The sequence below is a fragment of the Thermophilibacter provencensis genome (assembly GCF_900128445.1).
GTDB classification, from domain to species: domain Bacteria; phylum Actinomycetota; class Coriobacteriia; order Coriobacteriales; family Atopobiaceae; genus Thermophilibacter; species Thermophilibacter provencensis.
Window position 1 is genome coordinate 112,804 of the sequence record NZ_LT671417.1, and the last position, 461,373, is coordinate 574,176.

The window sequence follows — 461,373 nt, forward strand, 5'->3', positions numbered from 1 at the left end:
CGTGATGCGCGCGTTCTCCTGGGCGTCGTAGGCAGAGGCGTCGCACATGACGCTCGAGAAGCCCTCGTGCAGGCAGCGCTTGAGGTGCGCGATGTCGCTGCCGTGGTCGAGGTTGATCGCCACGGGGACGTGGGCGGCCTGCGCCATCTTGATGATCGGGCGCGTGAGGATGTCGCAGTCGAAGAACGACTTCACGTGGTCCTGGAGCAGATCGATGATGATCGGGGCATCCATCTCCTCGGCCGCGGTGATGACGCCGCGCGCCGTCTCCAGGTTGAACGCGTTGATGGCCATGACGGCATAGCCCTCGGCGTTGGCCTTTGCGAGCATGCCCTTCATCGACTCGTACATGCGCTGACATCCTTTCGTGATCTGTGACTCGATGCGGGAGGGCCGGGGAGAGGCCCTCCCGCGGGGATGGTGCTAGAGCGTGCCTACGAGAGGCTGAAGCCGGAGAGGTCGACCTCCTGCTCCTCGTCGTCCTCGGGGACGTCGAGGTCGTTGACCTGCTCGGGGGTGAGGCGCTTCTTGATGAGCACCAGCAGCACGGCGGTCACGCAGGAGCCCACGAGCAGGGCGACGACGGCCCAGAGCGGGTTGGTCATGGCCGGGATGACGAAGACGCCGCCCGAGGGAACCATGGACTCGACCCCCATGGAGAAGGAGATGGCTCCGCAGACGCCGCAGCCGATGGAGGTGGAGATGACGGTGCGGACGAGGTCGTTCATGGCGATGGGGATGACGCCCTCGGAGATCATGCAGATGCCCATGGGGAAGGCGACCTTGATGTTCTCCTCCTCGGTCTGCTTGAAGATCGGCTTCTTGATGGCCTTGGAGAGCAGCCAGCCGAGCGTCACGCCGATGGGCGGGACCATGGCGGCGAGGACCTTGATGCCCTCGGGGCCGTAGATGCCGTCGGCCATGAGGCCGTCGCAGATAAGGTTCGGGACCTTGGAGATGGCTCCGCCGTAGTCAAGGCAGCCGATCCAGCCGATCACGAAGCCGTACAGGGCCTTCTGGCTCTGGTCGAGGCCGGTGATGAAGTTGGTGAGGGCGGCGGTGAACATGGTGAGCGGGCCGCCGAGGACGAAGAACATGATGAGCGCGCCGAGCATCGCGGAGAGCAGCGGGATGATCATCATGGGCATGAGCGCCTGGGCCCACTTCGGAACCTTGAGGTAGGACTCGATGACGAGGGCGATGTAGCCCACGATGAGGCCGCCGATGAGGCCGCCGAGGAAGCCCGCGCCGAGGAACGACGCGATCTCGCCCATGAGGAAGCCGGGGGCGATGCCGGGACGGTCGGCGACGGAGTAGGCGATGTAGCCGCCGATGAAGGCCGGGATGAGGCCCATGCCCATGCCGCCGAGCGTGGTGAACGCGGACGGGACGGTCATGGAGCCGATGTCGTCAAGCGACGAGATGGTGGTGCCGCCGGTCAGGTTGCCGATGGCGATGAGCAGGCCGGACGCGACGATCAGCGGAAGCAGGTAGCTAATCGCGGTGAGCAGGTGCTTCTTGATCTCAGCAATGGTGAACTTGCCCTTGAGCTTGCCACTCATTGATGCTCCTCTCTGTGCATTTCGGGCGTGAGCCGAGGCGCGCTAGGCGTTGAGGCTCTCCTCGATCTTGTTGATAATCTGCTTGGACGCCTTGAGGACCACGGAGGTCGGGACCTCCATGACGCGCTTGCCCTCGAAGCGCGAGCGGTCGATCTTGATGTCGACGGCCAGGATGACGGCGTCGGCCTCGGCAATCTCCTCCGGCGTGAGCTCGTCCTCGACGCCGATGGTGCCCTGGGTCTCCACGTGGATCTCGTGACCGAGCGACTGGGCGGCCTTGACGAGCTTCTCCTTGGCCATGTAGGTGTGCGCGATGCCGGACGTGCAAGCGCAGACTCCCACGAGCTTCATGGTTCTCCCCCTCTGCTTCATACCTGTTTACCTGTCTCGGCGCCGGGCGGACTGCCCCGGACGCCGTTCTCGCCGAAACGAGCTAGTCGTCGTAGTCATCCGGGCTGGACTCGAGCAGCGCGAGCATCTCCGCCGGCGTCTTGACGGCGTGCAGCTTCTCCGCGAAGCTCTCGTGCGCGAGCAGCATGGCGACGTGCTGCAGCAGCTTGATGTGCAGCACGTCGGAATCGCCGTCGGTGACGGCGAACAGGATGACCACGGTGACCGCCTCGTCCTCGAGCGACTCCCACTCGATCGGGTTCTTCGACGTCCCGATCGCAAGCGCGGTCTGGTTGACGCCGGAGGACTTGCCGTGCGGGATGGCGACGCCCATGCCGATGCCGGTCGGGCCCTGCTCCTCGCGCCACAGCACGTCATCAAAGAAGCTCTTCCGGTCGTTCAGCTTGCCCTGCTCCTCGAGCAGGTCGGTCAGACGGGTCAGCATCTCCTCCTTGCTGCTGACGCCAAGGTCGAGCGCGATGAGCTTCTCGTCGATGACGTTGGAGATGTTGAACTCCTGGCTGGTTCCCTCTGCCATATCGTTTCCTCCTCTCTGTGTGTTGACCCCCTCGTTGTTTCATAACTATAGATTGTTCTGAAACAAATTACGTTGTTTCTTCGAATTCGCGGGTAAGCGGTCAATTCTGGGGCGTGAGCGGTACCTTACTTCCCCCTTACGGTCCAAGGGTGCCCCATCCGGTGAGCAATGCCGAATATTGCCAGTTGTTTTACTGGTAATTGAGCGTGCTCAGGCCCTTGTTCGCCAACGCCTCGCCACCGTCATCCCTGCCGTCCACCGCCCGTTCTCCTACGCTCACGCCGCTTGTGCTCTTTCTCTGTGTTTCAGATACATACTATTAGTGAAACGTTATACATCGAGGGAAAGGACAGCGGGATGGGCGAGAGGCTTCTTGGGGCGCTTGAGGCCGGCGGCACCAAGATGGTGTGCGCAGTCGGTTACGGAGACGGCACGGTGCTGGAGTCCGAGCAGATTCCCACCACGACGCCCAACGAGACCTGCGCCGCGATCGTCGACTGGTTTGCCGAGAAGAACGTCGAGGCGCTTGGCATCGGCGCCTTCGGCCCGACGGCCGTCAACCCCGCCTCCCCGCGCTACGGCCAGATCCTCGAGACCCCCAAGACCGCCTGGCGCTACTTCGACCTTCTCGCCACGCTCTCCGGAGCGCTCGGCATCCCCTGCGGGTATGACACCGACGTCAACGTGGCCTGTCTCGGCGAGGCGACGTTCGGCTGCGCGCGCGGCCTCGACGCGGTGGTGTACCTCACCATCGGAACCGGCGTGGGCGCCGGGGTCATGATCGACGGCAAGCTCGTCCACGGCATGCTCCACCCCGAGGCGGGCCACGTCCTCGTCACGCGCGACCCGCGGGAGACCCTGCCCGCCGACGAGAGCGGCTGCCCCTATCACGCCAGCTGCCTCGAGGGCCTCATCGCAGGCCCCGCCATCAAGAAGCGCTGGAACGGCAAGAGCGCCGGCGACATGGCCGATGACGCCGAGGCGATGGACCTTCTCGCCGGCTATCTCGGCCAGGCGCTCGCCACCTACGTCCTGTGCTACTCACCCAAGCGCATCATCATCGGCGGCGGCGTGGCAGACCACACCCCCATCGTCCCGCTCGCGCGGGCCAAGACGCTCGAGGCCCTGGGCGGCTACATCGTCACGCCCGAGCTCGAGGACGTCGACTCCTACATCGTGAACAACAGCCTCGAGGGCCGCCAGGGCATCATGGGCTGCCTCGAGCTGGCAAGAAGGGCGCTCGAGTCATAAGGGGCGACCTGACAAAGGTGACAGGGTCATCTGTCATGATTTTTCATGACAGATGACCCTGTCACCTTTGTCAGGTCGTCTCTGCCGGGCTGGCACTACACCATCTGCTCGGGGTGGAAGACCTCGTCAAAGCGCTCGGACGTGAGCAGCCCCAGCTCCAGGCAGGCCTCCTTGAGCGAGGTGCCCTCGGCAAAGGCCTTCTTGGCCACGCGCGCGGCGTTGTCGTAGCCGATGTGGGGGTTGAGGCTCGTCACCAGCATGAGCGAGCGGTGGAGGTTCTCGTCCATCTTCTCCCGGTTGGCGCGGATGCCGCTCGCGCACCGCTCGTCGAAGGAGACGATCGCGTCGGCGAGGAGTCGCACGGACTGCAGGTAGTTGTATGCGATCACCGGCATGAAGACGTTGAGCTCGAAGTTGCCCTGTGACGCCGCCATGCCGATCGCCGCGTCGTTGCCCATCACCTGGACGGCCACCATCGTCACGGCCTCGCACTGGGTGGGATTCACCTTGCCCGGCATGATGGAGCTGCCCGGCTCGTTGGCCGGAATCGTAATCTCTCCGAGGCCGAGGCGCGGGCCCGAGGCGAGCCAGCGCACGTCGTTGGCGATCTTCATCATGTTGGCGGCAAGGCCCTTGACGGCACCGTGGGAGAACACGAGCGCGTCCTTGCCCGTGAGCGCGCGGAACTTGTTGGGGTCCGTCTCGAAGGGCAGGCCAGTGAGCTCCGCAAGCTCCGTGGCCACCGCCTCGTCAAAGCCCTCGGGGGCGTTGAGGCCCGTTCCCACCGCGGTGCCGCCGAGCGCCAGGCGATAAAGGCCCCCCATCGCGGCGAGAAGCTCCTCGCGCGAGCCCTCGAGCAGGCCGCGCCAGCCGGAGATCTCCTGAGAGAACGAGATGGGGACCGCGTCCTGCAGGTGCGTGCGGCCGCTCTTGACCACGCCGGCGTTCTCCTCCTCGAGGCGGCGCAGCGTGCTCACGAGCTGGTCGATCGCGGGGAGCAGACGCTCGGTCACCGCGACCGCCGCGGCAACGTGCATGGCCGTCGGGAAGGTGTCGTTGGAGGACTGGCTCATGTTGACGGAGTCATTGGGGTGGAGCGCCTTCTCCAGCACCACGCCCCTCTCGCCAGCGAGCTGGTTGCCGCGGTTGGCAAGCACCTCGTTCATGTTCATGTTGGACTGCGTGCCAGAGCCTGTCTGCCACACCACGAGCGGGAAGTCCTTGTCGTGCTCGCCTGCGAGCACCTCGTCGGCAGCCTCGCAGATGAGGTCGCGCGCCTCGGGAGCGAGGCGTCCGAGGCTCCAGTTGGCCCGCGCCGCCGCCTTCTTCACCAGCGCGAACGCACGAACGATCTCCTCGGGCATGCGCTCGGTGCCAATGGGGAAGTTCTCGTGGCTGCGCTCGGTCTGCGCGCCCCAGAGCGCATCCGCGGGAACGCGCATCTCGCCCATCGAGTCGCGCTCGATGCGCCAACCTTCGTTCTTCTCGGCCACCTGCTAGTCCTCCCCGTCCTTCTCCCCGTCATCCCGGGCCTCGTCGGCGCGGCTGTCCGCCTCCATGCGCTCGAGCCCCGAGGTGATCGCGGAGACGATCTCCGCCTGGTCGCGACCAACGACGCCGAGGTCGGCGCGTACGCCACGGAAGCGCGGGCTCTTCGAGTACTCCTCCGCGAGGCGGCGGTTGCCCCAGGCGTCCGAGAGGGCGCCCAGCTCACGCTGGATCTCGTCCATGTACTCGCTCATGACGGCGCGGTCCGGGCCGAGCACGGCTCCCAGCCGCTCCGCGACGTAGTGCATCTCCTTGGCGTCCCGACGTGCGGAGTAGACCGCGTCGCCGTCGCGAAGGTCAAGTCCGAAGAGGTCCTCGTCGAGCTCCGCGAACTCCGCGTCGAAATGCTTCCGCAGGTCGTCGGCAGAGAGCCCGCGCTCGGAGACCTTCGACTTCCAGCTCACGTGCGCGAGGTCCTTGGCGATCTTGACGAGCTGCTTGCCGGAATGGCGCTTGCGCATGAGCGTCACCAGCGAGGCGCACTCGAGCGAGCGCTCCTTAGCGCACGCCATCGGAAGGAGGCTGTTGTCGCCGAGCTCGCCGCTCTCCACGAGGCCGTCAACGCTCTGGGAGAGGATGTCGAGGGCTCGAAGGTGCGCCGAGGCGACCTGTAGCTCCTTGAGGACGTGCTCGCAGCGGCGGTTCTGCTTCTTCGTCTGCCACGGCGCGATGAACTGCAGGAGCGACCTCATGCGCCTGAGGCCGATCCTGAAGCGAAGCAGCCCCTCGGGGTCCTCTGGCTTGGAGAGAAACGCCTCGGAGAGGGCGACGAGGTCGCGCGCCGCACCGCCGATCTCATGCTCGACGATGGCGAGCTCGTCCCACGTCCGGGTCTCGGGACCGGCGACAAACCACAGGAGCCTCCCCGTGCCGGAGAAGCCCTCCGGAAGCGCGATGGCCGCGGCCGCGCCCTTCCCAAAGCCGGGCGAGCCGCCCAGAAGCCGTGCCGAGAGCTGGTCAACGAAGGGCGCGTGCCCGACGGCGATCACGATCGGCCCCTCGGCATCCGAGAGCTCGGCAAGAAACGCCGAGACATCCTGGGCGTAGAGCGACTCGTGGACCTCGATGTCCTCGACGTCGATTGCGTCGGCGACGATCTGCGCGGTCTCGAGCGCGCGAATCGCCGGGCTGCTCCACACCGCCGCCTCGGCGTCCTCCCCGAGCAGGGCAAAGGTGCGCGGGTAGGCCGTCTTGAGAGAGCGTGCCCCCGAAGCCGTGAGCCTGCGGTCGAGGTCCGTTCCCGAGGCAGACGTCGCCTCGGGGTCTCCGTGTCGAACGAGAACCAGCGTCTTGACCATGTGTCCCCCGTCCTTCGCTGCCAACGACTCTTCAGCATAGACCTTAGCCGTTCGCCGAGTTCTCGGCTTCGGGGAGCGGTTTTCAGAGATGTGACACGACTGGCAGACCGGGAGGGCGCCGTGCGAAGCGGGGCTGCGGCAGCCCAGCGGCCGCCGCAGCCCCGTCTCTCACAACATCCTCGACAAGCAGGCAGGTCGAGATCTCGGACCCGTGCCATGCGCCCGTTTACCAGCGCCCGACGGCACGCGACCGCAACGGGCCCCATCCCGCGGCGCCGGCGCGGCGCGGGGCGAGGGCTACATCAGCTCGCAGACCTGGGTGGCAAAGGCCACGGGGTCCTCGGGCAGGATTCCCTCGACGAGCAGGGCCTGGTTGTAGAGCAGGCCCGCGTAGAGCTTGACCTTCTCGGCGTCGCCGGCCTCCTGCGCGGCGCGGAGCTTCTCGAAGACCGGGTGCTTGGCGTTGACCTCGAGCACGCGGACGGCCTTGGGGGCCTCCCCGGCCTCGGGGCCGGCGGCAAGGACCTTCTCCATCTCGAGGCTGAGCGGGCCCTCGGAGGTAATCACGGCCGGCGCGCCGTCGGCGGCGAGGCGCGTGGACACCGCGACCTTCTCGACCTGGCCTTCCAGCGCGTCCTTCATGGCGTCGAACAGGCCCTCGTTTGCCTTGGTGGCCTCCTCGGCCTCCTTCTTCTCCTCGTCGCTCGCGAGGTCAAGGTCGCCGGAGGTCACGTTCTTGAGCTCGACGGTGCGGTCCTCGACCTCGGGCTCGGCGCCGTCGGCCACGGCCTTCTCGGCCGCCTCGCGCGCGGCATCGTCCTCGTAGGTCTTGGGCAGGCCCTTGGCCGTGAAGTCGCGCATGGCCTGGAAGCAGAACTCGTCCACGTCCTGCGTGGCCAGGAGCACGTCATAGCCCTTGGCCAGCACCGCCTCGACAACGGGCATCTTGGCCAGGCGCTCGCGGTCGTCGCCGGCAGCGTAGTAGATCGCCTTCTGGCCGTCCGCCATGGCGGCGACGTACTCCTGGAGCGTGACCATCTTCTGCTCTCGCGCGCTCCAGAAGAGGAGCAGCCCGGCGAGCTCGTCCTTCTTCATGCCGTAGCTGGAGTAGATGCCGTACTTGAGGCCGCGGCCGAAGTTCTCGAAGAACTTCTCATAGGCCTCGCGGTCGTTATCGCGCATGGACTCGAGCTCGCCCGTGATCTTCTTCTCGATGCGGCGGGCCATGGCCTGAAGCTGGCGGGTCTGCTGGAGCGTCTCGCGGGAGATGTTGAGGGAGACGTCGGCGGAGTCCACCACGCCGCGGACGAAGTTGTAGTAGTCAGGCAGGAGGTCAGCGCACTTCTCCATGATGAGGACGTTGGAGCTGTAGAGCTCGAGACCCTTCTCGTAGTCGCGGCTGTACAGGTCAAAGGGCGCCTGGCCGGGGATGAAGAGCAGCGCGTCGTACTCGAGCGTGCCCTCGGCGTGCAGGCTGAAGGTGCGGGCGGGGTCCACCCAGTCGTGGAAGGTGGACTTGTAGAACTCGGCGTACTCCTCGTCCGTGACCTCGGAGCCGCGCTTCTTCCAGATGGGGGTCATCGAGTTCACGGTCTCGAGCTCGGTGTAGTCCTCCCACTCCGGCTTGTAGTCGTCGCCGGCGTCCGCGGGCTTTTCCTTCTCGCGGCTCTTGGTCACGAGCATCTGCACGGGGTAGCGGACGTAGTTGCTATAGCGGCGGATGAGCTCGCGGAGCTTCCACTCGCTGAGGAACTCGTCGTAGTTGGCCTCCTCGGCGTTCTCCTTGAGCGCCATGATGACGGAGGTGCCGGGCTCGCTGCGGTAGGCGGGGTCGTCGGCGGAGACGGGCTCGATCGTGTAGCCCTCCACGCCATCCGAGGTCCAGCGGCTGCACTCGTCCGAGCCGTACGCGCGGCTGATAACGGTGACCTCGCGCGCGACCATGAAGGCGGAGTAGAAGCCCACGCCAAAGCGGCCGATGATGTCCACGGCGTCGCCCTGGGCCTCGGCGTTGGCGGCCTTGAACTCCTCCGAGCCGGAGTGGGCGATGGTGCCGAGGTTCCTCTCCAGCTCCTCGGCCGTCATGCCGATGCCGTTGTCGGAGACGGTAATGGTGCGCGCATCCTTGTCAAAGGCCACGTTGATGGCAAGGTTAGCCTGATCGACCTGCACGGAGCTGTCCGTCAGGCTCTTGAGATAGAGCTTGTCGATGGCATCCGAGGCATTGGACACCAGCTCGCGCAGGAAGATCTCGCGGTTGGTGTAGATGGAGTTGATCATGAGGTCGAGCAGCTTCTTGCTCTCTGTCTTGAACTTGCGCATGCGGCGCTCCCCTTTCGTGCTGCCTTGTTGAACGAAGGGTAGTGTACCCGTTTTTAGATAATCTCAGTCTGAAGCGCTTAGATATACAAAAAGAAAAGAGGTCTGGCCTTCCGACTCCTAGTCGAGAAGGACCGGCCCGAGGAAGTCGGCGTCAAAGGGGATGGCATCCGACAGGCCAAGGGGCCCGTCGGAGGCGACCACAAGATAGTTGTCCTCCCCCGCATGGTCGTCGTCCGTGGCGAGCGCCACCTCGACGCGCGAGAAGACCGTGAGCGACGTTGCCACGAAGGAGCGGAGGAAGCTGACGTCGGCGCCTCCGTCGCGCGAGACCACGTTGGCGAGCAGCACCCCGCCGGAGGCGAGCGAGCGCCGGGCGGCGCGCAGGGCGTCCACGGTGGCGAGCGAGCGTACCGGATCCGCGCCGACGAAGGCGTCGAGCACCACCGCGTCGTAGGGGCCCGCCCCGCGCCCGAGGAACGCGCGCCCGTCGTCGCGTATGACGCGCAGGTCCCCACCGTCCGCCCGGGCCCGGGCTATGGCATCGTCGAGGAAGAACCACCTGCGAGCGATGTTGATGACCGCGGGGTCTATCTCCACCACGTCGGTCCGGACCCCCGGATGCCCCGAGGCGACCATCTTGGGGAAGGCAAACCCTCCCCCGCCGACAACAAGTACGCGGCGGGCGGCGGAACGCAGGTCAAAAAGCCGCCCGAAGGCGCGATAGTACTCGAAGACGGGCTCCATCCTCCTGTCCCCGAGATAGGTCGCGGACTGGTAGACGCCTCCGCAGCGCAGGACGCGCACGCGGGCGCCATCGCCCCTGATGGTATACACGAGCGCAGGGCCGCCCATGGTGCGAACGACGTGCGGGTCGAGCAGCCGAACGCGGACGGCCGCGCCGAGAGCCGCGACGGCGGCGACCGTCGCCGCGACGAGCCTCGTGCGCCTCCATCCCCTCATGCGACCCCCGTCCCGCGAGATGCCTCGCGACCATGATATGCCGCACGCCCTCCCCGCTGCTAGAATCTCCCCGAAACGCACGTGCCTGACAGGAGGAACCGTGGCGCTCAGGATCATCACCTCCCCCGCGAAAAAGATGCGCACCATCGACGCCCCGCCGCTGCCCCGAAGCGAGCCCGCCCTCCTCGCGAGGACGAGGCTCCTCCTCGAGGCGCTTCGCCGGCTCTCGCCCGCAGAGGCGCAGGAGCTCTGGGCATGCAGCGACCGGCTCGCCGCACTCAACTACGACCGGCTGCAGCGCATGGACCTCGATCGCGACCTCACGGCGGCGGCGGTCTCCTACGAGGGAATCCAGTATCGGCACATGGCCCCCGAGGTAATGAGCGACGGAGAGCTCGCCTGGCTCGATGAGCACCTGCGCATCCTCTCGGGCTTCTACGGGGTGCTCCGCCCGCTTGACGGCGTGACGCCGTATCGCCTGGAGATGCAGGCCCGGCTGGCTGTCGGCGGCGCGCACAACCTCTACGAGTTCTGGGGGCCGGACCTCTATGACGCGCTCGCCGCCGAATGCGACCTCATCGTCAACGTTGCCTCGGTCGAGTACTCCCGCGCCGTCACGCCATGGATGCGCCCGGGCGGCCCCAAGGTGCTGACCTGCCTCTTCTGCGTCGAGCGCGCGGGGCGCCTCCGCCAGCCGGCCACCGAGGCCAAGGCGGCGCGCGGCACCTTCATCCGCTGGTGCGCGGAGAGAGGGGTCGAGGATGCGACAGAGCTTGCCGCGTTCTCCGAGCGCGGCTACCACCTTTGCGCCGACGACTCGGACGATCAGACGCTCGTGTTTGTCCGGGACTCCTCGGCATAGGCCGCAATGGTTGTGCAATGAGCGGGATAGTGCGAAATATCCTCGTGATTCCGTGCAATCGCCGGGATAGTGTGAAGCCATTTTGACCACTTTTTTGGAATAGGCTCTTAAAAATAATTTTTAAATCAAATTACCTGCGGTTTTCTTGAACGACCATCTCTGCAGTCGGAAAAACGCTTCGCACTATCCCAACAATTGCAGGACGAAGCGCCATTTTTTCGCACTATCCCCCTGACTGCACAGCCACGCTCCACGTGAACGCCGGGCCGGCGCGTATGATTGACCCACGAGGAAGGAGGAGCGGGATGACGGACATTGACGCGCTCATTCAGCAGATCCTGGCCGCAAGCCGGGCCAAAGGCGGACGCGCCGTCACCGGCACCCGAACCTACTCCGACGAGCCCATCCTCATGCGCGGCTCGCAGCTCAGAAGCTACATCCCCGACGAGATACGGCAGATGCGCGCGCTCGCGCGCCGCCCCGAGGCCCGGTCGTGGTCCGAGGCGCGCCTCTTCGTGGAGCAGGCCCGCCTCATGGCGGACTACGTGGACGACTGCCCCTTTGCCGGAACGTTCTCGAGCTACTTTCCCACCTACGACGCGATGGACGACCGGCAGCTCAGGGGCTACTTCACCTGGCGCGCACACGTGCGCGAGGGCGACATCCAGCAGACCTCGACATCGTTTGCCTATGTGTACCTCTACGAGCTCATTAACGGCATCGGCGTCGAGCCCGGAGAGCAGGGGTTCCGCGCCATCGAGGCGTACTGGAAGGCATACCGAGAGCTTGACTCGAGCCTCGACCGCTACGTCCGTCCCTGGCTCGTCGACTACGCCGCCTACCATGCGCTTGACCAGCGGCTTGCGCTCCCCTACGCCAACTCGGAACACGACGAGGCGGTCATGGCGCTCATGGGCGCCGAGGCCGACGTCTTGTCCCAGGCGCCCGAGACCCCTCGCAAACGGCACCGCTCCCCCGCGAGCTTCCCCGTCAATCCCAGCGATGACCAGGTGCTCTTCTCCGCCCTCGACCAGCTCTCGACCTATCGCCCCGCTGGCTCGCGCCTCTATCACGACAGCCCGGATGAGCTTCGCGCCGTTAGCTGTGCCGTCTTTCGGCGGCTCGTACGCTACTATCACACGAACCGCAAGCAGGGCCTCGTGGAGTCGCTCTTCGGCACGCGGCAGACCTTGCCTCACCTCATGTTCGCCTCGGCGGTGTTCTATCCTGCCGGACGGCATGAAGACTGCACCTACGACCTTGGCAGGACCAGGCGCTACGAGTGCAGAAACGGTCTTTGGACCTGCACGGCCCTGCATGACGGAGGCGGGAGGAGCGCCAAGCTCGGCCAGATCCTCAGGGCCGTCGACCGGCAGCTCCGCGTCGCGCTCGACTACCCCCACCCCCTCAAGGAGCACGGGGACCCCAAGTACCTCACGCAGATGATCGAGCGCGTGATCGCAGAGTACCTTGCATGGAGGCGCGACCATGAGCCCCGACGCGTGGAGATAGACCTCTCAAAGCTCGCGGGCATCCGCTCCGCCGCCGCAGAGACCCGCGAGGCACTGCTGATCGACGAGGAGCGCGAGGCGGAGGCCGCGACACGGAGTGGGACCGCAGCGGCGCCCGAGCCCGCCACTGAGCAGGCCGAGAAGGGCGAGGAACTTGGCCTCACCATCGAGGAGCTGGCCCTTCTCGAGGCCCTCCTCGCCGGACAGGCCCCGAAGGCGGCATCTGCCGACCTGCTTGCCGACGACATCAACGAGAAGCTCCTCGACCTCGTGGGAGACGTCGTGATCGAGTTTGACGAGACGGGAGCGCCCCGCCTCGTCGAGGACTACGTCGAGGACGTGCGCAAAGCGCTCGGCTAGCAGCGGCCCACGAGAACCTCGGACCCATCGGCGAAGCCATAGCCACCGCGCGAGCCTTTGCGTGGGCAATCGCGACCGCCCCCTCGAAAGGCGCAGCAGCCGCGCAGGAGGCCTGCGACTGCGCACTTCCGCGCAACCCTACGGGAGCCCTTCCATAACCGAACACGTGTGCTAGAATGATTCTTCCACCGGGAGGAGGGCACATGACAGACGCACCGAGGGTCCCCAAGCGCATAGCAGCGGTCATCATCAACTCGCTCAAAGGCGGCGTCGTGCCGCGCATCGGTCTGCCCTACATCACGGTGGGGCGCGAACGGGAGATCCAGGCGCTCCTGCATGACCTCGACCTCGTGGCGGACGGCGGAGCCAGCTTCCGCTTCCTCGTAGGCCGGTATGGCGCGGGCAAGAGCTTCCTCCTGCAGACCATCCGCACGCATGCGATGGGCAACGACTTCGTGGTTGCGGACGCCGACCTCTCCCCCGAGCGGCGCCTCCAGGGCGGCCAGGGCCAGGGCCTTGCCACCTACCGCGAGCTCATCCGCAACCTCTCCACCAAGACGCGCCCCGAGGGCGGTGCTCTGGCGCTCGTGCTGGACCGCTGGGTCGCGGCGCTGCGCGAGCAGCCGGATGCCGAGGCCGCGCTCGCGGCGCAGCTCTCCCCCATCCAGGAACTCGTCTGCGGCTTCGACTTCACGCAGGTCCTGCGCCTCTACTATCGCGCGAGCCTCGAAGGGAACGATGAGGCGCGCGCGGGCGTGGTCAAGTGGCTGCGCGGCGAGTTTCGCACCAAGACCGAGGCGCGGGGCGAGCTGGGCGTCAACGCCTGCATCACCGACGACACCTGGTACGAGTACCTCAAGCTCTTCGCGCAGTTCCTCGTGGGAGCCGGCTACAGGGGCCTCGTCGTTCTCATCGACGAGCTCGTAAACCTCTACAAGATCCCAAACGCCACCTCGCGCCAGTACAACTACGAGAAGATCCTCACCATGTACAACGACACGCTCCAGGGCAAGGCGCACCACCTGGGCATCATCATGGGCGGCACGCCGCAGTCCATCGAGGACCGTCGCCGGGGGGTCTTCTCCTACGAGGCGCTTCGCAGCCGCCTCACGCAGGGACGCTTCGCCAGCGCGGGCCTGGCGGACATGCTCGCGCCGGTCATCCACTTGGAGCCCCTCACCTACGAGGAGCTGCTCGTCCTCATCGAGAAGCTCGCGGACATCCACGCCGGCTACTTTGGCTACGAGCGCACGCTCACCGAGACGCAGCTCGTAGGCTTCCTCAAAGTGGAGTTCGGCCGCGTGGGCGCGGACACCCATCTCACGCCGCGCGAGGTCATCCGCGACTTCATCGAGCTTCTCGACATCGTGTGCCAGAACCCCGGGGCGGACGTCGACGCGCTTCTCAAGACGGATGAGTTCTCCGGTGCCGTAGCCGCCCCCGTGGCCGCCGCAGGCGAGAAGGACGTCGACGCCGCCTTCGCCGAGTTCACGATCTAGGCGCCGCCGTCCACGTCCCACACCTTCTCGATGGCACCGCGCTCGCCCATCACGTATGCCGAATAAACCGGCTCGTCCGGAGCCGTCGCGTTCACCTCGAGATAGCGAGGCCCCTCCGCATCGTCAGCAAGCTCGTAATAGACACGGCCGTCGCTCGACCATGACACGCAGCAGGGCCGCCCAAAACGCTCCTCGAAGTCTCTGATGGTCTTCTCGCCCTCGTCGAGAAACGCTGCGGCCTCGCCCGTGTCGGAGATGGCGTCTCCGGCCTCGTAGCGCAGAGGATCGTCGTTCACGAGGCGCGTCTCCCACTCCAGGGGATAGCTCAGCCGAAGGTGCAGCCCCGGGCCCTCGGGCCAGTCCGTCTCCCGCGCGTCGTAGAGCATCGCCGAGTACGCGTCCTCGGACCACACGATGATCGTGGAGACTCCCTCCCTGGCACTGTTGAAGTCGTCCTCGGTCACGAGCGTCATGAAGCACCAGTAGTTCTTGCCTCCGAGGGCAATCGAAAAGGTGGTAGAGAGCTCGACGCGACGCTTGCCGTCATCGACCTTCTCGGACTCCATGGGGCGCGTCACTGAGTGAGTATCCAGATACTCGACGTGGCCAGAGCAGCCCTCCACGAGCTCTCTGGCCCGCTCGTCAAGATCATCGGCACCTGCACGGGCCTCGGGCGAGAAGAGCCCGACGACCGCGTCCCGATCGCCCGCCTCAAGGGCGCCGAGAAGCCCCTCCGCCGCATCGAGGCATGCCTGCCCCCGCGGGCTCACGTACTCCTCGCCCGTCACGCGACTTCCGACATAGCGGACGAGGGAGTCGACGCCCTCCGAGCATCCCCCGCACACGACGGCAGCGAACACGACAAGCAGACAGGCAGCCAGACGTCTGATGCGACCCGGCCCTCTTCCGAACATGATCGGCCTCCAAAGCTCGGTCAACGGGTTTTCATTTTATCAATCCAACCAAGACCTTCTATCTGGTAACATGAAACATATGTTCTATTTAGGGGAGGATCATGGGAGTCTTCGATCGATACGCACCGTTTGTGCAGGACTTCATCTACGCGCACGAGTGGGAGAGCCTGCGCGGCATCCAGGTGGCTGCGGGCGAGGCAATCTTCGACACGGACGACCACGTGCTGCTGTGCGCGTCCACGGCGTCAGGCAAGACCGAGGCAGCCTTCTTCCCCATCCTCTCGGAGTTCTGGGAGGACCCGCCGGCCTCCGTGGGCGCGCTCTACATAGGGCCCACCAAGGCCCTCATCAACGATCAGTTCTATCGCCTCGAGGAGCTGTGCGAGGAGGCGGACATCCCCGTCTGGCACTGGCATGGGGACGTCTCCTCCTCGCATAAAGCCAGGCTCATGAAGCGGCCGTCGGGCATCCTGCAGATCACGCCGGAGTCCCTCGAGGCGCTTCTCATGCGCCGTCACGCCGCCGTTGCCAAGCTCTTCTGCGACCTGCGCTACATCGTCATCGACGAGGTGCACGCGCTGCTGCGCCAGGACCGCGGAGGACAGTGTCTCTGCCTCATAGAGCGGCTGGCGAGGATCGCGAACGTGCAGCCGCGCCGCATCGGGCTCTCCGCCACCATCGGCGACCCCGAGGCCGTGGGCGCGTTTCTCGCCACCGGGACCGGCCGCAACTGCGTGATACCTCGCGTGGAGGAGCTGCCACGCGCCTGGCGCATCTCGATGGAGCACTTCTTCCAAAGTGGCCCCCAAGCCGACGAGTCCCAACCCCAAACCTCAGGCGGATGCGTCGAGGCCGACGTCCTGTCTGTTGAGTCATCGGAGACGAGGGCGCTGTCCCCGCACTCGGGCGGCATCGGCGCAGAGGGCGCGCCTGCAGAGCTGCGCGCGGGGATTGTGCCCTCGCCTGACGAGGCCCCTACTGACGTGGCGCCCGCCCACGCCGACCCCGGCATGGGCTACATCTTCGAGCACACGCGCGGGCGCAAGTGCCTGATCTTCTCCAATTCCCGCGAGGAGGCCGAGGAGGTCTGCACCACGCTGCGCGCGTACTGCGAGTTCAACGGGGAGCCAGACCGCTTCCTCATCCATCATGGCAACCTCTCCGCCGCCATCCGCGAGTCGGCCGAGGAGCAGATGCGTGATGACGCCTCAGACGTCAGCATCGTGGCTACGTCCACGCTTGAGCTGGGGGTGGACATCGGACGGCTTGAGCGGGCGTTTCAGATTGACGCCCCCTTCACCGTTTCCAGCTTTCTGCAGCGCATGGGGCGCACGGGGCGCCGAGAGCGGCCGCCCGAGATGTGGTTCGTCATGCGGGAGGACCAGCCCGAGCCCCGCACGCTCCTGCCCGAAACCCTTCCCTGGAAGCTCCTCCAGGGCATAGCGCTCGTGCAGCTCTACCGGGAAGAGCGCTGGGTAGAGCCCCCGCGCCTCGATCGGCTGCCCTACAGCCTGCTCTGCCACCAGACGCTCGCCACCCTCGCCTCGGAGGGCGAGCTCTCTCCCGCGCAGCTCGCGAGCCGCGTGCTCACGCTCACCTACTTCCATCGCGTCACCACCGATGACTTCCGCGAGCTTCTCCGCCACCTCATCCGAAACGACTACGTCGAGCAGACCGAGGGGGGCGGCCTCATCGTTGGCCTCGCCGGGGAGCGCGTCACGAGCTCCTACAAGTTCTTCGCGGTCTTCCAGGAGAACGTCGAGTACACGGTGCGGTGCGACTCGACGGAGATCGGAACCCTCTGCGCCCCGCCGCCGCCCGGCGAGAAGGTCGCCATCGCGGGACACGTGTGGGTCGTCGACGAGGTGGACCACGAGCGCCATCTGCTCTATGTGACCCAGGTCAAGGGCAAGGTCCCCGCGTACTTTGGCGAAGTCGCCGGGGACGTGAACACGCGCGTGCTCGAGCGGATGAGACGCGTCCTTGAGGAGCACGCGACCTATCCCTACCTCATGCCACATGCCCGCGCCCGCCTGCGCCAGGCGCGCCACGTTGCGGAGGCCTCCCGCCTCACCGCGAGCCCTCTCGTCTGTCTGGGCGAGAACGACAAGGAGCAGACCATGTGGTGCCTGCTCCCCTGGCTGGGGAGCTACGCGTTTCTGGCGCTCGAGCGCCTTATCAAGATCAGGTGTGCCGAGGAGCTGGGCATCAAGGCCTTCAGCTCGTCGCGCCCCTACTTCATCACGTTTGTGATGAAGGCGGACGCGCACGCGTTCTTCTCGGTGGTGAAGGACGCGGCGGAGCGCCTCACGGACCCGATGGAGCTCCTCTACCCCGCTGAAGTCCCCTACTTCGAGAAGTACGACGAGCTCGTGCCCGAGGGCCTCATCCGGAAGGGCTTTGCCGAGGGCGTGCTCGACGTGGAGGGCATGAGGGCCCGCGTTGCGCGGTGGCCCCTTTGAGTCGCCAGCGCATAAAAGAGGGCCCGAGCCGCGGGGGTAGACGGCTCGGGCCCAGACGTGGAAAAGGGACAGTCCCTTTTCCACGCTAATGCATAGACCAGGCGTGGTGGTCTGTGTGGAGGAGCTCCTCCGCGAGCTCGGAGTTGGGCTCGCCCAGGAAGTCCTTGTAGATGGCCTGAATCGCGGGATTCTCGTAGGAGTTGCGGAGCTTGGCCCTGCGGTCGAGGCCCCAGAGGACGTCGCCACGGACCCCCGCGAGCTCCTCGCCATCGTGGATGGGCTGGCCGCCGCCGCCCGCACAGCCGCCGGGGCAGGCCATGACCTCAACGAAGTCGTACTCAACGGCGCCCTCGGCGATGGCATCGAGAAGGAACGCGGTGTTGGCGAGGCCGTGGACGACCGCCACGCGCACCGGCGTGCCTGCGAGGTCGAACGTGGCCTCCTTCCAGCCATCGAGACCGCGAACCTCGGAGAACGCGTCCGGGCGCGGGGTCTCGCCGGTCACCACGTGATACGCAGTGCGCAGCGCGGCCTCCATGACGCCGCCGGTGGCGCCGAAGATGACGCCCGCGCCGGTGGCCGTGCCAAGCGGCTGGTCGAACTCCTCCTCGGGCAGCGTGGTGGCGTCGATGTGCTCGGCGCGAATCATGCGATCAACCTCGCGCGTGGTGAGGGAGACGTCAACGTCCGGGTCCCCGCAGGCGTCGTTCATGACGGGGATGGCGACCTCGTGCTTCTTGGCCGTGCACGGCATGATCTCCACGCAGAAGATCTTGTGCGGATCGATTCCCTTGAGCTCGGCGAAGTAGCTCTTGGTCACGGCACCGAACATCTGGCCCGGCGACTTGGCGGTTGAGAGCTGGTCGGTGAGCTCGGGGCGGACGGCCTTGACATAGCGCACCCAGCCCGGGCAGCAGGAGGTGAACATCGGGAACGTGTTCTCCTCGCGATGCGCGAGCTTGTGCAGGAGCTCGGTGCCCTCCTCCATGATGGTGAGGTCGGCCGAGAAGTCCGTGTCGAAGACGTAGTCAACGCCCATCTGGCGCAGCGCCGCCACAAGACGGCCGACGGTGGCCTCCTCGCGCGGAAGGCCGAGGCTCTCGCCCCAGGCGGCGCGCACGGCCGGAGCGATCTGCACCACGACGACCTTCTCCGGGTCGGCGAGGGCGTCGAAGACCTTCTGGGTATCGTCTCGCTCGCGGAGGGCCCCCGTCGGGCAGTGCGTGATGCACTGCCCGCAGAGGGTGCAGTCGGACTCCTGGATGGTCATGCCCCCGCGGACGTTCACGCTCGTGTGCGTGGCGCGGTTGGCGAGGTCCCAGACGCCGAGGCCCTGGATCTTCTCGCACACCTGGATGCATCGCAGGCAGTTAATGCACTTGTCGTTGTTGCGGATGAGCGGGAAGCCCTTGTCCCACGGGTCGTGCATGAGACGCTTCTCGTAGGGAAGCTCGGAGACGCCGAGGTCGGCGGCAAGAGACTGCAGGGAGCAGTTTCCCGAGCGCACGCAGCTCGTGCACTCCGAGTCGTGCGTGGCGAGCAGGAGCTCGAGGTTCATGCGGCGCGCGACGCGCACCTTGGGGCTGTTGGTGCGCACGACCATGCCCTCGAGCACGGTGTTGTTGCAGGCGGCGACGAGCTGGTCGATGCCCTCAATCTCAACCACGCAGACACGGCAGGCGCCGATCTCGTTGAGGTCCTTGAGGTAGCAGAGCGTGGGGATCTTGATGCCCACGGTGGCGGCGGCGTCGAGGATGGACGTGCCCTCGGCCACGCTCACGGCGCGGCCGTCGATGGTGAGGTTTACCACTGCTCGATCCTCCCCCCGCGGAACGCGCCAAAGCCGAAGTGGTCGCAGCGCAGGCAGCGGGACGCCTCCTGACGCGCCTCCTCGTCGGTGAGGCCGTTCTCGACGATGTCGAAGTCGTTGATGCGCTCGGCAGCCTCGCGCTCCCGCATCTCGCAGCGGGCGCAGGAGATCTTGCCCTTGAACTGCACGGGCGGCAGCTCCACGTCGAGCTCGATCTGGTGGTTGTAGCCGAGGTAGTTGTCGATGTTGCCAGCAGCGACCTTGCCCGCGTTGATGGCGCGGATGACGGTGGCCGGGCCGCTCTGGCAGTCGCCGCCGGAGAAGAGGCCGTCCTGGCCGGGCACGGCACCGTCGGAGTCAGTGACGATGCGACCCCACTTGCAGGGCACGCCCTGCTCCTCGAAGGTCGCGGAGTCGATGTCCTGGCCAATGGCAACGATCACGCGGTCGCACGGAACGACGACGTCGCCGCCCTCGGCCGCGCGCGGCGCGGGACGCCCGCGCTTGAGGCCGCCGATGATCTGCGGCTCGACCCTGAGGCCGATGACGTGGTTGTTCTCGTCGACGACGACCTCCTTGGGGGCGTTGAGGTCCATGACCTCGCAGCCCTCGGCCTCGGCGCCGGCGATCTCCTCGTCCTGGGCCGTCATGTCGGCCACGCGGCGACGGTACGCGATGATGACCTTCTCGGCGCCCAGGCGCACGGAGGTGCGGGCCACGTCCATGGCCACGTTGCCGCCGCCGACGACGGTGACCGTGAGGCCCTTGAAGTCGGGCGGGTTGTTGTCACCCATGTCACGCAGGAGCTTGACCGCGGACATGACGCCCTCGGCGTCCTCGCCCGGAAGGCCGAGCTTCTTGTCCGCATGAGCTCCGATGGCCAGGTAGACGGCGTCGAACTCCTCGCGAAGGCGGCTCATCTCCTCGCCGTCCACGCTGTGATTGAGCTCGACGTCGATGCCGCAGTCGAGAATCCACTGGATCTCGGAGTCAAGCTGCTCGCGCGGCAGGCGGTAGTTGGGGATGCCATAGCGCAGCATGCCGCCGAGGTGCGCGCGCTGCTCGAAGATCTTGACCTTGTGGCCCATGAGGGTCAGGTAGTAGGCGCAGGAGATGCCCGCCGGGCCGCCGCCGATGACCGCGACGGTCTTCTTGGTGGGAGCCTTGATGATGGGGCGGTAGTCCCCCGCGTGGTCCACGGCGTAGCGCTTGAGGCCGCGGATGTTCATCGGGTCGTCCACCATGCCGCGGCGGCAGTGCATCTCGCAGGGGTGCTCGCAGACGAGGCCGCAGACCAGCGGCAGCGGGTTGTCCTTGCGGATGAGGCGCACGGCCTCGGTGTAGCGGCCGGCCTCGACGAGCGCGATGTAGCCGGGGATGTCCACGCCGGCGGGGCAGCCGGAGACGCACGGCACCGTCTGGTGCTGCGAGAAGCCGCAGGCGTGCTTCTGCACGTGGTGCTCGAAGTCGTCGCGGAAGCCGCGGATGGCCATGAGGGCCACCTCGCCGGCCTCGTAGCCGATCGCGCAGTCGCTCGAGAGGTACACCGTGCGGGCGGTGGACTCGATGAGGTCGAGCGTCTCCATCGTAGCGCGGTTGTTCAGGACGTCGTTGAACAGGTGGCGCAGCATGCGCAGACCGTTCCTGCACGGCGTGCACTTACCGCAGCTCTGCGTCGCGCACATGGCCACGTACGAGGCCGTGAACTCAACGGGGCACGGAGCGAGCGAGCTCACCGAGAGGCGCTTCTCGAGCATCTCGTGCATGCTCGACATGATCGCCTGGGTCTCGCTCTGCTCCATGACGTGCATTCTTGCCATAGGCCCTCTCCTTGCACATCGGGGAGTCGTACGCGCCGGGTCCCCTCGACCTCGGCACAGTATGAGAAATGTTAATCAACGCCCCGGTTCATTACGCAACGTAATCGGTGAGATGTCCGTTTGGTTACGCGGGCGGCAGCTCGCCGAGCCATTTCCCCCGCCTGTCGCATGCAGGGCCGTAGCTGAAAGAAAGCTGATACACTCCCGCTAGGGAAGGCAACGAAGGGAGCGTCATGATGAACCGAGTCCTAAAGGTACTGACCTGCTCGATCACCGCTGTGCTCGCCCTGAGCGTAGGCCTTGTGCTGGGGGCATGCTCCGGTCCCAGCCCCGAGGAGGCCATCCGCGAAGACCTCGCGGCAAACCTCGACCGCGTCAAGGAGCTTGATGACGCCACAGTCGAGGAGCTCGTCGGCAGCATGGGCACACTCGGCCTCGAGACCTACGGCATCGAGGCGTCGGACGTCGTCAGGTCCCTGCTCGACGGCTTCGACTACACGATCGATGACATAACGGTCGACGACGAGGGCACGAGCGCCGTCGCCTCGGTAAGCGTGACCTGCAAGTCCGCGTCCGACTTTACCGAGCGAATCAATCAGGCGGCAACCGACCTCGCAACCGAGCTGATGAACGACCCGTCCGGCCTCGAGCTGCTCAGCGACGAGGATGCCCTCAACGCCCGCATCGGCGAAGTCGTCATGGAGACGCTCGACGAGGTCGAGCTCCAGCAGACCTCAATCGAGATCGACTACTCCAAGACCGACGACGGCTGGACCGCAAGCGACGCCTCTGAGCTTGCCCAGATCTTCTCGTAGCCGCCTCGCACCATCTTCTGCGTACAAAGGCGTGCAAAAGCATGCAAAGGTGACTGTCCCCTTTGCACGCCTTGCACGCCTTAGTTCGTGCGGAAGAACGCAAGCGCGATGGCGTTGGGGCCGACGTGCGTGCCGATGGTGGCGCCGACGGAGGTGATGGGCAGGTCCTCCTCAGCGACCTTGCCCTCCCAGATGGCGCGGTTGTCCTCGAGGTACTTCCTCAGCAGCTTCTGGGAGAGGCCCGTGTAGCCCAGCAGAACCGGCATCGTGAAGTCGATGCCGTACTTCTCGACCTGCTGGTGCAGCTGGTTGCGGCCGTTCTTGGAGCCGCGCGCCTTGCCGAGCATCACGACCTCGCCGTCCTCGACGCCCACCACGGGCTTGATGGAGAGCAGCTCGCCGATGGTGCCCACGCTCTTGGGGATGCGGCCGCCGCGCTTGAGGTACTCGAGCGTGTCCAGGAGCGCGAGCAGGCAGACGCGGTCGGCGGCTGCGGTCAGCTCGTCGGCGATCTGCGCGGCCGAGCGGCCCTCGTCGAGAAGCCTGAGCGCATAGAGCACGAGCAGGCTCTGCCCGATGGTGACGTTCTTGCCGTCGACCACGCGGACCTCGGGATAGTCCGCCGCAGCAGTGACGGCGCTCTGATAGGTGCCGGAGAGCTTCGAGGAGAGCGTGACCACCACGGCCTCGTCGCCGGCGGCGCGAACGTCCTCGAAGATCTGCTGATAGGCGAAGGGCGTCGCCTGGCTCGTCTTGGGCAGCTCGTCGCTCTCGATGAGCAGCTCGTAGAAGCGGTCGTTGGTGAGGTCGACGCCGTCCGCGTAGGTGGTGGTCCCAAAGGTGATGCCCAGGGGCACCACGGTGACGCGAGGGTCGACCTCGCCGGGAAGGTCAATGCCGGAGTCGGTGATGATGCGAACGGCCATGGTCGTTCCTTTCTCTGCCCCTGGCGAGCCGTGCCCGATCTTGCCCTCGCGGCTAGTCGCGCGCGAAGGTCCTCAGGCGCTCGAGGATGTGGTTGAGAGAATCGTACATCTGCAGGCGCTCCCGAAAGGCCAGCTCCCCGCCAGCCTCGTCGAGCACTCGGTGAATGATGTCGTCGAGCGGGCGCGCGGCCTCGCGGCCCTTCTCGGTGAGCGTGATGGCGGCGCGGTATCGGGACGCCTCCTCGTCGGAGCCCCCCACCTCGACGAAGCCGTCCTCGGCAAGGTGCGCCACGGTGCGCGACATCGCCGCGCGGCTTACGTCAACCATGCGGGCGAGCTCTGAGGCGGTGAGTCCCTCGGGGTGCTTGACCAGATAGTAGAGGCACATCACGTCCGACCCGCGGAAGCCGAGCCGCCTGGCCTCGGCCGTCTTGATGCGCTGTATCTCCTTGTTGAGGGCGCTGATGATTCCCACGAAGTCCTCGAAGCGCTGCTCGGTCACGCCAACTCTCCCCCGTCAGGTCCGCCTGGCCCATGCCGACGATGTTAACCAATCAACATTATGGGCGAGGGGGACGGGGCATCAACCGAGGTCACGCGATATCCACATGCAGGGCAAATGTTACGTCCGAGAAAACACCCTTGCGCGCGGGACGGCGGGCGCGTATTGTGACGCCAAGCACAGGGACGCCTTCGGGCCGAGCAGAGAGAGGAGCGCCAGACATGAGTCGCATCGCACGCACGTCCATGAACTGGTGGTGGCGCAGCCTCTCCGCGGTCGGTCGATCGTGAGTCTTCTGCGCCGAAAATAGCGCTTGAAGGGCTCCCGGGAGACCGGGGGCCCTTTTTTCGTGGCCACGAGAGGGCCCACGCCGCCCGGGCGCCGGAAGCGCCCCACCCGAGAAGAACCTCCTCCAGAAAGGAACCGCCATGTCCCAGAACGACTCCAGCCGGAACGCCCAGCCCGTCGCCCGCACCGTCGCCGCCGCCGACCACGGCAGGCTCGACATCCAGGCCCTCGTCCTTCTCGCCGTCCTTCTCGCCGCCGGCTTCATCCTCAACTTCACCGTCGGCAAGGCGATCTCGGGCATCTCGGGCGGCCTCATTAGCCCCGAGTTCATCATCTCCGCCTTCTGCCTCACCATCCTCGTGGTACGTCCCAACGTGGGCCAGGCCCTCGTGATCGGCCTCATCTCCGCCGCCGTCATCCAGATCACCACCACCTCGCCCTTCATCGACTTCGCCGCCGAGGGCGTCGCCGCCATGCTTATGGCCCTCATCGTCCGCGTCGGCATGGGAAGCGGCGCCAAGAAGGTCGTCCCTCTCATCGGCTCCTTCGTCACCACGGCGGTCTCCGGCGTGATCTTCATGCTCATCAAGATCGCCATGGTGGGCGCCGCCGGCGAGCTCGCCGCCGCCATGCTGCCCGTGGTCCTGCTCACCGCCGTGTTCAACGCCGTTCTGGTGCAGGCCCTCTACCTTCCCATCAGGAAGGCCCTCAAGCTCGCCGACTAGTGTGACAATGTCATGGCAAACGACCCTGTCACCTTTGTCAGTAACTGAAAGGCTCTCATGACCGAGGATGCGCCCACGATAATCCGGCTCGACGACGTCTCGTTCAAGTACGCGGACGCCGTCGAGCCGGCGCTCGACCACGTCTCCCTCGAAATTCCCGAGGGAGGCTTCGTCGGCGTCATCGGCCCCTCCGGCGCCGGCAAGTCCACGCTCGCCGCCCTGCTCTCGGGGGCCATACCCCATCACTACCGGGGGACCCTCTTTGGCTCCACGCTCGTGGACGGCCGCGACACCTGCGAGGTCACGCTCACGGACATATCCCGCGTGGTGGGCAGCGTGGCCCAGGACATCGACTCCCAGATGGTCGCCTCCGCCGTGGAGGACGAGATGCTCTTCGGCCTTGAGAACTTCGGCGTGCCGCACGATGAGATCGAGGCGCGCGTCACAGGCGCGCTCGAGGCGTGCGGCGTGCTCGATCTGCGCGGCCGCGAGATCGCCACGCTCTCTGGCGGCCAGAAGCAGAAGGTTGCCATCGCCGCCATCCTTGCCCTTCGGCCGCGCGTCCTCGTGCTCGACGAGCCGACGGCAGCGCTCGACCCCGCTTCATCCACGGCCGTCTTCGAGACGCTCCGAGACCTCAACGCAGAGGGCGTGACCGTCATCGTGGTCGAGCAGAAGGTGGCGCTGCTCACCGCCTACTGCGACAGCGTGGTGGTCCTGAGCGAGGGGCGCGTCGCCTTTGACGGAACGCCGCGCGAGGTCTTCTCGCATGCCGACGAGCTGCGCGCCCTCGGCGTGGACAGCCCGCGCGTGGCGCGCGTCTCCAACAGCCTGGCGCAGCACGGCGTCATGCCGCCTGCGCCCCCCTGCCTGAGCGTCGAGGAGGCGGAGGCGCTCGTGGCCGACCTCGTGCGCGGCCGCACCGGGCGCGGCGCCGACATCGCCCCCTTCCGCGCGGGCTCGCGCCACATCCCTGCCGCGGCGGCGCGCACGCCCGGGGCCGAGCCCGTCGTGAGCTTCCGCGACGTCTGCTTTGCCTACCCGGGAAGCGGCGCGTGCGTGACCGACCTCAGCTTCGACGTCTACCCCGGCGAGCTCGTGGGCGTCATCGGCCAGAACGGCGCCGGCAAGACCACGCTCACCAAGCTCCTGAACGGCCTATTGCGCCCCTCGTCAGGCTCCATCCGCGTGGCCGGGCTCGACATGCGCGACACGCCCACGAGCACCGTGGCCGCGCACGTCTCGACGCTGTTCCAGAACCCGGACCGCCAGATCTGCAAGGACACCGTCCTCGAGGAGGTCGCCTTCGGCCTCGAGCTCACGGGCACGCCGGCCGACGAGGCGCGCGAGCGCGCCCGCGCGGTGGCGGAGCGCTTTGGCCTGCCGCTCGACGAGGCGCCCTTCTCGCTCTCCCGCGGGCAGCGCCAGATGGTCGCGCTCGCCTCCGTCGTGGTGATGGAGCCCGAGGTCATCCTCCTCGACGAGCCCACGAGCGGCCTCGACTACCGCGAGTGCATGACCGTCATGGAGACGGTGCGCGAGATGGCCGACCGCGGCTGCGCCGTCGTCATGGTCTGCCACGACATGGAGGTCGTCTCCGACTTCGCGGAGCGGCTCGTCGTCATGGCGGACGGGCGCATCCTCGGGCAGGGTGAGACCCCGGAGGTCTTCGCGGACGTGGAGCTCATGGGTCGCGCTCGCGTGGAGCCGCCGCAGATCATCGCCCTCTCGACCGTGCTCGCGCGCGACGTCTCGCGCGAGTTCGCGGGCGTGAGCCAGGTCTCGGGCATCGTCGACCTCGTGAAGGAGCTGGTCAGCCATGATTAACATCATCGACTACGTTCCCGGGCAGACGCTCCTCCACCGCCTCAACCCCGTGAGCAAGCTCGCGCTGGCCGCCGCCATCATTGCGGCCACCTTCCTTGCGGACTCCTACGCCATGCTCCTCGGCCTTCTCGCCCTCACGTTTGCGCTCGCGGCGTACGCCGGGGTGGCCGGGAGGCTTGCCCCCCTGCTCAAGGTGCTCGTCCCGCTTGCCGTGGTCATGCTCGCGCTGCAGCTCGTCTTCGTGCGCACCGGCGCGCCCATCTGGGGAATCGTCACCACCGACGGCCTGGTCACGGGGTCCAAGGTCTGCCTGCGCCTGCTCGGCGTGGCGCTGCCGCTCGTGCTCGTGCTCATGGTGACCAAGCTCACCGACCTCGCCAACGCGTGCGTGGAGGTGCTCCACGTGCCGTACCGCTACGCGTTCACCTTCACCACCGCGCTGCGCTTCGTCCCCGTGTTCTCTCAGGAGATGAACGCCATCATGGAGGCGCAGACGGCGCGCGGCGTGCAGTACGACACCAAGAACCCCTTCAAGAAGCTGCAGCTCATGCTGCCCCTCTGCGTGCCCCTGCTCGTGAGCTCCGTCGGCAGGACCGACGCCACGGCGCTCGCCGCAGAGCAGCGCGGCTTCTACCTGCGCACGCGCGAGAGCAGCTACAAGCGCTACCCGCTCGCAGCGCGCGACTGGCTCGCGCTCGCATGCTGCGTGGCGCTCATCGCGCTCGGCGTGGCGTTCTAGGCGCGGAAGGCCGGTTCGAAAGCCCCGGTGCCGCCTTGCTCGTTTGCAGTGTACTCATTTGCCGCTATGCAAAGTACACTACATTCGAACAGCGAAAAAGCCGCAGGTAAGGAAATGGCACCCGTCAGGCCGTACTTGAGCGGGTCCCAAAAAAGTACACTACTTCTGAACGGAAGCCCCCGGGACGTCTCAGAGGGCCTAACGGGGGCGCCCGCCCGCGTGATATGCGCGGGCGGGCGCCAATCGCAAGGCGCGACATGAGGCGGGCGCCCCGAGAGGCGCCCGCACGCATCCGAAGCCGTCAGCGACTAGTCGTCGTAGCGATCGTCCAGGTCGTCGTCCCAGTCGTCGCGGTCGTCATGGTCGTCGTCCCAGTCGTCGCGATCGTCGTCCCAGTCGTCGCGATCGTCGTCCCAGTCGTCGCGATCATCGTCCCAGTCGTCGCGATCATCGTCCCAGTCGTCGCGATCGTCGTCCCAGTCGTCGCGATCGTCGTCCCAGTCGTCGCGATCGTCGTCCCAATCGTCATCGCGGTCGTAGCGATCATCGTGCCAGTCGTCCCAGTCGTCGCGGTCGTCCCAGTCGTCGTTGCCGTCGATGTCGGCCTCGAGGACCTTGCCCGTACGGGCGTCGACCTCGTACTCGTACTCAACGCCGCCGGAGGTGAACTCCATCTCGTAGACGCCGTCATCGAGCTCGTACTCGTGGTCGTTGAAGGAGGCCTCGGAAAGCCCCAGCTGAGAGAGCACGATGTCCTTCGCCGCGTCCAGGCCGATGTAGCCGCGGTCGTCCAGCTGCTCGGGGGCCACGGCGAGCGCGTCGGACTCAAGCCCGAAGCCTCCCACCGTGCTGCGGACGTCGTCCTCTATTCCGCGCAGGAAGTCGTCTCCCGGATAGCCCGACCCCTGCTCGAGCTTGACCACCACGTTGCGGTCGTGCCCGTCGACGGTCTGGTTGAAGTGACCCGCCTCGTAGATCTCCCCCACAAGTTCGGAGACGACGGTGCGGCACTCCTTGCCCCGATAGTCCGAGTAGCCGCCCACGATGCCCCTGCCCTCGTCGTTCACGCCCTCGATCTCGGTGACGAGCCCGGCGTCGTCGTACTCGATCTCGATCTCGGGGTTGACGCTCAGGAGCAGGGTTCCCGCGGCCTGGGCGACCGGGGTCTCCCCCGCGTCGCCCGACGCCTGGCCGGAGGGGGTGGCGGGGGTCGTTCCGCATCCGGCGAGAACTGCCGCAAGGGCGGCGCCCATCGTGGCGGTGGCGAGGATGCGCTTCAGGCTCGTGGTCTTCATGGTGTCCTCCTTGGGTGTCGGGGAGCCTCTTCTTTGCCTTGCAGTGAGAGGTTGCGTGGGCACCTTCTCAAAACCGGGGTCGCCAGAAAAATTTTTTTCGGCGACCCCGGGCGAGAAGAACATCAGGCGGGACTAGTCATCATCATCATCGTCGTCGTCGTCGCCGTCATCGTCGTCATCCCAGCTGTCATCATCGTCGTCGTCATCGTCGTCGTCATCGTCGTCATCCCCGTCGTCGTCGGCCTCGCCCCAGTCGTCGTCATCGAACGCAGGCGGCGCGGTCACCTCAGTCTGGGGCTCGGGGGGCGTCACCTGCTCGGCCGGAGGCGCGGGCGCGGCGTCCTCGGGCCCGGCGGCACCCGTCACCACCACCCGGTGGTCGAGGTGCACCTCAAGCTCCACGATCAGTCGGTCCTCGGTCGCGGTCTTCCACTCCTCGTCGTCGGACTCCACCGTGAGCTCGATCGTCCCGCCGTCATCGAGGTAGCCTTGCTCCTCGGCACGGTCCGCGAGGTCGTCCGAGACCTCGTCGATCGTCCGTCCGTAGTACGAGAACCCCTCGATGAGGTCATCGCCGTCGTCGTTCTCTCCGTCGAGCCCCACCACGCGGTCAAGACGGTTGACCGCGATGCTCACCTCGGGGTTGATGCTCATGTAGACCGTGCCCACCGGCACCTGCCAGACCGCGGCGCCCGCGACCACGGCCACGGCCAGGCATGCCGCGGCGGCCAGCAGCGCCACGCGGCGGCCGCTCGTCCTTCTCGCCCGGCGCGCCTCGAAGGGGATGACGTCGGCCTCCCCGAACGGGCTCCCCTCGAAGGTGACGACATCGTCGACCTCCTGCCCCACCTCGTAGCCGAGGTTGGGGACCTTCACGAAGCGGCCCTCCTCGTCGAGCGCCACGGCATAGCTCGCTGCGCACTCCATGATGAGGTAGCTCATCGAACGTCACCTCCCGTCGGACCCACGATCTTGTGGAGGTGTCCGCGGATGATGTCGTATCCGTTGGTGTAGGCCACGAGCAGCGCCACGAGGTAGCGCCGGTGCCGCTCGAGCGTCTTGCGCTCGACGCCCGCCCCGCGCGCAAGCTCCGCGATGGGCAGCTTGCCCGTCTCGGCGACCCTGTCGAGCAGCTCCTGGCGGCCACGCGCGTACGCGAGGGCACCCCGGCACGCCTCAAGGGTCCGCTGCTGGCGGGGGCTGTTCTCGGCCACGTCCGCGAGGCTCACCCCAAGGCGCTCGAGCTGGCGGGCAAACTCGGCGATCTCCGCCCGGCTGGCGCGGCGCGTCTCGCGCTCCCCGATCTCGTCGCGCTCCGACGCCAGCCGCTCCACGAGCGGGCGGTCGTCCTCGTCGTCCGCCCCGCCGCGCCGCTCGTCCAGCGAGGTCACCTCGGCATGGCGACGCTCCCGGCGCCGGAAGTCGATCAGCCGGTTCCTCACGCTCGTGGACGCGAGGGGCAGAAACGCGCCTCGCGCCTCGTCGTATGCAAGCACCGCCTCGTGAAATGCGAACATGGCGATCCCCAGCTCGTCGTCTCCCTCCCGTGCGGGCCGACCGGTGAAGCGGGCCGTCTCCGCCTTGATGAACGGAAGGTAGTCGCGCACCAGGCCGTCCGCTGCCCGCGAGTCGCCCTTCGCGGCCCGGACGCGGGCGGCCAGGTCCTTGTCCCGTCTCATCGTCCCCCCTCGGCGATAGAGTGCGCACGGGGCATCCCGTTTTCGGGGTCGCGCCATGAATTCGTCTGAACTTTTTCAGGTTACCGGGGTTGTCCGCCTGCTATGTAAGCGCCGCGTAAGGGGTTGCGGACGGTCGCCCGGCGCCCCCCGCGATTGACGCGCGCGTCGCGCGGCGGACGCATAGCGCGCACCCCACGCAGTCCCCTCGCGCATCCGCCCGGGATGGCAAGAGGGACTTTGCGCGGGGTGCGCGCTACGAACGACCCGATTTGTCGCGCGTCCGCTACTCCGAGTAGAACGACCCCATGTAGCGGATGTACTCGTCCTCGGTGTGGTTGGCCTTCCAGTCGTGGACGGAGGCCTTGTTGCGCTCGCCCGCGATCACGGAGAGCTCGTGGCCGAGCTTCTCGAAGGCCTCGTCGACGACCTCCTCGGGCGTCTGGGCGATCTTCATGACGGCCTCGCCCTGGGGACCGCCCGGCAGGTTGGAGAGCAGGCTCGGGGTGAGCGTAGTGCCCAGCGTGATGACCTCCACGTCAACGCCGGTCTTCTCGCACTCGCAGGCCACGGCCTCGGTCATCTTGAGGATGTAGGCCTTGCCGGCGCCGTACTGGCCGTTCCACGGGGAGCTGGAGATGCCGGTCATGGAGGAGACGTTAATGACCGCGCCGCGGTCCTGGGCGGCGAAGATCTGCATGTAGTGATAGAAGCACTTCATGAACGTGACCACGTTGACGTTGATCATGGCCTGGTGCTTCTCCCAGGGGGTGTCCTGGATCTTGCCGAAGGAGTGCAGGCAGGCCACGTAGCTCATGAAGCCCATGTCGAGGCCCTCGGTCGCGGCGAAGACGGTCTCGGCGGCCCCCTCCTCGGAGAAGTCGGCGCGCACCACCTTGGTCGCGACGCCGTAGTCGGACTCGATCTGCGCGGCGAGCTCGCGGAGCTTCTCCTCGCGGCGGCCCACCATGACGACGCTCATGCCGCCGGCGGCGACCTTCTCGCAGAACGCCTTGCCCACGCCCTCGGTAGCACCGAGGATGACCGCCCACTCGCCGTACTTCTCGCGCAAGTTCATGATCGTCCTTTCGTCGGGTTCGCTGGATGCGCCGCCATGATGGGGCATCGCCGGGCGGGCGCGGCCCCCCAATCCGCGGGCGGTAGCAAATGAGGCCGCGGTCAGACGCCGTAGGCGCGTGCGCGCGAAGCGCTATAGTGTCACACAGGTGCCACTCGGGCGGCACTCGTCCGGCGTCGCGCGATTAACGCGCACTCGTGCACGGGTTCTTAAATGCCAACTGGGAAAACGCGAGAAGAACCGTGCACGAGTGCGCGTTATTTCTCGTCCCGGGAGTCGACCGCCCGGCACGTCTGTCCGGCACGAGGCGTACCATGGCGCTAGACACGCGTCGTGAGGAGACCCATGGCCACACCGCCCACCGTCCTGGACATTCTGCGAGAGACCTTCGGCTACCAGAGCTTCCGCCCGCACCAGGCGGAGATCGTCGACGCCGCGCTCTCCGGGCGCGATGTGCTGGCGGTCATGCCCACCTCGGCCGGCAAGTCCATCTGCTACCAGGTGCCGGCGCTCGTCCTCGCCGCGCGGTCGGGAGGGCTCACCCTCGTGGTTTCGCCGCTCATTTCGCTCATGGCGGACCAGGTGGGGGCGCTGCGTCAGGCGGGCGTTGCCGCGTCCTACCTCAACTCCACCCTCTCCGCCGCCGCGCGCGCGAGCGTGCTCCACGGCATCGCCTCCGGCGCGCTCACGCTCGTCTACGTGGCGCCGGAACGCCTCGACGATCCGGCCTTCGCGGAGACGGTCGCCGCACGCGGCGTGGCGCTCGTCGCCGTGGACGAGGCGCACTGCATCTCGCAGTGGGGGAACGACTTTCGCCCCAGCTACCAGCGGATCATTGAGTTTCTTGGGGCGCTTCCCGCACGTCCGCCCGTGATGGCGCTCACGGCAACCGCCACGCGCGCCGTGCGCAAGGACATCGTGGGCGCGCTGGGCCTTGTGGACCCCTTCGTGGTCATAGCGAGCTTCGATCGGCCCAACCTCTCCTTCGCCGTCTCCCGCCCCCGCGGTCGCGCCGAGAAGGACCGCATGCTCGTCGCCTTCTGTCGACAGCGCGTCGAGCGCTCCGGCATCGTCTACTGCTCGAGCCGGCGCGCCGTCGAGGAGGTCTGCGATGAGCTGTGCGAGGAGGGGCTTCTCGCCACTCGCTACCATGCCGGGCTCACGCCCGAGGAGCGCGACCGCAACCAGGACGACTTCCTCTATGACCGCGCCCGCGTGATGGTGGCGACCAACGCCTTTGGCATGGGCATCGACAAGTCCAACGTGAGCTACGTGGTCCACTACAACCTGCCCCTCAGCCTGGAGAACTACTACCAGGAGGCGGGGCGCGCCGGGCGAGACGGGACCAAGGCGGAATGCCTCCTGCTCTACTCCCCCGGCGACGTGCATACGGCCGAGTTCCTGCTCTCTCGGGGAGAGCCGCGCGAGGGGCTCACCCCGGAGCAGGTCGAGGCGCTCGCGGAGCGCGACGCCGAGCGCCTGCGCCAGATGGTCTTCTACGCCACCACCACCGAGTGCCTGCGCGCCCACATCCTGCGCTACTTCGGCGAGGAGGCGCCGGCCTTCTGCGGCAATTGCGGAAACTGCCTCACGGACTTCGAGGAGGTGGACGCCACCACCGACGCCCTCAAGGTGGTGAGCTGCGTTGCGCGCGTCGCGCAGCGCGGGCGCAGCGCGGGCGCGTCGATGATCGCGGACGTCCTGCGCGGGTCGCGCGGCGAGAAGGTCCTGCGGCGCGGGTTCGACACGCTCTCCACGTACGGCATCATGGCCGACGTCCCCGCCGGCCGCGTGCGCGAGCTGATTGACGAGCTGGTCTTCCGCGGCGTGCTCGCGCGGACGGGAGGGGACTACCCCACGATCGCGCTCACGGGCGCCTCCGGCGCGTTCCTGCGTCGGGAGGCGCCTTGGGACGGGCCCTTCGTCCTCAAGGTGGCGCGAGGAGCTCCCAGGGCGGCGCGCGTGCCGGCGGCGCCCGAGAAGACCCGGGCAGCCACAGACGTCTCCGAGCTGGATGAGATCGGCCAGATCCTCTATGCCGAGCTCACGGAGCTGCGCGGCGAGCTCGCGCGCGAGCAGGGCGTGCCGTCCTACTTCATCTTCTCCAACGCGACGCTGGTGGACATGTGCGCCAAGCGGCCGCGCACGCGCGAGGAGTTCCTCGGCGTCTCTGGCGTAGGCGCCAAGAAGGCCGAGCGCTACGGCGATCTTTTCCTCGCACGCATCAACAGCTGAACGCGGGCCGTGCGAAGGGGACAGTCACTTTTGCACGCGTTTCCAGTGTGCAAAAGTGACTGTCCCCTTCGCACGGCCCCCTTCGCACGCCCCTCGCACGTCCTCCCGCTCAGAGCCCCACCGTGTAGAGCGGCTTGTAGCGGGCGCCGGACGGCCCGAGGATGCTTCGGAAGAGCGTGACGTCGCGGGCCTCGTCGGGCAGCGGAAACGCCAGGTCGCCGAGGTTGCCCCGGGGCATGCGGGCGCGCCGCGCAAGCGTGACGTGCGGTAGGAAGTCCTTCTCGTCATATGCGAGCCCGCGGGCGGCAAGCTCTGCCCGCACACGCCCGGCGAGGCCTTCGAGCTCGTCGTTCTTCTCGACGCCCAGCCAGAGCGTGGCATCACGCCCCCGCCCAAACGTCCCGAGCCCGGCCGCGACGAGCGGGATCGGCCCTGCGCCCGCGCAGGCCGCGTCGATCGCCAGCATGGCAAGCCGCGCGTCAGCCTCTCCCCCCTCTCCGAGAAACGCCAGCGTGAGATGGCGGTTCTCGGCCGGAACGAACCGGCCCGCGCACGTGGCCTCGAGGCGCCTCGCGAGCTCCTCCGTCTCGTCCGCAAACGGCCCCGGCAGCTCAAGCGCAATGAACATCCTCATGTCAGCCTCCTCACCAAGGGCCGGACCGGCATTCCGAGGGTATCATGTCGGGCGTGCCTCTCCTCGCTACCCAAAATGTCACCGATTTACTATCATTAACGGCCACAAGACGGCGGGTGCCACAGCGACAGACGGGAGACCCCGTGGACATAGTGAAGAGGGACGGACGCGTGGAGCGCTATGACGGCGAGAAGATCGTCTCGGCCGTGACCAGGGCCTTTGCGGACGGGGGTACCATCGCCGCGCGCGAGGAGCTTGCGGCGATCCTCGCTGACGTGGAGGCTCGCCTCGAGGACGGAGCGCGCGTCGAGGAGATCCAGGACCTCGTGGAGCAGGCCCTCATGCGCCGCGGCCACTTCGACGTGGCAAAGCGCTACATCCTCTACCGCCACCGACGCTCCGAGCTGCGCGCCGCGCGCGACGAGGTGGTGCGCGAGGTCGCGGGGGACGATGCCGCGCTCGCCTCCGAGCTCTCGGCCGTCCTCTCCCGCGCTCGGCGAGACTATCCCGACGAGGCCTACTCGCTCTCCGCCCTTCTCGCCCGCCTGCGCGGCTTCCTCAAGGGCGGCATGCGCCCCGACGAGCGGCTCTCCGCGCTCGTCCGGGCCGCCGTCGAGCTCACGAGCCAGGAGGCGCCCCGCTGGGAGATGATCGCCGGGCGGCTGCTCTCGCTCTCCGCCCGCCGCTCCATCGCGGACGCCTGCGCGCGCCGCGGGATCTCCGGCTTTGCCGACAAGGTCCGCCACCTCACGGACGAGGGCCTCTACGGCGCCTACGTCCTCGAGCGCTACGCCCCCGAGGAGCTTGAGCGCGCGGCCGCGCTCATCCGCCCGGAGCGCGACGACCTGCTCACCTACGCCGGGCTCGACCTCCTGCTCAAGCGCTACGTCATCCGCTCCCACGACCACGTGGCGCTGGAGAGCCCCCAGGAGATGTTCCTCGGCATCGCCCTGCACCTCGCCATGGGGGAGCCCGAAGACGTCCGAATGACCTGGGTCGGCCGCTTCTACGACGCGCTCTCCACCCTGCGCCTCACCATGGCCACGCCCACGATGGGCAACGCCCGCAAGCCCCAGCATCAGCTCTCCAGCTGCTTCATCGACACCGTCCCCGACAGCCTCACGGGCATCTACCGCAGCATCGACAACTTCGCCCAGGTCTCCAAGTACGGCGGCGGCATGGGCATGTACCTCGGCAAGGTCCGCGCGCAGGGCGGCTCCATCCGCGGCTTTGCCGGCGTCGCGGGCGGCACCACCCGCTGGATCCGCGTGATCAACGACACCGCCGTGGCCGTCGACCAGCTCGGCATGCGCCAGGGAGCCGTGGCCGTCTACCTGGACGCCTGGCACCGCGACCTCCCGGAGTTCCTGCAGCTGCGCACCAACAACGGCGACGAGCGCATGAAGGCGCACGACGTCTTCCCAGCCGTCTGCTGGCCCGACCTCTTCTGGAGGATGGCCGAGGAGGACCTGGATCAGGACTGGTATCTCATGTGCCCGCACGACATCCTCGTCGCGAAGGGCTATGCGCTCGAGGACAGCTTTGGCGAGGAGTGGGAGCGCCGCTACTGGGACTGCGTTGCCGACCCGCGCATCAAGAAGCGCGTCATCTCCGTCAAGGACCTCGTGCGCCTGGTGCTGAGGAGCGCCGTCGAGACGGGCACGCCCTTCGCCTTCATGCGCGACGCCGTGAACCGGGCCAATCCCAACCCGCACGCCGGCGTCATCTACTGCTCCAACCTCTGCACGGAGATCGCGCAGAACACCTCGGCGATCGAGGAGGTGAGCCGCGAGGTCGTGAGCGAGGACGGCGACACCGTGGTGGTCACCACCACGCGCCCCGGGGACTTCGTGGTCTGCAACCTCGCGAGCCTCACCCTGGGCCGCATCCCCGTGGAAGACGACGACGCTCTCGCCGAGGTGGTGGAGACCGCCGTGCGTGCGCTCGACAACGTGATCGGCCTCAACTTCTACGCCCTTCCCTACGCCCGGCTCACCAACCGGCGCTACCGCTCGGTGGGGCTCGGCGTCTCCGGCTACCACCACCTGCTTGCCCGCCGCGGCATCTCCTGGGAGAGCGACGAGCACCTCGCCTTCGCGGACGAGCTCTTCGAGCGCGTCGCCTACCATGCCATCAACGCCTCTGAGCGCCTCGCCGAGGAGCGCGGCGCCTACCCGCTCTTCCCCGGCAGCGACTGGGCGACGGGCGCCTTCTTCGAGAAGCGCGGCTACGTGTCGGGCCGCTGGCGCGAGCTCGCGGCGCGCGTGGCGGAGCACGGCATGCGCAACGCGTACCTGCTCGCCGTTGCCCCCACGAGCTCGACCTCCATCATCTCCGGCACCACCGCGGGCGTGGACCCCGTCATGCGACGCTTCTTCCTCGAGGAGAAGAAGGGGTCCATGCTGCCGCGCGTGGCGCCCGACCTCTCGCCCGAGACCTACTGGTACTACAAGCCCGCCCATCTCGTCGACCAGCGCTGGAGCGTGCGCGCCGCCGGCGTGCGCCAGCGGCATATCGACCAGGCGCAGTCGGTGAACCTCTACATAACCAACGACCACACCATGCGGCAGGTGCTCGAGCTCTACCTCGAGGCGTGGCGCTCCGGCGTCAAGACGATCTACTACGTGCGGAGCAAGTCGCTCGAGGTCGAGGAGTGCGAGAGCTGCAGCAGCTAGGGGCCAGCTCCCCGCCACAGGCAGATCTACCAACCAGGCTTTAAAAGAGGAGGCCATCGTGACCGAAAGGCTTACAAGGACGCCGCTGTTCAACCCGGGCGGCGACACGGACGTGAGGCTGCGGAGGATGATCGGGGGCAACACCACCAACCTCAACGACTTCAACAACCTCAGATACCCATGGGTATCCGACTGGTACCGCCAGGCGATGAACAACTTCTGGATCCCCGAGGAGATCAGCCTCTCCCAGGACGTGAAGGACTACCCGCGGCTCTCTGAGGCGGAGCGCACGGCCTACGACAAGATTCTCTCGTTTCTCGTGTTCCTCGACTCGCTGCAGTCCGCGAACCTCCCCAACGTGGGCGAGTACGTCACGGCCAACGAGGTCAACCTGTGCCTGCACATCCAGGCCTTCCAGGAGTGCGTCCACTCGCAGAGCTACTCCTACATGCTCGACACGATCTGCTCCCCCGAGAAGCGCGACGACATCCTCTACCAGTGGCGGACCGACGAGCGCCTGCTGGCGAGAAACACCTTCATCGGCGAGCAGTACAACGAGTTCCTCGAGCGTCAGGACGCCTTCACGCTGCTCAAGGTCATGATGGCCAACGTCATCCTTGAGGGGGTGTACTTCTACTCGGGCTTCATGTTCTTCTACAACCTCGCGCGCAACGGCAAGATGCCCGGGAGCGCCCAGGAGATCCGCTACATCAACCGCGACGAGAACACGCACCTCTGGCTCTTCCGCAACATGATCGTGGAGCTCCAGCACGAGGAGCCCCAGCTCTTCACGCCCGAACGCGTCGAGGTGCTGCGCGGCATGCTCGAGGAGGGCGTGCGCCAGGAGATCGCCTGGGGGCGCTACGTAATCGGCGAGAACATCGACGGCCTCACGGGGCAGATGGTCGAGGACTACATCCGCTACCTCGGCAACCTCCGCTGGCACTCGCTCGGCTTCGGCACGCTCTTCGAGGGATGCGACCGCGAGCCGCCTGACATGGCATGGGTCTCCCAGTACAGCAACGCCAACATGGTCAAGACCGACTTCTTCGAGGCCAAGAGCACCGCCTACGCCAAGTCCACCGCCCTCGTCGACGACCTGTAGGCCCGAAGCCGTACGAGGGGGGCGTGCAAAAGTGCCTGTCCCCTTCGCACGCCCCCGCCCCCTTCGCACGCTGAGAGGCCGTCCCGCACCCCGTCCGGCCAACGGGATGCGGGACGCCATCGCATGCCCCGGAGGCAGAGGCTATGCCAGCTTGTCTGCCACGAGCGAGAAGACCTCGCCGGGCGTCTCCGCCGCCACCACGCGAGCGACAAGCTCCTGGTCCTGCACCAGACCAATGACCTTGCGCAGGGTCTCCAAGTGGTCCTTGGGGTCGGTGAGCGCGAGCATCACCACGAGGCTCACCTCGCACGTCTGGGTCTTGTCCTCCATACGGCCCCACGTGGCGGGATGACGCAGCACGCCCACGCACATCGCACCCTCGTTCACGTTCTCAACGTCGCAGTGCGGGATGGCCACGTTGACATCGCCCGCAAAGAGACCCGTGGGGAAGCTCGCCTCGCGGTCGAGAATCGCCTGCCGGTAGGAGTCCTTCACGTAGCCCGCCTCGTGCAGGACGTCCGCGAGCGCGCCCTCGGCCTGCTCGCGCGTCAGGGGCTCCTCTATAATCATGACCAGCGACTCATTGAACGTCAGTGCCGCCATTTTCACTCCCTTCAAATCCTGTCCGCGCCCTGCGGCGCGCGGCAGGGCCTACTCGATGTTCGCGTGACGCGCCGCCAGCTCCGCCGAGTCCTGCCCCGTTCGCTCCATGAGCTCAAGCACCAGCGCATCGTAGATGAGAAGCGATGCCTCCTCGAACGTTGACGCCATCGGCTGCGCCGAGCCCGCGCCGCCCTTCGCCTGCGCGGGAATGACCACGGTGACGTCTGCCAGTCCGCCTATGGTTGAGAGCGGGCTTGCCGTGACCAGTGCCAGGCGCATCTCGCAGGACTTTGCCTGAGCGGCCTGGTTGGCGAGAGACGCCGTCTCGCCGGAGCCCGACCCCACCACCAAAAGGTCTCCTGCCTTGGTGTGCGGCGCCGTGACCTCGCCAACCACGCTCACCGAGAGGCCCAGGTGCATGAGGCGGTTTGCCAGCGCCCGAACCATGAGCCCCGAGCGGCCAGCGCCCGTCACGTAGATGTGCCCGGCCCGCAGCACCTCATCGGCAAAGGCCGCAATCTGCGCAGAGTCCACCCCCTCGACGGCCCTCGAGAGCTCGTCGAGGACAACACGTGTCCGTACCATCAAAGTGCCTTTCTCGTAACGGGGCCGGGCCCGCACAGGGGACCGGCCTCGACACGTCTACTCCGCCAGCGCGGCGTCAATCTCCGCGAAGGTCTCCTCCTCGCCGATGCCGGTGAGCAGGCCCACGCCCACGATCACGCGCGTGGTCACGCCCGGCTGGTCGATGGCCGTGGACGAGACGATGAGGTCCTTGCTGTTGAACTTCTCGGTGGTGCAGTCCATGAGCGAGGCCTTCTCGATGTCGGCCGCAAGGCCCACCTCGTCGAGGTGATCCTGCAGCGCCGCCACCATGATTGAGGAGGACGCGATGCCGTTGCCGCACACAACCAGAACCTTCTTCATGTCAGTGCCTTTCTCTCTGCAGGCGCTCGCCCGCGGTTACCAAACGACAAGCGATGGAATCCGGCGCCATGGGGCGCCTTTCCCGCGCTACTTCGACACAGCCTCGGCCTTCGCGGCGGCGATGCTTGCGGAGCGCCTGCGGTGCACGAGCACCGCCACGCCAACGAGGATGCCGCCGATGAGGATGAACGCCGGCAGGCCGACCTGGCTTGCCCAGGCAAAGAGCCCGGTGAAGGGGTTTGCGGAGGGGTTCAGCGAGGAGTACACCACGCCCTCGGCCGCGTTAGCGCCAAACTGCTGGAACACGGCGTTGGTGGCGTCGGTCATCCAGGTGGCAATGTAGAGGCCGCCGCCAAACAGGACGATCGAGCTGATCCAGGTGCGGAAGATGTTGCCCTTGAACACGGGCACCATGCAGGCGATGAAGAACACGAACTGCGAGAGGTCGCCCATGGGCATGACGCGGTTGCCGGGCAGAACGACGGCGAGAAGAACGATCACGGGGATGAGCAGCAGGGCGGGCGCGATGACGGCGGGGTTGCCTACGATGAGCGCGGTGTCCATGCCCACGGTGATGTCGCGGTCGGGGAAGCGCTTGACGAGTGTCTTGCGGACCGCGTTGGACAGCGGCACCAGGCCCTCCATCATGATGGAGGTCATCTTGGGGATGAGCAGCATGACGGCCGCCATGTACATGCCCAGCTGCACGGTCGAGATGCCCGCGGTGTAGGGGTCGGACCAGTCAAAACCAAGGACTCCGAGCAGGATGCCCAGGATGAAGCCGATGATGGTGGGGTCGCCGAGGATGCCCAGGCGCTTCTGGACGCTCTCGGGGGTGATGTTAATGTTGCGAATGCCCGGGATGTGGTCAAACAGCCAGTTGAACGGATACGCAAAGATTAGGTACGTGTTGGCAACGGGGTGGGAGATCGAGACGCCCTTGGGGAGATGGAAGAACTTCTCGTTCTGATCAGCGCCGAGATCGGCAGCGACGAGCGCCCACACGTGGAAGAGACCCGCCGTAAGCACGCCATAGAGGAAGTTGCCCGAGAAGGCGTAGACGATGGCGCCCATTGATGCGTTCTGATGCAGGTTGAACACGTCCACGTTCACGCAGTCGGTCAGCTTGAGCACGAGCATGAGGATGTTGATGCCCACGCACAACGGGATGATTATCGCCCCCATCGAGGAGCCAAACCCCATGACCGCCGTTGCCGCGCCGCCCACGTCAATAGCATCGAGCGAGGAGCCGAAGCGCTCAGTGAGGCCCGTAATTGCCGGGGACACCTGATCGATCATGAGATTCACCGCCATGGAGAGCGCGATGAAGCCAATGCCCACCTTCATGGCGCACTGGATGGACTCGCCCCAGCTGCGGCCAACTATCTTCATGAGGATGAGAAAGATGATGGGAATGAATACGTAGTTTCCTAGGTCGTTGATGAACGTTGCGAAAAAGTCGAGGAGCGCGGTTATCGACTCCATGTTCCCTCCCCTGTCTATGCCTCGTCGGGCTCAAAGCCCATGTTCCATGCAACATAGTCCGGCTTCACGAGATTGCGCTCGTCGCTCGCCTTGGCCTCGAGCAGGTTCCTCTTTGAGTTCTCCCGCGCCGTGGCAAAGTCAAACGGCTCGTCGAGCCACGCGTCCACGATCATCTCCATGGCCGGCAGTCCGTTCACGCGCATCCCAAGACCGATCACCTGGGCGTTGTTCGAGAGACGGGCACGCTTCGCCGAGTACGGGTCACTCACCTGAACAGCACGAATACCCCAATGCTTGTTGATTTGACAAGTAAAGCCAATTCCCGTTCCGCAAACGTAGATTCCCAGGCGACAAACGTCACGCTGGATGACCTCAGCCATGTCGTCAGCCAGGCGGGCGAAGGTGTTGACGCCCTCCTCCGGACACGTGACCGGATCAAACACGATCTCCGCGCCTTTCTCCTCAACGAGATAGCGCTTGAGCTCCTCCTTTCTCTCAAAGCCGATGTCATCGCACGCAATGGCGATTCTTGTTGGCATGTCTCCTTCCTTTCTCTCCCACATTCTCTCCTTTTTAAAAGACCAATCTATACCAATCAATTTAATTGGTCTTTCTTGCTAATATGTATCCTAAAATTGGTATTGATTGGTTTTCTAGGGCATTCCGGTGAACGGCACAATATTCAATGCCAACGGTTACCAATTAAGACCAATCTGAAACAAAGTACAATCGCCTTGGTCCCTGGCGAGTCAGCCATAGATGACAAGAGCCTAGAAAGAGGGAGGTGCCCGTATGCTACTCATGGACGAGCGCCGCGAGCGCATTTTGGAAAAGCTCGTGTCTACTGGATCCGTGCACGTGAGCGAGCTCGCGAAGGAGTTCTCCGTCACATACGAAACCATCCGAAAGGACCTCGCGCACCTCGAGGAGCAGGGTTACCTTGTCAAGAGCCATGGAGGGGCGACCCTCAAGCAGAACGCAATCGAGAACCCCTTCACCGTGCGCGAGCGCGAGAACATCGATGACAAGCAGGCCGTGGCACGACGCGCCATCGAGCTCATCCCGGAGGGGAGCTCGCTCATCATCGCCACGGGCAGCACGATTCTCGAGCTGGCAAAGCTCCTCTCGCTCAAGAGCGGCCTCAAGATCTTCACCGACTCGCTGCCCGTCGCCGTGGCGCTCATAAAATCCGACAATCAAGTCTTCTTCTTCGGAGGGGAGCTGCGCGACCAGAGCTCGTCGGTCTGCGGAGGCTGGACGGTCTCCCAGATCAGGCAGGTCAAGGTTGACCTGTGCTTCATAGGCACCGACGGCTTCGCAAACCTCGACGGCCCCACAAGCCCCTCGTCATCCGACGCCTTTATCGACCAGGTAATCATCGAGCACTCGGAGCGTCGCTACGTTCTGGCGGACCGCTCGAAGTTCAGGCGCAAGAGCCTCTACCGCATTTGCGGATGGGACCAGATTGACACGCTTGTTACCAACGAGGGGGTTGACGCGCAAGACCTCGAGGCCCTGCGCGGCAAGACGGAGGTCAGCTTGGTCTAGGTGCCAGACGAGCCGCAATCGGCACATGGCTGCCCCCTCGCACCCAACAGAACAAGTGTTGCAGAAATCATGAGCAGCCCGGGCATGATGATTTGTGTCCGGGGCACGTTGCATCATGGTCTCACGATAAGAACGTCTGTTTGGGAGCAACCATGGGGCACGCGTATCTCTGCATAGACCTCAAGTGCTTCTACGCCTCCGTGGAGTGCGTGGACCGCGGGTACGACCCGTTCGAGCGACGCCTCGTGGTGGCGGACCCGACGCGCGGGCCCAAGACCATCTGCCTTGCCGTATCCCCGGCCATGAAGGCGGCGGGGGTGCGCAACCGCTGCCGCGTCTTCGAGATACCGGATGGGATCTCCTACGAGATGGCCCCGCCGCGAATGCGGCGCTACATGGAGGTCTCGGCCAACATCTACGGCCTCTACCTCAGGTACTTCTCGCCTGAGGACATCCACGTCTACTCGGTCGACGAGGTCTTCATCGACGTTGGGCCCTACCTGGCACTCTACGGCAAGGGACCGCGCGAGCTCGCCGTAGAGCTCATCGAGCTCGTTCGCCGCGAGACGGGCATCTGCGCCACGGCCGGCATCGGGACCAACCTCTTCCTCGCCAAGGTCGCCCTCGACGTCACGGCCAAGCACGCTCCGGACAACATAGGGGAGCTCGACGAGGAGCGCTTCAAGTGCCTCATCTGGCCCCACCGGCCGATCACGGACATCTGGGGCATCGGCCCCGGCATCGCGCGCCGGCTCGCCGCGATGGGGGCGCATGACCTCGGGGGCGTCGCCCTCCTTCCCGAGAAGGCGCTCTACGACGAGTTCGGCATCAACGCCGAGCTGCTCATCGACCATGCCTGGGGCGTCGAGCCCTGCACCATGGCAGAGATTCACGCCTATCGGCCCAAGGCAACGTCCACATGCAACGGCCAGGTGCTCGCCCGCGACTACGACTTCGACGAGGCGCGCGTCGTCTTGCGAGAGATGGTGGACGCCTCCGTTCTCGACCTCGTGGAGAAGGGCGTGGTCTGCGGGCACATCTCGCTCTCCGTGGGGCATGCCGTCGAGCGCAGCTGGGACGACGCGCCGACGCGGACCTTCACGGGCGAGCACGGTACACGGCGCATCAGCCGAGACGTGCCGCGCTCATCCGCGTCACGCAAGCTCGGGGAGCTCACCAACTCGCGCTCGCGCCTCTCGCGGTACTTCCTTAGCCTCTATGACGAGGTCGTCGACCCCAACCGCCCGATCAGGCGCCTGAGCATCGGCATGGGAGGGCTCCTGCCGGAGGAGCTGTCCTCGATCACGCTCTTCACGGACCCGCAGGCCGAAGGGGCCGAGCACCGGCTCGCCGAGGCCACCATAGCGGTGAAGCGGCGCTTTGGGAAAAATGCCCTCGTCCGCGGCATCAGCTACCGGCGCGGCGCCACCGGGCTCGAGCGGAACGTGCAGGTCGGAGGCCATCATGAGTAGAGCCGGGGAACCGCGCCGCCATGCCGACCGAGCAGCTCAGTTCATGCCCTTCGCCGCGCTCACCGGCTACTACGACCTCGTGCGGGAGCGCGAGCGCGTGACCGAGCCGCGCCGCGAGCCCTCGGAGGAGGACGCGGAGCGCATCTCATCAGAGCTCGCCGGCACGCGGCCGCGCGAGCTCGTCCGCGTGACGTACTATGCCGACGGCGCCTATGTCACGCGGGAGGGCATGGTCGCGCGCATGGACCTCGCGGCACGCGAGCTCACGGTCGTACGCACCCGCATCCCCTTCGACGACGTGTGGCGCGTGGAGCGGCTCTCAAGCCAAACCTCGCCCCACAGCGAGAGGCCCGAGCAAATGTAGTGCACTTTTTTGCGCCCCCTCAGAGTGAACGGGCGCGTTTGCCCCAAGAAAGCGCAGGTAGAGAAATGGCACCTCCCAAGCAGTACTTGGGAGGTGCCCGAAAAAACACACTACATTCGGGGGTGACCCACTAGTCCTGGCGATAGTGGGCAAAGAAGTCGGCAAGGTCGCCCATGGCCTCGCGCAGGACTTCCATACGCGGCAGGTAGACGATGCGGAAGTGGTCGGGCTCCGGCCAGTTGAACCCACCGCCGCGCGTGATGAGGATGCGCTTCTCGTGCAGCAGGTCAAGGGCGAACTGCTCGTCATCGGTGATGTTGAACTTCTTCACGTCGATCTTGGGGAAGATGTAGAACGCGGCCTTGGGCTTGACGGCCGTAATGCCGTCGATGGCGTTGAGCGCCTCGTAGACGAAGTTGCGCTGCTCATAGACGCGACCGCCCGGCTCAACGTAGCGCTCCACGCTCTGGTAGCCGCCAAGCGCCGTCTGCACGACCGACTGGGCGGGCACGTTGGAGCACAGGCGCATGTTGGAGAGCATGTTGATGCCGTAGACGAAGTCGCGCATGCAGCGCCGGTTGCCCGAGAGGACCATCCAGCCGATGCGGTAGCCCGCGATCATGTGGGACTTGGAGAGGCCGGAGAACGTGACGCACGGGAGGTCGGGCGCGAGCGCGGCAATGGAGACGTGCTCGTGGCCGTCCATGCACAGGCGGTCGTAGATCTCGTCGGAGAAGATCATGAGCTGGTGGCGTCGGGCGATCTCCACGATCTGCTCGAGCACCTCGCGCGGGTAGACCGCGCCCGTGGGGTTGTTGGGGTTGATGATGACGATCGCCTTGGTGTTGCTCGTGACCTTGGACTCGATGTCCTGGAGGTCGGGGTTCCACTCGGCCTGCTCGTCGCAGAGGTAGTGCACCGGGGTGCCGCCGGCGAGCGTGGCGCACGCGGTCCAGAGCGGGTAGTCGGGGCTCGGGATGAGAATCTCGTCCCCGGTGTCCAGGAGGGCGTTCATGCAGAGCTGGATGAGCTCGGAGACGCCGTTGCCCGTGTAGATGCCGTCCATGCTCACGTTGGGCAGGTGCTTGAGCTGCGCGTACTGCATGATCGCCTTGCGCGCCGAGAAGAGCCCCCGCGAGTCAGAGTACCCCTCGCAGTCGGGGAGCTGCTGACGCATGTCGTGCACGACCTCGTCGGGAGTCCGGAAGCCGAAGGGGGCGGGGTTGCCGATGTTCAGCTTGAGGATGCGAAGGCCCTCGTCCTCCATGCGGGCGGCCTCGTCGGCCACGGGACCGCGGACGTCATAGAGGACGTTCTCGAGCTTTGAGGACTTCTTGAACTCTCGCATGGAGGCGCTCCTTTTGGTGGTGGGGATGGGTGCGGGCTGGAAGGCGGTCTCAGGCCGCGCGGCAGCTCGTGCCGCACCGGGAGCCCCCTCCCCCGTGGCGAGCCAGGACGCGTCGACGCCCAGGAGGTCGGCAAGGAGCGCGCAGGTGTCCGCACGCGGCTCGACCTTGCCGCTCGCATACTGGCTGACCTGGCTCTTTCCGAGTTTGTCACCGCGCTCGGAGGCAAGGCGGATGAGGTCCGCCTGCTTGAGGGAGCGCTCCGACATGGCGGTGCGCAGCCGGTCGGCAAAGGTCTCCCGGGACATCGTCCCTCCTCTGAGTTCAATTTATGTCTGACTCGGGTCCCTATATTGAACTACTTGTTTCAAGAAAGTTCAATAAGAAACTTCTGATCACACATGAATTGAACTTCAGGGCTGACAGGAGGTCTCGGCCCGGGGTCGGCGGCGGGCACGCTACGCGACCCTCGCGGCACGCATGCGCAGGCGCACGTAGTCGGCGTACCAGGCGCCGTCCCGCAGCAGATTCGAATCCGCGCGCAGATCGTCCACCGCGGCGGCGATCAGCTCGTCCGCAAGCCCCGCACCCATGGCCCCCGCACTCGAAGACGAACTGGCCGCCCATGCGCAGCGCCGCCGCCACGCACGCGAGCGCCGACGGCTGGAGCCGCGCGTCGATCCAGTGGAGCATCGCGTTAGAAAACACCACGTCAACGAGCACGTCCAGCGAGAAGGAGGTGGCGTCGCCCACGCAGAAGCGCAGCTCGGGATGGCGCTCCCGCGCCAGCGCGACCATCTCGGGGGAGGCGTCCATGCCGGAAGCGTCGAGCCCGCGCGCCGCAAGCTCCGCCGTGAGCGTCCCGTTGCCACACCCCAGGTCCAGGCACTTCTCGCCGGGGCGTACGTCGATGAGGTCGATCACGCCGGCCCCGTAGGCCGGAACGAAGGAGAAGCCTCTCTCGTAGCCCTCGGCGTCCCAGCTGATGTTCATGGAGGCCCCCGGGTTCTTCTCGCCATTCACGCAGATCCAAGTATGGCACGACCCGACGCGGTCGCGAGGCCGAGCACGCAATCGAATCCCGCAGGCAGGAAAGACGCGCGGGCCGGAGACGGACGAGAAGAGCGCAACCAGAAGACGAACCTCGCCGCTGAGTGAACGATGTGCCATCATCGTAGCAGCAAGAGAGGAGTCCCCATGCCACGAGAGACCAAGCAGGCCAAGGTCGAGCGCGCCGTTGAGGTGTGCCGACGCCTCGACGAGAAGTACGGGCCCGTCGAGTGCTTTCTCGACCACGCCAGCCCGTTTCGCCTGACCATCGCCGTGCTGCTCTCCGCACAGACCACGGACGCGCAGGTCAACAAGGTGACGCCGGCGCTCTTCGAGCGCTTCCCCACCCCCGAGGCGATGGCCTCCGCCACGCCCGAGGAGGTGGCCGAGCACATCCATAGCCTCGGCTTCTACAAGTCCAAGGCACGTCACTGCGTGGAGTGCGCACAGATGATCGTCTCCGAGTTCGGCGGCGAGGTGCCGCACACGATGGACGAGCTCACGCGCCTGCCCGGGGTCGGCCGCAAGACGGCCAACATCGTGATGAACGTGGGCTTTGGCATCGTGGAGGGCATCGCGGTGGACACGCACGTCAACCGCATCGCGCACCGCCTTGCGCTCTCGCCCAAGACGCACGAGAAGGAGCCGCTCAAGACCGAGCAGGACCTGCTGAGGCTGCTGCCGCGCGAGCTCTGGGGGCCGGTCAACCACCAGTGGATCAAGCACGGGCGCGACACCTGCACCGCTCGCGGGCCCAAGTGCGACGGCTGCGTCCTCGAGGACATCTGCCCAAGCGCCCACCGCTGCTAGCCCGCGCGCGATCGCGGCCCGCCGCGCCCGGGCAAACGCCAAGTCTGTAAATTGGGGACTGTCCCCAATTTACAGATAACGGCCGGTGATGCTGTCGGGACAGGACGCGACCTCCTCGGGAGTGCCGGCGCAGACGATGCGCCCGCCCTCCTGGCCTCCGCCGGGACCCATGTCAATCACGTAGTCGGCGTTGCGGATGACGTCGAGGTCGTGCTCGATCACGATAACCGTGGCGCCAGCCTCCACGAGCCGCTGGAACACCGCGAGCAGCGTCCGCACGTCAAGCGGGTGCAGGCCGATCGTCGGCTCGTCAAAGACGAAGACGGCGTCGTCCTGCGCGCGCCCCATCTCGCTCGCGAGCTTGAGGCGCTGCGCCTCGCCGCCGGAGAGCGCCGGCGTGGCCTCGCCGAGCGTGAGGTAGCCCAGCCCCAAATCGTGCAGCACCTGAAGTCTTCCGGCGACACGTCGCAGGTCAGAGCAGGCGTCGAATGCCTCGTCCACGGAGAGCGCCATGAGCTGCGGAAGCGTGAGGCCAGCGCCTGCCGGCTCTCCCTTGCGCGGACGGCGGACCGCGTCCGCGGCAGCGGCGTAGCGCGAGCCGCGGCAGTCCGGGCAGGGGATGTCCACGTCCGGCAGGAACTGCACGTCGAGCGAGACCTCGCCCGTACCGTCGCAGGTGGGGCAGCGCAGCCGCCCGGTATTGTACGAGAAGTCCCCGGCCCTGTAGCCGGCGGCGCGGGCCTCGTCAGTGCGGGCGTAGGCACGGCGCAGCTCGTCATGGACGCCGGCGTAGGTGGCCACGGTAGAGCGCACGTTAACGCCGATCGGCGTGGCGTCGATGAGGCTGGCGCGCCGCACCCCCTCCGCGTCCACCCAGCGCACGTGCGCGGGCAGGGGCTCACCGGCCGCGGAGGCGACGAGCGCCGGGACGAGGGTCTCCAGCACGAGCGTGGTCTTGCCCGACCCCGAGACCCCCGTCACCGCCACGAGCCTGCCGCGGGGGAGCCTCACGCTGAGCGGGCGCACGGTGTGGAGCGCGCCCGTCTCCATCGAGATCGTGCCGAGGTCGAACATCTCATCGGCTGCCGCGCGTGGCCGGGCCCCCACGTCCTTCTCGCCCGTGAGGAAGCGCCCGATCCGGGAGGCCGGATCCGCCGCCACCTCCGCGACCGTCCCCTGGCAGATCACGTGGCCACCGTCCGAGCCCGCGCCGGGACCAAGCTCGATGAGGTGGTCCGCCTCGGCGAGGATCCGCGCGTCGTGGTCCACCATCACCACGGAGTTGCCGTCCGCCAGAAGGTCGCGCATGACGCCGAGAAGCCCGTCGACGTTGGCGGGGTGAAGCCCGATGGAGGGCTCGTCGAGCACGTAGAGCACGCCCGTCGTGCGGTTGCGCACCGCGCGGGCCAGCTGCACGCGCTGCCGCTCTCCCGTGGAGAGCGTCGACGCGGCGCGGTCGAGCGAGAGGTAGCCAAGGCCGAGGTCCAGCAGGCGGCGCGCGGTGTGCTGGAACGACTCGCAGATGCTTTGCGCCATGGGGCGAAGCTCCTCCGGAAGCCCCGCGGGCACGGAGGCGACCCATGCCACCAGCTCGCCAAGCGTCATCGCGGTGGCGTCGGCAAGGCCGATCCCCGCCACGCGCGGCGCGCGCGCCGCCTCGGAGAGGCGCGTGCCGCCGCAATCCGGGCACGCCCCCTCGGTGAGGAAGCGGCTCACGCGCCTGAGGCCCTTCTCGTCCTTGACCTTGGCGAGCGCGTTCTCCACGGTGTAGATCGCGTTGTAGTAGGTGAAGTCCAGCTCGGCGAAGTCATCGCCCTTCTTGGACCGGTAGAGGATGTGCCGCTTCTCCGCCGGCCCGTGGAAGACGATGTCGCGCTCCTCGGGCGTGAGCTCGCAGAACGGCACGTTGGTGCGCACGCCCATGGCGCCGCAGACCTGCTTCATGAGGTCCCACATGAGGCTGCCCCAGGGCAGCACCGCGCCGTCCTCGATGGAGATGGACTCGTCCGGCACGAGCGATGCCTCGTTCACCGTGCGCACCACGCCCGTCCCCTCGCAGGCGGGGCATGCGCCGCCGCTGTTGAACGCCAGGTCCTCGGCGCCGGGGCCGAAGAACGTCTCGCCGCAGGCGGGGCAGCTGATGGGCTGGTCCGTGGCAACCGCCGTGGAGGGCGGGGCGTACGCGCCGCAGCGCGGGCAGCGGTGGCTCGCAACGCGCGAGAAGAGCAGGCGCAGGCTGTTGAGCAGCTCGGACATGGTGCCGAAGGTGCTGCGAACGCCCGGCACCGCGGGACGCTGGTGCAGCGCGAGCGCCGCCGGGACGTGGCGGACCTCGTCCACGGCGGCATGGGCGGCCTGCGTCATGCGCCTGCGCGTATAGGTTGAGAGCGACTCGAGGTAGCGGCGGCTCCCCTCGGCGTAGAGCACCCCCAGCGCGAGCGAGCTCTTGCCGGAGCCGGAGACGCCCGCCACGCCCACGAGCTCGTTCAGGGGAACGTCCACGTCGACGTTCCTGAGGTTGTGCACGCGGGCGCCACGGACCTCGATGCGGTCGGGTGCCGGCACGCCGCCGCGGGCGGGCATGCTAGACCAGCTTTCCCTTGCAGTGGTCGACCATGTGCTGGATCATCTGGGCGGTCCAGCCGACGTAGTCGCGGCGACGGGGCCTGAGCGCGCCGTCGACCAGCTCGTCGAAGGACACCTTGATCTTGGCGAACCGCGTCACGCGCACGGGCTCCTCGTGCGTGAGGCAGCTCTCCTCGACCTTGGCCCCGCCCAGGGCCATGAGAATCTTGGGGTTGTACATGACGTGGGCGTTTCCGTCATCGTCCTGATAGGCGATCACGGCCTTGGTCACGCCAATCTGGTTGGCGGCGAGGCAGACCGCGTCATCGATGGAGGCGAGCGTGTCGACGAGGTCCTGCGCCACGGGGGCGTCCTCTGCGGTGGCGGGCTCGCACGGCGTGGAGAGGACGGCCTCGTCCTGCACCAGGTCCTTAATCATGGGCATCCTTTCAGTCCCGACTATCGTGCAGAGAACAGTATACCGGGCCTCTGGCGCGACCGACGAAGGCGATGGGGCGGCTCGCGCGAAAACGAGCGGCCCGCTTCGTCGACGCCGCCTTGCCAGGGCCTTACGCCTCCCTGTCCCGCGGCGCGCGTGAGACGCGTGCCGTCGCTGGGCAGATTGCGCAGCGCGGCGCACCGCGTCACACTGGGGCAGACCGCACAAGCCAAGCGTCTCGAGAGGGCCGACAGAATGCTCAACATCGTGCTCGTTGCTCCGGAGATCCCGGCGAACACCGGAAACATCGGCCGAACCTGCGTGGTCACGGGATCGAGGCTCCATCTCGTGGAACCGCTTGGGTTCTCCCTCGACGAGAGGCCGCTGCGCCGGGCGGGGCTCGGGTACTGGGAGAGCCTCGACGTCACCCGCTACCGGGACTGGGGCGACTTCGTCGAGCGAAACGCGATCGCGGTCAACGACGAGCGTCTCCACCTGCTCACGAAGAAGGCGCGTCACACCTACGCCGAGGCCCGCTACCATGACGGCGACTACCTCGTCTTCGGCTGCGAGAGCGCAGGGCTTCCGGAGAGCCTGCTCGCGGCGAACGCGAGGCGCTGCGAGCGCATCCCGATGCTGCCCGACGCGGCCTCGCTCGAGAACGCCGACCGCTGGCGCGCGCGGGACGAGCGGGGCGAGAAGGACGGGCACGCCGACCTTCTCGCCCAGGACGTCTGCGGCAACTTCGTGAATCCCGACGACTATCGCATCAGCGCGCTCAACCTCTCGAACGCAGCCGCGATCGTGCTGTACGAGGCGCTTCGCCAGGAGGGGTTCCCCGGCATGTAGGCCGCTCAGGCGCCCACCGTCGCCGGGTTCCTCGGAAGGTCGGGGGGCAGCGTCGGGACCTCGGCGCCCGCAAGGATGAGATACTCGTCGATGGAGTGCCGCAGCTCGTCGAGGGACTCGCGGTCCGCCGTCGCCGACGAGCCGTCGAGCGGGATGAACTCGCTCGGGAGATGGCTGCCGAGCTGATCGCAGAGACGCGTGTAGCGAAGCGCGACCTCCCGGGCCCACGGGTCATCCGGCGAGACCCCGGCGGCCATGAGGCCGAGCGCCGCGACGATGAGGTCCTGCCACCGGGCGATCTCCGCCCGCTCGGCCCCGGCCTGCAGGGGCGCGTCCTCGTGCATCGAGTGACGGAGCACCGGGGGGTTGGCCCCGGACTCGTCGATGAGCCCCGCGATCCCCTCCCAGTCCGGGGACTCGCCGTCACCCACCTGCTTCCTCAGGGCGCGCAGGGCGGCCATGCGGTGCATGAGACGAACGAGGTCGCGGCCGAGAAGCTCCACCTGGCGGTCGATGAGCTCGGTGAGCTCCCCGCCCTCCAGCTTGTGCGCGAGCACCTTGCGGATGTCCGAGAGCGAGTTGCCCAGGAACTTGAGGACGAGGATTCTCTGCAGCTCCCGCTCGTCCTCCTTCGAGTAGAGACGCCTGTTCTGCGGCCCCTTCGCAGAGGGGGCGAGCAGCTTCTGCTGGTCATAGAACTGCACGGTCCGCACCGTCACTCCCGCGCGGCGCGCGAACTCACCAACGGTCCAGTACTCCGACATGCCGAATCATCTCCTCGGCTAGCTTGCTCAACGATGCGTAACACGTACCCAATTTGTTATTTCTCAGACGAGTCTTTTTTCAAAAGTGATGGATTTGTGATAAGTCAAGTGACATTTCATCAGACGCCGACGCGCGGCTGGGATCCCGTGAGCCGCCAAAAGGCCCTCGGGATACAACAGGCAAAACGTTTTCGAGCGCACGACGGGCGGGGCACCGACGGCAACAGGGATGTGATGCGTTTCATGCGCGGCCTCAATTCTCGAAAGGTGCCCTTCGACGCGTTGCTCGTGCTCCACGACTACGCTACGAGACGACGCAAGGTAGTTGTCAATCGATAGGAACGTGACCGTCGACCATGCCCCAGCCGAGCGAGAGCGTCTGCGCGCGAATCGACACGCATGACGTATCATTGAGCCGTTAAGCTGCTTCGAGGAGGTCCCATGGACATCGTGTCCATCGTGCTCGGCGTCACAGCCCTCGCCACCGCGTTCACGCCGTTCATCTGGCTCCAGGTGGTGGGCGGCTTCGCAGGCATCGCCGGCATCGTGCTCGCCCGCAAGGCCAAGAAGGCCGACTACCGCAAGAGCCTCACCACCGCCATCGGCATGCTCTGCTCGATCACGGGGACGCTGCTGTGCTTCCTGGCACCCGTGCTCTCGCTCCTGAGCAACATCGCCCTCTTCTTCATGACTCGATAGCCCGCGAGTCGGGAACGGGGGCCCAGGCCCGCAGACCACATAGTCTTCAAAATTGTTTGTATACTCACTATTTGCATCGCAACGATCAATCGGGAGTGACCATGGCGCCTGACACGATCCACCATCTGCTCCTTGTGGCGTTCGGGTGCTCCAACCACGCCATGGTCTCGCGCACGCGAGGCTTTGGCCTCATGCCCGGCCAGCCCAAGGTGCTCGAGTTCGTTGCCAAGAACGAGGGGTGCCTCCAGCGTGACATCGCCCGCGCGTGCGCGATGGACCGCGCCACGGTCACCGGGGTACTCGCGCGCATGGAGGGCGCAGGGCTCATCGAGCGGCATCCGAGGGAGGGAGACCGGCGGGCGCTCGAGGTGCGCCTCACTGATGATGGTCGAATCGCCGCGGGGCGCGTCGCACGCTGCGGCTCCGAGGTCGACGAGCTGGCGTGCGCGGGCATGACCAGCGACGAGCGAGAGGCGCTCCGCGCACTGCTCGCGCGCGTCATCGCCAACTTTGAGAGAGAGGGAGAGCGACGAGCATGAGTGAGCTGACCGTCAAGTCCGATGCGTCCCGCGCGGAAGTGGGGAGGGTCGTCCTTCGCTGTCTCTGCTTCACGGCTGGCCTGCTCGTCAATTCGTTCGGCGTGGCCCTCATCACCAAGGCGGCGCTCGGGACCTCCCCCATCTCGAGCATCCCCTACGTGCTCGACCTTCGTTTTGCGCCAACGTTCGGCCAGTTCACCTTCGTGCTCAACATGGCCTACATCGCAGCCCAGGCGGCCCTGCTGCGCCGCGACTTCAGGCCAGTCCAGCTGCTGCAGGTCGTGGCGAACGTAATCTTCAGCGCTTTCATCGACGTGAGCATGGGGCTGCTGTGGTGGCTCAGCCCGCAGGGCATTCCCGCCGAGGTCGCCTCTCTCGCGCTCGGCTGCGCCGTCCTTGCCTTCGGCATCTCCGTCGAGGTGGCGCCAAACGTGATCGTGGTTCCTGGGGAGGGCATCGTGCGCGCGATCTCCTCCACGCTGGGCAGGCCCTTCGGAACCTGCAAGCTTTGCTTTGACATCACGCTCGTGCTCATCGCGTGCGGGCTGTCATTCGCCTTCTTCGGGGGTCTCAACGGCCTAGGGGTGGGCACCATCGCTTCCGCGCTCGCCGTGGGGCCCATCGTAAACGCCATCGACCGGCGCGTGCCGCTCATCTCCGCCATCCGCTCTCTCTAGCAGCGGCGACAGGCCGCGCGGCAGGAGAGTCGGTCGCCCCGTGAGCGCCGGGCGCGCACCCACGCTGCCAGGATGGCGGGTCGGCACCTCGCCTCCCCGTTCCGCGCCGCGACAACCCTGCGCGCCCGTTCGGGCGCCCTATGGCCTCGGCGCGCGCTACCAGATGCCCAGCACGTGCTGCATGCCCAGGCTCACGACGGCAATGGCCACCCAGCAGGCAAGGCCCATGACGATCGGCTTGCCGCCCGTACGCACGAGCCTGACGATGTTGGTGTTGAAGCCTATGGCGGCCATAGCCATGATGATGAGGAACTTGGAGAGCTCCTTGATCGGCGCAGTGATGGCCGCGGGAAGCGAGAAGACCGTGGTCACAACGCTTGCCAGCACGAAGAACACAATAAAGAACGGGAATATCCTCTTGAGGTCGAACGTGCCGGCGGCCGTGGCCGAGCCCTCTCCCGCCGCAGTGGCGCGCCTGGCCTGATGAACCTGCCAGAACGCGAGCGCCAGCGTGATGGGGATGATGGCCAGCGTGCGCGTGAGCTTCACGATCGTTGCCGAGTCGAGCGTGTTGGCGCCTGGGTGCATGCCGTCCCACGCCGCAGCGGCGGCCGTGACGGAGGAGGTGTCGTTCACCGCCGTGCCCGCAAAGAGCCCGAAGCCCTCGTTGGTAAGGCCGAGCACGCCTCCGAGCGTGGGGAACACGAGCGCGGCTATCACGTTGAAGAGGAAGATAACACTGATGGCCTGGGCGATCTCCTCGTCATCCGCGTCGATTACGGGCGCGGTGGCCGCGATGGCCGAGCCTCCGCAGATGGAGGAGCCCACGCCGATGAGCGTTGAGATCTTCCCTGGGATGTTGAGCGCGCGGCAGAGCAGGAAGGACACCGCGAGCGAGGTGGCGATCGTGGAGACGATGATCGGCAGCGAGGTGGCGCCCACCTGAGCGATCTGCGAGAGGTTGAGCCCAAAGCCAAGGAGGATCACGGCCCACTGGAGCACCTTCTTGGACGTGAACCTCACGCCGGCCTGAAGCGGCTCGCCCTTCTCGGCAGGCACCAGCAGGGCAAGCACCATGCCAATGAGGATGGCGAAGACCGGGCCTCCCACGACCTCGAACCTCCTGCCAAGAAGCCACGCCGGCACAGCGACGACCAGCGCAAACAGCACGCCCTTCCACAGCCTACCAAAGTCCTTGATGAGTTCCACCCGTCTGCCCCTCTCGCCTCGGTCTTATCTGAGAAGAGCCTACTACCGGCGGTTATAATGAAATATATGGCATTGCTTATAGTCTCATAAGTATTTATCGATAAGGACGGGCATGCTCGACTATCGCACGCACACGTTCCTGGCCGTCTGCCGAGCGGGGAGCCTCACGCGCGCCGCCGCGGAGCTCCACGTCACCCAACCCGCGGTCTCTCAGCACATACGCCAGCTCGAGCGACACTACGGGCAGCCCCTCCTCGTCAAGTCAGGCCGCGGGGTGGAGCCCACCCCTGCCGGAAGGCTTCTCTACCAGGCACTTGACGCGATGGAGGCCGACGAGGGACGCCTGCGATCGGAGCTCGCCGCTCTGGGGGAGGAAGGGTGCTCGCGACCTCCGCTGCGCCTGGGCTGCACGCGCACCGTGGCGGACTTCGTGGCGCCGCGGCTCCTTGCCAGCCACCTCTGCCGCCACCCCGACGAGCGACTTCTCATGCGCACCGGCAACACGGCGGAGCTCGTGACCCTGCTCGATCGTGGAGAGATAGACTTTGCCCTGGTCGAGGGGTCGTTTGACCGATCGTCATTTGAGAGCGAGACGTTCTCGCGCGAGTCGTTCGTGGCGGTGGCCGCGGGGGGCATGGGGCCCATGAGCACTGCCGACCTGCTCGGGATGCGGCTGGTCCTGCGCGAGGAGGGGTCGGGGACGCGCGAGATCCTCGAGCGCCACCTCGCGGCGCGAGACCTTGCCGTCGGGGACTTCGCCGGGGTCATCGAGCTCGCGAGCATCCCGGCGATCAAGGCGTGCGTGGCGGCGGGGGCCGGAGTGAGCTTCCTCTATCGCGTGGCCGTGGAGGATGAGCTGGGCGCTGGCACGCTGACCGACGTCACTCCGACGGACTTTGCCGTGGAGCACGACTTCTCCCTCATCTGGCAGCGCGGCAGCCAGTACGGCCGACGCTGGCGCGCCCTGCTGCGAGAGTGGCGCCCCTGACAAGACGAATCAGCCTCCCATCTCCGGGACGTCGCTATCCGGTCCAGGAGATGGGAGGCTGTTCAAAAGTGCCTGTCCCTTTTGAACGGTCTACCCGCGGCGGCGCAGGAGGATGCCGGTCGCCAAGGCGGACGCGCCAGCGAGGGCCGGGACGAGCGCAGCGAGAGACCCCGCGTCGCCTGCGGCGGGAAGAGCGGATTCGTCCTTTACGGGGTCGCTCTTCTTGGGTTCGTCCTTCTCGGGCTCGTCGGGGGTCACGAAGCTGGGGTCCTTCTCGCCGCACGCCGCGCAGGCGCCGTCGACGAAGTCGTGCCCAGTCGCCGCGATCTCGCGAGACTCGGTCGCCCCGCAGGATGCGCACGTGCGCCCCTCAACGCCAGGCTCCGTGCAGGTGGCGGGCGTCACGACCTCCCACTCGCCCCAGCTATGACCAAGCGCGCTGCCAGCCGAGAACGTGTCAGTCCCCGCCGCGCCACACTCGCAGGAAAGGTAATAGGCTGCCGGATTGGTGCAGGTGGCCATGCTCGCAAGGTACGCGTCATCCTCAACACGCTCGGTGAACGCATGGACGTGCGGAGCGCTGTGGAAGAACTTGCTGGCTATCTCCAGCGTCGCGCTCTGCGACAGCGGAGAATCGGCCATCTTGCTTGCGTTCTCCTCAGAGCTCCCCTCCCAGACGTCGACGAGTCCACCCTTGGGATCGATCGTGATGGAGTCATCCGGGGCAAATGCAGCATAGGGGGAGCTCACCGTGACATCCGAAGCTCCGCTTATGGTGATGTCTCCGTTCACATACATCGCATTATGCCCCGACGAGGTTGCCACAACCTTGCTGTCCTCGATTACGACATCGCCTACCATCGTGTGCACGGCAATCCCTGAAGCAGCGCTTACCGTCACCTGGCTGTTGTTCTTGATGGTGATAGTTCCCTCGCTGGGAATCAGGTCGTTGCCTGCCAGGATTCCGAAGTTGTACGTATCGTCCGCAGTCGCTTCGACGATGGAGTTGTCGATGGTGATGTCGTGGTCGGAGAGGATCATGCTGTTGGCATACTGCCCCTCGGCATCGACCCATGCGTGAACTTCAGAATCGACGATGGAGACGCCCCCGTTGCCGATCACAGGATGCGTATCGGCTCCCGTGCCGGTAACCTCCGCGACGGTCCCATCGGTGATCAGCAGCTGGCCGCCTGCCTGGATCCCAACGCCGATAAAGGGACTTCTCCTATCGACGTCGACGTCCAGGTCCACCCCTGAAATGGTGACGTTGCGCGAGGCATTGGCGCTGCCGATGCCGTAGTACACCGCGTCGACGGTCAGCGCGCCGCCTGTTATGACGAGGTCACCCGCGCCATTGGCGTAAATGCCACTCGTGACGGAGGTGATGACGTTCTTACCCACGAGCTTGACGTTCAGGTCGCCGTTGAACAGGATGGCACCCTTTGTGTTGTCGCCCTGGTTCTCCTGATAGTCGATTATCGCGTTGTTCAGCGTGAGCGTATTGCTTGCGGGGTCGTAGGACACCGTGCCATCGCCCAGCACGTCACCCGCGTTATCGTCGCTCACCTGCGTGCCGGCGACCCAAACGTCGTAGGTCTGCGCGGGGTCGGGCTCGGGGAGCGCCTGCTCGACCGCCTCGGCAATCAGCTGGTGGCCGAGCGCGTTGGGGTGGAAGTCGAGGTTGAAGTCTTTTATGGCCGTGAAATGGGCGTTGCAGGGATCGTCAGTCGACGCGGCAAAGGCTTCGTACACGTCCACCACTATGACGCCCTGAGTCTGCGCGACTCCCGCGAGCGTCGTGTTCAGGGCCCGCACGCCCGTATCGAACGTCTGGACGATGCCTGCGGCCGCCTCCCCCTCGATGTGCCCGTAGGGGTTGTACTGGTTGGCGATGATGCACGTCACGTCGGGGTTCATGACCTTGATCTGCTCGAGCGCGCTCGACAGGTTGGTGCTCAGGGTTTTCAGCGCGTCCTCTGCGTGGGACGAGCTTGGGAAACCGCTGAGGCTATTCATAAGAGTCAGAAGCACAAGCGGATCCTTGATGGTCCCGTTCACGAGACCGTCGCGAATCTGGTCCGCCGTCATCGACACGCCCGGCGCATCCGCCAGGTACTCGTAGAGCGCGTTCATGAGGTCGTTGCCACCAACGGTGATGGTGATGACGTCAGCGTCCTGAACTGCGGCGATCACCTCGGATTTATTCAGCGTCTCAAGCAGGTCCTCAGACGTCACCCCGTCGTTCGAGGAGAAGTCGGTGAGCACATACCCCGTATCCCGTTCCAGCATCTCGGGAAACGAGAGCTCACCTCCCTCCAAGCCGTAGCCCGCCGAGATGCTGTCTCCCAGCGCGACGTAGGAGCCTGTTCCCGCCGCCGAGGCGCTTGCGGGCACCATGCCGCAGCAAAGCAGCAGCATGCAGAGCAGCCCGATGATTCGTCTTATCACGATACAACCCCCTTGAACTTGACCGTGTTCGGTCAATAGGACACCTCGAGCCATTGTCGAGGAGATTGGGCGCCGGCACATCACTCATCCGCTGGGGCAGAACGGGTGATGCCCCTGTCGGCCTGTCAAAGACCGCCATGTAAAGGCCCCCCCATCTCCGGGACGTTGCTTTCCAGTCCAGGAGATGGGAGGCTGTTCAAAAGTGCCTGTCCCTTTTGAACTAATAATCCCTGCGGAAACTATGACAGCATGAACCTGCCTAGGTCCTGACGTCGCGTGATGCCGAGCTTCTGGAGCGAGGACGAGATATAGGTCTTCACCGTGTTCGACGAGATTCCCATGTGCTGGGCGATCTCCTGGTTGGTCCAGCCGCGCGCGGCGAGCATCGAGGCGGAGAACTCCGTGGTGGTGAGGTTGTCCGCCACGTCATGCCCCGTCGCGGGGTTGTGCACGCGCCGCCAGCCCGAGGAGAATCGGTACGTGATGTCGATGATGCGGCGGAAGTCGTCCGGCCATCCGGGCTTGATCACCGCCTCCAGCATGCCCCCGAGCAGCCCGTGATGCTCCCCAAAGCCCTCGATGAGGTCGTCCGGCCGGGCGATCTCCCATGCCGAGAGCAGGTGCGTGCGCGCCTCTTCCGCACGCCGCAGGCTCACGAGGTCCATGACGGCAATGAGGTGCAGGTAGATGGCTGGGATCGGATAGACCTCCTCCATGCCCATGAGGGCCGTCTCCGCGATGCCGAGGCTGCGAGCGTAGTCCCCTGCAAGGTAGACGGCATGCGCCTGCACGTAGAACGCGAAGGCGCGAAGCCCCGCCGGCAGGAGCGGCACCACGTCCCCCGCGTCCGGTGAGCCCTCCGGCGCGGGCAGGTGCAGAAGCGTGCTCGCAGCCTGCGCGATGAAGCCCTCCGCGGCACGGAGCTTGGGGTCGTCGACCGACGCGCGCGCCAGCGCGCCCCGAGCCGCGTCCAGCGCGCGGCGCGCGTGGTCGATGCGCCCCAGCGGCAGGTTGGCATAGGCGCAGATGAGGCAGGCGGACAGGCGGGTATCGAGATCCTCGCTCCCGAGGCGCGCCCCCGCCAGCGCCACGGCCTCGTCCGCATGGCCGCTGAAGTAGGCATACTCGGCCCGGGCGATGTCCCCGCGCGGACCCGACCCGAGCGACTCCACGAACTCCCAGCAGCGCCCCGGGACGAACGCGGCATTCATGAGCGGCATGAGACCGGCGTGATCTCCGGGCCTGCGACGAGGACGCCTTGGTCCGGAGGGGGACTCGGGCGCGCGTCGCGGGTCCTCGGGCTTACGCGTGCTCGCGGGAATGCCCCACGAACGGCCAAACTTGACCGCACCATCAATGCGCCCCTCGGCGCACAGCCGCTGCACCAGGCGCTCGGTCACGTTCCAGCGCCGGGCCGCCTCACCCACGGTCATGTACTCCACGAATGCCCCCCGTGCCGCCCGCGGGGCGGCGCCGTCGTATGCTCACCACCCAAACATACCACGGTGCGAGGGGCGGGGGTACTTCTATTCGCGCACGCGAACAGTTTGGTGGGAGGGGCCATGGCCGATAACCCGCGGCGGAACGCCGTGCGCAAGGGCACGCCACCATGCGACGGGCCTCCCCGGTGGCGAGAGCCATGGGGAGGCCCGTCTCGCGGAGCGCTGAGGGTCGTTCGCTACTTGCACTCCTCCAGAATCTCGTACACCTCGTCGGCGTCCAGAACGCGCGGGCAGGTGGGGATGATGATCGTGGAGTCGGCCACGGCGCGCAGTATCTCGTCAACGCCCTCGCCCTCGATGCCCATATCGGAGAGCTTCGCGGGCAGGCCGATCTCGGCGATGAAGGCCTCGAGCGCATCGATGCCCGCGGCGGCGAGCTCCTCCGTCGTGCGTCCGTCGGCGTCGATACCCCAGACCGCAGCCGCGAAGCGCGCGAACTTCTCGGGCACCCCGGACATCATGTGGCGGTACATCGTGGGGTGGATGACGGCGAGGCCGAAGCCGTGGTTGCAGTCCGTGTAGGCGCCGAGCTGGTGCTCGATCATGTGCGCCTGGAACGCCGTCTGCTTGCCGATCTTGAGGATGCCGTTCTCGGCCATGGCGCTCGCCCAGAAGAGCTCGCTGCGCGGGGCGAGGTCCTCGGGAGCGGCGATCATCTTGCGCGTGTTGTCGATGATGCAGCGCATGTTGGCCTCGGCGATGAGGTCGGAGAGGTTGTTGTCGTGCGGCGCGCCGAAGTAGGTCTCCATGCTGTGGCTGAGCATATCGGAGGCGCCGGAGAGCGCTTGCTTCATGGGCGTGGGTGGGCGACAGGGCATGAATCGCCGCGCGCATCTCATCCCTGCAGCAGGCGAGAAGGACGCTCAGGGCCCGGCGGCACAGAAGCGGAGGGCGACTTTTTTTCATCGGCCCTTACGCCGGCCTTTTCGTCACGCACGCTCGACTCCCGCCCCACCGCTCGGCGACGTCACTTGTCCCGAGCCCGCGAGCTCGCCTCGGCCCACGAGGAGTAGGAGCCGTCGCCGCGGTGGTCGGGGGTGCCGTAGCGCTCGGCGAGCAACGCGCCCACCGCGGTGCTGACCTTACGGGCGCCGGAGGCGTTGAGGTGGTCGCCCGCGTCGTAGCTGTCCTTCGCCCAGTCAACCCCCACGCGGTCCTCGCCCACGTTGAGGTCGATGTAGTCCAGCCCCAGCTCCGAGGCGACCCGCTCCACGCCGTTGTGCCTCGCCATGTTCCAGTTCTTCGTGCTCGGCGTGCTCAGCAGCACCAGGCGCGCCCCGGCGCGCTCGCACATCCTCTCGATCTCCTCGAGATAGAGGCGGTTGAGGAGGGGCATCTCGGCCACCTCGTCGCTCGGGGCCATGTACCCCGAGGCATCGGCGGCGCGTGTCCCCCGCTTCGCCACGAAGCCCTTGCCCTCATCCGTCCACGTGGCGCGCACGGGAGCGATAAAGTCCTCCACGGTCAGGCTCTTCCATCGGTCGTGGTACTCGACCGCCGGAAGCACGTCCTTGCCCACGCGCAGGATCGCCTCCCCCACCGTGAAGGGGCGAAAGAGGCAGTTGGTCTCCAGCACCACGACCCGCGGGCTCTGCTTCCTGAGCGCGAGCGCGAGCAGGGAACGCGTGTAGATGAGCTTCTGCCCGTTCGTGCCGAGGGAATACGACGTGATGCCCCGCTCGTCCCAGAGCTGCAGCGGGGACACCGACGTGAAGATCTCGGAGTCGCCCATGAGGAGCACGTCAATGCTGCCCGCCGGCTCGCCGGCGATGCCATGGACGCGCTCGTCGCGCTGACCGAACGCGGCCTGGTTGTTCTTGGGCGTAAGCACGTACGAGACCGCCGCGAGAACCGCGACGGTCGCCGCCGCGGAGAGCGCGACCCTCAGCAGCCCCGACAGCACGCGCGTCATGCGCTTCATCATGAGACCCCAATCGACAAGGCCGCCCCGGCGACCCTAGAACGACGCGTACATGGGGTCCACCGGGACGTAGCCCGCCCCATAGGCCCCAAAGACCACCGTGGTCACGATCAGCGCGCAGCACACCGCCCAGCGAGCGACCGCCCCGCGACGCCAGACGGCCTCGAGCGGACACGCGCCGCGCTCCCGCAGCACCCCGACGACGAGCAGCGCGACCACGAACGCCCCCGTCACGACAAAGTCTGCCGCGTCCATCCCCGCGGAGAGGGCCGTGCCGTCCACGAGGGAGGACGCCCTGAAGCCGAGGGTCGCGCGCACGAGCAGCCCCAGGCCCTCGACGGCGCTCGAAGAGCGGAACAGCAGCTCGCCGGCAACCACCACCAGCAGCGTCCTGACATGCTGGAACGCGTGCCAGAGGGCGCCGTCGCGCGCGACGCCCATCCGGGCGCAGACGGCCTCCGAGGCGGGCGCGAGAAGGCCCCCCGCCCAGATGAGAACGAAGTAGTACAGGCCGAAGAGCAGGTACTGCGTGCCAGCGCCGTGCCAGAGGCCGTTCCCCAGCCACACGCACAGCAGCGCCACCCCGCTCGCAGCCGCCGGTCCGACGCGGTTGCCGAGCCCCCTGCGCGCGGACGAGGTGAGCCGCTTGACGGGGCCGCTCAGGGACACGGGGTAGAACACATAGTCCCTGAACCACGCGCCGAGCGTGATATGCCAGCGCTGCCAGAACTCCGAGGCGGTGCGTGAGAAGAACGGCTGGCGGAAGTTCTCGGGCAGGCTCACCCCGAAGACGCGCCCCATCCCGCACGCGACGTCCATCGTGCCCGAGAAGTCGCAGTAGAGCTGCAGGGTGTAGAGCGCCGCCGCGAGCGCGACCATGCCCCCGTCATAGGAGCCGGGGTCTCCGAAGACCGTCTGGACGAACAGGTTGAGGCGGTTGGCCACCACCATGCGTTTGGTCACGCCCCAGAGCATGCGTGCGCCGCCCGAGAAGAGGCCCTGCGCCGTGACGGGCTCGCCGGCCCAGAGGGCCGACGCCGTCTGGTCGTAGCGGCAGATGGGACCCTCCATGATCTGAGGGAAGAACGCGAGGTAGAGTGCGAGCCGAGCCAGGTTGCGGTCCGCGCGGGAGCTCCCCCGGTAGACGTCCGCCACATAGGAGACGGCCTGCAGCGTATAGAACGAGATGCCGATGGGAAGCCCGATCGAGGGGGCCGGAGGAAGCGCGCAGCCCAGCGGCGCCAGAAGCTCGCAGACAAACCCCGCGTACTTGAGCACGCCGAGGATGCCCAGATTGACCCCCACTCCAACCACGAGAGCGAGGCGCATCCGACGCCCCCAGAGGCGACGGGCGCGACGGCGGTCGACCCCCTGTCGCGCGAGGTCCGCCGCCCGGCGGCTCGCCAGGGCGTCGAGCGCGAGGCCCGCCGCCCAGATCGAGACCGTCGAGGCGATCACGAAGACCACGAGGGGGCCGCTCAGCACCCAGAAGAAGGCGTAGCTCGCCGCCAGGAGCACCGCCCAGCGCGCCCGTCTCGGCGCGAGCTGATAGCAGACGACCGTCGCGGGTAGGAAGGCGAGCAGGAACGCCGCCGAGAAGTACGAGGTCATGTCCGACCCCCGAGCGCTAGAGGCCCTGCTCGCGCAGCCGTCGCACGAGCGCCCAGATGCCCTCGAGCGAGTTGAAGTTCTCGGGCACGATCTCCACGGCGGGAACGACGACGTCGAAGGCGTCCTCGAGCTCAGCGATCAGCGAGATGATGGTCAGCGAGTCAAGCTCGCGACCGTCCACGAGGTCGGTGCGCCCGCGCCAGTCGACGCCCGGCTTGAGCTCGTCGAGAATGTCCAGAATGGTGTCCATGCGTACTCCTCTCTCCCCCGGGCCTCCGGCCCGGGCTCATCTTGCTCGGTCGCGCGAGGCTCCTCAGCGCGCTCTTGTTGACGGGGTGTTGAGCGGGTCGGTGCGAAGCCCCTCGCGAACGAGCTCTAGGGCTCCATCCGCGCCGACGAGCGCCACCCGCGGGAGGTCGCGGCTCAGGAAGAGCGCGATGCCCTCGGTCGCGCAGTAGGCTCCGGCGCGGGAGAAGGCGAGCAGCGACCCCTCCCCGAGCCCGGCGAGCGGAAGCCGCTTGACCAGGATGTCATTCGTCGTGCAGAGGGACCCGCACACGTTCCAGGGAAGCTCCTCGGGGCCTTCGGGCGGCGCGGCCCCCAACAGCCTCACCGGCGGACGGCGCATGGCCATGGACTGCCCGTAGTACACGAGCTGGTGCATGCCCCCGTCGACGATGGCGTAGCGCTGGCCGGCGACCTCCTTGGCGTCCACCACGCGCGTGAGGTAGGTCCCGCACGAGGCCACGAGGCTGCGCCCCAGCTCGATGGTCACGCGAGCGGCGCGGGACAGCCCGCCGACCGCCTCGGCGAGGCCGTCAAGCAGCGCGTCCTCGTCCGTCTCGTCACCCTCGAAGTACGCCACGGGCAGGCCCGGGCCATACTCTATCTCCGCCACCTCCCAGCCGCACGAGTCGCGCAGCCCGCGGGCAAGATCGCCGAGACGCCCCACCTCCCTGCGCAGCCGCCTGACCGAGTCCTTCTGAGTTCCCGAGAAGAACTGAACGCCCCGCAGATCGAGGTGTCGGTCGCCCATGGCCTCGCGCGCGGCGCGCTCGAGGTCGGCACGATCGAGGCCGAACTGGTTTCCGCTCGAGAGTCGCAGCAGAACGGGCACGCGCAGGCCGCGCGACCGCGCGACGCGCCGAACGAGGGCGAGCTGCGCGAGGGACTCCACCGTGACGATCGACGGCGCCCCGGAGGCGCCCGCGTCCTCGACGGTCGACTCGTCCTTGTTGACCCCCGAGAGGACGATCTTCTCGCCAGGCACGCCGAGCGCCCGGCAGATGCGGTGCTCCCCGGGCGAGCACGCCTCGAGACGGTCCACGAGCGGCTCGAGCGCGGCGAGTACGAAGGTGTTCGCCTTCACGGCGTAGCAGAGGCCGACGCCGGGAGGCAGGGCGGAGCGCAGCCGCTTTGCGCGGGCGGCCAGCTCTCGCGTGTCGAACACGTAGAGGGGCGTTCCGTAGTCGCCCGCCACGCGCAGGAGCTCCTCGTCACTCAACATGATCGCCCCCTCCTTTCCGTGCGCCGCGAACGCGCTCGAGGTACCCCCCGAGCAGCGCGGCGCGATCGACCTTCCCGTTGCGCGTCAGGGGCATCGAGCCCACCCGCTCGATGACCGCCGGCACCGCCGGGCCCGGGACGAGGTCCGCCACGGCAGACCTGAGCCCGGCGGGATCTGCCGCCCCCTCGAAGAAGGCGCAGATGCGGCGGCGGGGCGCGTCGTACGCGCAGCGACAGCGCTCGACGCCCGGCTGCGCCTCCAGCGCCGCGTCGACCTCCTCGAGCTCGATGCGATGGCCCTGGAGCTTGACCTGGCTGTCCACGCGACCGCAGAAGTAGAGCTCGCCGCCCGCCCCCAGCCGCGCAAGGTCGCCGGTGCGATACATCGTCTCGGGCAGCGCGGCGAACAGCGGGTTCTGCACGAAGGACCGCGCGGTGCGCTCGGGGTCGGCGTAGTAGCCACGCGCCAGGGCCGATCCCCCCACGCAGATCTCCCCGACCGAGCCCTCCCGCGTCACCGGCGACTCCCCGTCGAGGAGCAGCACGCGCCTCCCCGGGAGGGGATCGCCGAGCGGAAGGCCCCCGTCGTATGCGCGCCCGCGCTCAACCACGTGGTAGAGGCAGTTGCAGGTGACCTCCGTGGGGCCGTAGAGGTTCACGAACGTGGCCCGGGGCAGCCGCTCCATCCAGCGTCGCAGGTGCTCTGCCGGCATGACCTCCCCGCTGAACATCACCAGTCGCACGCGGGGGAGCCGCACGCCGTCCAGCGCGCGCAGGCCGCTCACCAGGCACAGCGCCGCCACGGCCCACACGAGCACCGTGACCCCGCGCTCCTCGAGCTCCGCAACGAGCCGCGCGGGTGCCGAGAAGAGCCTGCGCGGCAGCAGCGCCACCGTGGCGCCTGCGGCGAGCGCGCCGTAGACGTCCTTGACCGAAACGTCGAAGTCGAGCGGCGCCTGGCTCCCGAGCACGTCGTCGGGACGCAGCCCGAAGGTGTCCACGAAGGTCGAGACGAACTCGAGTATGGCCGCATGGCTCACGGCGACGCCCTTGGGCTCGCCCGTGGACCCCGAGGTGAAGAGCACGTAGGCGACGTCGGACGGGGCGATCCCCCGGGCGAGGCGGGCGAGCTCCCCCTCCGCGACGGGCGTCTGCCCCAGGGCGTCGACCGTGAGGACCGTCAGGTCGGCAAAGAGGCGCCTTGCCTCGGGGAGGCCGCGCTCGTCCGTCAGCACGACGGGCCGCCCGAGGCGCGCGGCACAGCGCGACGCCCTGCCCCTTGGCGCGCCCGGGTCGACGGGAACGTAGAAGCCTCCGGTCATGAGCACGCCGAAGAAGGCGGCGAGTGCCCCGACCCCCTTCTCCATGCATACGATTGCCGGCCGGCCGCCGACGCCATGGGCGAGAAGCCCGCTCGCGATCCTCTGGCCCCGCTCGAAGAGCCAGCCATATTCGTACGACCCGCCCTCGTCCGTCACCGCCACGCGAGCGGGGTGCTCGAGCGCTCCCCGCTCGAGGAAGGCGAGCGCGGTGTGGGCGTACCTCGCCCGACGCGCCGGCCTCACGGGCGACGTAACGCCCACGGGCCTCGAAACGGCATCCCCCATCGCTTCCCCCTATCTTTCGCCTGACCAACCAAAGGCTAGCGGGCCACCCTAAGGGGGGCCTGAGGAGGGGCTAAAGGGTTCCTGAGCTCCTAAGGGTTTCTTTAGGGTCCGCGCCCCTGCCGGCGGCGAGGGGCAGCTCGACCACAAACTCTGTCGCCCATGGGGCCTCGGGGCTGGGGGTGAGGCTCACGCGGCCCCCCATGAGCTCGGCGGCCCTCCGGGAAATCGCGAGGCCGAGGCCGGTGCCTTCCCCCGCCGTACGCGCCGCGTTCTCCGTGACGAAGGGCTCGAAGACGTGGGGCGCAAGGTCGGGTGCCACGCCGACGCCGGTGTCCGCGACCACGATGCGCACGCTGGCGCCCTCGGGGCTCGTGGAGCAGCTCACGAGCACTCGTGTGCCGGAAGGGTTGTGCTCGACGGCGTTGCCCACCAGGTTGAGCAGCATCCGCCGAAAGAGGAGGGCGTCGACGAGCACCGGGGCCTCCCGCGGCCCGAGACTCCTCTCGAGCGGGCAGCCCCGCTGCTCGGCGAGGGCGCGGGCCTCGTCGACGGACTCTGCCACCAGGTCGCGTGCGTCGAGTCGCACGAGGTCGAGCGCGTGCTCGGGGTGCTCCATCCGAGCGTATGTGGAGAGCTCGTCGAGCAGCTCGGTCGCAACGAGGGCGCGCCCGAGGATGACGCGATGATAGGCGTCGACGCGCCCCGGCGGAACGCGCCCCTCGCAGAGGGCCTGCGCATATCCGCGAATCACGGTCAGAGGGGTCTTGAGGTCATGGGAGACGCTCGCGACCATGCGCCGCTGGCCGTCACGCGCCACACGGAGCCGGCCCATCAGGTCGCGGAAGTTGTCGTAGACGGGGGCCAGCTCGATCGGCACGCCGGCGACCGCCGGGCTCTCCACCACCTCTGAGCCGTCGTCCCCGCCGGCATCGCGGCAGGCGGCAATCGCCCGATCGAGCGGTCGGGCCGAGCGACGGACGAGGCGGCCCAGGACGAGGGCGGCGACCCCGGTCAGGACCAGCACCAGGGGGACCGCGAGCAGCCACAGGCGGCTCGCCATGCTCGCCACCCGGGAGTACCCCGCGTCGCTCACGATCGGCGCCGCGAGCACGAGGGTGCGCGGGTCGCCGCCCTCGCTCTCGTAGTCCAGGCGAGATATGCTCATGCGCCCGTCGTAGACGCCCTTGATGAGGCCGAACTCGCGCGGCGTGAGCGCGCCGCGCCCCGAGAACAGCGTCCCCTCGACCACCCTGAGGTCCTCGTCGAGCACGCACCACGCGCTCACGACCTTGGAGTCTCCGCCGTCCCCATAGGCGCAGAGCATGACGCGATGGCGCGGTCCCGCCTCCGCGGGCTCCTCGAAGACCTCGAAGAAGAGGCCGTCGCTCGCCTCGCCTATGACATCGAGGTCGGAGGCCCTGATCTTCTCGGCGGCCTCCTGGCTCGAGGCGTACAGGCGACGGCCGTCGGCGTCGAAGACCACGATGAGGCACCTGGAGAGGCCCCCTCCCGTCAGGGCCCCAAAGTCATCGCGCACGAGCGCGTCGCGCCGCTCGAGCACCGTGTCCATGGAGGGAAAGGCGCCCTCGAACACGACCTCGGAGAGCGCGCCCGATCCCATGAGCACGCCCACGAGCGCGAGCGCGTAGAGGGCGAGGACCACGAGGCACCGCGCAGCGAGGCTGCGGGTCAACCCGCCGAGGGCGGGGGGCGCCGAGCCGAGACGGGAGCGAAGCCCGTCACGAGCCGTCAAGGGTGTACCCCAGGCCGCGGACGGTCTTGATGAAGCGCGGGCTCAGCGGGTCATCCTCGAGCTTGGCGCGGATGTTGGAGATGTGGACCATCACGCTGCTCGCCCCTCCCGCGGCCGGCTCCCCGTTCACGCAGGCGTAGAGCTGGTCCTTGGAAAAGACCCTCCCGGGCGAGGACATGAGGGCCGCCATGATTTTGAGCTCGGCGGCCGTGAGGGGGATGGGCTCGCCCGCCCTGGTGAGGGAGAGGCGCTCGGTGTCAAAGGCGAGCGCCCCCACGACGACGGAGCCTTCCGGGGACCGGGCAAGGGGGGCCTGCGCAACCGGGGCCTCCCTCGATGGCCCGACGCGACGGAGCACGGCGCGGATGTGGGCGGCAACCTCCAGCGGGTCGAACGGCTTGGCTATGAAGCCGTCGGCGCCCGCGTCGAGCCCCACGATCTTGTCGGCCGGCTGCGTGCGCGCCGATACGATGAGCACGGGCATCGAGCTCGTCCGACGCAGCTCCTTGATGAAGTCGTACCCGTTCATCCGCGGCATCATGATGTCGACGAGCACCACGTCGGCGGAGCGCTCGCGCAGCAGCTCGAGCGCCTCGACGCCATCACCCGCCGAGATCACGCTATATCCCCCGCCCGTAAGGTAGAGCTCGAGCAGGTCCACGATGTCGGCGTCGTCCTCGACGACAAGAACCGTCCCGCCCATCGAACCACCTCCCGTCGCCATCCTACCGGCCCCCATGTGCCCCGTCACGTGACACTCCGGTCACCTTCGCTCCCGTGGCGGCGCGCCGTCACGGGCACGCCCCTCTCGTCGCCGTACAATCTTCGGGAAGGGCGCCCGCCGAGAAGGGCCCGTTGGTTGCATCGCGTTAACCTGCGGGTGCGGGGGGGATCGACGCGAGGGCGGCGCCCGTCAGGAAGCGAGAAGCGCGCGCAGTGCGGAGGCTATGTCGGCGTCCACGAGCACGCTGCGGCGCTCGATCGCCGAAGGCGCGACGGCCTCGCCGAGGTTGACGCAGGCGTAGGTGGCCCGCGGGTTCTTCTCGACCGCCTGCCAGAACGGGAACTTGACGATGACCGGCGTATTCCAGCCCACGCCGAGCTCCAGGTAGAGCACGCGCCCGCGCTGGTGGCGGCGAAGGAAGTCCTGGTAGCGCGCGGCGGCGGCATGCCAGCCCTCGTCCTCCACGAAGGTGTCGTCCGATTGCAGGTTCATGGCCATGGGGCGCCCGCACACCGGGCAGTGCGGAACGAGCTCGGCGGGCACGTCCATGGCGGGGCGGGTGCCTGCGGGCAGCGTCAGCGCGCCGCTGGCGGAAATCTGCCAGCCCTGCGCCTCAATCATGTCTCTGACCGGCGGCTCGTTGTCGTAGGTCCTCTTGTGGCACGGCTGGCTGCACTGCAGGAGGCCATAGTCTCCCTGGGTGTAGAAGAGTCGCCTGCGGTCGAAGCCGACCAACTGGAACTGGTGGTCAACGTTGGTGGTGAGCACAAAGTAATCTTTGTCGCCCACGAGGGAGAGCAGGTCGTCATAGGCGGTGCCCGGCGCCTTCACGTACCGGTTGCACCAGATGTAGCGGCTCCAGTACGCCCAGCGCTCCTCGAAGGAGCCAAACGGGTGGAAGTCCCCGGAATACATGTCGGCGAAGCGGTACCTCTCGATGAAGTCGCCGAAGATCGCCTCGAAGCGCGGGCCCGCGTACGTGAGGCCCGCGGCCGTCGAGAGGCCGGCGCCCGCGCCGATGACGACCACGTCCGCCTCGTCGAGAGCGCGCGCCAGGCGCTCGCGCCGGTCGCCGCCAAATCCCCCCACGCGGGGCGGTCACCAGACTTCCCAGGTCAAACATGTCGCGTCCCCTTCGCCATCCGTTCTGCCGCATCGTAGCGCGCGTGACGGGAGCTGGGAAGAGCGCACTTTGTCGTGCCCTGGTCACCGGGTGGTAACCGGGGCGCTTCCTACGGGCGGGACGCGTAGGCGGGGTTGGCCTCGCGGACGAGCTCTGGAAACGCGGCGCGGAGGCGCTCCCAGGCAGCGCGGACGTCGGCGGGCACGTCCACGTGAGCGATGTAGCCGCGGCCGAGCGGGCCGTAGCCGCGCTCGTCGTCCGTGAGGCGCGGAACCTCGCCCATGAGCAGCGTCACGTAGCGCGGAAGGTCCCACATTCCCAGCGGAGGGTCAACGATCCGCAGGTCGTCAAGGGCAGCATCTGCAGTTGCGAGGCCCACGCCAGGCCGCGGCGCCACGCGCGCGGCATACGCGGCGAAGTTGACCACGCACACGCCCGGGGCCTCCCTGCGCACGCCGGCCTCCATGCGCCGCTGCATCGTGGCGTCCTGCGAGACGATGAGGCTCTCGCAGGCCACGCCCTTCTCGGCGAGAAGACCCAGCAGGTAGGTGACGTTGTTTCCGCAGTTGGTGGACGCGCGCTCCAGGAGGTCCGCCGTAAGGCCGTGACGCTGCGCGAGGTAGGCGGCGAAGACGTCCGCCTCCGGGGCGTCGTCGGCGAAGGCCACGTCCGGGCAGAGCTCGCGCACACGAGAGCGGAGGGCCTCGGTGGTGTGGCCCGCTCCGCCCGCGATCACGTACGTGCGCGCCACGCCCGCGCGCATGGCCTCGGCAAGCACGTCGCCGCCCGCCAGGATGCTCCCGCCAAAGAGGACCATAGCGTCCGCCTGCCGCGCGCCGAGGCGCCCCTCGATGGCCTCCGGCGTGAGCGCGGGCACATCGCGCGGCCCGAGAAACGCGGCGAGCTCATTGATGTCTTCGGCAAGCTGGCTGGCGGTCATGGGGACTCCTCTGGGCGAGAGCGGGCGGGGCGGGCGGGCTTCCCGCCCATTATCGCGCGAACGCGAGGGGAAGAGGGGGTGTGCCGGTGGATTGCGCGCAGCCTGGACGGTTGCGAACGCTATTGAGAAATTGATGTACTTCTCGACAAGCCCCTGACCGGCGGATTCTCAAACCGGAGGGTACTATCTAAAATGAAACTGTGTACGTAACCCCCGACGGAGCGCACGCATCCGGCAAAACCCCGCGCGGCAGCCTACTCCGCACGGCGACGCCACACCACATGAAGGCCATCCCCCTCGACGCGCTCCGCGCTCACGAGGTCCGGCGCCCGAGACCCGATGAAGCCCCTGGGCGTGGTAGCCCCGTACGCGACCGCATCGGCTTCGTAGCCCGCCGAGTGGAGCAGGCAGTAGTCGAAGTAGCCTGCCCGGTACGCTCGAGGCTCGTCTCGAACTGCCGCTTTGCGGACTTTGCCGTGGGAGACATCGCCGCGTAAAGCTTGGTCGCCAGCGTGTAGGACTCCCGCGGATGACGCTCCACGAGCGCCTTTCGGATGGCGTCCTCGGAGCCCGCGTAGACGTGCGCCGTGTCAAAGTAGGTGAAGCCCGCCTCGAGGAAGAGGTCCACCATGCGGCTCACCTGCGCCACGTCAATCCCCAGCCCCCGCCTGGGGAGCCTCATGAGCCCAAAGCCCAGTTTGGGCGTCTCCTACGCCACTTGCTCGTCCATGTCTGACCCCGTCCGTCGACCTACGCGATTCCATTGTCGCGCGAGGGGCGAGGGGCGGCGCAGACGGTCTTGGCATGTCAGTATGTTCCCAGCGCACGGTCCAACAACGGGATAGTCCCTTTGCCAGCCAGCTAACAGCAATTACTGCGCAAGCATCCCCGCGTGTCACCCTTCATTGAAGACCCCGGGGGGTCATTCGTCTGTCCGCCTCACCGACGGGGTATCATGGTCATAGGCACGGCGGAGGAGGGGTCATGGGTGACATTCTCACATATGGCGAGATTAGCGCCATTGTCAGACCACTGCTCGTGCAGTACGGCCTTCGCGGGGCCTCCGTGTTTGGCTCTTACGCGCGCGGCGAGGCAACCAGCTCGTCCGATATTGACCTGCTCATCGATGGAGGTCCTCGGTTCAGGCCGCTCTCAATCTACGCCCTCGGAGAGCGGGTGCGCGAGTCAACGGGCAAGGACGTCGACGTCTTTGAGCTGTCGGAGCTTGACGATGGGCCCTTCAAAGATACCGTTCTCGACGAGGCAGTAGCGCTGTGAGCAAAACCGATGCCTATCGTCTGAAGCGCGTCGCAGAAGTCGGGAGCCTCCTCCTGCGGACCGTTCGCGAGGAGAGGATCTCCAAAGAGTCGCTCCAAGATAACTATCGTCACCAGTGGCTTGTGACCACACCGCTCTACAACATCGGCGAGCAGGTCTACTGCCTGTCACGTGACTTCAAAGCTCTCCACCCTGATGTGGAGTGGGCGGGCATCTCCGGGCTGCGCCACCGGCATGTTCACGACTATGAGGGAACCAACTGGGAGATTGTCTCCTCAATTATCATGGATGTCCTACCCGTGTTCCTCGGTCAGGTCAGCGATCTTCTTGACGAGACTAGCGAGACGGGCTGACAAAGGAGTCTTCCTTTTGGCAATCCCCCTCTCGCCCTTCTACGGCGTGAGCTGCAGACGTGCGGCGAGAAGAACAGCGTGTCCGTCAGCCGCCGTCGTGCCGACCGTAGAACGAGTAGATCATCGCGTCGGCCGCGGCGTCCGGGGAGACGAGGTCGAGCCCGTCGGGCAACGTAGTCCGGGTCGAGCGCGTCGGGTATGTCCGCGCCGTCGCCGGGGCGCACCCGGCGAGAGACGCCGTCGCGCAAGCTCCCGTCAGCGAGAGGAAAGTTCTTCTCGAGATCATCGTCCCTCCCAGGACAGGGTCGTCCCCCTCAGCTTGGCACGCGCGTGCGACGATGAGAAGCCTCCTTTGGTGCTCCCGCGCACACCGCGGAGTTATAGGAGCCCCACCCATGGAGACTTCTCTGGCATGCGTCCTCGGCATAGCGTGGTGTCGGGCGTCGCGGCACGGGCGCCCCAGACCCAACCAAAGGGAGGAGAGGCACATGGCAGGCACGCGAACCCTCGGTACGGGCGCTTGGCGGCCGAGGGCTTCGACGCCGCGACCGACTACCGTGCCAGCATGCCGCAGTTCACGCAGGAGGTGTACGAGAAGAACGACGCGCTCTTCGAGTTCCTCCGCCGCATTGCCGCGGAGCACGGCGCCACGACCGGCCAGATCTCCCTGACGTGGATGCTCGAGAAAAGGCCCTGGATCGTCCCCATCCCCGAGACTCGCAAGGTCGAGCGCATGCACGAGAACCTCGCCGCCGCGGACATCAGGCTCTCGCTCGCCGAGGTGGAGGCCATTGATGCCGAGCTCGACCGAATCCCGACCTCGGGCGTCTTCGGGGGCACGCGCATCGAGGCGTAGCGCGTGAGAGCGGCCCGCGGCAGCGGGCCGCTCTCGCCAAGCGCTAGACTAGTTGCAGGCAGGATACGCGATCGGCCAGGGAGCATCCATGGAGTTTGTCCAGCTCAGACAGCTTGATGCCATTGCCCGAGCAGGGACCATCTCGGCGGCTGCCGACGAGCTGCACACCTCGCAGCCGAGCGTGAGCCGCTCGATGCGCGCGCTCGAGCGCGAGCTGGGATGCGAGCTCTTCGAAAGGACGCGAAACCACGTCGAGCTCAACGAGGCCGGGCGGCTGGCCCTGCGCCACGCGCGCGCCATCCTCGCCGAGGAGCGCCGCATGCGCGACGCCTTTGACGAGCTCACGCGCCGCAGCCGCACCATCGCGATCGCGTCGGTGGCGCCGGCGCCGGTCTGGCGGCTGACCGAGCGCGTGACCGAGCGCTTTCCGGGGACGATCCTCACCTCCGAGCTGCTCGACGACGAGCAGGAGGTCGAGCGCCGGCTCTTTGCCCGCTCGGCCGACCTCGCCATCACGCGGCGGCCGATGGGGCTGCCCAACGTGACCTGCGCGCCGTTGATGGTCGAGAACCTCTCGGTCTTCGTGCCCAGGGACGACGAGCTGGCCGGCCGCACGAGCGTTCGCTTCTCGGAGCTCGACGGGCGAACCTTCCTCATGAACGCCGAGGTGGGCTTCTGGGGCGACGTCGTGCGCGCCGCCATGCCCAGCGCGCGCTTCATCGAGCAGACCGACTCCTTGGTGCTCTCGCAGCTGATTCGCTCCTCCGACCTGCTCGGGTTCATCACAGACGTCACCGGGCCGCAGCACGCCGACGAGAGGCGCGTCCGCGTCCCAATCCAGGACGCGGACGCGCACGCGACGTTCTATGTGGTGGCGCTTCTCGACGCGCCGGACGCCGTGGCACAGATCGTGGACCTCGTCCGCAACTGACGTGGAAAAGGGACAGTCACTTTTCCACCTACGCGATCTGACTCTTCACAAACTGCAGCAGCCCGCCAATGAGCTGCACGTCGCGGTGGTCGTAGCAGAGGGAGCGATCGCAGTCGAGCTCGGCGATCTTGACCTTGTCGTCATCGGTGAGGTCAAAGTCAAAGACGTCGAAGTTCTCCTCCATGCGCTCCCTGTGCGTTGACTTGGGAATCACAATGACACCGAGGTCAAGCAGGTAGCGCAGCGCAACCTGGCCCACGGACTTGCCGTACTTCTCGCCGACCTCGGAGAGCAGCGGGTTCTGGAAGAAGTTGTTGGCGCCCTCCGCGAACGGGCCCCACGCCATGTGCGCAACGCCGAGGCTCTCCATGTTCTGGTGCGCGTAGTGCTGCTGCCAGAAGACGTGGGTCTCCACCTGGTTGACCATCGGCGCCACCTTGGCGAAGACGCAAAGGTCAAGCAGACGCGTGGGGTCGAAGTTGCTGACGCCGACGGCACGGACGAGGCCCTCATCGTAGGCACGCTCCATGTCACGCCAGGCCGCGTGGTAGTCGTTGTACGCCTGGTGGAGCAGCATGAGGTCGATGCGGTCGGTGTCGAGCAGCTCCAGGGACCTCTTGATGGAGTCGTACGTCGTGCCCTCGCCGTAGTTGGAGACCCACACCTTGCTGACGATGAACAGGTCGTCGCGCGCCACGCCGCTGGCCTTGATGCCAGCGCCCACCCCGCGCTCGTTGCCGTAGGCCTGGGCGGTGTCGATCATGCGGTAGCCGCTTGCGATGGCGTCCTCGACGCAGCGCTCGGTCGTGGCGTCGTCGATCTGGAACACGCCGTAGCCGAGCATCGGCATCTGAACTCCGTTGGACAGGGTCTTGTACTCCATTGCAACCTCCTCTGGTCGGAGCCTTCTGTCATCCTCCATGCTCCGCCCACCATGACAAGAAGTACAATGCCTCCCTGCTCTCTCAGTATGCGTGACAAGCATGGCGAGAAGGATGGGGCGGACCCACCCGCGGGCCAAGAGACGCCGCGGGCGCACGTGCGAGCCTCCCTAGTAGAACAGCGGAACCTCTCCCAGCAGAAACTCCTCGAGCCCGCAGGCCCCCGCCGACGATCCGCCCACGACGACACGACGCGCCTCTGGATGGCGCCGAAGGAACTTCGCCATGCCACTCTGCCTGGCCTCGTGACCACCCTTGACCTCGATCGCGCAGAGCGCGGCACATAAGACCCGAGCCAAGGGCACGCTCCGGTTTGACGGGCGTACGCTTGGCTCGGGTCCAGCGGCTACGAGTTGTCAGGGATTAATCTCGCCGCTACTCCTGCGCGTCAAAGTCGGGCTTCATCGCCGCATAGCCGGCGAGCGCCTCCTCGGTTGCCTCGTAGTACTTCTTGGTGCCGTCAAGCTTGGCGACCTCGGCCATCTCGTCGTCGGACAGGCTGAAGTCGAAGATGTCCGCGTTGTCCGCGATGTGGGCGGGATTCTTCGAGCCCGGAATGATGGACGTGCCCATCTGGGTGTGCCAGCGCAGGATGACCTGGGCGGGCGTCTTGCCGTACTTCTCGCCGAGCCTCACGAAGACCGGCTCGGCCTGAAGGGCCTTGTCGCCGTGGCCGAGCGGGTACCACGCCTCGACCACGATGCCGTACTGGCCCAGGTACTCGCGCAGCTCGGTCTGGGCGAAGTAGGGGTGGCACTCCACGGTCACGAGCTGTGGCTTGATCTCCGCGTGCTCGATGACCTCGGCGATCTTGTCCTGCGGGAAGTTGGAGAGGCCGAGCGCGCGGACCTTGCCCTCGCGGTACGCCTTCTCCATGGTCCTCCAGGCGGCCAGATAGTTGCCCACGGGCTGGTGCAGGATGAGCATGTCAACGTAGTCTAGACTGAGGCGCGCCAGCGTGCCGTCAACGGCGGCGTCACCGGCCTCGTAGACGGACGGCCAGAGCTTGGTGGAAACGAAGAGCTTGTCGCGCGCGACGCCGCTCTTGGCGATGGCGCGGCCCACGGCCTTCTCGTTCATGTAGGCGTTGGCGGTGTCGATGTGCTCGTAGCCGGCCTCGAGCGCCGCGAGCGACGCGGCCTCGGCATCGGCCGGGCTCATGAGGAAGGTCCCAAGACCCTCCACGGGCATCTTGACGCCGTTGTTGAGCTCCAGGTACTCCATGGTTCCCTCCTTGATTCGCAAACGATCTCACACCCTCATGGTCGCGCCGCGCGGGCGAGAAGTACAATGCCGGCTCCGCAGCTCAGTATGCGCGTGGGACATAGCGATGACGCGGGGCGCCGCCGCAGGCCCGCCCGTCATCGTCCGGTTCGCCGCGGGGCCCATCGGCAACGAGCCGTTTGATGTCGCGCAACACGACGTTGCTACGCTGCTCTGGCAGGCACGATGCGACACTTCGGGGGCAACCATGGCAGAGACGACGGCCGGAAGGCTCGCCCACAACCTCGTGGAGCGGCAGGAGACCATCAACCGAGAGCTCGCGCGCAACGGCGTGCGCTTTGGCATCTATCGCGACGGGACCTACCATGACAGGCTCTTCCCCTACGACCCCGTCCCCCGACTCATCCCCTCGGACAAGTTCGACCGTCTTGAGGCCGGCCTCAAGCAGCGCGTGAGCGCGCTCAACGCCTTCCTGCGCGACGTCTACTCCGACAAGCGCATCGTCCGCGACGGCGTGGTCCCGGAGGAGTTCGTCTACACCTCGAAGGGATACCTCCCCCAGGTGAACGGCATGACGCCGCCCGCGGGCATCTACGCGCACGTCGCCGGCGAGGACCTCGTGCAGGGCGAGGACGGGAGCTGGTGGGTCCTCGAGGACAACCTCCGCATCCCCTCGGGTGCGAGCTACCCCCTCTTCGTGCGCGACATCGAGCGCAACGCAGACCCACGCCTCTTTCACGAGAACGGGATTCGCGACAACCGCGACTACCCCCGACTCCTGCGCCACGTCATGGACTTCGTCTCCACGCGCGGCGTGGCCGTGGTGCTCTCGCCGGGCCGCTACAACTCGGCCTTCTTCGAGCACGCCTACCTCGCCGAGAAGACCGGGGCCACCCTTGCCTTCCCCGAGGACCTCGAGGTCGTTGACAACGAGGTCTTCCTGCGCGACTACGCCACGGGGACGGAGGTTTTGTCACCGCTCCGTCCCCGTGGCACATGCGGGCAGCGTAGGGCAGCCCGCCCCCATCGTTCCTTCCGGTAAGCAGAGGCTTTTCTGTGATATAAGTCTCTTGATGGCAGCAATAACGACCCGACCAGCGCCATCACGCAAGAGGAGGCCATCATGTCCGAGACCACGCTCCCCGCCTGCCCGGTGGAGACCACCCTCACCCTCATCCGCGACAAGTGGACCATCCTCATCCTGCGCGACCTTCTCGGTGGCACCAAGCGCTTTGGCGAGCTCAGACGCTCGATCGGGAGCGTGTCGCAGAAGGTGCTGACCGAGCGCCTCCGCGAGATGGAGACGAGCGGGCTCGTCAACCGGACCGTCTACGCTGAGGTGCCGCCTCGCGTCGAGTACTCGCTCACCTCGCTTGGGCTGAGCCTGCGCCCGGTCCTGAGCGCCATGTGGGACTGGGGCTGCGGCTACCAGCACGCGGTCGATCCCGAGCGGCCCGACTCCCTCCCCAAGCCCTGGGAGTGACACGTGCCACGGGGACGGAGCGGTGACAAAACCTCCGTCCCCGTGGCACGCCGCCCCTCTCCCTAGGAAAGCTCGAGGAAGGTCGCCGAGCAGGCCGGGACGCTCAGCGCCCCGTCAAGGAGCGATGCGGCCTCGCCGACGGAGTGAAGCGTGCGCACCGCCCGCTCGTCGCAGGGGACCTCGGTCGGTCGATCCGCCGGGTTGATGGCGCACAGCACGCGCTGGCCGCCCTCCCCGCGTTCCGTACGCAGGTAGACGAGCGGGTACGCGTTCTTCTCGCAGTAGACGAACTCCACCGCGGCGCTCACGCCAAGTGCCGGCGTCGCGCGTCGCAGCGCGATGAGCCGCTGGACCTCATGCCAGAGCGAGGCGTCGTCGGCCATCTCCGCGGTGACCGTGGGCGCGTCGTCACCCGCGTCCTGGGGGATGTAGAGCTGATCGCCCGGAGCATCCGAGAAGCCGAAGTTCTTCTCGGACGCGTCCCACTGGATCGGCGAGCGCGCGCCGGTGCGCTGGTAGCCACCCTCGACGGAGGTCACGTCCAGGTGGCGCATGCCAATCTCGTCGCCGGCGTACACGAACGGGCACCCCGGCATGGACATGATGAACGCAAAGGCCAGCTTCATCTCCTCGGGGTCGAGATACTTGCGCAGCCGGTCCATGTCATGGTTCCCGGACGGGATGCACATGAGGCCGCGCCCGTCGGTGAGCTCGAGGTTGCGTCGGTAGGTGGCCACGAACTCGCTCGCGTCCCCCGCCCCCTCGCGGGAGAACCACGGGTGCTCGCAGCGGAAGAGGTCCATGTAGTGCGAGGTGCCAAACTGAAGAAGGAAGTCCATGTGGAAGCCCGCGCGGATGGTCTTGTCCGGCTCGCCCCACTCGGAGATGAGGACGGCATCGGGATAGCGCTCGTCAAGGAACGCGCGCATGTCCTGCCAGAGGGCTATCGTGCCCTCCTGCTCGGGATCGTCCTTCACGAGCGAGCCCGCCATGTCCACGCGGAAGCCGTCGCATCCGCGCTCGAGCCAGAACGCCATGACGTCCTTCATGGCCTGACGCGTGGCGAGGGCCTCCGGCGAGTCCATCGCGCTCTGCCATGGCTCGGTCACGCGGTAGAAGCCGTAGTTGAGGGCCGGCTGGAAGGCGAAGAAGTTCACTGCCACGGCACCGTTGCGCTCTGCGATTCCGCGCAGCACCCCATTCACGCCGGGCACGTCGCCCACGGGCGTCCAGACGTCGTCGGTCCACACGTAGCGGCCAGAGAATTCGTTGCCCTCGGCGCGGCAGGACTCCTTGAACCAAGGGTGCTCTATCGAGGTGTGCCCGGGGACGAGGTCGAGAAGAACGTGCATGCCGCGCGCGTGGGCCTCCTCGAACAGGCGCACGAGGTCGTCGTTGGTGCCGTATCGCGGGGCGACCCGGCAGTAGTCCGCAACGTCATAGCCCGCGTCGCCGAAGGGGGAGACGAAGCAGGGGTTGAGCCACAGGGCGTTGCAGCCCAGCTCGAGCACGTAGTCGAGCTTCTCGATGACGCCGGGCAGGTCACCTATCCCGTCCGCGTTGGTGTCGTTGAAGCTCTGCGGGTAAATCTCATAGAAGACCGCGTCGTCCAGCCACGTGCTCATGGAGCTCCCCTTTCTCCTCTCGTTCCCATAATTGGAAACGTTTCCAATTAAGTGTATTTTAACGCAGCGGGCAGAGGAGAAGAACGACGGAGCGGCGACCGGTACCCGTGACAGCGGGGACGGAGCGGTGACAATGCCTCCGTCCCCCTGTCACGCCGGGTCGAAGCGGCGCACCGTGAAGTGCTGGGGGCAGTCCCCGTCCTCTCCCGACAGCTCGAAGGAGCCCTCTCTCAGAACCGTCCAGCCCCCGCGCCCCAGATAGGCGGGCCACTCCCCGTTGTCCGACATGTGGACGAGCGTCACGGGGGCGGACGCCTCGTGCTCCAGCCTGTCGAGGAACGCCTCGAGCACCGGGGTGTCAAACGGGTTGAACAGATACACGTGGGTGTACCCCGCGAGCGGCAGGTCGAGCGCGCTGCCCGCGACCACACGCGCGTTTGGGTAGCGCGCGGACCACGCGGCGGCCTCCGTCGCGAGCGCCCGGTCAAGCTCAACGCCCGTCACGCGCCCGGGCAGCGCCGCGCCCACAAAGTAGGCGAGCACCCGACCGGCCCCGCAGCCCACATCGAGCAGGTGGGACCCCTCGGTGAGGCCCAGGTCGCCGAGAAGCTCCTCGAGCACGCGGTACGGCGTCGCCGTGGGGTCGTGGGCGCCCGCGCCGGCGTGGCGCGTCGCCTCGTCGCGCTCGAGCGAGCGGCCGGCGACCGCGAGGTCGCGCAGCACGTCCGGGCTAGGCATCGCGCCAGAACCCCTCGACGGGCTTGTCGTGGTCGTACACGAGCTCGTCCTTCTCGCCAATCCTGCGCAGCACGCGACACGGGTTGCCCGCCGCCACCACCCCGGCGGGGACGTCGCGCGTGACCACACTGCCCGCGCCGACCACAGAGCCCTCCCCCACCGTCACGCCCGGGAGCACCATGCACCCGGCGCCGAGCCATGCTCCACTGCGGACGCGAACGGGCTTGTTGTACTGCAGCCCCTTGGCGCGCAGCCGCGGGGAGATGGGGTGAGCGGCCGTGCAGATGGTGACGTTGGGGCCGATCATCACATCGTCCTCGATGAAGATGTCGGCGTCGTCCACCAGCGTGAGGCCCATGTTAGCGTAGACGTTGTTGCCCAGGTGCAGGTTTGCCCCGCCCCAGTTTGCGCAAAACGGGGGCTCGATCACGCAGCCCTCGCCCATCTCGGCCACAAGCTTGGCGAGAAGCGCGCTGCGCTCCTCAGAGCCGCTGAAGGGCAGCGCGTTATAGGCGTCGAGCACGTCGCGCCGACGCTCCTGCTCGGCAAAGAGCTCGGGGCTGTTGCAGGCGTAGAGCCGGCCGTCAGCCATGCGCCGCCGCACTTCCGAGAGGTCCATCGAGCCTCCGTTCCTCTTGCTGGATACGCGGGCGCCCCGCCACTCGGAAGCGACGGGACGCCCGCGTATTTAATTAAATATAATATTTCTAATCAGTACTTATCTTCAGATCCGTATCTTCAGATCTGCTGTCTTCTCGCGTAGTAATAATAGCAGATTAAGGGGGGGTGCGAGACGCGCTGCTTTTGAAGCGGGCGGAAGGTCAGCGCGAATCTGGTGCGAATCGCGTCACAGGTCGTACCAGCCAAGCCCAGCCATCAGAAAGCTTGGGATGCAGCGACAGTCGCCTCGAAGCGGAGGGTGCCGAGGGGGCCCTCTCTTATTTCAACTCGTATCGTCTATTTCGGTTCGCACCCGTCGCCGCCACGATGTCCCTCTCCACGAGGCGGCGCATAACGTCGCGCAGCGTTCGCTCCGGAATATCAAGGACGTCTGACATGCTCGGAACCGCAGGGGAGCCATTTTCGCACAGATACGCGCAGACGGCTCGCTCATTTTCAGACAGCGTACCCCATGCATGCGCTGCAATCCCAGAAGCCGCAACGGCAGAGGGTGCGCCTCCCGCCGCCGGCGGGTTGTCGGCGGGTTGTCGGCGACGACGGCCTCCGCGCGGGTGAAGCGCACGTGAACGCTGCCGCCCCGCTGAAAGACCTCGACAGGCACGTTCTGCTCGTCGCAAACGCGCCTAATGCGTCGAAGGCCCGTGCCATACGTCTCGATGTCACCCGAGCGGTAGAGGGTGCTTGCGATGAGCTGGTTCCGCGGCTTCGAAGCGGTCTGTGCTCCAGAAAGGTAGTCCTCGGGTACGCAGCCAGCGGGAAAGCTGCCTGGGTTGTAAATGTCCACAGCATCCCAGAAAACGTCAATCTGAACGGCGGCGGAGTCCTCGTAGCGGCGATGACAGAAGGGGTTGTAGAGCGCCTCGCGAATCGCGCTCAGGGGAACCTCGGGGCGCTCCTCGCGGTGAAGGGACGCACCGTCGATGATGAACTCACGGCACGTGTTGTTCAGGATGTGCGTCTCGGCAGCCTTGACCATGCCGAACAGCGTGCCCGCCTCCTGATGGTTGTCGAGTATCTGCGTGCGGTCGACGTTCCCCAGCACGCCCATGCGCAACATGGGGTCGAGCGAGGCGCAGAAGCATACGGTTGGTAAGTATGTCGTCGTCGCAGAGGAGGCCGAGACGGGAGAGCGCGTCCCTCGCATCGATGTAGGGGAAGGGAATCCGCCCGCGCTCAACACCCGACGTAGGCCCGCAGCGTGTCCTCGTCCACGTCCGCGATTGGCCTGCCAGAGGGGCGCCGGTCCCAGGGGCTCCTACCCGCGGCACGCTCGAGCATCATCTGCTCGAGAAGAGCTGCGCCAACAGGCAGGTCCTCATCGGCGGAGCGGATGCGGTAGCGCCCGTCACAAGCGTAGGGGCGGTCGTCACCGGCAAAGGACACCTTGACGTAGGCCTTCCCGCCCTCGGTCTCGAGGCGCTCGATGGCAGGCGCGACCCTCGGCTCGATCCGGTTGGTGAAGGCCTGCGAGATGTCGCGCAGGGTCTTCTCGGAGACGTCCTGACCCACGACCTCGCCGTCGGAGGGGCGCACGCCAAAGTAGAGCGTTCCTGACCCGTGCTTGTTCAGAATTGAGGCAACCGACTCCATGGCCTCGCGCATCTCAGAGGTGCTGCGCTTGTGCTCAGTTCGCTCGTCCTCCATGCCGAGGTTCGTCGGTCGCCTCCTCTGCGGTCGTGATTTTGCGGTTTAGCCCTTAAGCCCCTTGGCCTGGCGGACCATGTCCTCGACAACGATATCGTAGATTTCGCCGACCGCGGCGCATCATTCGGGCACTCTCCACGGCCCGTTCGTATGGTAGTGAATCTTCACGAGGGACTCATCGCCCATGACGAGCAAGCAGTCCCCATCGAATGCCTCGTTGAAATGGTCTCCGATGGCCGCGACATCCATGTCTCGCCCGCCGATAAGGAGCTGAGTGTCGTACCGACAGCCTTCCATCGACGCCACCTTTTAGTCTATATAAAATATTGTATTTATTATACTAATACACTTGCAGTGCGCTCGAAAAACGATGGAGCCGTGGTAAGCCCGCGGCTCCATCGTCCTGCCATCTTATTCAATATACGAACGTATGTTCGTCACTCCCACTCTATCGTGCCCACGGGCTTTGGCGTCAGATCGTACGTCACGCGGCAGATGCCCGGCACCTCGGTCAGGATGCGGTCAGTGATCTTCTTGAGCAGGGCCCACTCGAGCTCAGGCACCGTGGCGGTCATAGCATCCACGGTGTTGACGGCGCGGATGATGGCGGGCCAGTCGTAGGCGCGCCTGCCGTCGCGCACGCCGGTGGCGCGCATGTCCGGCACCACGACGAAGTACTGCCACACCTTGCCGGCAAGCCCCGCCTCGGCGAACTCCTCGCGCAGGATGGCGTCGGCCTCGCGCAGCGCCTCCAGACGGTCGCGCGTTATGGCGCCGAGGCAGCGCACGCCCAGGCCCGGGCCCGGGAACGGCTGGCGCTCGACCATGGACTCGGGCAGGCCGAGGGCGCGGCCAACCACGCGGACCTCGTCCTTGAAGAGCAGGCGAACGGGCTCCACGAGCTCGAACTGCAGGTCGTCGGGCAGGCCGCCCACGTTGTGGTGGGCCTTCACGCCGTCAGACTCCACGATGTCCGGGTAGATGGTGCCCTGTGCGAGGAAGTCCACATCGTCGGCGACCTTGCGGGCCTCCTCCTCGAAGACGCGGATGAACTCGGCCCCGATGATCTTGCGCTTTCGCTCGGGCTCGGCCACGCCGGCCAGCAGGTCGAGGAAGCGGTCCGCGGCGTCCACGTAGACGAGGTTGGCGTCCATCTGGTTCCTGAAGACGTCAACGACCTGCTCGGACTCGCCCTTGCGCATGAGGCCGTGGTTCACGTGCACGCAGACGAGCTGCTTGCCGATGGCCTTGATCAGCAGCGCGGCAACCACGGAGGAGTCCACGCCGCCAGAAAGGGCAAGCAGGACCTTCTTGTCGCCAACCTGCGCACGAACGGCCTCGACCTGCTCGTCGATGAAGACCCGCGCAAGCTCGGGGGTGGTGATGCGCTCCATGCTGTCGGGGCGCTTGCTCGGGAGGTCCATGCCAGCTCCTTTGAACGGGGAATCGATGCCCCAATTCTAGCGAAGACGACGTCGGGGGGAGACGTGAGGCCCCCGGCGTCTCACCCGCTCCGCCCCCCGCCGTTCCGCGGCGGCACGATGACGTCATAGCGGACCGCCTTGCCCGCAACGGAATGGCTCGGCCTGGCGCCGGCGAGCCACGGCCCCTTGGGCGGCCGCTTAATGACGACCTTTCGCGGGCCCGCGGCCAGCGCGGCGCCCAGCAGCTCCTCCTCGTTGTCGCACGGCCGCTCCAGATGGTGCAGGAGCTGGAACTTCTTCTTCACCGCAGCGCTCTTGGTGCGCTCGGGAAACATCGGGTCGAGAAACACTACGTCAGGAGAGAAGCCCAACGCTCGCAGGCCGCAGACCGAGTCGCCCTCCACGAGCTCCATCCGTCCCACGATGCCCGAGAGCCGCGGGTCATGCGCCGCCCGCTCGAGCGCGTCGCGCAGGAGCGCCGCGATTGCCGGGTCCTGCTCGAACATCGTAACCGCAAACCCCCCGGCCGCCAGAAGCAGCGAGTCCTCCCCGAGCCCCGCCGTGGCGTCGACGGCGCGCGGATCGGGGACGCCGCGCACGCGGGCCGCGCGCACGAGCAGCTCTCGCCCCAGGCGGTCCGGGCGCAGCCGGGGCAGCAGGCGCGCGAAATCCGCCCGCAGCACCATGCCGTCGCCCACGAGTGCGAGCCCCTCGGCGTCACGCCGCAGCTCGACGCCCTTATCGCCCATCATGGCAGGGTCATCGCCCATCGTGTTTCCCTCCGGCAAACTGTCGCGCCGACCGAACGTTTTGCCCTAGCATGACACGCGGCGGATGCGGCGTCGAGCGGAAGAGGGAGCATGGCGGAACAGGCGGCGACAAGAAGGACCAAGGTGCCCGTACGGCTCGGGCTCATCGTCATCTGCGCGGGCGGGTTCATGGACGCGTACTCGTACCTGCTGCACGACCACGTCTTCGCCACGGGGCAGACCGGCAACATCGTCCTGCTCTGCATGAACCTCGCCAATGGGGCATGGCTCGGCGTGTCGCACTACCTCGTGTCCATCCTGGCGTTCGTCGCCGGCATCATGCTCTCGCGCCACGTCCTCGTCCGCGTGCACGGAAGGGCGACCCACCGCATGCAGCGATGGGTCGCCCTCTTCGAGGCCCTTGCGTTCGCCGTCGTGGCGCTCCTGCCGGAGGGCGCCCCCCACCTGCTTGTCAACAGCGCCATCTCGTTCTGCGCCGCGGTCTCGTACGAGAACTTCCGGCAGTTCGGGACCAGGTCGGCGTACGCGAGCGTCTTCTGCACCGGCAACCTGCGCTCCCTCGGGGAGACGCTCTACGACGGCATCTTCGAGAAGGACCGCCACGAGCTGCACCGCTCGGCGCGCTACGCCGGGCTCGTCGCGTCGTTCTGCGTCGGCGCCGTGGCGTGCAAGCTCCTGATTGGCGTGACGGGCAAGTTCGCCTGCCTCGCCATCAGCGCGCTCTTCCTCCTCTCTCTGCGCTACATCGTCGACCCGGACGCGTAAGGGCACCTGACAAAAGTGCCAGGGGCAACTGTCACGAGCGTCAGCTGGGCGCGTGTCCCTAGCGCTTCGTGATCATCGGGGTGGTGGCGAGACCGAGAAGCACGAAGACGGCCCCCACCGCATACGCCGCACGCGTGGAGTCAAACCGCGCCTGGGCATCGAGCCTTACCAGCTCGTCACGCTCGTCCTTGGTCAGGTCGACCTGATCGAGCTGCCGCTCGAACTCGTCGTTGCTCTCGAGGTCGACGCTCATGTTTGAGAGCTGCCCGCGCACCTCCGGGGAGAGGGCGGCGTCGCCCGCGATTCCCGCGTGCATGGCGTTGGTCATCCCAAAGAGCAGCACCGCGCCGAGCAGCGCCACGCCGAACGCCTGGCCTACGTTGCGCATCGTGCTCTGGATGCCGCCCGACTGGGAGGCATCGCGCTCCGGCAGGGCGAGGGCGACGATGTTGCTCGCGTGCGAGGCCACCGTGCCCGCCCCCATGCCGGCGAGAAACGCGCCCGCATAGACGCCGACCGCGCTGGCGCCATCCGTCGTGACCGAGAGGGCCATGACGCCGAGGGCGAGCGCCATCTCGAGGTAGCCCGCCTGGATGACGCGGCGCGGGTTGGCATGCGGGAGCAGCTTGGGGATTCCCAGGGAGAAGGCAAACGTGGGCACGCCCGTCACGATTGAGATGACGCCCACGTCGACGGGCGACCAGCCGGCGACGAGCTGCAGGTAGGGGGCCATGAGGATGGACTGCGCGCCCATGAAGAAGAACATGATCGCGTTGGCGGCAAGGCCGGCGAGCACCTGCGGCGTCCTCAGGAAGGAGCTCGGCAGGAGCGCGATCCCGTTCTTCTCCTCCACGCGGCGCTCCACGCGCACGAGGACCACGAGCACCACGACGCCGCACGCCATCACCGGCAGGGCCGGGGAGATGCCGAAGATCGTGAACGGGCAGCGCTCGAACGGCGCGATGAGGCCCCAGGCGGACACGTTGGAGAGGCCGATCAGGAAGAGGAACAGCCCCAGCGCGGCAAGGGTCACGCCGATTCCGTCGAACGCGAGCCTCTCGCCGGCGGACGCGGCGCGCGGGAGCCGCAGCGAGAGCGCAGCCACCACCGCAAAGTAGGCGGCGAGCAGCAGGAAGGTCGGCTTCATCCCGGCGCTCTCCATGACCATGCCCAGCACGAGCGGCAGCACGGCGGACAGCCCGGACGCCGCGCCGACGCAGCCGAAGGCGACCATGCGGTTGCGACCGCTGTAGAGCACGGGGATGAGCCCGAGGATCGAGGGGACGAGCAGGCTCGCGCCGAGCCCCACGAGGACGCGGCCCACCCAGATGAAGACGGCCATGTTCGGCGCGAGCGCGAGCGCCACCTCGCCCGCGGCGCACACGACGGCGCCCGCCCGGAACGTCCGTGCCCAGCCGAGGATGGTCCCCAGAAGGCCGCCGGCAATCATGAAGGCGCCGCCCACGAGCGGGTAGATCATGTTGGCGAGCTGGATGTCCGACGTCGTGGCGCCGAGGTCGCTCGTGAGGGCCGAGGCCGCCAGCGACAGGGCGCCGTTGTCGCCCGTCGTGCCCATCTGGGCGAGAATCAGGATGATGACGGGAAGGACGAGGAACTTCTCGGCTGCGGGGGACGACGCGACAGCGCCCTCCCCACCCGCCGCTGAGGTGGGATTGCTCATGGATCTTCTCCTTGTTCGATTGCTTTCGCTCGGCCCGGGGCGTGCCGCGGGACGCCCCGCGCTACGCCGCCGCCTCTACGAGCACCGGCTCCGTGCCCGCAAGGTCGCACCCCGAGAGCGGGTACGCCTTGATCGCGAGGTCGTCATAGGCCGCGTGATAGTAGGTGAGGCTCGCGGCGGAGAAGCAGCTCGTATAGAGCGTCCGCTCGAAGGCGCCGTCACCCATGCGCGCGCAGCCGTCCGGCACCGCCACCGACCCGAGGGTGCGGAAGAGGCGCGTGACGTTGGCGCGCTCCTCGTCCTGAACGGGGTAGTGCGTGTTCACGAACGCCGCCTTCGCAAAGCGAGAGGGGCCGCTGTAGTCGCCGGGCATACCGTGCATCCCCATGCCGGAGCCAAACGGGACGAGGCCCGCCCCTCCCCATGCCGCCCTGCCGGGCTCGCCCTCGGAGAGCGTCAGGTAGTTCCGCAGGTTCTGGCGCTGCCAGCCGAAGTCCGGCTCGTTGGTGAGCACGTCGACGTCGTCTTCCCACACCCGCAGGCCGCCCTCCAGGCACTCGACGACCACGCTGCCAGTGGCGTCGCCGATGATCCAGTGGAGGTTCGCGACGGGCAGCCGCTCGTTCACCGCGCGCGCGACGACGGTTACGCGCGCGAGCGCGGAGCGCACCTCGTCCACGCTGGAGAAGTTTCGCGCCACCCAGTAGGGGAACTCGTACGCCGCGACGTTCACGCCCCCGTCCGCCGGAGCTGAGGCGTAGCGGGCGCTCTGCGGGAAGTTGAGGCCGGCGACGGCGAGGCCGGCATCGTTGCCGCAGTCAAAGTAGAGCGGAACGCCGCCCACAACGATGCCCATGCCGATGACGGCGTGGCCCAGCTCGGGGTCACCCGGCCGCTCGAAGGCGGCCGGGACGCGCGCCGCGGGAGGGGTCATCACCACGCGCTCACCATAGCCCTGGGTCCAGTCCAGGTTGCGACCGAAGTACATGGCGCCGTTGGCGTCGGTGAAGCGAATCCCCGTGCACATGGGGCGGCCCCTTCCCCGTCCCGCCGCTCTTCTCGGCAAGACGCGTAGAATAACAAAACGACTATCTGTTACCCACATATTCTCGACGCAATCCCAAAGTGCGCCAGTTTTCCCGGAGCGTCTGAGAATTCGGCGTCAACCGGCGGACATGGCGCCGCATTTCTCCGCAGCTGAGCTATCATGATGACTATACGTTGGGACAACACAGCGCTTGGAGGCTCATCCCATGCCCATGACCGCGATCATCCTCGCCGCTGGCGAGGGAACGCGCATGAAGTCCCGCCACCCCAAGGTAATGCACAAGCTTCTCGACCGCCCGCTCGTCTCGTGGGTTACGCGCGCCGCGCGCGCCGCCGGCGCCGAGCGCATCGTGGTGGTCGTGGGCAACGGCGCCCAAGAGGTGCGGGACCATCTTGCCAACGAGAAGAACGTCGAGTTCGTCGAGCAGGCAGAGCGCCTGGGGACCGGCCATGCCGTCCGCGTGGCGCTCGAGGCGACCGGCATCGACGCCGGGCCCGTCGTCATCCTCAACGGCGACCTGCCGCTCATCGAGCCCGAGACGGTCCGCGCCTTCGCCGAGTCCGTGGCGGACGGCGGCCACGCCGCCTCCGTCCTCACGATGACCCCGCCCGACCCGCACGGCTACGGCCGCATCGAGCTCGCCGAGGACGGCACCGTCGCGCGCATCATCGAGCAGAAGGACTGCACCTCCGAGCAGGACGCGCGGCTTCTGGAGTGCAACGCTGGCTGCTACGCCTTCGACGGCGCGCTTCTCGCCGCCCACGTGAGCGAGATTGGCAACGACAACGCCCAGGGCGAGTACTACCTCCCCGACATGGTGGAGATCCTGCGCGGGCACGGCCACGCCACCACGATCGTCCACTGCGAGGACTACCGCGAGGGCCTCGGCGCCAACAACCGCGTGCAGCTCGCCGAGCTTGCCGCGCTCGCGCGCGATCGCATCAACGAGCGCCTCATGCTCGACGGCGTCACCATGCTCGACCCCGCCACCACCTGGGTTGGCCCCGACGTCACCGTGGGGCGTGACACCGTCCTTCTCCCCATGACGATGCTCTGGGGCGCAACGTCGGTGGGCGAGGAGTGCGTGCTCGGCCCCAACACGCGCCTCACGGACTGCACCGTCGCCGACCACGTCACCCTTGAGGAGACCGTGGGCGTGGACGTGACCATCGAGAAGGACGTCACCTGCGGCCCGCGCGCCTACCTGCGCGGCGGCGCCCACGTCCTGGCAGGGGCTCACGTGGGAACGCACGTGGAGATCAAGAACTCCGTGATCGGCGAGGGCTCCAAGGTCCCCCACCTCTCCTACATCGGCGACTGCACCATGGGTGCCGGCGTCAACATCGGCGGCGGGTCCATCACGTGCAACTACGACGGCGTGCACAAGAACCGCACCGTCATCGGCGACAACGTCTTCGTGGGCTCCGACACCATGATGGTCGCGCCCGTCACCATCGGCGACGGCGCGCTCGTGGGCGCCAGCTCCTGCGTCACCAAGGACGTCCCTGCCGACGCGCTCTACCTCGAGCGCAGCAAGGAGCGCATTGTTGAGGGGTACGCCGCCCGGCGTCTCGAGAGACTCAAGAAAGGTGAGGCATAGATGTACGAGAACCTGAGTGAGCCCATGCCGCTGAAGAAGGAGATCAAGCTCTACACCGGCACCGGCAACCCGGCCCTTTCCCAGAAGATCGCCGACATCCTGCACCTCGAGCTGCAGGGCCTGAAGATCGAGAAGTTCGCCAACGGCGAGATCTACGCCCGCTTCGACGAGTCCGTCCGCGGCGACGACGTCTTCTTCATCCAGTCCCTCGCCGGCCTCAACGTGAACGACCTCCTCATGGAGACGCTCGTCGTGGCCGACGCCGCCAAGCGCGCCTCCGCCTCCAAGTTCACCGCCGTGCTCCCCCACTACTGCTACGCGAGGCAGGACCGCAAGGCGTCCGCGCGCGAGCCCATCACCGCGCGCCTGGTGGCCAACCTCCTCGAGGCGGCCGGCGTCGACCAAGTCATCACCATCGACCTGCACCAGGGTCAGATTCAGGGCTTCTTTGACATCCCCGTGACGCACCTCACCGCGCTCTACCTCATCGGAGACTACTTCAAGCAGAAGGACTTCGACTGGGAGAACACCGTCGTCGTCTCCCCGGACATGGGCCGCGCCAAGGTTGCCAAGCGCCTCTCCGACTACCTGGGCTGCGAGGTCGCCATCGCCCACAAGAGCCGCCCGAAGCACAACGCGTCCGAGGTCATGGGTATCATCGGCAACATCGAGGGCAAGACCTGCATCGTCAACGACGACATGATCGACACCGCGGGCACCCTCTGCAACTCCGTCCGCAAGCTCAAGGAGATGGGCGCCGGCGACATCTACGTCTCCGCCACGCACGGCATCTTCTCCGGCGAGGCCATCCAGCGCCTCGAGGACGCGCCGCTCGTGGAGTGCGTGGTCACCGACATCATCCCCTGCGAGGTCGCCAACAAGCCGGACTCCAAGATTAAGTCCATTTCCGTGGCCAACGAGCTAGCTGAGGCCATCAACAGCGTCTACATGCGCCGCTCCGTCTCCGAGATCTTCGGCGGCCAGGGCGCCGAGATCTAGTCTGCAAATTGGGGACAGTCCCCAATTTGCAGAAACGTTTGATATTGCTGCGGGGCCGTCTTCGGGCGGCCCCGCCGTCCATGAGGAGAGCCATGCCAGCTGCAGCCAAGCCCGCCGCCATCCGCATCATCTGCGGCCTCGGCAACCCCGACGCCGAGTACGCGCGCACGCGGCACAACGCCGGCTTCGCCACCATTGACGCCATCGCCGCGCGACGGGGAGTGCGCTACTGGAAGTCTGAGGCAGGCGCGCAGGTGGCCTCGATCGCGGTGACCGACAGGGACGGCGAGAGGCGCGAGGTTCTTCTCGCCAAGCCGATGAGCTACATGAACACCTCGGGAGGGCCGCTCTCCAAGCTGGCGCGCGCGCACCGGGTTCGCCCCGAGGAGATTCTCGTGGTCCACGACGAGGTCGACCTGCCCGCGGGCGAGGTCAGGCTCAAGCTGGGCGGCGGTCTCAACGCGCACAACGGCCTGCGCTCCATCGCCGACAAGCTCGGCAGCCGCGACTTTGCGCGCGTGCAGTTTGGCATCGGCCGGCCACCCGGGCGCATGCAGGTGGCCGACTACGTGCTGCGCGAGCTTAAGGGCTCCTTCCTTGAGGACTTCGAGCTCACCGTGGAGCGCGCCGCGGACCTCGTGGAGCAGAGCCTGCAGTAGCGTTCCAGCGTGGAAAGGGGGCAGGCGTGCAAAGGGGACAGGCACTTTTGCACGGCCCCGTGCAAAAGTGCCTGTCCCCTTTGCACAAGTCTCTTATACACATCTCCGAGCCCACGAGACCGTACTAGATCTCGTATGCCGTCTTCTGCTTGAAAAAAAAAAAAAGACATACACATACACACATCTAACAACAGTCACGCCCCCCACCGGACTTCTTTCCCGCTAGCGGGCAATGCGCCCTCTCTGGGGTACAATTGAGGATGTTGGAATGGCCTCGACCGAGGCCTCAACACAAGAGGGAATGCAGGAGAGGAGTTCGGTTAATGTACAAGATCCTCGAAAAGACGCAGTTCTCTGAGAAGGTGTTCAAGTTTCGCATCGAGGCGCCCCGGATGGCCAAGCACGCTCACGCCGGCCAGTTCCTCATGGTGCGCGCCAACGAGACGGGCGAACGCGTCCCGTTCACGCTTGCGGGCTGGAACCCCGAGGAGGGCTGGGTCGAGTTCATCTTCATGGTGATCGGCAAGACCACGGAGATGCTGTCCACCTACGAGGAGGGCGACTCCATCCAGGACGTCACCGGCCCGCTCGGCCAGCCGACCGAGATGGCCGACGGTCCCTGCGCCGTCATCGGCGGCGGCGTCGGCCTCGCCATCGCCTACCCGGTGGCCAAGCACCTGGTGGAGACCGGCCACGAGGTCCACGCCATCATGGGCGCGCGCACCAAGGACCTGCTGCTGCTCGAGGAGCAGTTCCGCGAGCTCCTTCCGGAGGACCACATCCACATCACCACGGACGACGGCTCCTACGGCGAGAAGGGCGTCGTCACCGCACCGCTCGAGCGCCTGCTCCAGGACAAGGCCGTCTCCCAGGTCTTCTGCGTCGGCCCCGTGCCGATGATGAAGTTTTCCGCCCTCACCGCCGAGAAGTACGGCACGCCGATCACCGCGTCCCTCAACCCCATCATGGTCGACGGCACCGGCATGTGCGGCTGCTGCCGCGTCGAGGTCGACGGTCAGACGAAGTTCGCCTGCGTCGACGGTCCCGACTTTGACGCCACCAAGGTCGACTGGAACGACCTGCGCGCGCGTCAGGCCGCGTATCTCACCGAGGAGGGCCAGTCCCTCAAGGCCTATGAGGAGGCGAACTGCGCATGCCACAGGTAAACGGTCGCTTTGTTCCGGACATGAAGTCCCCGCGCACGCCGGACAACGAGGAGCCGGCCGCCGAGCGCGCGTGCGACTTCCGCCCCGTCGACAAGGGCTTCACCAAGGAGATGGCGCTGGCGGAGGCCGAGCGCTGCATGGACTGCAAGAAGCCGTTCTGCGTCGAGGGCTGCCCTGTCAACATCAACATCCCCAAGTTCATCGAGAAGATCCGCGAGGAGAAGTTCGGCGAGGCGCTGGACGTCATCCGCGAGGACTCGATGCTCCCCGCCATTTGCGGCCGCGTCTGCCCGCAGGAGAACCAGTGCGAGGGCAAGTGCATCCGCGGCAAGAAGGGCGACCCGGTGGCCATCGGCCAGCTGGAGCGCTTCCTCGGCGACCAGCCCGAGCTCGCCTCCAAGCCCAAGATGGCCCCCAAGAACGGCAAGAAGGTCGCCGTCGTGGGTTCCGGCCCCTCCGGCATCACCTGCGCCGGCGAGCTCGCCCGCAACGGCTTTGACGTCACCGTCTTCGAGGCCTTCTTCACCGGCGGCGGCGTGCTCGTCTACGGCATCCCCGAGTTCCGTCTGCCCAAGGCGGTCGTGAAGCGCGAGATCGACGGCCTGGAGGAGATGGGCGTCAAGTTTGAGTACAACTCCGTCGTGGGCCGCATCACCGACGCCGACGAGCTCTTCGCCGAGGGCTTCGACGCCATCTACATCGCCACGGGCGCCGGCCTGCCCAAGTTCCTCAACGTCCCCGGCGAGAACCTGCCCAACGTCTTCTTCGCCAACGAGTACCTCACGCGCGTGAACCTCATGAAGGCGAACAAGTTCCCCGAGTACGACACGCCCACCAAGCACGGCAAGAACGTCGTGGTCTTTGGCGGCGGCAACGTGGCCATGGACGCCGTGCGCACCGCCAAGCGCCTGGGCGCCGAGCGCGCGATCATCGCCTACCGCCGTACCGAGGCCGAGATGCCCGCCCGTCGCGCCGAGCTTCACCACGCCAAGGCCGAGGGCGTCGAGGTCATGCCGCTCGTGGCGCCGCTCGAGTTCGTCAAGGGCGAGGATGGCGCCGTCTGCGCCGTTCGCGTGCAGAAGATGGAGCTCGGCGAGCCCGATGCCTCCGGCCGTCGCCGCCCCGTGCCCATCGAGGGCGCCATCGAGGAGATCCCCTGCGACGTGGCCATCTCCGCCATCGGCACCAACGCCAACCCGTTCGCCAAGATGATCGGCGACATCAAGCTCAACAAGTGGGGCTACATCATCGCCGACGAGGACGGCCGCACCTCCGACCCGCGCATCTGGGCCGGCGGCGACATCGTCACCGGCGCGGCCACGGTCATCCTGGCCATGGGCGCCGGCAAGACCGCGGCGGCCTCCATCACGAGGACGCTCGTCGGGTAGCGAGAAGAACCTCCGACCTGACGGCCCCGCCGGTTTTCACGCGGAAGCGCACTTCAACTTCCGCTTAGAAAACCGGCGGGGCCTTTTGCTGTCGCGAGGTTCTTCTCGTCAGGAGCCGCCGAAGGGCGTCTGCCGGTTTGGGAGCTCGCGGTCCGCGCTTGGTGCCCCGACATCGAGTGCGGGCTAGAGCGCGCTCGACGCCCGCACTCGAGCACAAAACTCAAGAAGTGGGCCGCACTCCCTGACCCATCTCCGGAAACCTGCCCGCACTCGATACGCGGCTTGAGATGGGCGCGTCGGCAATCAGCACGCCCTTGCGTTCGGCAAAGAGCAGGGTGCCCATGCCATCCTTGGCCCATGAGAGAAAGCGTGCGTCAAGCTTTGCGGCAAGGTCGTCTTCCGCGTTGGCGAGAAACGCTTCGAGAGCGCTGAGGATGGCCCGCGCGGCTTCCGGACAATCTCCGCGCCCCAAGTGGGCATAGATGTCCTCGAGAAGCTGGTAGTCTTCTGCGGGAATGAGCTCGTTGATCTTCTTCAGTCCGAGAAACGCGTAGCGCCGGTCGTATTGGCTGCGAACCAGCACGGAGAGCCCGCCCACCGCATCGCTCATGATCTTTGCAGCCCAGGCGTCGTTTCTGCGCGCATACGCAGAGCTCGCCTCAACAAGGCAGTAGATCGCAGACGAGAAGCACCGGCAGAGCTCCTCGTCCGTCACGTCCGCGCGCATAGGCGTCACGTCCTTGAAGATGCCCGCCGGATCGTATGCCGCGACGACGGGATCAAGGTTGCCGACCTGCTGGGGCTCGGCCACGTAAAGGTCCACATGGAGGGCGTCGGAGAAAATCGCAAGCTTCTGAGGCAGCCCAAAGTCAACGTCCTCGATGAAGACGATGTCGCCGTACGCCGCCAGGTACCTCTCGCGTCGCTCCAGCGCGGCATCGCGATTCTGAGGAGAGACGACGAGATAGAGATCGATGTCGGAGAACTCATCCGCATCGCCGCGGGCAATCGAGCCCTTGAGGACGACCGCCTCGCACAGACCGTCGGCAACCGCAGCATCAACGATGCGCGCGACGGCCTCGTCAAGGCGCGCGATGCCCGTGAATCGCCTCTCGTCCAACGTCGCCCCTCCCTAGGTCCGGACACGCTACTCCAGCGAGATGACCACGTGGTCGCCGTCATCCCCGTCGACCTCGACGAGCGTGCCCTTCTCGCCGTGCTTGATCGCCTCCGCGATGAGCGCCGCGTCAATGTCAGCATTGTTGAGGTTCAGGTTGACGGCACCGGGAAGCTTGGAGCTGGCGCCGAGCACGGCGCTCGCCATGCCCAAGGGGACGTTGATGTTCACCACGTCTCCGTCGCTGCTGTCCACCTGGATGTGGAGCTTCTTGGGCCTGGGCCCATCCGCACGCGACGGCGCGGGCTGAGGCTTTGGTGCGGGCTGAGGCTCAGGTGCGGGCTCCGCAGACGCAATCTCCTGGCCCTTGCGACCCTCCAGCAGCTCGTCCACGGTCACGCCGAGCGTGCGCGCGAGCTCCGGCAGCAGCATGATGTCGGGCGCGCTGAGGTCGTTCTCCCACTTGCTCACCGCCTGCGCCGTCACGCCCATCTTCATGGCAAGGCGCTCCTGCGTCATGCCGCACTCCAGACGCAGCCGCGCGATGCGACGTCCCAGCGTCTCGTCCCTCTCGTCCATAGTCGGTCCTTTCCTCGGGTTCCTCCGTGCGGCTCCCACTGTGACATCCCCCTCGGTTGAGTTCCACCAACCATCCTTCGACTTGCGATTCCACCAGTTTACCAGCGAGGACAACCAGTGGTTGTCCTCGCTGGAACCGTGAAAGTATGCCCGAGGGTCCTCCTTGGTCGAGCGGCGGCGATGGGGGCGCCGGGCGAGAGGGCACGCCGGTCTCCTCCCCACTGGGGGAGGAGACCCGATTGGATTGCCTAATTAGTCTCGTCAGCAGAACCCTCTGTCGAGCGGTCTCCCCGACAGAGAAATGGCGGGAATGAAGAAGCCGGCGGGGACCCTCCAACCGCGCACATGCTATCGTTTTGGCAAGCCGATGCGCAGGAGGACGCCATGGAAACCACCTTGAAGAAGGCCGACTGCCGGGAGTGCTACGCCAAGCAGATGCACGAGCTCGCCGCGCTCTGCCAGCTTGACGATGCGACGCTCGGGCAGATGCTTGCCATCAAGGACGAAGTCATCGCAGGCATGGGCGGCGAGCGCATCCGTCCGGACCGCATGGGCGAGCTTCTCTCCCGCGTGGCACCGCTCCTGGGGACCGACGACCCCTATCGTGACATCAAGCGCGCGTACAATCAGCTGCTGCTAGACCGCGAGAAGGACTGCGCCGACCGAATCCTGACCGCGGACGAGCCCTTCCAGCTTGCCCTGCGCTATGCGGTAGCTGGGAACCTCGTTGACTTTGGCGGGAAGAACTCCTTCACGCGCGAGGATGTGACGGCGCTGATCGACCGGGCCCCCGAGATTGCGTTTGCGATTGACGACTCCGGGGTTCTTCTCGACGCGGTACGCTCTGCCCGCTCCATCATGTATCTCGCCGACAACTGCGGCGAGATCGTCCTGGACAAGCTCTTGATCGAACAGATCCTGCGTGAGAACCCCACCGTCCAGGTGACCTATGGCGTGCGCGGGGGACCCGTCATCAACGACGTCACGCTCGATGACGCCGAGCAGGTGGGCATGGCGAACGTCGCCCGTGTGCTCTCCAGCGGCGTGGCAACCCCCACCACCGTGCTCTCGGCCAGCACCGATGAGTTTAGGAGCGCGTTCTTTGACGCTGACCTTGTCATCAGCAAGGGCATGGGCAACTTTGAGGTGCTTGTCGACGGCTGTGGGCGCAAGGACGTCTACTTCCTCCTCATGACCAAGTGCCCCCTCGTAGCGGACCTCATGGACACCCCGCTCATGTCCTTCGTCTGCAAGCGGGGGTAGTACCGCTCTTTGCGCCACGGGGCGAGCTTCTTCAAGCCCCATTGCCGTATCCAGCAAGTCCTCAGAGGGTCGAGGCCCTTTGCGACCTCAACACGAGAAGGGTCGCCCCGGATGTTCCGGAGAGAAGTTTCGCGCAGCGCACTTCTCGAAGGAACATCCGGGGCGACCCGGACCGAGCGTGTTAGGCCGTGAGCCTAGTACATGCCACCCTGGCCGCCCTGGGCAGCCGCCGCGGAGATGGCCTCCTCGATGGTGGTGTTCTTGGGCTCGTCGGAGACGGTGGCCTCGGTGATGAGAATCAGCGACGCCACGGAGGCGGCGTTCTGCAGCGTGACGCGGCAGACCTTGACCGGGTCGAGCACGCCCATCTCAATCATGTCGCCGTACTCGCCGGTGGCGGAGTCAAGGCCCTGGCCGGCAGGCAGGCCCTTGATCTTCTCGGCCACGACGGAGCCCTCGAACCCGGCGTTGTTGGCGATGGTCTTCACGGGCGCCTCGAGGGCCTTGCGGACAATCTCCACGCCGATCTTCTCGTCGGAGTCGACGGTCTCAACGGTATCGAGGACCTTGGAAGCCTCGAGGAACGCCACGCCGCCGCCGGCGACGATGCCCTCCTCAACGGCCGCGCGGGTCGCCTGCAGGGCGTCCTCGATGCGGTGCTTGATCTCCTTGAGCTCGACCTCGGTGGCAGCGCCGACCTTGATGACGGCCACGCCGCCAGCCAGCTTGGCGAGGCGCTCCTGGAGCTTCTCCTTGTCGAAGTCGGAGGTGGTCACGTCGTACTCGGCCTTGATCTGGGCGATACGCTCGTCGATGGCCTCCTTGGAGCCGGCACCGCCGACGATGGTGGTGTCGTCCTTGGAAATCTTGACGGACTTGGCGCGGCCGAGCATCTCGGCGGTGACGTCGGTGAGCTGGACGCCGAGCTCCTTCATGGCCACCTGGCCGCCGGTCAGGATGGCGATGTCCTCGAGCATGCGCTTGCGGCGGTCGCCGTAGCCGGGGGCCTTGACGGCGCAGACGTTGAGGACGCCACGGAGCTTGTTGAGGATCAGCGTGGCAAGGGCCTCACCGTCCACGTCCTCGGCGATGATGAGCAGCGGGGCGCCCTGCTTCTGGACGGCCTCGAGAATCGGCAGGATGTCCTGGATGTTGGAGACCTTCTGGTCGGTCATGAGAATGTACGGGGAGTCAAGCTCGGCCGTCATGGTCTCGTTGTTGGTGGAGAAGTACGGGGAGATGTAGCCCTTGTCGAACTGCATGCCCTCGACGGTGTCGATGTCGATGCCGAAGGTCTGGGACTCCTCGACGGTGATGACGCCGTCCTTGCCCACGACCTCCATGGCGTCGGAGATCTTGGCGCCAATCTCGGGGTCGGAGGCGGAGATGGTGCCGACGGAGGCAATCTGCTTCTTGGTGGAGACCTCCTGCGCGGTGCTGCGCATCTGGTCGACAACGGCGTTCACGGCCTTGTCGACGCCGCGACGGATGGCGATGGGGTTGGCACCGGCGGCCACGTTGCGCAGGCCCTCGTTGACGATGACCTGGGCGAGGAGCGTGGCGGTGGTGGTGCCGTCACCCACGGCGTCGTTGGTCTTGGTGGCGACCTCCTTCACGAGCTGGGCGCCCATGTTCTCGATGGGGTCCTTGAGCTCGATCTCCTTGGCCACGGAGACGCCGTCGTTGGTGATGGTGGGGGCGCCGTAGGAGCGCTGCAGGGCCACGTAGCGGCCCTTGGGGCCCATGGTGGTGGTCACGGCGTCGGCAAGGGTGTTCACGCCCTTGGCGAGCTTGGCGCGAGCGTCGGTGCCGAAAAGAATGTCCTTAGCCATTTCTCTTGATCCTTTCCGAAAGTGCAAAAGTGACTGTCACTTTTGCACGGTTTCTAGTCCTCGATGACGGCGTAGATGTCGTCGGCGCGCAGGAGCAGGAAGTCCTCGCCGTCGATCTTCACCTCGTTGCCGCCGAACTTGCCGTAGTAGACCTCGTCGCCAACCTTAACGTCGATGGCGATGCGCTCGCCCTTGTCGTTCATCTTGCCAGCGCCCACGGCGACGACCTGGCCGCGCTGCGGCTTCTCCTGCGCGCCGCTGGAGATGTAGAGACCGGTAGAGGTCTTCTCCTCCTTGGGGGCGGGCTTCACGAGAACGCGATCACCAAGCGGCTTCAGAGTCATAGTAAGGAACCTCCTTCTTGCGCCCGAACGGGCGTGTTTCTGCGGTGCGGGTGACGTCGTGCACCGCCCTGTCCAACGTTCAGAATAATACCCAGCCGCACGGACTTATACCACCTCGCGTAAAAAAATCTTCCAACTCGCACTTAGATTTTCTGAGGCGCAGCGGAGCAGGAGGAACGGGCGCGCCGCTTGCCCGCGCTTTTCGCCGCACGCGGATAGGAGCGCGGGGGCGGGGTACGTCGCGCGGCATTCAGGGTACGATAAGCTCACCACACCCCGGACGGGAGGGCGGAGCCATGAGGACTCGCGTCGTGAAAGCCCTGAGAGAGCTCGTCTTCTGCGTGCTCGCCCTGCCCCTCGCGGCCACCCTGGCGGCATGCGCTCCCCAGGCCTGGGAGCCGCCTCCCGGCACCATGCAGAGCGGGTGGCGGGGCTCCTCCATGATTGGCATCAACATGCTCGTGTCCGGCTACACGTGGGACGGCGGCGCCTCCGACGCCGCGGCGCCCATGGATGTGGGTGAGGGCGTCCCGCACTTCGAGGTCGAGGGGGCCGAGACGGTGCGCGTGTACTTCTCGCAGGCCGCGACGGACGTGGACGTCGCGCGCTACTCGGCCGATGCCGAGGAGGGCGAGCCCGTGGCCGTGTCCGGAATCACCAGCGACGGCGTCACCCTCGAGGTCGAGCCCGGCTGGCGCTACGCCGTCTCCGCCCAGTTCGAGGACGGGAGCGCGGACTACCTCATCGACGTTGTGTCTGACGGGTCCGCACAGGAGGAGTTCACGAGCACGGCGATGGTCGTCCTCCTGGGCAACGGAGAGCCGCTCTTCATAGACCGGGAGACCGAGTCGCCCTACTACCCCACCCTACCGGATGACGCTCCCGAGCTCGCGACGGGCAACATTGTGCGCGTGACCGGCAACGGCATCATGCTCGAGAGCTACCCCGCGCAGTATCCCGGCATCACCAAGGTGGAGGTCCTCGAGGAAGGCGCGCCCGAGGACGCCGAGAAGTACGCCGAGCTCGCGGCGCAGCTCTGGCAGCCCAAGGACCCGGCTGAGCCGGCGCTCGCCACCCTCGAGTACCGCACCGAGGAGGCCTCCGTCTCGCTGTTTCCGCTCGCCAACGCCTGGACGTGGTCCTACGAGCAGAACGGCGATACGGTGACGGCCTCCAACGACGCGCCCGCCGCCAACCAGATCGACGCGACCGACCTCCCCGAGGTCGCCGCCGGAGAGACCGTCGAGGTCACCATGACCTTCGACCTTCCGCCGGTCGAGTCGGACGACTCCCGCTGGCCCGAGGTGGCGCGCTACCCCGAGAACGACCTCGAGACGGGCGCCGAGGCGGTGGACGTCACGCTCTCTGGCGGAGCGCTCGAGTTCGCCGTTGAGCCCGGATGGCGCTATCGGGTCGACGTCGCGTTCGACGCCGGGCAGGTCAGCTACGTCTTCACCGTGAGGTGACACGAGGGCGTGCAAAGGGGACAGGCACTTTTGCACGGCTTCCCCCTTAGCTCGTATTGGCGGAATGGGGTACGGACATGAAGCCCAGGGCATCTTGCGGCATCGCGATCGCCGCGATTCTGGCCATCGTCGTTGTCACCTTCGCATCCTGCGTGACGCTCCCGCATGACGGAGAGCGCGGCCCCATGCCGACGTCCCCGGGGCGCGGGCCCTGGCATCCGGAGAGGACGGCGCCGTCGCGCTCACCCTGGACAACTACACCTGGAGCTTCATGAACGGCAGCGAGAGGCGCATCGAGGAGCTCCGCCAGATAGACCCCCAGGAATGGCGCGTCGACGATCTGGCCCAGGTGTCGGTGGCCGAGGAGGCATCCATCACCGTGCTCTTTGACGAGAGGCCGCTCTGGGCATGCGCGCGGAGCTGGGACGAGGAGGAGCTCGCCGCCGGCTCGATAGCGGACTCACCCCTTTTCTGGCGGCTCCGCACGCTGCTTGACGCGGCGGGCTCGGTGGGCGACGAGGTCCCCTCGAGCTTCGAGGACGGCGTCCTCACGTTTGATGTCGAGCCCGGGCGCCGCTATGCGATCAGCACGACCTACGAGCAGGGCTTCTCAGGAAACGACCGCATCGAGTACGTCTTCACCGTGCAAAAGTGACTGCCCCCTTTGCACGCTACAGCGCCTCGAGCTCGGCGAGCCAGAGCGTCGCGCAGGCGTCCGACGGCATGCGCAGGTCGCCGCGCGGGCTCACGGCCGCCGAGCCCACCTTGGGGCCGTCGGGCAGGCAGCTGCGCTTGAACTGCTGGGCGAAGTAGCGGCGATAGAAGACCTTGAGCCAGGAGAGGATCGTCTCGTCGTCGTACTTCTCACCCAGGGCGTAGCGGGCGAGGCGGTAGACCTTGGCCGGGTTGGTGCCGCGCCGAAGGACCTCGTAGAGGAAGAAGTCGTGCAGCTCGTAGGGGCCCACGAGGTCCTCGGTCCTCTGCGCGATCGTGCCGTCTCCGGTGGCGGGCAGGAGCTCCGGCGAGACGGGCGTGTCCAGCACGTCGAGAAGGACGCGCGCCTCGTCCGCGTCCCCGCAGGTGTCGGCCACGTAGCGCACCAGATGGCGCACGAGCGTCTTGGGCACGCCGGCGTTCACCGCGTACATGGACATGTGGTCGCCGTTGTAGGTGGCCCAGCCGAGCGCCAGCTCTGAGAGGTCGCCCGTGCCGATGACGAGGCCGCCCTCCTGGTTGGCCACGTCCATGAGAATCTGCGTGCGCTCGCGCGCCTGGGAGTTCTCGTAGGTGACGTCGTGGACAGACTCGTCGTGCCCGATGTCCGCGAAGTGCTGGCGCACCGCGGCGGCGATGCCGACCTCGCGAAGCTCGGCTCGTACGGTGCGGGCGAGCTCGCAGGCGTTGTTGTAGGTGCGATCCGTGGTGCCGAAGCCCGGCATGGTCACCGCGATGATGCCGTCGCGCGGAAGCCCCAGCAGGTCGAAGGCGCGCACGGCCACGAGCAGGGCGAGCGTGGAGTCCAAGCCGCCCGAGAGACCAATCACCGCGCGGCGCGAGCGCGTGTGCGCGAGGCGCTTAGCGAGACCGTGCGCCTGGATGGAGAAGACGTCCTCGCAGCGCTCCGCACGGCGGGCGGCGTCGGTGGGCACGAAGGGGTGCGGGTCTACGTAGCGGGTGAGCGCGGTCTCGCGCGTGGCCGCGTCCGCGCCCAGCGAGAACGACGCGACCGCATAGCCCGCGGCCTCGGGCGAGGATGCGCACTCGAAGGTGGACATGCGCGTTCGCTCGGCCGCGAGGAAGCGGACGTCAATCTCGGAGACGGCGCGACCGTCGCCGAAGGGACTGCCCTCCGCGAGCAGGCGGCCGTTCTCGGCCACCAGATCGTGCCCGGAGAAGACGAGGTCCTGCGTGGACTCGCCGGTGCCGGCGCTCGCGTAGACGTAGCCGCAGACGAGGCGGGCGCTCTGGCCGGACACGAGGCTGCGGCGATAGTCCGCCTTGCCCACGATGGCGTTGGACGCGCTGAGGTTGCAGATCAGCGTGGCTCCGGCCTGCGCGTGGGCCGTGGAGGGCGGCGCGGGAACCCAGAGGTCCTCGCAGATCTCTGCCGCCACCACGAGCTCGGGGAGCTCCTCGCAGGTAAAGAGCAGGTTCGTGCCAAAGAGGGTGTCCCGGTTGCCGGCAAACAGGACGAGCGTGACCTCGGCGGGGCCGGGAACGAAGTGGCGCCCCTCGTAGAACTCGTTGTAGGTGGGGATGTGCGTCTTGGGCACAAGGCCGAGGACCTCGCCGCGAGAGACCGCGGCGGCGCAGTTGTAGAGCTTGCCGCCGGCGCGCACGGGCACGCCCACGAGGATGAGGGCGGGAAGGTCGGCGGTGCGGGCGGCAAACTCGGCGAGGCCCGCCTCGGCGGCGCGGACGAGCGACTCCTGCCAGAAGAGGTCCTCGCAGGTGTAGCCCGTAATCGCGAGCTCGGGCAGCACGATGACGGCCGCGCCGTCCTTCTCGGCAGCCTGGCGCGCGGCGGCCACGCAGGCCTCCACGTTGAAGGAGACGTCCGCGACGCGCACCTCCGGCGTCACCGCCGCGACCTTGACGAATCCGTCCCTCATCCCAGCCTCCTCCGTGCAAAAGGGACAGTCACTTTTGCACGCTACGTCGTTGCTCTCGTGATGGTGCCGCGGCCAATGCCCGTAAGCCTCTCGACCTGCCTCACGGACAGCCCCGCCTCCCGCAACTCACAGAGTAGCGCATTGCGCCGAGCCTTCTCCTGGCTCTTGAGCTCAGATGCCGTCAGCGGTCCCAAAACCTCGCGCGCAACTTCCCCCGCCATGGAGTCAGCAAGCCTTGGCCATGCTGGAGGGCGGTAGCGAACGCGCTCGGGAGAGCTGGAGAACCTGACGAACGCCTCGCGGCTGCCGAGCATCTCAAGCAGCAGCCCGGTGTCGGCATACTCGGGAGCACCGACGTACTCATGGTAGCTGCTCCACGGATAGTCCGCGGCCGCGCAGATGCCAGCTTTCGCAGGGTTGTTGTGGATATAGCGCATGGCCTCAAGAAGATAGGATTCGCCCTCGACGGGGCTGCTGTAGAACCGTCCCTGGAACACATGCCCGACGTGACCACCTCGCTTGTTGAAGCGGTGGGCGTAGCGAGTGGCGAGGGAGCGCATTAGCTCGCTTAGGCAATCGCCCGGATCTTCGAGAAGCAGGTGAATGTGATTTGACATGAGGCACCATGCCAGGACGCTTGCGCCGTGCTTGCGCACAGCTGCCAGCAACATGTCAAGAAACGCCAAACGGTCGGCATCGTCCTCAAAGAGGTTCTGCCGACCGTTTGCGTAAAGAACTACGTGGTAAAAGCCAGATTCTGCGACACGTCTCGGTAATCTGGGCATAGCGCCTCCCCTCACCTTGTTGGTGAGAGATGTTATACCCCTTCAAACCTCCGACAAGCGTGCAAAAGTGCCTGTCCCTTTTGCACGCTACCCCTCGAGGTAGCGGGCGAGGAACTCGCGGGTGCGCGGGTGCTCGGGGGACGAGAAGAGCTTCGAGGGCGCGCCCTTCTCGGCGATGACGCCCTTGTCCATGAAGACGACCTCGTCGGAGACGTTCTTTGCGAAGGCCATCTCATGCGTGACCACGACCATCGTCATGCCGTCTGCCGCAAGGCGCCGCATGACCTCGAGGACCTCGCCCACGATCTCAGGGTCGAGCGCGGAGGTGGGCTCGTCGAAGAGCATGAGGTCGGGCTGCATGCAGAGGGCGCGCGCGATTGCGACGCGCTGCTTCTGACCGCCCGAGAGGTTGTTGACGTCCGCCCGCGCAAAGTCCGCGAGGCCCACCGACTCAAGGTGGCGCATCGCGACCTCCTGCGCCTCGGCCTTGTTCATCTTCTTGAGGGTCACGGGCGCGAGCGTGCAGTTGTCGAGCACGTTCATGTTGTTGAACAGGTTGAAGCCCTGGAAGACCATGCCGATCTTCTCGCGCAGGCGGTTCACGTCAACGTGCTCGGCGGCGAGGTCCGCCCCGTGGAACCACACATGGCCGGCATCTGGCGTCTCGAGCAGGTTGATGCAGCGCAGAAGCGTCGACTTGCCCGACCCCGAGGCGCCGATGATCGTGACCACCTGGCCGGGCGTGACGTCGAGGTTGATGTCGCGCAGGACCTCGAGGTCGCCGAAGGACTTGCGCAGCCCCTCGATGCGGACCATCGGCTCGGCGGCGCTCGATGCGGAAGCGTTTCTCATGATGTCCTACCTCCCCTGGCCCCGGCCGCGACGATGCTTCTTGCCATCCCGCGGGGGCGCAGCACTGACCTCTTCGGTCTTGACGGGCGTGTCAGACGTGCTGCCCACGACCTCGGCGCTCACGTTGAAGCGGTGCGCAAAGCGCCCGAGCAGCCACGTGGCCAGCATCGTGAGGATGAGGTAGGCAACCGTGGAGATGAGCGCCGTCTGGAACTGCTGATAGTAGATGCCAGCCACGGTCGTAGTTGCAAACATCAGGTCGAAGGTGCCGATGACCGAGAGCACCGACGAGTCCTTGATGTTGATAACGAGCTCGTTGGAGAGGCCGGGAATCGCGTACTTGATTCCCTGCGGGAAGACGACCTTAGCCATGGCCTGCCACTGAGAGAGACCCAGGGAGCGCGCCGCCTCGGTCTGGCCCTTGTCGACCGACTCGATGCCACCGCGCAGCACCTCCATCATGTAGGCGGTCGAGTTGAGCGTGATGGTCACGAGGCCCGCGAGAAACGTCGTCCAGATGCCGTTGATCTGGGTGGTGGTGAGCGCGGTCATGCGCAGGATGCCAAAGACGCCGTAGTAGATGATCATGGCCTGGACCATCATCGGCGTGCCGCGGACCACGGTGGAGTAGAGCTTGGCAAATCCCGAGCCAACGACCTTCCAGAAGCGCACGAAGTCGTTGTCCGGCCGGTCGATGGTCTGGATGCGCGCAAAGACGAGCAGCAGCGCCAGGAAAAACGCGATCACGGTGCCAAAGACCGCCAGCTCGACGGTGGTGACAAGGCCGGTGAAGAACGTGTCACGCCCCTGGTAGAGGATGTAGCACATGCTCTCGAGCATGGGTTCGGGACGGTGCGGGTCCGCCGAGTTTGCGGCCTGCACGGCAACGTCCCACGCCGACGCCACGCCCATGACCACACGGTCAACGAAGAGCACAAGCACGATCGCCCAGATCACGTACGAGGCGTAGCGCAACGCGCGACGGAAGGCGGGCCTGGCAAAGGGCGAGAAGGACGTGTAGTCGCGCCACTTTGCGAGCTTGGTCACGAGCGCGACGGCGCTCACCACGAGCCACGCAACGAGCACGTAGTACATCACGAGCTCGACGGTGAACGCGTGGGCGAGGAAGCTCATCGCCGGACGGGGCGAGCTCGAGAGCAGCATGCCCGCGAGCGCCACCGCGCTCGTGCCGAGAAGGACGTAGCGATGGTCATCAAAGAAGAACGAGGCGACGCGACCACGCGTCCTTCTCGCCGTCTGCTCGCCGGAGGGAGCGGAGCTCATCTTGTATCTCCTTCGTATTTCATGCGTGCGGGCGCGCGCCCTCATCTGCGGCGCGCGCCCCTATCTTACGCGATGTGCAAAAGTGACTGTCCCTTTTGCACGCTACGCCGGCTGGCGATCCATGCAGTCGTTCCACATCTGCTGGCGCTCGTCCTCGGGGATGGCGTTGATGACCTCGTTGATCTGCTCGAGGACAGTCTCCTGGCCCTTGGCGATGGCCGCGTTGTCCGGCATGACGGAGCCCTCGAACTTGTCCTCCATCTCAAGCTCCACGAAGTTGGGGTAGGTCTCGAGCAGCTTGGGCACCGAGAGCATGGAGTAGGTGATGACGTCGCTCGTGCCGGAGGCGAGGCTCTCCACGACGATGGGCACGGTCTCGCCCGGCGTCATGTGGTTGATGTCGGGGATCTGGTCGATGACCGTGTCGTACATGGTGGCCGCCTGCCCCATGACCGACGCGCCCGCGAGGTCGGCGAAGGTCGTGGCGCCAGCGTAGGGAGAGTCCTGCGCGGTGATCATGACGATGTCGTCGTCGATGTAGGAGTCGGAGAAGTCGGCAGACTGCGCGCGGTCCGGGTCCACGGACATGCCGGCGCAGACGATGTCGATCTGGCCGTTGTTGAGCGCGTCGATGAGGCCGGCGAAGTCGAGCTTCACGGCCACGGGCTCCATGCCCAGGGCCTCGGCGATGCGCTTGGCGACCTGCACGTCGTAGCCGTCGGCGTAGGCGCCGGAGACGTTCTCGATGGGGATGGTGAACTCGGACTCCTCGGAGACCTGCCAGTTGTACGGGGCGTAGGCGGCCTCCATGCCAACGCGGAGGGTCTCGCCGTCGCCGAGCGTGGCGGCCTCGGTGGTGTCCGCGGCGTCGTCGGCCGGCTCGTCGGTGGTGTCCGTGGTGGAGTCCTGCGCGGCGGGGCCGCAGCCGGAAAGGACCATCACGCCTCCCATGCCCGCCACGAGGCTCGACAGCTTGAGAAAGTCGCGGCGAGAGACTCTTTCAGATACGTACACGTGCGTGGGGGTGGCCTTCATGGTGGTTCCTTTCCCTTTTGTGTGAAATCCCCTTCCGCGCGACGCAACCGGAGGGGACCCATTCCCCTCCCCCTTGCAAGCGGGCGCACCCGATGCGAGAAAGTTACGCGCACGGCATGGGAGGATAGCGCGCCGGCGACCGTCGAGCGAGCTGATAGTATGCTGAGAAACACCGTCGTAACGGGTGGGCGTGCAAAAGTGCCTGTCCCCTTTGCACGTCCTTTGCACGGAAGGAGTGCCATGGACCAGGAGACCTACGACGCCTACGTCGCCATCCTCGAGGAGGAGCTCGTCTGTGCGATGGGCTGCACCGAGCCCATCGCCGTGGCCTACTGTGCCGCGCTCGCGCGCCAGACGCTCGGGGCGCTGCCCGAGCGCGTGAGCGTTGCCGCCTCGGCAAACATCATCAAGAACGTGAAGAGCGTCGTCGTGCCCAACACGGGCGGCGCGCGCGGCATCGAGGCCGCCGCAGCGGCGGGCGTGGTCGCGGGCAACGCGGACGCCAAGCTCGAGGTCCTAGCCGGCGTGACCGGGGAAGAGATCGCCACGATGCGCGATTTTCTCGCCACGCACGAGGTCAGCGTCTCGCCGAGCGAGCGCCCGTGGATCTTCGACATCCAGGTGCGCGTCTCGGGTGACGGCCACGAGGCGCTCTGCGAGATCGCCGGTTCGCACACCAACGTCATCCACGTGGAGCGCGACGGAAAGGTTCTTCTCAGCGAGCCCTTCGAGGAGTCCGCAGGCGAGAGGGACGCCGGGACGGACCGCGGCTGCCTTTCCATCGAGAAGATCGTCGAGTTTGCCGGCGCGGTGGAGATGGATGACGTGAAGCAGCTGCTCGGCCGACAGATCGCCTGCAACATGGCTATCGCGCGAGAGGGCCTGGAGGGCGAGTGGGGCGCCAACATCGGAAGCGTGCTGCTCTCCGCATACGGCGACGGCGTGGCCAACCGCGCCAAGGCCTGGGCCGCCGCAGGATCCGACGCGCGCATGGGCGGCTGCGAGCTGCCCGTGGTCATCAACTCCGGCAGCGGCAACCAGGGCATCACCGCCAGCGTCCCCGTGATCGTCTACGCGCGGGAGCTGGACGTCTCCCACGAGGAGCTGCTGCGAGCGCTCGTAGTGTCCAACCTCGTGACCATCCACCTCAAGACCGGCATCGGCCGCCTCTCCGCCTACTGCGGCGCCACGAGCGCGGGCGCTGGCGCGGCGGCCGGCATCACCTACCTCTATGGCGGGCGCGCGGACGAAATCGCACACACCGTGGTGAACGCCATCGCCATCGACTCCGGCATGGTCTGTGACGGCGCCAAGGCGAGCTGCGCGGCAAAGATCGCGAGCGCGGTCGAGGCGGGACTTCTGGGCATGCAGATGCAAATCCAGGGCAAGCAGTTCTACGGCGGCGACGGCATCGTGGTCAAGGGCGTGGAGAACACGATTCGCAACGTAGGCGTTCTGGCGGCCCAGGGCATGCGCGAGACCGACCGGACGATCATCGAGCTCATGTGCGGGTCCGGCGCATGCTAGACGCGCAAAAGGGACAGGCACTTTTGCACGGTCTGGGCTCGCATTTCCGTAATAACGCGTCTATGCGCGCGGCCTTTCAGGCGCATGAGCGCACCTGCGGCCGAGGTCGCCAGCGTAGCCAGTGAGCGAGCCGCCCGCGCCCGACACGCAATGCCGGAGCGCGGCGTTACGCGGGATCGCCAGGGGTCTGCCGCATCCGGTCACACCCCTTCACTCCGCACGTCCTATGAGGATGCAAAAGCGTGCAAAAGTGCCTGTCACTTTTGCACGGTCCACACGGGCGGGACGGGGGCGTCGGGCGTGGACCAGGCGCCGAGCGGCGCGTTGGGGTCCGCGTCCAGCGTGAGGGGCGAGAAGGACCCGGCGCGGAAGCTCCGCAGCGCCGCGATGCCAATCATCGCCGCGTTGTCGCCGCATGCCCGCATGGGCGGAACCGTCACGCGCACGCCGCGCTTCTCGAGCGCCGCCTTGTACGCAGCGCGCAGGCCCGGGTTGGCCGCCACGCCGCCGCCGACGCAGAAGTCCGACACGCCGGTCTCCTCCACCGCGGTCACGGCCTTGGCCACCTGCACGTCGATGACCGCCGCCTCGAAGCTCGCGGCCAGATCGGGAAGGTTGATCGCCCGCCCGGCGCGGTTCTCGCCCTCGATGTAGGTGATGACGGCGGTCTTGAGGCCGGAGAGGCTGAAGCTGTAGTCCCCGCTGTGCATCATCGCGCGCGGGAAGTGGATGGCCTTGGGGTTGCCCTGCGCGGAGAGCTTGGAGATCACGGGGCCTCCGGGGTAGCCCAGCCCGAGCGCCTTGGCCACCTTGTCGAAGGCCTCGCCCACCGCGTCGTCAATCGTGGCGCCGAGAAGGACGTAGTCACCCCAGGCGCGCACGTGCACGAGCATGGTGTTGCCGCCGGAGACGATGCTCGCCACGAAGGGCGGCTCGAGGTCGGGCGTCTCGAAGAGGTTGGCCATGAGGTGGCCCTCGAGGTGGTGCACGGCTATGAGCGGCAGGTCGGCGGCCGCGCAGAGGCCCTTGGCGAAGGCCACGCCCACCACGAGCGCGCCCACGAGGCCCGGCCCCGCCGTGCACCCCACCGCCGCGAGGTCGGCCGGCGTCAGCGTGTCCACGCCAAAGTGCTCGCCGGCGCGCGCGAGCGTCTCCTCGAAGACGCCCACGATCGCCTCGGTGTGCTTGCGGGAGGCGATCTCGGGCACCACGCCGCCAAAGCGTGCGTGGAAGTCGATCTGCGTGGCCACCACGTTGGCGCAGACCACGCCATGGGAGTCCGTCACGGCCATGGCCGTCTCGTCGCAGGAGGACTCGATGGTGAGGACGAGCGGGCCGGCGGCGGCAATCGCGGCCTCGGCCTCCGCGCTGCGCGGTGCGCACTCGATGGGCCACGGGCGGATGGAGGGCGCGGGCTCGGGGTGGTCGTCCCCACCGCCCACGGCATCGGCGGCCAGCGGCAGCGGCGCGCGCAGAATCAGCGCGTCGTGGGCGGACTCGCCTGCGCCGGCCGGATAGTAGCCGGGACGCCGCCCCTCCTCCGCCAGGCCAAGTGCCACATAGAGGGCGCGGGCCGGGTCGTTCTGGGCGTCCACCTCGAGGGAGAGCGTGTGCGCGCCGAGCATCTGCGCGTCGTAGGCCACGCGGGCCACGAGGCGCCGCGCGATGCCCTCGCGCCGGCGCGCCGCGTCCACGACGACCTCCTCGACCTCGAAGTCCGCCCCGGCGAGCACGCCGCCCGCGAAGCCGATGATCTGGCCCTGGTCGTGCGCGACCCACCAGCTGCGACCGGGCTGCGTGAGCTCCTCGTAGAAGAGCCTCTCGCTCCACGGCGTGTGGGCGGAGCCCTCGTAGGTCGCCGCCTCGAGCGCGGCCACGGCGGAGGTGTCGTTGACGGTCATGGGGCGCAGCTGCAGGTGGATGCCGGCAAGGGCGTCATCGACGCCGGTGAGCTCAACCGTTGCCGGCGCCTTGAGGCCCAGGCGGGTGCGCTCTGCCTCCTCGGCGTCAGACAGGCGCGTGTAGATGGGCAGCACGAGCGCCGGGTCGCCGGACTGGTCGGCGGGCCCGGAAAAGACGCCGGCCTCCGCGGCGGCGCGCAGCAGTCCCTCGCCCGTGGGGTACCACGCCTCCTCCGGCGAGAAGTGCGAGAAGCCCGCGGCCTCGAAGCGCGCACGATACTTGGCCAGGCCATTGCCCGTGAGCGTGAGCTCGGCGGCGTCCGCGCGCTCCGCCCAGGCGGCCACGCAGGCGTCCGCCTTGACGACGGTCTCGGCGGCGAAGGTGCGGTGCGCGCCGGCGTCGTCGAGCCGGTAGATGCCGGGATAGACCTCGCCGCGCATAGCGTCTCCCGCCACGGCAAGCGTGCCACGGACGCCGGCCGCGTGCGCGGCCCAGGCCATCGCGTCGAGCGCGGAGGCGCCGAAGAGCGGACGGCCCAGCCCGCAGGCCAGGCCCTTCGCCGTCGCCACGCCAATGCGCACACCCGTGAACGAGCCCGGGCCGCGACCGGTGAGGACGGCGTCGACGTCGGCCATCGAGAGGCCTGCGTCCGCGAGCGCCTGGCGCGCGGTCCCCACGAGCTCCACGTTGGCCTGGCGGCGGCACAGGTGGTCGCGCGCGGCCAGCACGGTGACGCGGCCTTCCGCGGCCACGCGCGCGACGGCGCACGCCAGCATGTCCGTGGACGTGTCCAGCGCGAGGACGATCTTCTCGACAGGGATCGATGCTCCGGGGTTCTTCTCGCTCATTGCGGCTCTTCTCGCTCGGCGTTTCAACCCATTCAGTGTAGCCACTCCGCCCGACACGCGCATGACCCGGAGTTTGCTCGTGCAAATCTCCGGACAAAAACGCCCAATTTCATAGTTTTCCCAGTTGGGGCGAGAAGAACCCGCAGAGCTTGCTCGTGCAAACGCGAGGGGCGCAAGGGGGGCGGCAGCCCATGACGGACCGCCGCCCCGACGAAAACCTGACAAACGACCCTGTCACCTTTGTCAGGAAATGCGCCGCTCCTTACGGGACTTGAGGACGCCGCGGACGGTGAGGCCCGCGATCGCCACGAGGCCCACGGCGGCAACGCCGGTGATGCCCCAGCGGATCTGGTCGGCCTTCTGCATGCCGCCCACGCCGGAGGTGTAGTGGCTGCCGGGCATGGCGCCGTTCATGCAGTGCGTGTTGGCCATCACGTAGAGCAGGTGATGCACGGCATCGCGCGCGTAGCGATACTGCAGGGGGTCGTTCTCGTCAAAGGTCCAGGTGTCGGTGGGATCGCTCGCGGTGAGCTTGGAGTCCGCGCCCGCCTCAATCATCTGGCCCGCGTTCATGAAGACGCCCGTGTCCGCGTTGTCCGTGATAATCCAACCGTCGAAGCCCCATTCGGTGCGGACAATGCCGGTGATGAGGTCGTAGTCGCCGCCGACCCACGTGGCGCCGATGCGGTTGAACGCGGTCATGAGGCCCTGACAGGCCGCCATCGTGGTGGTGGCGTTCTCGTAGGTGCCATCGCCCGTCTCGCGGACGTAGTTGACCTCGACGTCACCGACCTTCATGCACATCTCGAAGGGGCGCAGATAGATCTCGCGTGCGGACTGCTCGTTAAGCCAGGTCGCCATCGAGTACTGGCCGGTGCGGTCGCCGCGGTGGTTCTCCTGGTCGTTGAAGGCAAAGTGCTTGATGAGCGTGTAGACGCCCTTCTCGGCAGCGCCCTTGACCTCCTGCGATGCCAGGGCGCCCGAGAGGAACCCGTCCTCGGAGAAGTACTCGCCGGCACGGCCGGAGAAGGCGGTGCGGTTGATGTTCATGGCCGGGGCGTACCAGCCAGTGGCACCGCCGTAGAGGCTCTCGTCGCCGATGCAGATGCCCAGCTCGTAGGCGAGCTCGACATTCCAGGTCTGCGCGACCATCGCGGGGTTGCAGAAGGTCATGCCGATGCCGCCCCAGCTCCAGCCGGAGGTCGAGTCGGCGTCGGTGCCGGCCGGCTTCTCCACGGAGGCGATGTAGTCGGTGCCATAGCCCGCCTGCGTGATCAGGATGTCGTAGTCCTCGGGGGTGAGCTGGTCGAGCAGGTCGTCCCAGGCCGGGTCGTCATACTCGAGGCCGCGCATCTGAATGAGCGTGAGGCCGTTCTTGGCACCGTAGACGAGGTCGCCCTCCCATTCTTGGACGTCGGGGTTACCCGAGTCGGTGGAGTCGAGCTGCGCGATGAGCTCCGCGGAGGCGGTCTTGCCGTAGGTATAGCTCACGCCGTCATCGCCGTTTATCTCGTTGCCCCAGGTGGAGACCTGCGAGGTGGGCTCGCCGTCGTGCGTGGGGAAGGTGCCCGTCCAGTCGGAGCGGGTGAGGTAGGTGAGGTCGCCCGCGGCGTCATCGAGGCGGTTGGTGACCTCCTCGCCCGTGAGCGTGTCCGTGGCGTAGGTGGTGGTGTCCACCTCGGCGTTGTCGGGCACGTAGGTGGCCGTCATGGCAACGTTGCCCTCGACGGCCGCGCCCTTGGCGGCGAGCACGTTGTTCACGGCCTCGTGGGAGTCGCCGGCGGCGGTCACGTAGTAGGTGCCCGCGTCGAGGATCCAGGTCTTGGCGCCCAGGTAGTCATAGGAGGCGAGCTGGGACTCTTCGAAGACGATCTCCACGGTCTGGGACTCGCCGGGCTCGAGGAGCTGCGTCTTGGCAAAGCCCACGAGCGTGACGGCGGCCTTCTCCACGCCGTTGGCGCGGTCATAGTCCGTATACGGTGACTGCGCGTAGAGCTCCACCACGTCCTTGCCGGCGACGCCGCCGGTGTTGGTGACGGTCACCGTGGCGGTGCACTCGCCGCCATCCCACGTGGTCTCGAAGTCGGACCACTCGAAGGTGGTATAGCTGAGGCCGTAGCCAAAGGGATAGCAGACCTCGGCGGCATAGTCGAAGTCGCCGGCGTTGCCCTGGCCGAGCACGACATCCTCGTAGCGGGTCTCATAATAGCGATACCCGACGTAGATGCCCTCCTCGTAGGAGACGTAGTTGTACTTGGTGAGCTCGCCGGACTCGTCGAGGTACTGGTAGTCGCCGAAGTTCTGCGCGGCAGGGGCGGAGAGCGGGTCAGCGGCGAAGGTGTCCTTGGTGCGGCCGGAGGGGTTCACGTCACCGGCGAGCACGCTCGCGAGGGAGTCGATGCCGTAGGTCCCGAGGGACGGGGCATAGAGGACCGACTTGATGTTGGGGAACTGCTCGAGCCAGTCGAGCTCCAGCGCGTTGTTGGACGTGATGAGCAGGACGGTGTTGTCGAAGTTGTCGTTCAGGTACTGCAGGATCTCGAGCTCCGTGGAGTCGGGCTCCAGGTAGGTGCGCGCCTGGTCCTCAGCGTTCGAGGCGTGGTTGTACATGGAGCGCGGCATGTCGCGGCCCTCGCCGGCCACGCGCTTGAGCACGAAGACGGGCGTGGTGCCCTCGAGCGAGTCGAGCACGCCGGCATCCTGCATCACGGAGAGCGGGCACTCGTTGATGGAGAAGTCCTCGTCGTCGCCATAGCTCACCGAGCCGGAGCCCATCACGTACTCGGAGCCCGCGCCAGAGGCGTAGAACTCGACGAGCGTCTGGTTGACCTTGAGCCCGGCCGCCTCCATCGCGGGCGTGACGGCGTCCACGGTCTCGCCCTCGACGCCCATCGTGGACGCGAGGATGCCGGCGCTGCCCGTCCCGAGCGAGCGAGAGTTTCCGCTCACGAAGGAGAGCGTGGTTCCCTCGGCCGGCGGCAGGGACGCGTCGTCGTTCTCGAGAAGGACGATGCCCTCGGCAGCAATCTGCTTGTCGAGCTCCCCCTCGTAGGCCGCGAGGTCCTCGCGGGACTTGTGGTCGGCCTTGTTGTACTCGAGGTCGAGGCCCTCCGTGTTGACGCCGGAGTTGTCCCAGCCCTGCTCGACGCCGAGGTACGAGTTGATGACCTGCGTGTAGTTGGGGAGGATGGCGTTGGCCGCCACGATGAGGGCGATAAACACCACGGCGAGCACCGCGCCCACGACGCGCGCCACGATGCGGCCTGCTCCGCCCTTCTTCTTTGGTTGCTTATCTGACATGAGGTAATGCTCCGTTCATGACACGTGAGGCCGGGCCAGGGCGAGAAGAACCTCTCGCCCCGGCCCGACGGACTAACAATTGGCGTTAGAAGCCCATGCCGAGCGAAGAGACGGACGGATCATCCTGCTCGGCGAAGGACGCGGCACCCGCGGTCAGCGAGAGGTCCTCGTAGCTCGTCCCAAACACCTCGTTGTAGGCCGCCAGGAAGTCCTGAACGGGAATGCGGTGCGTGTAGGTGGCATAGAAGACGCCGGAGCCCCAGCCGAGGTCAAGCTGACCCCAGTCGTAGTAGAAGCCGTCCTGGGCGTAGGTAATCTGGTCCTTCTCGACCTTGGCGGCTACGGGCTCGCCCTTCTCGTTCTTGATGACGAGCGTGGCGGCTCCCGAGCCAGACCCCTCAAGCTCCCACGTGCCGGTGGACGAGACCTTGTTGGCAGCGTTGAGCCTCAGGGTGCCATTGCAGTAGAGGTTCAGCGGAACGCCACTCTCCTGGATGAAGGAGTACTTGTAGCTGTCCTGCGTCGTAGCCGTCACGAGAATCTGGTTGGACCAGCTACCCTTGATGTCGTAGTTCATGTACCCGTTCATGACAACCTCATCGCCGGGCTGCATCACGGTTCCGTTGACGTCCCAGCCGTCGAAGATCATGAACTGGCCCTCATAGGGGTTCTCGGGCAGGGTGAAGGAGTCACCCGCGCCAACGGTCACGCTCTCGGGGTCAGTACCGCTGACGTCGTCGCTGCCGGACGCATACGTGACGGTATAGGTAGGCTGCTCGACCTCCTTGAAGCTGGAGCCAGCGGCGTTGGCGGCCTTCACGAACTCATAGCGAGAGAGCATGGCCGACCCAGAGCCAGGGCCAAACGCGGTCTCGATGTCGGCAGAGAAGGTATAGACGCCGTCCTTCTCCTCGACCTTGACCTCGCTGCCGCCGTCAGCGGTGAGCTCAAGGCCCTTGGAGTCATCGTAGGCCCACTTGCCCGAGATCACATTCGTCCAGAAGAGCTTGCTGATGGTGAGCGCGAAGGTACCGTCATCGTAGAAGTCAACGCCCACGCTCGCCGTGGTCTCGGCGCCCGTGCTCTTGGCAATGTCGACGGCGCTGACCATAGCCGGCTTGGCCTCCTCTCCGCCCTCGCTCTGAACGCCGATCTGCGTGTCGTGCGCGAGGCCGTTCATGGCGAGAGAGTTGGCGTTCACGTAGAGGATGCGATGGACCGCGCCAAAGACGGCGTCCTGGATGATGGGGTCGCTCGAATAGTCATCCTGGAGCAGGACCTCGTCGGTGTTTATGTAGCCGGTGCCGCCGAGCCAGGCGTGGGAGCCGTTGAGCAGGCCGTCGATGGTGTTCATGAAGTCGGTCTCGTAGGCGTCGGTCAGCGTGATGCCGCGATAGCCCTGCTCGCCCTCGGAGAACTCCTTGAGCAGGCTCGGGCTCGCGCCCGTCCACCACATGCCCAGGCGGTTGAAGCCGGTCATGACGCCGTTGGCGTGGCCCTCGGTCATCGCCTTGGCGAAGGGCTTGAGATAGATCTCGCGCAGGGTCTGCTCGTTCGCCCACGAGGGGACGCCGTGACGGTAGGTCTCCTGGTCGTTGGCGGCGAAGTGCTTCATGTAGGTGACGCCGCCCTTGTCCATGAGGCCCTTGACCTCGGCAGAGATGGCGTTGCCGGCGAGGAACGGGTCCTCAGAGTAGTACTCGTGGTTGCGGCCGGAGTACGGCGTGCGGTGGTTGTTGCAGCTAAAGCCATAGAGGCCGAGCGTCTTGGTGTCTGCAGAGGAGCCGTGGAGCAGGTTCTCGCCGATCATCTGGCCGACCCTGCTGGAAAGGTTGCGGTCAAAGGCCGCCGTACGCCATGCGGTCATGGGGAACGGAATCGCCGTGAGGCCGGAGATGGCAAGGGTCGTCGAGCGGCCGTTGGATCCATCGCCGTTGGTCGTCTGAGGCTTGCCGATCACGGGAAGCGCCGTCTGGTCGTCGGCGATGAGCGAGACTGCCTCCTCGTAGGTGAGCTTGGAGATGAGGGCCTCCCACTCAGGGTCGTCATAGTCCTTGCCGCGCATGTCGACGAGCATGAGATCGGAGTCGGTCTTGCCAAACTCGTGGGCGGGCACGGAGCTCGGGTCGCCCGAGTTGGCCTTGTACTGGACGGGCTTCGCCATGTCGGCGACCTCGTCGGTGTACACGAGGTGGATGGCCTCCTTGGGATACGTCCCCTCCCAGTTGGAGCGGCTGAGCCACGTGATGTGGTTGTGCTCCTTCATGGTCTCGTTCTTGTTGGGGTCGACGTCGTCAAAGAGGTTGGTGATCTTGACGCCCGTGACCGACGTCGCAAAGACCTCGTTGTCCTGCTCGGGGTTGTTCCAGACAAAGGTGAGATCGGCATCGCCGTCCGCGGTCATACCGTCCGCGACGGTCTTGCCCTTGGCGGCGAGGATGTTGTTGACGGCCTCGTGCGAGCCGTTGCCGATGGTGAGGTAGTAGTCGCCGGCCTCGAGGATGTAGGTCTTGGCCCCCTCGGAGTCGTAGGTCTCAAGCTCACTCATGGGCACGTGAACCGTCACGTCCTCGGAGGCGCCGGCGGCGATTGCGCCGGACTTCTCGTAGCCCGCGAGCTGGATGGCCGACTGCTCGAGACCGTTCGACTCGTCATAGGCGGTGTAGGGCTTCTGGAGATAGACGGTCACCGAGTGCTTGCCCTCGACGTCACCGGTGTTGGTGACCTTGACAGTGACGTCGAAGCCGTCCTCGACCTCGGCGACCTTGAAGTCGGAATACTCGAACGTCGTATAGCTGAGGCCATAGCCGAAGGGGTAGGCCACGAGCGAGGAGTAGTCGAAGTCGCCAACGCCATCGACGCCCAGGACCTTGTCCTCGTAGCGGGTCTCATAGTAGCGATAGCCCACGTAGATGCTCTCGGCATACACGATGTTGCGACGCCAGTGGCTGCCCTTGTCCTTATCGATGGGCGGCTTCCAGTAGTCGATCTCCTTCTGGACCTCGTCGTCCTTGCCCTCGGAAAGCTGCGAGCGATCGGCGTCGATGGCGCCGAAGTTGACCATGGCAGGAATCTTGTAGGCGTCCTTGTACATGGAGTCCGGCATGCGACCAGAGGGGCTGCTCTCGCCAGAGAGAAGGGCCACAAGGGGATCGACGGACCACTCGCGCTCCTGGCCCTGGAAGTACGGGTCGTAGTAGGAGCCGCACCACACGAGGGCGTCAATGGCGTCAGACCACTCGCCGTCCTCCCAGGTGATGAAGTTGGTGGTGTTCATGAGGACGATCATCTTGCCGAAGGTGCCGCCGCGACGAAGCTCGGCGACGCCGTTCAGCATCTCCTTCTCCTCCGGAGACAGGATGAGATAGTCGCGCTCGGAACCATAGCTGCAGTCAGAGCCCTCGGCCCCGCGACGGCCAAGCACCACGACGGCGACGCCGGACGCGCCGGAGAGGAAGCCAGCGCCCTCGACGTCCGACCAGGGGTTCTCGTTGACGGCAACCTTCTCAACGTTCGTGGAGCCGTTGGCATAGAACTCCCAGCACGCGTCGTCAAAGTCGTAGCCCGCGTTCTTGAACGACTCGTCAAGCCCCTTCATCCACTGGGGGCCAGCGTTACCGAAGACCATGATCTTGCCGTCATCGGGCGAAAGCGGCAGGGCGGCACCCTCGTTCTTGAGCAGGACCGTGCCCTCGGTGACGAGCTGGCTGTAGAGGGCGTGCTCGTCGTCGACGAGCTTCTGCTCGCCCTCCTGCGTGTACTCGTAGTCGCTCTTGAAGTACTGCGTCTCCTCGGAGGGAGCCTGCGGGGTGCTGTCCCCGCCGCCGTTGCCGCTCCCGGAATCGCAGCCCGTGAGCCCCGCGAGCCCCGCCATGACGGCGGCGGCCGCGGTGCCCAGGACAAAGCTCCTGCGCGAGATTCCCTTCCACGTTCTTCTCATCTTGCTTCCCTTCCTATGGCCCTTTCAGGCGCCCTTCACCCGCCCTGCGGCGGGACGTGACCCCATCCCCTCTCCCGGGGGCCGGTCGGGGGACCGGCCAGGGAAGGGAGGGGAGGCCAGAAGCCTCCGAGCTCTACGATAGGAAGCTGAAGAGCGGCCAAACGGGGCTCATGCCAGACTGCGGAACGTGTCGCACCAAAGCACCCCCGCGGCACCAATGGCGTGATTTGCGTCACCAACTGCAATAAACCGCTGGTTGCGAGCGGTATGGAATCGCCGGCGAGCGGCGCCTAAAAGATGCCTAAAAGGGGCCTGTCCCCTTTTATGGATGCCTAAAAGGGGACAGGCCCCTTTTAGGCATCACAGCATAATCGAGTTCTTGTCGTTCAGGTAGTCCATGTAGGCGCGGCGGGCGTCGGCCACCTTGGAGCGGCCGATGGGCACGAGGTCGCGCCCCACCACGAAGCCCTGCGGCGTGAGCTGTCGCACGTGCGCAAAGTTGACGAGGTAGCCCTTGTGGACGCGGTAGAACCCAAACGGCGCGAGCTTCTCCCCCATCTCGTCGAGGGTCGTGAGGACCTCCTCGGTGCGCCCGTTGGCCAGATGCACGACCTTCTCGCGCCGATGCGCCTCGACGTAGGCGATGTCGTCGACGGAGAACGTCCCCATGGCATGCGCCATCTTGAGGGTGATGGTGCGGTTGGTGCTCGTCTTGCGGCGCTCGCGGACGAAGGTCTCTATGGCCTCAGCCATATCCTGGTTGAAGCGGCTCTTCCGCACAAAGCCGATCGGTCGCAGGGAGAGGGACTCGAAGACCCGGTCCTCGCTGTTGGACACGTAGATGATGTCCGTCCCAAAGCCGATCTCGCGCAGGGCGCGCCCAAACTGGATGCCGTCGATGCCTGGCATCTCGATGTCGAGAAGGACGAGGTCAAAGCCCACCGAGTCCATCCGCTTGGCCAGCTCCTCGAGCACGGTGTAGACCTCGACGTCCGCCTGCGCTCCTCGGAGGGAGAGCTCTCGCTCGGCGGCCGTAGCTATGGCGTCCGCGGCGAAGCGCTCGTCATCGCAGACGGCAACGTGATACTGAAGCATGTCCCTCCCGTCCCCGGAGCCTCCCGCTCCGCGCGCCGCCTATGCGGGCAGCGCGAGCATTACCCTAGCCACAAACTCCCCGTCGTAGTACGAGAAGTCGGCGGCGCCGTCGTACTTCTCGGCGACTGCCCTCACGATCGAGGTCCCGTATCCGTGTCCCTCCGGGTCCTTTTTCGTGGTTACCAGCGTCCCGGCCTCGCTGCGTCGCGGCTCGTGCGGGGAGGGGTTCACCACCGTCACCGCAAGCGCGCCCTGGTCGACGACGATTCCCAGGCGCACGTTCTTCTCGTCGCCTTCCGCGCAGGCCTCGATTGCGTTGTCGAGCAGGTTCATAAGCAGGCTGCAGAGGTCAATTTCCTCGTAGGGCAACTCGGGCGGCACCGCGATGCGCGCGCTGATCTCCACTCCGGCCGCGCGGGCCTTGGCAACCTCTATGTTCACGATGTCGTCAACGAGATCGTTTCCGCTGGCCACCATGGAGAACGTTGGGTTGGCGCGCAGAGACATCTCCCCAAAGAACTCCTCGGCTCGGGCGTAGTCTTTTTGCTCGAGCAGCATGCGGATGTAGGCATACTGGTTCTTTACCTCATGCCGAAGGCGCCTCAGGCTCTCCCCGCTCTCGCGGTAGGCAACGAGCGCCTGGTAGCGCCCCTCCATGAGGTGGCGCTCCGCCTGGATACGCTCCTTCTCCCGCAGCTCGCGCGCAAGGCGGAGGACGGCCCAGTACACCACGAGCTCCGCAAGCTGCCCGTTGAGGCAGGTGAGGAAGCTCTCGAGCGTGCTCGCCGAGTAGTATACGAGGCCGAAATCCGAGCGGAGATAGAGGATGGCTCGCTCGGCGAGGCCAGAGACGCAGACGATGAGCACGGGCATGACAAAGGAGAGCGAGACGTTGTCCTCGTCGAGCGAGTTGTGGCGCTCCAGCACGACGAGGATCGTGCGCAGCAGGAGCATGTACGCAAGCGAAGTGACGGAAGCGAGCTCAATCCCGCCCTGAAGCTCCGCATTGAGCATGTCGGCAACAGAGAGCGAGTAGAGCCACGCGCAGATGACGAGCCCTATGCGCACGAGCTGCGCCGGCGTCTTGCGATCCCAGAAAAAGGCGCCGCAGACCGCGGCCGGCGCGACCGTCCACGTGATGGAGTTGGGGAAGATGAGGTCGCTCACGGTGCCGAGCAGCCACACCACCGGGAGCGCAATCGCGAGGCGCAGCGGCAGGAGCCAGAGAAGCCGCCCGCCCGCGCCGTGGAACTTGGTGAGGAGCAGCACCAGGGAGAGCGCCCAGGCGAGGTTGTAGAGCGACTCGACGCTCGCCGTGAGCGTGGTCATGAAGTTCTGCAGCAGCTCTCCCATGGTCCTCCCGATTCACCTGCCTTGCAGACAGCTTGACGGCAGCTTAAGTGTATCGAGGGGACGCTCGGTCAGCCAGAACCCGCACAACCAGCACGGTTTTCGCCACAACACGTGACAAAGGTTGACAAAGGTGACAGGGTCGTTTGTCAGGTTAATTCTGACAAACGACCCTGTCACCTTTGTCAACCTTTGTCAGGAGGCGTTGACGGCGTGCTCGGCAGAGACAGCGTCAATCAGCCGCACGAGCGGCCAGGCGCGGTTTGTCTTGGTGAGCAGGGCCTTGGGGCCCACGACGCATCCCGCCTCGCGGCTCCGGGCGAGAAACTCGTCAACCTGCGCGTTCGTAAGGCCGCAGAGCAGGACGAACTCCTCGCATTCCGGGGCCGGTCCCGCGTAGTCCACGGGCGCGGGCCTGAAGCCAACGAGCCGCGCGAACGCGCCCGCGGCATCGCCCAGACGCTCGTACGTCGCCGTCCGGGCCACCACGCCCATCTCCCTCAGCACCGCCCGGACCGCCGCGCCCTTCTCGCCGTCAGCGTCAAGCCCCCAGAGCACCGCGCAGGACGCGGGCCCCGAGGGCTTGACCTTCTTCGATCCGGCGGCCTTCTTCCTAGGCCTGCCAGCCATTAGCCGAAGTAGCGCTCGAGCAGGCCCTTGAGAGCCTTGCCGTGACGAGCCTCGTCGCGCGCCATCTCGTGGACGGTGTCGTGGATGGCGTCGAGGTTGTTCTTCTTGGCGCAGGTGGCGAGCTCCGTCTTGCCCTGCGTGGCGCCGAACTCGCAGTCGACGCGCCAGGCGAGGTTGGCCTTGGTGGAGGCCTTCATGTTGGGCTCGAGCTCCTCGCCGAGCAGCTCGGCGAACTTGGAGGCGTGCTCGGCCTCCTCGTAGGCGGCCTTCTCCCAGTAGAGGCCGATCTCGGGGTAGCCCTCACGGTGAGCGATGCGAGCCATGCAGAGGTACATGCCGACCTCAGAGCACTCGCCGGTGAAGTTTGCCTTGAGCTGCTCGAGGATGTAGGCCTTGTCCTCGTCGGAGATGTCGGGGTTGTCCTTGACGGTCTTGCCGTAGATGCCGTACTCGTGCTCGGCGGCGAGCTTGAGCTCACCCTCGACCTTCTCGAACTGGCTGGCCGGGGCGTGACAGACCGGGCACTCCGCCGGCGGCTCGGCGCCCTCGTAGATGTAACCGCAGACCTTGCAGACCCACTTGTCCATGGTGAAGCCTCCTCATTGCCTCGTAGGTGGCGAGGCCCCCTCGGCCTCGCCGTCCTCTCCTATGCACACGTCCCGAGAGGTCCCCGGTCCGTAGGTGCCGACTCTTGCTGACACGCGGGGCAGATGCCGTCGAACTGCAGGCTGTGCCCGCAGATCCGATAGCCGGACACCTTGGCCGCTGCCTCGTTCACGTCTTCCCCGATGGGGTCGATCATGACGTCGTCCACCCTGCCGCAGCGCACGCAGCGCACGTGGTAGTGAGGAAACGAGCGATGGTCAAAGCGGTCCGCCCCGTTGTTGATGCGCACCCGCCCAATCTTCCCCTCGTCGGAAAGCCTGTTGAGCGTACGGTAGACCGTCGCCCGGCTGATTGTGGGGTGCTCCTCGTGAACGGACTCATAGACCTCGTCGGCGGTAGGGTGGTTCGCCAGGCAAGCGAGCTCGTCCGCGATGATCGCGCGCTGCACGGTATTTCTCGTCGGCATGTCCACCTCCCTCGTGTCCTCCTCAGGATAGCATATTGATATTTAGTATCAATTGGGAATTTCTACTATTTTGAACGATGGTGGGGACAGAGGCTGCCAGCCGCTGTCGACGCGTGACCGGGAGCGGCGCAGAGCCCCGGAGTCACGCGTCGGTCCCCCCATCGGGCGAGCGTGACGAGAAGGGCACGACGGCCGCGACCCGCTGGCCGATCATGACAAATTGCCCTGTCACCTTTGTCAGCATCGCTACAGCGTGGCGAGAAGGGCCTCTCCTCGCCCGTCGTGCGCGACGAGCCGCACCTCGCGCGGCGGCTCCTCGCCGGGAGCCGCCTCGTCGTCGAGGCGGGTCACGAAGACGTCCACGCGTGCGTCGCCGATCTCCTCGGCAAACTGCTCGCCCCACTCGATCGAGCACACACCGTCGGCGCCGAGCACGTCGAAGATGCCCGTGTCCTCCAGCTGGTCCGGATCGTCCAGGCGATAGAGGTCGAAGTGGTAGAGCGGCATCTCTGCGCCCTGGTAGACCATCTCGATGGTGAAGGTGGGGCTCGTGACGTCGTCCGTCACGCCCATGCCGGCGGCGATGCCCTTGGTGAGCTGGGTCTTCCCCGCCCCCAGGTCGCCCGTCAGCACGAGCACGTCACCGGCGGCAAGGGCGCGGCCGAGCCGCTCACCGAGGGCGATCGTCTCGTCGCGCGAGCACGTGCGAAAGCTCTTCTCGCTCATCGCGCCTCCCCCGCGGGGTGAGCGGCGAGCCACTCCCCCACCATCGTGAGGTCCGCCTCGAGCAGCGGCTGCCACTCGGCGTGGTAGATGCACGCCGCCGGGTGGAACGTGGGGCACACCACGAAGTGCCCCGTCTGGTGGAGCCTTCCGCGCAGCGTGGTCACGCCCGCGTTGGTCCTCAGCACGAACTGGGAGGCGAAGTTGCCCAAACACACGATGACGTCCGGCCAGATCGAGCGGATCTGCTCGCGCAGGAAGGGCGCGCAGGCCTCGATCTCCTCCGGCCTGGGGTTGCGGTTTCCGGGCGGGCGGCACTTCACCACGTTGGCGATGTAGATCTCGTTGCGCGTGAGGCCGGCACAGCTAAGAAGGGCGTCCAGCTTGTGGCCGGCGGCACCCACGAAGGGCTCGCCCTGCAGGTCCTCGTTGCGTCCGGGACCCTCGCCGATGAACATCACGCGGGCGTGCGGGTTGCCCACGCCGAAGACGAGGTTCGTGCGCGTGGCGCCGAGCGGGCAGAGCTGGCAGTTGCCCATGAGGTCGCGGATCTCCTGGAGCGTGACCTCCCGCGGCTTCTGATGCTCGTGTCCGGGAATGTGCATGACGGCCATGAGGTCGAGCCCCCTTCTCTCGGCTGCGGGACGCCTAGGCATAGACCTTCTCCAGGCGCATGCCAAAGTCGCAGACCACCTCGTAGTTGATGGTGTTGCGCAGGCCGGCCATCTCGTCTGCGGTGATGCGCTCGTCGCCGTCCGCGCCGATGATGGTGACCACGTCGCCGTACTCGACCGGTCGCGTCGGCCGGTACGAGCGCGCGCCGTTGACGTCCACCGCGAACATGAACTGGTCCATGCAGATGTTGCCGACCTGGCGGCAGCGGCACCCGCCCACGAGGACGTCCATGTTGTTGGAGAGCTCGCGCGCGAGGCCGTCGGCATAGCCGATGGGGACGGTGGCGATCTGGATGTTCTGCTTGGGAACGCGATACGTGAGGCCATATCCCACGCCGTCGCCCACGCTGGGATAGAGGACCCGGACGATGCGGCCGCGCACGCTCATGACCGGCTCGAGGTCGATCTGGCCGAGCGTGGTCTCTGCGGGATGCAGACCGTAGAGGCCCACGCCCACGCGGCACATGTCAAAGCGGCACTCCGGGTGAAGGATCGTCCCCGGCGTGTTGTCGCAGTGGACGAGCCCGGTGTCGAGCCCCGCGCCCCGCAGGGCCTCGACCGCCTCGCGGAAGCGGTTGAGCTGCAGGGCGAAGTCCCAGTCGTCGAGCACGTCGGCGGTGGCGAAGTGCGTGAAGGTGCCCGCGCACTCCAGCCCGCGATGGAAGTCGATCGTGCGCCGCAGCTCCACCACGTCGGCTCGGCGCACACCGATGCGCGTCATGCCCGTGTCGACGGCAAGGTGGTATCGCGCCACGCGGTTCTCGGCGGCCGCCGCCTCGCCAAGGGCGAGCGCGAAGTCGGCCGTGTAGACGGCCGGCATGAGGTCGTACTCCACGAGCGTCCGGACGCAGTCGACGGGAGGCTCGGAGAGGATGAGGATGGGCCACTCGATGCCGGCCTCGCGCAGCGCGATGCCCTCCCGCACTGTGGCGACGGCAAACTGGTTGGCGCCCGCGGCATGCATGGTCCGCGCGCACGGCACGGCGCCGTGCCCGTAGGCGTCCGCCTTGACGACGCACATCATCTGCGTGCCGCGGCCCAGAAGGCGCCTGAACGCCGTGACGTTGCGACGCAGCGCCGCGAGGTTCACCTCGACCCAGGACCACCTGGTGTCCGGGCTCTTCACGGAATCCCTGCCCATGGCCATCTCCCCTCGCGCCGCGGCCTACTCGGCCAGTCCGTCAGGATAGGAGGCGTGCTCCTCCACGGCGTCGGAGGCAAGCCCCACCACGTCGATGAGGTCGCACGCCATCACCGCGTGCGAGCCGACGCGCTCGGCCGCGAGAGACCCGGCGTAGCCGTGAATCTCGCATACGTACGCGGCGAGAAGGGCAAGGTCGACGTCCTCGCCGGCGCGCTGGGCAAGGGCGGAGGCCATCATGCCGGCAAGCACGTCCCCCGAGCCCGCCGTGGCAAGCGCCGCCGGACCGGGCTTGGGCAGAACGGCCTGCTCGACGCTCACGCACCCCGTCGCGCAGCCCTTCGCCACCACCACGAGCTCGGAGCCGCCGTCCGCCCAGATGATCTTGCGCGCGGCGTCGAGCTGCCCAACGAGGGAGTCCGGCGGATTGGAGGCCTGTCCGACGAGCCGGCCGAGCTCGGCGCGGTGCGGGGTAAGCACGAGCGGCGCACGGCGCCTCGTGATCTCGGGAAAGTCCGGAAGCGCCCCGTTGGTGAGGCGGGAGAGGCAGTTGAGGCCGTCGGCGTCGATGACGAGGGGCACGTCGATGCCGAGAAGGGCGGAGACGATCGACGACGTCCCTCCCGAGACGCGCATGCCCGGGCCCACGAGCACGGCCGAGGCCCCCTCCGCCAGCTTGCGCACGACGTCCTTGGCGTCCGCAGAGATCGTCCCCTCGGCATCCTCCGGCAGCGGAACGACGGGAATCTCGAGCAGATGGGCCTGGGCGGCGAGCGCGGCGGAGGCGGGGACGGCGAGCGTCACGTACCCCGCGCCCATGCGGGCCGCGGCGCGTGCGGCCATGACCGCCGCGCCCGGGAAGCGGCGCGAGCCGCCCACGACGAGCACGGAGCCGCGCGAGAACTTGTCGACGGAGAGCGTCTGCGGCGCGAGGACGCCGAGGTAGTCGGCAAGGTCGGTACGCCATGCAACCGGATCGGCCTCGATAACCAGGCGCTCGGTCTGCTCGGCGAGCGGCGCCACGACGATCGCGCCGCACACGTCGCGCCCGTCGTCGGAGAGAAGGCCGGGCTTGAGGGCGAGCATCGTGACCGTCATGTCCGCGATCACGCAGGAGCGCGCGGCGTGGCCCGTCTGGCCGGAGAGGCCGCTCGGCACGTCGACCGAGACCACGCGTGCCGGGCAAGCGTTCACGCAGTCGATCCAGATGTCGAAGGGGGGACGAACCTCCCCGTGGAAGCCCGTCCCAAGCATGCAGTCAAGCGCGACGTCGGCGGTCTCCAGCAGGCCCTCGAGCTCGTCGCGAGAGGGGCCCACCACCGGCTCGATGCCGGACTTCACGGCGCTCTGCGCGACCTGCCGCGCGAGGTCGCCGGCAAGCTCGTCCGGCTCGATCGGGGTGACCACCTTGGCGTTGATGCCGCGCGAGTGCAGCGCCTCGGCGGCGACCCAGCCGTCCCCGCCGTTGTTGCCCAGTCCCACGAGCACCACGACGTTGTCGACGTCCCCCAGCTCAATGACCTCCTGCGCCGCGGCAAAGCCGGCGCGGTGCATGAGCTCCGAGACGCTCACGCCCTCCCGCGTGAGGGCGACCTCGACGCGCTTCACGTCCTCGATGTTAAGCACAGGCTGCATGTGAATCACTCCTCGAGAGAAGGTTGTCCGCTTGGGTCGACCTGGTCGCTCGGAACGGAGCCGTGCGGCTCGTCGGTCCTCGCCATGTCGTCGAGCAGGCCCTCCTGGATGCGCTCGAGCTCGTCGAGCACCGCCCGGGCCTCCTTAAAGGAGGCGGCCAGCTGACGCGCGGCGTCGTCGCGCTCGGGCGGGGCGGGACGAACCTCGTCGGTCACCGCAAGCGCGTTCGCCACCGCGACGTCACGCGTGTGCGAAATCGAGAGCGCGATCTCCCGCACGCCCTTCTCGCGGGCGACCTCGGCCGCCCGGCCGGCGAGAAGGACGCGGGGCCGACCCGCCTCATCGCGCGTCACCGAGACGTCGCGCAGGCCGATCCCCCCGGAAAAGCCCGTGCCCAAGGCCTTGAGCACGGCCTCGCGCGCGGCGAAGCGCGCGGCATAGTGCTCGGCGGGCCGCGCGCTCTTCTCGCAGTACGCGCGCTCCTCGTCCGTGAAGACGCGGCGCGCGAAGCTGGGGCGGCGCGCGAGCACGCGCTCCATGCGCGAGATCTCGAGCATGTCGACCCCTATGCCTGCCGTCGCCACTCGCACCACCTACTCGACGGTCACGGACTTCGCGAGGTTGCGGGGCTTGTCGACGTCACAGCCGCGCGTCCTTGCCACGTAGCGGGCAAGAATCTGCAGGTGAACCACCGCGACGATGGGAACGAGCAGCTCGTCGGGCACCGGCGGGATCCACAGGACGTGCTCGACGAGCGAGGCCACAGCCTCGTCGCCGTCCGTGGCGACGGCCACGCACGTGGCGCCGCGCGCAATGACCTCCTGGATGTTGGATACGGTCTTGTCGTGGACGCGGTCAGCCGGGACGATGGCAACCACCGGGAAGCCCGGCTCGAGCAGGGCGATGGGGCCATGCTTCATCTCCCCCGCCGGATATGCCTCGGCGTGCAGGTAGCTGATCTCCTTGAGCTTGAGCGATCCCTCGTAGGCGGTCGTCGCGTTGACGCCGCGGCCGAGGAAGAGCGCCGAATGCGCGCGGCGGAAGACCGCGGCGGCGCGCTTATCCTGCCAGGAGCGCGAGAGGACCTCGCGGATGAGGTCGGGGATGGCGCAGAGGTCGCGATAGTGGCGCCCGACCTCAGGCAGGTCCATCTGCCGCTTGGCCTGGGCCAGCCGCAGGGCGAGAAGCGCGCTCGCCACCATCTGCGCGGTGTAGGCCTTCGTGGACGCCACGCAGACCTCCGGGCCCGCCTGCACGTAGAGCACGCCATCGGCCTCGCGCGCGGCCGTTGAGCCGAGCACGTTTGTCACTGCGAAGACCTTGCAGCCCATCCCCTTCATGCGGCGCGCGGCGGTGAGGGTGTCCGCCGTCTCGCCCGACTGCGTGATGATCACGCAGAGGGTGTGCGGCGTCACCAGCACGTCCTGCTCGTAGTTGAACTCGGAGGCGTAGTCGCACACGACGGGAACCTTGGCCCAGGTCTGGATGAGGGTCCGCGCGATGAGGCTCACGTGGTAGGACGTGCCGCAGGCGATGAGGTAGACGCGGTCGATCGCCGCGAGGTCGCGCTCGCTCATGGAGAGCTCGTCGAGCACGATGCCCTTCTCGCCAAGACGGCCGGAGAGCAGGCGCTCGATGGCCTCGGGCTGCTCGGCGATCTCCTTGGCCATAAAGTCGGCATAGCCGCCGAGCGTCGCCGCCGAGGCGTCCCAGTCGATGTCCATCGTCGCGGGGTCGTCCACGACGAGCCCCTCCTCGTCGTAGACGGTCACGGCGCCGCTCTGCTCGAGGCGGGCGAACTGGCCGTTCTCGAGCTGGATGACATGAGAGCTGACGCCCGCGAGCGGGGTGACGTCGGAGGCGGCGTAGGCGCCCCTTTCCGTCGAGGCGGCCACGAGCGGGGAGCCGTTGCGGGCGCACACGATCTCCCCGGGCGCGTCGGCGCACACGACGGCAAGGGCCCACGAGCCCCTGAGCCGACGGCACGCGTGCCGCACCGCGGTCACGAGGTCACCCCTGCAGGGCCCCGCCCACGCGTCCTCGATGAGGTGCGCGATCACCTCGGAGTCCGTGTCCGAGACAAGCGTGTGTCCGATGCGCTGCAGATAGCCGCGCAGCTCGCGGAAGTTCTCGATGATGCCGTTGTGCACGACGGCAATGCGACCGGTGCAGTCACGGTGCGGATGGGAGTTCTTGTCGGTGGGGGCTCCGTGCGTGGCCCAGCGCGTGTGGGCGATGCCGCAGGTGCCCACGAGGTTCGCGGTCTCGCACCGCTCGACGAGGGTCGCCACGCGCCCCGCGCACTTGACCCCATGAAGCTCGCCGTCCGTTCCGACGACCTCGACGCCGGCAGAGTCGTAGCCGCGATACTCGAGGGTCGAGAGGCCCTCGAGCAGGTAGCCGACCGCCTGGTCTCTACCGGTGTAGCCTACGATTCCACACATGAGGGCCTCCTCAGGGGATTGGGTGCGTTTGAGTCACGTGCCCAGATTGTACCAGTGACGGCGTGCCCCGCCCGCAGCAGAGCCGGAAACCACGACATGCCGTAACATCCGTCCGCCACCGGGCGCGGGCGCGCTCTTCTCGCCGCGCTGATGTGCCGTCGCTCATCCACGCCGTGCCCCCGCATGGCCCGCACGCCATCTTGCGCGCACAAACGGCGCGAGTCCCCCGCATGCCGGATCAGCGGGGGACTCGCGACGCCGTTGGCGACATGAGGCCAGGGCGCCTACGCGCGGAACTTCTCCAGCGCATCGAGCACGAAGGCGTTGGCCCGCTTGCAGAGCTCGTCGGTAGGCGCCTCGGCGAGGGTGCGCACCAGCGGCTCGGTGCCCGAGGCGCGCACAAGCACGCGGCCCTGGCCCTCGAGAAACTCCTCGGCCTTCTTGACGGCGGCGAGCACGCCCTCGTCGGACATGGCGGCGTCCTTGTCGGTCACGCGAACGTTCACGAGCTCCTGGGGATAGAGCTTCACCGGCGCGACGAGCTGCGAGAGCTTCTCGCGCTCCGCACGATAGACCTCCATCACGCGCAGCGACGTCATGATGCCGTCGCCCGTGCACTCGATGTCGCCGAAGATGATGTGTCCGGACTGCTCGCCGCCCAGGCTGTAGCCGTTCTCGCGCATGCAGGCGTAGACGTTCTTGTCGCCCACGGCGGTGGTCTCATAGGAGAGGCTCGCCTCGTCGAACGCCTTGAACAGGCCGTAGTTGCTCATGACGGTGGGGACCACGGTGCCGGCCGTGAGGCGACCGTGCTTGTTGAGGTAGACGCCGCAGATGTAGAGGATGAGGTCGCCGTCGACCACGTTGCCGCGCTCGTCCACGGCAAGGCAGCGGTCGGCGTCGCCGTCATAGGCGAAGCCCACGTCGAGCCCCTGCTCCACGACGTGGCGACGCAGGCGGTCGATGTGGGTGGAGCCACAGTCCACGTTGATGTTGAAACCGTCAGGGCTGTTGTTGATCACGCGAACGTCGGCGCCGAGGGCGTCGAAGACGGGCTTGGCGACGGAGGACGCCGCGCCGTTGGCGCAGTCAAGGCCGACCTTCACGCCCTGGAGCGAGAAGTTCGCGCTTGCGATGAGGTGGGCGATGTAGCGGTTGCGCCCTTGCATGTAGTCCACGGTGCAGCCGATGGCGTCACCGGTGGCGAGCGGCACTTCGACCTCGCCGTCAATGTAGGACTCGATCATCTCGAGGACGTCCTCGTCCATCTTGTAGCCCTCGCCGTTCACGAGCTTGATGCCGTTGTCGGTGTAGGGGTTGTGGGAGGCCGAGACCATGATGCCGCAGTCGAAGCGGCCGTCCACCGTCTCGTAGGCGACGCCCGGGGTGGGGATGACGTGCAGCATGTAGGCGTCGGCTCCGGAGGCAACAAGGCCGGCCACGAGCGCGGACTCGAACATGTAGCTCGAGCGACGGGTGTCCTTGCCCACGACGACGCGCGCCTTGCGATCCTGGCGCGCGCCGTAGTACCAGCCCACGAAGCGGCCGATCTTGAAGGCGTGCTCGACGTTGAGGCCCTCGTTTGCGCGGCCGCGGAAGCCGTCGGTGCCAAAGTACTTCATGCTGTTCCCTCCAACGAGAGACGGGGGCGGGTACGTTTTGCTCCGCACATTCTCGCACTCACGCAAAGCGCGGGGCAAGTGTCACCGCAGGACATGTGGGGGATTTGTAATAAAAAACGGGCCTGCCGGCAACGTGCCGACAGGCCCGAAAGGACGAGGAAACGCCTTAGCGCTTGGAGAACTGCGGGCGCTTGCGGGCCTTCTTGAGGCCGTACTTCTTGCGCTCGACGGCGCGGGCGTCACGGGTGAGGAAGCCAGCCTTCTTGAGGTCCTCACGGTACTCGCCAGCGTCGAGAAGGGCGCGGGCGATGCCAAGGCGCAGGGCGCCGGCCTGGCCAGTGATGCCGCCGCCGTCACAGTTGGCGAGGACGTCAAAGCGCTCGGCGGTCTCGGTCAGACGCAGCGGGGCAATGGCGTTGTCCACGAGCTGCTGACGGCCGAAGTACTGGGCGGCCTCGCGGCCGTTGACGACGACCTTGCCGGTGCCGGGGACGAGACGAACGCGGGCGACAGCCTCCTTGCGGCGGCCGGTGCCGGAGTAGACTACGGTGTTCTCAGCCATCGGTTAGGCCCTCCAATCGATCTGGACGGGGTTCTGGGCCGTGTGCGGGTGCTCGGGGCCGGCGTAGACCTTGAGCTTGGTGCCCTGCTTGCGGCCGAGGGTGGTCTTGGGGAGCATGCCCTTGATGGCGTGCTCGACGACGCGCTCGGGGTGCTTCTCCATAGCCTCGCGGAAGCTCTCGAGCTTGAGGCCGCCGAGATAGCCGGAGTAGCGCCAGTACTGCTTGTGGTCGGCCTTGACGCCCGTGAGGACGACCTTGTCGGCGTTGATCACGACGACAAAGTCACCGGTGTCGGCGTTGGGGGTGTACTGCGGCTTGTTCTTGCCACGAAGAATCATGGCGGCGGTGGTGGCCAGACGGCCGAGCGTCGCGCCCTCGGCGTCGATGAGCACCCACTTGCGCTCGACTTCGCCAGCCTTGGCGAACTGAGTCGACTTCTTCACTTGACTCCTCCTACGTACCTGCTGAGATGACGGCTTCTGGACAAACCGTCGTGCTTTTTTGTCAGAGATTACGGGGCTCTGTGGAAAAGCTGTAAGAGTATAGCGCAAGACGCCACTGCTGAGCTGGTGAATTTTTCTTCCACAAGCCATTCAAATGCGGCCGCGCCTCTCGCCCGCCCCGCATGCCCCGCCCGCAAAATAACGCGCACAATTTGACTTTGTCCCAAAAGCCAACTGGTGATATATCAAACGAAAGCAAACTGTGCGCGTTAATTGCCCCGCCGGGCCGGCCGAGAAGGGCGTCAGACCCAAAGGGTCACCTCCTGCGCGCCCTCCCCCACGTCCGCGCGCGCAAAGCGGACGCTCACGCGCGGAGCGCCGTGGACGCCGGCGACCATGGCGGCCAGCGCGCGCTCCTCGGGCGGAGCAAAGGTCTCGATCGCGGGTGCCTCCTCGAAGAGCCACACCGCCTCGCCCTCCGCCGGCTCCTCGGCGAGAAACGCCGCGCGGTCCGCCACCTCGCGCGCCGCAAGCTCGCACCCGGCGCAGCGCGCCTCCACGGCAGCGGGGCGCGCCTCCACCCGCGCGCTCATGGTCGTCACCCTGAATGCGTCGTAGCCCTCGTAGCCGCCCGTCGACGCCTCGGCGAGAAGGACCAGCCGCCCCGGCTCCTGGCGCATGCGGAAGGTGGTCTCCACGTGGCCGCCGTAGGAGACGTCGTCCATGAGGCCGTAGCCCTCGACCCACCTTGCGCGGTTCTCGATAGAGGACCCGCCATCCTCGTAGAGCACGTAGCGGCTCTCTCGGGCGCCGCCGTCCGGGACAGGGCCCTCCGGCCAGAAGTCGATCACGCGACGTGTCCTGTCAAGCCCGCGCGGGTTCTTCTCGCCGGGCGGCATGGGGTTGTTGTGCGCCTCGTAGCGCGGGACTATCGCGTCGCCGCGCACGAAGAGGGGCAGCTTCCAGAGCGGCGCGTCAAAGCCGTCGAGCGTCTGCCCGCCCGCGTGGCGCTCCCCGGTGAAGTAGTCGAACCAGACGTCCCTCTCGTCACCGGGCAGGTAGATGCCGTCGCGGACGTCGTTGCCGCGCTCATCTGCGCGCGCGTTGCGCCACACCGGTGCCACGAGCAGGGCATCGCCGAGCAGGAACTCGTAGTTTGCCGCCTCGGGCGCCATGTCCTCGCAGCCCGCGAGCGCGAGCGTCCGCACCATAGGCAGCCACGCGTCGCCATTTGCGTCCGTGAGGCCCGCCGCCGCGGCCGCGCAGGTGTAGGCGTAGGGCATGAGCTCGCTCTTGAGCTTGAGGTACATGCGGCAGATGCCCGTGTGGGGGTCTCCGTTTGCGTAGGGCAGCTTGGCGTAGGCGCCCCAGCCGTCCATGTCCAGGATGATGGGCGTGAGCGCCTTCCACTGGAAGTCGCGCGTGGCCACCACCGGGTCCCCGCCGAAGATGCCGTCCAGATCAGACGCCACGTTGGGGTTGCCCGACATCCCCTGCCCCAGGTAGGTGGGGATGTGCATGCGGACGTACTCCCAGTCCGTGCCGTCCTGGTCGCCCGACCACACGGCGCCAAAGCGCTGCGTGGCGGCCCAGCCGTCGAGCGTGAGGACGAAGGGACGCCGGTGCGCGTCCAGGCTCAGGATGTCGTATGCCTGCTTGGTACCGGAGAGGGCGAAGGAGTAGCCTTGGCCCACCCACTCCTCGTCGGTCTTGAGGGCGGCCACGCCGCCGCGCGTGGTCTCGGCGGCAAAGTCGCGCAGGTTGTGCCAGGTCACGTCCGGGTTTGCGTCCGGCGTGATCTTGGACTGGGCCCACAGGCCCGTGGCCACGCCGCGCTCCGCCGCGTAGGCGGAGAAGGCGGCGAGGTTGTCGACGTTTGCCGCCACCGCCGCGAGGCGCTCCGGCGAGCTGGCGCCGTCCGTCCCCACGCCGCCCGTCATCTCGTAGCCGTTGTGGCCGTAGCCTGACCCGTAGCCGTCGTTGGGCAGAAACCAGCCGAGCGGCATGTCGTGGGCGGCGTGCTCGTCAATCACCGCACGCGCCGAGAACTCGTACGGCGTCTCGCAGGAGAACCCGCCCGCAGACTCGCGGAGCACCTCGTCCGGACCGTTGAGGGACTCGGCGGCGCCGCGCCCCGGCAGCACGTAGCCGCGCACGCGCCCGTACTCGTAGCGAACGCGGCCCGCGCCGCCCGCGGGCCCGGAGCCGTGGACGACCCAGGCCTTGCCCTCGGTCGCGGGAGCCCCCGCCACGGTGCCGCGCGCTTCTGCGGGAAGCGGCTCGGCAGACCACGCGTCACGGTTGTAGGCGTTGAGGTGTCCCAGGTAGAAGGCATACTCGGGGAGAAGGACCGGCGCGCCCGTCACGCGGTAGTAGGCACGCAGCACGGCGCGCGCCGTCTCCGCGAGACCGGCCGCGGGCTCGCCGGCGCAGCCCGCCACGAGGAGATACGCGTCGAAGAGCCCGTCCTCGTGGGCGGCGCGCACGTCCGCGCCCGTGGCGGCAAAGTCGTAGACCCCACGCGCGAAGGTGTTTCTCAGCACGCCGTAGCCCGCGCTCGACCAGAAGAAGGGGCTCGGCGAGGCCACGTCGCCGTCCTGCCACTCGTTGCCGTTGACCGGCGCGCTCACGATGTTGATGACGGTCCCCGCGTGCTCGGCTCGGCCGTTCTGCGTGCCGCCGCCAAAGAACTTCTCGTCGGGGGCGCACGCCAGAACCTGCGTGGTTGAGCCCGCGTCCATCTGCAGGGGCGCCGTCTCCCGCACCACCACGCGTCCGTTGCGGCGCACGCTCAGCAGCGCGCCCGATCTGCCGAGAAGGACCTCGGTGCCGCCGGCGGCCACCACGAAGGCGCCGCCCTCCTCGCGCACGCGCACCGCGGGGTGCGCGTAGCGCTCCGAGTCGTCCGGCTGGGCCGGGATGCGCGCCGCGTGCTCCGGGCAGACGGGCTTCGCGTACGGCGCAAACGCGCCGGCGGGATCAACCACGTAGCGCACGACGTCCTCGTCGAGAAACGCGATGCGCCCCTCCACCGCACGCGGGGCTGCGGGCGCGCCGTCATTCTCGCCAGATGAAGTGTCCTCGGCGGCGGCAAACGCGACGACGGCCACGTTGGGCCGCAGCGGGTCCGGCGCGACCGAGGTCACGCCCGTCAGGGTTATGCGACTCATGGGTGCCCCCTATTCTGCGCAGAGAAACGCGTCGATCTCCGCCAGGCGCGCCTCGGCCTGGCGGCGGCCGGCGACGTAGAGCCTGAGGAGCGGCTCGCCCGAGCGCTCCGAGCTGCCGATGGTCACCGGCTCCTCCGGGGCGATGACGAGGCAGCGCCCCTCGGCCTCGAGCTCCCAGAGGAGCTCGCGCTGGGCGTTGTAGCGCTCGCCGCGCGTGGCAAGCGCCTCGAGGTAGTACGGGTAGGCGTCGTAGAGGTGGGACTTCAGCGCGATGGCCTCGCTGCCGGCGCCGCGCACGAAGCCGCGGTCCTGCGTGAGCACCACGAGGGCGCGCTCTGCCGGGACGTGCCCCTCAATCTCGCGTGCCCCGGGCAGGCCCATCGCCGTCTCGAAGGGGATGGAGTCGGTGGTGCCACCGTCGAGGTAGCGCTTGCCGTCAATCTCCACGATGCGCGAGACCATGGGCAGGGAGGCCGACGCGCGGACGCGGTCGATGTCGTCGGGGAAGCGGCGCACAGGCAGGTAGTCGGGTGTGCCAAAGGTCACGTCTGACACCACGGCGTACATGGGCAGGTCGCTTGCGTTGAAGGTCTCCACGTCGCAGGGGTCGATGTGGTTCTGGACCTCGTCGTACATGAAGTCCGCGCCCGCCATGTTGCCCGTCGTGGCGAGCGACCAAAGGGACATGAAGCGTTTGTCGTCGCGGAAGGCGAGCATGTCGCGCATGGTGCGGCCGATCTGGCGCGAGCGGAAGTTGGACGCGTTGATGGCACCGGCCGAGACGCCCCACACGCTGGAGAAGTCGTACAGCCCGCGCTCCTGGAGCACGTCGAGCACGCCCGCCGTGAACAGGCCCCTGAACCCGCCGCCCTCGAGCACGAGCGCCGGCACGTTGGTCTTCTCGGTTGGCATGGTGGCTCCCCTCGTCCGCGTTTTTCTCGGCACATTGTCGCACGACCAGAGCGTGCGGGGCGAGGCGTGGCGCCCTTCGCCTCGTTTTCATGCAGAATCCGATTGCGCTTCATTTAAGCAAGGAGGCAGAGCGGGGCTTTTCGGTTTTTGCGCGTTAGTCACTGGCGACGCGCCCGGCGGAGCCCCCTCACGTATCGGACGAGAGAGATTGCCGAAAGGGCAGTGGAGCTGGCCATCAGCGCCGCCCCTCCAAAAAACCACCCGTTCACAGTATCAAGAATTGATGAGACGTCAACTCGGGTATTCGACCACAGGATGAAGAGGAAGCAGAGGGACGAGAGGAAGAAACTCAGAGCAACAAGCAACATAGAGCGCTCTGACGGCCTCATCACGGCGGCAGCCAAGGCAAAGGCTATCGAGGCGATCCCCAGATACAGGGCAAGAACCATTGTCCAACCTCCGCTTCTCCGGCCGACCCACTTCTCACTCGCTGACGTTCTTCCGCCTAGGCAATCCTCTCGTACGCGTAGCTCATCTTGTACATGGTCTCGGGGGCAAGGTCGATGTCTCCGCCCGCCCAGCTTACCGCGCCGTGGTCAATCGCAAACCCGGAGAAGACCTCGTTGCTTCTAAGGGGCGCGAAGACAGGCATCTCCAGGAGGGGCGACGCATCAAAAAGACGCGTCTCACCCGTGGAGAAGGTCACCAGCATTGGGAGGTCATTGACCACCTTTGCCGCAACCACCCTCATGTCCTCCTACAGCTCCCCCGCATAGGCAACGCCATCAACCACAAACATGGGAACCTCCCAGGAAAGCTAAGGAGCCAGTCAAAAAAGCCGGGGCCCATTCGGACCCCGGCACAAGCGTGCAGGTGGAGGTGCGGAGAATCGAACTCCGGTCCAAAGCAGATCCCTGACAGGTGTCTCCAGGCTCAGTCGCCGGTTGGGTCTCGGAGGCCGCGCACCCGGTGACCCGCGCTTGGCCTCCCAGTCGGTTCGGTCTTAGCGCACGGCATACCGACTACGTCCGCACGCGCATCTCCCTGAAATGACGTCGCCCCGGGAACGGGAGCAATCCCCGGTTTGACGCGCCGCTATCTAATTAAGCAGCGAGAGCCAGCTGAGGCTCGTAAGAGTTGTTGTCGTCAATTCAATTTGACGGTACCCCTGTTTAGCGTGGCGAGGAGACCACGGCCTGCTGCCCATCTCAGACCCACCCTGTCGAAACCAGTCACCCCCGGGTGGAATGGGAAGACTGCCACCATGCGGCTGTCAACGTACGGGCCGCTCGCGCGACCGTGGGGTCATTCTACCCGTTTTTCTCGATGCATAGCCACGGCGGCCCGCGCACATCGCCGACGAGAAGAGCATACCGGCCACAGTCGCCCTTCTCGCCCACGCAAAAGGGGCGGCCTCCCACGGGAAGCCGCCCCACGCACCGCTCCTAGCGAGAAGGACTACTCCTCGACGAGCTCAAACAGGTCGGGGCCGACGCCGCAGACCTCGCAGACAAAGTCCTCAGGCAGCTCGGGGGTGTCAACGGTGACCTCCCAGCCGCAGACGGTGCAGCGGAACGTGTACTTCTTCTCATCTGCCATGGTGCTCTCCTCTCACTTGGTCCAACGTGCCCTGTCGAAATGCTATCACAACGGTGGCGTTTCTCGCCCCGCGTTGCGCCAGATGGGATGCCTAGCTCAGGCCCTCCACGTAGGAGGAGGCCTTCGCCGGGGTCTTGCCCTTCAGCGTGCCGTGGTAGTACGCGTACGTCATGGGTGGCTCGCCCGAGAGGTTTCCGGCGTCGACGACCCGACCGACGAAGGTGAGGTGCGTCCCCACGTCCGTGGTCTGCACAACCTCGCACGCGACGTAGGAGCAGGCATGCTCGGCGGGGTACGGGTCTCCGGTCGATGCCACGGCGCTCTGGATGCCCTCGAACTTGTCGAAGTCCACCGAGCTCCTGAAGCCGAAGCGCCCGACGAAGGGCATGTCGGCCGACTCGTCGAGCACGGCGAGCGCGAAGTGCCCCGCGCGCTCGATGGCGCCGCAGGTGAAGTTTTCCTTGTTCACCGTCACCGAGACCTGGAGCGGCTCGGCGGTCACCTGCAGCCCCGTGTTCACGAGGCATGCGCCCGCCCGCTCGCCGTCGTCCGCCGAGACCACATAGAGGCCCGACGAGAACTTGAACAGTGCCGATGCGTCCATTCCCACTCCTCTCCGATGAGCCAGGGAGGCGGCCCCCTCCTGGCCCGCTACCGGTTGAGCTCCTTGAGGGCGCGGGCTATCTCGCGGTCGGAGTCGCGTCGCGCCATGTCTGCCCGCTTGTCGTAGAGCTTCTTTCCGCGCGCAAGGCCGATGGCCAGCTTCACGCGGTTGTTCTCGTCAAAATAGATCTCAAGCGGCACCAGCGCAAGCCCCTTCTGACGGAGCTTCGCGTCAAGGTAGTCGATCTGACGGCGATGCAGGAGCAGCCGCCGCTTGCGGTCCGGGTCAACGTTCCACACGCCGCCGTTGGAGTAGGGATGGACGTGCACGCCGTGCAGCCACGCCTCGCGTCCGCGGATGAGACAGAAGGCGTCCGTGAGCTGGCACGCGCGCTCGCGCAGGCTCTTCACCTCGGTGCCCGTAAGCTCGATGCCGGCCTCGAAGGTCTCGTCGATAAAGTACTCGTGGCGGGCGGAGCGGTTCTTGGCGATGGTCTTCTTGCCCGGCTTGGCCTGACGCTCCGCCTTCGCCGCCTGGCGCAGCACCTTACTCTTCGCCATCGGCATCCCCCTCGGCGGCGTCGCTCTCGCGGATGAGCTCGAGGAGGGCCTTCGCGGCGGCCTCTCCCACGAGGTCGCGCGCCCGCAGCGTAAGGTTTGCCGCCACGTCTCGCGCACCCGCGGCGGCGGCATCGCTCGCGCACATGAGCAGGCAGACCGCGATGTCCGCGTTGGCCCCGTCGGGCAGCCCCTCCTCGGCGAGAAGCGCCTCGACCTCGTCGTCGGAGACGAGGTCGGGGTCGCGCTCGGTGCCGGCGGCCTGGTCGAGGGCCGCATCGACGGACGAGTCGCGCACGTCCAGGGCGCGGGCGGCGCGCAGGGCCGCGGCCGCGGTACGCGGCTTCTCGGACGCCTGGAACCAGCCGGAGAAGTTCACGAAGGCGCGCGCGAGGTGGCGCGCGTCGCTCGCCCGCTCGAAGACGCTATAGGTGAGCGCCAGGTACTCCTGCATGTCCCCCGCCACGCGATAGAGGTCGGCGAGGTTCAGGCGCGACCCGCAGTCCATGGGATTCCAGCGGATGGCGCTCTTGAGGGCGGACATCGCGGCATCGTAGTCCCCCGCGTGCACGTTGGCGAGGGCGAGGTCCCCGTAGAGGCGGTCGAGCGGCTCGCCCACGTCGCGCAGCTCGCGCGGGTCCTTCTCGACGCGCCGGTATGCGAGGCGCTCGAAGAGCGTGGGAAAGCTGAACCACTGGACCTCGTCGGTGGTGGGGCAGTTCTTGTCGACGTACTCCTCGGCATCCTCGGCGAGGCGGGCGAGAAGCTCGACCGCCCGCTCGGGCTGGCCCTGGAGCATGAGGCCCTCCGCCCGCTCGAGCTCGTCCGTCATCTCTGTCTGGATCATATGACCTCCTCGCGGCCGTGGCCGCGCACGCATGCTAGGTGGTTAGTCTTCCCATTATCGCCCACCGCCAACGCGGGGACGCCGAGGGTCCCGCGGGCGGTCCCCATCCTGGGCGAGCACGAAGTCAATCTGCCCGCGCGCCACGTTGACGCCCGCAACCTCCACCGTCACGGGACGGCCGAGGCGCCACACCTCCCCCGTCTCCTCCCCCGTAAGCGTGAGGCGGGCCTCGTCGTAGGCAAACCACTCCTGGCCGAGCGCCCGGACGGGGAGAAGCCCCTCGGCGCGCGTGTCGTCCAGGGTCACGAACACGCCATAGCGCTCGCATCCCGAGACGGAGCCGCGCGCGACCTCGCCCACGCGCCCAGAGAGGAGCTCGGCCGTCTTTACCTTCTGCGACGCCCGCTCGGCCGCGTCGGCCGCCCGCTCGCGCTCGGAGCAGGCCTGGCAGAGCTGCGGGAGCGCCGCGGCCTGGTCGCGCATCTCAGCCCCCTTCGCCCGCCCCGCGAGGAGGGCCTTGAGCGCGCGGTGCACGAGCACGTCGGGATAGCGCCTGATCGGCGACGTGAAGTGGCAGTACGCCGCGGCCCCGAGCGCGTAGTGCCCGTCGTTGTGGGGAAGGTAGACGGCCTTTCGCTGGGCCCTCAGCAGGAGGGCGCTCGTCGCCGCCTCCGCCTCGGTCCCCGACGCCCGCCCGAGCGCCTCCTGAAGCGCACGTGGCTCTCCCGCGAGCAGGCCGGCCGCAAGCCCTCCGTCAAGGACGCCGAGCTCGCGCAGGGGCTGTACGCAGGCCTTGAGGTCGTCGGGTGCGGGCGGCTCGTGCACGCGGAACGCGGCGGGCACGTCCTTCTCGGCGAGCATCCTGGCCACGCACTCGTTTGCCACGAGCATGGCCTCCTCGATAAGGCCCGTCGCGCGCGTGCGCCGTCGAACGCGGACCCCCATGGGGCGTCCCCGGTCATCCAGGTCCACCTTCGCCTCGACCGTGGGGAAGTCGATGGCGCCGCGCTCCCGCCGCACGCGCTCGCGCAGCGCGCGGATCTCGTCGAGCGTGCCGAGAAGCACGTCGACCTCAGAGGCGCGCCCGGGCGCGCAGGGAAGCGCGTCCGCCGCAGCGCGGCCGTCGAGGAGGGCGTCGACCTCGTCATAGCTCAGCCGCGCCGCCGACCTGATGGCGGACGCCATCGCCTTGGCGGAGACGACCTTGCCCCGGCCGTCCAGGCGGGCGACGATGGAAACGGCGAGACGGTCCTCCCCGGGCCGCAGCGAGCACACGTCGTTGGAGAGGCGCTCCGGCAGCATGGGTATGACGCGGTCCGCGAGATACGCCGAGCAGCCGCGCGCGCGTGCCTCGTTGTCAACCGAGTCGCCCGCGCGCACGTAGTGCGTGACGTCGGCGATGTGCACCTCGAGCTCGTAGCCTCCCCCCGGGAGGCGCCGGGCGCCCACGGCGTCGTCGAAGTCGCGTGCGTCGGCGGGGTCGACGGTCACGCAGAGCTCTCCGCGCAGGTCGCGGCGGCGCGGGTTGCGGGCCATCTCCTCGTCAACGTGCGCCTCGATCTTCTCGGCGGCGGCGAGGGCGGACGGAGGGAAGTCCCCGGGCAGGCCGAAGGAGGCGATTACCGATTCCATGTTGAGGTCAACCGCATCGGACGGGCCCACGCGACGCTCGACGGTCACCACGGCCGCGCTCTTCCGCGTGGGGTACTCGGTGATTCTCGCCACCACCACATCGCCGGGGGCGACGCCCAGCCGGCTCGGGCTCGGGTCCTCGGGAACCACGAAGAAGTCGTGGCCCAGCCGCGCGTCGAGCGGGACCACCGCGCCGAGCGGCCCGGCGATGTCGAAGCGCCCGAGAAAGGTCTGCGTCGCACGGACCACCACCGAGCGAACGACGGCGCGCGGGGCGCGGTTGCGGGCACTCACGATCGCGACCTCGACCTCATCCCCGTTCATGGCCTCGCGCTGGCCATGGCGCACGAGCTCGAAGGCGCCCTCCTGGGTCTCGACCCGCGCCACGCCCGGCCTTGATACCACGAGCCTGCCCGTAAGCGTCTGGTGCCGCTCCCGGGGCCCGCCGGCACGCCCGCGCCGCCTGCTCCCATGATGCGCCCTCTTACGGCCCATACGCCCCCCTTCCCGTCACCCTCTCAATCCAGAATACCCAACATCAAAAACCCGGCGGTTAGGTCCCTAGGACCCAAACGCCGGGAGCCCCCGCCACTCGCGCAGAGGTTCCGCAAAGCGCACCTCTGCGCGAGTGGCGGGGGCTCCCCACCTAACGGTTGGCCGCCCTAGACCTTAAGGTAGCGTCCCATCGCGATGGCAGATCCAAACAGTCCGATCAGCACGCCGATGCCCAGCAGGCTGGCGTACGTGAGGTAGAGCGTCATCGGCGGAATCTCGAACGAGAGGAACGAGAGGTTCTCGGCAAGCGCGGGCAGAAGGGTGTGGACGCCCGCGGCGAGCGCCGCGATGGCGAGAAGCGCGCCGAGAATGGCCTCGATCGTGCCCTCCATGATGAACGGCCCGCGAATGAAGCCGTTGGAGGCGCCGACGAGACGCATGATGCCGATCTCGCGGCGACGCGCCGTGATGGCGAGGCGAATCGTGTTGTTGATGAACACGAAGGCCACGAAGGTGAGCAGCGCCACGAGCGCGGCGGCGGCTATGCGGATGTACACCGAGACGCTGAAGAGGCGCTCGACGGTCCCCTGGCCGTACTGGACGTCGCCCGCGGGATTCTCGGGGTCGTCGCAGATGGACGCGAAGTCCGGGTCGCTCATAATGCGCTCGGCCGTAGACTGGACCTGCGAGGGATCCACCATCCTGATGACGAGGGAGGCGGGAAGCGGGTTCTCGCCGTCAAGGGCGGTCACCGCATCGGCGGCGTTGCGGTTGGACATGGAGGTGCGGAACTCCTCGAGCGCCTGGTCCTTCGTCTTGTACTCGACGGACTCGACGTTGTCCCATCCCTCGATGGTCTCGCGATACGCGTCGACGGCCGTCTGGTCGGCGTCGTCGGAGATGAACGCCTGAATCGTGACCTGGTCCTCGACGCCGCCGAGCATGCTGTCGACAAGCACGGTGGCGACGACGAACAGGCCGATGATGAACAGGGACAGGAAGATGGTGACGACAGCGCCGAGCACCGTGGTCCAGTTGCGCCGGAAGTGGTGGCCGCACTCGCGCAGCGAGTAGCCAAAGTTAGAGGGCACCATAGTAGCCGTAGCCTCCCCTCTCCTGGTCGCGGACGATGTGGCCGGCCTCCAGGGCGATGACGCGCTTGCGCATAGAGTCGACCATCTCGCGGTCGTGGGTCGCCATGACAACGGTGGTGCCGGCACGGTTGATGCGGTCGAGCAGCTTCATGATGCCAAGCGAGATCGCCGGGTCGAGGTTGCCGGTCGGCTCGTCGCAGACGAGCAGCGGCGGGCGGTTAACCATGGCCCGGGCAACGGACACGCGCTGCTGCTCGCCGCCGGAGAGCTGGTCGGGGAAGTGCTTCATGCGCTCACCGAGGCCAACAAGGCGAAGCACCTCGGGGACCTGCGCCTTGATGACGGACTTGGGCTTGCCGATGCACTCGAGGGCGAAGGCGACGTTCTCGTAGACCGTCTTGTCGGGAAGCAGCTTGAAGTCCTGGTAGACGGTGCCGATCTGACGACGAAGATACGGGACCTTGCGGTTGCGCATCTTGGTGAGGTCCTGGCCGGCAACGATCACCTGCCCCTTGGAGGCACGCAGCTCGCGCGTGATGAGGCGCAGGAGGGATGACTTGCCTGACCCCGAGTGGCCGACGACGAAGACGAACTCTCCCGGGTAGATGTCGAGGCTCACATCGTCGAGTGCGGGCTTGTTGGGCTGGGCCGGGTAGATGAGTGTGACGTTTTTGAACGACACGGTGGGGGTGCCGGTGCGGGAGACCGCCGGCGCGTCGTCGCTCGCGAGAGGGGCGAACACGCTGGTGAACCCGGGCTGCTCGGTGGGGTCCGCGGGCTCCGCCGCGGTGACCACGTGAACGGCCTCGAGCGACTGGCCATCGGACTCGGGCGCCTCGACGCCCTCCCCCTGGCTGACGCCGCCCGCCGCAAGGAAGGCGCCGGTGTCCTCCGGCGACGCAGCCGTCGCCTGAGAAGCCCCGTCAGGAACGCTCGCGAAGTCGAGCGGCGCGCCCTCCGACCCCTGTCGCTCAGTGCTGCGAAAGTGACTGGCCACAGAAGCTCCTTTTCTTGTGCTCTCAACGGACAAATACGCCCATAGTCTAGCAAAGGGGCAGCTCGGTTCCGAGATTCAACGAGAAGCCCCGACATAAAGCAGAACCTCCCCACACGCGGTCAACGCTGCGTTGTCGGGGTCAGCCCTCGATCCTCTTGAAGCCCTCCCCAAAGACCTCGTGCACCTCGGAGATGATCACGATGGCCTCCGGGTCGATCTCGGCGACGATCTGCTTGAGGCGCATGCTCTCGGAGCGGCCGAGCACGCAGAGAAGGACGGGCCGGCTGTTCCCGCTCCACACCCCGCGGGCCTGAAGCTCGGTACACCCGCGGTTGAGCGTGTAGAGGATTTCGTTGGCGATCTCGGCGTGCTCGGTCGAGATGATGTAGGCCGCGCGGGCACTGCGCGGGCCGTCGACGACGGCATCGATGACCTTGCCGCAGATGAACATCGCCACCGCCGCGTAGAGCGCCTGCTCCACCGAGAACACCGTCGCGGAGAAGGCGATGATGACGCCGTCTACGATGATGACGGCGGTGCCCATCGGCATCCCCGTCTTTCTCGCCAGGATCTGGGAGACGATGTCGGTGCCCCCGGTGTTGCCTCCGCTCCTGAAGACGAGGCCGAGCCCGGCGCCGGTGATGACCCCGCCCCAGAGGGCGCAGAGGAGCAGGTCGCTCTCGCCGACGCTCGCCGGCAGGAAGGGGACGAGCGCGTCGGTGAGGACGCCGCACGCAATGATCCCCGCCACGGTACGCACGATGTAGCCCTTATCGCCCGAGCGGACAACGAGCGTCATGAGCAGGGCGTTCATGACGATGGTCTGAAGGCCGACGGGAAGGTAGAAGCCGAACGAGTCGGCGATGGCGGAAAACACCGTCGCAAGGCCGGTCACGCCGCCCGCGGCGAGCCCGTGGGGGATCTCGAAGATGTCAACGCCGACGGCGAACACAAACGAGCCCGTGATGATGAGCGCCGCGTCACGCAGCGCCACGCGCCAGGGGACGCGGCTCACGACGCGTCACCCTCGCCGCCCACCACCCACCGGTGGTAGCCGACGACGAAGTCGTCGAGGTCCCCGTCATCGAGCACGGACTCGACGTTGCCCGTCTCCACTCCGGTCCGCAGGTCCTTGACGAGCTGGTACGGATAGAGGACATAGCTCCTGATCTGGTTGCCAAAGCCGATGTCACGCTTGGGGCCGCGCAGCTCGTCGAGCTCCTCGGCTCGGCGAGCGAGCTCCATCTCATAGAGGCGGCTCCTGAGAACGCTCATGGCAAACGCCTTGTTCTGGAGCTGGCTGCGCTCGTTCTGGCAGGTGACCACGATGCCCGTGGGGAGGTGCGTGATGCGCACGGCCGAGTCGGTGGTGTTGACGCCCTGGCCTCCATGGCCGGACGCGTGGTATACGTCAACGCGCAGGTCGTTGGGGTCAATCTCGACCTCGATGTCATCAGGCAGGACGGGAAGCACCTCAACGCCAGCGAAGGTGGTCTGACGGCGCTTCTTCGCGTCGGTGGGCGAGATGCGAACGAGGCGGTGGACGCCCTGCTCCGCGCGGAGCATCCCGTAGGCGTTCTTTCCGCTCACGGTGAACGTCGCGCGGTCGAGCCCGATGGCCTCGCCGGGCACGGCGTCATTGACGGTCACCTTCCAGCCTCGGCGGTCGCAGTAGCGCTGGTACATGCGGAAGAGCATCTCGCACCAGTCCTGCGCCTCGAGGCCGCCCTGCCCCGGCGTGATGGTCACGATCGCGTCGCCGTGGTCGAGCTCGTCGGTGAACCAGCTCGAGAGCTCGAGCTCCGAGAGGTCCTGCTCCAGGGAGGAGGCGAGCTCGGCGGACTCGGCGAGAAGGTCGCCGTCCCCGGTCTCGTTGCCCAGCTCGTACGCGGCGATGGCGTCATCGAGCTTCTCCCTGGCCGCCTCCATGCCGGAGACGTCGTCTCTGGCGGAGGAGAGCTGTCCCATCACCGCTCGGGCGCTCTCGGCGTCATCCCAGAAGCCAGGCTCGGCGCTTCTCGCCTCGAGTTCGGCAATCTTGTTCTTCTTCTCGTCGAGACGCAGGTAGCCCTCGACCTCCTCGAGCCTCGCGGCGAGGGCCTCGAAGTTCGACTTGGCGACGTCGGCCACTAGCGGTTCCTCCCGTGGCAGTTCTTGAACTTCTTCCCGCTGCCGCACGGGCAGGGGTCGTTGCGGCCCACGCCCACGTAGGGATCGGGATCATCGGACTTGCGGTATGTTCGAGGCTTCGACGCGGCGGGGGCAGCCGGACGTGCCGGGGAGGCCGCCCCTGCGGACGAGGAGCCCGCCGAGCTGCGCGGCGCTCACTATTCCGGCCCGAGCGAGGTTGACGGCGACCAGGGCGCGCGCCGCGCAGCTCGGCGGGCTCCTCGTCCGCAGGGGCGGCCTGCGGGGCGGCGGGCTGGCGCACGACGACCTCGATGCGCAGGATGGTGCGCAGGAAGTCCTCGTACATCGTGTTGACGAGCTCCGCGAAGGCGGCGTAGGCCTCGCTCTTGTACTCGACGAGCGGGTCTCGCTGGCCAAAGCCGCGAAGCCCGATGCCCGTCTTGAGGTAGTCCATCTCCTGGAGGTACGCCATCCAGCGCGTGTCGATCACGCGGAGCATGACCTGCGCCGAGAGCGCGTGCATCGCCTCGCTGCCGAGCCGCTCGGCCTTCTCGGCAAAGCATCCGTCCACGAACTGGTCGACGAGCTCGATGACCTCCCCCTCGCCCTCACACGCGGACGCGTCGGGGACGTCCTTCCTGCCGGTGAGCTCGCTCAGCCACGAGCCGAGCCCCTCCAGGTCCCACTCCTCGCGCTTGGCGCTCTCGGGGCAGTAGGTCGCGACCTCGCGCTGGACGGTGTCGTAGGTGACCTCGTCGATGTGCTCCATCAGGTCCTTTCCGTCGAGGATCTTGTTGCGCTCCTCGTAGATGACCTGACGCTGGGTGTTCATGACGTTGTCGTAGTCAAGGACGTTCTTGCGCATCGCAAAGTTGACTTCCTCGACCTTGCGCTGGGCGCTCTCGACGGCCTTCGTGACCATCTTCGCCTGGATGGGCATGTCATCAGGCATGTCGTAGCGCTGCATCATCGCGGAGATCTTGTCCATGCGGTCCCCGCCGAACAGGCGCATGAGATCGTCCTCGAGAGAGAGGTAGAACTGCGTCTCGCCGGGGTCGCCCTGACGGCCGGAGCGGCCACGCAGCTGGTTGTCGATGCGGCGGCTCTCGTGACGCTCGGTTCCGATGACGCACAGTCCACCGGCGGCGCGAACGTGCTCCTTCTCCACCTCGCAGCGCTCCTTGGCGGCTTTGAGGGCCTTCTCGTACTCCTCGGAGATGGCGAGAAGAACCTCGCGCTCGATCTCAATCCCCTGCTTGGCAAGCCCCTCCACGGTCAGGCGGCGCGGGTCGCCGGCGGCGAGGACCCTCTTCACGACGTCCTGCTCGACGTCGAAATCGAGCGCGAGCACGGCCTCCTCGGCAAGCTCGTCAGGATTGCCGCCAAGCAGGATGTCCGTGCCGCGGCCCGCCATGTTCGTCGCGATGGTGACGGCCCCCTCGCGGCCCGCCTGGGCGACGATCTGCGCCTCGCGCTCGTGGTACTTCGCGTTGAGCACGTTGTGCTTGATTCCGCGCTTGTCGAGGATGCGGGAGAGCTTCTCGGAGTTCTCGATTGAGACCGTGCCGACGAGGCAGGGCTGGCCGTTCGCATGACGCTCGGCAACGTCGTCCGCAACCGCCTTGAACTTGGCCTCCACCGTGCGGTAGACGAGGTCGTCGTGGTCTTTTCTGATGACCGGCCTGTTGGGCGGAATGACCTGGACGGGGATATGGTAGACCTCGCGGAACTCCGCGTCCTCGGTCATGGCCGTTCCCGTCATGCCCGAGAGCTTGTCGTACATGAGGAAGTAGTTCTGGAGGGTGATGGTGGCGAGCGTCTGGTTCTCCTCGCGGACGATGACGCCTTCCTTCGCCTCGATGGCCTGGTGAAGGCCCTCGGAGTAGCGCCTGCCCTCCATGATGCGGCCCGTGAACTCGTCGACGATCTTGACCTCGCCGTCCACGACCACGTACTGCTGGTCGCGATGGAACATGTACTCCGCCTTGAGGGCCTGCTGCAGGTGGTTGACAAGCTGGCCGGAGACGTCGGCGTAGATGTCGTCTACGCCAAGGGCGCGCTCGACCTTCTTGAGGCCATCGTCGGTCGTGGCGATGGTGTGCTTCGCCTCGTCCATCGTGAAGTCGACGTCGGGAATGAGCCCGCGAACCGCGCGGGCGAAGTCCTTGTAGGTGCTCGCCGACTTGGTCCCCGCCCCCGAGATGATGAGCGGGGTACGCGCCTCGTCGATGAGGATGGAGTCGGCCTCATCGACGATTGCGTAGTGATGTCCGCGCTGAACCCTCATGCCCGGGCGCGTGACCATGTTGTCGCGCAGGTAGTCGAAGCCGAACTCAGAGTTCGTGCCGTATGTCACGTCCGCGGCGTACGCGGGCTTCTTGAGGTTGAGGCGCATGCCGTTCTGCAGGAGGCCGACGCTCATGCCGAGATAGCGATAGATCTGGCCCATCCACTCGCTGTCTCGGCGTGCGAGGTAGTCGTTCACGGTCACGATGTGAACGCCCTTGCCGGGGATGGCGTTGAGGTAGCCGGCGAGCGTCGAGACGAGGGTCTTTCCCTCGCCCGTCTTCATCTCGGCAATGGTGCCGCGATGCAGGGCTATGCCGCCGATGATCTGGACGTCGAAATGCCTGAGCCCGGTCGTGCGGCGGGACGCCTCGCGGACCGCCGCGAACGCCTCGGGGAGCAAGTCGTCAAGCGACTCTCCCTGATCGTAGCGCTCGCGGAAGGCGGCGGTACACCCGCGGAGCTCCTCCTCGCTCATTGCCTCGAACCTGGACTCCAGGTCATTGACGCGGCCCGTGATGCGCTCGAACTCCTTCAGCTCTCGGTCGGAGCCGATGGAGAGCAGCTTTGTGAGAAAGTTAGGCATGAGACTCCCTGCTAGTTCCGGGGGACAATCCCCCCTGCACACTCACCCTCAACACTTTACCCATCGGCATGCTGGCCGACGTCCACGGCACGACCCTCTCACCAAAAGCGCACCTCATGATGCGCAACTTCGCTCCTTGAAGGTCACCTCCACGCTGCTCTCATCGCTGAGGCGCCTCCCTCGCTCCTCGCCGATTCCCGCAGCCCTCCTCAGCAGGCGAGAAGGGGGTCGATTGGCGGACTGCATGAGCCTGCGGGCGTAGCGCTGGTACTGCCGATCAGCCTCGACGTTTCTCCCGCTCGCCCTCAGTGCCCGGACCATGGACACGACGGCGTCCTCGCGCATGTCGTCGGACGTCAGGGCATTCATCGCAAGGCGCGTGGCGGTGCGCTTCTTGCCCAGGCGCAGCGCGGCGTCCGAGCCCGCCACCATCGCATCGCCATACAGCCGTCTCAGCTCGTCTCTCGTTGTCATGACGTAGCCGGTCGCGTCCACGGGCGGCACATAGAGGTCCCCCACATAGAGCCGCTCGGCGCGCCGGGCCATCGCAACCGCACGGGCGTCGTCGCCCGTGTCCGCCGCCTCCCGCGCGCAGGCCCGAAACTCGTCGACGTCGCATCTGATGATTCCCATGTCCAGAGACACCGCCTTCGTAGCGCGGCTCAGCACAAAGGGGTCAAGGTCGCTGTCAATCTTTGCTATTGCTGCTCGCAACGTACTCGTTGCCTGGTAGGCACGGTTGAAGCCCATGCCATAGTCGGCCTCGGGCCACACCTGCTCAACGATCTGATAGCGCTTCGCCGTCGCCCCGCGCCGCAAGAGAAGGTACTCGAGCATGGACTTCGCGTTTCTGTGCTCGAGCTCGCCGTCGGGGACCCTCTGTCCCCGCACCGTCACGGAGAAGCCTCCCAGGAGCCGTATCTCGATCGGGGCGCCGTGCCCGTGCCGGGACGCCGCCGCATCAGGCCCCGTGTCGATGCCCGGCGCCTCTCGCGCCCCAAGCGCCTCATCCCTCCACCTTGGCCTTGCGATCATCAGGGCGTGCCTCCAGGCGAGCGGAAGCATCTCGTCGAGACGGGCCGACAGCGCCCCCATCCCCTCGCCTAAGACAAGGAGCAGCCAGACGGCATCGCGCGGGGGCTCCATGTCCTCTCCCTCATCGAAGAGCACCACGTCCTCCTCAACGAGCATCGCCGCGCGCACGAGGGCGCTCGCCCTCCCCAGATCGTCTTGCGGCACGTCATCGCGCCCCGCGCGAGGCGCCTCGCCCAGAAGAAAGCGGGCCACCTCGCCAAGCAGCGTTGCGACGCGAGCGATATATCCCAAACCTGCCCCGCTCGCGACCGCGGCGGCAAGCTCGGCCCTAACGCTTGCGCGCGCGAGGGCCCTTCTGCGCAGGTCTATCACCGTGCCACCAACCAGCGAAAGGGCCTGGACAAGCCGGTCCCCTGCCCGCTCGGCACGGGAAACGAGCTGTTCGACCTCCGGGTAGGCGCCCTCGTCCGACAAGATGACGGCTCTGATTACCTCAAGGCAGCTCGTGTAGCCCTCGAGCCCGGCAAGCTCCGGGGATGACAGGGCGTCAATGGCTCGCTCGACAGATTGAGCGCTCGCCGAAGAGGCGTCACAGAGGAGAAGACGCGTGATCTCAGCGTCAATCGTCAGCAGCGCCTCGGATACGCTGCGTCCCCCATCGTCGCAGGGGTTTGCGATAAGCAGCCTCGTCGCCGCCGACAATCTCCCCTCAGCCATGAGGCCGCACGCCTCAATATGGACGAGAAGCCTCCTTCCGAGGGCATCCAGCCTATCAACCGAGAGGGGCTCCCTGGGGCGCCTCGCCCCCAGGGCCTTTCGCGCCTCCGCAAAAAGCGAGAGGTCAAGCAGCTCCGCGGGGGCATTGTCCGATATGGTTGCGCCGACGGCCTCGGTCAGCGCAGCGCGCTCTCCCAAGGCGCCCACGGCGGCATCCAGCAGACGGATGTGCCCCTCGGCAAGTTCCAGGCCGAGGTAGGGGGCGAGCTCGCATGCAGCCGACCTCACGGCGTCGACTGAGCCGGCGTCGAGAAACGATGACGCATGAACCAGCAGAAGATTCTTTCGCCTCTGACCGCCCGGCAGCTCAAGAAGGCTTGCGACGCGGCCATATCTTCCTCGAGCAGCAAGGAGCCCTATGACGGCATCGCATACGTCGGGGAATAGGGCGCACGACGCGTTCAGATGAGACTGGCAGACCTCAAGAAGCGCGTCATCGGCATCCAGCGGACAGGAAAACGAGCCCGTAGAGACGCCCACCTCGAAGAAGGGGGCATTGGTTCTCAGCCCCTCGAGAATCTCCTTGGGGACGAAGCCGGCCGCAATTTCAAGATCATCGCTCGACCCATGGCCCAGGAGCAGCATCGCGAGCCTCATCCTAAGCTCGTCGTCACTTAGGGTAAGCCGAAGAGACTTTCCCACAAGATCCTGAAGCGCATCAAGATATGGGGCGCATTTGAGCGGGTTGGGCCTCGTCCCGTCCGGGTTCGGGGGAAGGGCATCCACAAGCGATGGGACACCCTTCGTGTATCGCCTGCGCCAATACGAGAAATCGCCTGACTCAATCTCGGCGACAGTTCTGACCACAAGGTCGGAGGCGGTGACACAAGAGCACTCCGGAAGCGCGTCAAGCAGCTGAGACCCCTCGGGAGGCAGCGAGAAGACCGTGTGGACGCCTGCCTCCCACATCCTCTTCAGCGCACGTGCCTGGCGCCGAACGCATGCCTCGTCAGAGGGAGGAAGCTCGTCAAATGCGACCAAGCTCGGCTCGGAGCGACGCGAGGACTCACGGGCCACCCGAACGATAAGCGCGGACGCGGACTCTGAATCCCTTGCAGACAGGTCATGACGATGGATCCTGAGACCCTCTTTCGAGGCAACGCAAACCAATTGCGTGATGAGGCTGCGTCGTCTCATGCCAGGCTCAGCGCATATGCCAATCATGCGCGTTCGCCTGCCGCCATCAAACAGCATGCTCGCTAGGCAATCAAGCGCGTCACGAGATTCTGCGCCGCGATCCGTGGACGCCCCTTTACTGGGGTTGGTAGGCAAGGAAGTCATTGGCCCTCCAGCAAGCTCGAAACGGACAGTCGTTGCAAGTGCATGCTGAAAATACCATTAAAGGTAGTGGGCGTAATCTATTAGTTATCGTCAATAAATGAAAACGCAGAAAGTGAATCGTCAGCTAGGCGTCAGAGAAAGGCCCCCCGCGCCGCCGCGACGCAAAATGCCCCTTGTTGGTCAGCGACGTCCTGCTCTCCCACGGACTACTCCGCAGTACCATCGGCGCTCGGGGGCTTAACTTCCGGGTTCGGAATGGGACCGGGTGTGCCTCCCCTGCCATGGTCGCTGACCAACAAGGGGCATTCTGCTGTCAGGGGCGGCTCCGCGCCGTGCCCTGGGGGCCGCACAGCGTGACGTCGGACGCCCTCTCGGGATCGCTCGGGCCTGATGAAGAAGAGAAGAGCTCGGCCGATTAGTACCGCTCGACTCAACCCCTCGCGGGGCTTACATCTGCGGCCTATCGAACTCGTAGTCTACGAGTGGCCTTACCGAAGGGAGAACTCATCTCGGGACTGGCTTCCCGCTTAGATGCTTTCAGCGGTTATCCGAACCGGACTCAGCTACCGGGCGGTGCCGTTGGTCGACAACCCGTACACCGGAGGTCCGTCCACCCCGGTCCTCTCGTACTAGGGGCAGCCTCCCTCAGTTCTCCTACGCCCACGGAGGATAGGGACCGAACTGTCTCACGACGTTCTGAACCCAGCTCGCGTACCGCTTTAAATGGCGAACAGCCATACCCTTGGGACCTGCTCCAGCCCCAGGATGCGATGAGCCGACATCGAGGTGCCAAACCTTCCCGTCGATGTGGACTCTTGGGGAAGATCAGCCTGTTATCCCCGGAGTACCTTTTATCCGTTGAGCGACGGCCATACCACGCTGAGCCGCCGGATCACTAGAACCTGGTTTCCCATCTGCTCGACCTGTCCGTCTCGCAGTCAAGCCTGCTTATGCTCTTGCACTCAAAGGGACGGTTGCCGACCGTCCTGAGCAGACCTTACGTGCGCCTCCGTTACTCTTTAGGAGGCGACCGCCCCAGTCAAACTACCCACCTGACACGGTCCCCACGCCGGGTGACGGTCGCGGGTTAGGATGCCAGAACGTCGAGGGTGGTATTCCAAGGGCGACTCCCCAGAGACTGGCGTCCCTGGTTCAGCGTCTCCCACCTATCCTCTACACGACGAACCGGCAGCCAATGTCAAGCTGCAGTAAAGGTTCACGGGGTCTTTCCGTCCTTCCGCGGGTAAGTCGCATCTTCACGACTAGTGCAATTTCACCGGGTCCATGGTTGAGACAGCGCCCAAATCGTTACGCCTTTCGTGCAGGTCGGAACTTACCCGACAAGGAATTTCGCTACCTTAGGACCGTTATAGTTACGGCCGCCGTTTACCGGGGCTTGGATTCGCCGCTTCGCTCGCGCTGACGGCTCCTCGTGACCTTCCGGCACCGGGCAGGCGTCAGACCCTATACGTCGTCTTACGACTTCAGCAGAGTCCTGTGTTTTTGATAAACAGTCGCTTGGGCCTATTTACTGTGGCCGCCCTGGGCTCGGGGAGCAAGTCCCTCCACCCGAGGCGGCACCCCTTCTCCCGAAGTTACGGGGCAATTTTGCCGAGTTCCTTAACCATGGTTCTCCCGATCGCCTTGGTATGCTCTACCCACCCACCTGTGTCGGTTTGCGGTACGGGCCCCTGCGGGCTCCCTAGGGGGTTTTCTTGGAAGCATGGGCTCACTGGCTTCGCTCATTCGCTTCGTCCGGCACCTCAGCCTTCGCGCAGGGCGCGTTTCACTACCCTGCGGCCTACGTGCCATCGCGGGGACGTCCAGAACCCCGTCCAGCTACCCTTCTCCGTCGCCCCATCGGTGATGACGCCCGTTCGGGGGTGCAGGAATGTCGACCTGCTGTGCATCGGCTACGCCTTCCGGCCTCGCCTTAGCTCCCGACTGACCCTGGGAGGATTAGCCTCGCCCAGGAAACCTTGGGTTTACGGCGGCGGCGTTTCCCACGCCGCTCTCGTTACTCATGCCAGCATTCTCACTTCCGGCCGGTCCACCGCGGGTCGTCCCGCGGCTTCGCCCCAGACGGAAAGCTCCCCTACCACTAGACGAATCTAGTCCGCCGCTTCGGTGCCGTGCTTAGCCCCGTATATTGTCGGCGCATGTCCACTCGACCAGTGAGCTATTACGCACTCTTTAAATGAATGGCTGCTTCTAAGCCAACATCCTGGTTGTCTAGGCAAACGCACATCCTTTGCCACTTAGCACGGACTTCGGGACCTTAGCGGGCGGTCTGGGCTGTTTCCCTTTCGAACACACAGCTTAGCCCACATGTTCTGACTCCCGGACTCTGGACCGGCGGTATTCGGAGTTTGATTGGAGTTGGTAGGCGGTGAGGCCCCCGCGTCCATTCAGTGCTCTACCCCCGCAGGTAAACGTCCGAGGCTAGCCCTAAAGCTATTTCGGGGAGAACGAGATATCTCCGGGTTTGATAGGCCTTTCACTCCTATCCACAGGTCATCCCCCCAGTTTTCAACCTAGGTGGGTTCGGCCCTCCACGGGGTCTTACCCCCGCTTCAGCCTGCCCATGGATAGCTCACCCGGCTTCGCGTCTACGGCGCGCGACTGCTCGCCCGTTTCGGACTCGCTTTCGCTGCGGCTCGCTTCGTGGCTTAACCTCGCCACGCGCCGTAACTCGCTGGCTCATTCTACAAAAGGCACGCCGTCACGGCGCAAGCGCCGCTCCGACTGCTTGTAGGCAAACGGTTTCAGGTACTATTTCACTCCCCTCCCGGGGTGCTTTTCACCTTTCCCTCACGGTACTGGTCCACTATCGGTCACAGGAGAGTATTTAGGATTGGAGGGTGGACCCCCCAGCTTCCCACCGGGTTTCACGTGTCCGGCGGTACTCAGGAACCAAGCGGCAGTCCTCGCGGATTCGCGTACGGGGCTCTAACCCTGTCCCGCCGGCCTTCCCATGCCGTTCCGCTTCCACGAGGTTTTGTAACTGCGCAGTGCTTGGCCCTACAACCCCGGCGGCGCTTGCGCGGCCGCCGGTTTGTCCTAGGTCCCCGTTCGCTCGCCACTACTAGGGGAATCTCGATTGATTTCTCTTCCTCGGGGTACTTAGATGTTTCAGTTCCCCCGGTTGCCTCCCACCGGCCTATGTGTTCGGCCGGCGGTGACGGGAAATGACTCCCGTCGGGTTCGCCCATTCGGAGATCCGCGGGTCGAGCGGGCAAGTGCCCCTAACCGCGGCTTATCGCAGCTTGTCACGTCCTTCGTCGGCTTCCTGTGCCAAGGCATCCACCGTTTGCCCTTACCATCTTCTCTTCGATGGCTCGAACATACTTAAAGTCTCGCGGCGGCTGGCGCCGCCGCGTCTTCAGATGCGATCTTCTTTGAGGAAAATCTTTCGTCACGCTATGCAGCTCTCAAGGTACGGCGAGGGCGAGCCCTCGAGACCGGACACTGCGCGCCCCGGGGGGCGCGACGAAGGCATCAGCGGGACTGGCGGGGACGTCCGCCGTCATGTTGTTCTCTTCTAAAGAGGCGATTCTCCCTAGAAAGGAGGTGATCCAGCCGCACCTTCCGGTACGGCTACCTTGTTACGACTTCACCCCCCTTACCAACCACACCTTCGGCGCCTCCCTCACGAGGTTGGGCCGACGACTTCGGGTGCAATCGACTCGGGTGGTGTGACGGGCGGTGTGTACAAGGCCCGGGAACGCATTCACCGCGGCGTGCTGATCCGCGATTACTAGCAACTCCGACTTCATGGAGGCGGGTTGCAGCCTCCAATCCGAACTGGGGCCGGCTTTGGGGATTCGCTCCCGCTCGCGCGGTGGCAGCCCATTGTGCCGGCCATTGTAGCACGTGTGCAGCCCAGGACATAAGGGGCATGATGACTTGACGTCATCCCCACCTTCCTCCGGCTTGACGCCGGCGGTCTCGCATGGGTGCCCGGCCGAACCGCTGGCAACATGCGACGGGGGTTGCGCTCGTTGCGGGACTTAACCCAACATCTCACGACACGAGCTGACGACAGCCATGCACCACCTGTCTAGGCTCCTCTCGGCCACGGCGTTTCCGCCGCTTCACCTAGATGTCAAGCCCTGGTAAGGTTCTTCGCGTTGCTTCGAATTAAGCCACATGCTCCGCTGCTTGTGCGGGCCCCCGTCAATTCCTTTGAGTTTTAGCCTTGCGGCCGTACTCCCCAGGCGGGACACTTAATGCGTTAGCTGCGGCACGGAGGGACTCTCCCCCCACACCTAGTGTCCATCGTTTACGGCTAGGACTACCAGGGTATCTAATCCTGTTCGCTCCCCTAGCTTTCGCTCCTCAGCGTCAGTTGTGGCCCAGAAGGCCGCCTTCGCCACCGGTGTTCTTCCAAATATCTGCGCATTCCACCGCTACAATTGGAATTCCGCCTTCCCCTACCAAACTCAAGTCCGCCGGTATCGGGAGCGGGCGGGGGTTGAGCCCCCGGATTTGACTCCCGACCTAACGGACCGCCTACGAGCGCTTTACGCCCAATGAATCCGGATAACGCTCGCCCCCTACGTATTACCGCGGCTGCTGGCACGTAGTTAGCCGGGGCTTCTTCTGCAGGTACCGTCAGGTCTCCCCCTCGTCCCTGCTGAAAGCGGTTTACGACCCGAAGGCCTTCGTCCCGCACGCGGCGTCGCTGCGTCAGGCTTTCGCCCATTGCGCAAGATTCCCCACTGCTGCCTCCCGTAGGAGTCTGGGCCGTGTCTCAGTCCCAATCTGGCTGGTCGGTCTCTCAACCCAGCTACCCATAATCGCCTTGGTGGGCCGTTGCCCCACCAACTAGCTAACAGGCCGCGGGCCCATCCCTCGCCGTCTGGGCTTTCCCGGTCCCCCCATGCGGGGGGTCCGGAGTATCCGGTATTATCCACGGTTTCCCGAGGCTGTCCCGGTGCGAGGGGCAGGTTGCCCACGTGTTACTCAGCCGTTCGCCACTTTATGCACACCCGGAGGTGCTTTAACCGTTCGACTTGCATGTGTTAGGCGCGCCGCCAGCGTTCATCCTGAGCCAGGATCGAACTCTCCGTTCAAAGTGCCAGGCGGCTCGTGCCGCCGTGCGTTTCGGTTGGTGCGTCCGTCCCGTCCTAAGATCCCGCTGATCTCGGATTCGCTGAAATTGACGTCTCTGTGTGTCAGAGATTCGAATTTCGCTGGTCTGTCTTCGTCGATCTCTCGATCGCAGTATCCGGTTTTCAAGGTTCGCCGCGCTGGTCGGGGGCGCCTGCCCCGTCGCTGCGCGGGGATTAACTATACGCACCCGGCGGCCCCGCGGGGGCGGGAATCGCGAGGTTCACGTTTCCTCCACAACTGGGCCCGCGAGCCGGGGGCCGAGCAGTACGTCCGTGCAGCTACAGCGGTAAAACGATCTGACAGAGATGAGGTCCGGCATGGTTCGTGCCTCTCAAGCAAGCAGCGTGCCGGAAGTTGGCAGCACCCAGCCTCATTGCATGTTCGGGCGGGGGCGGACCTACGCATCCTCATCAGAAGTGACGCCGAGGGTCTGCGCGGGCGCGCTCTTGGCAAGGGCGCGAACATCAACGTCGATGCGGGCCGCGAGCGATAACCCATTACGCTCTTTGACGCAATCACGATTTGCGAGCCAAATCCCAATGATCGCGCGCCGTGCATCGGTAACCGCGGAGCGCTATCCGCACCGGAAGCCTCGGTCGAGGATCGTCATCGGCAAGCGCCCCGCGGCCGTCTCTTTCTGGCACGCTGAATACGCTGACGAGGCTCCATGGAGGGCAGGGTTAACGGCCCAGGCTGAATTAAAGGTGAGGGAAGGGGGTCCGGGATATGAAGGCAAGGAGGAGCGGACATCTTGGGCACACGCCCCTTGTCGCTTCACACAAGACGTGACCGCAGGGATGGCATGAGGGTGTCATGAGAAGGCGGCCGTGAGGGCGGCAACAGCAACGGGGGCATGCGGCGATATCGCTTGCAGGGGGCTCGCGGTAGGCCCAATTGCTCCAGGAGGTCACTTTCATCAAACGAGCTCCGCGGCTCGCGCGAGACCAAGATGCTCACCAAATCAGGATCCGGCCTGGACGCCTCAACCGCCAAGGTGCCCCACGACTCCGCCCAGCAGCGCTATCCTAGCCTCCCCCACCGTAACAAGCCAACAAAGGCGCTGAGGTCCGGCTAGTCGGTCGACATGGCGATGCCAGAGGCAGCCTATGCAATAGACACAAGCGCGGCGACCTGAACCAAGGCGCTCGTGACGACCTCGGAGCCAAAGGAATCTCTGCTTGAGAATGGCGTCAGAGGCACACACACGGGGCAAAAGGATACGCTGGCGCACTGGCACTTAGCACTGGCGAAACAGACCGCGTCGCACCAATAAAGTAGTCGTTCACCAGGGCAGCAAAATACGCAGACAGCACGCGCGGTCTGGGCCGCCCCTGGTACGAGGCTCGCCCACGTGCCCGTGGATGCAAAGGGTCGCGCGTGCACCCGAGGGCACATGAGGCTTTGAGACGCCAACTGAACGTAACGCTGCAGGAGGGTTTGCGTCATCGTATGCCGAGCATACGAAGCGTGAGAAAGCAGGCAGGGTCCTTGACGGCGCCGACTTCCACGTCAGCCCCATGAAGACCTTGCTAAGGCGCCGAGGCGAGCCGCGGCGGCAAAGACCTGTGGAGTGCAGATACAGGCTGAATTGTAAGCTGGATTCCGCGGGCCGGGCGCCCCCCGCGCCGCCGCGACGCAAAATGCCCCTTGTTGGTCAGCGACGTCCTGCTCTCCCACGGACTACTCCGCAGTACCATCGGCGCTCGGGGGCTTAACTTCCGGGTTCGGAATGGGACCGGGTGTGCCTCCCCTGCCATGGTCGCTGACCAACAAGGGGCATTCTGCTGTCAGGGGCGGCTCCGCGCCGTGCCCTGGGGGCCGCACAGCGTGACGTCGGACGCCCTCTCGGGATCGCTCGGGCCTGATGAAGAAGAGAAGAGCTCGGCCGATTAGTACCGCTCGACTCAACCCCTCGCGGGGCTTACATCTGCGGCCTATCGAACTCGTAGTCTACGAGTGGCCTTACCGAAGGGAGAACTCATCTCGGGACTGGCTTCCCGCTTAGATGCTTTCAGCGGTTATCCGAACCGGACTCAGCTACCGGGCGGTGCCGTTGGTCGACAACCCGTACACCGGAGGTCCGTCCACCCCGGTCCTCTCGTACTAGGGGCAGCCTCCCTCAGTTCTCCTACGCCCACGGAGGATAGGGACCGAACTGTCTCACGACGTTCTGAACCCAGCTCGCGTACCGCTTTAAATGGCGAACAGCCATACCCTTGGGACCTGCTCCAGCCCCAGGATGCGATGAGCCGACATCGAGGTGCCAAACCTTCCCGTCGATGTGGACTCTTGGGGAAGATCAGCCTGTTATCCCCGGAGTACCTTTTATCCGTTGAGCGACGGCCATACCACGCTGAGCCGCCGGATCACTAGAACCTGGTTTCCCATCTGCTCGACCTGTCCGTCTCGCAGTCAAGCCTGCTTATGCTCTTGCACTCAAAGGGACGGTTGCCGACCGTCCTGAGCAGACCTTACGTGCGCCTCCGTTACTCTTTAGGAGGCGACCGCCCCAGTCAAACTACCCACCTGACACGGTCCCCACGCCGGGTGACGGTCGCGGGTTAGGATGCCAGAACGTCGAGGGTGGTATTCCAAGGGCGACTCCCCAGAGACTGGCGTCCCTGGTTCAGCGTCTCCCACCTATCCTCTACACGACGAACCGGCAGCCAATGTCAAGCTGCAGTAAAGGTTCACGGGGTCTTTCCGTCCTTCCGCGGGTAAGTCGCATCTTCACGACTAGTGCAATTTCACCGGGTCCATGGTTGAGACAGCGCCCAAATCGTTACGCCTTTCGTGCAGGTCGGAACTTACCCGACAAGGAATTTCGCTACCTTAGGACCGTTATAGTTACGGCCGCCGTTTACCGGGGCTTGGATTCGCCGCTTCGCTCGCGCTGACGGCTCCTCGTGACCTTCCGGCACCGGGCAGGCGTCAGACCCTATACGTCGTCTTACGACTTCAGCAGAGTCCTGTGTTTTTGATAAACAGTCGCTTGGGCCTATTTACTGTGGCCGCCCTGGGCTCGGGGAGCAAGTCCCTCCACCCGAGGCGGCACCCCTTCTCCCGAAGTTACGGGGCAATTTTGCCGAGTTCCTTAACCATGGTTCTCCCGATCGCCTTGGTATGCTCTACCCACCCACCTGTGTCGGTTTGCGGTACGGGCCCCTGCGGGCTCCCTAGGGGGTTTTCTTGGAAGCATGGGCTCACTGGCTTCGCTCATTCGCTTCGTCCGGCACCTCAGCCTTCGCGCAGGGCGCGTTTCACTACCCTGCGGCCTACGTGCCATCGCGGGGACGTCCAGAACCCCGTCCAGCTACCCTTCTCCGTCGCCCCATCGGTGATGACGCCCGTTCGGGGGTGCAGGAATGTCGACCTGCTGTGCATCGGCTACGCCTTCCGGCCTCGCCTTAGCTCCCGACTGACCCTGGGAGGATTAGCCTCGCCCAGGAAACCTTGGGTTTACGGCGGCGGCGTTTCCCACGCCGCTCTCGTTACTCATGCCAGCATTCTCACTTCCGGCCGGTCCACCGCGGGTCGTCCCGCGGCTTCGCCCCAGACGGAAAGCTCCCCTACCACTAGACGAATCTAGTCCGCCGCTTCGGTGCCGTGCTTAGCCCCGTATATTGTCGGCGCATGTCCACTCGACCAGTGAGCTATTACGCACTCTTTAAATGAATGGCTGCTTCTAAGCCAACATCCTGGTTGTCTAGGCAAACGCACATCCTTTGCCACTTAGCACGGACTTCGGGACCTTAGCGGGCGGTCTGGGCTGTTTCCCTTTCGAACACACAGCTTAGCCCACATGTTCTGACTCCCGGACTCTGGACCGGCGGTATTCGGAGTTTGATTGGAGTTGGTAGGCGGTGAGGCCCCCGCGTCCATTCAGTGCTCTACCCCCGCAGGTAAACGTCCGAGGCTAGCCCTAAAGCTATTTCGGGGAGAACGAGATATCTCCGGGTTTGATAGGCCTTTCACTCCTATCCACAGGTCATCCCCCCAGTTTTCAACCTAGGTGGGTTCGGCCCTCCACGGGGTCTTACCCCCGCTTCAGCCTGCCCATGGATAGCTCACCCGGCTTCGCGTCTACGGCGCGCGACTGCTCGCCCGTTTCGGACTCGCTTTCGCTGCGGCTCGCTTCGTGGCTTAACCTCGCCACGCGCCGTAACTCGCTGGCTCATTCTACAAAAGGCACGCCGTCACGGCGCAAGCGCCGCTCCGACTGCTTGTAGGCAAACGGTTTCAGGTACTATTTCACTCCCCTCCCGGGGTGCTTTTCACCTTTCCCTCACGGTACTGGTCCACTATCGGTCACAGGAGAGTATTTAGGATTGGAGGGTGGACCCCCCAGCTTCCCACCGGGTTTCACGTGTCCGGCGGTACTCAGGAACCAAGCGGCAGTCCTCGCGGATTCGCGTACGGGGCTCTAACCCTGTCCCGCCGGCCTTCCCATGCCGTTCCGCTTCCACGAGGTTTTGTAACTGCGCAGTGCTTGGCCCTACAACCCCGGCGGCGCTTGCGCGGCCGCCGGTTTGTCCTAGGTCCCCGTTCGCTCGCCACTACTAGGGGAATCTCGATTGATTTCTCTTCCTCGGGGTACTTAGATGTTTCAGTTCCCCCGGTTGCCTCCCACCGGCCTATGTGTTCGGCCGGCGGTGACGGGAAATGACTCCCGTCGGGTTCGCCCATTCGGAGATCCGCGGGTCGAGCGGGCAAGTGCCCCTAACCGCGGCTTATCGCAGCTTGTCACGTCCTTCGTCGGCTTCCTGTGCCAAGGCATCCACCGTTTGCCCTTACCATCTTCTCTTCGATGGCTCGAACATACTTAAAGTCTCGCGGCGGCTGGCGCCGCCGCGTCTTCAGATGCGATCTTCTTTGAGGAAAATCTTTCGTCACGCTATGCAGCTCTCAAGGTACGGCGAGGGCGAGCCCTCGAGACCGGACACTGCGCGCCCCGGGGGGCGCGACGAAGGCATCAGCGGGACTGGCGGGGACGTCCGCCGTCATGTTGTTCTCTTCTAAAGAGGCGATTCTCCCTAGAAAGGAGGTGATCCAGCCGCACCTTCCGGTACGGCTACCTTGTTACGACTTCACCCCCCTTACCAACCACACCTTCGGCGCCTCCCTCACGAGGTTGGGCCGACGACTTCGGGTGCAATCGACTCGGGTGGTGTGACGGGCGGTGTGTACAAGGCCCGGGAACGCATTCACCGCGGCGTGCTGATCCGCGATTACTAGCAACTCCGACTTCATGGAGGCGGGTTGCAGCCTCCAATCCGAACTGGGGCCGGCTTTGGGGATTCGCTCCCGCTCGCGCGGTGGCAGCCCATTGTGCCGGCCATTGTAGCACGTGTGCAGCCCAGGACATAAGGGGCATGATGACTTGACGTCATCCCCACCTTCCTCCGGCTTGACGCCGGCGGTCTCGCATGGGTGCCCGGCCGAACCGCTGGCAACATGCGACGGGGGTTGCGCTCGTTGCGGGACTTAACCCAACATCTCACGACACGAGCTGACGACAGCCATGCACCACCTGTCTAGGCTCCTCTCGGCCACGGCGTTTCCGCCGCTTCACCTAGATGTCAAGCCCTGGTAAGGTTCTTCGCGTTGCTTCGAATTAAGCCACATGCTCCGCTGCTTGTGCGGGCCCCCGTCAATTCCTTTGAGTTTTAGCCTTGCGGCCGTACTCCCCAGGCGGGACACTTAATGCGTTAGCTGCGGCACGGAGGGACTCTCCCCCCACACCTAGTGTCCATCGTTTACGGCTAGGACTACCAGGGTATCTAATCCTGTTCGCTCCCCTAGCTTTCGCTCCTCAGCGTCAGTTGTGGCCCAGAAGGCCGCCTTCGCCACCGGTGTTCTTCCAAATATCTGCGCATTCCACCGCTACACTTGGAATTCCGCCTTCCCCTACCAAACTCAAGTCCGCCGGTATCGGGAGCGGGCGGGGGTTGAGCCCCCGGATTTGACTCCCGACCTAACGGACCGCCTACGAGCGCTTTACGCCCAATGAATCCGGATAACGCTCGCCCCCTACGTATTACCGCGGCTGCTGGCACGTAGTTAGCCGGGGCTTCTTCTGCAGGTACCGTCAGGTCTCCCCCTCGTCCCTGCTGAAAGCGGTTTACGACCCGAAGGCCTTCGTCCCGCACGCGGCGTCGCTGCGTCAGGCTTTCGCCCATTGCGCAAGATTCCCCACTGCTGCCTCCCGTAGGAGTCTGGGCCGTGTCTCAGTCCCAATCTGGCTGGTCGGTCTCTCAACCCAGCTACCCATAATCGCCTTGGTGGGCCGTTGCCCCACCAACTAGCTAACAGGCCGCGGGCCCATCCCTCGCCGTCTGGGCTTTCCCGGTCCCCCCATGCGGGGGGTCCGGAGTATCCGGTATTATCCACGGTTTCCCGAGGCTGTCCCGGTGCGAGGGGCAGGTTGCCCACGTGTTACTCAGCCGTTCGCCACTTTATGCACACCCGGAGGTGCTTTAACCGTTCGACTTGCATGTGTTAGGCGCGCCGCCAGCGTTCATCCTGAGCCAGGATCGAACTCTCCGTTCAAAGTGCCAGGCGGCTCGTGCCGCCGTGCGTTTCGGTTGGTGCGTCCGTCCCGTCCTAAGATCCCGCTGATCTCGGATTCGCTGAAATTGACGTCTCTGTGTGTCAGAGATTCGAATTTCGCTGGTCTGTCTTCGTCGATCTCTCGATCGCAGTATCCGGTTTTCAAGGTTCGCCGCGCTGGTCGGGGGCGCCTGCCCCGTCGCTGCGCGGGGATTAACTATACGCACCCGGCGGCCCCGCGGGGGCGGGAATCGCGAGGTTCACGTTTCCTCCACAATTTGGGATCGCTTTCGACTTCATGGATTGCCCTGCGAAAGAATCCGGCCGCGTCGTGCCCTAACGATGGGCCTCCGATTCCTTCGGATTTCGACATGGGCGGCTGGGGTACGTTATCACCCCTGACTCTTGATGCCCGCGGACGAACCGCATACGGGGCCGCATCCCACCCAATCGCGCATGTGACGTCGAGCCTCTTTCGCACCTCACCCCAGAGACTCGAGGCGCCCTATCCCTTCGACCCCACTCCTCCTCGTATCTTTCCGAACCTGTCCCTTTTGCTGATGAGCGCATTGCGGCGAAGTATCGTTAGGTGCTTGATGCACTTGTTCCTGCGACGATGCAAGCCGTTGACCTAATGCCAGCCCCGACCCGTTATCGGAGCGCGCTATCCCGCGGCAGCTCGCCAGGCCGTCATGCCCGTAGACCATCGAGAAGTCGATAAGGGGGGCAGGGCATTTCGATTTAGTCCGAACCTAGACGCCATGAGCTGACGCTCGTATACCTCCTCGCAAGAACGTGACCCACGAGGGGTTTGTCCGGTTTTGTGATTTGTCCGCCTCCGACATGTCAACCTCGCGGGCGGTTACCCCGCCGTAGCGTACTCCACCAGTCGGAGCCCCCACGAGCGCAACGACACGAGCTCATCCACGCAGAGACACCCGCGACGTACGCAGATAACGTTGTAACGCCCTCACCACAACGAGAACCGATTGGACGGACCACGGGACACCACGCGCGAGGCGGAGGTCGACGAGTTGCGCGACCTTCCCTCGGGGGAAGAGGGTTTTATAGACCGCTCAAAATCGGGGCGCCTCGATAAGCATCGCATGACGCCACTCCGGTCGGTGCGCGACGAAGTTGAAATCACGCCACGCCCCAAGATCAGTGGAATCTCAATTACCCATTAGGGCTTCTTGGCAGAAATATAAAGGCGTCCTGCATCACACGCGCGCAGAGACGATTGCCTCGACGTCGGCCTCAACGGCCGCGACTACTCAAAGGACATGCAGTAAGGCTGCCCCACGGAGTAGCAGACAAGCAGAATATGGCTTACCCGCATGAGGACAACGGCGCCGGTGCCGGCGCGCTCGTACGGCCAGGTGGTCCGACTCCATCAATTAGCCGCTACGACAGGCCATCCCCTACAGCCAAGCCCCTGTCTTCGCGAGGTGAAAGACATAAGCGTCTCCCCAGAGAGTCGCCCAGCGACTCCCCCAGAGTCGGAGCAAACGGCATTGTAAGACGACGGGCAGATACAAAAAGAGCCGACCTTACGGACGGCTCAAACTGTGATGCAAGGAGTGCGAGGACCCTACGCAGAATGGCAAGCCCCCCGCGCCGCCGCGACGCAAAATGCCCCTTGTTGGTCAGCGACGTCCTGCTCTCCCACGGACTACTCCGCAGTACCATCGGCGCTCGGGGGCTTAACTTCCGGGTTCGGAATGGGACCGGGTGTGCCTCCCCTGCCATGGTCGCTGACCAACAAGGGGCATTCTGCTGTCAGGGGCGGCTCCGCGCCGTGCCCTGGGGGCCGCACAGCGTGACGTCGGACGCCCTCTCGGGATCGCTCGGGCCTGATGAAGAAGAGAAGAGCTCGGCCGATTAGTACCGCTCGACTCAACCCCTCGCGGGGCTTACATCTGCGGCCTATCGAACTCGTAGTCTACGAGTGGCCTTACCGAAGGGAGAACTCATCTCGGGACTGGCTTCCCGCTTAGATGCTTTCAGCGGTTATCCGAACCGGACTCAGCTACCGGGCGGTGCCGTTGGTCGACAACCCGTACACCGGAGGTCCGTCCACCCCGGTCCTCTCGTACTAGGGGCAGCCTCCCTCAGTTCTCCTACGCCCACGGAGGATAGGGACCGAACTGTCTCACGACGTTCTGAACCCAGCTCGCGTACCGCTTTAAATGGCGAACAGCCATACCCTTGGGACCTGCTCCAGCCCCAGGATGCGATGAGCCGACATCGAGGTGCCAAACCTTCCCGTCGATGTGGACTCTTGGGGAAGATCAGCCTGTTATCCCCGGAGTACCTTTTATCCGTTGAGCGACGGCCATACCACGCTGAGCCGCCGGATCACTAGAACCTGGTTTCCCATCTGCTCGACCTGTCCGTCTCGCAGTCAAGCCTGCTTATGCTCTTGCACTCAAAGGGACGGTTGCCGACCGTCCTGAGCAGACCTTACGTGCGCCTCCGTTACTCTTTAGGAGGCGACCGCCCCAGTCAAACTACCCACCTGACACGGTCCCCACGCCGGGTGACGGTCGCGGGTTAGGATGCCAGAACGTCGAGGGTGGTATTCCAAGGGCGACTCCCCAGAGACTGGCGTCCCTGGTTCAGCGTCTCCCACCTATCCTCTACACGACGAACCGGCAGCCAATGTCAAGCTGCAGTAAAGGTTCACGGGGTCTTTCCGTCCTTCCGCGGGTAAGTCGCATCTTCACGACTAGTGCAATTTCACCGGGTCCATGGTTGAGACAGCGCCCAAATCGTTACGCCTTTCGTGCAGGTCGGAACTTACCCGACAAGGAATTTCGCTACCTTAGGACCGTTATAGTTACGGCCGCCGTTTACCGGGGCTTGGATTCGCCGCTTCGCTCGCGCTGACGGCTCCTCGTGACCTTCCGGCACCGGGCAGGCGTCAGACCCTATACGTCGTCTTACGACTTCAGCAGAGTCCTGTGTTTTTGATAAACAGTCGCTTGGGCCTATTTACTGTGGCCGCCCTGGGCTCGGGGAGCAAGTCCCTCCACCCGAGGCGGCACCCCTTCTCCCGAAGTTACGGGGCAATTTTGCCGAGTTCCTTAACCATGGTTCTCCCGATCGCCTTGGTATGCTCTACCCACCCACCTGTGTCGGTTTGCGGTACGGGCCCCTGCGGGCTCCCTAGGGGGTTTTCTTGGAAGCATGGGCTCACTGGCTTCGCTCATTCGCTTCGTCCGGCACCTCAGCCTTCGCGCAGGGCGCGTTTCACTACCCTGCGGCCTACGTGCCATCGCGGGGACGTCCAGAACCCCGTCCAGCTACCCTTCTCCGTCGCCCCATCGGTGATGACGCCCGTTCGGGGGTGCAGGAATGTCGACCTGCTGTGCATCGGCTACGCCTTCCGGCCTCGCCTTAGCTCCCGACTGACCCTGGGAGGATTAGCCTCGCCCAGGAAACCTTGGGTTTACGGCGGCGGCGTTTCCCACGCCGCTCTCGTTACTCATGCCAGCATTCTCACTTCCGGCCGGTCCACCGCGGGTCGTCCCGCGGCTTCGCCCCAGACGGAAAGCTCCCCTACCACTAGACGAATCTAGTCCGCCGCTTCGGTGCCGTGCTTAGCCCCGTATATTGTCGGCGCATGTCCACTCGACCAGTGAGCTATTACGCACTCTTTAAATGAATGGCTGCTTCTAAGCCAACATCCTGGTTGTCTAGGCAAACGCACATCCTTTGCCACTTAGCACGGACTTCGGGACCTTAGCGGGCGGTCTGGGCTGTTTCCCTTTCGAACACACAGCTTAGCCCACATGTTCTGACTCCCGGACTCTGGACCGGCGGTATTCGGAGTTTGATTGGAGTTGGTAGGCGGTGAGGCCCCCGCGTCCATTCAGTGCTCTACCCCCGCAGGTAAACGTCCGAGGCTAGCCCTAAAGCTATTTCGGGGAGAACGAGATATCTCCGGGTTTGATAGGCCTTTCACTCCTATCCACAGGTCATCCCCCCAGTTTTCAACCTAGGTGGGTTCGGCCCTCCACGGGGTCTTACCCCCGCTTCAGCCTGCCCATGGATAGCTCACCCGGCTTCGCGTCTACGGCGCGCGACTGCTCGCCCGTTTCGGACTCGCTTTCGCTGCGGCTCGCTTCGTGGCTTAACCTCGCCACGCGCCGTAACTCGCTGGCTCATTCTACAAAAGGCACGCCGTCACGGCGCAAGCGCCGCTCCGACTGCTTGTAGGCAAACGGTTTCAGGTACTATTTCACTCCCCTCCCGGGGTGCTTTTCACCTTTCCCTCACGGTACTGGTCCACTATCGGTCACAGGAGAGTATTTAGGATTGGAGGGTGGACCCCCCAGCTTCCCACCGGGTTTCACGTGTCCGGCGGTACTCAGGAACCAAGCGGCAGTCCTCGCGGATTCGCGTACGGGGCTCTAACCCTGTCCCGCCGGCCTTCCCATGCCGTTCCGCTTCCACGAGGTTTTGTAACTGCGCAGTGCTTGGCCCTACAACCCCGGCGGCGCTTGCGCGGCCGCCGGTTTGTCCTAGGTCCCCGTTCGCTCGCCACTACTAGGGGAATCTCGATTGATTTCTCTTCCTCGGGGTACTTAGATGTTTCAGTTCCCCCGGTTGCCTCCCACCGGCCTATGTGTTCGGCCGGCGGTGACGGGAAATGACTCCCGTCGGGTTCGCCCATTCGGAGATCCGCGGGTCGAGCGGGCAAGTGCCCCTAACCGCGGCTTATCGCAGCTTGTCACGTCCTTCGTCGGCTTCCTGTGCCAAGGCATCCACCGTTTGCCCTTACCATCTTCTCTTCGATGGCTCGAACATACTTAAAGTCTCGCGGCGGCTGGCGCCGCCGCGTCTTCAGATGCGATCTTCTTTGAGGAAAATCTTTCGTCACGCTATGCAGCTCTCAAGGTACGGCGAGGGCGAGCCCTCGAGACCGGACACTGCGCGCCCCGGGGGGCGCGACGAAGGCATCAGCGGGACTGGCGGGGACGTCCGCCGTCATGTTGTTCTCTTCTAAAGAGGCGATTCTCCCTAGAAAGGAGGTGATCCAGCCGCACCTTCCGGTACGGCTACCTTGTTACGACTTCACCCCCCTTACCAACCACACCTTCGGCGCCTCCCTCACGAGGTTGGGCCGACGACTTCGGGTGCAATCGACTCGGGTGGTGTGACGGGCGGTGTGTACAAGGCCCGGGAACGCATTCACCGCGGCGTGCTGATCCGCGATTACTAGCAACTCCGACTTCATGGAGGCGGGTTGCAGCCTCCAATCCGAACTGGGGCCGGCTTTGGGGATTCGCTCCCGCTCGCGCGGTGGCAGCCCATTGTGCCGGCCATTGTAGCACGTGTGCAGCCCAGGACATAAGGGGCATGATGACTTGACGTCATCCCCACCTTCCTCCGGCTTGACGCCGGCGGTCTCGCATGGGTGCCCGGCCGAACCGCTGGCAACATGCGACGGGGGTTGCGCTCGTTGCGGGACTTAACCCAACATCTCACGACACGAGCTGACGACAGCCATGCACCACCTGTCTAGGCTCCTCTCGGCCACGGCGTTTCCGCCGCTTCACCTAGATGTCAAGCCCTGGTAAGGTTCTTCGCGTTGCTTCGAATTAAGCCACATGCTCCGCTGCTTGTGCGGGCCCCCGTCAATTCCTTTGAGTTTTAGCCTTGCGGCCGTACTCCCCAGGCGGGACACTTAATGCGTTAGCTGCGGCACGGAGGGACTCTCCCCCCACACCTAGTGTCCATCGTTTACGGCTAGGACTACCAGGGTATCTAATCCTGTTCGCTCCCCTAGCTTTCGCTCCTCAGCGTCAGTTGTGGCCCAGAAGGCCGCCTTCGCCACCGGTGTTCTTCCAAATATCTGCGCATTCCACCGCTACACTTGGAATTCCGCCTTCCCCTACCAAACTCAAGTCCGCCGGTATCGGGAGCGGGCGGGGGTTGAGCCCCCGGATTTGACTCCCGACCTAACGGACCGCCTACGAGCGCTTTACGCCCAATGAATCCGGATAACGCTCGCCCCCTACGTATTACCGCGGCTGCTGGCACGTAGTTAGCCGGGGCTTCTTCTGCAGGTACCGTCAGGTCTCCCCCTCGTCCCTGCTGAAAGCGGTTTACGACCCGAAGGCCTTCGTCCCGCACGCGGCGTCGCTGCGTCAGGCTTTCGCCCATTGCGCAAGATTCCCCACTGCTGCCTCCCGTAGGAGTCTGGGCCGTGTCTCAGTCCCAATCTGGCTGGTCGGTCTCTCAACCCAGCTACCCATAATCGCCTTGGTGGGCCGTTGCCCCACCAACTAGCTAACAGGCCGCGGGCCCATCCCTCGCCGTCTGGGCTTTCCCGGTCCCCCCATGCGGGGGGTCCGGAGTATCCGGTATTATCCACGGTTTCCCGAGGCTGTCCCGGTGCGAGGGGCAGGTTGCCCACGTGTTACTCAGCCGTTCGCCACTTTATGCACACCCGGAGGTGCTTTAACCGTTCGACTTGCATGTGTTAGGCGCGCCGCCAGCGTTCATCCTGAGCCAGGATCGAACTCTCCGTTCAAAGTGCCAGGCGGCTCGTGCCGCCGTGCGTTTCGGTTGGTGCGTCCGTCCCGTCCTAAGATCCCGCTGATCTCGGATTCGCTGAAATTGACGTCTCTGTGTGTCAGAGATTCGAATTTCGCTGGTCTGTCTTCGTCGATCTCTCGATCGCAGTATCCGGTTTTCAAGGTTCGCCGCGCTGGTCGGGGGCGCCTGCCCCGTCGCTGCGCGGGGATTAACTATACGCACCCGGCGGCCCCGCGGGGGCGGGAATCGCGAGGTTCACGTTTCCTCCACAATTTGAGGATGGACCCCGTCCTATATGCCTCGCCTCACGACGCTGCACGCTGCGGTGAGCAGCTCGTCTCTGTCCTGCTTCGTCGGCGCCTCCGCGTACACCCGAACCACGGAGCTCGTCCTCGAAGGGCGAACGAGCACCCAGGAGTCGTCGTCGAACTGCAGCCTCAGGCCGTCCGCATGAGAGACCTCAACGGGACTTCTCCCTGCCAGCTCCCCGGGATTGAGCCCCGGAAGGACGTTTCTGAACGCCTGGGTCGACGCCGCGTCGAGCCTGAGGTCACGTCGCGCATAGCACATCGTCCCCACGGACCCCTCGAGCTCCTCGGCCATTGTCGACACAGACTTGCCCGAGCGCGCCACCATCTCAACGGCGAGCAGGGCAACGAGCAGTCCGTCCCGCTCCCGCAGATGCGTGGGCACGCAGACGCCCCCGTACTCCTCGACCCCCATGATCACGTCAGCGTCGAGCACCTCTCTATAAATCCTCGAGAAGCCGACCGGCACCGACGTGATGCTGCAGCCGAGGCGCAGCGCCTCGCGCGCTATGCACGCCGAGCACGTGAGCGTCGTCACGACGCGCCCGTGAATCCCGTGACCCATCACGAGGTCGCCCAGCAGCATCGGAACCAGAACGCGTGCAGGGAGGAGCCGTCCTCGCTCGTCTATGACGGCAGCGCGGTCGGCATCTCCGTCGAGGGCGATGCCCATGTCGGCCCCCTGCGCCACAACGGCCTGCTCGCACGCATCAACCCACGGCTCTACCGGGTCGGGGTGAATGCCCCCGAAGTCCTCGCGCGGTTCGACATGCATCTCCACCACATCGCACCCAAGGTCTCTCAGCAGGCGCGCGAGGTGCGTGGTGCCCGACCCATACATGGCGTCAACGACCACGCGCGGGGCCCGCCGCGCGATGGCGCCACCATCCACGACCGAGGCGAGGTCCTTCAGGTAGGGTCCAACGAGGTCGCACTCCTCGAACGCGCCGCGCGACTCCGGAGGGGCAAGCGATATTGCCTGTTCGACCTCGTCGAGAAAGCGCCTTGAGACCGGCCCCCCGTCCGCCCCGCGAACAAGAAGCCCGCCGTACTCGCACGAGAGCTCGCTCGCCGTGAGCATGATCGCGCCGCACGCCTGCTCGTCGCGCGCGCAGCTCCAGCCCACCGTCGCCGTGGGGCACGCAACGTCCGACACGCGCACGACGAGGCCATACGAGGAGAGGATCCCCGCCGCGAGCCGTGCGAGCTCGCGCGACTCGTGGCGGGTGTCAAAGCCCACATATACGACCGTCCCCGGCGCGGCGTCCGACCAGACGAGCCCAAGACCGTCCGCAACGCGAGCGACGCCCTCGGCGTCGAACCCGTCCTCGTAGCGCGCCCTCCAGCCGTCGCTCCCGAAGCGGATGATGTCGCCCCTCCTATCCAAGAACCGCCGTGCCCTTCTCGCCAAACTCCTCGCGGAACGCCTCGCTGAAGGAGGGGTCCTCGAGGGCCATGCGGGCGTTCGTGGCTGCCCAGGCGGCCGGGGTGCCGGTATCGCAGCCCTCTGCGGGGTCGACGACGAGCGCGTACATCTCCTCCTCGGCGAGCAGGCGCTCCATGGCGTCGGTCAGCTGAATCTCATTGCCGGCTCCGGGGCCCTGCGTCGCAAGCAGCTCCATGATGCGCGGGGAAAGCAGGTAGCGGCCCACGATGAAGAGGTGCGAGGGGGCGTACTCCGGGCGGGGCTTCTCGACGAGCCCCGTGACCTTCCAGACCGCGCCCTCCTGCTCGCCCTCGGCCTCGGTGCCCGGGAGGCACCCCACGCACTCGCCCGCGATGATTCCGTAGCGGCTCACCTGGTCTGCGGGCACGGGCGCGACGGCAATGACCGAGGCGCCGCCGTGCTCGCGGGAGACCTCGGCCATGCGGACGCACATCTGGCGGTCGGGAACGAAGTAGTCGCCGAGAAGGACGAAGAACGGGTCGCGGTCGATCTCGTCGGCAGCTTGGAGGACGGCGTGGCCAAGGCCGCGGGCCTCGTCCTGATAGACGAACGAAACGGGAAGCGTCGAGGCCTCGTGGACGCGGGCGGCCTCTGCGGTCTTGCCACGCTTGCGCAGCGTTGACTCGAAGGCGTGGTCAACGGAGAAGTAGGACTCGATCTGCGGCTTCTCGTGAGAGTTGACGATGACCACGCCGTCGACGCCCTCCGGCTCGAGGGCCTCCTCGACCACGTACTGGATGACGGGCTTATCGAGCACGGGGAGGAGCTCCTTGGGAGTGCACTTGGTCGCGGGGAGGAAGCGCGTCCCGAGACCGGCGGCGGGGATGATTGCCTTCATGGGGTTTCCCTTCGGTAGGTTCGTTGCGGCGCCGCCCGACCCAGTCCGGCGGCACAAGAAACATACCCCATCGGGCCGCTGACGGAACGCCCTTCTCTGCAAGCGGGCGAAGAAGCGCGCCCTCCGCAGAGGAGGGCGCGCAAGCCACACAGTGAGTTCACATGTCTGGAGATGCCGTGCAGTTAGCTTGGGACGTCGATGCCCTGTCGCTCAAGATAGGAGATGAGCCGCTCCATCGTGTCCTCGGACAGGACGTGCTCCATGAGGCACGCCTCCTGGTCGGCGACCTCCGGCTCGACGCCGAGGTCCGACTCGAGAAACGTCCTGAGCGCCCGATGCGCCCGCCACACGACGGCGGCGTAGCGGCGGCCCTTCTCGGTCAGCGTCACGCGACCGTAGCGGTTCTGCGCGACCATGTCGGTCTCCTTGAGCATGGAGAGCGCCTTGTTCACGCTCGCCTTGGAGACTCCCAGCTGCTCGGCAACGTCCACGGAGCGGACGGAGCCGTCCGCAGAGCCCCCCTCGGTGGACAGGCGGTAGATCGCCTCAAGATAGTCCTCCCCCGCGCGGGTGAGGGCGTGGTCGCCCTGGACGCCGTTGTTAATCATGTGGTCTCCCATTTCCTACGTAGCTGCGGGGCCTAGAGGTCGTCGTCCTCGCACTCGATGCTCGTGCGCCGCACGCGCGCGCCCAGCGATGCGAGCTTCTCGACAAAGCCCTCGTACCCGCGGTCGATATGATGGATGCCCGAGACGGTGGTGATGCCGTCGGCCACGAGGCCAGCCATGACCAGAGCCGCTCCTCCGCGCAGGTCGGGGGACTTCACCTGCGCCCCGGAGAACCCGTCGACGCCATGGACAATCGCATGATGGCCCTCGATCGTGATGTTCGCGCCCATGCGAGAGAGCTCGCTCGCAAGCATGAAGCGGTTCTCGAAGACGTTCTCCGTGATGATGCAGCTCCCCTTGGCAAGGGCGAGCAGGCACATGGTCTGCGCCTGCATGTCCGTGGGAAACCCGGGGAAGGGAAGCGTCTGGATGTCGGTCGGAACGAGCGGGCGCTCGCGCCAGGCGGTGCAGACGCGCTCGCCGCACTCAATCCTCACGCCCATCTGCTCGTACTTTCTGAGGACGAGCCCGAGGTGCTTGGGCTCAAACCCGCGAACGGTCACGGGATCGCCGGTGAGGGCGCCGATGGCCAGGAAGGTCCCGGCCTCGATGCGGTCGCCCACGACCTTGTGCGTGACCGGGCGGAGCTCGGAGACCCCCTCGATTTCGATGACGGGAGAGCCGGCACCGCTGATCTTGGCACCCATCTCGTTCAGCAGGTTGGCGAGGTCAACGATCTCAGGCTCGCGAGCCGCATTGTCGATGGTGGTGACGCCCTCGGCGAAGACCGACGCCATCATGAGGTTCTCGGTGGCACCGACGCTCGCAAAGGAGAGCGTGACGGTCTCGCCCTTGAGGCCGTGCGGGGCGCTCGCGTGGATGTTGCCGTGATCGACCTTGAACTCGACCCCGAGCGCCTCGAGGCCGAGGATGTGCATGTCGATCTTGCGCGCGCCGATGTTGCAGCCGCCCGGCATGGCGACGACCGCCTTGCCAAAGCGGGAGAGCAGCGGCCCTAGGACGGCAGTCGAGGCTCGCATTTGGGCAACGAGGTGGTAGGGCGTCTCCCACGAGTCGACGGTCGAGGTGTCGATCTTGAGCTCGTGCTCGTTAACGACCTCAATCGTGGCGCCGATGTTCTTGAGCACCTTCCCCATGACGTGGACGTCTGCGATGTTGGGGACATTGGTGAGCGTGGTCACGCCGGGCGCCATGATGGTCGCGGCCATGAGCTTGAGGGCCGAGTTCTTGGCCCCCTCGACGCGCACCTCGCCCGTGACGCGATGCCCACCCTCAATCTGAATGACGTCCATGAGGCCTCCGTGCTAGCGCTGGCCCGAAGCCGAGCCCTTGGTGACTTGCTTGAGCAAAAGGTTACACCACCGGACCTTGCTCTCGTAGTAGGCGCGGCGGTGATCGCCCTCCTCAACCTGGTCGAGATGCTCGAGGGCCAGCTCGCGCGTCTCGCGAACCTTGTCCGCGTCGATGTCGTCGACGCGGCGGGCGTGGTCGGCGAGGATGATGACGCCGTCGTTGTCTATCTCGGCGTATCCTCCGGAGACCACGACGTCATACTCGTGTCCGCCGTCGCGCTGAAGGGAGGTGATGCGCACGACGCCGTCGCCAAGCGCGACGATCTCCGCCGCATGTCCCGGCCAGACGCCAAGCTCGCCGGCGTAGGTGACGAGGATGAGGTGGTCGACGGGCCCATCAAACATGAGCCCGTCGGGCCGCACGAACTGGCAGTTGAGCTCAGCCATCTCGCTCCCCTAGCCCTTTGCCCCGTCGGACATCGCAGCCGCCCTCTGGCGGACGTCCTCGATGGTGCCCGCGAAGCGGAACGCCTGCTCGGGTAGGTCGTCGCACTTGCCGTCGACAATCTCGGCGAAGGAGCGCACCGTATCCTCGACGGTCACGTAGGTGCCGGGGTTGCCGGTGAACTTCTCCGCCACGTGGAAGGACTGCGAGAGGAACTGCTGGATCTTGCGCGCGCGGGACACGACGTTCTGCTGCTCCTCGGAGAGCTCGTCCATGCCGAGAATGGCGATGATGTCTTGCAGGTCAGAGTACTCCTGGAGGGTCTCCTGCACCGCCATGGCCACGCGATAGTGCTCCTCGCCGACGATCGAGGGGTCGAGCGCGGAGCTCGAGCTCGCCAGCGGATCCACGGCCGGGTAGATACCGAGGTCCGTGATGGCGCGCGAAAGCACCGTCGTGGCATCGAGGTGCGTGAACGTGGTCGCCGGGGCCGGGTCCGTGAGGTCGTCGGCGGGGACGTAGACAGCCTGGACCGAGGTAATCGACCCCTCCTTGGTGGAGGTGATGCGCTCTTGGAGCTCGCCCATCTCGGTTGCCAGCGTAGGCTGGTAGCCAACAGCGGAAGGCATGCGGCCAAGAAGCGCGGAGACCTCGGAGCCAGCCTGTGAGAAGCGGAAGATGTTGTCGATGAACAGGAGCACGTCCTGGCCCTGATCGCGGAAGTACTCGGCGGTGGTGAGGCCGGCGAGCGCGACGCGCATGCGCGCTCCGGGCGGCTCGTTCATCTGCCCGTAGACCAGGCAGGTCTTCTCGATGACGCCAGACTCGCTCATCTCAAGGTAGAGGTCGGTGCCCTCGCGGGTGCGCTCGCCGACTCCCGTGAAGACCGAGGTGCCGCCGTGCTGCTGAGCGAGGTTGTTGATGAGCTCCTGGATGAGAACCGTCTTGCCGACGCCCGCGCCGCCGAAGAGGCCCGTCTTGCCGCCGCGGACATAGGGCTCGAGAAGGTCGATGGCCTTGATGCCGGTCTCGAAGATCTCGGTCTGCGTGGTGAGCTCGTCAAAGGAGGGGGCAGGGTGGTGGATCGGGTAGTACTGGACGTCGTCGGGCGTCCCCTTGCCGTCGACCGGCTGGCCCATGACGTTCCAGACGCGTCCGAGGGTGGAGGGACCGACCGGCATCATCATGGGGTGGCCGGTGTCACGCACCTTGAGGCCGCGCGTAAGGCCGTCGGTCGAAGACATGGCGACGGTGCGAACGACGCCACCGGGCAGCTGGGACTCAACCTCGAGCACCGTGCTCACGTGGCCGACGGGGGTATCGCCCTCGACGGTGAGCGCGGTGTAGACGCTCGGGACCTGACCCTCGAACTGAACGTCGACGACAGGGCCGACGATGCGGACGACCGTGCCCACGCCGACGGACCGGTTGAGCTTGTTGTAGGCCGCCTCCTCAAGCGCGGAGCGCGGCTCCAGGTTCTTCTCTGACATCAGTAGTCCTCCAATGCGGACGCGCCGCCGATGATCTCGTTGAGCTCGGTGGTGATGGCGCCCTGGCGCTCACGGTTGTACGTGCGTGCGAGCGAGTCCAGGACCTCCTTGGCGTTGTCGGTCGCGGACTGCATGGCGCGGCGGCGCGCACCGTGCTCCGCGGCGGCGGAGTCGAGCAGGGCGTGGAAGATGACCGTCCTGAAGTAGGCCGGCATGAGGTGCCCCAGAACCTCCTCGGGAGAGGGGTCAAACGCGAAGTCCGTGTGCTCGCGCACGCCCACCGTCGAGAGCGCCTCGCGCTCGCGCGGCTTGTTGGGCATCGTGAGCTGCTCCTTGGTGAGCGGGAGCAGCTGCTCGGTCACCTGCGTCTGCTCCACGCGGTTCTTGGCGTGCCAGTAGTAGAGCACCACGCGGTCGATGGCCCCCGAGGCATAGCCGTCCATGACGTAGGAGGCGATGCGGTCCGCCTGGTCCATGTTCGGCTCCGAGGAGATGCCGACGAACGACATCACGGGGGCCGTCTTGCGGTACGTGAAGTACTCGGTGGGCTTGCGCCCGCAGGTTATGACGGACGAGGAGACCCCGCGCGCCGCGAGTTCCGCCATCTCGTGCTCGACCGCGCGCTGGGGCAGGATGTTGAACCCGCCCGCGAGGCCGCGGTCGGACGCGATGAGGATGAACAGGACGTGCCTCTCCTCGGCATGCTTCGCCAGGAGCGGCTGCGAGGCGTCAAACCCCGCGGCGGCAACGTTGGCGAGCATGCGCGTGATGGCGTCCTTGTAGGGCTCCGCCTCCTCGGCCCTCGTAAGCGCCTTGCGAATCCGCGCGGTGGAGATCATCTCCATCGTGCGCGTGATCTGCATGGTGCTCTGGATCGAGGAGCGGCGCCTCTGTATCTCGCGCAGGTTAGCCATCGGGCATTACTCCTGACCGAGCGAGGGCGCGCCGGCGTGGTCGACCGTCGGCTCGGCGTTCTTCTCGACGTCCTCGCGCACCTTGTTGGGGTGCTCCTTGAGAAACTCCGCCTTGAAGTGGGCGATGTGCGTGCGCAGGCGGTGCTGCTGGTCCTCGCCGATCTTGCCCTCGAGCAGCGAGTCGCGCAGGCGCGGGTGGCGCTCGGCCATGTAGCGGGCGAGCCCGTCGCGGAACAGGTTCACGTTGCCGAGGTCGATGTCGTCGAGGAAGTCCTCCTTGGCGGCAAAGATGGCGATGATCTGGTCGCGCACGTCAAGCGCCGAGTAGCGCTGCTGCTTGAGCAGCTCCATCATGTGGGCGCCGTGGTTGAGCTGGTACTGCGTCGTGGCGTCGAGGTCGGATCCGAACTGCGAGAACGCCTGCTTCTCGCGGTAGGCCGCCAGGTCCAGACGCAGCGTGCCCACGACCTGCTTCATGGCCTTGACCTGCGCGTCGCCACCGACGCGGGACACCGAGATGCCCACATCGACCGCAGGGCGCTGACCCTGGAAGAAGAGGTTGGACTGCAGGTAGATCTGGCCGTCCGTGATGGAGATCACGTTCGTGGGGATGTAGGCGGAGACGTCGCCCTCCTGCGTCTCGATGATCGGGAGCGCCGTGAGCGAGCCGCCGCCGTTGGCGTCGGAGAGCTTGCAGGCGCGCTCGAGCAGGCGCGAGTGCAGGTAGAAGATGTCGCCGGGGTAGGCCTCGCGTCCGGGCGGACGGTGCAGCGTCAGCGACATCTGACGGTAGGCCACCGCCTGCTTGGAGAGGTCGTCGTAGACCACGAGGACGTGTCCGCCGGGGTGCTCGGCGTCCGCGGGGTTGCCGTGCTCGTCGTTGTACATGAAGTACTCGCCGATGGCGGCGCCCGCCATGGGGGCGATGTACTGCATCGGGGCGGAGTCGGCGGCCGTGGCAGCAACGATGACCGTCTTGTCGAGGACGCCGCGCTGCGAGAGGGACTCGCGGATCGTGGCGACCGTGGAGGCCTTCTGGCCGATGGCCACGTAGATGCAGATCATGTCGGTGGTGCGCTGGTTGACGATGGCGTCGATGGCGATGGCCGTCTTGCCCGTCTTGCGGTCGCCGATGATGAGCTCGCGCTGGCCGCGGCCGATGGGCACCATCGCGTCGACGGCGAGAAGCCCGGTCTGGACGGGCTCGCACACGGGCTGGCGCTCCATGATGCCAGGGGCCTTGAACTCGATGGGGCGACGATGCGTGGTGCTGATGGGGCCGAGGCCGTCGATCGGCTGGCCGAGCGGGTTCACCACGCGGCCGAGCATCGCGTGCCCGACCGGGATGTCCATGACGCGGCCAGTGGTGCGGCACTCGTCGCCCTCCTTGATGTCCTCGACATCGCCAAAGAGGACGGCGCCGACCTCGTCGCGGTCGAGGTTCTGGGCGAGGCCGAAGACGTCGCGCCCGGTGAGAGAGCTCGTGAACTGGAGAAGCTCACCGGCCATGGCGGTCTTGAGACCCGAGACATGCGCGATGCCGTCTCCGACCTCGGTCACGACGGAGGCCTCCTGGCGGTCGACCGTGGCGCTGATGGAAGCGAGCTCCCTGCGGAGGGTGTCCATGATCTTCTGCGAGCTGATGGAGTCCGTCACTTCTCCTCACCTCCAATGAACGAAGAGGAAAGCGTCTTTCTGATGTTTGCGAGCTGGGCGCGGACCGAGGCATCGTAGCGCTTGCCGCGCACCTCGAGCATGATGCCGCCGATGATGGCGGGGTCCACGCGCTCGACGAGGTAGATCGGGGCGTCGAGGTCATGCTCGGCCTTCTCGCGCACCTTGGCGCGGAGCGCCTCGTCCATGGGGACGGCGGTGGTGACCGTCACCGAGACCGTCCGGTCCTCGGCGTCGAGCAGCTCCTTGTACTGCTTGGCCACCTCCGCCACGAGGTCGAGGTCGTCCTCTCGCTGCATCGCGGCAAGGGTCTCCAGAACCTCGGGGGAGAACTTCTTGGCATGCTGCCACTGGACGAGGTCCGCGTTTGCGCGACCCTCCGAGCGGGCCGCCTCGATGAGGGCCCGGGTGTATGCCTCGACCCTGTCGGCGTCGGAGCGCTTAGTTGCCATTTGAGGTGCCCACTTCCGCGAGGTACTTCTCAGCAAGGCGACGCTGCTGCTCCTCGGTGAGGTCGTTGCCGATGATCTTGCTCGCGATCTCCACGGAGAGGTCCACCACGGAACCGGAGAGCTCGATCATGGCCTTGTGACGCTCGGAGCTCACGGCGCCATGCGCCTTGGCGATGATGTCAACGGCCTCCTTCTGGGCCTTGGCGAGGATGCGCGAGCGCTCCTCCTCGGCCTCCCTCTTCGCCTTGGCGACGATGGCCTCGGCCTCGCGGTGCGCCTCGACGATCTTCTCGTCATAGGCACGGGCCTGCTCGGCGGCCTCGACCTTGGAGCGCTCGGCGGCGTCGAGGTCGGACTGGATCTTCTCCTGGCGCTTCTCCATCATCTGGAGCACCTGCGGCCAGACGAGCTTGGCAAGGACGGCCCAGATGATGAGGAAGGCGATGAGGGCCGGGACGAACTCGGCCACCTTGGGAATGAGGATGTCGGCGCCGACCGCGGACTCCTCTGCGAGCGCCACCGTCGGCATCGCCATCAGCGCGAGGGAGATGCCCCCGGAGAAGGCCGCTGCCGAGGCGGCTCTGTGTGCGGTGTTCTTCATGCGTGCCTCCAACTCGCTCGTGCGACAGCCCTTACTTGACGATGAGGCTGACGACGAAGCCGATGAGGGCGAGCGCCTCGACGAACGCCGAGCCCAGGATGAAGACCGTGAAGAGACGGCCCTGGACCTCGGGCTGGCGAGCCATGCCCTGAGCGACACCGCTGGCGGCAAGGCCGATGCCGATGCCCGCGCCGATAACGCCGAGACCATAACCAACGACACCGAGAGCTCCCACTGTTCCTCCTTTGACATCCGCCCCGCGCTCCTGTCGCGCACGTTGGGGCGAGTTCAAACCAAACGTACTATGCACTGCGGGCGTGCCCGCGAGTTGCCGCTGCTACTCCTCGTCCGACTCCGCGATCTGGATGTAGACCGCAGAGAGCAGGGCGAAGACATATGCCTGGATGGCGGCGACCATGATCTCCACCACGTAGATGACGAGCAGGATGCCGACCCACAGCACGGACGCGCCGGCCTGGATCGCCGTGGCCACGGAGAAGGCCTGGATCATCGGCTCGAAGAAAAGAGAGGCCAGAATCGCAAAGGTGCCCATGACGACGTGGCCCGCGAAGAGGTTGCAGAAGAGTCGGACGGCGAGCGTGATGAGGCGAAGGATCGTGGAGAAGACCTCGATGAGCCACACCAGCGCGTTGAGCGGGAAGGAGACCCCCTCCGGGGCGAGGCTCTTGACGTAGCCGAGTGCGCCCTTCTTCTTGATGCCGCACACGATGAAGTAGACGAACGAGCAGAGCGCGAGCGCGGCCGTCGTGGAGATGGTGCCCGTGCCCGGCTTGCAGCCCGGGATGATGCCCACGATGTTGTTGGCGAGCACCACGAGGAAGATCGACGCAATGAACGGGAAGTGGCGCTTCCAGGACTCGCCGAGCAGCCCCTTGCACATGTCGTCGCGGACAAACTCGACGAGGTACTCCATGCCGTTCACGAAGACGCCCTTGGGAACAAGACCGGCCGCCTGACGCTTCTTAAACGCAAAGAGCACGACGAGCATCAAGACGATGGCCACGGCAAACCAGAACGAGTACTGCGTGAATCCGGCGACGTCGAGATTGCCGAAGATTGCCTGGGACTTAAAGCTCCCGACGAGCTCGTTGACCTCTTCGCCCAGGCTGTCCAGCGGATTGCCCACGCTCATCCTTCCCTTCTATGCGGGGAACGGCCGTTGGCCGCCCTCCAGGCGCGAATCGCCTCGACCGCCCAAAAGAGCAGGAACGAGCCGACCAGCGCACAACCGAACTCCAAGAAGCCTGCGTTCGTGGCAGCATACACCACGAGCAGGACAACGGTAAGCACGAGAAACGACATGCTTACCGCCGCGAGGCCAGCGGCGAGCGACGCCCCATGGCCTCCCCTCAGAGCCCGCTCGAACAGCACCGCAGGCGCGACGCACCCAAGAAGACCAAAGAGCGCGCCGGAGGCGATGGCGACCTGAGGTTCCAAGCGCGCGCCTCCCGTCCGAGCGAATTAAGGACATTCGAAGTCTAGCGCGACCGCGAAATAGGTCAAGCAGCGCCCATCCCGCCCCCGATTCGTCACAATCGGGCGCACGCGCCGCCCCTTCCGACGAAAAAGCATCGCCACGGCGCGGATCGAGGGGCACGGGGAGGCCGCGTTGCCCCTTGGCGTGCCCGAGGCGCCAACTGCGGCCGTCGAGAAATCCCGGCAGCCGGGGAGATGCCGTCGCCTGCCCTGGAAAGCGGGCCCATGGCAGACCTGCTGCTGCTATGGGCCCGAACCGCACGACGCAAATCCCCGGTCAGCTGCCGCTGTCGCGGCCGCGCAACGCGCGGGGCGAGAGGGGAGACGTCCCGGAGTGCCTACTTGGTGCCGTAGATGCGGTCGCCCGCGTCGCCGAGTCCAGGCAGGATGTAGGCGTGGTCGTTAAGCTGGCGGTCGAGCGCGCAGGTGTAGAGGCGCACGTCCGGATCGAAGTCCAGCGTCGCGCGCACGCCCTCGGGCGCGGAGACGAGCGTCAGGCAGCGGATGTCCTTGACCCCGGCCTCGCGGAGGAACTGGATGGCCGCCGTAAGCGAGCCGCCGGTGGCGAGCATGGGGTCGACGACCAGGCAGGTGCGGTTCTCGATGTCAGGCGGGAACTTGCAGTAGTACTGATGCGGCACGTGCGTCTCGGGGTCGCGGTACATGCCCACGTGGCCCACGCGCGCGGAGGGGACGAGCTGGAGCAGGCCGTCCACCATGCCGAGGCCGGCGCGCAGGATCGGGATGATGGCGACCTTCTTGCCGGAGAGCCTGCGGCAGGTGGTGACCTCAAGCGGCGTCTCCACCTCGACGTCCTCGAGCGGGAAGTCGCGCATGGCCTCATAGCCCTCAAAAATCGCAAGCTCGTTCACGAGCTCGCGGAACTGCTTGGTGGGCGTGTCCTTGTCGCGCAGGATGGAGAGCTTGTGCTGCACGAGCGGGTGGTCGATGACGGTGAAGCGTGCCGGGTCGAACTCCTCTGCCATTTCTGCTCCTTTCCGCAAATTGGGGACAGTCCCCAATTTACATAAAACATTTCTGCTAATTGGGGACTGTCCCCAACTTGCAGACTAGTCGAGCTCGGGGTAGAGCGGGTGCTCGGCGAGCAGCTCGCGGACCTCCATGCTGATGCGATCCATGAGGGCATCGTTGCCGTGGCCCGCGACGACGTCGCCGATGAGCTCGCCCACGCGCTCGCACTCCTGCTCGCTGAAGCCGCGGGTGGTGACGGCGGCAGAGCCCACGCGGATGCCGCTCGTGACGAAGGGCGAGCGCTTCTCGCCTGGAATGGTGTTCTTGTTGACCGTGATGCCCACCGAGTCGAGCAGCCCCTCGGCGTCCTTGCCCGTGACGTCCCCCGCCGGGGTGAGGTCGACGAGCAGGAGGTGGTTGTCGGTTCCGCCGGAGACGAGGCGCAGCCCGCGCGACTCCATGCCGCGCCCGAGCGCCTTGGCGTTGGCGAGGATGGCGTCGGCATAGGCGGCGAAGTCCGGAGAGAGCGCCTCGCCAAAGGCGACGGCCTTGCCGGCGATGACGTGCTCGAGCGGTCCGCCCTGGCTTCCGGGGAAGACCGCGGAGTTGAGCTTCTTGGCGAGGTCCGCGTCATTTGCCAGGATGAGGCCGCCGCGCGGCCCGCGCAGCGTCTTGTGCGTGGTGGAGGTGGTGACGTCCGCAAAGGGCACGGGGCTGGGATGGCGGCCCGTGGCCACGAGGCCGGCGATGTGTGCCATGTCGACCATGAGAGACGCGCCGACGGAGTGGGCGATCTGGGCGAAGCGCTCAAAGTCGATGATGCGCGGGTAGGCCGAGGCGCCGGCGATGATCACCCTGGGGCGGTGCCGCTCGGCGAGCTCCGCCACGACGTCGTAGTCGATGCGCTCCGTCTGGGGGTCGACCCCGTAGGAGACGATGTTATAGAGCTTGCCGGAGAAGTTGGCGGGCGAACCGTGCGTGAGGTGGCCGCCGTTGTCGAGCGCCATGCCCATGACGGTGTCGCCGGGAGCCGCCAGCGCCGCGAGGGCGGCGTAGTTTGCCTGGGCGCCCGAGTGCGGCTGCACGTTGGCAAAGCCGGCGCCGAAGAGCCTGCAGGCGCGGTCGCGCGCGAGGTTCTCCGCCCGGTCGACGGCCCAGCAGCCGCCGTAGTAGCGCTTGCCCGGCAGGCCCTCGGCGTACTTGTTGGTGAGGGGCGACCCCACGGCCTCCATGACGGCCAGGGAGACGAAGTTCTCCGACGCAATGAGCTCGACGGACGAGCGCTGGCGACGCAGCTCGTCCTCGATCGCGGAGAAGACCTCGGAATCGGACGATCTCAGGTGCTCGCAGAACATGGGACCTCCTCTGGTTGGGAGCCGCCCCGAGCGCCATCACGCGACCCGCGCGGCCCAGCTCGCCGGTCCGCAGGATGCCCCTGCGGCGTGCGCAAAATATAGCGTAGCACGATGACGCGAGGTCTCCGTGGGCGCCGTGTTACGCCTCGCGAACGGCGAGAAGGACCTCGTCGCGCGTGAGGGCGCCCTCCCTCAGCACGCACGCCTCGGGCCGCGTGGCGTCCACGATCGTTGAGGCCACGCCCACCGGGGCCTCGCCGCCGTCGAGGGTGAGGTCCGCCGCGTCCACGATCTGGGGCTCGACGGAGCTGCCACTCGTGGCCGATGGCGCGCCATGCGTGTTGGCGCTCGTCTGGGCAAGCGGCGCGCCAAGGGCGCGGACGACGGCCCGGTCGAGCGCGGAGCCGGGGACGCGCAGGGCGATCGTGGCGCCGCCCTCGGCGGGCTGCGCATACTCCGGCGGCACCTCGTCGGAGGCGCGCACGACGACCGTGAGCGCGCCCGGCCAGTAGCGCTCGGCAAGCCGCTCGGCCCACGCCGGGACATCCTTGCCGTAGCGCGCGAGGTCCGAGGCCTCGGCGATGAACCACGGGAGGGTCTGGGCGCGGTCGCGGCGCTTGATGTCGAAGATGCGTCCGTGGGCGGGGTTGCCCGGCGTCGCGGCGCAGCAGATGCCGTAGACCGAGTCCGTGGGGAGCACGGCCACGCCGCCCTCCCGAAGGACGCCCGCGACGCAGGCGATGGTGCCCTCGTCCGGAGCCTGCTGGTCAACCGTGAGAACGCGTCCCATCTCTACTCCTCCCGTATGGCCACGAGCACGCGCGGACGATGCGTGAGGTCCTCCCGGACCTCGACCGAGGACCAGCCGCCCTGGGCGCGCGCAAGCGCGGCGGCATCCTCAAGAGAGCCCTCGAAGAGCTCTACCGCAAGCATGCCCCCGGGCACGAGGGCGCGAGGGGCGAGGTCAAGCAGGCGGCGAAAAACGTCGAGCCCATCGTCTCCGCCGTCGAGCGCAAGCTCCGGCTCGTAGTCCGCCACCTCTGCGGGGACCTCCTCGCGCAGCACGGCAGTGGGGATATAGGGCGGGTTTGAGACAAGCACCGAGAAGGACCCCATGGGATCAGGATCAACCCCCTCCGCGAGGTCCGTCTGGACGATATCCACCGCATCCTCGAGGCCAAGTGCCTCACGGTTGCGGGAGGCGAGCTCGACCGCGCGCTCGGAGAGGTCGGTCGCGACAACGTGCGTCCCCGGGCGCTCCGAGGCGATCGAGAGCGCGATGCAGCCCGTGCCCGTGCCGACCTCGAGCACGCGAACGGGGTCGCCCGCAGGCTCGTCCTTCTCGCCGTCCGCGCCCCTCCCACCTCGCCGTGCGAGGGCCGCGTCCACGCCCTCGAGGGCGGCATCCACGAGGACCTCCGTCTCGGGGCGCGGAATGAGCACGCCGCGCCCGCACTTGAGGACGATGTGGCGGAAGGGCATTTCGCCGGTCACGTACTGCAGGGGCTCCCCCGCCGCGCGTCGCTCGATCGCCGCGTGCATGGCGGCGAGCTCGTCGGCCTCCAGCGGCTTGTCGTAGTTGACGTAGAGCTCCACGCGCGAGAGTCCGGTGACGTTGGCGAGCAGCCACTCCGCCGAAAGGCGCGGGTGCTCGTCACCTTTACGCTCAAGGTAGCCGCTCGTCCAGTCGAGTATGTGCTTGATGGTCCAGGGCTCGCCGTGTGGCATCGTGCTCCCTTCGCTCGCGGGCGTCACTGCATCATAGCGCGGGAGAGACGTCCCGGGGCGGGAGGCCGCAGGCGCTGCGGGAGGAGTGTCGCGAGGGGCCCGCACGGCACTTGCGCGGGGGTTTGGCGACGGACGGGCCGCAAAAGCGTCGCGATGGCTCCGCACGGCGTTTAAGCGGGGCCCTCGCGACAGCCGCGGCGGCACCTCAGGCCCTGAGCGACGCCCCGAGGAAGACGAGCCCGAGCGCCCGGCGGACCGCCAGCCGGTAGAGCTCCTCCGCGTGCTCGAGCGAGTGCGCGAGCCCCAGGTCGGGGTCGACCGCCGTGGGGACAACCGCCGCAAGACCAGGCAGCTCCGGCGCGCCGAGGTCGAGGGAGCCCGTGATGGCGACGCACGGAACCCCCACGCGGGCGCACGCGCGGGCAACCCCGGCAACCACCTTGCCGCGGATGCTCTGCGCGTCGAGCCGCCCCTCCCCCGTGATGCAGAGGTCGGCGTCGGCGAGCCTTCCCTCGAGCCCGACGAGCGAGGCCACCCGCTCGACGCCGGGGACGGGCGTCGCGCCGAAAAACGCGACGCAGCACGCCCCGATGCCACCCGCCGCGCCGCTTCCGGGAACGTTCTCGACGTCGATTCCGAGCTGATCTCGGATGACCGCGGCGTAGCGATGCATGCCGGCGTCGAGCCGGGCGACGTCCTTTGGGCCCGCGCCCTTCTGGGGCCCGTACACCGCGGCTGCCCCGTCCGGCCCCGTCAGGGGGTTGTCGACGTCGCACATGACGTGAAACTCCGTCCGGCCAACGCGCTCGTCCAGGCCGGAGAGGTCTATGCGGGAGATGCGCCCCAGCTCGTCGCCCGTCCCCTCGAGCTCCTCTCCCGCGACGCTGAGAAAGCGGGCGCCCAGGGCGCGCAGAATCCCCGTCCCGCAGTCGTTGGTGGCGCTTCCGCCGAGGGCGAGCGTGATGCTGTCGCACCCCTGGTCCAGGGCGTCGAGGATGAGCTGGCCCGTTCCGAGGCTCGTGGTCCGCCCGGCATGGCGCTCCTCGGGGGCGAGCAGCGGAAGGCCGGACGCCGCGGCGACCTCCACGGCCGCCCTGCCCGACCCGAGCAGGGCATACGACGCGCGCACGGGGCGCCCGAGGGGGTCGAGCGCGTCGACCTCCCGGATCTTGCCCCCGCAGGCGGAGGCAAGCACCTCGGCCGTGCCCTCCCCGCCGTCGGCCATGGGGACGGCGTCCACCTCGGCCCCGGGGATGACGCCCGGCGCCTCCTCGGCAACGAGACGGGCGATCTCGACGGATGAGAGCGTGCCCTTGAACGAGTCGGACGCCACGACGATGCGCATGATCTCCCCTTGCTCACACGTGCGGCCAGACCGACACCGCACTCGATGGCAGGACGCCCCGTCGCCCGTCAGGGGCCACGGGGCGCCTAGGCCTACGCGTCTTGGACGATCGAACGATCACACCGCCTGGGCGAGCTTCTCCGCTCGCTCGGCGGCCGCGAGAGCCTCGATGACGCCCGACAGCGCGTCGCCCAGAAGGACTCCGTTGTACGTGCTGTTGAAGCCGATGCGGTGGTCGGTCACGCGGTCCTGCGGCTGGTTGTAGGTGCGGATCTTCTCGGAGCGGTTGCCGTGGCCGATCTGCGAGAGGCGTGCGGCCCCCTGCTCGGCCTGCTGCTTCTCGAGCTCCATCTCGTAGAGCCGGGCGCGCAGCATCTGCATGCAGACCTCGCGGTTCTGGATCTGCGAGCGCTGGTCCTGGGACTGCACCACGGTGTTGGTGGGCAGGTGCGTTATGCGCACGGCCGAGTAGGTGGTGTTGACGCACTGACCGCCGGGGCCGGACGCGCAGTAGGTGTCGATGCGCAGGTCGGACTGGTCAATCTGAATGTCGATCTCGTCGGCCTCGGGCAGCACCGCCACCGTTGCCGTGGAGGTCTGGATGCGGCCCTGGCTCTCCGTCTTGGGCACGCGCTGAACGCGATGCACGCCGGACTCGTACTTCATGACGGAATAGACCTTCTCGCCCGTGACCTTGAACTCGATGGTCTTGAAGCCGCCCGCCTCGCTCGGGCTGGACGAGAGGACCTGGATCTTCCAGCCGCGGCTCTCGCAGAAGCGCTGGTACATCTTGAAGAGGTCGCCGGCGAAGATGGCGGCCTCGTCGCCGCCCACGCCGCCGCGAATCTCCACGATCGTGTCCTTCTCGTCGTTGGGGTCGGCCGGAATGAGCAGGAACTTGATCTCGTCCTCGAGCTCGGGGAGCTTGGCCTCGTTGGCGGAGATGTCCTCCTGGAGCATGGCCTTCTCGTCGGCATCGGCCTCGTGGAGCATCTCCTTGGCGGCCTCGATGTCGTCGAGCGCGCCAAGGTACTCGCGGGCGCGGGCCACGAGCTCGGCCTGGCTCGCATGCTCCTTGGCCAGGCGTGCGTACTCCTTGGGGTCGGAGACCACGGCCGGGTCCATGAGCTTCTGCTCGAGCTCCTCGTAGGCCTGGATGATCTTGGTGAGCTTGTCTCGCATTTCTTCTCCTCGTGGGGGCTTGGTGTCTTGGCATGCGCGATGGCGGGGTCTCCCCCCTTCACAGCCGCTAGAGCATGTCGAATCTCGCGTACACAGGACCTCCCCCGCACGTCTCTTTAACCGTCTTATCATACCCCGAGCCGCCGGTATGAGACACTAGAGCCCAGTGCGACCAAAGGAGAAACGCATGTCGGCAGCTGACGAGAGCGAGAAGGACGGGCAGGAGGCGCGCGAGGCGGTCGAAGACAGGCCGGACGCGACGCCCGCGCCGGCCGATGTGGCGGAAGACGCCCCCGGCGAGGACGACGTCGACGCAACGGTCGCGGGCAGAACCGCGACGCTCGGCGGGCCCCCGGCGGACGCCACGGAGCGCCGCCCGCCCGTCGCCCCCATGACCGGCGCCCCCGACGAGGGCGCCGCCGGCCCCGCGCTGCGCGACGTGGCGGGGACGATGGGCCGCTACCTGCGCGGCAGGGCGCAGGCAGTTCGCGACGCGCTGCGCGCCCACCGCATCGCGGCCGCAGTGACGGCGGCCGCCGCGCTCGTCCTTATCGCCGTGGGCATCGCGCTTGCCCTCCGCCCCCCGGCGGTCCCCGCGGAGGAGCTCGTCGCCGGGGACGCGCGCACGCGCCTGACGACGCCCGAGTATGCGCCCGGCGCCTTTGGCATCGATGACATCCTCGTCGCGCGGGGCGTCGAGGTCCGCTCGATCGCCCCGTCCGATGACGGGACGGCGCGGGCGGAGGTGCTCGTCACCTACGAGGGCTCAAACGCCGTTCGCGCCGAGAAGTCGGCCACACTGGGCTACGCGTTCCGGGACGGCGAGTGGGTCGCCACGGGAGAACCCGAGGACGTCCGCGTGTCATGGGCGCCGACCAACGGCATCAGCCGCGAGCGGCTCGCCGCGAACATTGGAGCCGTGCTCGAGCGCGCCGACCAGCAGCTCGGCGGCGGCGAGGGCGAGACGGGCCTCGAGGAGCTCTACGCGGGCGCCGAGCTGACCGTCGAGCGCGAGGAGTTCGACCCCGAGAAGGGAACTGACGTTCTGGACCTCGTGTGCACCCGCTCGGGGGTCTTCGAGTCCTACGAGTGCCGCCTGAGCGTGACCTTCTCCTTCCGCTCGTCGACCGGGCAGTGGGAGATCGAGAGCGTGCGGGCGTCCGAGGACGGCCGCACGCGCAGCCTGGAACCCCTGGTGGGGACGTGGTCGGGCACCTTCTCACGCCAGGAGACCGACGGCACCAGGTGCCTTGCCGCGCGGGCGGCAGGGCTTGTCATCAGCGTTGACCAGACGTGGACGGAGAGCGGCGTCACGCAGGTCTCGGGCTCCGTCGCGGGCGTCGCCCACTACCATGCTCACCCGGCCCAGGACGCCCAGGGCTGCAACGGCGACACGATGTTCCAGGAGGTTCCGTTCACGGCCACCCTCGTTGACGACGAGGGCGGGACGCTCGTCCTCGAGGCGACGCTTCCCGAGGACGTTGACGGCGTGGTCTCGCTCACGCTGCGGCTGGGAGGCCCCGACGACCCGACGTCCGCGACAGCGGAGGTCACGACGAGCTACGCGCGCACGGGCTCGTTCCTGTTCATCCCCTACGACGAGACCCTCACGTACACGGACGTGTTCTCGCTGCGGAAGTGAGCCTCGCGCGCCCCGGGCAACTGCGCGACGAGAACGGGCCGCCGGCCCTCGCGACGCATTGCCGGGGCGCGCGCCGGCCACCCGCGCAAAAAAGGGCGCCCCGCGGAGTGGTTCCGCAGGGCGCCCTCTCATGCCATGATGCCTGGAGCTACTCGGCCTCGGTGGTCTCGGGCTCAGCAGCGACCTCCTCGGCGGGGGCGGCGGCAGCCTTGGCGGCCTCGGCCTCGGCCTTCTTGGCGTACTCGGCGGCACGCTTGGCCTTCTCGGCGGCCTTGGCCTCCTTGGCGGCCTTCTTGGCGGCGGCCTCCTCGGCGGCCTTGGCGGCCTTGGCGGCCTTGGCCTCCTGGGCCTTCTTCAGCTGCGCGGCAGCGGCGCCACCGAACTTGTCGGCGAAGCGCTGGACGCGACCGCCGGTGTCGACGAGCTTCTGGGTGCCGGTGTAGAACGGGTGGCACTTGTCGCAGAGGTCGACGACGATCTCCTTCTTGGTGGAGCGGGTCGTCCAGGTGTTGCCGCAGGTGCAGCGGACCGTGCACTCCACGTAGTCGGGGTGGATACCTTGCTTCATGGCAGGACTCCTCTTCTTCGGCCCTGGTTTCCGACCAGGGCAGGGGTTCGTCTTGGTTCCGACCAAGACACAATAGCCGTATGACTATATCAGAAACCACGTAGCGCATATGTGGAGATTTCCGCGTAAGATGAGGCGAGAAGAACGCGCCGCCGCGAGCGGCAGGCCACGGGGGAGGCACGCATGTTCCTTGCCATCGACGTCGGAAACACGCAGACCACGCTGGGGCTCTTCCGCGAGGACGGCTCCCTTGCGCGCGGGTGGCGCATGTCCACGGACGCGAGCGACACGGCCGACATGCTCCACGCCCGGCTCCTCTCCTTCTTCGCGAAGGACGGCCTCGCGCTTGACGACGCGAGCGAGGCGGGCGTGGCGTCGGTGGTTCCCGCGCTCGAGCGCGCGTGGGAGCGCTGCCTCACGGCACATCTCGGCAAGGCCCCGCTCGTCGTCCGCGCGAAAGAGGGGTATGGGATGGAGGTCGCCATGCCCGACCCGCGTCAGGTCGGGGCCGACCGCATCGCCAACGCCATCGCTGCGAGAGGAACCTACGGCTCGCCGGTCATCGTAGTGGACTTTGGGACGGCCACGAACATCGACGTCGTGGACCAGCGGGGGCGCTACCGCGGCGGAGCCATCTCTCCGGGGCTCATGCTCTCCGCGAACGCGCTCTTCTCGCGCGCGGCGAGACTCGCAAGCGTGCCCATCGAGGCGCCCGCCCGGACGCTCGGCGACTCCACCGAGTCGGCCCTGCAGTCAGGCCTCGTCGTCGGCGCCGCGGCGCAGGCCGAGGGGCTTGTGGCGCGCATCCGCGCCGAGCTGGGCGCGCCCGATGCGACGGTCGTGGGCACGGGCGGCCTGGCCGGAACCGTCGCGCAGGCGACGGACCTCTTCGACGCCGTGGACCCCGACCTCACCCTGCGGGGCATCCGAGAGATCTGGCTCTGGGAGCAAGCGTGACGAAGGCGTGACAGGGTGCCGGGGGAAAGTGTCATGAAACGGATTTATAAATCCGTTTCATGACACTTTCCCCCGGCACCCTGTCACGCTCCCCCCGGCGCGCCCGTCACTGGCACCTTGTCACGATGCGGCGAAGCTCCGCCTGCTCGGGGGCGAGCTCGAGTTCCCGGCCGTCAGCGAGCCGCACCGTAGCCCGGCCCCAGACGTCCACGGCCATGAGCGTCCCCTTGGCGACGGCGCGTCCCGCGCGCAGGACCTCCACGTCCTCCCCCATTGAGGCAAGGGCGTCAAAGTAGTCGGACAGCACGGGCGCGAGCGGACCCGCGGCGGCCCGGCCGGCGGCGACGGAGGAGGCCCAGGCATCCACGGCCTCGCGGACGGCGCATGAGAGCGCCTCGGCATCGAGGTTCTTCTCGCCGCGCGGCACTATGTCGCAGGTCACGTAGATGCCCTCGTCATCGTAGCCGGCGCGGGCCCGGACGGACGCGATCGGGCCCTCGTCCGTGCCCACCACCTCATGCGGCCAGGCAACGCGCGCGTCGAGTGCGCCCGCCACGGCGAGCGCCGCCACGAACGGCACGCCGGTCACGTGCCCCATCGGCACCGCCGGGCGCAGCGTGAGAGAGGCTACTCCCATGCGACCTCCCCGAGGTCGGCGGTCACGAGGCCCACGCGCTGGTCGCGGGGGAGAATCTCCACGCCGCCGTGCGTGAGAAAGCGCACCGGGTCGTGCATGAGGTCCTCCATGGGAACGATGGCGTAGTCGCGCTCGCCGAGGCGGGGGTGCGGCAGGGTGAGCCGGGACCCGGCGTGACGCTCGCCCTCGACCCACATGAGGTCGCAGTCTATGGTGCGCGGGCCGCTCCCGGGCTTCTTGGGGTCGCGCGTGGCGGCGTCCGTGCGGATGCGGCCGAGCTCGTTTTCCACCTCGAGCAGCTTGCCCATGAGGACGAGCGGGTGGAGCTCCGTGCGAATCTCCGCCACGGCGTTGGCCACGGGGGTGGCGATGCCGTAGGCGGGCTCGGTCTCGTACGCATGGCTCACGTTGACCACGCAGGTGAGGGGGATCTCGTCGATGAGCTGCGTTGCCCGCGCAAGGTTGGCCACGCGGTTGCCCACGTTGGAGCCCAGGCTCACAAACCCCTGGCGTGCGTCCTTGTGGGATACGGCCCAGTAGGCGTTCACCGCCTGAGAGACCCCGGCCACGTCATGGACGCGCAGGATGCGGGCGCCGTTCTCTATCGCCGAGATGCAGACGCCGGCCGTGGCAAAGTCGCGCGACGCGGCGTCGGCCACGCCGGAGACCGCCCCGACGAAGCGCTTGCGCGAGACCGCCGTGACCACGGGGTAGCCCATCGAGACCATCGAGCGCGTGGCGCGTTGGATGACCACGTCCTCGTCCGCCATCTTGTCGAAGCCGGGACCCGGGTCCACGCAGATCCGCTCGCGCGCGACGCCGGCGCGCATGAGCGTGCGCGCCTGGTCCCCCAGAAAGCCCATGACCTTGCGCATGATAGGTGCCTCTTCGGGCAGCGTGAAGCGGCGCTGGGAGGTGGCGGGGCGCTGGGCGGCAGATCCCATGGGGCGCGACTCGTCGAGAAGGACCTGGCGTCGCGGCGGGCGGGCGACGAGCGAGTCCTTGCTCCAGTGCATCACGACGCACCCGCAGTCAGTGTCCGCGGCGACCTGCACCATCTCGGGGTCGGTGAAGCCCGTCACGTCATTCACGATGGCGGCCCCCAGGCGAACGCACATGCGGGCGACGTCGGCATGGCGCGTGTCCACTGAGACGACGGCCCCCTCCGCGACAAGGGCGCGCACCACCGGGACGATCCGCTCCGCCTCCTCCTTCGAGGGGACGGGGGTATGCCCGGGCCGCGTCGACTCGCCGCCCACGTCAATGATGTCCGCGCCCTCGTCGAGCATCTCAAGGCCGCGCGCGACGGCGGCCTTGGGGTCGAGGTTCTCCCCGCCGTCCGAGAAGGAGTCCGGCGTGACGTTAAGGACGCCCATGATGCGCGGGCGCGCGAGCGAGATCTCGTGCGCGCCGCAGCGCCAGATGGTGTGGTTCTCTCGAAGCATGGTCATCCTCCTCGGTCCGGCCGTATCCGACCATTGTACCCGCCTCAGCCGGCGTGCCGCCGCGCCGCCGTGCCGTTGACGACAGGCTAGAAGTCGAAGGCTGCCGCGATGTCGCAGGCGCAGACGAGGTCTGCGACGTCATCCTGCGGGGTGCGGTCCCGGTTGACGATCACGAGGTCCTCCCCCTGGAAGTAGTTGACCAATCCCGCCGCGGGGTACACCACGAGCGACGTCCCCCCGATGACGAGCAGGTCCGCCTCGGATATCGCGCGAACGCTGGCGAGAAGGACGCGCTCGTCGAGCTGCTCTCCGTAGAGGACGACATCGGGCTTCACAAGTCCTCCGCACTTCTCGCATCGCGGCACGCCATCAGTTGCCATGACCCACTCTGCGGAGTAGGCCTCGCCACAGCGCGTGCAGACGTTGCGGTGCGTTGAGCCATGGAGCTCGTGAACCACGCGCGAGCCCGCCGCCTGATGAAGCCCATCGATGTTCTGCGTCACCACCGCGGCGAGGTGCCCTTCGCGCTCGAGCTCGGCGAGCTTCCGGTGTGCCTGGTTGGGGCGCGCATCGAGGCAGACCATACGCTCGCGATAGAAGTCGTAGAACTCGTCCGTGTGGGAGACGAAGAAGTCGTGGCTAAGCATCTCCTCCGGAGGATAGGCAAAGTGCTGGTGGTAGAGACCGTCCGCGCTGCGAAAGTCAGGGATGCCGCTCGCCGTCGAGACGCCCGCACCCCCAAAGAACACGGCACGGCGCGCGCGGGAGAAGCGCTCCGCAAGCTCCGGGGCGGCCTGGGCCGGATCGGCGATGGTCTTTGCCATGTTCCTCTCCCCTCGTCGTTTTTCTCGCCATGGTAGCGCGAACGGGGACAGCGTGCAGGCGCCCCAGCGTCATGGAGAAACCGTCGACGGGGAATCCCCCAGCGCGGTTTGGGGCATATAACAGGGTATTGCGCGCTGGAGCGTCAAATTGCGCGAAGGAGGTACCGTGAACACGCTCACCAACAACGTCTTCGACTGCGCCCTCGTGTTCGAGGGCGGCGGGTATCGAGGCAGCTTCTCTGCCGGTATCGCCAACGTCCTGCTGGAGCAGGGAATCCACTTTGACTACGTCTGCGGCCTCTCGGCCGGGGCGAGCAACACGATCAACTACGTCTCGCGCGACCGCACGCGCGTAAGAAAGTCGTTCATCGTGGACGGACCCGCAAAGTCTGCCGTGGGCCTGCGCTCCATCCTGCGCGGGAGGGGATACTTCGACGCCGACGCGCTCTATGAGGGCGCTCTCACCTCGGGTGCGCTCCCCTTTGACTGGGAGGCTTTCTCGGCCAACCCGGCACGCGTCCGCATCCAGGCCTTTGAGCGCGACTCCGGCCGCACCGTTCGCTTTGGCCGCGAGGAGATGACCGACCCGACGCGCATGGTCAACATCGTGCGGGCAAGCTCCACCCTCCCGGGCGCAATGCAGCCCCTCCCCATCGACGGCGTGGTCTACTACGACGGCGGCCTGGGAACGGGCGCGGGTATCCCGCTCTGCATGGCGGAAGACGACGGGTTCGAGCGGTTCTTCTTCGTGGCCACGCGGCCGCGCGGCTACCGCAAGCAGCCCCCGACGGAGCGCGAGGCGCGGATCTATGCCCGTATCGCCAAGGACTATCCCTACCTGCGCAAGGCCCTTCTCTCGCGCTGGGAGCGCTATAACGTCGCCATCGAGCACGTGGAGCGCCTCGCCGCCGAGGGCCGCGCCTATGTGGTCTATCCCGACGAGATGACCGTCGAGAGCGGGACCGTGAGCACGCGCAGGCTGACGGCCTCCTATGAGGCGGCGCACGAGCAGGGCCTGCGGGACCTGCCGCTCTGGCGCACGTTCCTCTTTGGCGCGCCCGACGCCGGCCCCCGCCCGGAGGACCCCGACGCGGGAACCGGCTACATCACGCTCGGCTAGCAATCCCGGCGAGGGCTGGCATGACAAAGGTGACAGGGCAAACTGTCATGAATCCTTCATGACAGTTTGCCCTGTCACCTTTGTCATGCCAGCCTTCGCCGGCGCCGCCGGGCTAGAGCTCAATGGTGAGCTCCACGGGACAGTGGTCGGAACCGTAGACCTCGGAGAGAATCGAGGCGCCGGTCACGCGGTCCGCGATGTCATTGGACACGAGGAAGTAGTCAATGCGCCAGCCTGCGTTGTTCTTACGCGCGTTGAAGCGGTAGCTCCACCAGCTGTAGGCACCCGTAAGGTCGGGGTAACGTGCGCGGAAGGTATCGGTAAAGCCTGCATCGAGCAGGCGCGTGAAGCTCTCGCGCTCCTCGTCGGAAAATCCCGCGTTGCCGCGGTTGGGGCCGGGATTCTTGAGGTCAATCTCGTTGTGGGCAACGTTGAAGTCGCCGCAGGTAACCACGGGCTTCTCGGCGGCAAGACCGCACAGGAACTCGCGATACGCCGCGTCCCAGGCAAGGCGGGTGTCGATGCGAGCCAGCTCGTTCTGGGCGTTGGGCGTGTAGACGTCCACAAACCAGTAGCTCGGAAACTCCAGCGCACAGACGCGGCCCTCGTCGTCTGCGGCAGGGGCGCCTATGTGGTTGATTACCTGCAGCGGCTCCTCGCGGCTGAACACGGCCGTGCCCGAGTAGCCCTTGCGCTCGGCGTAGCTCCAGGTCTGGTGGTACCCGGGAAGGTCAAGGGAAATCTGGCCGGCCTGGAGCTTGGTCTCCTGAATGGCAAAGACGTCGGCGCCCGTGGCCTCAACCACATCCACGAAGCTGGGATCCTTCTTCATGACGGCGCGCAAGCCGTTGACGTTCCAGGAGACGAGGCGCAGCTCGCTGGTGTCAGTATGGGACATGGGGCCTCCTTGGTCGTTAATAGTGTACTTTTTGGAAATCCCCCGAGGTACACTACGTTTTTTCTTCAGTAGAATCGCTGGTAGAAAAATGTTACCTCATCGATAGTACTTGAGAAGTCCGCAAAAAAGCACACTACAAACGAACCTCAGGCTCAGGCATGGGCACATCCAGCCCGGCGCCTGCCATCGCAGCCAGGAATGCCTCGGCCGAGCGCGTGGCAACAAGCTCCTGCGGGAAGTGAATCTCCTCGAGCATGGCGAGTGCGTTGGGGGCGCGGCCCACGTCGCAGCAGATGTGGGCATCGGTGCTCACTGCCACCTGACAGCCAAGCTCGGCGCACGTCTCGGCAATCTGGGCGCAGCGGCCCCACGTGCGACCCCCGCGCCCACGGGACTCCAGACTGTGCTCGTTAATCTCGACGAGCTTGCCCTGGTGCGCGGCCTCGCCCACGACCTCGGCGACGTCGAACGCCACGCCGGCGCGGCCCGTATGCCCGAGCACGAGCACCTTGGGCTGCGCCAGCGCGCCGAGGTACATCTGGGTGGCCTCGGCGATCGTGGCGTCCTCGGCAAAGTCCTTGTAGTGCACGCTCGCGATCACATAGTCACAGTTCTCCAAGGCGCGCTCGAAGAGCGACGCCGGACGGCGGTACGGCCGGCCCACGATGCTCACGTCCGCCGGCACGTCCTGGCCGAAGAGGCGTCCGTCGAGCGTGCGGATGTCCGCCTCCATGCCATGGAGCAGACGCACGCCCTCCCAGACGCGCGGCCAGACGCCCATGTTGATGAAGTGCTGGTAGTCACGCAGGCTTCCGCGCGTGAGGTCGGTGTTGGGGAAGAGCATGTCGCTGAAGTGGTCGGTCACGCCCAGGAGCTCGAGGTCGGCATCGCGTGCGGCGAGCACATTCTCGCGCACCGTGGAGTAGGCGTGGCGCGAGTAGAGCGTATGGGTGTGGACGTCACAGCGGTTCTGCAGCATGGCTCTCCTCAAAATGGGTCAAAAGTGACTGTCACTTTTGACTCATCGGTAGCTGTCGGCGAGGGCGGCCCAGGCGGGCATGGAGTTGACGATGGTCTCGTGGCTCACGCAGTATCCCACGCGAACCCAGCCCGGGCAGCCGAAGGAGTCGGACGGGACGGGCAGCAGCTCGAAGGTCCTGGCGCGCTCGAAGAACGCGTTGGCATCGGGCTCGAGCGCCCTGACCCACAGGTAGAACGCGCCCTCGGGCTCGATGAACTCATAGCCCAGCGCCGAAAGCCCCTCGGTGAGGGCGCGGCGGTTCTCGGCATAGGCCTCCACGTCGCTCGGGCAGTCCACGCAGTCCATAAGCACGCGCTGGAAGAGCGCCGGGGCGCAAACAAAGCCCAGCTTTCGGCCGGCACCGGCCACGGCGAGCACCAGCTCGTCGTGCTCGGGGTTGGTGGGCGGCACCAGCACCCAGCCGATGCGCTCGCCCGGCAGCGACAGGCTCTTGGAGTAGGAGTAGCACACGATCGTGCGGTCGTAGACGGACGGCACCCAAGGCACCTTCGCGCCGTAGGTGATCTCGCGATAGGGCTCATCGGCCACGAGGTAGATGGCAGTGCCGAGGCGCTCCTCCGCCTCGTGGAGCGCGCCCGAGAGCGCCTCGAGGTTGGCGCGGGAGTATACCGATCCCACGGGGTTGTTGGGCGAGTTGATGACAACGGCCTTGGTGCGCGGCGTGATCGCCGCGGCAACGGCAGCCACATCCACCTGGAACGTGGTGGGGTCCGCGAGGACCTCCACGCAGGCGGCGCCCGAGGTCTCGATCCAGACGCGGTACTCGGGGAAGTACGGCGCGATCACGATAACCTCGTCGCCCGGGTTGACGACCGAATGGAACGAGATGGAGAGCGACGCGGCGGCCCCGCAGGTGAGGTAGAGGTCCCCGGCAGACGCCACCCCCTCGCCGAAGCGGCGGCAGAGGCTTGCGGCCACGGCCTCGCGCGCAGCGGGAAGGCCGCTCGCCGGCGTGTAGCCGTGGAGCTGCGTGGCGGGCAACGTGAGGCTCTTCTCGATAGAGGCGCGCACGGCGTCGGGGGCGGGGATCGACGGGTTGCCGAGCGAGAAGTCAAAGACGTTCTCGGCCCCGATCTGGGCCTTGCGCTCCTCCGCGTAGGCGGAGATCTCTCGAATGGAGGACTTCTGCGCGCCGTAGGCGACGCTCTTCTCGTTAAGTGACATGCTGCTCTCCTCTCGCGGCACCGCCGCTCGCACGTTGCTGCGGCTCATTGTACTCGCGAGAAGGACCGTGAGGGGCGCTCCGCGGCAAGCCGTTATCGGGATTTATCCTGCTCCCGCACGCCCTTGAGCACCGCCCATCCCACCAGCGTGACCTCGTACGCGTTGGCATCGAAGCTCCCGTCCGCGCGCTTGGTCCGCCAGCTCCGGATGAGCCCCATCCTCTCGAGCTTCTGGCAGGAGCGGCGGACCGTCTGGGCAGACATGTTGATGCGTTCCACGAAGTCGCGGTTGGGGATGGAGACTCTTGCGTTGGGCCTGCCGACGCGCTCGCCCATCGCGACGAGAAGGGCGCGGTCGGTCTCGTTGATCTGAATCCGAACGCTCTGCGGAGTCTGCTTGGCCAACCGTGACACCTCCCCCACGCTCTGACGGGACCCCCATCGGGAGTCTCCCCTCATCCACGTGCAGAACGTAGCATCACGAAGCTTGCCAAACTCTTGTGTTACCGCAATCTAGCTGCTGATTATTTGAGCGTACCCCTTCTTGCGCGCAGCGATGGGCGCAGTCTGACGTCGTGTATTGTGAAAGGGCGGCAGTTTTTTGATAGGACCTACCAACACTTTTTTCTGAGCTAGAAAAATGCCGCTGGTTATTCGTTCAGAAGAACTCCATAACCAACGGCATCTATCACTTTTCTCTGGGCCCTACGATTCCGCCTCGCCCTTCTCGTCGGCGACGTATTCGCCCCAGCGGTCCTCGAGCAGGGCGTCCACGGCCTCGCCCTCGACGGTCTCGCGCTCCAGGAGAACGCGCGCCATCGTGTCCATCTGCCTCCGGCGCTCGTCCAGAACCGAGCGGGCGCGCCCGTGGCCCTCGCGCATGATGCGCTCGACCTCGTCGTCGATGCGCTTGGCGGTCTCGGCGGAGTAATCCTGGTGGTTGGCGTAGTCGCGGCCCAGGAAGACCTCGTGCTGTGCCTCGCCAAAGACCTGCGCGCCCAGCTCCTCGCTCATGCCGTAGCGCGTGACCATCGTGCGCGCGAGCTTGGTGGCGCGCTCGAGGTCGTTGCTCGCGCCCGTGGTGATGTCGTCGCAGAAGAGCTCCTCGGCGGTGCGCCCGGCGAGAAGGACGGCGATCTGGTCGAGCATGCCGTCGCGCGTCTCGAGGAAGTGGTCCTCCTCGGGGACCTGCATCGTGTAGCCGAGCGCCTGGCCGCGGCTCACGATGCTGATCTTGTGGATGGGGTCGGAGTTCTCGAGCACGTGCCCCACGAGGGCGTGGCCCGACTCGTGATAGGCGATCACGCGGCGCTCCCGCTCCGTGATGACACGGCTCTTGCGCTCCGGGCCAGCCATGACGCGCTCCATGGCCTCCTCGACCTCGCCCGGACCGATCGTCTCCTTATGGCGGCGCGCAGCGAGAAGGGCCGACTCGTTCATGAGGTTCGCAAGGTCGGCACCCGTGAAGCCGGGCGTGATCTTGGAGAGCCGCTCGAAGTCCACGTCGTCGGCGAAGGGCTTGCCCTCGGCGTGGACGCGCAGGATCTGCTCACGTCCGCGCACGTCGGGGCGGTCCACGGTCACGCGCCGGTCAAAGCGGCCGGGGCGCAGCAGCGCCGGGTCGAGGATGTCGGGGCGGTTGGTTGCCGCGATGAGGATGACGGAGGAGTTGTCCTCGAAGCCATCCATCTCGACGAGCAGCTGGTTCAGGGTCTGCTCGCGCTCGTCGTGCCCGCCGCCGAGCCCCGCGCCGCGCTGGCGGCCCACCGCGTCGATCTCGTCGATGAAGACGATGCAGGGGGCGGCCTCCTTGGCCTGCTTAAAGAGGTCGCGCACGCGCGACGCGCCCACGCCCACGAACATCTCCACGAAGTCGGAGCCGGAGATGGAGAAGAACGGCACGCCTGCCTCGCCGGCCACCGCCTTGGCGAGCAGCGTCTTTCCCGTGCCCGGGGGGCCCACGAGCAGCACGCCGCGCGGGATGCGGGCGCCCATGCTGTGATAGCGCTCGGGGTCGGAGAGGAAGTCGCGGACCTCCTGGAGCTCCTCCACTGCCTCGTCGATGCCCGCGACGTCAGAGAACTTCACCTTGGGGCGCTCGCTCTCGGCCGTCTTGGCCTTGGTCTTGGCAAACGACATCGTCTTGTCCTGCTGGCCGGACATCCGGTTCATGTAGAACACGAACACGCCCACCAGAAGGAGCGTGGGCACCACGGAGAGCAGGATCGTCTCGAGCATCGCCGAGTCGGAGGTGTCGATCTTGTAGGTGACGTCCGGGTGCGCGGCCATGAGCTCGGCAAGCGAGTCGGTCCCCACGTAGACGCTCGTGTAGCGCACGAGAGCGCCCTCGTTGTCGGCCTCCGCGTCCTTCTCGTCATGCCAGTAGGTGCCGGAGACGCTGCCGTCCGAGGTCTTGTACGTGGCCTCGTGCACGCGGCCATCCTTGACCGCGGTCACGAACTCGTTGGTCGCGAGCGTGTCGGGCCCGCCGCCTCCCGGGGTGAGGGCGCCGCCCATTGAGAAGACGAGGTAGAGCACGATGGCGGCGACGATGGCCGTTGAGATGACGATGGAGCGACGGTGCCCGGGGCCGGGCATCCCCTGCGGGTTCTGACGGTCGGGCTTGTTCTGCTGGGACACGGTACTCCTTACGATGCGTGACGGGCCTCTCGCCCACCGGCCGCGAGCCGGGCGTCTTACTTCTGATAGACCTCGGGCTTGAGGATGCCGATGTAGGGCAGGTTGCGGTAGCGCTCCGCGAAGTCGAGGCCGTAGCCCACGATGAACTCGTCGGGCACGTGGGCGCCCACGTAGCGCGGCGTGACGGCGGGACGGTTGCCCGGCACGTCCTTCACAAGGAACGCCGCGACCTCGATGGAGGACGGGTTGCGATTGGAGAGCATGCGCATGAGGTAGGAGAGCGTGAGGCCGGAGTCGAGGATGTCCTCGACGATAAGGACGTTGCGCCCCTCGATCTTGGTGTCGAGATCCTTCACAATCCGCACGACGCCCGAGCTCTTGGCGCCCTCGCCGTAGCTCGATACCGCCATGAAGTCGATGGCCATCGGGCAGTCAATCGCGCGCATGAGGTCGGCCATGAAGACGACGGCGCCCCGCAGGACGGCTACGACCAGCGGGTTCTTGTCGGCATAGTCGCGAGAAATCTCCGCGCCCATGCGGCTCACGACGTCGTGGATGTCCTTCTCGCTGAGCAGAATCCCCTGAACGTCGGGGTGCATCGACTCCATGGCACTCCCCTTTCCGGGCGTCACCCGACGCCCCACGCGGCTCGATTGTTCCAGAATAGCGCACGGCCTGCTAGTCGCCCACGACGAGCGTCAACTCCAGCAGCCATCTCGTCTGCGGGCCGCACCTCACGCGCTCGTCCGCTCGCACGCCCGCCACCCATACGACCGAGCCCGTGGGGGAGGTGTGCACGACGGGGAGGAGCGCGCGCTCCGAGAGGGGGACACGCGCCTCGCCAAGCAGGTCGGAGAGCTTCTTGGACTGCCCGTGCATGCCCAGGGGGCAGAGCACCTCGCCCGCATGGGGGACGTCGACCCAAAGCCGCCCCCCGCGCGCCGGGTCGACGCCAGCCGCCACGGCGTCAAGCAGGACGGAGGACCCCTCCCACTCAAGCCCGTGCGCCCGGGCGTGCGCCGCCGCGTCCGTCCCATCGGGGACGCGCAGCACGCGCGCCGTGAGTGCGCGGCCGTCTGGAAACTCCAGCCTGCCGGGAACCTCGAGCCACGCCGCGACCGGGGCAGGCAGGGAGGTGCGCGCCCGAATGGCGAGGAGCCCGTGCTCGACGCGCACGTCCGCGCCCATCGGCACCGTCAGCGAGCCCTCTCCCGCCGCGACGCGCCCCAGCACCGAGGCCACGTGTCGCGCCTCGAGGCGGGCCTCCGGGCAGACGGAGAGAATCGCCTGGCGGACCACCCGGCGCGCGATGGCCACCTCGGTCGCCGCGAGGCGGGCGGCGTCGAGCACGACGAGCCCCTCGGCCTCGCGGCGCGTGAGCTCGCGCAGGACGCGCGCCGCGACGGAGGTGAGGTAGGCGTCCTCCTCCGAGAGGATGTCGCAGGTCGTCGACAGGCTCGCAACCACGCGCGGATTGCGCTCGCGGGCGATGGGCAGCAGCTCGTGGCGCACAAAGGCGCGCAGATAGTGGGTGTCCTCGTTGGTGCTGTCCTCGCGCCAGACGATTCCGCGCATGCGCAGCAGGTCGCAGAGCTCCGCGTGCGTACGGTCCAAAAGCGGGCGCACGATGCGGTTGCGCCGGCGCGGGATGGACGAGAGGCCCGCCGCGCCCGTACCGCGGATGGCGTTCATGAGGAAGGTCTCGGCTCGGTCGTCCGCGGTGTGCGCCGTCACGATGCGCGCCGCCGATCGCGGAGTTCCGAAGCGGGCGGAGAGCTCGTTTGCGAGGCGGCCCGCCTCCGCGTAGCGCGCCTCGCGCCCGGCGTTCTCCACGTTGCCGCCAGGCGTTGACGCGGCGAGCGCCGCCACGTCCACGCGCCGGATCGTGCAGGGGATGCCAAAGCGCGCGGCGAGGTCTCGGACGAACTCCTCGTCCTCATAGGCGTCCAGGCCGCGCAGGCCGTGGTTGACGTGGAGCACGTGCAGCCTCTCGCGGGCGATGCGGGCGGCACCGCGGCCGTCCTCGATGTCGAGAGCCGAGGTCGCGGCGAGCACGAGCAGGGCCGTCGAGTCCGCCCCTCCCGAGACCATGAGCACCACGGGGGCGGACCGCTCCTCGTCCGGGCGACCGCTCGGCCGGGCAAAGCGACTGCGGCCCGTGGTGTATCGACGAGAAACACTTGGCATGCGCTGCCTCCCAACGGCTACCCTAGTACGTGCGGCCCGGACGGCGCCGCACGGGAAGAGTGTACGACAGCGAGAGGACGACCATGACCCCCGAGCTCCACCTGCACGTCCTGGCCAGCGGCTCCAAGGGAAACGCCGCCGTCGTAGAGGGGCCCGAGGGATCCGTGCTCGTGGACTGCGGCATCTCGCGCAGGGCGCTTCTCGCCCGGGCGGAGGAGCTCGGGCTGGACATGGGCGACATCCGCGCCGTCCTTCTCACCCACGAGCACTCCGATCACGTGGGCGGGCTCACCGTCTTCTGCAACCACTTCGAGGGCGAGCTCGTGACCACCGCGGGCACGGCCGCCGCCCGCCCATACCTCTCGGCGCTGCCCTTCACCATCGTGGGGCACGCCGACTCCTTCGAGCTGGCCGGCATGCGGGTGCAGGCCTTTCCCACCTCGCACGACGTCGCGGACCCGATGGGGTTTCGGTTCTCGACCGGCGACGACGCGCTTGGGTTCTGCACCGACACCGGCGAGCTGGGCCCCGAGGCACTCGCGGCACTCTCGGGCGTGCGCATCCTCGCGCTCGAGTCCAACCACGACGAGCGCATGCTCGCAACGGGACCGTATCCCGGCTACCTCAAGGCGCGCGTGGCCGGGCGAACCGGCCACCTCTCCAACGCCCAGGCAGCCGACGCCCTGGGCTCTCTTGTGGGCGAGGACACCGAGACCGTCGTGGCCATGCACCTCTCGCAGGAGAACAACCGGCCGAGCCTCTGCATGCGCGCGCTCGCAGAGGCGGTCGGCGCGGAGGCCGCGAACGACGCCTTCACCGAGGCCCGCACGCCCGACGGGCGGCTCACCATCTGCTGCGCGGCGCAGGACTGGCCGCTCACGGTCTGGTAGAGGCGGGCGCCCCTGCCGCACGGCGCCACGCGTGCGAGCCCGCTCCCAGACCGCACTCGTGGACCGCACTCGCGAGTGCGGTCAGTCTCCGGCGGCGCGGCGGGCACTTCTCGACGCATCGGCCCCATCAGGCCGCACCGGCGTCCTTTTTACGCCCAGTGCGGCCGCACTCCCGGAACACACTCGCGTGTATGCCCCTCCCGGATGGGGGTCGGGCGAGAAGGACCCGCATGACGAGGGGGCGACCCCCCCTGCCGGGAATCGCCCCCCTGACGGACGCAAGATGCGCGACGCGCGCCTACGCCTCCGGGCACTTGGCGAGCGCCGCCTCGTCGGCCACGACCACCACATTGGGGTGCAGCTGCAGGATGGAGGCCTGGCAGGACGGCGTGATCGGGCCGTAGATCATGTCGTGCACCGCCTGCGCCTTAGCGTCGCCGTTGGCCACGACGAGGATCCTCTTGGCGGCCATGATGGTGCCGATGCCCATCGAGAACGCCTGGCGCGGCACGTCGTCGATGCTGTCGAAGAGGCGGCTGTTGGCCTGGATGGTGGACTCGGTGAGGTCCACGCAGTGGGTGCCCTTCACGAAGGCGTCACCGGGCTCGTTGAAGCCGATGTGACCGTTGTTGCCAATGCCCAGGAGCTGGAGGTCCTGGTTGCCGGCGGCGGCGACGGCCGCGTCGTACTCGGCGCAGGCGGCCTCGTAGTCCTCCATCAGTCCGTCGGGCACGTGGGTGTTGGCCTTGTCGATGTTCACGTGATCGAAGAGGTTCACGTTCATGAAGTAGCGATAGCTCTGCTCGTGATCGCCGGGCAGGCCGCGATACTCGTCGAGGTTGTAGGTCTTGACCTTGGAGAAGTCGAGATCGCCGGCCTCGTAGGCGGCAACGAGGTTCTGATAGGTCCCGACGGGCGTGGAGCCCGTGGCAAGGCCGAGCACGCAGTCGGGCTTGAGGGTAACCTCCGCCGCGATGATGGCAGCGGCCTTGCGGCTCATGTCCTCGTAATCCTTAGCGCGAACGATTCTCATAACGCATCCCTTCCATAGACCGGCAAGCTCCCCGCCCGCCGTGCGGCCCCATCGGCCGCGGCCAATGTGACTGCGACCACCAGGGCGAGGTCGCCAAAAGCTATGAGAAGGACTCGTCGCGTCGAGGCCCCTGCCCGTCCACGACGAACCGGGACTCCTCATCCCGGACAGTTATTGATTGTGCCTCATTTCCAACGTGTTTCGCCACCCTCTTGGGCGAGCGGCTCAAAAACGCCGCGGGCGGGCTACCGACGGGGGCTGCTGACAAGGGTGCCAGGGGCAACTGTCATGAGAGGATCATGACAGTTGCCCCTGGCACCCTTGTCAGCAGCCCCCGTCGGCACCGGCCCCTCTTGCCGCTACAGCTTGGCGGCGAGGTCCTCCAGGGCATGGAAGCGGTGCGAGATCAGGTTCTTCTCGTCCAGCGTGAGCTCGGCCATCGTGCGGCCCGGCGTCTCGGCCGGCAGGAAGAGCGGGTCGTAGCCGAAGCCGTGCTCCCCGCGCGGCTCGCGGCCAACACGACCCTCGCAGTCCCCGTCCCCGCGCAGGACCTCGCCGCCACGGACGAGCGCCACGCTGGAGTGGAAGCGGGCCGTGCGGGCCTCGTCGGGCACGTCCTTCATCTGCGCCATGAGCTTCTCGTTGTTGGCGGCGTCGTTGCCGTGCTCGCCGGCCCAGCGCGCGGAGAAGATCCCAGGGGCGCCGTCCAGGGCGTCAACGCAGAGGCCGGAGTCGTCGGCCACGGCCATGGGCAGGCCCGTCTCCTTCTGTGCCGCGCGCGCCTTGATGAGGGCGTTGTCGAAGAACGTGTCCCCGTCCTCCACCGGGTCGGGGAAGTCGCCCAGCTCCCCGAGGGCAACAAAGCGAACGCCCGGCATCACGGGCGCAAGAATGGTCTCGATCTCCACGACCTTGTGAGCGTTGCCCGTGGCCACGACCACGGTGCGCTCGGGATCGAGCTCGGCGATGCTGATCTCTGCCATCGTTCCTCCTTTGGTCGGCGGGTCCTCGCCCACCTACAGCTTGAATCCCGTCACCTGAGCCTGAAGCTCGGCAAGGCGGGCGACGCCCTCCTGCCCGAGGTCAAGAAGCGCGTCCAGCTGCGCCCGGTCGAAGCAGGCTCGCTCGCCGGTTCCCTGCACCTCCACGATGTCCCCGGATGCGGTGCCCACGAGGTTGAGGTCGACATCGGCACGTGAGTCCTCGGGGTAGTCGAGGTCAAGCAGGGCGATGCCGCCCACCACGCCCGCGGAGACGGCGGCAACGCGGCCCGTGAGGGGCAGGCGCGGGAGCCTCCCGGCCTCCACGCGCCCGAGCAGCGCCTGATGGAGCGCCACCCAGGCTCCGGTGATCGACGCGGTTCGGGTTCCGCCGTCCGCCTGGATGACGTCGCAGTCCAGCGTGATCGTGATCTCCCCCAGGCGGTCGAGACGCGTGACCGCACGCAGGCTTCGCCCGATGAGGCGCTCGATCTCCATCGAACGGCCCTTGCGGCCGCGATGCTCTCGCGGCGTGCGCCGGTTGGTCGATGCCGGCAGCATCGCGTACTCCGCGGTGACCCAGCCCGCATGCGACCCCTTGCGCCAGTTGGGCACGCCCTCCTCGACGGTCGCCGAGCAGAGCACGCGCGTGTCGCCAAACTCCACGAGGCACGACCCGTCGGCGTTCTTCATGACGTCGGGCGTTAGGGTGACCGGGCGCATCTCCGAGGCCGCGCGGCCAAACGAACGGGTGAGCTCTTCCGTCATGGCATCTCCCCTCAAATTAATCCGCCCTCTAGGCAACCGGCGATTCGGCGACCTGCGCTTTTTCCTCCGGACCCTTCCAGAGGGCGGATTAATTCTAGCAGCTGCCGCAAGCCGCCACGGAAAGGCCCCCGTCGCGCGTGGCGGGCGGGGGCCGGAGGATGGCTGGTGGGCGATGACGGGTTCGAACCGCCGACCTTGTGCGTGTAAGGCACCTGCGCTAGCCGCTGCGCCAATCGCCCGAGCACCTGCAGTCTAGCATACGGCGCAGCGTCGCCGAGACGCGGCTATACTAACTCGTATGAAGACTATTACGCTCACAGACATCGCGCGGGCGCTCAAGGCCTCCGGGACGCTTGCGGCACCCATCCCCGGCGATGCCGACGCCGTTTCCGTGACGGGCGCTTCCTGCGACTCGCGCTCCGTCCGGCCTGGCGACCTCTTTGTCTGCAAGGGGGCCGCCTTCAGGCCCGCGTTCCTCGAGTCGGCCCTCGCCGCGGGCGCGGTGGCGTACCTCTGCGACGCCGCGCACGAGCGCGAGCTCGCCGACCGCGCGCCGGGCGTCCCCGCCCTCGTGGCCTCCGACCTGCGCCGCGCCATGGCGATTGCCTCCGCGGAGGCGTTCGGCCACCCAGACCGCGGCCTTCCAACCGTGGGCATCACGGGCACCAAGGGCAAGACCACGACGGCCTACATGCTCCGCTCCATCGTTGACGCCGCGCGTGGCGAGAAGAGCTGTGGCATGATCGGCACCGTGGAGACCTTCGACGGACGCGCGGACGAGCCCTCGAGAAACACCACTCCCGAGGCGCCGGACCTCTGGCGCCACCTCGCCAACGCGCGCGAGACGGGGCTCGCCGCCCTGGTAATGGAGGTCTCGAGCCAGGCCCTCAAGTACGACCGCACCTACGGCGTGTGCCTCGACGTGGCCTGCTTCCTCAACATCGGCCTCGACCACATCTCCCCCGTCGAGCACGCGGACTTCGAGGACTACTTCACCTCCAAGCTCAAGATCTTCTCCCAGTGTGAGACCGCAGTCGTGAACCTGGACTCGGACCACGCCGACCGCGTCCTTGAGGCAGCCTCCCGCGCTCCGAGCACGCTCACGTTCGGGATCGGCCGTCCCGAGGCGGACGCCTGGGCGGACAGCATCGCCCACTCAGAGGAGGGCGTCGCCTTCACGCTGCACCTCGACGGATGGGAGCGCCGCGTGCAGCTCCCCTTCCCGGGTGACTTCAGCGTATCCAATGCGCTCGCCGCGGCGCTCTCCGCGCAGCTGCTGGGCGTCGGGCCCGACGCCATTGCGGAGGGCCTCGCACGAACGCGCGTCCCCGGGCGGATGGAGTTCTATCGCAGCGCTGACCGCCAGCTCACCGCCATCGTCGACTACGCGCACAACAAGCTCGCCTTTGAGTCCCTCCTCTCCGCCGTCGCAGGCACCTTCAGGGGCGCCCGCGTGATCGCCGTCTTCGGGGCGGTGGGCGGCAAGGCCAGGGAGCGACGTCACGAGCTCCCCGAGGTCGCAGCGCGTTACGCGGACTACGTGGTGCTCACCGCGGACGACCCCTGGACGGAGGACCCGCTCGACATCTGCCACGAGATGGAGCGGTCGCTCCCGGAGGGCTATCCCCACGAGGTCGTGATCGACCGCGAGGCCGCCGCGGCACGCGCCTTCGAGCTCGCGGAGGGCGAGAAGAGCGTCGTCCTGCTCCTCGCCAAGGGGCACGAGGCCTACCAGCTCACACGTGACGGCTTTGTCCCCTGCACCTCCGACTGCGAGCTCGCGCGTCGAGGCGTGGCCGCCCACGACAGGCGACATCTTGCGTAGCGCCCGGCCGGTCGTCACCCCAGATGCGCGGACGCACTGAGTGACGGGATTTGGACGGATGGACAGCCCCCAGGGCCCTCGTCTGTCCAAATGCCGTCACTCATGGGTCTCTGCCCGCGGCTGACGCGGCGCTCCTAGATGAGCCCGAAGTGCTCCAGCGCCGCGGGCACGCCGTCCTCGGCAGCCGTGAGCGTCACGTAGTCCGCCACCTCGCGCACGTTGGGCAGCGCGTTGCCCATGGCCACGAAGGTCTCCACCGCGGCGCGCATGGGGAGGTCGTTCTCCGAGTCGCCGAAGGCAAAGGTGCCCTCGCGCCCGCGGCCCAGGCACGCGAGCGTCGCCTCGATGCCCGTCCCCTTGTCGACGCCGCGCATCGAGAACTCAAGCACGCCGCCCTGGAGGTCGCAGATCGTGTAGTGCTCGTCGATGAAGTCGCGCAGAGGCGCGAGGTCGCGCTCCTCAACGCCGTTCGAGCAGAACTTGCTGTAGCGGTGCGCCACGGTGAGCTCGGCGACGTCCTCTGCCGTGCGCGCAAGACGCGAGCCCGGAAGGTGCGCAGGCCGCCCGGAGGGGTTGAGCTCCACGTTGTCGTCATCGCCCTCGAGGGTGATGTCGACGCCCGCCGCCGCAAAGCGCCGCGCCGTCTCGAGGAGCAGGTCGCGCTCGATGAACTCGGCGCGCACAACCCTGTCTCCCACGCACACGAACGCGCCGGCCCCCGCCACGAAGCCGTCGGGGTTGAGGTCCTGGATCGTCTGCGGGATGAACGGCAGGTGGCGGCCGGTGCAGATGAAGGTGAGGTTGCCCGCCGCACGCATGCGGGAGAACGCCTCGTAGACGGCTGGCGAGGGTTTGATGGGAGGAAGCTCCCGGCGCTCCTCCGCGCTCATCGCCCTCATCTTCTCGTAGTCATGCCACACCAGCGTGCCGTCAACGTCAAAGAACGCGACCGCGCCGTTCTTCTTGCCCATCTCTCCCCCTTACGCAACGTTTCCGATGCGGCATTGTACCCGACAAGGGTAAGCCTCATGAAAGCTGCGGTATTGGAAGCCCCTCGAGCCCCCAGACGCAAAGGGGCCGAGCCCGAAGGCCCGACCCCCTGCTGCGAAGCGATAAGAACGCGAGGCTTAGAAGTCCACGTCCACGTCGTTGTAGACGCACTCGAGGAGCTTCTCCATCTCCTCCTGGGACGGCTGGCGCGGGTTGGAGCCGGTGCAGGCGTCGAGGATGGCGTTGGCGGCCACGTCGGCCTTCTTGGACTCGAACTCGGCGTAGTCAATGATGGACTCGTCGGCCTTCACGCCGCCCTTGCCGTAGTTCTTGATGCCCTGCGGGATGTCCAGCTTGTCGTTGAGGTCGCGGATGCACTGGACGAGGGACGCGACGAGCTCGTCCTCGGTCTCGCCGTCGAGGTGCAGGACCTCCTTGGCGATGTAGGCGTAGCGGCTCTTGGCGCGCTCGTCCTTGGCGTTGAACTGGATGACCTTGCCGAGGTACATGGCGTTGGCGCAGCCGTGGATGATGTGGTCGCCGGAGAAGGCGGCGCCGGTCTTGTGGGCCATGGAGTGCACGATGCCGAGCAGGCCGGAGGAGAAGGCGATGCCGGCGATGCACTGGGCCTCGTGCATGTGCTGACGGGCCTCGTGATCGCCCTGGTAGGACTTGGGCAGCCACTCGACGATCTCACGGATGGCGTGGAGGGCGTTGGCATCGGTGAACATGGAGCCCGCGGTGGAGACGTAGGCCTCGATGGCGTGGGTCAGCGCGTCCATGCCGGTGTGGGCGCAGAGCTTCTGCGGCATGGTGTAGGTGAGCTCGGGGTCGACGATGGCCACGTCAGGCGTGATGTTGAAATCGGCGAGCGGGTACTTGATGCCCTTCTCGTAGTCGGTGATGACGGAGAAGGCCGTGACCTCGGTGGCCGTGCCGGAGGTGGAGGCGATGGCGCAGAACTTGGCCTTGGTGCGGAGCTCGGGGAAGCTGAACGGCACGATGGCCTGCTCGAAGGTCTCCTCGGGGTACTCGTAGAAGAGCCACATGGCCTTGGCCGCGTCGATGGGCGAGCCGCCACCGATGCCGATGATCCAGTCGGGCTGGAACTTCTGCATGGCCTCGGCGCCGCGCTTCACGGTGTCGACGGACGGGTCGGACTCGACGCCCTCGAAGATCTCAACCTCGAAGCCAGCCTCCTTGAGGTCGGCCTCGACGTCCTGCAGGAAGCCGCCGCGACGCATGGAGCCGCCGCCGGTGACGATCATGGCGCGGGAGCCCTTGAGGTTCTTGACCTCGTGGCGAGCGCCCTCACCAAAGTACAGGTCGCGCGGGTTGGTGAAACGTCCCATAACACTCCTCCAATTCCTATGCCGCCGCCACCGCGACGGATTCGAACGGGAGACCATCTCCCCCGTTTTCGCCGAACGAGAAGTACCGCCCCGGGCCGTCGAGGGATCGGCGACTCGGCCGGATTCAGTATAGCGAAATCGACTGGCAACATTGCGATGTTTCCGGCGCGAGAGCCGCTTCGCGGGCGGAGCCGCGAGCTCCCGCCCCCGCCCGTGGCGCGCCCTTCTCGGCTACCATAGGGGGACGAGAGGGGGCAGCATGGCGCACGACCCACGGCGAGAGGACTACCAGCGGCTGAGCCTGCGTTTTGCGGAGGAGCTCGACAAGGGCGACCCCGCGGACGCCGCGCGCGCCTTCGCCTCGTTTGGGCGGCGCTTCGCCCAGGACCGCGACGGCCTCCCCCAGACGGACGCCGACCGCGCCTTCCACCTCGTGGCGATGGCGAGCGACGTCGTTGACAGGCGCCTCCCCTTCGCCTCCGACGAGCAGGCGCCCGACCTCATCAAGCGCGGGAAGGAGCTGCTCGAGGAGGCCCTGAGGCTCGACCCGGCGTGCCATGACGCGACGCGCATGCTCTCGTCCTCGAGAACGGCGTCGATCGACGAGCGCTACCGCTTCCTCAGCGACCATGCCGACGAGGTCCGCGCATCCTGCGAGCAGGCGCGCGACCAGGCGCTCGGCGAGCTGAGCGACGAGCGCGCCGCCCTCGCGGCGGACATCGCGATGCGACCCTACTGGCGCTGGCTCGCCTCCCTCGCGGAGGAGGCGCTCATCTGCGGGCGCAACCGCGTCGCGATCGACGTCTCCGAACGGCTCCTCGCATCTGACCCGCGAGACACCTCCGACGTCCGCTTCACGCTCGCCTACGCGCTCGCAAAGCTCGAGGACCTGCAGGGCTGGCTGGCGCTGACAAAGCGCTACGCCGCGCTCGCCTCGGGCCGGCCGGCCGACGACGCCTGGACCCTGCTCGCCGGTGCCTCGCTCGCGTTTCACAACGGCAACCCCATGGTCGCGCGCACGGGGATCGAGAAGCTGCTGAGGAGGTACCCGGGCGGCGCCATGACGCTCATCCGCCAGGCCGAGCTCCCCGACGGCGAGTTTGCCCGGCTGCACGTGGCCCCCTATAGCGAGGACGAGCTCATCCTCGCCGTCAGCGAGGGAATCGTGCTGCTGCAGGAGGGGACGGACCGCTCCGGGAGGGGCACCTTCGGCGCCTGGGTGGCCCGCGAGGCCGCGCGCATCGACCCCAAGGCGGCGCGCGAGGCGATGGCGGCAAGAGAGGGGGGCCAGCAGTCGTGAACGCATGGGACGAGCTCGTGGAGCGCTGCGCGCAGCGTCGCCTGAAGAAGCTGGGGCCGCTTTCTGACGAGGCCTATGCTGAGCTGGTGCTCGCCGTGCGCGAGAACCCCGAGTCGTTCATCGAGCACACGCCCGAGCGCGCGATGCTCGTGATAGCGCGGGCGCTCGACGCCTATCGCGCGAGCTGCAGAAACGACGACCTCCTCGACGACGCCGCCTTCGAGGAGGAGCGCTCGCGAAGGCTCGCGAAGGCGCACGCCGAGTTCACCCTCGCGCGCGAGATAGACGAGAGCAGCCTCGACGCGTGCCTGCTCGAGCTGCTCACGGAGGACCGCGACCCCGACCTGCTCTTCCGGGGCCTCATCGAGCTCGAGCGCGACTTCTCCTCGGACGAGCTGCCCCCGGGCGACGCCTGGGACGACGTCTTCTACCGACCCCACCTGCGGCTGCGCGCCGCCCTGGCGAGAACCTGTCTCGACACGGCGCGCTACGGCATAGCCGAGCGCGCGGCGACCTCCGTGATGGACGCCTCCCCATCAGACCCGCTCGGCGCCCGCCACACCTGCGCCCTCGCGCTCGCGCGGCTCGAGGACGAGAAGGGCTTCGATGCGCTCGACGCGCGCTTCTCCCGGCAGGGCGACCCGTGGTCCCACCTCGCGCGGGTGATCCTCCTCTACAAGCTCGACCGCATGAGCGCGGCACGGCGCGCCCTGCGCGGCTTTGACCAGCTCTGCCGCGGCGGCGCCTACGCGCTGCTGCGCCCCACCTACGTGGAGCCCTACCTCCCCGACCGGCCCGACGTCACGCCGGGCGGCTTCGAGGAGAGCGTGTTTGCCGTGCGCGAGGCGGAGCCCATCATCGCCGACGTGCCCGACTTCATCAACTGGTGCCAGGGCCATGACTGGCTCGTCGCGTCCGCGCGACGGTTTGCCGAGAAGAACGACCTGGACTGGTAGCTTGGGCGCGGCGGCCTTCTCGCCGGGCAGCTGGGAACATCCCCCGCTGACAGACGGCCCGGACCGCGCGGCGATCCGGGCCTCAGGCTCGTGGTGCCCCCAACGGGAGTCGAACCCGTGTCGTCGCCTTGAAAGGGCGATGTCCTAGGCCACTAGACGATGGGGACGCACGGGAGAGTATACCAGACGGGGTGCCGTTAGGATTTCGGGGTCATTGTGGCGCTGGCAGCACGTGGGGGTTAGTATCCTGGGGTCGTTGCAGGTGGCGGCGCAAGGCGCGTTAGGGATTCGGGGCTGTTGCGGGCGCGGGGCGCCCGGCGGCGGCCCGTCGGGGCCCGCTGCGCGCGGACGGGCGCGGAGAGCGCGGCCCGCAGGTTCTTCTCGCCACCGTGGGCGCGCAATGGCACGGATTTCTTAACCCCATATGCGCAAGGCGCCGCAACAAGCCCAAATCGCTAACGCGCGGACGCCGCGGGCGCGCAATGACCCCAAAAGCCTAAGCGCATCCGAAACCATCCGACAGCAAAATGCCCGGGACGGCAATTCCCGGGCAAGAAATCGCTGGTAGGGGCGGTGGGACTCGAACCCACAATCCTTGCGGCGAGAGATTTTAAGTCTCCTGCGTATGCCAATTCCGCCACGCCCCCGCGTGCGCGCTCATACCATCCTAGCGCAGCGGGCGCTCCGGGAGGGCATGCATCTCGGGGCGCCATCCCACCGGCGAGGCCGTCCCGTCGAGCGAGGCCGCGGCCGTCAGGGCCAGGCCAAAGAGCAGGTCGGACTCGCTCGCCTGAAGCGCCGAGAAGGACGTCTGGCGCATGAGCTCGGAGATGGCAACGGCGCCGCCCAGGATCACGGGCGCGCGCTTGGCCTGCAGGCCCGGCAGCTCGGCGCGCTGCTCGACGGTAAGGCCGGCAAGGCGGGCCTCGAGCGCCTCGACCTTCTCGCGCGTGAGGCTGGCAAGGTGGACGCGCGCGGAGTCATAGGGCTCCATCTCGGCATCCATGGCCACGAGGCTCGTGACCGTGCCGCCGCAGACGACGAGCGCCTCCGGGGCGCCCGCGACGGCGCGCTCGGAGCCGGCTGCCCAGAGCCCGCCCTCCTCGACGGCCGGGGCAAACCCCTCGGCGACGAAGGCGTGGGCGGCAGCCAGGTCGCCCGCGGTCGGCAGCGGGGCAGCCTGGAGGTACTTCTCGGTCACCCGGCGGCAGCCCACGTCGACCGAGCGCACGTAGGTGAGGTCGAGCGCCCCGTCCTCCCCCAGCGACCCGAGGGCAAGCTCGGTGGAGCCGCCGCCGTTGTCGGCCACGAGGATGCGCCGGCCCCGGAAGTCCTGGGCCACGCCGAGAAACGTCAGCGAGCCCTCAATCCGGCCGGGAATGACGAGCGGCGAGAGGCCCAGGGACTCGAGCGCAGACGTCATGTCGCGCGAGTTCTCCGCGTCGCGGGCCGCGCTCGTGAGGGTGCAGCACGCCGCGGGGGCTCCGGCCTCGACGGCCAGGGCCACGTAGCCGCGCACGCAGGAGAAGACGCGCTCGATGGCGTCCGGCCGGAGCCGTCCCGTGGCGTCGACCCCCTCGCCGAGGTTGCAGATCTCCGAGTGCTTGATGAGGCGGGTCACGCGCCCGCCCTCGACGTCCGCCACGGCGAGGCGGGCGGTCACGGTCCCGATGTCGATGCAGGCCACGCGCGTCATGCTACTCTCCCTTGTACTGGAAGACGAGGTCGCCGATGACCACGTACCAGGGGAGCGCCTCGCCCTCGTTGGCGGGGGCGTCGTCGGACTCCTCCGGCGCGCCCTCGAGCACGACGCCGACCTCGCCCTCGTCCACAAATCCGCGACGGCGCGCCTCGTCCTCGATGCCCTCGCGGGTCTGGAGGCGGCTGATGTCTCCCTGATACTCCTCGATGCTGGCGTTGAGCCCGTCAAGCGTCTCCTGCTTCACGCCCTGGTCACGCCACGCGCGATAGAGGCCCTGCGCCGGCGGGTAGACCGAGACGAGGACGAAGAGCACGACGGCGGCGATGACGATCGGCGCGCGAAGGCGCGAGAGCAGGCCGGATGCGTCGACCTCCCGCACGCCGCGCAGGAGAGACGGGCCCGACGGACGCCTTCCCGCGTCGCCGCGCGCGGGCGCGCCCTTCTCCGCGCGCCGACCGGGGGCCCTCCTCGCCGCGCCCTGGGCGCGCGAGACGCGCCGGCCGGGCGCGCCCGCGGATGCCGGGCGTGCCCCCATGCCGACTCTCAGGCTGGGTCTTGTGAGTACTCTCTCGCTCATGCCGCTGCTTCGTTTCTGGTTCGTGTTTGGCTGGGCTGTACGCTGTGTCTGCCTTAGTTATACCAGACGGGCGGCGGCACGGGGGCGCGCTCAGAGGTTCTCCTCCGCCTTCGCACGGTCCCAAAGCTCATTCAGGGCCGCAGCGTCAAGCTCGTCGAGAGCAACGCCCAGCTCACGGGCCCTCTCCTCCATGCGGGCCCAGCGCGCCCTGAACTTGCGGTTGGAGGCCGCGAGCGCCTCCTCGGCGTCGATGCCCTCCCAGCGGGCCACGTTCACGAGCGCAAAGAGCAGGTCGCCAAACTCCGCGGCGCGCTCCGGGGAGCCCGGCGCCTCACGCTCCATCTCCGCGCGCTCCTCGGCGACCTTCTCCCACACGCCCGCCTCGTCCGGCCACTCAAAGCCCGCCTTGGCGGCGCGCTTGGAGATCTTCTGGCACTGCATGAGCGCGGGGAGGGAGCGCGGCACGCTGTCGAGCAGCCCCTGCGGCCGCTCGTCCTCGCCGGAGGCGGCGCGCTCCGCGGCCTTCACCTCGTCCCAGATGTCCTGGACCTCACCGCCGTCGCCGGCCGCCGCATGCTCGCCAAAGACGTGGGGATGGCGGCGCACGAGCTTCTCGTTCAGGCCGTGGATGACGTCGTCGATCGTGAAGGCGCCGTCGTCCGCGGCTATCTGCGCGTGCAGGACCACCTGCTCCAGGACGTCGCCGAGCTCCTCTGCCAGGTGCGTGGCGTCATCCGCCTCGATGGCCTCCACAACCTCGTAGGCCTCCTCGACCATGTTGCGCGTGATGGAGCGGTGCGTCTGCTCGCGGTCCCACGGGCAGCCGTCCGGCTGGCGCAGGCGCCACATCGTGCGGACCAGGCGATCGAACTCGGGGTGCGTGGCCGGCGCTCCCGGGCGAGCGGCGTTCTCGGCGTCCACGCGGTCGGCGATCTGGGACATCTCGGCTCCTTCTGCAGCAGGTTCTTCTCGCCTGCGATTCTACCGCGGGGCGCCCTGCCGCCGGGCGAGTGGCTCGTTTTGGACGGACGGCCGCCTCGTACGGGCCTCATCCGTCCAAAACGCGTCACTCAGCCGGGCGGGACGCAACAGCGCGCGGCGAGAAGAGCGCGCTACTCGTGATGATGGTGATGGTGATCGTGGTGCCCGCCGTGATGTTCGCCGTGATAGTCGCCGGCATCATCCAGCGCCGCCTCCGCGTGGCCCGCGGCCACGGCGTCCCGCACGAGCGGCAGCAGCGTCTCGCGCAGCCAGGGCCTGCGCACCTCCGGGCCGATGAACACCGCGAGCGCGCCGTCCTTCTCGCCCTCGGCGGGCGGCTCGGCACCGGTGACGGACCACGCCCGGTCAACAACGTCGAAGCGCAGCCACTGGCCGCCGCAGGGCAGCAGGCCCTTGGCGCGCACGACCTCTCCGAAGACTCCCGCGACCAGCGCGTCCAGAAACCACAGCAGGTGGTTCTCGGTGGGCAGCGAGACCCCCGCCAGAGACAGGCTCTCAAACTCGTCCTCCGCCGGCGCCGCGTCCGGGCGCGCCGCAGCCCGATCCGGGTCGAGGTCGTGCTCCAGCAGCGCCGAGAAGAACTCGTCGGGCAGCTGTCCGTACGGCACGTCCACGATCCGTGCCGCCGGGTTCTTCTCGGCCACCCACGCCCGTGCAGCGGCGACCTGGCCAGGCCCCGCATGCTGCACCTTGGAGAGCACCACCACCGGCGCCGTGGCAACCTGATCGAGGTAGATGTCAGAGAAGCGCTCGCGCTGGCGCTCCCAGGCGACCGCGTCCACGATCACGAGCGGCGCGAGCAGCGAGATGCGCTCGTAGCTCACCTGGTCGACGTTTTCCAGCACGCTGGAGAGGCGCGCGACGCCCGTGGGCTCCACGACCAGGTACTCGGGGTCGAGCGTGTTGGCTATGGTGAGCACGGACGCGGCGAAGTCCTGCTTGCCCGAGCAGCAGATGCAGTTCTCGGTGGACTCCCAGACGGAGAGCTCGTCGGTCTCAGAGAGAACCTTGGCGTCGATGTCCGCCTGGCCGTACTCGTTCTCGTACACCACGAAGTCGCGCCCGGTGCGCCGGGCGAGCTCCTGGATGAACGTCGTCTTTCCGGCCCCGAGGAAGCCGGACACCACCAGCACGCGCATGCGACCCCCAACCTGAAACGCCGTCGCTTTTGGGCACGTCGATTCTCTCACATGTTAGCCAGCCCTTGCGCTGGCCCACATTCCGCCGCGTCCGTCCCGGCGTAGGAGAAGATCGTCATTTCGTTGTATCACGGTATCGTGATATACTGCTCCCAACCGAGGGAAGGTGGTCAGCATGCCCGTACTTGCCCGCTTTTACGGAATCGTCATACGCATGTACTTCCTTGGCTCGGAGCACAACCCTCCGCACATTCACGCGATCTATGGAGACAACACAGCGGCCTTCGACATTCGGACGGGCAACTTGCTCGACGGAGAGCTTCCTTCACGAGCCGCCACAATGGTCCGCGAATGGATTGGACTTCATCGAGTCGCCCTCATCGAAATGTGGGAGACACAGGAGTTCAGAGCGCTTGCTCCACTAGACTGAGAGGAGTAGTCCCATGTTTCACAAGATAAAGGACGTAACACCCCTTCCTGGCCTTTGCATGCGCGTGCAGTTTGTCAACGGAACGACCAAGCTCTACGACGTCGCACCGCTTACCGAGCGATTCGACGCCTTCCAGGAGCTCAAGAGAGGCCATCTGTTCGAGGATGTCGAGGTCGACGCCGGCGGATACGGCGTCTCGTGGAACGATAACCTTGACCTGTCCTGCGACGAAATCTGGGAGCACGGCGAGCCCATAACGACGGAGTTCGACGGGCTGATGTCGTTCGCCGACGCGAGCGAACTCTGGGGGCTCAGCGAGTCCACACTCCGCAAGGCGGTCTCATACGGCAAGATCGTCGCCGGCATCGACGCGAGGAAGTTTGGCAAGCAGTGGATCGTTACCTCCGCTGCCATGCACAGAGAGTACGGGGAGCCGCTGAGCGCCTAGGCGCATGCGACCCCCAGACAAACGAGCGGGCGGGGGTCGAGAAGGACCCCCGCCCGCGACTCACCTAAAACGCTAGTCGATGACGACGACCGGCTTGATGAGGTCGGCAGGCTTGTCACGCATGAGGAAGAGCGCCTCCTCGAGGTGATCCCAGCCGTGGAAGACGTGGGTGGAGAGCGGCGCCACGTCCAGACGGCCGGAGCTCACGAGCGAGCCGAGCTTCTCCATGCGCAGGCGGCCGCCGGGCATGAGGCCGCCGCGGATGTCCTTGTGCCCCATGCCGACGCCCCACTCCACGCGCGGGATGGTGACGAAGTCGCCGCCGCCGAGGTAGTTGACGTTGCCGATCTTGCCGCCGGGCTTGAGGGCCTTAACGGCGTCCTCGAAGGTCTGGCAGCCGCCGCCGGCCACGATCACGCGGTCGACGCCCTTGCCGTCGGTCATCTCGAGGACCTGGTCGGCAATCGGGCCATCCTTGTAGGAGATGAACTCGGTGGCCCCGTAGCCCTTGGCGGCCTCGACGCACTTGGGGCGCGTGCCCACGGCGATGATGCGGGAGGCGCCGCGCAGGTTGGCGCCAGCCACGCTCATGAGGCCGACGGGGCCGATGCCGATGACGAGGACCTCGTCGCCAAACTGCACGTCGGCGAGCTCGACGCCGTGGAAGCCGGTCGGGACCATGTCGGAGAGCATGCAGGCGTCGACGGGGTTGATGTTCTCGGGCAGGTGGGCGAGGTTGCCGTCCGCGTCGTTGACGTGGAAGAACTCGCCAAAGACGCCGTCCTTGAAGTTGGAGAACTTCCAGCCCGCGAGCATGCCGCCGGAGTGCATGGAATAGCCGGCCTGCGCCTCAAGGGAGTTCCAGTCGGGCGTAATGGCGGGGATGAGGACCTTGTCGCCGGGCTTGAAGTCACGGACGAGCTCGCCGACCTCGTCGACGACGCCGCAGGCCTCGTGGCCAAGAATCATGTTGTGGCGCTCGCCGATGGCGCCCTCCCAGAGCGTGTGCACGTCGGACGTGCAGATGGCGACGGCCAGCGGACGGACGATCGCGTCCATCGGCCCGCACGCCGGGCGCTCCTTCTCGATCCAGCCGGACTCGCCGATCTTGAGCATTGCGTAACCCTTCATGGGCGCACCCCTTTCGGTCGGTGGTTGCCTGCCCCCGCGATACGGAGACCCTATCGGGCTCGGTACCCACCTTCGCACCCCGGCAAACCTCCGGACCGGCAAGCGATATATGCGGTGTCGTGAGTGGCAATTCACGCAGGCGAGGGTGAGTGCCGAACGCACGGGTAGCGCCCGCATCAGGCGCGCCCACGGCCGAGTGACGCGTTTTGACCAGACGGGGGGCTCGGACAAAAAGTTGGACACCCATAGGTGTCCGGATTGGAGTCCGAGTGTACCCAGAGGAAGTGAGGGCAGAGGCCGTGGAGGCCGTCCGCCTGGGTTTCAGCCTGGCCGAGGCGGCGGAGCTCGTCGGCTGCTCTAAGTCCACGGTGGGCGCATGGGTGCTCGCCGCCGGCGCCGGGCGCCCGGGGCGCGGCGGCGCCGTACACTTGCCCTACGACACGAAGGTGGGGCTCGTCGCCCGCTACAAGGCGGGCGAGCGCGCCGCGGACCTCGGCCGCGGGGCCGGCGTGACGGGATGCGCCGTCACCAACTGGGCGCGCAGGCTCCGCGAGGAGGGGGTGCTCTCGCTCATGGCGGGGGACGAGATCAGGGCCGCCGCGCCCGAGCCCGCCGGGCCGCCGTCCGAGCTCGAGGGGCTCAGGCGCAGGTGCGGGGAGCTGGAGCTGGAGAACGCGATACTCAGGGGCACGGTGGACATACTAAAAAAGACCCCGGCGCCGACCCCTCGGACCTGACGCGGGCTGAGAGGGCGGCGCTGGCCGAGTCGCTCAGGGCCGAGTTCGGGCTGGCCCGCGTGCTCGCGGCGCTCTCCCTGCCGAGGAGCACGTTCTACCACCGCCTCGCAGCCGCGTCGGCCCCGGACCCCTACGCCGCGCTCAGGCCCCTCGTGCGCGCGAAGTTCGAGGCGTCGGGCGGCGCCTACGGCCCGGCGCGCGTCTGGGCCGCGCTGAGGTCGGGCGGCGGCGAGCCCCAGAGGGCGCGCGGGGCCGCCTCGCTCGACCCGTCGCGCCCGGTGAGGGTGAGCAAGAAGGTGGTCAGGCGCGTCATGCGCGAGGAGGGGCTCTCGGCCCGCGCCGCCGCGCCCGCGGCCCGGCCCTACAGCTCCTACGCCGGCGAGGAGGGCATGGCGGGCGCGCCGAACCTGCTGCTCGTCGACGCCTCCCGCGACCCGCGCGACTTCTCGGCCGGGCGGCCCGGCGAGCGCCTCGTCACCGACATCACGGAGCTCGGGCTCCCCGACGACGCCAGGAAGGCGTGCTTGTCGCCCGTCATCGACCTCTTCGACGGCGACGTCGTGGCCTTCTCGGCCGGGACCAGCCCCCTCCAAGGCCCTCGTCGCCGAGAAGTCGTGGGAGTCCGCCGTGCCCTCGGCGAGCAGCAGGTTCGGCGCGGAGCGCAGCCCTGCTCGCCGGCGTAGGAGCTGTAGCGCCACCGGCGCGGCCGGCGGGCCGCGAGGCCCTCCTCGCGCATCACGCGCCTCACGCGCTTCTCGGAGGCGACGACCCCGCGGCGGCGCAGCTCGGCGTGCACGCGCCGGTAGCCGTAGCGGTCCCGGCCCGCCTCGAACGCCTCCCTCACGAGCGGCCTGAGGGCCGCGTACCGGTCGCGGCCCAGGCGCGAGCGGTGGTACTCATATGAGCTCCTCGATATCCTCAAGAAACCGGCGATCGAGCGGAGGGGCAGGCCTGTCTCCCGCCTCAATCTCTCGCCGAGCTCGCACTTGCTCCTGTTCGAGATCGAAGCCAGGTCCCACCCTCCCGCTTTTAGGTCGGCCAACACCGCCCTGAACAGCAGGTTCTCTATCTGCGCCGGCGCCAGCCCCGCGAGGGGCCCGGTCGCCGGCGGGTCGTACAGCCCCTTCTCGGACATGCGCGCCGCCCTTCCGCCGGTGGTGTCGCCGCCCATCCTACCGGAGCCCCACGGCGCGCCCGTGTAGCTCCTCGGCAGGAGACCAGCGGACCACGCGCCGGCGGTGCTGAGGGGGACGCCGGCGAGCTCCGCCGCCTCCCGGAGCGTCATCCCCTCCTCCCGCGCGAGCAGCACCAGGCCGACCTCGTCCCCGTCGTGCATGCGGACCTCCGTCCCGGACCCGCGAGGGTCCAACTTTTCGTCCGCATCCCCAGCTCGTCTAGAATTTGCGGCCCTTGTCCGGGGCGATTCTAGAAATCGCCGCCCTTGTCGCCGGCCCTTCTGAGAAACGGCGGCCTTGTCCGGGAGGCTTCTAGAGAACGCGGCCCTTGTCCGCCGCAGGGGCCGCGGGGCCGTACAACCCCTCGGATTCCTAGACACGGTGCGGACAAGGGCGGCGTTTCCTAGGCGCGGCCAGGACAAGGGCGGCGTTTCCGAGAAGGGCGCGCCGCCGTGACTACGCCAGCGAGGCGACCCGTCGCTCCCCGACCAGGTCGACCAGCTCGAAGAGGTCGTCCATCACGAGGTCCGCCTCGCGCTGGTCGAGAAGGGCCCCGTCCGGCTGGCGCAGCGCGCACACGAGCGCGCCCGCCGCCTTGCCGGCACGGATGCCGGTCGGCGAGTCCTCGACCACGACGGACTCCTCGGGGGACACGCGCAGGCGTCGCATGGCGCGCAGGTAAATCTCGGGGTCGGGCTTGTGGGCGACGCACTCGTCGCCGCTGATCACGTAGTCCGTGAGGCCGCCGAGGTCGAGCGCCTCCATGCACTCCTCGATGAGGAAGCGCGGCGACGACGAGCAGATGGCGATCCTCACGCCACGGCCGCGCAGGGCGACGAACGTCGCGTGCGCGTGCCTGTTGCCCAGCTCGCCCCAGGGCGTGGGATGCTCGTCGGCGAAGCGGTTGTACCCGGCGCGCAGGCGCTCCCGCAGCGCGGCGTCGCCGGGGACGCAGCGCTCCCAGGACTCGTCGTCGTGGACGCCGGTCCAGTCGTCGACGTCACCCAGCTCGAACCCCTGACCGCGCAGATACTCGACGCGACGCCGGTTGTAGTAGCGCTCGGTGAACGCAAGCACCCCGTCCATGTCGAACAGCGCCGCCTTGACCACTTCCGCTCCTTCCGTGAGACGACGCGCCGCCGCGGCCGCGGGGGGCGGGCGCGGCGGCGCGAGAGAGGGACGTTGCGCAGGGTCCTACACGAGCCCGAGGGCGGCGAGGACAATGCCCAGGATGAGCAGGCCGAACATGACCATCGTGCCCGAGCGTCCGCTCTTGAGCAGCTTGTAGCAGCCACCGACGAGGCCGAGCGGGAGGATGTACGGGCAGATCTGGTCGAGGACCTCCTGGAGCACGACCGTGGCGCCGTTGATGTCGACCGTGGCGCTGAGCGTGAGCAGGACCATCGAGGGGATCATGGCGCCGATGACCATGAGGCCCATGATGCGCGCGGCCTCGGTGACCTTCTGGAGCGTGCCGTCGCTCGAGATGCGCTCGAGGAACTTGGAGCCGCCGCTGTAGCCGATCTTGAAGCCCCAGCGACGCACGATCTCGGACGGGATCACGTTGAGGATCGCGTAGATGATCGGGCCGAGGACGTTGCCCGCCACGGCGAGCGGCGCGCCGATGCCGGCGCCGATGACGCGGAAGGTGCCCCAGAAGAACGAGTCGCCGATGCCGGCGAGCGGGCCCATGAGCGCCGCCTTGACCGAGGTGATGGAGCTGGTGTCGTAGCTTCCGGGCTCGGAGGCGTTCTGCTCCTCCATCGCGCAGGTCAGGCCGATGATGAACGGGGAGGTGGACGTCGCGCAGTTGAAGAACTCGAGGTGGCGCTTCACGGCCTCCTGCATGGCCTTCGGGTCGTCCTTGTAGAGCTCCTTCAGGGCGGGCATCATCGTGTAGCCGTAGCCCGTGGACATCTGCCGCTCGTAGTTGAAGCAGCCGAGCAGCTGGTAGTGACGCCAGAAGACGCGGCGGAGGGTCTTGGCGCTAATCTTCTTCTCTTCTGCCATGATTAGAGCTCCTCACTGTCGTCATCGTCGACGACGGTCTCACCGGACGTGGCGGCAAGGACGGACCCGGAGGCCTTGTTGCCGCTCAGCATGTAGTAGACGACGGCCGCGATGGCTCCGAAGAAGGCGGCGCCGAGGGTGCTCACGCCGAGGAACGCGGCGAGCGCGAAGCCGAGGAACAGGAACACGCCGAACTTCTTGTCCCAAGTGAGCTGGATCAGCATGGCCACGCCGAGGGCGGGCAGGATGTTGCCGGACTGGTTGAGGCCGTTCTGGATGACGTCGGGGATCTGGTCCACGAAGGCGGTGATGACGCCGGAGCCCAGAACGAAGCCTAGGAAGATGGGCACGAACTTGAACAGGAAGTACACGATGCCGCCGCCCCAGACGCACCAGTCGATGAGGTCGTACTTCTCCTTGTCGGCGAGGCGGTCGGCCTGGTGGGCGAAGAAGGTGTTCACGATCGGCGCCGCGATGTCGCAGATCTGCGCGACGACGGCGATGGGCACCGCGAGGGCGAGCGTGGTCTCGTAGGACGCGCCGGTGCTGATCGCGAGCGCGGTCGCGAGCGCGGAGCCCACGACGACGTTGGGCGGGGTGGTGGTGCCGATGCCGTTGAGGCCCATCCACACGAGCTCGAGCTCGCCGCCGATCACGAGGCCCTTCATCGGGTCGCCCATGATGAGGCCCACGATCGGGCCGATGATGATCGGGCGGTCGAGCATGTGCTGACCACCGAGACGGGACTCGAGGTAGATCAGCGACGCCACGAGGGCGACCAAGAATCCTTGCAGCATGTCGTTCCTCTCTCTTGCTGACTTGCGGCGGGCGCGCCGGGCGACGCGCCCGCTCCGTTCCTACTTGAAGGCCCGCTCGATGGCCGCGAAGTCGGCGCTCTCGAGCGTGGGGTTGGCCTGGCCGAAGACCGTGACGCCGGCGTCGTTCAGGGCGCGCGCCGCCTCGAGCTCCTCGGCGGTGGTGTAGACCTGCGGGATGATGGCCACGTAGGTCTCGCCGGGCTTCTTGTTCACGCCGGCGGTGCCGATGTTGAGACGCGTGAACTTGTGCACGTCGTCCAGCAGGTCATAGATCCGCTTGGCGTCCTCCACCGTCTGCGTGACCAGGAAGATCTTCTTGTTGTCGTTGACGGGGTTGTTGAGCGCGGCCGCCGCCTTCTCGACGGACTTGACGAACAGCTTCACGCCGGCGGGCTTGGCCAGCTTGAGCGAGTTCTTCTTGAACTCGTCGGCCGCCGCGGCGTCGTTGGCCACCAGAATGGTCTCCGGCGCGAGGTGCGACGTCCAGGCAACGGCTACGAGTCCGTGGATGAGGCGGTCGTCTGCCCTGGTGAGCACGATCATGTCTACTCCCTTCCCTGTTCTTCTCGGCTGCTCGCCCGCGGCGAGCCTCTTGGCTAGAGCTCCTCCTCGTCCTCGTCTCCCTCCTCCTCGGCGCTCGGCTCCTCGGGAGCGGGGATGTCCGCGAGGGGGAGCATGAGCTGGGCGCGTGCGCTCGCCACCGTCTGCGCGAGCGTCTCATACGTGGGGTCGTCCTCGAACGCGAGCTCGAGGAGCAGAGGCATGTTGATGCCGCTCACCAGCAGGAATCCGTACTCGCCCGCCAGCCTCATCGCCACCTGGTTGACGGAGCCGCCGGGGATGTCGGTGCACACGACGACGGGGCCGCCCGCGGGCAGCGCCTCGAGCGCCTCTCGCAGCTCGCGCTCGAACTCGGTCGTCGCCACGTAGCCGTTGAGGTAGTGGACGTTGTCGGCGTCCGCCTTGAAGAAGCGGATCGCGCCGGCAAAGCCCTCGGCGAGCGTGGAGTGCGTGGCGATAAGAACCTGGCTCATGGCGCGCTCCTAGTTGAGGTGGGCGAACGAGGTGCGGTTGGCCGGGCGGTAGCGCGTGTCGATCTTGGCGTTGATGCAGTTGCGGCAGGCCATGATCTGCAGGGGGATCACCATGACCAGCGGGGTGAGCTCGTCGGGGACCTCCTGCTCGAAGCAGATGGACTTCTCGCCAAACTCCCCGGCGTGGTCGCCGTTGGTGATGACGAAGACGTGGTCGGTGACCTTGTTGTCCTCGTACCACTTGAGGAAGCTCGGGACGCGCTCGATGCCGGGGCCGTCCGGCGCGACGAAGAAGGAGTAGTTGTTCTCGTCGAGCGCGTAGTGCGGGCCGTGGATCATCTCCTCGAGCTCGTAGCCGCGCACCGGCTTGTGGAAGGTCTCGTTGAGCTTGAGCTCGGCCTCCTCGGCGGTGCAGGCGTTGATGCCGTAGGTGCAGACGTAGCCGCGCGTGATGGCCATGAGCTCGAAGACGTTCGCGTCGTACCAGGCGTCGGCCTGGGCGACGAAGCTGTCGTAGTCGTTCGCGAGGCGCTCGGCGTCGGCGAGCTTCTGCGCGTAGGCGGCGTCGTCGAGGGTGCCCAGGGCGTGGCCGGCGGCGATGGCGAGCAGGTAACCCTCGAAGAGCGAGACCTGGTAGCCGCGCGTCTCCACGTGCACCTCCTCCTTGCCCGTGAGCAGACGGATGGCGGAGTCGACGCTCTCGGTGACGGGGCTGTCCATGACGTCGGTGAGCGCGAGCGCGTAGAAGCCGGCCTCGTGCGCGCGGCGCATGACGTCGATGGTGGAGACGCTCGTGCCGGACTGCGAGACGCCCACGACGAGCACCTGGTCGGGACGATAGGCGCCGCTCGTGGCGATGTCGTTCTCGTCGAAGCGCGTGGGGAAGCCGGCGCTGGCCTCGACGCGCGCGTAGCGCTGCATGAGCGTGGAGATGTAGATCGAGGCGTTGTAGCTCGTGCCCGAGCCCACGAAGTAGACGCGCTTGAAGTCGTGCGTCGTCATGAGCTCGACGAACGGGTCGCAGAACACCGCGCGCTCCGCGAAGGCGTTGCGCAGCGCGTGGCCGGTGTCCTTGATGTAGCCGTACATGCTGGGGTCTTCGAGCTTGGTGATCATGTCCGCTCCTTCGGTCCGCTTGTCCTTAGCAACTTTGTATATACATTTTGTCTCTTTGTAATGACATTGTGGGCCGAATGGTATCTATCCGTCGGTAACTGGCTGATGGCGAGGTGAACATATGTACAGACAAACCTGAAAAACAGCAGCTCCTGGAGGCGGCGTCGCTGGCGGAAGCCACCGGAACCCGACGTGTTTCGACCGTTGGAATAATTCATGTATAGACAATTACAAACAGTTTGTTACCCTCCTTGGTAGAGACGGGAGGAGGCGTCATGGCGCGAGAGCCCAAGTACCGGTTGGTCGAGAAGACCGTCCACGAGATGATCGAGGACGGGACGCTCAAGGTGGGAGACCAGGTCCCCACCGAGGAGGAGCTCTGCGAGCGGTTTGGCTTCTCGCGCATGACCGTGAGCAAGGCCCTCAACAACCTCTCCGCCGACGGCTACATCGAGCGCGTCCCCGGGCGCGGCAGCTTCGTGACCCGCCGCCACGTGAACAAGAGCCTCGCCGGCGGGGCGAGCTTCACCGAGGACATGGCCGCCATCGGCCTGAAGGCCGGCGCGCGCCTCATCTCCTACGAGGTCGTCAGCGCAGCAGACGCGCCGGTGGCTGCCGAGAAGCTCGGGCTCTCGGGCACGGACCTCATCCACCACTTCGTGCGCCTCCGCACCGGCGACGACATGCCCATAGCCATCAGCGACACCTACATCTCCGCCCCCGTAATCCCCGCGATCAGCGTGGAGTGCCTGAACGGCTCGCTCTACGACTACGTCCACTCGCTCGGCATCAGCACCTCGCACGTCGACCAGGAGCTTCGCGCGCTGCTGCCCACCGAGGAGCAGAAGCGCCTGCTCGAGGCCGACGACATCGCCCTGCTCTGCTCGTCGCACGTGACCTACACCACGATCGACGGCATCTCTGTGCCGTTCGAGTACATCAACACCTACTACAACGGGAGCGTCTACACCTACCGCCACACCACGTAGGTCTTCAACAACGGAGGAACGCATGCGTCACGACGACCCTGGGCGGCTCGCCGCCGAGGAGGAGCTCTCTCATGCCGGGGTGAGGCCGGAGCAGGCCTCGCCCGCCTACGAGGGGGCGCCCGTCATCCAGGCCGAGCGTCTGCTCACGCCCGAGGAAGAGCGCATGAGCGACCGCCTGCTGCTGCGCCGCGACCGCCCGAGCATGGTGCGGACCGCCGTGGCGGTGAACGTCGGGGCGATTCTGTGCGCGCTGTCCTACGTGCTGTTCCAGGCCCCCAACAACCTCGCCACCGGCGGTGCATCGGGCATGGCCATCGTCATCTCCACGCTCGTCCCCGCCCTGCCGAGCGACGTGGCGCTCTGGGCCGTGAACGTGGCGCTCGTGGTGGTCGGCCTGATCTTCGTCGAGCGTCGCGCCGTGGCCTGGAGCGTCGTGGCGTCGATCCTGCTCTCGGTATACGTAAGCGTGCTCCAGGCGCTGGTCCCCGTGAGCGGGTCCGTGACGGGGGACCTCTGGATCGACCTCGTCTGCTCGCTGGTGCTCGTCGCCGCAGGCGCGGGCATCGCCTACAACGCCGGCGCCTCCACGGGAGGGACCGACATCCTGGTGATGGCGCTCGCGCGACACACGAGCCTGCCCACCGGCCACGCGATCACTGTGGTCAACGCCGTGACCGCCTGCTCGGGCGTGGCGCTCTACGGGGCGCGGACGGGCATTTACTGCATCATTGGCCTGCTGCTGGAGACGGTCATCGTGAACGGCGTGCTCGACGACCTCAAGCAGCACAAGGTCTGCACCGTCGTCTGCCGCCAGCCCGCGCGCGTCCAGGAGTTCGTGGTGCGCCGCCTCGCGCGCACCGCCACGGTCTGGCTTGCGTACGGGGCGTACACGGGCAGGGAGCTCTCGGTCGTGATGACCGTGCTGACGCGTTCGGAGGCCCTCAGGCTCGAGAAGTACCTGCGGGGGATCGACCCGGACGCCTTCGTGACCTACGTCAACACGTCGCAGATCACGGGCCACGGCTTCCGCTGGGTGTAGGGTTGCGTCCGGACTGTTCTTATCGGCCGCAACTCCAAGAATCGCCGGGGTTGTCCGGGGGACGTCTAGGATTTGCCGCCCTTGTCCGGGGCGGCCCCGGGAATCGCCGCCCTTGTCGCCCGCCCTTCTAAGAAACGGCGACCTTGTTCGAAGAGCTTCTAGAGAACGCGGCCCTTGTCCGCCGCAAGGGCCGCGGGGCAGTACAACCCCTCGGATTCCTAGACGCGGCGCGGACAAGGGCGGCATTTCCTAGATGCGGCCAGGACAAGGGTCGGCTTTCCTAGAAGCGCGGGCGACAAGGGCGGGGATTCCGAGAAGGGCAGCGACCCCGCTACTCCTCGTCCACCTCGTCGTCGCCGCCGATCTCCTCGAGAACGCCGAGCGCGGCGGGCATGACCTCCTCCTCGGTGCGATGGAAGGGGTAAGCCACCTTGTGAGTCTTGGGGTACACGAGCGCGCCGCGCTCCTTGAGCCTGAGCGCCACGGGGCGCGGCACCTCGACCCCCTGGTAGATGAGCCGGCCGTTGGAGAGGCTGACAGAGGAGCATCCCAGCCGCTGCGCGCGAATGCGCACGCGGGCGCGGTCGAAGAGGTTGCGCCCGGCCAGCGGCAGCGCGCCGAAGTCCTTCTCGCACTCCTCCTGCAGGGCGTCCACCTCGGCCAGGTCCACGGCAGCAGCCAGGCGCCGGTACGCGAGCACGCGCTTGTCCACGTCGGGCAGGTACTCCTCGGCGAGGAAGAAGTCCGCCGGCAGGTTGATGGTGACCTCTGCCCGCTCAACGTCGCGCGTCTCGCCGCGCGCCTCTGCCACGGCCTCGCCGAGCATCTGCGTGAAGAGGTCAAAGCCCACACTGGAGAGGTTGCCGTGCTGCTCGGCGCCCATGAGCGAGCCCGCGCCGCGAATCTCGAGGTCGCGCATCGCGATCTTCATGCCGCTGCCCAGGTCCTGATACTCGTTGATGGCGGTGAGGCGGTCGGTGGCCTCGGGCGTGAGGGGCTGCTCGGCCGGGAACATGAAGTAGGCGAAGGCCTGCGTGCGCCCGCGACCTACGCGGCCCTTGAGCTGGTAGAGCTGTGCCAGTCCCAGGCGCTGCGAGTCCTCGATGATGAGCGTGTTGGTGCGCGGGTTGTCGATGCCGCTCTCGATGATCGTGGTGGCCACCAGCACGTCTATCTCATGCTCCTGGAAGTGGAGCATCACGTCCTCGACCTCGCGCGCGCTCATCTTGCCGTGCGCCACGCCCACGCGGGCCTCGGGCGCGGCCTCCATCACGCGCTCCACGGCGTCGTCGATCGTGTGGACGCGGTTGCTCACGTAGTAGACCTGCCCCTTGCGCGCGAGCTCATCACGAATTGCGGCGGAGACGATGTCCGGGTCCCACTCCCCCACGGTGACCTTCACGGGCAGGCGCCCGGGCGGGGGCGTCATGATGAGGCTCATGTCGCGCACGCCGCTCATGGCCATCTGCATGGTGCGCGGGATGGGCGTGGCCGAGAGCGTGAGCACGTCCACCTGCTCGCGCATGTTCTTGAGCTGCTCCTTGTGCTGCACGCCAAAGCGTTGCTCCTCGTCGATGATGACGAGCCCCAGGTCGTACGGGTTGACGTCTGCCGAGAGCAGCCGGTGTGTGCCAATGAGCACGTCCACCGAGCCGTCCGCGAACCCCTCGAGCGCCTTGCGCTGCCGGGCCGGGGTCACAAAGCGGGAGAGCACGGCAACCTTGAGGTCAAAGGGCGCAAAGCGCGAGAAGAACGTCTCGAAGTGCTGCTGCGCCAGGATGGTCGTGGGGCAGAGCACCATGACCTGCTTGGCGTCCTGGCAGCACTTGAAGGCCGCGCGCAGGGCCACCTCGGTCTTGCCGAAGCCCACGTCGCCACAGAGCAGGCGGTCCATCGGACGGCGCGCCTCCATGTCCGCCTTGATGTCGGCGATCGCTGAGCGCTGGTCGGACGTGAGCTCATAGGAGAAGCTCGCCTCCATCTCCTCCTGGACGGGAGTGTCCTGGGCGAACGCGTAGCCGGGCACGGAGCTGCGGCGCGTGTAGAGGTCCACGAGGTCAAACGCGAGCTTCTTCGCGGAGCGCCGCGCCTTGCCGGTGGCGCGCGACCAGTCGGCCGTGTTGAGGCGCGTGAGGCGTGGGCTGGCGCCGTCCGGCCCCACATAGCGCGTGATGCGGTCCACCTGCTCAAAGGGCACAAAGAGCTTGTCGCCGCCGGCATACTCCAGGAGGAAGTAGTCGCGCTCGCGACCGGCCACCTCCTGGCGCACGATTTCCGCGAAGAGCGCGATGCCGTGCGTGGCGTGAACGACGTAGTCCCCGGGCTTGAAGGGGAAGGTCACGCTCGTGGGGTCCACGCGCCGGGCGCGGCGGCGGTTCTTGGCCGTGCGCGCCGTGAGGTCGGAGACCGAGAAGACCGCAAGCCCCGCCGTGGGAATCACGATGCCCGCCGGCACCGGCGCGTCGATGAACGTGACGCGCCCGCGCTCGAGGGGCGGGACCTGCGGGTCGTTGTTCTCGGACGAGGTGCCGAGCGACTCCACGACGGGAACGGATTCGTCGGTGAAGCGCAGCTCCAGGGCCTCGCGCGCCGCGCGGTCCGGCACGGCGAAGAGCACCGAGGCCCTGTCGTCCACGAGCTGGCGCACACGGCCCATGAGCTTGGCGTCAGAACCGGCGATCTGCGGCTGGCGCACGGCAAGCTCGGCCGTCGCCGCGCCCGACCCCGCGCGCAGGATGGACGAGAAGGACAGGCGTTGCTGGCTGCCGAAGTCCATCTCGCGCGGTGCGGTATAGAGACCGTCGAGCGAGACATGCGAGGCGTTTGCCGCGACAGAGATCTCGTCATAGGCACGCATGCAGTCGTCGAAGAGGGCGCGCGGCTCGGCGAGCACCACGAGGGCGTCGGCGCTCATGTGCTCGAGCGGGCCAGACGTGGACCCGTAGAGCGCCGGCAGATACCGCTCCAGAGCTGGGTCGGCCGCGCGCTGGCGGATCAGCTCGAGGTCCGCGGCTATCTTGCCGTTGTCCTGTGCGCGGTTGTAGAGCGCCCGCTCGGCGCGAGTCACGGTCTCGTCAGTGAACGCCAGCTCGCGGCAGGGGGAGACCGTCACCTCAGAGAGCTCGCCGATGGTCTGTCCCGTGGAGGGGACCATGCGGCGCACGCGATCGATCTCGTCGCCGAAGAACTCTAGGCGCACCGGCGAGGTGGCCTGCGCCGGAAAGACGTCGACCGCGTCACCGTGCACGTGGAAGGTGCCGGGCGCGTCCACGTCCCCGGCGTCGGTGTAGCCCATGCCCACGAGCAGAGCCGGGACATCCTCAAAGGGCACCTCCTCCCCCACCGCGAAGGTGCTTGAGGCGAAGTAGCCCGAACCCCGGGGCGGCACGCGACGCAGCAGCGCGTGCGCCGAGGCCACCACGACGCACCTCTCGCCCTCGGCGAGGCGCGCGACGGCGCGGCAGCGCGCGCCAATCACGGCGTCGTCCGGCGCGGAGTCCGACCACGGGCGGTCGCGGCGCTCCGGATAGCGGCAGACCGCGTCCTGCCCAAGCCACGCCGCGAGCGCGCGGGCCGCGCGGTCGGCGGCCTCCTCGCCCGAGACCACGAAGAGGCAGGGGCGCGGGTCGCGAGCCCAGAGGGCCGCAAGCACGAGCGGGCGCGCGGACTGCGCCACGGCGAGCGTGGCGTCATGGCCGGCCCCGAGCTCGCGCAGCAGCGGCTCGAGCTCGGGAGCGGAGAGGAGCTTGCGGGAGACGCGGTCGATCAGCATGGGCATCCCTACATGAGGACGCGCCGGCCCCGGGTCCGGGGTCGGTGCGCGATGGCTTGGTTTTCCCGACTATTGTACCCGCAGCGCGGTGCGTGCACAGGTTCTTCTCGCCCGGTGCGAGGCCTCCATCCCGGGGAGCGTCGCGAGGCCCCGCATATCCGCCCCGCAGGGGGCGGCGTGCGAAAGGGACAGTCGCTTCTGCACACTGAAAAACGTGTGCAGAAGCGACTGTCCCTTTCGCACGCCCTCACATGGCCAATTTTGGTAACATTATATTGCCAATATATCCCATTTTGGATTGACAAGCATCCAGTTTGGAATCGCCATGAATGAGACCGTTGCCGCGCTTCTTCAAGAGTTCTCTCTTGACCTCTATCGCCCCATCATCAGGCGCAATCTTGACCTGGGGCCCGCCTTACCGCCGCGCGCGGGCAACCTTGTGAAAGTCGTGACCGGCATGCGGCGATCGGGAAAGTCCTACCGCCTCTTCCAGGAGATGGACGACCTGATGCGTGCCGGCGTGCCACAGGAGCGCATCTGCTACTTCAACTTTGAGGATGACCGCCTCGGGCGCGTTGTGCCCGCGACGGGAGACCAGGTTATCGAGGCCTTCCGCTACCTTCACCCCGGCCTCGCCGAGGAGGACGGCCTGTATCTGTTCTTCGACGAGCTTCAGGAGATGGAGGGCTGGGGCTCCTGGTTGCGCCGCATAGTGGATACGACGAAGGCGACCATCTACGTGAGCGGTTCCTCGTCAAAGATGCTCTCGTCGGAGATCGCGACGGAGTTTCGCGGCAGGGCGATCGACTTTGAGCTTCTGCCCTTCTCTTTCCGTGAGATTGTGGCGCAGGACCCTTCCCTGGCCCCGAGCCTGAGGGCCCACATCCAGACGGCGGCACAGGCTGCGCGGCTGCAGGCAAGCCTCGACGCCTACCTCGTCAGCGGCGGCTTCCCCGCAGCGCAGGGGCTTCCCCGACCTCAGGCCAGCGCCTTGCTCCAGTCATATACGCAGCGGGTCGTGGCGCGCGACGTGGTGGAACGCCACAATCTTGCGCGCCCTCGCGTTGCCTCCGCCTTTGCGCGAAGGCTCATGGGGCTGAACGCACGCCAACTCTCCGTGCGCAAGGCCGAGAATGACCTGCGCTCGGCGGGGCTCGCGACGGGACGAGGCTATCTCGCCGACCTGCTCGGATACTTTGAGGAGGCCTATCTCGTCTTCCCGGTGCAGGAGTTCACCCGCTCCCTCTCTGAAAGCACGACGGCGCAGCCCAAGGTGTACGCCATTGACCCAGGGCTTGCCCTCGCCAACAGCCGCGCGGGCGTCAATGACCGGGGGCAGCGCCTGGAAGATGCCGTGTATCTTGAGCTTCGCCGCAGAAACCCGGGAGGACGCGAGGGCACCATCTCGACCCTGCGTACCAAAGGGCGCGGTCTTGAGGTGGACTTTGTCGTCGGGGATATCCTCGATGAAGCACCGACCCAACTCGTGCAGGTCACGGAATCCATGGACGACCCCGTCACGGCGCAGCGAGAGCTGCGCGCGCTCTGGGAGGCCATGCGGGAGACGGGCCTTGAAGAAGGGGTGCTCGTCGTCGGGAACGGGCTTGATGCCACCCACGAGTCCGATTTTGGGCGCATCCACCAGGTCCCCGCCTGGAAATGGCTGCTCTTCTCGTAAGCTGTCAGGTGCGCGTGGCCCCGGAGTGTCGCGAGGGCCCCACGGAGTCAGCATGCGGGGCCGTGGCGACATTTCTTCGCCGTAAAACGTCGCGAGAACCCCGCGTACCCGCCCTGCGGGGGTGTGGCGACATTTCTGCGTGCGGGGGCCGTGCAAAGGGGACGGGCGTGCAAAGGGGACAGGCACTTTTGCACGGGACCGTGCAAAAGTGCCTGTCCCCTTTGCACGCCCGTCCCCTTTGCACGTCTTATCGGCCGGACTCCTCCACGAGCTCGGAGAGCCGCGCGCCCGCGGCCTCCACGAGCTCGGCGTCCGCGAACCAGCGCCAGCCGCCCGCGATGCCGGGCACGTTGAGGCGCGCCTCGTCGTCGAGGCCGAGCACGTCCTGGAGCGGCACGATCGCCACGTCGGCCGCGGAGGCCAGCGCGCGGCGCAGGACCGCGTCCGCGAGCGCAGCAGCGTCCTCCCCCTCAACGCCGAAGCGACTCTCGCAGAAGCCCAGAAGCGTCTGGTTGTCATGCGTTCCGGTGTAGACCACGGTCTCGGGCCGGGGCTCGTAGGACTCGCGGACGTCGCCGTCGTAGAACTGCACCACATCCATGCCCGCAAACCCGGTCGAGCTCATGAGCGCGCGGACCGCCGGCGTGATGGCGCCGAGGTCCTCCGCGATGAACGGCAGCGGGCCAAACTGGCGGTGCGCCGCCTCGAAGAGCTCCGCTCCCGGTCCAAATGCGAAGGAGCCCTCGCTCGCGGGCTTTCCGGACGGCACCGAGAAATACGACGAGAACCCGATGAAGTGGTCGAGCCGCACGTAGTCGTAGAGCGCCAGCATGCGACTGAAGCGACGGAGCCACCACCCGTAGTTCTGCTCGCGCAGGATGTCCCATCGGTAGGTGGGGTTGCCCCACACCTGGCCCTCGGGGGCGAAGGCGTCTCCGGGGGCGCCGGCCTGGCGGCGCGCGTGCCCCGACTCGTCGAGGTCGAAGATGTCAGGCTCGCTCCAGACGTCCGCGGAGTCGCCGGAGACGTACATGGGCATGTCGCCGATGACCTGCACGCCGCGCGCGTGCGCGTAGTCGAGCAGGTCGCGCCACTCACGGTCGAAAGCGTACTGCAGGCGGCGGTGGTTCTCGACGGCGGCCGCGATGCGCGGGTTGCGCGTGAGCGCCGGGCTATAGTGGCGATAGCGCGCCGGCCAGCTCTGCCACGGCCCCTCGCCGAAGAGCTCCTTGATGGCGCGGAAGGTGGCATAGGGCGTCAGCCAGTAGTCGTTCTCCTGGCAGAACTCGAGGTAGTCCTCAGAGGCGCCGATCTTCTCGAGACCCGTGAGCGTTGTCGCCACGTCCTTCTCGAGAAGGTCCGTGTTGCCCGCAAAGGCGGAGACGCCCGCGTACGGAGATCCGTACTCGTCCGTGGGGTTCACGGGGAGGACCTGCCAGTAGCTCTGGCCATGGTCGGCGAGCCAGTCAACGAAGCGGCGGGCGGGGGCGCCGAGGGTGCCCGGCTTGCCGCCGTTGGGGATCGAGGTGATGTGGCAGAGCACGCCCATGCCCCGATCGAGCGGGAGCTGGAGACGCCGCGCGCGATGGAAGTGAAGGACCGACGTGCCGAGCGGCCACAGGAACGTGGACGCCTGGCCGCCCTCGACCTTGGGCGCGCGCCCCGAGACCACATCCGTGACGAGGTCGCCCACCATGGGGACCTTGACGTCGTGCGCCTCGGAGAGGCTCGCGTTGACGAGGACGCACACGCTCTCCTCCGCCCCCGTCCGCCAGAAGCCGAAGACGTCCTCCCCAAATGAGAAGGGCTCGAACTCGCCGTCCACGAGCACGGGGAGCGTGCGGCGGATGGCGATGGCGTTGCGATACGTCAGGAGGCAGTCGGCGTGCCCGCGGCTACCGTCCCACGGGAAACTCCCGCGGCAGTACGGGTCCCGCAGGCCCTCGAGGCCGACCTCGTCGCCGTAGTAGATGCAAGGGACGCCAGGAAGCGTCATCTGCAGGAGCGCGGCAACCCACAGGCGCGCCTTTGCAAGCCCCACCTGGTCGTCCGGGAGATGCCAGCCGGCACGCTCCGCCTCCGGGATGGAGTCCGGGTCCGGGGCCCCGCCGAGCACGGTGAAGAGGCGCTCGCGGTCATGGCTGCCCAGGAGGTTGAGGGACGAGTAGAAGTTGTCGCGCGGGTAGTTCTCGCGCAGCTGCTCGAGGCGGGCGGCAAGCTCGGGGGCGCCGATCTCCCCCCTCAGGAAGGCGAGGACGCCGGTGCGGAACGGGTAGTTCATCGTTCCGTCGAGCTCACGACCCTGGAAGTACTGACGGAGCCTGCCGTAGGCGAGCTTGTTGGAGGCGTCCTCCCAGACCTCCCCGATCAGCACGCCGTCGGGGCGCTCCGTGACGAGCGCGCGCTTGATGTCCTCGATGAACTCGTCCGAGAGCTCGTCGGCCACGTCGAGGCGCCAGCCGCGCGCGCCGGCGCGCAGCCACTTGCGCACCACGCCGCGCCGGCCGCAGATGAGCTCGTGGTAGTCAGGGTTGTCCTCGTTGAGCGCCGGCAGGTCGCCGTTGCCCCACCAGCCCGCGTAGGTGCCGTCCTCGTTGAAGAAGTACCAGCCGCGATAGGGCGAGTCAGGGCTCTGGTAGGCGCCGAGGTCAGGGTAGTTCCCATATGAGTTGAAGTAGCGCGAGTCCTGGCCGGAGTGGTTGAAGACGCCGTCCAGGATGATGGAGATGCCCCGGTCCTCGGCGTCCACGCACAGGGCGCTGAAGTCCTGCTCGGTGCCCAGCAGAGGGTCGATGGCAAGGTAGTCCGCCGTGTCATAGCGGTGGTTGGAGGAGGCCTCGAAGATGGGGTTGAGGTAGACTGCCGTCACGCCGAGGTCCTCGAGGTACTCGAGCTTCTCGCGGATGCCCTCGAGAGTCCCCCCGTAGAAGTCCCACACGGCGATGCCGCCCTCCGGCGTGCGCTCGTAGTCGACGGGCCTGTCCCAGTCCACGAGCCGGTGCCCCGGCCCCTTGCGCGGCCGGTCGAGCGTCTTGGCGCGCTCCTCCCAGTCCGCGCCGCGCGCAAAGCGGTCAGGGAAGATCTGGTAGACCACCGCGTCGCGGTACCAGCGGGGCTGCTCCGCGCGCGGGACGTAGACGGTGATCTGGAACGAGGGCGGGTCTCCGTACGCGAAGGCGCCCTCTCCCGTGGTCCAGCCCGGCTTGGCGCCGTAGCGCCAGACCGAGCCGTCCTTGGCCTCGATGTCGAAGCTGTACCAGACGACGCCGGTCTCAGCCGGCCGATAGTTTGCCGAGAAGCGCAGGCAGTCCCCCTTGAGGGAGCCGTGCATCTCGATGAGCTCCTCGCCGTGGGCGTCCGTCCAGATGCGCAGCGTGCAGAAGACGACGTCGTCCCCCCACACGTCTATGGACAGCGAAACGGTGCCGCCCAACTGGACGGCACCGAAAGGACTTCTGTACTCCGGCTCGGATGTGACGTGACGTGCCTTCAAGCTTACCTGTCTCTCCGCTTGTTGTACCGAATGATCTCCGGATGGAGGTCGTGGTAGATGTCCATATAGTCGTTCGCGGCGCGGCGCCAGCTGAAGTCTGTCGCCATGGCCTGCTGCATCAGGTTAGACCAAGCGTCGGGATCGGTCCAGAAGATCTCGCACGCGCCGAGAAGGGTGTCGGCCATCTCATCGCCGTTCATGTTGGCAAACGAGAAGCCCGTGCCCTCGCCGGTGTACTTGTTGTACGGGACGACCGAGTCACGCAGGCCGCCCGTCTCGCGCACCACGGGAAGCGTGCCGTAGCGCATGGCGATCATCTGGGAGAGGCCGCAGGGCTCGAACTCGGACGGCATGAGCAGCAGGTCGCCGCCGGCGTACATGCGGTGCGAGAGCGCGTTGTCAAACGCGATGCGCGCGCACATCTGGCCGGGATACTTGGCCGCGAAGTAGCGGAACGCGTCCTCGTGGTCCTTGTCGCCCGTGCCGAGGATGGCAACCTGGACGCCGCGGGACATGAGGTGGTCCATCGCGTAGCGGACAAGGCCGAGGCCCTTCTGGTCCGTGAGGCGGCCGATCGAGACCACGAGCGGGCGCGTGGGGTCCTGGTTGAGGCCCAGCTCCTCCTGGAGGGCGCGCTTGCACTCGGCCTTGCCCTCGATCTCCTTGGCGGAGTAGTTGGCCGGAATCATCGAGTCCGTCGTGGGGTTCCAGATGGACTGGTCGATGCCGTTGAGGATGCCGCGCAGCTGGCCCGAGCGGCGGCGGAAGATGTCGTCAAGGCCCTCGCCGTAGAACGGCATCTGCAGCTCGTAGGCGTAGCTCGGGCTCACCGTCGTGAGGAAGTCCGTGTAGAGCAGGGCGCCCTTCATGAAGTTGATGGAGCGCTCGTCGCAGCGGAGCTGGTCGCGGGCGGCCGGGATGTGGGCGAGGCCGAGCACCTGCTCGAGCATCTCGTCGCTGTACTGGCCCTGGAACTTGACGTTGTGAATCGTGAAGATGGTCTTCACGTTGGCGCACTGCGGGACGTCCTGGTAGAACTCGCGCAGGAACACGCAGCACAGCGCCGTCTGCCAGTCGTTGCAGTGCAGCACGTCGCACTCGAGCTCGGGCACCTTGGTGATGGCCTCGCAGATGGCCTTCGAGAAGAACGCGAAGCGCTCGCCGTCATCGAAATAGCCGTAGAGGCTGTCACGCTTGAAGTAGGCCTCGTTGTCGATGAAGTAGAAGTCGAGGTCCTGCATAGAGAGCTTCTCGATGCCGCAGTACTCGTTTCGCCAGGCGAGCGGCACGTAGAACTCGGTGACGTGCTTCATCTGGTCGAGGTACTCCTGCGGAATCGTGGAGTACTTGGGCAGGATGACGGCGACGCGGGCGCCGGCGTGCTTGAGTGCGCGGGGAAGGGAGCCGGCGACGTCCCCGAGGCCGCCCGACTTGGCAAACGGGACGGCCTCGGAAGACGCGAAGAGCACCCTCAACTTCCTGCGCTTGGCATTGGTTGACACGGTGGTTCTCCCTCGGTACTAGTCGCGAGACTTCTCCTTGATGAGCACGTCCTCAGGGGTGCCCCTGAGCTCGGTGCCGGCGGGGACGACGTTGGCGCGGTCCACGATCGCGTTCTCGACGCGCGCGCCGCTCTTGACGACGCAGCCCTGCATCACGATCGAGTTGCGCACGGTGGCGCCGGCCTCGATGATGACGTTGCGGCCGAGGATTGTGTCGCTCACGCTGCCGTAGATGCGGTCGCCGGAGGAGACGGCCGAGTTGAGCACGTGGGAGCCGACCTCGAACTTGGCGGGCGGCGTGTCGTGCGTCTTGGTCTTGACGGTGCGCTCATCGGGGAAGAGCTCGGCGGTGATGCGCGGGTCGAGCAGGTCCATGTTGGCGCGGAAGTAGGAGCGCTTGTTGAAGATCGGCGCGACGTAGCCGTCGTACTCGTAGGTGCGCACGTTCACGCGGCCGAAGTCGCCGGACATGGCCTCGAAGAGGTCGAGGTAGTCCGTCGGGCCGTACCAGTCGAACATGTCGAGCAGGAGCTGGCGGTTGATGACGAAGCAGTCGAGGAACATCGTCTCGCCGAAGTTGGCGCCGTGGTGCACGCCGCAGACGCGGCCGTCCTCGACGTCGAAGGCGGTAACGTCGGCGTCCTTCTCGGAGGCGGTCTTGACGATCACCGTGACGTCGGCGCCAGACTCCTTGTGCGCGTCATAGACCTTGTTGAGGTCGGCGTTGAACACGAAGTTGGCGGTCGAGAAGAACACGGCGTCGGAGGTGCTGCGCGTGAAGTACGCCTTGTTGTGGACGAGGTCGCGCAGCAGGAAGCGGGCGCCGGTGCGGGAGGTGCCGAAGGCGGAGCCGGGCAGGATGAACAGGCCGCCGTTCTTGCGGTCGAGATCCCAGTCCTTGCCGGAGCCCACGTGGTCGATGATGGAGCGGTAGTTGTACGGCATGACCATGCCGACGGTGCGGATGCCGCAGTTCACCATGTTGGAGAGGGCAAAGTCGACGAGGCGGTAGCGGCCGAAGTAGGGCAGCGACGCCACGGGGCGGCTCTCGGTGAGCGCGGTCGACTCCTTTGCCGAGTAGTTGCAGGTGATAAGGCCGATGACCTTCTCCATGATTAGTTCTCCCCCTTTCCGACCACGACGTCGTTGCCGATGACGGCGGTGTCCTTCGTCTGGTCGACGCTGCCGACGCTAACGTTCTCCTCCACGACGGAGTTCTCGCCGAGGATGGCGCGCACGACGTGGGCCCCATCCTTGACCCTCGCGCCCGGGAGCAGCACCGAGTCGATAACCGTCGCACGCTCGCCGACGTAGGCGTCGGTCGAGAGAATCGAGTGCTTGGCGGTGCCGTAGACCTGGCAGCCGTTGGAGACGAGGCAGTCGTCGATGGTGGCGTCCTTGCCCACGAGCGCGGGCGGGCGGGTGGACGAGTTGCTCATGATGGGGAACTCGTTGCTGAAGATGTCGAAGGCGGGGTTGGGCCCGAGGAGGTCCATGCTCGTCTCGTGGTAGCTCGAGATGGTGCCGACGTCACGCCAGAAGCCCTCGAACTTGTAGGTGTAGAGGCGCTTGCCGGCCTCGAGGAGCTTCGGGATGATGTCGCCGCCGAAGTCGTGGCTCGAGTTCTGGTCGTTGGCGTCCTCCTTCAGAGTCTCGACGAGAAGGTCGGCGGTGAAGATGTAGATGCCCATGGAGGCGAGGTTTGAATCGGGCTTCTTGGGCTTCTCGGTGAACTTGCTGATGCGGCCGTCCTCGTCGGCGGTCAGGATGCCGAAGCGGGAGGCCTCCTCCCAGGGCACCGGCATGACGGCGATGGTGAGGTCGGCGTTGTTCTTCTTGTGCGTCTCGAGCATGTCGTCATAGTCCATGCGGTAGAGCTGGTCGCCGGACAGGATGAGGACGTAGTCGGGATCGTTGGTCTCGATGTAGCCCAGGTTCTGGGTCACGGCGTCGGCCGTGCCCTCGTACCAGGCGCCGCCGGTCTGGGTCGCGTAGGGAGGGAGGATGGAGACGCCGCCGCCGCGCTCGTCGAGGTTCCACGCCTCACCCGTCCCGATGTAGCTGTGCAGCAGGTACGGACGGTACTGCGTGAGGACGCCCACCGTCGTGATGCCCGAGTTGGCGCAGTTCGAGAGGGCAAAGTCGATGATGCGGAACTTCCCGCCGAAGGAAACCGCCGGCTTTGCGACGTTGCTCGTCAGCGCACCGAGCCTGCTGCCCTGACCGCCTGCCAGGAGCATTGCGATGCACTCTTTCTTACTCATACCCCCACTCCTTTCGACTACCAGACGCGGGGGCCGCGGAGGACCCCCGCACGTAAGCCTAAATGTGCCAGATATCCGTCATGTACTCACGGATAGTTCGGTCAGAAGAGAAATATCCGGCCTTGGCGGTATTGTGGAGCGCCGCCTTGTTCCACGCGAGACGGTCGCCGTAGGATCCGGTGAGCTCCTCCCATGCCTGGACGTAGGAGTGGAAGTCGCGCAGGACCAGATCCGGGTCGTTGTCGACCATCAGGTAGTCGTGGATGCTGTCGAAGTTGCCGGAGAGCCGCGCGAGCGTGCCGTCGGTCAGCATGTCCACGATGCGGCCGACGCGGTCGCGGTCGCCGTTGTACATGTCCCAGGCGTAGTAGCGGCCGCTGGCGCGAAGCGCGTCGACCTCGTCCGCGTGCAGGCCGAAGATCTTGATGTTCTCGGGGCCCACGAGCTCGGAGATCTCGATGTTGGCGCCGTCGAGGGTGCCAAGGGTGATCGCCGCGTTCATCATGAGCTTCATGTTGGAGGTGCCGGAGGCCTCGGCGCCCGCCACGCTGATCTGCTCGGAGATCTCCGCGGCGGAGTAGATGAGCTGCGCGTTGGAGACGGCGAAGTTGGGCACAAAGGCCACCTTGATCTTGTCGTTCACGCGCTCGTCGTTGTTGATGACGTCGGCGACCGAGTTGATGAGACGGATGACCTCCTTGGCGAAGGTGTAGCTCTGGGCCGCCTTGCCCGAGAAGATGAAGGCCGTCGGGCGCGGGCTGTAGCCCGGGTCCTTGAGCATGCGGTTGTAGAGGTCGAGCACCTTGAAGACGTTGAGGAGCTGGCGCTTGTAGGCGTGGAAGCGCTTGACCTGGACGTCGAAGACCATGTTGGTGTCAAGCTCGACGCCGGAGGTCTCCTTGACGTAGGCGGCCAGACGCTCCTTGTCGGCCTTCTTGGCGGCCTCCATGCCGTCGAGGAAGCTCGCGTCCCCCTCGAAGGGAAGCAGCTTCTCGAGCTCCATGGCGTCGGTCATCCAGCCGTCGCCGATGGCCTCGGTGATGAGCTTTGCGTAGGCCGGGTTCGCCTCCGCGAGGAAGCGGCGGTGCGTCACGCCGTTGGTCTTGTTGTTGAAGCGGTGCGGCATCATCTCGTAGAACTCGTGGAAGACGCTGTCCTTGAGGATCTGCGTGTGCAGCGCGGAGACGCCGTTGATCGAGTGCGAGAAGATGATCGAGAGGTTGGCCATGCGGACCTGGCCGTCCCAGAGGATGGCGGTCTTGCTCAGGACGTCGGTCCAGTTGCCCTCGTTCGGCGAGAGGTGGTTGGACAGGCTCTCGCGGTAGCGGCGGTCGACCTCGTCGATGAACATGTAGAGGCGCGGCAGGAGGTTGCGGAAGGTGTTGATGGGCCACTTCTCCAGCGCCTCGGGCATGACCGTGTGGTTGGTGAAGGAGATCGTCTCCTTGGCGATCCTGTAGGCCTCGTCGAAGCCCACGCCCTTCTCGTCAACGAGGATGCGCATGAGCTCGGGGCCGCACATGGCGGGGTGCGTGTCGTTGGTGTGGACGCAGACGTGCTCGCCGAGGTGCTCCCAGTCGGGACCGAACTCGCGCTCGTAGGTGCGCAGGATCGTCTGCAGGCCGGCGGAGACGAAGAGGTACTCCTGCTTGAGTCGCAGCATCCGGCCGTGCTCGCCGGCGTCATTGGGGTAGAGGATCGTGGAGATGGCCTCGACGTCCGAGCGGAACTTGTTGGCGCGCGCGTAGTCGCCGGCGTTGAAGGCGTCGAGGTCGAAGTCCTCGGTGTAGGGCTCGGCCGACCACAGGCGCAGCTTGTTCACGACCTTGCCGCCGTAGCCGATGATGGGCACGTCGTACGGGACGGCGCGGACGACCTCGCCGCCCTCCTGGGTGAACCAGAACTTGCCGTCCTCCTCGTGGCGGACGACCTCGCCGCCAAAGCGGACGAGCACGGCGCTGCCGTCCTTGCGGGTCTCCCAGGGGAAGCCGCCCGCAAGCCAGTTGTCCGTGCGCTCGACCTGGCGGCCGCCCTCGATGTACTGGCGGAAGAGGCCATAGCGGTAGCGCATGCCGTTGCCGTAGCCGGCGATGCCCTCGTGGGCCATGGAGTCGAGGAAGCACGCGGCCAGGCGGCCCAGGCCACCGTTGCCGAGGCCGGGATCGACCTCCTGGCGGCAGAGGGCGTCGAGGTCGGCGCCCATCTCCTTGACGCCCTTCGCGACGAGGTCGCGGACGCCGAAGTTGATCAGATAGTTGTCAAGCAGGGGACCGAGGAGGAACTCGAGGGAGAAGTAGTAGACCTTCTTGGCTCCCTTGGGGTGGGACTCCGGGAAGATGGCGCGGCCCTTGTTGGCGATGAGCTCGGCGAGGGCGTAGAAGCGCTCGTGGTCGGCAAGGCCCTCGAAGGGCGTGCCGTAGCGCGCGACGCACGCCTCGCGGTACTGCTCGACAAAGTCCTGCTCGTTCTCAAAAATCTTGTTGTCAGTCAAAGCCTCTCCTAGCGTCGGGCGACAAGAACTCGGGGGCGTGCGAGACGGTCCCGCACGAGGGCATCGGCTGTCGCTTGGCCGCCACCCATCTGGGGCCACCCGTCGGGTGGCCCCATAAAAGTTTACTCCGCCTTCGTCGTTTTTCTAGCGGCGGGTTTCTTCGATGACGCCGCCTTTACGGAAGACGTCGCCTTCTTGGCCGCGGGCTTTTTTGCGGCGGGCTTCTTCGGCGCCGCCTTCTCGGCCGTCTTGACCGCCTTGGCAGCGGTCTTGGTGGCCTTGGCCGCAGGCTTCTTCTTCGCCGGGCGGCGCAGCGTGCCCGTCTTCTTGAGAATCATGCCGCCGAGCGGCGGAACGCGCACCACGAGGGACTGCTCGCGGCCGTTCCACGGCTCGTCCTGGCACTTGAGCTTGCCGGTGTTGATGACGCCGGAGCCGCCGTAGCGCTCGTCGTCGGAGTTGAACATCTCCTCGTAGACGCCCCACTCGGGCACGCCCATGCGGAAGTCCTCGCGCGCGTTTACGTCAAAGTTGATGAGGATGACGAGCTCGTCGCCGGGCTTGTCGCCCCTGCGGATGAACGAGATGATCGACTGGTCGGCATTGTCCGCGTCGATCCACTCGAATCCCTCGGAGGCGAAGGCGCGCTGCCAGAGCGCGGCGTTGTCGTTGTAGAAGCGGTTGAGGTCGCGGACGAACTGCTGCTGGTGGCGGTGCGTCTCATACTGCTCGGCGAGGAAGTACTGGATCCCCTCGTAGTAGCGCCACTCGATGAACTGGGCGATCTCGTTGCCCATGAAGTTGAGCTTGCCGCCGGGGTGCGTGACCTGGTAGAAGGCGAGCGCCCTCATGCCGGCGAACTGCCGCCAGTAGTCGCCGGGCATGCGCGTGATGAGCGAGCACTTCCCGTTGACGACCTCGTCGTGACTGAGCGGCAGGATGAAGTTCTCGTTGAACTGGTACATGGAGGAGAACGTCAGCATGCGGTAGTTGCCCGGGCGCCACGGGAAGTCGGTCTGCATGTAGTGCAGGGTGTCGTTCATCCAGCCCATGTCCCACTTGAAGTGGAAGCCGAGGCCGCCGTCCTCGGGCGGGTAGGTCACGAGCGGCCAGGCGGTGGACTCCTCGGCGATCATCATGACGTCGGGATGGAACTTGCCCATGACCTCGTTGGTCTGGCGGATGAACGCGGAGGCGTCGAGGTCCTCCTCGGTGCCCTTCTCGTTGAAGCGCTTCTGGCCGGGGTCGTCGATGCCGAAGTTCATGTAGAGCATCGAGGAGACGCCGTCCATGCGGATGCCGTCGGCGTGGAAGAGGTCGGCCCAGAAGAGCGCGTTGGAGACGAGGAAGCTGCGGACCTCGCCGCGTGAGTAGTCGAACTGATGCGTGCTCCAGTTGGGGTGGATCTTGTGCTCGTAGAGCATCTCGCCGTTAAAGGTGGCGAGGCCCTGGGCGTCTGCGCAGAAGCCGCCCGGCACCCAGTCGAGGATCACGCCGATGCCGGCCTCGTGGCAGGCGTCGATGAAGTGCATGAACTGCTTGGGGTTGCCGTAGCGCGAGGTGGCGGCGTAGTAGCCGGTGGGCTGGTAGCCCCAGGAGCCGTCGAACGGGTGCTCGTTCACGGGCATGACCTCGACGTGCGAGTAGCCCATGTCCTTGGCGTAGGCGACCAGCTCGACGGAGAGGTCGTCGTAGGAGTAGACGACGCCGCGCTGCGCGGGGAACGGGTCGCCGGGGCCGGGATACGTGCCGTCGGGGCGGGGCTCGCCCTGCGGCTCGTCACCGTGGCGGCGCCAGCTGCCGAGGTGCACCTCAAAGATGTTGAGCGGCTCCTTGAACATGTCGCGCTTGGCGCGCGCCTTCATGTAGGCGCCGTCGGCCCAGTCATAGCCGGCGAGGTCGAAGGTGCGCGACGCGGTACCCGGAATCTGCTCGGCGTAGAAGCCGTACGGGTCGGCCTTGTAGAGCTTGCGGCCGTCCGCGGTCTCGATCAGGTACTTGTAGAGCGCCTCGTGACCGATGCCGGGGACGAAGCCCTGCCAGACGCCGCCGGTCTCGGAGCAGGAGAGCGGGTTGGCCTGCTCGTCCCACCCGTTGAAGTCTCCGATGACGTGCACGCTCTTGACGTCGGGCGCCCAGACGGCGAAGTGGTAGCCGCTCGTCCCGTCGTCATCCACGGCAGGGTGGGCGCCCAGCTTCTCGTAGCTCCGGTACCACTTTCCACTTGCGAGCAGGAACAGGTCGTCGTTGCTCAGATAGAGGGTGCTGTCAAGAGATTCCATGTCAGGCTCCTCGAAGGTCAGTGCACAGGACAACACTCATTGTGATGCCTACGTCAACCACATGTCCACGAAAAGGCGGCGAGTGCGGGAAATGGGGCGGCGAAGCAATGCGACGCAGGCAGGCCCCCACGCCCTGGGCGCGCGCGGATTGCCCCGCGCCGTGGAAAGCGTGGAAAAGTGCCTGTCCCCTTTGCGCGCTGCGCACGCGAGAGGCCCCGACCTCCTTGGCAGGACACTCCGCAAAGCGCGGTCCTGCGTGGAAGTCGGGGCCTCCCGCGTGCGTGTCAGGTCAGGCGACTAGTAGTTCAGGGCCTGCTCCTCGAAGTATGCCTTCGGGTGGTTGCACACCGGGCAGACCGCGGGGGCCTCGGCACCGACGTGCAGGTGACCGCAGTTGCGGCACTTCCAGACCTTGACGCCCTCGCGAGCGAAGACCTCGCCCTTCTCGACGCGCTCGGCCAGCTTGTTGTAGCGCTCCTCGTGGTGCTTCTCGATCTCGCCGACCATGCGGAACTTGGCCGCGATCTCGGCAAAGCCCTCGGCCTCGGCGGTCTCGGCGAAGCCCTTGTACATGTCGGTCCACTCGTAGTTCTCGCCCGCCGCGGCGTCCTTGATGTTGGTCAGGGTGTCGGGCACCTCGCCGCCGTGGAGATACTTGAACCAGAGCTTGGCGTGCTCCTTCTCGTTGCCAGAGGTCTCGGTGAAGATCGCGGCGATCTGCTCGTAGCCCTCCTTCTTGGCCTTGCTCGCGTAGTAGGCGTACTTGTTGGTAGCCTGGGACTCGCCGGCGAAGGCAGCCTCGAGGTTCTTCTTCGTCTGCGAGCTCTCAAAGTCAACGGCCATTGGAACTCCTCTCCTGTCCCCTCTCGGGAACGCTCGACGTGCGCCGGGCCCTCTGCCCGGTATTAGGACACTGTATCATTTAGACGTACCAAATGCCACAGTCGTTATGGCAAAATCCCTCGCGTTCGAGCTCGTCGAGAAGTGCCCGGACGTCCGGCTCGCCTATGGCACTTCTACCCGCCCGGAGCTCCGCGCTAACGAGCTCCTGGAAAATCGTCTCAAAGTCTGCGCCGCCGGGCCCGTCCCCTCGGTGGGCGAGAAGAACGCGCAGCAGCTCCGCGCGCTTCTGCCGGTGCGAGCCCTCGAAGCGCGACTGGCGCGTGTGCCCGCGCGAGCGTCGCGACGGGTTGGGAACGGTGCGCTTGAGGTAGGCACCGTAGTCGAGCAGGGCGTAGTACCAGGTGCGCGGGTCATCCTCGGGATCGCTCGCGTCCGGCGGGCAGGTGTCCCGCACGAGCGGCACCAGCTCGCGGTCGGGAACGGACTCGGCGCTCGGGTAGAGCTCGTGGAGAAAGACGGTGCGGACGTTGGTCTCGAGGTAGACCCCGGGCAGGTCGAAGGCGAAGGCCCGTATGCCCGCCGCCGTGGCCGGCCCGATTCCCGGCAGCGCCTCGAGGGCGGCGGCCTCGTCGGGCATCACGCCGCCCGCGGCCGAGACCGCCCGCGCCGCGCGCAGGACGGAGAGGGCCCGGCGGTTGTAGCCGAGGCCCTGCCATTCGTCCAGCACGTCAGCGGCGTCCGCCGCAGCGAGCGCGTCCACCGTGGGGAACCGCTCGAGCCAGCGCTGCCAGCGCCCGTCAACGCGCGTCGTCTGGGTCTGCTGGAGCATGACCTCGGATATCCAGATGGCATAGGGGTCGCGCGTGCGACGCCACGGAAGGTCACGGTAGAGCTCACGCCCGCGCTCGAGCACGAGGGCGCGAAAGTCTTCCAGGGCAGGGCGCCCGTGTTCCGAGGGCTCGCTCACGCAGCCCCCTCGATGTGCGCGGCGCCGCGCGCCGCACCCTCGTCGACGAGCTCGAAGGTACCCCGGAACACCGGCGAGCGGCGCTCCACCACAAGCTCGTGCAGGGTGACGGACGAGAAGAGCTGGTGCAGCATCCGCTCGGCGTTGCACCAGACGGACGTGAAGCGGCAGGCTCCTCGGCGCGGGCACGGCTCGGTGCCGTCGAGCGCGGTGGCGCAGCCCGAGACGATGATGGGGCCCTGCACCGCCTCAACGAGCTGGAGCAAGGTGGTCTCGCGCGGGTCCACGGCGAGCCTCATGCCGCCCGCGGCGCCGCGCGAGTTCTCGACGATCCCCGCGAGGGCGAGGTCGTGCTGGATCGAGCGGGCGAAGGAGTACGGGATGCTGTTCTCCTTGGCCGCCGTGCGGACGGAGATGATCCCGTCCGGGTCGCTCACGAGCGCGGCGAGCATGCGCAGCGCGTAATCGGTCTTCCGTGATATCTCCATGGCTCCTCCCCTCGGCGCCTCCCCCGCGCCGATCGAACCTACGCGTTCCAGTTGAGAATCTGCCAGCCGCGGCGCTTTGCGAGCAGCCTCAGCGTCTTGCCCGGGCAGACCGCAACGGCCGTCTCGGCGCGGGCGAGAAGGTCCTTGTCGCTGTGATGGTCGCCGTAGGCGCGGGCGAGCTCCCAGCGCCCGACCCCCAGGCGGGCATCGCACCAAGCCGCTGCGGCGCGGTACTTCTCGTCGCCCGCCACCACGGGACCGTCCACGGCGCCCGTGTAGTTTCCCTGATCGTCACGCTCCATGTGCGTGGCCGCATACCCGTCGAACCCGATTCTCTTGGCCGCGGCGGCCGCTATGGCGTCAAAGGTCGCGGACACGAGAAGGGTCACCAGGCCCTCGTCGTGGCAGCGACGCACCTCGGCGAGCGCCTGCGTGCGATAGCGCGGAACGAGCACCTTGTCGTGGAAGCGCACCATGAGGGCGTCCACCTCGCTGGCGCTGCGTCCCTTGAGGGAGCCGAGCACGAGCTCCCTGGCCTCGTCCTGACGATACGGCAGGTGGAGCTTGTAGCGGACGCCCCACCAGATCAGCCTCAGCGCCCTGGGCAGGGACATCGCGCCGTTCAGGATCAGGTACTCGGTGAAGAGCGCGCCCGACTGCCCCCGGATGGAGGTCCCATCAAAGTCGAAGACGGCGACGCGGTATGTGGTCTGCTCGGCGCTGGGGTCCATCCTCGTTCCCTCGTCAGATTCAAAACTGATGTGAATATGATACCCCGAGATGAGCATTTGAGAGTGAAAAAACCAGGCACCGGACGATGAGTTTACATACGAGAAAGGGGCCCCGAAGGGCCCCTCGTACGGTGCAATGGCGGGATGTAAGGGACTCGAACCCTCGACCTCCGACGTGACAGGCCGGCGCTCTAACCAGCTGAGCTAACACCCCGTTCGCCTTGCGCGGAAGCTATTCTTACATAGGTCGCCCCTCTCTGGCAAGAGGAATTTTGAAAAAATCTTCCTCCTGCCGATTTTTTTCGAAGGGGGCGTGCAAAGGGGACAGGCACTTTCGCACGGCGTGCCGCGCGAAAGTGCCTGTCCCCTTTGCACGCCCCCCTTGCACGCCTGCCCGCATGGCCTACTCGAGGGCGACCTCCGTGACCGAGCCCGACGCGTCCGTCACCCGCAGCGTGGCTCCGGAGAGCTCCACCGAGGTGGCCTCCCCCACGCCCTGGACCATCGAGCCGTCCTGACCGGCGACGTACGTGGCGGACCCGTGGCCGCCGATCACGTAGCAGACCACGTCCCAGGCCCCGTCGCGGTTTTCGGGGACGAGCAGGGTCTCCGCGCGGCGGACAAGGGCGATGGGCGTGCCCTCCAGCTCCGCGAGAACCTCGTCGGCGCCGTCGGAGCCAACGCGGACGAGGCCCATGCCGCCGTCGTCAAGCTGTCGCAGGGCGTAGGTGACGCCCTCGTACGAGACGGTGCCGTCGACGCCCGTCTGCTCCGACCCGGCGTCATGCTCCGTCTGCTGCTCCTGGTACTCGCGCTCCGCGTCGGTGAGGGCCGTCTGACCGTGGCCCTGCTGTGGGGCGGCCTCCTCTGAGGAGGGGCTCAGCACCGCGGCCGCGCAGCGACCGAGGAAGAAGACGAGAATCATGGCCGCCAGCGCGGCGAGGACGAGAAGAACGACGTTCTTGCGGCTGCGCCTCGGGCCGCCATGCGCGGAGCGGGCCTCGGGGTGGCGCTCGTAGTAGCGCTCCTCGGCGTTGTGGCGCGCACGGCCCGCCGCCTCCGCGGCGTTGCTCCTCGTGGTGACCCGGGCGCCCTGCCCCGCCCGGATTGTGGAGATCCGGTCGGAGTCGCTTGCCAGGCGCTGGCGCGCCCCGGCGGCGCGGGGCCCTCGCGCCCCTCGTGCCGAGGCCTGCGGCGCACCATGAGCGGGACGCCTCCTCTGTCCGTCAGCCATTGCGCTTCCCCCTTAGCTAGACCTCCCGGCGCGCCTCAATGGCGCGGCCGAGGGTCACCTCGTCTGCATACTCAAGGTCCCCGCCCACGGGCAGGCCGCTCGCCAGCCGCGTCACGCGCACGCCGAGCGGGCGGATGACGCGGGCCAGATAGGTCGCCGTGGTCTCGCCCTCGACGTCCGGGTTGGTGGCGAGGATGACCTCGTCCACCGTGCCGTCGGCGAGGCGGGCGAGCAGCTCGCGGACGTGCAGCTGCTCCGGCCCGATCTTGTCCATGGGGCTGATGACGCCGCCGAGGACGTGGTAGAGGCCGTGGTACGTGCCCGTTCGCTCGATGGCCGTGACGTCGCGCGGCTCTGAGACCACGCAGATGGACGCGCGGTCTCGCGTTCCGTCGGCGCAGACGTCGCAGGTGTCGCGCGTCGCGTACGAGAAGCAGACGGGACAGAAGTGAACCTGCTGCTTCACGTCGAGGATCGCGTTGGCGAGGCGGCGCGCCTCCTCGGCATCCGCCTCGAGGAGGTGGTAGGCGATCCGCTGGGCTGACTTCGGCCCCACGCCGGGCAGTCGGCCGAGCTCGTCGAGCAGCCGCTGGAGCGCGCGACCATCGTTGACCGGGTCGATCATCCCGAAGACCGCCCTAGAAGAGGCCCGGGATGTTGAGGCCGCCCGTGACGGCGCTCATCTGCTGGCTCGCCATGCGCTCGGCGGACTCGAGGGCGTCGTTCACGGCGGCGAGGATCATGTCCTGCAGCATCTCGACGTCCTCGGGGTCGAGCGCGTCGGGGGCGATGGCGAGCGAAGTCAGGCGCATGTCGCCCGTGGCCGTCACCTTGACGGCACCGCCGCCCGCGCTCGCGGTGACCTCGGTCTCGGCGGCCTTCTGCTGCGCGGCGATGAGCTGCTCCTGCATCTTGCGGGCCTGCGCCATCATCTGGTTGCGGTTCATGCCGCCCATGTTGAATCCCTTGGCCATCTTGGCTCCTTTCGTCCTCCCGGGCGCGCCGGGATCAGTCGTCGTCCTCGTCCCCGTCCTCCTCGGGCTCGGCCGTGAAGCCATCCCCCGAGACGGGGTCACCATCATAGGCGAGCTCGGCCGCGGCGTCCTCGTCGGAGGTCGTCACCGCCGGCTCCACGCTCACCTCGAGCGGCTGCCCGAACGCCTCCGCCAGCATGGAGGCGATGTCCGCGAACTCGGGCGTGAGCTCCGCGCCCCCGCCGACGGCCCCGACGTCGCCCGCGGGCGCCGAGGTCGGGGCGTCCCAGGGCATGGGGTAGTCCGGGGCGGCGGTTTCCGGTGCCGGTGTCATAGGCTCGGGGGCCGGGGCGCTCGGAGCGGGAGACACCGGCGTCGGCGCTGGCGCAGGCTGCGGAGCAGGCTGAGGCCTGTGGCCCGGCACGGGTGCCGGGCGCTCAGAGCGGGAGATCGCCTGACTGGCGAGGCTCGACTCCACGTACACCACCTGGCGCGGGCCAAACGTGGCGGCAATCACCGGGTCCACGCTCTCGCGGACGTCCGCGCGCTCGAGCATCCTTGCCGCGAAGTGCGACCCCTTTGGCAGCGACACCATGAGCTTCTCGCCGTCGTCGGAAACCGCAGTAGAGGAGAGGAGCAGCGAGCCCTTGGCCGGCACCTGCGCCACGAGCTGGTCGACGACCTGCTTCCAGAGCCGCTGGAGGTTGCCGTTCGTGACGCCCCCGCCGCGAGCCGACCCGCCCCTTCCGCTCGCTCCACGCTCGGCTGGCGCCTCGCTCACTTCGTGAGTCGCGGCGGGAGGGGCGGGTCGGCTCGCGGCGGGGGCTGCCGGAACAGCAGGAGCCTCCGCAGGTCGGGAGGTCGTCGGCCGCTCGGGCGCCGGGGCGGCCACAGGCGCGCTGCTCCTCTCGGCGATCGGCTCCGGGACGGCTTCCGTCTGGGGTTGGGGGTGTGACGGCGCCGCGGGTTGAGGGGTGGCCGGGGCGGCGGATCGCGGATCGAGGTTCTTCTCGCCGTGCGGGGTGGCGAGGATCGCCACCTGGCGCTCGAGGTCGGCCACGCGCTCGGCCAGGGACTCAAGCGTGAGGTCTGAGTCTGGGCGGGCAATCCTCGTGAAGGCAATCTCCAGAACGAGCCGCTGGTTGGGGGCGGTACGCATCTCGCTTGACGCCTCGCCCAGGATGGTCAGAACCCGCGAGAGGCGGTCGGGCGCGCCAAACGCGGCGGCCTCGCCACGCAGGGAGTCCAGCTCCTCCCCGCGCGCTTCCACCACGTCGTCGGCGCTCGGCACCACCGAGACCACGTAGACGTCGCGGACGTGCGCGGCGAGCTCGCGCGTGAACTGCAGGAGGTCGCGCCCCGCCTCTGCGAGCGAGGCCACCTCGGAGAAGAGCACCGCCACGTCTCGGTGGGCCATCGCGCGGGACACCTGCCCCAGCACAGAGCCCGAGACCTCGCCGAGGAAGTCGGACGCGGCGGCGAGGCTGATCTCCCCCGCGCCGAAGACGGAGAGCTGCTCGAGCGTGGTGAGCGCGTCGCGCATGCCGCCGCGCGCATGGCGAACGATGAGCTCGAGCGCGCGCTCGTCATAGGCAAAGCCCTCCTGGCCGCAGACGAACGCCAGGTGCGCCTGCATCTCCTCGTTGCCGATGGCGTGGAAGTCAAAGCGCTGCACGCGGGAGAGGATGGTGGCCAGGATCTTCTGGGGGTCGGTGGTGCACATGATGAAGACCACGTGCTCGGGGGGCTCCTCGAGCGTCTTGAGCAGCGCGTTGAACGCCGCCGTGGTCAGCATGTGGACCTCGTCGATGATATAGACCTTGCAGCGCCCGCGCGTGGGGGCATAGCTCACGTGGGAGATGATCTCCTCGCGGACGTTGTCCACGCCCGTGCGGGACGCGGCGTCGAGCTCGATGACGTCAGGGTGCTCGCCGGACGCGATGAGCTGGCACTGCTCGCAGGTGCCGTCGGGCAGGGCCGCCGGGCCGCGCTCGCACATGAGGGCCTTGGCGAGGATGCGCGCCATCGTGGTCTTGCCGGTGCCGCGCGGGCCGCAGAAGAGGTACGCGTGGCTCGTGCGCCCCTCGAGCACGGCGCGCTTGAGGGTCTCGACCACATGGCCCTGGCCCACGACCTGCTCAAACGTCTGCGGACGGTACTTGGTGTACAGCGATTCCATGCGACCTCCGATGGCTGGATACTGACCTCCCAGTATACCCGGGCCGCCGGACGCCAGACCTCGCCCCACAGGTTCTTCTCGCCCCACGCCGTGGGCGTCAGGCGTGCAAAGGGGACAGGCACTTTTGCACGCCTGACGCCAGTGGCACGCGACCGAACGGGCCCGCAGCCCAGAGGGAAGGCTGCGGGCCCACTATCAGCAGCGACCGCGTCTGGAGGAGTTAGGCCGCAAGTCGCCTGCGGTAGCTGCGCAGCACGGCGACCTCACAGCCGACGAGCACCGCAGCGACCACGACATCCGCCACGATGGCGCCGATCTGCCACCCGGCCAGGCCCGTCTCGGCCGCACCGTCCTCGTACGCCCAGCTCGAGACCACCGTGTACATGATGTTCTTGCTCGCCTGGCGCATGTAGGCCACCGTAGAGGCATCGGTCACGTCAGCGGGCACGTTGGGGCCGCCGCCGTAGGTGGAGAGCATCGCGTCCACGCCGTTGGCGAGCGCCGCATCCGCGTTCATGAAGCCGTGGCCGTTGTTGCGGAAGAAGTCCGTGAGCGCCATGCCTCGGAAGCCCCACTCGTCGCGCAGGACGCCGTTCATGAGCTCGGAGTCCTCGCCCGCCCACCTGGTGCCGAGGAAGTTCCAGGACACCATGACGGCATTAGCGCCGGCATCCTTCACGGGAATCTCGAAGGCGCGCAGGTAGACCTCGCGCATGGCCTGCTCGTCGGCCCAGACGCAGACCATCTTGGCGTTGCCGTCGTAAAGGGCGAAGTGCTTGACGTAGGCGTAGACGCCCTTGGACTTGGCACCGCTCACGGCGTGGACTGCAATGAGGCCGGACATGGTGCCATCCTCGGAGTAGAACTCATAGTTGCGCGCGCCGAAGGCGGAGCGGTGGATGTTCACGCCGGGGGCGTACCAGCCCTCGATGCCCATCTCGCGGCACATCTGGCCCATTATCTCGCCGTAGCGATACTGCAAGTCAGGGCTCCACGTCGAGGCAAGCACCACGGGAATGGGCAGGCCGATGGAGCCCTCGCCGGTGAAGTTCTGGTTGATGGCGGTGGGGCCGTCGGCATCGATGGTCTGAACCTTGCCAACGGAGTCCACGGCGGGCGTCTGGTAGCCGGACATGGAGATGAGCTCCACCATCTCGTCCACGGTCATCTGGTCGAGGAGCTGGTCCCAGCGCGGATCGTCGTAGTCGGCGTCGCGCAGGTCGGCCAGGGTAAGGCCGTTCTTCTCGCCGGTCGCGGGCATCTCCGCCGTGGGGTCCAGGTACGTGGTGTAGTCAAAGTTTGAGTTGAGGTGATACTCGGCGCGCTGCTCGTCCGTCATCTCGGTGCTGGCGGCGGGGGCGCACGCCTCGTCGTAGTTCGCAAAGCCGCCCGCGCGGGAGAGGTACGTCACGTCGCCGGCAATGTCCTCGAAGCGCGCCTCGGCAGCGGTCGCGTCGTCTTCGCGCGGGTTGGACCCGTCGAAGGCCTCCGTCTCGGCAAGCGAGAAGGACCGGCTGTCCAGCACGTCATGGCTGTTCGCGCGGATGGAGACCTCGTACTCCCCCGCATCGAGCACGTAGCAGCCGCGGCCGTCCACGTCGAAGGACGCCATGTCCTCGACGTCAAGCTCGAAGCTGATCGTCTGGGAGTCGCCCGGCTCCAGAAGCTTGGTCTTCTCGTACGCGGCGAGGTTTGCGGCGGCCTTCTCGATGCCTCCGTCAATGTAGGGCGGGTTGTAGTAGACCTCGACCACGTCCTTGCCGGCCACGTCGCCGGTGTTGGTCACGGTAACGTCAAAGCGCACGGTGTCACCGTCGACCGTCAGGTCGCTCATGGACTGCTCGAAGGTGGTGTAGGAGAGGCCGTGGCCAAACGGGTACTGGACGGTGGTGTCGTAGTCAAAGTCCATGCGACCAGCCTGGGCCTCGGCGTAGGCCGTCTCATAGTACTTGTAGCCCACGTAGATGCTCTCCGCGTAGTTGATATAGGCCGGGTAGTACATCTGGGGCACGCCGTTGTTCATGCCCTCGACGCCCATGTCCTCCATGTTGGTGTAGTCGGCCTTGACGGCGTTGTTCCAGTAGGGTGTCTCGGTGATGTCGTAGACAAAGGTGTCGGGCGTGCGGCCGGAGGGGTTGACCTCGCCGGTAAGGATCCGCCCGAGCGCGTTGAAGCCGGTGTTGCCGGGACCGGCGGCCCAGATGACGGCACCAATCTGGTCGTAGTCCTCGACCCAGCCGAGCTCCATCGGGTTGGAGCCGTTGTAGACCACGATGACCTTGTCGAAGTTCTCGCAGACCATCTCGACCATGTTCTTCTCGGTCTGGGAGAGGCGCAGGAAGTGGTCGCCGGCCTCAAAGTCCGCATACTCGTCGGAGTTGTTGTCGTAGGGGACGGCCGTCATGTCGACAGGCATGTCGTTGTGGCCCTCGCCCGCCAGGCGGGAGATCACGATGACGGCGGTGTCGGAGTACGAGCGCGCGTTGGCGAGAAGATCGTCCGAGTACGCCTCGACGGTGGGCTGCGGCAGGTCCCAGCTCTGGGAGAGCTCGCTCACCTCGGGCACCGCGCCAAAGTCCGCGTAGAACTGGCTCAGCTCCTCGTTGTACTCGATTCCGGCATTGACGAGGCTGTCCTTGATGGAGACCTTCTCGTAGAGGTCATTGATGCCGCCGGAGCCCACACCGGAGTAGACGGGGTTCTCGGAGGCGTAGCCAAAGAGGTTGACCTTCGCGCCCGACGCCAGCGGCAGCGTGGCGCCATCGTTCTCAAGCAGGACAAACCCCTCGCCCGTAATCTCCTCGGTGAGGGCCTGGGCCTCCTCCGTGGTCTCCTCGGAGACCGTGAGCGCCGGGCTCGTTGCCAGGCCGATGAGCGTGGCCAGGGGGCCGAAGCACATCGCCGTCACCAACGCGGCAACCACGAGCACGCACGCGATGGCCGCCTGGGCGCGCACGAGGAACCTCTTGGGCTTGGGCTGCCTGCGCGCCACGACCATGGCCACCACCATCGCCACGAGGGCGACGCCGATGACCACGAGATATGGCACGCACAGAGCGAGGACCGCGTAGACGTCCTCAAGATCGATCTCTAGCATGACTGCTCTCCTCCGTTCTTCTCATAACGAGACTGCAATCCCTCTAGGAAGAGGCTACGTCTCCGTCGGAGGGCCCAGTCGGACACCTTTGCCGACGCCGTCCGTTTGTTGACGGATTTGCGGAAGGTGTCTCATCTCGGGGATGGCAGACTTGCCTCACGAGGGAGGGGCCATGGCAAAACAGGACGATCGTCGGGCGCGCTTCACGCGCGAGGCGCTCAAGGACGCCCTTCTTGGGCTGCTTGGCGAGAAGGGCTTCAACGACATAACCGTGGCAGAGCTCTGTCGCCGCGCCAACGTCACGCGTGCCACGTTCTACCGGCACTTCGGCGGAATCATGGACGTGGTTGACCTGCTCGTGGACGACGCCTTTGACGTGGCGAACAACGTGCGCGGCGAGAGCGCGGGCCTTGCGCTGCTCGAGCGGCTGGAGGCGGTGGCGGCGCTGAGAAGTCCTGACGAGCTGCGCGACCACGAGAGCCTGCTGCCCACCTGCCAGCGCTTGGCAAATGACGAGAAGTACCTGCCGATGCTCACGGACATGGCGCTCGCCGAGCACGTTATCCACCGCATCTACCTCATCGAGCACGACAGCTCGGTGCCCCTCTACATGCTCGCGGGAGGATTGCGCCGCGAGGAGGCGGAGCTGCTCTTCCAGCGCGACCTCTACGGAGCGTTCTACATGAACCGCGCGATGCACTGGAGGAAGGACGACCTCTGGTACCGCACGCAGCTGCACATCAGCCGCGGGATCCTCGGCTCGCTCGAAACCCTCCGCAACCGCTAGACTGAGGGCGTCAGCCGTGCGAGAGGGAGGTCGCATGTACCGCGCACTCATCGTGGAGGACGACCCGCAGGCAGCAGAGACGCTGCGCGCCCACCTCGAGCGCTATGCCGCCGAGCGCGGCACGTCCTTCTCGGTGGAGATCCTCCCGTCCGCACTCGAGTTCCTTGAGGGCACACGCCCCGCCGACGTCGTCTTCATGGACATCGGCCTTCCGGGCGTGAGCGGCATGGAGGCCGCCGAGGTCATGCGCCAGACCGACGAGCTGACGCCGCTGATCTTTGTGACCGACCTCGCCCAGTACGCGGTGCGCGGCTACCAGGTCGACGCGCTCGACTTCATGGTCAAGCCCGTGACCTACGAGGACTTTGCCCTGCGCATGGGCCGCGCGATGCGCGTCATGGATCGCAACGCGGGCGGGACGGTGAGCGTCGCCACGGACGAGGGCCTGCGCGTCATCGCCGAGAAGGACGTTGTCTACGTGGAGATCTTCCGTCATGACCTCTACTGGCACGTCACGGGCTCCGCACAGCCGCTCCACGCTCGCGGAACGCTCACGAGGGTCGCCGAAGAGCTCGGAGCCGAGCGGTTCTGCCGCGTCTCGGCAAGCCACCTCATCAACATGGGGCAGCTCGCCCTCATCCGCCCGGGGTCAATCGTCATGAGCGACGGGACCGAGATCGTCATATCCCGGCGTCGCCGACGTGAGGTCCTTGAGACGCTCACCCGCTACGTGGGCGGGAGCCTCTGATGGGCACGACGGCGCTGACCCTTGCCAGGCTCCCCTACGACTTCGTCAGCATCCTCGCCCTCTCGGCGAGAATGGCGGTGGGCATCGCGCTCTTCTCCTGGCAGCTGCCGCGGCGGGAGGGCTTTGCCCGGCGCGTCGCGGCCATATCGTGCCTCTGGCTGGCAGGCGCGGCGGCATTCGTGGCCGCCGGCCTCACCGTGCCCGACCCCGGGCCCGTTGGCTCAGCGTTTCTGCAGCTCACGCTCTTCTCGATGGTTCTTCTCGCCTGCACGGCGAGCGTGTATGCGCTCTTCGAGGCAAGCGTGTGGGTGGCGCTCTTCTGCTCCACGGCCGGCTATACCGTGCAGAACCTCGCCTCGGGAACCGGCGAGCTGGTCTTTGCGCTGCTCCCGCTTGTTGGCGTGGACCCGCGCGACCCCATGGTCGCCCTAGTCACGTGGGCGCTCACCGCCGTGGCGGTCTTTGTGCCGTGCCACCTGCTCGTGGGTCGCAAGATCAGCAGCGAGGGGCTCGCGCAGGTTGAGGACCGCTCGATGCTCGCCATGATGGCGGTGGTGTCCCTTGTGGTCATCGGGTTTGACCTCACAATCAAGCTGCTCTTTGAGCAGGGCCTCGGCCTGGGGTTCGTCGTGGTGCTGCGAGTCTTTCACGCGCTCGCATGCGTCTTCACGCTCTCCATGGAGTACGTTCTGCTCTACCGCCGCCACCTCGAACAGGACATGGCCGCCGCCGAGCACCTGCTTGCCGAGCGCGAGCGCCAGTACCGCATGAGCCGGGAGAACATCGAGGCCATCAATATCAAATGTCACGACATCAAGCATCAGATTCGCACGCTCGCCGAGAGCGGTCCCTCCGTCGACGCCGGTGTGCTCAGCGACATCGAGCGCGAGGTCAGCGTCTATGACTCGGCCGTGCAGACGGGGAACGAGGCCCTGGACACCATCCTCACCGAGAAGGGCCTCGTCTGCGAGCAGCGCGGGATAACGCTCACGTGCACGGCGGACGGCTCGGCGCTCGGGCGAATGGCGCCCGCGGACCTCTATGCGCTCTTTGGCAACGCGCTCGACAACGCCATCGAGGCGGCAGGCGCGATCGATGACCCGGCCCGACGCTCAATCACGCTCTCCGTGCGCGCCGTCGTGGGCGTGGCGACCGTGCACGTGGAGAACTACGTTGCCATCGCGCCGCGCTTCACGGCGGACGGCCTGCCCGAGACGACCAAGGGCGACCGCGCCAACCACGGCTTTGGCACCCGCTCCATGCGCGCCATCGCCGAGCGCTACGGCGGCACGCTCACCGTGGGCTGCGAGGACGGCGTGTTCCGCCTCGACGTGATGATCCCGCTAGTCGTGTAAGCCGCGCGAGGGCGTGCAAAGGGGACAGGCACTTTTGCACGCATGCCCGTGCAAAAGTGCCTGTCCCCTTTGCACGCCCCCTTCGCACGCCATGGGCGCCGGCCCGCAGTGCGGACCGGCGCCCAAAACCTGACAGTTGACCCTGTCACCTTTGTCAGGATTCGCGCTCGGCCTTACGCTTCACGTGGTTGCGCCATCCGGTGAAGCCAATGAGGGCGAGGCCCGCCACGGCCACAACGTTGACGCCGAGCATGAGCGCCTCGACCTTCTGCATGCCAGGCTTGTAGACGCTGCCGGGCATGGCGCCGTCCATGGCGTTGGAGTTGGCCACGGTATAGAGCAGGTGGTGGATCGCCTCGCGACCGTAGTGATACTGAGCCGCGTTATTCTCGTCGTACGTCCACCGACTCGTCTGGTCCTGATAGGTGAGCTTGGAGTCACCGCCGGCCTCGATCATCTGGTAGGCATCCATGAAGACGCCGGTGTTGGCGTTGTCTGTGATGATGAAGCCGTCAAAGCCCCACTCGTCGCGGACGAGCTCGGTAAGCAGGGCGTACGAGCCGCCCGTCCACGTGGCGCCAATGCGGTTGAAGCCGGTCATGACGCCCCGACAGGCGCGAACCTGCTTCGTGGCATTGGAGTAGGTTCCGTCGCCGTTGTCCTCGAGGTAGTTGAGGTCGACGTCGCCCACCTTCATGCACATCTCGAAGGGCTCGAGGTAGATCTCGCGGATGGACTGCTCGTTGGCCCAGGTGGCAATGGAGAACTGGCCCTCGCGGTCGCCGCGGTGGTTCTCCTGGTCGTTGAGGGCAAAGTGCTTGATCATGGCGTAGACGCCCTTGGAGGCGGCGCCCTTGACCTCGAGCGAGCCGATCACGCCGGAGAGGAACCCGTCCTCGGAGTAGTACTCGCCGTTGCGGCCGGTGAAGGGCGTGCGGTGGATGTTCATCGAGGGGGCGTACCAGCCGTTGGTCGTGCCCATCGCGGCGTCGTTGCCGATCATCTCGCCGTAGTCGAGGTAGATCTCCTGGTTCCAGGTCTGCGTCACGGTGACGGGCGTGCAGAAGGTGAGGCCGTTGCCGCCGTAGATGAGGCCGGAGGCGGTGTCGGCGTCGATGGCAAACGGCTTGCCCACGCTCTCCAGCGCCTCGGTGCCGTAGCCGCCGCGGGCGATGGTGAGGTCGTAGTCCTCGGGCGTCAGCTGGTCGAGCAGGTCGTCCCACAGGGGGTCGTCGTAGTCCTTGCCGCGCAGGTCGATCAGCGTGAGGCCGTTGTCCGCGCCATAGACCGGCTCGTCGGTGATGCTCGCCGGGTTCACGGGGTTACCGGACTCGGTGGAGTCGAGCTGGGCCACCAGCTCGTCGGACGCCTCCTTCACGTAGAGGAGCGAAGCCGGCTGGCCGTCAAGCTCGCCGTTGATCTCGTTGCCCCAGGTGGAGACGGTGCCCTCGAGCGGGGTGCCGTCGTGCGCGGGCCAGGTGCCCGTCCAGTCGGCGCGCGTGAGGTACGTGGCGTCGCCGGCGGCCTCCTCAAAGAGGTTCTCGACCTTCTCGCCTGTGTAGGAGTCGGCGGCGTAGGTCGTGGCGTCCACGTCCGCGTTGTCGGGCACGTAGGTGGCCGTCATCGCGGCGTTGCCCTCGGCGTCCATGCCGTCGGCCGTGGTGTAGCCCTTGGCGGCGAGCACGTTGTTCACCGCGTCGTGCGCTTCGCGCCCGGCGGTCACGTAGTAGGTGCCCGCGTCCAGGATGTAGGTCCCGGCGCCGTTGGCGTCGTAGGCCTTGAGCTGCTCCTCGCTGAAGGAGATCTCCACGGTCTGGGACTCGCCCGGCTCGAGGAGCCCGGTCTTGCCCAGGCCCACCAGCTCCACGGCGGCCTTCTCCACGCCGTTGGCGCGGTCGTAGTCCGTGTAGGGGCTCTGCGCGTAGAGCTCCACCACGTCCTTGCCGGCCACGTCGCCGGTATTGGTCACCGTCACGCGCGCGGTGCACGTGTCGCCGTCCCAGCTGGTCTGGAAGTCGGACCACTCGAAGGTGGTGTAGGAGAGGCCAAAGCCAAACGGGTGCGTGACCTCGTCCGCGTAGGAGAAGTCGCCGGCGTTGCCGGTCCCCATCACGACGTCCTCGTAGCGGGTCTCGTAGTACTTGTAGCCCACGTAGATGCCCTCGGCGTACGTGACGTAGTTGTACTTGGTGAGCTCGCCGCTCTCGTCCACGTACTGGTAGTCGCCAAAGTTCTGGGCGGCCGGGCTCTTGAGCGGCTCGCCGGAGAAGGTGTCCGCGGTGCGGGCGGACGGGTTGATGTCGCCCGCGAGGATACCCGCCAGCGAGTCCAGGCCATAGGTGCCCGTGGACGGCACAAAGAGCACGGACTTGATGTTGGGGAACTGCTCGAGGAAGTCGAGGTCCAGCGCAGACGCCGTGTTGACAATGAGCACGGTGTTGTCGAAGTTGTCGTTCAGGTACTGCAGGATCTCGAGCTCCGTGGAGTCCGGCTCCAGGTAGGTGCGCGCCTGGTCCTCGGGGTTGTCCGCGTGACGGTACATGGAGCGCGGCATGTCACGGCCCTCGCCGGCCACGCGGCGCAGCACGAAGACCGGCGTGGTGCCCTCGGCGCTAGCAAGCACGCCGGACTCCTCCATCACGGAGAGCGGGCACTCGTTGATGGAGAAGTCCTCGTCGTCGCCAAAGCTGATGGAGCCCGAGCCCATCGTGTAGGCGGCGCCCTCGCCCGAGGTGTAGAAGTCGAGCAGCTCCTCGTTCACCGTGAGGCCGTGGGCCGCAAAGGTGCTCAGGAAGGTGGAGTTGTCCACCTTGCCGCCGCCGGTGAGCTGGCTGACCATGCTCTGGCTGCTCGTGAGGTTCTTGACCGACTCGCTGAAGAAGCTGAGCGTGGTGCCCTCGGCCAGCGGCAGGCTCTCGCCCTCGTTCTGGAGGAGCACGTAGCCCTCCGCGGCAATCTGCTTGTCAAGCTCCCCGGCGGCCGCCTTGAGCTCGTCGACGCTGGCGTAGTCGGCCTTGTTGTAGTCGAGGTCAAGGCCGCTCGCATCAACGCCGCCGTTGTCCCACGACTGCTCGTAGCCAAGCATGGAGTCAACCATGCGGCTGAAGCCGCTGTAGAGCCCCGGGAGCACGAAGTTGTTCACCGCGAGCAACGCCACGAACACGACGGCCACCGCGACCTTGACGACGGACTTCACCACCCTTCCCACCTTGCGAGCGGTGCTGATCTGCTTTGCCACGTTCTTCTCCCTTCCCCTGGCGGGCGGCCGGCATGCCGCCCGCATCCTATCCTGACGCTCAGCTTACGTTCAGCCCCGCCCCGGAGGGGATGTGTGACAGAATCGGTCGCGGGGCATGACATATTCGGAGGGCGGCGGGTCATGACAAACGACCCGGTCACCTTTGTCAGGTTGGGGGACGCATGTACCGGATGCTCATCGTGGAGGACACGCCGGCCGAGGCCGACCTCCTGCGCGGCTACCTGCAGAGATACGCGGGCGAGAAGAACCTGTCCTTCTCGATAGACGCCCTGCCCTCCGCGCTCGAGCTCGTCAACTCCCGGCACGTGGCCGACCTCGTCTTCATGGACATCGACATGCCCGGCATCAACGGCATGGAGGCGGCGGAGATCCTGCGCGGCTACGACACCGAGACGCCGCTCGTCTTTGTGACGAACCTCGCCCAGTACGCCGTGCGGGGGTATGCCGTCGACGCCGTCGACTTTGTGGTCAAGCCCGTGGAGTACGGCGACTTTGCCATGCGCATGGACCGCGCGATGCGCGTGGTGGCGAGAAACGCGGCGCGCGCCCTGGCGCTGCCCACCGAGGACGGGGTGCGCGTGGTCTCACAGGGCGACGTCACGCACGTCGACCTCGTCAAGCACGATGTGCGCTACCACCTTGCCGACGGCACCGAGCTGCGCGAGCGCGGGAGCCTGCGCGCGGCGGAGCAGAGGCTCGACCCGCAGTCCTTCCTGCGCATATCCTCCGGCTGCCTCGTCAACATGGCGCGCGTGGAGCGCATCGGCCGCGAGTCCGTGACCGTGACGGGAGGCGTCGAGCTCTTCTACAGCCGCTCGCAGCGCAAGCGCGCCCTCGAGACGCTGGCCAACTACGTGGGGAGGAGCTTCTGATGGAGGCCCTGTCGGCCGGATCGGCCCTTGTGACGGCAGCGGCCTCGGCGCCGGGCGCGGCCGGGCCGGTCGAGCTTCTCGCCTACGCGCTCTCCTTCCTAGTGACGGTTGTGAGCCTGGGGGCCGGGATCGGCATGTTTGCCCTGCGCCTTGAGCGGCGCGACGGCTTCTGGGCGCGCACGGCGCTTCTCGCCGGCGTGCTCGTAGTGGGCGCCTCCGTGGCTGCGGTGCCGTCGCTCTCCGCGGTGCCCTCCCCGGGCGCGGAGCCCGTCGCTTATCCCGGTCAGCTGCTGGCCTTCTCGACGATCCTTGCCGCCGCGGTGGCCGTGGTGCTGTGGCTCTTCCACGCCACGCCCTGGACCGCGCTCTTCTGCTGCACGGCAGGCTACGTCCTGCAGAACTTTGCCTCCGGGCTTACCGAGCTCGTGTGGCTTGCCTGCGGCGTGGCCGAGACGGCCGACCCCACGCTGCGCGGGCACCTGGTCCGCTTTGCGCTCAACTCCGCCTGCATCGCCGTGGTCTACGTGCCGTTCTACCGCGTGTTTGCGCGCCACATCAACCGCGAGGGGCTCGAGGGCATCACAAACCGGCTGCTGCTCTTTGTGATGGTGGCGGTGATGCTGGGCGTCATCGGGTTTGACCTGGTAATCAAGGACCTCGCGGACGGCGGGCTCGCGCTGCCCTACGTGGCGGCGCTGCGGGGCTTCCACGGCCTCACCTGCGTGCTCACCTACGCGCTTGAGTACGAGCTCCTGGTGAGCCGCCGCCTCGAGGTAGAGCGCGCCGCAACGGAGCACGTGCTCGCCGAGCGCGAGCGCCAGTACGAGCGCAGCCGAGAGAACATCGAGGCCATCAACGTCAAGTGCCACGACATCCGCCACCAGATCCGCCAGCTCGCCGGGGGCGGCGCCGCGGTTGACCCCGCCATGCTCGGCGACATCGCGCGCGAGGTGGACGTCTACGACTCCACGGTCCGCACCGGCAACGAGGCGCTGGACACCATCCTCACCGAGAAGAGCCTCGCGTGCCGGCGCGCGGGTGTCACGCTCTCGTGCATCGCCGACGGCTCCGCGCTGGACTTCATGAGCGCCGCGGACATCTACGCCTTCTTTGGCAACGCGCTCGACAATGCAATCGAGGGGGTCGCGCGGCTTGGGGACCCGCAGCGCAGCAGCATCTCGCTCGTGGTGCGCCGCGTGGTCGGCGTGGTCTCCGTTCACGTTGAGAACCCCTGCCCCGACGACGTGACGATGCGCGACGGCCTGCCCGTCACCACCAAGGAGGACCGCGTGAGCCACGGCTTTGGCGTGCGCTCCATGCGCCTCACGGTGGAGCGCTACGGCGGCACGCTCACCGTCCTTGCCGAGGGCGGCCGCTTCCACGTGAACGCGATCTTCCCCGCGACCTGACAAGGGTGACAGGGGAAACTGTCATGAAAGTTCATGACAGTTTCCCCGTCACCCTTGTCAGGTCGCCCTTGCCAGGTCTCAGCGCGGTTTGGGGTGCTTAACCTTTTGGGGTCGTTGCGGGGCGTGGAGGCGTCATCTCCGCGCGCGCCGCGCAACGACCCCGGTTTTCTAACGCGCGGGCGCAGGCGGCCCGCAACGAGCCCAAAAGTCTAAGCAGCACGGTTCGGACGGAACCACGCGAGAAGCGCATCGGCAACGTCGGCGGGAAGGTCGCGCAGCCCGAGGCCATCGGTGCAGGAGGAGGCCGTCCGGACCCTGAGGCTCGCCACGCCCGCGCGCCGCTGGAACGGGTTGGCCGAGAGGGAGAGATGCTGCAGGTGGGCGCGCGGCACCACGACGCTGCGCCGCGTGAGGCCGCCGGAGATGAGCACGAGCGCGCGGGCGGCATGGCCGTAGCGCGCGGAGCGCCAGGCGAGAAGGGCGTCGGCCACCAGCCCCGCGAGCAGCACGACGCTCAGGATGGCCGCCGCCACGACGAGCGGCGACATGAGCCACGCCGCATGCTCGGCAAGGCCCGAGAGCCCGAAGAGCCACAGCCCGAGCCCCGCCAGCCCGGCGGCGAACGGCCACCAGATCACGGCGCGCGTCACCGCCCGCCGCAGGGCCACGCTACCAAGGCGCCCCAGCTCAACGCTGCCGAGCATGCCCGCGTAGCCCGGCAGCACCTCGGCGAGAAACCCGTCGAGCTCGCTCATGCGCAGAAACGGGTGGATGACGACCTCACCCGCAGGCTCGCCGCCCTCCTCGCCAACGCCGGCCACCACGACGGCGCGAACCTCCGCATAGCCGATGAGCTGGCGAATGACCCCCTGCCGAACACTCACGTACTGGACGCGCTCCGTCACCAGGGTGCGCGACGAGCGCGACAGCAGCCCGTGCTCCACGACCACGCGGTCGGCATAGCGCTCCACACGATAGCCCGCGTAGCGCACGAGGTTGAGCACAAAGGACACGGCCGCCCCCAGCAGGAGCGCGACGGCGAGAAACGCCAGCACCACGGGCACGATCACCGGCGCGATGCCGGCCACGAGCTCCTCGCCTCTGCCCACGATGTCGAGCATGCCCCACTCGATCAGCTGGTTTGCCCCGTTGGCCAGGAGAATCACAAGCGCGAGGGCCTGGCTGCCGGCGCTCATCTGCGAAGCCGCGGCGAGCATCAGGGCACGGCCCTCGAGCGTGAAGACAGCAAGCGGGCGCTCCTCGGGGCCGGGCGCGGAGACGTCCCCCGGCGCATCGACAGCATCCCGCTCGCCCGGCCGCCCCTCGGCGGCGCGCTTGCGGCGGAAGAGCTCCGCGCGCAGCGCCTCGGCCTCGCCCGCGCGAAGGCCGCGCAGCTTGGAGGCGTCATCCTCGGCCGCCGCGGCGCCCGTGTCCAGATTCAGCGTCATGAGGCCGAGCAGGCGCTCGAGCAGCTCCGAGCTCATGGTCACGGTGTGGATGTGCTCATAGGGCACGGTGAGCTGGCGGCGGTTGACAAGACCCCAGCGCACGACGAGCCCATCGGGGGTGAGCTCCCACGTCCGCGAGCGCCAGATGGCGTAGCAAAGCCCGAGGCATGCCGCGAAGATGAGCGCGGCCGCGATGACCGTCTGCACGAGCGCGGCCGCGTCGCCGGAGAGAATGCTGCCCATTCGCGCCGCGGCGAGAAGCGCCACGAGGCCCGATGCCGCCTTGATCGCCTCCGTCAGCACGGAGAGCGGGTTGGCGCGATGCGCCGCCGACGACAGGGCGGCGCCGTCGGCGTCCGCCTCGCGCTCAAAGAGCGAGCGCTCGGGAACGGCGAGGCGCTCGAGGTCCCGCTCGATCTGGCCGATGGACGCGGGGCCGCGCGGGGCGTCCGTCGCGCGTCTCGGGCTGCGCGGGCGTCTCGGGCTGCGCGGGCGTCTCGGGCTGCGCGCTCTTCTCAAACTGCGCGCCCTTCTCGAGCCGCGCGTTCTTCTCGGCCCTTCCGCCCTTCTCGCCGGCGCTCACACGTCCTCCTTGGCAAGGCGTGCGAGCTCGGCCACGCGGTCGCGCAGCCTGTTGGCATCGTCCTCTGCGAGGCCGGGAATCTCGAAGCTCTCCCCGGCGGTGGAGACGGTCACGCTGGCCAGGCCGTGCGCACGCAGGATGGGGCCCTGCTTGGTCTGCACGTGCTGGACGCGCACGAGCGGCACGAGCGTGCGCTTCTTGGTGAAGACGCCGCTGTAGAGGTCGACGTCGGTGGGCGTGACGTCGTAGCGCCAGGTGGCGTACTCGACGCGCGGCGAGACAAGCATGTCGCCCACGCAGATGGCCTCGATGACGCCCGCGACGAGGTAGACCCAGAAGACGTCACCGCCCAGGTGGCGCACGATGAGCCAGGCCACAACGGCCAAGGCCGCCACCGCCACAATGCCAACGAGGCTGGAGATGTACCACACCCGCAGCATGCGCGGGTCAAGCCGGTGCGAGGGCAGATCTGACATGCGGGTCCTTCCGACAGGGCGGCCACGGAGACATTCTCTCACGACCTGACAGGGACAAGGGGCATCCTGACAAAGGTGTCGGGGCATACTGTCATGAGCCTTTCATGACAGTTTGCCCCGACACCTTTGTCAGGTTTGTCAGGAGCGCCCGCGGCGGCGAGCAAGGGCGCGGTGCACCCACGCGATTACACCCACGCCCGCCACGGCGTCGGCAATCGCAAGGGCGGTCCCCACGTAGTTGAAGCCCTGCGTCTTGACCGGCCGCTCGATGCCCGGCTCGCCCACGCTCGCCGCGGCCTCGTTATAGGCCAGGTTGGTGGCTCGGGCGTTGAGCCACGTGTAGAGCACGTTTTTGGTGGCGCGCCGCAGGTTGGTGAGGTAGCTCACGGCGCGAGGCTCCTCGGGCGTGCCCTCCGCGGCCAGAAGCTCGTCCTGCGTGAAGCCGTATGCAAAGGCACCGTTGCGGAAGACGCCGTCCATGTAGAGGTCGCCGCCGGCACGCAGCATCTCGTCCGCGTTCATGTACGTCTGATGGTCGGCGTAGTCCGTGATGACGGCGCCCTCGAAGCCCCACTCGCCGCGCAGCACGCTCGTGAGGAGGGCGCGGCTGCCGCCCGCCCACGTGGCGCCGATGCGGTTGTACGAGGTCATGAGGCCCGTCGTCCCGCGCTCGACGGCACGCTGGAACGGCGCGAGGTAGATTTCGCGCAGTGCCTGCTCCGTGAGCCACGTATAGAGCGAGTCTCGGTAGGAGTCCTGGTTGTTGACGGCAAAGTGCTTGAGGAAGGCATACGTGCCCGCATCGCGCGCACCCGCGACCACCTCGGCGGCCATGGTGCCGCACAGCAGCGGGTCCTCGGCGTAGTACTCATAGTTGCGGCCGCCCACGGGCGTGCGGTGAACGTTGGCGCATGGAGCGTACCAGCCGTCCACGCCGATCATCGCGCACTCCAGACCCACTTGCGCGCCGTACTCGCGCACAAGCCCGGCGTTCCACGTCTGCGCGAGCACCGTCGGGCCGGGGTAGCCCACGCCATAGCTCAGCTGGTTGAACGAGCCCACCTGCGCAGGGCCGTCCACCTCCTTGGTGCGCGGCTTGCCGATCCCGTCGATGCTCCCCGTCGCCAGGTACCCGTGGAGCACGAGCCGCTCCATGTCTGCCAATGAGACGTGGTCGAGCAGGAGCTCCCAGCGCGGGTCGTCATAGTCCAGGCCCAGCTCGCGCCCCATCTGCGTGAGCTCGCCGTCTTCCGTGAGCTGCCAGTAGTCGCCCGCGGCCGAGGCGAGCGGCTGGTCGAGCGGCGTGGCGAGCTCGCTTTCGTAGCGACGCGCGTCCGCCTCCACGCGGTCCTCGCCGTAGAGGTTGAGGGCCATGACGTTGTCCGTCATGGCGCGGTTCGCGCTCCCCTGGCGCGGAAACGTCCCCGCGAAGTCCGCGCGCGTGAGGTAGGTGATGCCGGCGTCGGAGTCCGAGCCGTCAATGGAGACGCCGTCCTCGGCGGACTCGCCGGTGAAGCGGTTGGTCACGGTGGCGCCCGTCTGGAGGTCGCGCTCGCAGAGCACGTCGGAGGGAAGGTAGTAGGTCGTCCGCGCGTAGTCGCAGTCCGCAAGCTCGTGCGCGTTGCGCTTGAGCTCGACCACATACTCCCCCTGCTCGAGCTCGTAGCCCGCGAAGCCGTTGCCGTTGGCGTCGTAGCAGTCGTAAGAGGCGACGTCGTCGAGGGCGAAGGAGAGCGTCACGTCCTGGCTCTCCCCCGGCTGCAAAAGGCGCGTCTTGACAAAGGCCACGAGCACCGTCGAGGCCTTCTCGACGCCGCCGGGCTCGTACGGGGGCGTGCAGTAGAGCTGTACCACGTCGCGCCCGGCAACCTCCCCGGTGTTGGTGACGCGCACGGTGACGGAGACGTTCGTCTCGCGGCCTACGCGCATGCCCTGGCCGGGCGTCCGCGCCGTGACCTGCCACGAGAAGGACGTGTAGCTGAGACCGTAGCCAAACGGGTACTGGACCACGGCATCGTAGCCCGTGCCGTGCTCGTTCTCCACGCCGTCCCAGAAGCCCTCGGCGTCAGCCGTCTCGTACCAGCGGTATCCCACGTAGATGCCCTCGACGTAGTCCACGAAGCGCACGCCGTCGTAGGTCTCGGTCACGCCCACGTTGGCGTTGAGCGTGCCGTCGGCCGGGTAGAGCCCCGTGCCGTTGGTATATGTCCCCTCGCCCATGGCGCCCGAGTTGGCCCAGCTTGCGGCCGTCTCGAAGGCGTAGGCATAGGTGTCCACCGTGCGGCCGGAGGGATTGACGTCACCCCAGAGGGCGCCGACCACGGCCCGCGCGCCCACCTCGCCCGTGGTTCCCACGATGAGGGCGGCGTCTATCCCCGGGATGGTCTCGAGCTCGCCGAGCTCCATCGTGTTGGTGGAGTTGATCAGCACAACCACGCGCTCATAGGTCGCGCCCACATAGCGCAGCAGGTCCTCCTCCTCGCGCGAGAGCTCGAGGTAGCCGCGCGTGACGTCGACGTCCACCTCGCCGTCGCGGCCGCTCACCTTATACTGAGCGCTCGGGCAGTCGATGGACTCCCCGGAGACGCGGCCGATAACCACGATCGCCGTGTCCGAGTACTTCTCCGCAGCGGTGAGAAGGTCCTCGGAGTAGCACGTCCTGTCTCGGACGCTCGGCTCGTAGAGGCGGCAGAACTCGGTGTCGTGACTGTTGAGGGCGCCCGCGGAGCGATAGGCGCGCTCGCCGTGGAAGCCGCGGTACATGTCTGTGAGCTGCGTGTTGTACGCAACGCCCCGCTCCTCGAGCGCGTCGAGAAGCCCCATCGTCTCACCGGCCACCTGGCCGGAGCCAGAACCGCTCGCCACCCACTGCGTGGACGCCCAGCCAAAGACGTTGACCTGCGTCACGTCTGCGGGAAGGGGCAGCGCCCCATCCTCGTTGCGCAGCAAGACGATGCCCTCGGCCTCCACGCGCTCTGCGAGCGCGCGGCCCTTCTCCATCGTTGCATCGCGCTCCTCGGGCTCGACGTTCACAACGTCAGTGCCCAAGAAGGAGTCGACCGTGTCACCAAGAAGCGCCATGGCCACGTTGGCCGCCACGAGCGCGCCGACCGCCATCACGGCGCCCGCGCACGCGACCACCCTCACGACCCTGCGACCCCTCTTGCCCACGCGCCCTCCTCAGATCGACGAGCCTCGCGGCTCCCGTCCTATTCTAACGACCCTCCACGACACGGCATGGGCTACAATGACGGTTGGAAAATCCCCTAAGAGAAGGGTCCGCATGAAACCTCGACCTCACAGTCGATGACCTGCGGCGCGCTCCCGTGGCGCGTCGAGTGACGCAAGCGAAGGAGCGCAGATGATCTACCTGTCCCAGCTACTGGGCAACCCCGTTCTGGATGCCGACGGCGAGAAGATCGGCACGGTTTCCGACCTCGGCATCGCCACCGGCGAGGTTTTCCCCCGGGTCACGAGCCTTGCCTTCATGGGCCCCGGGCGCACGCCGATCATGATCTCCTGGCGCAAGTACGTCGAGCGCTATGACGAGAACGAGGTCAACCTCAAGGTCATAGCCACAGACCTGCGCTTCTCGTACCTCCAGCCGGACGAGGTCCTTCTCGCCCGCGATATCCTGAACAAGCAGATCGTGGACACGCACGGTATGCGCGTCGTCCGCGTGAACGACCTCAAGCTCTCGGACACGAGCTCCACCCAGCTGCGCCTGCTCGGCGCCGAGGTGGGCGCCCGCGGCCTCCTGCGCAGCCTCCACCCCGCGCTCGAAAGCGTGGCGCTGCGCCTGGCGCGGACCTTCGGCCACCCCATGCCCGAGAGAATCATCGCATGGAACTACATGGACCTCGTGGAGCGCGACCTCTCCAACGTCAAGCTCTCCGTGAGCCACAAGACGCTCGACGACATGCACCCCGCCGACATCGCCGATATCATCGAGCGGCTGGACCCGCGCCTGCGAGGCCAGGTCTTCGCGCAGCTTGACGATGAGCAGCGCGCCGACGCCATGGCAGAGTTCGACGACGATGCCATGGCCGCCGAGCTCATGGGCTCGCTCAACGAGACCGACGCCTCGCGCATGCTGGCCGAGATGGACCCGGACGACGCCGCCGAGCTTGTCTCCGAGCTCGACTACGACAAGGCCGAGAAGCTTCTGCGCCTCATGGGCGTGCAGGAGCAGCGCGCCATCCGCCAGCTGCTGGGATACCGCGAGAACACGGCAGGCCGCATCATGACCTCCGAGGTCGCCACTGTGCCCGACGACGCCACCGTGGCCGATGCCGTGGAGATGCTGCGCGGGCTGGACGAGGACTTCGAGTCCGTGCGCTACGTCTACCTCACCGACGAGGACGGCAAGCTCGCCGGCGTGGTGACGCTTCCCGGCCTCATCGTGGCCGACCCCGAGACGAGACTCTCCGAGCTCGCGACCGAGGACCTCATCACGGCGAGCCCCGAGGACGACCAGGAGGACGTCGCCGAGGACATCGCCAAGTACAACCTGCTGGCCATGCCCGTCGTGAACGATGAGGGGCGCCTTCTGGGTATCGTCACCGTGGATGACGCGCTCGACGTCCTGGAGGAGGAGCACGCCGAGGACCTGCGCGTTGCCGGCGGCTCCGCGGATGGCGAGGACTCCGGGCACGCGAGCACGCTCATCTGGCTCGTGCGCCGCAACGTGTGGGTGGTCCTGTGGGCCGTCGGCGTCGTGGCGCTCGCCCTCGTCGCGGGGACGCGGCTCGGCCTTGGCGAGACGCTTGCCGCCACCATCCCGCTCGCCGTCGCGCTCGTGCTCGCGGACGACTCCGTGAGCTACGTCACCAACTTTTTCCTCGAGAACGACCCCGATGACGAGGACGCGCCCTCCGCGCTCGGCTTTGCGTTCAAGGGATTGGGCCTCGGCGTCGCGCTCGGCGCGCTCGTGGTGCTCATCGTCCTCGGGCTCGAGAGCGTCATCGCCTCCCCCGCCGTGCCCTCCTCGGTCGAGCGGCTCGGCCCCGCGCTCTCCGCGGGGGGCGTGGCCGCGGCCGTCTCCACGTTCGTCTCGTTTGCGACCACGCCCATCTACCTGGCCGTCCTTCGCCGACGTGACGAGGCCAACAAGGAGACCTCCGGCTTTACGCTCTCCCTCGTCTCCATGCTGGTTGCCGTGGTGGTGTTCCTAGCCGCCGTGCTGGCGCTCGCCGGACCCCTGGGGCTGGTGCGATGATGAAAGGAGACGCCCCCTCTTCGCCGCTCGAGCCGCGACGCATCCTGGCGGCGATGGGCCCCGGCATGGTGGCCGCCCTCGCCGGCGCGGACGCGGGCGGCGTTGCCACGTACTCCAACGCCGGCGCGCTCTTCGGCTTCAACCAGCTCTGGACTGTTCCGGTGATGTGCTTTCTGCTCATCGTGGCGCAGGAGACGTCCGCGCGCATGGGCTGCGTCACGGGCAAGGGCTTCGCCTCGCTCATCCGCGAGCAGTTCGGCGTGCGCCTCTCCGTCGTGGCCATGCTCGCCCTCCTCATCTCAAACACCACCGTCACGCTCTCCGAGTTCGCGGGCATCGCTTCGGCGCTCGCCCTCTTCGGCGTTCCCCCGATCGTATCCGTGCCGGTGGCGGCGCTTGCCATCTGGCTGCTCACGATGAGCGGCTCGTATCGGCGCATCGAGAAGGTCCTCCTCGCCATCGCGTGCGTTTTCGTGACCTACGTCATCGCCGGCGTTATGGTGGGGCCCGACTGGGGCGACGCCCTGCTCCACACCGTGGTCCCACACGTCACGGCCTCCCCGCAGTACCTCTCGCTGCTGGTCGCGAACGTCGGCACCACCATCGCGCCCTGGATGCTCTTCCTCGCCCAGAGCAACGTGGTCGAGAAGAATGCGCGGGCGGCCGACCTGCCCTACCAGCGCATCGACACCGTGACGGGGGCCGTGGTGGCAAGCGCCATCTCGTGGTTCATCATCCTTACGACGGGGGCCGTGCTGAACCCGGCCGGAGTCGTCGTGAACGGCGCGGAGGACGCCGCGTCGGCGCTCGCGCCGCTCGTCGGCAGCTACGCGGAGGCGCTCTTCGGCGCGGGTCTTGCCGGCGCCTCGCTCCTCGCGGCCTGCGTCCTGCCCGGCATCACCTCAAGCGCCATCTGCGAGGCCTTCGGCTGGGAACGCGGCGCGGACCGCAGCTGGTCGGAGGCGCCCGCCTACCGGGGAATCATCACGGCGGTCATCGCCATCTCCGCCGTCGTGGTCGTGCTGCCCGACGTCAACCTCTTCGGAATCATGATGGTGGCGCAGGTCATAAACGGCGTCCTGCTACCCGTCCTCCTCGTCTTCATGGTGCTCATCGCGAGCGACCGCCACGTGATGGGCCGATATGCGAACGGCCGCGTCTGGAACGCGCTCACGTGGTTCACCATCGTCGCCGTGGCCATCCTCACCGTCGTGATGTTCGCGATGCAGGCCATGGGGATGTGACGGCAGGCGCGCGGCCCATCCTCCAGTGCAATCAGGCGGATAGTGTGAAAAAACCGGGCGCCAGCATGCAGTCAGGGGGATAGTGCGAAGCACTTTTCGCGCCCCGGGCCTCCTTCGCCCCTCCTTCGCTTAACGCCAACTGGGGTTTTGCCAGGCGGCTACCCAAGGACCCCTCGGAAACCCTTCACACTATCCCGCCGATTGCATGCCGGCGCCCGGTTTTTTCACACTATCCGCCTGATTGCAGGCCACGCGCCGCAGAGCACCCCTGCCCCGCTCGGTATCTTGCGCAACCCGACGTCGCCTTTGCGGTATGGTCGAAGTGAGGCGAGGGAGGGGCGAGGATGCGTTCGGAGAGCGTGCGCGCATGGGCTGAGGACTGGCGGGGTCGCTTTGTCGACACGCTGCCCACCATTCTCTTCTTCATCGCGCTCTTCTGGATCGTGCACCTTGCGTTTGGGTCCAACTACCTTCTCGCGGTTTCCCCGTACACCTCGCTCTTCCAGGCGCGACTGCGAAAGTACAACCCGCCGGGACAGTATGCCCGGTTCGTGCTGGTGAGTGCGCTCGCGCTCGTTGCAGCGCGCGTGGCCGTCATCGGCGTCGTGCCGTGCATCGCCGTGAACCTTCTCATGCCGTTCCTGCTCGTCTTCATGCGCTCGTCGCAGCTCAACCCAAGGCGGTACTTCCCCTACACGATGCTCTTCTGCTTCCTCGAGCTCCGGCCCGAGGCCCTCGTGGACACGTTCGCGACGCAGGCCCTCGTGCTCGCCACCTGCTGCGTCACCCTCATCGTCACGCTCGCCGTGGCAGGACGCCTCCAGCATCATGCGCAACGAGCCCGCACGCGCCTGCATGAGCTCGTCGGCCGACTCGCCGACGATCTGACCCGGGCATCCAAGGGCGGCGTCGGTCCCAACCTCAGCTCGGAGCTCCTCCGGCTCCGACGTGACTTCGCCCGCATGGCCTACACCGCCCGGGAGGACTCCTCGGCACCCGTCCGCGTGCAGAACCTCCTCGACATGTTTGCGACGCTCGCGCAGCGGACCGCCTACCTCGCCGGAAACTTCGACTGGGATGCGAGCCACCAGGAGGATCACGCACGAGCCCTCAGCGAGCTCGGGCGGCTTACGCACGACCTCAACGCCGCGCTCGAGGGCGACGTCTCAGCGCGCTGCCACAGGCTCATCCCCCGCGCGCAGGAGCTGCTCGACGGGACGAGCATCGCCGAGGACCGCTTCCGCATCTTCTATCAGAGCTACCTCAACCTGGTGCTGCTCATCTTGCGCACCGCGCCCGACCCGCACCAGCGCCCCTGGCGCCTCTCCGCCTCCGACCTCGCGCGCGTGACGAGCTTCCGCAAGCGCCTCAGCCTCGAATCCTTTGAGATGCGCTTCTCCATTCGCTGCGGCGCCGTCCTCGCCGTGAGCTGCGCCTCAAACCTGCTGTTCCCCGTTGATCACCTCTACTGGTTCGCCCTCCACGCCTTCCTGCTGCTGCAGCCCTTCCCGCACGAGTCGCTGCACCGCATGCGCACCCGCATGGTGGGGACCGTAATCGGATGCCTCTTCGTGCACGGCCTGGCGCTGCTCAACCTCGGCTGGGTCGAGGTCACCATCCTCGGGATGTTCCTCGTGGGGCCGATGTATGCCACCAAGCCCGGCTCCGTTCCGTCAGCGTTCTTTGCAACCGCCTACGCCGTCTCCATGGCGTCGGTCTCCATCGACGACCGCTACGCCACCACCATGCGCATCGCGAGCCTCCTGCTCGCCATCGCCACCGTCGCGATCGTCAACCGCTTGGTGTGTCCCACCTCGGAGCGTCGCCTCTTCGTAGCCAACTTCCACCAGATGATCGGCATGGTCGGGCGCTACTGGCGCCTCATCCGCCTCACTCTCACGCACCGCGTGGACACCGTCGTCTCGTCCGAGACCCTGCTTCACTTCCAGATGCTTCACACCCAGGCGACGGAGTTCGTCGAGTCCCTCGACGAGGCGGGCGAGAAGGACCGCGAGATCGCCGAGCTGGCGCGCTATCGAGACGCGGCGGATCGGGCGCTCTTCTGCCTCTGGGAGATCATGTGCGAGCTCGAGCAGCTTGAGCTGCTGGTGCGTCTGCGCGAGGTGGGAGACGACGAGCAGCCGCTCTTCGAGCGGATCATCGACCTCACCGAGGCGAACTGCGACCCACGGCGCTTTGGCACGGGCGTTGACGCGGCGGAGGAGATGCTCTTCGAGCTTGAGGAGCCGGACCTTCGCTACGTTCTCGAGCAGTACGTCGACCGCGCGGGGGAGCTGCGCCTCGCCATCGACGACGCCCGAGGGGCCCTCGTGCAGCGCCCCACCTACGTCGAGGAAATTCGTCCGTAGCGTCCTGACAAAGGTGACAGGGTCAACTGTCATGAAATTTCATGACAGTTGACCCTGTCACCTTTGTCAGGACGCCACCTGCCCTCAGAGCATGCCGCGGGCGAGCATGTCGGCCGGGTCCTGACGGTTGACGTTCGTCGCCGGATCCCCAAAGAGGCGGGCATCCGGGCTGTTGAGCGCCGAGATGGCGGCAAGCTCCGCCTCCGCGAGCAGCGGTGCCACCTCCGCGGCGGCAAGGTTCTCCCGCATGCGGGCCACGTGCGCGGACTTGGGCAGGACCACCCTCCCCGCCCGCAGGTGCCAGCCAAGAATCACCTGCGCCGGCGAGGCGCCGATCCGCTCCGCCGCGGCCACGACCGGCTCGGCAGCGAGGTCCCCGCCATGGCCGAGCGGCGCATACGCCTCGACCACGATGCCGCGCTCGCGACAGTAGGCCTCCAGCGCCGGGCGCCAGAAGCTCGGATGGCTCTCCACCTGGTCGATGGCGGGAAGCACCCCGACCTCGTCGGCCAGCCGCTCGATGTGCTCGGGAAGGAAGTTCGAGACGCCAATCGCCCTGACCGTGCCCTCGTCGAGCAGCCGGGCCATCGCACGCCACGAGTCAACGTAGGTTCCCAGCGCAGGGGCAGGCCAGTGGATGAGGTACAGGTCGACCACGTCAACGCCCAGGGCGGCGCGCGATGCCTCAAAGGCGCGCAGCGTGGAGTCGTACCCCTGCTCGAAGGTCCGCAGCTTGGTCGTCACAAAAACCTCGCCCGCAAGCCCCGTTGCCGCGAGCGCCGCTCCGACCCCCGCCTCGTTCATGTATGCGGCCGCGGTGTCCACGTGGCGATAGCCCAGTGCCAGCGCCTCCTCCACGGCGGCCTGCGCCTCGTCGGGGCGCATCTGGAGCGTCCCAAACCCAATCTGCGGAATCTCAACGCCACCCGCCAGCATGACTCCCATGCTCACTCCTCTCCCCCAAGCCAGAACACGCTTGCGTCATCCGACCTCTTGAGACGAGGGTACTGCACGTAGTCCGCGTCCTTCTCCTCAAGTCCCCTGAGCTTTGCCACCAGCCCCTCGATTCGCTTGACGGACAGCGCAGGCAGCTCGGTCGCAGCATCGGCCAGCCCAAAGGAGCCGAACGCCCGCCACATCCCGTCGCTCATGCCGGCAACCGCAACCACCCCCGAGCGCGGAATCGTCGCGCGACGTAGGTGGGCCAGCCCGGCGCCGGAGGGGTCCAGGCACCAGTATCCCCCTTCGGCGTTCCGCATTCGACGGTGGTCCAAGATGACGTCATCCACCAGCGCTCGCTTCTCCGGACCTGAGAGGGCACGCCCGCAAGCCACAGCACGCTCGCCGCTCACGCGGAGAGCTTCGGCATCAAGCCCCTCGAGCACCTCGTCCGTCGAGAAGAGCGTCGAGCCGTCGCGCATGACGGCGACGAGCGGGGAGTCCCCCAGCCCATAGAGCTCCACGGCATCGGCGGACACAATCGCAAGCGCGAGCGTCGCCGAAGGGATGGCGTCTGGGTCGGCCTGTGCGAGCGGGCAGCCGAGAGCCGCCTCAAGCTCCGCGCGGGCGGCGGCGACGGCGGACTGGAGCGCCTCCTCGGCCGAGGCCCCCGCGTCAAGCGCCGCGCACGCGCCGGCGCCCACCATGTGGGAGAACCACTGCGCATTGCTCCCGAAGCGACCCGCAAAGAGCGGCGCGCCCGCAAGCCCCGTGGCCCCGTCGATTACGATGCCGTAGCCCGACGTCGACCGGAGGGTTATAGGACAAAATGTGTGTCTCGGCGGAACGCCTGTCCTAGTCCAGCCAGAAGGTATACGGGTCCTTGTGGTGGAGCTCCTCCCAGACTACCCGGTCGCCCCACTCCGGGCCCCCGTCGTCGCGCTTGGGTGATGCCGAGTAGGTCCTGTAGAGCAGGTCGATGTCGTCGTCCGTTGGCATGGAGGCGAGGATTCCGCGCGCGTCCCTCGGGCTCTCTGTGTGCAGGTAGCACCACCAGAAGACCGCCTTCACGCGCCGCATGGTCGACATGCCGCGATGGTTCCTGAGCATGTCCCGGAGCTGCGCGTTGACCCCTCCCTCGATCGCGTTGTTGGTGCGCGGCAGCGGCCCCTCCGCCGTCAGTGCGGGGTCCAGGTAGGTGAAGAGGGTCCCCCGCGAGACGAGCCGCGAGAGCGAGGAGCGGGCCTTCCTGAGCCTCTCGTGGGTGAACTGGCGCCTCCCGTCGACGTACGAGACGTCCTCGAGGAAGTCGGCCCAGAACTCGCACCACTGCAGGTAGCGCTCAACCCACCAGTCGGCCTGGCGGAGCGTCTCGAGGTGCATCAGCTCGAGCGCGAGCGCGTAGAGCTCCCTGCCCGCCTGGAGCCTCGGGCGCGAGGTGGTGTAGCGCCTCACCTGGCAGAACGCGTGGAAGAGGCACCTCTGCACGCGCGTCCTCGGCCACGCGCGGCGCCTGGCCCTCTCGAAGCCCGTCCCGCCGTCGCACACCACCACGTCCGGGGCCGGGATCGGCGCCATCAGGGCCTCCCACGCCCTCGAGGTCTCCGACTGCGCCATGTACCACGACACGACGAAGCTCCCGTCGTGCGCGATCAGGACCACGAGGTCGCGGGCGAGCCATATCCCGTCGACGAAGAGCACCCTGCGGACCTCCCCGGTCGGCTCGGGCATGGGCCACACCCGCCAGAACCCGGCGGTCCTCCTCCTGAACGTGCGCCCCTGGCCGGGCATCGAGAGCTGGGTGTCCTTCGAGGTCAGCCACGCCAGGAACTCACCGAGCCTCGCGGCCGTGTCGTCGTAGGAGAGCGTCGTGGAGGCGCCGCAGGAGCCACACCTCCACCTCTGCGCGCCTGCGCTCGTCTTCCCGTTCCTCTTCATCGCCGCCCCGCAGGAGGGGCACCTGACCGCCTTCATCCGCGAACCTCGATTCCGCCGGGTTTAACGGTCGGATTTTCCGTCATCGACCTGCGGAAACGAGTTGCGAACGGACACACTTTCTGTCCGAGTGGTTAAATTCGCCACATGGATTTAAGGCCGAGAAAAAGGGGCATCGACCTGCGTCGATGCCCCTGAAACGGACACACATTTTGTCCTATATCCCCGACCGGACGAAGTCCTCGTTCACGGCGTTCCCGCGGGCTGTGAAGTGAAAGTGACGCATCGGCTTCCTCCGCCGCATCAGGGGCGGACCGCCCTCGGGAAGATTGCCTTTCTAGGATAGTGCAGCATTTCCGCACCAAGGTGCCTTGGCGCACAAATACTGCACCAAGGCAAATGGGCGGCAATCCTTGGACACCCTACTCCGTCGCGGCGGTCGGCTCCGGCGCATCCTCCTCGACGGGCGTATAGAACACGTCGAGAACCGTCTCGTAGACGGCGTCCTGATCCAGGTGGTACTCGACGTACTGCTCTCCCTTCACGGGCTCTCCCGCGAGCGTGACCACGTTGAGCTCGCTCATCCCGTGCTCTAGGAGCGTCGCGGCGAGATAGCTGAACTCGCCCAGCTCGAGGTTGGTTGACGAGTAGTCGAGCGCCGTCTGGTAGAGACCCACCAGGATGCCCGGATCGCCCGCCGCGTTGCCCACCGCCTGCGAGAAGAACGCCCTGAGGTACTGCGACTGGCGCGCCTGCCGATCGAGCGAGGAGGTCAGCTGCGAGGTGTCGCGGTACTGCACGTAGCGCATCGCGTTGCTTCCGTAGAGCTTGATGGGGACGTCCTTCACGATGGCCGTGTTGGGGATGGACGAGAGCGGGGTCACCGTCACCCCGCCCGCCGCGTCGTTGATGGGGCCGATTCCGTTCATGTCCAGGGCGAAGTAGTAGTTCATCGGCATGTTGTACAGCACGCGCGAGACCGCGCGCACCACGTTCTGCGCGCTCGAGTCGTAGCCGTCGCCATAGCTGAAGGCCAGGGCGATCTGCATCTTGTCCTGACCAAGAAACGCGTCGCCAACGTTCTCGTCCACGTCCACCATGGTGTCGCGTGGCACGCCGATGACGCGCATCTCTCCCGTGCGGGTATCCATCGTGACCACCATGATCGCGTCAGCCTGGCCTGCCGCACCCGTCTCCGACACGTCCTGCCGCCGGTCGTACCCCATGACCACAATGGAGACGATGTCCTCGTTGTAGCGATACTTCTTGCCCTGGTACTCCACGGTGAGGCCCTCGTCCTGCGTGTCGGCCTCCTCGACGGTCTTGATGTCCTGTGGCCTGGAGGCCTCCTTCAGCGAGCGGCCGCCCTCCTCGATCATGTGCGCCACGGCCAGCGCCGCACCCCCCGTCACCACCGCAAGGACGAGCACGATCACGCCCACCACCCTCAGGCGCCGCAGCAGGCGCTCCCGCTTGTGGCGGCGGATGCTCTCCTCGCTGCGCCGACGCCTCTGCGGCAGCTCCTCCAGCGACGGCCAGGCGGGCTCCTCGTCAAGAGCAGCGTTGGCCCCGGTATGGATAGAGCCGTCTTCTGGATCGGGCCCGGAGGTCGCCCCCTTGGGGACACCATCGGCTTCGAGGCTCGCGTCCGTGCGAGCGTCGGCGCGCTCCATTGCGGGAACCCCGTCGCCCCGGTCGCCGGGGGCGGGGACGTCAGCCCGCTCCGGACCGTCAGCACCGTCTAACCAGTCAGAACTTCTGAAGTGACGCCCTCGAGGGATAGGCTCGTCCCGGGGAATCAGGTCCTTCTCGCCAGAGGGCCTCTCGCCTGCGTCCTCCCTCACGTCGCTCACCTCGTCTCCACGTCGCTCACGAGCACGCCCGTCACCAGGTAGCGATTGCCGCTCACGGAACCCTCGCGCGGGCAGGTGCTCAGCTGCACGATGCGGTCGTCAGCGGAGAGCGTCGCGCCCTCGCGGACGTTCACCACCATCGACACCGGGCTCAGGACCGACTCAAAGTACTGCTGGCGCACCTCGGGGTCGGAGAAGTCAAAGCTGTTGAGAATATGGCGGTCATCGTATCGATACGCCGAGATGATGCGATAGGTGAGGATGTGGCCGGGAGTATAGATGTACATATCCTCGTGCGCGGCAAAGTACTCCGGGTCCTCAAACTTGTGCAGGTCGGCAAACATGAGTCCGTCTGACGAGTTGTGGCCGTAGAGCACCGTGACCGGGTCCGAGAAGTCCGTCGCGTTCATGCTCTGGCTATAGATGCTCCCGTAGACGGAATAGTTTCCGTCGAGGTCGCGCCGCAGGTAGAAGTTATCGTCCGTGGCGCTCTGGACAACTGGGTAGTTGACCTGCGTGTCCGGGATGGTGATCCAGGCGTAAACGTCGGGATGCTCGGCCTTGAGGGTGGGAAAGTCTACCGGGTTGGCAGGGCGCGCGTCCTCGACGGGCTCGGTCGGGGCTTGCTCCGCGGGAGCCTCGAGGTCGGGGCCATCCTGCTGCTCGGCACGGACGCGCTCGGCGGCCATGTTCTGCATCACGAAGTACGCAACCCCGCACCCCGCAATCGCCAGGAGGACGACAAGCGCCGCGACCAGTGGCACCACGCCCTTGCGGCGAGAAGAACTCGCCCCCTGCGCGCCCCGCTCTTCCCTCTTGCCCATCTATGCCTCTTCATTCCGTGCGGCCCACTGGGCCGAATCCTACAAAAAGGGACCCGCCGCACGACGGGCCCCTCATCCTTCATTTAACGCCCGGAGTTCCGGGCGAGCGGTTCGCTACTCGGAGACCTTCTTGCGAAGGGCGACGGCAACCGCGCCGGCGCCGGCGACCGCAACCAGAGTCACGACGGCGACGGGAGCGGAGTTGACGTCCGTCGCGGGGGCGGTGGCGGAAGTATCGGTGGCAACGCCGCCGTCAGCCGGAATGGTGGACTCGTCGACCACGATGGAGAAAACGGAGAGACGATCGACGGTGATGGTCACGGTGCCGTCGGCGGCAACGGTGGCCTCCTGGACGTCGGTGGTGCCGTCACCGTGCTCAATGTAGACCGTGGCCTTGGCGCCGGCGTACTGAGAGCCAACGCTGAAGGTGAGGGAAAGCTCGGTGAAGGTGACGTCGCCGTGCTCGAGCACCTCGAACGTGGCAAGCGGGGTGACGCCCTCGGGCACGTTGGAGGCAACGATGTTCTCAGGCTCCACGGAGATGTAACCGCTGCCGGAGGCGCTGGAGACGTCGCCGGAAACGGAGATGGCGACGCCCGTGCCGGGAGCGGTGACCGTGGTACCGCTGGGGCTGTTGAACTGCGCGGCCAGGGCGACCGTGGGCAGGGCAAGCATCATCGTAAAGGCAGCGAAGGCGCTCACGAGCTTCTTCATTTGTGGTGTCCCTTCTCGTCTCGAGCGGGAGAAGGTACCCCCTCCCCCATTAATGCTATGACTCTAGCAGCCTTAGGGTTATTTGGTCAATCATCAGGCGAGGACAATTGGAATTTCCTTACCGCGTGCGGACGTGAGCGGGGGCACCGTTTGAGCTGCCGGCCACGAGCCGCGGCGCCTTCAATCCTGTCGATGGGGCCTCGCGTCCCACGAGGGGGCCATAGGCCACCATGACGCCGGCGGGCCAAGGCAAGAAATCCGGACCTCTTACGCCCTCATGTGCGCACCCCTCCTCGGGTACTCGCGGACGGCGCGGGCAAGGAGGCGATAGTGCTCTGGCCGATGGGCGTCGCTCGCGATGTAGCGATACAGGTTGCGCTCAAAGAGCTTCTTGGCGGGGCGCTTTTCTCGTCCCAGCCTGCCGCCGGCAATGAAGTCGGCGGACGCCTGAAGCTTGCAGCCCATCCGCACGAGGCGCTCCGCGAGCTCGACGTTGCGCTGCACGGCCCGGTAGCGCTCCGGATGCGCGATGATGACGTCAAGCCCCAGCCCCTGCAGCTCGTAGATGGTGCGCTCGTACTCCCTGAAGTCGCCCTCATCGCACCGGGAGTCCAGCTCGAGGAGAAACTCCCCCGTCTCCTGAAACGCCAGGCGAGGGCCCCACTCTCGCACCCCCAGCCGAACGAGCTTGGCGTGGGCCACCTCAAAGCCCATGCGAACCGGCATTCCCGCCTCTTGGGCGCGCGGCCGGAACTCATGAAAGGCGGACCACATGGCGTCGTAGTCGAAGTACGGGCTGCGCGCGTGGGGCGTGCACACGATGCTCGTCACGCCGGCGGCCCGGGCGGCCTCCACCATGGCGAGGCTCATTGCCATGTCGCGCGCTCCGTCATCGACGCCGGGCAGGATGTGGCAGTGCATGTCCCTCATGCCGTCCTCCCCTCGGTCTCATGTCGGCGCGGCGATGGCCCTGGGCTACTCGTCCTCGTAGCTCCTCGGTTGATAGTGCGTCCCCGCGAGGAACTGCGCCGTGCTGTCGGGAGCGACTCGAGCGTCCTGCGGCAGCGGGCGCAGGCCGGAGTCCTGGGGCCCCGGCGCCGAGGCGAGCTCGGGCTCTGCGGCCGCGCGACTGATGACCGGGGCGTCCAAGTCCTTCTCGCCCGCCCGCGCGGAGCCCTGATCGTAGTAGCTGTAGTAGTAGTCGCCGCGCTTGGTGTCGCAGTAGTTGAGCACGGCACCGATGACGTTGGCCTCCGCCTTGCGAAGCTGGTCATAGGAGGAGATGAGGTCCTCGCGCTTGACAAAGTCCTCGCGCACCACGAGCAGCGTGCCGTCCGCCACCGAGCCGAGCACTGCCGCATCCACGAAGGTGGAAAGGGGCGGCGTGTCAAAGATCACGTAGTCATACGTGCGCCGCAGGCTGTCCACGAAGCGGTGGAAGCGGCGAGAGGAGAAGATGTCCACCGGGTTGGGGATGTGGGGCTCGGCATCCAGGAACCAGAGGCTGGACTTGCCCCCCACGGCAACCACGGCCTCGTCCAGCGCCGCCTGTCCGGAGAGCACGCTGTAGATGCCGTTGCGCGGGTGCGCGCCAAGCACGCCGGCGAGGGTACGGCGGCGGAGGTCGCCCTCGACGATGAGAACGTCCTTGCCGCCCGCGGCGAGGGCGCGGGCGAGCTCGATTGAGATGGTGCTCTTGCCCTCGTTGGGAATGGAGGACGTCACCACGAGGGTCTTGACGGGGTTGTCGACGGATGCGAAGCGGATGTTTGCGACAAGCGTCTTGACCGCGTTCTGGAGGAAGACGGTATCGCTGGTCCCCCTATTGGAGCGCCTGGGCATTATCGGCCCCCCTTCATGGTTGGTATGCGGCCGATCACGGGGATGCCGAGGAGCTCCTCGACCTCCTCCTGGCTACGGACGCGCGTGTTGAGCATGTCTGCGACCACCACGATGGCGATGGCCGCGAAGAGGCCGGCCATGAGGGCCACGGCAACGTAGAGAGGGCGGTTGGGGCCGCTGGGGCTCTCAGGCGCCTGGGCCTGGTCGATGGCGTTGACGCTCTCGATGCTCATGACCTCCTGGGCGATCGCCGACACGCGCTCGACCATGGTGTTGGCGATGTTGGCGGCGGTCTGCGGGTCGGGACCCGTGACGGAGAGGCCGACGACGCGCGAGGTGGTCTCGCTGGTCACGGCGATGTCGTAGCCGTTCAGGTTCTCAAGCCCAAGGTCGGCCGCCGTCTCGTTCTTGACGCGGTCGCTCGTGAGCAGCGTCGAGACGTCGTTTGAAATCATCTGGGAGGCGTTGAGGTCAGTCGAGAGGTTGTTGCTCGTGGCGCTGCCGTCCTGCTGCATGGCCAGGACGTACATGTTGGTGGAAGCGGTATAGGTGTTCCCCATGAAGAGGTATGCGTAGGCACCCATGGCGACGGCACATGCGAGCGGCAGCGCAATCACGAGCCTAAGGTGCTTTTTCAGCAGCTGGAGCAGTTCAAGCAGGGTCATCGCGGGCCCGGTCTCCTTTCATGTGCGGGGGCATGAGCCCACCGCTCGGCTGGGGCCGCGCGAGGCATTGCTGCCGCCTCCAACAGACCCCCTCCCCCATTTTCACATCTATCTACTCTAACCTTATGGGAGGGGGAAGGTCGACATCATTTGTATGGTTTGGGGCTTTGCATACGGTTTCTTAACAGGGCTATGCGTCATTGCGCATTACGCGGGCCTGTCGGCAAATGAGGGCGCGCCCCGCCCGACGCTCGCCTGCGAACGTCATGGCTCGCGGTGGGTCATCTGGCAGGGCGCACTTATGAGCTGGGCATTGGGCCCGCTGAGCTATCGGCCCTTGCTCGCCTTGTCGAACTCATCCTTGAAGGAGCCGAACATCTTGCCGAGCGAGCCGAGCTGCTTGCCTGCGGCGCGGGCCACCTTGTCGCCGGTGGTGGGCTTCTTTGGCGCCGCCTTCGCGGCCGGCTTCTTGGGGGCAGCCTTCTGGGTCGGCGCTGCCGCAGGGGCAGGCTGCTCGGGGGCTGGGCGATACGTCTTGGGGGCGGGCCGGTCGACGGGCGCTGCGGCCACGCGCTCGGGCAGGCCCTCGGCAGGCTTGGTCACGCGCACGTCGACTGCCTCCATGGCGGGCGGCTGAGGGGCTGACTCGTCCCTCTCGCCCTCCTCGTTGGCGTCCTTGATGGCGCGCTGCGCCCTGCCGATCATCTTGCCGAGGGCGAAGGAGCCCTTGTCCACGGCCTCGCCGGCCGCGGTGCCGACCTTCTTGCCAACCTCGGCGCCCTTCGCCTTGGCACGGGCATATCCCTCACCCGCCGCACCGGCAAGGCCGCCATCAAGCGCCACGGCGTGACCGCCCGCGTCCACAATCATGCAGCCGTCACGGTAGCCGCGCAGCATGTCCGGCGTGATGACGAAGGAACCGAGAAGGGCGTGCGGCACGCCCCCGTCCGTCGAGGAGAAGCGAGAAACCTCGCCGGTCTTCTCGTTGAACTCTGCGTCTGAGACGTAGCCAAGCGGCTTTCCCTCGACGGTCTTGGCATCCATGCCGGACCAGATGATGCAGGCGTCCCAGTCGAGGTCGAGGCGGCGGATGGCGGCGTCATCGAGGCCGTCCTCCGGGCGGGTGACGGTGACGGTGCCATCCGAGGCGAGCTCGAACGAGTCAAGCGCAACGAAGGCGTCATCGCGCTTGATGACGCCGGCGACGTCCGGGCGTTTGACGAGCATGCCCACGACGCTTCTCCCATCAGGAGAGAAGACCGCGTTGTGGACCTTGCCGAGACGCTGGAGACGCTCGGTTACGGTGCCGTCCTTCTGGGTCTTGGGCTTCTTGGGAGCGAAGACCCTGAGGCCGACGAGCTGGCTGACTTTGAGCACGGGCGGCCCTAGATCGCGGGAATCTCGTCGTCGTCCTCGGCGTCGACGACCTCGACGTGCACGGCCTCGGCGGGGGCGGACTCGGGGGTGATGTCGTCGGCCATGGCGGCGACGCGGTCGCTCACGGAGGAGACGGCATCGCTCACCTGGGAGGAAGCGTCGGCGACAGCGTTTGAGAGAGACTCGCGAAGCTGGTCCATGCGCTCGCGGGCGAGGTCGACCTTGGCGCGAAGCTCGTCGGTCTTGGCGTCGACGGTGGGGCGGAAGTCGTTGATCTTGTCGTTCACGGCGCTGGCGCCGCGCTCGTAGGTGTCAACGGCGGAGTCCCAGGCGTCGTTCATGGCGTCGGCAGCCATGGCACGGCTCTCGGCGCCGGAGCGCGGGGCGAGCATGAGGCCAGCGATGACGCCGGCGCCGGCGCCCACGATGCTGCCGAGGACAAAGCCGATGGTCTTCTTGTTCATGTCTTCCTCCTGTCGGTTTGTGCTATGCAGGGCGCGCGTGCTGCGCCGAATTGCGTCTGGTCGTGCTAGCGAACGAGGTGCGGGCGCGGGGCGTCAATGAGGTCCCAGGGATCCGCAGGCTTGGCAGGCTCGGGCTCCGGCTCAGAATCGGGATCGGGTTCCGGTTCCGGCTCCGGCTCCTCGGCCGCCTCCCCCGGCTCCGGGGACGGGACGGGGTCCTCATACGGCTCGGGAGCTTCCGGCAGGGGCCTCCCGTCCTCGATGGGCTCAGGTCCCTCCTCAACCGCCGGCTGAGGCTCGGGCTCCGCCTTGGGCGCGGCGTCGGCAGGCATGAGATCGGAGATTGGACGCATGACGGTGGTCTCACCCGGCCCCTCGGGCGCGGGCTCAGACTCGGCCGCGAGCTCAACCGGCTCCTTCTCGGGCCACGCCGGAACGGGCCCGGGCTCGGGCTCCTGGAAAGATTCTGCGGTCGCAAGGTCGGAATCCCCCTCGGCGGCAGATTCGGGCTCGGACTCGATGCCCCTCTCAGTCGGGGGGTCGGGCTCCGGGGAGCCCCCGTCCTTCTCGTCCAGGCTCTTAACGAGGGCGACCAGGCCCTCAACGGTAGCGGGCACGTCCGGCCTGGGCTCACCCGCTCCGGAGAACGCCCATTGGAGAATCCAGACCGCACTCGAGAGAGCGCCGGCCACGAGCACGTCATCCGAGCAGGCGAGCGTGATCTGATAGAGGCGATCGTCCAGCTGCGTAGTGCGACCGCTTGAGATGTCACCGGCGATGTCCGTCTGCGCAAGGAGCTCAACGGTCACGTGCTCGAGCAGGTGCGCGAGCTCGGTGTTGCCAGCGACCTCGGTAAAGCGCTCGGAAGAGTCCCCGAGGCAGATGTGGTCAACGAGTCCGGGCAGGAGGTCAAACACGTGGGCGGTTGCCTCGATGTCGTCGCTCGTCATGACAGGAGCGCTCGGGGCAAGGGCAACCACGGCCTCGAGGTTCCTCGGACCGACCGTCACCTTCCGGATGTCAAAGAGCTGGGCCATCGAGCTCCCTCCCTCGGTCCGCGCGGGACGCGGCGACTGTGATTCACCCATTGTAGTGAAACTCGGCGGAAGAGGCCCTACTCCTTCGACGAGTCGACGTTCTCCTCAGTCTCAGCGTTCTCCAGGTCCCCCTCGGCGAGCGGCTCGGGGGCAATGACGCGGAGCATGGAGAGCCGGCGACCGCGCATAGACTGCACGCGGAACTGATAGCCGTCCTTCTCGATGACGTCACCAGGGCGCGGGAGCTTGTCGGCGAGCTCGAGCACGAAGCCGGCGACGGTCTCGTACTCCTCGTTGTCCTCGATGGGCCAGCCAAGTTCGATGGCGTCATCGATGGAGAAGCGGCCGTCGACGAGCCACTCGCGGTCGGAGAGCTGCGTGAGGTACTTGTTGTCGGGGTCGAACTCGTCCTCGATCTCGCCGACGACCTCCTCGACGATGTCCTCGATCGTGATGATGCCGGCCGTACCGCCATACTCGTCGACGACGATGACCATCTGGTCATGGCTTGACTGCATCTCGGACAGCAGCGGGATGATGTCCTTGGTGTCGGGCACGTAGTCGGCGGTGCGGACGTGAGCGGCGACGGCATCGGAGCCACGGCCGTCATCGAGGATGGGGCTGATAAGGTCCTTGATGTGCGCGATGCCCACGATGCGGTCAACGGAGTCGTGGTAGATGGGGATGCGCGAGTAGCCGGTACGGCGCATGACGGTGAGGACCTCGGAGAGCGTGGAGGTGTCCTCCATCGCCGTCATGTCCACGCGAGGGACCATGACCTCGCGGGCAATGGTGTCGCCGAGGTCGATGACCTCGTGGATCATGGACTTCTCCTGATCCGTAAGCTCGTCGGCGTCCGTCACCATGTACTTGATCTCCTCCTCGGAGACGCCCTCGCGCTCGTCGGCGGAGGCGATACCCAGAAGGGCGGAGAGGCCGTTGGCGGACTTGGAGGTCAGCCAGACGAAGGGGCGCGCGACGTGCATGAACGTGCGAATGACGCCCGAGACCGACTTGGCGACGCCCTCTGAGTCCGCAAGCGCGATGCGCTTGGGGACGAGCTCGCCGACCACGATGGAGAGGTAGGAGACGGCGAGCGTGATGATGACGGGGGCGAGCGGCTGGGCGATGGCCTCCGGCATGCCGAGGCTCATGAACCAGCTGCCGAGCGGATCGGAGAGGCTCGTGCTGGCGAAGGCCGAGGAGGCAAAGCCGACGAGCGTGATGGCAACCTGAATTGTGGCGAGGAACTGGCCCGAGTCGGCGGAGAGCTTCAGGACGGCCTGCGAACGCTTGTCGCCCTCCTCTGCCTCTGGTTCGAGTATCGCTCGCTTTGCGGATACTACGGCAAGCTCCGACGCGGAGAAATAGCCGTTGGCGAGCGTGAGCAGGAACGTGACGACAATACTGATGGCTACGTCCATGCGCGTGTGCGCGACCTCCTTGGTCTTGGGTCAGATACATGCCTCCGGCAGGGACGATGGAGCCATCGGCACAATGGATTGATTCTAGCAGGTCTGGACCGCGCACGCATTCAACGTTATCTGAGGCCTAGGCCGCTGTGCTACGGGTTCTATGGGCGCTCGCGCCGATTTTTCGTCGCGGCGGTCGCCGTGATTTTGCAGTCGGGGGGATAGTGTGAAAAAATCGGCCGTTGCCCTGCAATCAGGTGGATAGTGTGAAGGTTATTGTGGCCTCGCATGCGTATTCAGGAAGGTCTCCGACCCGGCCAAATGGCAAAACGCCTGTTGGCATTTTGCCAACTACTCAGCCGATGCCCCGGAACCCTTCGCACTATCCCCCTGATTGCAGGACGGCCGCAGGTTTTTTCACACTATCCCCCCTGATTGCACGAACCACGCCTCCTCAAACGTGACAAATGGACACGACTAGATGACCGAACCCGTATATGGGTGCTCCATCTCGTGCTTTGCGGTCTCCTCGCTCACGGGGCCGAACAGCTCCTCCCTCAACCGCCTCCTGCAATCGAGCATATGCTGGGACGCGGGCCGTCTGTAGATGCCAAGAGTCTGAGCGAGCTGTGTCATGAAGCTGTTGAGCTCGTCGTTCGTTTTCAGGACGTCGTTCATGAGCCTCATGACGTGATAGCCCTCGCTCTCGAAGGCGCGCCGACGACGCTCGTCGCGGTTCATAGCCGATGGCCCCCGGTGATACTTTTGGCTTTCATATTCAAGCATCACCTTCCTGTCGGGCCAGTAGAAGTCTGGTTTGAGCGCGTCTGATCCCACGATAGCCCCCAGATGGCTGGAGAGCCTGATTGAGGGGTTCATCACAAAGCCGGAAAGGCCGAAGCCGCCCATCGAGCGGGGCATCATGAGAATGATTGCGACGTCGGTCTCGCGCGGGGAGTTGGAGTTCGGAACAACGTACCTGAGGGCGTCGGCCGCGATTCTTGACCCGCGCGTACGGGTCGCACGGCACGACCGGGCATATCCCTTGAGCTCGCCAAGGTCGAGCAGCGGATGAAGGTCCTGGACCACATCCGACCCCTGGCCCGCCTCGAAGCCGTAGGTCCCCGTCATCTCGTATGCGATGCGCGCAAGCTCGACCGGTATCGACCCACGGGCGAGCTGAACCAGGACGGCGGGCATCCGACAGATCGCGATGTCATCGTCAATAAAGAAGAGGCTCTTCGGCGGCAGAGGGGCGGCGCACGAATGCGCTCTGATAATCGGGCTTCTCATGCGTGTCTCGACCTTTGACGCAACGACGTCTATCGGGGCCTCGGTGCCGAGCAGCTCGATCGCACGGCGCGCGAGGGAGGTCGGGCTCTGAGGCAGACGGCCGTACGTCCTGCCCACCACCTCAGGCTCTTGGAGGCTGCTTGAGGCGACCCTCGCCGCGCGCCAGAACTCAAGCGCAGTGTTATACCCGATTATCAGCATCTGCTCAGCCATATATCATCCATTCCATGTTAGAAATACAGGTTAACTATATAGGATTTGCTGAGCATACTAATATGAAAGAAACCGCCCGGAAGCGGAGTCGCTCCCGGACGGTCGTTCTTCTTGCCTGATGACTGCGAGTCTACGCCGTGAGCTCCTTCACGGCCTCGGTGGCAGCGGTCAGCTGCTCGTCAGAGGGGATCCAGTTGATGGCAAGGGTCTTCACCGGCATCTGGAAGCCCGCGGCCTCAAGCTCCTTGGCCACGTTGTTGGGGCCCATCGGCGCCCACCCGTAGGAGCCGAAGGCCAGGCCCACGCGGTTCTCGTTCTTGGGCGAGAGGCCCTTCATGTACGTGAGGAAGCTGGCAACCGTGGGCAGCATCTGGCTGTTGAGCGTCGGGGAGCCCACGCACACGTACTTGCAGTCCATAAAGACGTCCATAACGTTGGAGATGTGGTTCTCCTTGAGGTCCATGAGCTGCGCCGAGATGCCCGCTGCGAGGAAGCCGTCCACGAGCGCCCGGGCGATCTTCTCGGTGGAGTGCCACATGGAGTCGTATACCACGAGCGCGCGCTCCTGGACCTCGCCGGAGACGAAGCCCTCGTAGGCGGAGAGGATGTCCTCGACGTGGCCGCGCCAGATGACGCCGTGCGCCGGGCAGATCATATCGAGCGCGTCCGGGCCGAGGCCGCGCACCGCCTTCACGGCCGCGGTGGCCTGCGCGCGGTAGGGCTGCACGATGTTGGCGTAGTACTTGTGCGCCTGGTGCATGACCTCACAGAGGTCGTTCTCATCATCGAAGCGGTTGGAGCTGGCAAAGTGCTGGCCGAAGGCGTCGTTGGAGAAGAGGATCTTGTCGTAGGCGTCATAGGTGACCATGTTGTCCGGCCAGTGGACCATCGGCGTCTGCACGAAGGTCAGCGTGCGCTTGCCGATGCAGAGGGTGTCACCGGTCTTGACGCCATGGTAGCCGAGGTCGCCGAAGTGCGCGGTCATGTTCTTGACACCCTGCGGCGCGGAGCAGTAGATCTCTGCCCCGGGAGCGAGCTCATGAATCACGGAGGTGGAGCCGGAGTGGTCCATCTCGACGTGGTTGGCGATGAGGACGTCGATCTTGGAGGGGTCGATCACCGAGGAGATGCGCTCGAGGAGCTCGTCCTTGAATGTGATCTTGGCGGTGTCGATGAGCGTGACCTTCTCGTCCAGGATGAGGTAGGCGTTGTATGTGATGCCCGCCTCGGTGGTGTAGCCGTGGAACTCGCGGGCGTTCCAGTCGAGCGCGCCGACCCAGTAGACGTCCGGCTTGATCTGAACTGCGGAGAGCATGGTTTCCTCCTGTGCTGTGGGTACGTGTTGGTGCTTCGGCGTCAATCCTAGCAGAACGGGCGGTCGGACCCGTGGGACCGACCGCCCGCGTGGGGGTCACGATGGCAGGGCGTGGAAAAGTGACTGTCCCTTTTCCACGCTACTTCTCGCCGGCGGCGCGGCGGGCGGCGTAGTCCTCCGCCAGGCGCTGCTGGATGTCGTGCGGCACCTGCTCGTAGCCGCTGACCTCCATCTCAAACTCGCCGGTGCCGCGAGAGAGCGAGCGCAGGCGGGTGGCGTAGTCGGTGACCTCGGCGTACGGGACGGTGGCGGAGATGGTGGTCTCGCCTGCCGCGGCGCCGGTGCCGGCCTCCATGCCCTCGACGCGGCCGCGGGATGCGGAGACGTCGCCCATCACGGAGCCGGCGTAGCTCTCGGGCACGGTGATGCGCAGGTGCGCCATGGGCTCGAGAAGCACGGGCTCGGCCTGCGCGACGGCCTTCTGGAAGCCGATGCGTGCCGCGGTCTTGAACGCCATCTCGTTGGAGTCGACCGGGTGGTAGGATCCCTCGTAGACGGCACACTTGACGTCAATCATCGGGTAGCCGGCGAGCACGCCCTCACGCATGGTCTCCTGAACGCCCTTGTCGATGGCGGGAATGAAGCCGCGCGGAATGTGGCCGCCCACGACCTCGTCCACGAACTCGTAGCCGGCGCCCGGGTTGGGCTCGATGCGCAGCCAGCAGTCGCCGTACTGGCCAGCGCCGCCGGTCTGCTTCTTGTGACGGCCCTGGGCGGAGGCCACGCGGCGGATGGTCTCGCGGTACGGGATCTTGAGCGCCACGGTGTGGGCCGTGATGCCCGCGCGGTCCTCAAGGCGGTCGAGAAGGACGCTGACCTGAGCCTCGCCGATGGCGGAGATGACGGTCTGGCCGGTGTCCTCGTCGCGCTCGACCTTGAGGGTGGGGTCGGCGTCCGCGGACTTCTCGAGGAAGGCGTAGAGCTTGCCCTCGGTGCCGCGCGCGTCGGGCTCGATGGCGATGCGATAGAGCGAGTTGGGGAAGCGGAACTCGGCGGCCTCGACCTTGCCGGTGACGGAGAGCGTGTCGCCGGTCATGGCCTCGAGCTTGGGGACCACGACGATGTCGCCAGCGGCTGCGGACTGGACGTCGGTGGTCTCCTTGCCGCACATCTGGTAGAGGTGGCCGAGGCGCTCGGACTTGCGCGTGCGCGCGTTGGTGAGCTCCATGCCCGGCGTGACGGTGCCGGCGAGGACCTTGAGGAAGGAGAGGCGGCCGTTCTGCGGGTCGTTCAGGGACTTGAAGGCAAAGACCACGGGGCGCTCGTCGTCCTCGGAGATGTCGAGCTGCTCGCCGTTCACGAGCGGGATGCGACCAAAGTCGGCCATCGTGGGGAACCATGCCACGGCGGCGTCCATGAAGGAGATGACACCTTCCTCGCGCACGCAGCTGCCGGCAAAGACGGGGACAAAGACGCGGTCGCGGATGGCCTTGGCGAGCAGGCCCTCGAGCTCGTCCTGCGTGACCTCCTCGCCCTCGAGGTACTTCATCATGACCTCGTCGTCAGCCTCCACGACAAGCTCGGTGAGCTGGGCGCGGGCGGCCTCGGCGGCCTCGGCGAACTCGGCGGGAACGTCCTCGACGACGGGCTTGCCGCTCTCCAGGTGGCGCGCCTTCATGTGGACGACGTCGATGATGCCCTTGAAGGCCTCGCCGGAGCCCATCGGAATGGTCACGGGCGCGAGGCTGTTGCCAAAGCGGTCCTGAAGGGCGGACATGGCGACGTCAAAGTCCGCGTCAGGACGGTCGATGCGGTTGACGAAGATCGCGCGCGCGAGGCTCTGCTCCTCGGCGGCGTACCACAGGCGGGTGGTGATGGTGCCCGGGCCCGAGGCGGCGTCGACCATGAAGAGCGCGGTCTCGCACGCGCTCATGGCGGCGTAGGCGTCACCGACGAAGTCGGGGTAGCACGGGGCGTCGAGCACGTTCAGGCGCGTACCATCCCAGATGATAGGGGCAATGGAGGTGGAGATGGAGAAGCCGCGCTCCCCCTCCTCGCCGTCGTAGTCAAGCGTGGGCTTGGTGCCGGCGTGGCCGCCGAGACGGGTGGTACGCCCCGTCAGGTGAAGCATGGCCTCCGCCAGCATGGTCTTGCCCACGCCGCCTTGGCCCACAAGGACCACGTTCTTGACCTTCTCCGCTCCCTTTGCAGCCATAATGCCTCCCTTGGACGGGGTCTGTGCACGATGTGACTCACCTTACCCACGTTTGGTCGCGACGTTGCGCACATATCGGGCAGCGGGCGATAAGAACGGTGAGGGCGCGCGGGGGCGCGAAGGGGACGGGCGTGCGCCAGCTCACTGGTCGTCGCTCTTCTCGTCCTTCTTGGGGAGGCGTCCTGCGCGACGCAGGGCGTCGCGCAGGATCCACTCGACCTGTCCGTTGGCGCTGCGCATCTCGTCCGCGGCCCAGCGCTCAACCGCGGCCCAGACCTCCGGGTCTATACGCAGGGGATATTGCTTGCGGGCCGCCACGTCTTCAGCGCCCTACTGGTAGAGGGAGCCGGTGTTGAGGACGGGCTGGGCCTCGGACTCGCCGCAGAGGACGACCATCAGGTTTGACGCCATCACGGCCTTGCGGTCCTCGTCGAACTCCACCACGCCGCCATCGGAGAGCTCCTTGAGCGCCATGTCCACCATGGAGACCGCGCCCTCCACGATCTTCTTGCGCGCGGCGATGATGGCCTCGGCCTGCTGGCGGCGCAGCATCGCCTGGGCGATCTCCGGCGCGTAGGCGAGGTGCGTGAGGCGGGCGTCGTCCACGGAAACGCCGGCCGGGGCGAGGCGACGGTCCAGCTCCTCCTTGAGGGTGGCGGAGACCTCCTCGATGTTGGAGCGCAGCGTGATGGAGCTGTTGGAGGCGTCGTCGTCCTCCATGTGGTCGTAGGCGTAGACGCTCGCCACGTGGCGCAGCGCGGTCTCGGTCTGCATGGCCACGTAGCTGGGATAGTGGTCCACGTCGAAGAGGGCCTTGGCGGTATCGGCCACGTGCCAGACCACGACGGTCGCGATCTCGATGGGGTTGCCCATCTTGTCGTTGACCTTGAGGCGGTCGCCGTTGAGGGTGCGGGCGCGCAGGGAGACCTTGGTGGAGAGCGCCTTGGTGGCCGCCGCGGCCTTCACGGAGGGTGTGCCCTCCTCCAGGCTGATGTCAACGGAGGCGCCGGTGCCGTCCGAGCCCAGGCTGTGGCTGTAGAAGGGGTTCACCCAGTAGAAGCCCGACTCGCGGACCGTGCCCACGTAGTTGCCAAAGAGCACGAGCACGCGGGCCTGCCCGGGCTGTAGCGAGAAGAACCCACAGGTGACAATGATGGCCACGATGAGCAGCACGATGCCGCCGACGAGCAGCACGGGACCGGTGACGGGCGCGGGGACGCCGGCCTCCTCGGCCGTGGCCAGGATGACGATGCCCTGGACCATGCCCCAGATGGAGGCGACGTACGCGGCGAGGGTGACGAAGAGCATGGGCCAGCCGGACGCGGCGCGGGCCTGCTTTTCTACGGTCATTGCAGTTCCTTTCCTGGTGACGGGCACGCCCCGGGGTGGGCGTCCTCGACTGAGTTCATTGTGATATCACATTGGTTTCTTTGCAAGGGCAGGCCGCTCGGACGAGATGCGTTTCGGTGAGCGGTGGTTGATGGGTTGGCGCGCCATGTTGTTTCAGTGGGCAACAACAGCCTTAATAAGGTACGTCGTGAGCCTGACACGTTGGGCTACCTGCTCTTTTCCCAATCTTCGATTGCATCAGGAACGCTTGGAGGCAGCTCTGAGCAAGCGGCGCTCCCTAAGCTGGACAAGTTACGGCGCATAGATTGGGGGATGCAGGATGGGAGTATGCCTTGGCTTTGAGTCCGCCCTGGAGTACTGGCTTACGAAGCAAGGGGGCGAGGCTCTGCCGGAGGAGGTCGAGAGCTGGAGGCTGGCTTACGCCGTCGCGAGTTCGCGGCTCCTTGCCAGGGAGGGCCTTCCGCTCGAGCCCCGCAACGAGCGACCCCTGCACCTACTTGTGCAGCAGCACGCGGTGAAGCACCGCCTCGACAACATCGCCGTGCACGTCTGCCAGACCAAGCTTCCCGCCCACTCGTTCAGGAGGCTTGGCGGCGACAGCCTCATTGCCTCGCCAGAGCTCACCTTCCTTCAGATGGCCCAGGGCCATTCCCTGCTTGAGCTAATCGAAATCGGCTGCTACCTCTGCTCGACCTTCTCGATTTCCTCACGTGGGCGTGGTTACACGGGAGAGCGGCAGCAGCTGATGTCGCTCGACGACCTGACGCGATACCTGAACTCCCTGCCAAGACGGACGCGCGGGAGAAACCAGGCGCTCCAAGCACTCCCGCACATTGTCGAGCTGACCGCCTCTCCCATGGAGGTTCACCTGGCGATGCACTACGGGCTGCCGCCAGAGCATGGGGGAAGGGGCCCAATCGCCATCTCTGCCAATCAACCCATCGAGATCGACGAGCACGCGCAGAGGCTTCTGGATGAGCACTATCTCAAGGGCGACCTCTACCTATCCGAATACGAGGCCGACCTTGAGTACGACAGCAGGGAGTTCCACACGGGAAGCTTCCGCCTTGATCACACGCAGGCTCGCAGGAATGTGCTTGAGGCGATGGACATCAAGACCATCTCAGCCACCCAGGGGCAGATCAATACGCTCGAGCACTTTGATGACTTCACCTGGCTGCTCGAAAAGAGAATCGGCCGCGAGCACGCCATTCCCACGCCGGCGCAGCGCGCTGAGCAGGAGAGCCTCTTTCAGTGGCTCAACGACGAAAAGCGGACCCTTTTCTAGCTTCGCCGCCCAACACATCCGGCGCAGGGAACCGCTCGGCACGAGGCCGGGGGAGAGCCCGACTTTGTAGTGTGCTTCGCGCCCGGCTCCCCGGGTACACTACAAACCGCGTAACCCGTCTAGCTGGAAGTTTGCGCCGATTTCGTTTGTAGTGTACCCGGGGAGCCGGGCGCGAAGCACACTACAAAGTCGGGGCAGCGAGTGGAGGCGGCCCACGTGCGACGTAAGCTCGGATATGATGGTCTATCGGCTTGAGAAACCGGAGGCCGCATGGGATACAAGACGTACACCTGCCCCATTTCACGAGACTGCGGAGGCTGCGAGTGGCTCGCGGTCCCCTACCCCATACAGCTGCGGCGCAAGCAGGAGCAGGTCGAGGGCCTGCTGGGCGAGATGCTTCGCGCGGACGGCGGCAAGCTCGAAGGCATCCGCGGGATGGACGAGCCTCTGCGCTACCGTCACAAGGCGGCGACCCCGTTTGCCCACGCTCCGCACGGGCGCGTGCTGAGCGGATTCTACGCAGCCGGAACGCACCGGATCGTGCCCTGCGCGGAATGCCTCGTCGAAGATGACCGGGCGCGGCGCATCCTAAACGCCGTCGCCAGGGTCTCCGAGAGAATGCACATCCCGCCCTACGACGAGGATCGCGGCACCGGCGTGCTGCGCCACGCCGTCGTGCGCTGCGGATATGCGACCGATGACGTGATGCTCGTGCTGGTGACGCGCGTAGATGAGCTTAGAAACCGTGAGCGCCTGGTGGGCGAGCTGCGCGCGGCCTGCCCTGAGGTCACGACCATCGTGCAGAACGTGAACAGCCGCAGGACGAACGCCATTCTCGGCCACCGGTGCCATACGCTCTACGGACCTGGCATCATGCACGACGAGCTGCTCGGATGCCGTTTTGAGATCGGTCCCACGAGCTTCTATCAGACCAACCCCCAGCAGACCGAGGTTCTCTACCAGCTGGCAATCGAAGGGACCGGCAACGCGGAGCGCGTGCTCGATGCGTACTGCGGAACGGGAACTATCGGCATCTGCGCGGCGGCACGACGACCTGGGCTGCGAGTCATCGGAGTTGAGCGAGTCGCCGCCGCCGTGTCCTGCGCACGGCGCAACGCCCAGGCAAACCACGTCGAGGAGCGGAGCTCGTTCGTGGCGGCTGACGCCACGGAATGGATGGCCGGCCCCGGACGCGCCGAGCGCTTCGACGCAATCATCATGGATCCCCCGCGCGCCGGGAGCACCCCGGAGTTCCTTGGCGGGGTGGCGGCCCTTGCGCCGGGACGCGTCGTCTATGTCTCCTGCAATGTCGTGACGCAGGCGCGCGATATCGAGCTTCTTCGCTCGCTGGGATACCGGATCGAGAGCGTGACCCCCGTCGACATGTTCCCCCACACCAGGCACGTCGAGAGCGTCGCCGTGCTGGCCCGGCGCTAGGGAGCCGCCGGCCCAGACGGCGGCGCGATCAAGCCCCCAGAACAGCGCGGGCCGCCACCAAGCTAGTGACGGCCCGCGCGAGGTCTGGCAAGCAATGCCTACTCAGGGTCTATCGCCACGGTCCCGTTGTCCCTCACATGCACGCGGCCAGCGGAGATGAGGCTCACGACCTCGGGATAGAGCTCGTGCTCGATCTCGTGGATGTGCTCCTCGAGCTCGTCGACCGACCAGCCCTCCTCCACCGGAAGCGCACGCTGCGCGATGATGGGGCCGGCATCGTAGTCCGCGTTCGCGAAGTGCACGGTCACGCCCGTGACCTTAACGCCGCGGTCGTAGGCGTCCTGGATGGCGTGGGCGCCCGGGAAGCTCGGCAGCAGCGCGGGGTGCAGATTGACCACGCGGTTGGGGAACGACGCAAGGATGGGGTCGTGCACCTTGCGCATGTAGCCCGCCATGATGACGTACTCGACGCCGTGGCGCTTGAGCTCGGCGGCGATGATCTCGTCGGCCTGCTCCGGATCCGCGTACACGTCCTTGGAGAGCGTGAGCGTCTGAATGCCGGCAGCCTCCGCACGCTTGAGGCCGTAGGCGCTTGGGCGCGAGCTCACCACAAGCTCGATGGTGGCGTCAAGCGAGCCATCCGCGATGCGGTCGATGAGCGCCTGCAGGTTGGTGCCACTGCCCGAGATGAGAACACCGATCCTAACGCTCATCGTCGTACACGACCTTCCCCTTCTCGCCCGGAACACCGGCGATGACCTCGCCCATGACAAACGGCGCAAACCCCGCGTCCTCAAGCGCCGTCACCACGGCGTCCTTGTCCTCGGCGGCGCAGATGACGCTCATGCCCACGCCCATGTTGAACGTGCGATACGCCTCCTCGAGCGTGAGCTGGGCGGCATCGATCATGTAGGTGATGACGGGAGGGATGTCCCACGCCGGGCCGGAGGCTCCCCCACGATACACGAGCGCGTCGAGACCCTCGGGCATGGCGCGGTCGAGGTTCTCGGTGATGCCGCCTCCCGTGATGTGGGCCATCGCGTGGATGGGGGCACCGGCGCGCAGCGCCTTGAGCAGGCCGCCGGCGTAGATCGTGGTCGGGCGCATCACGGCGTCGGCGATCGACTCACCGCCCAGCTCGGGCAGCGGGGTCTCCAGCTCCTCGACCGTCTTGCCCTCGATGGCGACCTTGCGCACGAGCGAGTACCCGTTGGAGTGGATGCCCGAGCTCGGCAGGCCGAGAATCACGTCGCCCTCGCGCACCTTGTCGGGGCCGATCATCTTGGGTCGGTCCACCACGCCCACGACGAAGCCGGCGAGGTCGTAGTCGCCCTCGGCCATGACGCCGGGGTGCTCGGCCATCTCGCCGCCCACGAGCGCGCAGCCACTCTTGCGGCAGCCCTCGGCAATGCCGCCCACGATCTTGGCCACGTGCTCGGCACGCAGCTTGCCGATGGCAACGTAGTCGAGGAAAAACAGGGGCTCTGCGCCGATGGGGACCACGTCGTCAACGCACATGGCCACGAGGTCCTCGCCCACCGTCTCATGACGGTCGAGCAGCTGCGCGATGGCGAGCTTCGTGCCCACGCCGTCGGTTCCCGAGACCAGAATCGGCTCCTCCATGTCCTTGAGACCGGCGGCCGAGAAGCACGACCCAAACCCCCCGAGGCCGCCGATGACCTCCGGTCGGCTGGTCGTCGCCACGGCAGCCTTGATCGCGTCGACGGCACGGGCTCCCTCAGCCGTGTCGACGCCGGCATCCGCATAGCTCACATGCTTGGTGTTCTCGGCCATCTCGCTCCTTTCCGCCAGAGCCGCCCGGGACCCCCTAGGCGTTCAGGCATTGCTCCGCTTCTTCGAGCGGCATGTGCGAGGTCGCAGATGCCGCCTCGAGGTTGTTGGGCTCGTACCCGGGCAGGAACTTGTCCTCCCAGAACGAGCGGGGTATCTCCACGGGGTACTCCCCGGTAAAGCACGCCTTGCAGTAGCCGCCCCGAGGAACGCAGTCGAGCAGGCCCTCGATGGAGAGGAAGCCCACCGAGTCCGCCTCGATATAGGCGCGGATCTCCTCGAGCGACATGTTGGCGGCAATGAGCTGGTCTTGGTTTGCCGTATCAATGCCGTAGAAGCAGGGCCACGTGACCATGGGGGACGCCGAGCGAACGTGCACCTCGGTTGCGCCGGCCGCCTTGAGCATGCGCACGATCTGCCGAGAGGTGGTGCCGCGAACGATAGAGTCGTCGACCATCACCAGCCGCTTGCCCCGCACCACGTCGGGCAGGGCGTTGAGCTTCAGGCGGACGCCCATCTGCCGCAGCTCGGGCGTGGGCTGGATGAAGGTACGCGCCACGTAGCGGTTCTTGATGAGCCCGGTCCCAAAGGGAATTCCCAGCTCCTGGGCAAACCCCTCCGCGGCGGGCGTGCCCGAGTCCGGCACGGAGATCACGAGGTCGGCCTCGACGGGCGTCTCCTGAGCAAGCCTGCGCCCCATGTTGTGGCGCATGAGGTAGAAGCTCGAGCCGTCCTTCACGGAGTCGGGGCGCGAGAAGTACACGTGCTCGAAGATGCAGTCGGCACGGCACCCCGGCTCGCATCCGCGCTCGGAGCGCAGGCCGTCCTCCGAGATGCGGACGATCTCGCCGGGCTCGACCTCGCGCACGAAGGTCGCGCCCGAGATGTCGAGCGCGCAGGTCTCGCTCGCCACGACCCAGCCGTCATCCCCCAGCCGGCCCAGGACGAGCGGGCGGATGCCGTGCGGGTCGCGGAACGCATAGAGCGCGTTCTCGCGCACCAGGACCATGGCGTATCCGCCCTCGAGCATGCGCATCGTGTGCGCGATGCCCGTGCGCAGGCGACCGGCTCGCTGCGTGAAGTATCCGATGAGCTTCGCGGCGACCTCCGAGTCCGTGCTCGACCGGAAGGGAATCCCCATCTCGATGAGCTCTCGGCGGAGGCTGTCAAAGTTGACGAGCGTGCCGTTGTGCGCGAGCGCAATGATGACGTCATTGATGGTGGAGAGGTGCGGCTGCGCAGACTCCCACCCCTTGGCCCCCGCGGTGCCATACCGACAGTGGCCGCACGCCACCTTGCCCGGCATCGCCGCAAGGTCGGCGTCGGAGAACACCTGGGTCACGAGGCCGAGGTCCTTGCGGATAAGGACCGTCCGCCCGTCGCCCACGGCGATTCCGGCGGACTCCTGGCCGCGATGCTGGAGGGCGCGCAGGGCGAAGTACGTCATGCGCGCGACATCGCGCCCCGGAGCCCAGACGCCAAAGACACCGCACTCCTCGTGCAGCTTGTCGTCAGGGCAATCGGCGGGCCGGGGCATCCCGCCCCGCGCCACGGCGGTGTCACCAGAGAGCGTCGTCACACTTCCCCCTACTCGCTCGCGGCTGCCGTCGCCGCCGCAGCCTCTGACTTGAGCGCACACACTAGAATAACGCGACCCTTGTCGCTGTCCTCGTAGTAGCAGGTGCAGAGCGAGAGCGCCTTGGTCATCCCGTTGATGACCTGGGCGGCGTCGCCCCTGCTCGCCACCGCCTGGCCCAGCAGGCCCGAGAGGTAGGCATGCAGCTCGTCCGTCGACCCAAAGTTGAGCTGGCGGACGTTGGTGTCATCCGCCGTGGTCTGGTAGATGAACAGCGGCTCCAGCTCGTAGCTCGCCTCCTCCGTCACGTACCAGACGGTAGAGATGCTGTCGAACACCTGCTGGTCCTGCATGTCGGAGACCGGCTTGAACATGGAGCCGTTGCGCAGGTGGTGGCCATAGATGATTGTCTGGGCGTCAACCATTCCCGGCTTGGCGTTCTCGTAGTCCAGAAAGATCTGACCACCGAGCGAGTACGTCCCCTCGGCGCTGGTGTGCAGGTACTTCTCGTTATCCTGGGCCTGATAGACCGGGTAGTTGACGCCCGTGCCCGGAATCTGCACCCAGCCGACCACGTCTCCGTTCACGGCCTTGAGGCCCTCCCAGTCGACCTGCGGGGCGGTCGAGCCGTCGTCAGAAAGCGTGGCGTACTCCGCAAGCTCCTCGTTGATCCGCTCCTGTTCGCCGTACTGCCACTGGTTGTAGATGAACATGCCCGCGGCGGCGGCGATCAGGCCGATGCCCACCACGAACAGGATGACCGAAAGCACCCGCGCCACGCGCTTCTTGGGGTCTCGGCTCCGGCGCCCGGAAAGGTCATACGGGTCGGTCTCTACAAAGCGCGGCTCCCTGCGTCGGCGGTCATGCCCGCGAGAGGACCCGCCGGGGTCGGACACCACAGAGACAAACCCCTCGCTCGCCCGGGGCATGCCCGCGGCATGCGGGTTGCCCGCCGGGGCGTGATACGACTCGTCGCCGCCGCGGCGGGTGTGCAGACGTCGGGACGGATCGTCGTCCGTCGCATGATGAGGCGCGGCATGGGCCGACCTCGACGACGGGCGAGAAGGACGCGCGAATCCCCGCGGGTCGGTCCCTTCGGGCTGCTTGAAGTGAGACGCCATGCGCGGCTCTCCTTATGCCTCGGCCATCTGGCGCTTGAACTCGACGACCTTATCGCGATACTCCGGCATGGTGGCGCCGAGGATCTGCGTGGCGTAGATGGCCGCGTTCTTGGCGCCGTTGATGGCCACGCAGGCCACGGGCACGCCAGACGGCATCTGCACCATGGAGAGCAGCGAGTCCATGCCACCAAGATCGGAGGTCTTCATCGGCACGCCGATGATGGGCAGCGGCGTGAAGGCGGCAACGACGCCGCCGAGGTGCGCCGCTTTTCCGGCGGCGGCGATGATGACCTTGAGGCCGCGGTCGGCAGCGGAGCCCGCCCACTCGTGAACCTTGTCGGGGGTGCGGTGCGCGCTGGCAATGACCAGCTCGTACGGCACGCCAAGCTCCTCAAGCTGCTTGGTGCACGCCTCCATGGTGGGCATGTCGGACTTTGACCCCATGATGATTCCCACGAGCGGCTGGTCTGCCATGATGCTCCTCTCGGTTGGTTTGTCGCTCCCCCAGTATACGCGACCTGCCCGAAGGCGGCATCGCGTGCGGGCGCGCCGGCGCACAGAGCTCTTCCGCATGCGTATCGAATCCTACTCGCAACCTTTCCTCCACAGGGCGAGCACATTGACGGGGCGAGACATGCCAAATGGCGCATCAAGACCCCGCGGGCAGGAAAAAGGACTATCCTTGCCTGCGTACGCTGGTCCATCAGTCCGCGGACAAAGGAGAATCCCATGAACAACGCCAGCAATCTGTACCTCTACCAGCGCGAGGGCGGCTACCTGCCGCGTGTCGCGGCCGTCCATGACCTGTGCGGCTACGGCAAGTGCTCGCTCGGGATTGCGATCCCCGTGCTCTCGGCCGCCGGCATCGACGTGTGCCCCGTCCCCACGTCGCTCTTCTCGGCGCACACGCGCTTCCCCAAGTTCTACATGCACGACACCACGCCCATGCTCACCGAGTACCTCGACGCGTGGCGCGAGGAGGGCATCGAGCTCGACGGCATCTACTCGGGCTTCCTGGGGTCGGCCGAGCAGGTAGACGCCATCCTGCGCCTCTATCGCGAGTACCCCAAGGCACTCCGCATCGTGGACCCGGTGATGGGCGACGGCGGCTCCAAGTACCCCACCTACACCGACGAGATGTGCGAGGCCATGAAGGGCCTGGTGGATGGCGCTGACGTGCTCACGCCCAACCTCACCGAGGCCTCGATCCTCACGGGCATCGCCTACGCGGGGCAAGACGTCGACGAGGTCTATATCAAGGGCATGATGGAGGCGCTCCTTGGCATGGGCGCGAAGTCCGTGGTGCTCAAGGGCATCGTCCACGAGGGCGAGAGCATCATCCGCAACTACGTGAGCGTGGCGGGCGGAGAGATCGAGGAGGTCTCGAGCGAGCTGCTCCCCTACATGCTCCACGGGACGGGCGACCTCTTTGCGTCTGGCCTTACCGCGGCCATCTACGCTGGGGAGAGCCTGCTCTCCGCCGTCGAGTTTGCCGGAAGCCTCGTGCGTCACGCCATGGGGATCACGCCGGAGCAGCCTGACTACCAGGTTCGCGGCGTCAGCTTTGAGAGCGTCCTCGGAGACGTGACCGCCCTGCTCGCATAGCACGCCGTTTCCAGACAAGGTGCGCCGCCCAGCCCCGCCCCTGTGGCGGGGCGCTTTGTTTCGGGGTTGCATAACCCGACACTTCAGGGCGTTGTTCGCTCGTTTTGTCAGGTTATGCGACGTCGCCCCCGGCGCCGGCACCGAGATACAAAACCGCCCGCAGGACCTGCGCGATCCTGCGGGCGGAAACGTGGAGCTCAGACGGGACTACAGGCAGAACCCAACGACAATGGCAAGCTCACGGGCCGGGTTGCGATAGTAGTGCGGGCTGCCTTCTGGCGTGACCGTCATGTAGTACTCCCCCGAGCTGGGCTCGGGCGTGCGGAGCCACCAGTCCTCGCCGCTCTCAAGGCGGAGGTAGTCAAAGCCGTCGTTCCAGGTCACCCCAGCGTCCGCAAAGACGTCGTACTGGCCGCCCTCCATGAGGTAGCCCGTGTAGTCAGAGTTGGTGGTCTGGGCCGCAACGTCGCCCGAGAGCTCCGCGCAGGAGGGGATCCACACGCTCTCGGAGGTGGTGGACTGCCCGCCGCCCGATCCGGCGGGGTTGTTGGTCACCTTGTCAACCGGCACGATCGCGGACGCCAGCTCCTCGGGCAGCTCGCCCATGAGAGTCTGGTTGAGCCAGGAGCGCAGCGTGGTCTCCTCCCAGGGGACCGACTCACCCGACGCGTTGAGCGGCTGCGTCCCCACCAAGCCACGGGCCACAAAGCTGATGCCCGCCAGACCCGAGCCGTCGGACTTTGCGTCCTGACGGAACCCCGCGATGGTCACGGGGACGCTGGTGCCACTGGAGAGCTCAAGGGTCTTGGTGTTCTCGAGGTTCAGCCTGCCCGAGGCGTCACACAGGTTGTACTGGGCGGCGATCTCTATCCCGGCCTCGTCGCTCTCGACAGCGGCTATGAGGGCCGATATCTGCGAGAGCTCCTTCCACGAATAGTCGGCGAGCGCGGAGCGGACCTCGGGGGCACCCTCGGAGACGGGCTCCTCCTCTTGCTCCTCCTGGGGCTCGAGCGTCTCGACCGGCTCGGTCGAGGGCTGCTCGACCGGAGGCGCGGGCTCGTCCTCAGGGGCGAACGGGCCCAGCCAGCTCGTGGCGACCGCATAGCACACGCCGCCGACGAGAAGTGCGGCGATGGCGGCGCAGACGCCAAGAACGACGCGGCGGTCGGGCTGAAAGCTCCTCATGCGGTCGCCCACGCGCGCGGCGCCGCCCCTCACGCGGTCGAAGGCCTCCGTGGGGAACGAGGAGGCATGCGCATCGTCATCGCCGGCGGGGGCGGGCTCAAAGTCAGGCGCGGAGTCGACCGCGGGTCGGAACTGGATGCTCGACGTGTCGTCAGCCTCGGTGGACGACACGCCATCCAGGTCGGGAAGATCGCGCAGCTCCTGCTGGAGCTCTGGCTCAAGCTCGGAGGCAGCGGGGCCCTCGCTGGAGGGCATGGCAAAGTCGACGGTCTTCTCGGCATCAGGCGCATCGTTGGCGGCTGCAGGGGCTGCCTCAGGCGCCCCCATCGTCTTCGGGGCGTCGGCCACTTCCTGCTCCTGCGCCGGCGGCTCCTGCGGTACGGGAGCAGACGCTGCGGCGCGCTCGCGGAGCGCCCTTCGCGCCGCGGCAGACTCCTCGGGACGGAGCGCGTCATAGGATGCGTTGTAGTGCGTGTAGGGCGAGCGGCGAGAAGCGCTCTGGCTGCTGTGGGGAACGTACGGGCGCGGGATGCGCGGCGTCACGCGCACCGCGCGGGGTGGCGGCGCGACAGGCACCAGCGGCACCGCTCCAGCGGCCATAGGGTCGAGGGGCTCCTCGAGTTTCTTGGGGGCCGGCACCTCTTCGACCGGGGCACCGCATCCGGGGCAGAAACGAGCCTTCTCGGGCAGCTCCTCACCGCACTTCTTGCACTTCACGTTGGGTCCCTTCCCTAGCTCTCCAAGCTTTTACGTTAACACGACAGAGGTTAGGGAAGTATTAGAACGTCTCATACCGTCGACAGACGGTGCCGTATAAAGGGGCCGTTGAGGGCTCGCGGCAAGTTGGTCGCCGGAGGCGTTAGGGCCCGAGGCATTCAAAGGGAAAAGAGCCGCACGGGAACGGGAACCCGTGCGGCCCTTGCGGGTCGTCAGCTCTGCGTGGGCAGATTACTGCTCGTTGCGACGACGAAGGATGAAGCTAGCGGCGGCGGCCATGAGGCCAGCGATGCCGATGCCGGTAACAGCGACGGCGTTGGTGGCGTCACCGGTCTCGGGGACCTCGGACTTGGCCTCCTCGGACTCCTGAGGAGTCTCGGGGGTCGCGGCGTCATCACCGGGGATAACCTCGTCAACGTTCTTCTCCCACTTGGCCCAGAGGGTCATGTCGGAGGTGACGGGGGCCGAGAAGTCCCACGCCTGGGTCAGCGCGGTGTCGAAATACCAGCCGAGGAACGTCCAGCCATCGCAAGTAGGCGCAGGGGGCTCAGCGACCGAATTACCGTCCTCGACCTCAACAACGAGGTTGGTCGTGTTCGAGAGGCAATCATCAAAGGTGACCTTGTGGGTCTCAGTCTCCGGATCAGCGTTCTTCTTCCAGTTGGCGTAAACGTTGATCTCGGTCACCGTCTCATCGCCGGCGTAGCGAACAGTCGAAAGATCGGTGTAGAGGTGCTCGGTGTCGCCCTCGAAGTTCCAGCCGATGAAGGTGTAGCCGTCCTTGGACGGGCTAACGACGCCGCTCCACTCGGTAGTGCCATTCTTCACGGCGCCAGTGCCAAGAAGCTCCTCGCCGTCCCAGTAGTTGACGTTGATGTAGTCGGCGTAGGGATCCTCGATCTTGGTCCAGTTGGCGTAGAGGTTGATCTCCTTGACGGTCTCGTCGCCAGCGTAACGAACAGTCGAGAGGTCCTTGTAAAGGTGCTCGGTGTCGCCCTCGAAGTTCCAGCCGTCGAACACGTAGCCGTCCTTGGTCGGGTTGGCGATGCCGCTCCACTCGTTGGTGCCGTTCAGGACCGCACCGGTGCCGAGCAGCTCGTCGCCGTCGTAGTAGTTGACGGTGATGTAGCCCTCGTACGGATCAGAAACCTCATCCCAGTTGGCGTAGAGGTTGATCTCGGTCACGGTCTCATCGGCACCCATGACAACCTTAGAGAGGTCAGGATTAATCAGGGTCTCGCCCTCAAAGGTCCAGCCCAAGAAGCTGTAGCCATCCTTGGACGGGCTGGTCGGACCGCTCCACTCGCTCGTACCGCGCTTCACGGCACCAGTGCCGAGCAGCTCCTCGCCATCCCAGTAGTTGACGTTGATGTAGTCGGCGTAGGGGTCCTCGATCTTGGTCCAGTTGGCGTAGAGGTTGATCTCCTTGATAGTCTCGTCGCCCGTGTAGCGGACAGTCGAGAGGTCCTTGTAGAGGCGCTCGGTGTCGCCCTCGAAGTTCCAGCCGTCGAACACGTAGCCGTCCTTGGTCGGGCTGTCGACGCCGCTCCACTCGTTGGTGCCATTCTTCACCGCACCAGTGCCGAGCAGCTCGTCGCCGTCGTAGTAGTTGACGGTGATGTAGCCCTCGTACGGATCAACATCCTTCTCCCAAACAGCGCGGAAGGTAAGCTCGCTAACCTGATCATCAGCAGAAATGACCACAGACTCAAGGTCCGTCATGATGTCAGAGGCACCGTCCTGCTGCCAGCCTACGAAGATGTAACCGTCCTTGGTGGGAGCGTCGAGAACGCCAGACCAAATTGAGGAGTTGTTCAGGACAACAACGTCGCGAATGAACTCGTCACCATCGTAAAGGTGAACGGTGATGTAGCGCTGCTCGGGCTCCTCAACGGCATCCTTCGTGAAGTGGGCGACGATGGTGTCGGTCCAGGTGACGGGGACGGCCCCCTCCTTGATCGGCTCGTCATAGCCTGGCCACGTGAAATAGGCGAAGGTGTAACCCTCCTTGGAGGGCACCGCGCCGGAGTAGCTCAGAACCTCGTCGGTGCTGAGAACCTGAATGGTCTGCCCGAGGTCGTTGCCCTCCTCGTCAACAACCTTGTAGGTGATGTAGTGGGCCTCGGGCTCCTCAACGGCATCCTTCGTGAAGTGGGCGACGATGGTGTCGGTCCAGGTGACGGGGACGGCCCCCTCCTTGATCGGCTCGTCATAGCCTGGCCACGTGAAATAGGCGAAGGTGTAACCCTCCTTGGAGGGCACCGCGCCGGAGTAGCTCAGAACCTCGTCGGTGCTGAGAACCTGAATGGTCTGCCCGAGGTCGTTGCCCTCCTCGTCAACAACCTTGTAGGTGATGTAGTGGGCCTCGGGCTCGGACGCATCGTCAACGAACTTAACGTAAATGAAAGTATCCTCATTAATCACAGTCGAGAGATCCAGCGGCTGGCCGTTGGCTCCAACCCACTGAATAGTCTTGCCCTCAGGCACCGTAATGTTTACTGCAATACTAGGAACAATGTTCTCCAGCGTAGTTCCAGCGCTCCACTTGATGTTGTCGCCTGAATAAAGCGCCTCGCCCGTGTCCCAGTTGGTCACCCACACGCCATACTGCGCAGTTTCAGACAGGTTGTTCTTGGCCAGGACGCTTTCACCCTGCGCCAGCGCCGTAGCAGGCACGCTGGTAAGAACCATAGACAGTGACAAGCCCGCTGTCACCGCCGCGTTGAATACACGCTTCTTGTCCATTTGAACTCCTTTTCCCGTTTTATCCCCACCCGCTCTTTAGAGACGGGTAGATGAGCCCATCGATTGATGTGCTAGTTCATTCCATCACCGGGTTTCAGGAGTCTGTTGCGCAACATTACTGGTTGCGTTCAGTTTGCTGCATTTGAGTAAAAGTGCTGGTAGCTAGTTAATGACGTATCGTCGTATGACTACCACTTACTGAACTACCCTTGAATCGACCTTTCACCTTGCGGTACAAACTGCTTGTTGCACAACGTGAGCATTACGTTACTCGATGGTTATGAGCACGCAATGCCCCCGATTGACAGCGGAGAGGGACGGGTCATCAGGGAGGTGATACCGCTGGAGACGCCAAGCTCCTTCATGTTCGCGGACCTTCGCAAGTTTGGAAAGCTCACCAACCGCGACGCCGCCCAGGAGCTCCTGAGCGCCACGGTGACCTATGGTGGCAAGGCGCCCCGCATGCGCATCAACGACCGCACGTTCCTCTCGCGGCAGATCGTCCACGCCCTCCCCGGCCAGACGCACCCCGAGCTGTTTGCCGACTTCTTCCAGAGTTCCCAGACGCTGACGTCGCGCGTCATCGCCAACCGTCCCAACCCCGCAACGGCGCGCGAGGAAGTTCGCGCGCACTACTGCGGCGATGCCGCCCTGGGGATGCAGCGCGTCCTGCGAGACTTCGATCTTGACGACACGCTCTACGCCAATGCCATCAGCCGCATCTCCGCGGCGAAGTTCCGCTCGGAGTCAGACAGGACCGTCCTCTACGTGATGCTCTTTCTCACCATTGGGTGCCTCGCTGACCCGCAGCGAGCCGTCTCCATCGTCGAGCGCTTCGTCGAGTACAAGCTCGCCATGGACATCGGCACCGTGGAGATGGACGTGGGCGCCGGGTACGAGGACGGGGCCGATGCGGAACACGACGAGGTGCTTCTCGGCCTCCTACGCATCTCCGGAGGCACCGCGCGCCCGCCCATCCATCCGCTCGCGACGACCGACGAGGGCACGCTCGTGGGCTCCCTCGTCGAGGGCGCGGACGTCATCAACGACGTCGATGTGGACGTGAGCCGTCGTCACCTACGCGTCTGGCGCGACGGGGCGCACTGGTACGCTCAGGGACTGGGGTCCACAAACGGGACGACCCTCATCCCCGGCGACGGGGGCGACGCCGTCACCATAGAGCCCCCGAGGGCAAAGCGCGCGCACGACGGCAGCTACCCTCCCGTTGAGATCAGCAACAGCGACATCCTCTGCCTCGGTGCCACGACGCGCTTCCTCGTGATGCGAATCACTTCCTAGACTCCCGCGCCCAACGCACGGATTCCTTACCCATAACCTGCCACGCTGTGACGCGCCTCACGCGACGTCCTTCTCGCTGTCCTGACATACGCCGAGGCGGCGCAAACGGAACGGGCGCAGCAGGACGGACGGCATTCCGGGGCGTGCTATTTGCTATGACGACGTTACGTAGCTCACGGGTTGATCACATTTTTCCAGTAAGACGTTGCGCAACTTGAATCATGCCGCTGTTTCTACGATTGTCTCGACCTGTTCCAGACGCTTGGAACTGGGAAGAGGTACCCCTTGACATTGGAAGGTAACGACAGGGAGCAGAGCTGCCCTACAGAGATAATTCGCCTACGTGACTTCACCCCCGCATTTGGCATCATGCCCGCGCGGATGGGTGAGGTTCGTCGTAGGTTTGAGACGCTCCTCGCCCCATCGGCCTCTTCCGACGCCCTGTCATCCGAGGGAAATCCCGTCCTCAGCGCGCAGAACACCGCTGGCGAGACCTTTGCGCTCAAGCTTCTCAAGCCTCCCTCCCGCGCTCATGCGCCGGGCGACAAGACCCCGGACCCGGAGACCCTGCGCATGGTGATGTCAAGCAGGGAGCTGGCGTTCGCAGAGGAGTACCGCAGCATGCTTGCCGTTTCGTTTCTGAGGGGGTTTCCCCGGGTCTACGGATTTGGCATTGCGTCGGGAGGCCGAGCGGATAGGGAGCGCTCGTCGTCAGACGGCTGGGAGAGACCGGCAATCGTCATGGAGTGGATCGAGGGCCCCACACTCAGGGAGGCCCTCCCCCACCTCCCCGCGAGGACCTATGTGGACGCCTCCGGCGCGCTCCGGCGCTCAGTTCTCCCAGAGATCGCCGTGTCCCTGGGGGTCGCCATGCTCGACATCCTCCTTGGGGCCGGGGAGCTGGACTGCACGTTTCTTCACCGCGACCTCTCGCCGCGCAACATCATTGTGCGCACGTCCGTGACGAAGCTCTCCGAGCAGATTGCCTCCTCGACCTTTGACCTGCGCATTGTGGACCTGGGAAGCTCCTCCGTCCTGCGCACGAACGAGCGCGGCATCACGCTCACGCACGATATCTGGAGATTTGGCACCATAGAGTACGCCGCTCCCGAGATGCTGACGCGCGACGTTCCGGAAGTCTCTCGCCTGCGATACTCCGCGACGGTCGACACCTACGCGATCTGCAGCATGCTCTACGAGATGGTCTGCGACCGAACACCCTTTGAGCTCGGACGTCGCCCCAACTCGTCACCCTACCTCATCAAGATGCGAGAGCATCCCGAGGTGCCCATTTGGCTCGACGGAGACGCACGGGCGCTCGTCAGGCTGCTCGCGCGGGGCCTCAGCGCAGACCAGTCGATGAGATACACCCCCTCCGAGCTGCGCGAAGCGCTTCTCTCCTGGCCCAACGAGGGCAAGTCGCCGGTGGGCCGCGCGCGAAGGGGACACCGCCGCTCCCTTCTCTCAGCGCTCGCGGGCGCCGCCCGCGAGTGGGCGCGCGAGCGGCAGGGATAGAGAGCGGAAAGGCGGTCGGGAGCGGCGCCTCGAGTGCGGGCGCGACGCCCCGACCCCTAGTTGCCGCTCAGAATCTGGACCGGCGTGAAGGACGTCGTGATCTTGTCGCGCAGCTCGCCCTGGATGGACTCGTCGAGGCCTGTGATGTGGAGCGAGAGCTGGACGCCATCCGCAGACTGCGTCTTGGTCCACACGTAGGTGATGTACGACGTCACGTCCCCCGTAGGCTTGAGGAAGCCGAAGAGCGCGGACTGCTGAATCTCCCCGTCCTCGCTCATGTGCACGTTGACGTGGTACACGACGGTGTTGATATTGGGGTTGAGCAGGCAGTTGACCGCAAAGGCCTGGGCCTGGACGCCAGAGCCCGCAAAGCACTCAAGCGCGTTCTCGGAGCTCGTGTCGGTAACGGTGACCTCGACGCGCCCGGTGTTCTCGTCCGCCTCCTGGACGGAGAAGTCCTCCGGGAACTGCGTGAAGCCGTTGCCCCACTCCACGCCGCCGCGCAGCGCCGAGGCAACGGTGCGCACGGTGACGCTCTCCGTGAGGTTGGACGTGTTGGCGCGACGAATGAAGCCAAAGGCCACCTGGCCTACCACCACGGCAACAAGGAAGATCAGCACAAAGGAGACGGCGGTCTTGGTGATGACCTTGCCCACGTTGGAGCCGGAGGGGTCCTCCTCGGACAGGGGGTCGATGTCGAGCGAAACGCCCTTCTCCTTGCGGTGCGCGCGCTGGCGACGGGCGCGCTCCTCGTCGGAGTGACCGGTGTGGTCGACGGTCGCAAACAGCGTCTCGGCCTCGTCAGGCGAAAGCGCACCCTTCTGGATGCGCGCAATCTCGCGTTTCTTTGCCATCTCTCTCTTCCCCGTCGCAGGACCAGGCAGCCAAGAAGGCAGCGCGCGGTCACAACAGCCCTTGCATCAGTATACGCATTCGGCCCTGCAACCCGCAGAACTTGACAGTTTGCTCAGGTGCGCGGCCAAGTTGGCCACGCGAGCGAGAAGAGATGCTGCGGCCCGGTCCGCGAAGAGTGCGTCATACCAAAGGCATCAAGCGACGCATGGTTCTTACAGCTCGAGGATTTCTCCCCAGACGAGGCGGGCCTTCTTGCCGTCCGAGATGATGAGACGTTACCGCCCCGACGGTCGGCGAAGGAGCACATCATCTCGTACACATCACGCTCGGGCTTTCCGTCACGGCACTTGAGCTCGGTCACGAGCCCCTCTCCGGAGCGAATGTGACTGAGAAGGTCGTTGGTATCCATGTCAGAACGTCCTGGTGCGACAGTGTCGCCCCCGATGTCGCGACATTGTCGCTTGAATTGAGCATCTCGCCTCACCTCATGTTGGAAAAAGCGGGAGAGGGCCCATGCGACAGTGTCGCCCCCGATGTCGCGACATTGTCGCGCGCGGCACGGGTGTCGCCCCATGTTGGCAGGAGCGGGCTACGCGCCCAAGGTTGTAGAGGAAGCGTGCCACAGGGCGAGAAGAACGTCGCCCGTGCCCTGGACACGGGGCAAGCTTTGGCCACGGATGCCTTGCCAGCCGACGTCACAATTCGGCCGCACAATTACATCGTTTGAATCGATGATTGTCTCGTTGAATCGGCACGTCGTATCGGAATCATTTGACATCTCACGTTCTGAAAAGACCGGGCGCATCCGGTCAAGCCGCCTCAGTCAAAGTGCGCCCCACCTGGACCACGACGGGACCCCCGGCGAGCCATGCTCACCAGCACCCAGACTCCAAGCCCCAGCACGATGAGAAGGCCGGCAAGGCGCAGGACGTTCTCCAGATTGAGGAGCGGGGAGCCTTCCGACCAGCCCGGCCATATGGCGTGGGTCACCGTAGCGGCAACCGCCTCAGCGGGCGAGGGAGCAAGTTCGGCCGCATCGTCAGAACGCTCGCAGCGCACGAGGTAGCGCTGATAGTTATGTCCATAGGGGTGGCACGTGAGCAGCGTCACCATGTCGCGCCCCGGCTCCACCGCAAGCGCCCCGGTGTCGTTGGGGTCAATCACGTCAAATCCGACGACCTGGTACGTGAGCGTGTCCCACGGCGTCTCAATGATCACCGCGTCACCGATCTCGAGCGTCTCTATGTCGCGGAACATGCTCAGCCCCACGCGCGGCCCACGATGGGCGGCTATGACGCACTGCGTTCCGTCTCCTCCCGTGGGCATGGAGGTCCCTGCCAGAACCGCGGCGCCACGGTCGAGATTCTGCTGCGAGGCGCCGAGATAGAGCGGGATGGTCTCCCCGAGCCGGGCAATGGTCACGCTCCCGACGATCCCGTCGGGCAGCCCAAGGGCCGCCAGGTCGTCGCTCGCAAACGCAAAGGGGTCGTTCACGGCATCTCCCGTACCGTTGCGAACCTCATCGTTGTAGGCAAGAAGCTGCTCGTAGGTGTCATCGCCCTCTTTGGGGCGATAGTCGGCCGTCTCGTCCGTCATCTCGCCCTGAGCGCGGTCCGCCACCACAACCTCGGAGCGCCACGCTGCCAGCGCCTCGCTCGTCTCCTCCTGTGCCCGCGCTGACGAGAGGATGGGATACAAGACAAACCCCACGCCAACAAGCAGCATGATGACGCCCGCCAACAGCGAGACGACCCTGCGCGCACGGCGAGAAGGACGCGCCTGACCACTGGCCCTACTCACGGAAGTGCTTTCCGCCGCGACGAACATCCGATTCGTGCCCGTTGCGGTCGGGGCCCCTCTTGCCTCGGTGCATTGCGCGGTCCGCGGCGGCACGACGGGCGGCTCCCGAGCCTCGAAGGACGGGCAGGACGCCCACGGGACGACCGGGGCTCGATGAGGCCTCGGAACGCGCCGATCCGCCCGGCACCTCCGCGACGGAGCGGCGTCTCTTAACGGCACGAAGAGCGAGCGTAACCACGGCGATAAGCACGACAGCCACCAAGAGCCCTATTCCCACCGCAGTGAGCCAGGAGCGGTCTGCCACGGGGGCGTACCCATCCGGGAACGTCTGGGTGGCGTCCTTGTTGAGCCACTCGTCCGGAACATCGCAGCGCTCCGCGTGAACCAGAAGGCGATGCGTATTCACGCCATAGGGCGTGCAGGTGACGAGCGTACAGAGGTCGCGCCCCTGCTGGATGACCAGACTCTGGGTCTCCTCGGGGAGCACCGTCTCTATGTCGTAGACGCGGTAGGCGTGGCCCTCGCCGAGCACCTGGATGATGAAGTAGTCCCCCACCTCAAGCTGATCGAGGTCGTCGAAGATCTTCCCAGAGGGCAGGCCCGTGTGACCGGAGAGCACACAATGGCTCGACTCACCACCGATGGGAAGGGACGTTTCCTCGAGATGGCCCACGCCCTTCTCGAGCACATCGCTATCGACGGTATGGTAGATGGGCTCCTCCACCTGGATGCGCGGGATGTAGAGCGTACCCATCACGCCATCGCCCGCGATGTTGAGCGCCGCGTCGTACGCGCCGTCCTGCGGCCGAAGCGCCGCAGGGTCAAAGGGGTCCGTGACCACCGTGCGACTGCCGAGCAGGTCGGCGTTGTACGCGAGAGCCGCCTCGCGCTCCGCGGAGAGGTCCTCCTCGGCGACCTCCTCCACGGCGCTCTGCTGGAAATCGATGACGTTGCCCTGCGCCTGTTCAAGCAGATAGTTGCTCACAAAGGGATACGCCAGAAACCCGATGCCCACCAGGAGGATGAGCACCGCAGCAACGACGATGAGTCGTGTCTGTGCCTTTCGGCTGAGAGCCATGTCACCACGTTCCTCGTATCAGACCGTTCTCCCTTGCGACGAAACCCGTTCGCCGAAGAGGCTCAGCCGCGTGGTGAGCCCCTTCGGCGAACGGCACCCGGCTCGAACCGGGTGCCGTCGTCACGTGTCTGCGACGTGCGCGCTAGACGCTAGTTGTTGTGCTGCCTGCGGGCACGAACGATCAGCGCAGCAGCACCGGCGATAAGAACGACGCCAGTAGCGGTGATGGCGATGGTGCCCTCGCCGCCCGTCACCGGGAGGGACGGGGTCTTGGTGTTGGTGATGGCGTTACCGAGAGTCACAATGAGGTCGGCTTCCTGCGCATCGCCTTCCGTGACCGCATTAATCGTTACAGGAATGGGCGTCGTATCAAGCTGATACCCCTCAGGGGCGTCGGTCTCAACGAGAAAGTACGTCCCCGCCGGAAGGTCAGAAATGGAGCCCATGCCCTGGTTGTCAGCATTAGTCGTAATGGCGCCGACAGACGTGTTGGGGTCGCTTGCATCAGTGCGCACATCGAACGTGGCGGTAAGGTACGTGGTGGTGCTATCCTTGTCGATCTTCTGAATCTGGATGGTGTAGGTGTAGAGCTTCACCTCGTCCTCGTCGGTGTCGTAGTCGCCCGCGACGTACGGATCGCGTGCAAACTGGACCGTGGCTTCGTTGTTCTCGATGGGACCGGAAAGGGCAGCATCACCTACCGTGGCGGAGTAGGTCACCTCTACCGTCCAGCCAGCATAGTTCGAAATCGCATCATAGTCGAACACAATCTCAAAGGTCTTGCCGTTGAGGCCGTCAGCAGGAGTGAGGCTATAGTGAATCCCCTCTGCAAGGGGCGTTTCCTGACCACCCGCGGCAGGCCTGACCGTCACCGCGATGTCGTTGTTAAAGGACAGGCCATCAGACATGGTGTCACCAATGGCGAAGCGCTCGTTGATAGCATCCGCGGGATAGGCGGGGATGACAGACGTAATCGTAAAGGGAACTTCGTCGCCCGGCTTATAGTCACTCACAGGACCATTCTCGCCATTGATCGTCTTGTCAACAGGAGGCTGCTCGATTGACTTCATTTCCATGTCAACGTCATCGTTAGCCAGCGTCCAGTTCCCATCGTCGCCCTGCACGGGCTCGAGCTTCGCAATAGCGCGATCGTAGATCCTCGTGGAACCACCGGTGGGCGTGACGATGATGAGGTACTCACCGTCTTCGAGACCGTTAAACGTCACCGAAGTCTGGTTTGGTTCGACAACGTCACTATGAATATAGCTGGGCGAGAAGTTGTTATCGGAGTCCAACACATAGGACGCCATCGTATTCGCGTAACCCTTGATGGCAGTTCCATCATCCTCAGCATCGCGATACTCAACACGACCAATGCCGAAATCAGCCGTAAACTCCCAATCAACCGTGTTGCTGCTCGAAACATAGCTGAAATCGACAACCTTATAGAGGGTTACGGTCTCGTTTTGATGAACGTTGCTGACCGTAATGTTGCCGGTCTGCGTAGTATACGCAGCCAGCGCCGTCGCAGGGAGGGCGGCGAGGGCAACCAGAACCGCAGCGAACGCGGCAAGAAGCCCCCTCAGACCCCAACTCTTCTTTCTAGCCATGTTCTTCTCCTTCCGCCGCTTCGCGGCATTAATGGCTATAACTTCCGTTACGTATGCAAGCGGTCATAGACCGCGAATTGCTGTGGCTACCGATCGAACGCCCGACGCCTGCTCCAGAGCGCATACGCGCCCAGCGTCACCGCGGCAACGCCCGTGGCTGCGAGAGCGGTGCGCCCGTTGCTTCCCGTGGCAGGAAGACTGGGAATTGCCTTATCGGAGACCGTCAACTCGACGGTCGCCACCTGATAGTCGGCATCACCTTCGGGCCCCGTTGCAGCGCTTGAATAAACCGTCTCGGACGATTCCGCTCCTGGGAACGTTATGGCCGCCATGAAGGGATGCGTTTCCTCTGGATATTGCTGGTCTTCACCATTGTTCTCTGAGAAGACGATCTTCACAGCACCGTCCATGAGCTGATATCCGTCGGGCGCCTGCGTCTCAACGAGGAAGTAGGTCGTGCCGAGAACGAATTTGTACTTGTCTGGCTCAAAGCGAGCGATACCGCCCTGGCCGGTTGTCACCTCAGCCGCACCGCTGCCAGCCGAACCCATAGGCTGATCGACGCCCTCATCGAACTGCTCATTCCCGTTGGTGTCCACATAGAGCGCAAAGCCCGCGCCCTCAAGCGTCTTTAACGCATCGTCGGCATCGTTCTTGGTCACCTGCAGTGCCGGAAGCACATCGGGACCGGGCAGGCTCACCGAGAGTCGACCGTTGTTGCCGAGGTAGACCTTGAAGTGGCCCGCCTGATGGTCGGTAGTGGGCTCGTCATTGTTATCAACAAAGGTGGGGTAATAGGGGGCCAGTGCAGTGCCCGTCTGGTTGGCGTTGGGATCCTTATTTGCGGCAACCACGTCAAGCAGGTTTCCCAGCCTCGGTGAACCCTCGAGAATGCAAAGCTGGCCCTCTGCATTCTGCCCAACAAAACCGCTCAGGGTGCTGCCATCGCGTCCAATGACGCGCTGCACCTTTGATGCCCCTTCGTAGTATTCGATGAGGAAATAGTAGGTGGTTCCCGCTTGGACGTTACCTCCGTTCACCGGATTGCCGAGCACTCCACCTTGACCCAAAACACCCTCGGTACCGCCGGTATACAGCGGCGTATCCTCTTGGATGAAGTAGAACGGGTTGTCATCCGCAGGCGTGAACGTCATGGTTGCATCGCCAACGGTAACAGTCTCGTCACCATTAATCTGACTTGCTCCTGAGTAAGCGTTGCTATAGAAGTACACCGAATTGGACCCATCGGAGTGACTCGTCAGGTAGCTCTCGGCCACCCCGTTAAAGGAGCCAGAGTCGTTATTCCAAGCTCCATCGCCCTCAACAATCGAGCCATTCCCATCGACTACTCCGCCGGCGACGCCGACTTCATATACAAGGCGCAGCGGATAGACGTTATTGGTGTAGGTCTCTTCAGGATTGTTGGATACCGTCGTACCGTCCGACTTAACCGTCACATAGTTGATGCGGAGCGGGATGAGCGCTGCAGGAATCTGCACCGTCAGCTCCTGCTTGCCCGTCGTATTGTCCCTCGATACCCGAATGATGATGTTGTTCACACTCTGATTGCTGTAAAGAGCACTTTCAACGCTGTCCGTACCTTTGCCGTCAGCCTGCGTGTTCAGCGTATACGTGGTAACCGTTGCACCATTTTCTTGAGAATTGTGTTGATCGCTCACAACGAATGTCGTGTCACCAAACAGAAGGCCTGTAATCCCCTTGACCTCCATGTAGTCGCCAATGGGGTCGGTATAGGTGATATAGCCATCATGAAGCGGGGTCTGCGTGCCTCCGGTGGTCTCGGTGGGAATCTTTGCTGAATCGGTGATTGCACTGGTGATTTGCTGGAAAGCATTATTCAGCTCATCGGAATTCGTCGCCGCAAAGTAACGATCGACATAGTAGAGGCTATCGGGGTTGTTGGAATCGTTGCGGGGAATCTCAACCTGATAAGCGTAGTTGCCCGAGTTATTGCCAAGCTCACCATGAACGATAGTCCTATTGTTATTCTGATAGCTAGCCCAAGCTTCAGACACCTCTTGCACCTGCTGCTCAGTACTGGCTGCGCCCAAGGCCGTACTTTCCGGGTTAAGCACAACGTCGACCATCTCTTGCATGGCAAGCGTCTGCTGATCGGTACTGAAGCCGATGGTATAGACGCGGCAGTATGCGTTGTCGGCATTGGGAGCTTTATCCTCGCTTGCCTGCTGCCGGTAGTTCGCCGTAATTTGATTCTTCTTATAGGATGCGGTCAGCAGGGCCATGAAGCCGTCGGCGGAGTGCGGGTTGCTTGTGTCACCTCGGCCGATAATCGTGTCGCTTGCCAAGCGGCTCCACCAACTACCGCTCTCGGTTGTCCTATCTGAATCGACATCATACCTGCTATCGTTATTATCTCGGACCAGAGTATCGGTCACTGGCCACCCGTATCCTTCTGGATACCAAGTCGCATCGGTCGCAGAAGAGAAGGATGTCGGTGCGCCGTCAGACATAAGCACCACGTTGGGGATACGCGTATACGTAGTCTCCTCGTAGGTATACGCTGAATCAACCCCTGTCAGCATCGACATTCCGAGATGCATACCGGCTTGAATGTTGGTGCCGCCCGCGGTAATCGCATCCTGATTGTTGATATTGCAATGCACCGTAGCTTCCGCCTCGCGCTTACCACTGGTGCTCTCATATGGTTCAAACCTTGTTATCTGAAGGTAGTTCCCACTTGGCGCGTTAATGTTCCTCGCTTCAGTCAATTCTAGAAGCGTGGATGCGGTCCCGTTAAATACCGCAATGCCGATGCGATTCTCGGGGTTATCCTCAACCAGTGTGGCGATGGTCGTGTTGAGGGAGTCCACCATTGCCTGAAGTCGAGACTGAGACCGCGCGTATTCATCCGGGCCTTCAACCGTCTCCTGTGAACTCTGGCCCCAGTTCATGCTTCCCGAGAAGTCAAGGACAAAGACTACGTCCACCGGAATCTTGGGCAGCTGAGTTATCTCCTGAGAGGTAGCCATCGCGGAGTATGTGACGAGGAAGTCGCCGTTATACTTCTTCTCGAGCGAATGGGATGTTGCACTGCCATTTTCATCCACGCCGCTGAACGTAACACTGTCCCCGGCGGAGACGGATTTATCCGCCCAAACGCGACCAGAGTACCGCGTTGAGATGGTTTCGGAACCGGCAGTTCCGGGCATCCCGAATATATCTTTGTATGCATCCGCCGTCGAGGCATCCGCCACGTAGTTAGTTGCCCCGTCTGTGTTAGCCAGCGCCATCTCCGCGCCGGCAAACACGCAGACTGCAAGGACAGAGAGGAGCGCCATGAGCGCGCCCATCGCCTTGAAGGTACCCCCGGCCCTCTTGATCGCTCTCAGACTACGTGCCATATGCCCACTCCCAACCATTCTGCTGCGTCTTAGCTTCGGCTTAGCGTCGCGATAGAGTTATTCAGCTAATTGTTTGGAACTCTATCAGTAGGGGGGTACAAAAAACAATACCCCCTCCGTCTTTTTTACAATCTAATTTATTATCATTTGTTAATGATCATACTACTAATGTTTACTTTATACTTAGTTTCTTTAGTTTATAGATATGTATTCTTCTATTTGTTTATATGTCTGTATCTCAGATTGTTAAAACTAAAAAGTGTAGTAGGGGGTATTTTGTTACCCATCACACCCTTTCATTTTTCTGAAAGATAACAATCTAGGATTACGTGATGTATTCTGGGGTTCTGTGGGTCACCTCAGATGTCTTTGCTCCCGAAAGGCAGTTGCTGAGAAGAGCGTTGGAGCGCCGCGCTCCCTCCCTGGTCTGACCGTGCCAGACGGACCCACCGCTGCGCGTAACGTGGAGACACACGCTGTGCGCACGGTCGACTGCCCCACATCGGATACAACATACGAATCTCTATATAGAATCGAGAAGGCCATGGGCGTTCATTGAGGCAATCCTCTGATCCGGAACGACGCACCCCACCTTCATCCCCTTGACCAGCGCCGTGCAGAGGCCCGTGCGGGTACGGGACCGAGCTGGGGGGTCGTCGACGATCCCACGCGGGTAGCCCGTCACCGCTTATGCTCAAAGGCATAACCGCAGGGCTGTTTCCTCGGAAGCTCTCCAACCTGTCGGCATCGCCGCATAAAGGAAAATATCAGGTCAGGGCTCCTCCTTGACTGAATAGGAAAAATTAGGAAATAAAGGAAAGGAGACGACATGGTCCACGATGAGATCTTCTCTCCGTCATTTGGCAACAGGCCGTCATACCTTGTGGGACGCCAGGACATCATGACCTCCCTCATCGAGGGCCTGCGCAGCGCGCCCGGAAGCAAGGACCGGGCCGTCGTGCTCCTCGGACAGCGGGGCAGCGGAAAGACCGTCCTCCTCTGGGAGCTTGCGGAGCGGGCGGCAAAAGACGGGCTTGTGATTGCCTCGCCCACAATTGCCTCGGAAGCAATGCTCACTCGCATCGTCGAAAAGATTCAGGAGAGCGGGGCTCAGTACGTCGAAGGCACGCGTTCCGCATCGCTTTCTGGTGGCAGCCTCGGCGCGCTGGGATTCTCCTTTGGACTTGAGTTCATGCGCGAGGTGGAGAAGACGAAGTCCACGCAGTACAAACTTGTTCGACTTGCCCGCGAGGTAACGTCAGCCGGCCACGGAACGCTCATTCTTGTGGACGAGCTGCAGGCAAACTCCCCTGAGGTGCGGCAGCTCGTAACCGTGTATCAGGAGATGGTCGGAGAAGGGCTTGACGTCTCCCTTGTCATGGCGGGACTGCCTGGGGCGGTCGCAGCCACGCCCAACGACCGCGTTCTGACGTTCCTCAACCGGGCACGAAAGATCAAGCTTTCCAGCCTTTCCATCAGCGACATCGATGCGTTTTACGCAGATGCGTTCGCGCGGCTTGGAATCTCGATCGACGCTTCCTTGCGAAGGGAGGCCGCGCAGTTCACGCAGGGATCTCCGTACATGCTGCAGCTCGTTGGCCACGCCATCACGCAGAGAGCCGACGGCGCGGGCCCCCTCAGCGAGGGCGCGCTGAGGGACGCGCTGGCCTGCGCTCGCGAGGACTTCGAGAACGACGTGTGCTCAACGACCCTCTCCGAGCTCTCGGACGTGGACGTTGAGTTCTTGGGCGCGATGGCCGCAGACGATGGGCCGAGCAGGGTCTCAGGTGTGGCCGAGCGCATGGGCGTCACGGTCGACTACGCTCAGAAGTACCGAAGGAGGCTCATAAACGCCGGCGTCATCGAGCCCGCGCGGCGTGGGTACGTGAGGTTCGCGGTACCCTACCTCGCCAATCATATGCGCAGGGCCCGTCTGGACTGACGGCGCCACAGCGTATTGCCCGGAGAGGAAAACGCCCCGGACTTCCGTGCGCTGCGACGCTCTCTGGTGGGACGTCCTTCTCGCAAGGCCCTGAACAGGCATGGCGTGAGACATCGCCGTCGCTCTGCGAGACAACGCACGGAGGCCGGGACGTTGGTGGGAGGGGCACCCCGAGCGCTGCGCTACCCGGCGAACTGCATGGCGTAGTAGCGCGCGTAGGTCCCACCGCGGGCGAGGAGCTCCTCGTGCGTCCCGCGCTCGGAGACGTGGCCGCCCTCCATGGTGACGATCTCGTCGGCGTTCTTGATGGTGGAGAGGCGGTGGGCGATTACCAGCGTGGTTCGTCCGCGAGAGAGCTCGGCCAGAGACTCCTGAACCGCCTGCTCCGACTCATTGTCGAGGGCAGACGTGGCCTCGTCAAAGATGAGGATGGGCGGGTTCTTGAGGAAGACGCGCGCGATAGCAATGCGCTGCTTCTGCCCACCGGAAAGATGGCTCCCGCGCTCGCCCACCTCGGTCTCGTAGCCCTCGGGCAGGCCCTCCACAAAGTCGGCGATGTTGGCCTTTCGCGCGGCGTCGCGAATCTCCTCCATGGTGGCGTCCGGGCTGCCGTAGGCTATGTTCTCAGCGATGGTCCCATCAAAGAGGTAGACGTCCTGCTGGACGAGGCCGATGGACTCGCGCAGGCTCCTCTGCGTGACGTCGCGCACGTCCTGTCCGTCAATAGAGATGGAACCGGAATCAACGTCGTAGAATCGCGGCAGCAGCGAGCAGGTGGTGGACTTTCCCCCGCCGGACGGCCCCACGAGCGCGATGGTCTCGCCGGGAGCGATGTCCAGGCTGAGGTGGCGAATCACCACGTCGTCCTTCTCGCCCGCCGCGCCGGGGTATGCAAAGCAGACGTCGCGGTAGCTGACGGCTCCCTCGGTCACGCGCAGGTCGGGGGCACCGGGCTTGTCCTGAATGTCGGGCTGGGTCTCAATGACCTCGTGGAACCTCTTGAAGCCCGCGATGGCCTTCTGGAAGGTCTCGGTGAAGTCCAGGATGCTCGTGATCGGCGCGGTGAAGAGCGAGATGTAGAGCGCGTAGGTGGCGAGGTCCATCGCCTGCATCTGCCCGTTTGCTATCAGCCAGCCGCCAAACACCACCACGGCGGTGTTGAGCGCGCCCATCATGACCGCGATGGCGGCCTGATAGCGGCCCATCGCCCGATACATGCGCGTCTTTGAGTCGAGATAGGCGTCGTTGCTGCGGCGGAACTTGGCGCGCTCCACGTCCTCGGCGGCAAAGCTCTTGACCACGCGTACGCCGGCGAGGGAGTCCTCGAGGCGGCTGTTCACGCCGGAGATGCGGACGCGATTCTCGGTGTAGACGGCGCGCATCTGCCAGTTTGCGTACACGTTGTAGACCACGAGCAGGCACGCAATGAGCGCGAGGACGCCCGTGAGGGGGAGGTTGATCGTGGAGAGGATCACGAACGAGCCCGCAACCTCCACGACGCCTATGAGGATGAACTCGGGACCGTGGTGCGCCGCCTCGGAGATGTCAAAGAGGTCGGAGACCAGGCGGCTCATGAGGTCGCCGGACTTGTGGTGGTCAAAGTAGGAGAAGCTCATGCGCTCGTAGGCGTCGAAGAGGTCCTCGCGCATGCGGCTCTCCATGCGGGCGCCCATGACGTGCCCCCAGAAGATGACGAAGTAGCGGCAGACGAAGCGCAGGGCATACATGCACACGAGGCCCACCGCCAGATAGGCGAGGGCGCCCATGATGGCATCGGGCCCCTCGGTGAAGAGGCCGCCGGTGAGGGAGCGCAGGATCTGGGGGAACGCGAGGTCTATCGCGGCCACGGTGACGGCGGCGATGATGTCAATGACAAAGAGGTGCAGCTGTCCGTGATAGTACGAGAGGAACGAGCGGAAGAGCGAGCGGTGCTGAGCGGGCATGGAACTCCCTTGGCCATCTGGTCGAATCGTGCGCAGACAAGGGTATCACCGCAGATGGGCACAGACGGCGCGGAAGCGCGAATCACAGACGAACCGCTCGCGGCACAGCTCCGGCAGGTTGGCAGCGCATGCCGAGCCCCGTCACCGGCGCCTCCCCATAGGGGCGCGCCCGCTCTAGGGCGAGCGGGCGCGGGGAGGGAAGATATGTCCCCACTGTACGCGCCGCCGCGCAGGTTGCGGTAACCAGCCGGTAAGGCCTCAGTAAGACACGGCGCGCACGTGGGCCAGAAGGCGCCGCCGAAGGCACCAGGCAGCCCGCTCGCATAAAAGCCTCTGGTAGACGACCTTGCGTCAGCAGATACGCTGGCGAGATCCATAGACCTTCAGAAAGGAATGCGATGAAATCACAGGTCAAACGAAGAAGAGGTGCGCGGGGGATTGGCCCCCTCATCGCCGTCGCATTTGTCGTCGTGGCAACCCTGATTGCGGGAGTGCGACCGGCGGGGGCGGCCGAGGTGGGGTCTGTAGACGCCCTCTCCGGCGTGTCCGCTCGCGGCGGGAACTATGACGACCTTCTGTCAGCAGACAGCGGGTACACTCCGGAGTCCGGCGGGTTCTCGTCGAACATCGGCCTCTCCGCCACCCTCACCCTGGCGCATGACCCCAAGGCTCCCCTCAAGGCCGGCGATACCTTCAGCTTTGGCCTCGTCCCCGATGACGAGTTTGCCGCCAAGTTTTGGTACGTCTACAACAGCGATCAGATGAAGTTTCGCTCCGTTCTTGATGAGAGCACCGACGAGGAGATCGCCACCATCAGCTGGTCGAGCAACAACACCCTTACGCTGACCTTCACGGAAGCCGCCGAGGGGAAGTCAGAGGTTCGCTGCAGCTTCTCTTCCATTCCCTTTACGTATACCCCGCGCGACATCTACAACTGGTTCTCTGCCAACAAGGACTCCGAGCGCATTCACCAGACGCCCGAGGGTCGCCGGTACGTAGACGTGACCTACCACCTTACCGTGAACGGTCAGAGGACTGACAGGGCCATGACGCTCCGGGTGCTCGAGCCGAAGGGCTCGCAGCCAACGAGCGCGAGCATCGAGAAGCGCCGCGGCGGCCTTCAGCCGGACGGCACGCTCTATTACGAGATCGCCGTCAGCACGCTGCTCGCCCCGGTGAACGAGCTTGTCATGTATGACACCCCTGACGTCAATCTGCGCTGGGACCACAAGCTCACGATTTACAACATGCTGGGCACCACCATCTATGGTGACAAGGCGCTCTCCCTTGACTCCGCCGCGCCCTACTACAACATCACCAAGCGCTCCTCTGACCCCTCGACCGCCGAGGTGGGCGACTTCCAGATCTGGATGTACGACGTCTACTTCCTCGCAGACCGCGAGGGACAGGAGCAGACCAGGCAGGCGACATACGAAGAGGTCGCGCACCCCATCACGCACCTCGACCCGCGCTTCCCAGGAGAGCGCCGCGAGCTTCCCGAGGAGTTCCAGACCTCCATCAGCCCCGTTGCCACCCCTAAGAGCATCCTCGTCACCGTTCCCGCAGGGCAGCAGCTAAGCACCGAGCAGCAGAGGCTCATCGACGAGACGTCGGCCGGCGGCAGCAAGGGGCTCTCCTCCAAGGACAACGCAGGCGTGGTCGGCGTTGGGTTCAAAATCGTCATCCACAACCTTCCCAACAACGTTCAGGACGGGGTCGGCGGGCGCTACAACTTCTCGTATTTCATGAAGCCCGTCAGGGACTCCAAGTTCACCGACAACGAGAACAGCCCGCTCTACTGGAACTCCTCCTCTTACTACATTCAGGAGATCCCAACCTGCACGAGCGAGGACGTCGAGGGGGGCAAGCAGTGCGTCCCCATCTCCTACGAGAAGAGCTCGGCCTCGGACGCCAACTCCCGGGAGACCTCCTCGACCAACGTCTCTACGAGCGTCCCCAGCGGAAAGGTGACGGGATCGACCAAGGGGAGCCGCGTCGTCGTGCGCTATCGCGAGAAGGTGACCGATAACTACCTCGCCGACCCCGAGGTACTCGTGGGGGCCACGGGAGACGCCTACGATGCCCTGGCGCTCAAGAAGGACTTCCCGGGCTATGCGTTTGACTCCGCCTCCTCCGACTTTGCTCCCGCCCAGGGGGCCTTTGCCAACGAGCCCCAGACGGTTGTGCTCGAGTACGTCCCCATCGCGTACGGGAGCCTCGTCGTGAGACACATCGACCACGAGACGGGTGAGCGCCTCACCGACGACGTCACCTCACAGCACGCCGTCGGAGAGCAATACGCAACGCAGGGGCGCGCTTTTGACGGGTACGAGCTCCTCGTCACCCCGGAAAACGCCCGCGGGTCGATCGTCGCGGGGACGACGACAGTCACCTACGAGTACGCGAGGAAGAAGCAGCCTGAGACCAAGCCAGAGCCCAAGCCCCAGCCGGACGGCAACCAGGGCGCGGGCAAGGGAGGGGGTGCTACCACGCAGGCCTCCAAGAGGAGCGCCAGAAGGAGCGCCCTGCCCAACACGGGTGAGCCGGGCACCTTCCTCGTGGCAGCGGCGCTCGCGGGCGGCGCGGCGCTGCTTTTCTCCCGTCATCTCCGCAGGGAGTAGGTCGCCTCACTGATAACGGGGGGGCGCCCCGCATCCGAGGCGCGCCCCCCGTTCCTGACAAAAGTGACAGGGTCGTTTGTCAGATTATCGCCCAGTCGCACGACTCCGTTGGTCCTTCTTCCTCCGGCGCCGACAGGACAAGCTGGTTTCTGACAAAAGACCCTGTCCCCATTGTCAGGAGACTAGCTCACGCTCTGGGCGACGAGCGGAGAGCCAGATGCGGCGAGCCGGTAGCAGTTGGCAAGCTGCGCGCCATTCTCGTCATAGGTCGGCTCCGAGAGAAGCAGTCCATCAGCACGAAGCCGAGAAATCGACTTGCTCACGGTCACCTTGCTCCGCCCGAGGGCCATGGCAAGCGCCTCCTTAGAGCAGGGGCTCCCCTCGTGGTCGGCAACGTACGAGAGAATCTGCCGCTCGGTCGGCGTCAGCCTACGTGGGGAATAGATAATGACCCTGCTCTCTGACATCCTCGCGCACCCCTCTCGTTACCCATTCCTACGACGTACGGCCAGCCCCACCTTCATGGGGCTGGCCGCCCTAGAAATCCTGTAGATACGGTTACCTGCGCAGCTTCCGCACCACGAGCGCAGCCCCGACAATCGCCACGCCGCACACCGCCACCGCGGCAATCGGGAGCTCGGGTTCGCCGGTTTCCGGCGTGTCCTCCTCCGTCGGGGGCGGCGTGGGCTTCTTCTCGAGCTCCAGCTTGGGGCTGGCATCGATGTCGTAGACGTAGGAGCCATCCTCGGTCAGCGGCATACCGATGAGGAACGGGTCAATGGCGTAGTAGCCCGTCGCGGGGTCGTGCTGCACCATGACGTAGAGGCCGAGCGCGACGTCGGTGAACGTGGCCACGCCGTCATCGCCCACCGGCACGGTGACGCCGCTCAGGCCATGGGACACGGCCCAGTCGGCCAGCGCCTGCGCGGCCTCGGGGGACTCGAGGTCGTCAAGGGAGACGCCGCTCGCCGCGCACTCAGAGGTAAGCGTGAAGATGTAGTTGCCGTCGTCGGAGACAACATCGCCCACGCGGTAGAGCGTCACGGAGCCGCCCGGGACCCGCGCGCCGTCATACGCCATGGTGACGGAGATCGTCCCCCTGCGCGACGCGTCCGGCACCTCGTGGGCGTATGCGGGAACGCTCGTGAGGCAAAGCGCCACCACCATCACCACGAGCATCGGCAGTCTCTTGAGCCACTTCATGCGTTGTTCCTCCTAGCCTCTCCTGCGAGACGCCACTCGCAGGGCGATTCCAGCTGCGACCAGCGCCACGCCGGCACCTGCCATGAGCAGGGCGGGGCTGGTCGTGTCGTGAGTTACCGTATCCTCGGTCACGCGGTTGGCGACCCGGTGCCCGCGCACCAGGAGCCTATGCGTGTTGATGCCATAGGGCGTGCACGTGACGAGCGTGCAGTAGTCCTGCTCCGGGTCGATGGTAAGCGGCTCCATGTCGTACGGGTCGACGGTGAGGATCTGGTCGACCTCGTACGTCAGGGTGCGGTCGAGCACGTTGAGGACGAAGGTGTCCCCCACCTCGAGCTTGTCGATGTCCGTGAACAGCTTGGAGCTCGGCAGGCCGCGGTGGCCCGAGAGCGCGCAGTGCGTGCCCTTGCCGCCCGTGGGAAGCGAGCTGCCCTCGATGTGGCCCGCGCCGACCTGCAGGACGGACTCCTCCGTGCCGTGGTAGATCGGCATGGAGACGCCGAGACTGGGGATGTCGATGGAGCCCATGATGCCGGTGTCGGACACCCTGAGCTGGCTCTCGTAGTCGGCACGCTCGGAGTTGTTCATCTCAAAGCGGTCCGGGTCCTGCGCAAGCTCCTGGTTGTAGCGCTCGGCGCGCTCCCAGAACGCGACGTACTGCTCTGTGTCCAACTCCGACACCTCCTCCGAGTAATCGACGATCGCCTTCGACATGTTCATCGAGTTCCAAAGGTTGCTTACCGTTGGGTACAGCAGCAGGGAGAAACCGGCGACGAGAAGGACGATAAGGACGACGTTCGACGCTCTTCTCTTGGTGGTGCTCTTTCTCACGCTGGCCTCTCCTTGCCACTGTAGCCGTGGGGCTATCGTGGTCTCCCGCGTCTGCCGGGGAGGCGCTGCGCCTCCCCGGCTGGCGGGTTCTGCCCGACGTGCGGGCGTCAGATCCTACTTAGCGGTTGTTCTCCATGCGCTTGCGGTACACGAGCGTCGCGACAACGGCGATGACGATTGCGCCGCCAGCCACATAGAAGATGGTGGTGCCCATGCCGCCGGTGGTGGGCAACAGGGAACCGGCCTTGTTGACGACGTGGATGCCGCCCTCCTGCCAAATGCCGCCGTTGACCGTCGCGTCGATGTTGGTGTCCTTGACGGCAATCTCAACGCGCTCGGCGAGCTTGTTGTATCCGTCGGGAGCCTTGGTCTCCTCGAGGTAGTAGTTGGTGAAGGCGTCAAAGCCCTTGATCTCGAGCTGGCCGTTGACGGTGGTGATGTACTCAACGCCGGTCTCGCCGTCCTTGGCGAGGCGATACACGCCGTTGCCTTCATCAACAAGCTTAATCTCGTTGCCGCCGGTCTCAGCGTCATAGAGCTTGAACTGGGCACCGTCGAGGACCTCGTTGCTACCGTCGGTCTTCACGACGTCGACCTTGTAGGTGTAGGTCTTGGTCTCATCCCAGGTGGTCTCGTAATTGCTATCCTCGCCGAACTTAAGCTGGGTCTTGTTGGAGTTGCCATCGCCAGCGATGACCGCGTTCTCGTTCACCACGGCATCATAGGTCACGATGATGTCGGTATCAGTGGTGATGGTGTCGAGATAGGACTGGTGGAAGACAACCTCAAAGGTGCAGCCATCGCCAAGACCAGTGGTGATGACGTGATAGTCACCGGTGTTCGCGTCCTGACCCTTAGTGAGGTTGACGGCCTGGATGGAATCGGGATCGAGCGTGAGGCCGGCGGACATGACATCGTGAAGGACGTAGCTCTCGGCGCCGGGCTTAGCACCGATGGTGGTCTGGAACTCAACGGTCTGACCGATCTCAGCGGTGTTCTCCTCGCCCCAGTTACCGGTGGAGTCCTCCTTGACCTCCTTCTCCACAGGAGGCTCAACGTTCTTCTCGAACATCTCGACATCCGGGGTCGTGGTGTTGAGCGAGCAGAGCGTACCGAGGGTGGTGTCAACGAGATAGTAGCCAAGCTCCAGGTTGGAGAACGTCACCGTGCTGGAAGTGGCGGTCTGCGTATCCGTGGCGGCAATGCCGCTCTCCTCGGCGTGCGCAAGGGCAGCCTTCGCAAAAGCAGCAACCGTAGCGTCGTCATCTGCGCCAACCCAGGTCACATAGCCCTGAGCGTCAACGGAAACATAGGTGGTTTGGAGCTTGAGCCAAGTCTCCCACTGGGTGTTAGCAGCCTTGTAGGTATAAGCGTTGGCGGTCTCGTTGTAGCTCTCGAGCTCGAGCACCTCATAGGCCTTGTAGGTATGGCCGACCTCGGCGTTGTTGATGGTGATGGAACCATTGCCGTTCGGACCATCAACGTTGTTCCACGCGAGCGCGGGGGTCACGGTCATGGCAAAGACCATGAGCGCGGCAACGACCGCTCCAAAGAATTTCTTCAAATGCCTCATGGGTTACTTCCTCTCATTCATTCCCACTTGGTACTTGCTTACAAAACCTGATTCAATCGCTCAGCGAGAAGAACGCTTCCGCTGATGGAACCCATACGTAACGGCGGTCGCAATGACGGCGGCTCCGCCAAGGGTGAAGACGAGCGCTCCCGGTCCACCGGTGTCGGGCAGCTTGGGACGGAAGGCGTTCGTGAACACGACAACGGTACCTGGGCCCTGTTGTATCGAGCTTGTCACCGTTTCCGACGCGTTGGTCTGCCCGTTATCGATCGTGTTGCTGACGACACAACCGTCGGGCACCCCGGCCTCGGTGATGGTGTATGTGGTCCCGTGCTGCAGGTAGTCGATGATCACGTACTCGTTGGCCTTGAGCTTGAAGGAGCCATTGCCATCTGTCAGGAGCGAGCTTTCGATGCGCTCGCCCTGCGCGTTATAGCGGACGATGGAGTAATCGGAGTTCCCAACCGCTTCGTTTTCATGAGTGATGCTGATATCGAAGCTGAACTCCGCATCGGGATCCGCGTTGCCCACAACTTCCTTCTGCACCTTGAGCTGACTGTTCTGGTACGAAGGGGTGGTGGAAGAAACCGACGGCAGGGTGAACTGCATGTAGCAGGTAGAACCGGAGAGGCCGCGCTCAGTGTAGTAGAACTTGAGCGTGTGCTCGCCAGCGTCGCCCTTCTCGATATAGTCCCAGAGGTTCACGTACATACCGACGGAGCTGTGGACGCCACCGATATCGCAGACGAGCTTGCCGTCGAGGAATACCCACATGTCGTCGTCACCGAAGAAGTAGTACTCCAGCGGGCCAACATAGTCCTCGGTCAGCTTGAACTTGACCTCGTACTGCATACCGAACATGTTGTTGTGATCAAGGCCGTCGTCGCTGGGCGGGAAGAGCTTGACACCGTCAAAACCGGAATACTCGCCACGGTCCATATAGTTACCGGTCAGACCATCTTTACCCGGATAATTATCCATGGGCCAGAAGTTGTTGGTCCAGATTTTGTCATAGACCGTGGTTCCCGTCACCGGGTTGTTGAACTGCTCGAGGCCATCAAGGAGGGTTCTCTTCTTGTCATCGGAAACCGAGCTGAGCGTATACGTGTCACCCTCACGATTGAACCCGAGCGACCAGCCGTTATAGACCGTCTTACCAGTCGCGCCTCCATCATCGAACAAATTGGGGGCATCGACACCACCGGCATATTGAATGTGGCCATTCCCGTCAAGACCGGTCACCAGCCCGAACGTAGTGCCCTGCAGATTGTTATTTCTGTTGGGCTCATTGAACTTGTTAAGCGTGTTGCCGTTCCAGCCCTCATTACCAAGTCCCGTGCCCGTGTTGACGTTGCCAAAGGCGAGCTTGGCTCCTGAGTTAGAGTAGTTGGTCTTGCTATTGATGCCATGGGACCCGTCTGTTCCATCCCATGTCGTCCTGCCATCGTCGGTGATGTCGTAGTCGTAGAAAATGGCACCGTTGTCGTAGGGACCAGTCGTCTGGTTGGCAACAAGTCGGATGACGGTACCCTCTTCGATAAGGATAGTGTTCGGTTCATCTTTCTTGTTTGGGTTGTTGGTGAAGTGCAGCTCGGTAGCGGCAACGATTCCCGAGTAGATGGTCCAGTCATCCCTATTCGTACTCGAAGCATCCCTGCCACTCTTGAGCACCCACACCTCGTTGGCGGTGTAGTTACCGTTCGCGCGGAAGATGTTCACGTACGGAAGGCTCGGCGCCTCGAAGTACTCGTACTCGTTAGCGGTGTAAAGCTCGGTGAGCTCCATGCTGGTACGGATCTCGCGCTTGGCGCCACCGCCATCCACAAGGTACAAGCCCGTCATAGACGGATTCGATTCGCCGTTTTCCGGAAGGTTGCCGCCTTTGTTCGAGCCGCCGTTGTCGGTATTGATGATCTTCAGATAACCGCCGGAGTCTCTATCGGTCATCTCAAGGTTCGCGTAGTACTGCACCGTGAAGTGGGGGTTCAGAGCGTCGCGCGCCACGAGCTGCAGCGCGGGCGCGGCGGCGTTGAGCGCGAGCGTCATCGTCGGGCGCTCGGTCGCGTCCTTCTCGACCAGCACGGTGTCGAGCTCCTCGGCCTCGCTGCCCTCAGCGCTCTGGAGCGCGGTCAGGGCAACGCCGACCTCGGCCTCGTCGGACGTGTCCTCATCGGTCTCGATGGCGTTGGCCGCCTCCTGGAGCTTGTCGCTCGGCGTGACCTCGGCGGTCACCTCGCAGTCGGAGACGTCGAGGGCCTGGCCGTTGTAGACAAACTCGAACTCGAAGGCGGAGACGCTGATCACGCTCTCGGGGTCGCTGTCCTCGACATAGGCCTCGGCGGCCTGGTACGCGGGAGCGCTCGCGTCGAGGGCGGTCGTGTTCATGGTGAGACCGTCGGACTCGGGAGCGGGCTCGGAGCCGTCGGCGACCGTGGCCTCGCCGGAGACCTTCACGGCGACGGTGTAGTCCTCAGCCTCATAGGAGAGGGTGTTATCGAGTGATACTACGGTCTCGTCCTGAGCAGAGACGTCCCCGTCATCCACAGGCTGCTCGGGAAGAAGCCCGTAACCGAGTATCCGCGCATCATCGAGCTCGTAGACGACCTCGCTCACAGCGCCCTCGACGTCACCTTCAATGACCTTGATGCTGGTGGGATTGCCTCCCTCGTCAACAACCAGCTCGGTTACGATGGCCACCCGCTCGGCCTGGGATGCCTCGGCAGCCGAGCCTCGAAGGAAGACGAGCTCGCCCGCGGCGGGATCGTGACCCTCGGGGGTAGCATAGAGAGACGGGTCTGCTTCCTGGAGCTTCTCTATCCATGTCTGCGCGTTGGCATCGTGCGGCATCCCCTCAACGCCTGCGTTCTCGACGCAGAACGACGCAAAGAGGGCGTTCCACTCCGCGGATGCGTCTCCGGCCCACTCCCCGTATCGGGAAGTAGTTAGCGCAGCGGCGACATCCGTCTCAGAGGAAGGCTCAACGAGCTCCGTGTAGCCTACCTGGCTTTGTGCGACGGCAACGACTGCGTCATGCCAGCCTGATGGGAGGTTCTCGGGAAGGGGGAGTTCAAAAGCTGAGGCTTCGCTCGTATCAACCGTTGTTTCCTCAGCAAGAGTCTGGGAGGGAAGGGCGAGGGCGTTACCTGCACTCAGCGCTGCCGCGAGGCAGATAGCAGCGAGAACCCCCCCCACTCAACAATTTGCTTCGTTTGACTTCCACGATGGCGCTCCCTTGAAACCCGGCACCTTGCGGCACCGCCCTACATACGTTTTTGTGATGATGGGCCGACCACACTTTTTTATGGCCCCTCCCACAATATTCTGTGTTGCTTATATTAGCGTTCGGGTAGCCAAAATGTTTTGAGAAGTTTGAGATGTTTCCAATACCCTGATGTAAACGCTGTTCTCTTGGATTTAATTGTCCTTGCGCGGAACAAATACCAAGCCAATTCAAACAACGGATGATGTCTCCCCCCTGATAATTGGGCAGACTCGTTTGTCAGACTTTGCGCGGACGTTGCGCTCGTAAGCTGCAAGAACCGGAGGCGCGTCACAGGGTGCGCCCCCGTCCTAACAATGGGGACAGGGTCGTTTGTCAATAACCCGCACTATCGCTCACCGCAACGGTTGATAAAGGGAACAGGGCAAACTGTCATAAAACCCCTGCGGCTCATGGGTGTGCGTCCCATGGCGAGGGGTAGCGTCTTAGCGGCAGGCGCCTTTTCTTCAGTACTCCCACGCCTCACCGTCTGGATCAAGCCGCGTCGTGATAAGTGAGTGATAAGTAGAAGGCAAGTAAGAGGCAAGTAGGATCATTCGAAGAGCCGCAGGTAGAGATCCTGCGGCCTCTCCAAGTACTCCCGATTTGTTCCTGAGTGATAAGTAGAATCGGCGCGGGGCTGCCTTGACGGCCCCGCGCCGATTAAGGTTGGCGCTGCCACGGAATGCCGGCTGACTACTCCTCTGACAGGCGCCGTGAGATGGCGTCGCACAGCAGCGCGCCCACAACGGTCTTGGCGTCCTCGATGCGCCCGTCGAGGACGGCGTCAATGAGCTCGCCCACCTCGACGAGGTCGACGTTGATGAACTCGTCCGCGTCTGGGCTGGACTTCGAGAAGCTCAGGCCCGTAGCCATGTATATGTGAATGAGCTCGTCCGTGAAGCCGTCCGAGGTTGCGATAGTGGTGAGGTACGCGATCTTCTCGGCCTCCATGCCGGTCTCCTCGAGGAGCTCTCGGCTGGCGCACTCGAGCGGGTCCTCGCCCGGATCGAGCTTGCCTGCGGGGATCTCAACCGTGACGCGGCCGAGCGCGGTGCGATACTGGCGAACGAGGCAAATCCGCCCCTCCTCCGTCAGCGCGACGACGGCGACGGCGCCGGGATGGCGCACCACGTCGCGAATTGCGTTGCGCCCGTCGGGAAGCTGCACCTGAAGCCGATCGACGTTGAAGATCCTGCCCGTCCATACCACGTCCTCAGTGATGGGCCGCTCGGCGAGCGCAGCGTCGCGCGGGTCATCGTCCCCGAGGACCAGGTCGCGCTCGACGGGGGCGCCTGAGAAATGGTCCTGACTCAGGCGGTCGCCATCGTAGGTGAATGCGGCAACGGAGTCCTTGATGTCGTCAATCGCGGAGCTGACGTCGTTCTTCTCCGTCACATCATCGATCTCTGCCATGAAAAACCTCCCGGGCGCACCAGCGGGTCCGAATGACCCGATGTCCCTACTCTACGTCATCCTTCGGGCACGTTCCTCCTCCTCCCGCACTTTCCTGACAAAGGTGACAGGGTCGTTTGTCAGGTTTTCCGCCGCCGCCCCCGGGCTCAGTTTCTGTAAAACGACTCTGTCACCTTTGTCAGCGCGAACAAATTGTCGACTAGATTGCATATCTCTGTTGAATATTGGTCGATAAGGCGGGTTAATTTGCATTGGTCGACCGTATAATCGATATTCAATCGAACACGCTCATTCGGCAACGGGCGGAGGGGGATGCTGTCATGGGGGTAACCAAGAGAGAGGTCGCGGAGCAGCTTGGGGTGGCCAAGCAGACCGTGGTCAACTACATCGACAAGCTTGGTCTTGCCCCCGAGCACGTAACGCGCGTGGGAAAGACCGACGTTCTCGATGACTTTGCCGTCTCCGCCCTGGCCGACGCACTGGGGAAGAACGTCCCCCCAAGGCCAGCGCCGGAGGATGAGCCCGATCAGCGTGACTCGGTGATCTCTGCGCTCAACGCCCGAATACTGGACCTCAAAGAGCAAAACGACCGGCTCGTCTCCGAGATCGCAGAGCTGCGCGCCTCTCGCGAGCGGGAGCTTGGCGACCTGAGGAACCAGCTCGCCGAGGCCAACGACCGTGCCGCGCGACTGGCCGACCGCGTTGCCGGCATAGCCGAGCGGCAGCAGGCCATCTCCGCGCTTCCCTGGTGGCGACGCAGCTACTTTGCGACCAAGCTCCTGACCTCAGGCTCCGAATAGTCGTTTTCAATCGAACATGTTTCTTGGTCGAACATCGACCAAAGGTAAGAAGAGATGAACAGCCGCCTTGTTCGGCTGGGTCGCAGGTAGACAACAAGCCGCCCGGGGACGTCACGCATCCCCGAGCGGCTTGTCTCAGTCGAAAGCGTCCCCTAGTACCCCAGCGTTGTGTCCAGAGCGCACAACAGGTTGCCGTATCTGGCAAGAAGCCCGTCACGCAGCCGAACGAACTCGGGAACGCAGGTTTGGATAGCCATCTGGACAAACGAGAAGACCGACCGGGCGTCAAAGACGGGCACCGTGTTGTTTCGGTCACTCAGCATGCAAAGCCAGACCTTCTCGTCCATGAAGTCATAGTAGGCACTCGCCGCCTTGATGATGTCGCGCGGCGATCCCGTGACGCAGGCTGCGTCTCCCTCGTAGGCGAGAAGTGCCCTGAGCAGCTTCCAGCCCAGCTCAAACTGGAGGGAGAGCTTGTCGATGACGCCACCTTGGACGAACTCGTTCTCGAGGTCCTGGTCGGGCGCGCGGAGAAGAAACGCGCCATCCTGCGGCTGGTTGGCACCTCGCGCCCTTGAGCCAAAGAGCACCGCTCGATGGGCACCATCGGCATCGTGGGCCTCCTTAGCAGCACATCTACCGATTGGCCCTCTCGATGGGAACCATGACGCCCCCACTGAATAGACGCGCCAGGGGGACGGAGCGGTGACAACTCCTCCGTCCCCCTGGCACGTCACGTTACTGGATGGCGCGCATGCCGATGTCACTGCGGTACGTCTTGCCCTCAAAGTCGATGAGGTCGCAGGCGGCGTAGGCGGTCGCGCGGGCCTCCTCGAAGGTGGGGGCTACGGCCGTAACGTCGAGGACGCGGCCGCCGGAGGTGACGATCTGCCCGTCCTTCTCGGCGGTGCCGGCGTGGTAGACGGTGACTCCCTCCATCTCCTCGGCCCTCTCGATGCCGGTGATGACCTTGCCCTTCTCGTAGCTGCCAGGATAGCCTGCGGAGGTGAGGACCACCGAGACGGCCCAGTCGTCGTCCCAGGAGACCATGTCCTCGGTGAGCGAGCCGTTGTCGCAGGCCATGAAGACGCTCACGAGGTCCGCCTTCATGCGCGGCAGCACGACCTGCGTCTCGGGATCGCCGAAGCGGGCGTTGAACTCAAGGACCTTGGGCCCGTCCTCGGTGAGCATGAAGCCGCCGTAGAGGCAGCCGGAATAGGTGATGCCCTCGCGCGCGAGCTCCGCCACGACCTTCTTCTCAATCTCGACCATCGTAGCCAGCTCGTCGGCGGAGACGAGGTGCTCCGGGACGGGGGAGTACACGCCCATGCCGCCGGTGTTGGGCCCCTTGTCCCCGTCAAGCGCGCGCTTGTGGTCCTGGGAGGTCGCGAGCGGGACCACGGTCGTGCCGTCCGTGAGCGCGAGCAGCGAGCACTCCGGTCCCTCGAGGGTCTCCTCCACGACGACGGTGGCCCCTGCGTCGCCAAACGCGCCCGAGAAGCACTCGTGGACGCCATCGAGCGCCTCCTCGGTGGTCTTGGCCACGATCACGCCCTTGCCGGCGGCGAGGCCGTCCGCCTTCACCACCACGGGGCCACCGACCTGACGCACGTATGCGGCTGCCGTCTCCTCGTCGGTGAAGCTGCGATAGGCGGCAGTGGGGACGCCGGCGCGGGCCATGACCTGCTTGGCAAACTTCTTGGAGCCCTCCATCTGGGCCGCATCGCCGTTGGGACCGAAGCAGGGGATGCCGGCGGAGCGCACGGCATCGGCGACGCCCGCCACGAGCGGCGCCTCGGGACCGATGACCACAAGACCGATTCCGCGCTGGCTGGCCCACTGGGCAACGTCGACGGGGGAGTCAATGTCAAGGTCCTCGACGGGGGTTGCCATGGCGTTCATGCCGCCGTTGCCAGGGGCAACGTAGAGCTTGCCCGCCCGCGGCGACTCGGCAAGCTTGGCGAGAAGTGCGTGCTCGCGGCCACCAGATCCAAGAAGCAGGATGTCGATCTTCTGGCTGTTCATAGGAATGCCTCCTTCTTTAGGCAGTTCACTGACGGCCGCCGGGCACCTCATTGAAGCTGGTCCGGCTGCTCCTGACCGCCTTGTCCAGATGGGTTGTCCCCGGGATCGTGCCAGTAGCGCGACGCGGGGACAAAGGCGACGCCCACCGCGCCGCGGCCAACAACATGCTCCACGCCCTCCGTCATGAGGAGGGTGCCCAGGCACTCGGAGTCGAACTCATTGGTGTCGAGCGGCTTCATGAGCGCGCGCAGGGCGCGCTCGTCCCCCGTCTCAACGCACGCGTAGACGAGCGGACCCTCGGCGGAAGCCACCGCGCTCATGGCATGCGCGAGCCGACCGGTGAGGTCCGGGAGCTCCGCCGAGCGGGCGAGCTGAGTGAGGTCTCCGCGCGAGAGCAGGTAGAGACTGCGCTCGCCGGAGAGTCGGACCCTTATCGAGGAGGTGGTTCGTCTAATGAGAGCGCCGCCCCTGCGGCGGGCGCGGCGCTCTGGAAAGCGCGGCGCGCGAGAGGGGACCACGAGCAGTCGGACCTGCTCGGCAAGCTCGCGGGCCGCGGTGGTTGCCCCCTCGAAGGAAGCCCCCTCCTCGCGGAAGCACGCGAGCCTGAAGACGACCATGCCCGTCGCGGCGCTGGCCGCGGCGGACTCGATGACGCGCACCTCGGCCACGTCGACGCACGAGGCAGCGGCCTTGCAGGCGCAGACGACCTCCGAGGAGAAGGCCGACGAGGAGTGGACGGCGGCTATCTGCGTCACGCCGCTCTTAGCAAGCGCGCGGTACGCGTTGGCGTAGCGCGCCGTCAGCTCCTCGTCATCGGGCATCTCAGCACAGCTGTCCACGATGACGGCCCCCATGCGCTCAAGATAGTGCGCGGGGAGGTCGCACCCGACGTCGCAGACGATGGCGAAGCTCTTCTCAGACACGTTGCGCGGACCGCTTTGCTAGTGCCAGTAGCGGTCGATGGTCTGCTCGCGGTCCGGGCCCACCGTGATGATGGAGACGCGGACGCCGGCAAGCTGCTCGAGGAAGTCGATGTAGTCCTTGGCCTCGCGCGGGAGCTGGTAGAAGTTTCGGATGCCGGAGATGTCGCACTTCCAGCCGGGGAGGGTCTCGTAGACCGGCTTGGCGTGATAGAAGACGCTCTGGTGCTCGGGAACGGTGTGATACTCCACGCCGTCACACTCGTAGGCCACGCAGACCTTGATCTCGTCGAGGCAACCGAGGACGTCAAGCTTGGTGATGGCAAGGTCCGTGAGGCCGTTGACGCGGGCGGCGTAGTTCACCACGACGGCGTCATACCAGCCGCAGCGGCGCTTGCGCCCGGTGGTCACGCCGTACTCGTGGCCAACCTCGCCGAGCTTGTCGCCAGTCTCGTCGAAGAGCTCCGTAGGGAAGGGGCCGGAGCCGACGCGCGTGAGATAGGCCTTGGCCACGCCGAGGACGCGGTCGATGTTGGTGGGTCCGACGCCCGAGCCGGTCACGGCGCCGCCGGCGGTGCAGTTGGAGCTGGTGACGAAGGGATAGGTGCCGTGGTCGATGTCGAGCATCGTGGCCTGGGCCCCCTCGAAGAGGATGTTCTTGCCGCCCTCAAGCTGCTCGTTGAGGAAAAGGCTGCTCTCCACGATGTAGGGGCGGATGCGCTCGGCGTACGGGAGGTAGGTCTCGCAGATCTGCTCGACGGTGTAGGTGGGCAGCTCATAGACCTTCTCGAGGATGGGGTTGGTGTAGGCGAGCGCGCTCTCGAGCTTCTCGCGGAAGATCTTCTCGTCCAGCATATCCTGGATACGCAGGCCCGTGCGGTTCATCTTGTCCATGTAGCAGGGTCCGACGCCGCGCTTGGTGGTGCCGATGAGGTTCTTGCCGAGCTTCTTCTCGTGCGCTCCGTCGAGGTCCTTGTGGTAGGGCATGACGATGTGCGCGTTACCGGAGATCTTGAGGCGCTCGGCAGAGATGCCCTGCTCGGCGAGCATGTCGATCTCCGAGAGGAGAATCTCGGGGTCGACGATGCAGCCGTTGCCGATCACAGGATAGGTGCCCTCGTACATGACGCCGGAGGGAACCTGGTGCAGTGCCAGCTTCTTCCCGTTTGCGATGACGGTATGACCTGCGTTGGCGCCGCCCGCATAGCGGCAGACCACGTCGAAGTCGCCGGAGATGAGATCGGTGACCTTGCCCTTACCCTCGTCGCCCCACTGAGTTCCCACGAGCACTGATGCCGACATGAGTGTCCCTCTCGTCGCGATTCACATACAGACAAATTATACGGCACTCCCGACCTGACAAAAGTGACAGGGCGAAGTGTCATGAGCGGGCGCCGCGCGCCTTCAGTTCATGACACTTCGCCCTGTCACTTTTGTCAGGTCGTGGTGAGGGCTAGTCGTGGAAGGTGTCCACCTCGACGAATTTGGTGGAGCCGGGCAGGAACGTGAGCGGTACGTCCGAGAGCGCGCCGGAACGGTTCTTGGCAATGATGAAGGTGGTCTCGTTCATGGCGGGTCGGTCCTCGCGGGAGGCCTCGTCCTCGTTCATCGAGCGGTCGAGAAGGGCGACCACGTCGGCGTCCTGCTCGATTGAGCCCGACTCGCGCAGGTCGGAGAGCTGGGGACGCTTGCCGGTTCGGTTCTCGACGGTACGGTTGAGCTGGGAGAGCGCGACGACGGGCACGCCGAGGTCCTTGGCCATGATCTTGATGCCACGGCTCATCTCCGAGACCTCGGTAGCGCGGCTGTCCGCTCGGTGGCCGCCCGAGGGAGGGGAGATGAGCTGCAGGTAGTCGATGATCACCAGCCCGAGCGGCTTTCCGCGGAGGATGCGGCGCGCCTTGGCACGAATCTCGGTCACCGTGGTTCCGGGCGTGTCGTCAATCATGATGTCGAGCTGGGAGAGGTCGTTGGTCGCCTGGAGGATTTGGGGCCACTGCTCGTTTCTGATTCGGGCGGAGCGAATCTCTTGCAGCCCCACGCGCGCGTTGGCGGCGAGGAGGCGCTGCGCGATCTCGACCTTGGACATCTCAAGGGAGAACATTGCGACGCTCGCGCCGTTGAATGCGGCGTTGGTCATGAGGTTGAGCGCGAAGGACGTCTTTCCCACGCCCGGACGCGCTCCGATGACGATCATCTGACCGGGACGCATGCCGAGCAGGCACTCGTCGATGCGCGGGAACCCCGTAAGGACGCCGAGGGGCTTGTCGTGGTTGGCGGCGTTCTGTCCGAGCTCCTCATAGAGGTCGGCCATGATTTCCTCGAGGGACTGCTCGTTCTTGTGCACATCGCGGTTGGTAACGTCGAGCAGCATCTTCTCGGCTCGGTCGACGACCTCCTTGGTGTCCTCGGGGGCGTCGTAGGCGAGCGCCGTGATCTGTGCCGACGCGCTGATCATCTTGCGCAGCGTGGTGTCACGGTGGAGCATCTCGACGTGACGGCGCCATCCGACAAGCGCAAGCGAGTTGTTGCCCAGCCCCAGAAGGAAGCTCCTCCCGCCCACGCGCTCCAGCTCGCCGGAACTCTTGAGGTAGTCGGCAAGTGAGATGGTGTCGATGGGCATGTTCTTGTCGAACATCTCGCGCATGGCCGTGAACACCGTGCGGTTGGAGGGGAAGTAGAAGTCATCCGGATCAAGCTCGATCAGGCACTCCTGGAGCGCCTCTGAGGAGACCATCATGGCAGAGAGGACCGACGCCTCCGCCTCTGGGTCCTGCGGCATGACGGCATCCTGGTTTGTCCTCATGCGCGTTGGGTTGACGTCATACTCGCTCTGGGCCACAGGTCCTCCTCGTGTGACTGGTTCCGGTCTCTCATTATCTCATTCCCGCAGAGGGGCCGTGCAAGGGGGACAGTCACTTTTGCACGCGTTGTTGGCATGCAAAAGTGACTGTCCCCCTTGCACGGCCCCTTGTCGAGAAGAGAGGGTGCCTGAACGGGCCTTTCTTCCTTTTCGACGTTTTCGACATTTTTATTACCTGCGAAAACGATGAGTTTTCAACATGATTCTCCAGCTTTAGGGAAACCCTAAACAGCTGTTCGACTGCCCCTGCGTCTGGTTTTCAGATCCCCATACCAGTACAAAACCGCAGGTAGATTGCGTATCAGATGATGCTTGATATAAAAGCGCCCCGGGGTCGCAGTGACTCCCGGGGCTCTTTCTTACACTTTGCTGACCTGCGGATATTGTAGAAATCCCCAGCTCAGAAGTGAGCGTCGAAAAGTTATTACTCCTCGACCTCGGTGGTCTCAACCTCGGCGACCTCGACGGTCTCCTCGGCCTCGGCCGCCGGCTCCTCCTCGGTCACGCCGACAAGGACGTTGACCGTCGCGGTGATCTCGCGATAGAGGTTGACCTCGACGGCGTGCTTGCCGGAGGTCTTGATGTTGTTCCCGCGACCGACGCGCTTGCGGTCGACCTCGATGCCAAGCTGAGCCTGGATGGCGTCGGCAATCTGGGAGGGGGTGACGGAGCCGAAGAGCTGGCCCTCGTCGCCGATCTTGGCGTCGACGGTCACCGACTTGCCATCGAGAGCGGCCTTGGTGGCCTCGGCGGAGGCGATGCGCTCGGCCTCGCGCTTCTCGATGTTGTGGCGGCGCTCCTCAAGCTGCTTGATGTTGCCCGGGGTGGCAGGCTGGGCAATCTTGTTGGGGAACAGGTAGTTCTCCGCAAAGCCCTGAGCGACGTCGACGATGTCGCCCTCGCCGCCCTTGCCCCGAAGCTCACCCAAGAGGATGACTTTCATGGGATACTCCTTCGGTCAGCCGGTCTGACCCGGCTTCTTGTCCTGCGCTGCCGTGCCGTCAGGGGCCATACCACGCTGGAGGTGGCGGAAGTTGGCCCAGACGTCGACGACGCCGACAACGGTCAAAACAACGAACTGCACTTCAAGATAGAGCGCGACCGCCCAGACGAGGAACCTCGCAAACGCACCGAAGTCCCTTCCCCTCAGGAGCCAGGCGACAACGGCGGCCCCCTGCACCGCAAACGCAATCCTCAGAGCCATGGCCAGGTTGGCCGAGACCATAAGGACAAGCTGCGGGGCCGTAGGCACCGTCAGCGCAACCGCCAGGCCGGCGATTGCCACGACGAGCGCCACGACAATCCAGAGAGGCAGGTCGTACCCGGCAATGCCTTCCCAGGACCGCTCAGGCCTGACTCTCCGCAGCGCAAGGTGCGCGCCGGCGAGTGCCGCCAGGAACTCCCCGGACGACACGACCACGTAGGCCGTAGGCCAAAGAATCCCCGCAACCGCGGAAACGGTCTGGACCTGCGCGGAGCTCGTGGGAGACGCCTCGGTGAAGGCGTCCCGATAGAACTCGATTAGCTCCGCCATGGTCTGGGAGAGCGTGGTGCCGTTCATCAGCGCGAACGCTGAGTCTGCCCCGATATGTGCCGCAAAAAGCGCGGCCACGACAAGGCATCCGGCACCTGGGGTAAGACGACCCCTGAGGCAGACGAGCGCGACGATGAGCCCGGCGAGACACGCGATGACGGAACCGACGCCCTGCGCAACCCCGATGGGAAGGCCCAGGGCGAGCGCCGACGCGAGCGAGATGCCCGTGCCGAGCGCCGTCAGTCGCATGCCCCCTCGTGCGTGGGCCGCAGACAGCCCGTACCCCACGAGGATGGGCGCGGCGAGCGACATCGTGGAGGACGCCAGCGCGCCGCCGACGGCGCACGTCAGAAGGACGAGGGGTAGCGGCACCGAGTCTCGGCCGTCCTTCTCGTCATTCTGCGAGCCGAAGGGGATGATCCCACCCCCAGACTGCATGGGACCCGCAGTCGGAGCCTCGCCCGCGCCGTCGGGCGTGGGAGGAACACCGTTGTTGGGCCATGCACTCATCGTGCGCGCGCTCTTCTCACGTGCGAGCGGCGCTAGCCGCGGTTACGGCCACCGCGGCTGGAGACCACGGGGACGGTGTAGGGGAGAAGCGCCATCTCGCGGGCGCGCTTGATCGCCAGCGCGATGTCGTGCTGATGCTGCGTGCAGGCGCCAGTGACGCGGCGCGGCTTGATCTTGCCGCGGTCGGTCATGTACTTGCGGAGAAGCTGCACATCCTTGTAGTCGATGTACTCAGTCTCCTCCTTGCAGAACTGGCAGTACTTGCGACGCGGCTGGCGCTGAAAATCCTGCTTCTGCTGAGCCATGTCTAGTTGCCTTTCTTTTGGCGACGCGAGGCCGCCGGGTGATTAGAACGGGATGTCCTCGTCGTAGACGTCGGTCTCCGGCGGGGTCTGGACGGGCGCCTGCTGCATCTGCGGCTGGGGCGCGTAACCGCCCTGCGGGGCGGCGGGCACCGGAGCGGAGGCAACGGGCGCGGCGTATGCGGGCGCCTGCTGGAAGGCGGGAGCACCCGCGTTCTGCTGGTAGCCACCACCCTGCTGGTTCCTCGAGCTCAGAAACTCGACCTCGTCGACGACGACCTCGAGCTTGCTGCGACGCTGACCGTCCTTGGTCTCCCAGGAGCTGTAACGAAGCTTGCCCTCGACGGCAACCTTCGTGCCCTTGGAGAGGAAGCGGGAGAGCGGTTCGGCGCGGGCGCCGAAGACCACGCAGTCGACGAAGTTGGGGTAGTCCTCCCACTCGCCGGTCTGCTGGTTGCGGCGACGGTCGTTCACGGCGACGCCGAAGGAAAGAATCTGCGAGCCGCTGGCCGTGGCCCTGAGCTCGGGGTCCCTCGTGAGGTTGCCCGAGATGTTGACTCTGTTGATGCTCATGGTCTCACTTCCTCCCACCTGCGGGCACCATGCCCGCACTTCCTTGCCTAGTCCTTGTCGACGCGGCGCACGACCATGTGGCGCTTGACGGCGTCGTTGATGCGCAGAACTCGGTCGAGCTCGGCGATGTGCTCGGGATCAGCGTGGAAGTTGATGAGGGTGTAGTCACCCTCGGTGAGATCGTCGACCTCAAAGGCGAGCTTGCGCTTGCCCCAGTCCTCGACGCTGTCGACCTTGCCAGTCTCGCCGAGAGCAACCTCGATGCGCTTCATGACGCCGGCGCGGGTCTCCTCGTTGCACGTGGGGTCGACAAAGTAGAGCAGTTCATAAGCCTTCATTCGATTCACCTCCTCTGGGCTAGTGGCCCCGGGACATGAAGGCTCGCCCGGGGCAGGAAAGGTTCGGCGAAGCATCATACCACAGAAGCTTCTTCTCGCTGTATCCCCTCCACAACATCCCTGCATATAGCGTACTGATGCGCACATACCGAAAGGTTCCACGGTGCATACGACAAGCTCGCACGCGCTCAATAAAAGACACGCTCACCGAGGCTGCGGCTCTCGGTGAGCGTTTGTCCGGGCCTCGTTGGAATCACAGCATCTCCACGGACCACGAGAAACTGAAAATGAGGGTCTCCTACTTGGGGTCCTCAGCATCGAACGGCGTCACGTTCTCCTGCGGGTCCTCGGTCGGGGGGACCTCCGCAGGTGCCTGGGGCTCGGAAGGGTCGACGGGAGGGTTTGGGGCAGGCTGCGAATCTGTGGGAGACACCGAGCTGACGGGCTGCTGCGGCACGTCATACTGCCAGCTTCCCGGCTGCGGCGCGGCATCGCGCGGGTCGCTCACGAACGCAGGAAGAGGGTCCTCGTCCCTGCCCCATGCGGCGACGCTGAACTGGCGCATCCACAGTGCAACGGCATTCACGCACACGAGGGAGAGGATGGCTCCGATGAAGCTGCACACGAGGATGAGCGCGATGAGGGTCGGAGCAATCGAGGAGAGCATCGAGAAGACGGCCTGGATCGCGATGCGGGCCTGCATACCGCTTGAGAGCACCGAGGAGTACTCGAGGTACTCAATCATGGTGATGAGGTTAGGAATGATTCCGAACAGTGCGGGGAGAAGGACGACGGTCACGATGACGCCCAGAAGCATCCCGCCGAGAATCTCGATGCCCGCGATGCGCGCGAGCCCGGCTGGGTCATGGGAGATCATCTTCCAGATGGTCGGGACGCGCAGGCCGGGCACGATCTTCTGGTAGATGGTGGCGCGCATGGACGCGACGACGGCAATCACGGCAAAGCAGACGCTCACGAGGGTCCACACGAGCCCAAGAAGGTCGCCGATCACGGGGACCTGCATCAGGATGCCAGAGACGATGGAGAAGCCCACATACCACACGAGGCACACGACGAAGACGCGCCAGCCGCTTGAGATGCACTCACCGATGCGCACGCCCTTCTGCTTGGGGGCGGCGTTGACTCCCCATGCGGTGAGGCGCGCCCACTCATAGACGTAACCCGCCACGCCGAGGATGCCCACGATGGGGACCAGCACGGCGACCGTCATGAGAAGAACCGGCTTGATCCATCCACGGTCTCTCGTCAGAAGCGCCCAGGACCGCGCGAAGTAGCGGTCTCGCCTGAAGCCCGCGAGCTCGGATTCGTCAACCATAGTTCCCCTTTCAACGGGTGGCGGAGTCGTTCGCATGTTCCCTGTAGCGTACCCTAAACGTACGCGTGACTGACGTTCTTCTCGCCCCGCCTTCATGGGTATGAAAAAAGCCGGTCGTCACGACCGGCTCTCTCTGCAATGGCGGAGGAGGAGGGATTCGAACCCTCGTACCCCCGAAGGGGTAAACGGTTTTCGAGACCGCCGCATTCAACCACTCTGCCACCCCTCCGAAGGGTGACGTGGCGCCCGAAGGCGCCACGGTAAGTTCTGGCGGAGAGTCAGGGATTTGAACCCTGGAGACGCTTTAGGCGCCTACACGATTTCCAATCGTGCTCCTTCGGCCACTCGGACAACTCTCCATGAGATGGTGCAGCGGTCAGTATAGCGTAAGACGCCGCCCGGGAAAAGACTTTTCTTGATGAAATGGGTCTGTCCCTTTTCATCAGGGTGCGCAACAATGTACGAGCGCCAGCCGCACCTGACCGCGAGGAGTCGCCGTGCCAGAAATCTTCTCTACCTACAGCCCCGAGATCGCCGCCGTCTCGCTGCCAACATGGGTCGACCTCGCGTCCGTCGTCGTGGGATCTGCCGGCGGGGTCATGGTGGCCCGGGCACGCCATCTTGATGCCGTCGGATTTGTGGGCCTCGCGCTGCTGTGCGGCCTCGGCGGGGGACTCATCCGCGACGTCATGATGCAGGTGGGGAGAATCTACATGCTCACCTCGCCCTTCGCCATCCCCGTAAGCGTTGCCACGGGTCTCGTGGCGTTTCTCTTCCCTCAGCCGCTTGACCGCGCGAGCAACTTGCTCGAGTGGCTCGATATCATGGCCGTCGCCCTCTTTGCCCTCGTGGGCACCGACAAGGCCATAGTCCACGGGTTCTACCCGGCATCGTGCGTCCTCATGGGCATCATGACCGGCGTGGGCGGCGGCATGCTGCGCGACGTCTTTCTCGGCGAGGTGCCCCGAATCTTCCAGAAGTCGAACCTCTACGCCGTGTGCGCTCTCGCGGGCGGCGTGGTGTACTACGTCGCCGTCGTGTGCTGCTCGGTCAACAAGCTCTGGGGGTCGATTCTCTGCCTCGCGGTCACCATTGGCCTCAGGCGCTGGTCACTTCACTTCAACGTGCAGACGCCGGCAGACGTCGACCTTGGACCGCACGTGGCCGCGCCCATGAAGCGTGCCGCTCGTCGCGTGCGAGTCACGCGCTGGCGCGCTCGCCGCAAGTAACCCGCCGCCGAGGCGTGCAAAGGGGACAGGCACTTTTGCACGGTTGGCGTGCAAAAGTGCCTGTCCCCTTTGCACGCCGGGCGGCTGGCCGATAGAGGGTTACTTCTTGACCTTGCCGTTGCGGACAGCCCACTTGCGGCGCTCTATCTCGGAGAGAAGGCGCTTGCGCATGCGGACGCTCTTGGGCGTGACCTCCACGAGCTCGTCGTCCATGATGTACTCGAGCGCCTCCTCGAGCGTGAACGTGCGCGGCGGCGTAAGCTGCACGGCAATGTCCGCGGTGGAGGAGCGCTGGTTGCCCAGGCTCTTAGTGCGCGCGATGTTGACGACCATGTCACCGGGCTTAGAGCGCTCTCCCACGAGCATGCCCTCGTAGCACTCGTCGCCCGGAGCGACGAAGAGCTGGCCCCGCTCCTGGAGCGTGCCGAGCGCGTACGCCACGGCCTTCTCGGTGCTCATGGAGATCATCGCACCGTTCTGGCGCACGCCAATCTCACCTGCGTAGGGACCATACTCGAGGAAGGTGTGATAGAAGACCGCCTCGCCGTGGGTGACGTTCAGGATGCGGTTCTTGAGGCCCATGATGCCGCGAGTGGGAATCTTGAACTCGAGGTGGGTCTGGGTGGTCCCGGCATCCATCGTGGTCATGGTTCCGCCGGCGTTGCCAAAGACCTCGATGACCTTGCCGGAGTACTCGCCCGGGCACTCCACGACGGCCTGCTCGACGGGCTCGGTCATCTGGCCGTTGGCGTCCTTCTTGAAGAGCACGCGCGGGCGGCCCACCTGGAACTCGAAGCCCTCGCGACGCATGGTCTCCATGAGGACGGAGAGGTGCAGGATGCCGCGGCCGGCCACCTCGACGCCCGTCTTGTCGGGAAGCTCCTCGATGCGCATGGTCACGTTGTTCTCGCGCTCCTGCATGAGGCGCTCCTTGAGCTGGCGACCGCCCACGATGTCGCCCTCTCGGCCCACGAGCGGAGAGGTCGAGGGCTCAAAGACGACGGAGAGCGTCGGAGGGTCGATCTCGATGGGCTCCAGCTCGACGGGGTTCTCGGGGTCGGTGTAGACGTCGCCGATGTCGGTGGAGTCAATGCCCACGACGGCGGCGATGTCGCCAGCCTGAGCCTCGGAACACTCCTTGCGGCCGAGGTAGTCAAAGGTGAAGAGCTGCTTGACCTGGCTCATGGCGCGGGAGCCATCGTTTTTCACCACGAGGATCTTGTCGCCGTCGTGGATGGTGCCGGAGTAGATGCGGCCAATGCCGATGCGGCCCACGTACTCGGAGTGATCGATGGTCACGCACTGCATGGCGAGGGGACCATCGATGTCCACGTCGGGAGCGGGGAGCTCGTCGACGATCATGTCAAGCATCGGGAACATGTCCTCGTTGTCGTCAGAGGGGTCCAGACGGGCGAAGCCGTTGACCGCCGAGGCGTAGATCACGTGCTCCATGGCAAACTCGAGCTGCTCGTCGGTGGCGCCGAGGTCGGCCATGAGGTCGAGCGAGGTGTTGACGGCCTTCTCGGGGTCGGCGGCGGGTTTGTCAATCTTGTTCACCACGATCATCACGGCGAGCCCCGCGTCGATGGCGTGACGAAGGACGAAGCGCGTCTGCGGCATGGGCCCCTCGGCGGCGTCCACCAGCAGCAGCGCGCCGTCGGCCATGCGCAGGACGCGCTCGACCTCGCCGCCGAAGTCGGCGTGGCCCGGGGTGTCGATGACGTTGATCTTCACGCCCTTGTACTCGATGGAGATGTTCTTGGCCAAGATGGTGATGCCGCGCTCGCGCTCCTGGTCGTTGGAGTCAAGCACGCGCTCCTGGACCTGCTGATTCTCGCGGAACGCGTCCGTGGCCTTGAGCATCTGATCCACGAGCGTGGTCTTGCCGTGGTCGACGTGAGCGATGATGGCGATGTTCCTGATGTTCTCCTGGCGCATGGGTCCCCTCATCCAACGAAGCTGGACAAAGCCGTCCTCATCGGTCGGCGGTTGGTTTTTCTCGACATACGGTACTTTACAGCAGCGGAGGCAGCTCACCGGCCGGCGCGGGGTCGGTCCACGTGAAACCATCACCAGACCCCTTCCCGTCGACAAGCGAGAAGGCCGAGTAACTGCGGTAGCCGCGCTCGCCAAACTCGAGTATGGCCGCATCGGCGTAGGACCCGTCATCGTCCTCAATGGCGCCTTCGTAGACGAGCGCATAGCGCACGGCGTCCTCAAGCTCGCGCACCTTGGCGCGCGCGCCCTCAAGGCACGCCTCTGGGCCGTCGTCGACGAACTCGAAGCTCAGGACCTCTCCCGATGAGTCCTGAACGGCAAGAAGGACCTCGAAGGGCTCGCCCGCGGCGAGAAGGTCAAGGGCGTCGCCCATCAGCGTGCTTGCCAGCTCATCAGTCTGGGGGGATACCCCCTCGCAAAGGTTCTCGGCTCTTCCCATGGCTCCCCTCACGTCAACTTTCTGCTGCGATGATACCTGACAAAGGTGACGGGGTCGTCTGTCATGAAAAACATGACAGACGACCCCGTCACCTTTGTCAGGTGGATTCCCCTCTGTCCTAGATGGCAGTCCAGCCGCCGTCAATGGTGAGCAGTTGTCCCGTCGTGTAGGAGGATGCATCCGAGGCGAAGTAGAGTACGGCACCGTCCAGCTCGCCCTCGCGCCCGGGACGGCCCATCGGACACCGAATCGCGGCCACCTGATCGAAGCCGCCACCATCCAGAATGGCCCCCGTCATCTCGGACGGGAAGTAAGCCGGCCCGATGGCATTGACGGTGATGCCATGCTTTGCCCACTCCACGGCAAGCTGCTTGGTCATCATGAGCAGGCCGCCCTTGGTGGTGGCGTAGGCGCCCACCGGCCACTCAAGCATGCCGACGGTCGAGTGGATGGAGCCTGTGTTGATGATCTTGCCATAGCCACGCTCAATCATGCCACGGGCACACTCGCGGGCGAAGAAGTACGGGGCATTGAGGTTGACATCCATCATGGTGAGCCAGTCCTCGTCGCTCATCTCCTCCGCAGGAGCAGAGAGTCCAAGGCCAGCGTTGTTACAAAGGATGTCGATACGACCGAAGTGCCTCTCAACGTCTTCAACGGTCTGCTTGATCTGCTCCACATCAGACACGTCGCAGGTTCGGACGTAAGCCTCGACCCCGAGCTCCTCAATCTCTGACGCTACGACGTCGAGGCGCTCCTTGCGGCGGGCGACGAGGGCGACGCTGGCTCCGTTCCCGGCGAGCGCCTTTGCCATCTGAACGCCGAGACCAGAGCTCGCTCCCGTTACGAGGGCGACCTTGCCGGTCAGGTCAAAAAGGTTGGTCATGGGCAATCCCTTCTCGAGGACGTATGATGCATCATTTGTACCCATGAGGAATATAGCGAGACCTCTCGTCATCTCTGTCGAGCAGTGTGCAATCGTCGGGATAGTGGGAAACTTTCGACCGCTTCCCTGCAATCAGGCGGATAGTGTGAAGCGATTTCGGCACCTAGAGCCAGCCCAGACCAGCATAGGCAGATCACCAACAGGGCTTTTGTCGATGTTGTACTCAGGGGAACCGAGAAAAGGCTTCCCACTATCCGCCTGATTGCACGCGGTCGGGCGTTTCTTTCGCACTATCGGCACAATTGCACAACACCGAGGACGCGGAACGAAACGTCTGTGAATTGGGGACTGTCCCCAATTCACAGAAAAAGGCCGGACCCGAAGGCCCGGCCCTGATGTTGTGGTGGAGACGATGGGGTTCGAACCCACGGCCTCAGGCTTGCAAAGCCCGCGCTCTCCCAGCTGAGCTACGTCCCCGTCTGGGTTGACGCAATGCGTCGGAATATAATAATCGCCCCAGCGGCGACTCGGCTAACGCTGGGGCGACTATTGTCAGGAAGTGGTGGGCCTGACAAGGTTCGAACTTGTGACCTCCCGGTTATCAGCCGGACGCTCTGACCAACTGAGCTACAGGCCCAACGCGAGAAGATATACTACACGGGCATCTCCTTGCGGTCAACGACTTTTTTGACTTTTTCTTTCCAATTGCTTGCGAACAGCTGACGGGCTGCACAATTGGGTAGGATATGCGGTCGAGAGAAAGGAAGCACGTGCCGCTACAGAGGATGGATATAGAGAGCCTCGTCGTGGGTGGGGGACCACTCGCGTCGCTCGTCGTTCTTCGGTCCCAGGGGTCCGGAGAGTCCGAGGGCGCTGCGCAGCTGCCGATTCAGATAGGCTCCTTCGAGGCGAGCGCCATCAGCATGGGCGTGACCCCCCGCGAGGGAGGGCGCCCTATGACCCACGACCTTCTCAAGTCGACCATATCGGCGCTCGGGGCGTCCTGCGTCTCCGTTCGCATCAACGACGTCAAGGGGACGACGTTCTACGCGCAGGTCGAGCTCATGCGCGAGGATGGCAGGCAGGTCCTCGTCGACGCACGCCCCTCGGATGCCATCGCGCTTGCCGTGCGGGAGGAGGTTCCCGTCTTCGCCGAGGATTCCGTCCTCAAGACGGCGTCGCTGCCCGACTTCAGGGGCGTCGAGAGGGATGAGCAGGAGCGAGAGCTGGCCGAGTTCCATAACTTCGTCGAGTCTCTCTCCCCGGAGGACTTTACCGTCACCCACGAGGAACCAGACGGGGAGTAGCGCAGCCTCCGTAGCCGTGCAAAAGGGACAGGCACCTTTGCACACATCTTAGTGTGCAAAGGTGCCTGTCCCTTTTGCACGGTGCCTGTCCCCTTCGCACGCTCGGACGGTGCCTCGCACTAAAAGACGCCCCGCAGACCTTACCTGCGGGGCGTCCCATTTACTACTCCTCGTCGTCGAGAAGCGTATCGTCCAGCTGCTCCTCGCCTCCGATGTCGACGGACTCGGGCTCGTCGGCATCGCGCGCTCCGGCCGCCACGAGGTCAAGCATGCCCTGGTTCTCGTCGTGCTTGGGGGCCTTCTTCTTGTGCGCCACCATGCGCGCGACCGCGCCCACCCGGTCGCCATCGACGAGGTTCATGACCTTGACGCCCTGCGTGGAACGCCCGAGCTTGGAGATGTCCTTCACCTTGACGCGGATGATCACGCCCTCCTCGGACACGATCATGAGCTCGTGCTGCGGGCCCACGACGCGGCATGCGGAGAGGTTGCCCTTCTTGGCGGTCATCGCGATCGTATAGACGCCCTGCCCGCCACGCTTGTGCTCGGGGTACTCAGAGACGGGCGTGCGCTTGCCATAGCCCTTCTCAGTGATGACGAACAGGTCGCCGTTGCCGTTGGTGATCTCCATGCCGAGCATCTTTGCGTCGCCCTTGAGGGTGATGCCGCGGACGCCGGAGGTGTCACGGCCCATCGGGCGGACGTCGGACTCGGGGAAGAGGATTGCCTTCCCGTCCGTAGAGACGAGCATCACCTTGTCTCCCGACCGCACGCGGCGGACGTTTACGAGCTCGTCGCCGGCCTTGAGGTTGATGGCGATGATGCCGTCGCGGCGGGTGCGGTCGTACGCGCTCATGGCCGTCTTCTTGACCACGCCGTTCCTCGTGGCGAACATCAGGTACTCGTCCTCGGGGAAGGTGCGGCACGTGATGACCGCCATCGCGTGCTCTCCCTCGGCGAAGGGCACAAGGTTGACCATCGCGGTGCCGCGCGCGTTCCTCTGCGCGATGGGCAGCTCGTGGACCTTGAGGCGGTACACCTTGCCCTTGTTGGAGAAGAACAGCACGTAGTCATGGGTGGACGCAACGAAGAGGTCCTCGACGAAGTCCTCGTCTTTGAGGTTCACGCCCTGCACTCCCTTGCCGCCGCGCTTCTGGGAGCGGTAGGTGGCAACCGGCGTGCGCTTGACGTAGCCGGCGTGGGTGACGGTGACGACCATGTCCTCGTCGGCGATGAGGTCCTCGACGTTGAGCTCCTTGGTGCCCTCGACGGAAATCTCGGTGCGACGCTTGTCGGAGAACTTGCGCCCCACCTCGCGCATCTCATCCTTGATGACCGCAAGGATCTTGTCGGGGTTGGCGAGAAGGTCCTCGTAGTAGGCGATCGCCCGGCGAAGGCCCGCGAGCTCCTCCTCGATCTGGTCGCGCGAGAGGCCGGTGAGGCGGCGCAGGCGCATCTCGAGGATGGCCGTGGTCTGCTCGGGGGTGAAGCCGAAGCGCTCGATAAGGCGCTGGCTCGCCTCGGTGTCGGTGCGCGAGGATCGGATGATGTGAATGACCTCGTCGATGTGGTCGAGGGCCATGAGGTAGCCCTCGAGGATGTGCGCGCGGGCCTGGGCCTTCTTGAGGTCGAAGCGCGTGCGGCGGGTCACCACGTCGACCTGGTGGTCGATGTAGTGCTGCAGCATCTCGCGCAGGGACAGGCACTTTGGCACGCCGTTCACGAGCGCCAGGTTGATCACGCCGAAGGTCGTCTGAAGCTGCGTGTACTTGTACAGGTTGTTGAGGACGACCTGCGGGATGACGTCCTTCTTGAGCTCGATGACGAGGCGGATGCCCTTCTGGTTGGACTCGTCGCGCATGTCGGAGATGCCCTCGATGCGCTTCTCGTTGACGAGCTGGGCGATCTTCTCCTGGAGGGTGCCCTTGTTCACCTGGTAGGGAATCTCGGTGAAGACGAGGCGGTTGCGCCCGGTCTTGGTGGACTCGACGTGCGCCTTGGCGCGCACGGTGATAGACCCGCGGCCGGTCTCGTAGGCCTCGCGGATCCCGTCCACGCCCATGATGACGGCACCCGTGGGGAAGTCGGGGCCCGGCATCACGGTCATGAGGTCGTCGACCGTGGCGTCGGGGTTGTCGATGAGCATGCACGTGGCCTCGACCGCCTCGCCGAGGTTGTGCGGCGGGATGTTGGTGGCCATGCCGACGGCGATGCCCGACGAGCCGTTCACCAGCAGGTTGGGGAAGCGCGCGGGAAGGACCTGGGGCTCGGCGAGGGACTCGTCGTAGTTCGGCTGCCAGTCGACGGTGTCCTTCTGGAGGTCGCGGAGGAGCTCCATCGCGGGCTTGGCGAGGCGGCTCTCGGTGTAGCGCATGGCGGCGGCGGAGTCGCCGTCGATGTTGCCGAAGTTCCCGTGGCCGTCGATCAGCGGGGTGCGCATGGAGAACCACTGGGCGAGACGAACCATCGTGTCATAGACGGCGGAGTCTCCGTGGGGGTGGTACTTGCCGATGACCTCACCGACCGTCCAGGCCGACTTCTTGTGCGGGCGGTTGGGGAAGATGCCCGACTCGTTCATGGCGTAGAGGATGCGGCGGTGAACCGGCTTGAGGCCGTCGCGCACGTCAGGAAGGGCGCGCGCGGTGATGACGGACATCGAGTACTCGATGAAGCTCTGGCGCATCTCGTGGCCGAACTCGGAGATCTGAAGCGCCCCGCCGTGCTCGTCGGTCTCGCCGGAGTCCTCTCCGCGACCCGCCTGGCCGAACTCCTCCTCGAGCTCGCCGTCGTCCTCGTCCTCGGCGTCCTCCGACTCCTCGTCGGGGTCGTAGACGTCCTCGCCCTCATCGGAGGCCTGCGCTCGGTCGAGCAGGCGCCTCAGGTCCTCGGGGAGGTCGCCCGGGGTCTCGGGCGTGTTGTTCATGTCGTCTGCCACGTGGGGCCTTTCTCTGGTGTGCAAAAGGGACAGTCACTTTTGCACAAGTTCCTAGTGTGCAAAAGTGACTGTCCCTTTTGCACACCCCGTCGGGAGGTGACTATGCGTCGAGGAATCGGGCGTCGTGCGCGTGGCGCTCGATGTAGTCGCGGCGGTACTCGACCTGGCTGCCCATGAGCTCGCGGACCGCGCGCTCGGCGGCCGATGCGTCCTCGATGGTCACGCGCTGCAGGATGCGGGTGCGCGGGTCCATCGTGGTGGAGGCCAGCTGCTTGGGGTCCATCTCGCCCAGGCCCTTGTAGCGCTGGACGGTGTAGGCCTTCTTGCGCTTCTTGGCCTTTCCGTTGGCGCCCTCGTCCTCTTCCTCCTCGTCGTAGGAGAAGCCAAGCTCGCGAATCGTGCGCTTGAGAATCTCCTCCTCCGGCTCGCGGCCGTTGGGGTAGACGTAGTGGATCTTCTTGCGGACCTTGATGCCAAAGATCGGCGGGCACGCCACGTACACGTAGCCGGCGTCGATGAGCGGGCGCATGTACTTGTAGAAGAAGGTGAGCAGCAGGATGCGGATGTGCGCGCCGTCGACGTCGGCGTCCGTCATGATGATGATCTTGTGGTAGCGCGCCTTGGAGATGTCGAAGTCGCCGCCCTCTCCGCCGGCGCCGGTCACGCCCGTGCCAATGGCGGTGATGAGGGACTGGATGGTGTCGGAGGAGAACGCGCGGTGATCGCCCACTCGCTCGACGTTCAAGATCTTGCCTCTGAGGGGCAGGATTGCCTGGATGTCCCGGCGACGGCCGTCCTTGGCCGAGCCGCCTGCCGAGTCACCCTCCACGATGAAGAGCTCGGTGACCTCCGCGTCGCGGACCGAGCAGTCCGCAAGCTTTCCGGGCAGGTGTGCCGTCTCGAGCAGGGACTTGCGGCGGGTCGCCTCGCGGGCCTTGCGCGCGGCGGTGCGGGCCTTCGACGCCTGCATCGCCTTGTTGACGATGGTGCGCCCCTGCTTGGGGTGCTCCTCGAGGTACTCGGCCAGGCCGTCGGACACGATCTTCATCACGAGCGGGCGCATGAAGGAGCTGCCGAGCTTGGCCTTGGTCTGCCCCTCGAACTGCGGGTCGCCGAGCTTGACGGAGATGACCGCCGCCAGGCCCTCGCGGATGTCGTCGCCGGTGAGGTTCGCGTCCTTCTCCTTGAGGATGTTCTGCTTGCGCGCGTAGTCGTTGATGACGCGCGTGAGCGCCGTGCGGAACCCCTCGAGGTGCATGCCCCCCTCGGGGGTGTAGATGTTGTTCGCGAAGCTCATGACGGTCTCGGAGTAGGAGGTGTTCCACTGGATGGCCACCTCGACCTCGCCGGCCTTGGCCGGGTCGGTCCCCTCGTCGGTCTTGCCGGAGAGGTAGATGGGCTTCTTGAGGCCGTCGGCGACCTCCTTGCCCTCATTCAGGAACTTCACGAAGTCCACGATGCCGCCCGCGTAGCAGAACTCCTCCACGCGCGGGGTGAGCTCGCGCTCGTCCGTGAGCGTGATCTTGAGGTTGCGGTTGAGAAACGCCATCTCCTGCAGGCGGTCGTGCAGGGTGTCGAAGTCATAGACCGTGGTCTCGAAGATCTCCTCGTCGGGCCAGAAGGTCGTAGTGGTGCCCGTGGCCTTGGAGGTTCCGACCTTCTCCATCTTTCGCACGGTCTTTCCGCGCGCAAACTCCATCTCGTAGATGCCGCCGTCGCGCTTGACCTGGACAACGAGGCGCTTGGAGAGCGCGTTCACGACGGAGATGCCCACGCCGTGCAGGCCGCCCGAGACCTTGTAGGCGTTGTTGTCGAACTTGCCTCCCGCGTGGAGGATCGTCATGACAACCTCGAGCGTGGGGATCTTCTTCACGGGGTGCTTGCCCACGGGGATGCCGCGGCCGTTGTCCACGACGGTGATGGAGTTGTCCGCGTGGATGGTCACGGAGATCTTGGTGCAGAACCCGGCGAGCGCCTCGTCGACGGAGTTGTCAACGACCTCGTAGACAAGGTGGTGCAGTCCGCTCGCGCTCGTCGAGCCGATGTACATGCCCGGGCGCTTGCGCACCGCCTCGAGGCCCTCGAGGATTTTGATTTCCCCGGCGCCGTATTCGTTCTCGTTCTTCTTCGCCACGCGACCGTCCTTCCAAGAAGCGTCACATTAGTTAAAACCCTGTATGATATCAGGCCAGATGAATCAATGATACCGCTTTAGAGGACGCTGAGAGGCCCTGTGAGGGCACATTCACGATTTCCGCTCTATTTGTCGTGTTGAAGCCGATACGAGGCGCTCATCGCCCGAGAGACGCTTTCACGCAGCGTTGGGGGGAGCTCCGAGCATGCCCTCTCGATCTCGGCGACCTCAGCGCGTGACAGGGGGACGGGGGCTTTGTCACCGCTCCGTCCCCCTGTCACGCGCGGGTCGGGTGTGACAGGGGGACGGAGCGGTGACAAAGCCCCCGTCCCCCTGTCACGCGCATATTTGCTCAGGCGAAACTCGACCTTCGAGAACGCGAGTCCGGCGTTGGCGAGGCGTGCCAGGTAGACCTCGCTGTTTGCCGAGAAGTCCGTGGCGCGTGACCGTGAGTCCACGTAGACCACGAGAACCGGGCCGCTCTCTCCCCGGCGAGGGTCGCGCACGAACGTCCCCGTGGTGTGCGCCCGCTCTATGTCGCCGTTGACGGCGTGCCACGCGCGCGTGACGCGCCATGACGCGTCCGCCCGCTCGTCGAACATCGCGGAGAGTATCCCGGAAAGACCGGCGGGGGCCGCCTCCCGGCGCGCTCGCTCGGCGCTCAGCTCATCGGCCACGGAAGCTCACCACCTCGGACGCGTCGAGGAGCTCCGGCGAGAAGTACCCGAGGTTCGTCGTGGTGATGACGGTCTGGATGCCCTTCTGCGCGAAGCGCACGACGGCGTTCCTGCGCCGCTCGTCAAGCTCGCTCATCACGTCGTCAAGCAGCAGCAGCGGACGCGACCCAACGACCTCGGCGGCGAGCTCGACCTCGGCCATCTTGAGCGCGAGCGCCACGCAGCGCTGCTGGCCCTGCGAGCCAAAGGAGCGCGCGTCGCGGCCGTCGATGAGGAAGGTGACGTCGTCTCGGTGGGGCCCCACGCAGGTCTGCTGTCGCCTGAGGTCCTCCCTCCGCCGAGCGGCGAGCGCTGCGGCGAAGACGTCGCGGATCTCGTCGCGCGTCATCCCGAAGACGTCATCCCCGAGGGTGCTCCCATACGAGCAGGTCAGCTCCTCCCCGCCCGAGACCTCCCCGTAGATTGCCCTGACCTTATCGGCAAGCCGGGAGAAGAGCCTGAGGCGGGCCTCGAGGAGCGTGGCGCCGCCAAGAGAGACCGAGGCGTCCCATGCCTCGAGCAGGTTCTCGTCCGGGAACTCCTCGCGCAGGAGACGGTTTCGCTGCTCGACCGAGCGCGTGTAGGCGGCCAGCACGTTTGCGTAGCCCCTGTTGGCCTGCCTCCCAAAGCCATCGAGCTCGTCGCGCCTCCCCGAGGCCCCGCGCTTCACAAGGCCGAGGTCGTCCGGCGAGAAGAGCACCGACATCAGCGCCGAGGGCATGTCGGACGCCTGGCATCGCTTGCCGTTGAGCGAGAAGGACCTCCTCCCCGCCACCACGTCGCACCGGGCGTCCAGCACGCGGCCGTCCCCCTCGAGGCGCGCATCGATCCGCGCCGAGTCCGCGCCCTCGCGCACGAGGTCGCGGGGGCGCGGCCGGCGGAAGGACGCGCCCGCCGTGAGCAGCTGCAGCGCCTCGACGGTATTGGTCTTTCCGGCGGCGTTGGGCCCCACGAGGATGGTCGTCGTGGGGGCGGGACTCAGCGAGAGCCGCTCGAAGGAGCGGAAGTCCGCGAGCGAAAGGCTGGTGACGAGAAGCCCCATGCGCCCTAGAGCCTCACGGGCATGAGCAGGTAGAGGTAGTTCACCTTCCCGTTGCACTTGAAGATGCCGGGCTGCACGGACCCCTGCAGCTCGAGGCGCATCTCGTCAGACCCGGAGACCGCGTTCACGCAGTCGAACACATAGTGGTAGTTGAGCGCGATGGACAGGCTCTGGCCCTCGACCTCGACCGGGAGGAGCTCCGAGGACTCGCCCTGCTCGGGAGAGCTCGCCGAGAGGCGCATGAGGCCGGCGTCGGCATCGATGTCAAAGCGCACGGCGGCGTTCTGCAGCGCGATCACGGAGACGCGCTTGAGGGCGGCGGAGAACTCCGCCACGTCAAGCGTCACGGCGGTGCCGCAGGTGGGAGGGAGGAGCTGCTTGTAGTCTGGGAAGTTGCCCTCGATCCTGCGCGTGACGAAGGTCGTGTTGCCGAAGGTGAAGATGACCTGGCTCTCCGTGGTGCCGATCTGGATGGTCTCGTCCGAAGAGGGCATCGTGAGAACGTCGTGGAACACGGTTCCTCCCACGATGGCGCGGAAGGCCTCGCCCGCCGGCGACTCCACGGAGGAGTCACAGACCGCGAGTCGGAAGGAGTCCGTCGCGACGAGCCGGATGGTGTTGTCCTCGACCGTGAGCAGGATGCCCTGGAGGATGGGGCGGGAGGTCTCGCGCGAGGTCACCTTGTAGACCTTGTCCACCATGCGGGAAAGCAGCTCGCCGGGAAGCTCGATCGTGCGATCGGGCTCAAGGTCCGGGAACGCGGGCCAGTCGGATGGGTTGAGGGTGTTGAGGCGGAAGGTGGACTTGTCGCACGAGACGGTGATCGTGCGGTCCGAGCCCTCGAAGGTCACGGCAGAGTCGGAGAGCGTCTTCACGATGTTGGTGATGACCTTGCCGGAGACCACCGTCTCTCCCGGCTCCTCGACGTTCGCGGGAATGAGGTGGCGGATGGAGATCGTGAGGTTGTTGGTCTGGAACTCGAGCGTCCCGTCCTGGGCGCGGACGTAGATGCCCGAGAGGATCGGGAGCGTGGAGTTGGTCCCCATGCCCTTGGCCACCACGGTGAGGGCCTTCATGAGGGAGGACTGGCTGACGGTGAACTTCATGTGCGGCCCTTTCTAATAGTTCTTAGATAAGTACTTAAGGACAGTAGTAGTAATAAGGTCTGTCGAAAAGTAAATAACAGCGAGAAGAACGAGGTCAAAGACGTTGTTGCAACATTGTGCGAGACCCCTTCGCACTCGACACGTTTCGACATCTCCCCACTGTTGAAAACTCCTTCTACATTCTCCGCGGGTTTTTCTCGATGTTCCCACAAGCTTGCGACAGGATTGTCGACATTCGGCGCGAGGTCACGAGTTGCCGGTTATGGAGTCCCTGATTTGCATCAGGCGGTCGTAGAAGACCTTGTCGTCGCGCTTCGCCTCGTCCACCACGCTGATGCTGTGCATGATCGTGGCGTGGCTCCTGCCGCCGAAGTGCTTGCCGATGTCCGCCAGCGTGCGGTCGCAGAGTTCGCGCGAGAGCCAGATGGCAACGTGGCGGGCCTCCATCAGCCCCTTGTGACGCTTGTTGCCCACGAGGCTCGCGTGGTCGATGTCGTAGTACTTCTCGACGGCCTTCTGGACGTCCTCGATGGAGACGGAGCGCATGGCGCTCGGCCAGCACTCCTTGGCGAGCGCCCCGATCTCCTCCCGGCTGATCTGGGTGCCTCTGCCCTCGGCCGCGGTGGCGGCGAAGAGGCACCGCTGGCAGAAGCCCTCGATGACGCGGATGTTGGTGCCGGCGAGCTCGGCCATGTAGCGCATCGCGTCGCCTGGAACGGTTCCCGAGAGGGCGGGCACGTTCTCGCGCTCCGCGTCCTCGCGCATCCGCTCGCAGAAGGTCTCGATGAGGCGGAGCTTGAGCTCGTAGCTCGGGACCTGGACGGGCGTGGTGAACCCTGACCCGAGGCGGCTCGTCACGCGCTCGTCGAACCCGTCCTTCCCCATGCCGAGCTGCGCCGGCGTGCGGTCCGCGGCGAGCACGATCTGCTTGCCGTTTCCGATGAGCTCGTTGAACGTGTCGAAGAAGAAGCCGACGGTGCCCGCCTTGCCGGCCATCTTCTGGATGTCGTCGATGATGAGGACGTCGATGTCCGCGTAGTTCTGGCGCAGCACGGACGCGGCCGAGCGCTCCGAGTGCCGCATCGCCTCGGTGTAGTCGGTGATGAAGGAGGAGGCGTCGCGATATACGCACAGGCGGGACGGGTCGTTCCTCGCGATGTAGTTCTGAATCGCCCGGAGCAGGTGCGTCTTCCCGAGGCCGCTCTTGCCGTAGATGAACAGCGGGTTGTACGTGCTGTTCATGCCGTTGGCGACCTGCAGGGCGGCCTGGTAGGCTATGTCGTTCTCTTCCCCTCGGACGAAGCGCTCAAAAGTGAGCTTGGAGGTCGCGCCCGCTATGTCCTCGACGAGCGGGTTGCGCTCCCGGCGGCGCCGGTTCTCCTCCTCGCGCGCCTCCTGCGCGCGCCGCTCGTCCCAGGTGTCCTCCGCGATGCTGCGCGGCGTCGGGCGCTCCTCGGCCGCGCGGGCGGTCCCCTCGACGTCCGCCATCCAGGCGCGGGCCTCCTCGCGCGACATGCTCGAGGCCGGCGCCTGTGCGGGCGCGGCGGCCTGGGCGGGGGCGAAGGAGATCTCGAGCCTCATGGGCTCGAACGCGGCCTGCGTGAGGCATTCCTCCACGACCCCCGCGTTCTTCGAGACCGTCTTGAGGACGAGCCTCATGGGAGTCGTCACGTGGAGGACGCCGTCGGTCATTGACTCGGGGCGGCAGTTCCTGAGCATGGCAAGCACCGACTCGGGCACGCGCTGCTGCGCGGCGAGAAGGTCGAGCGCGTCCTGCCAGAGGGCCTCGGCGTCAGATTCGAGGGAGAGTTCCATGGTTCCACAATCCTTGGATGTTGAAAAACGGCGTCATCCAGTATAGCGATTGTTGATAACCCGCTGTGCGCGACCTGACAAAGGTGACAGGGTCAACTGTCAGGTTTTTCCTGACAGTTGACCCTGTCACCTTTGTCAGGTCGCGCTTGTCAGGCGCCAAGCATGCGGCCGAACTCGGTGGGCTGGTACTTCTGGCCGACCTTCATGACCGCGCCCTGCGACGCGAGCGATGCGAGCGCGCGGGACCACGTCGCCGCCGACGATCCATACGCCTGGACGAGGTCCGTCGGTCCTGCCGCGCCGCGCTCGAGGACGAGCGAGAGCGCCTGCCTCCCCCGGTCGTCGAGGCTCACGTCCGCCGCGGCCGCCCACGCGGGCTGCGGCGGGGCCGGCTGAGGCGCCTGCTGCCATCCCGGCTGCTGCCAGCCCTGCTGCTGGTAGGCGGTCTGGTAGCCCGGGTAACCCGCCGGCTGCTGGGGCCACGGCCCGCCCTGCTGCCACGGCTGCGGCCACGCGGGCTGAGCGGTCGCCGCCCCGGGATACGGCGGCGCCGGAGCTGCCGCGACGGGCCAGCCCTGCTGGGCGCCGACGGGCTCGTCCTTCTCGCCCCCCGCGTTCGAGAGCCCCCGCGCGTCGTGCGCCGGGCGGGTCGATATGGTCACCACGGTGCCTCCCGAGATGTTGTCCTCGATCTCGAGGCTGCCCCCCTTGTCCTCCATGTACTGCTGAGCGTACGGTAGGCCCGACCCCACCCCGCGAATGTAACGTCGCATGTCCTCGGTCGCCGAGGTGGTTCCGAACTCGAGCGCGAGCGACTTCTCCTTGATGCCCGGCCCCTGGTCCGAAAAGCGAATCGTGTTTCCCCCGTCGAGGATGGTGATGGTGGGCGCCTGGAAGTAGGCGTGGATGAAGTTCTCCACGATCTCGCGAATGACCATGAAGGGGATGGTGCCCCCCTGCTCGTGCGAGAGGCGGTTGACCGTCGCGGTGATCTCCTCGAGATAGGCGCGGACGTCCTTGGGCTCCACGACGACGACGCGCGGCGCCGCGGAGGGGTCGTCATAGACGGCAATGCGCGCAGGGTGCTGCACGACGAGCCCGTCGGGCGTCCCTCCCGCGTCGCCGACCTCGCCATCCTCCACGAAGGGGAAGAAGTCCCGTGCCACCGCGCTCCCCTTTCGACAGGCGATTGACATTTGTAGAAAACTTTTCACTGAGAATTCGATATGAGAGAAAGTTTTCTACAGTCGATAATAACCTGTTGAAAACTGGGAGAACCCTCGTGAAACGACGCGAAAAATCATAGCACGCAGAGACCACTTTTCACGTATATGCAAAGTTGGATTCAAATGGATGAAAAAAGCCGAGAGGGCTTTTGTCAAGAGTGCGAGGAGATTTTGCGCACGGAAAATTGACAGGTCAGCGGCAAGACCCTTACAATCTCTGAGCTTATTGCTCTATTGGAAGTTCATACCCACAACCGGGAGGAATAGCTATGAAGCGTACGTACCAGCCGAACAAGCGCAAGCGCGCCACCACTCACGGGTTCCGCGCCCGCATGGCCACCAAGGGCGGCCGTGCCGTCCTGGCCCGTCGTCGTGCCAAGGGTCGCAAGCGCCTCACCGTCTAGCAAGGGCCGATGAAGACCATCAAGTCCAAGAGAGATTTTGAGAGGGTCTTCTCGCGCGGGAGGCGGTTCAATGACCAGCTCCTGCGAATTCGCGTGGCAGCGAGCGACGAGGGCGCACCCTCCGGTGTCGCCTTCGTCGCCGCGAAGAGGCTCGGCAATGCCGTCTTCAGGAACAGGTGCAAGCGCGTTCTCCGCGAGGCGGCGCGCCTGTGCGGGCTTCCCGGGGACGGCTATGACGTTCTTCTCTTTGCCACGTCGCGGACTCATGACAGCTCGCCGGAACAGGTTGCATCCTCTTTGAGGAAGCTGCTCAAGAGGGCGGGGCTCTAGATGGCCGTCGGTGCCCGTGCGGCGCTTGCGGCCATTCGCTTCTATCAGAGCCACATCTCGCCGCTGTTTGGCGCACGGTGTATCTACGTGCCGACCTGCTCCGAGTATGCGCGCCAGGCCATAGCACGCTATGGTCTCCCTAAGGGGGGATGGCTCGCGCTTCGCAGGATTGCTCGGTGTCACCCCTTTCACGCCGGAGGTTACGATCCCGTCCCCTAAGGGCGGAGCGGAGGAATCATGTGGGATTGGTTTATTAATTTCTTGACTGCGGTGCTCGCGGGCATTGAGGGCTTTGTCGGCGACTGGGGCCTTGCGGTCATCATCCTGACTGTCATCATCCGCCTGATTCTGACGCCGCTCATGGCGCACTCGACCAAGTCGACGGCACGTATGCAGGTGATGCAGCCCAAGCTTCAGGAGATTCAGGAGCGCTACGCGGACAATCCTGAGCGTCAGGCCGAGGAGATGCGCAAGATCTACGCCGACATGAAGTTCAACCCGCTCGGTGGCTGCCTGCCCATCTTCCTGCAGATGCCGGTCTTCTTTGGCCTTTTCACCGTTGCCCGGCAGGTCCCGGCCGACGCGAGCTTCTTTGGCATCCTGCCTTCTATCTCGCTCTCCGTGTCCCAGGTCATCGAGGCGAGCGGCTGGGTCGCCGCTGCTCCCTACATCCTCTTCGACGTGCTCTTCGGCGTTCTCACGTTCGTCCCGATGGTGATTAACGTGAGCACCCAGGCGGAGGCGCAGCGCAGCCAGACGATGACGATGGGCGCCGTCATGGCGGTCATGATGCTCTTCTTCGGCTGGAGTGTGCCCGCCGCCGTCCTTCTCTACTACGTGACCTCCTCGCTCTGGCAGGTCATCCAGCAGAAGGTCATTACGCAGCGTGTCATGGAGAAGGCGAAGGCCGAGGCGGAAGCTGAGGCGGCGGGCCGTCCCATTGAGGTCGACGTTGTTCGCAAGGAGAAGAAGGCTCGTCCTCATAAGAAGGGCTAGACTACTTTTTAACTTTGAATATACTGATATTTTGATTTAAAAAGTATTTGGAGGTTACCATGGAGGAAGAGGTCTTCGAGACCACGGATGAGGCTGTTGGGGAGGTTGTTGTCCTAGACGAGTTCTCCTCCATCCGCGAGCGCTACGAGTCTGGCGAGACTCTGAGCGATGACGAGATGGACAAGATTGCTGACCTTGCCGTCTCTTACCTCAAGGGCATCCTCGGCCTCTTCGGCGAAACCTCGTCCTCCATTGACGAGTATGACGGTGAGGACGGCGAGCTGATTCTCGATGTTAACGGCGGAGACCTTGCTGTTCTCATTGGGCGTCATGGCCGTACGCTCGACGCCCTCCAGACGGTCCTCACCTCGCTCCTGAGCAGTCACATCAAGTTCTACTATCCCGTCGTCGTGGATATTGAGGGGTATAAGAGCCGTCGTCGAAACAAGCTTGAGGATATTGCTCGGTCCGCTGCCGAGCGCGCCAAGCGTCGTCACGGCAAGGTATCTCTTGCCCCGATGAATGCATACGAGCGTCGCTTGGTTCATCTCGCCCTGCGTGAGGACGATGGGGTTGTCACTCATTCCGAGGGCGAGGAGCCTGATCGCCATGTCGTGGTGACCGCCGTCTAGCCTAGCTGCATAGGCGTATTCTTTGAGGGAGGATGTGTTGAGCATCCTCCCTCTTTCTGTGACAATTTCTTTTGATACACGAACTTTTGTCAGGAAGGCGCCATGAATACCGACACCTCTCAGGCTCTTGAGATGCAGCTGCTCTCTGAGCTCTCTTCCTATGGTATTTGCTGTAGTTCTCGCCAGGCATCTCTGCTCATTCATCACCTTCATCTTGTTATCGAGAAGAACAAGGTGATGAATCTGACTCGAATCACTGAACCAGAGGATGCCGTCACGCTCCATGTTGTCGACTCACTGCTCCCTCTTGCCTGTCATACCTCCTTGCTCGGCAGTGAGTCCCGATATGTTGATATCGGGACAGGTGCTGGGTTCCCTGGCATTCCTCTCGGCATCATGACAGGCGCACGGGGGACACTGATCGACTCAGTTGGAAAGAAGGTTTCTGCCGTCAATGAGTTCATAGGACATCTGGGTCTTTCAAATATTCGGGCACGTCATATTCGTGCAGAGGATCTTGCTCGTGAGAATGAACTGTTCGATGCTGTCTTTGCGAGGGCTGTTGCACAGTCAAATGTTCTTGTTGAATATGCTGCACCGCTACTCTCCAATGGCGGCCATTGTGTTCTAGAGAAGGCAAACATATCCACTGACGAGCTTGATGCTGCAAAACGTGCTGCGCGCATATGTGGACTCTCGCTTGTTTCACGTGAAACCTTTGAGCTTCCCCGCAGTCATGGGCATAGAGAAATTATTGTGTTTGAGAAAAGAAGCAAGCCTCAAATCAAATTGCCTCGACGTACCGGAGAGGCAAAACAGAGTCCACTTGGCATTTGATAGAGTGAACTTTATCTACCGCCCTTTGTTTCACGTGAAACAAAGGGCGGATTCATGTCCTTCAATGACAATGGTTTCACGTGAAACAAAAGAAGAGAGAGAAGCAACAGAGATTGTCATGGTTTCACGTGAAACCATACCGTATAGTAAGTGAGCAGAACGAGAAGTGTTGTATCGGAGGATGGAAATGAACTACAAAGATGCAAAAAGAGGTCTTCCGCAGCGTGACAGTAAAGTTCTTGCAGTGATTAATCAAAAGGGCGGGGTTGGAAAGTCGACAACCGTCGTTAATCTATCTGCATGCCTTGGTGAAGGCAAGAAAAAGGTGCTCGTTATCGATTTCGACCCTCAAGGGAACTCAACGAGCGGATTTGGCGTTGAAAAAGACGAGCTTGAACACGACATCTATGACGTAATTCTCCATGACGAGCCCATTGAGAACGTAATTCAGGAAACGTGTCAGAGCAACGTGTTCATTGTCCCTGCGACAATTCAGCTTGCAACAGCGGAAATTGAGCTCGTGTCTGCCATGGCGCGCGAATCGATACTGAAAGATGCAATCTCGGCAATCCGAGATGAGTTTGACTATGTGTTTATTGACTGCCCTCCCTCTTTGGGGCTGCTTACGATAAACGCTCTGGTTGCAGCCGATGCTCTCATTATTCCGATTCAATGTGAGTACTATGCACTGGAGGGGGTCGCGAAGCTGCTTGAGTCAATGCAGATGGTGAAGCGTCGTATGAACCCCAATCTAGAGATATTTGGCGTTGTAATGACCATGTTCGATTCAAGAACAACGCTTTCAAAGCAGGTTGTGGATGAAGTTCAGGCCTATTTTGGCAAAAAGGTCTTTAAGACAGTCATTCCTCGAAACGTGAAGCTTTCGGAAGCGCCAAGCCATGGTCTCCCCGTCTCACTGTATGCCCGCGTGAGCAAGGGTGCCCTAGCCTATTCGAAGTTGGCACGGGAGGTGGTCGCACGTGGCTAAGAAAAGTGGGCTCGGAAGAGGATTGGGATTGCTCGTCGGCGAGGCTGATGCAGAGACAGCAGGAATGCGTCCAGACTCAACTCTCCCGATTAGTGAGATCAAGCCGAATAAGGGGCAGCCGAGAAAAACGTTTCGTCCCGAGGAGCTTGCGGAACTTGCTGACTCAATAAAGCAGAACGGCATCCTTCAGCCCCTTCTCGTTAGGAAAAAGGGGTCCGGATACGAGATCGTTGCGGGTGAACGACGGTATCAGGCTGCCAAGGCAGCTGGTCTGTCTGAAGTTCCCGTTGTCATCCGCGAGATTTCGGACGATGAGGTCTTTAAGCTCGCGCTCATCGAGAACCTCCAGCGCTCTGACCTGAGTCCACTCGAGGAGGCCCAGGGATATCGTCAGCTCATAAAGGAGAAGGGGCTCACGCAGGAAGAGCTTGCAAAGATCCTATCGAAGTCACGATCGGCGATAACTAACACCCTCCGACTGCTTGATCTTCCAGAGGAGGTGCAGGGGCTTGTTGAAGAGGGGAAGCTTACGGCGGGGCACGCAAGGGCGATTCTTGCGGTCCCAAGTGAAGAAGGGCGTATACAGCTTGCTCAGAAGGTCGTAGAGGAGCGTTTGTCGGTGCGGCAGACAGAAAGTCTCGCCTCACTGTTTTCTGTCAGCAAGACCGACGAGCCAGTGCGCCGCGCGCCTGTTCCCCAGTCATTCAAGCGTGCCGCCCGTCAGATTAGACTGGCGTTGGATACCAATGTCAAGGTGAAGAACGTTCGCGGCAAGAACAAGATTGAGATCGAGTTCTCCTCTGAGGACCAGCTCGCCCACATCGTCGATCTTCTTGCGGGTCCTGGGTCGTGGTCGTAGATGAGGAGGATAAGGAACGCGATAGTCCTTATCGGCCTCGTCGGTGCTGCCGGATGGTTTGCCTATAGGCATCTCCTCTCTGAGGAGGCAAAAAAGGGTATGAAAGACGCCGCGCAAGAGGCAAAGAGCGCGTATCAACGCATCAGTGAGATAGTCAGCGACGCTCAGGGGTCGTATGTGAAAGAGGACCTGCCCAATAGGAGGCAGACAGAGGCTCAATGGGCTAAGCTCGGGTACTAGGGAAAAATAGGAACAAATGTTCTTATAATGGTATGAAAAGATGGGGCTCCTGCAGGTCAGGAGCCCCATCTTGTATAAGCTGGCTCGCTATCTACGAGAAATGCGCTGCTTGAGCTGCCCGCAGGCCGCGTCGATGTCCGACCCACGGGAGTTGCGAATCGTTGCCTCAACGCCAACGTTGGCAAGCCTGCGGACGAAGTCCTGTGCCCGAAGCTCCGTCGAGGGGCGGAACTTGGACCCCTCGACCTCGTTGAGCTGGATAAGGTTCACGTGCGCGAGCGTTCCCTCGCAGAAGTCACACAGCGCCTGGAGCTCGCTCTCCGTGTCGTTGATGCCGCCTATCAGGGCATACTCGTAGGTGGGACGGCGCCCTGTCTTGTTGACGTACTCACCCATGACATTGTAGAGGTTGATGAGGGAGTACTTCCGCACGCCCGGCATGAGGGCGTTTCTCGTGCGCTGGACGGCTGAGTGGAGTGAGATGGCGAGCGTGAACTGCTCGGGTTCGTTGGCGAAGCGCATGATTTGGGGGATGACGCCGCAGGTTGAGACCGTAAGGTGCCGCGCACCGATGCCCGCCCCCTCAGGGTCGTTGAGCCTCCGCAGCGCTCCAAGGGAGGCGTCGTAGTTCATGAAGGGCTCTCCCTGACCCATGAGCACCACGCTCGTGACGCGGTCGTTGAAGTCGTCGCGGACGTGCATGACCTGCTCATAGATCTCCGAAGCGGTAAGGGAGCGGGTAAGCCCCGCGGCGCCCGTGGCGCAGAAGGCGCATCCCATGGCGCAGCCGGCCTGTGTAGAGGCGCAGACGGCGAGCCGGCCGCGAGAGGGCATGCCCACGCATTCGACCGATACGCCGTCAGGGTATCTGAGAAGGTACTTCCTGCTGCCGTCAACCGACACCTGCCGCGCGACCTCCTCGACCCCGCCGAGCGTGAGGCGCTGGGCGAGCGCCTCCCTCAGGGACTTGGGAAGATTGGTCATGTCGTCGAAGGATTGGGCGTTCTTCGACCAGACCCACTCCTCGACCTGCTTGGTGCGGAAGGAGGGCTGACCAAGCTCGGAGAGGATCTCGGCGAGCTCCCAGTGGGTGAGAGTGTGGAGATCACGTCGCTCCGCGTCCATATCAAGCGGTCGGTTCTTCTCGTCAGCCGTCGGCATTTCTGGCCCCTCGCGTTCGTGGTGTCACGTCACTGGAGTATTCTCATGAGGGAGAAACTCCACCTGAGAGTCTAGCGTACGGGCCTCGCCCGCCGGAGGAGCTTTGATGGACAGACAGGAACTGCTGAACAAGAGGGTCGTCGTCATCTGTGGGGGGTGGTCCGACGAGCGGGACATCTCCATGCTCTCCGCCAATGAGTGCCATGACGCGCTGCTGGAGGCGGGGTTTGGGACGGTCGACGTACTTGACCTCGCGAGCAGGGACTTTCTCCCTCGCCTTGTAAGCGGCGGATATGACGTGGCCTTTGTTGCGATGCACGGCGCCTATGGCGAGGACGGCTGCGTCCAGGGGCTCCTCGAGGTGCTCCACATGCCCTATACCTTCTCGGGCGTGGCGGCGAGCGCCGTGGCGTCTGAGAAGCAGCTCTCAAAGGCGGTGTACGAGGCCGCGAAGATTCGCGCGCCCCGAGGCGTGGACCTCTCCGCGGGCACGGTCCTCACGGACGACCAGGTGGACTCGCTCGTTGGCGAGCTCGACCTGCCGCTCTTCGTGAAGCCCGCGGCGAACGGCTCCTCGTTCGGCATCTCTCGCGTGACGGAGCGCGCGGGCGTCAACGACGCCATCGCGCGAGCGTCGGGCGGCGGCGGGCGCGTGCTCATCGAGGAGTGCGTCGAAGGGACGGAGATCACCGTTCCGGTCATAGGAAACGAAGAGCCGCGCGCGCTCCCCATCGTCGAGATCGTGACGGGGGCCGAGTTCTATGACCTCAAGGTCAAGTACGAGCCTTCGTCCATGCATCATGTCATCCCTGCCCGCCTGACGCCGGGCGTATACGCGAAGGCTCAGGACCTCGCCGTCCGGGCGCACCGCGCCCTCGGCTGCCGGGGCTGCTCCCGAAGTGACTTCATCGTGACCGCCGATGGGGAGCCCGTGATTCTGGAGACCAACACGATTCCCGGCATGACGGCGGAGAGCCTGCTTCCGGACTCCGCCCGCCACGGCGGCATCGAGTTTCCCGAGCTGTGCACGAGGTTCATCGAGTACGCGCTCGAGCGCGGGGAGGATCGCGATTAGCTGATGACACAACACGACGGCGCCACCCTCGAGGAAATCATCCTTCCTGGGACGCCCGAGGACGTGCGGCGGCGCTACCTGAGCCTTGCCGAGCGCGCCCGGGGCAGGGGGTTCGGTCCGCTCGAGGAGGACATCGTGGTGCTCGACACCGAGACCACGGGGCTCTCGTTCAAGGACTGCGAGCTCATCGAGATATCCGCCGCCCGCCTCTCCGGGCGCGAGATTGTGTCGCGCTATGAGACGTTCGTGCACCCCACGGGGCCCATTCCCGAGGAGATCTCCAAGCTCACGGGCATAACCAACCGTGACGTCACGGACGCACCGAGCGCTCGGGACGCCGTGGCCGGGCTTGCGGAGTTCGTCGCGGGCTCTCCCGTGCTTGCGCACAACGCGACCTTCGACCGTACCTTCATCGAGGCGGTCCCGGGCGGCGCCGAGGTGTCCGACACATGGATAGACACCCTCTCGCTCTCGCGCATCGCACTGCCGAGGCTCTCCACGCACCGCCTTGCGGACATGGCGGAGGCGTTTGGGTGCGCGGGAGTGACCCACCGGGCCGGCGACGACGTCGATGCCCTCTCCGGGATGTGGCGGATCCTGCTGCTCGCCCTGAGCGACCTTCCCGACGGCCTTCTCGCCCACCTCGCCGCCATGCACGAGGGGGTCACGTGGCCCATGAGGCCCGTGCTCTCCTACCTGGCGTCGGAGGGAGACGTGTCCCCGCGTCCCTTCTCGCTCAAGGAGGAGCGGGCGGCGCTCGTCCGCGAGGCGCGTGGCGAGTCCCGGCCCGACGCGACCGAGCTCGACCGGCTCGTGGTGCCAGGACCCGACGAGGTCGAGGCCGAGTTCGGCCCCGCCGGCGTGGTCTCGCGCATGTATGAGCATATGGAGCGACGTCCGGAGCAGGTTGCCATGGCGCGCGAGGTGGCAACGGCGCTCGCCACCTCGACGCACCGCGCGATCGAGGCCGGCACGGGCGTGGGGAAGTCCATCGCGTACCTGCTCCCCGAGGTGCTCTTCGCCAAGAGGAACAACGTCACCGTTGGCGTGGCAACCAAGACCAACGCGCTCACCGACCAGCTGGTCTCCCACGAGCTCCCCGCCCTTGCCGCGGCCCTTCCCGGGGGGCTCTCCTATGCGAGCCTCAAGGGGTATGACCACTACCCCTGCCTGCACCGTCTTGACCGGGCGGTGAGGGAGGACCTGCCGCTGCCGGCGGTGCCCCATGACGGGAGGTCGGACAACGCGGTGGCGTGCGACATGCTCACGGCAATCGCGGTTACCTACGCGTATTCCTGCCAGTCGCCCGACGGTGACCTCGACGCCCTCGGCATCAGGTGGCGCTACGTGCCTCGCCCCATGCTTACCACGACGCCCGGCGAGTGCCTGCGCGGCAGGTGCCCGTACTTTCCCAACGAATGCCCGCTCCACGGAGCTCGCCGCCGCGCCGCAGCCGCGGACGTGGTTGTGACGAATCACTCGCTGCTGCTGAGAAACGTCACGGCGGAGGGGAAGATCCTCCCGCCGATCAGGAACTGGGTTGTTGACGAGGCACATGGCTTCGAGGCCGAGGCGCGCCGCCAATGGGCCGTTGAGGTGTCGGGGGAGGAGGCGCGCGCCGCCTTCGAGCTGCTTGGCGGCACGGGGTCCGGAGTTATACACAACCTGATGGTCCAAGCGATGGCGCTCGAGGGGTCAACGCTGTTCGTGGGACTTCTCGCCAAGGCCGCGGCGACCCTCGCCCGCGCCTCGGTGAGCGTTGCCGACCTGTTCATTGCGGTCCACGGCCTTGCGGGGGTTGCGCGCGGGGACGGCGGGTACGACGCCGTTACGCTGTGGATCGGCGAGGAGGTGCGGGGGACGCAGGAGTGGCGCGAGGTCGCCGACGCCGGGCAGCGCGCCGCTGACGTGCTCTGCGAGGCGGTGAAGCAGCTCGCGGAGGCCTCCGAGGCGCTGGGCGAGGAGGCCCCGGCGGCCGCGGCCGACCTCGGGGAGTCCACGAGGTTCCTCCGCGACCTCCTCTCTGGCATTACGCTCATCTGCGAGGGGACGGACGAGTCCTATGTGTACTCGGCCCAGCTCTCGCGCTCCAAGCGCCGCATCGCGTCCGAGCGGCTCGTGGCCGAGAAGCTCGACGTGGGCGCCGACCTTGCCAGCAGGTGGCTGCCCGAGATGCAAAGCGTCGTCTTCACCTCGGCGACGATCGCCGTGGGCGACGACTTCTCCCACTTCGACCACGCGGTGGGCCTCGACCTCCTCGGAGAGGGGAGCCATCGTGACGTGCGGCTTGACTCGAGCTTCGACTTCGACGGGCACATGTCCGTCGTGCTGGCGCGTGACCTGCCCGCACCTAACGACCGCGCCTACCTGCCTGCCCTCGAGGACCTGCTCTTCGACGTGCACGTTGCCATGGGTGGCTCGGTCCTCACGCTCTTCACCAACCGACGGGACATGGAGCGCGTCTATGAGTCTCTGAGACCGCGCCTGGCGGCCGCGGGGCTCGAGGTCGTCTGTCAGAGCAGGGGGGCGTCGCCCCGGCGGCTGCGCCAGCGCTTTATGGAGGAGACCACGCTCTCGCTCATGGCCCTGCGCTCGTTCTGGGAGGGCTTCGACGCCACGGGCGATACCCTGCGCTGCGTGGTCATCCCCAAGCTGCCCTTTGCGAGCCCCAACGACCCCCTCGTGCGCGAGCGCGACCTGCGCGAGGACCGCGCCTGGTGGAAGTACTCCCTTCCGGACGCCGTTATCTCGGTCAAGCAGGCGGCCGGTCGCCTGATTCGCTCTTCGACGGACACGGGGGTCCTCGTCCTCGCGGACTCGCGCCTCGTGAGCAAGGGATATGGTCGGCTCTTCGTGAGCTCGCTGCCGTCGAGGAGCGTGACGCGCCTCGAGAGCTCCAACGTGGGGCGCTATCTTTCGCTCTGGCGCGCGAGCCACTAGAGGGCCGCTCGGGGCCCGTCCATGAGGAGGCTGCGGGCGTACTCCAGCGCGAGCCGCGCTACCTCGGGGTCCGCGGTTCGGGCCGTGCCCCCGCAGGCGGCGATCATGCGGGGGAGCCACATGCCGCCGTAGTAGTCGATCCGCGCGCTCACGGAGCCGTCCTCCCCGGCGCCCGTCACGCGCAGGTCATGCCAGGGGAGCAGGTCGAGGTAGCGCGGGTCGCCGAAGGTGATGTCGACCTCGCGCCGCTCGTCCTTCTCGCGCTCCTTGGGCTTGGTGATCTTTGGTCCCCGCCCCAGCTCCTTCATGCGGTCGAGCCTGAAGGTCCGCTCGCCCCCTCGTTCCAAATCGTGAGCGTCGAGGTACCAGGAGTCGCCCTCGGCTCTGATGGCGCGCGGCACGCAGCTGCGTCGACGCGCCTGCGCGTCCTCAGCCCCTCTATACAGGAAGGACAGCGAGGTGTGCTCGAGGATGGCCCGCGCGCACGACTCGACCTTCTCCGACTCGGTCCCGCCGCGCGACCCGACGACCCTTCGCACGAGGTCCTCCCGTACGGGCTCGGCGCCGAGCGCCGCCTCGAGGCGCCCCCGTAGGGGGTCGTCCGGACTCACGCCCAGGCGCTCGAGCGCGGCCGACAGCGCGACCGTCTCCCCGCGGGTGAGGCGCAGCCTCCTCCCGCGCACCCCGCCGGAGAAGGCGAGCGTGGCGTCGCCGTCTTCCTCAAGGGTGAGGGGAAGTCCTATCCCGCCTGACGCGGAGGAGGTGCCAACGAGCCCTATGAGCTTCTCGGCGCGCTCGGGCGTCGTTCCCAGACGGGCCGCCACCGCCTCGGCGGAGAGCGCGTCGCCCGCCTCGGAGAGGCTGGAGACGAGGGCGACAAGCTCTCGCGCCTCGTCGACCGCGCCGATCCTGCCGGCGGACGTCCTACGAGGCATCGGCGGTCACCCCCTCGAGCACGCGGTGCCACGCCTCGACCAGCTCGGCCGGACCGATGGGTATGACGCCCTCGGCGACGGCCCAGCTGGCCGCGTCCTCGACGCTGCTCACCTCAACCTCCCAGATCGTGCGCCCGCCAAGCGAGAAGAACGTCCCGTTGGCGCCTGCCGCCCGCCTCACGTCCCCCTCTCGGTCGTCCGGGAGCTCGAGGCGAGCCACGGCCGTTGTCTCGCCCATCTGGAACGGAAGCCTCCTCCAGTCGTCGACCGAGAAGTCGGGGGGCATTGAGACGGGCAGGTCGTTGACGATGCAGGCGCGGTTTATGCGATCGACGCGATAGGTCCTCGTCCCGCCCTCGATGACGGAGCCGTCATCCCGCAACCTCCCGGCAACGAGATAGAGCTCCCCGCGCAGACCGAAGAACGCGTAGGGCGCGACGAGGCGCTCGGACTCCCTCCCGCGCGCGTCGCGGTAGGAGATGCGCACTGCGCGACCCTCCGTGAGGGCATCCCTGAGCGCGGCGAGGGGCCGGGCGTCCTCCCGCCGCGCCGCGCGCAGTGGGGACGCCTCGGCGAAGGCGCGTGTCAGCTTGGCGAGCGCGAAGCGAAGCTCTCCGGCGAGCGGGAAGGAGGGGTCCTCAATGAGAGGCTGACACGCAATCTCAAGAACGGCGGCCTCCATTGCCCCGATCTCGGCCCCGTCAGGGTACGAGGACGCCTCGTCCACCGACCACGACGACTCGTCGCCGGGGTGTGGGCGCTCGCGGACGACCACCCCGCACGCGGCGAGCACCGTGCGGTCGCGCGAGAACGCGCGACGGAAGCTATCTGCGGAAAGGCCGGGATAGAAGTCCCTCGCGAGGTCCGACGAGGGGATGGGCGCGCTCGCGTTCATGAAGGCGAGCGCGAGCGAGCAGATCCTTCTTGCCCGTTCGTCGTCCTTCGTGATCTTCATGCCGCACACCCCGCATCCCGCTTCCGCCTGCCGAGCGGCCCTGCGCGCCGCCCGGTACATCTGCGTCTTTTTAACGAAAGAAAAGCATAAGACGTATACTGTCTAGATTGTATGCACCCGGATGAGCACGTCTTTCGAGACTCTTCAAAAGGACGCCCAGTATGGCTATGACTCACGACTACTTGGATTACCTCAACCAGAGGGTCGGCATCGCTCCTGCGAACAGTCAGGAGGAGCTTCAGGCAGCCGAGACCATTGCGAGCCTCATGGGCCAGCATGACGTCGAACCCGCCATCGAGGAGTTTGACGTCCCCTCCGTTTCTGGATTGGTCCCCGCGATCATCTCCATCGCGATGTTCCTCGGCGCGCTTGTCTCGGGCTTTGGCGTGGGGGCTCTCACCCTCATCGGCTTCCTCCTCGCCGCCGTGCCGGCCGTGCTGGCTCTGCTGAGGGCGTTCGGAAGGGAGCCCTCCCTGGCAATCGGCCCGAGCACCAGAAGCCAGAACGTCATTGCCGTGCACCGGGCGACCGGACCGCTCGTGGTCAAGGGGAGCCGCCCCATCGTGGTCGTGGCGCACTACGACACCCCCCATGAGAACTTCCTCTACTCCACGGCCATTGCTCCCTACCTCCCGCTTGTCTCCCGCGTCTCGGCGCCCTGCTCGTATGCCGTCGCCGTGTGCGCGTTCGTCCAGCTGCTGGGCTTCATTCCAGCCCCCGCCCGCATCGTGTTCTGGGTGCTGGGCATCCTCGCGACGCTCCCCTCCGTCCTTCTCGCCGTTGGGGCGATCTATGAGCGCGTCTCCCCGTGCACCCTCGGGGCGAACGACAACAAGGCCTCCATTGCGTCCCTGCTGGGCGTGATGGAGAACGTGCGCCCGAGCGGTCTTGTCCCCACCCCTCGTCCCACCGCGGAGCCGGAGCCCGAGATCCCCGAGGAGGGGCCGGAGGAGCCCGCTTCTGAGGATGGTGGCTATCTCGCCGCGGAGCCGGCGGGAGCCCCGGTTCCGGAGGAGCCCGCGACGGCACCCGCCCCCTCCGTGCCGGTCACGCCTGCCGAGAAGGTCGTCGGCGTCCGCCACGGCGCCGAGGTCCTGCGCGCACTCGGCGTCCTCCCGGAGGACTGCGAGATTGAGTACGACCTGCCGCCCGTCGTTGAGGCGGCGCCCGCTCCGGAGCCCGCCCCCGTACGAGCCGCGGCCCCTGCCACCCTCCCGATAGACGCGGTCATCGGGATGGGCTCCCGCCCCCTCGCCGGAGCCCATCCCGATGACCGCGTCCGACTTCGAGCCCGAGCCCGAGGAGGAGCGCGACTCCGCGAGCCCGCTTGACACCATCCGTCAGGTTGCCGGGGGCCTTCTGGGGCGTGTCACGGAGATGGCGCGCTCCATCATCCCCGCCCCCGCCGACGGGGCCGATGATGCGGCGACGCCGCTCCCGTCCGATGAGGGGCAGGAGAGCGGCCCCGCAACCGCTTCCGCACCCATGGAAGAGCCTCAGCCCACGCCCGCCGCAGGGGCGCCCGAGCAGCCCGCTGATCCCCAGGCCGCACCGGCGGAGACCGTCGAGGAGACGGCGCCCTTCACCGCCGTCTCCGATGACCAGACCACTCGTGACGAGCTCCTTTCCACGGGCCGCTTCTCACTGGTGATGGACGACGAGACGAGCCACGGCGTCGGGCCGAAGGATTCCTCGGGGCTGAGCGAGCTGGGCGACACCGCTGACAGCCTTGACGCCACGCAGCCAACCGCCCCCGTCTCGGCCCCGCGGCCCAAGGCCCCGGAGGACCCCGAGTGGGGCAAGACGGACTATCGCCCCCAGGTCTCCAACGTCGCGCGGAGGGCGACCCTCTTTGACCTCCCCGACCCTAACGAGAACACCGTTGACCCGCTGGGCAGCACGGGCAAGACGCGCCCGACCAATTCCTCCACCGCCTCCGAGTCCCTCCCCGTCATTACCGCCGCAGATCTTCAGCCCGACGAGCAGCCCCTCGAAGACGAGGAGGGGCAGGGCGCTTCCCAGGGCGGCCTCTCGGGACTTCTGGGTCGTGCGAAGGGCCTCTTCTCCCGTCTCACGACGCAGGGCTCCGCTGAGCCCGAGGATGGCTCTGGGGACAACGAGGGCGACGACCCCATGTGGCGCGGCGGCGCGGCGGCGCGCGGCGGCCTCAGGCTTGTCGAGGACGAGGAGGCCGCCCCGACCGAGGAGGAGCTGCGCGACGCCGTCCTCTCGCTCGGGGACGACGAGCTCCTCGCCCACGACATCTGGTTCGTCGCCCTCGGCGCCTCCGCGCTCGACCACGCCGGCATGAGGTCGTTCCTGAGCAAGCACCGCCGTGACGTCCGCGGCGCCTTCGTGGTCAATCTCGACTGCGTCGGTGCGGGCGACCTCACCGTCCTCACGCGCGAAGGGGCCGACGTCCCGCGGCGCTCCGACCGCCGCCTCGGCCGTCTTCTCGCCAACGCGGCCCGAGACCTCCATGTTGAGATGGGTCAGGCTCGCTATGACTGGACCTCGACGGATGCCCATCCTGCCATGCGCTCGTCCATGCGCGCTGCGACGATCATGGGCATCAACGAGAATGGCCTTCCGGCCCTCTCCCGCACCCTCGACGACGTTGCGGAAAACGTCTCCGGTGACCAGGCTCACGCCGTGGCAGAGATTGTTACCGAGATGATCCGTCGATCCTAGGCTGCGCTCACATTAGCTCCCGAGGAGCCCCTCTCGCCGCCGTCGCGCCTTACGTGACGGCGGCGAGTCTTTTGAGCTGGGCACGGCCTGCGTGCCCAGCCGCGGGCGGGTGTCCGCCGCAGAGGCGGTCCCCTCCCACGAGAATCGCCATTGGTCCCTCTCGCAACCGTTCCGACCCCGTCTTCCTTCTCGCACCCTGTCGTCTTCTCCTCGAATCTCTCATGCGCCCTCCTCTCTGAGCGGGTCACACGATACGAGGGGGCACGTTCCGCTCCGTGACACGAAGCGTCTCCGACACTGACGGAAAGCTGCCAAGAGGTGCAAACAAAGATTTCCTACGAACTGTTCGATAGCCCCATTTGCTATGAAGACGCATAATCGAGCGCAACGCTCCGATCGTACGGGACGTCCGCCCTCCATGGGTTCTCCGCCGAGCGGGACCTAGGCGCTCGTCAGGGCCGACGGGCCACCGAGAGCGTGCCTCACGCGCAGCCCCGCGGCCACCCCAACGCCGAGCTTGATGACGTCGGGGAGCACGAAGGGAACGACTGCCGAGAGCGCCGCCGCAGGAAGTGAGACGGAGAGGTAGGCGGCGAGCTGCGCCGTCCCAAGCGCATAGGAGGTGGCGAGCATCACCACGGCACATATGGCGTGGCGGGCGGACTCGGGTAGCACGCGAAGGAGAAGAGCCGGGGCGCCGAGGGCGGTCCCGAGCAGAAAACCCCAGAGGAAGCCGCCCGTTGGCCCTATGAGCTGGCCCACGCCACCCGAGAATCCCGAGAACACGGGGAGCCCGAGCGCTCCCACGAGCAGGTAGAGCCCCACCGCGGAGACCGCGCCCCGCCCGCCGAGAATGGGAGGAAGCATGGCGAGCACGAGCGTCTGGAGGGTGAAGGGGACAGGCCCAAGCGGCACCGTCACCATGGCGGACACGGAGAGAAGGGCCACGGCCGCTCCGATGCGGCAAATCTGGGCAGCGCTCATGAGGACTCCCATCGCGGCGGCGCACGGTCCCGCGCCGCCGGCTTGATTGAATATGCAGGACACCAGTCTATCCCCTTGCTCGCCGCCGCTGCGCACGGGAGGGCAAAGGACCTATCGAGAGGCCGGGCCAAGAGGGAGATGGCCGAGCCCAGGGGTTTTGATTCGCTCGTGCGCATCGCGTGGACGCCTGAGGTGCCACCGTTCCTCTCGGCAGAGTGTGGTAGAATCAGCTCTCGCAAGCGGGCATCGCCAAGTGGTAAGGCATCAGCTTCCCAAGCTGACATTCGCGGGTTCGAGTCCCGTTGCCCGCTCCAGAAATTGTCAGGGCCCCGAAAGGGGCCCTTTCCATGTGGGTAGAACCTTTATGCGCGCGACGCGCGCCCGCATGAGATTGTCGAAAGGAACAGCATCGTGTCACCTCTGCCCATGACCGACGAGGAGTGCCGCGTCGCGACCGAGGCCCTCTCCAGTCAGCTCGACCTTTATGCCACCCTGCTCGTGAGGAAGGGGGTCTCCCTGCGCGAGGGCCAGGAGCTCGTTCTCCAGGCTCCCGTCGAGCGCGCTGACTTCGCGCGGCGTGTGGTCGAGGCGGCCTATCGCGCCGGGGCGGGCCACGTGACCGTCATCTGGGCGGACGACGTCGTGTCCCGTCTCACGTATGAGAACTGCCCCCTCTCGTTCTTCGAGCACACGCCCTCCTGGCAGGTGGAGCAGCTGAACTCCCTCGCCGAGGACGGCGCGGCGTTCCTCTTCCTGGAGGGGTCCGATCCCTCGGCCCTCAAGGGCATCGACCCTGCCAAGCCGGCCGCGGCGTCCAAGGCGCGCAACACCGAGTGCCGATCCTTCCGCGACGGCATGGACTTTGGCCGCAATGCCTGGTGCATCGCAGGGGTCCCCGTCGAGGCCTGGGCGCGCGAGGTCTTCCCCGACGCCTCCCCTTCCGAGGCGGTTTACCGCCTGTGGAGGCTCATCCTCGAGGTTTCCCGAGCGGACGGGGAGGACCCCGAGAGCGCCTGGGAGACCCACAACGCCTCCTTCGAGAAGACCAAGCGCTACCTCAACTCCCATCGTTTCGACGCGCTGCGCTATGAGTCGAGCAACGGCACCGACCTCACGGTGGGGCTCACCGACGGCCATATCTGGGATGGCGGCGCGGGGCGCACGCAGTCCGGCGTGACCTTCTTCCCCAACATCCCCACCGAGGAGGTCTTCACCTCGCCCGACCGCATGCGCGCTGAGGGCATCGTCTACTCGTCCATGCCGCTCGTGCGCTCGGGGCAGATCGTGCGGGACTTCTGGCTGCGCTTTGAGGGTGGGTGCGTGGTCGACTATGGTGCCGAGCAGGGCAGGGAGGTGCTCCGGCACATCCTCGAGACCGACGAGGGCGCCCGCCGGCTCGGTGAGGTGGCGCTCGTCTCCAAGAACACTCCCATCCGTCAGAGCGACACGCTCTTCTACGACACGCTCTATGACGAGAATGCAAGCTGTCACCTGGCCCTGGGGATGGGCTTTCCCGAGTGCATCGCCGGTGGGGTCAGCCTCAGCAAGGACGCCCTCCTCGCCCGCGGCGTCAATCAGAGCAGCACGCACGTCGACTTCATGATCGGCTCGGAGGACATGAACATCTACGGCGTTGCCGCCGACGGAACGGAGACACCCGTCTTCGTGAACGGCCAGTGGGCCTGGGAGTAGCACGCGACTCCGTGATAGAATCGTCAGCGCGCGCCCTTAGCTCAGCTGGCAGAGCAGGGGACTTTTAATCCCAAGGCCCAGGGTTCGAACCCCTGAGGGCGCACCATCGCACTATGGCAGGCCAGAGGCCGTTTTGGTCTCTGGCCTGCTTTCGTGCGCACGTCGTTTCCAGGAACCTCCGGCCCGCCCGCCCTTCTCGCCATTTGGGCCGCGCCGCTCGGGAATTCAAACCAAGTCGAGGAAGAGGGGTGTAAAGAGGGGCGATTATCAACCCAAGACGCCGACCTCGCCCGCGTTTGACCCCATGCCGTGTATCATGCCGTGTAGTGGTGTTTCTCGGTATCCATGCTCATGAGGGAAACGCACGTCTACTATGTACGATGCCAGTTGGGACGGATGACCGGCGCGAGGCGCCGGGCAGAAAGGGGAACGTCATGAAGTTCTTCATCGACACCGCCGACCTCGACGAGATTCGCGAGGCGGCGAGCTGGGGCGTTCTGTCCGGCGTGACAACCAACCCGTCCCTCTACGCCAAGACGGGCGGCAAGCTCGCCGACTTCGAGCCGCATATGGTCAAGATTTGCCAGATCTGCGAGGGCCTGCCGGTCTCGGCCGAGTCCACCGCCGCGACGACCGAGGCCATGGTCGAGGAAGGTCGCCGCCTTGCCGCGCTTGCCCCCAACATCGTGGTCAAGCTGCCGATCTGCGAGGCGTCCCTGCCCGCGACGCACCAGCTCGCCTCCGAGGGGATCCGCGTGAACATGACGCTCGTCTTCTCCGCTCCGCAGGCCCTCCTCGCCGCCCGCGCCGGCGCGCGCTACATTAGCCCCTTCGTCGGTCGCTTCGACGACATCGGGGACGAGGGCCTCGACCACCTTGCCGAGGTGGTCACCGCGGTCAAGAACTACACCTACGGGTACTGGGACGAGGAGGGCGGCCCCGAGATCATCACCGCCTCCGTCCGCACGCCGCATCACGTGACGCAGGCCGCGCTCATGGGCGCCGACATCGCCACCGTGCCGTTTGGCGCTCTCAAGAAGTGCCTCAAGCACCCGCTCACCGACCAGGGCCTCGCCAGCTTCGAGGCTGACTGGAAGAAGGTCACCCAGGCCTAGCGCCGCCGCGCAGGCCGTCCCCCGCAGACACCCGAGAAGGAGAACACATGACCGATGACGAGCTCAGGAAGGTTGCCAACGAGGTCCGCAAGGGCATCGTCGTGGGCACCCACGCCGCCAAGTCGGGACACCCCGGCGGCTCGCTGTCCGCCGCCGACATCCTCACCTATCTCTACTTCGAGGAGATGAACATCGACCCGAAGGACCCCGCCAAGGCGGACCGTGACAGGCTCGTCCTCTCCAAGGGCCACGCGGCACCCGGGCTCTACGCCGTGCTCGCCGAGCGCGGCTACTTCCCCAAGGAGGATCTCGAGACGCTGCGCCACATTGGCAGCCACCTGCAGGGTCATCCCAACATGAACGACACCCCGGGCGTGGACATGTCGACCGGCAGCCTCGGACAGGGAGTCTCGGCCGCCGTGGGCATGGCGCTTGCGTCCAAGGTCTGGAACGACGGCTACCGCGTCTTCGCCATTCTCGGCGACGGAGAGATCGAGGAGGGCCAGGTCTGGGAGGCCGCGATGTTCGCTGGCAACCACCAGCTGGACAACCTCTGCCTGGTCGTGGACCACAACGGCCTGCAGATCGACGGCACCATCGAGGAGGTCAACTCCGCGATGCCCATCGCCGACAAGTTCCGCGCCTTCAAGTTCCACGTGATCGAGCTTGCCGACGGCAACGACATGGGTCAGATCCGCGCCGCCTTCTCCGCTGCGCGCGAGGTCACCGGACAGCCTGTGTGCATCGTCGCGGAGACGGTCAAGGGCAAGGGGGTCTCCTTCATGGAGAACGAGGTCGACTGGCATGGCAAGGGACCGAACGACGGTCAGTACGAGCAGGCCCTCGCCGAGCTCGAGGCCGCTGGGAAGGAGCTCTAGGATGGCTGACGTGAAGAAGGTTGCTACGCGCGTGAGCTACGGCGAGACGCTCGTCGAGCTGGGTGCCGAGCACGACGACTTCGTGGTGCTCGATGCCGACCTCGCCGCCTCCACCCAGACCGGCAAGTTCAAGGCGGCCTATCCGGACCGCTTCTTTGACGTGGGCATTGCCGAGCAGAACCTCATGAGCCTCGCCGCCGGCATCGCCACGACCGGTCGCACGGCCTTCGTGAGCAGCTTCGCCATGTTCGCTGCCGGCCGCGCCTGGGAGCAGGTGCGCAACTCAATTGGCTATCCGCACCTCAACGTGAAGGTCTGCGCGTCCCACGCCGGGCTTTCCGTGGGCGAGGACGGCGCGACCCACCAGTGCTGCGAGGACATCGCGCTCATGCGCGCCATCCCCGGCATGACGGTCGTCGTCCCCGCGGACGACGTAGAGGCGCGTGCGGCCACCCGCGCGGCATACGAGCACAAGGGGCCGATGTACCTGCGCCTCGCCCGCCTGGCGACCCCCGTCATCAATGATCGCGATACCTACGAGTTCGAGCTCGGGAAGGGCATCGTCCTGCGCGAGGGAACCGACGTCACGATCGTGGCCTGCGGACTCATGGTTGGCGAGGCGCTCTCCGCCGCTGAGGAGCTCGCCTCCCGCGGCGTTTCCGCCGAGGTGATCAACATCCACACGATCAAGCCGATTGACTCGGAGCTCCTGCTCGCGAGCGCCGCCAAGACCGGACGGGTAGTCACCGCCGAGGAGCACTCCGTCATCGGCGGCCTGGGCGACGCCGTGCTCGCCGCCCTGGCCGAGCACCCCGTCCCGCTGCGCAAGCTCGGCGTGAACGACGTCTTCGGCGAGTCCGGCCCCGCTCTCGACCTGCTGCACAAGTACCATCTCGACGCCGCGGGCATCGTCTCTGCCGTCGACGGCCTCCTCGCCCAAGAGTAGCCCCTCTTCATCTGTCTGATAGGGAGAAGAACATGAAGCTCGCCATTGGCAACGATCACTCTGCGCTTTCCATCAAGGCCGAGGTAGTCGAGCATCTGAACGAGCGCGGTGACGTGGAGCTCGTCGACGTGGGCACCAACTCATCCGAGAGCTTCGACTACGCCATCAGCGGCTATCGCGTGGCGCGCCTCGTCGCGGACGGAGAGGTCGATGGGGGCATCCTCATCTGCGGCACGGGCGTCGGCATCAGCCTCGCCGCCAACAAGGTGCACGGCATCCGCGCCTGCGTCTGCTCGGAGCCGTACTCCGCCGAGCTCTCCAAGCGGCACAACGACAGCAACATCATCTGCTTTGGCGCTCGCGTCGTTGGCCCCGAGGTGGCCAAGCAGATCGTCGACGCCTGGCTGGGCGCTGAATTCGAGGGCGGCCGCCATGCCCGTCGCGTCGCTCAGATTATGGAGATCGAGGAGACCCAGAGCCTCTCCGCCGCCGAGGAGTAAAAGGTCTGACAGAGGTTGACAAAGGTGACAGGGTCAACTGTCATGATTTTCATGACAGTTGACCCTGTCACCTTTGTCAACCTCTGTCAGATCAGAGCCGTGCCATGGCCTCGGCAGCCTCGGCGATGGCGTCGATGACAATCTGGCGGTCCTTCTCGGTAACCCCGCGCGCGTAGCGCATGTAGGTGGCGTGACTCCCATACACCTGATAGGTGAGCAGCACGTTAAAGCGAAGATCGTCCGCGAGCTGGGGGTTCTCTGCCAGGACGCGCCCACGCAGCTCGCGCTCGACGCTCTCCACGAGGGCATGCTCCTCCCCGCGCGAGAAGAGCGTGTCAACCTCGTCCCCATGCACGATGAACGTCGAGAAGAGCTCGCTCGCAAAGCGGCGTGGGTCTGAAAGGAGTGCGCCCGGCACCTTCAGCTCGTCGATCACCCGGCGCACGAGCTCCTCCTGCAGCTCGGCCGAGAGATCGATTATGCTGTGGTAGTGCAGGTAGAACGTGGCCTTGCTGACCTCCGCGCGCTCGCAGAGCTCCCGGACCGTGATGCGCGCAAGCGGACGATCCCTCCTCAGGCCGAGAAACGCCGCGCGCAGAGACCTCAGGGTCTTTCTCGTTCTTAGGTCCATTCCTTGTCTCCTTGTCAGAACTGTCCAGTAATGGACGAAGGCCGAGAGCCGTAGATGGTCGTTTCAGGAACCTCTGGGTATATTGATACTAGTCAAATAATAGACGGTAGTTTAGAAAAGCTTGCTGCCGGGGCTGGGGGCGGTCATGAGCACGTGGGAGAGCGTTGACCTGAGGGCCTTCTACGATGGGCGGGAGTTCGAGGCATGGCGCTGGATGGGCTCGAGGCTTGCGGGCGACGGTGCTGACTTCCGCGTGCTCGCGCCGGCGGCCTCGGGAGCGAGCGTCCTTCTCGGCACGCCCGACGGCGAGACGCGCGAGGTGCCCATGACGCGCTGCCTCAACGGCGCATTCCTGGAGGCGCACGTCCCCGGCGCGCGCGAGGGGGACCGCTACGAGTACCGCATCTACCTGCGCGACGGGGGCTTTCAGGACCACTGCGACCCCTATGGTCAGGAGATGGAGCTGCGGCCCGCACACCGCTCCGTGGCGTGCGACCTCGGCCACTACGAGTTTTCCGATGACGCATGGATGGCCTCCCGCACGGCCTGCCAGGACCGGCCGCTCAGCATCTACGAGCTCCATGCCGGGTCGTGGCGAAAGCCGGGGCCGGACCCGGACGCGTGGTACACCTACGACGAGCTCGCCGACCTGCTCATCCCGTACGTGAACGAGCTCGGCTGCACGCATGTGGAGTTTCTCCCGCTCGCCGAGCATCCCTTCGACGGCTCCTGGGGCTATCAGGGCTGCGCCCCCTTCTCGGCGACCAGCCGCTACGGCGCGCCCGAGCAGCTCATGGGCCTGGTTGACCGCCTCCACCAGGCAGGGGTTGGGGCGATATTGGACGTCGTTCCCGTTCACTTTGCTATCGATGCCTGGGGCCTCGCCAACTTTGACGGCACCCCGCTCTACGAGTATCCCAACGATGCCGTGGGCGTCTCTGAATGGGGAAGCCACAACTTCATGCACTCGCGTGGCGAGGTGAGGAGCCTGCTCGCCTCTGCGGCTGACTTCTGGCTGGGCGCCTACCACTTTGACGGCCTGCGCCTAGATGCCGTGAGCCGCATCGTCTACTGGCAGGGCGATGAGAGGCGCGGCGTCAACGGCATGGGCGCCGACTTCCTGCGCGAGCTCTGCGATGGCCTGCACGCCCGCCACCCCGGCTGCATGCTCATCGCCGAGGACTCGAGCGGCTTTCCTGGCGTCACGCGGCCCACGGCAGAGGGCGGTCTGGGGTTTGACTACAAGTGGGACCTCGGCTGGATGCACGACACCCTCTCGTACTTCCAGGCGTCCCCGGAGGAGCGCCGGCACGCCGAGGGCCGCCTCACGTTCTCGATGATGTACTTCCCCAACGAGCGCTATCTGCTGCCTCTGAGCCACGACGAGGTGGTGCACGGCAAGGCCACGATTGCCCAGAAGATGAACGGCGGCTACGACGGCAAGTTTCCGCAGGCCCGGGCGCTCTATCTCTACATGGTGGCGCATCCGGGAAAGACGCTCGACTTCATGGGCAACGAGTTTGCCCAGCTCCGCGAGTGGGACGAGAAGCGCGAGCAGGACTGGTGCCTTCTGGAGTATCCCCTGCACGATGCCTTCCTGCGCTTCCGCCGCGAACTCGGAGCGGCATATCGCGCGCACTCCGCGCTCTGGGAGCGCGACTACCGCGCAGACGGCTTTGCGTGGCTCGACTGCGAGCAGCTGGCCCCGTGCTGCACCGCCATCCTGCGCAGGAGCGAGGGAGAGCGGGTCGCCGCCCTCTTCAACCTCGACTCGGCCGAGCACGAGTACGCGGTTCCGCTGCCTGAAGATGATAAGGGCGCGGTCGGAGTGACGGTCCTTCTCGACACTGACTGGCAGCGCTACGGGGGCTCCACGCCGGATGGGGAGACCGTCTGCCACATTGGGGACGGCGTGCTCGTGGTCAGGCTGGCCCCGCTCTCGGGCGTGTTGGCGCTCCTGGCATAGGCGTTTGATTTGCTGACAGGGGTGACGGGGTCAACCGTCATGAATCATTCATGACGGTTGACCCCGTCACCCCTGTCAGTCACCCCGTCAGCAAATGTTTCAAAAATGAGTCACTTCTCGCCGAGGGGATGGTCGGACCCCGTTCAAGTCCTATAGTCAGCCTCGTCAGACAGCCGCGGACCAATAGCCCGCGCCCGCTCAACTACTGAGGAGGCCAACGTTGATGAACGTTCACAGCGCGCACGTGCCCGCTGCCGCCCTCCTCGCCACCCGACGCCAGAACCGACGAATCACGCCCTAGATGTCGCGTGTCGCTCCCGCATGCCGGTTCTTATCGCCAGACCATGCCCAGCGCCCCGCGACGTCGGGGCATTGTTATGAAGACGTAGTTCACCCAGGACGAAAGGGAAACCATCATGGCTGAGAAGGAAAAGGTCGTACTCGCGTACTCCGGCGGACTTGATACGTCCGTCATCGTCAAGTGGCTGCAGATCGAGAAGAACCTCGACGTTATCGCCATCTGCGGTAACGTGGGCCAGGACGAGAAGGACCTCTCTTGGATCAAGCAGAAGGCCCTCGACATGGGCGCCATTGCCTCCGAGGCCATCGACATGCGTGCCGAGTACGCCGAGAAGATCCTCTCCAAGGCGATTTGGGCGAACGGCAAGTACGAGGGCGTGTACCCGCTGCTCTCCGCACTCAGCCGCCCGCTGATCTCCAAGCACCTCGTGGACATCGCGCACCAGTACGGCGCCAAGTACATCGCCCACGGCTGCACCGGCAAGGGCAACGACCAGGTGCGCTTTGAGACCTGCATCCGCGCGCTCGACCCCGAGCTTGAGATCATCGCCCCCGTGCGCGAGTGGGACCTCACCACGCGCGACTCCGAGATGGAGTGGGCCGAGGCCAACGGCGTGCCCGTGCCCACCACCAAGAAGAAGCCCTACTCCATCGACGACAACCTCTGGGGGCGCGCGATTGAGTGCGGCGTGCTCGAGGACACCTGGAACAAGCCGCCCGCGGACATCTGGACGATGACCAACAACCTCGAGGACTGCCCCGCCGAGCCGGAGGAGGTCGTGATCTCCTTCGAGGAGGGCATCCCCACCGCCATCAACGGCGAGAAGATGGACCTGCTCAGCCTCATCATCAAGGCCAACGAGATCGCCGGTCGCAACGGCTACGGCCGTATCGACATGATCGAGGACCGCGTCGTGGGCATCAAGAGCCGCGAGTGCTACGAGTGCCCGGCCGCGCTTCTGCTCATTCAGGCGCACCAGACGCTCGAGCAGCTCTGCCTCGATGCCGAGACGCTCAAGCAGAAGGCAAAGATGGACGTCGAGTGGGCCTCGACCGTCTATCGCGGCCTCTGGTTCTCGCAGAACCGCAACGCCATCGACGCGTACAACGCCTACACGCAGAAGTACGTGACCGGAGACGTGCGCATCATCCTCTGCAAGGGCGGCCTGTTCGTGGATGGCGTGCGCTCAGCCTACAGCCTCTACGACTACAACCTGGCTACCTACGACGAGGGCGACGCCTTCGACCACTCCGCCGCCGAGGGCTTCATCGTTCTCCACGGCCTGCAGTCCAAGACCTGGTCCAAGGTTCAGGGTCCCGGCTCCGGCCTCCAGCCCGTTCACTAGTCTGCTAATTGGGGACAGTCCCCAATTTACATACGGCCGGCCGGGGGCATCCCGACCGGCCGTTCTTTGTGCGGCAAAACCAAAGACAACGTTAACCGCGCCTCAAGCTACGGTTAATCTTGGCCTGTGACCATGGTTTCAGGATGAGATTGGCCGGCAACGAGAGGGGCGGTCGCCATGGAGAGAATAGAACTGGTCGAGCTCGTGCGCGAGAAGGCCGACGTCGGGTACACGGACGCCAAGGAGGCGCTCGATGCCTGCGGGGATGACCTTCTTGACGCGCTGGTCTGGCTTGAGGCGCAGGGTCGCTCCCAGACGAGGACCGCGCATGTCACCACGGCCGCCCCGTCGGAGGGCATCTCCGGCGAGATGTACGCCGCTCAAGCTGGTTATGCACGCTCGTCCCAGTCAGGGCTGCGCGTGCTGACGCGCTGGCTGGGTTCCGTGCGTGACGCGATTGTCCGGGCGATCCGGCGCGGCATGGAAACCAAGGTTGTCTCACGCCGCGGGGGAGATCGGCCCCTGACGCTGCCGCTGCTGGGTACCGTGCTGGGAACGGCGGCGTGGCTGATGCTCGTGCCCCAGGCGCTGCAGGGCTACTACCATGTCTGGGGAAACCTCACTCCGCTCATTCTGGCGTTTCCCGTCGCGTGGTTCTTCTACCTTGTCTTTGCCTGTCGCATAGAGCGGCCTGATGCAGAGTCCTCTCCGGTTTCTCGGGCTGTTCCGTCCGCCTCGGCGCCCGCTGTCCCGCCGCGGCCGATGACCACGCCGGCCCCTCCCGCCGCGCCCGCGACTCCCGCCGCGCCCGCGGAAGATGGCCCCTCAGAAGAGGGCGCGTCACGCGCGGCCGACGAGCCGGAAGTCGACATGGAGGGCGCCGAGCGTTCAGACCCCGACGACGTTGCAGGCCCCGCCGACGAGGACTCCGACCATGACTAGAATCCTGCTCGTCGAGGACGAGGAGAAGCTCGCTCGCTTCGTCGAACTCGAGCTCGCCCACGAGGGCTACGAGGTCGAGCGAGTTGCGGACGGGCGCGCTGGCGTGGAGCGTGCGCTCGGCGATGACTTCGACCTCGTTCTTCTCGACATCCTGCTTCCCAAGCTCAGCGGCATGGAAGTGCTGCGCCGCGTCCGGCGCGAGAAGAACGTGCCAATCATCATGCTCACGGCCCGAGACGCCGTTATGGACAAGGTGGCCGGGCTCGACGCCGGGGCGGACGACTACGTTACCAAGCCGTTTGCAATCGAGGAGCTGCTCGCCCGCGTACGCGTGGCGCTCAAGCGCCATGCGGCCTCCTCTCCCGCGGCGTCTGGAGATCCCGCCCCGCGCCCGCTCGCTGCCTGCGGCGTGACGCTCGATGCTGAGCGTCACGAGGTGACGGCCCTCGGCGAGCCCGTTGAGCTGACGGCCCGCGAGTTCGAGGTGCTTCACTCCCTCATGGAGCACGTCGGTCGCGTCCTCACGCGCGAGCAGCTCGCGCGCGAGGCCCTGGGCTATGACTACGTGGGCGAGACCAATGTGGTCGACGTGCACATCGCCCATCTGCGAGCAAAGCTCGACGATCGCTTTGGGATAAAGCTCATCACTACCGTTCGAGGGGTGGGCTATGTCGTCAGAGAATCCTGACGCGGCAGGCGCCGACTGCCCGAGACAGCCCGAGGAGGCGTCAGGGGTTTCGGCCCCCGATGCCGCCCGAAGGTCTTCGTCCATAGCCCGTCGCGTTGCGTGGAGCTTCTGGTGGAGGCGCCTCGTTCGGTGGGTGCTCGTCGACCTGCTGGCCCTTCTCGCTGTGCTGGCAGCCCTGTGGGTGGGATATGCTCGCTACTTGCCGGAGGGCGCGCTGACGTACCACGGCCTCGTGCCGACCGAGGGTACCTCGCTCGCCCTCGCCTGGGGCCTTGGACCTGATTCGAGCGGTCTCGGGTCGCTTGCGCTCCGGGTTGTCCCGGCGGCGGGCGGAGAGTGGTTCTTCCCTGTGGGACGCGACCTGCTCGTCCTCTGGCCTGCCGGTGCCCTGCTCCTGGCCCTTGAGGCTCTGAGCCTGATGGGCATCTTCTCGGACATCAGGCGTGTGCGCCGCCGTCTGAAGCCGCTCAACGCCCTTGCCCTCCGGGCTGAGGCGCTTGGCTCCAAGGACATCATAGACGCGAGCAAGATCGAGAGCCTCGAGCAGGCGATCGAGCGCGCGGGCGTGGACTCGCCCCAGGTGTCGACCGGCGTGGAGGACCTTGCGAGCATCGAGGTCGCGCTGAATGGGCTTCTGCGTCAGATGCAGGAGGCCAAGCTCCAGCAGATCCGTTTTGTCTCGGACGCGAGCCACGAGCTCCGCACCCCCATTGCGGTGATTCAGGGATACGTGAACATGCTCGACCGCTGGGGCAAGGATGACCGCGCCGTGCTGGAGGAGTCCATTGCCGCCCTCAAGGTCGAGGGCGCGCACATGCAGGAGCTCGTCGAGCAGCTGCTCTTCCTGGCGCGCGGGGACTCGGGCCGTAACGTGCTGGAGCGGGTGCCGGTGAACCTGGCCGCCCTCGTGCTTGAGGTGGTCGACGAGTCCGCCATGATTGACTCGGAACACGACTATATGTTGGGGTTTGGCCGGAAGGCGGCGGAGGATGCGCGCTACGTGGTGATAGGCGACGCCTCGATGCTCAAGCAGTCGATTCGTGTGATGGTGCAGAATGCGGCGCGCTACTCTTCGGCGGGGACTGCGGTGACCCTGGGGGTCTCGGCAGACGAGGAGAGCGTCTCCTACTCGGTGCGCGACGAGGGCATTGGCATGACCCCTGAGGAGGCCACGCATGTCTTCGAGCGCTTTTGGCGCGCCGACGCCGCGCGAGACGTCTCCAAGGAGGGGACGGGCCTGGGGCTCTCCATCGCCCGATGGATTGTCGAGCGCTACGGTGGGACTATCGACCTGGTCTCGCGCGAGGGGGTGGGGTCGCGCTTCACCGTGCGGATACCGCGGACGTGAGCGCCCTTTGTCCGGTGTAGAGACGGCGTCTCCGGAGGGTGTTTCGGAGGGTCCCGATAAATAATCCGCCCTGTGGCGTCATTGGCAAAACGCCAACTGGCCTTTTGTTAACTTCCGGCGCCACAGGGCGGATTAATTTTGGCGAGCCCGCCGGGATTGGGCGTTGGTGGGCTAGCAGGGACCGAGCGACTCACCGCCTTCCCACGGCAGCAGGGACCAGATGAGCCTCTGCCGCGCCCTCGTCTCTTCCGGGTCCCAGACCTCATCGGTGAGCACGTCTTTTGCGCGCGGCCCGCCGAGGCGCTCCGATGCCATGAGCGCCTCAAGGATGACGATGTCGAGTCCGCCGTGGTCAAACAGGTCCTCAGAAACGACCGACATGACAATCCGGCCCTGGGCGGCCAGTTCTCGGTCCCTCCTCCTATCATCAACGTACTTCTGACGGAGGGAGGCCAGCGCGCGGCCAAGCTCGTCTTTGTTCTCGGCCGCCGTGGCAACCGATTCGAGGTCGAGGTGCCCGCGCCCGTCGTAGTTAAAGCCCACGGGACAGTCATCGAGGACTATGTCGGGCACGCGGGCGTTCGCGCACCCCCTTCTGACGAGCTCCCACGGATTGTCCTGCCGCTCGTTGAGGTGGATTCTTCGGATTCCGTATCCGTGCTCGGTGACGGGCTTCTTGAGGAGCAGCGCAATGGTCGCCTCCATTGCGGACCAGGCGTTGTCCTCAATGCTGAGAAGGGCGCGCCGCGCCGCGTTTGTCCCGGTGAGCCTGTGTGTCTCTTCTATGAAGGAGCGGATGCTCGCAACGTCTGTGACGGGGCTGAGCCCGTGGGTGACCTTTCCAGACCGAGGATTGAGAGGATCGCGACAGAAGCTCCCGCACAGCTCATATCCCAGCAGACCGAGCGCGGCGGGTTTCATGATTGTGGCAAGCTCAACAAAGAGGAGCTCAGGGCAAGGAATCGCAAGGCTCTCCCCAAGCCGGAGAAACGACCCCTCGGGAAGTCCCGAAAGATAGAGGGTGTTCTTGAAGAAAGAGGCGAGCGGCCGCGCGCCCTTTGAGGGGACCGCCACGTAGACGGGCCGCGAGCTGCTTGGCGGGTCCGAGAGACCGAGGAGCTGATGAGGGATGATCCGCGCGGTCCACCGGTGCTGCGGATGGGGATCGGGCTCGGGGAGGCCGCAGACCTGGGCGGATGCGTATTCCCCCGAGGCCCTCACGTGACGAAGAAGCGCGAGCGCAGACAGCTTGTTGACGCAAAGACGCACGGGACCTCAACTCAACCTGATTACTGTTATATAACAGAATTAATGTACTAGATAAGTGGTATAACTCTAGAATATTCAATAAAATCAAAGAAACAAACATTGGGCACCGCTTGGCCGGGGTCATCCCTTTGGTAAGCTAGACGCGTCAAATCGAGAGCAGGGAGGCTGCGATGGCGCTGTGGGGCGGCAGGTTCGAGAAGGGCGTGGACGCGTTCACGCAGGAGTTCGGTGCGAGCCTCGAGGTCGACAAGAACATGGCTGCCCAGGACATTGCCGGTAGCCGCGCTCACGCCCGCATGCTGGCCAAGCAGGGGATCATTTCTGCCGAGGATCAGGCTGCGATCGATGCGGGGCTCGCGGACATCGCGAGCCAGATCGAGGACGGCACCTTCGTCTGGGACGTCAACGACGAGGACGTTCACATGGCCGTGGAGGGCGCGCTCACGCGCAGCATCGGTGCGGCCGGGGGGCGCCTCCACACGGGCCGCAGCCGCAACGACCAGGTGGCGACCGACATTCGCCTTCTTGCCAAGGACCTCTGCGACCAGCTGCTCGCGGGCAACGTCGCCCTGCGCCGCGTCCTCCTCGAGGCGGCGGAGAAGAACCTCGACGTCGTGATGCCCGGCTACACGCACCTCCAGCACGCCCAGCCGGTGCTGCTCTCCCACCACCTGCTCGCGTACTTCTGGATGTTCTCGCGTGACTTCACCCGTCTCGCCGCGGCGCGCGTCGCGGCCGACGCCAACCCTCTCGGCGCGGCCGCGCTCGCCGGAACCACCTATCCGCTCGACCGCGAGTGCACCACGGAGCTCCTGGGCTTCTCCCGTGCTATCCCCAACTCGCTCGATGCCGTTTCTGACCGCGACTACCTGCTCGACCTCGAGTACGCCTGCGCCGTGGGCATGATGCACCTCTCGCGCCTGTGCGAGGAGATCGTGCTGTGGAGCTCCACGGAGTTCGGCTTCATCACGCTCTCGGACGCGTACTCAACCGGATCCTCGATCATGCCGCAGAAGAAGAACCCCGACTTCGCCGAGCTCACGCGCGGCAAGACCGGCCGCGTCTACGGCGACCTGATGGCGCTTCTCACCACGATGAAGTCGCTGCCGCTCGCCTACAACAAGGACCTCCAGGAGTGCAAGGAGGGCCCGCTCGACGCCGCGCGCACGCTCTCGGACTGCATGGAGATCGCCGCGGGGATGGTGGAGACCTGGACCGTGAACGCCGACGTCATGCTCGCCCAGGCGGGCACAGGATTCTCTGCCGCCACGGACGTGGCCGACTACCTTGCCAAGAAGGGCATGCCCTTCCGCGAGGCGCACCGCGTGGTGGGCGAGCTCGTGCTCTACTGCGAGAAGCACGACAAGGGCCTCGAGGACCTCACGGCTGAGGAGTTCGCCGCCGCGAGCCCGCTCTTCGAGGAGGACGTTGCGAAGGACCTCGACCCGGCCGGCATCGCCAACGCACGCGTAACCTACGGCGGGACCGGTCACGACGCGGTCGTCGTACAGCTCGACGAGGCCCGCGAAACGCTTGAGAAGGACGCGGCGAGCGTCGCCTAAATCAGATATAACCATTCACCGACTTGACCCCCTCGTCTGCCGACGAGGGGGTTTGCGTCTGCGGCAAATGTGCAAGTAGGGGCATCTTCTCAGTAGGTATCCCTCTATTCCTACGCGAGAAGGGCGGGAACTATGAGACGGGATCGCAGATGGGCCGCTTGGCCCCTCGCGGTGCTGCTCGGCACCGCGCTCACCCTCGCGCCCGCACTCGGGGCACACGCGTATGCCGTAGAGGGTGATGCTACCGGCGGCTCGACAGGCGTCGTCGAGCAGGGGGATCCCGCGGGAACCCCGCTCGACGCCGAGGCCCTCGCCGCCGCGATCGATGCGGGCGGCGAGGTGACGCTGACCACCGATGTGACGCTTGGGGACCTGCTGGACGTGACCAAAGACGTCACGCTCGACCTCAATGGCTTCACGCTGACGGGAGCTCTGCGCGCGAAGGGCGCGAACCTGACGGTCATTGACTCCAGCGAGGGTCAGACCGGCTCCATGGTTGACCCCTCCGACGAGTTCCCGCTGGTGAAAGGCGACGGGGCTATGGTCGTCGTCTTGGGCGGGACGTTCCACGTGGAGCCCCCGGAGGGCTTTGTCCCGGAGGGCCATGAGGTGATCGAGAAGGACGGCGTGTGGCTGGTGTGCGCGGTCTCGGAGCCCGCGCACACGCACGAACTCGTTGCCCACAAGGAGACTCCTGCGACCTGCACGACGTCGGGGACAAGGGCGTACTGGGAGTGCCTCGGCTGCGACGGAATCTTTGCGGATGCGGCCGCAACGACGGAGGTGTCGCGTGACGAGCTGGGGATTGCGCCCGCCGGTCACGACCTCGTCCCCGTGCAGGAGGTTCCATCCACCTGTGCCGCCCCTGGCACCGCTGCCCACTGGATCTGCGAGGGCTGCGGCACGCTCTTCGGGGATGACAAGGCCGAGCGGGCCGTGGCCGCGGACGAGCTGGCGCTCCCGCTGGCGGCACACGACCTCGAGTACGTTCCCGAGGTTCCCTCCACGTGCGTTCAGCCCGGGACGACCGAGCACTGGCACTGCTCCGTCTGTGGCGGGCGCTTTGTCGACGAGAGTGGCGCACAGGCCGTGAAGCTCGACGAGCTGGCGTTCCCGCTCGGAGCCCACGAGCTCGAAGCCGTCGAGGAGGTTCCTGCCAGCTGCACGGAGCCCGGAACGGCCGCTCACTGGGCGTGCGCGCTCTGCGGCAAGCTCTTCGCTGACGAGGCGGGAAACGCCGAGGTGACAGCGGAGAACCTGGCCACCGCTCTCGCGCCCCACTCGCTCGCCAAGGTGGGTGGGACGCCCGCGACCTGCACCGAGCGGGGTGTTAGCGACCATTGGAAGTGCACCGTCTGCGGCGCGCTCTTCTCTGAGGAGACTGGCACGACCGAGGTGACGACCGAGCAGCTCAGGACCGCTCTCGCGCCCCACGCGCTCACGGCCGTAGCGGAGGTTCCCGCCACCTGCGAGCAGACCGGCGTCGCGGCGCATTGGCGCTGCGCCAGCTGCGGCGGTCTTTTCAAGGACGAGGAGGGCACGCAGGCAGTCTCCATTGATGACCTGGTCGTCCCGTTTGCCGCGCACAAGCTGACGGCGCACGCCCCCAAGGCGGCCACCTGCACCGAGCCGGGCAGCCTCGCCCACTGGACGTGCGAGGTCTGCGGCAAGACCTTCCTGGACGACCGCACGCTTGAGCCTGCGGGAGACGTTGTCGTTCCCGCGACGGGCCACAAGGCCGTCCATCACGAGCGCGTCGCGCCCACGACCAAGTCGGCGGGCCGCGCGGAGTACTGGGAGTGCTCCGCCTGCGGAAAGCTCTTCTCTGAAGAGGGCATGACCAAAGAGACCACGAAGGACGAGCTTGCCCTGGCCAAGCTCGGGGTCTTCACCGTCACCTTTGACGATTGCCTCAAGGGTACGGAAGACGTCGCCTATGAGGTGACCGAGGGCCGTGCCACGCCGCGGCCCAAGGACCCGTCCCTCAAGGGATGGAAGTTCGAAGGCTGGTACGTCTATGACGGCGGATGGGCACGCGAGGCATACGACTTCGACGCCGTCGTGACCGAGGACCTCACGCTCTACGCCAAGTGGAGCGAGCTTCCGGACGCCGAGGCCGCAGGCGAGAAGGACGCGGAGCCCACGATCCCCGAGACCGGCGACGACCTCAACGCCGCCGCCCCCGTGGCAATCGCCCTGGTCGGGGTCGCGGCGCTCGCGGGCACCGTCATAGCGCGGCGGCGCGCGCGGAGGTAGCGCGCCCGGACATATGACCAAACGCCGTCATGACGACGGCGCCTTCGGGGCCTCGCCTTGAGCGGGGCCCCGCTCGTTTGTGGGGCGTCCGTCGGGCCATGCTTCTCACCCCGCGCCCTGCGGTAAAATCAATCCGTCGGACGCGCGCCTAAGCCGAGGAGGCCTCATGATCGATCGCTACACCCGTCCTGAGATGGGCCACATCTTCTCCCTGGAGAACAAGTACCGCATCTGGCAGGAGATTGAGGTCCTGGCCTGTGAGGCGCACGCCGAGATGGGCAAGATCGGCATCACGCGCGAAGAGGCCGCCTGGATCCGCGAGCACGCGGACTTCAACAAGGACGAGGTCGACGCCATCGAGGCCGTGACCAACCACGACGTCATCGCCTTCCTCACCAACATGGGCGAGTACATCGACCGCGATGTCCCCGAGGGCGAGCCCAAGCCGTCGCGCTGGGTGCACTTTGGCATGACCTCCTCCGACCTCGGCGACACGGCACTCTGCTACCAGCTTGTCCAGGCCACCGACATCCTCATCGAGGACTGCAGGAAGCTCGGCGAGATCTGCAAGCGTCGTGCCTTCGAGGAGCGCGACACCCTCTGCGTGGGGCGCACCCACGGCATCCACGCCGAGCCCATGACCTTTGGCATGAAGTTCGGCAGCTGGGCGTGGGAGCTCAAGCGCGACTACGGCCGCCTCAAGGACGCCCGTGCCAACGTGGCCTTTGGTGCCATCTCCGGCGCGGTGGGCACCTACTCCTCCATTGACCCCTTCGTCGAGGAGTACGTCTGCGAGCACCTTGGCCTGGTCCACGACCCGCTCTCCACGCAGGTCATCTCTCGCGACCACCACGCCTACCTCGCCGGCGTCCTGGCCACCACCGCCGCCACCTGCGAGCGCATCGCCACGGAGATCCGCAATCTCCAGAAGACCGACACCCTCGAGGCGGAGGAGCCGTTCCGCAAGGGGCAGAAGGGCAGCTCGGCCATGCCGCACAAGCGCAATCCCATCACCGTCGAGAAGGTCTGCGGACTCTCCCGCGTGGTGAAGGCCAACGCGCAGGTTGCCTTTGACAACGTGGCCCTCTGGCACGAGCGTGACATCAGCCACAGCTCCGCCGAGCGCGTGGCGCAGGCTGACAGCTTCATCGCCCTCGACCACATGTTCCAGTGCCTCACGCGCATCGTGGACGGTCTGATTCTCTACCCGGCGCAGATGCTCGCCAACCTCAATAAGACGAGGGGCCTGATCTTCTCCTCCAAGGTCCTTCTTGCCCTGGTGGAGACGGGCATCACCCGCGAGGAGGCCTACGCCATCGTGCAGGAGAACGCCATGGCCACCTGGCGCGAGGTCCAGCAGTGCGCCGGAGGCACCACGTTCCGCGAGAAGCTCGAGGCCGACCCGCGCTGCACCGTGCCGGCCTCCGAGCTGGACAAGATCTTCGACCCGCGCGCCTTCCTCACGCGCGCCGGCGTGGTCTTTGACCGCTTGGAGCAGCTCAACTTCGATTAACCGTGCGCCGTGCAAAAGGGACAGTCACTTTTGCACGGCGGCGACCGACATCAGAGAGCGTGCAAAAGTGACTGTCCCTTTTGCACGGGAGGAGCGGACATGCACTATGACTTCACCCCGCGCGGGGTCTGCTCGCGCGCCATCCACATCGACCTCACGGACGACGGCAAGACCATCGAGCAGGTCTCCTTCGAGGGCGGCTGCAACGGCAACCTCAAGGCGGTGAGCAAGCTCGTCGCCGGCCACCCCGTCGAAGAGATCGTGGGCATCCTCTCGGGCAACACCTGCGGCCCGCGCCAGACCTCATGCGCCGACCAGCTCGCGCGTGCCCTCACCGAGGCCACGGGCCAGGCGCGCTAGCGATAAGGACGGTCGATCCGGTGAGGTTCCCCAAGCTCAAGATGACGCGCCGGTCGCTCTTCAAGGCGACGGCCGTCGGAGGCGTGACCGCGGCCGCGGTCGGCGTTCTGGCCGGCTGCACGCACGACGCGAACGACACCGAGGCAGACCCCACTGTGGTCGACGAGTCCGAGGCGGACGACATTCTCTCGGAGTTCGAGGGCGTAGACACGACGCTCGCCGTCGAGGGGTCGTGGACCCTGCCGCTCGGCAACGTGCTCCATCCGGCAGAGGGTACGTGGATTCCTGTCACCACGGCGGGCTCCTCCGCCACGCCGATGGTCACTGGCTCCGCCCTCTCGCTCGCGTCCGGCGAGCTCGTTGAGGTCGTCCCCGAGCCGGTCAGTGGCGCGGCGACGTCGGTCATCTACGACGCTCGCTGCTCGGACAGCGTGTACGCCTGGATCGAGCTCGACCTGGTGACGAGGGCTTGGTCGCTCCACGCGTCGTCGTTTTCCGCCGGCGCGCTCACGGGCGAAACCAAGACGCTCTGGGAGGGCACCTCGGATTATGATCCGGCGCCCTTCGCCGTTTCTGGGTCTACCGTGGTCTGGCAGGTCCAGCCGTCGACGCTCGGGAGCAAGACGCAGGAGCACTCCTTCTGCTACATCTGGCACGCCGGGGACTCTGACGCCCAGGCGGTGGTCGAGTCCCCGGGCCGCTTCGCCACGTGGCCGACCGTCTCGGGCGAGGTCGTCACGCTCGCACCCCGCGTCCGCGCCTCGGAGGGGACCTACTACGGAGTCACCGCCTACTCACTCTCTGACGACCTCAATACGAGGATCGACCAGCTCGTCATGCCCCAGGGCGTGCGCCCGTTCCGCGCGACGCGCGTTGGCGACCGGTTTCTCGTCTCGGTTGAGGCGAGCTACAGCACCGGCGGGCTCCTCGGGCAGATGGGCACCTACATCGGGACGTCCTCGGCCGGCTTCTATCGGCTCAACCGCGAGCCGTCCGAGTGCGGGTGCGGCAACGGAGACCTGTTCATCGTCAAGAGCAATGCCACATACCTCGTGCTCGACCTCGCCAATCGCCAGTACTCGGCGCTGCCCTCGGCAGACCGCATCGTCGACTATGGCGAGTATCCCGCTCGCGTGGGAGAGTGCGACCTCTTTGTGACCTTCTCGACGGTCAAGGACGCGGACACTGGCTACCCCGCTTCCGTTGCGGTGCGTACCTTCCGCCTGTAACTTGGAATCTCCAGCGCCCCGGTAGGGTACACTAGGGTCATCCACGGACCGGACTGTCCGGAGACGACTAGTCGTTAGCGAGGAGGCCAGCATGGCTTCAGATGAGAAGAAGATTCTGCTCGTTGAGGACGAGAAGGCGATCAGGGACGCCGTCGCGGCGTACCTCGAGCGCGAGAGCTACATCGTGCGCGGCGTCGGCGATGGCCAGAGTGCCGTTGAGGAGTTTGAGAAGCACACCTTCGACCTCGTGATCCTTGACCTCATGCTCCCCAAGCTCTCGGGCGAGCGCGTCTGCCGCGCCATCCGCGAGACGTCCAACGTGCCCATCATCATGCTCACCGCCAAGGGCGAGGTCGAGGACCGCATCATCGGCCTCGAGCTCGGCGCCGATGACTACCTCATCAAGCCCTTCTCGCCGCGCGAGCTCGTTGCCCGCGTGCGCGCCCTGCTTCGCCGCGCCCACACCGAGACCGAGCCGCAGCTCGAGGTGCTCGACTTCGGCGACCTCGTGATTGACATCTCCGGCCACAAGGTGCTCGTGGAGGGCAAGGAGGTCGACCTCACCGCCTCCGAGTTCAAGCTGCTGACTACGCTCGCTCGCTACCCGGGCCGGGTCTACACCCGTATGGAGCTCGTCGAGAAGGTTCTCGGCTACGACTTCGAGGGCTACGAGCGCACCATTGACTCCCACGTCAAGAACCTCCGCGCCAAGCTTGGCGACGACCCGCGCAACCCGCGCTGGCTCTACACTGTCCACGGCGTCGGCTATCGCTTCGAGGCTCCTGAGAAGGCGGCCGACGCCGGCGGCCGATAGGCATCGGAATGTCCGCGCGCTTCGTTACCGGAAGGGACGCACAGACGGACGAGGGCGGCTCCGAGCGGCCCTCGTCCTCTCGTAGCTCGTGGAACACGATCAAGCCCTCGCCCAAGCGCGGGCGCCCCTACTCCACGAGTCTTACCCTCGGCTTCGCGATGACGGCGATAATGACGGCCCTGGTGCTCGTGGTGGTGCTCGCCATGGTGTGGGAGGGCCAGTTCATGGCCTACACCCGCCAGAACATGCAGAGCATCGCTGACTCCACGGCGGCGAGCATATCCGAGGCATACCAGCAGACCGGCGAGCTCGACGAGACCGCTGCGGCCGCCGCCGAGGGGGCCTCCTCGCTATCCTCGGACATCGTCGTGCAGGTTGTCGACGCCGACGGCAACGTGCTCTACGACGACACCTGGGCGCGCTCGACCACGCTCTCCCCGGACGCCGCTGAGGGGGCGAAGCCCGTCCCCGCCACGGTCCCGACCGCCCAGGAGGCGCTCGTCACCTCGCAGATTCTTGACGGAAACGGCTCGGTCATCGGCGAGGTCCGCCTCTGGGCCTTTGGGTCCGAGGCCCTGCTCACCAAGAGCGACGCGTCCTTCCGCTCCAACTCGTACGGCGCCATCGCGACGGCGGCCGCCATCGCGGCCCTTCTTGCCTGCGTGATCGGGTACTTTGTCTCGCGCGGGATGGCGCAGCCCATCCAGCGCATCACCTCGACGGCAAAGCAGATCAGAAACGGCGACCTCACGGCGCGCACCGGCGTCACGGGCACCGACGAGATCGGTCAGCTCGGCGAGACCTTTGATGACATGGCGACGACCATCGAGCGTGACATCAAGCTCGAGCATCGCCTCACCGGCGATGTCGCCCATGAGCTGCGCACGCCGCTCATGGCAATGCAGGCCACGGTCGAGGCCATGCAGGACGGCGTCCTTCCCGCGGACGACGAGCACCTGGAGGTCGTGGCCTCCGAGGTCCGGCGCCTCTCCCGCCTCATTGACGCCATGCTCAAGCTCTCGCGCCTGGAGAACGGCACCACCGAGGTCAAGGTCGAGAAGACCGACATGGTGTACCTCGTCAGGAGCCTGGTCTCCGCCCAGCATCAGCTCTTCCACGAGCGCGGTCTCCACCTGCGCTTTGTTGACGAGACCGCCCACGGAGAACTCTACGCCGACGTCGACCCCGACCTCATCCGCGAGGCGATCGTGAACCTCATGAGCAACGCGATGCGCTATACCAACGCGGACGGCTGGGTGAAGGTCTCCCTGCGTCAGGATCGCTCCGACGTGCTGGTTAGCGTCCAGGACACCGGCATCGGAATCGCCAAGGAGGACATCCCGCAGACCTTCTCGCGCTTCTGGCGCTCAGACGTGAGCCGCGAGCGCGTGTCCGGGGGCCTTGGCGTGGGCCTCGCCATCACCAAGGAGATCGTCGACAAGCACAACGGAACGATTCTCGTTGAGTCCGAGCTTGGCAAGGGGACAACGTTCACGCTGCGGATTCCCCAGCGCCGCGAGCGCAAGGAGAAGGACCGGTAGCACCCGCGTACTCGTCTTTCTGCGGCTCGAGTGACGTATACTGGATGGTTGAGTGAAACGCCTACGAAAGGTGGCCGGAATGGCTGAGATGGAACTTCGTCCGGATTCGCACGGCAAGGTGCGCGACATCTACGACTGCGGCGACAGCCTCCTCATGGTGGCGTCGGACCGCATCAGCGCCTATGACTTCATCCTGCCTGACGAGATCCCGCACAAGGGCGAGATTCTCACCCGCATCTCCGCGTTCTGGTTCGAGCGCTTTGCGGACCTCATCCCCAACCACATGATCTCCTGCGACGTCGCCGACCTGCCCGACGACTTCAAGCCTTACGCCGACTACCTCGCAGGTCGCTCCATGCTGGTCAAGAAGGCCCAGACCGTGCCCATCGAGTGCATCGTCCGCGGCTACCTTACGGGCTCTGGCAAGAAGACCTACGACGAGGACGGCACCGTCTGCGGCATCAAGCTGCCCGCCGGCCTGACCGAGGCCTCCAAGCTCCCCGAGCCGATCTTCACCCCGTCCACCAAGGCCGAGCTTGGCGACCACGACGAGAACATCTCGTTCGAGCGCTGCTGCGAGATCGTGGGCGCCGAGGTTGCCGAGCAGCTGCGCGACGCCTCGCTCGCCATCTACAAGGCCGCGGCCGATTACGCCGCGGAGCAGGGCATCATCATCGCCGACACCAAGTTTGAGTTCGGCTTCATCGATGGCAGGCTCACCCTTATCGACGAGTGCCTCACCCCCGACTCCAGCCGCTTCTGGCCTGCCGACTCCTACGAGGAGGGCAAGGTCCAGCCGAGCTACGACAAGCAGTACGTCCGCGACTGGCTGCGCGCCAACTGGGACATGACCGGCGAGCCGCCGCGCATCCCGGCCGAGGTCATCGAGGGAACCTCCAGGCGTTATCAGGAGGCCTTCCAGATCATTACCGGCACCGAGTTCGTGCCCGCCCGCTAAAGCCGAAGACGACTGCACCAAAGGAGCTTCATGTCACTCAAGGACACCATCGAGGGAGCCCGCCGCGAGGCCGAGGGCAATGCCGTCGGCCGCCCCAAGAAGGAGGCCGAGGCCGTGACCTCCACGAGCGAGGAGCGCAAGGGCTTCTCGCGCAGCTCTGCGGCCAAGGCGCGCCCCGTGCGCGAGGCTGGCGCCTCCGTGCGCGTGGAGAGCAAGGCAAAGGCGTCCGGTCCCGGCCGCGCCGAGACCAAGGAGGAGAAGAAGGAGCGCAAGCGCCGCGAGCGCGAGGAGGAGGACATCCGCAACCGCGCCTACGACCTCGTCCTGCGTGAGCTTCCCGGCTACAAGAAGACCGAGAAGGTCTTCTGGGCGTTTCTCGGAGTGGGCATGGCCCTCGCCGTCGTCTCGCTCATCTGCGCCTACGTCTTTGGCCAGAACACCGACCTCGGCACCTGGCAGGGCATCCTGAGCGTGGCGTCGCTCGTCCTTGCGTATGCTGCCATCATCGGCAGCTTCATCTATGACATGGTGAAGCGCCGCCCGTTCCGCAAGGCGGCAGAGGCGCGCGTCCGCGGGCTCTCTGACAAGAAGCTCCTTGAGCTCTTCCAGCGTGCGAGCGCTGAGGCGTCCGCAAAGAAGGTCGAGAAGGACGCCAAGAAGTAGCTTTTGTCGCCGCGCCCGCGCGGTGATAGAATAGTTCGACACACTGCCTTCGTAGCTCAGGGGATAGAGCACCGCTCTCCTAAAGCGGGTGTCGGCCGTTCGAATCGGCCCGGGGGCACCAGACATGACGCAGGCCGGGGCTCTTATCGCCCCGGCCTGCTTTCCTTTGACAGGTCCTCATCCACAAGAATGGCGGCCGGTCCCGTGGGGCCGGCCGCCATGGTATCGGATGATAATCGCTCTAGCCGCTGACCCTCTGTCGTGAGGAGGAGCGGGAGTTGCCGCTGGCGCCGCTTTCCTCGGTGCCCGTGCCGCCCTGGTTGTCCCCGGTGGAGGATCCGCCCCCGTTGGAGCCCGTTCCGGACCCGCCGTTCTCGTTGCCGGTGGACTGGACCTCAGTGGTGAGGACGATCGTGGATCCCGAGGGCAGGGACTCCCGCGCGGACTGGTTGACAACCACGCCTTCGGCGCTGCTGCCCGAGGCGAGCTGCACCACGAACCCGAGGTTCTGGAGCTGGGCTCGGGCATCGTAGTAGCTCATGCCCACGACGGACGGAACGGATACGTTCTCCACGGGCTTGGGGCCGCTCGAGACGGTGATGGTGACCGTGGAGCCAACCTCGGCGGTGTTGCCGGCGGCGGGGTCGACAGAGATGACATTGCCCTCGGCCACGGTGTTGCTGTAGTCCCAGACGACCTTGACGTCAAACTCGCCGTCGCTGCTGGAGAGGCGCTCCTGCGCGTCCTCGTAGTAGTCGCCCACGACGTTGGGGATGACGGCCGTGCTCGCGCCGGAGGAGATGTGATAGGTGATGGTCTCGCCGACGTTGACCTCGGTGCCCTCGGGCGTGTCCTGGCTGCAGACGCGGCCCTTCTCGATGGAGTCGCTCTCCTGGTCCTCGCCCTTGCGCCCGACGAGGTTGTACTTCGCAAGCTCGGCCTCCACCTGGTCCTCGGGGAGGTTCGTGAGGTCGGGCACCGTGACCTTCTCGGCCGGCGCCTCGCCCTTTGAGACGCGGATGTCGATGGAGGAGCCCTCGGGCATCGCGCGGGTTGCGAGGGGGCTCTGCTCGTAGACCAGGCCCTCCTCCTTCGCCGACGTGTAGCCCTGCTCGACCTTGCCGACCTCGAAGCCGTTGTTCTCGATCTCCTGGATGGCCTGCTCCTGCGTGAGACCGATGAGGTTGGGAACCGGCTTGGTCTGGGTGCCGGAGCCGAAGATCGAGAAGAGCGCGACGGCCGCCACGGCCACGACGGCGATGACGCCGATCACGGCGAGGATGACGTTGCGACGGTGCCTGCGCTGACGCCCCGCCTCCTCCTCGGCGGCCTGCTCGGTGGCGCTCTGCGCGCGGTAGCGGTTCGTGCGCTCGACGCGGGGAATGGAGGCGGTGCCGCCTGTGGCGGGGATGGCTCCCGTGCCGCGCTCGAGCTTGTTGGTGGGCTGGACGGGGAGCATGGCGGTGGCGCTGTTCACGGCCTGAACGCGGCCCGCGAGGTAGTCGCGCAGCGTGCGATAGAGCTCGTCCGCCGTCTGGAAGCGGTCGGCGGGGTTCTTCTGCATGCACTTGAGAATGATGGATTCGAGCGCGGGGTCGACGGAGGGATTGAGCTGGCTCGGCGGCTTGGGCTGCTCGTTCACCTGCTTGAGGGCAACGGTGATGGCGTCGTCGCCCTGGAAGGGCACCTGCCCCGTGGCCGCCTCGTACATCACGATGCCGAGCGAGTAGATGTCTGTGGTGGGCCCGAGCTCCTTGCCCTGCGTCTGCTCAGGGGAGACGTAGTGTGCGGTCCCGAGGACGGAGTTGTCCTGCGTGAGGTGGCTGTTCTTGGCGCGCGCGATGCCGAAGTCCATCACCTTGATGTTGCCGTCGGGCTGCACCATGATGTTCTGCGGCTTGATGTCGCGGTGGATGATGTCGTGCCTGTGGGCCACGGAGAGCGCCTGCGCGATCTGCGAGCCTATCTGCGCGACCTTCTTGCAGTCAAGCGCGCCGTGCTTGCGGATGCCGCTCTTGAGGTCGGTGCCGCGCAGGTACTCCATGACGATGTAGTAGGTGTCGGCGTCCTTGCCCCAGTCGTAGACGGAGACGATGTAGGGGCTCTGAAGGGCCGCCGCCGCCTGCGCCTCCTGCTTGAAGCGCGCGGCAAAGGACGGGTCGGCGGCGTACTGGGGCAGCATCGTCTTGATGGCCACGGTGCGGCCGAGCACCTCGTCAAGGCCGCGAAATACCGTGGCCATGCCTCCCGTGCCGATCTTGTCCTGTACCTGGTAGCGTCCGCCGAGAATCATCCCTGGCATGCTCAACTCCTATCCTGCTCACGGCCCGCGCCGCGTCCCTTTTTCTGTGCGCCGAGGGCGCGCCCTGCTCTGTCTCTGGTTCGTTTCTGCTTCGTTGGTCAGTGTGTCCTGTCGTTCTATCGCGCCCCCATCAGCTGCCCGCCCCGGATGACTGAACCGCGAGGGCGCGCGCGAGCACCTGCCCGGCGAGCGAGGCCGCGAGGCCCTCGACGTCCTCCCCCTGGCCCTCGACGCAGATCGAGATGACGAGGGTGGGGTTGTCATACGGCGCGAAGCCGATGAAGAGCGAGTTGATGCTGCCGTCTCCGACCTCGGCGGTTCCGGTCTTGCCGGCAACGCGGGCCCCCTGGACTCGGGCCGCCATGCCCGTGCCGCTCTCGACGACCTGAAGCATGGCCTCCTTTACGAGCGCTGCGGTGTCGGCGGAGATGGCCTGCCCGAGCGAGCGGGCCTGGGTGCGCGAGATCTCGACGCCCTCGGGGGAGAGCACGTGATCAACCACGTAGGGGTCCATGACCACGCCGCCGTTGGCGATGGCCTGGGCCACCATGGCGTTCTGCATGACGGTGGTCTGCGGGCCCGCGGGGCTCTCGTGCTCGCCGACGGGCTGGCCGCAGGCCGCCCACGCGGTCTCCCACTCCGTCATCTCGGAGGGGTCGGGCATGAGGGAGGCGGTGCACTTGAAGTCCTGGCCGACGCTGCGCCCATAGCCGAAGGTGTTGGCGTAGCTCACGAGCGTGTCGGCGCCCAACTCCACGCCAACCTGCCCGAAGGCCGTGTTGGAGGAGACGGCGAGCGCATCGCGCAGCGTGACCTCGCCGTAGTCGGCATCGTGGTTGTTGGTGACGGCCGCTCCGCCGATCTCAAGCTCCGCGCTCGCGTCGTAGACGGTGTCGAGCGTGGTGGTGCCTGAGTCGAGCGCGGCGGCCAGCGTGAGGGCCTTGAAGGAGGACCCAGGCGGGTAGAGGACGCTCGTCGCGCGGTCGATGAGCTCGCCGTTCGTGCCCGAGGCCATGACGGAATCGAGGTCGTCGACACTGTAGGTGGGGTTGGACGCCTTGGCCAGGACGGCGCCCGTCTTGGGGTCGAGAATTACGATCGAGCCGGTATAGCCCTGCAGGGCGTCCTCGGCCGCGCGCTGGATGAGCGAGTTGATGGTGAGCGCCACGGTCGAGCCGGGCTGGTCGACGCCCGCGAGGGAGTAGAGCGCGCTTCTCCAGTTGGAGTAGTCCGCATGCCCGGTGAGCGTGTCGTTCATGGTCTCTTCGATGCCGGCGGACCCGTATTGGAGGGAGATGTAGCCCACGGTGTGACGCGCGAGCGTGCCCTGGGGGTAGCTCCGGAGATAGGTGCCGTCAGCCTGCTGGACGCTCTCTGCCAGCGTCACGCCGTCAGAGGTGATGATGGCGCCGCGCTGCACGTAGGCGCTTCGGGCAATGGTGTGGTTGTTCGTTGGCAGGGCCTGCACGCGCGCCGCGTCGATCTCCATCACATACGTGAGGTTGGCGATAAGGACGGCAAAAAGGAGCGAGAAGACCGTGATGAGGTTCGTGAGCCGCTTGCCGAGCGCCACGCGGCCCAGGACGCCGGACTCAGCCGTGAGCAGCGAGAAGCTCCCCCGCACATGGCTGCCATGCACCACGGACGCGGCATGGGCGCCAGCCCTGCCGGCTCCCTCGGCGAGGGAGAGCAGCGGCGAGCGGGAGCTCTTCTCGCCCGCAAGGCCGCTCTCGATCTGGGCTCCGCGTCCGGTGCCCTCGTCTCCGGCGCGCAGGAGCAGGCCGACGATGATGAAGCTCGCGAGCAGCGACGTGCCGCCCTGGCTCATGAAGGGAAGGGTCACGCCCGTAAGCGGCAGGAGCTTGGTGACGCCTCCCACGATGAGGAAGGCCTGGAAGCAGATGGCGCTCGTGAGGCCCACGGCCGCGAAGGCCGAGGTGTCGGACTTGGCGCGCGCCGCCGTGGCAAAGCCGCGCACGCACAGCAGCAGGTAGAGCATCAGGACGCCGGCGCCGCCGAGCAGGCCCATCTCCTCGCCGATGGCGGAGAAGATGAAGTCGCTCTCCACCACGGGGATGACCGTGGCCATGCCCTTTCCGATGCCGCGCCCCACGAGCCCGCCGTCGGCGAGCGAGTAGAGCGACTGGACGATCTGGTAGCCGCCGCCCGAGGCGTCTGCCCACGGGTCGAGCCAGATGTTCACGCGCGTCTGCACGTGGCTGAAGAGGTTGTAGCAGGCCACGCCGCCCACGGCGAGCAGAAGGAGGCTCACCACGACGTAGCTCGCGCGCCCGGTGGCCACGTAGAGCATGATGAGGAAGAACGTGAAGAGGAGAAGCGCGCTGCCAAGATCGGTCTCAAAGGCCACGACGAGCAGGCTCACGCCCCACACCACGAAGAGCGGCAGGAGCATCCTCAGGCGAGGGAGGCTCACGGGGCCGATCTTGCGCATGGAGGCAGAGAGCGCCTCACGGTTGGCGGCGAGGTAGAACGCCAGGAAGAGGACGATGGCGATCTTGGCGAACTCGCCCGGCTGGAAGCCGAACCCGCCGATGTAGATCCAGAGCTTCGACCCGCCGCGCTCGGTGCCCACGAGCATGGGCAGGACGAGCAGCACCACGCCGGCGATTCCGAGCGTGTACTTGAACTGCGCGAGCCGGTCGAGGTTTCGGACGACGACGAGCACGACGACCATCGCCGCTATGGAGACGAAGAGCCAGATGACCTGGTTCACCGCAAGGTCGGGGGCGAGTCGGGTGAGGAACGTGATGCCCGTGCCAGAAAGCGCGAAGACGACGGGCAGGATGGCGGGGTCGGCGCCGGGCGCGAGGAAGCGTATGGCCACGTGGGCCGCGCCGAATGCGGCGAAGAGCCCCAGCGGCACGCCCAGCGTGGCGAGGCTCAGCTGGGCCGTGGTGGTGACCACGTACATCGCGTAGAGCAAGATGACGGGCACCGCCGCGAGGAACAGCAAGAAGAGCTCGGTGTTGCGGCGCGAGAGGCCGCGCGTGGCGGGGGCGGAGGGGACGGCCATGGCCTCGTAGGCGGCGCGCGTGCGGGCGCCGGAGAAGTGCGTTCTTCTCGCCATCTCACTCTCCTCCGTTCGTCTGCGCGTCACCGGCCTGCCCCTCGGTCGGAGAGGCCTCGGCAGCGTCCTGGTCCGACTGGTCGGCGTCCTCCGCGGCGCCGCTTTCCTCGGCCCCGGGCTGACCGTCGGACTTTGCCCCCTCGGCCACCTGGGCCGCCCTCACGGCCTCCTCGTCGATCTGACGGTGGTAGGAGTCGATCGTCGCAAGCGCCGCCTCCTCGCCGTTCACGCGTATGCCCTGCTCGAGCTGGTCTTGGACGGACGAGGGGAGGTCGCTCACCTTCACGGCACTCGTCCCCACGAGCTCGCTCAGCGGGATGCCGAGGATGTCGCCCTTGATGCCGCGGTAGATGGCGACGGTGCCGCCGTTCTCGGCGAGGTACCACTCGCTGCGGACGAAGGCCGCGGTCACGAGAAGGGCGGCGATGAGGACTCCCGCCACGGCGCTCGTGATCATGGCGGCACGGCGGACGAGCCGCCGGCGAATCTCGTCGGCGACGCCGTCGTTCAGGACGTCAACGACGATGACGGTGACGTTGTCCGCGCCGCCCGCCGTGAGCGCGGCGGAGACGAGGTTGTCGGCCGCCTGCTGCGGAGTGGCGCTGGACACGGCGACGGACTCTATCTCGCTGTCGGAGATCATCGACGAGAGGCCGTCCGAGCACAGGATGATGCGGTCGCCGGTGTTGACCTCGAGGGAGAAGTGGTCCGCGTACATGTCCGGGTCCGAGCCGAGCGCACGAGTGATGATGGAGCGCGAAGGGTGCGTGCGCGCCTCGTCTGCCGTGATCTGGCCGGAGTCGACGAGCTCCTCGACATAGGAGTGGTCGTGCGTGACGCGCACGAGCGTGCCGTGGTGCAGCACGTAGGCGCGCGAGTCGCCGACGTGGGCCACGGCCATCTTGTTCTTCTCGATGAGGATGGCGGTGGCGGTGCAGCCCATCCCGGGCTTGCCGATGCCGTCCTCGGCGCCCTTGATCACGGCCTGGTTGGCGGCCTCGACGGCCGCGCCGAGAAGAACGTCGTCGGCGGTCGCGGGCGCGCGCTCGCCGATGGTGTCCACGGCGATGGAGCTGGCGACCTCGCCGGCCGCGTGGCCGCCCATGCCGTCGGACACCACAAAGAGCGGCGCACGGAGGAAGAACGAGTCCTCATTGTGGCCGCGAACGAGGCCCACGTCGCTGCGCGAGCCCCAGGATATGAACCCGTTGGAGCCAGAGACGGTGTCCGCACCGGCGCGCCCCTCGACGGGCATCTCGGCGCGACCCGGGGCGTTGGTGGGCTCCGGAGCTGCGATGACCTGAGACTCCTCCGTCATCCGCGGCTCACCCTCATGATGGTGTCGCCCACCTGGACCTCGTCGCCCTCCCTCAGCGTGACGGGCTGCTCGATGCCGTGCCCGTTGACGAGCGTTCCGTTGGTGGAGCCGAGGTCCTCGAGCACGAGGGCCGGTCCCTGGAGGGTGAAGCGGGCGTGCGTGGACGAGACGTAGGGCTCGTCAACGACGATGTCCGACGAGGGGGAGCGCCCGATGACGACGGGGCCGAGGATGTCGACGTGCAGGCCCCTGAGCGAGCGGGTGCCCTTCTCCACGTCCACGGACCAAATCGCCGCATCGCGGCGCTGGCCCCGCACGAGGCCCACGCCCGTCCGCATGACGGCGAAGAGGAAGATGTACAGGACGACGACGAGAAGGACGCGCCCCACAAAGAGGACGAGGTCGATCATGCGCGCATCTCCCTGAACTCGAGGTTCACGAGGCCGAGCGTGATGAGGTCGCCGTCGCGCAGGATGCAGTCCTGGACATCGACGTCGTTCACGAGCGTGCCGTTGGTGGAGTTGAGGTCGGTGATGTGCCAGTCGCGCCCGTCAAAGGAGAGCTGGGCGTGCCGGCGGGAGACGTTGGGGTCGCGCAGGACGACGCCGGCCTGGGAGCGCTCGCGCCCGATGACGGTCGCGGGCGCCTTGGCCGAGAAGGTCCTCCCGGTCTGGCGGTCGATGAGCAGGCAGGTGGCCACGCTCTCGTCCTCGGCCGGCGCCGCGGGCGCGGGTGCGGGCACGGGCGTCGGGGCGGGGACGGAGGATGCCACGGCGGCGGCCCCGGGGACCGCGCCGGCGATGCCGGCGACCGCGTCCGCGCCCACGCCGCGCCTCATGTCGACGAGCGGGACGTTGCGCCGCTGCGTCTGCGGCACCGGGATGGCGGCGGGCTGCGCCGCGGGCGCGACGAGCGGCGTCCCGGCGGCCGCGACGGGCATGGGCGTGGACTCGGACGCGGAGGCGACGGGTCCCGCGACATCGTCGAACTCGGCAGGCATGACCTCGAGGCCAGCCTCGGAGTCAGACAGCGAGGGACGGGGCTCGGGCTCGTGCGGGGCGACCGGCATGACGCGCTCGGACTGTCGGCGCGTGGGCCGCGGCTGCGGTCCGCGGCGATTGATCTTGGCCGCGGCGCCGCCCGCGCTCGAGTTGCCCGCGAGGAACGCGCGCTCCTCCTCGCGCAGGCGGTTGAGCGTCCGCGCGTCGACGTTCTCCGCGAAGACGGCGAACTTGCCGGAGCGCTGGGACGGGTCGACCATGAAGCGCACGAGGGGGCTGCCCACGAAGGCATAGCCCCTCTTCTGGGCCTGGGCCGTGACGAACGAGGAGATCTCGTAGGTGATCTGCTCGTAGAGCGGTCGCATGAGGGAGTCGTCAGAGGAGGAGACGAGCACGGTGTAGAGCGCCGGCGCGGTATCCACGCCGTCAATCTCGTACGTCTCGTTCTCCATCTCGCGCGCTGCGCGCTTGGCGAGCTTCTTGAAGGAGAACGGCTCGGTATATCCCTGCGGCGCGGCCCCGAACACGGAGCTGATGCGCCCCTCAAAGTCACTGAGGAAGCTCATGGTACCCATCCTCGTCATCCAGGTCCTCGAAGAGCGGCCCTCTGAGGACTGTCGCAATGCACAAAAGCACAGTCAAGAGTACCGCAATGACGACGGCCTCCCAATCGAGGGCGCTCCATATACCGGCATTCTCCATGCTGGCCGCAATGACCTCGGAGCCAACAAGGAGGCAGAGGCCAAGGATCTGGCCGCAGACCCCCGCCGCCACCGAGCCGCGCAGGGCCACGGCGGACGAGACGGCACCGCAGAGCGCCGCGCCCGCGCAGACGGCCCAAAACGCCGGGCTCGCCCACTCGGCGATCAGCGCCGCGACGGTCACCGTGGCGGAAAACCCCGCGTCTACGGCGTGACCGAAGAGGCTTCCCAGCAGGTAGCCGACAGCGCCCGTAACCGCGGCGGGACCGGGGTCGAACGCGTACCCCGCGACGCCCGCGCCCGCGACGGGCGTGGGCAGACAGCAGGGGAGAAGGACGGCGAGGCCGCCAAGGCGCTCCCTTCGTCCCACGGAGGCCCACCACGCGAGGGTGGCTGCCGCCACCGCGGCCGCAAGCGGGAATGACGACGGCGCGCGGGCGGTGACGCCGAGCGCGGCCGCCAGCGTCAGGCCGCCGAGCGCGCCGCCGAGGGGTGGCCAAGCCGCGGCGGCGACGGCGCAGGCGAGCGACGCCGCCGCCGCGGAGCCGGACTCGGGCCCAAGCAGCGCGGGAAGCGCGAGCCGCACGGTCGCAAACGTCGCGAGCGCGGTGACGGCACGGCCGATTGCGCTCGGCAGCCACGGGAGGCGCAGGGCGAGCGGCGGGCGCTCGCCCACGAGTGCGGCCGTCGACCCGTCGTCCTTCTCGGCCTGGTCGACGAGCTCCCTAAGCGATGCGGCGCCCGCATGCGGGTCACCCATCCAGGAGAGGAGCTCGTCGGCGAACTCTCGGACGTCGGCGGGCCGCGCGGACGCCTGGGGGGCGAGCGCGTCGGCGAGGACGAGCTCGGGGTCTCCGGCCAGCTCCGGGCAGTCTCGGGAGAGGGGTCGCCGAGGTCCGCGCTCGATGAGGCGCAGCGAGGAGGCGGCGGAGTCCGCGGCGAAGGGGCATGCGCCGCTGAGCGCCTGCCAGAGGACGACGGCGAGCGAGAAGACATCGCTGCGCTCGTCTACGAGCATGCCCTCGATCTGCTCAGGGGGCATGTAGCCGACGGTGCCGCCGCGCGCCCCGCCGTACCCGGCGGCCGAGGCGAGCGTGGCCATGCCAAAGTCCGCAAGCTTCACCACGCCCTGGCGGTCAATCATGATGTTGGTGGGCTTGATGTCCAGGTGCAGAACGCGGTTCTCGTGGGCAAACTCGAGCGCGCGCGCCACGGAGTCGAGCACCTGCGCGCACTCCTCGCAGGTGAGCCTGCCGCCCTCCACGCGGGCGAGCAGCTCCGCGAGGTTGAGCCCGTCGACGTATTCCATGACGATGTACGCGTACGCCCCGTCAGACTCAAAGTCAAAGACGGTCACGATGTTGGGGTGTCCCAGCATGCACGCCGTGCGCGCCTCCGCGAGGGCCTCGTCAGCCGTCGTGGTTGCGGCGTCATCGAGGATGGGGAGCCGCTTGATGGCAACGCGGCGCTGGAGACGCAGGTCCCAGCAGGTGCACACCGTGCCAAAGCCGCCGGTCCCCCGGCGCGCGAGAACGCGGTACCTGCCCAGGAGGATCTCCTCCCGAGGGGACGTCTGCTGCTGCGCCGCGCGCGGCGCATCCGCGGGTTCGCTCACGGCCTCTCCTTCGTTTGCGCTGCGTGCTGCCGTGTCGTGTTGGGATATTCTACCGCAGCCGCGACCTCCGCGCCCCGCGTCCAAAACCTGCCGAGAAAAACACTTGGCAGGGTGTGGGGCATGCGCTAGAATGACCTCTGCACGCGGGCGTGGCGGAATTGGCAGACGCGTACGGTTCAGGTCCGTATGGGGGCAACTCCATGAAGGTTCAAGTCCTTTCGCCCGCACCATAAACGTTCGGCCCCGGCTTCGCGCCGGGGCTTTTTTGTGCCGCGGGCTGCGACCGCCCCGTCCCCTGCTACGCCTGCGATTAACGCGCACTCGTGCACGGTTCTTCTCGCGTTTGCCCAGTTGGCACTTTAGAACTCGTGCACGAGTGCGCGTTAATCTCCGGCGAGGGAAACCTCCTCCACCGTCACGAACTCGTCCCCCAAAAGGAGGACGTCCTCGGGCGCCGCGTCGCTCGCCTCCGGGCGCGCCGCCATGGCACGGGCGTAGCGCGCCCCCGGTTCCCACGGGAGGAGCGACCAGATGAGTTTCTGGCGTTTCCGGGCGAGCAGCGGAGACGCGAGTGCCAGGCGCACGTCCCCGAGCGATTGGCCGCAGAGCTCCTCGCAGGCCATGGACGCCTCGAGCATGACGGTGTCAAGCCCGCCGTCGGCAAACAGGTCGTCGGCGATGACGGGCAGGATTATCTTGCCGCGCGCGGCGAGCTCTCGGTTTCTCCTGAGGTCGTCGAGGTATTTCTCGCGCACGCCGCGTATGGCCTCCGTGCGCTCCTCGGCAGACTCTGCCCGAGCGATGGAGGCGAGGTCAAAGTGCCCGTACCCGTCATAGTTGAATCCCATGGGCGTTCCGTCCACCTCTATGTCGGGCACGCGCGACGCCCTTACCTCACGTTGCAGCAGTTCGGCCGTTGTCTCGCGGCGGACGTTGAGGGTCACGGACCCCGCGCCGAAGCCCAGCTCGGTGACGGGCAGGCGGACGAGAAGCGCGAGGAGCGCCTCCGTAGGTGACCAGGCGTTGTCAGCGACATACGCAAGGGCGCAGCGGGCCTGGTCAACGCCGCGCAGGCCTGGGCAGCCGTCGAGAAACTCCGCGATTCTCGCCTTCGTGGTGGCCGGCTCGACGCCAAACGTCACGTTGCCCGTTCGCGGCGTGCGCGGGTCGCGCGCGTAGGTGCCGCAGAGCTCGTAGCCTACGAGGGCGTGGACGATGGGGTGCATAACTCCCGCAAGCTCGAGGAACAACAGCTCGGGGCCAACGGAGGCGACCTCCTCACCCAAGCTGATGTAGGAGCCGGACGGAATGTCGTCACCATGCACGGCGCTCCGGAAGAATGCGGCGCGCGGTCGCAAACGCGCCTGCGGGACCACGATGTCAAGGGGGCGCTCGTGGCTTGGCAACTCGTCAATCGCCAGCGGGCCCTTCGGTATGATGCTGGCGGTCCAGCGTCGCTGCGGGGCAGGGTCCGGCGCGGCGAGGTCGGTCCGGGCGCCGGTCAGCCGGCCGTTCTCGCCTCGCTCGCGCCGCAGTGCTCTCAGCGCGGACATCCGATTGACGGTGAGAAGCACGCCCCCTCCTCCCGACGAGCGGCTGATAGGGAATTAACGCGCACTCGTGCACGGGTTCTTAAATGCCAACTGGGCAAACGTAAGAAGAGCCGTGCACGAGTGCGCGTTAATCGAGAAGAACCTGCGGGCCGAATCCGCTACTCGTCGCCCTCGTCGTCGAAGAGGTCCCAGTCACCCTCGGACTTCTCGTGGTTGAAGTAGCGCTTCTTGGTGGTGCGCTCCATGAGCAGGGCAATGATCAGGCAGATGACGATTCCGCCGAGAATCAGGCAGATGACGCCCGTCTGGTCATTGAAGAGCCATGTGAAGAAGTCGCCAATCGCCTGCATGCACCCTCCCGGGAACGCGTCGTTTCATCCGCACAAGTATATACTTGGGGAGCCGCCGCGCGAGCGCCGGCAACGTTCACGCATTCAAAGCAAGGAGCCAGCATGCTCGACATCAAGTTCGTCCGCGAGAACCCCGACGTCGTGGACAAGGCCTGCGAGTCCCGCCAGAACGCCCACTGGGACCGCGAGAAGTTCTTCGAGCTTGACGAGGAGCGTCGCTCCGTCATCGCTGAGGTCGAGAAGCTCCAGGCCGAGCGCAACTCCGTCTCCAAGCAGATCGGCCAGCTCATGCGCGAGGGCAAGAAGGACGAGGCCGAGGCCGCCAAGGCGCGCGTGGCTGCCAACAAGGACCGCATCGCCAGCCTGGACGATCGCCGCAACGAGGTCGAGGCCGCCCTCTTTGACCTGGTGTCCCGCATTCCCAACATCCCGCACGAGAGCGTCCCCTACGGCAAGGACGACTCCGACAACCCCGAGGTGCGCCGCTGGGGCACCCCGCGCGACTTCTCTGCGGACGGCTTTGAGCCCAAGGCGCACTGGGACCTTGGCCCGGCCACGGGCATGATCGACTTTGACCGCGGCGTCAAGGTTGCGGGCACCCGCTTCTACGTGCTCGGCGGCATGGGCGCCCGCATGGAGCGCGCGCTCATCAGCTTCATGGTTGACATGCACGTCAAGGCGGGCTTCAAGGAGTGGTGGATGCCCGTCATCACCAACCGCGAGACCCTCTTCGGCACGGGCCAGCTGCCCAAGTTCGAGGACGACCTCTATCACGTGAACCCAGATCTCTACCTCATCCCCACTGCCGAGGTCATGCTCACCAACCTCCACCGCGGCGAGGTGCTCGAGGCCTCCCAGCTGCCGCTCTGGTACACCGCGTTCACGCCGTGCTTCCGCGAGGAGGCGGGTTCGGCCGGGCGCGATACGCGCGGCATCATCCGCGTCCACCAGTTCGACAAGGTCGAGATGGTCAAGTTTGCCAAGCCCGAGGACTCGATGAACCAGCTCGAGAGCATGGTCGGCGAGGCAGAGGCGGTGCTCCAGGCGCTCGGGCTGCCGTACCACGTGGTGACGCTCTGCACCGGTGACATCGGCTTCTCCGCCTGCAAGTGCTACGACCTCGAGGTGTGGCTGCCGAGCTACGGTGCCTACAAGGAGATCTCCTCCTGCTCTAACTGCTGGGACTTCCAGGCTCGCCGCGCCAACATCCGCTACAAGGACCCGGCGGAGTTCAAGGGCACGCGCTACGTCCACACGCTCAACGGCTCCGGCCTCGCGGTCGGCCGCACGATGGCCGCCATCATGGAGAACTATCAGAACGCCGACGGCTCCATTACCGTGCCCGAGGCCCTGCGTCCGTACATGGGCGGCGTTGAGGTCATTCGCCCGGAGGCCTGACGCCTGTCGTCTTGACCGATGCGGGGCCGTCCGTCACGTGCGGGCGGCCCCGTTTTTTCTCGCTGACCGTCGCCCTTGCCCGCGAAGACGGGAAGGGCATTCGACCGCAGCTGTCCTCGGAGCCCCGAACCGAAGAAGAACAGGTGTTCTAAAAGAACAAATGTTCTGATATACTGTTAGCGGGGACAAGAGGGAAGGTGGTTGCCATGGAAGAGCGTGAGGTTGCCAGGTTCGAGTGCGCGGGCGACGTGCGGGTGATGCGTGTCGGCGCTGATGGCGAGAAGATCGTGGTGTGCGAGGAGCTTGCCGGCCCGTCGGTTCTTCTCGCCTATGGCGAGAAGAACCGGACGCTCAGGGTGTCTCTTTCGGCAGGGGATGCCGCCCAGCTGTTGAGGCTGGGCTTCTGCGGGGACGTCGACTCGCTGTGGAGCTACCTCTCGGAAGAGGCGCATGACATCGTTGATCTGATGGACCTCTGCGACGGACTGGGCGTTCCGTACGCGTTCTCGTCGGAGGGCCCGAGCGGTGACCTGCAGTTTAGGCCGGCGCGGCGGTCAGGCCGGGGCGTGGACTCCCCGCCCGCGCTCAAACTCGGCTGACGTTGAGCTCAAAGCTGTTGCTTTCCCCTCGGTAGGTGGCCACGGAGTACTCCACGGCCGTCCCGTTGGCGTCGCGCGCGACGGTGTGGAAGAGCAGGAGTGGGTCTCCGGCCTCGACGTCGAGGAGCGCGGCGGCGGCTCCGTCGGCCTTGATGACCTCAAGGCGTCGTCGTGCTGTCATTACGGGGTTTCCGCAGGTGTCCATTGCGGCATAGAGGCTCGACCCGTTGAAGTCGAACGAGTCGAGCCCGGGGTAGAGCGTGCAGGGAATGTAGCTTTCCACGAATACGTTTGGCAGGTTGTCGGCATAGCGGAGTCGGACGAGCTTGAAGACGTCCTGGCCGCGGGTGAGCTCGAGGCGCTTCTCGACCTCGGCGTTCGCGCGCTCGCGCTTGAACACGAGGACCTTGGTCTTGGGGAGGCGTCCCGCGAGGCGCATGGCGTCCTCGAAGCTCGAGATGCTCATGGTGAAGGACTGGCTCACCTTGGGCTTGGTGACTACCGTGCCGCGACGCCTGCGCTTCTCAAGATAGCCGTCGCTGACGAGGATTTGGAGCGCCTGGCGGATGGTGGGACGGCTGACGCCATACATCTCGGCGAGCTCGAGCTCGGAGGGGATGGTCTGCCCCTCGGGATAGGTGCCGTCCTTGATCTTTGAGAGGAGGTCGTCCTTGATTTGGTCGTAGAGGGTCATATGATCCTGCCGTCGGGTGAGTGCGCTGATTCGTTGATTGTAGCGCGCGCGGGACCCGCGCAGAGCGCAGGTCCCGCCAGGGGTGGGGCATAAACAATCGTTCAAAAAGGCGCTGGCCTTCCTAGAAGACGCCGAGGACGCACAGGACGCTGATGGCGACAGCGAGAATGACGATGACCTTGGTGGGGCTGTACTGCTTCTTGCCGAGCATCCACCAGGTCACGAGGACCGCGATGAGCGGGAGAAGTGCCGGGAAGACGCCGTCGAGCGTGGTCTGGAGCGGCTGCCACTCGTCTCCAAACGGGATGTTGAGTGTCGTGGTGAGGGCGATGTTGCCTGCGGCGAGCGCGCCGACGACCATGATGCCGAGCACGTTGAAGGCGTCCATGATGCGCCGCGCGCTCTCGCCGACGATGACGTCGATGGCGCCCACGCCCAGCTTGTAACCCGTGCGGTAGCTGATGAAGGAGATGACGGGGCCGACGATGCCGTAGGCGACGATGTAGAAGAGCGGGCCGAGCGGGCTGCCGCCGTTGGCGAGGCTCATGCCGATGGAGAGGAGCGTAGGCACGATGATGCCCTGGATGATGGAGTCGCCGATGCCCGCGAGCGGCCCCATGAGCGTGGCCTTGATGTTGTTGGGCATCTCCTCGGAGACCTCGCCGCCCAGGGCGATGTTCTCCTCGAGGGAGGTCACGATGCCGTTGATGATCTGGCCGGTCTGCGGCTCGGTGTTGAAGAAGACTGAGTGTCGAACGAGCAGGCGGCGCTTTGCCTCGGGGTCGTCAGCATAGTACTTGTTCGCAAACGGGATGTACGACCAGGCGTAGGCGTGCCCCTGGAGCTTCTCGTAGCTCATGGAGGCGAGGTGGGTGAACGCCCAGCGCAGCCAGATCGTGTTGAGCTCCTTGTTGGTAAGGCGCGGCTTTCCGTTGGCGCCGACGCCCTGCTGGGTCATGTCAGTGGTTTCAGTGGCCATGGGAGTGCTCCTTTCCGGTGCTTAGAACAGGTCGTCGTCCTCGTAGACTGCGTGCGCATCGGCATCCGCTACGGTCTGCGCCTCCGGCTCGGCAGCGGACTTACCGCTGGAGAGGAACACGAGGTACGCGACAAGCGCGGCGATGAAGACGATCGCGACCATCGACAGGCCCGCAAAGGACAGCAGGACGAAGCCGGCAAGGAAGAAGATGAGCTGCATCTTGTCCTTGATGACGATGTTCATGAGCATGCCGATTCCGAGGGCGGGCAGGACGCCGCCGAGGACGGAGATGATGTGCGTGACGATCTCGGGCACGCTGTTGAGCAGCGCGTCAACGACGCCCTGGCCGAAGAAGACGATCAGGAAGACGGGGACCGCACGAATGAAGAAGGTGCAGATCTGCGGGTAGACGATGTGCCAGAGGGTGATGCCGCGGTCGTCGTTATTCTCGGCGGCGCGAGAGGCGCCGTTGTTGAAGAACGAGTAGAGCGCCATGCGCGTGTTGTAGAAGATCAGGCCGAGGGTCTGGCCGATGAGCACGGAAAGCGTCACCGCGATTGCGGGGTCCTTGGTCGTTGCCATGGCAAGGCCGATGCCGCCGTATGAGGCGTAGGTGATCTCGGAGTTGGTGGCTCCGCCGGTCGAGAGGTTGGCGATAAAGACGGCCTGAACGGCGACACCGCACAGGACGCCCTGGGTGATGTCTCCAAACACGAGGCCGCAGAGCAGGCCCGCGACGAGCGGGCGGCCCATCACGTAGTAGCCCCAGCTCATGCCAAAGAGGCAGCAGCTTTCGATGGCGCCGAGGTAGCAGAACACGCCACACATGAGCGCGGGGAACAGCAGCGCAAGGTTCATGTCTTTCTCCCTTTCTCGTTGGGGTTGCTACATTGCCTGGTACTTGGCCTTGAGCTCGGGCCAGGTGCGAACTGAGTCGTCGGGAAGCAGCTGGAACTGGATGTCCACGCCCGCCGCGGCGAGCTCGTCAAGGGCCACGACGTCCTCGTCGTTGAGCATGACGGTGTTGCCCATGTTCTTGGTGCCCTCGCGGGTGGCGTTGAGGTTGCCCACGTTGAGGACGTCCCCGTAGTTGCCGCCGAGCTTGGTAAGGTCGGCGAAGTTCCTGATGGAGTCAGAGATGACGAAGAACTTCTTCGGGGAGGCGCTCGCCTTGGCAAGGGCCTCGGGGCCCTGGGCGAGGGTGTAGATGCCCAGCTTGAGCTTGCCTGCGGCGGCCTTGAGGACCTTGCAGCGCAGCTGGTCTGCGGCAACCTTGTCGCTGATCACGAGGATGGCGTCGGCGGGCTTGACGGCAACCCATCTCGTGGTCGTCTGCCCATGGATGACTCGATCGTCAACGCGTGCGAGCACAATGGCCATGTCTTTCTCCTTTCCTGGGCACCCGGGATGCGGGCGCCTTGCCTACGTTGCTAAAAGAGGTCGTCCTCGTCGCTCTCGTACCCCTCGTCGGGAAGCTCCGCGGCGACCACGCCGCCTCGTCCCGCCTCGAGCGCCACGCCGAGCACCTCATCGAGGTCGTCCGAATCTGCGGCGGCGATCCCCACCTCGATGAGCATGGGGAAGTTGGCCCCGGCAACCACGCGGAGCTCCTCGGGATGCTGGAGGAAGAGGGCGTACGCCTCGTTATACGGCGTCCCGCCAATAAGGTCAGACATAATAAGTGTCTTTCCCTGGGCGAGCGATGCGTCGACAGCGGCGGCGAGGCGCTCGCGGAAGTCGTCGATGCCGTGCTCGTCAAGCCCGACGGCGACAATCGGGGCGGGCTCGGCAACCATCATGTGCAGGGCGTCCACAAGTCCCTCGCAGAGCTTCCCGTGGGAAGCCACTACAATGTTCATACGCGCTCCTTTCGGTCACGTTGGTTGTAGTGAATCATATAAGTCAGACAAAAAATGTCCATATTGCGAGAAGTACGGTCCTATGAACGGTAGTAAAACTGACATAAACGGTACAAATAGAATATGACAGCCTAATAAGTCATCTATATGTTAGTATCAGCGCAAGGTCGGATCGAACGAAAGGACTGCCATGAAGCGCTACACGATTGATGATCTTGCCCGCCTCGTCGACCACACCAACCTGCACGCGGACGCCACGCGTGCGGACATGGAAAAGCTCTGCGAGGAGGCCAGGCGCTATCACTTCAAGATGGTCGCGGTGAACTCTGTCCAGTCCAAGCTCTGCTCCGAGCTGCTCGCCGGCACCGACATCCACACCGGCGCCGCCATTGGCTTCCCCCTTGGGCAGACCACCATCGCCGTAAAGGTGTTCGAGACCAGAGACGCCCTCGCCAACGGCGCGAACGAGATCGACTACGTGGTCAACCTCACCGAGGTCAAGGCCGGGAACTGGGACTACATCGAGGACGAGATGGCCCAGATCGTGGCCATCTGCCGCGAGGCGGACGTTCCCTCCAAGGTCATCTTCGAGAACTGCCTCCTCACCCAGGACGAGAAGCTCAAGCTTTGCGAGATTGCGAGCAAGGTGCTCCCGACCTTCGTCAAGACCTCCACGGGCTTCTCGACCGGCGGCGCCACTGTCGAGGACGTCAAGCTCATGCGCGAGCACACGGACGAGCGCGTGAAGGTCAAGGCAGCGGGCGGCATTCGCACGGCGGACGACTTCCTCGCCATGGTTAGCGCCGGGGCGGAGCGCATCGGTTGCAGCGCCGGCATCCCCATCATCGAGGAGCTCAAGGCCCGCCTCGAGTCCACGGGCGCCGACGCCTTCGAGCTCTAGGGGGCTGGGATGGGCCCGCTGCTGCTCAGACCAAACTACATCTCTCCGGTGTGGTCGGGGGCGCGCGTCAACGAGGCCCGCGGCATTGCGGGAGAGACCCTCTACGGGGAGTCGTTCGACGTCTCCGTGCACGAGGGCCTTGTCAACACGGTCGAGGGCGGCCCCTTTGACGGTGTGCCGCTCGACGAGCTCGTCCGCACGCACCGCACAGAGATCATGGGCGACCTTGCCGACGACGGCATCGTGCAGATTATCGTGATGGACGCGGGGGAGAACCTCTCGGTTCAGGTTCACCCGGACGAGGCCTATGCTCAGGAGCACGAGGGTGATCACGAGAAAACCGAGTCGTGGTACATCCTCGCGGCGGATCCCGGCGCCTTCATCTACTGCGGCACCACGACCGATGACGTGGAGGCCCTGCGCTCCTCGGCGGCGGACGACACGCTTGGCGAGAAGTACGGCCGCAAGGTTCCCGTGTCCGAAGGGGACTTCGTCCTCATCCCGGCCGGGACGCTCCACGCCATGGGAAAGGGCGTCTTCGCCCTCGAGGTGGGGAGCCTCGGCTTCAAGACCTATCGCATCTGCGACTGGGGCCGGGGGCGAGAGCTCCACGTGGCGCAAGGCTTTGACGTGCTGCGGACGGAGTGCCGGCCTGAACCCAGCCATCTGGGGGCCTTTGACCCCTCCGATCCCGCCGGCACGCGGCGCGGCGTGACGCACCGGCTCTTTGCCTCAGATGTCATCGACGTGCGCGGATCGTGGACGCAGCCGATGGAGGGCCGCTACGAGGTGCTCTCCTGCGTGGCCGGCTCCGCGCGCGTGCGTACCGCTGAGGGGGAGATGGACCTGCCCTTCACACGTTCGCTTCTCATGCCGGCGAGCGCCGACTCCTATACGATTGAGGGGACGTGTCGGGTCCTGCGAAGCTACGCCTCGCGTCCCGGCGAGGTGCTGTGACGGGGATGCTGACAAACGGCCCCGTCACCATTGTCAGGAAGGAAGGGGCATGAAACGAGTTCTCATTACGGGCGCGCGCGGATACCTTGCGAGCCTCGCGCGTCTCTACAACGCCGGGAGCTGCGAGTTTTCCTGCATCTCCCATACCGACGTCGACTTTCATGACCCCGCCGGGGTGGAGGAATTCTTCCGCGCGGCCGAGTTTGACGTGTGCCTGCACATGGCCGCGGACGCGACGACGGCCCACTGCGAGCAGGACCCCGAGGGCACGCATCGCGTGAACACCGAGTCCTCCATCGCCATCGCGCGAGCCTGCGCGGAGCGTGGCCGGCGCGTGGTCTTCATCTCCACGGAGCAGTGCTTCAACGCCTCGCCGGGGCCGGCGCCCTTCTCCGAGGATGACGAGCAGGCATCGACGACGCGCTACGGCCAGCAGAAGATGGAGGCGGACGCCTGGATTCGCGAGAACGTGGACGACTATCTCATCCTGCGCTTCTCGTGGATGTTCGGCCTGGCGATGCCCGGCGTGCGGCCCTCGCCCAACATCCTCACTAACGTGATGCGCGTCCTGCGTTCCGGGGAGCCTGCGGCCTTCCGCGTGCACGAGCGTCGGAACATGACCTACGCGCAGCGCTTTGCGGGGCAGCTGCCGCAGATTCTCGAGCTTCCGAGCGGCGCGTACCACGTTGCCAGCCAGAACGGCCGTACCACGTACGAGACCGCCCGGCTCGTGGCCGAGCGCCTCGGCTGCCCGGCGGATGAGGTCGACCGCCTCATCCTGCCCGACGAGACCACGTACGCGGACCGGCCGCGCGACTTCCGCCTGGCGTCCGACAAGATTCGGGCGGCGGGCATCGAGCTCGGCACCTTCGAGGAGGACCTCGACCTCTGTCTGGGGGACTTTGGGCTCAGGTAGGCAACAGGGTAGGCATTTCTCGTACGCACCCTAGCCACAGGTTCTTCTCGCCACCAGCGCTGAAGCGAGAGGGGGTTGGCTGGGGTGCGTACTTTATGTAGCGCGGAGGCATGCAAAAAGGGACTCCCGAAGGAGCCCCTTTGCTTTGCGTGGTGCGGCGTATAGGATTCGAACCTATGACGCCCTGATTCGTAGTCAGGTCCTCTATCCAGCTGAGGTAACGCCGCGTGCAGTTGGATATATTGCCACGCCTCCCCCAGCGCGTCAAGCGGGATTCCAAAAAATGTTGGAGATGTGACGACGGCGCTGCGAGGACGGTCCTCGGCCCGACGCGAAGCCGATGGATGCGCGCCAGGACCCACGCCTTCCATACCGCCGGCCGGGCAGGCGCCGCGCCGCCCTCGGCCCTGTCGGCAGGCTCGCGCACATGGCAAAAAGGCCCGCCCCGCAGCGCGGAACGGGCCCGAACAGTCTGGCGGAGAGCTGGGGATTCGAACCCCAGATAGGATTTGCATCCTATACTCGCTTAGCAGGCGAGCACCTTCGGCCTCTCGGTCAGCTCTCCAACGTGATGCCTGAGCATCATACCGCACAACCGCGGATCTCACAACTTTCACGCAAGCAGCCGCCCGAGGAGCGCGTCGTCCACGACGATGTCTGCCCGCCGCGCGGAGAGCGCCTTCCACGAGAAGCTCGCCACCAGCTCGGACGGCCGCCCCTCCCATCCGGCCCGTGCCAGGCCGGCCGCGCAGGCGAGCGCGCCCACGACGCGCTCGGCGCGCACGCCGCGGGCACGAAGGGCGCCAAGGTCGAGGTCCTTCTCGCGCTTTGCGAGGCGCCGCCCGTCGTGCGCCACGAGCAGCGGGACGTGCCCGTACTCCGGGGGCTCGTATCCAAGAAGCCCGCCCAGGTAGATCTGCCTCGCGCACGAGCCCAGGAGGTCGCGCCCGCGCACGACCTGCGTCACGCCCATGAGCGCGTCGTCCACGACCACGGCGAGCTGGTAGGCCACCACGCCGTCGCTGCGTCGTACGAGAAAGTCGCCGCACGCGCGGGCCAGCACCTCGCGCTGCGGGCCAAAGGCGAGGTCGGAGAACTCGATGGTGCCTGTGGGGTCGTCTTCCGCCGGCACGCGCAGGCGGGTCGCGGGGGGCCGCGCCGCCGCGCGGCGAGCCACCTCCTCGGCGGGAAGGCCCCGGCACGTGCCCGCGTAGATGGGCGTGCCGTCAGAGGCGTGCGGAGCGCTTGCGGCGTGCAGCTCCGCGCGCGTGCAGAAGCAGGGATAGGTCAGCCCGGCGTCATCCAGCCGGGCAAGCGCCTCGGCGTAGGCCGCACCGCGCTCGCTCTGCCAGAAGGGGCCCTCGTCCCAGTCGAGCCCCAGCCAGCGGAGGTCGTCCATCAGAAGCTCCGCGCGCTCGTGACTGGCCGCGCGCGGATCTAGGTCCTCGACGCGCAGCACCATCTCGCCGCCCGCCGCGCGGGCAGAGAGCCACGCCACGAGCGCCGCGAAGGCGTTTCCCAGGTGCATGCGTCCAGACGGGGTCGGCGCAAACCTCCCGCGCACCGGCCGGGGGCTACAGGCGCTGCTCGTAGACATAGACGTAGAACTCGTCCGCGGCGGGGTCGACGCCGGGCCAGTAGGCGCGAGAGCGGCGGCGCCTGGCCTGAGTGAGGCCCTTGTGCTCGTAGAACCCAAAGTCGCAGCTGTCGTCCGTGAGCAGGTGGTAGCCGCGGGCGCCGGTCTCGCGCAGGTGGTCGAGCGCCGCCGAGAAGAGCCTCCCCCCGATGCCGAGCCCCTTAGCGTCGGGGGAGACGATGAGCAGCTTCACCGTGGCGTCGGCGCCCTCGGGGTCCTCGGAGGCATACTCGCGCTCGAGCTCCGCCTCCTCGCGCACGCCGTCCATCTCCACGCGCACTGCCTCCGCGAGCCTATCGTCCTTCTCGGCCGCCCTCGTCAGACGCACCTCGAGCTCGGCCCAGCCGGCGCCCTCGGGGACCTCCTGCCCGCGTTCGGCGAGAAGGACCACCCCCAAGATCTCCCCCGCGCGCTCGGCCACGAGCGACCACGTGGTCTGGGAGAGGTAGTGGGCGAGCTCAATCTGGCTCGCCGCGCGCTGGGCGGCTCCGTCAAACTCGGGGAGCCACGTGCGGCCGAGAAGCACCGCCGCGCGCTCGAAGTCCTCCGGCACAAAGGTGCGCCACGTCAACTTTTCCGTCTGCGTCATGTTGTCCTCCAGCTGCGGTATCGTAGAAGAGACGGTACAACATGTCGTCGTCAAACCCAAGGAGGGGCCATGGCAGATACTCCCATCAAGCGAGCGCTCGTCTCCGTCACGGACAAGACGGGCGTGGTCGACTTCGTCAAGGCGCTCGAGGACGAGTTCGGCGTCGAGGTCATCTCTACCGGAGGCACCGCGCGCGTGCTTGAGGAGGCGGGCGTGCACGTGGTGCCCATCGAGCAGTACACGGGCTTCCCCGAGATGATGGACGGTCGCGTCAAGACGCTGCACCCCAAGGTCCACGGCGGCCTGCTCGCGCGCCGCGACAACCCCGCGCACATGGCCGAGGCCGAGGAGCACGGGATTGGCATGATCGACCTCGTGTGCGTGAACCTCTATGAGTTCGAGAAGACCGTGGCCAAGCCGGACGTCACCTTCGACGACGCCATCGAGCACATTGACATCGGCGGCCCCTCCATGCTGCGCTCCGCGGCCAAGAACGCCGCCTCCGTGACCGTGGTCTCCGACCCGGCCGACTATGACGAGGTCCTCGCCGAGATGCGCGCCAACGATGGCTGCACCTCGCTCGAGCTGCGCCGCTACCTGCAGCTTAAGGTCTACGAGACCACGGCAAACTATGACGCCGCCATCGCCATGTGGCTCGCCGACCGCTATGACGAGGACTTTGCCGATGACGAGGCCGAGGAAGAGCCCGCAATGCCCGAGGAGCTTGGATTCTACCTCGAGAAGGTCGATGACCTGCGCTACGGCGAGAACCCCCAGCAGACCGCCGCGGTCTATCGCTTTGCCGACGATATGGCCGACGCGCTCTCCTCGGCCAACCCCCTCGTCGGAGCCGAGCAGGTCCAGGGCAAGCCGCTCTCCTACAACAACTACCTCGACGCCGACGCCGCCTGGAACCTCGTGCGCGAGTTCGACGGCCCGGCCTGCGTGATCCTCAAGCATCAGAACCCCTGCGGCTCCGCCGTCGCCGACGACGTCACCGCCGCCTACGACCGCGCCTTCGCGTGCGACCCCAAGAGCGCCTTCGGCGGCATCATCGCCTGCAACCGCGAGGTTCCCTTTGAGCTGGTCGAGCACGCCTTCGACGAGAACGGCCAGTTCGTGGAGGTCATCATCGCCCCGGGCTACACGCCCGAGGCGCTCGAGCGCATGGCCAAGCGCCCCAACCTGCGCGTGCTCGCCACCGGCGGCGCCGAGGGCCATGCCGAGTTTGAGCTGCGCTCCATCGACGGCGGCGTTCTCGTCCAGAACGTCGACACCGTTTCCGAGGACCCCGAGACCTTCACCTGCCCGACCGAGCGCAAGCCCACGCCCGAGGAGATGGACGAGCTCATGTTTGCATGGCGCGTCTGCAAGGGCGTGAAGTCCAACGCCATCCTCGTCTCCAAGGGCAAGGCCGGCATCGGCATGGGACCGGGCCAGCCCAACCGCGTTGACTCCGCGCTTCTCGCCTGCGAGCGCGCCGACGAGGCCTGCGAGCGCATGGGCGTGGAGAAGGGCGGCTACGCCTGCGCCTCTGATGCCTTCTTCCCGTTCCGCGACAACGTGGACGTGCTCGCCGAGCACGGCGTGACCTGCATCATCCAGCCCGGCGGCTCCAAGCGCGACGACGAGTCCATCGAGGCCTGCAACGAGCACGGCATCGCGATGGTCTTCACCGGAAACCGCCACTTCCGCCACTAGGCGCACGGGTTCGCACCCTGGGCAAATAAGAGCTTCCGTGGGCAGCGGCCCCGCCCGCATGGCGGGGCCGCTGCCCGTAGGGGGGCTATATGGTCAGACAGCCAATCGGGAACGCATATACCCCCGTACGCTTGTCTAGCCGCGGGCGCGAGCAGCTTCCCATGACCACGGCGAGGAAGGTCGGGTCCGGACACCCGCTCTCGGGATTCTTCCGGAGCTTGCTCCTGAGGCGGGTGAGACCGCGCGCGGCCTCTTCGAACTGGGCCTCGCCGAGCGCCACGTTGATGGCGCCCCACCTCCCGTCAGACAGTCTGATGACCGCGTCCGCGCAGGCTCCGTCCGAGTCCGCGTAGTAGCGAATGGTCGGTTCCGCCTCGGATTCCAGCACCGAGGAGTACACGTTGAGGTCGCGCTGCACCAGGCACCGGAGCAAAGACAGCAGGGCCCCCGCGTCCTGGAGAAGGGTGTCGGGGGTGTGCGTGAGCAGCATGGCGGGAAGCGACGGGTCCACGAACTGCGTCCTCGGCTTGATGCGCACCCGCGTGGCCGACCGTATCGGAGCTCTCCAGCCCTCTATCGAATAGCTCAGGTAGGCCTCTCTGAAGATCTCGAGATAGTCTCGTGCCGTGTTGCGCGAGAAGGGCTTCTCGCCGTGCTCGCGCGCATAGGCAGCGAAGTCTTCATAGCTGCCCCGCCAGCCGCAGGCCGCATGGGCGCATGCGACCTTGATTGCCATGGGGAGCCTCTTTCCGTGCATGGGGAGCTCCTGCTCCATAACGGTCTGGAAGAGGACCCTGACGAGACGGGAGGACGTGTCCGATCCGAGGCCCTGGAGCCTCGGCCAGCCTCCCTGGCAGATTGCCTCGGCGACCTCTGGGAGCCCCATCTGGCAGGACATGGGGTAGAAGTTGCGCGAGAAGAGGCCCATGAGGGACACGCTCATGTTCGAGGCCCCCGTCTCGGCGAGCGAGAGGGGCCACAGCCGCACCGTGGGCGCATCGTCTATTCTGCGCTCGTCGTCCGGCCGCCCGTTTCGCGAGCTCACGAGAAGGTACGAGCCATCACGCGCCTGCGCCGCGGACCGGGCGAGGCTTGGGACCAGCTGCCACTCATCAATGACGTGCGGAGACTGACCGCCCATGAGGGCCCGCTCCGGCGCGCTCTCAAGAATGGGCCTGATGCTGTCGTCATCCGCGGCGATGACGCTGCGGCCCTGGGCAAGGGCGCACCAGCTCTTGCCCGCGCCGTGCGGTCCTACCAGTCGCACGATTGTGTGCTTTTTAAGAAGGTGGCGAAGCTTGGAGTCGACCAGCCGGGATCTGTAGCCCCGTGGGCGCAGATATCCGTGGTCCTCCTCGTCTCTCTTCATAAGAAAATACCTCTATTCTGATTATTCAAATTAAATGAAAAAAAATAGAGCAAATATAGTATATAAAACAGAGGCTCAGAATTAAACAAAATAGAGTATTTGAAGTGACATTAATATTTTATTATCACCTCAAATTTGAGTAATAGCGCCACAAATTAGGTCAATCGCAAAAAAATGCCGCTCGTCCCCCTCGTTTCTCCAACGATCGACGCTTGGCTAAAGTCGCTCCCACGTCTTGGCGCCGTGCACGCGCAAATGTGTAGAAAATATGCACTTCATAAAGCAAGGAGGAGGAATGATTGGAATCGTCGTGATGTCTCACGGCGGCCTCGCCGAGGGGCTCGTGAGCGCTAGCGAGGTCATCATGGGGCCCGCCCAGCAGGTGAGGACCCTCTCGCTCCGGCGCGAGGGAAGTGTCGACGAGCTCTCGAGCGACTTCGAGCGCGTGGTCAATGAGGTCGACACGGGCGACGGCGTGATTGTGCTCTGCGACCTTTTCGGTGGCTCGCCCTGCAACGTCGCGAGCATGGGGCTGCGGTCCGCCCGCAACTACCACCTCGTCTCCGGCGCGAACCTTCCCATGCTGATCGAGGCCATTAACAGCCGAGATGAGGGGCTCAGCCCCGCGGCCTTGGCCCAGCGCTGCGTGGAAAGCTCCCACGAGGGAATCCGGCACATCAACGAGCTTCTCGCCCAGGCATAGGGAGGCGTGGCCGGCCCCTCGCCGGTCGCGTCGATAGAAGAAAAGGAGAGGAAATGGCAAAGATTTCGTGGGCGCGCGTGGACTACCGACTCATCCACGGCCAGGTAATCACCAAGTGGTCGAAGATCGCGTCCGCCAACCAGATCGTCATCGTGGACGACGTTCTCGGACAGGACGAGTTCATGGCCAGCATCTACAAGATGGCCGCCCCGTCCGGCGTGGGGGTTGACATCAAGACCGCTGCCGACGCCGCTGCCGCGTACAAGGACGGCACGTTGGGCACCGGTAACATCTTCCTGCTCTTCAAGGATGTTCACGCGGCGCGCGCCTCGCACGAGGCCGGGCTCGCGTTCGAGACCCTCCAGCTTGGCGGCATCCCCGCCGAGGCGGGCCGCAAGGTCGTGTTCCCCGCGGTTGCGCTCGGCCCGTCAGAGGTAGAGGACATTCGTGCCCTGCACGACGCAGGCGTGGACATCCAGATTCAGGTGGTTCCCGAGGAGGCGGGCATCTCCTACGAGGAAGCCCTGAAGAAGTACGAGTCGTAATCAAGTAAGGGAGGAACGTCATGGGTCTCAACCTGTTCTTCGCCATCGTTGGCGGCCTGTGGTTCTGGTGGGCGGCCGGCCTTGCGGGCTATTCGTTCATCCAGACCATGAAGTCGCCGCTGCTCGTTGGCACCGTGCTCGGCGCCCTCACCGGCAACCTCGAGACGGGCGTCATCACCGGCGGCAGCATCGAGATGGTCTATCTCGGCATGGTCGCCGCGGGTGGCAACATCCCGTCCGACCGCGTCTTCGCCGCGCTCATCGCCGTGCCCATCGCCATTCAGACCGGCTGCACCCCCGAGGTGGCCGTCTCCATCGCGGTGCCGCTCGGCGTCCTCGGCGTGCTGGTCAACAACGTCCGCCGCACCGGCAACGCCGTGTTCGTCCACTGGGCCGACAAGTACGCCGACAAGGGCGACGTGAACGCCGTCTGGCGCTGCGCAACGGTCTACCCGCTCATCTTCGGCTTCATCCTGCGCTTCCCGCTGATGTTCGTCATCAACTTCTTCGGCGCAGACCTCGTGACCTCGCTGCTGAACGTCTGCCCGCAGTGGATCCTCACCGCGTTCAACGTTATGGGCGGCCTGCTTCCGGCCCTCGGCTTCGCCACCGTGGTCTTCATGATCGGCAAGATGAAGTACCTGCCGCTGTTCATCATCGGCTTCTTCCTCGTGCAGTACCTCCAGATCCCGACCATGGCCGCCGCCATCTTCGGCATCTGCCTGGCCCTTCTCGTCACCTTCATGGGCGAGGACGACACCTTTGCGTCCCTGCGCGAGCTCAGCGAGAAGGCCGCTGCCGTCACAGAGACCCGCGCGCTCAGCAAGAAGGACGTCAACGGCGTCTTCCTGCGCTGGCAGTTCACCGCTGAGATCTCCAACTCCTTCGAGCGCATGCAGTCGGTGGCCGTCTGCGCCTCCTTCGCGCCCGTTCTCAAGAAGCTCTACCCGGACGAGGCCGAGCTGGAGTCCGCCCTCAAGCGTCACCTTGGCTTCTTCAACACCAACGCCAACTGGGGCTGCCTCATCCACGGCACCGTGCTCGCGATGGAGGAGCAGCGCGCCAGCGGGGCCGACGTCCCCGAGGAGATCATCACCGGCGTCAAGAACGGCCTCATGGGCCCGCTTGCCGGCGTGGGCGATACGGTCGACTTCGGTACCATCCAGGTGATTCTGTTCGCCCTCGGCGCCTCGTTCGCCACGCAGGGCAACGCGTTCGGCGTCGTCTTCGTGATCCTGTTCGGCATCCTGACCTTCATCGAGGCCCGCGCCCTGTTCGGCCTGGGCTACAAGCTCGGCCGCGAGTCCGTCCAGAAGATCCTCGCCGGCGGCATCGTCAACAAGCTCATCGACTGCGCCTCCATCGTGGGCATGTTCGTCATGGGCGCCCTCTCCGCCAACATCGTCAAGGTGTCCACCCCGCTCTCCTGGACCTTCGGCGAGAAGACCATCGTCCTTCAGGACACCCTGAACTCCATCGCCCCCGGCCTGCTCGCCCTCGCGGCCGTCATGTTCGTGTTCTGGGGCATCAAGTACAAGAAGTGGACCATCACCAAGCTCCTGGTGATCCTCATCGTGGTCTCGCTCGTGGGAGCCTTCCTCGGCATCCTGACCGCGTAACGACCGACATACCAGTCCCCCCGGGCGCGGCGATGAGGGGATCTCGCCGCGCCCCCTCACAAAAAGGAGAGAGACATGTCCGACAAGCAGACCTTCACGCGCGAGGAGTACCTCAAGGACGTTCGCGCCGCCAACGGCACCCGCGCCCAGTGGTTCCACCTCATGCTCCAGGAGGCCGAGAAGCACGGCATCGACCCCGACGAGTTCTGCGAGGCCACCATCTACGCCTTCGGCGTGGAGCGCGGTCGCAAGTACGGCGTCTGCGGGGGTAACCCCGGCAAGATGGCCGAGATGCTCTATAACTCCAACGGGCAGGACGTCTTTGAGATGGAGCTCGTCGAGAAGAGCGACGAGCGTGGCCTGCTGAGGTTCCACCACTGCCCGCTCGCCGCCACCTGGCGCAGCATGGGCCTTCCCGAAGAGCGCGTCGCCGAGCTCTGTCGACTCGCCTGCTACAGCGACCACGCGCGCGCGGACAGCGCCGGCGTCAACCTCGAGTTCGGCGCCCAGATCGGCGCCGGCGACGAAACCTGCGACCTCATCTTCACCCCCAGGGCCGAGAAGGACGGCGAGTAGCCGTGGGCGCCGCCCCCTGCCGCGGGCTCTCCGCGCGCGACGAGCGCATCGTCGATCTCCTTCGCCGCCTCGTGCGCATCAACACGGAGCATGCCGATCCCGAGCCCGGGGCCCCCTACGGCAGGGGGTGCGCCGAGGCCCTCGACCTCGTCATGCGGGAGTGCGAGGCGCTCGGCTTCGAGACACGCCGGGTGGACGAGAGGGTGGCCTGGGCCCAGGTGGGCTCCACGGGGCCCCTTGCGGCGTTCCCGGTCCATCTCGACGTGGTCCCGGCCGGGGAGGGCTGGGACCACGACCCCTACGCGGCCGACGTGCTGGACGGAGTGCTCTACGGCCGCGGCTGCATGGACAACAAGGTCGGCGCCGCGGTGCTCGTGGTCCTTCTCGCGGAGCACGCCGCCCGAGACCTTCCGTGCAGGCTTCGCGTCATCTTCGGAACCGACGAGGAAACGGGCATGTCCGATCTGCGCAAATACGTTGACGCGGGAGAGGAGATGCCGACCATGGGGTTTGTGCCCGACGCCTCCTTCCCCGTGGTCCGCGGGGAGAAGGCGCGCCTTCACCTGCGTCTCTCGCGCGCCGTCGAGGACGACGGCCTCGTGCTCCGCGGCGGCTCCATGGCGAACATGGTGCCCGCCGAGGCCAGGGCGACCCTTCCGGACGGGCGAGAGGTCTCCGAGCGGGGGAGGTCGGCGCACGGGAGCACCCCCGAGCGGGGGGAGAGCGCCATCAGGCCTCTCGTTGCCCGTCTCGTGGAGTCCGGGATGGACCCCGACGGCGCGCTCGGGGAGGTGGCGCGCCTGCTCTGCGCCGACCTCACCGGCGCCGCGCTCGGCATCGACGAGCCCGACGAGGTGTTCGGGCACACCTCCATGAACCTCGGGACGATCGAGCTCGCATCCGGCAGGCTGACGGCCGAGCTCGACGTGCGGTTTGGCTGCGCCATCACTCCGGGCGAGGTGGTGGGTCGCGTCCGCCGCTCGCTCGGGGGCGCGTGGGAGGTGGAGGTCATCCAGGAGAAGCCCCTGCACCTCGTGCCCGAGGACGACCCCTGCGTTCGCGTCCTTCTCAGCGCCTACGAGCGCGTGACCGGGGAGCGCGGGGACTGTTCCGTCATGGCGGGCGGCACCTATGCGAGCTACCTGCCCGCGCTCGTCGCCTTTGGGCCCAAGCTGCCCGGGGCGCACAGCGGGGCCCACGGCGTGAACGAGCACGTGAGCCTCGAGGACGTGGCTCGCGCGGCAGACATATACAGCGAGGCGATCCGGGGCATCATCGGACTCGCCGCATCTCGGGAGGACTGAGCATGGTTGACTTCATCGGTCTCCTCAAGAAGGAGGTCGTGCCCGCAGAGGGCTGCACCGAGCCCATCGCAGTTGCCTACGCGGTCTCCATCGCGTCAGAGCAGCTCGGCGGCGAGGCGGCGGAGGTTCGCCTTCGCCTGAGCGCCAACATCATCAAGAACGCCCTCGGCGTGGGGATCCCCGGCACGGGCATGGTGGGGATTGAGATCGCCGCCGCCCTCGGCGCGGTGGTGCGACGGTCCGACAAAAAGCTCGAGGTGCTCTCGGGCTTCTCGCCGGAGCAGCTCGCCGCGGCGCGAGCCCTCGTCGACGCCCATGCCGTCCACGTGGAGCAGCAGCCCACGTCCGAGGCCCTCTACATTGAGGCGCGCCTCACTGACGGGAGGGACGCCTCGCGCGTCGTCATCGTGCGCGACCACACCAACGTGGTGAGGGTGGAGAGAAACGGAGAGGTCCTCGTGGACGAGCCCGTCTCGGTCGGGGGCGGCTCCGACGACGAGGGGACTGGCCTCACCATCGACTCGATCTATGAGTTCGCGACCACCGTCGCGTTCGACGACATCAGCTTCATCCTCGACTGCGTGCCCCTCAACACGCGCGTTAGCGAGGAGGGCCTTCAGGGGGAGTACGGGCTCGAGGTCGGCAGGCGCATCGGCGCCGGCGCGGACCGTCGCGGGGCCCTGCTCAACAACGCGACGCTGCGGCTCATGTCCGTGACCGCCGCGGCCAGCGACGCGCGCATGGGTGGGTGCCCCCTCTCGGTCATGACGTGCGGGGGCAGCGGCAACCAGGGCATTGCGAGCTCGCTTCCCATCATCGAGCTCGCCCGCATGCTGGGATCGTCCGATGAGGACCTCGCGCGCGCCCTGGTGCTTTCGGACCTCGTCGTCCTGCACATCAAGGAGTACATGGGCCGCCTCTCGCCCCTGTGCGGCTCGGGCATCGCCGGTGGGACGGGCTCCTGCTGCGGCATCACCTACCTGCAGGGGGGCGGGCTGAGGGAGATAAAGTACGCGATCAACAACATGCTCGCCACGCTGCAGGGCATGATTTGCGATGGCGCCAAGGCGACCTGCGCGCTCAAGATAGCCGCGGGGACGAACTGCGCGATCCAGTGCTCGACCCTGGCCCTCGCCGACATCTCGCCCACGAGCAAGGACGGCATCATCTTCGACGATGCCGAGGAGACCATCAAGAACACCGGTCGTCTCATGCGGGAGGGCTTTGCCCAGACCGACGAGGCGATCCTCTCCATCATGCTCGCGAAGCAGCTGGAGTCGAAGTGACCATGTTCGAGGCGGTCATCTTCGACAAGGACGGCGTGCTCGTCAACACCGAGCCCGAGCTCGACAGGCGTCGGAAGGCGTTCTTCGCGCGGGAGGGCATCGACGACTCGGGGTTCCCGAGCTTCTACGGGTCCAACAACAAGGTGGTCTGGAGCTGCGTCGAGCCGAGGGACGAGGTCCGGAGAGAGGAGCTCTACGCGCGGTTCCGCAGGCAGTTCGCGGACGACCCCATGCCCTACGCGCAGCTCGCCACGCCCGGGGTCCACGAGGTGCTCCTCGGCCTGCGCGAGAGGGGCGTGAGGACGGGCCTGGCCTCCGCCTCCCCGCGCTGGGTCATCGACGGCTTCGTCGAGGCGCTTGGGATATCCGAGCTCCTCGACGTGACGGTGAGCGGAGAGGAGTGCGCCGCGTCCAAGCCCGCGCCCGACGTCTACCTTCGGGCCATGGGGCTTCTCGGAGTCGAACCCGCGGCAACGGTGGTGGTCGAGGACTCGCCGATCGGCCTTCTCGCCGCGCACCGTGCCGGGGCCCTGGTGTGCGCCATGCCCCTGCCGCAGGGGGTGAGCCTCGACCAGTCGCTCGCCGACGTCCGCCTGTCCTGCCTCGAGGACCTTCTCAGCCTGCCCGGCATGCCGTCCTGACCGCGTATCGGCGCCAGGGGTAGAATGAGGCCCTGCGCGACGGGGACGGGAGGAAGCATGCGAGACGAGAAGGTCCTGTGGAAGGAGATGGACCGCTTCACGCTGGGGAGTCCTGCGCTCGTCTGCCGGTGGCGGCTCGCGAGCCGCGCGCTGCCGCTGGAGAACCGCCACCTCCGGGCGCTCGGGCAGCGCGTCGTGAACGGCGGGCTCGTACCGACCGAGCTCGTCGCCTGGGCGAAGCAGCACATTGAGTGGACGCTCTCGGAGGGCGCCGCGGAGCATCCCGACGGCGTGCTCATGCTCATCCTTGACGGCGAGGGGAGGGCTGCCATGACCGTGGGGCCCTACGAGCCGCTTGCGCTGCGCACCCCGTCGGCGCTCGCCGACCGCGCCCGCGCGGCGAGCGTTGAGGCGGAGGACACGGGGGTCGCCCCGGAGTCGCTCTGGCTCGTGCGCGAGGAGGGTCTCATCTGGGGCATCGGTGCGGACGAGCGCCCCTCTGGCGCGGCGACGCTCATGGCCGACCTTGCCAGGACCGTGGGCTTTGCGGTGGAGCGCAGGGCCGGGCTCGCGGAGGCCCTGCTGGCGGGCGAGGTCTCCTATGACGAGGCCCTTCTCGTTTCTGACGAGCACGGGATCGTGCCGGCGTCGGGCAGGGCGCAGCCGCGGGCGGAGCGATTTGCCGAGGGGTACGCCAAGCTGCTCTCGTCGATGGGGAGGCGCAGGTAGGGACCCTCTACGCGACCGAGAAGCTCCAGATGTTCTGGGCCTCGGCGCAGATGGTCTCGAGGCCCCAGACGCGCATGCTGCGGCCAACGCTGTTGGAGTCGTGCACGAGGACGTGGGTTCCGTCCGAGGCCATGCCCTCAACCACGATGTAGTGGCCGACGCGCGTGAACGTGCCGGGCTCCATCGCGCAGATGAGCGGGTGCCCCGCCTCAAGCTCCGCCTTGAGCTGGCTCTCAACGGCGGGAAGGGTCTGGCTGTTGAGGCCGAGCGTCGCGGCGCCCTCGCTCATGAGCGTCCATGCGCTGCCGTTGCCGTCGGTGGCATAGCCGTTCTCGGTGCTGAAGGCGGCCATCTGAACGGGGTCGTAGCTCGTGTCGCCCGTCAGGTAGACGTAGACCATCGTGAGCGCGGTGGGCCCACAGCCCTGCTCGGCAAAGGTCCCGCCGCAGTACTCCGCGTCGGCCCACTGCGGGTCAATCTGGTAGAGGTAGGGCATCTCGCCCTTGCGCCACTCCTCGCGCGGCGTGCTTGTGACCGCGGGCTCGTCGGCCGTGGCGGGGATGCTCGTGTCAACGGGTCCGGAGGCTTCCGCCTCGCTTGGGCCGGACCCCAGCGAGCAGGCAGCAATGAGCGTCAGCGCGATGACGAGAAGGGCCCCGGCGCAGACGGCCGCCACGAGCGCCCGCCGCGCCCCGCCTCTCTCGCGCCCCCGGCGGCTTCCGCCGCGGGCAAGCGTCATGTTGCTGATGTCGTTCACGCCCGCACCCCCGTCTCACGTACCGAAGGATTCTATCACGTGCCCTTTTCCGGCCGCCTCATGGTCCCTCGTGTCCGCGGAGCGGGGCTTCGTGACAGTTGACCCTGTCACCTTTGTCAGGTCGGGGCGGGAGTCAGCCGGGCGTCACAATTTCACCACGAACCGGCCGGCCTGAGCCGCCGTCCTTCTCGCCCTGCGGGAGACGAGGCCCCGTCCAGCGCCGCCGTAGGGTAATCCCCCTCATTTCGGGGTATTTTACCTGCGATTTGTTATACGGGACGTTTTACGGCAAAAACCGCGCGCTCGACCGATTTGCCGCCGAAGTCGTGAATAAAAACGCGCGTGCGGAGTACACTGTCACCATGCATGGGCCATTGGCCCGACTCAGTCATGTGTCTTGTGAGTGAGAGCTGCCTGAGGCCATGGGGGTCCTCAGGGGACCGGTTCGAAGGAGAGGATATGGCGCGTAAGTTTAAGTCCATGGACGGCAACGAGGCGGCGGCGTACGTCTCGTATGCGTTCACCGAGGTGGCGGGCATCTACCCGATCACCCCGTCGAGCCCCATGGCCGACCACGTTGACCAGTGGGCCGCTCAGGGCATGAAGAACGTCTTTGGCACGCCGGTCAAGGTCGTTGAGATGGAGTCCGAGGCGGGCGCCGCGGGCACCGTTCACGGCTCGCTCGGCGCCGGCGCACTCACGACCACCTACACGGCGTCGCAGGGTCTGCTCCTCATGATCCCGAACATGTACAAGATCGCCGGCGAGGGTCTTCCGGGCGTCTTCCACGTGTCCGCCCGTACCGTGGCCACCCACGCCCTCAACATCTTCGGCGATCACTCCGACGTCATGGCCTGCCGCCAGACCGGCTTTGCCATGCTCGCCGAGGGCAACGTCCAGGAGGTCATGGACCTCGCGCCGGTGGCCCACCTCGCGGCCATCGAGGGCAAGGTGCCGTTTCTGAACTTCTTCGACGGCTTCCGCACCTCCCACGAGATCCAGAAGGTCGCGGTCTGGGACTTCGACGACCTCAAGGAGATGCTGGACATGGACGCCGTCCAGGCGTTCCGCGACCACGCCCTCAACCCGGAGCACCCGCACGCCCGCGGCTCCCACGAGAACGGCGACATCTTCTTCCAGCACCGCGAGGCCTGCAACAAGGCCTACGACGCGCTGCCCGCCGTGGTCCAGTCCTACATGGACAAGATCAACGAGAAGCTCGGCACCAGCTACCACCTCTTCGACTACTACGGCGCCGATGACGCCGACCGCGTCGTGGTCTGCATGGGCTCCTTCTGCGACACCCTCGAGGAGGTCATCGACTACCTGAACGCCCACGGCGAGAAGGTCGGCCTCGTGAAGGTCCGCCTGTACCGTCCGTGGTCCGTCGAGGACTTCGTGGCGGCCCTGCCCGAGACCGTCAAGAAGATCGCCGTCCTCGACCGCACCAAGGAGCCCGGCTCCATCGGCGAGCCCCTCTACGAGGACGTCATCTCTGCGCTGTACGAGGCCGGCAAGACCGAGATCGCCGTCGTCGGCGGCCGCTACGGCCTCGGCTCCAAGGACGAGCCGCCCGCGGCTGCCTTCGCCGTCTACAAGGAGCTCGAGAAGGACGCCCCCGCCCGCGAGTTCACCATCGGCATCGTGGACGACGTCACCAACCTGTCGCTCCCCATGGACCCGGACGCCCCCAACACGGCGGACCCGTCCACGATCGAGTGCAAGTTCTGGGGCCTCGGCGGCGATGGCACCGTCGGCGCCAACAAGAACTCCATCAAGATCATCGGCGACCACACCGACAAGTACGTCCAGGCCTACTTCCAGTACGACTCCAAGAAGACCGGCGGCGTCACCATCTCGCACCTGCGCTTCGGCGACTCCCCGATCCGCTCGCCGTACTACATCAACAAGGCCAACTTCGTCGCCTGCCACAACCCGTCCTACATCATCAAGGGCTTCCCGATGGTCCGCGACGTCAAGCCGGGCGGCACGTTCCTCGTGAACTGCCAGTGGTCTGACGAGGAGTTCGCCTCCCACCTGCCGGCCGTGGCCAAGCGCTACATCGCCAAGAACAACATCAACGTCTACCTGATCGACGCCATCGACCTCGCCGAGAAGGTCGGCATGGGCAAGCGCACCAACACGGTGCTGCAGTCCGCGTTCTTCTCGCTCGCGCAGGTGCTTCCCGCCGAGGACGCCATCGAGTACATGAAGGCCGCCGCCGAGAAGTCCTACGCCAAGAAGGGCCAGAGCATCGTCGAGGCCAACTGGAAGGCCATCGACGCCGGCGCCACCGCCTACCGCAAGTTCGAGGTTCCCGCGGACTGGGCGAACGCCGAGGACGAGAAGGTCGAGCTCACGCTCGAGGGCCGCGAGGCCATCGTCAAGCAGGTCCGCGAGCTCATGGAGCCCATCAACCGCATGGACGGCGACTCGCTGCCCGTCTCCAAGTTCGTCGACGTTGCCGACGGCCAGTGGGAGCTCGGCGCCTCTCAGTACGAGAAGCGCGGCGTCGCCGTTATGGTTCCGCACTGGGACGAGACCAAGTGCATCCAGTGCAACCAGTGCTCCTTCGTCTGCCCGCACGCCACGATCCGCCCGATCGTGATGAACGCCGAGGAGCAGGCCGCTGCCCCCGAGAACATGCGTCGCCTCGACCTCACCATCCCCAAGGGCACCGGCTACACCTTCACCATGGCGATCAGCCCGCTCGACTGCATGGGCTGCACCAACTGCGCGAAGGTCTGCCCGAAGGGCGCCCTCACGATGGTGCCGCAGGAGTCCGAGCTCGACCAGGCTCCGGTGTGGGACTACGCGGTGAACAAGGTCTCCGAGAAGAAGGAGCTCGTGGCCGCCAACGTCAAGGGCAGCCAGTACGCCAAGCCGTACCTCGAGTTCTCCGGCTCCTGCGCCGGCTGCGCCGAGACCGCGTACGCACGCCTCGTCACGCAGGTCTGCGGTGACCGCATGTTCATCTCCAACGCCACCGGCTGCTCCTCGATCTGGGGCAACCCGGCCGCCACGTCGCCGTTCAACGTCAACGCCTGCGGCCACGGCCCGGCGTGGAACAACTCCCTCTTCGAGGACAACGCCGAGCACGGCCTGGGTCTCGCCCTTGGCTATGACGCCGTCCAGGAGAAGATCGTCGCCGAGACCGAGAAGCTCCTCCAGTCCGACTGCGCGTCCGACGCCCTGAAGGAGGCTGCGACCGCCTGGCTCGAGGCCCGCACGGACACCGAGGCCAGCAAGACCACCGCTGCCGCCTACGTCGCCGAGCTCGAGAAGGCCGACTGCGAGACGGCCAAGGCCATCCTCGCCGACAAGTCCTACCTCACCAAGAAGGCCTTCTGGATCTTCGGTGGCGACGGCTGGGCGTATGACATCGGCTTCGGCGGCCTCGATCACGTCCTTGCCTCCGGCAACAACGTGAACGTCTTCGTCTTTGACACCGAGGTCTACTCCAACACCGGCGGCCAGGCCTCCAAGGCCTCCAACATCGGCCAGGTGGCCCAGTTCGCGGCCGCCGGCAAGGTGACCAAGAAGAAGAGCCTCGCCGAGATCGCCATGTCCTATGGCTACGTCTACGTGGCTCAGGTCGCCATGGGCGCCAACATGAACCAGACGCTCAAGGCCATCCACGAGGCCGTGTCCTACGACGGTCCGTCCCTCATCATCGGCTACAGCCCGTGCGAGATGCACTCCATCAAGGGCGGCGGCATGCAGAACTGCCAGATGGAGATGAAGAAGGCCGTGGAGTGCGGCTACTGGAACCTCTTCCGCTACAACCCGGCTGCCCCCACGGGCAAGAAGTTCACGCTCGACTCCAAGGAGCCGGCCGGCGGATATCAGGACTTCCTCATGAACGAGGCCCGCTACACCTCGCTCACCCGCTCCTTCCCCGAGCGCGCCAAGGAGCTCTTCGCCGAGAACGAGGAGGCTGCCATGGCTCGCTACGCGCACCTGCTTAAGCTCAAGGACCTCTACGCCGACGCGTAAGTTCTTCTCGCTGAGCTGACCGCGCATGCTGCGGCCCCCGGCATCACGCCGGGGGCCGTTTTGCTGACAAAGGTTGACAAAGGTGACAGGGTCAACTGTCAGGTTTTTCGCCGCGCTCGCCGGCATGCCGCTGGCGTCGGGCCATCAGGGGAATGTGGCGCGGCGGACGCTAGCGTCCCGTGGCGATTCTCATCGCAACGTCGTGCGCCAGGAGCTCAAGCGAGTCGTCCAGCGGGGCAAGATCGACCTTCTCGCCACGCCGGCGCAGGGCGCGCTCGATCAGCCAGTCGGTGACGCCAGGGTTCTTGGGCAGGATCGGCCCGTGCAGGTAGGTGCCCACAACGCCGTCATGAAGCACGCCCTCTCCGCCGTCCTCGCCGTTGTTGCCGGTCCCGTGGATCATCGCGCGCCCCAGGGGCTTCTCGCCCGCGCCCAGAACCGTGCGCCCCGCATGGTTCTCAAAGCCCACGATCGGCGTGTCGCATACGGGCGACTCAATCGCCACGTTGCCAATCAGGCGCGTGGTCCCGGCTGTCGTCTCGATGTCCAGCACGTGCAGCCCCTCCACGCGCTCCCCGCCCATCATGTAGTAGTGGCCGAGCAGCTGGTAGCCGCCGCAGATGGCGAGAAGAGCGCCGCCCCCCTCGACGTAGGCCTCCACCTTCTCTCGCTGCGCCTGCAGCTCGCGGCAGACGGCGAGCTGGTCGCGGTCCGCGCCTCCGCCCAGAAGCACGATGTCGGCGTCGGTGAGGTCAAGCTCCTGGCCCATGAGGACCTGGTCAACCCGGCAGGGGATGCCGCGCCAGGAGCAGCGCTTGGAGAGCGAGGCGATGTTTCCGCCGTCCCCGTAGAGGTTGAGGGCGTCGGGGTAGAGATGCACGATGCGCAGGGGACGCTCGAGCGCCACCGGTGACGGGGCGGCGCCCTTGGGGGGCGTCGCGGGCGGGGTATGTGAATTGGGGACTGTCCCCAATTTGCAGAGGCGCTCGAGCTCGGCAACGACGGGCGGGAAAGCGGTGTAGTTGGCGATCACATGGAGCCTCTCGCCCGCGGCGACAAAGCGCAGGGCGTCCTCGACGCCGTCGACGAGCTCGATGGGGCAGCCCAGCTCGGCGTACTTCACGCGCACCGCCATGTCCTCACGGCGGGTGCCCCCCACGCAGACGCAGCGCAGGTCGGCGAGGTCGCGAAGGCGCTCGAGGTCGATGTCCCAGATCCAGGAGACATCGTGGCCGTCAGCGTCGTTGTCGTTGAGGAAGAGGGCCACATAGCGCCCGTCCTCCGCACGCACCTGCTGCACCATACGGTTGAAGCCTGTGGGGTTCTTCGCGAGGTTGCTCACGACGGAGTGGCCGCTGTCGAGCCGGTAGGTCTTGCCGCGCCCGCTGGCGGGCTCGTAGACGTCGAGCGCGCCCTGGAAGTCGTCCGCGTCTCCGCCGCCGAGCAGGCACGCCACAAGGGCCGCCATCACGTTGTAGACCATGTAGAGGCCGCTGTAGCGGGTGGTCACGTGGTGCCGCACGTAGTTCTCGCCCCGACGGTCCTCGACGTCAAACTCGTAGCCGCCGCAGGTCAAAGTCACGTTGACCGCGGCAAAGGCCAGCTCGGGGCGCTCCCAGCCGCACGCGGGACAGCGGTACTTGCCCAGCTGCCCGTAATGCACGTACGCGTAGTCCAGGGGCGCGTTGCACTTCGCGCAGAAGCGACTGTCTGAGATGCGGTCGGCCTCCTGGCCGGTGGGCTCGTCGATGCCGAAGGGAACGCCCGGATTGTCCACGCGCGCCGCAATGGAGGCGCAGAGCGGGTCGTCAGCGTTGTAGGCAAGGGCGGTCTGCGGCGAGCGGCGCAGCGCCTCGGCGATCACGTCCTGGGTGTGGTCAATCTCGCCGTAGCGGTCCAGCTGATCGCGGAACAGGTTGAGGAGGACGAGCGCGCGCGGCCGAAGCGCCGGCAGCACGCGCACGGTGTAGAGCTCATCGCACTCGAAGCAGCCCACGTGCGCACCCGCCCCGCGTGACTCCACGAGCGCGGAAGCGATGCCCGACTCCATGTTGTTGCCCGCGCGGTTGCACACCATACCCCCGGTCCCCGCCGCGAGCGCGTCGGCGGCGAGCCCGGTCGTGGTGGTCTTGCCGTTGGTGCCCGTGATGACCACGGAGCGCTCAAGCGCGCCACCCAGCTCGCCGATGAGGTTCGGGGCAAGGCGCAGCGCCACGGCGCCGGGCGCGTTTCCGCCGCCACGATGCAGCAGGCGAGTGGTGCCCCAGCGCGCCGCGTCGGCGGCGAGGCAGGCGATTCTAACGCGCGGGTTCATGCGGGGCTCCCTCCAGGCGGCTCTCGTTGCAGCAATACTAGCACGCAGGCCAGGGCGGCCCTTCCGGTCCCGTGATCCGTGGGCGGGGGGTCCGCGTGGGGCGGGGGGCGCAACTCTGCTAGTATCAGTTCTGTCGCGTCCGCGGGGATGCTTCTTTTGGAGTGCTTTCCACCGGGATCCCGAAGGTCGTGTGCGCGACATGCCCCTCTGGGCATCCAGCAAAGCCCTCCGACAGAAAAGAGAGAAGCATGGGACAGCACAACGCGGCAGCAAACATCACGGCACATCACGTCGACGCGAGAAGAACGGCGCGCATCGGGGCCGTTGCGGCCATCTATGCGGCTCTGACGCTCTGCGCCCTGCTCTTCCTTGGCAGCCTCGCCTGGGGGCCGGTGCAGTTCCGCGTCTCCGAGGCCGCGTGCGTCCTGGCGCTCTTCACCGCCGACGCCGTTCCCGGCCTGGCGCTCGGCTGCGCCATCGCCAACCTCGCCAACATCGCGCTCTCAGGCACCGGAATGCTCGGCATGCTCGACGTGGTCTTCGGCAGCCTCGCCACCGCACTTGGCGCCTGGTTCACGTGGCGCAACCGCCGCCGTCCCGCGCTCGCGCTCATGGGGCCGGTGCTTGCCAACGCCCTCATCGTTCCGCTCTACCTCCCGCTCATGCTTCAGGGAATCGGCTTCTACACCATCCCGTTCACCAGCATCGCCATCGACGGCGCGTACCCGGCCATGTACGTCTTCGGCCTGATCGCCACCGGCGTCGGGGAGGCGGTGGTGATGTACGTGCTTGGCCTGCCGCTCGCCCGGGCCCTCTCCAAGACGTCGCTTCCCCGCCAGCTGGGCAGCGATGGGTCGACGCAGGGGTAGCGCTTGAATCCGGCCATCGTCATACCGTCGTACTGGGCCGAGGGGGCGCAGCCAGGAGTCCTCGGCGAGCGGGGGGTCTATGACTACACCACCCCGATTGACAAGCCCCTGCCCGAGCTGGAGCTCTGCCTCTCGTCTCTTGACCAGGTGCGCGGCGTCATCCGCGTGATCGTGCTCGTGGTGGCGCCCGTCACGTGCGAGGACTCGGCGCGCGCCCGCGTGGAAAGCATCTGCCGCGCGCACCCCGCGCTGAACCCCCTCGTCATCGGCGCCCGCGAGGCCGCTCATGTGGAGCACGCCGTCGCCCGCATGGCGCACCACGTCACGGGCGAAACGGTCGCGCTGCGCGGCTACGGCGCCATCAAGAACATGGGCCTTGCGGTCGCTGCCGTCTTCGGCCACGACGTCGTGGTCTTCCTCGATGACGACGAGGTCGTTCTGGACCCCGACTTCCTCATCAATGCGGTGCACGGCCTCGGCTCGCTCACGAGGCAGAACCTCAAGGTCCTCGTCAAGAGCGGCTTCTTCATCGATGCCAACAACAGCCCATATGCCAATCCCACCGACGAGTGGACCGAGAAGTACTGGTCAAAGGCGACGGAGTTCAACCGCGTCATGGAGCGGATGCAGACATCGTCGTCGCGCTTCTCGCGGTCGAACCACCTCTGCGGCGGGTGCTGCGCCCTGCACGCCGAGGCATACTCGAAGGTCCCCTTCGACCCGTACATCACGCGCGGCGAGGACCTCGACTACGTGCTCAACCTGAGGGCAAACGGCATGGACGCGTGGTTTGACAACGCGTGGTTCGTCCGCTCGCAGCCGCCCGAGGAGATGGCGGGCGTCCCGTCCATGTTCATGCAGGACGTCCATCGCTGGCTGTACGAGTATCGCAAGCTCGACGCCATGAACTCTCGTCGCGACCTGCGCACCATCACGCCCGAGTCCCTCATGCCCTATCCGGCGCCGTGGCTCTCCGCCGGCGTGCGCCGTCGCGTCTTCCAAACGGCCCTGCGTCGGTTCATCAAGGGCCCTAATCGCCTTGCGTACCTGCGCATCCTCACAAAGGGGCGCTACGATGCCGACAAGTTCGCCCGCGCGGCGAGCTCGCGCTACCTGTCCTTCTCGATGATGTGGCCGGGCGTGGTCGCGGCCCTCTGGGAAGATCCGCTGCTCCAGAGCGCCATCAGGCGCACCGGCGAGGTCGTGCCCCCGGAGGAGCGCGCGGCGGCCACGGCAGACGACCTCGGAGACACCGGGTCGCTCCCGACGGTAGGTGAGGCCCAGTGATAGGAAGGCTTCGCCCGCGCCGACGCTCCGCGGACGTTCTTCTCGCCGTGTGCGCCGTCCTTCTTGCCGCCCTGCTCATCACGAGCATGCGCGACGGCATCGTCGTGGCCGCCATGCTCGTGGGCTGCGGCATGGCCGCCGTTATCGTGATGAGCGGCGCCATCAGCGTGACGCCCGAGGACACGCGCTCCGAGGCAACGGAGCGCACGCTGCGCGTGGCAACGAACACGCTCGCCCACCTGCGAGGCGGACTTACGGAGGAGAACGCCCGCGCCATCTGCTCGATGCTCCTGCCCGAGACGGACGCCGCGGCCATCGCCATTACCGACACCGTGAAGGTGCTCGCCTACGAGGGCGCCGTCCAGACGCCCTTCCGCGCGGGCACCCCCAACGCCAAGCCCACGCTCGAGGTGCTGGAGAGCCGGCGCATGGAGACCTTCGTCGCCGTGGACGACGACACGCAGGAGGCGCGCCTCTTCGCCGTGGGAAGCCGCGCCGAGGGCAGCGCCTTCGGCATCATCGTGCCGCTGCTCGTGCAGGACCGGGCGGTGGGGACCATCAAGTTCTACTACCGGCGCGACCTCGACATCGACCGCACGCAGCTCGCCATCGCCGAGGGCCTGGGGCTGCTCCTCTCCACCCAGCTCTCGTCCTACGAGCTGGACAAGCAGGCCGAGCTCACCGCCCGCGCGGAGGTCAAGGCGCTCCAGGCGCAGATCAACCCGCACTTCCTCTTCAACGCGCTCAACACCATCGCGTCGTTCACGCGGACCAACCCCACGAAGGCGCGCGACCTGCTGCGCGAGTTCTCGCTCTTCTATCGCCGCACGCTGGAGAGCTCGGAGAAGGCGCTCATCCCGCTCTCCCAGGAGCTCCAGCAGACGCGCAGCTACCTGCGGATCGAGAAGGCGCGCTTCGGCGAGGACCGCATCGTGGAGAGCGAGCGCGTTGAGAGCGGCTGCGAGAGCCTTCCGGTGCCGTCGTTTCTGGTGCAGCCCATCGTGGAGAACGCCGTCCGCCACGCCATGCGTGACGAGGGGCCTCTTCACGTTGAAGTTCAGGTAGCCACCGACGGAAATGATATCCTTATTGCCGTGACTGACGACGGGCTGGGCATGGACGACGCCGTCGCCAGTCGGCTCATGGCCGAGGCCGTCGAGCCCCGCACCCCGACGGGCGCGGGTGCCGGGAAGGGCGCGGGCATGGCGCTGCGCAACGTGGCCGAGCGCATCGAGCGCTTCTACGGCGTCGGCTCTGGGGTGGAGATCGTCTCCAAGCCGGGCGAGGGCACGTGCGTGACGCTCAGGCTCGCAGGGGCGAGAAGGTCGCTCGCCTTGGGGACGGCACAGAAGCAGGATGAGGGGGCACGCGGCCGCTCTGGCCGGGCGTCCTGAGAACGCGAAGGGGTACGTGTATGCGCGCGATGATCGTGGACGATGAGGCTCCGGCACGCTCCGAGCTGAGGTACCTCCTCGAGGAGACCGGCAGGGTCGACGCCATCATGGAGGCCTCGAGCGCACGCGAGGCCGTCGAGAAGCTGATGGAGAGCAAGGCCGACATCATGTTCCTCGACATCCAGATGCCCAAGACCTCCGGCATGCAGCTCGCGGAGGCGCTCCACCGTCTCAAGAACCCCCCTGCGATCGTGTTTGTGACCGCCTACAGCGAGTATGCGCTCGAGGCGTTTGGCGTGGATGCGATCGACTACCTTATGAAGCCCGTCGATCCCGAGCGCCTGAGCCAGGCGCTCGACAAGGTCCAGTCGCGCATGAAGCCGCAGCCCCAGAGTCATTCCTCCGTGGAGCGCATCCCCGTGGTCAAGAGCGGCCGCAAGGTGCTGGTGCCCATCGACCAGATTCGCTACATCGAGGCGAAGGACGACTACTCCTGCATCTACACGGCGGACGACCGCTTCCTCTCCACGATCTCGCTCGCCAAGCTCGAGCAGAAGCTCGCGCCGCATGGGTTCTTCCGCGTGCACCGAGGCTACATCGTGAACCTCGAGTACGTGGAGGACGTCGAGGTCATCTCCTCCGGCATCCTCCAGCTGGGCGTCAACGGCATCGAGGGCAAGAAGATCTCCGTGTCGCGCCGCCGCGTTGTGGCGCTCAAGCGCGCCCTCGGGCTCTAGCGGACTCTCCCGGAAGGCTGGCAGGTGGCTGAGATCAGGCGCTACGACATCATTTCTGACACGCACGGCTACCTCACGCCGGAGCTTCTCGACGCGCTCCAGGGTGCCGACGTCATCGTCCACGCGGGGGACATCTGCTCTCCCTCGGACTTCCGCACCCTGCAGCTCATCGCGCCCGTTCAGGCCTGCCTGGGGAACAACGACTACGCGTCGGACTATCCCCCCACGGTGCGCGCGCGCAAGGTGTTCTACGGAAGCGGCCTCAAGTGGCAGGTCTCTCATTACCGCGAGCGTCTCAACCTCTCGCTGTGCGACGTGGCAATCTGCGGCCACACGCACACGCCCTTCCTTGAGCGCGACGAATGGACGGGCACGCTCGTGATGAACCCGGGGAGCCCCACGGCCCCTCGTCGCTCCCGGCCCTCGATGGGTCGAATCCTCTGTGAGGAGGGGCGCGTCATCGACGCGCAGATCATCGCGCTGCGATAGGGGTGCGGGCGGGACTTTGCCGCACGACTGCGACGCTCTCACCGCCGCGCCGAATATTAATCCGCCCTGTGGGGGCGCGACGAAAATGCCAACTGGGCAAATGTCGTTGCGCGTCGCCACAGGGCGGATTAATTATTGAGGTCGTCGCCCTCTTCGCCGCCGCGTGGGGCGTCCACCGCCATGAGTACGGGTGCCACCACGCGGGTGTAGAACGCCAGCCACACGAGCGAGACGCAGAACCCCGCAATCACGTCCGAGGCGTAGTGGACGCCAAGGTAAATGCGGCTCACCCCGACCATCACGATGACAAGGCCAAACGCGATGCACCAGATCGTGCGCATGACGTCACGCCGGTGATAGCGCCAGATCATCCAGATGAGCAGGCCAAAGAACGCCATGGCAACCATGGAGTGCCCGGAGGGAAAGCTGTACCCCGTCTCCTCGACCAGCCGGAATCCCTCCGGCCGCGGGCGCTGGACGATGAGCTTGAGCAGTGCGTTCAGAGCGACAACGCACGCCAGGTTGATGGAGACGCACCATCCCGGGGCCTTCCCGGGGGCGAGCGCGGCTATGGCCGCCGCCATCACGGCAAGCACGACGACAGAGGCGAGCGAGGTGAAGCCCTCCATGACAGGCGTCAGGGCGTCAGAGCGAAGGCCCTCGACGAACACCTGGTAGGCCATGGCGTCAAGGCGCATGAGCTCACCCTCGGCGACCTCGCCAAGAAGGACGAGAAACACGAGTGCGGCCACCAGCGCGATGATCGCGCGCAGGTTGTCTCGGGCAAGGGCCAGGGCGCCGCGAGCAACGTCGCGAGCGCCCTGGGAGAAGTCTGATCTGTGGCCCATGCTAGAGGTTGGCCTCCAGCTCGGAGACGAGCGAGGGCTTGGGCATGTTGCCGACTATGGTGTGAACGGGCTGCCCGCCCTTGAAGAGGATGAGCGTGGGGATGGAGACGATCCTGAAACGCGTGGCAAGGTCGGGCTCCTCGTCGACGTTGCACTTGTAGACGGCGAGGCGGTCCGCCATCTCCTCGGAGACCTGTTCGACGGTGGGGCCGAGCGCGCGGCACGGACCGCACCACGGCGCCCAGAAGTCAACGAGGACGGGCTTGTCGGACCCGGCGATGACGGAGTCGAACTCGGCCGCGGTGATTGCCTGAGACATGTGACCCTCCCTTTGGTCGGTGATGTTCTTGATTGGCTTATGCCCGATTTACACTAGTTCAAACGATGACGAGAACATATGTGACAATTCTCATAACATTTTCCTGACAAAGGTGACAGGGTCATCTGTCAGGTTTTCTGACAGATGACCCTGTCACCTTTGTCAGGTGGCCGGACGCAACGAGAAAGGAGCGCAATGGCATCGGAGCGAGACGCGCGGAGGCGCGCGTATCTGGATAAGGCCGCGGCAGAGGTCGACGCCCTTGAGGCGCGCGGCGTCATCATGGGCGGCAACGCGTTCTCCACGGTCCTTCTCGCCAAGGGCGTGCTCTCAGAGGGCGAGAAGAGCGGCGAGGCCCCGTTCTCGGGCGCTGACGGCACGGCCCTCAAGGCATCGCTCAAGGCGCTCGGCTATGCTCCCGAGGAGTGGGAGTGGCTGCTCACGATCGATGCCGACGGAGAGCCCCTCGCCCCAGAGCTCCTGGCCGAGGCGATCTGCGCGCTCGATCCGGCCACGATCGTCTGCTGCGACGATGCCGCCGCCTCGGCTCTGCGAGACGCCTACGCGGACGACCTCGTGCTCATAGACGCGCTCGAGGAGGCCATGCTCGCCCCGGGCGCCGTGGCCCGCGTGCGGGGCATGCGCGTCATCAACCTGGGAGGCTTCTCCGACGCCCTTGCGGACCCTCACGAGAAGCAGGTCATGTGGGCACGCCTGAAGAAGATTCCGCCGCTGGGCGAGCCGTTCTAGCAGCTCGCCCTCGCGCGCGATATGCTTACTCTATCTGTAGCTTCCCGGGGAAGGAGCACGCACCATGTCCACCATTGCCGCGCCCGTCGACGCAACCACCACGCCCGAGTGGGCGGCCCTCCAGGCCCACCATGACGAGCTCGTGAGCTCCGGATTCAACCTCAAGGATGCCTTCGCCAGCGATTCGGACCGCGTGGAGAAGCTCTCGTTTGACACCGAGGACCTGCACTTCGACCTCTCCAAGAACCTCGTGACCGAGAAGACCCTCGGCCTGCTCTGCGACCTCGCCCGCGCCGTGGGCCTCGAGGAGCGCCGCGACGCCATGTACGCCGGAGCGCACATCAACACCACCGAGGACCGCGCCGTCCTGCACACGGCGCTGCGTCGCCCGGCGGCTGAGAAGGGCACCGTCTTCGACGGCGAGCAGGACTGCGTGGCCGACGTCCGCGAGGTGCTCGACCGCATGTACGCCTTCGCCGAGCGCGTGCGCTCCGGAGAGTGGAAGGGCGTCACGGGCAAGCGCATCGAGCACGTGATGTCCATCGGCATCGGCGGCTCCGACCTCGGCCCCGTCATGGTCTACGAGGCCCTGAAGCCCATGGCCGACGCGGGTATCGACTGCCGCTACGTCTCCAACATCGATCCCAACGACATGGCCGAGAAGGTCAAGGGCCTCGACCCCGAGACCACGCTCGTCATTGTTGTCTCCAAGACGTTCACCACGCTCGAGACCCTCACCAACGCGCGCGAGGCCAAGACCTGGCTGCTTGAGACGCTGCGCGCCCAGGGCGCGGTTGATGGCTCGGCCGAGAAGGACGCCGAGGCCATCCGCAAGCACTTCGTCGCCGTCTCCACCAACCTCGAGCTCGTGGCCGAGTTCGGCATCGACCCCGAGAACGCCTTCGGCTTCTGGAACTGGGTTGGCGGTCGCTACTCCGTCGACTCCGCGGTTGGCCTCTCGCTCATCATCGCCTTTGGGCCGGAGCGCTTCGAGTGCTTCCTCAAGGGCTTCCACGACCTCGACACCTACTTCAAGGAGACCCCGCTCGAGAAGAACGTCGTTGCGCTCCTCGGCCTCATCAACGTCTGGTACGTGAACTTCTACGGCGCCGAGAGCCACGCCGTGCTGCCGTACAACCAGTACCTGCACCGCTTCGCCGCCTACCTCCAGCAGCTCACGATGGAGTCCAACGGCAAGAGCGTTCGCTGGGATGGCAGCCCGGTGACCTGTGCCACGGGCGAGATCTTCTGGGGCGAGCCGGGAACCAACGGCCAGCATGCCTTCTATCAGCTCATTCACCAGGGCACCCGCATGATTCCCGCGGACTTCATCGCCTTCGTGAACACGCCCAACCCCGTCAAGGACGGTGGCCAGGACGTCCACGAGCTCTTCCTCGGCAACTTCCTCGCGCAGACCAAGGCCCTCGCCTTTGGCAAGACGGCCGACGAGGTCCGCGCCGAGGGCACGGCCGAATGGATGGTGCCCGCCCGCGTCTTCGAGGGCAACCGACCGACGACGTCGATCTTCGGCATCGAGCTCACGCCGCATGCGCTCGGCGAGCTCATCGCGCTCTATGAGCACATCACCTTCGTCGAGGGCACGGTCTGGGGGCTCGACAGCTACGACCAGTGGGGCGTCGAGCTGGGCAAGCAGCTCGCCAAGCAGATCACGCCCGCCTTCCACGACGACGATGCCCTCGCCGCCCAGGACGCGTCCACGCAGGCTCTCATCCAGTACTACCGCACCCACCGCAAGTAGCGTGCAAAAGGGACAGGCACTTTTGCACACCTCGGGCCGCCGGGCACTTCTCGCCCGGCGGCCCTTTTGCGCATAACCCCATCTACCTGCGGCTCGCAACCGCTGGGCGCCTGCGCGTTGCCGAAAATGCAGCCCGCTGGTTGGTGGTGCGCGCCCGTCTGGTACCGTAACGTACGTGGTGCCGGCAGACCATGCGCTCCGCGCGCCCACCCCGAACGAAGGGCCAGCCATGAGCTTTCGCGACAACCTCCAGCACCTCCGCGCCACGCGCAACATGACCCAGGAGCAGCTTGCCATGCTGCTCGGCGTCTCCCGCCAGTCCGTGACCAAGTGGGAGGCCGAGAAGAGCTACCCAGAGATGGACAAGCTCCTCAAGCTCTGCCAGATCTTCGAGTGCAGTCTGGACGACCTCGTGCAGGGCGACCTCACCGGCCGCTCGCCGGACCCCGCCGCGGCGACCGTTCCTGCCGGGCCGCCCACCGACGTCTGCGGCTACGACGAGCACCAGCGGATGATGGCCTGGAAGGTGCCGACGGGAATCGCGGCCATTCTCGTGGGCATCGCGGTCGGCCTCTTCTTTGAGGGCGCGGCCGACCTCGCGCCGGCGGGCGCCCGCGACGGCCTCTTCGTCATCATCATCCTGGCGGGCATCCTCGGGGGCCTGGCGTTTCTCGTTCCCGCCGGCATGGAGCACGCCGCGTTTCAGCGGGCGCACCCCTACGTGGAGGACTTCTACACCGACGACGACCGCGCCGTTGCGCGCAGGTCCTTCTCGGCCGGGCTCGTTGGGGGCATCGCGCTCATCTTTGTGGGAATTGGGTTTCTGCTCGTGCTCGGCGAGGACCGGGCGCTCGAGAACGCCGCCCTGTTCTTCCTGATGTTCTTCATCGCGCTGGGGGTGTGGAACATCGTCCACTACGGGATGCTGCTCGGTCGCACCAACGTTGCCGAGTACAACCGCTCCGTGGGCGAGGACCTCGAGGTGGAGGACATCGTGAGGGCGTCGCTGGACGACGCCCGTCGGGAGGCACTGCTCGAGGCAAAGAGGAGGGACGAGAAGGTCGGTGCGGTGTGCGCGGTCATCATGATTCTGGCCACGATTGTGGGGCTTGCGCTGCTGTTCGCACCCGTGTTTGCCTCGCCTGACCCGAGCGCCTTCGACCCCATCGGCACCTCGGCCATGTGGTTCTGGGTGGCCTGGCCCGTGGGAGGCATGGTCTGCGGGATCGTGGTCGTGCTGATGAGGGCGTTCGGGAAAGGCGAGTGACGCGGCGCCGCCCTGCTCGCCCGGCGATCAATGCACATAATCTGCTTTCATTCTAGATATCCGCAGGACGGATTCTCGGAAAAGTCAGATTATGTGCGTTAATCCGGCGGCCCGGCCCGGACCGGACCGCCCCCGTCGCGGCCCGCCAGCCCCCGGCCCAGCGCAAACTACGGGCGGCGGCGCCGTCCTCGCGTTTTGTCCTGGCGTACAATCTCAACGCGAGGAATGACGAGGAGAGGGGCCTCACCATGGACACCGCCGGCAGCATCGCCAAGGTCTACTACACCAACCTGCGCACGTACGCCAAGGAGAGCCGGCTCGACAAGCTCAAGCGCCTCATCCGCCGCGCCGGCATCGAGCAGATCGACTTTGAGAACAAGTTCGTGGCCATCAAGATTCACTTCGGCGAGCTGGGCAACCTCAGCTTCCTGCGGCCCAACTACGCGCGCGCCGTGGCCGACGTGGTCAAGGAGCTGGGCGGCAAGCCCTTCCTCACGGACTGCAACACGCTCTACGTGGGCAGTCGCAAGAACGCGCTCGAGCACATAGACTGCGCGTACCAGAACGGCTTCACCCCGTACGCCACCGGCTGCCAGGTGATCATCGCCGACGGCCTCAAGGGTACCGACGAGACCCTCGTCCCCGTGAAGAACGGCGAGTACGTGCACGAGGCCAAGATCGGCCACGCCCTCATGGACGCCGACATCGTCATCAGCCTCACGCACTTCAAGGGTCATGAGCAGGCCGGATTTGGCGGCTGCATGAAGAACCTCGGCATGGGCGGCGGCAGTCGCGCGGGCAAGATGGAGCAGCACGCCGCGGGCAAGCCGAGCGTCCATACCGAGAAGTGCGTCGGCTGCCGCGCCTGCGAGCGCATCTGCGCGCACGGCGCCATCAGCTTTGACGAGACGCGTGAGCGCGAACTCAAGAGCGGCAAGACCGTCACCGTGCCCGTGGCCCACATCAACCACGACGTCTGTGTCGGCTGCGGCCGCTGTATCGGCGCATGCAACCAGGACGCCATCGCGCCCGGCTCCGACGCCGCCGTCGACGTGCTCAACTGCAAGATCGCCGAGTACACGCAGGCCGTGGTGCAGGACCGCCCGAGCTTCCACATCTCCATCGCCATGGACATCAGCCCCAACTGCGACTGCCACGCGGAGAACGACACGCCCATCGTGCCGGACCTCGGCATGTTCGCGAGCTTTGACCCCGTGGCCATCGACCAGGCCTGCATCGACATGGCGCTGGCCGCGCCCACGCTGCCCAACTCCGAGCTCACGGACATGAGGGCCAAGCTGGAGGCCGAGGGCGGCATCCCCGAGCGCTGCCAGCACGACCACTTCAACCTCACGCACCCGGACACCAACTGGCGCTCCATGATCGAGCATGGCGAGAAGATCGGGCTGGGCACGAGCCACTACGAGCTCATCGAGGTCAAGTAGCGGCGGCGCGAGCGATAGCCGAACGGACGAATCCCCCTGCATCATATGATGCAGGGGGATTCGCTGCGTGCGGACGCCGTCTCCCCGACTGCGGGGAAGGCGATTCGTGCAGGGCGTGGGCGCCGGGCTGAATTGCTTTGCGGCCGCGTGATCACATCCGGTCACGCCTGATTCCGCGCCGCTCGCGGTGTACATAACTCATTTACACTTCTTTTTGAATCATTTAGATACTATCAAATAGTCTGGAGCCCAAAACAGCATGAGGAGGTCCCATGAGACCAAGCAAGCCGTTTCAGACTATGTGCCGCCTGCTGATTTTACTCACCATGTCCGTCGTCATGGCCATTTCCGTTCCTCTTATGGCTCTTGCCGATGAGGCGGCGCAGGCGACGGGGCCGGTATCCCACAACGCGATCGTCCTCGTTCTCGACAACTCGGGCAGTATGAGTGGCACCAAGGCACAAAAGCTGGAAGAGGCGGCGCAGCAGTTCAGCAAGAAGATTCTTGAGGCGGATCCCCGCAGTCAGATCGCAATCGTCTCGTTTGGCTCGGACGTCGTCGTACTCCCGTTCACGAGCGACCTCAGCGAACTGGAGTCGTTTGTAGAGAACGACATGAACGACTGGGGCTCAACAGATGTGACGAGCGCCCTTGAGTACGCGCATAGCACGGCCTTGCTGCTGCAGGACACCGGACTCGACCAGTATGCAAAGAGCATCGTAACGATGTCGGATGGAATGCCGGACAGCTCCAGCACCGCCATCGCGCAGGCGGAGACCATGTTCCCCAGCTACAACATGTACTCCGTTGGGTTTATGGCAACCTCAGCTTCGGAAATCAATTTCCTCAAGGCAATTCAGAACTCCGGATACTTTGAGGCCGATGACCTCGATGCCCTTATCGAGAAGTTCGTTGAGATTGCGGAGGAGCTCCTCAACCCGGTCCAGATCGCACTCTCCCACACCCCCATCCAGACGGCCTCTCCCGACCAGGGGGCAAGCTACCGGCTTTCCGCCACCATCACCAACCCAAACAGCAAGGCCGTGCAGAATCTCACCGCCGACCTTGCGCTCCCGGGCGAGGCGACTCTCCAGAGCGGCGAATCGCATCAGGAGCTTGGCGCGCTGCTTACCGGCCAGTCCGTAACGCTCTCATGGGACATCACGGTTAGCCCCTCGGCCGTTGGGGAGATCACCTATTCAGTTACCGCGGGCGGGAGCAACATCGTCAACCTCACGCAGTCCGAGAAGATCGTTCTGGAGCTCACGGGCAGCGATGACAACCAGTTTGTGTTTGGAACCGACAACTGGTCCTTCGCGAACAGCTCCACGTATTTTGGCAGCACGTACTACCTGAACTCAGCCGACTACAACGCCCTTCTGAGCGGCCTCAGCAACTCTGAGAAGCAGAACATCAAAAACAGCGTTAACGCTCAGTGGGGCGGAAGCTGTTATGGGTTTGCCGCGAGCTCCATCCTTAGCAAGATGGACGTTATCAACCCGCTGCTCCGTCAGCCGGGCGCCAGCAGCCTCTATGACATGACCGCTTCGAAAGACGTCCAGTCCTACATCAACTACTACATGTTCACCCAGATGCTTGAGCCCATCCGTGCAGACCGTGCCGACTTCGTCTCTTTGACCGATGTCGAGAAGGTCAATCTGCTCAAGGAGCGCGTGAGCGCGGTGGCGACCGGGGGGAGCCCCGTGCTGCTTGGCTTCAACCTTGATTTTGACTATCTTGGACAGAACGCCGGTCATGCAATCGTGGGCGACCGCTACGACAGCGGAAGCTATACCCTTGACTCGGGTACGTACGATGGCAGGGTCCGCTACTACGACTCCAATGACCCTGACGGGCGGAACCACTACATCTACGTCAACACCGAGACGGGGGCATGGGATATTCCTGACTACGGCGAAACCAACTCAGCCAGCTCAAGCGCCGATCTTACGCGGGCAAACAATGACCTCGCGCTCATGAACACGAAGGACATCGAGACTTCCGTGGAAAACTACAAGGCAATTCTCCGAGCCACCAGCGAGACAAACTTCACTAACGCCGTACTGCGATTCAAGAACATGATCTACAGCTTCTTTGACATCGTGTCCGGCAAGACGGACCTTGCTCACTGGTTTGACGACCAGTCTGGGTCAGGCTCCCCGCTGTCCGTTGTCCTTCCCGACAACAATGGTGACTACACCATCAGCTCGCCTGACGGCTATGGCTACTCCCTGCAGTACGCTGACATGCTGCTGAGCGTTGATGCGGACTCCGCCGATAGCGCAAGCTTCACCAGGAGCGGATCCGTCTCTCTTGAGGGCAACGACGGGGCGTACTCCCTGCAGGCAACAAGTGACGATGCCCAGGGCGAGCTCTATACCTTTGGCGTGCGCGGCTCCTCGTCCGGGAACGTGGCGCTCATAAAGACGGCCGAGGGCTACGTTGCCAAGGCGGACTCTCTTGACGGGGCTGTCGTGACCGCCGAGGGCGACAATACCTCCAAGGAGCTTCCCATCGAGGGGGAGAGGGATGAGCTGCTGATTACCTCTGATGGAACCGACGTCACGGCTTCCGCAGACGAAGACGGCGACGGCGCGTTTGAGACCGTCGTGGCCTCGACATCCGATGACAGCCAGACGCCTCCGCCCTCGACCCCCGGAGGAACCGACCCGTCCGATGATAATGGGGCTTCCCAGCCCAACAAGGACGCCGATCCCTCCAAGGGCTCTGACAAGGGGAGCGGGGGAACTCCCAACACGGGCGACACCAGCATCGCCTTTGCCCCCATCATCACCGCCGTTGGCGTGATTGCCTGCGCCATCGGAGCAGTCATTCACACCGTTCTGGGCTGCGGAAAAGACGGACGCGGCGGCCCCGTCAATTCCTAGCCTGACTCACGCCCCTATGGCCTAAAATCCGTCGGCCCGTCGCAGTTCATTGGACCTAGCGACGGGCCGACGTCTTATGAGAGGGCAATTCGTCTTTCACAGGCGTTTCTCGCCAGCGGGGGTGGCGGGGCGCAACCCTCGCTCCGCGTTGAAGCCCGCTGCACAGCGAGGCAAAAGAGTGGAAAATAGTGCCGTCAACCATCACAGAGAGGAGGCTCCATGCCCAAGGTTATCGTTTTCGGCAGCATGAACATGGACCTCTCCATCGACGCGCCGCGCGTGCCGGCCGCCGGCGAGACGCTGGTGGGCTCCCACTTCATGACGGCGGCGGGCGGCAAGGGCGCAAACCAGGCCGTCGCGGCGGCCCGGCTCGGCGCGGACGTACGCATGGTCGCGGCCGTGGGCGCGGACGGCTTTGGCGACGAGCTGACGGCCGGTCTCGCGGCGGCGGGGGTGGACGTCTCGCTCGTGCGCCACGTCGCGGACCAGACCACGGGCGTTGCCGTCATTCTCCGCACGGCGGGCGAGAACCGCATCGTGCTGCATGCGGGTGCCAACCATGCGCTCGATGCGGACGATGTGGTCTCTGACCTGCGTCGCATTGGCGAGAAGAACGACATACTCGTCACTCAGGGAGAGTGCGATCCCGCAGCGACGGAGGCTGCCCTGCGAGAGGCGCATGACCTGGGGCTCTACACGGTCTTCAACCCCGCCCCGGCGCGTCCCGCGCCAGATGACCTGTGGTCTTGCGTCGACCTCGTCTGCCTCAACGAGACTGAGTGCCAGATCATGTGCGGCGTGCTGCCTTCTGACGACGACGCGTGCCTGGCGGCGGCGCGCCGTCTGCGTGAGCTGGGTTCCGGTGCCGTCGCGATCACGCTCGGGGCGGCCGGGTCGTTCGGCCTTGACGCGGACGGCCCCGTTCGCGTCCCCGCTGCCCCGACGGTCGTCGTGGACACCACGGGCGCCGGGGACACGTTCATCGGCGCGCTTGCGGCCGGGCGGGCACGGTCCTTCTCGCTTGCCGAGTCCATGGACTGGGGCGCCCGGGCTGCGGCCCTCGCCGTGAGCCGGCTGGGCGCCCAGCCCTCAATACCCACCGCAGACGAAGTGGGGGCCGCTCGATGAGCGGGCGCAAGAAGCTGATACTCGATCTTGACACCGGCATCGATGACGCCTTGGCGCTCGCCTACGCGCTCGGAAGCCCCGAGGTCGAGCTTGTGGGCATCATCGCGAGCTACGGCAACGTGACCCTGCATCGGGCGGAGAGGAACGCCCGCGCGGTGCTCGAGGCCCTCGGCCATCCCGAGGTGCCCGTCTTCCGTGGGGCCGATCGCGCCCTCTCGGCGGAGGGGGAGTTTGCCCCCTCGGAGGCCGTCCTCCGCATCCATGGGAGCAACGGCCTCGGCGAACAGGATTTCTGCGCCGCAGCTGATGGCTGGTGCTACTCGGCGCCGCGGGATGGGATGGCGTTTCTCGCCCGGTCCGTAGACGCGTATGGGGATGATTTGCTCTACGTGCCGACGGGGCCCCTCACCAACCTCGCCATGGCGCTCGTGCGCGAGCCGCGCCTGGCACGCGCCCTTCCGTGCGTGACGTTCATGGGCGGTGCCCTGGCGGTGCCCGGCAACGTCACCCCCTGCGCCGAGGCGAACATCCACAACGACCCCGAGGCCGCCGACGTGGCGCTGAGCCTCGGCCTTCGGCTGCGCATGATTGGCCTCGACGTGACGCACCAGGCCATCCTGACACGCAGCGACACGGCGTCCTGGCGCGAGCTGGGCACGGAGGCCGGTCGGCTCTACGCTGACATGACCGACCACTACATCGGCACCTACGAGCAGAACAACCCTCACATGGGAGGATGCGCCCTGCACGACCCTCTTGCGGTGGCGGCGGCGATCGACCCCTCGCTCGTGGAGTGTCTCCGGACGAATCTGCGCGTGGACCTGTCCGGCGCGACGCGCGGCCGCACCGTCTGCGATCCCAGGCGGCTCAGGGACGCCGAGAAGAACCACGAGGTCGCGCTCGCCGTCGATGTCCCGCGCTTTCTGAGGCTCTTCCGTGAGCGCGTGGGACGCGCGCTCGCGTCCTGATGCCCGGGGCGTGGCCCGCCTCGGAACCCTTGGCCGAGTGACGCGTTTTGGACATACGGGGTGGATTCTGCGGCCCCATACGTTCAAAACGCGTCACCCGGACAAGGGGCTATGCCACATAAGCCCGGCGCCAATGGCCCGCCCGCGCCGACGGCCTACTGGTTCTCAGGCGGACGGAGCTTGGTGAGGGCGGTGTAGTCCACCTCGGCCGAGCTCGGCTTCATGGGGCCGGGGGCGTACCAGTCGAGCGCGCAGTCAATCCAGGCGTTCCAGA

General features: G+C 66.1%; 374 protein-coding genes, 14 tRNA genes, 9 rRNA genes, 1 other RNA gene and 2 pseudogenes (2 of these 400 cut by a window edge). 132 read left to right on the top strand and 268 right to left on the bottom strand.

Annotated features, from left to right (window positions below; genetic code table 11):
- The 4 genes from BQ7391_RS00520 to BQ7391_RS00535 form a co-directional block, all read right to left on the bottom strand.
- Positions 1-351 carry the 5' end (the start) of a class II fructose-bisphosphate aldolase gene (locus tag BQ7391_RS00520; protein WP_075278825.1) on the bottom strand. Its footprint begins 510 nt before the window's first position, so only the first 351 of its 861 coding nucleotides appear in the window; its start codon is at positions 349-351; its stop codon lies off the left edge, out of view.
- Positions 352-434: 83 nt separating this feature from the next.
- Positions 435-1,562 carry a PTS fructose transporter subunit IIC gene (locus tag BQ7391_RS00525; protein WP_075278826.1) on the bottom strand — a complete coding sequence of 376 codons (1,128 nt, stop codon included), beginning with the start codon at positions 1,560-1,562 and terminating at the stop codon, positions 435-437.
- A 42-nt stretch (positions 1,563-1,604) separates the two neighbouring features.
- Entirely contained in the window at positions 1,605-1,913 is a 309-nt protein-coding gene (locus BQ7391_RS00530; protein WP_075278827.1) for a PTS fructose transporter subunit IIB, read from the bottom strand.
- 82 nt (positions 1,914-1,995) lie between these two features.
- Positions 1,996-2,490, bottom strand: a complete 495-nt coding sequence (locus tag BQ7391_RS00535; protein ID WP_075278828.1) for a PTS sugar transporter subunit IIA — start codon at positions 2,488-2,490, stop codon at positions 1,996-1,998.
- Positions 2,491-2,847: 357 nt separating this feature from the next.
- Between BQ7391_RS00535 and BQ7391_RS00540 the strand changes: the two genes are divergently transcribed.
- Positions 2,848-3,741, top strand: a complete 894-nt coding sequence (locus BQ7391_RS00540) for an ROK family protein (RefSeq protein WP_075278829.1) — start codon at positions 2,848-2,850, stop codon at positions 3,739-3,741.
- Positions 3,742-3,836: 95 nt separating this feature from the next.
- On the opposite strand, the gene fumC is transcribed toward BQ7391_RS00540, so the two are convergent.
- From fumC to BQ7391_RS00560, 4 genes are all read right to left on the bottom strand, one after another.
- Positions 3,837-5,234 carry a class II fumarate hydratase gene (gene fumC, locus BQ7391_RS00545; protein WP_235858597.1) on the bottom strand — a complete coding sequence of 466 codons (1,398 nt, stop codon included), beginning with the start codon at positions 5,232-5,234 and terminating at the stop codon, positions 3,837-3,839.
- A 3-nt stretch (positions 5,235-5,237) separates the two neighbouring features.
- Positions 5,238-6,587, bottom strand: a complete 1,350-nt coding sequence (locus BQ7391_RS00550; RefSeq protein WP_075278830.1) for a CHAD domain-containing protein — start codon at positions 6,585-6,587, stop codon at positions 5,238-5,240.
- Between the two features lie 297 nt (positions 6,588-6,884).
- Positions 6,885-8,909: a molecular chaperone HtpG gene (htpG, locus tag BQ7391_RS00555; RefSeq protein WP_075278831.1), complete on the bottom strand. Its 2,025-nt coding sequence runs from the start codon at positions 8,907-8,909 to the stop codon at positions 6,885-6,887.
- 117 nt (positions 8,910-9,026) lie between these two features.
- Complete coding sequence (locus BQ7391_RS00560; RefSeq protein ID WP_075278832.1) at positions 9,027-9,869, bottom strand: spermidine synthase; 843 nt, start codon at positions 9,867-9,869, stop codon at positions 9,027-9,029.
- Positions 9,870-9,969: 100 nt separating this feature from the next.
- On the opposite strand from BQ7391_RS00560, the gene yaaA reads away from it, so the two are divergent.
- The 3 genes from yaaA (at position 9,970) to BQ7391_RS00575 (ending at position 14,101) form a co-directional block, all read left to right on the top strand.
- Positions 9,970-10,731, top strand: a complete 762-nt coding sequence (gene yaaA / locus BQ7391_RS00565; RefSeq protein ID WP_075278833.1) for a peroxide stress protein YaaA — start codon at positions 9,970-9,972, stop codon at positions 10,729-10,731.
- A 305-nt stretch (positions 10,732-11,036) separates the two neighbouring features.
- On the top strand, positions 11,037-12,602 hold the full coding sequence (locus BQ7391_RS00570) for a TerB N-terminal domain-containing protein (RefSeq protein WP_083662019.1): 1,566 nt from the start codon (positions 11,037-11,039) through the stop codon (positions 12,600-12,602).
- Positions 12,603-12,805: 203 nt separating this feature from the next.
- On the top strand, positions 12,806-14,101 hold the full coding sequence (locus tag BQ7391_RS00575; protein WP_075278834.1) for an ATP-binding protein: 1,296 nt from the start codon (positions 12,806-12,808) through the stop codon (positions 14,099-14,101).
- On the opposite strand, the gene BQ7391_RS00580 is transcribed toward BQ7391_RS00575, so the two are convergent.
- Positions 14,098-15,015, bottom strand: a complete 918-nt coding sequence (locus BQ7391_RS00580) for a DUF5104 domain-containing protein (RefSeq protein WP_075278835.1) — start codon at positions 15,013-15,015, stop codon at positions 14,098-14,100. The two genes, BQ7391_RS00575 and BQ7391_RS00580, sit on opposite strands and share 4 nt — an antisense overlap.
- Positions 15,016-15,116: 101 nt before the next feature.
- On the opposite strand from BQ7391_RS00580, the gene BQ7391_RS00585 reads away from it, so the two are divergent.
- Entirely contained in the window at positions 15,117-17,477 is a 2,361-nt protein-coding gene (locus BQ7391_RS00585; protein WP_075278836.1) for a DEAD/DEAH box helicase, read from the top strand.
- An 85-nt stretch (positions 17,478-17,562) separates the two neighbouring features.
- Here the strand turns inward: BQ7391_RS00585 and BQ7391_RS00590 are convergent, their stop codons facing one another.
- Both BQ7391_RS00590 and BQ7391_RS00595 read right to left on the bottom strand, forming a co-directional pair.
- The gene (locus BQ7391_RS00590) at positions 17,563-19,287 is read right to left on the bottom strand and encodes an NADH-dependent [FeFe] hydrogenase, group A6 (protein ID WP_075278837.1); all 1,725 of its coding nucleotides are present in this window, start codon (positions 19,285-19,287) and stop codon (positions 17,563-17,565) included.
- Positions 19,281-21,107: an NAD(P)-binding protein gene (locus BQ7391_RS00595; RefSeq protein WP_075278838.1), complete on the bottom strand. Its 1,827-nt coding sequence runs from the start codon at positions 21,105-21,107 to the stop codon at positions 19,281-19,283. The genes BQ7391_RS00590 and BQ7391_RS00595 overlap by 7 nt, the downstream gene beginning before the upstream one ends.
- A gap of 233 nt (positions 21,108-21,340) precedes the next feature.
- Between BQ7391_RS00595 and BQ7391_RS00600 the strand changes: the two genes are divergently transcribed.
- On the top strand, positions 21,341-21,922 hold the full coding sequence (locus BQ7391_RS00600; protein WP_075278839.1) for a hypothetical protein: 582 nt from the start codon (positions 21,341-21,343) through the stop codon (positions 21,920-21,922).
- Between the two features lie 80 nt (positions 21,923-22,002).
- On the opposite strand, the gene BQ7391_RS00605 is transcribed toward BQ7391_RS00600, so the two are convergent.
- On the bottom strand, positions 22,003-22,848 hold the full coding sequence (locus BQ7391_RS00605; protein WP_075278840.1) for a DegV family protein: 846 nt from the start codon (positions 22,846-22,848) through the stop codon (positions 22,003-22,005).
- Between the two features lie 52 nt (positions 22,849-22,900).
- Entirely contained in the window at positions 22,901-23,350 is a 450-nt protein-coding gene (locus BQ7391_RS00610; protein ID WP_075278841.1) for a MarR family winged helix-turn-helix transcriptional regulator, read from the bottom strand.
- Positions 23,351-23,778: 428 nt separating this feature from the next.
- Here BQ7391_RS00610 and BQ7391_RS00615 point away from each other — a divergent pair, with 428 nt between their 5' ends.
- The 3 genes from BQ7391_RS00615 to BQ7391_RS00625 are packed head-to-tail and all read left to right on the top strand — an operon-like array spanning position 23,779 to position 26,929.
- On the top strand, positions 23,779-24,363 hold the full coding sequence (locus tag BQ7391_RS00615; RefSeq protein ID WP_075278842.1) for a hypothetical protein: 585 nt from the start codon (positions 23,779-23,781) through the stop codon (positions 24,361-24,363).
- Positions 24,364-24,420: 57 nt separating this feature from the next.
- Positions 24,421-26,190, top strand: a complete 1,770-nt coding sequence (locus tag BQ7391_RS00620) for an ABC transporter ATP-binding protein (protein WP_075278843.1) — start codon at positions 24,421-24,423, stop codon at positions 26,188-26,190.
- Entirely contained in the window at positions 26,183-26,929 is a 747-nt protein-coding gene (locus BQ7391_RS00625) for an energy-coupling factor transporter transmembrane component T family protein (protein ID WP_075278844.1), read from the top strand. The genes BQ7391_RS00620 and BQ7391_RS00625 overlap by 8 nt, the downstream gene beginning before the upstream one ends.
- A gap of 308 nt (positions 26,930-27,237) precedes the next feature.
- Here the strand turns inward: BQ7391_RS00625 and BQ7391_RS12060 are convergent, their stop codons facing one another.
- The 4 genes from BQ7391_RS12060 to BQ7391_RS00645 all read right to left on the bottom strand — a co-directional run bounded on the left by BQ7391_RS12060 (position 27,238) and on the right by BQ7391_RS00645 (position 30,978).
- Positions 27,238-28,224 (bottom strand): PepSY domain-containing protein, encoded by a 987-nt coding sequence (locus BQ7391_RS12060; RefSeq protein WP_075278845.1) that lies wholly within the window; start codon positions 28,222-28,224, stop codon positions 27,238-27,240.
- Positions 28,225-28,356: 132 nt separating this feature from the next.
- On the bottom strand, positions 28,357-29,166 hold the full coding sequence (locus BQ7391_RS12440; protein WP_200799552.1) for an anti-sigma-I factor RsgI family protein: 810 nt from the start codon (positions 29,164-29,166) through the stop codon (positions 28,357-28,359).
- Positions 29,163-29,903, bottom strand: coding sequence for a sigma factor (locus BQ7391_RS00640; RefSeq protein ID WP_075278846.1), 741 nt, complete (start codon positions 29,901-29,903; stop codon positions 29,163-29,165). The genes BQ7391_RS12440 and BQ7391_RS00640 overlap by 4 nt, the downstream gene beginning before the upstream one ends.
- Before the next feature lie 283 nt (positions 29,904-30,186).
- Positions 30,187-30,978 (bottom strand): 7beta-hydroxysteroid dehydrogenase, encoded by a 792-nt coding sequence (locus tag BQ7391_RS00645; protein WP_075278847.1) that lies wholly within the window; start codon positions 30,976-30,978, stop codon positions 30,187-30,189.
- Positions 30,979-31,323: 345 nt separating this feature from the next.
- Between BQ7391_RS00645 and recQ the strand changes: the two genes are divergently transcribed.
- On the top strand, positions 31,324-33,213 hold the full coding sequence (gene recQ, locus BQ7391_RS00650; protein ID WP_075278848.1) for a DNA helicase RecQ: 1,890 nt from the start codon (positions 31,324-31,326) through the stop codon (positions 33,211-33,213).
- Between the two features lie 109 nt (positions 33,214-33,322).
- Here the strand turns inward: recQ and thpR are convergent, their stop codons facing one another.
- Complete coding sequence (thpR, locus tag BQ7391_RS00655; RefSeq protein WP_075278849.1) at positions 33,323-33,847, bottom strand: RNA 2',3'-cyclic phosphodiesterase; 525 nt, start codon at positions 33,845-33,847, stop codon at positions 33,323-33,325.
- A gap of 143 nt (positions 33,848-33,990) precedes the next feature.
- Here thpR and BQ7391_RS00660 point away from each other — a divergent pair, with 143 nt between their 5' ends.
- Both BQ7391_RS00660 and BQ7391_RS00665 read left to right on the top strand, forming a co-directional pair.
- A complete protein-coding gene (locus BQ7391_RS00660) occupies positions 33,991-36,522 on the top strand; it encodes a ribonucleoside-diphosphate reductase subunit alpha (protein ID WP_075278850.1) in 2,532 nt (843 codons plus the stop codon).
- A gap of 58 nt (positions 36,523-36,580) precedes the next feature.
- Positions 36,581-37,627, top strand: a complete 1,047-nt coding sequence (locus tag BQ7391_RS00665) for a ribonucleotide-diphosphate reductase subunit beta (protein ID WP_235858598.1) — start codon at positions 36,581-36,583, stop codon at positions 37,625-37,627.
- 141 nt (positions 37,628-37,768) lie between these two features.
- Here BQ7391_RS00665 and BQ7391_RS00670 read toward each other — a convergent pair whose 3' ends face one another.
- The 5 genes from BQ7391_RS00670 to BQ7391_RS00690 all read right to left on the bottom strand — a co-directional run bounded on the left by BQ7391_RS00670 (position 37,769) and on the right by BQ7391_RS00690 (position 41,181).
- On the bottom strand, positions 37,769-38,230 hold the full coding sequence (locus BQ7391_RS00670) for a PTS sugar transporter subunit IIA (RefSeq protein ID WP_075278852.1): 462 nt from the start codon (positions 38,228-38,230) through the stop codon (positions 37,769-37,771).
- 48 nt (positions 38,231-38,278) lie between these two features.
- Positions 38,279-38,815, bottom strand: a complete 537-nt coding sequence (gene hxlB, locus BQ7391_RS00675; protein WP_075278853.1) for a 6-phospho-3-hexuloisomerase — start codon at positions 38,813-38,815, stop codon at positions 38,279-38,281.
- A gap of 57 nt (positions 38,816-38,872) precedes the next feature.
- Entirely contained in the window at positions 38,873-39,157 is a 285-nt protein-coding gene (locus tag BQ7391_RS00680; RefSeq protein WP_075278854.1) for a PTS sugar transporter subunit IIB, read from the bottom strand.
- An 87-nt stretch (positions 39,158-39,244) separates the two neighbouring features.
- Entirely contained in the window at positions 39,245-40,642 is a 1,398-nt protein-coding gene (locus BQ7391_RS00685) for a PTS galactitol transporter subunit IIC (protein ID WP_075278855.1), read from the bottom strand.
- A gap of 14 nt (positions 40,643-40,656) precedes the next feature.
- Positions 40,657-41,181, bottom strand: coding sequence for an RpiB/LacA/LacB family sugar-phosphate isomerase (locus BQ7391_RS00690; protein ID WP_075278856.1), 525 nt, complete (start codon positions 41,179-41,181; stop codon positions 40,657-40,659).
- 253 nt (positions 41,182-41,434) lie between these two features.
- Between BQ7391_RS00690 and BQ7391_RS00695 the strand changes: the two genes are divergently transcribed.
- The 3 genes from BQ7391_RS00695 (at position 41,435) to BQ7391_RS00705 (ending at position 44,026) form a co-directional block, all read left to right on the top strand.
- Complete coding sequence (locus BQ7391_RS00695; RefSeq protein WP_075278857.1) at positions 41,435-42,190, top strand: DeoR/GlpR family DNA-binding transcription regulator; 756 nt, start codon at positions 41,435-41,437, stop codon at positions 42,188-42,190.
- Positions 42,191-42,342: 152 nt separating this feature from the next.
- On the top strand, positions 42,343-43,662 hold the full coding sequence (locus BQ7391_RS00700; protein WP_075278858.1) for a Y-family DNA polymerase: 1,320 nt from the start codon (positions 42,343-42,345) through the stop codon (positions 43,660-43,662).
- Positions 43,655-44,026 carry a YolD-like family protein gene (locus BQ7391_RS00705; RefSeq protein WP_075278859.1) on the top strand — a complete coding sequence of 124 codons (372 nt, stop codon included), beginning with the start codon at positions 43,655-43,657 and terminating at the stop codon, positions 44,024-44,026. Before BQ7391_RS00700 ends, BQ7391_RS00705 begins: the two co-directional genes overlap by 8 nt.
- A 130-nt stretch (positions 44,027-44,156) precedes the next feature.
- Here BQ7391_RS00705 and BQ7391_RS00710 read toward each other — a convergent pair whose 3' ends face one another.
- On the bottom strand, positions 44,157-45,680 hold the full coding sequence (locus tag BQ7391_RS00710; RefSeq protein WP_075278860.1) for an aminotransferase class I/II-fold pyridoxal phosphate-dependent enzyme: 1,524 nt from the start codon (positions 45,678-45,680) through the stop codon (positions 44,157-44,159).
- Between the two features lie 40 nt (positions 45,681-45,720).
- A complete protein-coding gene (locus BQ7391_RS00715; RefSeq protein ID WP_200799553.1) occupies positions 45,721-46,395 on the bottom strand; it encodes a class I SAM-dependent methyltransferase in 675 nt (224 codons plus the stop codon).
- Positions 46,396-46,569: 174 nt separating this feature from the next.
- On the opposite strand from BQ7391_RS00715, the gene nth reads away from it, so the two are divergent.
- Positions 46,570-47,232 (top strand): endonuclease III, encoded by a 663-nt coding sequence (gene nth, locus BQ7391_RS00720; RefSeq protein WP_075278862.1) that lies wholly within the window; start codon positions 46,570-46,572, stop codon positions 47,230-47,232.
- A 69-nt stretch (positions 47,233-47,301) separates the two neighbouring features.
- Here nth and BQ7391_RS00725 read toward each other — a convergent pair whose 3' ends face one another.
- Both BQ7391_RS00725 and BQ7391_RS00730 read right to left on the bottom strand, forming a co-directional pair.
- A complete protein-coding gene (locus BQ7391_RS00725; RefSeq protein WP_075278863.1) occupies positions 47,302-49,815 on the bottom strand; it encodes an excinuclease ABC subunit UvrA in 2,514 nt (837 codons plus the stop codon).
- Position 49,816: 1 nt separating this feature from the next.
- A complete protein-coding gene (locus BQ7391_RS00730; RefSeq protein WP_075278864.1) occupies positions 49,817-50,236 on the bottom strand; it encodes a peptide deformylase in 420 nt (139 codons plus the stop codon).
- 255 nt (positions 50,237-50,491) lie between these two features.
- Between BQ7391_RS00730 and BQ7391_RS00735 the strand changes: the two genes are divergently transcribed.
- Complete coding sequence (locus tag BQ7391_RS00735) at positions 50,492-51,085, top strand: tRNA (cytidine(34)-2'-O)-methyltransferase (RefSeq protein WP_075278865.1); 594 nt, start codon at positions 50,492-50,494, stop codon at positions 51,083-51,085.
- A 5-nt stretch (positions 51,086-51,090) separates the two neighbouring features.
- Here the strand turns inward: BQ7391_RS00735 and BQ7391_RS00740 are convergent, their stop codons facing one another.
- Entirely contained in the window at positions 51,091-51,849 is a 759-nt protein-coding gene (locus BQ7391_RS00740; RefSeq protein WP_075278866.1) for a MerR family transcriptional regulator, read from the bottom strand.
- Positions 51,850-52,290: 441 nt separating this feature from the next.
- Between BQ7391_RS00740 and BQ7391_RS00745 the strand changes: the two genes are divergently transcribed.
- The 3 genes from BQ7391_RS00745 to BQ7391_RS00755 all read left to right on the top strand — a co-directional run bounded on the left by BQ7391_RS00745 (position 52,291) and on the right by BQ7391_RS00755 (position 53,764).
- Positions 52,291-52,548, top strand: coding sequence for a hypothetical protein (locus BQ7391_RS00745; protein ID WP_075278867.1), 258 nt, complete (start codon positions 52,291-52,293; stop codon positions 52,546-52,548).
- Positions 52,549-52,649: 101 nt separating this feature from the next.
- Positions 52,650-53,087, top strand: coding sequence for a MarR family winged helix-turn-helix transcriptional regulator (locus BQ7391_RS00750; RefSeq protein WP_075278868.1), 438 nt, complete (start codon positions 52,650-52,652; stop codon positions 53,085-53,087).
- Complete coding sequence (locus tag BQ7391_RS00755) at positions 53,084-53,764, top strand: YczE/YyaS/YitT family protein (RefSeq protein ID WP_075278869.1); 681 nt, start codon at positions 53,084-53,086, stop codon at positions 53,762-53,764. The genes BQ7391_RS00750 and BQ7391_RS00755 overlap by 4 nt, the downstream gene beginning before the upstream one ends.
- Before the next feature lie 156 nt (positions 53,765-53,920).
- Here BQ7391_RS00755 and BQ7391_RS00760 read toward each other — a convergent pair whose 3' ends face one another.
- A complete protein-coding gene (locus BQ7391_RS00760; RefSeq protein WP_075278870.1) occupies positions 53,921-54,973 on the bottom strand; it encodes a YeiH family protein in 1,053 nt (350 codons plus the stop codon).
- A gap of 112 nt (positions 54,974-55,085) precedes the next feature.
- Between BQ7391_RS00760 and BQ7391_RS00765 the strand changes: the two genes are divergently transcribed.
- Positions 55,086-55,961 (top strand): LysR family transcriptional regulator, encoded by an 876-nt coding sequence (locus tag BQ7391_RS00765; protein WP_075278871.1) that lies wholly within the window; start codon positions 55,086-55,088, stop codon positions 55,959-55,961.
- Positions 55,962-56,051: 90 nt separating this feature from the next.
- On the opposite strand, the gene BQ7391_RS00770 is transcribed toward BQ7391_RS00765, so the two are convergent.
- The 13 genes from BQ7391_RS00770 to BQ7391_RS00830 all read right to left on the bottom strand — a co-directional run bounded on the left by BQ7391_RS00770 (position 56,052) and on the right by BQ7391_RS00830 (position 71,793).
- On the bottom strand, positions 56,052-58,409 hold the full coding sequence (locus BQ7391_RS00770; RefSeq protein ID WP_075278872.1) for a GDSL-type esterase/lipase family protein: 2,358 nt from the start codon (positions 58,407-58,409) through the stop codon (positions 56,052-56,054).
- Between the two features lie 239 nt (positions 58,410-58,648).
- Positions 58,649-59,842, bottom strand: coding sequence for a LuxR C-terminal-related transcriptional regulator (locus tag BQ7391_RS00775; RefSeq protein WP_235858681.1), 1,194 nt, complete (start codon positions 59,840-59,842; stop codon positions 58,649-58,651).
- Positions 59,843-60,087: 245 nt separating this feature from the next.
- Complete coding sequence (locus BQ7391_RS00780; RefSeq protein WP_200799554.1) at positions 60,088-60,729, bottom strand: dehydroquinate synthase/iron-containing alcohol dehydrogenase family protein; 642 nt, start codon at positions 60,727-60,729, stop codon at positions 60,088-60,090.
- 149 nt (positions 60,730-60,878) lie between these two features.
- Positions 60,879-61,835: an SGNH/GDSL hydrolase family protein gene (locus tag BQ7391_RS00785; protein ID WP_075278874.1), complete on the bottom strand. Its 957-nt coding sequence runs from the start codon at positions 61,833-61,835 to the stop codon at positions 60,879-60,881.
- A 33-nt stretch (positions 61,836-61,868) separates the two neighbouring features.
- Positions 61,869-63,443 (bottom strand): MBOAT family O-acyltransferase, encoded by a 1,575-nt coding sequence (locus tag BQ7391_RS00790; protein ID WP_075278875.1) that lies wholly within the window; start codon positions 63,441-63,443, stop codon positions 61,869-61,871.
- A gap of 16 nt (positions 63,444-63,459) precedes the next feature.
- On the bottom strand, positions 63,460-63,693 hold the full coding sequence (locus BQ7391_RS00795) for a phosphopantetheine-binding protein (RefSeq protein ID WP_075278876.1): 234 nt from the start codon (positions 63,691-63,693) through the stop codon (positions 63,460-63,462).
- Between the two features lie 63 nt (positions 63,694-63,756).
- Positions 63,757-64,950 carry a diaminopimelate decarboxylase family protein gene (locus BQ7391_RS00800; protein WP_075278877.1) on the bottom strand — a complete coding sequence of 398 codons (1,194 nt, stop codon included), beginning with the start codon at positions 64,948-64,950 and terminating at the stop codon, positions 63,757-63,759.
- Complete coding sequence (locus BQ7391_RS00805; RefSeq protein WP_083662023.1) at positions 64,940-66,556, bottom strand: amino acid adenylation domain-containing protein; 1,617 nt, start codon at positions 66,554-66,556, stop codon at positions 64,940-64,942. The genes BQ7391_RS00800 and BQ7391_RS00805 overlap by 11 nt, the downstream gene beginning before the upstream one ends.
- 70 nt (positions 66,557-66,626) lie before the next feature.
- Positions 66,627-68,309, bottom strand: coding sequence for a sensor histidine kinase (locus tag BQ7391_RS00810; RefSeq protein WP_129583875.1), 1,683 nt, complete (start codon positions 68,307-68,309; stop codon positions 66,627-66,629).
- Complete coding sequence (locus tag BQ7391_RS00815) at positions 68,296-69,012, bottom strand: response regulator transcription factor (protein WP_075278878.1); 717 nt, start codon at positions 69,010-69,012, stop codon at positions 68,296-68,298. Before BQ7391_RS00815 ends, BQ7391_RS00810 begins: the two co-directional genes overlap by 14 nt.
- 210 nt (positions 69,013-69,222) lie before the next feature.
- Entirely contained in the window at positions 69,223-70,122 is a 900-nt protein-coding gene (locus tag BQ7391_RS00820; protein ID WP_075278879.1) for an SIR2 family NAD-dependent protein deacylase, read from the bottom strand.
- Positions 70,123-70,265: 143 nt separating this feature from the next.
- Positions 70,266-71,096 (bottom strand): YdcF family protein, encoded by an 831-nt coding sequence (locus tag BQ7391_RS00825; RefSeq protein ID WP_075278880.1) that lies wholly within the window; start codon positions 71,094-71,096, stop codon positions 70,266-70,268.
- A 313-nt stretch (positions 71,097-71,409) separates the two neighbouring features.
- Positions 71,410-71,793, bottom strand: a complete 384-nt coding sequence (locus tag BQ7391_RS00830; RefSeq protein WP_268874306.1) for an aldo/keto reductase — start codon at positions 71,791-71,793, stop codon at positions 71,410-71,412.
- A gap of 287 nt (positions 71,794-72,080) precedes the next feature.
- Between BQ7391_RS00830 and BQ7391_RS00835 the strand changes: the two genes are divergently transcribed.
- Both BQ7391_RS00835 and BQ7391_RS00840 read left to right on the top strand, forming a co-directional pair.
- Positions 72,081-72,374, top strand: coding sequence for a nucleotidyltransferase family protein (locus BQ7391_RS00835; protein WP_075278882.1), 294 nt, complete (start codon positions 72,081-72,083; stop codon positions 72,372-72,374).
- Entirely contained in the window at positions 72,371-72,727 is a 357-nt protein-coding gene (locus BQ7391_RS00840) for a HepT-like ribonuclease domain-containing protein (protein ID WP_075278883.1), read from the top strand. The genes BQ7391_RS00835 and BQ7391_RS00840 overlap by 4 nt, the downstream gene beginning before the upstream one ends.
- Before the next feature lie 85 nt (positions 72,728-72,812).
- On the opposite strand, the gene BQ7391_RS12290 is transcribed toward BQ7391_RS00840, so the two are convergent.
- Positions 72,813-73,013, bottom strand: coding sequence for a hypothetical protein (locus BQ7391_RS12290; RefSeq protein ID WP_159437336.1), 201 nt, complete (start codon positions 73,011-73,013; stop codon positions 72,813-72,815).
- Positions 73,014-73,247: 234 nt separating this feature from the next.
- On the opposite strand from BQ7391_RS12290, the gene BQ7391_RS12295 reads away from it, so the two are divergent.
- Together BQ7391_RS12295 and BQ7391_RS00855 are read left to right on the top strand one after the other, a co-directional pair.
- Entirely contained in the window at positions 73,248-73,583 is a 336-nt protein-coding gene (locus tag BQ7391_RS12295; RefSeq protein ID WP_075278885.1) for an aldo/keto reductase, read from the top strand.
- An 88-nt stretch (positions 73,584-73,671) separates the two neighbouring features.
- Positions 73,672-74,514, top strand: a complete 843-nt coding sequence (locus tag BQ7391_RS00855) for a LysR family transcriptional regulator (protein ID WP_075278886.1) — start codon at positions 73,672-73,674, stop codon at positions 74,512-74,514.
- Positions 74,515-74,542: 28 nt separating this feature from the next.
- Here BQ7391_RS00855 and BQ7391_RS00860 read toward each other — a convergent pair whose 3' ends face one another.
- Together BQ7391_RS00860 and BQ7391_RS00870 are read right to left on the bottom strand one after the other, a co-directional pair.
- Entirely contained in the window at positions 74,543-75,397 is an 855-nt protein-coding gene (locus BQ7391_RS00860) for an aldo/keto reductase (RefSeq protein WP_075278887.1), read from the bottom strand.
- Between the two features lie 433 nt (positions 75,398-75,830).
- Positions 75,831-76,679 carry an aldo/keto reductase gene (locus BQ7391_RS00870; protein WP_075278889.1) on the bottom strand — a complete coding sequence of 283 codons (849 nt, stop codon included), beginning with the start codon at positions 76,677-76,679 and terminating at the stop codon, positions 75,831-75,833.
- A 247-nt stretch (positions 76,680-76,926) separates the two neighbouring features.
- Here BQ7391_RS00870 and BQ7391_RS00875 point away from each other — a divergent pair, with 247 nt between their 5' ends.
- A complete protein-coding gene (locus tag BQ7391_RS00875) occupies positions 76,927-77,721 on the top strand; it encodes a circularly permuted type 2 ATP-grasp protein (protein WP_083662233.1) in 795 nt (264 codons plus the stop codon).
- Between the two features lie 81 nt (positions 77,722-77,802).
- Positions 77,803-78,162 carry a winged helix-turn-helix transcriptional regulator gene (locus BQ7391_RS00880; RefSeq protein WP_075278890.1) on the top strand — a complete coding sequence of 120 codons (360 nt, stop codon included), beginning with the start codon at positions 77,803-77,805 and terminating at the stop codon, positions 78,160-78,162.
- Positions 78,163-78,224: 62 nt separating this feature from the next.
- On the opposite strand, the gene BQ7391_RS00885 is transcribed toward BQ7391_RS00880, so the two are convergent.
- From BQ7391_RS00885 to BQ7391_RS00920, 8 genes are all read right to left on the bottom strand, one after another.
- A complete protein-coding gene (locus BQ7391_RS00885; protein WP_075278891.1) occupies positions 78,225-79,787 on the bottom strand; it encodes an alpha-amylase family glycosyl hydrolase in 1,563 nt (520 codons plus the stop codon).
- A gap of 150 nt (positions 79,788-79,937) precedes the next feature.
- On the bottom strand, positions 79,938-80,525 hold the full coding sequence (locus BQ7391_RS00890; RefSeq protein WP_075278892.1) for a class I SAM-dependent methyltransferase: 588 nt from the start codon (positions 80,523-80,525) through the stop codon (positions 79,938-79,940).
- On the bottom strand, positions 80,518-81,144 hold the full coding sequence (locus BQ7391_RS00895) for a sugar O-acetyltransferase (protein ID WP_075278893.1): 627 nt from the start codon (positions 81,142-81,144) through the stop codon (positions 80,518-80,520). The genes BQ7391_RS00890 and BQ7391_RS00895 overlap by 8 nt, the downstream gene beginning before the upstream one ends.
- Positions 81,145-81,468: 324 nt before the next feature.
- The gene (locus BQ7391_RS00900) at positions 81,469-82,254 is read right to left on the bottom strand and encodes an ATP-binding protein (protein WP_159437337.1); all 786 of its coding nucleotides are present in this window, start codon (positions 82,252-82,254) and stop codon (positions 81,469-81,471) included.
- Between the two features lie 125 nt (positions 82,255-82,379).
- Positions 82,380-82,850, bottom strand: a complete 471-nt coding sequence (locus BQ7391_RS00905) for an AlbA family DNA-binding domain-containing protein (RefSeq protein WP_075278895.1) — start codon at positions 82,848-82,850, stop codon at positions 82,380-82,382.
- A 120-nt stretch (positions 82,851-82,970) separates the two neighbouring features.
- Positions 82,971-83,147: a hypothetical protein gene (locus BQ7391_RS12715; RefSeq protein ID WP_200799555.1), complete on the bottom strand. Its 177-nt coding sequence runs from the start codon at positions 83,145-83,147 to the stop codon at positions 82,971-82,973.
- Between the two features lie 140 nt (positions 83,148-83,287).
- The gene (guaA, locus tag BQ7391_RS00915; protein WP_075278896.1) at positions 83,288-84,274 is read right to left on the bottom strand and encodes a glutamine-hydrolyzing GMP synthase; all 987 of its coding nucleotides are present in this window, start codon (positions 84,272-84,274) and stop codon (positions 83,288-83,290) included.
- 80 nt (positions 84,275-84,354) lie between these two features.
- A complete protein-coding gene (locus BQ7391_RS00920) occupies positions 84,355-85,044 on the bottom strand; it encodes a class I SAM-dependent methyltransferase (RefSeq protein ID WP_200799556.1) in 690 nt (229 codons plus the stop codon).
- Between the two features lie 90 nt (positions 85,045-85,134).
- Here BQ7391_RS00920 and BQ7391_RS00925 point away from each other — a divergent pair, with 90 nt between their 5' ends.
- Positions 85,135-85,809 (top strand): YoaK family protein, encoded by a 675-nt coding sequence (locus BQ7391_RS00925; protein WP_075278897.1) that lies wholly within the window; start codon positions 85,135-85,137, stop codon positions 85,807-85,809.
- A 58-nt stretch (positions 85,810-85,867) separates the two neighbouring features.
- Here BQ7391_RS00925 and BQ7391_RS00930 read toward each other — a convergent pair whose 3' ends face one another.
- Together BQ7391_RS00930 and bsh are read right to left on the bottom strand one after the other, a co-directional pair.
- Positions 85,868-87,490 (bottom strand): MFS transporter, encoded by a 1,623-nt coding sequence (locus BQ7391_RS00930; RefSeq protein WP_075278898.1) that lies wholly within the window; start codon positions 87,488-87,490, stop codon positions 85,868-85,870.
- 61 nt (positions 87,491-87,551) lie between these two features.
- Positions 87,552-88,517 (bottom strand): choloylglycine hydrolase, encoded by a 966-nt coding sequence (gene bsh, locus BQ7391_RS00935; protein WP_075278899.1) that lies wholly within the window; start codon positions 88,515-88,517, stop codon positions 87,552-87,554.
- 226 nt (positions 88,518-88,743) lie between these two features.
- Between bsh and glmU the strand changes: the two genes are divergently transcribed.
- From glmU to gltA, 5 genes are all read left to right on the top strand, one after another.
- Positions 88,744-90,138, top strand: a complete 1,395-nt coding sequence (gene glmU / locus BQ7391_RS00940) for a bifunctional UDP-N-acetylglucosamine diphosphorylase/glucosamine-1-phosphate N-acetyltransferase GlmU (RefSeq protein WP_075278900.1) — start codon at positions 88,744-88,746, stop codon at positions 90,136-90,138.
- Positions 90,139-91,137 carry a ribose-phosphate diphosphokinase gene (locus BQ7391_RS00945; RefSeq protein WP_075278901.1) on the top strand — a complete coding sequence of 333 codons (999 nt, stop codon included), beginning with the start codon at positions 90,139-90,141 and terminating at the stop codon, positions 91,135-91,137.
- 92 nt (positions 91,138-91,229) lie between these two features.
- Positions 91,230-91,796 carry an aminoacyl-tRNA hydrolase gene (pth, locus tag BQ7391_RS00950; RefSeq protein ID WP_075278902.1) on the top strand — a complete coding sequence of 189 codons (567 nt, stop codon included), beginning with the start codon at positions 91,230-91,232 and terminating at the stop codon, positions 91,794-91,796.
- Positions 91,797-92,119: 323 nt separating this feature from the next.
- Entirely contained in the window at positions 92,120-92,962 is an 843-nt protein-coding gene (locus BQ7391_RS00955) for a sulfide/dihydroorotate dehydrogenase-like FAD/NAD-binding protein (protein ID WP_075278903.1), read from the top strand.
- Positions 92,950-94,350, top strand: coding sequence for an NADPH-dependent glutamate synthase (gene gltA, locus BQ7391_RS00960; protein WP_075278904.1), 1,401 nt, complete (start codon positions 92,950-92,952; stop codon positions 94,348-94,350). Before BQ7391_RS00955 ends, gltA begins: the two co-directional genes overlap by 13 nt.
- Positions 94,351-94,570: 220 nt before the next feature.
- On the opposite strand, the gene BQ7391_RS00965 is transcribed toward gltA, so the two are convergent.
- Entirely contained in the window at positions 94,571-95,470 is a 900-nt protein-coding gene (locus tag BQ7391_RS00965) for a nucleotidyltransferase domain-containing protein (RefSeq protein WP_075278905.1), read from the bottom strand.
- A gap of 27 nt (positions 95,471-95,497) precedes the next feature.
- Complete coding sequence (locus BQ7391_RS00970; protein ID WP_075278906.1) at positions 95,498-96,046, bottom strand: helix-turn-helix domain-containing protein; 549 nt, start codon at positions 96,044-96,046, stop codon at positions 95,498-95,500.
- Positions 96,047-96,430: 384 nt separating this feature from the next.
- On the opposite strand from BQ7391_RS00970, the gene BQ7391_RS00975 reads away from it, so the two are divergent.
- Positions 96,431-97,309: a damage-control phosphatase ARMT1 family protein gene (locus BQ7391_RS00975; RefSeq protein WP_075278907.1), complete on the top strand. Its 879-nt coding sequence runs from the start codon at positions 96,431-96,433 to the stop codon at positions 97,307-97,309.
- Between the two features lie 194 nt (positions 97,310-97,503).
- On the opposite strand, the gene groL is transcribed toward BQ7391_RS00975, so the two are convergent.
- Together groL and groES are read right to left on the bottom strand one after the other, a co-directional pair.
- Positions 97,504-99,141 carry a chaperonin GroEL gene (gene groL / locus BQ7391_RS00980; RefSeq protein ID WP_075278908.1) on the bottom strand — a complete coding sequence of 546 codons (1,638 nt, stop codon included), beginning with the start codon at positions 99,139-99,141 and terminating at the stop codon, positions 97,504-97,506.
- A 53-nt stretch (positions 99,142-99,194) separates the two neighbouring features.
- Positions 99,195-99,485: a co-chaperone GroES gene (gene groES, locus BQ7391_RS00985; protein WP_075278909.1), complete on the bottom strand. Its 291-nt coding sequence runs from the start codon at positions 99,483-99,485 to the stop codon at positions 99,195-99,197.
- Between the two features lie 311 nt (positions 99,486-99,796).
- Here groES and BQ7391_RS00990 point away from each other — a divergent pair, with 311 nt between their 5' ends.
- Positions 99,797-100,951: a hypothetical protein gene (locus BQ7391_RS00990; protein ID WP_129583879.1), complete on the top strand. Its 1,155-nt coding sequence runs from the start codon at positions 99,797-99,799 to the stop codon at positions 100,949-100,951.
- A gap of 271 nt (positions 100,952-101,222) precedes the next feature.
- Positions 101,223-101,606, top strand: a complete 384-nt coding sequence (locus BQ7391_RS00995) for a hypothetical protein (RefSeq protein WP_075278911.1) — start codon at positions 101,223-101,225, stop codon at positions 101,604-101,606.
- Between the two features lie 16 nt (positions 101,607-101,622).
- On the opposite strand, the gene BQ7391_RS01000 is transcribed toward BQ7391_RS00995, so the two are convergent.
- The 5 genes from BQ7391_RS01000 to BQ7391_RS01020 all read right to left on the bottom strand — a co-directional run bounded on the left by BQ7391_RS01000 (position 101,623) and on the right by BQ7391_RS01020 (position 107,519).
- Positions 101,623-103,563, bottom strand: coding sequence for an NAD(+) synthase (locus BQ7391_RS01000; RefSeq protein WP_075278912.1), 1,941 nt, complete (start codon positions 103,561-103,563; stop codon positions 101,623-101,625).
- Between the two features lie 41 nt (positions 103,564-103,604).
- Positions 103,605-104,348, bottom strand: a complete 744-nt coding sequence (locus BQ7391_RS01005) for a transposase (protein ID WP_075278913.1) — start codon at positions 104,346-104,348, stop codon at positions 103,605-103,607.
- An 87-nt stretch (positions 104,349-104,435) separates the two neighbouring features.
- Positions 104,436-105,200, bottom strand: coding sequence for an amino acid ABC transporter ATP-binding protein (locus BQ7391_RS01010; RefSeq protein WP_328586758.1), 765 nt, complete (start codon positions 105,198-105,200; stop codon positions 104,436-104,438).
- A gap of 6 nt (positions 105,201-105,206) precedes the next feature.
- Positions 105,207-106,484, bottom strand: a complete 1,278-nt coding sequence (locus BQ7391_RS01015; RefSeq protein WP_083662028.1) for an amino acid ABC transporter permease — start codon at positions 106,482-106,484, stop codon at positions 105,207-105,209.
- A 102-nt stretch (positions 106,485-106,586) separates the two neighbouring features.
- Positions 106,587-107,519 carry a transporter substrate-binding domain-containing protein gene (locus tag BQ7391_RS01020; RefSeq protein ID WP_129583880.1) on the bottom strand — a complete coding sequence of 311 codons (933 nt, stop codon included), beginning with the start codon at positions 107,517-107,519 and terminating at the stop codon, positions 106,587-106,589.
- 240 nt (positions 107,520-107,759) lie between these two features.
- On the opposite strand from BQ7391_RS01020, the gene BQ7391_RS01025 reads away from it, so the two are divergent.
- A complete protein-coding gene (locus BQ7391_RS01025) occupies positions 107,760-109,046 on the top strand; it encodes an L-cysteine desulfidase family protein (protein WP_075278915.1) in 1,287 nt (428 codons plus the stop codon).
- A 257-nt stretch (positions 109,047-109,303) separates the two neighbouring features.
- On the opposite strand, the gene tsaD is transcribed toward BQ7391_RS01025, so the two are convergent.
- The 61 genes and pseudogenes from tsaD to prfA all read right to left on the bottom strand — a co-directional run bounded on the left by tsaD (position 109,304) and on the right by prfA (position 188,809).
- Complete coding sequence (gene tsaD, locus BQ7391_RS01030) at positions 109,304-111,796, bottom strand: tRNA (adenosine(37)-N6)-threonylcarbamoyltransferase complex transferase subunit TsaD (RefSeq protein ID WP_075278916.1); 2,493 nt, start codon at positions 111,794-111,796, stop codon at positions 109,304-109,306.
- Between the two features lie 243 nt (positions 111,797-112,039).
- Entirely contained in the window at positions 112,040-115,096 is a 3,057-nt protein-coding gene (locus tag BQ7391_RS01035) for a glycoside hydrolase family 3 N-terminal domain-containing protein (protein ID WP_075278917.1), read from the bottom strand.
- A gap of 85 nt (positions 115,097-115,181) precedes the next feature.
- A complete protein-coding gene (locus BQ7391_RS01040; RefSeq protein ID WP_075278918.1) occupies positions 115,182-119,036 on the bottom strand; it encodes a glycoside hydrolase family 3 C-terminal domain-containing protein in 3,855 nt (1,284 codons plus the stop codon).
- Between the two features lie 360 nt (positions 119,037-119,396).
- On the bottom strand, positions 119,397-120,131 hold the full coding sequence (locus BQ7391_RS01045; RefSeq protein WP_075278919.1) for a LytR/AlgR family response regulator transcription factor: 735 nt from the start codon (positions 120,129-120,131) through the stop codon (positions 119,397-119,399).
- Between the two features lie 39 nt (positions 120,132-120,170).
- Positions 120,171-121,484 (bottom strand): sensor histidine kinase, encoded by a 1,314-nt coding sequence (locus BQ7391_RS01050; protein WP_075278920.1) that lies wholly within the window; start codon positions 121,482-121,484, stop codon positions 120,171-120,173.
- A 192-nt stretch (positions 121,485-121,676) separates the two neighbouring features.
- The gene (locus BQ7391_RS01055; RefSeq protein ID WP_083662029.1) at positions 121,677-122,111 is read right to left on the bottom strand and encodes a DUF3783 domain-containing protein; all 435 of its coding nucleotides are present in this window, start codon (positions 122,109-122,111) and stop codon (positions 121,677-121,679) included.
- Positions 122,111-122,698, bottom strand: coding sequence for a rubredoxin-like domain-containing protein (locus BQ7391_RS01060; protein ID WP_075278922.1), 588 nt, complete (start codon positions 122,696-122,698; stop codon positions 122,111-122,113). The genes BQ7391_RS01055 and BQ7391_RS01060 overlap by 1 nt, the downstream gene beginning before the upstream one ends.
- Positions 122,699-122,757: 59 nt before the next feature.
- Entirely contained in the window at positions 122,758-123,183 is a 426-nt protein-coding gene (locus BQ7391_RS01065; RefSeq protein WP_075278923.1) for a Fur family transcriptional regulator, read from the bottom strand.
- Positions 123,184-123,429: 246 nt separating this feature from the next.
- Entirely contained in the window at positions 123,430-123,909 is a 480-nt protein-coding gene (gene tsaE / locus BQ7391_RS01070; RefSeq protein WP_075278924.1) for a tRNA (adenosine(37)-N6)-threonylcarbamoyltransferase complex ATPase subunit type 1 TsaE, read from the bottom strand.
- Positions 123,906-124,520 carry a uracil-DNA glycosylase gene (locus BQ7391_RS01075; protein ID WP_075278925.1) on the bottom strand — a complete coding sequence of 205 codons (615 nt, stop codon included), beginning with the start codon at positions 124,518-124,520 and terminating at the stop codon, positions 123,906-123,908. The genes tsaE and BQ7391_RS01075 overlap by 4 nt, the downstream gene beginning before the upstream one ends.
- Positions 124,521-124,554: 34 nt before the next feature.
- On the bottom strand, positions 124,555-125,721 hold the full coding sequence (gene alr, locus BQ7391_RS01080; protein WP_075280819.1) for an alanine racemase: 1,167 nt from the start codon (positions 125,719-125,721) through the stop codon (positions 124,555-124,557).
- 24 nt (positions 125,722-125,745) lie between these two features.
- Positions 125,746-127,356 carry a bifunctional ADP-dependent NAD(P)H-hydrate dehydratase/NAD(P)H-hydrate epimerase gene (locus BQ7391_RS01085; RefSeq protein WP_075278926.1) on the bottom strand — a complete coding sequence of 537 codons (1,611 nt, stop codon included), beginning with the start codon at positions 127,354-127,356 and terminating at the stop codon, positions 125,746-125,748.
- A 5-nt stretch (positions 127,357-127,361) separates the two neighbouring features.
- Entirely contained in the window at positions 127,362-127,940 is a 579-nt protein-coding gene (gene acpS, locus BQ7391_RS01090) for a holo-ACP synthase (RefSeq protein ID WP_075278927.1), read from the bottom strand.
- A 9-nt stretch (positions 127,941-127,949) separates the two neighbouring features.
- Positions 127,950-129,800, bottom strand: coding sequence for a glutamine--fructose-6-phosphate transaminase (isomerizing) (gene glmS / locus BQ7391_RS01095; RefSeq protein ID WP_075278928.1), 1,851 nt, complete (start codon positions 129,798-129,800; stop codon positions 127,950-127,952).
- Positions 129,801-130,084: 284 nt separating this feature from the next.
- A complete protein-coding gene (gene glmM, locus BQ7391_RS01100) occupies positions 130,085-131,422 on the bottom strand; it encodes a phosphoglucosamine mutase (RefSeq protein WP_075278929.1) in 1,338 nt (445 codons plus the stop codon).
- A gap of 166 nt (positions 131,423-131,588) precedes the next feature.
- Positions 131,589-131,984, bottom strand: a complete 396-nt coding sequence (gene rpsI / locus BQ7391_RS01105; protein WP_075278930.1) for a 30S ribosomal protein S9 — start codon at positions 131,982-131,984, stop codon at positions 131,589-131,591.
- A gap of 3 nt (positions 131,985-131,987) precedes the next feature.
- Complete coding sequence (gene rplM / locus BQ7391_RS01110; protein WP_075278931.1) at positions 131,988-132,428, bottom strand: 50S ribosomal protein L13; 441 nt, start codon at positions 132,426-132,428, stop codon at positions 131,988-131,990.
- 302 nt (positions 132,429-132,730) lie between these two features.
- Positions 132,731-135,598 (bottom strand): TIM-barrel domain-containing protein, encoded by a 2,868-nt coding sequence (locus BQ7391_RS01115; RefSeq protein ID WP_075278932.1) that lies wholly within the window; start codon positions 135,596-135,598, stop codon positions 132,731-132,733.
- 9 nt (positions 135,599-135,607) lie between these two features.
- On the bottom strand, positions 135,608-136,510 hold the full coding sequence (locus BQ7391_RS01120) for a patatin-like phospholipase family protein (RefSeq protein WP_075278933.1): 903 nt from the start codon (positions 136,508-136,510) through the stop codon (positions 135,608-135,610).
- A 158-nt stretch (positions 136,511-136,668) separates the two neighbouring features.
- On the bottom strand, positions 136,669-136,959 hold the full coding sequence (locus BQ7391_RS01125; protein WP_075278934.1) for a hypothetical protein: 291 nt from the start codon (positions 136,957-136,959) through the stop codon (positions 136,669-136,671).
- Between the two features lie 56 nt (positions 136,960-137,015).
- The gene (locus BQ7391_RS01130; protein WP_083662031.1) at positions 137,016-137,261 is read right to left on the bottom strand and encodes a DUF2442 domain-containing protein; all 246 of its coding nucleotides are present in this window, start codon (positions 137,259-137,261) and stop codon (positions 137,016-137,018) included.
- Between the two features lie 120 nt (positions 137,262-137,381).
- Positions 137,382-137,750, bottom strand: a transfer-messenger RNA (tmRNA) gene (gene ssrA, locus BQ7391_RS01135).
- A gap of 218 nt (positions 137,751-137,968) precedes the next feature.
- Complete coding sequence (locus BQ7391_RS01140) at positions 137,969-138,109, bottom strand: rubredoxin (protein WP_075278935.1); 141 nt, start codon at positions 138,107-138,109, stop codon at positions 137,969-137,971.
- A gap of 91 nt (positions 138,110-138,200) precedes the next feature.
- The gene (locus tag BQ7391_RS01145; RefSeq protein ID WP_075278936.1) at positions 138,201-138,713 is read right to left on the bottom strand and encodes a flavin reductase family protein; all 513 of its coding nucleotides are present in this window, start codon (positions 138,711-138,713) and stop codon (positions 138,201-138,203) included.
- 47 nt (positions 138,714-138,760) lie between these two features.
- Positions 138,761-139,273: an SsrA-binding protein SmpB gene (gene smpB, locus BQ7391_RS01150; protein ID WP_075278937.1), complete on the bottom strand. Its 513-nt coding sequence runs from the start codon at positions 139,271-139,273 to the stop codon at positions 138,761-138,763.
- Positions 139,260-140,117 carry a tetratricopeptide repeat protein gene (locus BQ7391_RS01155; protein ID WP_075278938.1) on the bottom strand — a complete coding sequence of 286 codons (858 nt, stop codon included), beginning with the start codon at positions 140,115-140,117 and terminating at the stop codon, positions 139,260-139,262. Before BQ7391_RS01155 ends, smpB begins: the two co-directional genes overlap by 14 nt.
- 54 nt (positions 140,118-140,171) lie before the next feature.
- Entirely contained in the window at positions 140,172-142,244 is a 2,073-nt protein-coding gene (locus BQ7391_RS01160; RefSeq protein ID WP_075278939.1) for a ribonuclease R family protein, read from the bottom strand.
- A gap of 167 nt (positions 142,245-142,411) precedes the next feature.
- Positions 142,412-143,338: a permease-like cell division protein FtsX gene (gene ftsX / locus BQ7391_RS01165; RefSeq protein ID WP_075278940.1), complete on the bottom strand. Its 927-nt coding sequence runs from the start codon at positions 143,336-143,338 to the stop codon at positions 142,412-142,414.
- The gene (gene ftsE / locus BQ7391_RS01170; RefSeq protein ID WP_075278941.1) at positions 143,325-144,335 is read right to left on the bottom strand and encodes a cell division ATP-binding protein FtsE; all 1,011 of its coding nucleotides are present in this window, start codon (positions 144,333-144,335) and stop codon (positions 143,325-143,327) included. Before ftsE ends, ftsX begins: the two co-directional genes overlap by 14 nt.
- 139 nt (positions 144,336-144,474) lie before the next feature.
- A complete protein-coding gene (locus tag BQ7391_RS01175; protein ID WP_075278942.1) occupies positions 144,475-145,350 on the bottom strand; it encodes a YitT family protein in 876 nt (291 codons plus the stop codon).
- Positions 145,347-146,465, bottom strand: coding sequence for a peptide chain release factor 2 (gene prfB / locus BQ7391_RS01180; RefSeq protein ID WP_075278943.1), 1,119 nt, complete (start codon positions 146,463-146,465; stop codon positions 145,347-145,349). The genes BQ7391_RS01175 and prfB overlap by 4 nt, the downstream gene beginning before the upstream one ends.
- Positions 146,465-149,337, bottom strand: a pseudogene (gene secA / locus BQ7391_RS01185) (preprotein translocase subunit SecA). Before secA ends, prfB begins: the two are co-directional and overlap by 1 nt.
- A gap of 114 nt (positions 149,338-149,451) precedes the next feature.
- Entirely contained in the window at positions 149,452-152,058 is a 2,607-nt protein-coding gene (locus BQ7391_RS01190; RefSeq protein WP_075278944.1) for an AfsR/SARP family transcriptional regulator, read from the bottom strand.
- Between the two features lie 550 nt (positions 152,059-152,608).
- Positions 152,609-152,723 (bottom strand): 5S ribosomal RNA (gene rrf / locus BQ7391_RS01195).
- A gap of 102 nt (positions 152,724-152,825) precedes the next feature.
- Positions 152,826-155,760: ribosomal RNA gene (locus BQ7391_RS01200) — 23S ribosomal RNA — on the bottom strand.
- A gap of 233 nt (positions 155,761-155,993) precedes the next feature.
- Positions 155,994-157,505, bottom strand: a 16S ribosomal RNA gene (locus BQ7391_RS01205).
- Positions 157,506-159,197: 1,692 nt separating this feature from the next.
- Positions 159,198-159,312, bottom strand: a 5S ribosomal RNA gene (gene rrf / locus BQ7391_RS01210).
- A 102-nt stretch (positions 159,313-159,414) separates the two neighbouring features.
- Positions 159,415-162,349, bottom strand: a 23S ribosomal RNA gene (locus tag BQ7391_RS01215).
- 233 nt (positions 162,350-162,582) lie between these two features.
- A 16S ribosomal RNA gene (locus tag BQ7391_RS01220) occupies positions 162,583-164,094 on the bottom strand.
- A gap of 1,644 nt (positions 164,095-165,738) precedes the next feature.
- Positions 165,739-165,853, bottom strand: a 5S ribosomal RNA gene (gene rrf / locus BQ7391_RS01225).
- Positions 165,854-165,955: 102 nt separating this feature from the next.
- Positions 165,956-168,890 (bottom strand): 23S ribosomal RNA (locus BQ7391_RS01230).
- A 233-nt stretch (positions 168,891-169,123) separates the two neighbouring features.
- Positions 169,124-170,635: ribosomal RNA gene (locus BQ7391_RS01235) — 16S ribosomal RNA — on the bottom strand.
- Together the 16S, 23S and 5S rRNA genes form the textbook arrangement of a ribosomal RNA operon.
- A 296-nt stretch (positions 170,636-170,931) precedes the next feature.
- Entirely contained in the window at positions 170,932-172,335 is a 1,404-nt protein-coding gene (locus BQ7391_RS01240) for a phosphohexomutase domain-containing protein (protein ID WP_075278945.1), read from the bottom strand.
- Complete coding sequence (locus BQ7391_RS01245; RefSeq protein WP_075278946.1) at positions 172,328-173,233, bottom strand: UTP--glucose-1-phosphate uridylyltransferase; 906 nt, start codon at positions 173,231-173,233, stop codon at positions 172,328-172,330. The genes BQ7391_RS01240 and BQ7391_RS01245 overlap by 8 nt, the downstream gene beginning before the upstream one ends.
- A gap of 182 nt (positions 173,234-173,415) precedes the next feature.
- Complete coding sequence (locus tag BQ7391_RS01250; RefSeq protein ID WP_075280820.1) at positions 173,416-173,841, bottom strand: metal-dependent transcriptional regulator; 426 nt, start codon at positions 173,839-173,841, stop codon at positions 173,416-173,418.
- Positions 173,842-173,873: 32 nt separating this feature from the next.
- Positions 173,874-175,154, bottom strand: a complete 1,281-nt coding sequence (murA, locus tag BQ7391_RS01255; protein WP_075278947.1) for a UDP-N-acetylglucosamine 1-carboxyvinyltransferase — start codon at positions 175,152-175,154, stop codon at positions 173,874-173,876.
- Between the two features lie 12 nt (positions 175,155-175,166).
- Positions 175,167-175,601, bottom strand: coding sequence for an ATP synthase F1 subunit epsilon (gene atpC / locus BQ7391_RS01260; protein ID WP_075278948.1), 435 nt, complete (start codon positions 175,599-175,601; stop codon positions 175,167-175,169).
- A 9-nt stretch (positions 175,602-175,610) separates the two neighbouring features.
- Complete coding sequence (gene atpD, locus BQ7391_RS01265) at positions 175,611-177,089, bottom strand: F0F1 ATP synthase subunit beta (RefSeq protein WP_075278949.1); 1,479 nt, start codon at positions 177,087-177,089, stop codon at positions 175,611-175,613.
- Positions 177,089-178,003 (bottom strand): ATP synthase F1 subunit gamma, encoded by a 915-nt coding sequence (atpG, locus tag BQ7391_RS01270; protein WP_075278950.1) that lies wholly within the window; start codon positions 178,001-178,003, stop codon positions 177,089-177,091. The genes atpD and atpG overlap by 1 nt, the downstream gene beginning before the upstream one ends.
- Before the next feature lie 6 nt (positions 178,004-178,009).
- Positions 178,010-179,659: a F0F1 ATP synthase subunit alpha gene (gene atpA / locus BQ7391_RS01275; protein ID WP_075278951.1), complete on the bottom strand. Its 1,650-nt coding sequence runs from the start codon at positions 179,657-179,659 to the stop codon at positions 178,010-178,012.
- Positions 179,656-180,129: a F0F1 ATP synthase subunit delta gene (locus BQ7391_RS01280; protein WP_075278952.1), complete on the bottom strand. Its 474-nt coding sequence runs from the start codon at positions 180,127-180,129 to the stop codon at positions 179,656-179,658. The genes atpA and BQ7391_RS01280 overlap by 4 nt, the downstream gene beginning before the upstream one ends.
- Positions 180,119-180,730, bottom strand: coding sequence for a F0F1 ATP synthase subunit B (gene atpF, locus BQ7391_RS01285; protein WP_075278953.1), 612 nt, complete (start codon positions 180,728-180,730; stop codon positions 180,119-180,121). Before atpF ends, BQ7391_RS01280 begins: the two co-directional genes overlap by 11 nt.
- A 31-nt stretch (positions 180,731-180,761) precedes the next feature.
- Positions 180,762-180,965, bottom strand: a complete 204-nt coding sequence (gene atpE / locus BQ7391_RS01290) for an ATP synthase F0 subunit C (RefSeq protein ID WP_075278954.1) — start codon at positions 180,963-180,965, stop codon at positions 180,762-180,764.
- Positions 180,966-181,067: 102 nt separating this feature from the next.
- The gene (gene atpB / locus BQ7391_RS01295; RefSeq protein WP_235858600.1) at positions 181,068-181,877 is read right to left on the bottom strand and encodes a F0F1 ATP synthase subunit A; all 810 of its coding nucleotides are present in this window, start codon (positions 181,875-181,877) and stop codon (positions 181,068-181,070) included.
- A 2-nt stretch (positions 181,878-181,879) separates the two neighbouring features.
- On the bottom strand, positions 181,880-182,188 hold the full coding sequence (locus BQ7391_RS01300) for a hypothetical protein (RefSeq protein ID WP_075278956.1): 309 nt from the start codon (positions 182,186-182,188) through the stop codon (positions 181,880-181,882).
- A 377-nt stretch (positions 182,189-182,565) separates the two neighbouring features.
- Positions 182,566-183,213 (bottom strand): uracil phosphoribosyltransferase, encoded by a 648-nt coding sequence (gene upp, locus BQ7391_RS01305; protein ID WP_075278957.1) that lies wholly within the window; start codon positions 183,211-183,213, stop codon positions 182,566-182,568.
- 84 nt (positions 183,214-183,297) lie between these two features.
- Entirely contained in the window at positions 183,298-184,554 is a 1,257-nt protein-coding gene (glyA, locus tag BQ7391_RS01310; RefSeq protein WP_075278958.1) for a serine hydroxymethyltransferase, read from the bottom strand.
- A gap of 139 nt (positions 184,555-184,693) precedes the next feature.
- Entirely contained in the window at positions 184,694-185,344 is a 651-nt protein-coding gene (locus BQ7391_RS12445) for an L-threonylcarbamoyladenylate synthase (protein ID WP_075278959.1), read from the bottom strand.
- Between the two features lie 2 nt (positions 185,345-185,346).
- Entirely contained in the window at positions 185,347-186,282 is a 936-nt protein-coding gene (gene prmC / locus BQ7391_RS12450) for a peptide chain release factor N(5)-glutamine methyltransferase (RefSeq protein WP_075278960.1), read from the bottom strand.
- Between the two features lie 205 nt (positions 186,283-186,487).
- Positions 186,488-187,627 (bottom strand): glycerate kinase, encoded by a 1,140-nt coding sequence (locus tag BQ7391_RS01325; protein ID WP_075278961.1) that lies wholly within the window; start codon positions 187,625-187,627, stop codon positions 186,488-186,490.
- A 117-nt stretch (positions 187,628-187,744) separates the two neighbouring features.
- Positions 187,745-188,809: a peptide chain release factor 1 gene (gene prfA / locus BQ7391_RS01330; RefSeq protein WP_075278962.1), complete on the bottom strand. Its 1,065-nt coding sequence runs from the start codon at positions 188,807-188,809 to the stop codon at positions 187,745-187,747.
- 187 nt (positions 188,810-188,996) lie between these two features.
- On the opposite strand from prfA, the gene BQ7391_RS01335 reads away from it, so the two are divergent.
- Positions 188,997-190,451 carry a beta/alpha barrel domain-containing protein gene (locus tag BQ7391_RS01335; RefSeq protein ID WP_075278963.1) on the top strand — a complete coding sequence of 485 codons (1,455 nt, stop codon included), beginning with the start codon at positions 188,997-188,999 and terminating at the stop codon, positions 190,449-190,451.
- 148 nt (positions 190,452-190,599) lie between these two features.
- Here the strand turns inward: BQ7391_RS01335 and rpmE are convergent, their stop codons facing one another.
- Complete coding sequence (gene rpmE / locus BQ7391_RS01340) at positions 190,600-191,019, bottom strand: 50S ribosomal protein L31 (RefSeq protein WP_075278964.1); 420 nt, start codon at positions 191,017-191,019, stop codon at positions 190,600-190,602.
- A 183-nt stretch (positions 191,020-191,202) separates the two neighbouring features.
- On the opposite strand from rpmE, the gene BQ7391_RS01345 reads away from it, so the two are divergent.
- Positions 191,203-191,976, top strand: a complete 774-nt coding sequence (locus tag BQ7391_RS01345) for a type III pantothenate kinase (RefSeq protein WP_075278965.1) — start codon at positions 191,203-191,205, stop codon at positions 191,974-191,976.
- Positions 191,977-192,082: 106 nt separating this feature from the next.
- Here the strand turns inward: BQ7391_RS01345 and BQ7391_RS01350 are convergent, their stop codons facing one another.
- The 3 genes from BQ7391_RS01350 to BQ7391_RS01360 form a co-directional block, all read right to left on the bottom strand.
- The gene (locus BQ7391_RS01350) at positions 192,083-192,613 is read right to left on the bottom strand and encodes a hypothetical protein (RefSeq protein ID WP_075278966.1); all 531 of its coding nucleotides are present in this window, start codon (positions 192,611-192,613) and stop codon (positions 192,083-192,085) included.
- Positions 192,604-194,058 (bottom strand): dihydropteroate synthase, encoded by a 1,455-nt coding sequence (folP, locus tag BQ7391_RS01355; RefSeq protein WP_075278967.1) that lies wholly within the window; start codon positions 194,056-194,058, stop codon positions 192,604-192,606. Before folP ends, BQ7391_RS01350 begins: the two co-directional genes overlap by 10 nt.
- Positions 194,059-194,144: 86 nt before the next feature.
- A complete protein-coding gene (locus BQ7391_RS01360; protein ID WP_075278968.1) occupies positions 194,145-194,882 on the bottom strand; it encodes an NAD-dependent protein deacylase in 738 nt (245 codons plus the stop codon).
- Positions 194,883-195,048: 166 nt separating this feature from the next.
- Between BQ7391_RS01360 and BQ7391_RS01365 the strand changes: the two genes are divergently transcribed.
- Positions 195,049-196,002, top strand: a complete 954-nt coding sequence (locus tag BQ7391_RS01365) for a patatin-like phospholipase family protein (RefSeq protein WP_075278969.1) — start codon at positions 195,049-195,051, stop codon at positions 196,000-196,002.
- Positions 196,003-196,114: 112 nt separating this feature from the next.
- Here the strand turns inward: BQ7391_RS01365 and BQ7391_RS01370 are convergent, their stop codons facing one another.
- The 7 genes from BQ7391_RS01370 to tilS all read right to left on the bottom strand — a co-directional run bounded on the left by BQ7391_RS01370 (position 196,115) and on the right by tilS (position 203,932).
- Positions 196,115-196,900: an exodeoxyribonuclease III gene (locus BQ7391_RS01370; protein ID WP_075278970.1), complete on the bottom strand. Its 786-nt coding sequence runs from the start codon at positions 196,898-196,900 to the stop codon at positions 196,115-196,117.
- 133 nt (positions 196,901-197,033) lie between these two features.
- Complete coding sequence (locus BQ7391_RS01375) at positions 197,034-197,879, bottom strand: phosphatase (RefSeq protein WP_200799557.1); 846 nt, start codon at positions 197,877-197,879, stop codon at positions 197,034-197,036.
- A gap of 42 nt (positions 197,880-197,921) precedes the next feature.
- A complete protein-coding gene (locus BQ7391_RS01380) occupies positions 197,922-199,106 on the bottom strand; it encodes a pyridoxal phosphate-dependent aminotransferase (protein ID WP_075278971.1) in 1,185 nt (394 codons plus the stop codon).
- Positions 199,107-199,198: 92 nt separating this feature from the next.
- On the bottom strand, positions 199,199-199,510 hold the full coding sequence (locus BQ7391_RS01385) for a winged helix-turn-helix transcriptional regulator (protein WP_075278972.1): 312 nt from the start codon (positions 199,508-199,510) through the stop codon (positions 199,199-199,201).
- A 300-nt stretch (positions 199,511-199,810) separates the two neighbouring features.
- On the bottom strand, positions 199,811-201,703 hold the full coding sequence (gene ftsH, locus BQ7391_RS01390; RefSeq protein ID WP_075280822.1) for an ATP-dependent zinc metalloprotease FtsH: 1,893 nt from the start codon (positions 201,701-201,703) through the stop codon (positions 199,811-199,813).
- A gap of 98 nt (positions 201,704-201,801) precedes the next feature.
- A complete protein-coding gene (hpt, locus tag BQ7391_RS01395) occupies positions 201,802-202,353 on the bottom strand; it encodes a hypoxanthine phosphoribosyltransferase (RefSeq protein ID WP_075278973.1) in 552 nt (183 codons plus the stop codon).
- A gap of 70 nt (positions 202,354-202,423) precedes the next feature.
- Positions 202,424-203,932 carry a tRNA lysidine(34) synthetase TilS gene (tilS, locus tag BQ7391_RS01400; protein WP_200799558.1) on the bottom strand — a complete coding sequence of 503 codons (1,509 nt, stop codon included), beginning with the start codon at positions 203,930-203,932 and terminating at the stop codon, positions 202,424-202,426.
- Between the two features lie 83 nt (positions 203,933-204,015).
- Between tilS and BQ7391_RS01405 the strand changes: the two genes are divergently transcribed.
- Positions 204,016-204,822, top strand: coding sequence for an MBL fold metallo-hydrolase (locus BQ7391_RS01405; RefSeq protein WP_075278975.1), 807 nt, complete (start codon positions 204,016-204,018; stop codon positions 204,820-204,822).
- Between the two features lie 298 nt (positions 204,823-205,120).
- On the opposite strand, the gene nagB is transcribed toward BQ7391_RS01405, so the two are convergent.
- The 4 genes from nagB to BQ7391_RS01425 all read right to left on the bottom strand — a co-directional run bounded on the left by nagB (position 205,121) and on the right by BQ7391_RS01425 (position 207,842).
- Positions 205,121-205,855: a glucosamine-6-phosphate deaminase gene (nagB, locus tag BQ7391_RS01410; RefSeq protein ID WP_075278976.1), complete on the bottom strand. Its 735-nt coding sequence runs from the start codon at positions 205,853-205,855 to the stop codon at positions 205,121-205,123.
- Positions 205,856-206,214: 359 nt separating this feature from the next.
- A complete protein-coding gene (gene rdgB / locus BQ7391_RS01415) occupies positions 206,215-206,838 on the bottom strand; it encodes an RdgB/HAM1 family non-canonical purine NTP pyrophosphatase (protein ID WP_075278977.1) in 624 nt (207 codons plus the stop codon).
- A 33-nt stretch (positions 206,839-206,871) separates the two neighbouring features.
- Positions 206,872-207,603: a ribonuclease PH gene (gene rph, locus BQ7391_RS01420; RefSeq protein ID WP_075278978.1), complete on the bottom strand. Its 732-nt coding sequence runs from the start codon at positions 207,601-207,603 to the stop codon at positions 206,872-206,874.
- Positions 207,604-207,766: 163 nt separating this feature from the next.
- Positions 207,767-207,842, bottom strand: a tRNA-Val gene (locus BQ7391_RS01425).
- A gap of 59 nt (positions 207,843-207,901) precedes the next feature.
- Here BQ7391_RS01425 and BQ7391_RS01430 point away from each other — a divergent pair.
- Positions 207,902-209,428, top strand: coding sequence for a Mur ligase family protein (locus BQ7391_RS01430; RefSeq protein WP_075278979.1), 1,527 nt, complete (start codon positions 207,902-207,904; stop codon positions 209,426-209,428).
- A gap of 134 nt (positions 209,429-209,562) precedes the next feature.
- Here BQ7391_RS01430 and BQ7391_RS01435 read toward each other — a convergent pair whose 3' ends face one another.
- Positions 209,563-210,399, bottom strand: a complete 837-nt coding sequence (locus tag BQ7391_RS01435) for an HAD family hydrolase (protein ID WP_075278980.1) — start codon at positions 210,397-210,399, stop codon at positions 209,563-209,565.
- 156 nt (positions 210,400-210,555) lie between these two features.
- Complete coding sequence (locus BQ7391_RS01440) at positions 210,556-211,770, bottom strand: iron-containing alcohol dehydrogenase (protein ID WP_075278981.1); 1,215 nt, start codon at positions 211,768-211,770, stop codon at positions 210,556-210,558.
- 259 nt (positions 211,771-212,029) lie between these two features.
- Between BQ7391_RS01440 and BQ7391_RS01445 the strand changes: the two genes are divergently transcribed.
- Both BQ7391_RS01445 and BQ7391_RS01450 read left to right on the top strand, forming a co-directional pair.
- On the top strand, positions 212,030-213,070 hold the full coding sequence (locus BQ7391_RS01445) for a cupredoxin domain-containing protein (protein WP_075278982.1): 1,041 nt from the start codon (positions 212,030-212,032) through the stop codon (positions 213,068-213,070).
- The gene (locus BQ7391_RS01450) at positions 213,067-214,026 is read left to right on the top strand and encodes a hypothetical protein (RefSeq protein WP_075278983.1); all 960 of its coding nucleotides are present in this window, start codon (positions 213,067-213,069) and stop codon (positions 214,024-214,026) included. Before BQ7391_RS01445 ends, BQ7391_RS01450 begins: the two co-directional genes overlap by 4 nt.
- A 91-nt stretch (positions 214,027-214,117) precedes the next feature.
- Here the strand turns inward: BQ7391_RS01450 and BQ7391_RS01455 are convergent.
- The 6 genes from BQ7391_RS01455 to BQ7391_RS01480 form a co-directional block, all read right to left on the bottom strand.
- A tRNA-Glu gene (locus BQ7391_RS01455) sits at positions 214,118-214,193 on the bottom strand.
- A gap of 395 nt (positions 214,194-214,588) precedes the next feature.
- Positions 214,589-214,673: transfer RNA gene (locus BQ7391_RS01460), tRNA-Leu, on the bottom strand.
- A gap of 20 nt (positions 214,674-214,693) precedes the next feature.
- On the bottom strand, positions 214,694-215,722 hold the full coding sequence (locus tag BQ7391_RS01465) for a Ppx/GppA phosphatase family protein (protein WP_075278984.1): 1,029 nt from the start codon (positions 215,720-215,722) through the stop codon (positions 214,694-214,696).
- 1 nt (position 215,723) lies between these two features.
- On the bottom strand, positions 215,724-216,263 hold the full coding sequence (locus BQ7391_RS01470) for a hypothetical protein (protein WP_075278985.1): 540 nt from the start codon (positions 216,261-216,263) through the stop codon (positions 215,724-215,726).
- Positions 216,264-216,395: 132 nt separating this feature from the next.
- Entirely contained in the window at positions 216,396-217,247 is an 852-nt protein-coding gene (mazG, locus tag BQ7391_RS01475) for a nucleoside triphosphate pyrophosphohydrolase (RefSeq protein ID WP_075278986.1), read from the bottom strand.
- 170 nt (positions 217,248-217,417) lie between these two features.
- Complete coding sequence (locus BQ7391_RS01480) at positions 217,418-218,446, bottom strand: CobW family GTP-binding protein (protein WP_075278987.1); 1,029 nt, start codon at positions 218,444-218,446, stop codon at positions 217,418-217,420.
- A gap of 175 nt (positions 218,447-218,621) precedes the next feature.
- Between BQ7391_RS01480 and BQ7391_RS01485 the strand changes: the two genes are divergently transcribed.
- Positions 218,622-218,876, top strand: a complete 255-nt coding sequence (locus BQ7391_RS01485) for a DUF4160 domain-containing protein (RefSeq protein ID WP_075278988.1) — start codon at positions 218,622-218,624, stop codon at positions 218,874-218,876.
- A gap of 13 nt (positions 218,877-218,889) precedes the next feature.
- A complete protein-coding gene (locus BQ7391_RS01490) occupies positions 218,890-219,324 on the top strand; it encodes a helix-turn-helix domain-containing protein (RefSeq protein ID WP_075278989.1) in 435 nt (144 codons plus the stop codon).
- A 72-nt stretch (positions 219,325-219,396) separates the two neighbouring features.
- Here the strand turns inward: BQ7391_RS01490 and BQ7391_RS01495 are convergent, their stop codons facing one another.
- On the bottom strand, positions 219,397-220,455 hold the full coding sequence (locus BQ7391_RS01495; protein WP_075278990.1) for an NAD(P)-dependent alcohol dehydrogenase: 1,059 nt from the start codon (positions 220,453-220,455) through the stop codon (positions 219,397-219,399).
- 269 nt (positions 220,456-220,724) lie between these two features.
- Between BQ7391_RS01495 and BQ7391_RS12070 the strand changes: the two genes are divergently transcribed.
- Both BQ7391_RS12070 and BQ7391_RS12560 read left to right on the top strand, forming a co-directional pair.
- A complete protein-coding gene (locus tag BQ7391_RS12070; RefSeq protein WP_075278991.1) occupies positions 220,725-221,192 on the top strand; it encodes a helix-turn-helix domain-containing protein in 468 nt (155 codons plus the stop codon).
- 59 nt (positions 221,193-221,251) lie between these two features.
- A complete protein-coding gene (locus BQ7391_RS12560) occupies positions 221,252-221,875 on the top strand; it encodes an IS3 family transposase (protein WP_075278992.1) in 624 nt (207 codons plus the stop codon).
- A gap of 26 nt (positions 221,876-221,901) precedes the next feature.
- On the opposite strand, the pseudogene BQ7391_RS12720 reads toward BQ7391_RS12560, so the two are convergent.
- From BQ7391_RS12720 to BQ7391_RS01540, 7 genes and pseudogenes are all read right to left on the bottom strand, one after another.
- Positions 221,902-222,528 (bottom strand): annotated as a pseudogene (locus tag BQ7391_RS12720) (IS3 family transposase); the annotation flags it as partial.
- 295 nt (positions 222,529-222,823) lie between these two features.
- A complete protein-coding gene (locus tag BQ7391_RS01515) occupies positions 222,824-223,477 on the bottom strand; it encodes an HAD family hydrolase (protein WP_075278994.1) in 654 nt (217 codons plus the stop codon).
- Between the two features lie 84 nt (positions 223,478-223,561).
- A complete protein-coding gene (locus BQ7391_RS01520) occupies positions 223,562-224,377 on the bottom strand; it encodes a PTS system mannose/fructose/sorbose family transporter subunit IID (protein WP_075278995.1) in 816 nt (271 codons plus the stop codon).
- 2 nt (positions 224,378-224,379) lie between these two features.
- Positions 224,380-225,174, bottom strand: coding sequence for a PTS mannose/fructose/sorbose/N-acetylgalactosamine transporter subunit IIC (locus BQ7391_RS01525; protein WP_075278996.1), 795 nt, complete (start codon positions 225,172-225,174; stop codon positions 224,380-224,382).
- 60 nt (positions 225,175-225,234) lie between these two features.
- Positions 225,235-225,738: a PTS sugar transporter subunit IIB gene (locus BQ7391_RS01530; RefSeq protein WP_075278997.1), complete on the bottom strand. Its 504-nt coding sequence runs from the start codon at positions 225,736-225,738 to the stop codon at positions 225,235-225,237.
- 53 nt (positions 225,739-225,791) lie between these two features.
- Positions 225,792-226,229: a PTS sugar transporter subunit IIA gene (locus BQ7391_RS01535; RefSeq protein WP_075278998.1), complete on the bottom strand. Its 438-nt coding sequence runs from the start codon at positions 226,227-226,229 to the stop codon at positions 225,792-225,794.
- Between the two features lie 9 nt (positions 226,230-226,238).
- Entirely contained in the window at positions 226,239-227,345 is a 1,107-nt protein-coding gene (locus tag BQ7391_RS01540) for an SIS domain-containing protein (RefSeq protein WP_075278999.1), read from the bottom strand.
- A gap of 275 nt (positions 227,346-227,620) precedes the next feature.
- On the opposite strand from BQ7391_RS01540, the gene BQ7391_RS01545 reads away from it, so the two are divergent.
- Both BQ7391_RS01545 and BQ7391_RS01550 read left to right on the top strand, forming a co-directional pair.
- Complete coding sequence (locus tag BQ7391_RS01545) at positions 227,621-228,334, top strand: GntR family transcriptional regulator (RefSeq protein WP_075279000.1); 714 nt, start codon at positions 227,621-227,623, stop codon at positions 228,332-228,334.
- A 22-nt stretch (positions 228,335-228,356) separates the two neighbouring features.
- Complete coding sequence (locus BQ7391_RS01550) at positions 228,357-229,373, top strand: YitT family protein (RefSeq protein ID WP_083662034.1); 1,017 nt, start codon at positions 228,357-228,359, stop codon at positions 229,371-229,373.
- 331 nt (positions 229,374-229,704) lie between these two features.
- On the opposite strand, the gene mfd is transcribed toward BQ7391_RS01550, so the two are convergent.
- On the bottom strand, positions 229,705-233,145 hold the full coding sequence (gene mfd, locus BQ7391_RS01555) for a transcription-repair coupling factor (RefSeq protein WP_075279001.1): 3,441 nt from the start codon (positions 233,143-233,145) through the stop codon (positions 229,705-229,707).
- A 325-nt stretch (positions 233,146-233,470) separates the two neighbouring features.
- Here mfd and BQ7391_RS01560 point away from each other — a divergent pair, with 325 nt between their 5' ends.
- Entirely contained in the window at positions 233,471-234,823 is a 1,353-nt protein-coding gene (locus tag BQ7391_RS01560; RefSeq protein WP_075279002.1) for an ATP-binding protein, read from the top strand.
- 247 nt (positions 234,824-235,070) lie between these two features.
- Here BQ7391_RS01560 and BQ7391_RS01565 read toward each other — a convergent pair whose 3' ends face one another.
- From BQ7391_RS01565 to BQ7391_RS01640, 16 genes are all read right to left on the bottom strand, one after another.
- Positions 235,071-238,256 carry a 4-alpha-glucanotransferase gene (locus BQ7391_RS01565; RefSeq protein ID WP_235858601.1) on the bottom strand — a complete coding sequence of 1,062 codons (3,186 nt, stop codon included), beginning with the start codon at positions 238,254-238,256 and terminating at the stop codon, positions 235,071-235,073.
- A gap of 62 nt (positions 238,257-238,318) precedes the next feature.
- The gene (gene glgA, locus BQ7391_RS01570) at positions 238,319-239,818 is read right to left on the bottom strand and encodes a glycogen synthase GlgA (protein ID WP_075279004.1); all 1,500 of its coding nucleotides are present in this window, start codon (positions 239,816-239,818) and stop codon (positions 238,319-238,321) included.
- An 18-nt stretch (positions 239,819-239,836) separates the two neighbouring features.
- On the bottom strand, positions 239,837-240,931 hold the full coding sequence (gene glgD, locus BQ7391_RS01575) for a glucose-1-phosphate adenylyltransferase subunit GlgD (RefSeq protein ID WP_075279005.1): 1,095 nt from the start codon (positions 240,929-240,931) through the stop codon (positions 239,837-239,839).
- Between the two features lie 2 nt (positions 240,932-240,933).
- Positions 240,934-242,082: a glucose-1-phosphate adenylyltransferase gene (locus BQ7391_RS01580; RefSeq protein ID WP_075279006.1), complete on the bottom strand. Its 1,149-nt coding sequence runs from the start codon at positions 242,080-242,082 to the stop codon at positions 240,934-240,936.
- A gap of 58 nt (positions 242,083-242,140) precedes the next feature.
- On the bottom strand, positions 242,141-244,573 hold the full coding sequence (locus BQ7391_RS01585) for a glycogen/starch/alpha-glucan phosphorylase (RefSeq protein WP_075279007.1): 2,433 nt from the start codon (positions 244,571-244,573) through the stop codon (positions 242,141-242,143).
- Between the two features lie 122 nt (positions 244,574-244,695).
- Positions 244,696-246,855, bottom strand: coding sequence for a 1,4-alpha-glucan branching protein GlgB (gene glgB / locus BQ7391_RS01590; RefSeq protein ID WP_075279008.1), 2,160 nt, complete (start codon positions 246,853-246,855; stop codon positions 244,696-244,698).
- 297 nt (positions 246,856-247,152) lie between these two features.
- Positions 247,153-247,698 carry a rubrerythrin gene (gene rbr / locus BQ7391_RS01595; RefSeq protein WP_075279009.1) on the bottom strand — a complete coding sequence of 182 codons (546 nt, stop codon included), beginning with the start codon at positions 247,696-247,698 and terminating at the stop codon, positions 247,153-247,155.
- A 79-nt stretch (positions 247,699-247,777) separates the two neighbouring features.
- Positions 247,778-248,665, bottom strand: coding sequence for an HhH-GPD family protein (locus BQ7391_RS01600; protein ID WP_200799559.1), 888 nt, complete (start codon positions 248,663-248,665; stop codon positions 247,778-247,780).
- Complete coding sequence (locus tag BQ7391_RS01605) at positions 248,662-249,153, bottom strand: RrF2 family transcriptional regulator (RefSeq protein ID WP_075279010.1); 492 nt, start codon at positions 249,151-249,153, stop codon at positions 248,662-248,664. The genes BQ7391_RS01600 and BQ7391_RS01605 overlap by 4 nt, the downstream gene beginning before the upstream one ends.
- Before the next feature lie 38 nt (positions 249,154-249,191).
- Positions 249,192-249,884: an HAD family hydrolase gene (locus tag BQ7391_RS01610; protein ID WP_075279011.1), complete on the bottom strand. Its 693-nt coding sequence runs from the start codon at positions 249,882-249,884 to the stop codon at positions 249,192-249,194.
- Between the two features lie 137 nt (positions 249,885-250,021).
- A tRNA-Asp gene (locus BQ7391_RS01615) sits at positions 250,022-250,098 on the bottom strand.
- A gap of 189 nt (positions 250,099-250,287) precedes the next feature.
- On the bottom strand, positions 250,288-251,118 hold the full coding sequence (locus BQ7391_RS01620; RefSeq protein ID WP_075279012.1) for a hypothetical protein: 831 nt from the start codon (positions 251,116-251,118) through the stop codon (positions 250,288-250,290).
- 16 nt (positions 251,119-251,134) lie between these two features.
- Positions 251,135-251,743 (bottom strand): recombination mediator RecR, encoded by a 609-nt coding sequence (recR, locus tag BQ7391_RS01625; RefSeq protein ID WP_075279013.1) that lies wholly within the window; start codon positions 251,741-251,743, stop codon positions 251,135-251,137.
- 13 nt (positions 251,744-251,756) lie between these two features.
- Positions 251,757-252,092, bottom strand: coding sequence for a YbaB/EbfC family nucleoid-associated protein (locus BQ7391_RS01630; protein WP_200799560.1), 336 nt, complete (start codon positions 252,090-252,092; stop codon positions 251,757-251,759).
- A gap of 34 nt (positions 252,093-252,126) precedes the next feature.
- On the bottom strand, positions 252,127-254,271 hold the full coding sequence (gene dnaX / locus BQ7391_RS01635) for a DNA polymerase III subunit gamma/tau (RefSeq protein WP_075279014.1): 2,145 nt from the start codon (positions 254,269-254,271) through the stop codon (positions 252,127-252,129).
- A gap of 220 nt (positions 254,272-254,491) precedes the next feature.
- Positions 254,492-257,368 (bottom strand): glycoside hydrolase family 3 C-terminal domain-containing protein, encoded by a 2,877-nt coding sequence (locus BQ7391_RS01640; RefSeq protein WP_075279015.1) that lies wholly within the window; start codon positions 257,366-257,368, stop codon positions 254,492-254,494.
- 172 nt (positions 257,369-257,540) lie between these two features.
- Here BQ7391_RS01640 and BQ7391_RS01645 point away from each other — a divergent pair, with 172 nt between their 5' ends.
- From BQ7391_RS01645 to BQ7391_RS01655, 3 genes are read left to right on the top strand one after another with little or no spacing between them, the layout of a single operon-like run.
- On the top strand, positions 257,541-258,155 hold the full coding sequence (locus BQ7391_RS01645) for a TetR/AcrR family transcriptional regulator (RefSeq protein WP_075279016.1): 615 nt from the start codon (positions 257,541-257,543) through the stop codon (positions 258,153-258,155).
- A gap of 34 nt (positions 258,156-258,189) precedes the next feature.
- Positions 258,190-258,903: a LytR/AlgR family response regulator transcription factor gene (locus BQ7391_RS01650; protein ID WP_075279017.1), complete on the top strand. Its 714-nt coding sequence runs from the start codon at positions 258,190-258,192 to the stop codon at positions 258,901-258,903.
- A complete protein-coding gene (locus BQ7391_RS01655) occupies positions 258,903-260,258 on the top strand; it encodes an ATP-binding protein (RefSeq protein ID WP_075279018.1) in 1,356 nt (451 codons plus the stop codon). Before BQ7391_RS01650 ends, BQ7391_RS01655 begins: the two co-directional genes overlap by 1 nt.
- 154 nt (positions 260,259-260,412) lie before the next feature.
- Here BQ7391_RS01655 and BQ7391_RS01660 read toward each other — a convergent pair whose 3' ends face one another.
- Positions 260,413-263,496, bottom strand: coding sequence for a glycoside hydrolase family 3 N-terminal domain-containing protein (locus BQ7391_RS01660; protein ID WP_200799561.1), 3,084 nt, complete (start codon positions 263,494-263,496; stop codon positions 260,413-260,415).
- A 182-nt stretch (positions 263,497-263,678) separates the two neighbouring features.
- Here BQ7391_RS01660 and BQ7391_RS01665 point away from each other — a divergent pair, with 182 nt between their 5' ends.
- Together BQ7391_RS01665 and BQ7391_RS01670 are read left to right on the top strand one after the other, a co-directional pair.
- The gene (locus BQ7391_RS01665; protein ID WP_075279019.1) at positions 263,679-264,389 is read left to right on the top strand and encodes a LytR/AlgR family response regulator transcription factor; all 711 of its coding nucleotides are present in this window, start codon (positions 263,679-263,681) and stop codon (positions 264,387-264,389) included.
- Positions 264,389-265,798, top strand: coding sequence for an ATP-binding protein (locus BQ7391_RS01670; protein WP_075279020.1), 1,410 nt, complete (start codon positions 264,389-264,391; stop codon positions 265,796-265,798). Before BQ7391_RS01665 ends, BQ7391_RS01670 begins: the two co-directional genes overlap by 1 nt.
- Before the next feature lie 209 nt (positions 265,799-266,007).
- Here BQ7391_RS01670 and BQ7391_RS01675 read toward each other — a convergent pair whose 3' ends face one another.
- The 3 genes from BQ7391_RS01675 to BQ7391_RS01685 all read right to left on the bottom strand — a co-directional run bounded on the left by BQ7391_RS01675 (position 266,008) and on the right by BQ7391_RS01685 (position 271,476).
- The gene (locus BQ7391_RS01675; RefSeq protein WP_075279021.1) at positions 266,008-267,765 is read right to left on the bottom strand and encodes a PH domain-containing protein; all 1,758 of its coding nucleotides are present in this window, start codon (positions 267,763-267,765) and stop codon (positions 266,008-266,010) included.
- Between the two features lie 60 nt (positions 267,766-267,825).
- On the bottom strand, positions 267,826-268,305 hold the full coding sequence (locus BQ7391_RS01680) for a PH domain-containing protein (protein ID WP_075279022.1): 480 nt from the start codon (positions 268,303-268,305) through the stop codon (positions 267,826-267,828).
- 138 nt (positions 268,306-268,443) lie between these two features.
- A complete protein-coding gene (locus tag BQ7391_RS01685) occupies positions 268,444-271,476 on the bottom strand; it encodes a glycoside hydrolase family 3 protein (RefSeq protein WP_075279023.1) in 3,033 nt (1,010 codons plus the stop codon).
- A 190-nt stretch (positions 271,477-271,666) separates the two neighbouring features.
- Here BQ7391_RS01685 and BQ7391_RS01690 point away from each other — a divergent pair, with 190 nt between their 5' ends.
- From BQ7391_RS01690 to BQ7391_RS01700, 3 genes are all read left to right on the top strand, one after another.
- Complete coding sequence (locus tag BQ7391_RS01690; RefSeq protein WP_075279024.1) at positions 271,667-273,523, top strand: magnesium transporter; 1,857 nt, start codon at positions 271,667-271,669, stop codon at positions 273,521-273,523.
- Complete coding sequence (locus BQ7391_RS01695; RefSeq protein ID WP_075279025.1) at positions 273,520-274,767, top strand: Nramp family divalent metal transporter; 1,248 nt, start codon at positions 273,520-273,522, stop codon at positions 274,765-274,767. Before BQ7391_RS01690 ends, BQ7391_RS01695 begins: the two co-directional genes overlap by 4 nt.
- Positions 274,768-275,111: 344 nt before the next feature.
- On the top strand, positions 275,112-277,136 hold the full coding sequence (locus BQ7391_RS01700) for an FUSC family protein (RefSeq protein ID WP_075279026.1): 2,025 nt from the start codon (positions 275,112-275,114) through the stop codon (positions 277,134-277,136).
- Between the two features lie 84 nt (positions 277,137-277,220).
- Here BQ7391_RS01700 and BQ7391_RS01705 read toward each other — a convergent pair whose 3' ends face one another.
- From BQ7391_RS01705 to BQ7391_RS01790, 18 genes are all read right to left on the bottom strand, one after another.
- On the bottom strand, positions 277,221-278,081 hold the full coding sequence (locus BQ7391_RS01705) for an aldo/keto reductase (RefSeq protein ID WP_075279027.1): 861 nt from the start codon (positions 278,079-278,081) through the stop codon (positions 277,221-277,223).
- A 2-nt stretch (positions 278,082-278,083) separates the two neighbouring features.
- Complete coding sequence (locus tag BQ7391_RS01710; RefSeq protein ID WP_075279028.1) at positions 278,084-278,782, bottom strand: hypothetical protein; 699 nt, start codon at positions 278,780-278,782, stop codon at positions 278,084-278,086.
- A gap of 148 nt (positions 278,783-278,930) precedes the next feature.
- Complete coding sequence (locus BQ7391_RS01715) at positions 278,931-280,049, bottom strand: IS1249 family transposase (RefSeq protein WP_075279029.1); 1,119 nt, start codon at positions 280,047-280,049, stop codon at positions 278,931-278,933.
- A gap of 383 nt (positions 280,050-280,432) precedes the next feature.
- A complete protein-coding gene (locus tag BQ7391_RS01720) occupies positions 280,433-281,683 on the bottom strand; it encodes an LCP family protein (RefSeq protein ID WP_075279030.1) in 1,251 nt (416 codons plus the stop codon).
- A gap of 176 nt (positions 281,684-281,859) precedes the next feature.
- Complete coding sequence (locus BQ7391_RS01725; protein ID WP_200799562.1) at positions 281,860-282,687, bottom strand: class B sortase; 828 nt, start codon at positions 282,685-282,687, stop codon at positions 281,860-281,862.
- 114 nt (positions 282,688-282,801) lie between these two features.
- Positions 282,802-283,401 (bottom strand): hypothetical protein, encoded by a 600-nt coding sequence (locus BQ7391_RS01730; RefSeq protein ID WP_075279031.1) that lies wholly within the window; start codon positions 283,399-283,401, stop codon positions 282,802-282,804.
- 267 nt (positions 283,402-283,668) lie between these two features.
- Positions 283,669-284,331 (bottom strand): CpsB/CapC family capsule biosynthesis tyrosine phosphatase, encoded by a 663-nt coding sequence (locus BQ7391_RS01735; protein ID WP_075279032.1) that lies wholly within the window; start codon positions 284,329-284,331, stop codon positions 283,669-283,671.
- Between the two features lie 45 nt (positions 284,332-284,376).
- Positions 284,377-285,243, bottom strand: coding sequence for a CpsD/CapB family tyrosine-protein kinase (locus BQ7391_RS01740; RefSeq protein WP_075279033.1), 867 nt, complete (start codon positions 285,241-285,243; stop codon positions 284,377-284,379).
- Positions 285,243-285,908, bottom strand: a complete 666-nt coding sequence (locus BQ7391_RS01745; protein WP_075279034.1) for a YveK family protein — start codon at positions 285,906-285,908, stop codon at positions 285,243-285,245. Before BQ7391_RS01745 ends, BQ7391_RS01740 begins: the two co-directional genes overlap by 1 nt.
- A gap of 327 nt (positions 285,909-286,235) precedes the next feature.
- Positions 286,236-287,285: a PRC-barrel domain-containing protein gene (locus tag BQ7391_RS01750; protein ID WP_075279035.1), complete on the bottom strand. Its 1,050-nt coding sequence runs from the start codon at positions 287,283-287,285 to the stop codon at positions 286,236-286,238.
- A gap of 8 nt (positions 287,286-287,293) precedes the next feature.
- The gene (locus tag BQ7391_RS01755; protein ID WP_075279036.1) at positions 287,294-287,749 is read right to left on the bottom strand and encodes a YtxH domain-containing protein; all 456 of its coding nucleotides are present in this window, start codon (positions 287,747-287,749) and stop codon (positions 287,294-287,296) included.
- A gap of 65 nt (positions 287,750-287,814) precedes the next feature.
- A complete protein-coding gene (locus tag BQ7391_RS01760; RefSeq protein WP_075279037.1) occupies positions 287,815-288,786 on the bottom strand; it encodes a cyanophycin synthetase family protein in 972 nt (323 codons plus the stop codon).
- Between the two features lie 77 nt (positions 288,787-288,863).
- Positions 288,864-290,210: a hemolysin family protein gene (locus BQ7391_RS01765; RefSeq protein ID WP_075279038.1), complete on the bottom strand. Its 1,347-nt coding sequence runs from the start codon at positions 290,208-290,210 to the stop codon at positions 288,864-288,866.
- 465 nt (positions 290,211-290,675) lie between these two features.
- Positions 290,676-291,704, bottom strand: coding sequence for a DUF559 domain-containing protein (locus BQ7391_RS01770; protein ID WP_075279039.1), 1,029 nt, complete (start codon positions 291,702-291,704; stop codon positions 290,676-290,678).
- A gap of 130 nt (positions 291,705-291,834) precedes the next feature.
- Complete coding sequence (locus BQ7391_RS01775; protein WP_075279040.1) at positions 291,835-293,019, bottom strand: FprA family A-type flavoprotein; 1,185 nt, start codon at positions 293,017-293,019, stop codon at positions 291,835-291,837.
- Positions 293,020-293,158: 139 nt separating this feature from the next.
- A complete protein-coding gene (locus BQ7391_RS01780; RefSeq protein WP_075279041.1) occupies positions 293,159-295,234 on the bottom strand; it encodes an elongation factor G in 2,076 nt (691 codons plus the stop codon).
- 141 nt (positions 295,235-295,375) lie between these two features.
- Positions 295,376-295,552, bottom strand: a complete 177-nt coding sequence (locus tag BQ7391_RS01785) for a type II toxin-antitoxin system antitoxin (protein ID WP_075279042.1) — start codon at positions 295,550-295,552, stop codon at positions 295,376-295,378.
- A gap of 12 nt (positions 295,553-295,564) precedes the next feature.
- Positions 295,565-296,584, bottom strand: coding sequence for an SPFH domain-containing protein (locus BQ7391_RS01790; RefSeq protein WP_075279043.1), 1,020 nt, complete (start codon positions 296,582-296,584; stop codon positions 295,565-295,567).
- A 319-nt stretch (positions 296,585-296,903) separates the two neighbouring features.
- Between BQ7391_RS01790 and BQ7391_RS01795 the strand changes: the two genes are divergently transcribed.
- Positions 296,904-297,872: a hypothetical protein gene (locus tag BQ7391_RS01795; protein ID WP_075279044.1), complete on the top strand. Its 969-nt coding sequence runs from the start codon at positions 296,904-296,906 to the stop codon at positions 297,870-297,872.
- A 270-nt stretch (positions 297,873-298,142) separates the two neighbouring features.
- Positions 298,143-299,309, top strand: a complete 1,167-nt coding sequence (gene rlmD / locus BQ7391_RS01800) for a 23S rRNA (uracil(1939)-C(5))-methyltransferase RlmD (RefSeq protein ID WP_075279045.1) — start codon at positions 298,143-298,145, stop codon at positions 299,307-299,309.
- 98 nt (positions 299,310-299,407) lie between these two features.
- Here the strand turns inward: rlmD and purN are convergent, their stop codons facing one another.
- The 5 genes from purN to purE are packed head-to-tail and all read right to left on the bottom strand — an operon-like array spanning position 299,408 to position 304,271.
- On the bottom strand, positions 299,408-300,022 hold the full coding sequence (gene purN / locus BQ7391_RS01805; RefSeq protein WP_075279046.1) for a phosphoribosylglycinamide formyltransferase: 615 nt from the start codon (positions 300,020-300,022) through the stop codon (positions 299,408-299,410).
- Entirely contained in the window at positions 300,012-301,103 is a 1,092-nt protein-coding gene (gene purM / locus BQ7391_RS01810) for a phosphoribosylformylglycinamidine cyclo-ligase (RefSeq protein ID WP_075279047.1), read from the bottom strand. The genes purN and purM overlap by 11 nt, the downstream gene beginning before the upstream one ends.
- Positions 301,104-301,137: 34 nt before the next feature.
- Positions 301,138-302,637, bottom strand: coding sequence for an amidophosphoribosyltransferase (gene purF / locus BQ7391_RS01815; RefSeq protein ID WP_075280828.1), 1,500 nt, complete (start codon positions 302,635-302,637; stop codon positions 301,138-301,140).
- A 50-nt stretch (positions 302,638-302,687) separates the two neighbouring features.
- Positions 302,688-303,797, bottom strand: coding sequence for a class B sortase (locus tag BQ7391_RS01820; protein ID WP_083662038.1), 1,110 nt, complete (start codon positions 303,795-303,797; stop codon positions 302,688-302,690).
- Between the two features lie 12 nt (positions 303,798-303,809).
- Positions 303,810-304,271, bottom strand: a complete 462-nt coding sequence (purE, locus tag BQ7391_RS01825; protein ID WP_075279049.1) for a 5-(carboxyamino)imidazole ribonucleotide mutase — start codon at positions 304,269-304,271, stop codon at positions 303,810-303,812.
- A 255-nt stretch (positions 304,272-304,526) separates the two neighbouring features.
- Here purE and BQ7391_RS01830 point away from each other — a divergent pair, with 255 nt between their 5' ends.
- Entirely contained in the window at positions 304,527-305,402 is an 876-nt protein-coding gene (locus BQ7391_RS01830) for a pyridoxamine kinase (RefSeq protein WP_075279050.1), read from the top strand.
- 207 nt (positions 305,403-305,609) lie between these two features.
- On the opposite strand, the gene BQ7391_RS01835 is transcribed toward BQ7391_RS01830, so the two are convergent.
- Both BQ7391_RS01835 and BQ7391_RS01840 read right to left on the bottom strand, forming a co-directional pair.
- Positions 305,610-307,304 carry a DUF6273 domain-containing protein gene (locus tag BQ7391_RS01835; RefSeq protein WP_075279051.1) on the bottom strand — a complete coding sequence of 565 codons (1,695 nt, stop codon included), beginning with the start codon at positions 307,302-307,304 and terminating at the stop codon, positions 305,610-305,612.
- 231 nt (positions 307,305-307,535) lie between these two features.
- A complete protein-coding gene (locus BQ7391_RS01840) occupies positions 307,536-310,049 on the bottom strand; it encodes an InlB B-repeat-containing protein (protein ID WP_083662039.1) in 2,514 nt (837 codons plus the stop codon).
- 333 nt (positions 310,050-310,382) lie between these two features.
- Between BQ7391_RS01840 and BQ7391_RS01845 the strand changes: the two genes are divergently transcribed.
- Together BQ7391_RS01845 and BQ7391_RS01850 are read left to right on the top strand one after the other, a co-directional pair.
- Positions 310,383-311,348 (top strand): FHA domain-containing protein, encoded by a 966-nt coding sequence (locus BQ7391_RS01845; RefSeq protein ID WP_159437338.1) that lies wholly within the window; start codon positions 310,383-310,385, stop codon positions 311,346-311,348.
- A 291-nt stretch (positions 311,349-311,639) separates the two neighbouring features.
- Positions 311,640-312,863 (top strand): protein kinase domain-containing protein, encoded by a 1,224-nt coding sequence (locus tag BQ7391_RS01850; protein WP_129583888.1) that lies wholly within the window; start codon positions 311,640-311,642, stop codon positions 312,861-312,863.
- 56 nt (positions 312,864-312,919) lie between these two features.
- Here BQ7391_RS01850 and BQ7391_RS01855 read toward each other — a convergent pair whose 3' ends face one another.
- From BQ7391_RS01855 to BQ7391_RS01875, 5 genes are all read right to left on the bottom strand, one after another.
- Entirely contained in the window at positions 312,920-313,717 is a 798-nt protein-coding gene (locus BQ7391_RS01855) for a hypothetical protein (RefSeq protein WP_075279055.1), read from the bottom strand.
- An 820-nt stretch (positions 313,718-314,537) separates the two neighbouring features.
- On the bottom strand, positions 314,538-315,518 hold the full coding sequence (locus BQ7391_RS01860) for a class C sortase (protein ID WP_159437339.1): 981 nt from the start codon (positions 315,516-315,518) through the stop codon (positions 314,538-314,540).
- On the bottom strand, positions 315,511-316,596 hold the full coding sequence (locus tag BQ7391_RS01865; RefSeq protein WP_075279057.1) for a class C sortase: 1,086 nt from the start codon (positions 316,594-316,596) through the stop codon (positions 315,511-315,513). Before BQ7391_RS01865 ends, BQ7391_RS01860 begins: the two co-directional genes overlap by 8 nt.
- Before the next feature lie 149 nt (positions 316,597-316,745).
- Positions 316,746-318,206 (bottom strand): SpaH/EbpB family LPXTG-anchored major pilin, encoded by a 1,461-nt coding sequence (locus BQ7391_RS01870; RefSeq protein WP_075279058.1) that lies wholly within the window; start codon positions 318,204-318,206, stop codon positions 316,746-316,748.
- Positions 318,207-318,292: 86 nt separating this feature from the next.
- A complete protein-coding gene (locus BQ7391_RS01875; RefSeq protein ID WP_159437340.1) occupies positions 318,293-321,538 on the bottom strand; it encodes a SpaA isopeptide-forming pilin-related protein in 3,246 nt (1,081 codons plus the stop codon).
- 880 nt (positions 321,539-322,418) lie between these two features.
- Between BQ7391_RS01875 and BQ7391_RS01880 the strand changes: the two genes are divergently transcribed.
- Positions 322,419-323,531, top strand: coding sequence for an ATP-binding protein (locus BQ7391_RS01880; RefSeq protein WP_075279060.1), 1,113 nt, complete (start codon positions 322,419-322,421; stop codon positions 323,529-323,531).
- A gap of 182 nt (positions 323,532-323,713) precedes the next feature.
- On the opposite strand, the gene BQ7391_RS01885 is transcribed toward BQ7391_RS01880, so the two are convergent.
- Positions 323,714-325,474 carry an ABC transporter ATP-binding protein gene (locus BQ7391_RS01885; protein WP_075279061.1) on the bottom strand — a complete coding sequence of 587 codons (1,761 nt, stop codon included), beginning with the start codon at positions 325,472-325,474 and terminating at the stop codon, positions 323,714-323,716.
- A gap of 398 nt (positions 325,475-325,872) precedes the next feature.
- On the opposite strand from BQ7391_RS01885, the gene BQ7391_RS01890 reads away from it, so the two are divergent.
- Entirely contained in the window at positions 325,873-328,095 is a 2,223-nt protein-coding gene (locus BQ7391_RS01890; RefSeq protein WP_083662043.1) for a MucBP domain-containing protein, read from the top strand.
- 182 nt (positions 328,096-328,277) lie between these two features.
- On the opposite strand, the gene BQ7391_RS01895 is transcribed toward BQ7391_RS01890, so the two are convergent.
- The 6 genes from BQ7391_RS01895 to BQ7391_RS01920 all read right to left on the bottom strand — a co-directional run bounded on the left by BQ7391_RS01895 (position 328,278) and on the right by BQ7391_RS01920 (position 336,377).
- A complete protein-coding gene (locus tag BQ7391_RS01895) occupies positions 328,278-328,562 on the bottom strand; it encodes a MarR family transcriptional regulator (RefSeq protein WP_075279063.1) in 285 nt (94 codons plus the stop codon).
- Between the two features lie 91 nt (positions 328,563-328,653).
- Positions 328,654-329,298, bottom strand: a complete 645-nt coding sequence (locus BQ7391_RS01900; RefSeq protein ID WP_075279064.1) for a hypothetical protein — start codon at positions 329,296-329,298, stop codon at positions 328,654-328,656.
- Positions 329,299-329,310: 12 nt separating this feature from the next.
- Positions 329,311-330,129: a class C sortase gene (locus BQ7391_RS01905; RefSeq protein WP_075279065.1), complete on the bottom strand. Its 819-nt coding sequence runs from the start codon at positions 330,127-330,129 to the stop codon at positions 329,311-329,313.
- A gap of 118 nt (positions 330,130-330,247) precedes the next feature.
- Positions 330,248-331,702: a SpaH/EbpB family LPXTG-anchored major pilin gene (locus tag BQ7391_RS01910; protein ID WP_083662044.1), complete on the bottom strand. Its 1,455-nt coding sequence runs from the start codon at positions 331,700-331,702 to the stop codon at positions 330,248-330,250.
- A 60-nt stretch (positions 331,703-331,762) separates the two neighbouring features.
- A complete protein-coding gene (locus BQ7391_RS01915; RefSeq protein ID WP_075279067.1) occupies positions 331,763-334,894 on the bottom strand; it encodes a DUF7601 domain-containing protein in 3,132 nt (1,043 codons plus the stop codon).
- Between the two features lie 763 nt (positions 334,895-335,657).
- Positions 335,658-336,377, bottom strand: a complete 720-nt coding sequence (locus BQ7391_RS01920; RefSeq protein WP_083662045.1) for an NUDIX domain-containing protein — start codon at positions 336,375-336,377, stop codon at positions 335,658-335,660.
- Positions 336,378-336,697: 320 nt separating this feature from the next.
- Here BQ7391_RS01920 and BQ7391_RS01925 point away from each other — a divergent pair, with 320 nt between their 5' ends.
- Entirely contained in the window at positions 336,698-337,177 is a 480-nt protein-coding gene (locus BQ7391_RS01925; RefSeq protein WP_075279068.1) for a hypothetical protein, read from the top strand.
- 152 nt (positions 337,178-337,329) lie between these two features.
- Here BQ7391_RS01925 and BQ7391_RS01930 read toward each other — a convergent pair whose 3' ends face one another.
- The 13 genes from BQ7391_RS01930 to BQ7391_RS01990 form a co-directional block, all read right to left on the bottom strand.
- Positions 337,330-337,767: an HI0074 family nucleotidyltransferase substrate-binding subunit gene (locus BQ7391_RS01930; RefSeq protein ID WP_075279069.1), complete on the bottom strand. Its 438-nt coding sequence runs from the start codon at positions 337,765-337,767 to the stop codon at positions 337,330-337,332.
- A 148-nt stretch (positions 337,768-337,915) separates the two neighbouring features.
- Positions 337,916-339,202 carry a phosphoribosylamine--glycine ligase gene (purD, locus tag BQ7391_RS01935; RefSeq protein ID WP_075279070.1) on the bottom strand — a complete coding sequence of 429 codons (1,287 nt, stop codon included), beginning with the start codon at positions 339,200-339,202 and terminating at the stop codon, positions 337,916-337,918.
- 47 nt (positions 339,203-339,249) lie between these two features.
- A complete protein-coding gene (locus BQ7391_RS01940) occupies positions 339,250-340,125 on the bottom strand; it encodes a DegV family protein (RefSeq protein ID WP_075279071.1) in 876 nt (291 codons plus the stop codon).
- Between the two features lie 18 nt (positions 340,126-340,143).
- Entirely contained in the window at positions 340,144-341,424 is a 1,281-nt protein-coding gene (locus BQ7391_RS01945; RefSeq protein WP_075279072.1) for an adenylosuccinate synthase, read from the bottom strand.
- Positions 341,425-341,575: 151 nt separating this feature from the next.
- The gene (gene dnaB, locus BQ7391_RS01950; protein ID WP_075279073.1) at positions 341,576-342,964 is read right to left on the bottom strand and encodes a replicative DNA helicase; all 1,389 of its coding nucleotides are present in this window, start codon (positions 342,962-342,964) and stop codon (positions 341,576-341,578) included.
- 445 nt (positions 342,965-343,409) lie between these two features.
- Positions 343,410-343,928: a 50S ribosomal protein L9 gene (rplI, locus tag BQ7391_RS01955; RefSeq protein WP_075279074.1), complete on the bottom strand. Its 519-nt coding sequence runs from the start codon at positions 343,926-343,928 to the stop codon at positions 343,410-343,412.
- A gap of 15 nt (positions 343,929-343,943) precedes the next feature.
- Positions 343,944-344,957 carry a hypothetical protein gene (locus BQ7391_RS01960; protein WP_129583890.1) on the bottom strand — a complete coding sequence of 338 codons (1,014 nt, stop codon included), beginning with the start codon at positions 344,955-344,957 and terminating at the stop codon, positions 343,944-343,946.
- A 104-nt stretch (positions 344,958-345,061) separates the two neighbouring features.
- A complete protein-coding gene (gene rpsR / locus BQ7391_RS01965; RefSeq protein WP_072373695.1) occupies positions 345,062-345,334 on the bottom strand; it encodes a 30S ribosomal protein S18 in 273 nt (90 codons plus the stop codon).
- A gap of 42 nt (positions 345,335-345,376) precedes the next feature.
- Positions 345,377-345,904 (bottom strand): single-stranded DNA-binding protein, encoded by a 528-nt coding sequence (gene ssb / locus BQ7391_RS01970; RefSeq protein WP_075279076.1) that lies wholly within the window; start codon positions 345,902-345,904, stop codon positions 345,377-345,379.
- 47 nt (positions 345,905-345,951) lie between these two features.
- Positions 345,952-346,242, bottom strand: a complete 291-nt coding sequence (rpsF, locus tag BQ7391_RS01975; RefSeq protein ID WP_075279077.1) for a 30S ribosomal protein S6 — start codon at positions 346,240-346,242, stop codon at positions 345,952-345,954.
- A 298-nt stretch (positions 346,243-346,540) separates the two neighbouring features.
- Positions 346,541-347,578 carry a DUF4013 domain-containing protein gene (locus BQ7391_RS01980; RefSeq protein ID WP_075279078.1) on the bottom strand — a complete coding sequence of 346 codons (1,038 nt, stop codon included), beginning with the start codon at positions 347,576-347,578 and terminating at the stop codon, positions 346,541-346,543.
- A gap of 139 nt (positions 347,579-347,717) precedes the next feature.
- A tRNA-Ser gene (locus tag BQ7391_RS01985) sits at positions 347,718-347,807 on the bottom strand.
- A 39-nt stretch (positions 347,808-347,846) separates the two neighbouring features.
- Positions 347,847-347,937, bottom strand: a tRNA-Ser gene (locus BQ7391_RS01990).
- Positions 347,938-348,075: 138 nt separating this feature from the next.
- On the opposite strand from BQ7391_RS01990, the gene BQ7391_RS01995 reads away from it, so the two are divergent.
- Complete coding sequence (locus BQ7391_RS01995; protein WP_075279079.1) at positions 348,076-348,807, top strand: trimeric intracellular cation channel family protein; 732 nt, start codon at positions 348,076-348,078, stop codon at positions 348,805-348,807.
- A 99-nt stretch (positions 348,808-348,906) separates the two neighbouring features.
- On the opposite strand, the gene typA is transcribed toward BQ7391_RS01995, so the two are convergent.
- The 5 genes from typA to BQ7391_RS02020 form a co-directional block, all read right to left on the bottom strand.
- Positions 348,907-350,745 carry a translational GTPase TypA gene (gene typA / locus BQ7391_RS02000; RefSeq protein WP_075279080.1) on the bottom strand — a complete coding sequence of 613 codons (1,839 nt, stop codon included), beginning with the start codon at positions 350,743-350,745 and terminating at the stop codon, positions 348,907-348,909.
- 76 nt (positions 350,746-350,821) lie between these two features.
- Complete coding sequence (locus tag BQ7391_RS02005) at positions 350,822-351,244, bottom strand: hypothetical protein (protein WP_075279081.1); 423 nt, start codon at positions 351,242-351,244, stop codon at positions 350,822-350,824.
- Between the two features lie 118 nt (positions 351,245-351,362).
- Positions 351,363-352,130 (bottom strand): SDR family oxidoreductase, encoded by a 768-nt coding sequence (locus BQ7391_RS02010; RefSeq protein WP_075279082.1) that lies wholly within the window; start codon positions 352,128-352,130, stop codon positions 351,363-351,365.
- Positions 352,131-352,531: 401 nt separating this feature from the next.
- Positions 352,532-352,607: transfer RNA gene (locus tag BQ7391_RS02015), tRNA-Ala, on the bottom strand.
- Positions 352,608-352,690: 83 nt separating this feature from the next.
- Positions 352,691-352,767: transfer RNA gene (locus tag BQ7391_RS02020), tRNA-Ile, on the bottom strand.
- A 133-nt stretch (positions 352,768-352,900) separates the two neighbouring features.
- Here BQ7391_RS02020 and BQ7391_RS02025 point away from each other — a divergent pair.
- Complete coding sequence (locus tag BQ7391_RS02025; RefSeq protein WP_235858602.1) at positions 352,901-353,437, top strand: bifunctional nuclease family protein; 537 nt, start codon at positions 352,901-352,903, stop codon at positions 353,435-353,437.
- A 163-nt stretch (positions 353,438-353,600) separates the two neighbouring features.
- On the opposite strand, the gene gyrA is transcribed toward BQ7391_RS02025, so the two are convergent.
- The 7 genes from gyrA to BQ7391_RS02060 all read right to left on the bottom strand — a co-directional run bounded on the left by gyrA (position 353,601) and on the right by BQ7391_RS02060 (position 364,351).
- On the bottom strand, positions 353,601-356,360 hold the full coding sequence (gene gyrA, locus BQ7391_RS02030) for a DNA gyrase subunit A (protein WP_075280830.1): 2,760 nt from the start codon (positions 356,358-356,360) through the stop codon (positions 353,601-353,603).
- Between the two features lie 112 nt (positions 356,361-356,472).
- The gene (gyrB, locus tag BQ7391_RS02035) at positions 356,473-358,506 is read right to left on the bottom strand and encodes a DNA topoisomerase (ATP-hydrolyzing) subunit B (RefSeq protein ID WP_075279084.1); all 2,034 of its coding nucleotides are present in this window, start codon (positions 358,504-358,506) and stop codon (positions 356,473-356,475) included.
- Positions 358,507-358,631: 125 nt separating this feature from the next.
- Positions 358,632-359,183: a hypothetical protein gene (locus BQ7391_RS02040; RefSeq protein ID WP_075279085.1), complete on the bottom strand. Its 552-nt coding sequence runs from the start codon at positions 359,181-359,183 to the stop codon at positions 358,632-358,634.
- Complete coding sequence (recF, locus tag BQ7391_RS02045) at positions 359,173-360,264, bottom strand: DNA replication/repair protein RecF (RefSeq protein WP_075279086.1); 1,092 nt, start codon at positions 360,262-360,264, stop codon at positions 359,173-359,175. Before recF ends, BQ7391_RS02040 begins: the two co-directional genes overlap by 11 nt.
- A gap of 5 nt (positions 360,265-360,269) precedes the next feature.
- Complete coding sequence (dnaN, locus tag BQ7391_RS02050) at positions 360,270-361,370, bottom strand: DNA polymerase III subunit beta (RefSeq protein WP_075279087.1); 1,101 nt, start codon at positions 361,368-361,370, stop codon at positions 360,270-360,272.
- A 246-nt stretch (positions 361,371-361,616) separates the two neighbouring features.
- The gene (locus tag BQ7391_RS02055; RefSeq protein ID WP_075279088.1) at positions 361,617-363,185 is read right to left on the bottom strand and encodes a DnaA ATPase domain-containing protein; all 1,569 of its coding nucleotides are present in this window, start codon (positions 363,183-363,185) and stop codon (positions 361,617-361,619) included.
- Between the two features lie 149 nt (positions 363,186-363,334).
- Positions 363,335-364,351: an ATP-binding protein gene (locus tag BQ7391_RS02060; protein WP_075279089.1), complete on the bottom strand. Its 1,017-nt coding sequence runs from the start codon at positions 364,349-364,351 to the stop codon at positions 363,335-363,337.
- Between the two features lie 329 nt (positions 364,352-364,680).
- On the opposite strand from BQ7391_RS02060, the gene rpmH reads away from it, so the two are divergent.
- The 9 genes from rpmH to BQ7391_RS12080 all read left to right on the top strand — a co-directional run bounded on the left by rpmH (position 364,681) and on the right by BQ7391_RS12080 (position 369,697).
- A complete protein-coding gene (gene rpmH / locus BQ7391_RS02065) occupies positions 364,681-364,815 on the top strand; it encodes a 50S ribosomal protein L34 (RefSeq protein ID WP_072373740.1) in 135 nt (44 codons plus the stop codon).
- A gap of 9 nt (positions 364,816-364,824) precedes the next feature.
- Complete coding sequence (gene rnpA, locus BQ7391_RS02070) at positions 364,825-365,145, top strand: ribonuclease P protein component (RefSeq protein ID WP_075279090.1); 321 nt, start codon at positions 364,825-364,827, stop codon at positions 365,143-365,145.
- Positions 365,146-365,364, top strand: coding sequence for a membrane protein insertion efficiency factor YidD (yidD, locus tag BQ7391_RS02075; RefSeq protein ID WP_075279091.1), 219 nt, complete (start codon positions 365,146-365,148; stop codon positions 365,362-365,364).
- 18 nt (positions 365,365-365,382) lie between these two features.
- Complete coding sequence (locus tag BQ7391_RS02080) at positions 365,383-366,141, top strand: YidC/Oxa1 family membrane protein insertase (protein WP_075279092.1); 759 nt, start codon at positions 365,383-365,385, stop codon at positions 366,139-366,141.
- A gap of 59 nt (positions 366,142-366,200) precedes the next feature.
- Positions 366,201-366,773 carry a Jag family protein gene (locus BQ7391_RS02085; protein ID WP_075279093.1) on the top strand — a complete coding sequence of 191 codons (573 nt, stop codon included), beginning with the start codon at positions 366,201-366,203 and terminating at the stop codon, positions 366,771-366,773.
- A gap of 102 nt (positions 366,774-366,875) precedes the next feature.
- Positions 366,876-367,610, top strand: coding sequence for a 16S rRNA (guanine(527)-N(7))-methyltransferase RsmG (gene rsmG, locus BQ7391_RS02090; protein WP_083662047.1), 735 nt, complete (start codon positions 366,876-366,878; stop codon positions 367,608-367,610).
- A 187-nt stretch (positions 367,611-367,797) separates the two neighbouring features.
- The gene (locus BQ7391_RS02095) at positions 367,798-368,598 is read left to right on the top strand and encodes a ParA family protein (RefSeq protein WP_075280832.1); all 801 of its coding nucleotides are present in this window, start codon (positions 367,798-367,800) and stop codon (positions 368,596-368,598) included.
- On the top strand, positions 368,591-369,457 hold the full coding sequence (locus tag BQ7391_RS02100) for a ParB/RepB/Spo0J family partition protein (protein WP_075279094.1): 867 nt from the start codon (positions 368,591-368,593) through the stop codon (positions 369,455-369,457). Before BQ7391_RS02095 ends, BQ7391_RS02100 begins: the two co-directional genes overlap by 8 nt.
- Positions 369,458-369,697 (top strand): hypothetical protein, encoded by a 240-nt coding sequence (locus BQ7391_RS12080; RefSeq protein WP_129583891.1) that lies wholly within the window; start codon positions 369,458-369,460, stop codon positions 369,695-369,697.
- 87 nt (positions 369,698-369,784) lie between these two features.
- Here the strand turns inward: BQ7391_RS12080 and rlmN are convergent, their stop codons facing one another.
- Complete coding sequence (gene rlmN / locus BQ7391_RS02105; RefSeq protein WP_200799563.1) at positions 369,785-370,858, bottom strand: dual-specificity RNA methyltransferase RlmN; 1,074 nt, start codon at positions 370,856-370,858, stop codon at positions 369,785-369,787.
- A gap of 106 nt (positions 370,859-370,964) precedes the next feature.
- Between rlmN and BQ7391_RS02110 the strand changes: the two genes are divergently transcribed.
- On the top strand, positions 370,965-371,933 hold the full coding sequence (locus BQ7391_RS02110; protein ID WP_075279095.1) for a D-alanine--D-alanine ligase family protein: 969 nt from the start codon (positions 370,965-370,967) through the stop codon (positions 371,931-371,933).
- Between the two features lie 3 nt (positions 371,934-371,936).
- A complete protein-coding gene (locus BQ7391_RS02115; RefSeq protein WP_075279096.1) occupies positions 371,937-374,873 on the top strand; it encodes a helicase C-terminal domain-containing protein in 2,937 nt (978 codons plus the stop codon).
- On the opposite strand, the gene BQ7391_RS02120 is transcribed toward BQ7391_RS02115, so the two are convergent.
- Positions 374,870-375,808, bottom strand: coding sequence for a WYL domain-containing protein (locus BQ7391_RS02120; RefSeq protein WP_075279097.1), 939 nt, complete (start codon positions 375,806-375,808; stop codon positions 374,870-374,872). The genes BQ7391_RS02115 and BQ7391_RS02120 overlap by 4 nt on opposite strands.
- Entirely contained in the window at positions 375,798-376,763 is a 966-nt protein-coding gene (locus BQ7391_RS02125) for a helix-turn-helix transcriptional regulator (RefSeq protein ID WP_075279098.1), read from the bottom strand. The genes BQ7391_RS02120 and BQ7391_RS02125 overlap by 11 nt, the downstream gene beginning before the upstream one ends.
- Before the next feature lie 161 nt (positions 376,764-376,924).
- On the opposite strand from BQ7391_RS02125, the gene BQ7391_RS02130 reads away from it, so the two are divergent.
- Together BQ7391_RS02130 and BQ7391_RS02135 are read left to right on the top strand one after the other, a co-directional pair.
- Positions 376,925-378,094: a hypothetical protein gene (locus BQ7391_RS02130; RefSeq protein WP_129583892.1), complete on the top strand. Its 1,170-nt coding sequence runs from the start codon at positions 376,925-376,927 to the stop codon at positions 378,092-378,094.
- Complete coding sequence (locus BQ7391_RS02135) at positions 378,033-379,454, top strand: hypothetical protein (RefSeq protein ID WP_075279100.1); 1,422 nt, start codon at positions 378,033-378,035, stop codon at positions 379,452-379,454. The genes BQ7391_RS02130 and BQ7391_RS02135 overlap by 62 nt, the downstream gene beginning before the upstream one ends.
- A gap of 441 nt (positions 379,455-379,895) precedes the next feature.
- Here the strand turns inward: BQ7391_RS02135 and BQ7391_RS02140 are convergent, their stop codons facing one another.
- On the bottom strand, positions 379,896-380,438 hold the full coding sequence (locus BQ7391_RS02140) for a biotin transporter BioY (protein ID WP_075279101.1): 543 nt from the start codon (positions 380,436-380,438) through the stop codon (positions 379,896-379,898).
- Positions 380,439-380,677: 239 nt separating this feature from the next.
- Here BQ7391_RS02140 and BQ7391_RS02145 point away from each other — a divergent pair.
- From BQ7391_RS02145 to rpiB, 7 genes are all read left to right on the top strand, one after another.
- A tRNA-Gly gene (locus BQ7391_RS02145) sits at positions 380,678-380,752 on the top strand.
- A gap of 97 nt (positions 380,753-380,849) precedes the next feature.
- Positions 380,850-382,130 carry an aminopeptidase gene (locus BQ7391_RS02150; RefSeq protein WP_408033460.1) on the top strand — a complete coding sequence of 427 codons (1,281 nt, stop codon included), beginning with the start codon at positions 380,850-380,852 and terminating at the stop codon, positions 382,128-382,130.
- A gap of 30 nt (positions 382,131-382,160) precedes the next feature.
- Positions 382,161-382,236 (top strand) — tRNA-Lys (locus BQ7391_RS02155).
- A 328-nt stretch (positions 382,237-382,564) separates the two neighbouring features.
- Positions 382,565-383,245, top strand: a complete 681-nt coding sequence (locus BQ7391_RS02160) for a transaldolase family protein (protein ID WP_075279103.1) — start codon at positions 382,565-382,567, stop codon at positions 383,243-383,245.
- 47 nt (positions 383,246-383,292) lie between these two features.
- Positions 383,293-384,123: a transketolase gene (locus tag BQ7391_RS02165; protein ID WP_075279104.1), complete on the top strand. Its 831-nt coding sequence runs from the start codon at positions 383,293-383,295 to the stop codon at positions 384,121-384,123.
- Position 384,124: 1 nt separating this feature from the next.
- Positions 384,125-385,069 (top strand): transketolase family protein, encoded by a 945-nt coding sequence (locus BQ7391_RS02170; protein WP_075279105.1) that lies wholly within the window; start codon positions 384,125-384,127, stop codon positions 385,067-385,069.
- Positions 385,070-385,101: 32 nt separating this feature from the next.
- The gene (gene rpiB / locus BQ7391_RS02175; RefSeq protein ID WP_075279106.1) at positions 385,102-385,569 is read left to right on the top strand and encodes a ribose 5-phosphate isomerase B; all 468 of its coding nucleotides are present in this window, start codon (positions 385,102-385,104) and stop codon (positions 385,567-385,569) included.
- Between the two features lie 91 nt (positions 385,570-385,660).
- Here the strand turns inward: rpiB and BQ7391_RS02180 are convergent, their stop codons facing one another.
- Entirely contained in the window at positions 385,661-386,200 is a 540-nt protein-coding gene (locus tag BQ7391_RS02180) for a TetR/AcrR family transcriptional regulator (RefSeq protein WP_075279107.1), read from the bottom strand.
- Between the two features lie 145 nt (positions 386,201-386,345).
- On the opposite strand from BQ7391_RS02180, the gene glgB (BQ7391_RS02185) reads away from it, so the two are divergent.
- From glgB (BQ7391_RS02185) to BQ7391_RS02205, 5 genes are all read left to right on the top strand, one after another.
- Positions 386,346-388,166: a 1,4-alpha-glucan branching protein GlgB gene (gene glgB / locus BQ7391_RS02185; protein WP_075279108.1), complete on the top strand. Its 1,821-nt coding sequence runs from the start codon at positions 386,346-386,348 to the stop codon at positions 388,164-388,166.
- A 416-nt stretch (positions 388,167-388,582) separates the two neighbouring features.
- Positions 388,583-389,812 (top strand): argininosuccinate synthase, encoded by a 1,230-nt coding sequence (locus tag BQ7391_RS02190; protein ID WP_075279109.1) that lies wholly within the window; start codon positions 388,583-388,585, stop codon positions 389,810-389,812.
- 177 nt (positions 389,813-389,989) lie between these two features.
- Entirely contained in the window at positions 389,990-390,754 is a 765-nt protein-coding gene (locus BQ7391_RS02195) for a UBA domain-containing protein (RefSeq protein ID WP_075279110.1), read from the top strand.
- Entirely contained in the window at positions 390,747-391,442 is a 696-nt protein-coding gene (locus BQ7391_RS02200) for a response regulator transcription factor (RefSeq protein WP_075279111.1), read from the top strand. The genes BQ7391_RS02195 and BQ7391_RS02200 overlap by 8 nt, the downstream gene beginning before the upstream one ends.
- Positions 391,423-392,790 carry a sensor histidine kinase gene (locus tag BQ7391_RS02205; RefSeq protein WP_083662049.1) on the top strand — a complete coding sequence of 456 codons (1,368 nt, stop codon included), beginning with the start codon at positions 391,423-391,425 and terminating at the stop codon, positions 392,788-392,790. Before BQ7391_RS02200 ends, BQ7391_RS02205 begins: the two co-directional genes overlap by 20 nt.
- Before the next feature lie 171 nt (positions 392,791-392,961).
- On the opposite strand, the gene BQ7391_RS02210 is transcribed toward BQ7391_RS02205, so the two are convergent.
- A complete protein-coding gene (locus BQ7391_RS02210; protein WP_129583893.1) occupies positions 392,962-393,864 on the bottom strand; it encodes a hypothetical protein in 903 nt (300 codons plus the stop codon).
- A 365-nt stretch (positions 393,865-394,229) separates the two neighbouring features.
- Here BQ7391_RS02210 and argH point away from each other — a divergent pair, with 365 nt between their 5' ends.
- The 10 genes from argH (at position 394,230) to BQ7391_RS02260 (ending at position 405,076) form a co-directional block, all read left to right on the top strand.
- A complete protein-coding gene (gene argH, locus BQ7391_RS02215; RefSeq protein WP_075279113.1) occupies positions 394,230-395,621 on the top strand; it encodes an argininosuccinate lyase in 1,392 nt (463 codons plus the stop codon).
- 132 nt (positions 395,622-395,753) lie between these two features.
- Positions 395,754-397,877 carry an InlB B-repeat-containing protein gene (locus tag BQ7391_RS02220; RefSeq protein WP_129583894.1) on the top strand — a complete coding sequence of 708 codons (2,124 nt, stop codon included), beginning with the start codon at positions 395,754-395,756 and terminating at the stop codon, positions 397,875-397,877.
- 166 nt (positions 397,878-398,043) lie between these two features.
- Complete coding sequence (purB, locus tag BQ7391_RS02225; protein WP_075279115.1) at positions 398,044-399,390, top strand: adenylosuccinate lyase; 1,347 nt, start codon at positions 398,044-398,046, stop codon at positions 399,388-399,390.
- Positions 399,391-399,489: 99 nt separating this feature from the next.
- Positions 399,490-399,750 carry a TIGR03905 family TSCPD domain-containing protein gene (locus tag BQ7391_RS02230; RefSeq protein WP_075279116.1) on the top strand — a complete coding sequence of 87 codons (261 nt, stop codon included), beginning with the start codon at positions 399,490-399,492 and terminating at the stop codon, positions 399,748-399,750.
- Positions 399,751-399,770: 20 nt separating this feature from the next.
- Positions 399,771-400,979 (top strand): Tat pathway signal protein, encoded by a 1,209-nt coding sequence (locus tag BQ7391_RS02235; protein ID WP_235858603.1) that lies wholly within the window; start codon positions 399,771-399,773, stop codon positions 400,977-400,979.
- Positions 400,980-401,070: 91 nt separating this feature from the next.
- Complete coding sequence (locus tag BQ7391_RS02240) at positions 401,071-401,793, top strand: response regulator transcription factor (protein WP_075279117.1); 723 nt, start codon at positions 401,071-401,073, stop codon at positions 401,791-401,793.
- 8 nt (positions 401,794-401,801) lie between these two features.
- Complete coding sequence (locus tag BQ7391_RS02245) at positions 401,802-403,334, top strand: HAMP domain-containing sensor histidine kinase (protein ID WP_075279118.1); 1,533 nt, start codon at positions 401,802-401,804, stop codon at positions 403,332-403,334.
- 79 nt (positions 403,335-403,413) lie between these two features.
- Positions 403,414-404,292: a phosphoribosylaminoimidazolesuccinocarboxamide synthase gene (locus BQ7391_RS02250; RefSeq protein WP_200799564.1), complete on the top strand. Its 879-nt coding sequence runs from the start codon at positions 403,414-403,416 to the stop codon at positions 404,290-404,292.
- 30 nt (positions 404,293-404,322) lie between these two features.
- Positions 404,323-404,955, top strand: coding sequence for a Bax inhibitor 1 family protein (locus BQ7391_RS02255; protein ID WP_075279119.1), 633 nt, complete (start codon positions 404,323-404,325; stop codon positions 404,953-404,955).
- A gap of 45 nt (positions 404,956-405,000) precedes the next feature.
- Positions 405,001-405,076, top strand: a tRNA-Arg gene (locus tag BQ7391_RS02260).
- A 120-nt stretch (positions 405,077-405,196) separates the two neighbouring features.
- On the opposite strand, the gene pknB is transcribed toward BQ7391_RS02260, so the two are convergent.
- The 6 genes from pknB to BQ7391_RS02290 all read right to left on the bottom strand — a co-directional run bounded on the left by pknB (position 405,197) and on the right by BQ7391_RS02290 (position 414,980).
- Positions 405,197-407,257, bottom strand: a complete 2,061-nt coding sequence (pknB, locus tag BQ7391_RS02265; protein WP_075279120.1) for a Stk1 family PASTA domain-containing Ser/Thr kinase — start codon at positions 407,255-407,257, stop codon at positions 405,197-405,199.
- Positions 407,258-407,387: 130 nt separating this feature from the next.
- On the bottom strand, positions 407,388-410,291 hold the full coding sequence (locus BQ7391_RS02270; protein ID WP_075280837.1) for an FtsW/RodA/SpoVE family cell cycle protein: 2,904 nt from the start codon (positions 410,289-410,291) through the stop codon (positions 407,388-407,390).
- A gap of 55 nt (positions 410,292-410,346) precedes the next feature.
- Complete coding sequence (locus tag BQ7391_RS02275; protein ID WP_075279121.1) at positions 410,347-411,663, bottom strand: Stp1/IreP family PP2C-type Ser/Thr phosphatase; 1,317 nt, start codon at positions 411,661-411,663, stop codon at positions 410,347-410,349.
- A complete protein-coding gene (locus BQ7391_RS02280; RefSeq protein ID WP_075279122.1) occupies positions 411,660-412,073 on the bottom strand; it encodes an FHA domain-containing protein in 414 nt (137 codons plus the stop codon). Before BQ7391_RS02280 ends, BQ7391_RS02275 begins: the two co-directional genes overlap by 4 nt.
- Positions 412,070-413,230: an FHA domain-containing protein gene (locus BQ7391_RS02285; protein ID WP_075279123.1), complete on the bottom strand. Its 1,161-nt coding sequence runs from the start codon at positions 413,228-413,230 to the stop codon at positions 412,070-412,072. Before BQ7391_RS02285 ends, BQ7391_RS02280 begins: the two co-directional genes overlap by 4 nt.
- A complete protein-coding gene (locus BQ7391_RS02290; RefSeq protein ID WP_075279124.1) occupies positions 413,214-414,980 on the bottom strand; it encodes a serine/threonine-protein kinase in 1,767 nt (588 codons plus the stop codon). Before BQ7391_RS02290 ends, BQ7391_RS02285 begins: the two co-directional genes overlap by 17 nt.
- 143 nt (positions 414,981-415,123) lie before the next feature.
- Between BQ7391_RS02290 and BQ7391_RS02295 the strand changes: the two genes are divergently transcribed.
- Positions 415,124-415,210, top strand: a tRNA-Leu gene (locus BQ7391_RS02295).
- Between the two features lie 153 nt (positions 415,211-415,363).
- On the opposite strand, the gene BQ7391_RS02300 is transcribed toward BQ7391_RS02295, so the two are convergent.
- Together BQ7391_RS02300 and BQ7391_RS02305 are read right to left on the bottom strand one after the other, a co-directional pair.
- Positions 415,364-416,554 carry a hypothetical protein gene (locus BQ7391_RS02300; RefSeq protein ID WP_075279125.1) on the bottom strand — a complete coding sequence of 397 codons (1,191 nt, stop codon included), beginning with the start codon at positions 416,552-416,554 and terminating at the stop codon, positions 415,364-415,366.
- 137 nt (positions 416,555-416,691) lie between these two features.
- Positions 416,692-416,883 (bottom strand): DUF6724 family protein, encoded by a 192-nt coding sequence (locus tag BQ7391_RS02305; protein ID WP_075279126.1) that lies wholly within the window; start codon positions 416,881-416,883, stop codon positions 416,692-416,694.
- Positions 416,884-416,985: 102 nt separating this feature from the next.
- Here BQ7391_RS02305 and serS point away from each other — a divergent pair, with 102 nt between their 5' ends.
- On the top strand, positions 416,986-418,281 hold the full coding sequence (gene serS, locus BQ7391_RS02310; protein ID WP_075279127.1) for a serine--tRNA ligase: 1,296 nt from the start codon (positions 416,986-416,988) through the stop codon (positions 418,279-418,281).
- A 206-nt stretch (positions 418,282-418,487) separates the two neighbouring features.
- On the top strand, positions 418,488-418,880 hold the full coding sequence (locus tag BQ7391_RS02315) for a hypothetical protein (RefSeq protein ID WP_075279128.1): 393 nt from the start codon (positions 418,488-418,490) through the stop codon (positions 418,878-418,880).
- On the opposite strand, the gene BQ7391_RS02320 is transcribed toward BQ7391_RS02315, so the two are convergent.
- The 5 genes from BQ7391_RS02320 to BQ7391_RS02340 form a co-directional block, all read right to left on the bottom strand.
- Entirely contained in the window at positions 418,867-419,574 is a 708-nt protein-coding gene (locus BQ7391_RS02320; protein WP_075279129.1) for a GntR family transcriptional regulator, read from the bottom strand. The genes BQ7391_RS02315 and BQ7391_RS02320 overlap by 14 nt on opposite strands.
- A gap of 121 nt (positions 419,575-419,695) precedes the next feature.
- The gene (locus BQ7391_RS02325) at positions 419,696-420,553 is read right to left on the bottom strand and encodes a PTS system mannose/fructose/sorbose family transporter subunit IID (RefSeq protein ID WP_200799565.1); all 858 of its coding nucleotides are present in this window, start codon (positions 420,551-420,553) and stop codon (positions 419,696-419,698) included.
- 21 nt (positions 420,554-420,574) lie between these two features.
- Positions 420,575-421,411, bottom strand: a complete 837-nt coding sequence (locus BQ7391_RS02330; RefSeq protein WP_075279131.1) for a PTS mannose/fructose/sorbose/N-acetylgalactosamine transporter subunit IIC — start codon at positions 421,409-421,411, stop codon at positions 420,575-420,577.
- A gap of 27 nt (positions 421,412-421,438) precedes the next feature.
- Positions 421,439-421,933 (bottom strand): PTS sugar transporter subunit IIB, encoded by a 495-nt coding sequence (locus BQ7391_RS02335; RefSeq protein WP_075279132.1) that lies wholly within the window; start codon positions 421,931-421,933, stop codon positions 421,439-421,441.
- Positions 421,934-421,983: 50 nt separating this feature from the next.
- Entirely contained in the window at positions 421,984-422,412 is a 429-nt protein-coding gene (locus BQ7391_RS02340) for a PTS sugar transporter subunit IIA (RefSeq protein ID WP_075279133.1), read from the bottom strand.
- Between the two features lie 190 nt (positions 422,413-422,602).
- Here BQ7391_RS02340 and deoC point away from each other — a divergent pair, with 190 nt between their 5' ends.
- From deoC to BQ7391_RS02355, 3 genes are read left to right on the top strand one after another with little or no spacing between them, the layout of a single operon-like run.
- A complete protein-coding gene (gene deoC, locus BQ7391_RS02345; protein WP_075279134.1) occupies positions 422,603-423,313 on the top strand; it encodes a deoxyribose-phosphate aldolase in 711 nt (236 codons plus the stop codon).
- A 9-nt stretch (positions 423,314-423,322) separates the two neighbouring features.
- Complete coding sequence (locus BQ7391_RS12305; protein WP_075279135.1) at positions 423,323-424,270, top strand: class I mannose-6-phosphate isomerase; 948 nt, start codon at positions 423,323-423,325, stop codon at positions 424,268-424,270.
- Positions 424,271-424,319: 49 nt separating this feature from the next.
- On the top strand, positions 424,320-425,186 hold the full coding sequence (locus tag BQ7391_RS02355) for an SDR family oxidoreductase (protein ID WP_075279136.1): 867 nt from the start codon (positions 424,320-424,322) through the stop codon (positions 425,184-425,186).
- A 150-nt stretch (positions 425,187-425,336) separates the two neighbouring features.
- On the opposite strand, the gene BQ7391_RS02360 is transcribed toward BQ7391_RS02355, so the two are convergent.
- From BQ7391_RS02360 to BQ7391_RS02375, 4 genes are all read right to left on the bottom strand, one after another.
- Positions 425,337-425,413 (bottom strand) — tRNA-Arg (locus BQ7391_RS02360).
- Between the two features lie 246 nt (positions 425,414-425,659).
- A tRNA-Ser gene (locus BQ7391_RS02365) sits at positions 425,660-425,751 on the bottom strand.
- Positions 425,752-425,799: 48 nt separating this feature from the next.
- Positions 425,800-426,783: a tRNA glutamyl-Q(34) synthetase GluQRS gene (gluQRS, locus tag BQ7391_RS02370; protein ID WP_075279137.1), complete on the bottom strand. Its 984-nt coding sequence runs from the start codon at positions 426,781-426,783 to the stop codon at positions 425,800-425,802.
- Positions 426,761-427,411: a GNAT family N-acetyltransferase gene (locus tag BQ7391_RS02375; RefSeq protein WP_075279138.1), complete on the bottom strand. Its 651-nt coding sequence runs from the start codon at positions 427,409-427,411 to the stop codon at positions 426,761-426,763. Before BQ7391_RS02375 ends, gluQRS begins: the two co-directional genes overlap by 23 nt.
- Positions 427,412-427,480: 69 nt before the next feature.
- On the opposite strand from BQ7391_RS02375, the gene purH reads away from it, so the two are divergent.
- Complete coding sequence (gene purH, locus BQ7391_RS02380) at positions 427,481-429,112, top strand: bifunctional phosphoribosylaminoimidazolecarboxamide formyltransferase/IMP cyclohydrolase (protein ID WP_075279139.1); 1,632 nt, start codon at positions 427,481-427,483, stop codon at positions 429,110-429,112.
- Positions 429,113-429,197: 85 nt separating this feature from the next.
- Here the strand turns inward: purH and BQ7391_RS02385 are convergent, their stop codons facing one another.
- Positions 429,198-430,379 carry a DUF4143 domain-containing protein gene (locus BQ7391_RS02385; RefSeq protein ID WP_159437341.1) on the bottom strand — a complete coding sequence of 394 codons (1,182 nt, stop codon included), beginning with the start codon at positions 430,377-430,379 and terminating at the stop codon, positions 429,198-429,200.
- A 397-nt stretch (positions 430,380-430,776) separates the two neighbouring features.
- Here BQ7391_RS02385 and BQ7391_RS02390 point away from each other — a divergent pair, with 397 nt between their 5' ends.
- From BQ7391_RS02390 to BQ7391_RS02430, 8 genes are all read left to right on the top strand, one after another.
- Entirely contained in the window at positions 430,777-431,184 is a 408-nt protein-coding gene (locus tag BQ7391_RS02390) for a PTS sugar transporter subunit IIA (RefSeq protein ID WP_075279141.1), read from the top strand.
- Positions 431,185-431,237: 53 nt separating this feature from the next.
- Positions 431,238-431,729, top strand: coding sequence for a PTS sugar transporter subunit IIB (locus BQ7391_RS02395; protein ID WP_075279142.1), 492 nt, complete (start codon positions 431,238-431,240; stop codon positions 431,727-431,729).
- A 20-nt stretch (positions 431,730-431,749) separates the two neighbouring features.
- Positions 431,750-433,348, top strand: a complete 1,599-nt coding sequence (locus BQ7391_RS12455) for a PTS system mannose/fructose/sorbose family transporter subunit IID (protein ID WP_200799566.1) — start codon at positions 431,750-431,752, stop codon at positions 433,346-433,348.
- Between the two features lie 75 nt (positions 433,349-433,423).
- Positions 433,424-433,924: an L-2-amino-thiazoline-4-carboxylic acid hydrolase gene (locus tag BQ7391_RS02410; RefSeq protein WP_075279143.1), complete on the top strand. Its 501-nt coding sequence runs from the start codon at positions 433,424-433,426 to the stop codon at positions 433,922-433,924.
- A gap of 2 nt (positions 433,925-433,926) precedes the next feature.
- A complete protein-coding gene (locus BQ7391_RS02415; RefSeq protein WP_075279144.1) occupies positions 433,927-435,228 on the top strand; it encodes a M20/M25/M40 family metallo-hydrolase in 1,302 nt (433 codons plus the stop codon).
- 2 nt (positions 435,229-435,230) lie between these two features.
- Positions 435,231-436,514 carry an L-cysteine desulfidase family protein gene (locus BQ7391_RS02420; RefSeq protein WP_075279145.1) on the top strand — a complete coding sequence of 428 codons (1,284 nt, stop codon included), beginning with the start codon at positions 435,231-435,233 and terminating at the stop codon, positions 436,512-436,514.
- A 2-nt stretch (positions 436,515-436,516) separates the two neighbouring features.
- Entirely contained in the window at positions 436,517-437,155 is a 639-nt protein-coding gene (locus BQ7391_RS02425; RefSeq protein ID WP_235858683.1) for an HAD family hydrolase, read from the top strand.
- Positions 437,156-437,212: 57 nt separating this feature from the next.
- Positions 437,213-437,884, top strand: a complete 672-nt coding sequence (locus BQ7391_RS02430) for a hypothetical protein (RefSeq protein ID WP_083662052.1) — start codon at positions 437,213-437,215, stop codon at positions 437,882-437,884.
- Between the two features lie 7 nt (positions 437,885-437,891).
- Here the strand turns inward: BQ7391_RS02430 and BQ7391_RS02435 are convergent, their stop codons facing one another.
- Complete coding sequence (locus BQ7391_RS02435; protein ID WP_200799567.1) at positions 437,892-438,641, bottom strand: C39 family peptidase; 750 nt, start codon at positions 438,639-438,641, stop codon at positions 437,892-437,894.
- 459 nt (positions 438,642-439,100) lie between these two features.
- Between BQ7391_RS02435 and nifJ the strand changes: the two genes are divergently transcribed.
- Complete coding sequence (nifJ, locus tag BQ7391_RS02440; protein WP_075279147.1) at positions 439,101-442,637, top strand: pyruvate:ferredoxin (flavodoxin) oxidoreductase; 3,537 nt, start codon at positions 439,101-439,103, stop codon at positions 442,635-442,637.
- Positions 442,638-442,806: 169 nt separating this feature from the next.
- On the opposite strand, the gene BQ7391_RS12310 is transcribed toward nifJ, so the two are convergent.
- Complete coding sequence (locus tag BQ7391_RS12310) at positions 442,807-444,951, bottom strand: MurT ligase domain-containing protein (RefSeq protein WP_075279148.1); 2,145 nt, start codon at positions 444,949-444,951, stop codon at positions 442,807-442,809.
- 248 nt (positions 444,952-445,199) lie between these two features.
- Here BQ7391_RS12310 and BQ7391_RS02450 point away from each other — a divergent pair, with 248 nt between their 5' ends.
- Genes BQ7391_RS02450 through BQ7391_RS02470 form a run of 5 tightly spaced genes read left to right on the top strand, consistent with a single transcriptional unit; the run spans position 445,200 to position 449,727 of the window.
- Positions 445,200-445,820 (top strand): QueT transporter family protein, encoded by a 621-nt coding sequence (locus tag BQ7391_RS02450; protein WP_075279149.1) that lies wholly within the window; start codon positions 445,200-445,202, stop codon positions 445,818-445,820.
- A gap of 3 nt (positions 445,821-445,823) precedes the next feature.
- Positions 445,824-447,107 carry a glycosyltransferase gene (locus BQ7391_RS02455; RefSeq protein ID WP_075279150.1) on the top strand — a complete coding sequence of 428 codons (1,284 nt, stop codon included), beginning with the start codon at positions 445,824-445,826 and terminating at the stop codon, positions 447,105-447,107.
- Entirely contained in the window at positions 447,104-448,501 is a 1,398-nt protein-coding gene (locus tag BQ7391_RS02460; protein ID WP_235858604.1) for a sensor histidine kinase, read from the top strand. Before BQ7391_RS02455 ends, BQ7391_RS02460 begins: the two co-directional genes overlap by 4 nt.
- 20 nt (positions 448,502-448,521) lie before the next feature.
- Positions 448,522-449,238 carry a LytR/AlgR family response regulator transcription factor gene (locus BQ7391_RS02465; RefSeq protein WP_075279151.1) on the top strand — a complete coding sequence of 239 codons (717 nt, stop codon included), beginning with the start codon at positions 448,522-448,524 and terminating at the stop codon, positions 449,236-449,238.
- A 24-nt stretch (positions 449,239-449,262) separates the two neighbouring features.
- Positions 449,263-449,727 carry a YfcE family phosphodiesterase gene (locus tag BQ7391_RS02470; RefSeq protein ID WP_235858605.1) on the top strand — a complete coding sequence of 155 codons (465 nt, stop codon included), beginning with the start codon at positions 449,263-449,265 and terminating at the stop codon, positions 449,725-449,727.
- Between the two features lie 128 nt (positions 449,728-449,855).
- Here the strand turns inward: BQ7391_RS02470 and BQ7391_RS02475 are convergent, their stop codons facing one another.
- Both BQ7391_RS02475 and trxA read right to left on the bottom strand, forming a co-directional pair.
- Positions 449,856-450,575, bottom strand: a complete 720-nt coding sequence (locus BQ7391_RS02475) for a phosphatase PAP2 family protein (RefSeq protein ID WP_075279152.1) — start codon at positions 450,573-450,575, stop codon at positions 449,856-449,858.
- A gap of 1 nt (position 450,576) precedes the next feature.
- Positions 450,577-450,894, bottom strand: a complete 318-nt coding sequence (gene trxA / locus BQ7391_RS02480) for a thioredoxin (protein ID WP_075279153.1) — start codon at positions 450,892-450,894, stop codon at positions 450,577-450,579.
- Positions 450,895-451,089: 195 nt separating this feature from the next.
- On the opposite strand from trxA, the gene BQ7391_RS02485 reads away from it, so the two are divergent.
- From BQ7391_RS02485 to BQ7391_RS02515, 7 genes are all read left to right on the top strand, one after another.
- On the top strand, positions 451,090-451,644 hold the full coding sequence (locus tag BQ7391_RS02485) for a hypothetical protein (protein ID WP_075279154.1): 555 nt from the start codon (positions 451,090-451,092) through the stop codon (positions 451,642-451,644).
- Positions 451,645-451,708: 64 nt separating this feature from the next.
- Positions 451,709-453,403, top strand: coding sequence for a glucose-6-phosphate isomerase (gene pgi, locus BQ7391_RS02490; RefSeq protein WP_075279155.1), 1,695 nt, complete (start codon positions 451,709-451,711; stop codon positions 453,401-453,403).
- A 229-nt stretch (positions 453,404-453,632) separates the two neighbouring features.
- Positions 453,633-454,670 (top strand): helix-turn-helix transcriptional regulator, encoded by a 1,038-nt coding sequence (locus tag BQ7391_RS02495; RefSeq protein WP_075279156.1) that lies wholly within the window; start codon positions 453,633-453,635, stop codon positions 454,668-454,670.
- 248 nt (positions 454,671-454,918) lie between these two features.
- A complete protein-coding gene (locus tag BQ7391_RS02500) occupies positions 454,919-456,115 on the top strand; it encodes a DUF362 domain-containing protein (RefSeq protein ID WP_075279157.1) in 1,197 nt (398 codons plus the stop codon).
- 272 nt (positions 456,116-456,387) lie between these two features.
- Positions 456,388-459,003 (top strand): vWA domain-containing protein, encoded by a 2,616-nt coding sequence (locus BQ7391_RS02505; protein ID WP_075279158.1) that lies wholly within the window; start codon positions 456,388-456,390, stop codon positions 459,001-459,003.
- Positions 459,004-459,222: 219 nt separating this feature from the next.
- The gene (locus tag BQ7391_RS02510) at positions 459,223-460,131 is read left to right on the top strand and encodes a ribokinase (protein ID WP_075279159.1); all 909 of its coding nucleotides are present in this window, start codon (positions 459,223-459,225) and stop codon (positions 460,129-460,131) included.
- Positions 460,128-461,099, top strand: coding sequence for a nucleoside hydrolase (locus tag BQ7391_RS02515; RefSeq protein WP_075279160.1), 972 nt, complete (start codon positions 460,128-460,130; stop codon positions 461,097-461,099). The genes BQ7391_RS02510 and BQ7391_RS02515 overlap by 4 nt, the downstream gene beginning before the upstream one ends.
- Before the next feature lie 155 nt (positions 461,100-461,254).
- Here the strand turns inward: BQ7391_RS02515 and BQ7391_RS02520 are convergent, their stop codons facing one another.
- Positions 461,255-461,373: the 3' portion of an alpha/beta hydrolase gene (locus BQ7391_RS02520; protein ID WP_075279161.1), read on the bottom strand. The gene runs 745 nt beyond the window's last position; 119 of the gene's 864 nt are visible here — the last part of the coding sequence; its start codon lies off the right edge, out of view; it ends in the stop codon at positions 461,255-461,257.

What these genes read in the sequence shown, in the direction of transcription:
- BQ7391_RS01605 (WP_075279010.1), bottom strand. Translation starts at nt 249,153, where the DNA reads ATGGAGATATCACGGAAGACCGATTACGCGCTGCGCATGCTCGCCGCG.
- BQ7391_RS01665 (WP_075279019.1), top strand. Translation starts at nt 263,679, where the DNA reads ATGTACCGGATGCTCATCGTGGAGGACACGCCGGCCGAGGCCGACCTC.
- rpsI (WP_075278930.1), bottom strand. Translation starts at nt 131,984, where the DNA reads ATGGCTGAGAACACCGTAGTCTACTCCGGCACCGGCCGCCGCAAGGAG.
- BQ7391_RS00530 (WP_075278827.1), bottom strand. Translation starts at nt 1,913, where the DNA reads ATGAAGCTCGTGGGAGTCTGCGCTTGCACGTCCGGCATCGCGCACACC.
- BQ7391_RS02425 (WP_235858683.1), top strand. Translation starts at nt 436,517, where the DNA reads ATGTTCGAGGCGGTCATCTTCGACAAGGACGGCGTGCTCGTCAACACC.
- BQ7391_RS01530 (WP_075278997.1), bottom strand. Translation starts at nt 225,738, where the DNA reads ATGATCGTGCTCACCAGGGCAGACGACCGCCTCATCCACGGACTCGTA.
- BQ7391_RS02325 (WP_200799565.1), bottom strand. Translation starts at nt 420,553, where the DNA reads ATGGCCACTGAAACCACTGACATGACCCAGCAGGGCGTCGGCGCCAAC.
- BQ7391_RS00945 (WP_075278901.1), top strand. Translation starts at nt 90,139, where the DNA reads ATGTACGAGAACCTGAGTGAGCCCATGCCGCTGAAGAAGGAGATCAAG.
- typA (WP_075279080.1), bottom strand. Translation starts at nt 350,745, where the DNA reads ATGCGCCAGGAGAACATCAGGAACATCGCCATCATCGCTCACGTCGAC.
- alr (WP_075280819.1), bottom strand. Translation starts at nt 125,721, where the DNA reads ATGGGCAGGGATTCCGTGAAGAGCCCGGACACCAGGTGGTCCTGGGTC.
- rnpA (WP_075279090.1), top strand. Translation starts at nt 364,825, where the DNA reads ATGAAGACCATCAAGTCCAAGAGAGATTTTGAGAGGGTCTTCTCGCGC.
- BQ7391_RS01760 (WP_075279037.1), bottom strand. Translation starts at nt 288,786, where the DNA reads ATGGCCCAGCTCTTTGACATCCGGAAGGTGACGGTCGGTCCGAGGAAC.
- BQ7391_RS00805 (WP_083662023.1), bottom strand. Translation starts at nt 66,556, where the DNA reads ATGGGGGATGCCGTTTCGAGGCCCGTGGGCGTTACGTCGCCCGTGAGG.
- BQ7391_RS12715 (WP_200799555.1), bottom strand. Translation starts at nt 83,147, where the DNA reads ATGGAAGGCTGTCGGTACGACACTCAGCTCCTTATCGGCGGGCGAGAC.
- BQ7391_RS00765 (WP_075278871.1), top strand. Translation starts at nt 55,086, where the DNA reads ATGCTCGACTATCGCACGCACACGTTCCTGGCCGTCTGCCGAGCGGGG.
- gyrA (WP_075280830.1), bottom strand. Translation starts at nt 356,360, where the DNA reads ATGAACAACACGCCCGAGACCCCGGGCGACCTCCCCGAGGACCTGAGG.
- ssb (WP_075279076.1), bottom strand. Translation starts at nt 345,904, where the DNA reads ATGAGCATCAACAGAGTCAACATCTCGGGCAACCTCACGAGGGACCCC.
- hpt (WP_075278973.1), bottom strand. Translation starts at nt 202,353, where the DNA reads ATGGAGTCGATGCACCCCGACGTTCAGGGGATTCTGCTCAGCGAGAAG.
- BQ7391_RS01745 (WP_075279034.1), bottom strand. Translation starts at nt 285,908, where the DNA reads ATGACCCTGCTTGAACTGCTCCAGCTGCTGAAAAAGCACCTTAGGCTC.
- BQ7391_RS00890 (WP_075278892.1), bottom strand. Translation starts at nt 80,525, where the DNA reads ATGCCTAGCCCGGACGTGCTGCGCGACCTCGCGGTCGCCGGCCGCTCG.
- BQ7391_RS01680 (WP_075279022.1), bottom strand. Translation starts at nt 268,305, where the DNA reads ATGTCAGATCTGCCCTCGCACCGGCTTGACCCGCGCATGCTGCGGGTG.
- thpR (WP_075278849.1), bottom strand. Translation starts at nt 33,847, where the DNA reads ATGAGGATGTTCATTGCGCTTGAGCTGCCGGGGCCGTTTGCGGACGAG.
- BQ7391_RS01015 (WP_083662028.1), bottom strand. Translation starts at nt 106,484, where the DNA reads ATGAGCTCCGCTCCCTCCGGCGAGCAGACGGCGAGAAGGACGCGTGGT.
- BQ7391_RS01050 (WP_075278920.1), bottom strand. Translation starts at nt 121,484, where the DNA reads ATGGGAGAGCTGCTGCAGAACTTCATGACCACGCTCACGGCGAGCGTC.
- BQ7391_RS01145 (WP_075278936.1), bottom strand. Translation starts at nt 138,713, where the DNA reads ATGGACGCATCGGCACTGTTCAAGTTCTCGTCGGGCCTCTATGTGGTC.
- glmS (WP_075278928.1), bottom strand. Translation starts at nt 129,800, where the DNA reads ATGTGTGGAATCGTAGGCTACACCGGTAGAGACCAGGCGGTCGGCTAC.
- atpG (WP_075278950.1), bottom strand. Translation starts at nt 178,003, where the DNA reads ATGGCTAACCTGCGCGAGATACAGAGGCGCCGCTCCTCGATCCAGAGC.
- purH (WP_075279139.1), top strand. Translation starts at nt 427,481, where the DNA reads ATGGCAGATACTCCCATCAAGCGAGCGCTCGTCTCCGTCACGGACAAG.
- BQ7391_RS12290 (WP_159437336.1), bottom strand. Translation starts at nt 73,013, where the DNA reads ATGATCTCGAGAAGAACTTTCCTCTCGCTGACGGGAGCTTGCGCGACG.
- BQ7391_RS02080 (WP_075279092.1), top strand. Translation starts at nt 365,383, where the DNA reads ATGTGGGATTGGTTTATTAATTTCTTGACTGCGGTGCTCGCGGGCATT.
- BQ7391_RS00550 (WP_075278830.1), bottom strand. Translation starts at nt 6,587, where the DNA reads ATGGTCAAGACGCTGGTTCTCGTTCGACACGGAGACCCCGAGGCGACG.
- rpsF (WP_075279077.1), bottom strand. Translation starts at nt 346,242, where the DNA reads ATGAAGGCTTATGAACTGCTCTACTTTGTCGACCCCACGTGCAACGAG.
- BQ7391_RS01820 (WP_083662038.1), bottom strand. Translation starts at nt 303,797, where the DNA reads ATGGCGTCTCACTTCAAGCAGCCCGAAGGGACCGACCCGCGGGGATTC.
- BQ7391_RS01655 (WP_075279018.1), top strand. Translation starts at nt 258,903, where the DNA reads ATGGGCACGACGGCGCTGACCCTTGCCAGGCTCCCCTACGACTTCGTC.
- BQ7391_RS01690 (WP_075279024.1), top strand. Translation starts at nt 271,667, where the DNA reads ATGATCTACCTGTCCCAGCTACTGGGCAACCCCGTTCTGGATGCCGAC.
- BQ7391_RS00745 (WP_075278867.1), top strand. Translation starts at nt 52,291, where the DNA reads ATGGACATCGTGTCCATCGTGCTCGGCGTCACAGCCCTCGCCACCGCG.
- groL (WP_075278908.1), bottom strand. Translation starts at nt 99,141, where the DNA reads ATGGCTAAGGACATTCTTTTCGGCACCGACGCTCGCGCCAAGCTCGCC.
- BQ7391_RS02170 (WP_075279105.1), top strand. Translation starts at nt 384,125, where the DNA reads ATGGCTGACGTGAAGAAGGTTGCTACGCGCGTGAGCTACGGCGAGACG.
- BQ7391_RS02465 (WP_075279151.1), top strand. Translation starts at nt 448,522, where the DNA reads ATGCGCGCGATGATCGTGGACGATGAGGCTCCGGCACGCTCCGAGCTG.
- BQ7391_RS01885 (WP_075279061.1), bottom strand. Translation starts at nt 325,474, where the DNA reads ATGCCCGCTCAGCACCGCTCGCTCTTCCGCTCGTTCCTCTCGTACTAT.
- BQ7391_RS00815 (WP_075278878.1), bottom strand. Translation starts at nt 69,012, where the DNA reads ATGGGCGGGACGGTTCTTGTCGTCGAGGACGACGCCGACATCGTGGAC.
- BQ7391_RS00670 (WP_075278852.1), bottom strand. Translation starts at nt 38,230, where the DNA reads ATGGCGGCACTGACGTTCAATGAGTCGCTGGTCATGATTATAGAGGAG.
- BQ7391_RS00895 (WP_075278893.1), bottom strand. Translation starts at nt 81,144, where the DNA reads ATGGACCTCTCGGAAGTGCGGCGGCGCATGGCTGACGGCCGGCTCTAC.
- BQ7391_RS02305 (WP_075279126.1), bottom strand. Translation starts at nt 416,883, where the DNA reads ATGCAGGCGATTGGCGACTTCTTCACATGGCTCTTCAATGACCAGACG.
- BQ7391_RS12440 (WP_200799552.1), bottom strand. Translation starts at nt 29,166, where the DNA reads ATGAGCTACCTCATCATGGAGTGCGCAGCGAGCTATGCCGTGGCGCTC.
- ftsX (WP_075278940.1), bottom strand. Translation starts at nt 143,338, where the DNA reads ATGGTGCCCTCTAACTTTGGCTACTCGCTGCGCGAGTGCGGCCACCAC.
- BQ7391_RS00955 (WP_075278903.1), top strand. Translation starts at nt 92,120, where the DNA reads ATGTACAAGATCCTCGAAAAGACGCAGTTCTCTGAGAAGGTGTTCAAG.
- BQ7391_RS00700 (WP_075278858.1), top strand. Translation starts at nt 42,343, where the DNA reads ATGGGGCACGCGTATCTCTGCATAGACCTCAAGTGCTTCTACGCCTCC.
- BQ7391_RS02245 (WP_075279118.1), top strand. Translation starts at nt 401,802, where the DNA reads ATGTCCGCGCGCTTCGTTACCGGAAGGGACGCACAGACGGACGAGGGC.
- BQ7391_RS02125 (WP_075279098.1), bottom strand. Translation starts at nt 376,763, where the DNA reads ATGAAGATCACGAAGGACGACGAACGGGCAAGAAGGATCTGCTCGCTC.
- BQ7391_RS01465 (WP_075278984.1), bottom strand. Translation starts at nt 215,722, where the DNA reads ATGACGCGCGTGGCCTGCATCGACATCGGGACCGTGACCGCCCGCCTC.
- BQ7391_RS01725 (WP_200799562.1), bottom strand. Translation starts at nt 282,687, where the DNA reads ATGGGCAAGAGGGAAGAGCGGGGCGCGCAGGGGGCGAGTTCTTCTCGC.
- dnaX (WP_075279014.1), bottom strand. Translation starts at nt 254,271, where the DNA reads ATGGAATCGCTGTACACCAAGTACCGTCCGCAGACGTTTGAGCAGGTC.
- BQ7391_RS02095 (WP_075280832.1), top strand. Translation starts at nt 367,798, where the DNA reads ATGAACTACAAAGATGCAAAAAGAGGTCTTCCGCAGCGTGACAGTAAA.
- rsmG (WP_083662047.1), top strand. Translation starts at nt 366,876, where the DNA reads ATGAATACCGACACCTCTCAGGCTCTTGAGATGCAGCTGCTCTCTGAG.
- BQ7391_RS01360 (WP_075278968.1), bottom strand. Translation starts at nt 194,882, where the DNA reads ATGGCAAAGACCATCGCCGATCCGGCCCAGGCCGCCCCGGAGCTTGCG.
- BQ7391_RS02140 (WP_075279101.1), bottom strand. Translation starts at nt 380,438, where the DNA reads ATGAGCGCTGCCCAGATTTGCCGCATCGGAGCGGCCGTGGCCCTTCTC.
- BQ7391_RS01700 (WP_075279026.1), top strand. Translation starts at nt 275,112, where the DNA reads ATGCGTTCGGAGAGCGTGCGCGCATGGGCTGAGGACTGGCGGGGTCGC.
- BQ7391_RS01380 (WP_075278971.1), bottom strand. Translation starts at nt 199,106, where the DNA reads ATGTCACTTAACGAGAAGAGCGTCGCCTACGGCGCGCAGAAGTCCTCC.
- BQ7391_RS02085 (WP_075279093.1), top strand. Translation starts at nt 366,201, where the DNA reads ATGGAGGAAGAGGTCTTCGAGACCACGGATGAGGCTGTTGGGGAGGTT.
- BQ7391_RS00905 (WP_075278895.1), bottom strand. Translation starts at nt 82,850, where the DNA reads ATGGAGGACGAGCGAACTGAGCACAAGCGCAGCACCTCTGAGATGCGC.
- BQ7391_RS00605 (WP_075278840.1), bottom strand. Translation starts at nt 22,848, where the DNA reads ATGGCCGTTCGCATCATCACCGACTCCGGCATTGACCTTCCCGGCGAG.
- rpsR (WP_072373695.1), bottom strand. Translation starts at nt 345,334, where the DNA reads ATGGCTCAGCAGAAGCAGGATTTTCAGCGCCAGCCGCGTCGCAAGTAC.
- atpD (WP_075278949.1), bottom strand. Translation starts at nt 177,089, where the DNA reads ATGTCAGAGAAGAACCTGGAGCCGCGCTCCGCGCTTGAGGAGGCGGCC.
- BQ7391_RS12445 (WP_075278959.1), bottom strand. Translation starts at nt 185,344, where the DNA reads ATGGGACGCGTTCTCACGGTTGACCAGCAGGCTCCGGACGAGGGCACC.
- glmM (WP_075278929.1), bottom strand. Translation starts at nt 131,422, where the DNA reads ATGAAGTACTTTGGCACCGACGGCTTCCGCGGCCGCGCAAACGAGGGC.
- BQ7391_RS01960 (WP_129583890.1), bottom strand. Translation starts at nt 344,957, where the DNA reads ATGCAGTCTGGGGGTGGGATCATCCCCTTCGGCTCGCAGAATGACGAG.
- mazG (WP_075278986.1), bottom strand. Translation starts at nt 217,247, where the DNA reads ATGTCCCAGATCGCCGACCGCGTGGACGCCGAGAACGCCGCTCGCCCG.
- BQ7391_RS00900 (WP_159437337.1), bottom strand. Translation starts at nt 82,254, where the DNA reads ATGGGCGTGCTGGGGAACGTCGACCGCACGCAGATACTCGACAACCAT.
- BQ7391_RS01280 (WP_075278952.1), bottom strand. Translation starts at nt 180,129, where the DNA reads ATGGCAACTAAGCGCTCCGACGCCGACAGGGTCGAGGCATACACCCGG.
- rbr (WP_075279009.1), bottom strand. Translation starts at nt 247,698, where the DNA reads ATGGCCGTTGACTTTGAGAGCTCGCAGACGAAGAAGAACCTCGAGGCT.
- BQ7391_RS01640 (WP_075279015.1), bottom strand. Translation starts at nt 257,368, where the DNA reads ATGCTAGAGATCGATCTTGAGGACGTCTACGCGGTCCTCGCTCTGTGC.
- BQ7391_RS01350 (WP_075278966.1), bottom strand. Translation starts at nt 192,613, where the DNA reads ATGGGAGTAGCCTCTCTCACGCTGCGCCCGGCGGTGCCGATGGGGCAC.
- pgi (WP_075279155.1), top strand. Translation starts at nt 451,709, where the DNA reads ATGTCCACCATTGCCGCGCCCGTCGACGCAACCACCACGCCCGAGTGG.
- BQ7391_RS02495 (WP_075279156.1), top strand. Translation starts at nt 453,633, where the DNA reads ATGAGCTTTCGCGACAACCTCCAGCACCTCCGCGCCACGCGCAACATG.
- BQ7391_RS00580 (WP_075278835.1), bottom strand. Translation starts at nt 15,015, where the DNA reads ATGTTCGGAAGAGGGCCGGGTCGCATCAGACGTCTGGCTGCCTGTCTG.
- BQ7391_RS01085 (WP_075278926.1), bottom strand. Translation starts at nt 127,356, where the DNA reads ATGCAGCCTGTGCTTAACATCGAGGACGTGAAGCGCGTCGAGGTCGCC.
- BQ7391_RS01890 (WP_083662043.1), top strand. Translation starts at nt 325,873, where the DNA reads ATGAAATCACAGGTCAAACGAAGAAGAGGTGCGCGGGGGATTGGCCCC.
- BQ7391_RS01980 (WP_075279078.1), bottom strand. Translation starts at nt 347,578, where the DNA reads ATGGTTGACGAATCCGAGCTCGCGGGCTTCAGGCGAGACCGCTACTTC.
- BQ7391_RS02220 (WP_129583894.1), top strand. Translation starts at nt 395,754, where the DNA reads ATGAGACGGGATCGCAGATGGGCCGCTTGGCCCCTCGCGGTGCTGCTC.
- BQ7391_RS00730 (WP_075278864.1), bottom strand. Translation starts at nt 50,236, where the DNA reads ATGATTAAGGACCTGGTGCAGGACGAGGCCGTCCTCTCCACGCCGTGC.
- BQ7391_RS01855 (WP_075279055.1), bottom strand. Translation starts at nt 313,717, where the DNA reads ATGGCAAAGAAACGCGAGATTGCGCGCATCCAGAAGGGTGCGCTTTCG.
- BQ7391_RS02280 (WP_075279122.1), bottom strand. Translation starts at nt 412,073, where the DNA reads ATGATCGACCTCGTCCTCTTTGTGGGGCGCGTCCTTCTCGTCGTCGTC.
- glgB (WP_075279008.1), bottom strand. Translation starts at nt 246,855, where the DNA reads ATGGAATCTCTTGACAGCACCCTCTATCTGAGCAACGACGACCTGTTC.
- recR (WP_075279013.1), bottom strand. Translation starts at nt 251,743, where the DNA reads ATGATCGACCCGGTCAACGATGGTCGCGCGCTCCAGCGGCTGCTCGAC.
- BQ7391_RS01670 (WP_075279020.1), top strand. Translation starts at nt 264,389, where the DNA reads ATGGAGGCCCTGTCGGCCGGATCGGCCCTTGTGACGGCAGCGGCCTCG.
- BQ7391_RS01120 (WP_075278933.1), bottom strand. Translation starts at nt 136,510, where the DNA reads ATGCCAACCGAGAAGACCAACGTGCCGGCGCTCGTGCTCGAGGGCGGC.
- rdgB (WP_075278977.1), bottom strand. Translation starts at nt 206,838, where the DNA reads ATGGCAGAGATCAGCATCGCCGAGCTCGATCCCGAGCGCACCGTGGTC.
- BQ7391_RS01035 (WP_075278917.1), bottom strand. Translation starts at nt 115,096, where the DNA reads ATGTCAGATAAGCAACCAAAGAAGAAGGGCGGAGCAGGCCGCATCGTG.
- BQ7391_RS00640 (WP_075278846.1), bottom strand. Translation starts at nt 29,903, where the DNA reads ATGAGACGGGACAAGGACCTGGCCGCCCGCGTCCGGGCCGCGAAGGGC.
- BQ7391_RS02275 (WP_075279121.1), bottom strand. Translation starts at nt 411,663, where the DNA reads ATGACGGAGGAGTCTCAGGTCATCGCAGCTCCGGAGCCCACCAACGCC.
- BQ7391_RS01055 (WP_083662029.1), bottom strand. Translation starts at nt 122,111, where the DNA reads ATGGCTGGCAGGCCTAGGAAGAAGGCCGCCGGATCGAAGAAGGTCAAG.
- BQ7391_RS02320 (WP_075279129.1), bottom strand. Translation starts at nt 419,574, where the DNA reads ATGACCCTCTACGACCAAATCAAGGACGACCTCCTCTCAAAGATCAAG.
- BQ7391_RS00735 (WP_075278865.1), top strand. Translation starts at nt 50,492, where the DNA reads ATGCTCAACATCGTGCTCGTTGCTCCGGAGATCCCGGCGAACACCGGA.
- BQ7391_RS00880 (WP_075278890.1), top strand. Translation starts at nt 77,803, where the DNA reads ATGTCCGAGACCACGCTCCCCGCCTGCCCGGTGGAGACCACCCTCACC.
- BQ7391_RS01900 (WP_075279064.1), bottom strand. Translation starts at nt 329,298, where the DNA reads ATGAAGTGGCTCAAGAGACTGCCGATGCTCGTGGTGATGGTGGTGGCG.
- BQ7391_RS00705 (WP_075278859.1), top strand. Translation starts at nt 43,655, where the DNA reads ATGAGTAGAGCCGGGGAACCGCGCCGCCATGCCGACCGAGCAGCTCAG.
- BQ7391_RS01870 (WP_075279058.1), bottom strand. Translation starts at nt 318,206, where the DNA reads ATGGCTAGAAAGAAGAGTTGGGGTCTGAGGGGGCTTCTTGCCGCGTTC.
- ftsH (WP_075280822.1), bottom strand. Translation starts at nt 201,703, where the DNA reads ATGCCCGGCCCCGGGCACCGTCGCTCCATCGTCATCTCAACGGCCATC.
- dnaN (WP_075279087.1), bottom strand. Translation starts at nt 361,370, where the DNA reads ATGAAGTTCACCGTCAGCCAGTCCTCCCTCATGAAGGCCCTCACCGTG.
- BQ7391_RS01405 (WP_075278975.1), top strand. Translation starts at nt 204,016, where the DNA reads ATGACCCCCGAGCTCCACCTGCACGTCCTGGCCAGCGGCTCCAAGGGA.
- BQ7391_RS00690 (WP_075278856.1), bottom strand. Translation starts at nt 41,181, where the DNA reads ATGCCAACAAGAATCGCCATTGCGTGCGATGACATCGGCTTTGAGAGA.
- BQ7391_RS01895 (WP_075279063.1), bottom strand. Translation starts at nt 328,562, where the DNA reads ATGTCAGAGAGCAGGGTCATTATCTATTCCCCACGTAGGCTGACGCCG.
- BQ7391_RS02390 (WP_075279141.1), top strand. Translation starts at nt 430,777, where the DNA reads ATGATTGGAATCGTCGTGATGTCTCACGGCGGCCTCGCCGAGGGGCTC.
- BQ7391_RS01130 (WP_083662031.1), bottom strand. Translation starts at nt 137,261, where the DNA reads ATGAGGGTGGTTGCGGCAAAGGTGGTCAATGACCTCCCAATGCTGGTG.
- BQ7391_RS01560 (WP_075279002.1), top strand. Translation starts at nt 233,471, where the DNA reads ATGAATGAGACCGTTGCCGCGCTTCTTCAAGAGTTCTCTCTTGACCTC.
- BQ7391_RS01525 (WP_075278996.1), bottom strand. Translation starts at nt 225,174, where the DNA reads ATGCTGCAAGGATTCTTGGTCGCCCTCGTGGCGTCGCTGATCTACCTC.
- BQ7391_RS01650 (WP_075279017.1), top strand. Translation starts at nt 258,190, where the DNA reads ATGTACCGCGCACTCATCGTGGAGGACGACCCGCAGGCAGCAGAGACG.
- tilS (WP_200799558.1), bottom strand. Translation starts at nt 203,932, where the DNA reads ATGCCAAGTGTTTCTCGTCGATACACCACGGGCCGCAGTCGCTTTGCC.
- BQ7391_RS02330 (WP_075279131.1), bottom strand. Translation starts at nt 421,411, where the DNA reads ATGAACCTTGCGCTGCTGTTCCCCGCGCTCATGTGTGGCGTGTTCTGC.
- BQ7391_RS02410 (WP_075279143.1), top strand. Translation starts at nt 433,424, where the DNA reads ATGTCCGACAAGCAGACCTTCACGCGCGAGGAGTACCTCAAGGACGTT.
- nth (WP_075278862.1), top strand. Translation starts at nt 46,570, where the DNA reads ATGCCACGAGAGACCAAGCAGGCCAAGGTCGAGCGCGCCGTTGAGGTG.
- rph (WP_075278978.1), bottom strand. Translation starts at nt 207,603, where the DNA reads ATGACGGAAGAGCTCACCCGTTCGTTTGGCCGCGCGGCCTCGGAGATG.
- BQ7391_RS00680 (WP_075278854.1), bottom strand. Translation starts at nt 39,157, where the DNA reads ATGAAGAAGGTTCTGGTTGTGTGCGGCAACGGCATCGCGTCCTCCTCA.
- BQ7391_RS01430 (WP_075278979.1), top strand. Translation starts at nt 207,902, where the DNA reads ATGAAGACTATTACGCTCACAGACATCGCGCGGGCGCTCAAGGCCTCC.
- BQ7391_RS01535 (WP_075278998.1), bottom strand. Translation starts at nt 226,229, where the DNA reads ATGAGCCAGGTTCTTATCGCCACGCACTCCACGCTCGCCGAGGGCTTT.
- BQ7391_RS00920 (WP_200799556.1), bottom strand. Translation starts at nt 85,044, where the DNA reads ATGGGCGATGACCCTGCCATGATGGGCGATAAGGGCGTCGAGCTGCGG.
- BQ7391_RS00875 (WP_083662233.1), top strand. Translation starts at nt 76,927, where the DNA reads ATGGCAGAGACGACGGCCGGAAGGCTCGCCCACAACCTCGTGGAGCGG.
- BQ7391_RS00975 (WP_075278907.1), top strand. Translation starts at nt 96,431, where the DNA reads ATGGAAACCACCTTGAAGAAGGCCGACTGCCGGGAGTGCTACGCCAAG.
- htpG (WP_075278831.1), bottom strand. Translation starts at nt 8,909, where the DNA reads ATGCGCAAGTTCAAGACAGAGAGCAAGAAGCTGCTCGACCTCATGATC.
- glgD (WP_075279005.1), bottom strand. Translation starts at nt 240,931, where the DNA reads ATGGAGAAGGTCATCGGCCTTATCACCTGCAACTACTCGGCAAAGGAG.
- guaA (WP_075278896.1), bottom strand. Translation starts at nt 84,274, where the DNA reads ATGGACCTCCCGAGCAAGCGCCCCGACAGCATGGAGCGCATCACCACC.
- BQ7391_RS01245 (WP_075278946.1), bottom strand. Translation starts at nt 173,233, where the DNA reads ATGAAGGCAATCATCCCCGCCGCCGGTCTCGGGACGCGCTTCCTCCCC.
- prfA (WP_075278962.1), bottom strand. Translation starts at nt 188,809, where the DNA reads ATGCGAGACAAGCTCACCAAGATCATCCAGGCCTACGAGGAGCTCGAG.
- rlmN (WP_200799563.1), bottom strand. Translation starts at nt 370,858, where the DNA reads ATGCCGACGGCTGACGAGAAGAACCGACCGCTTGATATGGACGCGGAG.
- BQ7391_RS01445 (WP_075278982.1), top strand. Translation starts at nt 212,030, where the DNA reads ATGGCGCACGACCCACGGCGAGAGGACTACCAGCGGCTGAGCCTGCGT.
- serS (WP_075279127.1), top strand. Translation starts at nt 416,986, where the DNA reads ATGCTCGACATCAAGTTCGTCCGCGAGAACCCCGACGTCGTGGACAAG.
- BQ7391_RS00600 (WP_075278839.1), top strand. Translation starts at nt 21,341, where the DNA reads ATGATGAACCGAGTCCTAAAGGTACTGACCTGCTCGATCACCGCTGTG.
- BQ7391_RS01620 (WP_075279012.1), bottom strand. Translation starts at nt 251,118, where the DNA reads ATGGCTGACGGACAGAGGAGGCGTCCCGCTCATGGTGCGCCGCAGGCC.
- BQ7391_RS00800 (WP_075278877.1), bottom strand. Translation starts at nt 64,950, where the DNA reads ATGTTGAGTGACGAGGAGCTCCTGCGCGTGGCGGGCGACTACGGAACG.
- BQ7391_RS01545 (WP_075279000.1), top strand. Translation starts at nt 227,621, where the DNA reads ATGGCGCGAGAGCCCAAGTACCGGTTGGTCGAGAAGACCGTCCACGAG.
- argH (WP_075279113.1), top strand. Translation starts at nt 394,230, where the DNA reads ATGGCGCTGTGGGGCGGCAGGTTCGAGAAGGGCGTGGACGCGTTCACG.
- BQ7391_RS02190 (WP_075279109.1), top strand. Translation starts at nt 388,583, where the DNA reads ATGGCTGAGAAGGAAAAGGTCGTACTCGCGTACTCCGGCGGACTTGAT.
- recQ (WP_075278848.1), top strand. Translation starts at nt 31,324, where the DNA reads ATGGCCACACCGCCCACCGTCCTGGACATTCTGCGAGAGACCTTCGGC.
- rplI (WP_075279074.1), bottom strand. Translation starts at nt 343,928, where the DNA reads ATGAAAGTCATCCTCTTGGGTGAGCTTCGGGGCAAGGGCGGCGAGGGC.
- BQ7391_RS02010 (WP_075279082.1), bottom strand. Translation starts at nt 352,130, where the DNA reads ATGACCAACCTTTTTGACCTGACCGGCAAGGTCGCCCTCGTAACGGGA.
- BQ7391_RS01780 (WP_075279041.1), bottom strand. Translation starts at nt 295,234, where the DNA reads ATGGCTGCAAAGGGAGCGGAGAAGGTCAAGAACGTGGTCCTTGTGGGC.
- BQ7391_RS00695 (WP_075278857.1), top strand. Translation starts at nt 41,435, where the DNA reads ATGCTACTCATGGACGAGCGCCGCGAGCGCATTTTGGAAAAGCTCGTG.
- hxlB (WP_075278853.1), bottom strand. Translation starts at nt 38,815, where the DNA reads ATGGTACGGACACGTGTTGTCCTCGACGAGCTCTCGAGGGCCGTCGAG.
- BQ7391_RS01490 (WP_075278989.1), top strand. Translation starts at nt 218,890, where the DNA reads ATGTTTCACAAGATAAAGGACGTAACACCCCTTCCTGGCCTTTGCATG.
- BQ7391_RS02130 (WP_129583892.1), top strand. Translation starts at nt 376,925, where the DNA reads ATGGCTATGACTCACGACTACTTGGATTACCTCAACCAGAGGGTCGGC.
- BQ7391_RS01925 (WP_075279068.1), top strand. Translation starts at nt 336,698, where the DNA reads ATGGGGGTAACCAAGAGAGAGGTCGCGGAGCAGCTTGGGGTGGCCAAG.
- BQ7391_RS01020 (WP_129583880.1), bottom strand. Translation starts at nt 107,519, where the DNA reads ATGAAGGCCACCCCCACGCACGTGTACGTATCTGAAAGAGTCTCTCGC.
- BQ7391_RS02110 (WP_075279095.1), top strand. Translation starts at nt 370,965, where the DNA reads ATGGACAGACAGGAACTGCTGAACAAGAGGGTCGTCGTCATCTGTGGG.
- tsaE (WP_075278924.1), bottom strand. Translation starts at nt 123,909, where the DNA reads ATGAGCGAGAAGAGCTTTCGCACGTGCTCGCGCGACGAGACGATCGCC.
- gltA (WP_075278904.1), top strand. Translation starts at nt 92,950, where the DNA reads ATGCCACAGGTAAACGGTCGCTTTGTTCCGGACATGAAGTCCCCGCGC.
- BQ7391_RS02005 (WP_075279081.1), bottom strand. Translation starts at nt 351,244, where the DNA reads ATGGGAAGAGCCGAGAACCTTTGCGAGGGGGTATCCCCCCAGACTGAT.
- BQ7391_RS01480 (WP_075278987.1), bottom strand. Translation starts at nt 218,446, where the DNA reads ATGCGCGTGCTGGTGGTGTCCGGCTTCCTCGGGGCCGGAAAGACGACG.
- BQ7391_RS02510 (WP_075279159.1), top strand. Translation starts at nt 459,223, where the DNA reads ATGCCCAAGGTTATCGTTTTCGGCAGCATGAACATGGACCTCTCCATC.
- BQ7391_RS01470 (WP_075278985.1), bottom strand. Translation starts at nt 216,263, where the DNA reads ATGGGGGCACGCCCGGCATCCGCGGGCGCGCCCGGCCGGCGCGTCTCG.
- purD (WP_075279070.1), bottom strand. Translation starts at nt 339,202, where the DNA reads ATGAACAGCCAGAAGATCGACATCCTGCTTCTTGGATCTGGTGGCCGC.
- BQ7391_RS00750 (WP_075278868.1), top strand. Translation starts at nt 52,650, where the DNA reads ATGGCGCCTGACACGATCCACCATCTGCTCCTTGTGGCGTTCGGGTGC.
- BQ7391_RS00570 (WP_083662019.1), top strand. Translation starts at nt 11,037, where the DNA reads ATGACGGACATTGACGCGCTCATTCAGCAGATCCTGGCCGCAAGCCGG.
- BQ7391_RS01740 (WP_075279033.1), bottom strand. Translation starts at nt 285,243, where the DNA reads ATGCCCAGGCGCTCCAATAGGGGGACCAGCGATACCGTCTTCCTCCAG.
- BQ7391_RS12080 (WP_129583891.1), top strand. Translation starts at nt 369,458, where the DNA reads ATGAGGAGGATAAGGAACGCGATAGTCCTTATCGGCCTCGTCGGTGCT.
- BQ7391_RS00825 (WP_075278880.1), bottom strand. Translation starts at nt 71,096, where the DNA reads ATGACCGCCAGCCAGCTTGCCGAAGACATCAATGAGCTCGCCGCGTTT.
- BQ7391_RS02500 (WP_075279157.1), top strand. Translation starts at nt 454,919, where the DNA reads ATGGACACCGCCGGCAGCATCGCCAAGGTCTACTACACCAACCTGCGC.
- BQ7391_RS02420 (WP_075279145.1), top strand. Translation starts at nt 435,231, where the DNA reads ATGGTTGACTTCATCGGTCTCCTCAAGAAGGAGGTCGTGCCCGCAGAG.
- BQ7391_RS00775 (WP_235858681.1), bottom strand. Translation starts at nt 59,842, where the DNA reads ATGACCGTGGGTGAGGCGGCCCGGCGCTGGAACGTGACCGAGCGCCTG.
- BQ7391_RS02115 (WP_075279096.1), top strand. Translation starts at nt 371,937, where the DNA reads ATGACACAACACGACGGCGCCACCCTCGAGGAAATCATCCTTCCTGGG.
- BQ7391_RS01325 (WP_075278961.1), bottom strand. Translation starts at nt 187,627, where the DNA reads ATGCGCATCGTCGTGGCGTCCGACTCGTTCAAGGGCACGCTCTCATCC.
- folP (WP_075278967.1), bottom strand. Translation starts at nt 194,058, where the DNA reads ATGCTTCGAGAGAACCACACCATCTGGCGCTGCGGCGCGCACGAGATC.
- rlmD (WP_075279045.1), top strand. Translation starts at nt 298,143, where the DNA reads ATGGGATACAAGACGTACACCTGCCCCATTTCACGAGACTGCGGAGGC.
- BQ7391_RS01370 (WP_075278970.1), bottom strand. Translation starts at nt 196,900, where the DNA reads ATGTCCCATACTGACACCAGCGAGCTGCGCCTCGTCTCCTGGAACGTC.
- glyA (WP_075278958.1), bottom strand. Translation starts at nt 184,554, where the DNA reads ATGTTCTGCGAGCACCTGAGATCGTCCGATTCCGAGGTCTTCTCCGCG.
- BQ7391_RS02355 (WP_075279136.1), top strand. Translation starts at nt 424,320, where the DNA reads ATGAAACGAGTTCTCATTACGGGCGCGCGCGGATACCTTGCGAGCCTC.
- BQ7391_RS00585 (WP_075278836.1), top strand. Translation starts at nt 15,117, where the DNA reads ATGGGAGTCTTCGATCGATACGCACCGTTTGTGCAGGACTTCATCTAC.
- rpmE (WP_075278964.1), bottom strand. Translation starts at nt 191,019, where the DNA reads ATGAAGCAAGGTATCCACCCCGACTACGTGGAGTGCACGGTCCGCTGC.
- BQ7391_RS02375 (WP_075279138.1), bottom strand. Translation starts at nt 427,411, where the DNA reads ATGACGCAGACGGAAAAGTTGACGTGGCGCACCTTTGTGCCGGAGGAC.
- BQ7391_RS02315 (WP_075279128.1), top strand. Translation starts at nt 418,488, where the DNA reads ATGGAAGAGCGTGAGGTTGCCAGGTTCGAGTGCGCGGGCGACGTGCGG.
- BQ7391_RS01065 (WP_075278923.1), bottom strand. Translation starts at nt 123,183, where the DNA reads ATGCCGACGAGAAATACCGTGCAGCGCGCGATCATCGCGGACGAGCTC.
- BQ7391_RS01865 (WP_075279057.1), bottom strand. Translation starts at nt 316,596, where the DNA reads ATGGCTCTCAGCCGAAAGGCACAGACACGACTCATCGTCGTTGCTGCG.
- BQ7391_RS01190 (WP_075278944.1), bottom strand. Translation starts at nt 152,058, where the DNA reads ATGTGGGAGGCAGGCGTCCACACGGTCTTCTCGCTGCCTCCCGAGGGG.
- pknB (WP_075279120.1), bottom strand. Translation starts at nt 407,257, where the DNA reads ATGCCAGGGATGATTCTCGGCGGACGCTACCAGGTACAGGACAAGATC.
- BQ7391_RS00540 (WP_075278829.1), top strand. Translation starts at nt 2,848, where the DNA reads ATGGGCGAGAGGCTTCTTGGGGCGCTTGAGGCCGGCGGCACCAAGATG.
- groES (WP_075278909.1), bottom strand. Translation starts at nt 99,485, where the DNA reads ATGACTCTGAAGCCGCTTGGTGATCGCGTTCTCGTGAAGCCCGCCCCC.
- BQ7391_RS01770 (WP_075279039.1), bottom strand. Translation starts at nt 291,704, where the DNA reads ATGGCTGAGCAGATGCTGATAATCGGGTATAACACTGCGCTTGAGTTC.
- BQ7391_RS00525 (WP_075278826.1), bottom strand. Translation starts at nt 1,562, where the DNA reads ATGAGTGGCAAGCTCAAGGGCAAGTTCACCATTGCTGAGATCAAGAAG.
- trxA (WP_075279153.1), bottom strand. Translation starts at nt 450,894, where the DNA reads ATGTCTCAGGCAATCACCGCGGCCGAGTTCGACTCCGTCATCGCCGGG.
- BQ7391_RS01040 (WP_075278918.1), bottom strand. Translation starts at nt 119,036, where the DNA reads ATGAGAAGAACGTGGAAGGGAATCTCGCGCAGGAGCTTTGTCCTGGGC.
- BQ7391_RS01610 (WP_075279011.1), bottom strand. Translation starts at nt 249,884, where the DNA reads ATGGACCCCAGCGCCGAGCAGACCACATACCGCGTCGCCGTCTTCGAC.
- BQ7391_RS00710 (WP_075278860.1), bottom strand. Translation starts at nt 45,680, where the DNA reads ATGTCCCGGGAGACCTTTGCCGACCGGCTGCGCACCGCCATGTCGGAG.
- atpC (WP_075278948.1), bottom strand. Translation starts at nt 175,601, where the DNA reads ATGGCTGAGCTCAACTGCCAGTTCGTGCGGCCCGACGGGCTCATGTTT.
- BQ7391_RS02120 (WP_075279097.1), bottom strand. Translation starts at nt 375,808, where the DNA reads ATGCCTCGTAGGACGTCCGCCGGCAGGATCGGCGCGGTCGACGAGGCG.
- BQ7391_RS01495 (WP_075278990.1), bottom strand. Translation starts at nt 220,455, where the DNA reads ATGAAGGGTTACGCAATGCTCAAGATCGGCGAGTCCGGCTGGATCGAG.
- BQ7391_RS00885 (WP_075278891.1), bottom strand. Translation starts at nt 79,787, where the DNA reads ATGAGCACGTGGCTGGACGACGCGGTCTTCTATGAGATTTACCCGCAG.
- BQ7391_RS01335 (WP_075278963.1), top strand. Translation starts at nt 188,997, where the DNA reads ATGTCGGCAGCTGACGAGAGCGAGAAGGACGGGCAGGAGGCGCGCGAG.
- BQ7391_RS01910 (WP_083662044.1), bottom strand. Translation starts at nt 331,702, where the DNA reads ATGAGGCATTTGAAGAAATTCTTTGGAGCGGTCGTTGCCGCGCTCATG.
- BQ7391_RS01345 (WP_075278965.1), top strand. Translation starts at nt 191,203, where the DNA reads ATGTTCCTTGCCATCGACGTCGGAAACACGCAGACCACGCTGGGGCTC.
- BQ7391_RS01005 (WP_075278913.1), bottom strand. Translation starts at nt 104,348, where the DNA reads ATGCCCAGATTACCGAGACGTGTCGCAGAATCTGGCTTTTACCACGTA.
- BQ7391_RS02485 (WP_075279154.1), top strand. Translation starts at nt 451,090, where the DNA reads ATGGCATCGGAGCGAGACGCGCGGAGGCGCGCGTATCTGGATAAGGCC.
- BQ7391_RS02250 (WP_200799564.1), top strand. Translation starts at nt 403,414, where the DNA reads ATGGCTGAGATGGAACTTCGTCCGGATTCGCACGGCAAGGTGCGCGAC.
- BQ7391_RS00645 (WP_075278847.1), bottom strand. Translation starts at nt 30,978, where the DNA reads ATGAACTTGCGCGAGAAGTACGGCGAGTGGGCGGTCATCCTCGGTGCT.
- BQ7391_RS01060 (WP_075278922.1), bottom strand. Translation starts at nt 122,698, where the DNA reads ATGGACAAGTGGGTCTGCAAGGTCTGCGGTTACATCTACGAGGGCGCC.
- BQ7391_RS00575 (WP_075278834.1), top strand. Translation starts at nt 12,806, where the DNA reads ATGACAGACGCACCGAGGGTCCCCAAGCGCATAGCAGCGGTCATCATC.
- BQ7391_RS01155 (WP_075278938.1), bottom strand. Translation starts at nt 140,117, where the DNA reads ATGATCCAGACAGAGATGACGGACGAGCTCGAGCGGGCGGAGGGCCTC.
- BQ7391_RS01840 (WP_083662039.1), bottom strand. Translation starts at nt 310,049, where the DNA reads ATGGACAAGAAGCGTGTATTCAACGCGGCGGTGACAGCGGGCTTGTCA.
- BQ7391_RS02195 (WP_075279110.1), top strand. Translation starts at nt 389,990, where the DNA reads ATGGAGAGAATAGAACTGGTCGAGCTCGTGCGCGAGAAGGCCGACGTC.
- BQ7391_RS00685 (WP_075278855.1), bottom strand. Translation starts at nt 40,642, where the DNA reads ATGGAGTCGATAACCGCGCTCCTCGACTTTTTCGCAACGTTCATCAAC.
- BQ7391_RS01440 (WP_075278981.1), bottom strand. Translation starts at nt 211,770, where the DNA reads ATGGGACGTTTCACCAACCCGCGCGACCTGTACTTTGGTGAGGGCGCT.
- BQ7391_RS01735 (WP_075279032.1), bottom strand. Translation starts at nt 284,331, where the DNA reads ATGAGGGACATGCACTGCCACATCCTGCCCGGCGTCGATGACGGAGCG.
- BQ7391_RS00740 (WP_075278866.1), bottom strand. Translation starts at nt 51,849, where the DNA reads ATGTCGGAGTACTGGACCGTTGGTGAGTTCGCGCGCCGCGCGGGAGTG.
- purE (WP_075279049.1), bottom strand. Translation starts at nt 304,271, where the DNA reads ATGGCAGACCAGCCGCTCGTGGGAATCATCATGGGGTCAAAGTCCGAC.
- BQ7391_RS02430 (WP_083662052.1), top strand. Translation starts at nt 437,213, where the DNA reads ATGCGAGACGAGAAGGTCCTGTGGAAGGAGATGGACCGCTTCACGCTG.
- BQ7391_RS01645 (WP_075279016.1), top strand. Translation starts at nt 257,541, where the DNA reads ATGGCAAAACAGGACGATCGTCGGGCGCGCTTCACGCGCGAGGCGCTC.
- BQ7391_RS00620 (WP_075278843.1), top strand. Translation starts at nt 24,421, where the DNA reads ATGACCGAGGATGCGCCCACGATAATCCGGCTCGACGACGTCTCGTTC.
- BQ7391_RS00560 (WP_075278832.1), bottom strand. Translation starts at nt 9,869, where the DNA reads ATGAGGGGATGGAGGCGCACGAGGCTCGTCGCGGCGACGGTCGCCGCC.
- BQ7391_RS01765 (WP_075279038.1), bottom strand. Translation starts at nt 290,210, where the DNA reads ATGGACGTAGCCATCAGTATTGTCGTCACGTTCCTGCTCACGCTCGCC.
- BQ7391_RS00930 (WP_075278898.1), bottom strand. Translation starts at nt 87,490, where the DNA reads ATGAGCAATCCCACCTCAGCGGCGGGTGGGGAGGGCGCTGTCGCGTCG.
- BQ7391_RS01880 (WP_075279060.1), top strand. Translation starts at nt 322,419, where the DNA reads ATGGTCCACGATGAGATCTTCTCTCCGTCATTTGGCAACAGGCCGTCA.
- purM (WP_075279047.1), bottom strand. Translation starts at nt 301,103, where the DNA reads ATGGCCGAGAACACCAAGCATGTGAGCTATGCGGATGCCGGCGTCGAC.
- atpF (WP_075278953.1), bottom strand. Translation starts at nt 180,730, where the DNA reads ATGAAGAACACCGCACACAGAGCCGCCTCGGCAGCGGCCTTCTCCGGG.
- rpiB (WP_075279106.1), top strand. Translation starts at nt 385,102, where the DNA reads ATGAAGCTCGCCATTGGCAACGATCACTCTGCGCTTTCCATCAAGGCC.
- BQ7391_RS01630 (WP_200799560.1), bottom strand. Translation starts at nt 252,092, where the DNA reads ATGGCCAAGGGATTCAACATGGGCGGCATGAACCGCAACCAGATGATG.
- BQ7391_RS01945 (WP_075279072.1), bottom strand. Translation starts at nt 341,424, where the DNA reads ATGTCGGCATCAGTGCTCGTGGGAACTCAGTGGGGCGACGAGGGTAAG.
- BQ7391_RS02055 (WP_075279088.1), bottom strand. Translation starts at nt 363,185, where the DNA reads ATGGAACTCTCCCTCGAATCTGACGCCGAGGCCCTCTGGCAGGACGCG.
- BQ7391_RS02255 (WP_075279119.1), top strand. Translation starts at nt 404,323, where the DNA reads ATGTCACTCAAGGACACCATCGAGGGAGCCCGCCGCGAGGCCGAGGGC.
- BQ7391_RS00995 (WP_075278911.1), top strand. Translation starts at nt 101,223, where the DNA reads ATGAACGGCAGCGAGAGGCGCATCGAGGAGCTCCGCCAGATAGACCCC.
- glgB (WP_075279108.1), top strand. Translation starts at nt 386,346, where the DNA reads ATGAGCACGTGGGAGAGCGTTGACCTGAGGGCCTTCTACGATGGGCGG.
- deoC (WP_075279134.1), top strand. Translation starts at nt 422,603, where the DNA reads ATGAAGCGCTACACGATTGATGATCTTGCCCGCCTCGTCGACCACACC.
- BQ7391_RS01710 (WP_075279028.1), bottom strand. Translation starts at nt 278,782, where the DNA reads ATGGTGGGCGCCGGCGCGTGCGCGGCGCTTGACGCGGGGGCCTCGGCC.
- BQ7391_RS00595 (WP_075278838.1), bottom strand. Translation starts at nt 21,107, where the DNA reads ATGGCAAGAATGCACGTCATGGAGCAGAGCGAGACCCAGGCGATCATG.
- BQ7391_RS02270 (WP_075280837.1), bottom strand. Translation starts at nt 410,291, where the DNA reads ATGGCCGTCCCCTCCGCCCCCGCCACGCGCGGCCTCTCGCGCCGCAAC.
- BQ7391_RS02395 (WP_075279142.1), top strand. Translation starts at nt 431,238, where the DNA reads ATGGCAAAGATTTCGTGGGCGCGCGTGGACTACCGACTCATCCACGGC.
- BQ7391_RS01025 (WP_075278915.1), top strand. Translation starts at nt 107,760, where the DNA reads ATGGACCAGGAGACCTACGACGCCTACGTCGCCATCCTCGAGGAGGAG.
- BQ7391_RS02135 (WP_075279100.1), top strand. Translation starts at nt 378,033, where the DNA reads ATGACCGCGTCCGACTTCGAGCCCGAGCCCGAGGAGGAGCGCGACTCC.
- BQ7391_RS00725 (WP_075278863.1), bottom strand. Translation starts at nt 49,815, where the DNA reads ATGCCCGCCCGCGGCGGCGTGCCGGCACCCGACCGCATCGAGGTCCGT.
- BQ7391_RS12305 (WP_075279135.1), top strand. Translation starts at nt 423,323, where the DNA reads ATGGGCCCGCTGCTGCTCAGACCAAACTACATCTCTCCGGTGTGGTCG.
- BQ7391_RS01755 (WP_075279036.1), bottom strand. Translation starts at nt 287,749, where the DNA reads ATGAACAAGAAGACCATCGGCTTTGTCCTCGGCAGCATCGTGGGCGCC.
- BQ7391_RS12060 (WP_075278845.1), bottom strand. Translation starts at nt 28,224, where the DNA reads ATGAAGACCACGAGCCTGAAGCGCATCCTCGCCACCGCCACGATGGGC.
- BQ7391_RS02285 (WP_075279123.1), bottom strand. Translation starts at nt 413,230, where the DNA reads ATGAGCTTCCTCAGTGACTTTGAGGGGCGCATCAGCTCCGTGTTCGGG.
- BQ7391_RS01875 (WP_159437340.1), bottom strand. Translation starts at nt 321,538, where the DNA reads ATGGGCGCGCTCATGGCGCTCCTCTCTGTCCTTGCAGTCTGCGTGTTT.
- BQ7391_RS02205 (WP_083662049.1), top strand. Translation starts at nt 391,423, where the DNA reads ATGTCGTCAGAGAATCCTGACGCGGCAGGCGCCGACTGCCCGAGACAG.
- BQ7391_RS00970 (WP_075278906.1), bottom strand. Translation starts at nt 96,046, where the DNA reads ATGGACGAGAGGGACGAGACGCTGGGACGTCGCATCGCGCGGCTGCGT.
- nagB (WP_075278976.1), bottom strand. Translation starts at nt 205,855, where the DNA reads ATGAGAATCGTTCGCGCTAAGGATTACGAGGACATGAGCCGCAAGGCC.
- recF (WP_075279086.1), bottom strand. Translation starts at nt 360,264, where the DNA reads ATGGGGCTTCTCGTCACCAGCCTTTCGCTCGCGGACTTCCGCTCCTTC.
- BQ7391_RS01795 (WP_075279044.1), top strand. Translation starts at nt 296,904, where the DNA reads ATGGGAGTATGCCTTGGCTTTGAGTCCGCCCTGGAGTACTGGCTTACG.
- nifJ (WP_075279147.1), top strand. Translation starts at nt 439,101, where the DNA reads ATGGCGCGTAAGTTTAAGTCCATGGACGGCAACGAGGCGGCGGCGTAC.
- BQ7391_RS12310 (WP_075279148.1), bottom strand. Translation starts at nt 444,951, where the DNA reads ATGAACCCGCGCGTTAGAATCGCCTGCCTCGCCGCCGACGCGGCGCGC.
- BQ7391_RS01250 (WP_075280820.1), bottom strand. Translation starts at nt 173,841, where the DNA reads ATGATTAACAACGGCGTCCAGGGCGACCACGCCCTCACCCGCGCGGGG.
- BQ7391_RS00855 (WP_075278886.1), top strand. Translation starts at nt 73,672, where the DNA reads ATGGAGTTTGTCCAGCTCAGACAGCTTGATGCCATTGCCCGAGCAGGG.
- BQ7391_RS02505 (WP_075279158.1), top strand. Translation starts at nt 456,388, where the DNA reads ATGAGACCAAGCAAGCCGTTTCAGACTATGTGCCGCCTGCTGATTTTA.
- BQ7391_RS01160 (WP_075278939.1), bottom strand. Translation starts at nt 142,244, where the DNA reads ATGGGCCGTAAGAGGGCGCATCATGGGAGCAGGCGGCGCGGGCGTGCC.
- BQ7391_RS00625 (WP_075278844.1), top strand. Translation starts at nt 26,183, where the DNA reads ATGATTAACATCATCGACTACGTTCCCGGGCAGACGCTCCTCCACCGC.
- BQ7391_RS02515 (WP_075279160.1), top strand. Translation starts at nt 460,128, where the DNA reads ATGAGCGGGCGCAAGAAGCTGATACTCGATCTTGACACCGGCATCGAT.
- BQ7391_RS02335 (WP_075279132.1), bottom strand. Translation starts at nt 421,933, where the DNA reads ATGGCCATTGTGCTCGCACGCGTTGACGATCGAGTCATCCATGGGCAG.
- BQ7391_RS00780 (WP_200799554.1), bottom strand. Translation starts at nt 60,729, where the DNA reads ATGCCCTGTCGCCCACCCACGCCCATGAAGCAAGCGCTCTCCGGCGCC.
- murA (WP_075278947.1), bottom strand. Translation starts at nt 175,154, where the DNA reads ATGGACGTCATTCAGATTGAGGGTGGGCATCGCGTCACGGGCGAGGTG.
- smpB (WP_075278937.1), bottom strand. Translation starts at nt 139,273, where the DNA reads ATGGCGAAGAGTAAGGTGCTGCGCCAGGCGGCGAAGGCGGAGCGTCAG.
- BQ7391_RS00795 (WP_075278876.1), bottom strand. Translation starts at nt 63,693, where the DNA reads ATGGACACCATTCTGGACATTCTCGACGAGCTCAAGCCGGGCGTCGAC.
- BQ7391_RS01125 (WP_075278934.1), bottom strand. Translation starts at nt 136,959, where the DNA reads ATGGTTCTTGCCCTGTATCTGGGGATCGCCTCGATAGCCTTTGCCTTG.
- BQ7391_RS02340 (WP_075279133.1), bottom strand. Translation starts at nt 422,412, where the DNA reads ATGAACATTGTAGTGGCTTCCCACGGGAAGCTCTGCGAGGGACTTGTG.
- BQ7391_RS02240 (WP_075279117.1), top strand. Translation starts at nt 401,071, where the DNA reads ATGGCTTCAGATGAGAAGAAGATTCTGCTCGTTGAGGACGAGAAGGCG.
- BQ7391_RS01075 (WP_075278925.1), bottom strand. Translation starts at nt 124,520, where the DNA reads ATGGCCGTCATGCACATTCCCGGACACGAGCATCAGAAGCCGCGGGAG.
- BQ7391_RS00785 (WP_075278874.1), bottom strand. Translation starts at nt 61,835, where the DNA reads ATGATGAAGCGCATGACGCGCGTGCTGTCGGGGCTGCTGAGGGTCGCG.
- BQ7391_RS01435 (WP_075278980.1), bottom strand. Translation starts at nt 210,399, where the DNA reads ATGGGCAAGAAGAACGGCGCGGTCGCGTTCTTTGACGTTGACGGCACG.
- BQ7391_RS02180 (WP_075279107.1), bottom strand. Translation starts at nt 386,200, where the DNA reads ATGGACCTAAGAACGAGAAAGACCCTGAGGTCTCTGCGCGCGGCGTTT.
- BQ7391_RS01115 (WP_075278932.1), bottom strand. Translation starts at nt 135,598, where the DNA reads ATGAGTCGCATAACCCTGACGGGCGTGACCTCGGTCGCGCCGGACCCG.
- BQ7391_RS12455 (WP_200799566.1), top strand. Translation starts at nt 431,750, where the DNA reads ATGGGTCTCAACCTGTTCTTCGCCATCGTTGGCGGCCTGTGGTTCTGG.
- BQ7391_RS02450 (WP_075279149.1), top strand. Translation starts at nt 445,200, where the DNA reads ATGGGACAGCACAACGCGGCAGCAAACATCACGGCACATCACGTCGAC.
- gluQRS (WP_075279137.1), bottom strand. Translation starts at nt 426,783, where the DNA reads ATGTCTACGAGCAGCGCCTGTAGCCCCCGGCCGGTGCGCGGGAGGTTT.
- BQ7391_RS00860 (WP_075278887.1), bottom strand. Translation starts at nt 75,397, where the DNA reads ATGGAGTACAAGACCCTGTCCAACGGAGTTCAGATGCCGATGCTCGGC.
- BQ7391_RS02165 (WP_075279104.1), top strand. Translation starts at nt 383,293, where the DNA reads ATGACCGATGACGAGCTCAGGAAGGTTGCCAACGAGGTCCGCAAGGGC.
- BQ7391_RS01375 (WP_200799557.1), bottom strand. Translation starts at nt 197,879, where the DNA reads ATGCTGCAGAACCGCTGTGACGTCCACACCCATACGCTCTACTCGCGC.
- bsh (WP_075278899.1), bottom strand. Translation starts at nt 88,517, where the DNA reads ATGTGCACGGGGATTCGCTTCACCGACGCCAACGGCGCCATGTACTTC.
- BQ7391_RS02475 (WP_075279152.1), bottom strand. Translation starts at nt 450,575, where the DNA reads ATGGGCCACAGATCAGACTTCTCCCAGGGCGCTCGCGACGTTGCTCGC.
- BQ7391_RS01485 (WP_075278988.1), top strand. Translation starts at nt 218,622, where the DNA reads ATGCCCGTACTTGCCCGCTTTTACGGAATCGTCATACGCATGTACTTC.
- BQ7391_RS00755 (WP_075278869.1), top strand. Translation starts at nt 53,084, where the DNA reads ATGAGTGAGCTGACCGTCAAGTCCGATGCGTCCCGCGCGGAAGTGGGG.
- mfd (WP_075279001.1), bottom strand. Translation starts at nt 233,145, where the DNA reads ATGCTGATCGACCGCGTCTCCCGCAAGCTCCTCTCCGCTCCCGAGCTC.
- BQ7391_RS01695 (WP_075279025.1), top strand. Translation starts at nt 273,520, where the DNA reads ATGATGAAAGGAGACGCCCCCTCTTCGCCGCTCGAGCCGCGACGCATC.
- BQ7391_RS01000 (WP_075278912.1), bottom strand. Translation starts at nt 103,563, where the DNA reads ATGAGGGACGGATTCGTCAAGGTCGCGGCGGTGACGCCGGAGGTGCGC.
- BQ7391_RS01550 (WP_083662034.1), top strand. Translation starts at nt 228,357, where the DNA reads ATGCGTCACGACGACCCTGGGCGGCTCGCCGCCGAGGAGGAGCTCTCT.
- BQ7391_RS01775 (WP_075279040.1), bottom strand. Translation starts at nt 293,019, where the DNA reads ATGCTCTCCGCAGTTCAGATCAAGCCGGACGTCTACTGGGTCGGCGCG.
- BQ7391_RS01580 (WP_075279006.1), bottom strand. Translation starts at nt 242,082, where the DNA reads ATGAGTAAGAAAGAGTGCATCGCAATGCTCCTGGCAGGCGGTCAGGGC.
- BQ7391_RS01140 (WP_075278935.1), bottom strand. Translation starts at nt 138,109, where the DNA reads ATGGCAGATGAGAAGAAGTACACGTTCCGCTGCACCGTCTGCGGCTGG.
- purF (WP_075280828.1), bottom strand. Translation starts at nt 302,637, where the DNA reads ATGCCCCGGCCCGCCGATTGCCCTGACGACAAGCTGCACGAGGAGTGC.
- pth (WP_075278902.1), top strand. Translation starts at nt 91,230, where the DNA reads ATGCCAGCTGCAGCCAAGCCCGCCGCCATCCGCATCATCTGCGGCCTC.
- BQ7391_RS01705 (WP_075279027.1), bottom strand. Translation starts at nt 278,081, where the DNA reads ATGGGAGTCATGCTGGCGGGTGGCGTTGAGATTCCGCAGATTGGGTTT.
- glmU (WP_075278900.1), top strand. Translation starts at nt 88,744, where the DNA reads ATGCCCATGACCGCGATCATCCTCGCCGCTGGCGAGGGAACGCGCATG.
- BQ7391_RS01540 (WP_075278999.1), bottom strand. Translation starts at nt 227,345, where the DNA reads ATGATCACCAAGCTCGAAGACCCCAGCATGTACGGCTACATCAAGGAC.
- rpmH (WP_072373740.1), top strand. Translation starts at nt 364,681, where the DNA reads ATGAAGCGTACGTACCAGCCGAACAAGCGCAAGCGCGCCACCACTCAC.
- BQ7391_RS00535 (WP_075278828.1), bottom strand. Translation starts at nt 2,490, where the DNA reads ATGGCAGAGGGAACCAGCCAGGAGTTCAACATCTCCAACGTCATCGAC.
- BQ7391_RS02160 (WP_075279103.1), top strand. Translation starts at nt 382,565, where the DNA reads ATGAAGTTCTTCATCGACACCGCCGACCTCGACGAGATTCGCGAGGCG.
- BQ7391_RS02200 (WP_075279111.1), top strand. Translation starts at nt 390,747, where the DNA reads ATGACTAGAATCCTGCTCGTCGAGGACGAGGAGAAGCTCGCTCGCTTC.
- BQ7391_RS01045 (WP_075278919.1), bottom strand. Translation starts at nt 120,131, where the DNA reads ATGCTTCAGTATCACGTTGCCGTCTGCGATGACGAGCGCTTCGCCGCG.
- BQ7391_RS01790 (WP_075279043.1), bottom strand. Translation starts at nt 296,584, where the DNA reads ATGACCGTAGAAAAGCAGGCCCGCGCCGCGTCCGGCTGGCCCATGCTC.
- BQ7391_RS00790 (WP_075278875.1), bottom strand. Translation starts at nt 63,443, where the DNA reads ATGACCTCGTACTTCTCGGCGGCGTTCCTGCTCGCCTTCCTACCCGCG.
- BQ7391_RS00870 (WP_075278889.1), bottom strand. Translation starts at nt 76,679, where the DNA reads ATGGAGTACCTGGAGCTCAACAACGGCGTCAAGATGCCCGTGGAGGGT.
- BQ7391_RS01715 (WP_075279029.1), bottom strand. Translation starts at nt 280,049, where the DNA reads ATGAAGGCGGTCAGGTGCCCCTCCTGCGGGGCGGCGATGAAGAGGAAC.
- purN (WP_075279046.1), bottom strand. Translation starts at nt 300,022, where the DNA reads ATGAGCGTTAGGATCGGTGTTCTCATCTCGGGCAGTGGCACCAACCTG.
- BQ7391_RS00925 (WP_075278897.1), top strand. Translation starts at nt 85,135, where the DNA reads ATGGCGGAACAGGCGGCGACAAGAAGGACCAAGGTGCCCGTACGGCTC.
- BQ7391_RS01920 (WP_083662045.1), bottom strand. Translation starts at nt 336,377, where the DNA reads ATGGCAGAGATCGATGATGTGACGGAGAAGAACGACGTCAGCTCCGCG.
- BQ7391_RS01830 (WP_075279050.1), top strand. Translation starts at nt 304,527, where the DNA reads ATGAACAACGCCAGCAATCTGTACCTCTACCAGCGCGAGGGCGGCTAC.
- tsaD (WP_075278916.1), bottom strand. Translation starts at nt 111,796, where the DNA reads ATGAGCGAGAAGAACCCCGGAGCATCGATCCCTGTCGAGAAGATCGTC.
- prmC (WP_075278960.1), bottom strand. Translation starts at nt 186,282, where the DNA reads ATGCCACACGGCGAGCCCTGGACCATCAAGCACATACTCGACTGGACG.
- BQ7391_RS01730 (WP_075279031.1), bottom strand. Translation starts at nt 283,401, where the DNA reads ATGAAGAAGCTCGTGAGCGCCTTCGCTGCCTTTACGATGATGCTTGCC.
- BQ7391_RS01010 (WP_328586758.1), bottom strand. Translation starts at nt 105,200, where the DNA reads ATGAGAAACGCTTCCGCATCGAGCGCCGCCGAGCCGATGGTCCGCATC.
- BQ7391_RS00615 (WP_075278842.1), top strand. Translation starts at nt 23,779, where the DNA reads ATGTCCCAGAACGACTCCAGCCGGAACGCCCAGCCCGTCGCCCGCACC.
- purB (WP_075279115.1), top strand. Translation starts at nt 398,044, where the DNA reads ATGATCGATCGCTACACCCGTCCTGAGATGGGCCACATCTTCTCCCTG.
- yidD (WP_075279091.1), top strand. Translation starts at nt 365,146, where the DNA reads ATGGCCGTCGGTGCCCGTGCGGCGCTTGCGGCCATTCGCTTCTATCAG.
- BQ7391_RS01520 (WP_075278995.1), bottom strand. Translation starts at nt 224,377, where the DNA reads ATGGCAGAAGAGAAGAAGATTAGCGCCAAGACCCTCCGCCGCGTCTTC.
- BQ7391_RS00835 (WP_075278882.1), top strand. Translation starts at nt 72,081, where the DNA reads ATGGGTGACATTCTCACATATGGCGAGATTAGCGCCATTGTCAGACCA.
- BQ7391_RS02230 (WP_075279116.1), top strand. Translation starts at nt 399,490, where the DNA reads ATGCACTATGACTTCACCCCGCGCGGGGTCTGCTCGCGCGCCATCCAC.
- upp (WP_075278957.1), bottom strand. Translation starts at nt 183,213, where the DNA reads ATGGCAGAGGAGTTCGACCCGGCACGCTTCACCGTCATCGACCACCCG.
- BQ7391_RS01720 (WP_075279030.1), bottom strand. Translation starts at nt 281,683, where the DNA reads ATGGAGCGCGCCGACGCTCGCACGGACGCGAGCCTCGAAGCCGATGGT.